This is a genomic window from Streptomyces inhibens (assembly GCF_022221585.1).
Lineage (GTDB): Bacteria > Actinomycetota > Actinomycetes > Streptomycetales > Streptomycetaceae > Streptomyces > Streptomyces inhibens.
In genome coordinates this window covers 8,723,018-9,176,817 of record NZ_CP084681.1, presented here as the reverse complement: position 1 = coordinate 9,176,817, position 453,800 = coordinate 8,723,018, and the positions used below count along the sequence as shown (strand labels likewise).

The window sequence follows — 453,800 nt, the reverse complement described above, 5'->3', positions numbered from 1 at the left end:
CGCAGACGTATGCACTGGCCGGGGAGCTGGGTGCCGGTGTGCTGACCCATCTGCTCGGTCAGTCACTGGACCAACTGGAGGAGAACCTGGCCGGGTACACCGACGCCCTGACCTCGCACGGCCACGGCGTCGAGCGGGAACGGGTCTGCGTGATGGTGCACACCCACCTCGGGCACGACCGCCGAAGGGCCCTGGCTCTCGCCAAGGGCCCGCTCATGGCCTACATGCGCTCCTCACTCAGCCTGTTCGGCCTCAAGTCCGCCGCCCCGGCCGGCGACGGTTCCGGCGACGAGGCCCTCAACGAGCTGCTGGAACTCACCTACCAGGACTTCTCCCGCGATCGCTGCATGCTCGGCTCACCGGCCGACGCACTGCCGCTGGTCGAGACGCTGGCCGCGATCGGGGTCGACGAGATCGGCTGTCTCATCGACTTCGGCATCGGCACCGACGAGGTCCTGCACAGCCTGCAGACCCTGGCCGAGTTGAACCGCCGATGCGCCGACCTGTGAGCGCCCCCGGGTCCGGGCGGGCACCGGAGGGACCGCGGCAGCTGCTGGTCCTGCACCACGCAGGCGGCTCGGCCGGGCCGTACCAGCGGCTCGTCCGGGCGCTCGGTGCCCGCGGCCGGGAGGCTGTCGCGGTCGATCTCCCGGGTCGGGGCCACAGCGCCGGCGAGCCTCCTCGCCGCAGCATGGCCGAGGCCGTCAACCACCTGGTCGAGGTGGTGACGCGGGACTTCGAACCCGGCTGCGCGCTCTTCGGCCACAGCATGGGCGGACTGATCGCCTTCGAAACCGCCCGGGAGCTGGAACGCCTCGGCCGGCCGGCGGGCTGGGCGGGCGTCTCGGGCTGCCTCTCCCCCGCCGCCGCGGCCGCCGGCCCCGCGACGGATCGGCGCCGCTGGAGCGACGACCGGCTCACGGAGTACGTACGCGAGCTCGGCGGCACCCCGGAGGAGGCCCTGCGGAACCCGGAGCTGCGCGACTACCTGCTCGGCGTCCTGCGGGCCGACCTCGCCGTGGTCGACGGCCACCGGGCCACCGCCCACGCGCAGCTGCGCCGGACCCCCGGCGCGGTCTTCTGCGGCCTCGCCGACCCGGTGGCCTCGCCGGACGGCTGGTGCAGGGCGTTCCGGCATCCGATGACCGTCCACTCCTTCGCGGGCGGCCATTTCTACCTCTTCGACCGGGTCGAGGAGGTGGCCGATCGCATCGACGCAGCGCTCGGGCGGCCCCGGCCGGGCGGACCGGAGCCAGGTGCGCCGTCCGGCGGCGGTGGGACCGCCCGGCCGGCGGGCTGAGCGGCCGCATGCCGGGCCCGCTGTCCAAGGCCCGGCCCACGCACTCGGGTTGGACATCCACGAAGATCGGACGGGAGCAGTTTCAGTGACAACGAACAACGGGCGGCCGACGGCCGCGGCCCGGATCAGGCAGATCGCCGCAGCCGCGCTGCCGCTCTACACGTCGATGATCGCGGCCTCGGCGGGCGCTTTGGTGGACACCGCCGTCCTGGGCCACCACGCGACCGCGGCACTGGCGGGTCTCGCCGTGACCATGGCCGTCTTCGGCCCGGCCACCGCGGCGATCGCCGGCGCGCAGCGCGGTGTGATGCCCTTCGTGGCGGAGCACCAGGACGAGCCGGCGCAGCTCGTCCCGGTCCTGCGCAACGGGATGTGGCTGGCAGTTGCCACCGGTGGGCTCGGCGCCCTCGCGGTGGCGGCGGTGCCGTGGATCGGCCGGATCGGGGGCGTGCCGGAGGCAGCACTCGATCAGCTCGGCCTGTTCCCTCTCCTGCTGGCGGCGGCCACCTTGTTGACCGCGGTGTCGACGACGGCGGGCTCCGCCCTGATCGGGCTCGGCCGGGGGCACCTGGTGATGCGCGCCGGACTGGCCGGCACGGGGACGGCCGTCGTGCTGTCGCTGCTCCTGGTCGGCGGCGCCGGTCCGCTGCCCTCCCTCGGTCTGACAGGTGCCGGGATCGCGATGCTGGCCTCCAGTGCCATCAGCGCGGTCGTCGCGCAGGTCGCGCTCCGACGGTCTCCGCAACTGGCGGGGCGCTCCCTGAGGTTGGGCCGCCCGCAGCCGGCGCAGGTGATCGGGCTGGCCCGGGTCGGCATTCCGCTGGCCGCCACCGTGCTGATCAAGTTCGCGGTCCTGGGAGTGCTGGCTTTCTCGGCCGCCCGGATCAGCACGGAGGCGGCTGCCGTACACAGCGTCGCGGTGTCACTGGTGAACCTCATGTTCACCGCGGCCGTGGCGGTCGGGCAGGCGGTCGTGCCGGTGGTGGCGGAGCGGCTCAAGGAGCAGGACCTGGCGGGTGTGCGGGCCGGGGCGATGTCCGGGCTGGTGGTCTCCGCCGGGGCGGTGCTGTTGCTCGGCGGGCTGCTCACCGTGCTACGTGGGCCCGTGCTGGCGGTGTTCAGCGACGACCCCCGGGTGCAGGACGGCTTGGTGGACCTGCTGCCGCTCGTGCTGGCGGCGACTCTGGCCGACGCCTTCCAGGCCCTGTTCGGATTCGGGCTGATCGGTGTCCGGCGGACCCTGCCGAGCATGCTCTGCTTCGCGGCCTGCTACGGCGTGCTGGCCGTCCTGGCCGGACCGGTGGCAGCGGGCGGCGGACTCAGCGCGCTCTGGGGCACGCTGGCCGTGGTCAACCTGGTCCTGATCGTGGCCCAGGGCTGGTGCTTCCGTCGCTACAGCGCGCTCGCGGTCGCGGCCCCGGTGCCGGTCTGACCCATCGGCTCGTCCGCCCTCGGGCGCCCCGTCCGTGGGGCCGGTCCGGGGGCGGACGGCCTTGTGCGCGGGTGAGGTGCACGCCCGTTCAGTGCGCGGGCGCCGACCGGTCCGGGGCGGGCCGGTCGGCGAGCTCCACCGCCCCGATGGGCGTATCCGGCTGCTCCACCGCGGCCCGCAGCAGAGCGAGCAGGCTGTCCGCCAGCCAACGGGCCGTCGTCTCCTCGAAGAGGTCGGCCGCGTACTCGATCCCGCCCGTGATCCCGCCCCCTCCGCCACTGCCGCTCTCCGGGTGTTCGGTCAGGGTGAACGTCAGGTCGAACTTGGCGGTGTCCGTTGCCAGTTCACGATGCCGCACGGTCAGGCCCGGCACCTCGGGAAGCCGCTGCGGCTCGACCTGGAACGCGAGCAGGACCTGAAAGAGGGGGTGGTGGGCCCTGGACCGGGGCGGCGCCACGGCCTCCACCACCTGGTCGAACGGCGTTTCCTGGTGGGCGAGGAACTCCAGATCCGCCTCCCGGACCCGCGCCAGCAGCTCCGCCGTCGACGGGTTGCCGGAGGTGTCGGAGCGCAGCACCAGGGTGTTGGCGAAGAAGCCGACCAGCTCCTCCAGCGCGCTGTCGGGGCGGCCGACGACCACCGTGCCGATCAGTACGTCGGTGCCGGCTCCCGCTCGGGTCAGCAGTGCGGCCAGAGCGGCGTGCACGGTCATGAAGACGGTGCAGTTCCGCCGGCGGGCCACCGCTGCGAGTCCCGCGCACAGGTCGGCCGGAATCTCCAGCGGCAGCCGCCCGCCCGGCCCGTCCGCCGTCCCCCTCGGCCGGTCGGTGGGCAGGGCAGGGTCCGTAGGCGCTCCGGCCAGGGCTGCGCGCCAGAACTCGGCCCGTTCCCCGGCCCGCTCCGGCAGCAGTTCGCGCTGTCGGAGCACATGGTCCGCGTACTGGACGGGAAGGGGCGCCCAGTCAGGAGCCGCTCCGGCCAGCCTCGCCCGGTAGGCGGTCAGCAGGTCGCGCAGCAACGGCCCGGTGGACCAACCGTCGGCCGCGCTGTGGTGCAGGACGAGCAGGAGCGTCGAGCGTTGCGGGCCGTCGGCCACCGTGGTGCGCCACAGCGAGACCCGCACCGGAAGGTCGGCCGCGAGGTCGAAGACCTCCCGTGCGGCCTGTCGGAGGTGCCGGTCGAGCACCGCTCCGGTGACCTGGTGTTCGGGCAGCTCCAGGCGGACGTCCGCGGCCGGCACCACGTGCTGGTACGGAACTCCGTCCTCGTCCGGGAGCAGGGTGCGCAGGGCTTCGTGCCGGGTCACCACATCGACGAGGGCGGCCCGCAGAGCAGCGGCTTCGAGTGGCCCGGTGAACTCCACGGCCAAGGGCAGGTTGTAGCTGGGGTTCGGTCCCTCCAACAGGTCGATGAACCAGAGCCGTTGCTGGGTGTGGGAGAGCGGGATCCGGGCCGGGCGCTGGGCAGGCCGCAGTGCCGGGCGGGCCGCACCACCTGTCTGCGCGCGCTCCAGGCCGGCCAACCGCTGGGCCAGGCCGGCCGCGGTCGGCGTGGTGAAGACGTCCCGCAGGGTGAGTTCGGCGGTGAAGAGGGTGCCGAGGCGACCGATCAGCCGCACCGCGAGCAGGGAGTTGCCGCCCAGTTCGAAGAAGCTGTCGTCGGCGCCGACCGGCCCGGCGTCCAGGACCTGCTCGAACAGCCCGGCCAGCGCCTGCTCGACGGGGCCCTCTGGGGCGCGCCGTCCCGCCCGCGGGGTGAACTCGGTTGCGGCCAGCGCGTTGCGGTCCAGTTTGCCGCTGGGGGTCATCGGGAGCCGGTCCAGCCAGACGATCGCGGCGGGGACCATGTAGGCGGGCAGCACACGCTCGGCCGACTCCCGCAGACGTGCCGTGTCGCCGTCGCCGGGCCCGGACCGTACAGCCTCGCCGTTCCGAGGTTCGGGGACCAGGTAGGCCACCAGCCGGCGCTGCTCCGGGTCCGTTCCCTGGGCCACGACGGCCGCCTGGCCGACCATCGGATCGCGCAGCAGGACGGCGGCCACCTCGCCCGGTTCGATCCGATGACCGCGGATCTTGATCTGGTCGTCGGCCCGGCCCCGGTATTCGATCGCCCCGTCCGGGCGCAGCGCCGCGAGGTCCCCGGTGCGGTACATCCGGGCGCCCGGCGGACCTGACGGGTCGGCGACGAAGCGGGCCGCCGTCAGCCCGGGGCGGTGCAGGTAGCCGCGGGCCAGGGTGGGGCCGGCGAGGTACAGCTCGCCCTCGGCGCCCAACGGCGCCGGCCGCAGCTCCGCGTCGAGCACCCGTGCGCCGGTGCCCGACAGCGGCGTGCCGATCGGCGGGGCGGTGGTCCCGGGTGCGACCTCGGCGGTCAAAGACCAGATGGTCGTCTCGGTCGGCCCGTAGAGGTTGGTGACCTGCGCCGCTACCGGCAGGAGCCGGTCTGCCAGCTCCCTGGGCAGGGCCTCGCCGCCGACCAGCGCCCGTACTCCCCGCAGCCGGTCCGGGCGTACGGCCAACAGGCCCTGCCACAGCGACGGGGTGGCCTGGACGACGTCGACGCCCGCGGCCTCCACCAGCCGCGCCAGGGCCACCGGGTCGCCGGCCTGTTCGGGGTCGGCGAGCACGATGGTGGCGCCGGCCAGCAGGGTGCCGAAGAGCTCCAGGCCCGCGATGTCGAAGGAGACGGTGGTAGCGGCGAGCACCCGGTCCGCGGCGGTGATGCCCAGACGGGCTGTCAGCCCGGCGAGCGCGTGGCCGTACGCGTTGCGGCTGATGACGACGCCCTTGGGGCGGCCGGTCGATCCCGAGGTGTAGAGCACGTACGCCGCCCGGCCCGGCTCGACGACGGGCGGCGTCCACGGCGTGGCGGCGTGCCTCGACCCGGTGGGCGCGTCCAGCAGCAGGCTGGGCGCTCCGGTGAGCGCGAGGCGACGGGTGGTGGCGGAGTCCGTCAGGAGGAGGCACGGCGCCGCGTCCTGGACCATCAGGGCGATGCGCTCTCCGGGAAGGCCCGGGTCGACCGGCAGGTAAGCCGCCCCCGCCTTGAGCACGGCGAGGAGCGCGACCACCAACCCGGGCCCGCGCGGCAGCACCACCGCGACGAGCCGCTCCGGGCCCGCGCCCTCGTCGGCCAGCCGGGCAGCCAGCCGCTCCGCCTGTTCGTCGAGGTCGCGATAGGACAGAGCATGTTCCAGGCCTGAGCGACTGTGGGTCAGCACGGCGGTCGCGTCCGGCCGTTCGGCGGCCCGGCGGGCGATCGCCTCGGCCGGGTCGACAGCCGGGGCGGCGATGGCGGCGGCGGTGTGAGGTATCTGCGTGCACCGGTCGACGGCCGCCATCGCCGCCTGCCGGCCGAGCCCGGTCCGCAGGACCTGCCAACCCGGTGGAATCGCCGACTCATCCGGCCACAGCGAGTACTCGGAGAGGTCGTTGACGAGGATCGAGTACCGCCGCGTCGGGTCGTCGAAAGGACTGAGCATGGCACCCGTCTCCTCACTTCCTGCACAGGCAAATCTGTGACATGTGAAATTGTATAAGCCCCATTGATGTTGCGCCACGAGAGACCCAACGGGTGTGCGCTCAGTGCGGGTGACCTTCCCAAGTCACCTTCTCCCAACGGAACTTCGATGTGCCGCCGGTCTGCCGGCGCCTGCCCGATCAAGTCGCCCTCGCGTCAGCACCGTGCGCTCGTGGGACTGCCGCAGCGGCTGGCCACGCTGGCTGATCCGCGCCATCGGCGCGGAAAGCGTCACCCGTTCGTGAGCGTGCCGCTGATCGCCTGCTCGGCGGTGCTGACCGGAGCCTGATCGTTCGCGGCGATCGGGCAGTGGGCCCGCAGCGCCCCGCAGGACGCCCTCACCCGGCTCGGCGTCCGCATCACGCCGAGCGCGGCGACCATCCGCCGCGTCCTGAACGCCGTCTGCCCGGGCGGCCTCGCCGATCCGCTCGGGGCCGACCCGGCGGGAGCATGCCCGCTTTTGCCCCAGAACAAGAAGGCGCATTACGCCTTCACCGTGAAGAAGAACCAGCCGGGCCTGTACGCCCAGTTGAAGGCTCCGCCCTGGAACGAGGCGACCGCGAAGTTCTATGACCGCAGCGAAGGCCACGTACGGCTGGAGACGCGCGTGGTTCAGGTCTGACCGTCACCGCGCTCGGCGTTGACTTCCCGCCCGCCGCCCAGGTTGCGAAGATCGTCCGCTCACAGTGGACCATCGAGAACCGGCTCCACTTCGTCCGCGACACCACCTTCGCCAAGGCCGCTTCCAAGGTCCGCACCGGCCACGGCCCGGACAACATGGCCACACTCCGCAGCTTCGCGATCAATCTGTTGCGAGCGGCGGGCCACACGAACATCGCGGCCGCCCTCCGCGAGATGCCCCACGAGCCCCTCAGCCGGCCGCTGGACCTCCTCGACCTCGCCTGACCTGCACCAGTCCGAGGTCAGATGAATTTACAACAGCCCTGTCTCAGCAGGTCGGATGACGTGCGAGGTTAACCTCGCGCTTTCATGAAGCGGGCTGTCCGGCAGGTGGTCGGTTCAGTGATAAGTGTCTCTGACCAGGAAGAGTGCGGATTGTCGAGGCTCCCGTTCCCGCGCCGACCGGAGGCACTTTTCAGGTGAGCGCGAGGCTGATTGCGCTATCGGGTGGCCGGCGCAGACGTAGTGAGGCGAGGTAGCCGACCGCCAGCAGCACCGATACGGTACCCGCGTGGATAAGGACGAACGGCTGCTTCACGCTTCGTCGTTCGGCGCGGCGGCGGTCGCATACGACGAGCACCGTCCGGACTACGCGCAGGCCGCGGTGCGCTGGGCGCTGGAGCCCGCGCCCGGCCCACGCGTGCTCGACCTCGGCGCCGGAACCGGCAAGCTCACCAGCACGCTGATCGCGCTGGGTGCCGAAGTCATCGCGGTCGAGCCCGATCCGGCGATGCTGACCGAGCTGCGCCGCTCGCTGCCGAGTGTCCGTGCCCTGTCGGGTAGTGCCGAGGCGATACCGCTCCCGGACGCTTCCGTCGATGCCGTGCTGGCCGGCAACGCCATGCATTGGTTCGACATGGCCGTCGCGGGACCCGAGATCGCCAGGGTCCTCGCACCCGGCGGCGCTCTGGCTGGCCTGTGGAACGTCATGGACGACCGGGTCGAGTGGGTTGCCGGGCTCGCACGGGTCAGCGGGAGCGCGGCCATCGGCCCGCGTGACACGCCCACCAGCTGGCGCGCCGAGACAGCCGACATGCACCTTCCCAAGACGGGCGTGGCCGCCCGGTTCGGCTCGCCGGAGCAGGCCGAGTTCCCGCACGGGCAGCGCCGCACCGCCGACTCTCTCGTGGCGACCATCGCGACGCGCGCGGGGGTGCTGGTCATGCCAGAACAGGAACAAGACGCCACGCTGGGCCGGATCCGCGCTTTCCTCGCGAGTAGACCGGAGACCGCCCGCGGCGAGTTCACTCTCCCGATGCTGACCGGCGTGCTGCGCGTCCGGCGGCTGTGAAGCATCACGTCGACAACGATCGATGACACGCCGCACGCCGTCCCACGAAGATGGCGGATCCGCCAAGTGGGCCGTCAAGTTCGTGAGATACCGCCAAGTTCAGTGAGCACCTACAGTCGACCGCTTCGCCGTCGTGGTCGCCTTCGCCCCTTCATCGGCCTCGTGCCTGAAGCGGGCTGTCCGGCCGGTGATCAGCCAAGCGAAAAGCGCCCCTGACCAGCGAGAATGAGGATCGCCTAGGCCCTTGTTCCCGTACCGGTCGGAGACACTTTTCAGGCGAGTAGGCGTAGCGGTTCCTATCCGAGTGTGCGGGTGTCGGGTGGCGGTAGCGGGGTGGTCTCACAGGCCGGCGGGGTACTGCTGGTGGAGACGGTCCGGCGGACCGGCCTGGATGCCGCGATCTCGGCGGCCCTGGAGCCGTGGCGCAAGCCCCGGGCTGTGCATGATCCCGGCAAGATCCTGCTCGATCTCGCCCTGGCGGTCGCGCTGGGCGGGGACTGCCTGTCTGACATGGCGATGCTGCGGGTCGAGCCCGAGCTGTTCGGGCCGGTCGCCTCCGACCCGACCGTCTCCCGGCTCGTCGACAGCCTCGCCGCCGCTGGCCCCCGCGCACTGGCCGCCGTCCGCAGAGCGCGGGCCGAAGTACGCGAGCGGGTCTGGAGGTTGGCAGGCCCGGCGGCGCCGAACGAGGGCGGCGAGGTGGTCGTGGACATCGACGGTGTGCTGGTCCTGGCGCACTCCGAGAAGCAGGACGCCGCTGCGACGTGGAAGAGGACCTTTGGCCATCACCCACTGTTCGCGTTCGTCGATCACGGCCGTGAAGGCTCCGGGGAGCCGGTCGCGGGCCTGCTGCGGCCGGGCAACGCGGGCAGCAACACTGCGAGCGATCACATCGCCGCCGCTCGGCAGGCGCTGTCCCAGCTGCCGAGGCAGCACCGTCGCAGACGACGGACCCTGATCCGCACCGACCCCGCGGGTGGCACCCATGAGTCCCTGAACTGGCTGACCGCGCGGGGACGGTGGCTGTCCTACTCGGTCGGGATGGTGATCACCGAGGCGATCCACCAGACTGTCCTCCTCGTCCCCGCCTCCGCCTGGACACCGGCCGTGGAACCGGACGGCGACGTGCGTGACGGGGCCTGGGTCGCCGAACTCGCCGGTGACGTCCAAAAGGCTGGTCGAAGGGCTTGCGGCTGATCGTGCGCAAGGAGCGGCCGCATCCTGGCGCCCAGTTGCGGATCACCGACGCCGACGGCATGCGCATCACGTGCTTCGCGACGAACACCACCGGCACCCCGATCGCGTCCCTGGAGCTGCGGCATCGTCAGCGGGCCAGGGCTGAGGACCGCATCCGCGCAGTCCGTGACACCGGCCTGCGGAACCTTCCTCTGCACGACGCCGCACAAAACCGCGTCTGGCCGGAGATCGTCCAGCTCGCCCTGGACCTGCTGGCCTGGATGCCCATGCTCGCCCTGGACGGGCCTGCCCGGCACTGGGAACCCAAGCGCCTGAGGCTGCGACTGTTCTCCGCCGCCGCCCAGCTCGTCACAACCGGACGCCTCCGCTGGCTCCGCCTGACCCGCCACTGGCCCTGGACCCAGCTCATCACCGCAGCGTTCGAGCGGCTGCAAGCCCTCCCGAACCCCGGCTGACCAGCAAGACCCCATCCCGACGAGCTATCCCGCGGCCGGAGCAGTGGAACCCGGCGCTCACCCGGCGCGACAGCCGGGCGCTTGGCTTGCCCATCGCCCACACGAAGACCCGAAACGGCCGACCAGGCGAACCAACGGACCGTCACGAGATATCGAGGTTGAACAACAAGCTCAGGAATTGACGGGGGCGTGACGATATGCCCTCGGCGACTCGCCAAAACCAGCAGTTTATTCACGGGTACTCGGAAATTGACAGGGGCGTGACGATATGCCCTTGGTGACTCGCCAAAACCAGCAGTTTGTTCACGGGCACTCAGAAATTGACAGGGGCGTGACGATTGCTTACGGTCCAGCCAATCGTCAGGTTTTTACCGACCGCACCCGAGGGTATTCATGACCACGTCCCCAACGTTGCCGAAATTCAGGCAGCAGTTGATCCTTGCCGTTCTCATGTTGTGCTCGCTGCTGATCTGGCTGGACAACACCGTCCTGAGTACCACCTTGGAGACCCTCGCAGACCCGGTCCGTGGACTGGATGCCGGCCCGGCCGAGCTTCAATGGGCCACAGGCTCGTACACTCTGGCCTTCGCCACCTTGATGTTCACCGCAGGCGCACTGGGTGATCGCTTCGGTCACCGGACTGTGCTCGCAACCGGATTGGTGAGCTTCGCCGGGTCCTCGATGTGGGCGGCGTACGCAAGCGACGCAGGCCAACTGATTGCCGCTCGAGCCGCGATGGGAGTAGGCAGCGCGCTGATCATGCCCGCCAACTTGGCCATCCTTATGTGGACCTTCACCGGCCCCGCGCGGACAACCGCGATCGCCATTTCCTCGACATCCGCCGGTGTCGGAATGGCTGCGGGCCCGCTGTTGGCAGGGTTGCTTCTCGACCATTTCTGGTGGGGCTCGGTCTTTCTGGTCAATGTCCCGGTCGTGGCGCTGGCGTTGGTCGGGATCGCCATGCTGGTCCCGAATTTCCGCAGCCCCATCCTGCGGCCGCTGGACCCGGCTGGGATGTTGCTGTCGATCAGCGGGCTCGCGACGTTGGCCTACGGGCTGATCCGTGCGGGGCAGGTGGCCGCCTGGAGTCGTACAGACGTCTGGGCGCCGATCGCCGTCGGACTGGTCCTGCTGGCCGCTTTCGTACTCGTCGAACTGCGAATCAAGGTGCCCAGCTTCGATCCCCGACTGCTCGCGCAACGTACATTCGGTGGCGGCAACGCGGCGCTCGGATTGCTCCTCTTTGCCACGACCGCCGTCACCTTCTACAACGCGTTCTACCTCCAGGGCGCACGCGGCTTTTCGCCGATGGAGGCGGGCTTGGCCAGCCTCCCGACCGCGCTCGGGGCGATCCTGGGGGCGCCCCTTGGCGCGCGTCTGGTTCGCCGCTGGTCGCTACGCCCTATTACCGCACCAGCGCTCACCGTGGCGGCGCTGACCATGGGCGCGTACGGGTTCCTCGGACTGCAAACCCCACTCATCTGGATCGAGATCCTGTTGTTGGTCCAGGGCCTCTCCATCGGCATGGTGATCGGCCCGGTGACGGCAGCATTGATCAGCTCCCTGCCGCTGGAACGGGCCGGTGCCGGGTCGGCCGTCACCAACACCGTGCGACAGACCGGCAGCGTGATCGGAATCGCAGTGGGCGGCACGATCATGTCGATCGTGTATCGGCGCGCGATCGAACCCTCGCTGAGCGATGTACCCGGGCCGGTGCAGGACCGGGCGCGGGTTTCCGCCGAACAGGCCCGGCGTGTCGCCACCGAGATCCACCGGCCCACTCTTGCGCACGCTGCCGATGGTGCGTTTATTCACGCTATGCACGTCGGCGCGGTCTGGATCATGCTCATCGCACTCTTCGGAGCAGCTGTGCTGGTGATTGCCTTGCGTCCTGCCGGAAAGCCCACGGAGCTGGTACAGGAGCCGGCCCACGATCGAGGAGACAGCCGCTCCGCGGCTGGGGCGACCCCCCATTCCGGGGCCGATATCCAACCCGCCTATGAGGGCAATGACGTGGGCAGCCGCTGACACCATGGGAATCGCGCAAAAACTTCCTGGGGTCCCGCTTGATAGTCAAGCCACGTACCTACCCGACCGTCATATGTTTGCCTTGTGGACCTGGTCCGGTCGCGCCGTGGGGGCTGCTCCGCCGGTCGGTGATGTCGAGACTGTTCCCTTGGTTCTCCCGACGCCAGACCTTGGCGGGTTCGAGGTGTCCGACGTCGACTGCGCGCTGATCGAGCCGGACAGGCTCGCCGGCGCGCCCCTCGACTCGCCTGGTCGGTCGGTGGATGTCTGGCGGGCGCGGATTGCGGGCGGCGATTCGGTCCTGCCGATCGCAGCGCATGCCGTTCCCGATGCCACCGGTGTCGCCGTGACGTCGGCGGAGCATGCCGTGGCCGTCTTCCGTCACACCAATGCTGTTGCGACCGAACTGCGCACAGCGCTGACCGCCAAGCTGCGGCCGTATCAGGTTCGCGGTGTGAGCTGGCTGCGCGAGACCGTCGACGCACACGGCGGCGCGGTGCTTGCCGACGAAATGGGGCTCGGTAAGACGCTGCAGGCCATCGGCTATATCGCCGGGCGCGCCGAGGAGGGGCCACAGCTGGTGGTGTGTCCCACGTCGCTGGTCGGGAACTGGGCACACGAAATCGCGCGGTTCGCACCTGACCTGCGGACGATAATCTGGCGTGGCGGGCCGCTGAAAGCGGTAGATAGCGGGACGGTGGTGCTCACCGGCTACCCGACGCTACGCATACACAGCCCTATCATGATGGAGCATCATTGGGTCACTGCGGTTTTCGATGAGGCGCAGGTGCTGAAGAACCCCCGCACGCAGATATCGAAGGCCGCGCGAACCATTGCGGCCGACGCGCGAATCGCCTTGACCGGAACGCCCGTCGAGAATCACCTCGAGGAGCTGTGGGCGCTTCTCAATCTGGTCGCACCGCAACTGTTCGGGCACAAGACGCAGTTCCGTCGTCGCTTTGTCCGGCCGATCGCGGACGGCTCCCTCGCCGCCGCTGCCCGGCTGCGCGGGGCAATCGAGCCGATCGTCTTGATGCGGAAGAAGTCCCAGGTCGCAGGCTCGCTCCCACCCAAGATCCACGCCGACCTGATCTGCGACCTCACCGAGGAACAGCAGCAGTTGTACGACCAACTGCTGGAGCAGGTGATCGACGACGGCTTCGGCAGCGGCGCACAGCGCCAGACCAAGGTGTTGGCAGCCGTAACCGCGCTCAAACAGGTCTGCAACCACCCGGGCCTGATCACCGGTGACCTCGATGAGCTGTCAGGAAGGTCGGGAAAACTCGACCTCTGCACCGACATTGTGGCCAACAACCTCGAGATTGGCTCTCCGACCCTGATTTTCACCCAGTACCGGCAGACCGGTGAGCTGCTGGTGCGACACTTCGACGAACAGTTCGGTGTGTGCGCGCCGTTCTTCCATGGCGGCTTGAATCAGGAGCAACGGGCCGACATCGTCCGCCGGTTCCAGGCCGACAACGGCCCGAAAGTGCTGGTGCTCAGCCTGAAAGCCGGGGGCACCGGGCTCACTCTCACCCGCGCAGCCGACGTCATTCACTTCGACCGATGGTGGAACCCGGCCGTGGAAGCGCAGGCCTCCGATCGAGTCCATCGGATCGGTCAGACCCGCACCGTCACCGTCACCACTCTGACCACGGGGACCACCGTCGAGGAGCACATCGCGGCCATGCACTCACGTAAATCCGCGCTCTCCGATGTCGCCGATATGTCCGGTGTCACCGAATTGGCCCGCTTGGATGATGACCGCCTCATTGCGATCCTGCGCCGGAAGCGAGACAGCTGACATATGCCTGATAGTGATTTCGGTTACACAGTGTGGGGGAGAGACTGGGTTCGGCTCGCCGAGCCGTTGCGTCAGACCCGCCCCGATCCGCAGCTGCCACGCGCGCGCAGAATCGCACGCGACGGGAAAGTGCAGGTCACGATCGACGGCCGGATCGTGCGCGCCGTAATACACCACGGTCGCAAGCCTTCGGTGGCCAACATCGAGGTTGCGCCCATGTCCCAGGAGGCGATAGCCGGGATCTCCCGCCGGCTGAGCGGCGTTCGGCCCGCCCTCACCGACGAGCTGTATCGCGCGATCACCGACGCGGGCCACCCGCCCGCACCGACACTCGTCGGCGTCGACTGCTCCTGCTCAGCTGACACTCCACGATGTATCCACGTGCTGGCCGTCTACTACGAAATGGCACGACGCGTCGACGACGATCCTAGAATTGCTCTCGATATCCAGGGATTCTTCCGCGCCTCATCGGACAGTACTGAAGTATCCACCGCAGTAACACCACAGCGGTGGATCGCGCTCAATTCCCTTAATCCGGCTGACTACTTCATGGCGCCCAAGTAGTCGCACTATACGGCGCATGTCAATGACTGTTGTGCGGGCAAACATCGCCCGATTTTCGGTTCGCCATGGAGTTCAACGGACACCGTTTAAGGGCTGTCCCGTCATCCGGTACCAGGGCTCGGCTCTCACCGTCACGTTGCCAGGATTGCCCTCATTTAGGTGGCCTGGGCATTCCGCGGGGCCTCAGTCTTGATGGAGGCCATGCAGTGCGTTTCGTCTGCCGGGACTTTGGGGTGTCAGACCTCCCACGGCGAGGTTTGACACCGAGCGAGGCTCCTGTGGAGGTCCTGCTTCTGGACATCGACGCGGAGCTGACCGTCTGGGACGACGAACACAAGCTGTGGTCTGAGGAGATGTTCCCCGTTGCCGAGCTGGCGTACTGGCTCATGCACTGGGCTGCGGAGCCCGGACGTCGGGACGCGGGATTTCGAGCTCGACTCGATGTCCGCAGAACCGGGGCTGATCTGGATCGTGCAGTCCGAGGAGGGCTGGCGTGTGGGCTCCAACCTTGAGCCGGATGTGTGGACTTCTCCCGTGACCTGGGATCTCCTCGTGGCCGGGGTCAGGCAGTTCGTGCGCTCTGTGCGCGCGGGGATTGTCGAGCCAGGCATCGACCCCGCCTTCATCCCCGAGCCCTGAGGCAGGGTTCAGGGACACGCGGCCGCAGGCGAGATGATCTTGTCGTGGCTGGTGTGATCACGGCGCCTGAGCCGTCCTGGATAACTCCGTTTACCAGGCTGAGCCCGCGCTGCCTCGGCAGGCTGGTCGCCGCGACGCATCGCAAGGGGGCGGACGCGGCACGGCGGGGCAGACCGTGGAGTTTGGCGCTGGAGGATCGCATCCTGCTGGTCACGGCGTGTTGGCGCACGAACTTGACGATGCGCCAGCTGACCCCGCTGTTCGGGATCTCCAAGTCGGCGGCCGACCGGATCATCAACCACCTCGGGCCGATGCTGGCGCTGCAGCCCCGCAAGAGGTTCGGTCTGAACACCGTGCTCATCGTGGACGGAACCCTGGTTCCCACCGTGGCCATGTGATCGCTGAACAGTCGAAGACATCTCATGTCGCTGGTAGGTCAAGTAGGGGCTCAGGCAGCAAGGTCCACAGGTGGTGCGAAGGCACGATCGGGGTCGAATAGAGTGCGACGCTGTAGGCAGTGGTAGAGGCAGCCGAGCAGTTTGTTGAACAGGTTCCTAAGAGCTGCGGTGTGGCGTTCTCCGCCAGCACGCCGCCGGTCGTAGTGAGCGCGTGGAGCCTGAGTGCGGAGCGCTGCGAAGGCCCACATGTGCCCGGCTGAGGCCAGTCGCTGGTTCTTGACGGTTCGGGCTACGACGACGTGACTTCGGCCGGAGGCCCGCGTAACGGGGGCCGCGCCGGCGTACGCCTTCATCGCTCGGGCGTCCGCGAAGCGTTCGCGGTCGTCTCCGATCTCAGCGAGGACGCGTGCTCCGGAGAGCACGGACAGCCCCGGGAAGCTAGTGATGATGCCGGCATCTGGGTGCGCAAGGAATGCTTCCTCGGTCGCCACCGCGAGCTGGGCGACGCTGGTGCAAGCGGCGTCGACCTGCCGGATAAGCGCCGCCGCTTGGTGTCCCAGAGCCTGTTCGACCTGGGGCAGCTGTCGGAGGTGGTCCGCACAGAAGATTTCCCGAAGCCGTTCGACTTCGGCTTCGATTCCGCAGCGTGGACGCTCGCCGCGCTTGAGTAGTGCGCGCAGCTGGCTGCGGGTGAGTTTGGCGGCATCGGCCGGCGTGGGTGCAGCGGTCAAGATCACGCGGGCGCGTGGCGAGTCGAGACCGGGCTTTCCGGGGCCGTGGAAGGCCGTGAGGGCGGCCGGGTAGTACTCGCGCAGGTGTGAGCGGAGCCGGTTGATCATCTGCTGCCGGTCCCAGATTGCATCCTGGTGAGCGCGGGCCAGGACGGCGACGGCCTGCCCGGCTTCGCTGTCGTCAGGCATGGGGCGGTGGGCGTGCCTGTCGGTCCGCAGGATGTTGGCCAGGACCCGAGCATCAGCTGCATCGGACTTGGCTCGGGAGACGCTGGCGCGATCGCGGTAGCGGGCGGCGGCCAGTGGGTTGATCGCGTAGATCTGGCGGCCGGTGGCCCGCAAGCAGGCGACGAGGAGCCCGCGGGGCGTCTCGATGGCGACCGGGATCGGATCCTCCGCGGTGTCACCGTGCCGGGTCAGTAGTTCCATCAGCGCGTGGAAGCCGGCGCTGTCGTCGCTGATACGCAGCTTGGCTACCTGGGCTCCGTTCTGGTCGACCAGGGCTATGTCGTGGTGCCCTTCTGCCCAGTCAATGCCGCAGAAGATCGCGCTCAATCTTGTACCTCCGTATCAATCTGCAGGTCGGTCCTGTGCGGAGCACGCGGCGCTCTAATAGAAGTGCTCGAGGCACGCCATCTCATGAGCCGTTCGTGTCTCCAGCGACCGGCAGGGACCTCGGTCTGCTGGAGAGCTCTTAGGCTCGCGAACTGCTGAGAGGTGGCCCCTGTCGGCGGGCTGAGGACATGAAACCGGTGATGTCCGAGCTCCTGCCGGGCGGGACCGGTCTTTGACGAGAGATCAAGGTCCCGGAACTACCGAAGGTCTCCGCCCGGCAGGGCGCAGGCGAGGCGGAGCCGGTCTGAACACGGGGATCCAGTCCCAGAACGGCGGCAAACTTCCGCCTCGCCTGGCGGCCCTTGCACTCACGTGCTCGGGCTCACCGAAGACCTATTAGAACTACCGGTACTCCACGGCCCATCAGGTTGTCATCGACGCTGACACCCGCATGGTCGTCGTGGTCGGCCGGCCCGTGCCGGGTAACCGCCACGACTCCCGCGGATGGCGGAATCCGGAGCCAAAGCCGCCGTCGGAATCACGATGACCATCGCCGACGGCGGGTACCCAGGGCACCGGCCTGGGTCGTCCCGCACCGCCGCCCCAAAGGCGAGGAGCTCCCCGCCTGGAAGGAGGAACACAACCGCCCCCACAAGCAGGACCGGGCGCGCGTCGAGCACCTCTTCGCCCGCAGGAAGAGCTGGAAGATCCTGCGGGATTGCCGACTCAAAGGCGACGGCGTCCACCACGCCATGCTCGGCATCGCCCGCCTGCACAACCTCAACCTCGCCGGCTGGGCAGCAGGGTTTGACCTCCCCTCAGTGTTGTGGATCGCCCGCGGATCACGCCACGGCGAGACCCCGGCCGCCCATCTGCTGGCCGCGATCACCGGCGCCGGCCTCACCGTCACGTCACCCAGCTGCGAGTCCCGGACAAGACCAACGAAATCACCTGCTTCGCCGCCTTGCTGGAGCCGTACGACCTGACCGGTGTCACGGTCACCGCGGACGCTCTGCACTGCCAGCGTGATCACGCCCGCTTCCTCGTCGAACAGGAGTCGAAGAGAAGAGGGTGCATAAGAGGGTGCATTACGCCTTCACCGTCAAGCGCAACCAGAAGAACCTGCACCATCAACTCGCCACCCTGCCCCGGGCGAAGGCGAGCGTGAAGTTCTCCGACCGTACCGACACCCACGGACGCCTGGAGACCCGCGTCGTGCAGGCCCCGGCAGTGAGCGATCTCGGCGTCGACTTCCCCCACGCCACCCAGGTCGCGAAGATCATCCGGCACCGCACCCAGCGCAAGAACGGCAAGCGCAGCCGCGAGACCGTCTACGCCATCACCGACCTGACCAGCCGCCAAGCCTCACCGGAGCACATCGCGAAGATCGCGCGCTCGCAATGGACCATCCAGAACCGACTCCACTTCGTCCGCCCCACCGCCTTCGCCGAGGACGCCTCCAAGGTCCGCACCGGACACGGCCCGGACAACATGGCCGCCCTCCGCAGCTTCGCCGTCAACCAACTCCGCGCGACGGGCCGCACGAACATCGCCGCCGGACTCCGCGCGATGTCCTACGAACCCTTCCGCCGCCCCCTGGACCTCCTCTGCCTCACCTGAACTGCACCGATCCAAGAGCAAAGGACTTTGCAACAGCCCTGGCATCTTCCTGCGGAAGGTGCGGGAGGAGCAGCCCTTGTCGGCGACGACCCGGTTGGGAAGACAGCAGACGGTCGAAGGTTCCGTCGGTGGCCCAGCGGGCAAAGCGCCCGCGCTCCGTCTGCCAAGGGCCGAACCGCTCAGACAGGCCCCGCCAGGGCAGCCCCGTGCGGTAGGGGACCATTCCGATTCCTCTTCCTACCTGGCCGGACGAGCTTGCGGAGAGGACCATCGCGCATGAGTACTTCTACGGATAGCCCGTCGGCACCGCGATCAGCAGGATGGCTCCGTGAGTGAACACGAGGGTTATTCCCAAGTCCCTGTGCGACCGGCCCGCGACCATCGGGCCGTAGAGAAAGTGATGAAGGCTGTCCTCATCGTGGCGGCCGTAGTGGGTGGGATCCTGCTGCTCTACATGGCCTTCTTCATCGGCATCTTCGCCATGGCCAGTTGACTGCTGGACCAGCTCGTAGGGCGGCACTTCGGGTGAACGGTACGAGGTGCCGTGGGTGCGGCACAGCCGGGAAAAGGCTTGACCGTGGCGTGAGTTGGGGACCGATACTCGAACGGAGGGACTTGCGAACAGAAGACGGGGGCTACCGGTGGGTGGGTTGAGGGACCGCGAGACGCAACGGGCCCGGGAGTTGGCTCGGGAGGCCGTGCGGCGTTTGGCGCCGGAGGAGTTGGCGCTCTTCGAGGAGACGGCCGAGGCCTACTTCGACGATCCGGGGCGGGGGAACCGGAAGGCCCGGCAGGAGCCGCTGGGGATCGGCGTCGATGCCATCGTCATCGGGACGCTGACGCAGTTCGCGCTGCCGGTCGCAGCGGCCGTTGCCGGGAACATCGTCACCGATGTCATGCGCCAGGAGCGCCGACGAGGCTGGTGGCGACGGCGGCGGGCGCCGCAGGACGGTGGCGGGGACGGCGGTGCGGTCAATCCGTTCGCCGCGCCCGACGCAGTACGCGCTGTGGAGCTGAACGGTCGGGAGACCTCCCGGGCCGAGGAGCTGGAGCGGCTGCGGCGGATCGCCTACGACCGGGCCGCCGCCCTCGGACTGCCGCCCGCGCAGGCGGGGCTGCTGGCGGACGCCATCGTTGGCGGGGTGCAGGCGCCGCCGGCCCCGGGCGAGGAGGAGATCACCTCATGAGCGCCGCGCCGGCTCCCGCCGTCGGCGCTCCGGTGGGCATGCCGCATCCGTTTCGGATGCCGTCGGGGACGTCACTACGGTTCGCGCTGCTCATCTTGAGCACATCGGCAGCCATGGCGGTGGCCTTCGGCGGGGCGGTCAGCACGGCGGCCTACTTCGGGCTCGGCGGCGATACGGGCAGCCTCACCGCAGCCCTCGAATGCACAGCCGAGAACTTCAAGGACATGGGTGCCGATCCCGAGGAGTTGACCCGCAGATGCCTGCTGCCGGACCGGGGCAATGGGACCGCCATCGAACTGGCGGCCCTGGGGGCACTGTGGCTGGCCGTCGGCGTCGTTTACTGGCTGCTGCCGGTCTACCGGCTCCGCCGGCGCCGACTGCGGCCCTTGCCGACCGCCGGTTTCGCCGACATCCGGCGAACGCTCGACGAGCTGGTGGCGCTCGCCGAGCTGCGGTGCCGGGTGCGCTTCGTCGTCAACTGGCGTGACCTGGGCCCCACCGGGCTCGCCTTCGGCCGGGCCGGTCGGCGCTATGTGATGCTCAGCCGCGGACTGCTGCATCTGCACACGCAGGATCCTGAGGCCTTCCGCGCGATAGTCCTGCACGAACTGGCGCATCTGCGCAACCGGGATGTGGACGTCGCCTTCCTCACGCTCATCTGCCACCGGCTGTTCGTCGCCGCACTTGCGGTTCCCCTCGCCGTCACCGCTCCCTTTGCGTTGCTGGTCGCGTGGCTGCTTATGCCCATGAGTCTGCTCTACCAGTTGCTGTTCGTCCTCGCCCAGTGCGCACTCGCGGCCACCGTCACCCTCACCAGCGCCGCGGTGCTGCGCAGCCGCGAGCTGTATGCGGACGCCCGGGTAGCCGTGTGGACCCGCGGAGCCCACTCGCTACGACGTGTGCTCGCCGCTCAGCACGGCCTTGAGCAGACCGGCCGCCGCCGGCCTGCCTACCTGCGCTCGCATCCCACCGCCGGAAAGCGGCTGGCGGCACTGAGCGACACGCGGCTGCTGTTCGGCTTCGGCCCCTGGGAGGCGTTCGGACTGGCCTTGACCTGCTCGCTCGTCTACCAGCACGTGGCGCAGTGGACCGAGGCGGCCACCCATCTCGGCGACCGCGGCAGCCCGCTGGCCGCCGCCGTCCCCTCCGTCCTGCTGGGCGGTGGCGTGGCGGTGGGCATCTGGCGCGCGACGCTGGCCGCACGGCTCAACCGTGGTCGATGGGCAGACGCACATCGCACAGGGCTCGCCATGTCGGCCGGGCTCATCGTGGGTACCTTCGGGGACAGGGCGTACAACACGGCGCTGTCCCTCGGCATCGCCAACTCGCTGCCGGTCCACCTGTCGTGGTGGCTGATCCTCGGGGTCGTCGGCTACGGCTTCGTGCGGTGGAACGCGGCGACGGCCAGGGTGTGGGCACCAGTTGTGCTGGCCGGCCGGCGTCCGCTACTGCTGGTCGTCGGCGGGTGCGCGGCCGGCGTCGCGCTGCTGAGCATCTGGCTGGGGCACGCCTACGCCGCCGGTACCCCCGGTTTCGATCTGCTGCAGCTGCCGCGCCCGCTGAACCTACTGCCGACGCCGCTGGACTACCTGGGGTTCGTGTTCTCCACGACCGTCGTGATCACGCCGCCCCTGTGGGTCATCGCTCTGGTGGTGGTCACCGTCGGGCTCCCGCTCGCCGCACGGCTCGGCGTACGGCTCGGCGTACGGCTCGGCGTACGGCTCGGCGTACGGCTCACCGGGCGCGCCCGCGCCGAGGTGCCCACCGCAGGGCCCGACCGGTTCCTGCTCCAGCCCGTGTCGGCCGAGAGCTCGGCGGCGCTCCTCGCTCCGCCGCAGCTGCGCCCATTGCGGGCTCTGGCACAGGGCGTGGTGTTCAGCGCCGCCGCCGGGCTCGGCCTGTGGCTGTGGCATCTGTTCTGTGCCATAGCCTTCCCCTGGCCGATCGAATGGGTCGGTGGGGTCTTCACCTTCTATCCGGTGGCGCTCGCGGCGTTGCTGCAGCTCGCCGTCGGCTTCGTCGTCGCGTGGCGCCACGCTGGCGGCGAACTGCGCGCTCTGCACGGAATTCTCGGCACCCTCGGCGCGGGGCTGCTGCTGCCGACGGCCGCCTTCACCGCACGCAATCACTTCGCCTGCGTGCGGTGGGGCACCGATCACGTGGCCTGCCGAGTGGCGCCCGATCTGGCGCCGACGCTGAGCCCGGAACTGTACATCGCGGCCTGGACCGCCGCCTTGGCCCTGCTTCTCATACCGGCCTGGGTCGCCCTGCGCGACGGCAGACGGCACTGAGCCCGCTTCTTCCTGAAGTTGCTGGTCATGGGGCCGGCTTGAAGGGCTGCTGGGAGCTTGTCGCCGGTCAGGTCCTACGCGTGCAAGTCCCCGTCGGTCGCCTCGCTCCACCGGGCCCTCACCGAAGCCGAGAACGCAGCAGCATCTCCGCGGCTATCGCGCCGCTCACCAGAGCCACCACGCCCGCCGCGGCCGTGCCCAGCGGCAGCGGCAGCGGCAGCGGCAGCGGCAGCGGCCACTGAACGGTGTACTCGGCCGGCTGCGCGTACTCACCCCGCAAGGACGACTCGTGCGGCAGGGCGCGAAGTAGCCGACGACGGGAAGGCACCGGAAGGGAAAAGGCCCCACCTCTGGGCGCGACGGATCCACGCCACGAGCGAGCAGGCATCTGCTCACGGTGAATGACGCTCGGCGCGCAGATGGTGCCGCCATGGCAGAGTGATCTGCATGCTCATCTCAACGCTTCGGCGGCGAAGACACTTCGCCGCCGCACTCCTCCTGAGCGCCGCGATACCCCTGACTGCCTGCGGCCAGCAGCGCGTCGCGGCCAGCGCGCCGAGCGCATCCCCCAGCTCCAGCCCCAGCCCCTCCGGACCCGGTGCCTCCCCTTACGTGGAACCCGGAGCCCACGACGGAGCCCCGCACTACAACGAGAACAACGCCAACCGTCGCCCCCGCGAAATGTCCCCCGCCCACGCGAAGGACGCCCAAAGGGAGGCCGACCGCATCGAACCCGTACTCAAACGCCTCTGGAAACAGGGGAAGTGGGATCCCAAGAGCGTCCGCTCGGCGATGCTCACGCTCGGGTACAAGGAACAGCGGACCGGCCCCAAGGGCGAGCAGCTCGGCGGGAAACTCGACGTGCGGAGCATGGAACCCCGCTTCGAAGACGACCACTACGTCACACCCGAAGGCGCCCGGATCGGGCTTCACGTACACAGCGACGCCTGTGTCACCGCATTCGTACAGAAGACCAACTACCAGGTGCAGGTCAACGGGCCATACATGGAGTCGGGCTGCTTCGAACCGCCCTTCGGTCACTGACACACACCGCAACCCTCGACCGGCAGCAGCAGGCCGACCTGAGGCAGCCGCCAACACCGGTCACTCAGAAGCGAAAAGACCCCGCTCCAAGTCGGTGCGGGGCTATCGCTGCTGCTGCTACTCAGCCGCTGTCAGTTCGCTGCCGAGATACTCCTGCACCGGCTCGAACAAGCCGTAGGGCACATAGTCGGGGATCTCCATCAGTGTCACCCACGCGACCTCGGCGAGCTCCTCCTCGTCGGCGACGCGCGCCTCGCCCGAGACCACACTGCAGGCTGTGTACGACATCAGTCGGCCAGTCTTCGGGTGCACACGCTCGCCAAGGAGCTTCAGCACCTCCACGGTCAGCCCGGTCTCTTCCCGAGTCTCCCGGACCGCGGCCTGTTCGGCAGTCTCTCCGGCTTCGATGGCACCCGCGGGGAACTGCCACATCAACTCGCCTTCCCTCACCCGGCGGCGCACCATCAGCACACGGTCACCCTCCACGATGGTCCCCACGCTGATGCCCGGCTGATCGGTGGTCTGACCGGTGGTCTGATCGGCGGTCTGATCGATCATGCGGTCCCCTCCTAAAGCCGCCGACACAGGCGGTGTCACCTTTGCCAACTCGCCCCGGAGTAGGACGAGTTCCTCGCTCACAGCCTCATACAGGAGCCGGCCGCCGCGGATACCGACGATCCCGACGACCCCGACGCCCGCCGAGGTGCCGCGGTGACGACGCACGGCGCCGCACTTCGGGCACCCGAGACAGGCCCAGCCCGGCTGCGCAAACCTTGAAACGTCCAGACCGATGGCTGTGGTGCGCGGCCTGGGTGAGCCGGTAGGTCGAGCCCGCACTCAATCACGGGATGTGGCACAGGTCGGCGGCCTGTTCGGATGCGGGTCCTGTAGTCACCGCCGGTGATCCCTCTTCCCCACCTGCTTACCTCCTTTCCTGTAAGGAAAGAAGGGTGGTACTTTCCTCATGCGAAAGTACTCGGATGATCAGGGGGAATTCATGGCCGCCTACGATGCCCAGACCGCACTCGACGACATACGTCACCGTCAGGACCAGACCTGCGACGAGTACATCCGTCGCGTCTCATCCCGCTCCCACTCGCTCATTGCGGCGCTGGCGCTGTTCGCCATGCTCGCCTCCTTCGACCTGCCCAGGCCTTGGAATATCGCCGCCGTTCTGTTGGGGAGCGGCCTGGGGACGGGAGGGCTGGTCGTACAGCAGCGCCGCGCGCCCGTCCGCAGGAAAGTCGCCGGCGTGGAAGCGGTGTTCTACGTGTGGTTGGCGGCCGCCTTCGTGGTGGTCTTCTCGGCCGTATTGATTGCCGCCCGCTTGCTCGGCCTGCCGGCTCCGTCCACGCTCGCGGCCGCTGTCGTGGCCCTGACGAGCCTGGTGGCCGGGAACATGATCCGCCCAGTCGTCAAAGCGATCGCGCGCAGGGATGGCCACCACTGATGGACCCGGACTTCGATGAGTTCCTGCACGTTCCGGCCCGGCTTTCGGTCGTCGCGCTGCTGGCCCCGGCCGACTGGGTGGAGTTCGGCTTCGTACGGGACACGGTCAATACCAGCGACTCGGCCCTGTCCAAGCAGGTCTCCGCCCTGGCAGAAGCCGGATACGTCTCCGTACGCAAAACACGGGACCGCAAGGGACGGCACACCCACGTCCGCCTCACCTCGCATGGACGGCAGGCATTCCAACGGCACGCCGCGGCACTTGAGAAGATCGTCGCGGCCGCACGCGCGCCACTGAAGTGAACCGAACCTGACCGACTGCTCGTGCGCTCGTGCCCGTATGCCGTGAGCCGCTCCGATCGGGACAAGGGTCAGGCTGCTCGGGTGCCTGCCCCTTCCTCTACGACGGCCGCAGCTGCAGCCGTTCGTACGAGACCGTTGTGCAGCTCATGAGCGAACTTGACCACTGCTCACTTGTCTTGGTGGACAGCGTCGTTGACGTGTGGCAGCGGGCACGGCACGGGAGTGACGGTGACGGTCACGGGTCGGCTCACTCGCGATGCCCACGCCGACAGCTGGAACGGGCCCGGCCGGGAGGGCTGGTTGCTGATCCGACGGAGCCGCCCGCCGGCCGCGAGTCTCGTCATCAGGCCAGTAGCTCCAGCACCCGGACAGCTTGCCGTTCCGCAGTGCCGGGAGGGTTCCTGGGATGCTCTGTTGCCTCGCTCGCCAGCAGGAACAGCCAGACCAGGGCAAGCAGCCGGCGGCTCTCCCGCAGGCGTGCGGTCTCCGCGGGGGAAAGCTCGAATTGCTCCAGGAAGGCTGAGACGTCAAAGGGGTGCTCCACCCAACTGCCCACGTGTTCGGTGATTTCCGCGAGTTCGAAGGCACGATCGCTGCGGCCCGAGTCCTCGAAGTCGACGACCTGGACCCGCAAGCCGTCCCACAGGTAGTTCGCGAGATTGCCGTCACCCGGCCCGAAGACGGGTGAAACCTCCCCCCGAGCGTCGGCTCCCAGCCCCGACCGGGCCAGCCAGTCCAACCCGGCGTCCATGGCCTGCCTCACCGGGCCGCCGGCTTGGGGGCGAACCGTCACGGCCCACTCATCGAGGTGGCCGATGAGCTCGCCTTGGTGCCCGGGCCTGAGCGGGATCTTGCAGACAACATCGGACGGCACGGCCTCATACAGAGTGGTCACCGCCTCGGCCAAGGCTTCGATCTTCTTGCCCTCAACAGCAGCACCACGCAAGGGGGCCCCGGCGAGCCGAGACATCACCACAACCGGCTCAACAGCTGCGAGGTCGGCCTCCCGGGGCTCCGGAGCCAGCCCCGGAGCATACGTGGCCAGCAAGGACAAAGCCCGCCACTCCCGCTCGGCGCGACCACCGTCCTTCCTCGGGAACCGCTTGATCACACGGTCAGCGGTCATCTCGATTGCGTGGGTGCCCCATCGGCCAGAGCTCATGAGAAGGAATTCTGTCAGGCCGGCCACCAGCCACCAGCGCCCTTGCGGGCGTGCATATCGACCTCATCGACACGGTCGCCCGATACGTGCTCGATGCCGGCTATCACGTCGTACTCGAAGGCATTCGGCACATCGCACACCCCGGCGAGATGCTCAGCATTCGCGCGACGACCACTGCGGCCGCACCCACTGCCACAATTGTGGCGCCGACGCCCGCCCGTGCGCCCGGGCGGTCAGGTGGGAAGGGCATCGGCCCAGCGGCCGAGGGCGGGGATTGGACGTGGCATGGGCCGGGTGCGCACAGCAGCAGGTGACTGATGTCCGGGCGAGGGCGTGCTGTCGGATACGGAGGGCAGGAGCCGCCTTCCGTTCCGTGCGTCTCGCCGAAGGCGTGGAGCATGTCCTCCATGTTTGTGCCGCGGGGCCGAGAGGACGCAGGGGTCGGTCGAGCTGGCGGTGGTGTTCCAGTCGGGGAAGCGTTAGCCGCTGAGGACGCGCGAGAGGTGGCCGGCGGAGACGCCGGTGCGTTCGCCCAGGCTGCGCAAGCCGAAGCTTGGAGGCGCGCTGGAGATGGCTGAGGACCGGGGCCAGTGGTCGGTAGGGGACGGCTCAGCCGTCGGCGGTACGACGCTGCGGGGCGGCGGACTGGGTGGTCGGCGGGCGTCGGTGTCGTCGGCGGCGTGGGCGCCCGCGTGGGCGGGGAGAGACACGGGAGTGGTGTGGCGGCGCAGACGGGGCGGGGCAGGGGGACGATGCGGTCGACGTCCTTGTACTTGCGGCGCGCCAAGCCCTCTCCGACCAACTACGGCAAGCCACCACACGGTGCAGTCGGATTCGCCTCCTCGGATGGCCCTGCTGCTTCCACGGTGTGTTCGGTGGTCCTCCTGTAGGCGAACCAGGGCAGGAAGAACTGGGTGATCGGGCCGACCGTGAGTGCGTACAGCACCGTGCCGACGCCCACGCTCCCCCCGAGTAGCCAGCCCACGCCGAGCACAGTGATCTCGATCAGGGTGCGGATGAGCCGGATGGAACGCCCGGTTGCGGCTGACGCGCCGGTCATCAACCCGTCCCGGGGGCCAGGTCCGTAGCGCGCGCCGACGTAGACGGCGACGGACAATCCGTTGAGAAAGACACACCCGACGAGCAGGCCGACCCGGGCCGAGAAGCCGAGGTGCTGGGGAATGAGCAAGAGGCCCAGGTCGGATGAGTACGCCACGACGATGATGTTGGCGACGGTGCCCAACGTCGGCCTCTGCTTGAGGGGGATCCAGAGCAGGAGCACGAGAACACCGAGGAGGGCACTGATCGTGCCGAAGCTCAGGGAGGTGTGGCGCTCCAGGCCCTCGTACAGGACGCTCCATGGGTTGACGCCCAGAGAGGCCCGGACCATGGCTGAGAGGCTGAATCCGTACAGGGCGAGGCCGATGAGCAGTTGGGGAAAGCGTCTCAGCGGATGCTCACCGAGGGGGATGTAGGTGAGGGGCGGCAGGGACGGGCGTGTACTGGGCGTCAGCGGAGCCGCGGTGCGTTCCTCGTGACGGCGCCGGAGTTTGCGCTTGTGGCGGTCCGTGATCTCCTGCTCCATGCCAGTCGCCTCCGGTGTGTTTGCATACATCAAAGTGGCGTTGTCGACTTGCCAGTGGCCGACGCCGTAGCTGGCGAGCTTGTCGGTGACCAGCACCCTGGGTACCCGACGTGCTTCTTCAGCAGCTTGGCCAGGAACCGCTTGGTGGCCTTCGCGGCGCGCCGCGACTGGACGATGATGTCGAGGACGCTGCCGTCCCGGTTGACTGCCCGCCACAGGTACCGCCACTCGCCGCTGATCTTGACGTAGACCTCGCCCAGAGGCCACTTGTCGCCGGCCCGGGGTTGGCGTCGCCGCAGGCCACGCGCATACTCCGGCCCGGGGTTGGCGTCGCCGCAGGCCACACGCGTACTCCGGCCCGAACTTCGCACACCACCGCCGGATGGTCTCGTGGGAGACGACCACGCCGTGGGCGAGCAAGAGCTCCATCAGCCAAGTTGACAACGCCGACTTGGCGGCGCCGGCGCGGTGGCCTTCTCGTGGCAGGCTTTGCCGCCTGCCTTCACGTTGGAAGGTTCGATGCGGTTCCCGAACGCCACCGCCACCGATCGAACCTCGTAGGAGGCGGCGGAGTGATCGGCGCGGCGGTCCCATGCCGGTCGGTGGCGAGGCCGCGGACGGTCTCGATCCCGGCGCGTTTCATCTTCGCGGGGATGCGGTAGTACGCCGCGGCCGTGGTGTTGGCGGGTTTGTGGGCCCATCAGGGAGCCACGGTTTACTCTCGACCGTCCAATCGATGAAATCATTGCCATGGATTCCCATGGCGCTCGCCTCGTTGTTGCACCGATGTGCGAACCGGGCGTTGTCTTTTGCGTACGGATTTCCCGGCCCGTTCACCGGCCTCGGCTCCACCGTGGTGTTGGTGATGGCCGAGAGTGAGAGCGAGGGCAGTCGGCGTGGATCGGTCAGTCGCTGAACCAGATGCCACAGCGCGCACGTGCCGGCGAAGCCGGTGCCGATGATGGATTATTTGACGGCTCCGATCATGATGGCGTTCAAGTCAGGACCCCAAACGAGTGAGGGCGCGCCTGATGCCTGTGCCGGCTCTACTCAAGAGCGATCCCGTCCGGCCGCAGTTGATCCGCACGAAATGGTTCAGGGGCTCGCCCTCCGCGAAACGGCTACCGCAGATCGTGGCGACCCTTGCTTCGGCCAGCAGAAACTGATCGGCGGTGCCGTAGCCCTGCCTCTGGTAGGCGTCGGCGTAGCTCGATAGGTCGACGAACAGGAAGTAGCCTCCCTGGGGAGGGCTGATCCGCAACGAGGGGACTGCGTCGAGCTCTCGCAGCATGGCCTCGAGGTTGATGCGCGCGGCCTTCGCCCTGGAGGTCGCCACCTCGTCCATATCCGGCTGTAGCGCGATGTGCGTTGCGATCTGGCCATAGGTGGACGCGAACGATGTGAGGTTGACCTGCGCCCGTGCGGACGCGTCCACGATGTCCGGCGGACCGCAGAGATAGCCGATCCGATCGCCGTGCATGCCATAGGTCTTGCCTGGTCCGGTCACTGCCACCGTCCACGGCCGCATGGAGCGGTGGCTGCCGTCGGTGAGCAGAACTTCGATGGCGGCAAACGTCTTGGCGCGGGCCCCCAAGATATGGGCCTCGTAGGGAGAATCGAACAAGACGTAGATCGGGCTCTCTCCGCAGGCCTCGCGCCGCACGTTGTGTCGGGCGACGATCTCGGCCAGCGCCGACAGCTCCTCGGTCGAATAGACCTTGCCCGTCGGGTTGATGCAGTCGCCAAGGACGATGATCTTGGTTCGCTCCGAGATCGCCCCCTCGAGGGCCGGCGCCGTCAAGCCATCGTGCGCCGTGACCAGGACGGTCTTCGGAATCGCTTCGTGCAGCCGCACCATGTCCGAGTAGTGCGGCCAGTTGGGCACGGGGATCACGACCTCGTCGCCTGGATTCAGCAACGCATGGAAGGTTACCGAAATCGAACCCTTCACACCGCCCGGCGTGACCAATATTTCACTGTTCGGATCGTACTCAATTCCGTGTAGGCGAGCCACACGCGCCGCAACGGACTCCAGCAGGAACGGAAATCCTTTGACGGGCGCGAACGCATGGATCGTGCCGGATTGCGCCTGAACGAACTCGACCACACCTCGGTCGATCCGGGAATCGGCTGGTGTATCCAGCGCACCGATGCTGAGGTCAATGATCTGATCGTCCTCGGCGAGTCCGTGATTGAGCGCGGCGAGCTTCGCTGCGGTTCCGTGAGTCGCCGATTCCGGAATGCTCAGGACGGCATTGGAGATGCCACGATTTTTCTGCACGGCCGTACGAGCCACCTCTCTCCCGCTGCGGAATTCAACTCGTGGACGCGGCCTTGTACATCGCGTTCCACATCTCTAGTTGAATGTTCAGGGTCTCTGTTGCGCCATAGGCGATCTCGGCAACATCCGCATCGGTATGGCAGTTGTTCAGGACGCACTTTTTTGCATCGGCGGCGTGGCGTTCCTCTACGCCCTCCTGGCCGACGTGGACGTTGAAGTAGACCTCGACATTGTCGACGAACTCAGATTCGGGCAGCTTGTTGTTGCTGTTACGGAACGCCGTACGGCAGACCTGCAACATCTTGTCGGCGTGGGACTCCAGGGCCATCGCGACGCCCAGCATGCGGTGGTAGCCGGCGCCCAGCAGCTCCAGGGTGCGCTCGCGGTACGCGAACGTCTCGGGAATGACCAGATTACTGTTCCGCGCCTCCCTCACGAGCAGCGGCGGCAGGCCGAACTCGACCTGGCCGTACAGGTTGTGGGCGTTCTCCATCAGCACCTCGTGGCAATGAGCAGCCTCGCCGTTCCCGGTCTCCTCGTTGAGGATGTAGGAAAACAGGACCAGCGTGTCACGATCGTCGCCGGCTGCCGCCTGCGCGCACACGTGGGCGATGCCTTTGACCGTACCCTCGGTTCGATGGAAGAAATTTGCCCGGTGAAAGTCGTAGGTCCAGCTATTCCATGGCGAGTTCCCGAGGAACTTGAAGTAATCATTTTTATAGACGTCGTGTCGCTCCAACTCATCCATGAGTGAGGTGACTTGATCGTGAAGTGCGATTCCAGCGCTTGTCCCCATCTTGCTTCTACCCCCATTGCACGCAGGTTTTGAATCGTCGCCGATGAAATCGTCGGATTGACGCACGATCCACTGGATGAATGCCTTACCGACGTCGTCGGTCGGAGTGATCACCATCAGAAGCCGTCGTGGCGGCGGCCATGCCGGCGAAGCTCCCGATGAAGGCGGACGGAGCCGTGCAGGAAGATCCACCCTCCGGGTAAGCCACGATGACCACTCCAGCTCGGTCGCAATCCACGGTGACGTAGGGACCGTTACCAGGAACAGGTCGCAATCGGCCATATCGGCCATGGGGACCATCGGTACACCGGTATCGGTGAGATCGATCATGGATGCCCAAGGGTGATCCGCCGGTACAGGCGGAATGTTTTGTGCGGGCGTTGAGGGAAAGAGCCGCGATGACTTGCGGCGGATGGTTTACGTCCGCTGCATGCCGGTGGAATTTCTGACCGATGAGCAGGCTGAGGCGTACGGGAGATTCGCCGAGGAGCCGACGCGGCCCGAGCTGGAGCGACTCTTCCTCCTGAACGATGCGGACCGGGACCGGTACCGGGATGTCCTGCCGCACGACGCGCGCCATGTACGACCTCCCGGGCGAGAGCGTCGTGTGCGCCGCGGACGTGGCGCTCACCGCACCGCGCGGCGACGCCGCCTTATAACCTGGTCGGAGCTCGGGCGCGTGCGGAATACTGTCGTACACAACTGCTGGCACAGGTGGGGGTATTGGTGCGACCGCTGGCGAAGGGCGATCCGCAGCAGGTCGGCCCGTTCCGGATCATCGGGCTGCTCGGTGGCGGCGGCATGGGGCGGGTTTATCTCGGCCGTGCGACGGACGGGCGGACGGTGGCGGTGAAGACCGCGCGCGCCGAACTCGCCGACGACCGGGGCTTCCGGACGCGTTTCGCCCGTGAGGTGGCCGCCGCCCAGCGGGTGGGCGGGCCGTTCGTGGCGCCGGTGGTCGACGCCGCGCCGCACGACGACATGCCCTGGATGGCGACCGACTACGTGCCGGGTGTCTCGCTGACCGATGCGGTGCACGACTGCGGCCCGCTGCCCGAGCACACGGTGCGGCTGCTGACGGCCGGCCTACTGCACGCCCTGACGGCGGTGCACGCGCACGGCCTGGTGCACCGTGACCTCAAGCCGTCGAACATCCTGCTCACCGCCGAGGGCCCACGCGTCATCGACTTCGGCATTGCGCACTCCGCCGCGGACACCGCCCTGACGATGACGGGTACCGCCCTCGGCACCCCGGGGTTCATGGCGCCCGAGCAACTCGTCATGACGGGCCCCAAGGTCACCGGCGCGGCGGACGTGTTCGCGCTCGGCGGGGTGATCGTGTTCGCGGCGACGGGCGGCGGTCCGTACGGGAACGCCGAGCCGCAGATCCTCATGTACCGCACCGTGCACGAGGAGCCGCAGCTCGACGAACTCCCGGACGGCCTTCAGGAGTTGGCGTCGGCCTGCCTGGCAAAGGAGCCGGAGCGGCGGCCCGCTCTGCCCGCCCTCATGGCGCGGGTGGGCGCACCGGGCCCGTACGGCGACTGGCTGCCGGAGCCCGTCGCCGTACAGCTGCGCCATCTGTCCGCGCAGCTCGGCGACCCCAGGTCCCCGGACACGTTCACGCTGCGACCCCCGGCCGAGAGGCCCGTCGACGTCGCCTTCGACCAGCTGCCGACCAGCACTACGGCGGACAGCGCACCGCCCCCACCGCCGCGGCCCGCGCACACCCCCACGCCCCCGCTGCCCGCCACCCCGCCCCAGGGCCCGTACGGCCCCACCCCGCCATTGGGACCGCACGGCATCCCCCCGGCCCACTCTCCGCACACCCCCAGGCAGACGGCGTCCCCGGGGCCGAGCCGACGCCGTGTGCTCGCCGCGCTGTCCGCCGTCGGGGTCGCAGCCGGCGGCGGGGCACTGGCCTGGACGCTGCGGCCGGACGGCAAGGACGGCGGCAGTGGCGGAACGAGCGCCGGGGACAAGCCCGGCGGCACCAAGAACCCGTCCGGCAGCTCCAAGCCCAGCAGGAACCCTACGGGCGGCGGGGCACCGTCGGGCCGGTTGCCGAAGGAGATACGCGACAAGGGCACCGTCACCGTCGGCTCGGACATCGCCTACACGCCCATGGAGTTCGTCAGGGACGGCGAGCCCGCCGGTGTCGACGTCGACCTCGCGAACGCCCTCGGCCGTGAGCTCGGCGTGCGCTTCGAGTTCAAGAACGCCACCTTCGACGCCCTCCTCGCCGGCCTGAACGCAGGCCGCTTCGACCTGGTCATGTCGGCGATGCTCGACACCAAGGACCGTCAGGAGGGACGCGTGAACGGCACGAAGACCGGCAGCGGCGTCGACCTGATCGACTACTTCAGGGCCGGGCTCGCGCTCGTCGTCCGCAAGGGCAACCCGGAGGGCATCAAGACCGCCGGGGACCTGTCCGGCAGGACGGTCGCCGTCCAGCGCGGCACGCTCGCCCGTGACTACCTGGACGAGCTGAGCCGGAAGGCCCCCAAGAAGTTGAAGATCAGGCAGTTCGACTCACCGGCCGAGGTCTACGACGACGTCGCCAAGGGCCGGTCCACGGCCTGCCTCGACGACTTCCCGGTCGCGGCCCACACCGCCGTGACCCACTCAGGCGGCGGCGTCCTCGAACTCGGCGGCGAACAGTTCGACCCCCTTCCCTATGGCATAGCCGTCGCCAAGACCCACACGGCCCTGCGCGACGCCGTCCGGGAAGCCCTCGACCGCCTCATCACGAGCGGCGAGTACGCGAAGATCCTCAAGAAATGGTACGTCGAGGACGGCGCGGTGACGCGGGCGGTCGTCAACGGGGGCCAGTAGGACGGCCGTGATCCAGAAGGGTTCGTTCGCGACCCGGTCGTGGTCCGCGACCCTGGGGAAGTTCTTGCGCAGCAGCGCCTGCACAGCAGGTGTGCTGCGTGGTCATTGCCCTGCAGGCCATCCAGCGCGCTCAGCCGGGCCAACTCAAGCGCTCACAGGCCAACTCGCGCGCTCAGTCACAGAGGCCGACCGATAGTTGGCCATTCCGATCGGTAGTTGCCAGCCGTTTCGCCACCCGCTCCCTGGCAGCACCCGACGGCGGCACCGTGCCCGCCACCACCCTCCAGACAGCGAGCCTGACCACTATCGCCGATCTCTTCGGCACCGTGGCCCCCACCGTCGAACACCTCACCATCTGACCCGACCGAGCTGGCCGTTGGCGTTCCGTCCCACAGCCGCCACGAGGTCGGCGGCGCTGGTCACGTCCGGGTGGACAGCTGGCGCGTGAGCCGCTTCAGCGCCATCTCCACTGCCAGAGCGCGCTGGCCCGGTGGTCGTGTTCGAAAGCAGCACCGAGAGGCCCCACCCGCTCGATCGCCTCGTCGGTGCGCGGATCGTCGCGCCGGGCGAGACCGTAGGCGGCCTCCAGGCGTACGAGTTGATCGTCGTCGTCGAGCAACGCCGTCAGGGCGTCGGCGACCGCGGGAGTACGGTCCCGGGAGCCGGCCAGTGCCGCCGTTGCCGCACCTCGCACACCGGCGGCATCCGGGTCCCGGACCAGGAGGAGCAGCGCCCGGGTGATCTCCGGCAGGAGATCGTCGTTCCACATGCCCACCGTGCACGCTCTGATCCGCACCTCGGCGTCCGGATCGCGCGTGAGGGTGAGCAACGCGTTCCTGGCCGCGGGGGTGAAGGGGGCGGCGTCCGTCGAGAGGGCGTAGGGCACTTCGCGGCGTACACGGGGGTCGGGATGGGTGGCGTAGCGGAGCCCGATGGCCTCCTGGTCGGGATGCTCGTACTCGGTGAAGGCGTCGAGCACCTTCGCGAGCACCTCGCTGTCCGTTTCTTCGGCCGCCCAGGCGGCCAGGTATGCGCTCTCCTTCTTCTCGTAGTGGTCGGGGCCGGTACGAAGGAGCCCCCTGGTCCGCACGTAAGCCGTCACGAACCGGCGGTGCGCCGGGTCAGGGTGGTGGCGATGGGCCACCACGGCCGACCAGGTCTCAAAGCTGCGACGCCGGGTGAGAATCCAGCAGACCGTCGACCAGTTCACATGGTCCTCGTCCGGCCGACCGACAGCGCGGGCGATCAGTTCGTCGACGGGTGTCAGGATGCGGAAGGCCCACTCCAGCGAGGTCAGGATGGCGCCGTGCCCGGCCCGTACGACAAGTCCGCCCAGCGAGACCTGATCGACGTAGTCGTACTCGTCGTCCAAGACCCGGACCGTCACGGCGGGACCCGACGCACCGGTCCTCCACCGCAACTCCTCGACCACGCCCGTCTCGTACCAGTTTCGGGCCAGGGCGAGAAGCCGTTCGCGGGCGGGTTCCGGAAGCCGCAGCCGGGGCTCATTGCCCAGCACCCTGGAGAAGACCGCCGGGGAGCCACCCTCGACGGCGCGCCACAGCGGTGTGGTCCCGTCCGGCAGCACCCGGTCGGGGTCCGCGCCGCCCTCCATCAACGCTTCGGCGACCGGCTCGTCGTACGCCGCCACGGCCACGCACAACACCGGCATCCCGTTCGCGTCCACCGCGTCCGGATCCGCGCCCCGTTCCAGCAGGGCCCGCACCGCCTCGGCGTCCCCCGCCCGAACCGCCGACACGAGCTGACCCTCGAGTCCGCCTTCGCCCATGTTCCTGTCCCCCGTTTTTCTCCATGACATCGCCGGCCCGTCGAGCAGATTCCGCGAGCTGTCGGGGACGCACGCCGTACCGACCGCCGGCTCTCGTGGATCTCCATTCCGCGAAAGCCTGCCCGTCCTCGTCGCGGCAGGTGGCGGGCCACCGCCAGGGCCGCGGCGGGCGGCACCATCAGCCAGGAGACCGTCACCAGCACTCGGCCCGCCGAGCGCCGGCCGGCGATCCGGGGCGCGGCGAGCGCACCGGCCAGGCCGGCCGCCCCGGCGAGCGCGAGGACCAGGCCCAGCGGTGCCGCGCCCCGGCCGTGGTTCTGAAGGGCGAAAACCGTCGTGTAATACAGCGCGACGAGCAGGGCGTTGACGGCCGAGATCCAAAGGAGCGCCAGCCGCAGGAAGGGTTCGCGGCGGATCAGCGCCAGGCCCGCCCCTGCTTCGGCCGCCAGGGCCTGCCGGCCGCGGTGCACCGTACCGGCCGAAGGACGCTGCTCACGGTGCGGGGCGAGGGGGGAGCGCATGGCGCAGATACAGCCCGCCGCGACGGCGTACGAGAGGGCGTCCGCCAGGAAGGGCAGCCAGCGTTCGGCGTGGAAGAGCAGCCCGCCCAGTGCGGGCCCGAGCACGAGTGCGCCCCGCTCCCCCGCCTGTAATCGGGACAGGACGCGCCGGTGCTCCACGGGCGGGCACACCAGGGCGACGGTACCGAGCGCTGCCGCCTCGTAGCAGGAGGTCGCGCACCGTTCGACGAGCACGGCGGCGATGAGCACGGCCAGCGGGACCGGGCCCGCCGCGACGGCGACCGTGACGCCGGCCATCGCGGCGGCGGAGACCAGTGCGGAGCCCACCATCATCTGCTTGCGCGCCCCGCGGTCGGCAGGGACGGCGGCGAGCGGGCCGAGCAGCAGCGTCGCCGCCGCGGAGAGTCCGGCGAGGGCATCGACCTCGGTGGCGGACCGGCCGAGGGTCAGAAGCAGCAGCGGCAGGACGAGCCCGGACGTCTGGCTGCCCAGTGCGTCGCAAGTGCCCGCCCACCAGAACAGCCGGATGTCGTGGGGGACGTGGGGCAGCGGAGCGGCCGGTGCCGGGGCCGGGGCGGACCCGGTCATCAGACACGACCCGGGGCCGGTCTCGCGGTGCCGCGGCGGGCATCGTCGCGCTGTGTCCGTGCCGGTCGGTCCGTACGGCCGGATGTGCGGCCGTACGTCGGGCCGTCCGCCGTCACGGCCCGGCAGGAGACGCGCGGTAAGTCGTAGGGTGCGCCGCCTGCCGGGGATACCGCTGACCGTTCCATGCGAAGCCACCTCATATACGTGGGCAGATCGTGAAGATCGCCTCACTAATAGGCCAACTTGCGGAGGAAATGTGCCCGAATCGTGCCGGAGCTTAGCCAGACAGTGACATGGGCCACAAGGTGTGGGCGATGAACACCTTCGAGTGGAGCGGCCGGGCGGGCCGGCGACCCTGCGACCAGCGCTCCGGTGCCCTCCTCACCCGAAATGCCCCGTGGCCGGATGCACTTGCCCGCCCCGGCAATCAGCAGACGCCGGAGGGACAGATCGTGCATTCTGACCGGTCCCCGGAGAAGGAGCCCGTACATGGAGATCCATTCGTTGCAGGAACTGCAGACCGCAGACCGTATGTCCCTCGCCTTCGGGCCGCACGGACCGGGCAGGTCGTTGAGCCCGGAGTCCGCTGCCGAGTTCCAGCAGTTACGGATCGCCGAGTGCGAGCTGGCCGCCGAGGTCGCCGACGGCACCCGCCGCTCCTTCGAGCGGCTCAAGAGGGTCTTCGCCTACGGAGTGCTCTGCTACGACGTGTACGCCCTGATCGACGATCACGCCCTGCTGATGAGGGAACAGGCGCTGCGCGACCGGTTCGTTCAGTGGTGCCACGGCTCCCTCACCTTCGAGGACGCCATGGGCTCCGCCTCCGTCACCGAGCCCGTCACCTCGTACCGGGACGTCCACACGCTGTGCGAGTCCCTCAAGAAGCGGGCCGCCAGGGCACGCGCGAAGGAGGTGCCACAGCAGTGGAAACTGCGGGTGGGCGGCGAACTGATCACCTTCAACGGGACCTTGTTCGGGCTGCGGAACTGGGCCCGGTGCGCGGGGCTGCTGCGCGGCCGACGGTCCCGTGGCATCGAAGTGGTCCAGTCGACGCTCCGCAACGATGTCGCGCATCCCGTCGGCTTCCAGGGCGGCACCCCGGTCGATGCCGCGCTGACCCTGCACGACCTCGCCGAGTTCATCAATCAGCTCTGGGGCCGGCCCACACCGGGCGGGCGACTCTACCCCGCCCCCGTGCCACGGGAGATCGCCGTGATCGCCTGGAACGACGGCGGCAGAGTCCAGATCACCGATGCCCGGTCCCTGCGGGTGGGCGAGGACACCGAGGGACTCAGCCACGTCCTGGCCCGCGCGGTCTTCCTCCCCGGCACACGGACGGAGGACGCGCACTGGATGGAGTTCGACGCACGCTTCGAGACCACGCAGTACCCGATGGACTACCTGTGGGGACCGGGCACCCGCAGTGCGGCCCTGGCCTGGTGGGAGCGGGAACAGCCCCAGGGCGACACCGTCGATCCGCTCGACCGGGTGCTCCTGGTCCGCGAACACGACGGGGAGATCTATCCGCCGATGCGTCCGGAGGTGGCCGCTGGACTCAACAGCCTTGAACAGAAAGGTTCCTGGCATTCCGTCAGGGCCGACTTCCCCATCGACGCGTACGGCCATGTCCGGGGCCTGACGGACCGCGAGGCCGACCACGCCCGGCGGCCGGGGGACTGCCGGGCCTGCTCCGTGTACGTCCTCGGTTCCGGCAGCCACCGGCAGGCGGTCGATGCCGCGGAGACCGCCCTCGGCACCATCCGCCCGGTACAGCCGCCCCCCGTCCGCGTTCCGCATTCCCTGCACTGGCCCAACCGGTTCTGATCCGGCGTGTTCCACGCGCGCGCCCTGGTGCGATCAGCCCTGCGCGGTCCGAGCAGGGCTGAGAAGCCTTCCGCTTACCGGTCAGCGGAGTTGTCCGGTCGATCAGGGTTCTGGATTGGGCGAACGGGCGGCACCCGTACGTGTCGGGCGCCGCCCCTTCCGCCGTGTCAGCCCAGAAGCCCGGCCAGCACCGCCGTCGCCGCGTCCAGCAGCTGCTCGGCAGCCGGGCCGCCCGCGGCCGTACGGGCGAGTAGGCCCTCGCGTGCGGCCAAGAGCACCTCGGCGGCCTGCTCGGCAGCGGCCCCGGGCGGTACCAGCTCCGGCAGGACCCGCTCCAGCAGGGCCGCAACCGCCGCCGTCACCGTGCGGTCGTGCGCGGCGACCCGCTCGGCGAGCTCGGACGTACGCGCAGCCAGCAGGCGGAACTCCAGGAAGAGCAGAATCCACCCGGTTTCGGCGGCCTCGACCCGCAGCAGCGCCTCGACCAGCCGCCGCGCCCGTTCCTCGGGCCCCAGCTGTTCGGCCGCGGCGGCCAGCCGCTCCAGCTCGGCCATGCGCCCGGCCGCCTGCTCGTCGAAGAGCGCCAGCAGCAGGTCCTCCTTGGTGGCGAAGTTCGAGTAGAAGGCCCCACGGGTGTAGCCGGCGGCGGTGCAGATGTCCTCGATGCTCGTCCGCGCGTACCCCGCGGACAGGAACAGCTCGCCCGCCGCCGACAGGATGCGGGCTCTGGTGTGGACGCGGCGCCGCGGAGGCCGGGGCGCGGCGGATTCGACCGGGGAGGAATTCACAGCATCACGATACATGGTGTATTCAATACAGGTCGTATTGAAACGAGGTCGCGAGAGGACCACCACCATGAGCCGACTGCTGATCACCGACGCCCACTTGCTCCACCCCGAGACCGGCACCCGTACCGCCCCTGCCTGGATCGAGGTCGCCGACGGCCGGATCGCCGCCACCGGCACCGGCCGCCCGCCCGGCGCCGGACAGGACGTGCGGGTGCTCAACGCCGCCGGCGCCACTGTGCTGCCCGGCCTGATCGACGCCCACGTCCACCTGCTGGTCACCTCCCTCGACCTGCCCGCCGTCGCCTCCTGGACCCCTGGATATCTGACCGTCAGGGCCCTGGCGGAGGCCGAACGGATGCTGCGCCGCGGCTTCACCACCGTCCGCGACGTCGGCGGCGCCGACCACGGCATGGCCCGCGCCCTGGCCGAAGGGCTGACGCTCGGCCCCCGGCTCGTCCACGGCGGAAAGGCGCTCTCCCAGACCGGGGGCCACGGCGACCTGCGCCCGCTCGGGGACGACTCGGTGCCCTGCTGCGAGAGCCGTCCCCACTTCGCCCGGATCGCGGACGGCGTCGACGCCGTCCGCGCGGCGGCCCGGGACGAGTTCCGCAAGGGCGCCTCCCATCTGAAGGTGCTGCTCTCCGGCGGGGTGGCTTCGCCGCACGACGAGATCGCGGCCGTCCAGTACAGCGAGGAGGAGATCCGCGCCGCCGTGGAGGAGGCGGAGAACCACAACCGGTACGTCACCGTGCACGCCTACCACCCGCGCGCCATCGATCGGGCCCTGCGAGCCGGCGTGCGCTGCGTCGAACACGGCAACCTGATCGACGACGCGACCATCGCTCTGCTCCTGGAGCAGGACGCCTTCCTGGTGCCCACCCTGGTCGCCTACGAGCGGACGGCGGAGCTCGGCCGGCAGTCCGGCCTGCCGGGGTCGTCCTACGGCAAGCTCACCGAGGTCCGCGACCACGGGCTGGCCGCCCTGGAGAAGGCCCACCAGGCGGGCGTCAACCTGGTCTACGGCAGTGACCTGCTCGGGCCACTGCACTCGGCCCAGCTGGAGGAGTTCACGCTGCGCGCCGAGGTCCAGCCCGCCGCGGACGTGATCCGCTCCGCCACCAGCACGGCGGCCCGCCTGCTGCGGATGGAGGGCGAGATCGGCACCCTCGCGCCGGGCGCGCACGCCGACCTGCTCGTCGTGGACGGCGACCCGCTGGCGGACCTGGCCGTCCTCACCCGTCCCGAGCGCCACCTCCGGCACGTGGTCAAAGCCGGTGCCGTCCTCTGAGAAGCCTTCCACCTACCGGTCAGCGGAGTTGTCTGATCCAACAGGGTTCTGGATCGGGTGATCGTGCGGGGCCCGTCTCGCGCACAGATTCGGCAACGCCGCGGACCACCCGGACCGGATCCCGTGCTACGGCTCCGCCGTGACGGAAGCGGAGCGGCAGGTCGTCCGGGCGTTGTTGCCGGTGCCGACATGGCTGGAGGGGCCGGGTGGCCGGCCCGGAGGGGTACTGCCACCGCGTCATGCTCGACGCGGTCCGCCATGTTGTGGACAACGGATTCAAGTGGGCCGACCTGCCCGCGGACTTCCTGTCGTATCGGCGCGTGCATGCTGTCGCCCGCCGCTGGCAGGTGACGGGTCTGCTCGCCGAGCCCCACGACCGGCTTCGTGGCACGGCCCGGGAGAAGGGAGGCCGCACACCGGGCCCGGGTCGGCGCAATTCACTCTTCCCGTCGAACTCGAATTGCTCCTCGGTTTCGCGCGGGAATTCTGTGGCAGCGCCAGGTTGGCCTGGCAGTCGAGACGTCTACGAAGGGTCGGACCAACTGGTGCACGTGAATGGCTCGTCGATCCAGTAGGTGTCGTGCTGCTCGTCATGGACGATCGGGTACTTGGTGCTCGGATCGCAGAGCTTGTGCATCTGGGCCTGGTTCGCAGAACTGATGGTGAACCAGTACTTGTTCGTGCCCGGGCCGACCCTCTGGCACTTGTAGAAGAACCCCTTCATGCCAGAACCGAAAACGTCGCTCCGAAAGTCACCGGCCAGCTTCTTGTTCAGGTTGATGTTGTCGCAGTCGGCCTTCATACCCTCGACGCTGACGGTCTCGGCCGCCTGAGTCGTATACCCCTTGGCCGTGTGGGTACCCGACGCCGTCCAGGTCCGCGCCGGCAAGGCGATCTGCTCGGCGACCTCGGCAAGCAAGGGGCTGCCGGGGGTGGTTGGCTCGGCCTGTGTCGTGGTGGTGGTATCCGCGATGCCTACGACGACGGCGACACCGATACCCAGAGTCGCCAGCAGAAGGGGCGCGATCCGAATCCCGCTTCGGACCAAGGAGGAGAATGTCACTTTGCGCTCCGTTCCGGGCAGGCCCGACGGGCCGGCTGCCGCCCGGATACCTGATCGCACCCTAGCCGCCCGAGCGAATGGCCAGCGGGAACGGCGGCCGGTCGAGGTTCTTCTACGCCACGGTCGACCCGGACGGGCGAAACATGCACAGAGTCGTTTGCCGGTGCCGCAGTCTGTGGGTACAGGAAATCGGACTCTTACTAGATCTTTGTCATGGGGTGACAGGGCGTCATCTTGATGCCGTCGTACGAAGTCTGTACCGAGTTGTCGAGCGTCGTGTTCCCCCGCATAACCCCCGGCTCAGCAACAATGAAGCCATTCTGAAGCGCTACGGGGTCGGGAGCCGTCAAGAGGTTCTTATGCCTCTCGATTGGCAGCGCATTGCGCCTCAGCACGCGACAGGGCTCCCCGTTGCTCCCCGACCCGGAAAACGCTGGTCGATACGACAGGATTCGAACCTGCGCCCCATTGCCCCCAAGCACATTGCTGGGGGCGTTGTCGCAGGTCAGAGAGTATGTGCCGCCACGCGACGTCGTCCTGCTGAACTTTGCGGCTGTTCGCGGCGGCCCGTCCTTCGTGGACAAAGTGCGTCATGCCAGGACACCCGACACACTGGTGGGTAGTGCCGTTGTTTCTGCCCCCAACGGCGAGCGCCGTATGCCGAGGCGAATGCGTCAAGTAGATGGATGCGTCGGGCGTGCGCTGTCGCACACGCACTGGAGGAGCACCTGTCCGCCTCCCTCCCTCCCTCACTCAGTCGCTCTGCACATCGTGGATGGACCCCATGAGCACTGTTCTCCCCTCGCTCGACGAGCAGAACGCGCGCGAATATGCCGTCTACCGTCAAGTCGAGAATCACATCTTCGAGACCGAGATCAAGCCGCGCGTCCGGCCCGAGATCATCGAGGAGCATCGGTGCCACCCCATCGGCAAGCACAGCGACGACCTTGAGCGGGTCCTCACCTACCTGCGCAGGCACCACCTCGAGATGACCGGCAAAGACATCCTCGTCTGCACCAAACCGCACGAGGAGTGGCGCATCGCAGTGATCCGCGACGACCTGCCGCCGCAACTCCTCGACGAGGCGTTCCCTGACCGATACGAGGCGGAGCACGCGGTGTTCCTCAAGCGTCTACGCGCCGCCGGGCTGCTCACGGAGTGAGGGATGAGTTTCGGTGAAGGTCATCGGCTATAGCGATCAACTGAGCATCCGTCCCGGCCAACAGGTGGGCTTCCTCGTCAGCTGCGACGCCGAGCAGTACCACGCGGACATCGTCAAGCTGATTCACGGGGACACCAATCCCGACGGTCCGGGTTTCAAGGTCGAGCCCGTGCACACCGAGGTCGATGCCGACTTCCCCGGCCAGGTCCAACGTGTCCATGCCGGCTCGCACATTCTCGTGGACGATCACCCAACGCTTCAGGTGGACACGGCCTTCACGCTGCAGGTGTTCATCGCCCCCACGACCCCGCACGAGGGAGTCCAAGGGCTGGTCACCAAGTGGCATGAGGGCAGGCAGGCCGGTTACGGCCTGTTCATCGGCGACGACGGCTGTCTGCAGCTCTGGCTCGGTGACGGCTCCGGCGAAGTGCAGAAGGTCACCTCCGGCAAGCCGCTGCTCGCGGGCACCTGGTACCTCGCGTCCGGGTCGGTGAACACCGACGGCGAGATCCAACTACGCCAGGAGCCGTTCGTGACACAGGCCAACGGGCGGTTCACCATCGCGTCGTCGCTGGAGTCGACCACCGCGGTGGTCACCGGACGGGCTCGGACCACACCGGCCTCGGACAACGACGTTCCGTTGGTGATGGCCGGCTACGTGGAGGCGCTGACCGACGAACTCATCGGCGTCGTGGTCGCAGGTCACTACAACGGCAAGCTGGACCGGCCGCGCATCCACCGCGAAGCCCTCTCCCCGGGACAGATCGTCTCGCGGGTCGACGCGCCCCGTGGGGCGACACTGGCGGCAGCGTGGAACTTCCAGGAGGAGATCACCGACTCCGGCATCCGGAACACCCGCCGTATCACCGACGTCTCCCCGAACCGACTTCACGGCCGCACGGTGAACGTGCCCACCAGAGCAGTCACCGGCTACAACTGGCAGGCGCGCGAGCAGAACTTCATCCACGCGCCGGAGCAGTACGGCGCCATCCACTTCCACAACGACGATCTCGACGACGCCAGATGGCGAGTCAGCTTCACGCTGACCGTCCCGGAGGACCTCGCCTCCGGCCTGTACGCGGCGCGGTTGCGCGCCGACGACGACACCGACTACGTACCGTTCTATGTGCGTCCCCGCGAAGGCCAGGAGAAGAAGATCTGCTTCCTGGCGCCGACGGCGAGCTACATGGCCTACGCCAATGACCACGTCGCTCTCTCAACCCCGCTCGCCCAGTTGCTCATCGCACGAGCGCCCGTCCTTCAACAGCAGAACATCGTGCTCAGTGAACGCCGCGAGTTCGGACGCTCGACGTATGACGCCCACAGCGACGGCTCTGGGGTGGCCTACTCGACCCGTCTGCGCCCCATCCTCAACATGCGCCCGGGATTCCGGCATTGGCTCTCCCCGTCGCTTTGGCAGTTCAACGCGGACCTGCACCTCATCGATTGGCTCATCGAGAAGGAATACGACTTCGATGTCATGACCGACGAGGACCTGCACCACGAAGGTATGAGCGCACTCAAGCCCTACCGCGTAATCCTCACCGGATCCCATCCCGAGTACTACTCGGAGCAAATGCTCGACGCGCTGAACGGCTACCTCGAAACCGGGGGCCGCATGATGTACCTCGGCGCCAACGGGTTCTACTGGGTCATCAACTACGACCCGGAGAACAAGAACATCATCGAGGTCCGCAAGGGACACGGCTCGAACGCATGGCGCTGCAAGCCCGGCGAGTTCCACCTCTCGTTCACCGGGGAGTACGGCACCTTGTGGCGGCATCGAGGACGAGCCCCGCAGCGCCTCGTCGGTGTCGGGTTCGTGGCACAAGGCTTCGACGTCTCGTCCTATTACCGGCCCACCCCGGACAGCCTCAACGGTGTCGCCTCCTGGATGTTCGAGGGCATCGAGAAGAACGGGAAGCTAGGCGATTTCGGGCTCGTGGGCGACGGCGCCGCGGGCCTGGAACTCGACATATACGATGCCGAACTCGGCACGCCCCCCGAGACAGTGATCGCGGCCGCGTCGCAGGACCACACCGACATCTACCTCGAAGTGCTGGACGAGCTGTACTTCAACGCCCCGGGCACGGGCGGAACCGAAGACCCGCGCGTGCGTGCCGACATCGTCTACTTCCCCACCCCCAACGGCGGCGGCGTATGGTCGGCCGGCTCGATCGCCTACTGCGGTTCGCTGTCACACAACAACTACGACAACAATGTGTCGCGCCTGGTGGGAAACGTCCTGAACCGCTTCCTGTCCGACGAACCCGCACCGCTCGGAGCCGGCTCTGAGAAGCAGCCGAACGGAGTCACCCAGGCTTCTTGACGCCTCGACCACCCGATGCGGCACCTCTGACCGTGGCAGTTGGTACAGCACAGCGAGGGCTCCGGCTCGTTTCTCATCCTGCGACTCCCGACAGGTCGCCGCGGCGCGCCCAGCCGGTGGTTGCTGCTTCAGGAGCTGTGCGGCCGCCTCGATCACCTCGCTCTTGAGCCTTTCGAGGGGCACACTCCAGATTTCGTCCCAGTCGTCGAGGTTGAGCACGGAGCAGGGCGGGCCGGCAACTGGGGCGGGAGGCGGCCGCATCGGCGGCCGGTCGTTGAACCCGGTGGTCGTACGAAGCGCTCAGCCAGGCCCGATGGTTCGAGGGCAAGATCGCCCTCGCCGCTGATAGTCGGATGCGCGTCGATCGGCCGGATCGTAGCCTCACTCGATGGCCAGCTTTGAGACGCATCGCCAGCGCATCCACGACGCACGTCGTCCGGTTCGCGCTCGCCATGCCGCCTTGCGCACATGCGTGGAGAGCTTCGCTCCCTACGGTTTTCGCGCGACCTACCATCACTTGTGCCGCAGCGCCCGGATCCCGGTCGAGCTGGAGGAGGACCCGGCATCGTTGGTCCGCGCGGTGGAGGAACTCCACGCGGCCCGCCGCCTTTGGCTGGCGGATGAGGCCATGTTCATAGCCCGCCGCCGGCAGGAGAAGGCCATCGGGCGCCGCCATCCGACGGCACATGGCAGCTGGCGAGATCAGGGACGCGGTTCACAAGGCAGCTTGGCCTACTGCCCCGACCCCGAGTTTCACCCGACGGACCTGCTTCCCACCGTGGTGGAACGCGTGTTGCGCTCCACGGTTCCGGCCACGGCAGCGTCCTGTGTGTGTCGAGCTTGTGGCAGCGACGCAGGGACAACTGCCTGGAGCAGCGGTTACCACGTGTACCGGCTGTGCGCACGATGCGGGGTGAGCCTCAGCTCGCAGCAGTCGGATGTCGACCGGGTCGTGCTCGCTGCCAGGGCCGAGCGTTGGAAAGAAATCTGGAGGCGCACAGCCTGACTTTTCCCGGACGACCTCCAGCAAGGCCGGCGTGGCTGGTACGCCTCGAGCGGCGGACCAGCCCCTCCTTCCGGCAGTGGTCTGCTGTGGTGTCGAGTTCGTAGGCACCCGCGCAAAGTAACCAATGCCAACGGCCCCACGCATGAATATCCGTACCTGATACCGCCAGTCCTGCGCCCACGTGCTCACCGAGCATCAGGACGAACGGCTCCCGGACCGGCTCGGCGCTGTCCGGGCTTCGGCCTTCTGCGGAAACGGGCCCCGCTCGCCCGACATGAGCCGGCGCGCGTTACCGGCCAGGGCCGCCAGCTTGATGGTGTCCACCATCGGGGGTGCAGGCCTCGGCGACCGAGAGGCTGTTCTCGTAGACATGGTGCCGGGTGATCAGCCCGTCTTCCACGGACAGCCGCAGTGCGAAGGGCCCTTCGAAAGTCTTCCCGGTGGCCCGTACCGTTCCTGAGAGGTGACCTGTCAGCACTGCCTCTGTGCCCTCGACCACGATCGTGTCGATCGAGAAAGCGCCTCGGCCCGGGACCGTGTGCGCGGCCAGGTCAAGCCAGTGGCCCGCGACATCAGCACGAGTAGAACGGGGGCGAATCCACGGCACTCGCGGATTCTCGGCCACCATCCAGTCGACCTTCTCCGCGTAGACGGCGGCGATACGTTCCGGGTCCCCTTCTGCGGCACGGCGAAGATATTCCTCTACGACAGCTCGGGTGCGGTCGGTGGTACTCGACATGGTTGGGTCCTCTCCCCTGGTGATGCACGGATGATCCTGTGCCAGGCCCCGCGAAACGTCGATTACCTGCCGAGTAATTGACGGTCTCCGGAGCCCGCCGGCAGGGCAAGAGCTGCCTGATACGGCAGGGAGGGTGCTGCGAAGCAGCGTCCCATCGGCCCCACTACACCCATCGGCCGTGAGCCGATCGGCCGCTATGACCATCGCGACCGGCACGCCGGCCGCAGAGACGATCCAGAACATCAAGGCCAGGCGCAACAGCACCTGATTTCAGTGCCGGAGGGCGGGCACACGGTGTCGCCGTGGCCGCCCTCCGGCATGTCCACGGTGCCCGCTCGACGCGGGTGCGGTGTTCGAAGGCTGTCTGCACCCGTTCAGTCGGCCTGACGAGGGCCCGCTGGGGGGAGCGTCGGTTCCTCGACCGGCGCGGTGTCTCCAACACGCTGCCGCCGCCCGGCGCCGACCTGCTCCCGGCGCGTGCCGGCGCCGTCCCGGGCGTTGACGAACCCGCACCAGCGTCCGGACACACCGCCGCCCCTCTCGGCACCCTGACACTCCACCACAGCAACGCCGGCCGTCAGGCGGTGACGGTGACGCGCTGCTCCCAGTCGATGCGATGGAAGTACAGCGGGCGGAACATCTCCTCGGGGGTGGGGAAGGTGACAGCTGCCGCCTCGGTCTTGCCGGCCTTTATCTTGTTGGCGGCGGCCGCGTTCTGTCCGATCGCCTCCACCCGAGGGCGGCGCAGGCCGACGTAGGCGGCGAACGCCTCGGTAGGCGTGGGCAGGTCACGCAGACAGCGGGCCAGTTCGACCGCGCTCTCGATGGCCAGCGAGGCGCCCTGCCCGGAGCTGGAGGAGGGCGCGTGCGCCGAATCGCCCACCAGCACCATGCGGCCGCGGTGCCAGTGCGGCACCGACGGCATGCGTTCCATCCGGCCGACTGTGATCAGTCGTTCGGGATCGGTGTGCCGCAGCAGCCGCTCACCCGGGACATGGCCCGCGTAGACCTCGCGCAGCTTGGCCAGCCACTCGGCGGCCGGCACCTGCGCCAGCTCGGCCGGACCCGGCGGTGTGTCGGTCGGCAGCCCGGCAAACCAGATCAACTGCCCGTCCGGGCCCTGCCAGTAGCCGATGAAGGTGCGGCCGAAGGCGAAGTACATCGTGCCGGGCTCGGCCTCCACTCCGCTGTCCGTGGCGTGGCCTCCGAAGCTCAGCACGCCGCCGTACTCCGGATCGGGTGCCTGCGGGTCGATCAGGGTACGGACGGTGGAGCGGATGCCGTCGGCGCCGATCAGGATGTCGGCGGTCGCCGACGTACCGTCGGCGAAGTGGGCGGTGACACCGTCGGGGGTCTCCTCCGCGCTCACCAGCCGCTTGCCGTAGGCGAAGTGGACGCCCTCCGCCACCGCGTGATCGGTCAGCGCCCGGAAGAGCGCGGCGCGGGGCATCGCCAGGCTCGCGGGTAGCTCGGTGAACCCGCCGAAGCCGGCCGTGCGGTGTCCGGCGCCGTCCGCCATCACCACGCCGGGCACCGGCTGGCCGATGGCCTCCAGCGCCTTGTCGGCGCCGATCGTCCGCAGTGCCGCCAGGCCGTTGGGGGCCAGAGCCAGCCAGGCGCCGACGCCGTCCGCCGCTGTGGGGTACGCCTCGTGGACCGTGGCCGTGATGCCCGCCTTGCCCAGCGCGAGTGCCATCACCGGACCTGCCACCCCGCCCCCGATGACCAATGCCGTCCGTACGCCGGTGCTGACGCCCTGCCCGTCGTGGATATTCATGACCCCTCCCACTGTGGATTCGCTCGCGCCGGGCCGCGTGCCCGGCCCACTCATAGTTGCACTGCACCTAGTCTCAGTGCAACTAGTTTCGTCCCCACTAGACTTACCGACATGACCGCTCCCGTGAAGAGCTCGCCGCTCGGCCTGACCGTGCTGGCGCTGCTGCACTACCGACCGCTGCACCCGTACGGCCTCCAGCAACTGATCAAGCAGTGGGGCAAGGAGCAGGTGGTCAACGTCGGCCAGCGGGCAGGGCTGTACCGCACCATCGAGCGGCTGCACGCAGGCGGACTGATCGCGGTACGTCAGACCGAGCGCGACCAGCAGTACCCCGAGCGCACGGTCTATGAGGTCACCGCGGAAGGCCGCGCCGTCGCCCGCCAGTGGCTGGAGCAGATGCTGGCCGTCCCCAAGAGCGAGTTCCCGGTCTTCCCGGCCGCGCTTTCCAACGTGCCCATGCTCACCCCGGCCGAGGCGTTGGAAGTGCTGGAAAAGCGCGCGGAGCGCCTCGCCGCACAACGCACCGACCTGGAGGCGTGCCAGGCCGTCGACGCCGGTTCCGGCCTCCCGCGCGTGACTCTCATCGAGAACGAATACGTGCACGCCATGGTCGTCGCCGAGGAACGCTGGGTCCGGGCAGTAATCAGCGACCTCCGGAACGGCGACCTGACCTGGTCCCCGGAACTGCTCGTCGCCTTCGCGGAACGCTACGAGACACCCTCGGCCGATTGAGCTCGTTCTTCATCGTCCGAGCCTGAGCTGCTCGCCAGGTCACCGGCCGCTGGATGCGGCAGGTGTGCCCGCCATGAACCGAGATGCAGACGAGGCACGGCCGCAGTGCGACAAGGCGGTCTTGTCCCACCCAGTTCACCGCACCCACAATTACTGCCTGCCGCAACTTGGCAGTACTAACGGGGAGGACGTACGGGGTGAAACTCAACAGGCGTGTCGCACTGCCGGTGGGAGCCGTCGTGTTCGCGGTGGCGGCGTTAGCCGGATGTGGTGTTGAAGGCAAGATCGGGAACTACGGCAACGTGTCCGTGTGGCCGTCCGCAGATCCGAGAGGCCAGGCACCAGTGGGCAAGTTGACGACACTGATGACGGTGACGGTCGAGTGCCACGTGCCGGGCAAAGTAGACGCCAAAGGCTTTGGTTACGGCGGGAGTTACAAGGTGTCGTACGACGGCGGGTCCGGCTACATCGACGACAGTACCGAGATCATGAGCGACGACGGTGTGGTGTCCCCTGACCGGGTATCCGAATGCTGAGCCTGCTCAGTGTGACTGACCTCTAACGGCGCCACTCACCAGGGAGTTCGGCAGGCGTGAACGGCGGTCTTGGCGTGATCCTTTGCGCTGACCAGAGCGCGAGTTTCACCAGCCCCAAGACCGCCGTCGGAGGTGAGTCCGCTGTATCACGATGGCCAGCGGGAAGCGTTCGCTTCGGCGTCATAACGACTTCTCAGCGTGCCTGCACACACGTCGTGACGCATCGCTCGAGCTGGCGGACTTGCTGCTGCGCGCGAATGGTCCGGTGGTCACGCCGGTGGACCGACGCCGTGTACGCGGGGGCCCTCAACCTGTGCATCAACGGCGCGAAAGGCCGACAGACACCAGCGACGCTCTGTACAAGGCCGTCTACTCGTCCAGTCACTCCGACGAGTGCGTGCAGAAGATGCTCGCCCAGGCCAAGTCCTGTGCCACGGCGTAGCCCAACGGCCCCGAATCGGGGGTTGAAGGGGGTACGCGGGAGCCCTCGTGAGGAGCGTGCAGGCGTCGCCAGAACAGTCACGCAGTCACCTGCTCCTCAAGCATGGCCAGTACCGCCGCCGTGGACCGTACATCGCCAAAGGACCGGTAGACGGTGTGCAAGGTGGCGTTGTGGTCCTGGTCGCGGCCGGTGGCGTTGGCGTCCGCGACCAGGACGACCCGGTAGCCGAGTGTCCAGGCATCGCGGGCCGAGGACTCGCAGCACACGTTCGTGACCGTGCCTGTGATCAGGACGGTGTCGATCCCGCGCTCCTGCAGAAGTTCAGGGAGCGGGCAGCGCCCCGGAAAGAAGGCGCTGGGCGCGGACTTCTCCATGAGGACGTCGTCGCTGCCGAGGGTGAAGCCGTGCCACAGCCGGCCGGGAAGCGGGCCGCTGCCGCCGGAGTTGCGGAACATCTCGGCCGCTTCGGGGCCGTGGAATTCGTCGCCGACCGGTGTGCGTTCCGTGCGGGCGGGCAGGACCCACGCAACGGTTCCGCCAGCGGTGCGAAGGCGGTCGGCGAGGTGCTGGATGTTCGGGACGATGCCGCGGGCGTAGGGGTTGGCGTCGACGAAGAACGGCACCATGTCGACCACGACCAGCGCCGTGCGGGTGGGCTCGAAGCTCGTGTATGCGAACCGGCGGCCGCGGCGCTCCTCCTGACGCCGGTACTCCCGGTCGTCGATGCGCCAAGCGTGGACGAGACTCTCGGTGTTGTGCACGGCGGTGCTCCCGTCAGTCGGGGCCCGGGGCGGACAGGTTTGTGGTGGTGGCCCCAGTGACCGTGACACCCACCGTGCCGTCCCCAGGTCTTGGAGTCGACGATGCGGCGGTGGTCGTTGCGCAGGGTGGCGGTGTCGCCGTTCAGCCGTCGAGCTCCTGGGCCCGTCGTTGGTTCATCGTGCTTCCAGCAGGTCGGCGGAGGGCTGGAACCCGGCTCGGCGGTAGAGCGGGACGCTGCGTTCGGACGGCCAGACGATGAGGGCGTCCATGGATCTCCCCCGAGCGTGTTGTCGCACGGCCTCAAGGAGGGCGGCCCCGAGCCCGCGATTGCGGTGCCCAGGAACCACGTAGAAGTTCGTCACGTAGCCGACAGGGGTGTTGTCCTCGTAGGGATCCGGCACTCTTTCCACGAGGTGGAGGAAGACATGCCCGCAGATCTCTCCACCGCTTTCCGCCACCCAGGCCAGCCAACTTCCGCCGGCCAGCCGCTCCTGGAGCCACTGCTCGGCCTGTCTTACGGATCGAACAGGCGCGGAAGGATCTCCTTCGTGATCCTCTTGTTTGAACGCCCAGCGCAGCCGGGCCAGAACGGGAGCGTCAGCGGCGCGGGCCTGGCGTACATGGACGTCTGTGGTCATCGGAAGATTCTCGCGCACCCGAGTCTTCTCCCGCTCCCGTTTTCCCTGCGTCTCAGGCCGGTCGGTACAGGCGCGGGGGCGCTTGCCGTCTCACTGTCCGTGGAGATGACCGCGGACAGGCTCAGACGTGGTCCGCCGGGTCGGGCCCGCTGCCTGCGCGGTGGTCAGCCGGCCGGCACGACGTTGGTGGCTGCCACCGCGGGGCGCAGGGCCCGGGCGAGCTTGACGCCGTCGCCCACGGCCCAGAAGTGGGTGAAGAACAGGCGGGGTTCGTCCGTCAAACCGTGGTTGTGGAGCTCGACGAGCTCGGCCCCGGCACGCCGCAGGGCCACCAGGACGTCTTGAACTTCCTTGGCGATCATGGCGCAGTCGCCGCTGATCGCGGCCCGCCCGCCGCCCAACGGCTGGAAGTTGAACGCGCTGGTCGATCCCAGTCCCGGGGGTAGTACCAGGTTGCCGTCGCTGATCTTCTCGCGGCGCACGAAGATGCACTTGTAGATGCCGTCGTCGAGGGAGCCCTTGACTCCCAGCGCGGCATCGATGCCGGCGGTGTCCAGGTCGACGGACTGTTGCGGGGTCGGCGGTAGTGGGGGCGGGGTGCCGGTACGGTCGAACGCTGCACGCAGGCCGTTGGCCAGAGCCACGGTGTCGTGGCCGTGTGCATGGACGTGGATCCACCAGATGTCGGGGGTCTGGGAAAGGAGGTGCTTGTGGATCGCGGTCTGCCCGATCTTGTGCTCGTGCAGGGCATCGGTGAATGGCTGCAGTTCGTGCTCGGTGACCACCACATCGCCCATCACCAGCGTGCTTTTGTCGGCGTAACGGATGAAGGACACGTGCGAACCGAGGGCGAGCGCCGGTTTGACGACGATGCGGCGGGAGCACACCCGGAGGTCCCGGCGTGGAAGGGATGTGTGATACATCGCCTTTCGCTTCATATCGCCTGTCCGGCCCAGCGTGTTGGCGACGTGCTCCCAGTCCGATAGGGCAGTGGGAACCGGCTCGACCAGCCTGTGGCTCTTCACCTCGGCCGTCCGGGTGGGCAGGGCGCGAGCGGGGGCCGGCGTCCCGGCCAGCATCGGAGCCAGGGCGGCCGCGGCCAGCATGCGCCGCCGCGGCGTACCCGCGTGCGGGTAACTGTCCTGCTGTCGGTCTTCGGCCATCATGTGAGCACCTCCATGACGAGATGGAAACACGGCGGGCTGGAGTCAACGTCGTCATCGTCACCGGTTGGGGCCAGGTGGGCTAAGGAATCAGTCCCAGACCCCCGCCCACGACGCCAAGCAGCCCTCAACATGACTGCCGGCAAGCAGTACTCCGCTTATCGCACCGCCGAACTCGGCCACGGCGAAAGGCCGATGGGTGGTCAATCGAACCGACAGCTTTCCAGCGGTCCTACAAATGACCGGTCCGGACCCACCCCTGAACGTAGGACATTCACCAAGTAGGTGTTTTGAAGGCGGTGGCTGACGGCACTTCAACGTCTCTCGCGGCACAACCGATGAGTTCGAGCGCACGGCTGGGCAACAACCGCAGGGACGCCGTGTCCGACTCCCATAGCAGGATGGGATGGCTCTCCATCTGTTGCGGTGAGGAGTGACGGCCTTGGTCCTGTTCTCAACTGTGACTGGACGACATTCCACCCGCTGACCGACCAGGCGTTTCGCCGTGTCCGGGGTCCAACAGCGCTGACCGGTCCGTCGGTTGAAAGGAACATCGTCGGACGTAGACGTGCACCCAAGTCGCCCGCGCGCTGTTCGACGCCTGCGGCCGCAGTCGGAGCGACATACGACTGTGCGTACAGCTATGTGCTCTACAGCACCACCGCGGGATCGAGTGGGCTCGATGATTTTGGAGCGGGGTGACAGTCTGCATCGACGTATCCCCCGAGCGAGGAAGAAAAGAGGAGCGAGTCCCATGCGCATCGTGATCAGTGAGTTCATGAGCTTGGACGGCGTCGTGCAGGCACCAGGCGGGCCCGGCGAGGACACCGACGGTGGCTTTGCCCACGGTGGCTGGTCGCACACGTTCTTCGATCCGGACGTGGTGGGCGGTGCCTTCGTCGACGCGCTGAGCAACGCCGAGGCGCTGTTGTTCGGGCGCCGCACGTGGCAGACGATGGCCGCGGCGTGGCCCGAGCGAGCCGGCGACCCCTTCGCCGACCGGATGAACGCCATCCCGAAGTACGTCGTGTCCGAGACGCTGGGCGACGACGAGCTGACGTGGGACAACAGCACGCGCATCCCCGGCGACAAGGCCGTCGCCCGCATCCGGGAGCTGCACGAGACCGACGGCGGCGACCTGTTGGTCATGGGGAGCCCCACGCTCGTGCGCACCCTCCTGCGCGAGGGCCTGGTCGACGAGCTCCGGCTCATGCTCATGCCTGTGATCCTCGGCGGCGGCAAGACGATCTTCCCCGACGACGGAGCGCTGCGTACGCTCGAGCTGGTCTCGACTGTCACCAGCGGTACGGGCGTGCATGTGTGCACCTATCGGCCGGTCGCCGGAGGGTAGGTCGGGAGGCGGCGGGGGCACCGGGGCTACCTTGCGGCTGGGGTCGGAGAAGGCCGGTTAAGGGCCACGGGCCGGGGCTGCCTACCTCGGGGTCGAAGCCCTTGATCCAGCTGAGCTTCAGCGATGGGTCCTCGTCGCCGTCGAACCGTACGTCGACCGAACCGTCCTTGCCCAACAGCTCGCAGCCGAGGAAGAGCAGCGCCAGGCGGACCCTGCGGTTGTTCGTCGAGGGCTGGGGCGGCTCGCCGTAATGCGGTACGCCGAGCCGGAGGCCCTCCGTAACAGGCCTGGTCAGGCACCCTTTAGGCTTCGGGGACCGCTCGCTCCCGGCGGGCGCGGCACGCCATCTCCCCAGAAAGGGAAAGCCGTTGAGCGCCGACCTCCCGGCCCAGAGCACCGAAGAACTCCTCGCCGACGGGCGGCGGCTGCTCGACGCCCACGACCACGACGCCGCCGAGCCGCTACTGTCCGCCGCCTCCGAGTCCGGCAACCCGGAAGCCGCCGCGGCCTACGGCGAGTTGCTCATCGCCACCCGCCGGGTCGACGAGGCCGTGCCGTGGCTGGAGCGCGGCGCCGGTTGGGGTCTCCCCTGCTCATTAGGAGCTTGGGGAAGGGCGTCGCCACGGCCGCCCGGAAGCGGGCCGTGACAGCCAAGGACCGCGGTGAAGGGGAGACGGCCGAGCGCTGGTACCGCTCCGCCGCGGAGCGCGACGGCGACTGCGCCTTCGGTCTCGCGAATTTCCTGGAGGAGGGCGGAGACCTGGCCGGGGCCGCCGAGTGGTACCGCCGCGGCGCGGCCCTCGGCAGCCTTGCCTGCAAGACCAACGGTGCGGTGCTGCTGGCTCGAAGCGGCCGGAAGGAGGAGGCCCGCGAACAGCTGTGGGAGGCGGCCGACGCGGGCGATCACATCGCTCGCCACGCCCTGGACGCCATGGACGCGGCTGAGGACAAACTCATCGAGTACGAGGACGAGCTGGCGGAGGCCGAGGACGCCGAGGAGGCGTTCGACGCCCTCGAGGACCTGCTGTACGAGAAGGAAATCTTCCGCGCCTACCCCTGGCTGGTCGCCGACGCCGAAGCGCTCTACGAAGAGGCCGCGGAGCTGGGCTGCGACCACGCCCTGGTCGATCATGCGTTGTTGATCGAACGGGAACAGGACCGCTTCGACGAGGCGGACGCCCTGCTCCTCCGTGCCCATGCACGGGGAAGCCTGCGCGGAACGCGCGTCTTCGCCGTCCTCCGTGAGAACCGCGGCGAGACAGCGGCGGCGGAGGAGTGGTACCTCAAGGCGGCGGAGGGCGGCGACGGGACCGCGCAGTGGAACCTCGGTCTGCTCTACAAGCGCCAGCGCCGCCTGGACGAGGCGTACGCATGGATCGAGCGGTCGGCGCACAAGGGCTACGAGAAGCAGCTCGAACACATCGATGAACTTCGCGACGAGCCGGACAATGTGCTGGCCCCGGACGACGAGTCCCGCCTGCTCGCCCTGCGCCCCCGCGCCGAAGCCGGCGACGCCGAGGCCGCCACCGAGCTGGCCGACCTCCTTGCCCACAAGCGGGATCTCCCGGAGGCCATCGCGTGGTACGAGCGGGCCTTCGCGGCCGGTCACGCCGGGGCAGGTCTGGCTCTCGGGCGGACGCTGAAGGGCATGGGGACCCGGCCCGAGCGTCTGCTGGAGCATTACCGACCGGCCACCGAGAGCCCCGACCTCGCCCCGGAGGCAACGGACGAACTGGGCCAGCTGTACCTGGACATGGACGACGAGGCCGGCGCCGAGCGCTGGCTGCGCCGGGCCGCCCGACTCGGCAGCGGGTCGGCGGCCTGGTGGTGCGCCGACCGGTCGGACGACTACGGCGACCAGCAGGAGGCCCTCCGGCTGTGGCGGCAGGCCGCCGAGGCGGGACACGGCATGCCCGCCTTCAAGGCCGGCCGCGCGCTGCTCCTGCGCGGCGACGCCGCCGAGGCCGAGCCCCTGCTGCGACTGGCGTACGAGGAGGACGTCCCGGAGGGCGCGTACTGGCTCGGACGCACCTTTCGCGAGCTCGGGCGGCTCGACGACGCGGTGACCTGGCTGCGTACGGCCGTCGACATCCACGGCTATGTCCAGTCCCGCTACTCGGGGTTCATGCTCACCTCGCTCTTCGATCCCCGGATCGAGCTGGCCGAGCTGCTCTGCGAGCGGGAAGCGGACGACGAGTGCCGTGAGCAGCTCGACGTGGTCCTGGAACGGAGCCCCCGTCACCGGACGGCGCACCGGCTGTACGCCCAGGTGGCTGCCCGTCAGGGCGACGCCGAGGCGGCCCGCGCCCATCTGCGGCAGGCGGGCGTGGAGGGCGTTGAGGAGCTGGACGCCCTCGACCGTCCCGGAGTCGGCACCGAGGAGGTCGTACGGATCGTGCGCGCTGCCGCGAACGGGTGCTGGTAACGCGAAAGACCCGTCGGCCGGGGATTCTCCCCAGGCCGACGGGCCTTGTAGCGCGCCTTGAGCGTATCGGCTCGGCGGAAGCGGGCGGAGCGGCTCGCCCCTGACACAGGTCGAGCGCGGTCAGGAGTGGATCTCCCCGCAGGCGCGGCCGCGCGACTCGAGCCTGCCGTTGACGTACTTTCGCCTGTCTTCCCGGCGTTCTCCGGGGCGCGCGTCAGGGACAAGGCCAGGTGCGGCGACAGTCCAGGCGCGGCTCAGGGCGAGGCTGCGTACCGGTGTGCCAGTTCGGCCACGGTCTGGGCCATCGCCTCCCGTAGCTCGCGCGGACCGAGTACCTCTGCCTCAACGCCCAGCCTGAGCAGATCGCTGACTGCAACGGCTTGCGCCTCGACCGGCATCTCCACCTCCACCCAGCCCTCGTCGTCCGGCGGTCCGGCTCCGTCCAGGGCCCGTGCGCCTGCCGCACCGAACTGCGCGGGCAGCAGCCTCTGTGCGCGAGGGGAGATCCGCAGTCGCGCGGTCCCCTGACGCATCGCGGCTTCCAGGCGCTGTGAGGACTGCTCCCAGTAGGCGGCGAGATCGAAGCCGGCCGGCCGCTCGAATCCTTCCCCCGTGGTGTCCACGGCCAGGACCCGCGATATTCGGTAGGTCCGCAGGTCCTCGTCCGCCATCGCCACCAGGTACCAGACACCGCCTTTGAGGACGATGCCGAGCGGGTGCAGATCCCGGTGCACCTCACCGTTCCACCGTCGGTAGTGGGTACGCAGCACACGCTGCTCCCACACCGCCTGGGCGATGGGCGCAAGATACGGGACCGGGTCGGCGTCCCGGAACCATGCCGGTGCGTCCAGGTGGAACCGGTGCTGAATACGCCGTGTCCGGTCGGCCAGTTCGTCCGGCAGCGCGGCCTGCAACTTCAGCTGAGCGGTCGCCAGCGCCGCGCCGAGGCCCAGATCACGCGCCGGACCTGGCGCTCCGGCGAGGAACAGCGATCCGGCCTCGGAATCGGTGAGCCCGGTCAGTCGCGTGCGATACCCGTCCATGAGGCGGTAGCCGCCCGCAGGACCGCGATCCGCGCAGACCGGGACGCCCGACAGGCTGAGCGCCTCGATGTCCCGGTAGACCGTACGGACGGATACCTCCAGTTCAGCGGCGAGCTCAGGGGCGGTCATCCGCCCGCGGTTCTGGAGCAGCAGAAGCAGGGAGAGAAGCCGGTCGGCACGCATGGAGCCATTGTCCTGCTGTACCTGACAGGAGATGTCAGGTACAGCAGTCAGGCTCGTCACACGCCGTACGGAAGAGTTCCTGCGGCCGATCGAGAGGACATCCATGCCCGCGCGTACGACCGGCCACTTCACCTTCGCCAACTGGGAGGAACGCACCATCAGCCCGAGCGAGGCGAGTCCCCGACTCGCCCATGCCTCCGTCACCAACACCTTCGTCGGGGGCATCACGGCTGCCGAGACCACCTGCGAGTACACCATCGTCTATGTCTCGGAGAAGACAGGTACGTTCACCGGCATGGAGCTGCTGGCCGGCAGCCTCGACGGGCGAGAGGGCAGCTTCGCCGTGGAGGAGCGCGGCTCGTTCGACGCCGACGGCTCTGTGCACTGCACCTTCGAGGTCGTACCAGGATCAGGCAGCGGCGACCTGGCCACCCTCAGCGGCACCGGCAGTTTCACCGCCAAGCAGGGTGAACCAACTGTCCCGTACACCTTCGACTACAACCTGAACTGACCGTAGGCGACTGCGAGTTCCTCGACCAGCGCGATAAACCCAACAGCCTCGCAATGATCTTCAGGAACTCACAGTCGTGACTACCGGTCGTGGCTGGCCACCAGGCGTGGCATCAGGTCGAAACGGCGCAGGAGCTCGCAAATCCGGAGAGACCGTAGCGCCGGGTCAGGTGGCGTCGGTTCGCGCCGCGGTGACCGCCACCGTGGTGTAACGCATCGTGAAGCTGCCACCTATCGCGTCGATAGCGGCTCCGACGCCCTCCAGCACCTCCGCCAGCTTGTCCGGCGGAAGCTGGGTGAGGGCGCCATGGGTCGGCATCTGGTCCAGCCACGCGTCCCGGGTGTAGGACCACTCCCAGTCGAATCGCCACTGCTCCGGGGCGCTGAACCGGCCCACCTCCCGGATCCCGTCGGAGGCCTTGGTGAACAACACCTGGTACCCGTCCAGGGCTTGCTTCGTCATCGCCTGGACGTTGAACGGCGAGTCGGGCATCACCCACCGGTAGGCCGCGGCGGAGGCTTCCGCCACCTCGGGCGGAAGCTGGAACACGTTCCAGAACGCTGCCAGTCGGCCGCCGGCCCGCAGCACCTGCGCGGCCTTGGCCGCTCCCGCAACAGGGTCGATCCAGTGCCAGGCCTGGCCGGCGACGACCGCATCGAATTCCCGGCCGGCCGGGTCCCAGGCTTCAAACGTCGCTACGTCCACCTCGCCCCCGAGCTGTCGCGCCAGGTCGGCCATCCGCGCGTCGGGCTCCACCCCGAGCACCCTGCAGCCGGCCGCCTGGAACTGCCGGGCGGCAATTCCGGTGCCACAGCCGACGTCGAGGACGTCGGAGCCGGGGCTGCCGGCGACGATCCGGTCCACCATTTCTGCGGGATAGCGGGGCCGGGCCCGGTCGTAGCGTTCGGCATCCGAGCCGAACGACACCGCTACCTGTCCGCGTTCATGAGGCTTGTGTTCGGAGATGGGTGCTCGCTCCGGCGGTATAGTGGGCATGCGCCCACTATCAATGGGCACATGCCCACTCGTCAACCGGGCGGGCCCAGCAAGCGAAGGTGGGATGCACGGTGCCGACAGGGGTAGCCATCCGCGACGCACGCGAGCAGTTGTTCGACGCCGCTGAGCGCGTCCTGCTCCAGGACGGGCCGAGCGCGCTGACCAGCCGGGCGGTCACCACAGAGGCAGGCTGCGCCAAGGGCGTCCTGCACCGGCACTTCACCGACTTCGACGCCTTCCTCGCCGAGCTCGTGCTGGACCGCATCGGCCGGATCGACAGTCAGGCCGCCGACCTGCGCAACTCCGCCGGGACCGGCACCGTCGCCGACAACCTCACCGGCGCCCTGACGGACCTGTTCGGAGCGGTCGCTGTGGCGATCGTCGGCCTCGTCACCTCCCGGGATGACCTGCGCGCCCGGCTCCGCCGGACCACACCGACCGGCATCCCGGTACTCATGGAAGCTACGGCCATGATCGCCTCCTACCTCACCACCGAGCGCGAACTGGGCCGCATCGCGGCGGATGCCGACGTCGACACCCTCGCTCCCACGCTGATCGGGACCGGACACATGCTCTTCGCCGACCGGAAAGGCACCCCGCCGGAGGCCGGAGCCGTCCGCAAGGTCGTGACCACGGTCATCGCCGGCGTCACGTAAGAACCGCTGCCATGAACGGCCCAGCAGCAAGCAATGCCCACTGAGGACACAAGTTCAATCAGCAAGGCCCGAGGCCCACTTGGCATAGGACGCGTGCGTCCCCCGGTAGTTCGCCCGGCGACAGCCGATCTGGTCGACGTCGCCGGCCGGAGAGAATCCGCGGACCTGAACCTCCGCTGCGGACGGAATTCCGCAACCCGCGGTTTCTCACTGATCCTGGCATGCAGATGCCGTGTTGGACTGCGGAGATTCCGGACGCCCGGTGGCTGTCAGGAGCGCTGCCGGAACGGGAGTTGGCCGCGGCGCCGATAGCGGGATCGGACCGCCACGCTTCCGGCGGCCGACCGCGGGCCGGCCCCCTCCAGCTGACGGTACGCGGTAGCACACCACCCCCGGATGTCAGGCGACCTTCGCCACCCCCGTCTGCGGATCCACCCCTCGTATCCACCCCGCCGTGCGGCCGCCCCAGGAAACAAACACGAAGCGGCCTGTAATTCGTAACGCCCGCGTGATAGAAACTAGAAAATAGTTCTAGTCGATTAGGTGGCCGGCCAGAGCCGTCGTCCTTGTTTCCGGCCCCGCCGACCCCAACCTCACACGGGAAGTGATCGCATGTTACGTGTGTTACGCGCCCTTGGTCTCACTGTCCTCCTGGCGAGTATGTCCCTCGTCGCAGCCCCGTCCGCGAGCGCGGATACGCGCACGGCCATCGGAGGCGGCACCGGAATCATCTTCCGGCTGCAGCCGACCCCGGAGGAGCACAAGGGCTACTACGTCTGCACCCTCACCGCGGTCGGCCGCGACTCGGCCGGCAACCTGGTGGGCCTGACCAACGCCCACTGCTTCATAGACGAGCAGGGCAACAAGCTGGTCGGTGAAAAGGTCTACCGGGACACCTCGCCCGCGGGGACAGCCGCCGCCCCGGCTCCGATCCCCGACAGCCGCCCCGACCTCGAGACGGGGCCCATCGGCACGGTGACCTACGTCAGCACGCCGAACAACCTGCTCAACACCGGCCCCAAGGGCCTGGACTACGCGGTGATCAAGCTGGACGAGAGCCGGGTCGCTCCCACCAACACCGTCGGCGGAGTGACCATCACGTCGATCGGAGCCCCGCCCGCCAACGGAACCCGCATGTGCAAGCAAGGCCACCGGACCGGCCTCACCTGCGGCATAAAGCTGGGCACCCACGGAATCTGGTTCACCCATCTCGTCTGGACCGACGGCGGTGACTCCGGCTCCCCCGTCGTCGCCGGCCAGACGCTGGTCGGCAACGCGTGGGGCGCCCAGCACAGCTCGCCGATCCTGAGCATCATCGACGAGATGAAAGCCAACGGCGGAGTCGGCGCCGGCTTCCACCTCGCGTCCTGAACCGCTCCGAGAGCCCACGGGCCCTGCCTCGTCATCTCGTCGGCACGGGCCGGTGACGGCTCCCCCGCCCGGGGAACTCCCCCGGGCGGGACCAGGCCGCCAAGCGGTAGCAGTACGCGCCCCGCACGGACATCACGGGGTGCAGCCAGCGGCGTCCGGGCCATCGCCCCCCTGCTGCCGCGCGCTCACCCCTCCGACAGGCACAGCCGTGGCCGGCATCAGCACACCTTCACTCTCGATGGAGCGACCATGTTGCGGGTGCACTTCACGTCCGAGGACTTGGCGCGGGTTCGGGTGGCCCCGGGACCGGACTTCCTCTGGGAGATCAGCAACAGCGTGCAGACCCTGCAACGGCGGGACGGCGCCCGGGTGTTCGGCGAGTGGCGCCAGTGGGCGCGGCCGCGACTCTCGGACAGCTGCCGACTGCTGTCCTCCCTGCTGCCGCCCCGAGGCTACTCACCGGACTTCCTCACTCCTACGTCCGGCGACCGCGGCACGCTGCAGGCGGCCGTCGACACCCTGCTGAGCACTCCCCGCCCGCGGCTGCGCACCGATCTGACGCAGCTGGCCGCCTCGCTCCAACTCCCCAGTTGGGCAGGGTCTTTGGCCTGTGGCGACGTCGATACCCTGCGTCGGCTGGGCCTGGCCGTCCACACCTACCACCTGGAGGCGCTCGCGCCGTTCTGGCGGCGCATCGCCGCCCATGTCGACGCCGACCGCGCCATCCGGCTGCACAGCCTGCTCGACGGTGGCACCGAGGGACTACTGGCCGGTCTCGGGCCGCAGTTCCGCTGGAGGTCGCCCGTACTGGAAGTCACATACCCCGTCGACCAGCAACTGTGCCTGCGCGGCCGGGGCCTCATCCTTCAGCCGTCGTTCTTCTGCTGGCCCACACCGATCACGCTCGCCGACGCGGAGCTGCCACCCGTCCTGGTCTATCCCATCCATCACGCCACGGACTGGGCCAGTCCCGTCCCCAACGGCCGCCCCACAGAAGGCTCAGGGCCCCTGGGACCACTGCTCGGCCACACCCGTGCGGCCATACTGCGCGCGGCCCGCACCGGCTGCTCCACCGTCCAGGTCGCCCGCCTCCTGGACGTCACCCACCCCGCCATCAGCCAGCATATGAACGTGCTGCGCGCGGCAGGCCTGGTCACCACCGTCCGCAAGGCCGGACGGTCCTTCCACGTCGCGACCGCGGAAGGGCGGGCCCTGCTGAGCACCGCGGAGCGGGCGGGCCTGGAATAGCCGGAGCACACCGCCCCTCCACATCCGGTGACAAGGCTGAGCCCAAGTCCGGTGGTAAGCCTGAACTTTCATCGCTTGCACCTGCCGCGGGCCAGGAACCACGCTGGCCCTGCTGTCACACGGCCGCGTCTTCCCCGGGGCCGTTTCTTCCCGCAAGGCCCACACCTTCCAGGAGCCGTCATGCGCAGAAGACTTATGTCCACCGCGATCGCCGTCGCCGCCGTCGGAGCTCTGGTCTCCCCCGGCATCGCCCAGGCGAAGCCCACACCGCGCACCCCGTCCGTGTCCGTGCTCGCCCACGGCTCGAAGGCCGGTACGGCCGTCGTCAGCGGACACCACCAGCCAGGCACCCGGCTGAAGATCGCCCCCGCGCGCACCGCGGATGCACACACACTGCAGGTCGACTACCAGGTCCAGGAGACCGGTTACTGGTGCGGCCCGGCCTCCACACGTATCGCGCTCTCCGCGCGCATCGCCCCGCCCAGCCAGGCCGATCTGGCCGCGCAGCTCGGCACCACCGAGGATGGCACCGGCCACATCGGCCAGGTCACCGGCGTACTCAACGCGAATCTCGGCACGGGCTGGTACGAGACCAAGGAGATGCCGGACGACCCGCCCACCCAGGCTCAGAGGGACCTGCTGTGGAACGACATCGTCGCGGACATCGACCACAACTACCCGGTGGTGGCCAACATTGTCGCCGCGCCCGGCAACCAGCCTCCCGGCTACCCCTCGGACCAGACGATCTACCACTACTTCACCGTCATCGGCTACGACGACGCGAACCGCACCGTCCTCATAGCCGACCCCGCCTCCTTCAGCGGCAACCAGATCTACTGGCTCTCCTTCGACCAGCTCGCCACACTGATCCCGCCGAAGGGCTACACCGCCTGACCGGTCCAGGGGGACCACCTCGCGTACGGCGCCCGTGTCCGCGGACCGGACCAGGGCGGCGTAGGCACGCGTCGCTGTCGCATCAACGGCCTCCAGCGGAACGGGCGGCGGCGCGTGTCAAGCGACGAACAAGACGGGCGTTCCAGCCGACATCCGCATCGTTTTCCGAACGCGCCCCCTGATACCGAATCGCCCCCTCCCGCACATCCATAACGTCCCGCCAGCGGGCGAGTACAAGAAGGCTCGTCACGGCGGAGAGTCCAACCGGCCATGGGCGCCCAGCGGCACGCTCCGAGTTCCGAAGCCCGACACACACGGAGGAACGATCAATGCCCACCCCCTCCACCCCGTCTACCCCCTCCACCCCGTCTACCCCCTCCACCCCATCGCAGCCGGACCGCCGCCCGGCCACCCGCCGGTCAGCGCTCAAGGCCGGCGTGGGCCTTGCCCTGGGCGCAGGTCTGCTCGGCGCCGCTCCTGCCGCGGCAGCCACCCGCGACAACGCCAGGCCACCTGCCACCGGGAACAAGAAGAATGCGCGACTTCTCCAACGCGGTACGCCGTTGTGTGACCAGCCTGGCGACTCGGCAAGCGCTCAGGGACTCGGGTCCGGTGACCTGGCCATTCCGTACTACCGAGAGCACGACAGCTCATGGGGTTACGTCTTCGGTGACTCGTGGACCGGGATCCAGCAGACCGACGAATACATCGGGTCCCCCGTGATGCTGAACCAGGCAAGCTTCGACTCCTCCGGCGCCACACCGATCTCGTTCACCTGGGCGCAGCCCACCGGCGGCCGCGCCCGTCAGTTGTTCGACTATCAGCACAGGCAGAACAATGGCTACGGCGACGAGATCAGCCGAATCCCCAACGACTGCATCGAGTTCGGCGGTCGCACCTACATCCAGTACACGTCCGTCGCCACATGGGAGCCGCCCGCTGGTTACGACGGCTCGCTGATGTCCGGCGTCGCCTACTCCGACGACCACGGCGTGACCTGGAACGACTACCCCTATCACTGGCCCGGTGATACCCAAGGGACGAACCAGTCCATGTATGGAATGTGGTCGTTCGCGGGCATCGACCCCGACGGCTGGCTGTACATCTTCTCGAAGCGCTGGAACGGCACTCACGTCAACACGGGCGATGGCGGAGCAATCCAGCTGTTCCGTATTCAGCCGAACGACTTCCGCGACGGAAACTTCGGAGCCCAGCAGAATTGGGCCTACGTCAACAATTCCTGGCAGTGGACTACCTCGGCCGCACCGTCGGCCATCCTGTCCGGAAACAGAATCGGCGAGTTCTCCGTCAAACGGATCGGCAACACCTACTGCATGAGCTACTTCGACGTGGACGACTATTCGATCTGTACGCGCACCGCCCCTCGGCCGGATGCCGCATGGACCGCTCCCACTCCTCAGATCGTCGGCAACAACACATGGCCGGCGAGCCACTGGGGCAAGCCGCAGACCCCGTACCTCTACGGCGGCTACATCCACCCCGGCAGCGCAAGCGCCACATCCCTCACCCTGATCGTGTCGCAGTGGAACGGAAAGCTGAACGAGCCGCCCTACTGGGTACTGCAGTACGACGGCATCAACCCGTAATCGAATGGCACAGGGGCCAACGCCGTAGCCGCCGGCCGGACCGACGCAATGCGTTGCCATCACGGATTCAGCCGCGCATGGACCATCGATAGAGTGGTCAAATGGCTGAGAACTGGAGCTCGACAGACCTCGGGGTCATGCGCTTCCCCTCAGGCGTCCTGGTGCGCGGCCGGGGCCTGCGTTACCCCCTTCCCTCAGGACCGACGCCATCCTTCGCGGTCCATCTACTGGGCAAGCAGCCTCCACCCACCGAGTGGGACGCTCGATGGCTGCGCTGGCCTGACTTTTGGCTTCCCAAGGACCGCCGGCAGGCTCGGAATGTGTTCAAGGAGGCATTGACCCGGGCAGCGAACGAACGCGTCGAGATCGCCTGCGGCGGTGGGCACGGACGGACCGGAACAGCCCTGGCATGCATGGCCGTTCTTGACGGGGTCCCGGCAGACGAAGCCGTAACGTTCGTCCGCCGGCACTATCACCGTCGCGCTGTGGAAACCCCCTGGCAGCGACGCTTCGTACTGCGCTTCGAAGACGCCTAGCGCGCCAGGCTCTGTCGTCACATGTCACGCCGGCATCCGGAGTGATGCGAGGGTGACGGCCGCCTTGTAGGACTCGCTCGGCAGTCTTGGTGGCCGCCACCGAGTCGTTGACCGGACCACCGGAGACACGCCGGGCGGGAGCGCATCCCCCGCTTGGCCTGGTCGGTTGCCGTTGTGCATCCGAACGACGAAGCAGCACAACGGAGTTGAACGAGGAATCCCGTGGTGTTCGGGCCATCCAGCTGCCGCGATGGGGGTGGGTGGCCGCTCCTTTTGCGACCTGGGGCACAGCCCAGCCATTCAGCGGCCGGCGCCAGAGTGGTCGTTGCTCCGCGATCCGGTCGTTGTCGAGTGAGACGCTTGCCGAAGCGTGAGTGCGGCGACGACGGTGACGCCCATCGCCGCGGCGCCGAGCCAGGACGCTGTCGCGTATCCGGTGTCGGTGGGGAACCTCGAGCCGGCCGGGGTGTACGCGGCCAGGGTCAGGCCGCCCAGTGCGCTGCCGATCGAGAAACCGACGCTGCGGACCATCTGGTTGAAGCTCATCGCGCTGGAGGTCTCCTCCGCCGGGATGACGGCGAGGATCGCGGCGGGCATGGCCGCCGAGAAGACACCGACGCCCAGGCCCAGCACGCCCATCACCGCGAACGAATGCCACAACTGGCTGCGGGTCAGCGCGAACAGCGCCAGCGCCACCAGCACGGCCGTGCCCCCAGCTGCCAGCACCGTCGCCGGGGCGAGCCGCACGCGCAGCGGCCGCACCAGCTTGCCGCCGACGAACCCCAGCACGGAGAACGGCACCAGCACCAGGCCCGCGACGAAGACGTCGACGCCAAACCCGTAACCCGCCGACTCCGGCGTCTGCACGTACCGGGTCACCGGTCAGCAGCAGGTACATGCCGATGCCGCCGAGCAGCATGACAGCGTTGGCCCCCGCCACCGCGGGACTGCGCAGCAGCGCGAGATCCACCAGCGGCGCGGCGCACCGGCGCTCACTGCGCGCCCAAGTGCCGATCAGCACGGCCGCGACCACCAGGAGCGCGGCGCCGAACACCGGGCGATCGGTCCACACCGTGGTCTGGCTGAACGCCAGGAGCAGGGCCACCAGGCCGCTGTTGGTCATTGGTTCGCCTCGGTGGTCAGGTGCGAGAAGAGGCCGGCGTGGATGCGGGTGGTCGCCTGGCGCGCCCGGTCGGCGTCGAGGTCCGCGGTGGCGAGAGCGGCGTTGGTGTTGAGCAGCATCCCGTATGCCATGAACGTCTTGACCTGCACCGCGTCGAGGCCCGTGGCGTCGCTGACGGTCTGCCACAGCCGCCCGAAACTCTCCCGCACTGCCTCTCGCACCTCGGCGTCACCGCACGCGGCGAACGCCTGAAGCTGGAGCAGTAGCAGGGTGCGGTCCTTCAGGCTGGCGTCGTAGCGCAGGCCCATGGCTGCCAGCGCCTCAAGCCCGGAGGCAGGGCCGCTGATGCCGCGAGGCCGTCCGCCATCGCGGCGAAGGCGCGCCGGACGACCTCTACGATGAGTTGCTTCTTGGTACCGAACAGGCGGAAGACGTAGGCGTGCGTGATGCCCGCCTTGCGCGCGATCACCTCGGCCGCGTCAGAGCCCTGTGTCAGCTCTCTTGAGTGGATGTGGTGCGGAGGAAGTGCCCAAGGATCTCGTTGAAGGTGTCTGGGCGTTCCATGTTGGGGTAGTGGGCGGTGTCTTCGACAGTCGTCGCACGGCCGTTGACGACGGTGTGTACGAGACGTTCGGCCATGTTGATGTGGTCGTCCGAGTCGACGCCGCCGTTGATGGCCAGCACCGGGACCGTGATCTTCGCCGCCCGCTCCCAGGTGTCGGTCACGGGCACCATGTGCACGGGTTCGTCGCCGGTGTGCTTGGCGACGGTCCGCCGGGTCATCTCCCGCAGCCTGCACACGACATCCTGGTCGACGTCGTCGAGCGTGCGGTGCGGTCCTGCCGCGAGCCGGGTGAATGCCTCGACCCAGCCCTCGGTGTCACCCGCGGCCAGCGCTCGGGCTTCCTCGGCCTCGATCTCGCCCAACCAGGGGTCCTGGAATTCGGGTTCACTGGTGCCGACGCCGCTGACGACCAACGCACTTACCAAATCGGGGTGTTCGAGCGCGGTATCGACGGCGATGGCTCCGCCCATGGACAGCCCGACGAGGATCGCGGGGCCGACGTCGAGGTGACGCAGCAGAGCTGCGAGGTCATCGGTGTGACGGAACGGTTTGCTCGCGTTGGCGGATCCGCCGTGTCCGCGGGCATCCGGCGCGATCACCCGGTAGTCCGGCGCGAGTAACGGTATCTGGTCGTCCCACATGCCGTGGTCCAAAAGTCCGCCGTGCAGCAGCACCAGCGGCCGGCCTGCCCCAACGTCGCGGTAGACGAGGTGGCCGTCCCCGGTGTCGAACGAGAACATGTCAGTAGCATCAATCATGACAACCAAGGTTCCATCTCCTTCCGAAATTGGCAACCATGGTGTCATCCTGGTTGGGTGACTGATGCTGACACGCCACTCGCGCCCGACGACCTCGCCCACCGGCTCACTGAAGTGTTCGCCCTGGTCGGCCCGTTGTACCGACGCGTGCAACGCAAGGTGGAACAAGCAGCCCCCATCGAGGGGCTCTCCGTCGGTGTGCGCGCCGTCTTGGTCCTGCTCCTGGAACACGGACCCATGACCGTCCCGCAGATGGGCCGCGCACAGGCGCTGAGCCGACAATTCGTGCAGCGCATGGTCAACGACGCGGCAACCCAACGGCTGGTCGAGATCACCCCCAATCCCGCCCACCAGCGGTCCTCGCTGATCCGGCTGACCGACAACGGCAAGGCGGCCATCACCGCGGCAACCACCCGTGAGCAGGCCCTGCTGCGCCAGGTCGGCGGCGACCTGACCGACGCCGACCTGACCGCATGCGTGCATGTGCTCACGCAGATGCTCGAACTCTTCGACAACGTAGACGTGAACTGACTCTCATGCTGTATGCCAGTGCCCAAGTCGGGAGGGACTCAACGATGCGTGCGCACCGGTAGGAGCGGCTCGATCCGCGCCCGCAGTGCGTCCGACAACAGGTAGCTCCTCCAAGAACTCCTGACACAATGATCCCGGAAGCCGGTACTGTCGCCCGCCGGTCCCTGGCTCGACGATTCCGTGTGATTCACGCGGACACGGGCGGCCTTTCCCGGCTGACTGCGTCGAGTAGCAGTTTCGCGGCCACCGTCGCCCCGTCGGTGCGGATCGTGCCGGCCACGGCCCTCGCTCGTGCTCGGGTCTCGGGCGTCAGGGCCGTTCTGAGCGCGGCCGACAGGGACTCGACGGTCGGAGTCGGGCCGTCGTGTGCCGCGCCGATGCCCAACTCGGCCACCCGACCGGCCCAGTACGGCTGGTCAGCGATCAGGGGTACCACCACCTGAGGCGCGCCGGCCCGGGTGGCCGTCGTCGTGGTGCCCGCGCCGCCGTGGTGCACGACGGCGACTACCCGGCGGAACAGTGCCTGCTGGTTGACCTCGCCGACGACGAAGCAGTCATCGACGTCGTCGATCGGGGCCAGGCCGGCCCAGCCGCGGGCGAGGAGTACGCGGCGGCCTTGCGCACGGCTCGCCTCAATGGCCACCCGGGCGATGTCCTTCGGGGCGTGCGCGGCCATGCTGCCGAAGCCCACGTACACCGGCGGTTCGCCGGATTCCAGGAAGGCTTCCAGATCGGCCGGGAGCGGGCGTTCGTCCGGCATGATCCACGCGCCGGTCTGTACGACGTCGAGGTCCGTCATGCCCTGCGACGGACACAGCGTCGCGTCTGCCGCCAGCCACGGCTGGTCGGTGACGACGTACTCACGGACGTTGTCCACCGGCGGCAGGCCGATCGCCGCCCGATGGCTGTTGAGCGCCTCGCCGTACAACGCGTTCACCCTCTGGGCGTCCTGCTTCCACAGCACCCGGTTGTCGGTCTCGTCCTGCGGGGACGGCTTGCCCGGCCGCCTCCCCGGAGGGAAGTGCCGCGACGGCAGTCCGAAGATGTGGAAGCACGCGAACACGTAGCGGATGCCCAGTTTCTCGGCCACGTCCCGTGCGCCGGCCGGCATCAGGCCGGTTGCCAGCAGCACGTCACATCCCTCGGCCGCCGCTGTGAGCGTATCGAACCGCGCGGCGACCAGCTCGGGAGCGAGCCGGAACGCGTCTTCCGCCGTCGGTGGCTTCGTTCCGGCGACCACCGAGCGCACCGTCGGGCCGAGCGGCACCAGCGGCACGCCGACACGCGCCAGCAGCGCCGCGAACTCCTCGTCCGGCGGCGCGCACACCCGCACCTGCGCGCCGAGTTCCCGCAACCCCACCGCCAGTCCCGCCAGCGGTTCGACATCTCCGCGCGATCCCCACGTTGTCAACAACACTCGCACTTCGCGACTCCCATTTCCGCAGGTTGTGGCTTTCGGCCGCCGATTCTGCGGTACAACCCGGGTCTTGCCGCAAGCCCCCCAGTGCGCTATAAGTTGAGAGTGGCAAGGAGTGGGATCTCCTTGCCTTTGTCTTTTGGTCGTCCGCTGTGGAGTGGATGGACGGCCTTCTCGCGAAGCGGCGCCCGCCGCGTACGTCGGTACGTCGGTACGTCGGTACGTCGGGCAGGAGGATCTCCCCTGGGCCGCGCGCCGTCCTAGAACTCCTGACGCAGTGACGTGAGCAGCCTCCAGCAGATGAGTGTGCATCCGAGGCTGAGGAGAGCTTCGTGCATGTCGTCGCGGATCTCCCAGCGGATCCGCAGATGGCGGAAGTGGTGCAGGAGCGCGAAGGCACGCTCGACGACCCATCGCTGAGCGCCCAGACCAGAGCCGTGTTCGGTGTTGCGGCGTGCGATCAGTGGCCGGACGCCGAGTTCGCGCACCAGCCGTTGGTACTTGTCGTGGTCGTATCCGCGGTCCGCGAGGACCACGTCCGGGCGTCGGCGGGGCCGGCCGCGCTTGCCCCCGCACCGGCGGCACGGCTTCCAGCAGCGGGACGAGCTGGGTGACGTCGTTGCGGTTGCCACCGGTGAGCGTGACAGCGAGCGGGATCCCGGTCCCGTCCGTGATCAGGTGGTGGGACAAGCGGCTGGTCTGCTCCGATGCTGATCGCGCTGAGCGGCCACGAGAACATCCGCAGCCTGGCCATCTACGTCGATATCAGCGCCGAAGCCGTCGCCGGCGCTCGCGCCCAACAGGACCCCGCCCGCCGTCACCGCTCATGCAAGGAACGCTGCACCGCAGAGTCTTCCTGCCGTGTTCCGGCCGCACCCCGTGTTGGGTCCACGCGCTCGAGCTTGGTCCAGCCCGTCCAGCCTCGCTTCTTCAGCAGCTCGATCAGTCGACGGGCCGGCGGCGCGGTGTCGAACGCCAGGGTGTCCATCAGCTTGACGAACGGTGGCTCGATGTCGGCATCGTCGACGTAGTCCTCGCCCTGCTCGTCGGCCATCTGCGTGATGTAGGCGGCCAGTTTGTCGGCAAGCTCGACCAGCCGTGGGTCGTCGTCGGGGCGGTCGAGAGCCTGGCCCAGGGTGAGATAGAAGTCGATGAGCCGCGGGTCGGCGATCTGCTCCCGCTTGCGTGCCATCCATTCCGGGATTCGCGCGGGTGAGTGCGCGGCCAGCGGGATCCAGCCGTCGCGTTCGACCTGGACGATCCGCTCGTCGACCCCGAGCGCCCGCAGTCGGTCGAGGAACTCGACCACCTCCGGGGGCAGCGCCAGGCTGTCCCCGGCGGCGAGGCAGGCGATCCGCTCGCGGTGCCGCTGCCGCTCCCGGATCTCCGCCCGCAGCCGCTTGTCGATGTCTGCGACCGCCGCGGCGAACTCCTCCTCGTCGGCCTGTAGCAGCTTCCGCACGCGCGCCAGCGGGACCCCGGCCTCGGCGAGCGTCCGGATCTTGATCAGCTCGACCACGGCGTCGGCGCCGTACCTCCGATAGCCGGAGTGGTCCCGCTCCGGCTCGGGCAGCAGCCCCTTGGCGTGATAGTGCCGCACCGCGCGCACCGTCACTCCGGCGTACGACGCCAACTCGCCGATGGTCAGCATCGAACCGGTCTCCCAGGAGCTGTTCAAGTAGTCGGCCTGTCGTTGGCTGGGTGGTGTGCGCTCCGGATGATCTCCGCGATGTCCGGGGCGTGAGTGAAGGCCAGCCGGTGATCGGCGTCGAGCCATGACGTGGAGATGTGCGGCCGCTCGCGGACGAGTCGCTCGATGCCGGCGCGCCAGAGCTGGTTGTGCCGCGGTGCACGCCCTTCGCCGCTGTCGCCGGCGATCGAGGTCGACATGATCATGCTGATGGGGCGGTCGATCTTCCGGTACCGGTCGAGGATTCCGGACCGAACCACATCGATCTCGAGGTTCAGGTCGTGGATGTCCTGTGCGGTGAGCGACACCTGACGCGCAGTGCCCCTGGCCCGCCCGGCTTCTTGCCGCGTCGCCAAGTCCTCCGCCATTGCGCGGAATTCCGCCAGGTCGGCGTCGGTGATGAACGGTTCGGGCAACGGGTTCGCCCCGTCGATGAGGACAAGCCCGGCGACGGTGTCCGGACACTCGGAGGCATAGTGCACGACCAGGTCCGCGCCCAGCGAGTAGCCCACGAGCACGGGCGCCTCGGGCAGGTCGAGGCGGCCCAGCTCCGCCAGCACAGCGACGAGATCGCTGAGGAACGCCTCGAAGGAGTACCCGTCGGCGGCCGAGGCCAGGCCATGGCCCCTGAGGTCGAAGGTCACCACGTCGTGGTCGCGCCGCAGCAGCTCGGTCAGCTCGTGCAGGTCGGCCTGTGTCGAGTTCAGTCCAGGGCACAGGACCAGCGGTCGTCCCCGGCCGCCGCGGGACACCGGGATCGTGACGCCGTCGTGGTGGACCGTGAAGTGCCGCATCGTCCTGTCGCCTCTCTCGATCCGCTCCCCGTCATCGCCGGTCGGCATGTCGGTGATCGTCCGTTGGTGAAGTCTCTGGTCGACTCCGGCGACCACCTCATGGTCGCCGTACGACTCGCGCAGTCCGGCGACCTCGATCGCACTGGTTCTCGTAGTCATGCCGACCATGCTGAGAGGTTGCCCCTGCGTCAGGGTCAACCGTCGCCGCGACCTGACCTCCGCACACCCGCAGCCGCCGACCTCTGCCCCCACACCGGCCGGGGCCGGCTGTCGTACGAGCACGCCGCCGAGTACCTGTTCGAACAGGCCGCCAAGCTGCACGACCACCCCGAGTACTCCACCCGAGTACTCCGCGAACACGGCCTTGACGTCGAGGTCGAACACCTCCACGTCCGCCTTCCTCGCGTACTCAAGACGACCGCCCCGTGATCAATTCCTCAGTCCGGAAAAGGGCCCCGCCGCGCGGCACGGATACGGCCCATCAGCGCCGTCATGAGCTTCGGGCACGTTTGGGACCGGCGGTCAGTGACCAGGTCTCGGATTGCGGACCTGGAAGCGTACAAGCGGTTGCACAAGCGGCGGCCTCGCACTCGTACCGGCGCCCCGGTGCGAGTGCGAGACCGGCGAAATGCCACCCCAGGTGGATCACTTGAAGGCCGCGATGTTCCGCGCCGCCCACTCGGCGAAGGTGCGAGGCGCGCGGCCGAGGACCTGCTCGACGTCGGGGCTGATGCGCTGCTCGGCGGGGTTGGGCTCGCCGAGAATGGCGAGAGTGGTCTCGGCCACGGGCTCGGGCATGAACTGCAGCATCTGCGCGCGGGCCTCGTCGCGGGTCTGCTCGATGAACCGGATCGGCTCGCCGAGCGCGTCACCGATCGCCTCGGCTCGTTGCCGGGGCGTGCTCAGGGCGGGCCCGGTCAACTCGTAGGCTTGGCCGGCGTGACCGTCCTCGCGCAGGGCTGCGGCGGCGACCTCGGCAATGTCGGACGGGTCGACGATCGGCAGGCCGACGTCACCGAACGGCGCGGCGACGGTCCGTCGGGCACGGACCGACTCGACCCAGGCGTACGCGTTGGAGTCGAAGCCACCGGGCCGCAGAACCGTCCAGTCCATGCCCGACCGCCGTACGGCATCCTCGAAGGACAGCCCCGTGCCCCCGTGGGAGGACGACTGCGGTCGGGTGACGACTCCTTGGGAAGACAGCAACACGATCCGTCCGACTCCGCCGGCTTTCGCGACGTCGAGGATGTCCCGTGGGCTCAGCAGATGCGCACCGGCACCGGAATCGTGCAGGAACAGCGCGTCAGCGCCGTCGAAAACGGGCCGAAGGCTCTCGGGGACGGCAAGGTCCGCCTGCCGGTGCCGGACACCCTCCGGCACGGCCGCACCCGAGACCCCTCGGGACACCGCCGTCATCTGCTCACCGGCTGCTGCGAGTGCCTCCACGAGCGGTCGCCCGACATTCCCGGTGGCTCCTGTAATCACGATCATGATCAACTTCCCTTTCGATATGCACTGTGGCCATTCACATTGGCTGTCATTGCCGCGTCTTCCGGCTTACGGCTTACGGCTTACGGCTTACGGCCGTACCACGCCACGAGTCGGTCGATGTCCGGCGCGTCCGCCTCGACGTCCACCACCGCGGCGAACGGCACCTGGCCACCGCGCGGTTCGGCCGGCACGGCGCGTCGCATGGCCGCAAGGGAGACCGCCAGCACCGCCGGGTCCCAAGAGGGGCGCTGGCCGGTCGCGGTGGCCAAGTCCCAGGTGTGCAAGGTGAATTCAGTGGTGTAGACAACGGCGGCGGCCGCACCCGGCAGGGTGCCGAACGGCAGGCGCAGCGGTCGGCTCAGGATCGTGGGATCGGACCACACGGCCTCGACATCGCGGGCGGCGGCGGCCCACTCCCTCACCCCGTCGCCGTCGGCGACATCGTCCGCGATGGCTGGCACGCTCAAGGGGTCACCGCCGCGTCCGATAACGGCAACCCTGCGCAGGATGGCGATGAGGTGGTTGGACAGCTGCCGGACGGTGTACGCGGTGCAGGGCGTCGGTCCGTCAAGCTGGTCGGCACGAACGGCGGCAACGGTGCGCCCGGCCAATCCGACGGCCTGCACGAAGCCCGGCCGCGGATCAGGGTCCGGGTTGGCGGCGGTGACGGCGGTGACGGCGGTGACGGCGGTCAGCGTCTCGCCGAGGTTCTCGGTTTCGGTCATGACGCCATCCTGAAAGGCAAATAGGCCATCTTCTGGCCAGTTTCTGAAAGAGAATGATCGGCATGAGAGCTGATCGTCTGGTGGCAACGCTGCTGTTCCTGCAGACGCGTGGACGGGTGACCGTGGCCGAGGTGGCAGCGGAGCTGGAGGTGGCCGAACGGACGGCGCGCCGCGACCTGGAGGCACTGGCGACCGCCGGCATTCCCGTCTACTCGCAGCGCGGGCGGGGCGGCGGCTGGTCACTGGTCGGCGGAGCCCGCACCGACCTCACCGGGCTGACCGCCGATGAGATCCGGGCGCTGTTCCTCGTCGCAGGACCGTCCTCCACCACGCCCGAGCTGCGAACGGCACTGCGCAAGCTGGTACGGGCCCTGCCGGCAACCTTGCGCTCGGATGCCGAGGCCGCATCGCGCTCCCGTGTTGCCGACGGCACGGACTGGTCGCGTACGGCCGTCACGGCCACTGAGCCCCAACTCGACGCGCTCCAGCGTGCCGTGGTGGACGGAATACAGGTCCGGCTCGGGTACGCCGGCCCCGGCAAGCCTGCCGGCGAGCGGACGGTCCATCCGCTCGGCCTCGCGTCCAAGGCCGGCGTCGGGTATCTCGTCGCCGGCACCGACCACGGCTTGCGGATCTTCCGGCTCAGCCGTGTCACCTCCGTCGAGGCGACCGGCGATCCCGTCGTACGGCCGGACGACTTCGACCTCGCCACGGCCTGGCATTCCCTCGCCGCGCGGATGGAGGACCGCATGCACGCGGCGACCGTGCGGGCCCGGGCCGAACCGGGCGCCGAGGCAATCCTGCAGCGGCTGTTCGGCGGTCGACTGCGGATCGGCCGACCGCGTCCCGACGAGTGGATGGATATAGAGATAGACGGGCCATCACCAGAGGTTCTGGCGGCGCAACTGGCCGGGCTGGGAGCGCGTGTCGAGGTCCTCGACCCCCCAGAAGCGAGGGAGCGGCTCGCGCGTCTGGCGATCGAACTCGCCACCGTCTACGGAACACCGACGAACACCGGCAACGATCCGACGATCCCGGCCGGGACCGTCCCCACACCGCCGTCGCCAGAGCCCCGGAGTGCAGGTTCCGGGACAGAGGGGTGACGAGCCTCCCCAGCCCGGTCCGCCTTCACGTAGCCGCGTATCAACAATGAAGCCCGCTCCGGAAGTCCGAGCGGGCCCGATGCGCCCCTCGGTGCGGACTACGGGCTCGGAGAGCAACTCGACGGCTGGTCATACCGGGATACTCGGCGTTATCCGCGTGGACGCGATCGGCCTCAACCGTGCCGAAGTGCTGTTCCGCAGCGGCCAGTACATCGAACCGGTCAAACAGTTCCCCGCCCGGCTCGGCGCCGAGGCCTCGGGAGTGGTCGAGGCCATCGGCGCGCACGATCGGGGTCCCGCTTGCTCCAGCGAAGCCGAGAGCTTGGGGAAGGGATTCGAGGTCGGCCGGCCGGTCAGCGTGGTGCCCGCGTTCTCGATGAACGACTACGGCGTCTACGCCGAGCGCGCGCTCGTCCCCGCGAGCGCAGTGGTGCACCGCCCCGACGGGCTCGACGCAGTCGACGGCGCGGCGGTGTGGATGCCCTACCTGACGGCCTACGGGGCGCTGGTCGAGGTCGGCGGGATGCGGGCCGGAGACACGGTGGTGCTGACCGCCGCTTCCAGCAGCGTGGGCCTGGCCGCGATCCAGATCGCCCGGCGCATCGGGGCGGTGCCCATCGCCACCACCCGCACCCGCGCCAAGAAGGACGCGCTGCTCAAGGCGGGGGCGGCCGATGTGATCGTCACCGACGAGGAGGACATCGCCCCGCGAGTGCTCGGCCTGACCGGAGGACGGGGCGCCGAATTCGTCTTCGACGCTGTCGCGGGCCCCGGCGTGATGGACCTGGCCAAGGCCGTCGCCCCCGGCGGCACGCTCTTTGTCTACGGGGCGCTCAGCGGCGAGGTAGCTCCATATCCCGGTTTCGAGCTCGGCATGCCCGCGCTGAACATGCGCACCTACACCCTCTTCGAGACGACCACCGACCAGCAGCGACTGCGCCGGGCCGAGGCGTTCGTCTCCTCAGGCCTGCGTACCGGTGCTTTCCGGTCCGTCGTGGACCGCACCTTCGGGTTGGACGAGATCGTCGAAGCCCACCGCTACCTGGAGGCAGGCGCCCAAGTAGGCGAGATCGTCGTCACCGTCGACCACTGACAGTCTCGCCGGTCCTGACGCCGCCCCGTCTCGGGTCGACATTGCGATGCCGTCCGCCGGCGCCGAGACGGACGCGGACGGCTGCCGCCCGGCTGCAAGTTACCGGCAGGCCTGGAAGCGCCGTACGTGAGAAGTCTGCTTGTCGTGCTCACGCAGCCGAGGAATTCCAGGCCGACCTCGCCGGCCTTCAGTTCCTCGGCCGGCGTTGCCGGCTCGATGCCGCGGCCGAGTCGCTTGTGCTCGCCCCGGCGGGGGACGGTCCCCACGGCGCGGAGAGGGCCGTGGGGACCGTCGAGCGCCGCACGACCGGCCGCCGGGGTGGCCTCGGTTCTCTCAGCCCGACCGCGTCTGGGGAACACCCACGGAGTGTGGGCGTTCCCCAGCCGTCTTCCTTGCCTCATCCCCCGGCATGGCGAAGTGCTCCTGCCGGTGAAGGTGTTGAGCTGCTTGTAGGCGGTTGTGGGTGCGGTCGGCTGTTGCGGTTATTCCGTGGGCCGGCGTGCCTGTCGTACTTCGCGGTGGATTGCCCAGGCGTCCGCTACTGGGCCCACGTGCCCGAGCTTGTCGGGGTTGATCACCGAGCGGATCGTCTGGATCTGCCCGTCGAGTACATCGAGCGCCAGGGTGTGGAGCACCTTGCCGTCCCGGTCACGGAAGATCGCGCCCGGCTGGCCGTTGACCTCGTGCGGCTCGAACGTCACGTCGATCCGGGCCATCCGGAGGAAGACGGAGGCAAGCAGCCGGGCCACGTTCGAGGCGCCGATGACGGCCCTGGCCAGCTGCGGGGCCTTGCCGCCGCCGTCGCCGACCATCGATACGTCGGCGGCGAGCAGTTCCTGCAGGCCGGCGACGTCGCCTTCACGGAGGGCGTCGAAGAACCGCGACGCCAGTTCCTCCCGCTCTTTGCGGACCGCTTCGAAGCGCGGCCGCCCGGCCTCCATGTGCCGCCGTGCCCGCACCAGCAGCTGCCGGCACGCCGCGTCCGACCGCCCCACCGCCGCGGCGACCTCGTCGAACCCGAAGCCGAACACCTCCCGCAGCACAAACACCGCCCGCTCCAGCGGGCTGAGCCGTTCAAGGAGCAGCAGCGCCGCCATCGACACCGAGTCGGCCAGCTCCACCGACCGCGCCGGATCCTCATAAGGGTCGGCGAGCAGCGGCTCGGGAAACCACGGACCCACGTACTCCTCCCGCCGTACGCGCGCGGAGCGCAGCACATCGATCGAGAGCCGCGTCACCGTGGTCGACAGAAAAGCCTTGGTCGACGTGGGCCGGGTCGCCGAGCCGTCAAAGCGCAGCCATGTCTCCTGCACCGCGTCCTCTGCCTCACCCACACTGCCCAGAATCCGATAGGCAATCGAAAACAGCAGCGGCCGCAGCTCCTCGAACTCCTCGACCTTGCTCACGCCGAATCCCCTCCCCGGGAAGCCCTCCCACCCGGCCGTACGCGCCGGCGCGGACATCTTCTGGTGATCATCCGGACCACCGGCGGGCCAGAGTAACGCCCCCTGGCCCGGGGCCCGGTGGCCCGCAGCCGGACCCCGGGCCGATTGCTGACGCCGTTCAGTGGAACTGCCCGGGCTCGTAGTTGCCGGCCGGCTGCTGGGTGATGACGTTCAGCCGGTTCACCATGTTCATGAAGGAGACCAGGAGCACCAGGGCGGTGAGCTGCTCCTCGTCATAGTGCTTGGCGGCATGCGCCCACACCTCGTCGCTGACCCCACCGGCCGCATCCGCGACCCGGGTCCCCTCCTCCGCCAGTTCCAGCGCGGCACGCTCGGCCGCGGTGAAGACCGTGGCCTCCCGCCACGCCGCCACCAGGTTCAGCCGCACCGAGGTCTCGCCGGCAGCGGCGGCCTCCTTGGTGTGCATGTCGATGCAGACGGCGCAGCCGTTGATCTGGCTCACGCGCAGCGCCACCAGCTCCTGCGTCGCGGCCGGCAGCGGCGAGTCCTTGAGCGACTTGCCCACCGACATGAAGTACTTGAGGGCCTTGCCGGCGGTCGGGTCGGCGAAGAAGTTCAGTCGCGCATCCATGGTGTGCTCCTCCGTGGTCGTCCGTGGCTACATCCCTGAGACGGGGTAGCCCGACCCCCTGTGACATGGACGAATGTGACCTGCGTCTCCCGACTGTCGGCGCATGTCAGCCTCTGAAAGCTAGGGCTCCCGGGCCGAAGGTGCGCGGGCTCAGCCCGGTGAACGGGGCTCCAGGACGGCTCCGACGCCGTGATCACGCCAACCGCTGGGCCGACCTGGCCCGCGACTGCGGATACCCCGAGGGCAGCAAAGGCGCCGACACCTGGGCGAGCTTCCGTATCGCGCGGCTTCCCGGTCCCGGGGACTCCTGGCCGCTGATGGCGCACAAGTTGCCCACGGTCCACACGACCGTACGCAACGCCTGGGATGCCGGGCAGCTCGCCTTCGCCGATCCTGTCCAGGAGCGCCTTGGCCGGGCCGCGTTGCTCCTGGAGTCGACGGGCACCTGTATGTGCGCTGCGGCGAAGCCGGTGACGACCAAGTGGCCGGCCGAGACCGCGGGCGAGGCCCTGGCGGCACCGTTCAGCCTGTACCTGGACCGAAGCATCAGGGGCTGCCCTGCTCCCGCCCCAGCCGTAGCGCACTCACCCCTCGCGGCCGTCGTCATCGCCGTCCAGGTCGGCCGCGTCCGGGTCGCGCAAGGGCCGCAGCCCCTCGCGCGGGACGGATGCGGTGAAGCTGTAGCGGATGCTCTACGAGATCTGCGCCCTGGCGGAGGAGATCTTGGGCGTCAACATCGAGGAGCCGGACCGGGCCGGGCGCCGGGCGCCGGTGAAGGCGACGGGGGCGGCCGCGCGGCGCCGGGGCGGTCGGGCGCGTGAGGACTTGGTACTGGAGACGGTCCACTGGGACGTCGGCACCGCGCTGCTGCTGCCCCGCCTGATCAACGGCCGCACCCGCGGCCGGTGTTCGTCACCCACCGACGCCCGGGACCGGGCAAGGTCGTCTCACCGCGGGTTGTGTGCCCGGACACCGGGCCGGCCCGGCTGTCGTACGGGCCGGCCGGGCTGTCGTACGGGCAGACCCGGCTGCCGTACGGGCAGACCCGGCTGCCGTACGGGCAGACCCGGCTGCCGTACGGGCAGACCCGGCTGCCGCATGGGCAGGCCCGCGCGCTGCTGGACCAGCACACCGCGTCCGCCGGGCGTGACACCGGCTGGGACCCGCACGAGTGGACGCACTCCGGCCTGACCCACCTCGGGGAGGCCGGAGCGAGCCTGCTGATGCTCATGGCCAAGTCGAGGCATCGCAAGCGCCCCGACAGGCCGGACTGCTGATGGCGGCACTAGCTCTGCGGGACGTCAGCTCTACGAGACGTCAGCTCTGCGGGACATCCTTGACGAACACGATGCCGTCGCTGTCCGCCAAGTGGGCCGGGTCAAGCGGGGAGTAGCCGAACCAGGGGGATACGCGGGGCGCGGGCGGCGTGTCGCCGAGGGCGGTGGCCAGCCGGGGGGCGTCGATGACGTAGCGGTCCTCCGGGAGCGCGTACAGGAGTCCTTCGAGGGTGTCCGGTGGCGGGGTGTCCACTCCCTGGTGCCGGATCGTGCCGAGGGCCGTGGCCAGGAAGGCGTACTCCTCGCCCAGGTGGGCGCTCACGATCGCGCCGGCGCTCCACCACTCCAGCAGCGGCTGGTCCCACATGCGCATCGTGCTCTTCTCCCGCTGGAGATGGGCGTTGTGGGCGTGGACCAGTGCCGGGCCCCGTTCGGCGACAGCGAGGAGGTTGTCGGCCATCATCTGGTCCCGCAGGCCCACCAGCCGGGTCATGCGGGCCGGTGAGGTGTCGGCCATCCAGTAGTGGTAGCGCAGCAGGCCGGTGGCAGTGCGCCCGTACAGGCGCGCCCGGTCCCAGTCGTTCCGCGAGGTAGCCGTGATCAGGTGCGGCGTCTGCGCGTCGAGCAGCGCCACTAGATCGTCGGCGAGCAGCCGCAGTTCCTTGGCCTCGGCCGACTGCCCCACGGACTGGGCCGGGTCCATCATCACGGCGGGATTGGTCCACCGGTCGTCGGTGCCGAGCAGACGGTCGAGCGTTTCCGCGGTGCAGGGGAGCAGGTCCGCGTCCACCCGGGTCGCGAGGTAGCCGTGGAGTGCGGTGAGGGCCTGCCGGGGGCTCGCGGCGCCGGTGATCTCCAGCGGGCCGTCGAAGCCTGCGAAGCGGAGCCGCTCGGACGCTTGCCGGCCGTCGTTGTAGGCGCGCATCCAGCGCACGAGCTCGCGGTTGGCCGCGGAGGTGCCCCAGCCGTGGCTGAATCCGTGCTCCATGACCTCGTCGAGAGTGCCCGTGCCCGAGGTGACGTAGTCGTCCACGACCAGGCCCATCATGCAGTCGCTCTCGATCGCGATCGTCCGGTAGCCCTGCTGCTCGACGAGCTGCCGGAAGAGCTCGTTGCGCAGGTCGAGCAGAGTGTCCTCACCGTGGGTGGGCTCGCCCAGGGCGAGCACCCGCGGCCGGGCCGGAAGCAGCTCCATGACGGCGGCAGCCTCGACGGCATGGACGGTGTCCTTGATGTCAGTAGCCATGCCTTCAACGGTATCGTTGAACCCTCGGTTGAAACTTTCTCGCGATATCGGCAGGCCCATGGGACGAAACCTTCAAAACGGCGAACGGCTCAGGCCGGTTGATCTGGCGCGCGGGCACGGTCTGTCCACGCAGGCGGTCAGGAACTATGAGGAGGCCGGCATCCTTCCGGCCGCCGGTCGCACACCCCACGGCTACCGCACCTATACCTCGCTGCACGCGGGCGCCCTGCGCGCGTTTCTCGCCCTGGTGCCCGGCCACGGCCACCAGACGGCGACGTCGATCATGCGGGCGGTGAACGAGGGCGCGGCCGAGGAGGCGTTCCGCCTCATCGACGAGAGCCACGCCCAACTCCTCGACGACCGACGGACACTCCAGGCCGTGGAGAGCGCCCTCCGCGACCTGGAGCCCACCACGGCGTCCGAGCCCGGTGTGGGGTCCGAGCCAACCGTGGTGTCCCGGCCCGGCGGCACGTTCATCGGGCCGCTGGCAGGGAAGCTCGGAATCCGGCCCGCGACGCTGCGCAAATGGGAGCGCGCCGGGCTGGTGCGCCCGCGCCGCGACCCGCTGACCGGGTACCGCGTCTACGACGAGGCCGACGTACGGGACGCCCGGCTGGCCCACCAACTCAGGCGGGGCGGCTACCTGTTGGAGCAGATCGCCCCGCTGATCGCCCAGGTGCGGGCGGCCGGCGGGCTGGAGCCGCTGGAGACCGCACTGTGCGACTGGCGCGGCCGGTTGTCCGCCCGCGGGCGGGCGATGCTGACCGGGGCCGCCGAGCTGGAGGCGTACCTCCGCGAGCGCGGATGAGACTTCGGCCGCCGGGCGAAGAGAACGAGGGTCACCAAGGCTTCCGTCTCGGCTGACCCGTCGGCCGATGTCGGCGGATCACACAGGGGTCGCAGGCCACCGGGCAGCTCGGGGAAGTGGAAGGAGTACCGGCTCAGCATACCCGCGGCGAACATCGCGCTCGCCGCCAAGGCCGGCTCGGTTCGAACGGTTCGGACGCACGCATCACACCGTCCGCGGTGGCTCCCGGCAAGTAGCAGCCGGTGCCGGTTCGCAGGTTCGGACCTGTGGTCCAAATCAGATGGCGAGGGTAGTGCGGTGCCCTCTACTCTCGCGGCCGTGACCACAGACGACACCGGAGCAGATTCACGTAGGGCAGGCTTGTCGATCCGGCAGGAGCACAGTGACGACCATCCGGCAGTACACGCGCTCCACCTTGCCGCGTTCGAGGGCGATGAGCATGTGCCGGCTCTCGTGGACGCCCTTCGCGGCGCGGCAGCGCCCCTGGCGCCGATGTCGTTCGTCGCCACGATCGAAGGACAGGTGGTTGGGCACGTCCTGCTGAGCGCCGGCCGACTCGATGCCCCGCACCGGATCGTGGACGTCCTGGTCCTGTCACCGCTGGGAGTGCTCCCGCAATTCCAGAGCCAGGGCATCGGCACCCGACTCATCGAGCACGCCCTCGCAGCAGCCGATGCCCGACGCGCGCCACTGGTCTTCCTCGAAGGCTCGCCGCACTACTACGCAAAGCGCGGCTTCGAACGCGCCGACAAAATTGGCTTCCGCTCACCGTCGCTACGCATCCCGGCCCCCGCATTCCAGGTAGTCCGGCTGGCAGCACACGAGCCCTGGATGACTGGCACCCTGGTCTACTCCGACACCTTCTGGGCGCTGGACTGCGTGGGTCTGCGCGACACTGAAGCGTCCGCCGGTGCACCGTCGGCACTCCCAAACATCGGGCCTTGAGTCGTAGGCGCCCAGGTCAGACCGACCGAGGCCGTAGCTTCGGCGTCACAAACGGCGATCGAGGATCAGCAGTCCGTCGGGCACGAGCAGGTTGATGGCCTCCAGGACCTCCACGGGCGCGGCCGCGGCAAGCGCGGCCGCCTCCAGGAGGGCAGCGAGGCAGTGTGAGGGCGCTGGTGAGGAGCTCAGCATCAGAGCACTCCAACTCCGCCTGCATGGCCCGTATGTACGTCAGCGCGGGTAGCTGTTCGGTGGTGAGTTCCTGCGCGGCGCCGTTCGGAATGCAGACGCCGGGGACACTGCCGGTAGCCTCCTCGCCGAGGAAGATCCACCGGCGGCCACCGGGACTGGCCGGACGCTTGGCGACGAAGCAGAAAGGCGTCAGAGAAGGACCGATACCGTGGCTTTGTGCCACACGTCTCCGCGCTCCTCGTCCTCGACATCGACATCGACATCGACATCGACATCGACATCGACATGCAGAACGCCCCGGCGGCCATCGCGTACCGGGCCGCCGAGACCGTCGCCGCGACGGGATCACCTCTTACCCCAGAGGAGGATCGAGGCGCGGCCCGGTAGGCGGTGGCGCTCTTGTCGTAGCGGATGGCCAGGCGGCATGTCCGTGGGGACGTTCGCCAACCTGATGACGGAAGACAGGGCCGACCTGGACCGGCTCATCGAGGCGGGCGACATGCCGCTGGTGTGCCGGGCTCACCGTGCACGTCGCCGAGGAGCACCTCTGACCAGCGAAAGAGCGTCGGGAGACAGCCGCAGTTCCCCCAACGGCTTTGACTTCTTGCGCTGACCAGATGGCGAAGGTGAGTCTGGATCCGGGGCCGAGGCAGCCCGAAATGGGTGGCACGCAGTCGCGTGCTCCGCATAGTTTGTGCGCTCGTGACTGATGACCCGAAGCGCTCATCAAATGCCTCATCGGCGTCCACGGAACCGACCGTGGCGGCCTCCGACGAGTGGACAACAACGGCTGAGCGTCCGCTGGCGCAATCCGAAACCGCCGAGGGATTGTTCTCCGGGACGTACGTTGCCGCCACCTCCTGTTTCGCCGCGGTGATGTTCCTGACCGGGCTCGCCGCACTGGCCGTTGGCCCCACGCTACCGACGGCTGCACGAGATCTGGACGGGCTATCGCTCTACCCGCTGGTGGCCGGATGCTTCGTGGCAGCGAGCCTGCTCGGCGGGATGCTGGGCGGTCATTGGGCAGACCGTGCGGGGGCGCAACGTCCGCTTGCGGCGGGCATGGTGCTGGCGGTGGCCACCCTGTTGGTCTCGGGTGCCAGCACCTCGATCTGGCAGCTGGCGGCCGGGCGCTTCCTGGACGGGCTGGCGGGCGGGATGGTCACGGTGTCGATCAACACTGCCATCGGCCAGGCCTACCCCGAGCGTCTGCGGCCGCGCGTGCTGGCGTTGATGAGTACCTGCTGGATCATCCCGTCGCTGGTCGGCCCTCCGCTGGCGGGACTCGTGGCCGAGTGGTGGTCCTGGCGCGCAGTGTTCTTCGGTCTGGCCGCTCTCACCATCCTGCCCGCGCTTGTAGTGGTAGCCGTGATGCGCAGCCCTTCCTGGGCGGCCGCCCCCGCCCCGTCGGAAGACAGGCCGCCGCGCCCCGCGCTGATGGTTGCGACATGCGTAAGCCTGGGTGCGGCGTTGGGGCAGTACGGCGTCTCGGGCTGGAACATGCACCATCTGCTGTTCACCGCGGGCGGGTTCGCCTTGCTGGCGGTGTTCGCCTCACGGCTGCTGCCGCCGGGCACCTGGCGTGCCGCACGCGGCCTGCCGGCCACAGTGCTGCTGCGCGGCCTGGGTTCAGGGGTGTTCTTCACGCTGGAGGCGTACGTGCCCCTGCTGTTGGCCACCGAACGGGACGCGCCTCCCATGGTGATCGGCCTGGCCTTCACGGGTGCTGCCGTGGCCTGGGCCGGCTCCTCCTTGGTGCAGGGGCGGCTACTGGAGCACTGCCCCCGGCACCGCCTGGTCGTGGCCGGTGCGCTGGTGCAGGCGGTGGCAGTGGCGCTCGCGGTCGCCGGGACGCTTCCCTCAACGCCCGCGTACACCGCCGCATCGGCCATGGTCGTCGCGGCCGTCGGCATGGGTATGTACGCCCCTTCCCTCACAGTGCTGTCACTCACCCATAGCCCGCCCGGCCGTCAGGGCTATGCCAGCAGCGCGATGCAGACAACCCAGAATCTGGGCCAGATAATGGTGTTGGGCGTCTCCTCCGCCTTGTTCAACGCCTGCCTGGACGCCGGTTCGACCGACGCCGTCGGCTACGGCGCCGCCTTTGGGCTGCTGCTCGCGCCATGCGTCCTGGCCACCGTGCTCGCCACCCGGGCCCGCTGCGCGTGAGCAGAACTGCTTCCCCGTAGGCCTGTCGCCGCTCATGTAGCGATCGGTTGATGAACAAGACAGTTGGGCCCCCTCGGGCCCGTACTCCCTGAATGACATGGACAAGCGGAAGCTCCCACAGAAGACACGCCAGATGCGCCCACGCCGGAGAAGACGGCTACGGCGCCCACAGCATCTCGCCGCGCTCCGCATCATCCGCAGGCACTGCACCGGCCACGCTGACCAGGACCCGCGGATCCGGCTCGGACACCGCTCATCCCGCGCGCTGGTATCGGCCTCCGGCTCGCCCAGCGGCTCGTACGAGAACACCTCCCGGTACTCCCCCTTGCCCTTCCCCTTCCCCTTGCCCGCCCCTTCCTCCCTCGCAGCACAATGGCGCTCCGGGCCACACCACGCCCGACGTTGCGGTTCTGCACCTCGCCGAAGTACCAGGCCGCCACCGACAGAAACGGGCTGTCCTCGGCCTTCCTCGCCTCCTCACAGGAAGCGAGCCGTTGACGGAAGAACTCCACAAGAAGCTCCCCGACGCGGTGATCACCGCTGCGTGCACCATCGCCGACAACACCACCCATGGCGCCTGGGCGATCCGCCACCCCAGCGGTACAAAAGCTCCTGGCGTCTGGCTGGCACGCTCAAGAAGACGACTGGTACGCGGCATCCAGCTCGACGACCCCGACTGCCTCTTCCCCTGGTATGCGCTGGCCCAACTCGCCCTGCTCGTCGAATGGCCCTAGATCACGGCCCTTGACCGACAGTTCACTCGGAAGAAGAACGATCCCGGCGACGGACGAATGGCGGAAAAGAGCCAGCATTGTGCACAGTTCGCTGCGACAACGTAAGTACGAAGCAGAGGCAGCAAATCCTCGCCATCGCCACACTTCCGAAACGCCGGAGCAGCGGGCGAAGCGACTCAAGGAATCTGCAGCAGAACGCCGTCGCCCGGGGTGAGGTCGGTCAGATTGCGGTCCAGCGTCTGTGGGAAGCCCACCCCGAGGAGTTTGATGACTACCTTGCCGAGGAGTACCACGAGGCCGGCATCGCATTGCCCGACGCCCTGGCTCGCCGAATGGCCCCCCGGCTCGAACTGCAGGCTTGGACGCTGCTGCACTCGCCATTACGTGCAGTCTCCACGCGAGCAGAGGTGAACCATCTCTGGTCGTCGGCCGGGTCGCCACCTCCGTGCTTTCCACACGAGCGGAGGTGAACCGTCCGCCGGACGCCTGCGCTTCGGCCAAGATGCGTGCTCTCCGCGCGAGCGGAGGTGAGCCGTACAACGCCTTCACCACCGACGACGCACTGCCGCTCCGTCCAGGCGGAGGCGGAGGCGGAGGCGTACCGTGAGTTGCCGCTCTGCGCCCAAGGTCCTCAGTAGTCGATGGGGGAGGTGGCAGGCACGTCGAGATCGTCCTCCAGGTCGACTTCGCTGAAGCTGTTCGCGTAGACGGGTTCGATGAAGACGTTGCTGTAGTCGGGCTTCGCCGGGCGAGGGAGATTGCCAACGATCTTGTTGTGCGGCTGCGGTGTCGAGTGGGGCATGACGTTCCTTGGTGTTCTACGGCCGTAAGCGGTGGTCGGGCTGTGATGGGTGGCAGGGGCGGGCTGGCGTCCGACGGACTTCTGGATGCGGCGTGGGCCGGCCGTAACGTCGGGGGCCGATGCCGCGGCCCAGATGTCAGTGAGGTTCAGCTCCGCCGACGTAGCCGTGGAGACGATGTGTTGGGCCCGTCCGGTGTGGTGCCGTACCGGGTGTCGGTTGGTGTCGGCGAGGAGCTGTGAATCGCTCCAGATCCTCGATTCGATGATCATGATACGTGTATCGGGCTCAGCAAATCCTGTCAGGCGACGCGTGGGGTGAACCGCCCACCGCGCAGGGCGGAGAGCAGGCACCCCTGTGCTCTCCGCGCGAGCAGAGGTGGACCGCGGTCGGCGCGGGCGCGTGGCACACAAGGTAGTGCTCTCCGCGCAGGCGGAAGCGAACCAAAGCTGGCGGTCGCTGCCACGTCCACGTCGGTCGACCTGACGCCCAAATGATCGCGGGCCACACGGCGACGGACGGGGTGCAGGCTCCGGGCCTCATGGCTCCGGGCCTCATGGCTCCGGGCCTCATGGCTCCGGCCCGATGCCCGGTGGGGCTATTTCCGGCGGGCGATCGTGATGATCTCCCTGCTCGTATCAGTGACCGGCCCGCGGTGCCAGTCACCGTACCGGGCCTCGGTCTCGAAGCCCGCGCCGACGAGGAACGCGTCGAGCGTCACACCGTCGAGGAAGCGCAGGCTCGTGCGGTCGACGCGGAGCACGCTGCCGTCGGGCTCGGCCGTCGTTTCGGTGAAGGTGACGACGTCGTCGGCGACGGACTCGATCTCGTGCCAGATGCGCAGGGCGCGGCCGGCCTCGTCGGCGATCTCGGATACCCTCGACGGGTTCCAGTCCTCCCAGGCACGCGCTTGCGGGTGGCGCGTCTCGAAGGCGAAGCGGCCCCCCTCGCGCAGCGCCGCATGGATCGCCGCGAGCGAGGCGCGCAAGTCGTCGTCGGTGACAAGGCATTGAAATGCGTGACTGGCCATCGTCGCGAGGTCGAATTCGGCATCCCACCCCGCGTTAGCCGCGGTGCCCTCGATCCACTCGATGTCGGCGCGACGCCGGGCCCGGGCCAGCGCGGCACCGTCCGGGTCGAGGCCGACGAGACGTCCGCTGTGGCCCTGCTCGCGCGCACGGTGCAGCATGGAGCCGGTCCCACAGCCGACGTCCAGAACCGAGTCGGCGGCCATGACCAGTTCGTCGTAGAAGCCATCACTGGGCCAGAGCTCGGGGTCCCACGGATTCAGCAGGTCATAGAGCGCGGCAGCGTCAGCGTCTGAGAACACCGCGACAGTATCCACGCACCGTCGACGACTACCAACCGGTTACCCGCAACAGGGCGAACGTTGGCAGCGGCGGCGCTAGAGGCAAGACCCCGTTCCCGTGCGACATCCGTCAGCTCTCTGCTGCCTGCCGCATGATCAATTACGTAATCAATCGCCGGGGCTGCCCTCGGTGGGTGACAGGCGCGGAGCCCGGCACGAACACACTCAACCGATAGGTGGTCGGGTGCACCAAGCGCCCGCACAGTGTGTCCATTCGGGCCATCGACCAGTCGATCTCATTGCGCTCGGCACGCAGTCGGCGAATCCGAGATCGCCATTCCGACACGTCCTGAGTCTCGACGACCACTTCCCAGCGTCCCGCGTCAGCGGCCAAGCGATCGGCATCCCCCTGACGCATCCCCTGCTGCTGTCGCTGCCTCTTCCGCTTCCTCTGCCCTGGCATGGGCCCAGCTTCGCGGCGCAACACCACTGCAGCAAGACCTTTTTGCCTCTGCCGAGGCTCAGCCCGCCGGTGCTCATTTGCCAGACAGACCCTTCGGCCATTTCTGCCAGATCGTTGGTCCGCCTGGTCCGCTTGATCTGCTTGATCTGCTTGATCTGCCGTGTCGTTGACTGATGCGCAGTGGGCGCGGATGGGGTGTTCTGCCGGGCCGGACACCGGAGTGGGGCGGTCGATGGCGGAAGTACGGGACGGCGGCGGCCGGCGAGGCCCAGTCCAGGACGGGCTGGTGTCGGATCACCGACTGAGCGGTCCCACCACCTCAAGCCCTGAGCAACGCCCGGAGGTCCCACACCCGCATACGGCGGTCCCGGCCCGCAGTGACGGCTACGGGACGGCCCTCGAAGTGGGTGATACGGACGGCGAAGACCTCTTTCTCGTGCTCGGTGAGCGGCACCCCGAGCAGCCTCCGGCCCGCAAGATCCCACACGCACACCGTGCCGTCCTCACCGCCGGTCACCGCCACCGGCAACCCGTCGACGACACCGACGTCCATGCACTCGATATCGTCCCCCGGCACGGCGAACGGCGCTTCCCATGCACCGGTGTCGGGATCGCCCATGACAAGCGCCCGGCCCCCGGCAGCCACCACGCGCGCGTGGCTGCCCACAGTCACAAGACCGACTCCGCGAACCACGAAGTCGAGGTCGTCGAATTGGGTCAACGCCTCTTCAGCTCTGATGTCCCACACCAGCACGCTGCCGTCATAGGCGCCGGACACCACAACCGGCCGGTCCCACAGCCGGCCCGCGGTGACACCGCCGACGCCGTCGCCGTGCCCAGCCAACTCCACCTCGTCGGCCGCGGGATCGGGGTCGCTTTTCGAGGCGTCCCACAGATGTACGGCGGGGCCGGTGCAGCCGCTGAGGAACAGCGTCCGGCCGTCGAGCTCCATCGTGGTCGTGGAGGCCACCCCGCCGTGCTCGTAGCGGGCGTGCGTCCGTACGGCACCGCTCGCCAGATCCCACTGCGCGAACGGCTGGTGGTCCCCTCCCCCGCCCACCACGACCCGCCCGTCGACGACCGCGGCACCGATCGTGAGGATGTCGCTGAACTCGTACTCGTCCTCCGGCCGCCACGGCATGTCGAGCCGATGCCCGGCCCACTGGTCCCGCAGCGGATCCCAGCTGAAGACGTCACCGCTGAAGTCGGTGCTGACAAGGAGCGGACGTCCGCCGACGACGACGATATCGAAATCCAGGATCGGTGAATCGGAGGGGATCCGACTGGCCAGCAGGAGTGAGGACGAGGACATGCCGCGATCGTAGTGTTCCGGCCGGGGTCGTTGGCCGAGTTGGTCCGGTCAGTGTCAGGGGCAGGGCAGGGCAGGGTCAGGGTCAGAGCACTGTGGCGAGGGGCCCGTACGCCCTCCGCACACTGCAGCACGGTGAGGTGCCGGCCGACCTGGAAGCGCTGGCGAACGGGAAGCGACCCTCGTCACGGAGAGCCAGCCCACCCATCAGCGCACGACGGAACGCGCGATGCGGAATCCCACGTCGTCGATCTGGAAGGTCGGGTGGCTGCGGCGCCGCACCGAGGCCCGGCAGCTCCAGGGCTCGTCGAACCAGCCACCGCCACGCAGCACCCGATAGGTGCCGTAGACCTCGGCATCGTAGATGTCCCAGCACCACTCCCAGACATTGCCCAGCATGTCGTACAGGCCCCATGCGTTGGGCTGCTTGCCGCCCACGTCATGAATCCGCTCGTGCGAGTTGCCGCGATGCCAAGCGATGTCGTCGAGCTGCCCGTACCGCGCGCCGGCCGTACCGGCACGACATGCGTGCTCCCACTCGGCCTCGGTCGGTAGCCGGTACCCGTCAGCGGATGCGTCCCGCTCGATACCCTCGACGTCGGCGTGGAGGCGGTACGCGGGCGCCAACCCGTCCTGCTGGGACAGGGCGTTGCAGAACCGGACGGCGTCCAGCCACGAAACGCCCTCGACGGGCAAGTGGTCGCCTTGGGCGGCGCTCGGCCGCCGGCCGGTGACCTGTGCGTACCGTGCCTGGGTGATCGGGAACGCCGCGAGCTGGTAAGGCGCAAGCTCGACCGACCAGCTGCGCTGCGTTCGCCGGTCCGACAGCGTCACCTGCCCCGGTGGGACGGCAATCATCTCGTGTCGTGCGCTCGCGTCCATGGACAGGTGATCTTACCAACCGCCTGTCTCTCAAGATCCCGAAGTCGTACGGGCGTTACAGCCGGACGATGACGAGGGCGATGTCATCGCGGGCGCCGGCGCTGACGCCGAGGCGTGCCAGCAGTGCATCGGCGAGGCGTTCCGGACTCAACTTGCTGCAGTGGGAAAGGGCGTCGGCGAGGCGGGCCACACTTGCGTCGATGTCTTCGTCACGGCGTTCGATGAGCCCGTCGGTATAGAGGACGAGGGTGTCGCCAGGTGTGTACGGAAGGTGGGCCTGGGGGCGGGGCACATGTTCGGGGCGGGCGCCCAAGGGCGGGTCGGTGGCTCGGTCCAGGAGTTGGTGGGTGCCGTCGGCGTGCAGCAGGACGGGCGGTGGGTGACCGGCGCTGCTGTAGATGACCTGGCGACCGGCGGTGTCCATCAGCACTTGGACGGCGGTGGTGGCCAGGGCTTTGTCGACGGAATGGGCGTACAGGCCCAGCACTGTCAGTGCCTGGGCGGGGCCGTCGACGGAGCGGGCGGCGGCACTGAGGGCGCTGCGGAGCATGCCCATGACGGCGGCGGCTTCCAGTCCGTGGCCGACGACATCGCCGACGGAGACGGCGAAGGTGTCCCCCGGGAGGTCGACGACGTCGTACCAGTCGCCGCAGACATTCAGTGAGCCGATGGCGGGGAGGTAGCGCACAGCGATGTCGCGGTGCCGGGCAAGGTCGGGCGAGTGGAGCATGGCCTCCTGCAGGGTGACGGCGACCTGGCGCTCGCGGGCGTGGGCGCGGCGCAGCTCCTCGTTGAGGTGTTGCAGCGCGCGTGCCCGGACATACAACTCGGCCTCCATCGCCTCCTCCCGCTCGCTCAGATGCCCGCCCGGCATCTGACGGGCCCGGCGGGAGTGGACGAACGCGGTCACGTCCTCCACCCGGTGGATGATCCACGCGACCGTGCCGTCCGGCCCGAGGACAGGGGTGTTGATCGTGGACCACCAGCGCTCCTCGAACACCCCCGGCCGGCCGGCGACGGGGATGTCGTACCTCTGGACCGCCATCGTGTCGGGCTCCCGGGAAGCCAGAACCCTGCGCAGCGAGGAGTGGAGGTTCTGCACCCCTTCGGCGTCGGAGTCCGCGGGATTGTCCGGGAAGGCGTGGAAGACGTACTGCCCGATCAGATCGTCCCGAGTCCGTCCGGTTGCCTGGAGGTAGGCCCGGTTGACGTCCACGATCACCAGGTCCGGATCGAGCACCAGGCATGCACTCGGCGTCGCGGCGAACAGCGCCGCATGATCGAGATCCGGTCTCCTCACGCGCTCCCTGCCCATCCCTGCCGCTCACGGCCCGCCCGCCCGATCCAATCTACGAGGCGTCTGGCGCCTGCGCCTGCCGCGACACCGCCGCATTGTGGAGGGTGGACCTGGATCGGTCTGGGGTGGTTAGGCATGACCCATGACCCATGGCCTATGACCCATGGCCGGTACGGCTGGAAGCCCGAGTGAGTGAAGATCACGGCGCTGACGAGTTGCTCGAGCGGCGGGTGTGCGTGTGGCATGCGGTGTCAGCTGCGGAGTCGCCGTGAGCTGGCGGTCAAGGACGGCCACGCAGCCTGATGTGACTGGCCACTTGCGCCGGATGAGTAGCTTGAGTTGGCGGTTGTGAGCGATTTGGGTGGCACTGGGTCTCGCTGCTGAGAAGGGGCTGGTTGGCCTCGCGCTCGCACCCAGCGGGAGCATTCCCGTGGCAGGTGGCACGTGCCACGTGGCTCAGACGGCTCGGGCACGTGCAGGTCCGCGATGACGTGGTGGGCAGGATCACCGGAGCCCACCCATAGAAGTCCACCTGGCCGTCTCCCGACGCGGCCTGCCGCTGTCGATCGCCCTCGCGCCGGGGAACGTCAACGACTGCACGATGTTCCAGACATGCTGGACGTCATCCTCGTGCCCCGAGCCGGGACGAGCAGGCGACGACGCCGACCGACCGGGTCCCGGCTGACAAGGCGAATTCCCACGGGCCATCCGGGCTGCTCAGCGTCCTGGCATAGGAACCGCTTCGACGGGTGTTGGGGCTACCGGTCGACTACGGGGCCAAAACGACCGCTTCCATACCGGCGCGTGAGATGTCGGCCGACAGCCGCGCACTGCCCGTCGAGTCCTCGTACTCCACAGCCAAGACCAGCCGTCGCTCATGACGTCGGTCCCTCCCTGCGAGCGCAGGTCGTGATCCTGCGTATGACAGGCAGTCACAGTCACACTGACCGGCGCTGTTGACAGGACTGCTGAGCGCCGGCGTCACCCCCGTCTTCCGGGTGCCGGGTGCCGGGTACCGGGTACCGGGCGATCCTGGGCGTGCTCCGTTCCCCTTTAAGTACGTCAGCCGGTACGGCATCTTGCTCAGCTCGCCGACCTGCGGGCGCGTACGGCTCCTCCTGGCCGCGGTCCGTGCGTTCGGTGATCGGCGAGCGGCGAGCGGTGCGGGCGTGGTCAGCTCGCGCTGTCGTGCGGGCATGTCTGCTGGGCCGGCGGTGAAGCTTGCGGGTGTGTCGGGCGGAGGGGTTGGAAGTAGTGGGTGAGCGTCCAGCCGCCGATGCGGTTGCCTGCCTGGCATCCGACGATGTCCGCCGTGCGGAAGTGGATTCCGGCCCAGACGCGGGCGTTGATCATGTCCTCGTTGAACTGGTCGGCGTATTCGTAGTGCCGTGTGGTGGCCGTGATTTCGGAGGGGATGTTGAGGTCGAGGTGTGTGGTGCCGAGGATCCCGGTCAGGGTCTGGGTGACCGCGCCGGCGACCGCGGCGTGGCCGCTGATGTAGTCGGGGTGCGGTGGCGTGATGAGCAGTGGCTGCCACTGCGGGTCGGCTTCGGTTGCGGGGTTGTCGTCGGTGTCGGCCAGATGGATGGCGGTGATCGGCCGCCAGAATCCGTAGTGGAGTTTGGCGTCCCATGCGGTGATGACGGCGTCGGTGGCCGACGCGTTCGCCGCAGCGAACATCCGTGCCGTGTCGGCGATGTCGAGGTGGTGCCGGGCGGTGTAGTCCCGGAAGGCCGTTTGGAGCTGCACGGCCAGATTGCCGCCGAAGAACAGGGCGGTTTCGGTCTGGTGCGCGGTGCGGGGCGAGCCGGTCTTCGCCCCCATGACCTTTACCTCGTTCACGTCCTGGGCGTAGCGGGCCGAGGACAGGGCGGGCGGCCCGCCGGGACGGAACTGGGCCGGGGAGGTGAGCAGCAGGGGGCGCAGTCTGCCGAGCCAGGTATCGATGAAGGGCAGGTGGGCGGGCGGGGTGGGCCGCCAGACGCCGGGCGCGGGCGCAGCGGTGAACTCCACCGGTGCGAAGCGGCCGTCGCCTTCGCGCAGCTCGATGAGGTGCTCGGCGGCGCGCTCCCCAAAGGCCACGCCCTGCCTCTTCGCGTTGCCGTCGGGGATCTTGGCGAGGGAATCGGCGTACGCGGCGTCGAGCGGGGCCTGGGAGGCGGGGAAGTAGGTGAGCAGTACGCGGTGTGCGGCGGCCACGGCTGCCGCCTCGGGCGATGCGGTGGAGGGCCCGCGCGCCTGCCACTTGTACGGGGCGTAGTGGCCCTTGATGCCGACCACGGCGTTGTAGACGGCGGCCGAGACGAACCCGTGCCACATGACCACCTGCCCGGAGGGGCGGGTGGGGCTGAGATTGGCGCTGATGGTGTCCGTGGCGATGACGTTCCAGTCGCGGATCGCCGCGGGGTCCGCTGAAGGCGGCGGGTGGCTGTCGGCGGTGGCTGCGGGGCCGGCCACGGCCGTGATGGCGAGGAGTAAGAGTGATGCGACAGCGCCGATGGCTGTCCGTCTGCTCGAACGAGAAGTAGCCATAACCGACTTAACGGCCAAACGGGTGAACGGTCACGCCGATCGCCGGCGGATGGCGCGTGCGCCGGCGCGCGCGCCTTTCGTGGCCGCTCTTCTGCAATGGCACCGATGCGAACAGAAAGGCGTCTGGACCGGGCGTGGGCGGGGCTGGGGACTTAGGGGCTGGGTGCCGGGGCTGCGCCGGCCGGCGTTGGGGCGCCGACCGAATGGCCTCTGTGTGCCGGGCGGCGGGGTGGATCCGAGGTTCGGTGCCATCGTATGAGCAGGTGACTGTCACTGCCGGCCCGAATGTTGGAGAGTTGCTGCTGTCGGCTGCGGAGCGGTGCCGTGCAGTGTGGTGCGGTGCGGTGTGCGGTGTGCGGTGTGCGGTGATGACGTTTTGAAGCTGGGCTGTTGGCGATGGATATGCGCCGCCGACGGGCGAAACCGGATGCCGCTCGCCCAGGACACGGATCCGGATCCGGCACTGCTCGCCGTCGTGCACGCACACCGCCACGGCGTGGACTGTGCGACATCCCGCGAGTTCTCCTCAGCCGTGGCGAGCGCCTGGAGGACTTTCCCACCGGGATTCGCGCAGAAGCCGAATGGTGGACGGGTGTTCTGGACCATGGCGGCCCCCGGCCGACGCCTGCCCCGCAGACAGGGCACCGCCGGCTCTACCTCAACCGAGTCCATCCAGCGCTTGTCGGCTGGTCGAACCAGTACGCGCCCGTCTTCGGGAAACAACCCGCGAAGACGCTCTCACTTACCTCAAGACGCGCGACGGCCATCACCGCCGAGACCAACTCGTTCCTCTGCGGCGGCCGTTCGCCTGGGCCAAGCGCAACGGCCTGATCTTCCGCAGCCCGACCAGCCGCATCAAGGCCGGACGTTACGAGCACGGCGTTCCGCGACCACTGGTGCCCGAACACATCGACCACGCTGTTGCCGCCGTCACCACGCCAGCCGCACGGCCCATCCTTGCGCTTGCCGCAGTGCACGCCGTCCGGGTCGCCCAGATCGGCACCCTCATGCTCGACGACGTTGATCTCGACAACCGCCACCTGACCAGGGCGAACGTGTTCGACCTCAGCGAACCTGCATCTGCTGATCAACAATCAGACCGCGATGCCGAACGGGCGGGCCGGCAACCACTGGATCAGCACGGCCCTTCGCGGACAGGAAGCGACGACCGGAACGGCTCCGAGTCAACCCCGGCGCGAAGAAGCAGTAGCCCGAGGACTTGCCCCACTCCCCCTGGCTGAGGTGTTCGGACTCGACGAGAAGGCCGCCATGCGTGACGCGAACTCGGGGCGCGCACTCCTACAGGGGGCCGCTGAGCAGCAGTAGCGGTAAAACCAGTCGACCGGGTCCTCTCTGAGCAAATTCAGCTGAGACCGGAACGTGGCGCCTGGTCACGCGCCTTTCCAGGGATGCGGGACAACTGCGGCGTTCATCTCGCCATCCACCGACCGCGCCACGTCACGTCACGTCACGTCACGTCACGTCACGAAGACCGCCGTACGGATCGGATCGGATCGAGGAAGGACACATCGTCACCCGCGCCAAGAAGTTCGATGCCTGTCACTCCGTCACTTATCGGCTGGCGCCACCAGGACTCTCTACTTTCCTTCAACTTCCTCATTGCGTCCTTCAGTAGGGGAATTTAGAGTACTTTCATGAACGATCGCCTCTACTCGGTGGAACAAGTCGCCGAACGCCTGGGCCTGCATGTACGCACCATCCGCAACTACGTGCGGGACGGGCGGCTCACCGCGGTCCGCATCGGCAAGCAGTACCGGATCGCGCACGAGGATCTGGAAGTGTTCACCGGCCGTCCGATGCCCGCTCCCCTGAGCGACACGGCCGGGAGGCAACGGCACACCGAGGTGTCGAGCATCGTGGAGATCGACGCGGTCAGCGCCGAGACGGCCGACCGCCTGACCACCCTCCTGATGAGCTCGGCAGCGAACCATCGCCGGGGCGGCGGGCCACTGCGGATCGAGACGGCCTACGACAAGGAGAGGGCCCGGATGAAGATCATTGTCCTGGGCGGCCTGGGCGACACTGCCCGGCTGTTCGACTACATGGAGGGGGTACTCGCATCATGAGCACGATCTACAAGTCCGAAGCCGGTGCAAGCGAGATCCAGCGGCGTTACCGGGAGGAGCTGCGCACCTGGCCGGTCCCCGCCGAGCGTATGCGGGTGCCGACCCGCGAGGGCGAGACCTTCATCGTCGTCTCCGGCCCGGAGGACGCGCCGCCCGTGCTGCTGCTGCACGGCTCAGGGGCGAACGCGACGATGTGGCGGGACGACATCACCTCCTGGGCGCGGCATTTCCGTACCTACGCGGTCGACCTCATCGGCGAGCCCGGCTTGAGTGCGCCGTCCCGCCCGCCCTTGGCCTCCGACGCCTACGCACTGTGGCTGGACGATGTGCTGGAGGGTCTTGGGATCACGAGCGCCTCGATCGTCGGGATCTCCCTCGGCGGCTGGCTGGCGCTGGACTACGCCACCCGTCGGCCCGAGCGGGTGACCCGGCTGGCCCTCCTGTGCCCCGGAGGCCTGGGGAGGCAGAAGGTGGGCTGGCTGGTCAAGGCCCTCCTTCTGCGCCCGTTCGGACGTTGGGGGATGCGGCGGTCGGCACGAAAGGTTGCGGGCCTGGATACGCCGCAGGCCCAGCGCATCCTCGATCATCTGGTGCTGACCTTCACGCAGTTCAAGCCGCGTACGGAGCGGCTGCCCGTCTTCTCCGACGACGCGCTGCGCCGCCTGACCGTTCCTGTGCTGGTGACAGTCGGTGGCCGCGATGCCATGTTCGACTCCGAGGACACCGCCCGGCGCGTGCGCCAGTGCGTCCCGCAGGCAACCGTGAACCTCCTGCCGGAGGTGGGACATGCGATCGTCGGTCAGACCGATTCCGTCCTGGCGTTCCTGCTCGGCTGACCCGTCGTTGCGGTTCGTCCGTGGTGGGGCGGACAAGATACGCCGGAAAGGTGCAATGGGCTGGTCAGGGCGTTGCTCTGACGCTCCGCGTTGGGTGTCGCCGGGTGTGAGCAGAGCGGTGAGTCCGGCGACGGCGGCCGCCAAGTGACGTTGCTCCGGGAATGGCCCGCTTGTGAGAAGCCCGGCGGCGGCGGGCTTGAGTCTCCAGTAGGGGGAGGCATCAAGGTAGGCGCATGGACGGCGACACCGACACCCTCTACTCGATCGGCGACCTGGCTCGGCGTACTGGCGTCACGGTCAAGACGATCCGTTTCTACTCCGATTGCGGAATCGTGGCGCCCATCGACCGCAGTCCGGCCGGCTACCGCCGCTACGGAAAGGACGCCGTCGCGCGCCTGGACTTCGTGCGGACCCTGCGCGACCTGGGGCTGGATCTTCCCACCATCCGGAAGGTCATCAACCGGGAGCTTCCGCTGCACGATGTGGCCGAGGCTCATTCCGAGGCTCTGGACGTGCAGATCCGCATTCTCCGCCTGCGGCGCGCAGTACTGACAGCTGTGGCGAAGCGAGGGTGCACACCCGAGGAGATGAGTCTCATGCACAAGCTTGCCCGGCTCTCCGAAACCGAGCGCCAGTGTCTGGTCGGTGACTTCCTCGATGCTGCCTTCGGCCGACTGAGCGCCGACCCGGCCTTCGCCGGCATCGCGCGCACTATGACTCCGGAGCTGCCGTACAACCCCGGGACCGAGCAGGTCCAAGCATGGGTCGAACTCGCCGAACTGACTCAGGATCCGGATTTTCGTCGCCTCGTTCGGGGTATGGCGGAGGCCCAGGCGGCCGAACGCACCCGCGACGCCAACGGACTTCACCGCGACCTCGCGGCAACCGTAGGTGAACAGGTCGCCCCAGCCCTGGCGTCAGGCATCCAGCCGGCCTCGTCCCAGGCCGACGCGATCGTCTCGACGCTGACGGTCCACTACGCGCGTCTTCTCGACCAACCGGATGACGCGGAGCTCCGTTCTCGACTGTTGAGCCGACTGAAGAGCATGAACGACCCTCGCAGAGAGCGGTACTTCCGGCTGCTCGCGGTGATCAACGGCTGGCATGCTCCAGAGAGTCTGGCGCCGGTGCTCGACTGGTCCGTCCAGGCTCTGCGTATACGCATACGCGTACAGCGGTGACGGGAGCGGTGGCGAGATGACGGCGACGGGCATGGCCGGCTCAGGCGAGCACGCTGCCACATATGGCCAACCGGTGAACACCCCCGTGATACTCGAGGCGGCCGCAACGCCGACCCCGACCGCGCCCGCGCTTGTTCTTCGCCCATGGCATGTGCAGGACGTTGGCGCACTGGTTGAGGCGTATCGGGATCCCGTGCTGCGCCGCTTGACCAGCTCCCCGCCGGACAGCAACGCCGTTGGGGTGCAGTGGATACGGACCCAGCAGCGAGGCTGGGAAGCAGGAGACCGGGTTACCGGTTCGGCATTGCCGTCCTTGAGCGTACCGATCCAGCATCCCAACGATTGGTGGGCAACGTGGTTCTCAAGGACGTCGCATTCGGCGAACCGTTCGCCGAAGTCGGCTACTGGACAATGGCGCACGCACGCGGAAGGGGTGTCGCCTCGTGCCGCGTTGCTCAAAAGAGCCACTACGAGTTCAACAGGACCTTGCCTGCCGCACCGCCCGCCTACCCCCTTGATGGCCATCTGCCCATACGGCGCGCAGATGCCGGAAGCCTCCAGGAGGACTGGGCGACGCCGGCTCGGGTGAGCACGCTGCCGCACAGGGTCGAGAATTCGACAAGTTGAAGGTGGACAAAGCATGGGGGAGCAAGTCCAAGTGCCTTCGGTGAGTCGGGATACGTGGTGACCCGGGACGGCAAGTCGGCTCCATCCTGTGACGGCGGGCGGCGGCCCGCTCGTGGTGTTCGTGGCCGGCGGAAACGGCTCGCGGTCGTCGTAGGGGCCGGGTGCAGCATCAGCGTGTCGCGGAATTCTCGGCAACCGTCGTGTACGACCGCACGGGCTACGGGCGGCGGCGAGCCGGACACGGCGCCGGGAACTCTGGAGCGGCTGGTGGACGACCTGGAGGATCTCGTCGACGCGCGCCGTGCCGATGCCGGGGTCCGTGCGTCCTGGTCGGTCACAGCCTGGGCGGCCCCCTCGTCCGGTCGCTCGCCTACCGCCGCCCGGAACTGGTGGCGGAGATGGCGCTGTTGGACCAGGTCTCCGAGGGCTGCGAGGGCTGCGACTTCTACTCCCGCACGTAGTTCAACCTGCTCAGATCCGTGGCCCATCTGCTTCTGCACCGTCGCCACCCGGTTCGACAAGACCGCCGCTCGCTACCGGGCGGGCGTACAGCTCGCCGCCCTCGTCCTGTGGCTGCGCGATACCTCCGTGTGATCACCGGTAGGAAGTCGGGAGGCCTTCCTCAGGCGAGCGGCTGCGGCCACGCCTGCCGAACCCTGTCCAGTCGGGCACGATGGTCCTCGATCCAACCGTCGGCCGGCTCAAGCAGGACCCGCGCAGTCGTCCTGGACCCCTCACGGTCCGCAACAGAGACTCGGACCTGTCCTGGGTGCAAGTCCGGCGCAGCAAGTTCAACGTGCAACTCGGTTGCCCGCTTGTCCTTCCTCCAAGAGGCGTTCTCACCTCGGGTGAGCGAGTCCAGGACCGCCTCCCACGCCGCGAGATCCTGAGGGAAGATCCAGGTCCGCTGGGTCCCCTTGAGGAACTTGGTGTCCACGATGAAATAGCCCACCAGCACCTGCGGGTCTCCCACGGCATCGCGGCCCGTCACCCGGACAGTCACGCTGTTGCCGCTGCCGACCAGACGAACCAGGTCGATCGGGCCCTCTTCCACGTCGACTCCCGCCCCTTAGAAGTGTGAGTCGGCAATTTATCTCACCCCCAGGGACCGCCTCCGCTCAGTCCGGCGGCTTGTCAGAGAGGGCCTAGGTCTGTTGTGAAAAGGGATCTTGGCCGTGAATGGTCAGGTGACGTGGGGCGTGGAGATCAAAGACGAACGGCCAGTGGGCGCGGCTTGAGCCGTTGCTGCCACTGGGCATCAAGCCGGGCCGTCCACCGGTGTGGGCTCGGCGGCCGTTGATAGACGGCATACGGTGGCGGACCCGGACTGGTGCACCGTGGCGTGATGTGCCGGAACGGTATGGGCTGTAGGACCGTGTCTACGACTTGTTCCGGCGCTGGCAGCGGGACGGTACCTGGGCATGGATCGTCACTCAACCCCAGGCCGAGGCGGACGCGAAAGGCCTGATCACCTGGGATGTGAACGTAGACTCCACGGTCTGCCGGGCCCACCATCGGGGGCGGCAAAAGGGGATCTCCAGAAGGAACTGCCCGGCGGGATCGGCATGGAGCTGGCTGACCACGGCTCGGACGTTCCCGCGGCGGACTGGCCAGCAAGACTTCCACCTCACCAATGAGCCCTTGCAATCCCGTGCTCGGGCTCACTGCTGACCTATTAGATCCACCTTGCCGTCGAGCAGGGACAGAAGCCCCTGGCCATCGTGATCACGGCCGGACAACGAGGCGACGCTCCGCAGTTCGAGCCGGTCCTGGAAGCACTCCGGGTGCCCCGGCTCGGCCTCGGGCGACCGCGCAGGCGTCCGGAGCGGGTTCGGGCCGACAAGGCGTACGACTCCCGCGAGAACCGTGCGTACCTGCGCCGACGCGGGGTCAGAGCGACGATTCCGGTCCCGGCGGACCGGGTCCGCCACCGGCAGCAGCTCGGCTCTCGCGGAGGCCGGCCGCCGAAGTTGGACAAGGCCGACCATCGCGAACGCCACGCGGTTGAGTGCGGGGTCAATCGTCTCAAGCGCCACCGTTGCGGTGGCCACGAGATACAACAAGCTCGCAGTCCGATATGAGGCGACGGTGTTGGTCGCGGTTCTCAACGAGTCGCTGTGAGCAGCCTGCTCACAGACGGTGTCGGTCAGTCAATGCCGGTGATGCGCAGGCATTGGCGACTGCCTCTGTGTCCCAGTAGAAGGGGCGAACCTCGGTGATCCAACCGTCCTTGACCTTGATCGTCTGCAGGATCGAGAAGGCGAGTTCCCGGCCAGTGGCGCGAGCGCGAGCTCGGACCTGAGTGAGAACGACCGTGGTCTCGCCAACGGCGAGGAATGTCTGCTCCGCCATGTCGAACGACTCCCATACCTGGCCCATCTCGAGGAAGAACCGTTCCATGCCCAGATGCCCACGCCAGGTTCCCCCGTAGGGCAGAGCATCAGCTTGATGCAGCACGACATCAGGCGCGAAGAACGGAGCAAGCAAATCGAACGAAGCCGCCCCCGGGCCTCCTGCCGCCAGGTACTCCGCCTCGGCCGCGTACATACCAGTGAGGACGGCGGTTACCGAGTCCGTCTCGAATGAAGCTGTCATGCCGCCAGTGTGATCAACCGAGATGGACCACGCTGGCGGCAACCAGACGTCGACCTGGGGCCGCAGGAAGCACTTTCCCAACAGACCCTGGAGCGCACCTCGAACAGGCAGATCCGCGAGGTCGGTCCGGGGCACCGCCTCCGTGGTCTCCTCCAGCCAGGTCGACGACTCCGGCTCGCCCACCGGCCCGAGCTTGTCCACCGACAGCCGGGCCCGGCCGACGCCCTCTGAGGCAATGATCTCCACCTTGGCGGGACGTCGCCGGCCCCGGCAAGCCGGTCGGCCATCTGCCCCGGGCTGCGTCCCGTGCCTGCGTCAGCTGGGTCAGGTGCCGGAGACCGATGCCCCAAGGCTCAACCCTGCCGCCATCACGTACGCGCACATCCGGCGCCGGCGCCGCATCCGCCTTCTATCGGGTAATTGAACGGCGCCACCGGGCCCTCGGCCAAACCTGATCACAGCCTTACAAGAACACCTTCCGCCACGTTCATGCTCCTGCTTCACCGCGTATTTGAACCCTGCCTTGGGTAGACCGGCGTTACCGGTGGCGGGACTTGCGCCACTCCACTTCTTCGGGCGTCAGCGGGGCGCTGATGTTGTACACATCTCCGACCCGCAGGCTGTCCGGCGTGATGTACTTTCCGTGTGCGCCGATGACAGTGACGGAAACCAGCGAATCGGGTTGCCAGTAGGTGCGGTAGTACGGCGACTGCACCGGATGTTCCGGAATTTCCAGCAAAGATGTGCCACGTTTCTGCAGCAGTCTCTGCAGTTTCTCAAATCGCAGCCTTCGGTCGAACCGCCCGTACCGGGCCCGGAGTGTTTCATTGACGACCTTTCCTCCACCATATGCAAGGCGATGCACTTGGAGGGTGAAGTGGTGGCCCGTCCACGGGCGGTCAGCGGATTCTCGGGACCAAGAGAACTCTGCCATGCCGTAATCGCGCCACATGCTGTAATCGTCAAGAGAGTTCTCGGCGAAGTCCGGCCAAAGAGCTTTGGTGACCTGATCCGGAGTATCTGTCGGCTTCGCGCCGAGCACCGTTCCGGAGGTGATGACGTTCATGTAGAACGCAAGAGAATAGGGGGTCAACTGCCATTCCTCGAACAAGGAAAAGGGGAAATACCTTCACCGGCTATGGATATATCCGTCTTCTGATCAGCCGCGACAGTGCACGCTACATGCGCCTTGCGCCTACACCAAGCGGGTTTCCGGGAGAGGGGCGGAGAGAGCCGGGACCGGTCTTCCGGAGTCAGCGCCCACGGGCGGCTCGGGCAGGTCCCGATCCAGGACCGCGGCCGCCCTCGTGGCGGGCAGCAGGCCGTACGAGACGCTGAATCCGGCGACGGCGTAGGCGTAGGCGTAGGCGTAGGCCGTCGAACGCCTCGACAGGTTCATGACGCTGAGCGGGTACCCCCTCCGTCAGCTGAGCCCGGCATGCGACCACGAGTTACGAGAAAGACCTAAGGGCTGCGCCACGAGATTCCGGAAAGCGCTCATCCAACGTTCAACCAGTGGATAGTATCCGACTTCCACGCAACCTTGGGGGGATCATGACCTATCAGCAATATCCAACCCAGCCTGGACAACAGCCGCCATCGCCGCAAGGTATGTATCCGCCGCCACCGCCGAAGAAGATGAGCGCCGGCGCAAAGGTAGGCATCGGATGCGGCTCCGCATTCGGCGCGATCATCGTCCTCGTCATCATAGGCGCGGTAGTTGGCGGAAACCACGCCAAACCCAAGGCCGCCAAGCCCGACAAGGTCGCCTCGGCCCCCAAGCAGGACCAGGCGAAGGACGACGCCAAGCCGGCGCAGGAGAAGCCGAAGACGGAGTCCAAGGCGGCGCCCAAGTCGCAGGCCCAGCGGTTCAAGGACTTCATCAACGCGTCCGGCACCAGCAAGCAGAAGGCCGCCGCCAAGCACATCACCTCCGTGCAAGGAGCCGACGAGAAGAACGGGATCTTGGATTCTGCGGAGATCCACACCGATTACACCGGCGGACTCCTCGGCCCCAACGGGGGCAATGGCAAGTTGCTCGCCAGCGTCTTCGCCGAATGGCAGCACTCGAAGAATGGGCTGGTCACCGTATACGACGAGGGGGGAGAGATCCTCTCCAACGGCAACTACTGACCTCCAGTAGTCGAGCCTCACCGCGAGGGAACTGCGGTGAGGCTCCGCCGCGCCTACGGTCAGTTAGGAATGCGGCGCAGGGTTCTCGAGGGTGGGTGCAGTCAACGACACGCACGGGTCGACTCGACCTCGGACGCCGCAAGGTCAGGTATTTCTCAGCCCCGCAGCAGGCCGACCTGGCGGCGCCCCGGGGTGAGTTGCGACCATAAGGGGCCATGTGCCGGTGGGTGGTGGTGCGTGCGACGACGAGACGGTGAGGTGAGGCGCCCGTCGGCCTCCAGGCGTAGTCGTTCCTCGTCCGCTCGGCGGAGTGCGATGGTTCTCCGGCGGGAAGCGGGTCGCATCGGTGCTGGACAGCATGGAATCCATGACCGTTGATGTGTACGTCGCACGGATCCGCCGCCAACTGCTCAGACCCGCCCGGCCGGAACCCGCGGGCCTCTTCGTCCGGCTGGCTGTGGGCCTGGCGATCGCCGAGATGCTGGTGTACGCGGTGCAGAAGGTGTACATGGCGGCGCGAGGTGAGGTCGGGATGCCAGGGCACCCCGCTCCCGACTCCGTGCAAGCACAGTTCGAGCACGCCGCGTTCGCCCAGGCGGCCAATGCTTCGCTCGGTGTGATCGCGGCGTTGGTGGCGTTGGCGACCGTCACGCGCCGGGGATCCCGAATCCCGCGATGGACGGTGCTCTGTGCCCTGACGCTCACCCTGGTGATGCAGTCGCTGGGGGCGGCGATCACCTTCCGACGTACGGACTTCGACCTGGCGCACCTTGGAGGGAGCGTCGTGTTCGAGACTCTGTCGGGAGGCGTCCAGATCGCGGCGTGGCTCGTGGTGGCGGTGTCCTACTACGTGCGCACGCGCAGGCCTCGCGTGCAGTTCACAGACCCGAGCGGATTGGTGCCCACCCGTCGCGTTCAGGCCGTAGCAGCCTACGTGGCCTTCGTCTGCGCACTCGCCTACGGTGCGATGAAGGTCGACTGGGCCTTGGGCGGCGAATTCCTGATCAGGCAGACTCCACTCCCCCGCGCCGCTGGGGACGACTTGCTGGACCGCACCACGGGCGCGGTCATGCAGCACTGGGTGTCCGCGGCACTGGCTCTGGTGGGCATGGCGGCCGCGATCCATCTGTCCGGACGCTTCCGGCCGCATACGAAGGTCCGCCGCTGGGTGCTGCTCGTCGGCTCCTGGGCGGGGTGCGCGTTCATGGTGGCGCGCGCGGTCGGGGTCCTCGGCTACGGGTTCGTCAACGATGTGCGGCTGTTGACCGGTCTCGTTTCCGTCCCTCCCGCTTCCATGGACCTCGCGCGTTTCCACGCCCGTTGGGACCTCCTGCTGTGGTCGCCGTACTGGCTGCTCTTCGGTGTGTGCTGGGGTGTGGCGGCCTGGCACTACCGGCGCCAGGGACATACCGATAGCTTCCATAGGCCCCACAGGTCCAACAGGCCCAACAGGCCCAACAGGTCCCAGTCGGCCGGAGCGCGTCTTATGGATCAACCCGGGCCCGGCTGATCCATAAGACAAGCCATCAGACAAGCCATAAGACCCATAAGACATGCCCTGAGGCGTGTCCGAGGGGTCGTGTGACTGAGATGCGTCTGCGTCCCGCGCAGCGCTACGGCGAAGCCCGCCGCGTGCGAGAGGAAACCCACCTGTCCGCCGGGGAACTCGACGATCTCGGTGTCGACACACTCCGCCAGGCTTCCGTCGTACGGTGCAGGAGCGTCTTCGGCCCCTCACCGCCGATCACCGGAGTGAAACGCGCAGCGCGTCGACGTCCGGCCTGAAGCGGACGAACGTGCGCAGCTCGTACGCCAGGCACATATCCATGTTGGCGCGGATGCGTGCCAACCTCCCGCACCGGCACAGGCAGGCTCTGGGCCGGTTGCGGCGGCCCGTCCACGCCGATCGCGTCGCTGAACTTCCGCAACGCGGGGTCGGCGCCCTCGCGCTCGTACAGCTCGTACACCTCCTGGAACAGGGCATGCCAGCGGTTCGCATCGGGCAGCAGATCGGATCCGACACACGATTCCTGAGCGTCGCGACCAGCGAGCCCACCGTCAGAGCCGCGACAGCAAGGGCGGGAGGCCCGCAGGCTTCGATGGGGTCCGATATGCCCTCAGGAATGAAGTCGAGCGAACGATCAACGCCTCCAGGCATCGCGCGCCGTAGCCACCCTCTTCGACAAGCGCGTGTACGTCTTCCACGGCACGGTCACTGTCGCAGCGACACGGCTGTGAGCTCCGCTCATGAGACTCAGGGCAGGAGCCGGGTCACGGTCCCCGAGCCAGCGGCGCGACCGTGGTGACGGAAGGCGAAAGACTGGCCGACCTCAAGAGCGACGGGTCGTTCGAGCGTGACCGTCACTGCGGCCATGTGAAGCGGCTGCAGCGCGTCCATTCCATGAGGCAGGGTCACGACGCCCCTCACGGCTCCAGCGTGTATGTAGAAGTCAAGGTCCTCACCGGTGAGCACCTCCGCACCGCCCTGATCCTCCGGCAGCAGTGCGATGTCCCCTACGAAGGCGACGCGTGCGCCGATCGAGCCCGGCGCTGCGAGCACCTGCCCCCGCTCAACCGCTCCCGTCGCTGCACCCGGCAGCAGCAGTCCCACGTTCATGCCCGCATTCGCCTCCTCGAGGCGTAGTTGGCACGCGTCGATACCGGTGACGCGGGTGATCGGGCCCCCGCCGGAACCGACGATCTCCACCTCGTCGGCCGTGCGTACCCGCCCGCGCTCGATCCGGCCGGTTGCCCGGACCACCCTGCCCTGGTTCAGGCAGAAGACATCCTCGACAACCATCAGGAACGGCTCCTCCGCGGCATCCATCGCGCCCCCCACCACCCAGCACATCCGCCGTGCGCAGGGGCCGAGGCTAGCAACGATCACGGTCCGTCCCTGCCGACGCTGGGTAGCTATCCCTGCCACGACCTCTCTGACAGGTCCTGGTCCGCGTCGCCGGGCCGGCTCTCCCCAGGCGTCAGCTCGCTCCGGTTGCTCCGGTTGCTCCGGTTGCTCCGGTTGCTCCGGTTGCTCCGACTGCTCCGACTGCTCCGACTGCTCCGACTGACGGTGCCGGCGGCGGCGGTGTTCGTCACGTACAAGAAGGTGGCGTCCGGGGAAACGGCGACGCCGGTCGGGCCGGCCCCGACGAGGGTGCTGGCGGCGACGGCGTTGCCGACGGTGGCGGTCACGCTGACCGTGCCGTCACCGACGGCCGGCCACGGAGGCGCGGGTGCCGTCCGGGGTGACCGTCACTCCGACCGGTGCGATACCGGCGTCGAGGGGAGGGCATGACGTATCCCTTGGGGTCAGATGGTGGGCGGCGGGGTTCGGGTGTAGGTCACGGCCGGGCTGGTGCCGCCGGGGGTGGTGACGGTGACATCGACCGGCCCGGCGGGTCCGGGTGGGGGTGTGGCGGTGAGGTGGCTGTCGGAGATGACGGTGAACGCGGCGGGCACCGTGCCGAACATCACCGCGGTCGTTCTGGCGAGGCCGGTGCCGGTCAGGGTGACGGTGTTCCCGCCGGACAGCGGTCCCTGGGCGGGGCTGAGGGCAGTGAGAACGGGTGCCGCGCTATAGGTGTAGGAGACCCCGTTGCTCGTCCCGCCCGCGGTGGTGACGGTGACCTGGACGCTTCCGGCGTTTCCGGGTGGCGCCACCGCGGTGAGCTGGGCATCCGAGACGGAGGTGAAGGAACTGGCGGCCGTGTTCCCGAAGTGCACCGCGGTGGCCTCGATGAGGTGGGCTCCGGTCAGGGTGACGGCGGTGCCGCCCGCGACGGGGCCCGAGCTCGGTTCGGCACTGGTGAGGACCGGCGTATCGACGTAGAAGTAGGCGGTCCCGGTCCCGTGGGCGCTGGTGCCGCCGGGGGTGGTGACGGTGACGTCGACCAGGCCGGCGGCCCCCGGTGGTGCGACAGCGGTGAGTTGGGTCGGGGAGACGACGGTGAAGGAGGTCGCCGGGGTGGCGCCGAAGGTGACCGCGGTGGCTCCGGCGAGGCCGGTGCCGGTCAGGGTGACGGTGTTTCCGCCGGATCGCGGCCCCTGGCTCGGGCTCACGCCGCTCACGACCGGGGTCGTGGCGTAGCTGAACGGGATCCCGTTGGTGGTGCCGCCGCGCGTGGTGACGGTGACCTGGACCGTTCCCGTGCCGGCGGGTGCGACGGCCGAGATATGGGTGTCGGAGAGGACCGTGAAGGAGGTCGCCGCCGTGGTACCGAACCGCACCGCGGTGGCCGTGGTCAGGCCCGAGCCGGTGAGGGTGACGGTGGTACCGCCGGTGGTCGGCCCCGATACGGGGTTGACGGCGCTGAGCGTCGGTGCGGGCGTGACGCTGTAGGTGTAGGCGACCGCGTTGCTCGTGCCGCCGGGCGTGACCACCGTGACCTGGACCGTCCCCGATCCGGCGGGAGCCACCGCGGTGACCTCCGTATCGGAGACCACCGTGAACGAGGTCGCCGCTGTTGCGCCGAAGCGCACGGCTGTCGCGCCCGACAGGCCCGTACCCCTAAGCGTGACCGTGGTACCGCCGGTGACCGGTCCGGACACGGGGCTGACGGAGGTCAGGGTGGGCGTCGTGACGGTGCCGTAGGTATAGGTGACGAGCTCGGCGCTGGTGCCACGAGGTGTGGTGACGGTGACTTGGACGGTACCCGTTCCGGCTGGTGCGGTGGTCGTGATGTGCGTGTCGGAGTCGAGGGTGAACGAGGTCGACGCGGTGGTGCCGAAGCGCACCGCGGTGGCGCCGGTGAAGCCGGTGCCGGTCACCGCGACAGGGGTGCCACCCGCGGCGGGACCCGAAGCTGGGGAGACGGAACCGACCGTGGGCGCGGCCAGGGTCAGCGTCCGTGTGGTGGGAGCGGTCGGCGGGTTTGCGGTCGGCGGGTTTGCGAAGCGATCCACGCTCATCTTCCTTCGAGGAGGGTGAGCCCCCGGCCGGCCGGAAGGGGAGCAGAGCCGGGCGGGGGCTCGTCAAAACGGGTGCGGTAGGGCCTGCCCGGGCAGGCGGTCCGCGTGCCCGGTGACAGGACCCGGGCCGTCAGCGGCCCGGACGGCGGGTCAGATGCTGGGTCCGGTGGTGTAGGTGAAGGCGCCGGTGCTGGTGGCGCTGCCGCCGGTGGTGGTGACGGTGACGTCCACGGCGCCGTCGGCTCCCGCCGGGGTGACCACGGAGATGCTGGTGTCGGAGATGACGACGAACGGCGCCGGCGTGCCACCGAAGGTGACCGACTGGGCGGTGGCGAAGTTGGTGCCGGTGATGGTCACCTCGGTGCCGCCGGAGGTCGGGCCGGAGAGGGGGCTCAGGGTGAGGATGGTGGGCTGGTCGACGTAGGTGTAGGACAGGTCGTCGGCGGTGCCGCCCGCGGTGGTGACGGTGACGCCCACCGATCCGGCCGCCACGCCCGTCGGTACGACGACGGTCAGCTGACCGTCGTTGACCACGGTCGGTGTCGCGGAGCTGGTGCCGAATTGCACGGCGGTGGCGGTGGCCAGGCCGGTGCCGTTGATGGTGACGGTGTTGCCGCCCCCGGTGCCGCCGGAGTCGGGGCTCAGGCTGGACGCGAACGGCGCGCCGACGTAGAAGAACGAAAGCGGGTTGCTGGTGCCGCCGGGGGTGGTCACGGTCACGTCGACCATGCCGGTGCCGGACGGGGAGACGACGTTGACTTGGGTGGGGGTCGGGGTGCCGACGATGGTGGCCGGCTTGGTGCCGAAGTGAACGGCGGAGGTGCCGGCGAGGCCGATACCGGTGATGACGACCGAGGTGCCGCCGCCGGTGGAGCCCTGGTTGGGGGAAATGGGCATGGCTGTCTCCTTCATTGAGGCGGGTGAGGGCCGAACGACTGCGTTGAGGCGGTGCGGGGGAACGGCGAGGCGGTACCGGGCGAGTGCGGGGGGGGAACGGCGAGGCGGTACCGGGCGAGTGCGCTGTTCGCCGTCGGTGCGGGAAGGCTTGTTGTCCGGGCCGACGCCGGTTCTGCGCGTCGGTCGGAGCGGTCAGCCGGTGTCGCCGGTGCAGCCGGGCACGCTGCGGGGTGGGGCGGTGCTGTTCGGGGTGTTGCCGCTGACATTGCCGGCCGGCAGGTTGACCGTGCCGGAGTTCTCGTAGTTGCCGTCGTCCGGGTAAGGAGCGACGGCGCTGCCGCTACGGATGGTGATGCCGTTCAGGTTGAGCGGCCAAGGGCGCCCGGCACATTGACGTATCCATCGATTTCAAGAATCCGGACAGTCGGGGTGGACGGATCGCTGGTCAGGATGCCGTCGCCACCGTGCGCGTTCGTGGTGGTGGACGCGGACACCAGAGAACTCTCCCCGCGCCAAACGGAGTTCTGGGCATGCGCAGTGACTGGGACAGCGGCCAGTCCCATGGCCATGGCACAGACGACGAGCACGGACCGAAGACGCGGACAGCAGTCGACATGACGCCCCCAACTGAGGTCGCGAGCCACCACATCAGCCGGCGCCAACGAACAGCACCGGCTGGTCGATCCACGTCCTCTACCGAGGGAGCCCATGCGGCACCGCGGCGACACGGCCGCCCAGGCACTCGGGCTGGTGATCGGGTAGGCCGGCTGCCACTCCCCCGGAGAGGATGGGCGGCCCACCGGATTGGACATGAGCAGTAATCCATCGGTGTGACCACGACAGCAATAACCTTGACGCTACGTCACCCAAATGGCGCAGCATGGGGCGTCCCAGGCGCATCAAGTACCACCGCACGCACTGCCGTTCCAGCCAGCGGCACTCCGGGGCGAAGGCTCCGACGTGCTGTCGTCCCTGCGACATCATCCCGAAGAAGCGCCGTCGCACCGTGTGTACGAGTGAAGCCGCAGGGGGTGGATTCGGTGGGGGCGCGCATACATCGCGCCACACAGATGCCGTCACCGGTGGCCGGAAATCGGCGTGCTCCGGACTTTTCTGCGTGCCCGCAGCGGGATGCTGGGTCCGGAGCAGTCGCGGAAACGGGCACGTGGCTGAAGGGGCGGCCTCGATCCAGCACGTCCGTGGAACAGTGCCACGTCCGTTGAACAGTGCCACGTCCGTGGAACGGTGCGCTGTGCAGGGCTGCGGTGCGGTGCGGTCGGTGACATGGCCGGGCGCGAAGGCTCGCCACTGTTGATCTTGGGATGGGTAATTGGGTTGGGCTTGCCGCCTCCTGGGGGTTACGTCGGCGGCGGATGGCCGAAGAGGAGGTCGTAGCCCGGGGGGAGCTGGAGCAGGATGCGTTGCATGAGCCCCTCGCCTGCGGCGTCCTCGGCCACGCTGAGCACGGCCCCGACGTCCCACTTGGCGGTCTCCTCGTTGGCTCCCTCGATCCATGCCGCGGTCGCCTTGACGAACCGCTCGGGGGTGAGCGGTTCAGCGGCCTGCAGGGGGTTGAGCAGGATCAGGGCAAAGGTTTCCGGCAGCCGGGCGGCCAGTTCCGCCCGCTCCTCGCCCACCAGGTGGGCACCCAGCAGCGCGAGGACGACGCGGGCCGCCCGTTCTGCTTCCTGTCGCGTTTCGTACTCGCCGCGTTCCTGGACGCGGGCCAGGAACGCCTCCCATCGCAGAGTCACCGTGGCTGCCTCCTTCGAATGAGGCGGAGGACGGGATCAGGAGGGAGGCAAGATCCGCCCCGTCCTCCGCCGTTGCTGCGGGCGAGGTCTTGTTCAGCCGCTGATCTGCTTGTGCGCCGCGCCCCCGCCGATGGCTATCTTGCGGGGCTTGGCGCGCTCGCTGATCGGGACGCGCAGGGTGAGGACACCGGCGTCGTAGTCGGCCTTGATGTTGTCCGTGTCGAGGGTGTCAGCGAGCACGACCTGGCGGGAGAAGACGCCCAACGGGCGCTCGGAGAGCTCCATCTGCACATCGTCCGCCTTCGCGACCGGCCGGCGCTCGGCCTTTACGGTCAGCATGTTCCGCTCGACGTCGATGTCGATCGTGTCCGGGGAGACCCCGGGCAGATCGAGCGCGATCACATATTCGTCGCCCTCGCGGTAGGCGTCCATCGGCATCGGCGACGGCCTTGACCACGTGCCAGATGTGCCCAGGAGCTGCTGGGTGAGCCGGTCGAGCTCGCGGAACGGGTCGGTGCGCATCAACATCGCGAAACACCTCCACTTGGTTCAGGCAGTGCCTGCCAATGCGCTTCACCTCTCTCCCGTTGTAGCATGTCATCCAATCGATGACAATCAGAGCGTCGTCCTCAGGGTGACGAGACGAGAGGAGACCGCGGTGCCCACACCCGACCAGTCCACTTCACCCCGCAGCCCGCACCCCAGCCCGGCCTCTTTTCTTGCGGCCGCCTCCGCACTTGCCGCGATAGACGAGGCCGTACGCACCGCCCACACCGCAGAGGCAGCCGATCCGGCCGTGCCCGCCGCGGGGCCCGAGCAGGCCCTGGCCTCACTCCTGCTCCTGCGCGAAGTGCGTGAGCAGCTCGCCGGATGGGAGACCAGCCTGATCGAAGAGGCTCGGAACGCGGGCGCCAGCTGGGCCGAGCTCGCGCATCCGCTCGGCGTCGCCAGCCGCCAGGCCGCCGAACGCCGCTACCTGCGCCTGCGCCCCGGCGCCGCAAACACCACCGGCGAACAGCGCATCAAAGCCACCCGCGATCGCCGCGCCGCCGACCGCTCCGTCACCGCCTGGGCCCGTCACCACGCCGCCGACCTGCGCCGCCTCGCCGGCCAGATCACCGCCCTCACCGACCTCCCCACCACAGCCGGCACCCCGGTCCGCGACCTCAACCAGGCCCTCGCCGACAACGACGCGGCCCACCTCATCGACCCCCTCGCCGCCGCCCACCCACACCTGCAACACACCCACCCCGACCTCGCCGCCCGCATCGAAACCCTCACCCGCCAGACCGACCAGCTCCGCCGGGACAGCAACGACCAGCGCCGCGATGCCTGACCCCCGCTGACGCGAGGGCCCGTCGAAGGCATGCCGCACAACCAGGGTGTATGCGGTCACGCCGATTGCGACCCCATACGGCGTCCGGCCGGCGATGAGGCTCGATGGCGCGTGCCCGCACCCGCCCCGGGCCTGACGCGTGCCCGCCCCCAGGCCAGGAAACGCTCCCTTCCCCTTCATCGTCTACAGTGCCGTAGACCGTCTACGCGCTTGTAGTCGCTCGGGGGGCGCGTTCCAGAGCCTGCGAGGTGACCTCCTTGAGTCCCACCATCCTGGTCGTCGAGGACGACCACGCCCTACGGGACGTACTGCGGCGCGGTCTGCGGGACGAGGGCTTCGAGACGGTGACGGCCCGGGACGGCGCCACCGCCCTGCGTCTCGTCGGCGACGCCGTCGACGCGGTGGTGCTGGACGTCGGACTGCCCGACGCGGACGGGCGGGACGTGTGTCAGGTCATGCGGGCGAACGGGTTTCTCCGCCCGGTTGTCTTCCTGACCGCACACCACCGGCTCGGTGACCGCCTCAGCGGGTTCTCCGCCGGAGGCGACGACTACGTCCCCAAGCCGTTCCATCTGGCCGAGCTCACCGCCCGCTTGCGCGCCGTGCTCAAGCGTTCCGGGCCCGCGACACCCACCGCCACCGGGGATCTGGTCCTGGACCCGGTCCGGCACAGCCTCACGGTGCGGGGCGTCGAGGTGGCTCTGACGCCCACCGAGTTCCGTCTGCTGGCCGCGCTGATGGCCGACCCGGGCGCGGTCGTGCGCAGGCGGAATCTGGTCAGGGCCGGCTGGCCGGAAGGTGCACAGGTCAGTGACAACACGCTGGACCAGTATCTGAGCCGTCTGCGGCGCAAGCTCCGTGACGCGGGCAGCGGCCTGACGATCAGCACCACCCGCGGGATCGGACACCGACTGTCATGAACCGTGGCCGGTCCCCTCGCACCACGATGATCTCCCGCTGCTGGCCCCGCACCCTGCGGGGACGGCTGTCCCTGGTGGCGCTCACCACCGCCGCGCTCGTCATGGTGATCCTCACCGTCGTGTTCAACGCGATCGTCCGCCGGCACCTTCAGCAGCAGGCGGACGACGAGCTGCGCACCCGGGCCGCCGCTGTCGCCGCGACCGTCGACACCCGCCATGATCCGGTACGTGTCCTGGAGACACCGGACGACGCGCTTCTCGACACGAACGTATGGATCTACGCGGGCGCACGACTGCTCGAACACCCGGCTTCCGCGCCCTCCGGCGGGGCGGTCACCCGCACCGCCGCACGCCTCGCCGCACACGGTGGCAAGCAGTGCGCCGCCCTCGAAGCCGACACCCCCATACGTCTGTGTGCCGAGCCCGTGGGTGCCATCCGGCCGGGCGCCCCGCCTGCCGCCGTCGTCGTCACCGCCATGGACCTCGGCCCCTATCGCGCCTCGGCCGACACCCTGCTGATCGCCTCCCTCGCCCTGGACGGCACCGTCCTGGTCTGCACCTACGTCCTGACCCGGCTGGCGGTGGGGCGCGCCCTGCGCCCCGTGACGGCGATGACCGACCAGGCCACCCAGTGGAGCGCGGTCACCTCCGAACAGCGCTTCGGCGGCGCGGACCGCCCCACCGAACTCGCGCGGCTGGGCACCTCGCTGGACGAGCTCCTGGACCGTATCCGTGCCGTGCTGCGCCACGAGCAGCAGCTCACCGGAGAGCTGTCCCACGAGCTGCGCACTCCCCTGGCGCGGATCACCGCCGAACTCGACTGGTGGCAGGCGCGTCCCCGCTCCACCGCCGACACCCGCGCGACGCACTCGGTCATCGCCGACGCCGCCGACTCCATGCGAACCATCTGCGACACCCTCCTCGACGACGCACGCGCCACCGGGCACACCGCGCCCGGCACAACGGACGTCATGTCCGTGCTGCGACGGCTCGCGGACCGGCCCGGCATTCCGGGGACGGTCTCCCTCACGGTCACCGGCCCGGACACACTGGCGGCCGGAGTGCCCGCCGCGCTACTGGAACGCATCGTCGGTCCCCTCACGGACAACGCGCTGCGCTACGCACGCACATGTGTCGGCATCCGGGCCTCCCAGGAGCTCGGCTGGATACGTGTGGAGGTCGTCGACGACGGCCCTGGCGTTCCGCCCTCCTTCACCACGCATCTGTTCCAGCCGGGCAGGCGCGCCGACCCGGCGGACGGACACGGCGGAGCGGGCCTCGGGCTGCCGCTCGCGCGACGCCTGGCCCGCTCCGCCGGCGGTGAGGTGGCCTACAGCGCCGAGTACGCCCCCGGGGCGGGGTTCGTGGTCAGCCTGCCTGCCGGGTGACCCGGCCCCGCTCGGTGACACCGGCGGACGGAGCGTCAGCCCGCCGGCGTCACCGATGGCGTCCAGGAGTTCCAGGTCAGGAGTTCCGGGTCAGGGCCTCGTCCCGCGGTACGGCGGTGTTCCTTCGCTCCTGTACGTGGGCGTAGCCCATGAGGCCGATGAGGAGCGCGAGGAGCACGGCCGACGAGCCCGTCGTACCAAGGTCGAGGCCGCCCTTGGCGAGGGGCTTGGTGAGGAAGTCGCCGGCGGTGGCCCCGAGGGGGCGGGTGAGTACGAAGGCGATCCAGAACAGCAGAACGTTCGGCACGACCGGCACCCGCATGAGGGCGACGAGGACGGCGAGCACCCCTGTGACGAGAAGCGCGCCGCCCGCGTAGCCGAGTCCGGAGCTGTCGGACAGGAAGTCACCCATGGACGTGCCGAGGGTGTTCGACACCAGGATCGCCGACCAGAAGAGGGCCTCGCCGCGGAAGGTGACGATGTCGCGGATGGCGAACGTGAGCCCGGTGTACTTCCAGACGATGAAGATGACGATCAGCAGCGAGATCAGGATCGCGGCACCGGTGGGGTACCCCAGTCCCAGTCCTTGCGGCCCCCGGCCCAGCGACGTCGCCCCGTCGGAGAGGAACTTGGCGCTGGCATCACGGTTCATGAAGTCGGACATCGTGGTGCCGGCCATGCTGGTCGACAGGATGACGGTCCAGTAGAAGAACGGGTTGTAGCGCGGGGACCTGAGCTGTACGACCAGCGTGACGACAAAGATCAGGAACAGCGCGATCGTGGTGAGGAAGTAGCCGAGCTTGAGGGTCTGGGCGAAGAGGTCACCGGCCGTCTCGCCCAGGGTCGTCGCGGCGATCTTCATGATCCAGAAGGCCAGGGTGACCTCCGGCAGTTTCTTCATGACAGATCTGTCGGTCCTGCCGGTGTCGGCGACATCCAACTCCGTCAGGACTTCCGACTTTTCCAATTTCTCTGCCTCCTGGTTGCCAAGTGACGTCGCTTCACCCCTGGAATGAGCGACATCGGGGGAATGGGCCCGGACGCGCCCATGAGGCTGCCCGGACGCGCCCACGAAGCCGCCCGTACGCCGGAAACGGCACCGGCTCGGGGCGACGTACGTGGTCAGCCCGCCTGTGGGGTGAGCCGTTCCCGCTCGGCGACATCCCGCCGGGTCACCGCCAGGAACACCACCAGGCCGAGAATGACCGCCAGGAAGAGCACGCTGGTGATCACGGTGCCCAGGCCGATCCCGCCGTCGGCGGTCGGCTGGGACAGGTAGTCGCCGATCGACGCGCCCAGCGGCCTGGTCAGGATGTAGGCGATCCAGAAGCTCCACACCGCGTTCAGACCGAGGGCGAAGTGCGCCACCGCGACGGCGGCGATCGCCAGGGCGAACAGGCCGGCGGAGATCCAGTACCCGAGGTCCATGCGCTCGGCGACCAGGTCACCGGCGGCGGTGCCCAGGGCGAAGGTGAACAGGACGGCGAGCCAGTAGAAGGACTCGCGGCGCATCGTGTCGACGTGGTGGATGGACAGTGTCCGCTCTCTGCGGTACCACGCGACGAACACGACCACGAGGGCGACCGCGAAGACGGCGGTGCTCGTTTCCAGCGGCACGCCCAGGTTGTCGGTGAGGTTGTCGCTGATCAGCGTGCCCACGATGCTGATCAGCGCCACGGCGAGCCAGTAGATGCCGGGGCGGTAGGCGGCGGTACGGAACTGTGCCACGAGCACCGCGACGAGCAGCAGGCTCATCAGCAGCGACACGCCGGTCAGGCCCAGGCCCAGCTTCTCGTTCAGCAGGTCGGCCGCGGTCTCGCCGACCGTGGTGCACAGGACTTTGATCACCCAGAAGTACATGGTGACTTCGGGGACCTTGTTCCAGCGGAGGCGATGGCCGGTGGGAGCAGCGGCGGGGCTGTACGGCTCATGGGCCTCAATGGCCCCAGGGATATCGGTTGTCATGGTGCCCGACCGTGTCACCCGCAACCTGAACGCATCCTGAGCACGCGTTCCGTCGCGCTCCCCAGCACACCCAGACTGGTGAAAGCCCGGCTCAGACAAGCCTCAAATCGATGAAGGGCACGCTGTCACCCGGCAGCAAGTACCTCTCGATTTCCACAAATCCGTGCCGTTGCGCGAACCGAAGCCCGTCCGGGTTGGATTCCAGCACCACCGTCTCGATCACGCCGGCACCCAGCTCTCGCGCCCGTGCCAGCCCTCGCGCATAGATCTCCCCACCAAACCCTTGCCGCCGGTGGGCGGGGAGCACCCGGGCGATCACTGTGGCCACCGGCGCATCGCTCGTGGGCGGACGCACCGTCGAACAGCCCACCAGAACCTCGCCGAGATACGCGACCTCCAAATGGTTGCGCTGGACACGCTCACGCACGTCGTCGAGCGACAAGAGGTCGGTGGGGATGATCGCGTTATGGACGTACTGCCAGTCCTTGACCATGGCTTCGCCGTCCACTGGTTCGATACGAAGATCGTTCATCGCAGCAGGAAACCGCGCGCATCGTGGTGCGTCAACTGCAAGTGCTCAACTTCGCTCGTGCCCGGGCTTGTTCTTTGGCTTGGTGGGGGTGAGGAGGGCCTGGACGTGCGTGCCGAGGGCATGGCCGAGGGTTTGGTAGGCGTCGAATTGCTGGTGGTCGAACCACTGGTCGCTGGTGCTGTCGTGGGGGAAGTCCGGGTGGGCCGAGGCGTAGGAGAGCAGTTGGTAGGGCAGGTCGTCGGTGAGGGTGGCGCGGGCGACGATCAGCGTGCCCCGGGCGCTGGGCGGGCGGCCTGGGATGGTCAGGTTTTCGGGGTAGATGATGTCCCCGGTGATGACCGCCGTTTGGGACAGCCGGCTGTTGAGCGCGGACAGGGTGCTTGCGGGTTGGAGCGGTTTGCCGCTGCCCGGGGCGAGGGTTGTGGGCCGGTGCAGTTCGATGGTGATGCCGAGCTCTTCGTGCGCCAGGGCGATGGCTTGGGCCAGGGTGGTGGCGAAGGGCGGGCTGTCTCCGCTGGCGTCGATGCAGACCGCGGTGTGGACGCCCTGACGGAGGAGTTCGACCAGGCCGAGGTTTTCGTAGTGGCCGCCGTCGGTGACGAGCAGCAGCCTGTCGTCCATGGGGAAGCGGCCGAAGACCTCACGGAGCAGGTACGGCAGCCGGCGGATGGCCGGTGGCGGGGGCAGCTCCCAGACCTCGTGGTTCTTCCAGAGTTCGGCCATCGCGCCGGGGTTCGGCAGCCATGTGCCGAGCCGGGCGTTGGACAGCGCGAACAGGGTCTGGAAGGCGCGGGCTTGGGCGCCCATCGCGGAGGAGAAGGCGGCGCCGGAGATGGCGACGGCCGATTGGACGGTGAGGTCGTGGACGATGTGCCGCTTGGTGCGCTGTTCCAGGCAGGCGGTGCAGGCGTACCCGACGTCGGGGCCGCCCACGTAGTCGTGGGAGAGCGTGAAGGAGACCGCGCGGCGGCCGGGGGGCGTGCGTTCGCTGCCGGAGAGGTTCGCCGCGGCGGCGAAGATGACCTGCGGAAAGTCCGGCTTGCGGTCGCCGTAGGTACTGAGGGTGGTGGTCTCCGTGCTGAAGTCGTACGGCACGGCCATCTCGGCGTGGCCGGCGCCGTTGTCGATGACACGGCGGACGGCGAAGGCGGAGGCGAGCCGGCGGCGGTAGAAGGGGTGCAGGCTCATCCAGGTCTGGTCGAGGCTGACACCGACGAAGAGCAGCATGGCGGGGATGCCGATTTGCGCCCAGGCCGGCCAGGACCAACCGGTGGCTGTGGCCCAGCCCAGGAGGAACAGGAACGCGGCTCCCAGCAGCAGGAGTACGGCCCAGACCACGATGTACTGGGTGAGTCCGTTGGGGACCGCCCGGCTGAGCCCGGGTCTTCCTCTGACCAGGTCGAAGACCTTGCCCAGGCCCCGCCGGATGGTCTGGCGCCGCCGCCACAGTGTGCTGACCAGTGCGGCGATATAGGTGAGCAGTACGGTGATGCCGGCCGCGGCGGTGGCGTCCGGGCGGCTGACGTCGAGCTGGGTCTGCAGAAAGACCGCTCCCCATGCCAGGACGGGCAGCACCAGCACGCCGGCGGCCAGGGCGACGGTCAGCAGTACCAGGGCTTGGAACGCTCTGGTCAGCCCCTGGACCACGGCATCGAAGCGGCACCAGGCGTAGGCCAACAGCCACAGGAGCCAGACGGCCATGGACGTACCGAGCACGATCAGGACGGCCCGGATCGACGCTCCTCTAAAGGCCGGCGCGTCCGGTGGGGCGCACTTGACGCAGAGTCGGGTGCCGGGCTCGGCGAGGTAGGCCAGCTCGGTCACCGGCACAAGGTGGTAGGCCCAGCTCAGGGCCAGCCCGAGGGTGACCGTGGTGGCGGTGAGCAGAAACAGCGAGGCGAGCAGGCCGCGCAGCAGCACCCCGAGCGCGATCAGCCACTGGCCGGCGCCGTCGGCGACGTACTTGGAGTGCCGCCGTAGGTGGTCTTCCTCCGGCGAGCCGGGGACGAAGGCATCGGCCGACGAGATGGGGGCCGGCGTATTGTCCGGGCCGACCAGGGCGAGTTGCATCGCGCCTACGGTGTAGCCACCGCCGGACACCGCGACCAGGTAGCGGGCCTTGAGCAGCGAACTGCGCAGGGCTTGCAGGGCGCCCAGGGTCACGCAGGCCGACCGGATGCCGCCGCCGGAGACACAGAAGCCGAGCGGGGCGTTCGTCCGGCCGGGGGCCGGCTCGGCTTCGTAGCGCCAGTGGGCGGGAGGGGCGGTCGTACCGGGTGCCGGTCCGTCCGCCGGTCTCTTGCCCGGCTCACCTCCCGGCCTGGTTCCCGGCTCATCCTGCGGTCCGTCCGTTGTTCCGTCTCCGGGCGGGTCCGCCGGTTGCCGGGCGCGCTGCGGGGCGGCGGCCGGCCAGCGTGTGCCATCGGGGTGCGCCACCGGCCACGGCGGGACGACACCCGGCGCATCCGGATGGCGCGGGCAGGGCGGAGCGGGCTTGTTGGCGGCGGGTGTGAGTCGGGTGATCAGCCGTTGCAGGGGCATCACATGTGGCGACACTGTGTGCCACAGTTTGTGGCACAGTTTCCGCAGGATGGCTCGGGCGGCTCGGGCCGTAGTGGTGCCCCATACGATCAGGGCGACGACCGCGATGACCGCGAGCAGCAGCCACTTGACGGTCGCGCATCCGGTCGCCAGCGCGAAGGGCCCGTCACTGCCGTCGGCTCCGCCGTGCAGACCGTAGGTGAGCAGCACGTTCTCCGCCACATCGCACCCGGCAGCGAGCACGGTGGCGATCATTGCCCACCGGGCGGCCCGACGGCCTCGCCGGCCGGCGAAAACGTGGCGACCGAGCCGGAACACGAGAAGCAGGGTCGCCGTGTAACCGGCGATGAACGCGTAGTCCGCGTTCAGCGCCCTACGAAAGGCGGAGGTGTGGTCGTCGATCACCTTGTCGGCCGCTGCCGCGGAGCCCGCGAACTGTAAGCCGACGTGGTTGACGTGCGGCGCGACGCACACCGCCCACAGGCCAAGGGCGACCGGGACCAGGGTTCCCAGCGCCAGGAGAAACCCCTGCCAGGCGGGGAGCCCGCGGGCACCTGCGGGAGCGCGGGGAGCGGAATCCGCTGTGGAACCGGAAGCGGAATCAGGACCACGCCCGGAAGCGGAATCGGGCCCGGGGCCGGAGGCAGAATCGGGGCCGGGGCCGGGAGCGGGACCGGATTGCGGCATGCGCCACCTCTGAAGATCATCGTGGTCGATCGCCCTCCCGGTGCCTCGCACTTCGGGGCACCGGGATTCTCACGCATCGTGATCGGATGCGGGCTCGTCCCGTTCGGCCACCGATGCGTCCCGTCCGGCCGCCGACTCGTCCCGTTCGGCCGCCGACTCGTCCCGTTCGCCCGCGGATTCATCCCGTTCCGACACCGACTCACCGCGCCCGGAGGCCGATTCATCCAGCTCGCGCATCCGGCGGTGGACGGCGTCCCGCAAGCTCGTGCCACCGGGCGCGGCCGGCGCGGTGCCGGGCTTCTCCCCGGCCGTGCGATCAGCGGTCAGCTGGTCGATCAGCTCATGCAGCCGTTCGGCACGCGCGTTGCTGTCGTCATCCTTCTTCTCCGCCATGGCGAACCCTCCTTGCCGGGCGGCCGAGACCATCGCTCTTACTCATTGTCCTGCTCACCGCCCTCCCAGGTGCCCTCGGTGGCCGATCCTGACCGCAGCTCCTCGATCTGGCTGCTCCATACGTCGGCGCGGGAGGCGGTGGACTCCTTGACCGCCGCGGTCAGGGTCCGTGCCTCGGCGAAACGGTCGGACTGCGGGCCGCTGGCGGCGATGCGTTCGGCGGTCTTGGTGCGCGCGTCGATGGCCGAGCGGAGGCTGCCGGTGCGTTCGGTCAGCTTGCCGAGGTTGCGGAACTGGGCCTCCTTGGTGCCGAACCAGATCTGCTGCCACCAGTGATCGGTGACCGGGTTGCGCCAGCTGATGTAGCCACCGGGCAGGATCTTGCGGGGGGCGGTCAGCTTGCCGGTGAAGCTGTAGCGCACGCCGGGTGCGGCGACCGGGTCGTAGAAGCGCGGGGTGAAGAAGTCCGAGACCAGCAGTCCGTTGATGGTGTAGCCGTTCTCCGGGGATTCCGACGGGTCGGAGACCTCGACCAGGAACTCGACCACGCCCTGGTCCGGTTTCGGCGACTGTCCGGCGATCAGGCGGTTTCCCCAGGGGTCGGCGAGCATCTCCAGCATTTCGTGGCTCGCGGTCAGCGACCAGCTTGCGCTGTACTGGATCAAGGAGAACGGCTGGCCGTTCTTGTCCAGGTGGACGCCGGCCGCGCCGGGCTGGCCGATGTCGTCCCGGACGATCATCGGCCAGTAGCCGACCGGTACGTCCTTGAGCCTGTCGAAGGCGTCCACGGTGGCGGGGACCTGCCACAGCGGGGCGAAGTCTCGGGTGGCCTGTTTCTGCAGGGCGGCAGCGACGCGGTTGAGCTGAGACGCGGTGATCTCGGCGGTTTCGGACACGAGGGCGAGCTGGGTGACGAGCATGCCGGGCTCCGGTTCTGTCGAGGCGGGCGGACGGGCGGACAGGCGGTTCTGTCGAGGCGGGCGGAGGAACGGTCGGTGCGGGTCGGTCAGGCCCGTGGAGCCGGTCGGGTCGGTCGGGTCGATCAGGTCGGTCGGGTCGATCAGGTCGATCAGGTCGGTCGGGTCGGTCGGGTCGGTCGGGTCGGTCGGGTCAACTCAGCAGCCGTGAGAGCTCGGCGCCGTAGTCCGCGGGCAGGTTGGCCTCATGGGCCAAGGCCGTCAGGAACGCGATATCGGCCGAGGCCGTCAGGCCGTCGAGCGTTACGGGTGCCTGGACGGCCTCGGCCAGCGGTGTCGGCGCGGGGCCGATGTCCGGTCCGGTCGGCTGCGGGGTCCCGGCGGCGGTCAACAAGGGCAGGCGCGGGCGCAGTTCCGCGCCGGTGGGCAAGACCTCGTCGAGCGCCAGCTGCCAGCGCACTTCTGTGTCCGGGGCCTCTGCGCCCGGGACCTCTGCGCCCGGGACCTCTGTGTCCGGGACCTCTGTGTCCGGGACCTCCATGAGCGGTGCCTCCATGAGCGGTGCCTCCGCGAGCGGCGCCCGGTCGGCGCGGGAGGCCAGAAGCGGCAGGTCGGCCAGGGCGGTGGAGAGCCGGCGGGTGGCTTCGGCCAGCGTCAGCCCGGCCACGACCGGGTCCGCGGAGGGGTCTCGCAGGTTGAGCGCCCGGTCGGCCGGCGCGCCGGACACCGGCTCTTCGAGCGGGGCTCCCGGGGCCAGCAGCTGGAGCAGCTTCCGGGTGCCGTAGCGGGCAACGCCGTCGATCATGACCAGTTGGACGCCGGTGTCGCGGGTGTCGATCAGCGTCGTATACGGATCGCCGACGATGCCGTCGACGACGAGGACGTCGGCGCGCAGGCCGGGCCGCAGTGAGCCCAGGGCTTGGTCCCAGCGCAGGATCCGGGCCGCGTCCCGGGTGGCCATGGCCACCAGCTCCTGGTCGGTGAAGACATCGCCGGCGGCAGCGGAAGCCAGACGGGCCGCCTTGAGCTCCCCGAGCAGCCCCTTGCTTCCGGACACCGACCAGTCCGAGCCCAGCCCCATCAGTACGTGGGCCTTCTTGGCGGCGGCGATATCGGCGGTCCTGCCGTAGAGCAGCAGGTTCGACAGCGGGGACCACACCATCGATCCGCCGTGCCGGGCGAGGATCTCGAAGTCGGAAGCGGTCAGTGCGGTGCAGTGGATGCCCACCAGGTTCTCGGTGATGGCCCACTTGCCCGGCTGGAACTCCAGGGCCTGGAAGTGCGCCCGGGCGTCGTCGTCGGTGCCCTCGGCGAGGTGCAGCAGCAGTCGGCGGGACTTGTTGAGCCGGCCGACGAACTGCTCGGCATCGGTCGCTTCGACATCGGCGATCCGTGACGACGCCTCGGGCAGATCCGCGTCATCGGTCTGCTCGATGTTGCGGATGACGCCGCGGTACATCCGGCGGGCCCCGGTGTTGCTGAACAGCGCGATGCCCTGACTTGTCGTCGTCCCGTTGACCAGCGCCTTGGCCTCGACGTACCGCACCACCGCGGGCATCAGCTGCGGATCCTGCCCCAGGACGGTCATCGGTCCGGTCACGAGGCCGTGGTAGGCGGGATTGCGGCTGCCGCCCCACTGTGAGCGGTTGCCGTATTTCTTCGGCACCTGCCACAACGGCAGTACGCCGTACGGCAGATGGTTGTGCAGCTCGATCAGGCCGGGATAGACGGTGCCGCCGGTCTCGACCGGGACGATCTGCTCGAAGCCGGGCGGGGCCTCCGCTGCGGCCGGGCGCAGCGCCTCGATCAGCCGCCCGCTGCCGTAGAGGATGCCGTCCTCGATGACGGTGTCGTCCGGATCGAGTGTGACCAGCCGGCCCCGCAGCGCGAACCGGGAGGTCGAGTCATCTGCTGGAGGGGGCATGCAGGCATCCCTTCGCCTATCCCCCGAGGAGCGCATTGAGCGCACACCCCAGTCAACAAATGAAATAACGTATTGTCACTTAGGCATCACTGATGGTGATCGCCGGTCCGCCCGTATGGAGTAGGAGACCTGGACGTGCACACCTTTGACCCCGGATACGGCAATGATCCGTACGCCGGCCTCGTACGCGACCACCCCGGCCCGGAGACCTATCCGCCCGAGCACTTCCGCGTCGAATGGGGTCCGATCTTCCACCGCGGCCGTCTCGACGGAACCGCCCGGGTCCTCGTCATCGGCCAGGACCCGGCCGCCCACGAAGCGATCACCCGCCGCATCCTGGTCGGCACCGCCGGCCGCCGCTTCCAGGGCTTCCTCGGCAAGCTCGGTATCGACACCAGCTATGTCATGATCAACACGTATCTGTACAGCGTCTACGGCCAACATGCCGGCAACGCCCACGCCACCGACCCCGACATCGCCGCCTACCGCCATGACTGGCTCGACGCCCTCATGGCCGACAACCCCATCGAGGCCGTCATCGCACTGGGCAGCCTGGCCGACACCGCCTTCCACACCTGGCGGGCGACCCCGACCGGCGCCGCCTACACCGGCGCCTACCAGCACATCCTGCACCCCACCTACCCCGACAGCGCCGCGTCCTCGGGCACCGACCCCGCCAAGGCGCTGGCCAAGCTGCTGACCAACTGGAACACCGCACTCCAAGCCCTGCACCCGACCATCACCCCCGAGACGCCGCGCCCCCTCGTCCCCTACGGCACGACCCTCACCCCCGACGACCTCGGCACCGTCCCCGAGGCCGACCTGCCGCCGGGCCTGCCCGCCTGGATGCGCTCCGATGAGCCCTGGGCCTCCCGTCAGGGCAGCACGCCGGCGGACAAGAGGGCCACCATCACCGTTCAAGTCCCCGAGGGTGCAAGGACGTTCTGAGATCCGGGAGAGGGCAAGTAAAAGGGGATCCGCCTCGCCCGCCCGTCCACCACAGGAGCGTCGTCACGTCCCGGCCCGCTCCTGCTGACTGCGCGCCGTAGGGCCGGCGCTACCAGTGCGGCGGCCTCGGGGCGGCGCACATCGCGGCCGGTGAGCTGGGCGAAGCGGCCCGGCGCGGTGCACCAGGACGTCCAGCCAGCTGTCCTCCAGCCGTCGTGGCTCGGTGGCGTCCGCCGGCAGCACCCGGGCGGTGGCCGTCGCCAGCACCACCGCGCGCGGCACCGTGGCCAGCCCGGCCGCGGCGAGGCCAGCACCGTCTCCAGGGTGGTGTGCAGGTCCAGTTGTACGCTCAGGACGACGTCCGAGGCGACCGTTTGCAGCTGGACGGGGGCTCCTCTCGTACGGAGCGCGGCGGCGGCCTTGCGCAGCCCCGGCTCGTGCTGTGGCGCGGCGACCGCGCACAGAGAGCGGTTCCTGGTGCGAAAGCCGAGGGCCAGGGCCGCGTCGCGCACCCCTACCAGCCGGACGGCGTCGAGCTGGCCCGCCGCTGTGCGAAGCGGCTGGGGCTCTCGCACACCGACATCATGACGGTCGCCGGGCATGACTCCATCAATATGAAGGATCGTGTGCCGACGGTGATGCTCTTCGTGCCGTCCTCGGAAGGGGCCTCGCACAACGAGTTCGAGTACACCGCGGACCAGGGCATGTTCGCCGGCGTGGCCTTGCTGACGGAGGCGGAGGTCGTGCGCAGCCTCGCCGCCGGTGAACTCACCGGGTGACGTTGCGGCCGGGGGCGCTGTCCGACCCGCGCCACAGGCCCCGGGGGCGGAGCGAAATCCGCACCGCGCAGGGCGAGTTCACCGCCCCTCCCCGACCGCACCGGCGCGGGCTCGGACGGTGCGACGCCGGACTGTCAGACCCCTCGGCTACGTTGTCCCCATGACGGAATTCGTACTGGTTGCAGGCGCGTGGCTCGGTTCGTGGGCGTGGGACGAGGTGGTGCCGGAGCTGCGTGCGGCCGGCCACGGCACCCATCCCTTGACGCTGTCCGGACTCGCCGACAGGCAGGGCGTGCCGGCCGGTCAGCAGACCCACGTCCAGGACATCGTCGACGAGGTCGTGGGCCACGATCTGCGCGATGTCGTCCTGGTCGGGCACAGCTACTCGGGCATCCCGGCCGGTCAGGCCGCCGAGCGGATCGGCGACCGGCTGGCCCGCGTGGTCTTCGTCGACTCCAACGTTCCGGCCGACGGCGAGTCGTTCGTGTCCGGATGGCCCGACGGCCGGGCCATGGTGGAGGCATCGATAGCCGAGAACGGGGGCTTCTGGGCACCGCTGACCGCGGCCGACTTCGACGGCCAGGGCCTGACCGGCGAGCAGATCGCACGGATCGTGGGCGGCTCCACGCCGCACCCGGGGGCCACGCTGACCGAGCCGGCCGTGCTGGCCCGCCCGCTCGGCGAGCTTCCGGCGACATACATCAAATGCCTGCTCGACGGCGCCGAGCCGAGCGACGACGTGGCCGCACTGCTGACCGGCGAGCACTGGCGGCTGGTCACGATGGACACCGGCCACTGGCCCATGTTCTCCCAGCCACGGGAGCTGGCACGGATCCTCCTGGACGCGGCCGGGTAGCGGACGTCCGGCTGGGACCTGCTGTGCGCCCTGTCCACCTGCCCCGGCGGCGGCCTGCCGGGCCCAGGCTTCGGGGGCCGCGGTGGGTGCGGTCGCCGTCGCGGGCAGGCTCCGGCAAGGGCGGAGCGCCCCCTCTGAGAAAGTGGTAGATGCACGTAGATGCACGTAGACGCTCGCCGCTTGTCGCAGCCGAAAGGACCCCCCTATGCGCCTGCTCCTGATCCGTCATGGCCAGACCCCGTCCAATCTGGAATTTCTCCTGGACACCGCCGTCCCGGGGGCGGGCCTGACCGCGTTGGGCGAGCGGCAGGCCGCTGCGTTGCCCGAGGCGCTCGCGGGTGAGGACATCGAGGCGCTGTACGCCTCCACGCTGGTCCGTACCCAGCTGACCGCCGCCCCGCTGGCCGCCGCACGCGGGCTGGACGTGCGGGTGCGGGACGGCATCCGGGAGCTGTCCGCCGGGGATCTGGAAATGGTGCGCGGGGACTCCGAGGCGGCCAAGGCGTACATGACCACGGCCTTTGCCTGGGCGGCAGGAGAGACCGGGCTGCGGATGCCGGGCGGGGAGAGCGGTGCGGAGGCACTGGGGCGGTTCGACGCGGTGGTGGCGGAGGCCGCCGACGGTGGCGCCGGGACGGTCGCCATGGTCAGCCATGGCGCGGCGATCCGGATGTGGACGGCGGCCCGTGCACGGAACGTGGCGGTGCCGTTCGCCGCCGCGCACCCGCTGGACAACACGGGCGTGGTGGTCTTGGAGGGTTCGCCGTCGGCGGGGTGGACGGCGCTGTCCTGGGCCGGCGCCGCCGTCGCGACCATGGCGTCCGGATCGGACGGCGGACCGACCGGACGTCCGCTGGAGCAGCCCGCGCAGTAGGACCTGGACGCTTCCGAGCAGGCCCGTACGGCGCGGAGCGCTCCCTCCGTACGGAGCCGGGCGAGAGCGGCGGTCAGTCGTCCGGCATCTCCGCCAAACGGAAGGGCCCCGCGGCACCGGGGCCGAACATCACCGGCAAGTGGTGTCCCAGCGGCACCACGACGAGCGGCTCGTCACGGTACTCCCGGAGAAAGTTCTCCAGCGGCTCCCAGATGAGGCCCCGATACCCCGACTCGGTCCGTTGACGTTCGAAGGAGAGGGTCAGCGCGGACTCGCCTACGGTGACACTCACCGCGTCCAGCTCCAGCCACTCTCCGCCGATCCAGGCTTCGAGCCTCACATATGACATGGCGCAAGGGTGCCTTGTACCGTGTCGCGCTGGCAATCGGCCACGATGGAACGTCCGGCGACAACTGCCCGGCCACGGGGCAACTGCCGCCTCACAGGCCGACCGCGGGTCGGGCCCACCGGTCCCGCGCGGGCGCCCCTGGTGATTGAACAGAAGCCGCCGGCACGCCGTATCAGATGGCGGCGGCCCCGACCTCCCGAGCCTGGTCCGCCGTCCCACCACCGGGTTTCGCACGGAAGGACCTTGGGTTGTCGCACTTCACCCGCTCTCGTCAGCTGCCGGACAGGGACAAGGCAACACCGGAGGACGGTGCGCGGGGCGACCACGTCGCAGACGGCGCCGCCGGTGACGACCCGGACGAGGCCGTCGTATCCGTCGGCTGGCGGGATCGGCATCCGGCCGCGGCACGGGCCCTGGCATGGACGGGCACTACCCTGGCCGCCGCGCTGGTGCTCTTCGCCCTCCTCCTGCCGGACGAACTCACCCGCCTCACGCCGGGCGAGTTCGTGCGTCTTCCGGTGGAGGGCATCTTCGGCGCCGCCGTGCTGCTCGTCCTGCCGCCGAAGGCGAGGCAGGTGGTGGCGGTGCTCGCCGGGGTGGGCCTCGGCGTGCTGACCCTCCTGAACGTCCTCGACATGGGCTTCTACGCGGTTCTCGTCCGGCCGTTCGACCCGGTTCTCGACTGGATCCTGTTCGACGACGCCGAGTCGTTCCTCAGGGACTCGGTGGGCCGGGTGGACGCGATCGGGGTCGTGATCGGGGTCGTGGTCCTCGTCCTCGGTCTGTTCGTCCTCATGACGCTGGCGGTCGTGCGGCTGAGCCGCCTGATGGTCCGGCACAGCGCCGTGGCGACCCGTGCCACCTTCGTACTCGGGACCGCGTGGATCGCGTGCGCGGCGCTCGGTGTGCAGGTCGCCGGCGTGCCGGTCGCTTCCAGGAGTGCGGCCGAGCGCGTCGAGGACCGCGCGGACCGGGTGCGCGCGAGCCTCAAGGACGAGCAGGTGTTCGCCAAGGAAGCTGCCCACGACGCCTTCCGTGACACGCCTGCCGACCAACTGCTCACCGGGCTGCGCGGCAAGGACGTCCTCTTCACCTTCATCGAGAGCTACGGCCGCAGCGCGGTCCAGGACCCCAGGATGGCGGCGCAGGTCGACGCGGTGCTGGCGCACGGGACCGGTCGGCTGCGCAAGGCCGGCTTCTCTTCCCGGAGCGCCTTCCTCACCTCACCGACAGCGGGCGGCGGCAGCTGGCTGGCCCACTCCACCTTCATGTCGGGCCTGTGGATCCCGAACCAGCAGCGCTACCGCACCATCACATCGAGCGACCGGCTGACCCTCACCGGGGCCTTCCGGCGCGCGGGCGCCTGGCGCACGGCCGGCATCATGCCGGGCGTCACCCGGTCCTGGCCCGAGGGGAAGTTCTACGGACTCGACAACGTCTACGACACCCATCAACTCGGCTACCGGGGGCCGCAGTTCAGCTGGTCACGGATACCCGACCAGTACAGCCTGTCGGCCTTCGAGCGGCTGGAGCACGGCAAGCCGGACCGCAAGCCGTTGATGTCGGAGATCATCCTCGTCTCCAGCCACAACCCCTGGGCACCCATCCCCAAGATGATCGGCTGGGACGAGCTCGGCGACGGCTCGGTCTACGGCGCCATCAAGAAGGCGGGCAAGGACCCCAAAGAGGTGTGGAAGGACCCCGCACAGGTGCGCACCGAGTACCGGCGTGCCATCGAGTACTCACTGAACAGCCTCATCTCCTACGTGGAGAAGTACGGCAACAAGAACACCGTGCTGGTCTTCCTCGGCGACCACCAGCCCGTACCGACCGTCACCGGCGACAAGGCCGGCCGGGACGTACCGATCGCGATCGTCGCCCACGACCCGGCCGTGCTGAAGCGGATATCCGGCTGGGGCTGGCAAGACGGGCTCAAACCCGGTCCGAAGGCCCCGGTCTGGCGGATGGACACCTTCCGCGACCGCTTCCTGACCGCCTACGGCCCGCAGCCCGGCGCCACTCCGCCATCGCCGGGCCGGTAGTCGCAGGGGGCATCGATCACCACCCGCTTCGCCAGGAGTTCGAACTTCGCAGGCACGTTGCCATCAGCCTGACCCATCGTTGAATACGTCATGACCAAGACGCACCGCCTCCTCGCCGCCGTGATCCTCGCTGCCGGCGCCACAGCTGTCACCGTCCCCTCGGCGAACGCCTCCCAGAACGACCGCCCGCTCTTGTTCAGCGTGGACAACGAGCTGGCCAAGCTCAACGACCTCGGCCCCAACGGCAAGGTGGCACGGGCAGCGACCTCACTCGATCCCGTCCTCGGCCTGCTCGCCCCCGTCACGGGCGTGCTTCCTCGCTGACACGTCCGGGTGGCGGCGCTCCCGGTCGCCACCACACGCCGCCTCGGGGGTCCCGCCCGAGGTATCGCCGACCGCGCATCCCTCGTAACTCCGTGGCCCCTGGCGGCACTTGGGCAGCTCGAAGGGCGGCTTCGGAGCACAAGAGGCCAGCACCATAAGCCATCCTTTAAGAAATGCAAAGTAGCATTATGAGGGTAAATCAGGTCGCATGCGCGGAGTCGTGCAATGTGCGGCGACGTGCCCGACACCCCTGGAATGAATACTTCCGCTACTTCCACATGTGGTAGCGGCGACGCGACGCCAAGTAGTCGCACGTTCATACGGAATCGCGAATTCAGCGCGGCGAGCATTTCCGGCCGAACACCGGCAATCGTCTGGTTGCGGGCGGCGGATTACGACAAGACGATCCGACTGTTCCCGCATGTCGATCGGCCCGTGCGCCGGCCGATCGGCATGTCTGTCTGCGAGGAGGTCCTGTGAACGACCAGACGAGTCTCAGCCCGGATGCGGCACGGCAGCTCGCGAACACCACCAAGACCAGCCCGCAGATGCGCGGCATCACCCCGCGCTATCTGCTGCGTGCCCTGCCCTGGGTGGACGTCGAATCGGGCGTCTTCCGCGTCAACCGCCGCCGTACGTACGTCCTCGGCGACGACCGCATCAGCACCCACACCGACGGCGGTTCACCGCGCGTCATTCCGGGAGACCTGCGGGAACTGCCGTACCTCAGGGAGGCCGACGACGCGCTGCTCTCCGAACTCGCCGGCGCCTTCACGGAAGTCACCTTCGAGGCCGGCCAGATGCTGGCCCAGGACGGTGACGCGCACGACCAGCTGTGGGTGATCGTCCAGGGACGCGCCGAGAAGCGGGTGAGCGGCCGCTACGGCGAGGACGCCGTGCTCGAAGTGATCGGCGACGGCCAGTTCTTCGACCTGGACGCCTGGACCCGCTCCGAGCCCATGCCGTACCGCGTCAGGGCGCTCACGCCCGGCGTGGCGCTGTGCGTCGAACGCAGCGTGCTCGCCGGGCTGTGCGACCGCGACGCGACGGTGCGGGGAGCCATGGACGCCTACCTCGCGGCGGACGGCATCATGCCGGGCGCCGAGGTGCCGGTCGATCTCAGCGCCGGGCATGTCGGTGAACCCGACCTTCCCACGACGTTCGTCGACTACGAGGACACGCCCCGCGAGTACCACATGACCCTCGCCCAAACCGTACTGCGCGTGCACACCAGGGTCTCCGACCTCTACAACGGGCCCATCGACCAGATCCGGGCCCAGTCCAACCTCACCGTGCACGCACTGCGCGAGCGGCAGGAGTCCGCGCTGCTCAACCACCCGGAATTCGGCCTCTTCAACAACGTGGCCCCTGGGCAGCGGGTGCAGGCGCGCACCGGCTCCCCGACCCCCGACGACCTGGACGAGCTGCTGGCCCGGGTCTGGAAGCAGCCCGGCTACTTCCTCGCGCACCCCAAGGCCATCGCCGCGTTCGGCCGGGAATGTACGCGCCGGGGTGTGCCCCCGATCATCGACAACCGGTTCGGCAGCCCGCTGCTGACCTGGCGTGGAGTTCCGCTGCTCCCCTCCGACAAGGTGCGGTTCTCCGGCAACGCGGGCATCGGCACCACCGAGATCCTGCTGATGCGCGTGGGCGAGGCGGAGCAGGGCGTGGTGGGTCTGCGTCCCGCGAAGGTCGAGGACGAGGTGGAGCCCGGTCTGTCGATGCGGAACATGGGCGTCGACCAGAAGGGCATCACGTCGTACCTGATGACGGCGTACTTCAACACCGCGGTGCTGGTCGAGGACGCGCTCGCCGTGCTCCAGAACGTCGAGGTCGCCAACTACCATGACTACTCCTGACGTCACCCGGAGTCTGTGGCCGGGTACGGCTGTGACTCCGACCCCGCTTGCCGGCGGTCTGCCGTCCGCCGATCCGGTCTCGGCACCGGTCAACACCCCAGTCACAGCACCGGTCACCGACCCGGTCTCGGCACCGATTACCGCCCCGGTCTCGGCACCGGTCACCGCCCCCGAGGCCCAAGCCACCCAGCCCGCCCAACCTGCCGGCCTCCCCGGCCAACCCGCCGCCTTCTCCCCCGAGTTGGCGCGGCGGGACTTCCCGATCCTGCACCGGACCGTGAACGGGCACCCCCTGGTCTGGCTGGACAACGGGGCAACGACACAGAAGCCACGCCAGGTGATCGAGACACTGGCCTCCTTCTACGGATCCGCCAACTCCAACATCCACCGTGGTGCGCACACCATGGCCCGGGAGGCCACCGAGGCCTACGAGGCGGGCCGGGCGGCGGTCGCCCGGTTCCTGGGCGCACCCTCACCGGACGACATCGTCTTCGTCCGCGGCACCACCGAGGCGATCAACCTCGTCGCCCAGAGCTGGGGACGGGCGAACCTCGGCCCCGGGGACGACATCCTGGTACCGGTGCTGGAGCACCACTCGAACATCGTCCCCTGGCAGTTGATCGCCAAGGAGACCCGGGCCCGGGTGGTGCCCGTACCCCTGCAACCGGACGGCCAGATCGATCTCAACGCGTACGCCGATCTGCTCTCCATGCGCACCCAACTCGTCGCGATCAGCCATGCGTCGAATGTGCTCGGCACCGTCCCGCCGGTGCGCGAGATGACCGCACTCGCGCACCGCTACGGGGCCAAGGTGCTGGTGGACGGGGCGCAGGCGGTGGCGCACTTCCCCGTCGATGTGCAGGACCTGGACGCCGACTTCTATGTGTTCTCCGGCCATAAGCTGTTCGCCCCCACGGGCATCGGCGCGCTGTACGCGAAGCCGGAGATCCTGCGGAACATGGCGCCGTGGCAGGGCGGCGGCAACATGATCGAGTCGGTCGACTTCACCCGTACCACCTATGCCCCCGTACCCCACCTCCTGGAGGCCGGTACCGGACACATCTCCGGCGTGGTCGGGCTGCTGTCCGCGCTGAACTGGCTGACCTCCTTCGACCGGGACGCCATCGCCGCCTACGAGACCTCGCTGATGGCGCACGCACAGCAAGCCCTGTCCACGGTTCCGGGACTTGAGCTGCTGGGCTCCGCGCCCGACAGAATCGCCGTACTGACCTTCACCCTGGCGGGCCACGACCCGACGGAGATCGCCGACTGGCTGGACCGCGACGGCATCGCCATCCGCGCCGGCCACCACTGTGCCCAACCGGCCCTGGCCCACTACGGCCTGCAGAGCGCGGCCCGTGCCTCGCTCGCCCTCTACAACACACCCGAGGAGGTGGACAAGCTGGTGGCGTCCCTGCACGCACTGCAGCAAGCCACCTGACGCCCCCGACCGTCCGACGTCGCCGACCGGAGTCCGGTCGGCGACGTCGGCGTCGGTGAACAGCCGGGTCAGATCCGGTCGAGGATCTTGTTCATCTTCTTGACCTCGGTCGACTGGTTCTTGACCACATCGTCGGCGAGCTTCTTCGCCGTGGCGTTCTTGCCGTTCTTCTGCTCGTTCCTGGCCATGTCGATCGCGCCGTTGTGATGGGCGATCATCATCCGCGCGAACTTCCGGTCGAAGTCCTTGCCCTTGGCGGCCTTGAGCTCCTTCATGTCCTTGTCGGACATCATCCCCGACATGCCGGAGCCGTCCATGGAGTGGGAGCCGTGGTCCATACCGGGCATGGATCCGCCCGACACAGGCTTGCCCCAGGCCTTGAGCCAGGACTTCATCTTCTGGATCTCGGGGTCCTGAGCCTTCTCGATATCACCGGCGAGGGCCTTGATCTCCGCGTCCCCGGCCCGGCCGTCGGCGAGCTCGGCCATCGCCACGGCCTGCTCGTGGTGGGGGATCATCATCTGCGCGAACAGCACATCCGCGTCGCCGAACGCACCCGGTGCGGGGTTGGCGCCGGCGCCCTGGGTGACCGTGGCCGACGGCTTGCTCCCGTGGTCCATGCCGCTCGTGTTGTCGTCACTGTTGCCACAGGCGGCGAGCACCAGCCCGGCCGCGGCAACGGCGCCGACCAGGACGATACGGCGGGCCGGCGTGCGTCGCACGGCATGCTTGATGGTGGTCATGTCAACCTCGTGTTGTCTGTTCTGCTCTGCGGAATTGTTGGCGAACGGGGCGACGCGGGCAGCGAGAAGCGCCCGCGGCGGCGTTCGGCCTAAATCCGCAGGACCGACAGTTGAGCGAGGTCGGGTTGGGGCGGTGGCGGATTGGGGCGCTGCGCCGTGAGGGCGCCGGCGCGCAGCCGTACGAGCCAGTCGGGCCGGCGGCTGAGCGCCGCCCGCAGCAGACCGGCAAGGATCCAGCCTCCGAGCACGGCCACACACAGGGAGGTCATGTCCATCGCCATGCCCGGACCGTGCGAGGACGACTTCGTCGTCATGTCGTGGCCCGAGGAGCGCGACGAGGCAGCGGCCGCCTGTGACGGCGAGGCCATGCCGTCGCCCATATGGGCGCTGGAGGCGGCTGCGTGCGCCGCGCTCCCCATGGCCGAGCCGGAGGAGCTGTCGGGATGGCCCACCGTATGCATCACGAAGACGCCGAGCGCGAGCACGACAACGAGCAGCAGCTGCCCACAGGCACCTGCCGCCCGAATCCCGCGGTGCGCACTCACGTCATGACCTCCGGCATCGACCCTACCCAAGCGCCCGCCCGCACGGCGCAGCACCCCAGGAGCCGTGAAGTCGCGACGTACGGCGCATCGATCGGCTTCCCCTCAGCCATGACCGACGACGCCGGTCGTGCGGTCCTCGGCCACCCGGCACACGGCATCGAGAAGACCGTCCCGCTGCGCCGACAGCTCCCGCGGCAACGGTGTCTCATCGCGTACCGCCTGGCCCAGACGCCACTCCAGCGCGGCACCGATCACCGGCCGGAAGCGCGGCCACCGTTCACGCGCCCAGCGAGCGGCGTCGGCCTTGCTTGTGTGTCGTGCCGTGGTCAGCGTCAGCAGCGCCCGGCAGGCCGTCAGGACCACATAAGCATGACCTCCCCGGTGCACCACCTGCGCAGCCCCGTCACGGAGCGACAGCACCTTGCGGGCCACGGCCGCACGCACCGTCTCCGCAGGCACGGCGGTCACCGCACATTCCAGCGGGCGGCCATGGACCGTAACGCCCGTGTCGTGGACGAGGTGCCGGTTGAGGATCCACTCCTGCGAAACGGGCTCCGCGTGCAGCGGGGAGCCGGGTGACACCGTGGCCAGAATCGACGGCGTGCCGGAAGCGTTCAGCTCACCGGAGAGCGAGGAGAGCAATGCGGCAGGCGCATAGATGAGGTCGATGCGATCGGTGAATTCGGGATGGCTGGACCAGAAACGGTGGTGCCCGGCATCCAGTGCGCTCAGGACGTCAGGGCTCAGTCCACCGGTGACGGCGGCCATCAGGTCGATGTCGCTCACGCCCTCGTCGTAGTCGCCACTGACCGCCGACCCGTACAGGTACATGCCTACGAGGCGATCGCCGAGCGCCGATCGGACTTCGTGCAGCAGGTCGGGCAAGACCTGCTGCACGGCGAGCGGGCATCGCGTCACTCCACGCCCGGCCGCGCCGTACGCAGCGCTACTCGGCGCCTGTGGTTCATGCGGGTTGTCCACGTCGTTACCGTGCCATGACTCCGGTCAAAGCCCCACCCGATTACGGGACCCCTCGCCGGCCTCCCTCAGCCGGGTCGCCGCCGCTTTCTCATCGGCGGTCGACAGCCAGAAGTACAGCGGCGGCACGGCGAGTTCGATGACCGTCAGGGCGACCTGGAACCACTGCGGCCGGCCGTGGAGGGCCATGGACAGGATCCGGCCGACTCCGCCGAGCAGAAAGATGCCGGCGAGCCACCGCACCGCCCGGGACGAAATGGGCGACTGCCGGGCCGCCCAGATCCAGGCGAGGCCGTACCCGAGGAAGATCGCTCCGTAGTACCGCTCCCGGCTGTCGACGGTCGCGCCGGCCGTGCCCTCGCCCGGCACCGAGTCGATGCCGAGCACGAGGTGGAAGGCGCCGATCGCCACGCAGGCGATCCCCATCGCCAGCACAAGCCATGTGAGGAGCCTGGCCATGATCCGACCACCCTTTCCCCGTTAGTAGATACCTGTCTACTAACGGGGAAGTTAGGGCGGATAGTAGACAGATGTCAAGTAACCTGTGGGGCGTGACCACACGCCGCAGACTCGCCCCCGCCGAGCGCCGCAGCCAGCTGCTCGGCGTCGGAGCACAGCTCTTCGCGGCGAAGCCGTACGACGAGGTGTTCATGGAGGACGTCGCCGAACGAGCCGGCATCTCCCGCGCCCTGCTGTACCGCTACTTCCCGAACAAGCGCGACCTGTTCGCCGCGATCTACCAGCAGGCCGCGGACCAGCTGCTGGCCGATACGGCACTCGATCCGGCCCTGCCCGTCGTCGAGCAGCTGTCCGCCGGACTCGACGTACACATCGACTACTTCGTCGCCAACCGGAACACCGTGCTCGCGGCGAACCGGGTGCTCGCCGGAGATCCGGTGATCCAGGCCGTCATCACCGACGAACTGGCCGAGCTGCGGCGGCGCCTGCTCTATTCCACCGGACTCGGCGACGGCCCCAGGGAGTTGGTGTCGGCCGCGCTGATGAGCTGGCTGGTGTTCGTCCGCACCCTGTGCGTGGACTGGCTGACGAACCAGTCGTTCTCACGCACCGAGCTGCGCGCCATGTGCGTCGGCGCCCTGCTGGGGGCGCTCCGGCCCATCATGGATCTCGAACGGCTCGCCCCAGGCACCGGCACGGACCCCGGCACCGGCGGCTGACCACCCGGGGCGCCGGCATCCAGCACATGACCGTAGCCCAGCCGTGGCCACGACCTCGTACCCCACCTCGCACGGCGTGGGCACCTCTGGCCCCTCCGTTCGGCCCGGCGACGCTCTCCCTCACCTACCTCCGTATACCCAACGAGCGGTAGAAGCTGAGGAGTTGACCCCATCCCTCATCCGGCTCCGCCCGCCGCAGTACGGCTCGCGGAAGGGTGCATACACGCGGTTGCGGAACCGCGCAACCGCTGGGAGGTGGGAGCGGGTGTTCAGCGCGCCGCAGGATCACCGGCACGGTTTACTTACCGGTGGGGAGTTGGCCAAGCTCCCGGCCAAGCACGTACGGGGAGCGGGAGAGGTCATCCCCCCCGGGGGGTGTAATCCACCGGTAAAGGAACGGCACGGTCGTCGTTTCCGGCAAGGCTCAGGCCGGTGTCCCGCACATCCTGTGTCGCGTGCCGGCAGCCCGTTGGAGTGGCACTGTTCCGCCAAGTGGTCGTAGCGTGTCGGCAGAGGAGCAACGACAGCCCCGCGGGGAACGTGGCCAGCACGAAGACCGCACCCTGCGTCGCAGCCGATGTCCACACATGCGAAGCGGTGAGGAGCGGATATGCGAGCTCACAAGGCAAAGGCAGCACTCCTGGTCTGTGCCGGGGTGGCACTTGCGGCAGCAGCCGTACCGGCGCCCGCCTCCGCCTCTCCGGAACAGCCGGCGCAGACCCGTGTAGCGGCCATCGACTGCACCGGGCAGCCACAGGTCCGCCCCGGCGATTTCATGCTCGCCTGCGGCGACGGCAACAACGTCCTGAAGTCGCTCCGGTGGTCGCAATGGCAACCGCAGTCCGCTGTCGCCGAGGGAAACGACCTGGTCAACGACTGCCAGCCCTACTGCGCAGCAGGCCACTTCCACAGCTACCGCGTCCACGTACGGCTCGACAACCCACAGCTCCGCCCCGGTCACCCTGGGCAGCGGCAGTACACCCGGGTGACCCTCACCTACGTCGGGGACAGGCCGGCCGACACGCCCCGAGTCGTCACCTCCCAGCTCTGGAGCTGACGGGGCCCGCGAGCTCGTGGCAGTGGACCTTTGCGACGCGACCCGGTCCACCTGGACGGCGATCCGGGTGGAGCCGTAGCGGCGCCGCGTCCTGACCACAACGCTCGGTTCCGCTGACCCCTCACCCAGGAGCCAACAGCCCCCACACAGACTTGAGTTGCTGGTCTTTCATTCGCTGTGCTCATCCCGTCGCGGCTCTTCGACCGCCGGGGCCTGCCACGCGGCACGGACCCGCTGAACGGTTTCGGCGGCCTGCCGGACGCCGGCACGGTAGGACGGTTGCCAGGCCGACCGGTCGTGCAGGTCTTGGCCGAACACCCGTGCCGTCGCCTCGTCGGGACCGATGGTCACCACGGCGTCCGCACCGACTTCGGCGAGTTCTTGGGCGAGCGGCTCACGGGGGAACAGGTGCGCCAGCGGCTCGATGACGACCACCACGCGGGCGCCTGTCGCCAAGTCGGCGCTGGTTCCCGACCGCAGACCGCCGTCCATGTACGTACGGCCGTTGATGGTGAGCGGTGGGTAGAAGCCAGGGAAGGCGGTGCTTGCCGCCACGGCGGACGGCAGTGGGACACCGCTTGCGCAGTCGAAGACTTCCGGCTCGCCGGTCTCGGCGTCCACCGCCGTGATGAGCAGCTTCCGGTCCGGCCATTGGTGTGCGCCGACCAGGACACCCATACGGGCCAGATGCGCCTGCTCGGGGCCGGTCTCGGCGGCCAGCGCGAGCTGACCCACCCGCCGCCGCGCCGCGGCGGGATCGGAACCGGCGGCGCCGAGCACGGCGAACACCTCCCCCAGCCGACGCCTGTCCACCTGGGGAGGGGCGATGTCGGAGTCGGCAGGCCGCGGAGGAGTGGCGAGCCGATCCGGGTCCTGGCCGGTGGCCAGCACCGCGCCGATGATCGCGCCCGCCGAAGTGCCGACGATCAGATCCGCCTCAGCGAGGTCCACACCGGCCCCGCGCATCCCGCCGAGGAGCCCGGCCATCCAGGCGGTACCGACGACCCCTCCGGCGCCGAGTACGACTGCCCGCCGGTGAGATCCGGAGGGCACGTTTGACGCAGCCGCCCTCGTGGTCACCGGTCACGCTCCGCTCGCCTCGTCTTCGGCACGCCTTCCCCTTCGCCCGATCAGTTGTTCCCGCTGAGGCTATACCGCGCCGACGGAGCGGCCTCGCCGGGCTGTCGCGCGATTCCTCGCGAACGGCACTCCGCCACCTGCCAGTTGGCGGCTGACGGGTGACAGGTGACAGGTGACGATCGGCATAGGGGCCATCACCAGGCTCGACATGAAACCCGTCCACCGCCAGGGAGTGGGCAGTCCCCCTGCGCCGAGGGATGCCAAGCTCCTCACGAGCGAGCCGTCCACCTCAGGCATCCCGGAAACGATGCATCCCGATCTCGGCTCCCGGCTCCCGGCTCCCGGCTCCCGGTTCTCGGCTCTCGGCTCTCGGAATAGCGGACAAAGTGCCGTGATTCATTGAATTCGGGAACATCTGGAGATCCTCATGACCTTGCCCCCCCGCACTCATCCAGGCCGGGCGCCACCACCATGGAGGCCGCCGCGATCATGACCCTTCCGGTGAAGGCATTTCCAGGGGTGACCGGCCTTGCCTTGACGAACCGGCCATGCCCGACCTTGACTGCCAGCGTCCCCCACCACGGGTAATGCCTTGCCCCCTGACCGAAGGTTCGAACATGACGGTTGACGCCACCGCCGCCACTGAAGTCGGGCAGTTCCTGCTCGGCGACTCGTTCCCCTGCCTTGCCGGCCGCTCGGCATGGCGGCAGGGCGGCATCACCCACCATCACTACACGTGGTTCGGAGACGACACGGCGGCGCGGCACATGGCGGCTGATCTTCAGACGTATGTGGAGGCGGTGGACTGGGACGCCAAGCCCTTCACGAGCTTCGTGGCCACCTTCTCGGGCCTCCTACAGGTGTCGGACACCGAGTTCGAGCACTTGATGTGGCAGCAGCTACAGGCCGTACACGATCATGACAGCCGTACGCACGCCTGGGCCGACGGCTATGCCCCCGACCCGTCGTCCCGTACCTTCGCCTACAGCGTCGCCGGGCACCCCTTCTTCGTGATCGGGCTGCACGAGACGCACAGCCGCATCGGCCGCCGCCCGCCCTTCCCCATGCTCGCCTTCAACTCGCACGCCCAGTTCGACCGAATAAAGGCCGCCGGCCTCTGGGACCGGCTGCAGGAGAAGATCCGCAAGCAGGACATCGAGTTGCAGGGGGACATCAACCCCAACCTCTTGGAGTACGAGCAGCTCTCCGAGGCCCGGCGCTACTCGGGCCGGCGCAAGCCGGCCGACTGGACGTGCCCCTTCACCGCACGGGTCTGAGCCCGACCGGCCCGGGGCGAGTGCTGGGTGGCGACGAACGATGACGGGCTGATCGGGCCTGCGGGAGCGGCCGGCACCGGCCATCGGATGCGAGGGGGATCCACCCCTTCCCGTTCCTCAGTCGTGGCTTCCGTCAGGGCGGGGCCCGTGCATGACGTACGCCGCGGTGCCCGCGAGGAACAGGGTGGCCGCTGTCGCCCAGGCGGCGGGCTCGGGGCCCGGCTGCATCGCCCAGGCCCATACCGTCACGGTCCGGCCGTGGACGCCCCCGCCGGCAAGGTACTGGGTGCTGAGACAGACGATCATCGGCAGCCAGCTCAGCCGGGCGCCGATGAGGGCGGCGGCCGGCGCCGAGATGCCCACCGCGCCGAGAAGATTGCGGACGATCGCCGACGCGCCAAAGGTCTGTGCGTGTCCGGGCACCGCGAGGGCGAGCAGCGCCGCGCCCAGGGCGGTCAGGGCCAGTAGATGGACGAGACGCCGGGGCCACCAGGGGCGTACGGCGGCCCGGTCCAGTTCCGTGGAGTGCTGGTGCAGGCTCGCGCCGATCGCCGCGGCGGCGAGCATCGGCGCGAGCGCCACGACGGGGACCCGTTTGTCGGGGTCGATGTAGGCGTGCAGCTCGTGGGCGCCGAGGGCGGCCAGCAGCGCGGTGGCGAGCAGTGTGGCCACGGTGGCGGGGAGGACGCGGGAGCGGGCATAGAGGGCGAATCCGTACGTCGCGGGGTAGGGCGAGACGGGCGCGTTCGGGGTCGTCACAGTGCGGGGACCTTCTTCGTGTCGCAGCTGCCGTGGGTGGCGAAGTAACGGCCGAGCCAGGCGCGTCGCTGGTCGGGGCGCATGGCGGCGAGGTGGTGCAGGGCCCGCTCGCGTGTGTCGAGCGCGGTGGCCTCCGCGGTGTCGCCTCGTTCCCGGGCCTGCCGGCGCGCCTCCGCACGTCTGCTGGTGCTGAGGTCGTTGGAGACCAGCCACTCCATCACCGCGTCGTCGACGGGATGCGTGGTCGGCGCCGCGCAGTCGCGGGTCAGCATCCCGGCCGCGGCTTCCCATGCGAACGCCTGGGGATCCGCCAATTCACCGCGTACGACACTCTGTCCGAAGTAGAGGTCGGGCAGCTGTGCCTCGTCGCGGTGGGGGTCCTGGGGCAGGTTTTCGAAGCGGACGGGGGCGTGTGCCACTCCCTCAAGCCGTCCCGTGAGGCCGGACAGCGCTTTCGATACCGCCGGGAGCAGGTCCCTGTGCACGGCGTTGACGCACACCTGTGGTGACGAGTCGTCACAGATCTGCTTCTCGGCAAGCGGGTTGGGGTACCACATGTGCTCGCCGGTCCGCCCGATCGGCACCGCGGCCACGATCGCGACGGCCAGCGGAAGCAGCGCGGTGTAGCGGTGCCGCCGGGCGGCGTGGCCGAGGACCACGGCGGCGGCGAGGCCGCCCGTCCACGCGGCCATCGCGAGCGGCTGCCACCAGACCGGTACCCAGCCATCGGGGCTGTAGCCCTCGGCCGGTCCGAGGAAGCGCAGTGACGACTGCTGGTACATGGGCAGCGCCAGCGCCACGTATCCGCACAGGGCGAGCAGCGGCGCGGCCAGGCGCCAGCGGACGAGCCGGCCGACGACCATCCCGCCGCAGGACATCGCGGCCAGGAACACCGTGTCGGCGGCCAGGGGGCCGAACAGCGGCCGCCCGGCGGAGGCGTACGGCCAGGTGGCGAGGAACGAGCCGGCGGCCGCGACCGCGTGACCGACGATCACGGCGAGCGCCACCGGAAGGGCGGCCACCACGAACTGCGCGAGTTCGCTCCGGGCGCCGGTGGCCCATAGCTCCGCCGTGCGCCTGCGACGCTCCCGGCCGCCCTGCCAGCACCCCGCACCCGCGGCGAGCGGGCCGCCGAGCAACACGGCCGCCGAGTGCAGCCGCTCCTGTGTCTCACCCCAACTCCCTTGCCAGTAGCTGGCCTTTCCTGCCATCGCGCCGACGAGGGTGAGGCACATCGCGAGCGCGATCCAGGGGGCGAGTCCGCCGCGTATCTCGGCGAACACGGGGTGGCGGGCGCGCCGGGTGGATCGCGACGACCCCGCGGCGTCGGGGCGGGACGGGGTGTGCGGGATCAGCTGGGTGGTCATCGGCGGGCTCCCGTCGTGGTCGCCACGGTGGCGCGATGGCCGCGCAGGGCGGCGGTGTAGCCGCGCTCGACGGGATTGCCGCCGAGGTCCGCGCCGGCGTCGCTCTCGCCCAGCGCCGCGAGCGATGCCGGAGTCCCGCGGTACGCCACACGACCGGATGCGAGGAGCGTCACCTCGGTGCATGCCACGGCGACGTCCTCCACCAGATGCGTGGAGACGATGACCGTGGTCTGCGCTCCCAACTCCACGAGCAGCGACCGGAACTCCACCCGTTGCTCCGGGTCGAGGCCGGCGGTCGGCTCGTCGAGCAGCAGCACGTCGGGCTCGTTGACGATGGCCTGGGCGATGCCGGCCCGCCGCACCATGCCGCCCGAGAGCGTGCGCACCTTGGCGTCGATACGGTCCGCGAGCCCGACCCGCGCCACGGCCCGCTCGACGGCCGCGCCGGCGACATCTCCCGGCATGGCCTTGAGCCATGCCACGTACCCGACGAACTCCCGCACGGTGAAGCCCGGGTAGTACCCGAAGTCCTGGGGCAGATAGCCGAGCCTGCGCCGGGCCGCGGACAGCTCCCGGTGGCCGGACAGCGCGTGGCCGAGCAGCTCGACCCGTCCGCCGGCGGGACGGGCGACCGTGGCCAGCACCCGGATGAGGGAGGTCTTGCCGGCGCCGTTCGGGCCGAGCAGTCCGTGCACGCCGGGGCCGAAATCGAGGTCGACGCCGTCGAGGGCGACGGTCCTGCGGTGCCGGACGGTGAGGCCGTTGACGCTGATGGTGCTCACGAGTTCTCCAGACGGTTCAGGTACGAGCCCGGGCCGTGGTCCGGGGCGAAGTCGAAGGCGCGACGGCGCAGCGCGAGCAGCCCGGCGCAGCACAGGGCGGCCGCGGCCCACCCGCTCTGCGTGGCGCTCCCGGAGACACACCGCCCCAGCTGCTCGGCGAGCACGGCCGGTGTGGGAGCCCCGTCGGGGGCGTGGGCCGCGGCGGGCAGCAGTACGGCGAACGCCCAGCCGGCGGCGACGAGCGCGGCGGCGGTACGGCATCCGGTGTACGAGCCGAGCGCGAGCGTCCCCACGGTCAGCGCCAGCCCTGGCAGTAGCCAGGCCGCCGCGCCCGGCACTCCGGGCGGCGCGGGCAGCAGGGCACCTACGGCGGTGAGCAGCGGCAGGCTGACGCCGAGCACGGCGGTGGTCCTGATCAGCAGCAGCCGCAGCCCGCCGGACGGTGCCGCGGCGCTGATCTCGTACATCGGATCGGCATACGGCCCGTAGGAGAGCGCGACCCCGGCGAGCGGGAGCACCGGCGCCAGCGCGAAGAACACCGACCGCGCCGCGAGGAACCCGGCGCCGTAGGCCAGTGCCACGGCTCCCGCGCACACCACCAGCAGGGCCACGCCCCATGCTCCGCGCAGGGCAGGCCCGGCGGCCCAGACCGTTCGCGCGAGCCGGCCCGGCAGGGAGGCAGGAGCGGGCCGGGCGACGATCCGGCGGCCCGGGCTCGGGCGTAGTGGCGAACGACGCGCCCTCGCCCCCCTCTTGCGTACGGTCGCGCCCGCGCCCTCCCCCGGGGCCTCCTCCGCGACGGTGCGCAGCAGCGCGCCCCGCACGTCCTCCAGCAGCGGCCCCGCCGTCCCCGTCGCGCGAACTGCGGCCGAGACGATGGCCGCACACCGGCCGCACGCCTCCACATGCTTCTCCAACGACCAGGCATCCGGCTCCGGCAGGGACCCGTCCGCGTAGCGCCGGCCCATCGCCTCGTCCACATGCCACGCCGGTCCGCCCGGGCTTACCTGTTCCCTCTTCATGCGAGACCTCCCCATGGCGTCGCCGCATTCCCCAACTCGCCCAATACAGCGCGCAGTTCACGCCGGGCGCGCATGGCCCGTGTTTTGACGGTGCCCTCGGGTATGCCCAGCAGCTGTGCGGCCTCACGGGTCGTCAGCCCGTCGATGACCGTGGCCCGCAGCACCTCACGCAGCTCCGGTGACAGCCGGTCGAGCGCGGTGCCCACATCCCCGTACTCCAGTCCCCCGAGGGCACTGTCCTCCGCCGACGGCACGGCCGCCGGAGGCTCGTGCACGACACGCCCGGCCCGTGCCTGCGCGCGCTGCGCGTCCACCAGCCGCCGCGCCGCGATCACCCACAGCCAGCCGCCGGCCTCTCCCGACCGGTACGAACCGGCGGACCGCCACACGGTGACGAAGGTGTCCTGGAGCACCTCGCGCACGGTCTCGGCATCGGCACACCGACGCGCCAGCCGCGCGTGCAGCCAGCCGGCGTGCCGGTCGTAGAACGCGGCCAACGCGGTCTGGTCCCCTCGTGCGATGCCGCGCAGCAGCGCGGCATCGTCGTCCCGGTCTGCCCTCAAGGGGCGGAATCGCTTCACGCCTCTTCTATCGCTCGGCGGACGGAAACGGTTCACGAACGGGCGGACGACCTGCGCGGACGATCTGCGACGTCCGGGTTGCCGGCCTTGTCCGGGTTCCTAGTGCCGCGCAGCGCAGTGGTGGCGACCGCTCAGGACGAAGCCTGTACGGCGGCGCGTTCGCGGGCGGCCGCGGCCCGTCGCGGGTCACCGAGCTGTGCCTCCAGGCGGGCCTTGGCCGACCAGTTGTACGGGCAGATCGGGCGCAGCTGGATGCGTTCGCTGAGCAGGGTCCGGGCCAGGTCGGTACGGCCTGCGCGGAGCGACGCCTCGACGAGGGTCCGCTGGATCGCGTCCCGCTGGGCGTGGCTGCCACCGAAGGCGTTCAGGCGGTGGCGGATGGGCAGCAGCAGGTCGGCGGCACGGGCGTAGTCCTGCCGCCCGTAGGCGATCAGCGCGCGGCAGACCGGCAGGCCGATCTCGGCCGTCATGGCACCGTTGGAGACATCGGGCTCCGCCGCCACCCACTTTTCCCGGTCCTGGACCAGGCGCTGGGCCTGGTCAATGCGGCCCGCGCCCACGTAGGCCATGACCGCGTGCGCGTCGTTGAAGGCGTAATGGGGGCCGTCGTCGCGGCTCTCCCAGGCGTCGGCGAGTGCCTCCCACCGTGCGCTCTGTTGGTCCTGCGCCAGGTACAGGCGCCACAACAGGGCGGCGGCGTCGAGCAGTTCCATCGCCACGCCCGCCGACCGGTCGTGATGGAGCACGGAGTCGTAGATCTCCAGTACGCGGGCGGTGTCGCCGGTCTCCAGCGTATAGAGGGCGTAGTGCCACCAGTTGTGGACGGTGAGCAAGGTGCCGCTCGCCCAGTCGTCGGTACGGGCGTCGAGAAAGCGGATCCCGTCCGTGAAACGTCCGCGCATCTCATACGTGTGCACGACACCATGGACGCCCCACACATCGTGCGGATGCCGCGCGAGGGCCGCCCGGCCGACCTCCTCGGCATGTTCGTAATGGCCCGACTCCTCCAGGCCGAACGCGTACATGCCGAGCAGCGGACCGTGGTGTGGATCGCTCTCGTCCCAGGCGTCCAGTGCTCCGCCGACGCGGTCACGGAGGCGCTGGGCGTCGCCGGTGAGGAAGTCGTGCTGGTGACCTGCGAAAAGGGCCAGCACATCGCGTGGGAAGGCGACGGTGAGGTCACCGAGGATGCGGCCCGCGCCATGCATGTCGCCGTCCAGCCATGCCGCTGCGGCGGCGAGATGCATCCGTTCGCGGGACGTCAGCCTGTCCGTGTCCAGGCCGGAGCGAAAGCGGAGGAGGCCGTCGCGCGCCGCGGCCGCGTCCTTCTCCTCGGTGCCCAGCACCCCCAGATATGCGGCCAGCGTCTGGCCCATCACGGACCGCGGCGAGGCGGCGAGTACGGACCGAGACGCCTCCAGGACCTGGGGGCGGAAGAACAGCAGGTCGTCCAGGGCCTGTTCGTAACGGGTGAGGGCCTCGGCGCCGGTGTCGGTCATCAGGTGCCCGTGCCGGTCCGCTGTCATGGGTGACTCCTGGGGGGTGAGTGTGACAACTGGCTGAACTGCGGTGACGAGAGCGGTGACGGGACAGGCCATCGTGACAGCGGGCGAACGGGCCGGCCGTCAAGCCATCCGGTCGTCCAGCCATCCGGCCGCCCGATGGCTCGTCTCCATCCTTCCTCGATGCCTTCGTATGTGTCCGTATGTCCGTGCCGGAAAACTGCTCCCCTCAACCGACCTTGGGCAATTGCTGCGTGGAGCAGTGAATCCCGCCGCCACCCTCCCCAAGAGTGTCGACGGGCAGTTGCACCACCTCCCGGCCCGGGTACAACTCGCGCACGATGGACGCGGCGTTGCGGTCGGCCTTCCTGTCGCCGAAGCGAGGCATGACGACCGCGCCGTTGACCACGTAATAGTTGACGTAGCCGGCCAGGAATCCGTCCCCGCGGCGGCCGATGTGGACCGGCTCGGGCAGTTCGACGACGTCGAGACGCTTCCCCCTGGCATCGACCGCCCTGTCCAGCACCTCGCGCGCCTGGTCGTAGGCCTCGGTCCAGACGTCCCGGGGAGCGTCCTCATCCGGTGCGCTGATGACCACGACACCCGGTTCGGAGAAGCGTGCCAGCGCGTCGATGTGGTAGTCCGTGATGTCTTTTCCCTTGACGCCCTTCACCCAGATCACCGTGGTGGCGCCGACCAGATCCTTGAGGGCCCGCTCGATGTCGCCGCGGGATCTGCCGGGATTGCGGGCATCGTTGACCAGGGAACTCTCGGTCGCCAGCAGGGTGCCCCTGCCGTCGACCTCCAGCGCGCCGCCCTCGCCCGTGATCGGCGCCTTGATCCTGGTGAGGTGCGCGTCGTCCAGGATCCGGCGTGCGACCTGGCTGTCGCGGCCGTGGTCCTGCTTGTTGCCCCAGCCGTTGAAGTTGAGGTCGACTCCGGCGATGCCGTCGGGCCCGAGTACGAAGAGCGGTCCGCTGTCGCGCATCCACAGGTCGTCCACCGGAGTCGGGACCACCTCCACCCCTGACCCGCAGGCCTGCCGCGCCGCCTTCACCTCCGGGCCATTTGCCAGGAGGACCACCGGCTCGAACTCCGCGATCGTCCGTGCGATGCGCGCGATGTCGTCCCGCACACCGGCGATGTCCGGCCCCCAGATCTTCCGGGTGGGCCATGCCATATACGTCGACCGGTGCGGGTGCGCCTCGTCGGGCAGCCGCCATCCGCCGGCCGGCGGTGCGTCTGACGGGGCGGTGCTGCCGCCGCCCGGCGCAGGCACGCTGCTGTCCGGCGTACGGCAGGCGCTCAATCCCCCGCCGAGCGCGGCGGCGACCGCAGTTTGCAGTGTCTGACGTCTGGATATTCGCACGATCAACCACCTGACTGAAATTTTGGTCAGGCCCATGGTAGGGCATGATCGGACGTCAGATACTTTGATCCTTCGGATAGCGGGAGCATTCGATGCCGGACAGGCCCACCCAGATCCTCGAAGCCGCCGCCCGGCTGATCGCCCGGCGTGGCGTGCGTGGGCTACGGGTCGAGGAGGTTGCCGCGGAGGCCGGTGTCTCGACCGCGCTGATCTACTACCACTTCAAGGATCGCGCCGGCCTGCTGCGCCGCACGCTGGAGTTCATCAGCCGGCGCGCGGTCCGCTACACCGACGCGGCCCTGGAAGCCTCCGACGATCCCCGTACGCAGCTCACCGAGATGCTGCTGCTGGAGCTGCAGGACACTCCCCACGTCAGGGAGAACAGCGCCGCCTGGGGCGAGTTGCGCGCCACCGCCGTCTTTGATCCGGACCTGCGGGAACTGCTGGCCGCTGCGACACGTGAGTGGATCGACGACCTCGCACACCTCATACGGCAGGCGCAGGCACAGGCGGTCGATACGGTCGACCGACCCGGCCGCGAGACCGATCCGTACGATGCGGCCGAGCGGCTCACGGCCCTGGTCGAGGGCCTCAGCGAACGTTGGCTGAGCGGCACCACCTCGCTCCAGCGCGCGCACGAGCTGCTCCGTGGCGCGATCGAGGCGGAGCTCTGACGGGGCAGCAGGCCGAACTGACGAGGCGGCAGGCCGAGCGCGGTGCCGCTCGCCGATATCTGGACGCGCGGCTCGCATATCCGTGCCCGGTCCGAGTTCGACTTCGCCGCCTTCTTGGCCGGATTGAAGCTCGCCCACTACGGGCCGCCCGGCGTTCACCGCTGATCGACTTGCCCGGGCGGGCACGGCATCAAGCGACCGGCCCACGCCGCCAGTTGGTCACCCGCCTGGTGCTCGTCGACGCGAACCTCGATCCGATCCCACGAGATCACGTCACCGGTAGCGGGCCCGCCCGATGGCGGCCGCGACGGTCAGCGGAATCGTCAGTGCGGTGGCGAGCAGGAAGATGAGGCCATACTCATGCCTGCCGGCAGCGGCCGCCGTCAGGCCGCTCGCCAGCGCGCTGCCGCCGTAGAGGCTGACGCCGAACATCGCAACGCCGGTGGCTCGGGCCGTCGGGGCCACCGCGGTCGCCCAGGCCTGGACCGTGGTGTGCAGGAACGACCAGCCGGCGCCCAGCAGCAGCGCGGTGACCGCCAGGGCCGGGAGCGACTGACTCACGGTGGCAACCGTGTAGGCCACAGCGGCTTGCGCCCCGCCGGCCACGATCAGCCTGGTGGGACTCCACCGACCCACCAGCCTCTTGACCCACTGCGCGCACACCATGGCCGCGACGCCGTACAGCGCCGACACCGCACCGGCCACCGCGGTCGGCACCCCCCGGGCCTCCAGCGCCGGCGCCAGATACGTCAAGAAACCCAGCAGCACGGCGCCTTCGAGCAGAGCGACGGCCATGACGTACCACATCCATCGCGACCTGAGTACGACACGGAAGGGAGCCAACAGGCAGCCGGCAGGCTCGCGTTCCGGTTCGGGGAGGCGGCGCAGCGCCCGGGAGAGATACGCCGCGAGCAGGGCCGGCACGAAGAAGACCAGGCGCCAGCTGATGTAGTGCGCCAGCGCTCCGGCCATGAGCGTGCCCAGCGCCGTACCCAGGGAGAACGCGGTCATCAGATCGCTGAGCGGGCGCTGGCGTCCCTCGGCGGGGACGACGTCGCCGATGTGGCTCAGCGACGCGGGGATGCAGGCGGCGAAGCAGGCTCCGGAGAGCGCCCGGGTCACGATCAGGACGGTGGCATTCGGGGCGAGCGTGGAGAGCAGCGCGGCGAGGGCGCCTACCGCGAGGGAGAACCGCATGACGCGGATCCGGCCCATCCGGTCACTGGCGATCCCCCACACCGGCTGCATCAGGCCGTAGCAGACGTAGTAGACGCCGGCTGCGAGCGCCACCGTCGAGATACTGGCGCCGAGTTGGTCCGCGATGAGCATCAGCATCGGCGCGATACAGAAGCGGTCGAAGTTGCTGATCAGGCCGGCCAGCCGCAGCAGCCGGAGTGAACGCGTCGATAAACCGGCCGTAGTTGGGGTCGAGGCAGGGATGGAGATAGAGGTAGAGGCAGTGGTGGACCTGGTGAACACGAAGGGTCGCTCCTTGTCGTCGCCCGGCGCTTCCCCGGGCCCTGTCCAGCCCACCACTCGCGCCGTCCGGATATTCGCCTCAAGCGATCACCATCGCTCACACTTTGTCGTGCAGGACATCCGTGGACAGAGGAGACGAAGACGCGATGGGCGTCGTCAGGGAAACGCCGTCCGGCACAGGGAACACGGCGAGTACGCTGCGCAAGGAGCTCGGCGCCTTCCTGCGTTCCCGACGGGAGCGGCTGACCCCCGCCGAACTGGGCCTGCCGGTGGCGCCGCGCCGGCGTACCCCCGGGCTGCGCCGCGACGAGGTGGCCGAACGGGCCGGCATCAGCAGCTCCTGGTACGCGTGGTTGGAGCAGGGCCGGGTGCGTACGTCGGAGCAGGTGCTGCGTGCGGTGGCGCGGGCGCTGCGACTGGACAGGGCCGAGACCGCGCACGTCCTGTCCTTCGTCGAGGACGTCCAACCGGCCGGCACGCCGCCGGGCTGGGTCTCACAGAACCTGCGGTCGCTGGTGGAGTCGGTATCGCCGAATCCGGCCGTGGTCATCGATCCGCACTGGGACCTGCTGGCCTGGAACGCCGGATACGCCGCGCTGCTGACCGACCCCGCGCGCCTTCCCGCGAAGCAGCGCAATCTGCCGTGGCTGGTGTTCCGCTGGGCACCGGCGCGCGCCCTGCTCGTGGACTGGGAGTCCGAAGCGCGCGGCCTGTTGGGCCAGTTCCGCGCCCACGCCGCCCGGCACCCGAACGACCGGCGCTACGCGGAGATCGCCGACGAGATCACCCAGGATCCGGACGCGGCACGCTGGTACGGCCAGCGGGAGACAGCGGTCTACCAACCGGCGGTGCGGCACTTCCGGCACCCTACGGCGGGCGAACTGCGCCTCCGATACGTGAAGCTGGCCGCCCTCGACGAGCCGGGACATCACTTCCTGTGCTACCTGCCCGACGACGCAGCCGCCGAGACGGCCGTACGGAAGCTCACCGAGCACGCGTAACCGGGCACACGCCGACGGCAACTGCCGCCCGCCGGCGTTCGGCAATCGCCGGCCAGGTAGCGGGCGAACCATCGGCGCTGGGCCAAGGACGGCATTCGACCGTATGCTGCGGGCGGCCCGGGCCAAGGCGGACGCGCGGCCGGCGACATCGACTGGCTGGTCTCGGTCGGCTCCACGATCGTCCGCGCCCACCAGCACACCTCCGGCGCACGAAAGGGGGGCTCCGCAGTCAGGGTCTCGGCCGTTCCCGCGGCGGGTTGACCAGCGCCTCAAGCAGTGGCGCGGCATCGCCACCCGCTACGACAAGACCGCCGACTCCTACCGAGCCGCCGTCACCCTCGCCGCACCGCTGATGTGGGCCGGCCCACCCTTTGACGACAACTCCTAGGCACGGGACACTTCGAAGCACTCAAGATTCTCGATCACGACATCAGCGGCATCTTCCGATCCGACGCTCAGCAGCCAGTCGGCAAACCGCCAGCCGTACTCCTCCATGGGGCTCCGCTCGTGTTCGGGCCGTGTGGGCCCGAAGTTCCGCTCCAACCAGGCGAAGTACGCCCGACGCGTGGTGAGGTACTCCTCGCGTAGGGGAGCGGGACCATCGAAATCCTCTTCGGCGAGGTCATAGAACAGATCCAGCAGATTGTGCGCGCTGACATAGAGATCCCCCTCGTCACCGAAGAGGATGACGGGCAGGGTGGCGAGATCGGCCCGGTCGTCGCACCGCCACAGCGCGTAAAAGGAACCGGACGAGGTGGCCTGAGCGAAGGGGATCACCCGGTCATAGAACTCCGGACTCGCCGAATCCGACCAGGACGCATCGTTGTTGTACTCGCGCAGTTCGAATCCTGGCGAGTAGAAGTCCGTGCACTGATCATCAAACTCTTTGAGCAGATTCAGCTCAGGTATCGGTGAGTACGTGTCGCTCATGGGTCCACCTCGGAAGAGATCGAGCAGGTGAAGTGACCCTACTTCTGGGCAGCGGGCCAGGTCTTGGGGTGGCCGGGCTTGGTGGTGTCGACGCCACCGGGACCGGCGAAGCGTGTGCGCGCCCGTGTGGATCGGCCGAAGGCCGCGCAGGGCTGACTGAACCTGACGCGAACGCCCGGCATCATCAACGCCCCGGCCCCGTACCACTCGCTCACAACAGCGGGTACGGGGCCGAGAGGTTCGTTGTTCGTCAGTCAACGGCGCACCGAACCAACAGTCCGGTGATCCGAACCAAACGGCCTAGTCCTCGCCTCCCACGCCCGCGCCCACGCGGCATTCGGGGTGGCCCCAGCCGTCCGGGTTCTTGGCGATGGTCTCGCCCGCTGCGTAGGAGCGCCCGCACCGGCAGCGGCCGGGGAACTTGGCGTTGAGTGTCCGCGTGGAGTTCCCCGAGGTGCTCCGGCGCGGCGGGGACGCCGTCTTCGTGGCCGAGCCGGCGGCACGGCGGCGGGTGCCCCCGGACCGTACGGTGTCCGGCGCGGCCGGCGGCTCAGCGGAACCGAGCGCGCTGCCGGCTGCCTCCTGGACGACCGCTGCCTGGCTGGCGGCCCGGTCGGCGAAGTCGTTGAGCCGGTCGCCGTCCACCTGGTGCGCAGGCACGTACCGGAACTCCACGGAGCGGCCCGTGAGCAGCTCGTCGATCCGCACGACGAGTTCCTGATTGGCGACCGGCTTGCCCGCGGCGGTCTTCCAGCCCTTGCGTTTCCAGCCGGGCAGCCACGTGGTGACAGCCTTCATGGCGTACTGGGAATCCATCCGGATTTCCATCGGGACGGCGGGATCGGTGGCCGACAGCAGGCGCTCCAGGGCGGTGAGTTCCGCGACGTTGTTCGTCGCGGTGCCCAGTGGGCCGGCCTCCCAGCGGACGACAGCTTCGTCGCCGTCGGCGACGACCCAGGCCCAGCCCGCGGGCCCGGGGTTTCCTTTCGAGGCGCCGTCACATGCGGCAATCACGCGTTCAGCCATGCGCGCGATCATGCCAGGCGCCGACTCGCCGAGCGAAACTCGTCGTACTTGCGGCTCCCGTCGCGACGCCCGGCATCGCGCGCCGGGCCGCCGAGGCACCCCCGGAGCCCGGTCGGGGCGGGTCCGGCACGAGGACGTCCACGGCATCCTGTCCGAACGCGTCGGCCTCGCTCCTCCCTCTCGATCCATCACGATCCATCACGATCCATCGAGAGGGGCACTCAGCCATCAGGTTGGCTACTGGTCGACCTAATGGCTGTCAGGAGAATCCGGCGCCGCTCAAGGTCGACATCGACGAGCCGCACGGTGATCTCGTCGCCGACGCCGACCGCCGCGTCCGGCGTACGGTCCTGTCCACCGTAGAGATCGGCGTTGGGGACCAAGCCTTCCCTCCGGCCTTCCACACAGACGAAAACGCCGAACGGGACGACCTTGGTGACGTGCGTGGTGAAGACCCGGCCGACCCGGTCCAACATCGTCAGCCAGGTGTCCTCCTGCGTGGCCTTGAGCGACAGTGCGATGCGTTCGCGCGCCAGGTCGACGTCGAGGATCTGCACGGTGAGCTCCTGGCCGACCCGGACCACGTCCTCGAAGCGCTCGAACCGGTCCCAGGACAGCTCGGCCGCGCTGATCATCCCGTCGATGCCGCCGATGTCCACAAAGACGCCGAAGCCGGCTATGGAGGTCACGGTCCCCGAGCGCACCTGGCCCTGGCTAAACGTCTTCAGAAAGGCCCAGCGGTCGTTGAGCGGGGTGGGACAGGTCCGCCACCGGGCCCGTAGTACGCCGTCCTCGTCGGGCAGCACGGCGGTGAACAACGGCCGGCGCTCGTCGAGGTCCATCGGCAGCAGCACGGCGGCGCGGGCACCCTCGACCAATGCGGTCAGCTCGGCGAACTGCGTCTCCGTGGCTACGACACTGGCGATACGCCCCGTCCTGTCCTCCAGGACACACTCGACCAGCCCTTCGTCCGGGAGGCTGTCGAGCACTGCGCTGACGTCGTGGTGCAGATCCGGCCATACGGCCAGCCTGGCGCGCGGCGTGAGCCCGGCGCGGAGGTGGTCGCCATTTTCCCTGGTGACTCGGTGCCAGCGGCAAACACCGTCGAGCGGCTCCTCTTCCAGGAGCAGCGCCCCCTTCCGCGGGATGTTCAGATACAGCCAGTTCCAGAAGTCGTCGTCGGCTGCCTGCTGTGGCCCTGGTTCGTCGTCGGCCCACTCATAGGGGGAAGCGGCGATGCTCTCCGGGAACAGACCAAGGCTGCGGGTGAGCGCCACGGCACGCTCGCACGGTCGGGCGCTGCCGACGTACAGGTACTGGTCCCGCCCGACATGGACCGTGAAGATGCCCTCGGCCTCCAGGCGGCACCAGGCGCCGTCCTCGCGCAGCATGACGCGTACCAGCTCAAGCGCCGTTTCGAGCGCCACCTCAGCACCATCGTGGTAACCGGACAGATCAGAAGGGAACAGCCCGGCCAAGCCGCGGCTTTCCGCGGCCGGCTCCGCGCCCAGGAAGGCGCTGCCGGGAGTCGACGGCTCACGGATGACAAGGCGGTCCACGCCGCTGTCCACCGCGAAGGCGGCAACAGCCCGCAGATGGGCTGCCTCTACCGGACCGCGGTCGCTGACCGGATCCTCACTGCCCGTGTATCGGTCCTGTTCGTCACGGTCGGCCGGGTCGTACTTGGTGATGCGGTAGCAATGGGACAGCACATCAGCACCTCTCTGGGCGACCGGTGGCGAGGCCGACGCCGAGGCCGACGCCGAGGCCGACGCTGACACGGAGATGGAGCCCGGCCGCGATCATCTCACTGTGCCGTCGTGGCACACGGCCAGCCATCTGCTCTCTGCGTCAGCCGTCGGCGCCGACCCGCGCAGGATCGCTGTTCATGCTGTGCCCGACGGCGGGTGGCAGGTGGGGGTGGACGGTGGCGGGTGGACGGTGGCCGGTCATGTGCTCGGGACGGTGCGCTGCACCTGTCGCAGGAATGTCGCGTTGTCGGGTGTCTGCCGGACCTTGTCCAGCAGGGCCTCCATGTTCGCCGGTCCGTCGCCGGTCTGGAGGGCGCGTCGCAGTCGACGGGTAGCCGTCAACTCAGCTGCCGAAAGCATCAGTTCCTCGCGACGGGTCCCGGAGCTGGTGATGTCGACCGCTGGGTAGAGCCGCTTGCTCGCCAGCGCGCGGTCCAGGCGGAGCTCCATGTTGCCGGTGCTCTTCAATTCCTCGAAGAAGTAGTCATCGGCCCGTGAACCCGTCTCCACCAAGGCCGTGGCGAGGATGGTCAGCGAACCGCCCTGCTCCGCGAGACGCGCCGCTCCGAAGAGCCGCTTGGGACCGTGCAGTGCGGCGGCGTCGACCCCTCCGCTCAGGGTACGGCCGCCCGACACGGCCGCGTTGTTGTACGCCCGGCAGAGACGTGTGAGGGAGTCAAGAAGGATGACGACGTCCTGACCCTGCTCGACAAGCCGTTTGGCGCGTTCCACCGCCAGTTCGGCGAGTGCGATGTGCTCCTTCGGCGGACGGTCGAAGGTCGAGGCGAGGACCTCGCCGCGTACGCCACGACGCATATCGGTGACTTCCTCGGGACGTTCATCGACCAGCACCACCATCAGCCGGCATTCGGGGTGGTTGTCAGCGATAGCGGCAGCGAGCTGTTGCAGCAGCATCGTCTTGCCCGTCTTCGGTGGCGCGACAATCAACCCGCGCTGCCCCTTGCCGACCGGCGCGACCAGGTCGACGATGCGCGGTGTCAGCCCGCCTGCCGCACTTTCGAGCCGCATACGGTGCCGTGGGTGCAGCGGCGTGAGGTCACGGAAGTGCGGTCGGCCACGCAATGCCTCCGGCGGGCGCCCATTGACCGACTCGACCTGGGTGAGCGAACGCGGCCGGCCGCACACCCCTACGACGAAATCGCCTTTGCGCAGGTGTGATGTGCGGATCAGGGCAGTCGGCACTCGGACATCGCCGGGTGACGGGAGACAGCCTTCCACGCGCAGGAAGCCGAATTCCTGCCCCCTTTCGTTGGTGATGTCCAGGACCCCGGCTACGGGGAGGGAGGGCTGCGGCGGGGTGGAGGCAGTGAGCCGTTCAATGGTGGTGGAAGGGGGAGCGGTAGTGGCGCTGGCCTTGATGGCGGCGTTGGTCTTGGCGTTGGCGTTGACGTTCGCCTTGGGCTTGGTGCTGGTGGTGGTGCTGGTGGGCATGAGTTGGTGTCCTCTCAGGACGTTCGGACTTGGGAACGCGTGGAAGGGGGGAAGTCGGCGTGCAAGGGCGGTGACATCACGCCCCGCTGGCGGGCAAAGAAGGCCCGCTGCCGGAAAGGAAGGTGGCGCTGGATCGCCGGACTGGACTGCGGTGTCGACACAGTCGGCGCTGGATCGCCGGTCGGGAAGGACGGGCGCGTCAGCGTTATGGGGAGGGAAGACAGGCACCGGCGCCGGGATTTCGGCGAACACAAGTGCTTTCCCATCGCACTGTACCACCCGGCGCGGCCGATCGGGTGAGGTGTGGAGGGGCCGTATGCTGAGGCGCGATGTTCGCACCCCAGGGCCCTACATTCCGTGAGCTCGCCGTCCAGGCGATGTCCTCCGTCGAGCGCGGCTATGACCTGCTCGCACCGAAATTTGACCGCACTCCGTTCCGGACGCCGGAACGGGTGCTGACTCCCGTGTCAACCGCCCTGCGGGCGCTCGGACCGTTCGGCAGCGGTCTCGACCTGTGCTGCGGTACCGGCGCGGGCATGGACGTACTGCGGCAGGTCTGCAAGGAGCGAGTGACCGGTGTCGACATCAGTGCCGGGATGCTCGCCGTGGGCCGTGCCCGTGAACGGATGTCCGCGGCCGCATCGCGCGGGCAAGCCGCTCCACAAGGGGAGGCAGGGCCGCCCGTTGAGGCCGAACCGCCGGTAGAGGACGCACCCTGCGTGGAGGCCGGACCGCCTGTGCAGGACGGGCCGTGTGTGGATTGGGTACGTGCGGATGCGCGGGCCCTTCCGTTCGGGCCGGTCTTCGATCTCGCGGTGAGCTTCGGTGCGTTCGGGCATTTCCTGCCGCGGGAGCGACCGGGACTGTTCGCGCAGGTCCACTCCGTGCTGCGACCCGGTGGCCGGTTCGTCTTCCCGATCGGAGCGCCTCCCCGCCCCGGGTCGTCCGCCTATTGGACGCTGCTGGCCTTCGATGCGGCGATGCGGGTCCGCAATGCGCTCTGGCACCCGCCCTTCGTCATGTACTACCGGGAGTTCCGGCTCGCAGATGTGCGCGCAGAGCTGGCTCGGACCGGATTCGAGGTAGAGCTGCACGGGCTGCCGGAGCTCGGCCGACGCCCCGACGGCAGCCCGCGGTGCCGGCTGGTGGTGGCCACCCGGGCCTTGTGAGCGGAGAACTCGTACGTTCTGCTCTCACCGCCCCCTCTCACCGATCCTTGTAAAGTCGGCTCCTTCATGAGGCCGCGGCACGTCCTCGCGTGGCCGCGTAGCGCGCGGGTGTCGTGCCCACATGGCGTGTGAAGTGCCGGTTCAGGTGCGCTTGGTCATGGAAGCCGACGACTGCCGCGACTTCGGCCGGTCGTAGGCCGTCGAGCAAGAGCCGGCGGGCCCGCTCGATGCGCTTGCCGGTCAGATAGGTGTGCGGCGGCAGGCCGTAGGTCCGCTTGAAACAGCGGATCAGGTGGGTGGGGTGAGCGTGCAGGATGCCAGCGGCCTCGTGCAGCGAAATGCCGGTGGGTATACGGGAGTCGAGCAGTTCCCGCAAGGCGGCGGCCAGGCCGTGTGCCTCCCGGCCCGGTGTACGGGTTCGGGGCGCGTCGAGGTGGAAGCGAAGCCGTTCACGGATGAGGGAGAGGCGGGATTCGGCTTCGAACGCGTCGCCGGCGTGGCCAAGGGACGTATCCAGTTGGTGGATGCGTTGGCGCAGCAGTGCGTCATCAAGTATCGGACGGTCCACCGCGCTGCCGGTCAATTGCTCTGGGAGCACTGTCATATCGAGATAGAGCACGCGCTTACGGAAGCCTGACTCCGTGACCGTTCTGCCGTCGTGGGAGACGCCAGGAGGCAGCAGGCCGACCATGCCGGTACCGGTTGCGCCATGACGGTGGCGGTCGAGAGCGAAGTCGACCGAGCCGTCATCGAGGATCATCAGGGCCCATGTGTCGTGGGTATGGGCCGGATAGGCGTGATCGGTGAAGTGCGCGTGGAAGACCTCGGTGATTCCTGGGACCGGTGGCCTCCAGACGCTGATCGTCGAGCGGAGCCGGCCATCTGTCATGCCAGGAACGTACAAGACCGGAGGAGTCAGCGGGCGGCAGGCTGATGCCACAACCGCCCGGAGACGAGCGTCCCCGGGTTGACCGGCCTTCCGGAAGGGCACCGCATGTCCCCGTCACCCGTTTCTCCCGTTCCGATCAACCTTGTTGACAAGCTTGCACAGTTCAGTGACCTGTGGTCACAGAAGAAGGTGGCCGACCTCAACGACTACGAGGTCAAGCTCGCCAAGCTCAAGGGGGAGTTCGTCTGGCACACCCACGACGACACTGATGAACTGTTCCTGGTCATCAGCGGTCGGCTCACCATCCAGCTCAGGGACGGCGACGTGGTGCTCGAACCCGGCGAGCTGTTCGTGGTTCCCCGAGGTGTCGAACACTGCCCGGTGGCAGACGAAGAGACCGCCATCCTGCTGCTCGAACCGGCCGGCACGCTCAACACCGGTGACGCGGAAGGGCCGAGGACCAAGGCGGCCGAGACTCTCAACTAGAGCAGTCGAGATTCTCAACTAGAGTGGTGGAGGCAGTCGTTCAGCTGGTGAAGCGCAGGACTGAATCGAGCCGAGCCGAGCTGAACCGAGGCGAAGTGACCTGAGGTGCGGCGGAGTAGATGCGCCGAACTGAGCTGACGGGGGTCCTCGGCGGGCAACTGCGGCCGGGTTCACCGGCGGTGTCGGCCGGCCCAGCTGGGACCGGCCGCCGACTCAGCTGACTGAGCCAGGACCTGACGCTACCTCCGCTTCCACCTCACCACCCTCCCGCCCCAAAGGGTCTGTTTCGCCATCAACTACAACTTTACCGACTCTTGGTGTAGTTGAATCAAATTTCACATCAGTCTCGAACGCAACAGCGGCGAACGCAACATTCCGGATTCGTCGCTGTCACAAGGCTGGGCGAGAGGCAACAGCAAGATGATAAAGAGCAGAAAGATCCGCTTTGGGAGCCGCCTGATGGCGGTGTCCGCGGCATCACTGGGACTGGTCGCGGCGATGGCGATGCCCGCTGCCGCGGATGACGAGCCCACCCGGGAGCAGCTCATAAGTGACTGCGCTTCCGGTGAGGGGAAGTGCACCTTCAACGAGCCGACCCTCGGCAAGGCGTACCTCGGAGACTTCCGCCAGGTCTCCAACTCCCTCTACAACTGCAGCACTTCGGATGCCACGCAGTCGATGGGCTGGACGGACACGGTGGGTTCGACGGACTCCGCGGGCGTCTCGGTCACCGCCGGCGGAAAGATCGCCGGTCTCATCGACCTGAGTGTGACCGCGACCTACAGTCACACATGGTCGAGCTCGCACACCGAGAACAGCTCCCTGAACATGACGGTGAAGCCCGGCGAGGTGGGCTGGATCTCCCGTGCACAGGTCATGCAGACGGTTTCCGGCACCTGGCAGACCCACTACGACAGCCCGAAGTGGGGCCATTACTTCTGGTTCGTGCCGGACACCGTCACCGGCCCTGCGACCAACGGTACAGACGGGCAGAGCAATGCGGTGACCGTCAAGTCACGGAAGATGACCGCGGCGGAGAAGGCTTCGTGCTCCTCCGAGACGAAGAAGGGCCGGGCGTTCGTGGTGAAGCGCTGACCACGGCGTGACCAGTGTGCCTCCCGGCTCAGTAGCGGGCCGGGAGACACACACATCCCCGCTACCGGACCAGAAGATCCACCGCACGTCCATCAGGGTCGGTCAGGACCCGCCGACCGGCCGGCCGTGACGCGTCCTCCACGCAGAGCCCGAGCCTGAGTGAGCCCGTCGCGGGCCGCCCCGGGCTCACCGGATACAGCTCGAGGACAACATCGTCGTCGAGCACGGCTGCGTAGTGCTCGGGGCCGTCGCCGTGCCGCTCCCGTTCGAAGGCGAGGCCAAGACCGGCATAGAAGTCACGGCACGCTTCGAGGCGTTCGGTGTAGATGACGATGAGATGGGCGCGCATGGTGAGCTCCTGGGATGTGGGCTGGGGCGGTACCACTACGCCCTTTTGGGGCGGTCCCGGTCCCGGTCCCGGTCTCGGTCCCGGTCCCGGTCTCGGTCCCGGAACCCTTGACCGTTCATGACCTGTCGGTCAGTAAGCAGCGAGCTCACCGGCAGCGCGGTCAGTCATATTGACTTTACTGTCACGGGCGCGGGCGGCCACTGCCAACTGGATGAGTGCCCCGGCGCCGAAGACGAGGTTGCCGAGTACGCCGGTGGCACGTGGGACGTCCGTCTCCCACGCGTGCAGGAAACCCACCCGGACATAGGTGAGCAGCGCGGCACCGGCAAGGGCGAGGCAGTGTGCGGCGCCCCAGCCCCGGCTGCACGACCACCGTACGCACAAGGTCACGAGGACTCCGGCCGGTACGAACCACCCGCCGACCGGTGCCCAGTCCGAGATGTCGTCGGGCAAGAGCGTGTCGCGGATCCAGTACAGGCTGCATCCGCCGAACGCCATGGCGCCCACCACCCACCACCCATGGGCTCGGCGCGGTGGCGTCCACCCGGTACACCGGCCGTCGGCCGAGCGCGAACGCCAGCACGACCAGCGCCGTGATGGCGATCCCCGCTCGGGCGAACTGCGCCGGCGACGCTACGGAACCCCCGGCATCGTGCTGGGCGACGGCAAGGAACACCGAGCCCGCCGCGAGCACCACGCCGGTGAGCGTCAATTCGGCGTTGCCCGACCAAGGGCGCGTGCGGTCGCGACCGAAGGCCTCCGTGATCGCGATCGGTACGCAGATACTCCAGACCGTGCGCATCGACACCACGTCCTGGATCAGCGCGACGCTGGTACCGAGCGTCGGAACGTACGTCTGGGCGTAGTCAGCACCCATGTCGACGCCACCGTGGTGGGGGTTCCCCAGCATCTGGTCGATCGCCCCTTCCTCGATTCAGGGCGTAGGCCGCCGCGAGCAGCACCGTCTGAAGAACAGGGCGACCACCGACCCGACGCGGGCTGCTGCCACCGGCCCCGCGACCCTGGCGGTGTGCACGACTTTCGATCACGCCTCATCGCCAGGGCGGCGGACCATCGACGGCATCGGCCGACCGGTCAGGCCGGCCGGCCAACCGGCCACAACCTCAGTGCGGACGTCAGTTCACATCGACGTTGTCGAAAAGCTCCAGCATCCTCGCGAGAACCCGTACGCAAGCAGTCACGTCGGCGTCGGTCAGGTCCCCGTCCACCTGACGCAGCAAGGCATGCTCGCGGGCCGTCACAGCGGTGATTGCCGCCCTGCCCCGGTCGGTCAGCCGGATCAGCGAAGACCGCTGTTGAGCGGGGTTCGGGATGATCTCGACGAGCTGCTCCGCCGCGGCGTCGTTGACCATGCGCTCCACGAATTGCCGAATCAGCGCCTGTGCACGGCTCATCTGAGGGACAGCCATGGGCCCGTTTTCGCGGAGCAGGTCCAGGACGGCGCGCACGCCGACGGACAAGTCCCTCGATCGGTTCGGCCTGCTCCACCTTGCGTTGCACGCGGCGGTAATGCGGATCCACGAGGGCGAACACCACTGTCAGCCGGTCGGCGAGGTCATCGGGCGCGAGGGGCAGGTCGGTGTCGTCGGCCACTCAACCATGATGACACCTTGGTTGCCATTCTCGACGGGAGATGGAACCTTGGTTGTCATGACAGCCGATTCTGACCTGCGCTCGTTCGAGACCGAGGATGGCCACCTCGCCTACCGTGACGTCGGTGCGGGCCCGCCGCTCGTGCTGCTGCACGGCGGTTTCCTGGACCACGGCATGTGGGACGACCAAGTGCCTTTCCTCGCACCGGACTACCGGGTGATCGCGCCGGACGCCCGCGGCCACGGAGCATCCTCGAACGCGAGCAGCCCGTTCCGTCACACCGATGACGTCGCCGCCCTGTTACGCCACCTCGGCGTCGGCCCCGCCGTCCTCGTCGGACTGTCGATGGGTGCGAGCATCGCGGTCGACACCGCGCTGGAGCACCCGGATCTGATACGTGCGCTCGTCGTCAGCGGCGCCGGGACCAGCGAGCCCGAGTTCCAGGACCCCTGGGTCAAGGACATCCAGGCCGAGTGGGCCCGTACCACAGCCGCTGGCGACGCCGAAGGCTTCGTCAACGCGCATCTGCTGTTCGCGGCCGGCCCGCACCGCACGCTCGACGACGTCGACCCGAACGTCGTACGACGACTGTGGGAGATGGCCGGGCGGACGATCGCCAAGCACACAGGCACCGAACCGATGCAACTCGTGCCCGTGACCGAGACGTGGACGCGGGCAGCGAAGATCACGATCCCGGTGTTGGCCATCAATGGCGGCATCGATTCGGACGACCACATCGGGATGGCGGAACGGCTCGTACACACCGTCACCAACGGCCGTGCGGCAACGGTCGAAGTCACCGCGCACTACCCCAACATGGAGCGACCGGAGGCCTTCAACACGATCCTTGGGGAATTCCTGCAGACCGTATTCGCTCACGAGAGCTGACGCAGGGGTCTGTCGCGTCGGCAGGTGATGACGCAACAGGTTGGTTGGAGAAACGCGTCGCGGATGACGTCGTGAGTGTCGTCGCGGATGACGTCGTGGATCTCCCAGCGGACCCGCTGCCGGCAGCCCGCAGCTGGCAGCTGGCAGCGCCCCGGTTTACCGCGGCTCCGCATCGTGGGCCACGAGGGCCAGCTGGATGCATCCCACCGAGAAGTGGAGGCGCGCGCCGATCTCGCCGTTGGACAGCCCTTCGGCGACGCGGCGGCGATCTCCCGCTCCCGGTCCGACAGCTCGGCGATCCGTCTGCGGGCCTGCCCCGCGCGGGTGTCGGAGCCCGCCGCCGCGTGCCGCATCAGTGTGGGCGCCACGGACGGGGAGGGGCACCGGCTCCCCGCAGGCCGCATGGCCGTCTCCCCCGCCCGCGTCTGCGTCTGCGTCTGCGTCTGCGTCTGCGGGGTCGTTCTGCTCCGGTCCGGCCATTTCCTCCCGCCCACCGGCAATGGGTGGAGGGCGAAGAGTTCGACCCTCATAACGACATCCCCGTCGCTTTCGAGCTGGCGCTCAGACCGCATGCCTTCCTGGCGGCGGGCGTTGAAGTCGCGGACACGGCAAGGCAGCCATGGAGTTCGACGGCCCCTGGGACTGGTGGCCCTTGGGCGGCGACGAACCAGACATGTCCGTATGGCCGTTGACGCTGCTGGCCCGGTCGGGAATGCCGGGTGCCCATGCGGACACCGCAGCAGTCACCGAGGCCACCAGCGAGGGCTCTCAGGGCGCCAGGCGAACTGAGCGAACACGGAGTGGCTTTTGGTCGACGGTGGTGTTGCAACGGCGTACAGCGGTTCCTTTCGGTCATCTCCCTCGGTTACTTGCACTATGCGCTGGGTGTTCCACTTACAGTCCCGCCATGACGCATGGTCATTACGTTTCGCTGCTCTCTGGACAGCGCTCTGAACAGCTCTCACCCCGGCAACTGCCTCCGCATGAAGGCACGTTGCCGGATACGGTGTCCGCCGGATGGGCGGTGCGGTGTCGGGGTGGCCGGCAGGTGGCGGATCCGACGTTCCGGTTGAGCCGATGAGTGCGGCGACGGCAGCCGGCGGTCGGGTGCTGGTGGCCGGGGCGTACTCGGTCGATCTCGTGTTCCAGGGGCTGGCAGGGCCGGTCTCGTACGGAACGGAGGTGTGGGCCGAGGGGTTCAGCATGGTGCCCGGCGGGGCGTACACGCTGGCCATGGGGCTGCGGCGGCTGGGCCGCGACGTGGTGTGGGCTGCGGACTTCGGCAATGACGCGTTCAGCGAGGCTGTTCTCGCGGCCGCGCGGGATGAGGATCTGGATGAGCGGGGTTTCCGTCACCACCCGCGCCCGCAGCGCAATGTCACGGTCGCGTTGTCCCATCCGGGTGACCGGGCGATGGTCTCCTACGGGGATCCGGTCGTCGCCCGCCCGCTCGCGGAGCTGATCGATACCTACCGGCCGGCAGTGGTGATGCTGCCGTTCCTCCAGTACGGGCCCGAGGTGTCCGACGCCTTGGATCTCGCCGCGCGATCGGGGGCGGAGGTGTTCATGGACTGTCAGGACTTTGCCGGCAGTGTCGACATGCCCGAGGTGGCGAAAGTGCTTGGTCAGGTCGGGGTGTTCGCTCCCAATGCGGCGGAGGCGCTGCGGGTGACCGGGACCGGCTCCGTCGATGATGCGCTCGAGGTGCTGGCGGGCTTGGTGCCCACAGTGGTCATCAAACAGGACAGCAAGGGCGCCGTCGCTGCTGAGAAAGGTGTACGGGTCGTACAGCCGTCGGTGCCGGTGGAAGTGGTGGACACCACCGGCGCGGGCGACTGCTTCAACGTCGGCTTCATACACAGCCGCTTGGCAGGCGGAACGATCGCCGAGTGTCTGGCCGCCGGCGTCGCCTGCGGAGCTGCGTCCGTCACCGCTGCGGGATCGGGCGGCGCGCTGGACGCGGCGGGGCTGAGGCAGTGGCTCGCGCGCCTCTCTGCATGACAGTCGCTCCACGTGACTGGCACTCCGTGTGACCGGTCACTGCGCATGACAGGCACTCACTCTCACTCGCTCGGTACGACAGACACTTCGCATGGCAGCACTCCGTACGGCCGACACTTCGCACGGCAGCCGCTCCGTACGACGGACACTCCCTACGACGGACACTCCGGCAATTCGACACTCCGTGCGGCCAGCGCTTCGCATGACAGGCACTCCGTACGACGGAGACTTCGCATGACGGGCACTCCGTGCGACGGTCACCCCACATGACAGCCGCTTCACCGCACAAGGACACACATCCCACGACAACCGGGGGGCACAAGGATGGCATCGCTGGTCTCCGACGAGCAGGCTTCGCAGGAGCCGTCAATCGCAGGCGTGGGCGGGGGCGTCAAGGTGCTGGTCACCGACCTTGACGGCACATTGCTCGGTGGTGACAGCACGGACCGTCGGCGACTGCGACAGGCGCTTGACCGTCACCCCGAAGTGACCGTGGTGTTCGCGACCGGCCGCTCACTGCCGTCCATCGAGCGGATCCTTCGCCGGGACCCACTCGTCCCCAGCCCCCGGTGGATCATCGGGGATGTCGGAGCGAGTGTGATCGACGGGACGGACCGGAGCCAGGTCGACATCCTGCAGAACCAGCTGCGGCACGGCTGGCCCGGTCAGCAGCGCGTACGCGAGCACCTGTCGCGCTTCCCCGACCTCGTGTACCAGGACGGGGTGGCCCAGGAGGGCCGCTGCTCGTTCTTCCTCCGCCCCGAGCAGCTTTCCGAGGAGCTCACCGATGCGGTGCGGGAGCTGGGCTGCGGCTGGACGTACTCGGCCGACCGGTACTTCGACGTATTGCCCGCCCCGGCGAGCAAAGGCAACGCCCTCGCGCTGCTCGCCCGCAAGCACCAGTGGCCCATGGACTCGATCCTCGTGGCCGGCGACTCGCTCAACGATCTGTCGCTCTTTCAGCTCGGCGCCCACGGCGTCATCATGAGCAACGCCGAACCTGCGCTCCGTGAACAGTTACCTGACCACAGCACCGGCACCCGGACCGGCACCAGCACCAGCACCAGCACCAGCACCAGCACCAGCACCATTCATCGGCCGGACCGTCCCGGGGCGGCCGGCATCCTGTCCGCCCTGGAGAACCTGGGTTGGACCGAAACGCCGCGCCCCGTAGTGATCGGCTACCACCGTCCACCCGTGCGGTGGGCTGACGGCCAATGGCAACAGCCCCTCAGCCCGAACGGAGTCCTGCCCGCGCTGCAGGGCATGTTCAGTATGGACAGCCTTGACGCGGTCTGGGCCACCGCGCTGGTCGAGGACGATGCGGCTCCCCGCCCCCACGCCGGCCACCTGCACGAGGCCGGACTCCCACACGAAACCGGACTCCCACACGAAACTGGACTCCCACACGAAACCGGTCTCCTGCATGAAACCGGCCTCCCCCTGGCGTTCCTTCCGGTGGCTTCCGCCCAGTGGACGGAGTACTTCCACCAAGCGTGCAAGGAAACGCTCTGGCCCGCCCTGATGTCCCAGCCCGACCGCATGCGGAACAGCGCCTCGGCGTGGAGACACTACGAGACGTTCAACGCGCGCTTCGCCGACCACATCAGCGCCCATGCGGCCCGTGGCGCCACGGTCTGGCTGCACGACTACAACCTCTGGCTCGTTCCCGGCATCCTGCACGCCGCGCGCCCGGACCTGCATCTGGGGCTTTTCCACCACACGCCGTTCCCGCCACCGGACACGTTCGCCCGCATCCCCGCCGCCGAGCAGCTCCGTCACTCCCTCGCCTGCCTGGACTGGGCCGGATTCCACACCGCCACGTTTGCCGACCATTTCCGGCAAGCACTCGCCGGTGCCCGCCGTACCCCCCGCACCGGCGTCCACCCCCTCGGCATCGACCGACGAGCCGTCGAAGAACTTGCCCGCACGCGCATCACGCCCGCACCCCGACACGACCACCACGGGCGACGCCGGCCCACCCTGATCCTGTCGGTAGAGCGTCTCGACTACGCCAAGGCTCCCCTCCACAAGGTCCGCGCCCTCGCCACTCTCCTGACCGAAACCCCTGAATTGCGCGGCCAGTTGACCTTCCGCCTCGTATGCCCACCACCCGAACCGGGCATCCGCGTCCACGACACCACGCGCGCCGACCTCGAACGCGCCATCGCTGACCTCAACCGCCTCTGGCACACCGAAAACTGGGAACCCGTCGACTACATCCCTCATTCCTTGTCCTTCGCCGAGGTGGTCGATCACTACCTCGCGGCAGATGTGTTCTGGGTGACCTCTCTGCAGGACGGCATGAACCTCACCGCCAAAGAATTCATCGCCGCCCACGCCGCCACCGGCCGGTCCGGCGTACTCGTCCTCTCCCGCCACGCGGGAGCCGCCTCCCAACTCGGCACCGCCGCCCTGCTCACGGACCCCAACTCACCCGAGAACCTCGTCGACACGCTGCGCCGCGCACTAGCCATGACACCCCAGGAGCGATCGGCCCACCTCACCCGCCTCGCCGCTCTCCTCGACAAGGATCAGACCCCCGCCCGGTGGGCCCGCCAGATCATCACCGCCATCCGGAGGCCGACGTCGGTGGCGGAGGAACGGAGAAAGGCATCATGCACCACTGACGACGGCGCCTGAGCTGCCGCCGCCCGCTACGGGCAGCCGTACGGCCCGCTCGCCGCACAACTCCCTTACGCACGCCCAGCCGTCCGTGCGCACTGCCCGTCCGTGTGCACTGCCGCCCGCACATGCGGTGCGCGCGGACGAACAGCGGGTATCACTCCTGGGAATCCGCTTTTTGCGCTCCCTGGAGCTGCTCATGAAGCACACCCATCCCCTGCCCGGCGACATCGGACTCACTCAAATCTCCGGCGTCACAGGCCGGTTGATCCGCTTCGGACAATGGATCAACGGAGACGGCTTCGCCAACTACGAACACGCCTTCCTGGTCCTGCCCGACGACCGGCTGCTGGAAGCCGAGCCGGGAGGCGCCCGCATCAGACCGCTCAGCCAATACGCCGGCGCCAATGTGCTCTACGTCTGCCCGAAAGGGCTCACAGAGCAGCAGCGCAGCGGCATCTGCAAGGCGGCCACCCGCTATGTCGGGGTGCCGTACAGCTTCCTCGACTACGCCGCGATCGCCGCGCACCGATTCCATCTGCCCGTCCCGGGGCTACGCCGCTACGTCGCCGCCACCGGGCACATGATCTGCTCCCAACTCGTGGACCAGTGCTACCAGGACGCCGGTGTGCATCTCTTCGCCGACGGCCGCTGGCCCGGCTATGTGACGCCGATGGCGTTGTACGAGCTGCTGGCCCGCTGATTCGGGAGCGGGGCAGGGTGCGTTCCCATGCCTGGCGGGTTCTCGCTGAGTTTTTTGCCGCGGGGCCCGCCGGGCGTATCACCGGGTACGACAGCTGCTCGTCACGCGCGGCACCATCGCGTTACGGGGACGAGACGCGTCTCGTCGTCCGCTGCCACCTGGTCTCGCCTTCGTGCCTGTGGCTGGTGGGAGCAAGCCCGGCGGCGGTGGCAACGGCAGCGGAGGCGTGGTGGTCGGGGTGGATATGGGCAATGACGGCTTGCACGGGCTGCGTCTCGAGCCAGCTGACGAGTCCCCGGGCTGCTTCGCTCGCGATGCCGCGTCGCTGCCAGGGAGTCCCCACTACCCAGGCAATCTCCGCGACGCACCCGTGCCCGTACTCGGTCCCGTGTCCGTGTCCGTGTCCGCTGCCGTGGTCGTCGGCAGTGGCAGTGGCAGTGGCAGTGACCGTCGCCTGGACCGTGCCTGCCAGGTGGCCCTGGTCGCGAAGCTGAATTACCCAGTTGCACCAGGAGACGGTGGGATCGGGCGAACCTGCGACCAGTCGCTCATAGCGGGAGCACAGGGCCTCCGGGCTGGACGGAGCGCCGCCGATGAAGGTGTGCAGGTCCGGGTCGGACAGTACCTCGGCCATCTCTTCGGCGTGCTCGACGAGCAGCGGAAGAAGAATCAGCCGAGTGGTGGGGATGGCCTCGGTCTCCATGGCCTTCACGCTGCCTTCGGTTCAGGGCGTTCACGGGTCCAGGGGTCCAGGGGGTCCAGGGAGAAAGTTCAAGGGCCCATCCCTCGGCCCTGGATCCCTCGCGGTAACGTTTCATATGTCGTTGTTGTCCACCGTGCGAGGGGTTACGGGAACATGCGGAGGCAACCTGTACTGGTCTACGACGGAGACTGTGCCTTCTGCACTTCCTCGGTCCGGTTCGCGGAGCGGCGCCTCCGCCCGCGCTGTGAAGCGGCTCCATGGCAGTTCACCGATCTGGAGAATCTGGGCGTTACGCAACAGCGTGCCGAGCACGAAGTGTTGTGGGTGACGCCGAGCGGATCCGTGCACGGTGGAGCCCAGGCTGTCGCCAAGCTGCTGCTGAGCGCACACGGCGGGTGGCCGCTCGTGGGGGCCTTGCTCACTCTCCCGCCCGTGCGCTGGTTCGCTCGCGGTGTGTACAGGGTCGTCGCGAACAACCGACAGAAGATGCCGGGCGGCACGCCGGCCTGTGCACTGCCCGCCTCCCGCGGTACGCAGAAGCAGGCGTAGCGGCGCGGTCGGCACCCTTCCGGCTGCGCCGAGGCGTGGTCGCGCAGACACGTGGTCCCACCGACGAGTCGCCGGCAGTTGGCAATTGGCAGTTGGCAGTTGGCAGTTGGCAGTTGGCAGTGATGACGGCACAGCGCCCGGTGGCCTTCCTGCCATCCGGGCGCTCGATCCCCTGTCCGCCGCCGTTGCCCCGCTCCCCCATCCCACCCTCGTCCCACGTCGCTTCGTGAGGTCGGCTCCGGGTGACCGGCACACGCGCCCGCCGCCGAACGGTTCCCGGGTCACGCTTTGCGGAGTCCGGTCGGCGTCGGCCGTTCTCAGGTCCCGGACTTGCGGCCGTAGACGTAGACGTCATCACCATTCTTCAGCAGCGACCAGTACTTCTTTGCGTCGTTGCTGCGCATGTTGACGCAGCCGTGCGAGCCAGGGGCCGACCAGACGCTGCCGCTGATGGAGTGGAACGCCTGGCCGCCGTCGAAGAACTGGCTGTACGGCATGGGCACGTCGTAGATGGTCGAGACGTGGTGCAGATTGCGCCAGTAGATCTTCTTGGCGCCGGTGCGGGTCTCGTAGCCGTCGCGGCCGCTGCGGATCGGCACCGGCCCGAACACCAGCCTGGATCCGTCCTGGATCCAGCTGAGCTGGCGGGTCAGATCGACGCAGGCTATTCGCCCCTTGTTGGTGGGGCACTTGTGGGCCTTGTTCGGGTTGTGCCCGGCCGCCTTCTGCTGTGCGACGACGCGCATGACGCCCCAGGTGACGGGGCCTGCGTAGCCGATGTTCGGGGTGATGCCGTGGCTGGTCTGGAAGGCACGGATCGCCCGGCAGTCCGCCGCCGACTGCCGGCCGTCCACCCGAAGCCCGAGGAACTTCTCGGCTTGCTTCTGGTAGGGGCCACGGGTCGCGGTGCACGCGGACGCGGTGGCGGCCTGGGCGGTGGAACCGAAGGCCACCGTCAGCGGAACGGTCAGTGCCGTGAGGGCGAGCGCCGCGCCCGCTCGGCGGACGGCGCGGGGCCGCCGTATACGCAGGTTCAATCGTCGTTTCATGCCCTGTACGACTGTTTGCCCGACCCGCCGGTTGCAGGCGTGACCGACCCGAAATATCTGATACGCCGTACCGTGGCCGGGCCGCCGGGGGACGCACTACACGTCAGGCCCCTCCCCAGCGGGCTCGTCACGGTCAGAGCCGGCCCCGTCACACCCAAGGTCGGTCCGGTCAGCCCGGTAGCCCTCCCGGGAAGTGATGGGGCAGCCGGTGCCGTCCACCCCACCAGGCTGAAGTGATCATGCGTATCTGAACTGACGAGCAGGCCGTCACCTACGGGCTTTCGGCGAACTGCCCACGCGCCCGGAGCGGGAGCGGTCCTTCCTCCTGGGCGATGACCACCACCGTGTCAGTGCCGGCCGGTGCTCAATCCGTCGAGAGCGAGATCGAGGAGGCGTTCGGCCTGCTCTCGCTGTTCGGGTTTTCCGGAGGTGAGAGCGATGCCCGTGAGGCCGGCGAACATGTCGGTTGCGCCGATGTCCGACCGGATGGTGCCGGCGCTGACGCCGGCGTCGAGAAGAGAGGTCAGGGCGGCGAGCATCATCTCGTGGCTTTGCGCGTAGGGGTTGACGCCCGACTCGACGAGGGCCCGCAGGGCGTCGGCCATGCCCAGTTTGGCGGTCGCGTAGTCGATGAAGCGGCCCATCCAGGCGCGCAACGCCTCGCGCGGCGGCATGGTGGCCAGGAGTTCGGGGGCGTCGTCGCACAGCCGGCTCAGCTCGTTGCGGTAGGCGGCCTCGATCAGGATCTCCCGGGTCGGGAAGTTCCGGTAGAGGGTGCCGGTGCCCACGCCGGCCTCCTTGGCGATGCGCTCCAGGTGTGCGTCCAGTCCCTGTTCGGCGAAGACCCGCACCGCGGCGGAGAGGATCTTGTCCCGGTTCCGCTGCGCGTCGGCCCGTAGCGGGCGCCCTGTCTCTCTGGCCATCGGCAGGTCTCCTGTCGTCACGGGTTGCTAAGTGGAGGTGCACCCACTTACAGTCGATGAAGTGGCGGCGCCTCCGGTTCCACTGTAAGGGCATGCGCTGCCCCCTTTCGCTTCCCCGAAGGGGAGTGGCTCCCCCACCCCGCGCCCCTCGGCTGCCACCGAATGGGCGCCACAGTCAGCCGCGGAAACAGCCGCGGGAATCAAGGGGTGCGCCACCAGTTCCGGCGTTGTCGCGGATTGAGCCCTTACATCCCTACTCGCAGCGCCCGCGGCAAAGCACCGCGTGAGCAACCAAGAAACGTCACGGGAGAAAGAGATGAGCCTCTCGCTCGAAGGAAAGGTCGCTGTTGTCACGGGCGGCGCGTCGGGGGTCGGCCTGGGTATCGCCCAGGAATTCGTGGAGCACGGCGCCCGCGTCGTCATCACGGATCTCCAGCAGGCGCAGCTGGACGAAGCGGTCGCGATGATCGGAGCGAACTGTTCAGGAATCGTGGCTGATGTCACGAACCTCGCGGAGATGGAAGCGATGTACCGGGAGGTGATCGCGCGGCACGGGCGGCTCGACGCTGTCGTGGCCAACGCCGGGATCGGCGATCACTCCCCGCTCGGCTCGATCACGGAGGAGCAGTTCGACCGGACCTTCAACGTCAACGCGAAGGGCGTCCTGTTCACCGTCCAGCCGGCGCTGCCGCTGCTGCCGCCCGGCGGAACGGTCGTCATCATCGGGTCGACGGCTTCCATCCAGCCTCCGCGCGGAATGAGCATGTATGGCGGCGCGAAGGCCGCGGTGCGCAATTTCGTCCGGGGCTGGATCCAGGACATCAAGGGGTCAGGCGTCCGGATGAACGTCCTCAGTCCCGGGGCGGTCGACACCGAGTCTCTCCGGCGCGCTCTGGGACAGGCGTTGGGAGCCGATCAGGTCGACGCCGCGGTCAAGTCCATGGGCGAGGGCAACCCCACAGGGCGGGTCGCGCAACCCCGCGAGATGGGCAGGGCCGCGGTGTTCCTCTCCAGCGACGCCTCAAGCTTCATCACGGGCGTGGAGCTCTTTGCGGACGGCGGGATGGCGCAGGTGTGAGGCACCGGCTCGTGCGCAACACTGCGGACGATCGACGGCTTCGCGGCAGGTGCTGTGCACTCCTCGCCGTACTGACCCTGACCGAACGCCGGGTCGTCCACACGCTGCTGCCCGCGGTACCGCACGCTGGCGTTTGCGGCGGTAGCACGTACCGACGGAACCGTGTCACAACGCTTGACGGAGCCCATGACCGAGCTCGTCAAAAAGGTGGAGTGTGTGCTCTCCGCGTACGTCATCAGGCCGCGAGGAAGGCGTCGATGGCTGCGAAGGTGGCGTCGGGGGCTTGACGTGTGGGGATGTGGCTTCGGATCACGCATGAGCTGCCCGCCTTAGGCCGGCATCGCCTCGACGGCGCTGCGCGGAGGACCGACGCGCTGCGGCGATGGCCGCTCGGCGTCCTGGCCGGTGTGGTCGCCGGGATGGTGGCCGGGCCCACCGCTGTCGGGCATCCGCACCTCGTGTCCGGGGATTTCGGGACCAATGGCGTCGAGCAGTACGAGGGGGCTGATGCGGTGTCCGCGGTCGCGAACGGCCATCTCGGAGGCGACCCAGCCGCCGAAGGAACTGCCCAGGACCAGGACGTCGCGCAGGTCATGGTCTTCGAGCAGGTCCAGGTAGGTGATGGCGAGGTCGTCCACGCCGGAGAACCAGTCCGGTCGAGGGGTGCCTTCCCAGCCGGGGTGGGTCGGCGCGAAGACCCGGGGATTGGCCGTGAAGTGGTCGACGATTCCGGTGACGGTGGCCGGGCCGCCGCCACCGTGCAGGACGAGGACGGGCCTACCGTCGCCGACCTCCGTCAGCGTCAAAGGGAGGTCGGGGTGGGGCTGGAGCAGCCGCTGGGTCGTGTCGGTCGTCATGGGTCCTGACCTCCTCAACGATACGAGCGAACGAAGCGAACGAAGCGAACGAAGCGAACGAAGCGAACGAAGCGAACGAAGCGAACGAAGCGAACGAAGCGAACGATGGAGAGTTGCCGGAGCGACGGGTGAGTTGCCGGAGCAGCGGTAAGCCGTCGGAGCACCGGCGAGTTGTTCAGGCGCAACTACCGACAGCTCAGCCGTAGTTGAACATCCGGCCACCGGCTGCCGCGCCGAACTGGGCGCCGGTCAGGCAACTTCGCCGTGATACCGGGCCATCTGGTCGAGCAGCCCCTGCGGCGCGTCCGGACGGAAGCACATGACGAGGTTCGACGCGGACTCGGCTGCGGCGGCCTCGCTGCGTGGGAAGAGCGTCTGCTCGTATGTGGCCAGTGCCGTCTCGATGTCGTCAGGGTGCGCCACGATGGCGGCGGCGAGTTCGGCGCCGTCGAGCATGGCGAGGTTCGCGCCCTCGCCGGCGAACGGGGACATGAGGTGCGCGGCGTCACCGAGCAGGGTCACACCGGGCGTACGGGTCCAGCGGTGCCCGACCGGGAGGGCGTATATCGGCCGCGGGACGAGCGCGCCGTCGCTGTCGGCGATGAGCGCTTGCAGCCGCTTGTCCCAGTGGGTGAAGTGCTTCAACAGGCCGACCTTCGCTGCGTCGGTGTCGGCGAAGTCGATGCCACCGGACGTGGCCCAGTCGGCGGGGGTCTTCAGCGCGAGGTAGAGGTGCAGCCGTCCGTCGCCATCGCGGTGGGCGAGGAAGCCCTTCTCCTCGGCGAGTGCGAACAACATGCCCGATCCGACGAGGGCGGCGCTGTCCGGGTGGCGGGTGTCGGCGTCGAGCAGGTGCGCCTCGACAAAGGAGAGGCCGGAGTAGACCGGTGTGGCGCCCGAGACCAGCGGGCGCACCTTCGACCAGGCGCCGTCGGCGCCGATCAGCAGGTCGGTGGTGAACGTGCCGCCGTCGGCGAGCGTCACCTCGTGGCGGCCGTCGCCGAGCGGGCGGGCACCGGTGACCTTGGCGCCCCACCGGATCGTGTCGTCGGGCAGGGAGGCGAGCAGAATGTCGCGCAGTGCGCTCCGGTTCACCTCGGGCCGGCTGCCGCCGTCGCCGCTGTCCTCCCACCGGACGGTGGCGTCCTTGTCGAGGATGCGCATGGCCTCTCCACCGGGGTGGACGATCCCGCGGAACTGGTCATGGAGGCCGGCGGCCCGCAGTGCCGCCTGGCCGGACTCCTCGTGTATGTCCAGCATGCCGCCCTGGTCGCGTGCGGTGGGCGAGGCGTCGAGGTCGTAGACGGCCGCTTCGATCCCGTGGAAGTGCAGTACGCGGGCGAGTGTCAGGCCGCCGAGACCCGCGCCGACCACGGTGATCGACTGGCGTGATGACATTTTCGTGACTCCCGGGTGCAGTGTGATGACGGATTACGACTTGCCGCCATCGGGCGATGCCGTGTCCGGCCTGGGTGTGTGCAGCGAACCGTTGATCAGCACATGGAAGCCCCAAGCCAGGCGATCCTGGCCGGACCCGGAGAGCAACTCGGCGCCGATCGCGGCGATGTGCGGATGCGTCTCTCTGGAAGTGGTCCGTAGCGCCGTGGTGAGGGCATCTTGTTCGGCCTGGGCGTTGGCGGCCCGGTCGCGGGTGGCGTGCTCGGCCGCGGTCGCGGTCCCGAACTGCAGCAGCAGGTCGAGCACCCACGCCGCACGGTCGTCCGGGACGCCGCCCTCGCCGAGCAGCGACAGCAGCGCCTCCAGCAGGTCCAGGTAGCGCCGCCCGGAGGGGCGGGCGACCAGGGCCGACCGGGCGAGACCGGGGTGCTCGAACAGCACCGTCGTATAGGAGGTGAGGGCCCGCACCAGCCGGTCACGCCAGTCGCCGGCGGCCTCGACCGGACTCAGGTCGACCGCCCCGAGCAGCTCGTCGAGGACCGCCGCGTGCAGCTCAGCGGTGTTGCGGACGTAGACGTAGAGCGAGGCCGGTCCGGTGTCGAGCTCCTGCGCGAGGCGACGCATGGTGACCCGTTGCAGCCCTTCGGCACGCATGAGCTCGACCGCGGTCGCGATGATGCCGGCCCGGGTCAGCGCCGGTTTCGACGGTCGCTCCCGGCGGCTCCGCCGTGCATCGGAGTGTGCTGTCATGCACCCAAGGTAACGAACATGTTCGTAGCGAACAAGTTCGTCACGGACGCGTTCGTTACGGACGCGTCCGTTACGGACGCGTTCGTGGGCAATCTTCTCGGATCGAGAAGGGATACCAAGAGCCCTCAGTCGCCATGCGGGCGGCATGAAGAGCCCGATCGAGTTCGGTGACTGGCGAAAATGCGGCCTCCCGGCCTGCCCTTCCCCATTCCTCCGTCCGGCTTGCGACCATGAGCGAGCTGCCGGGGCTGACGCCTTCGGGCGCCTGGCCAGCTACGCCGGTCACCAGCAAACGGAGTCCGTCCTCGGAACTTCACGTGAAGATCTCCGTCGCCGTAAAGGAGCCTGCATGACCGCCAGCACGGACCTGCTTGTCGACGCCTTCGGGCGCATCCGCGAGGTCGTCGAAGAAGTGGTCACCGGGCTCAGCCCCGACGAGCTCAGCACCCAGCCCGATGACGATGCCAATTCGATCGGCTGGCTGGTCTGGCACCTCACCAGGATCCAGGACGATCACGTCGCCGGTGCGGCCGACACCGAGCAGATCTGGACCTCGGGCGGCTGGTACGAACGCTTCGATCTGCCGTTCGCGGCGGATGCCACGGGCTACGGCCACTCCAGCAAGGACGTGGCAGCCGTACGCGATCTGAGCGCCCAGTTGTTGACCGACTATCACGAGGCGGTCCACGACAACACGGTGCAGTTCCTCGCCGGCGTCGGCGACAAGGACCTGAAGCGCATCGTCGACCGGGCGTGGACGCCACCTGTCACCCTGGGAGTCCGTCTCATCAGCGTCATCGCCGACGATCTCCAGCACGCCGGCCAGGCCGCCTACGTTCGCGGCATGCTCGGCCGTTGAGCATCGCCCCTGCAAGGAACAACAACAACCCGGCGAAGCCCGGGGGGTGGTCGACGGCGCCGACGACCATGCTCGGTGGCCACTGTGCGGAGACGAGTGGTACGTCTTCGATGCGGAGACGGGGCTGAGGAGGGAAATCCGCGCGCTCCATGCCGCGTCGTCCGACGGCGGTGGTCAAGAGCCGCGACCCGCGCACGGGCAAGGCCGTCGAGACCCTGCCCGAGGAGTCCTCGAGCGCCGAGGTCGCGCGGCTCGTCGCGCTGGCGTTGAGTGCCGCACCCGTTTGGGACGCGATGGGCCGAGCCGGACGTGCCGCCCTGTTGGGGCCTCCCAGACGAGTTTCTTACGGCGTACGGCGGTCACCGAACCGCTGACCGTGACCACTGACCGCTGCCTGCACAGCCGTTCAGCTACTGCACAACTCCCCCTCGGGGGGCTGACGTCCGCAGGGCAGAAAAATCATTCATCAGGAGCGCGAAGGGCCCTTTAGAGTGCAGCGGGGCCGGGGCCCGGGCCGGTGAGCGCGTATGGGCTCATCTCCTTACGGGTGCCCGACCGCCCCCAGAGCGACACAACACGAAAGGGCGCACGATGGGCAAGCGGCACGGAGAAGGGCCCGGCACGGGCCGCCGGGTCTGGTTTATCACCGGGACCAGCTCCGGCTTTGGGCGAGAGCTCACCCGGGCCGTCATCGCTCAGGGCGACCGGGTGGTGGCCACCGCCCGGGACATCGCCGGGATCGGCGATCTGGTGACGCTCGCGCCGGACCAGGTCCGGGCCGTCAGGCTGGATGTGACGGACGCCGAATCGATTCGTGGTGCTGTGGCCGAGGCCGAGCGGGCCTTCGGCCGGATCGACGTGCTGGTGAACAACGCCGGGGCCGGGCTGCTCGGCGCGTTCGAAGAGCTGAGCGAGGCCGATCTTCGCCATAACTTCGAGACGAACCTCTTCGGGACGATGGCGGTCACCCGCACCGTCCTGCCGCTTCTGCGACGGCAACGGTCGGGCCATATCGTGCAGATGTCGTCGGTGATCGGCGTGGTGGCGGGGCCGGGCGGCACCGCGTACGCCGGAACGAAGTTCGCCCTGGAAGGGATGTCCGAGGCCCTCGCGGCCGAGGTCGCCCACCTCGGCATTCGCGTCACCATCGTCGAACCCGGCCCCTTCCGAACCGACTTCGGCGGGCGATCGCTGCGGTGGGGCGAGCCGATGGAGGATTACGCCGAGCTCATCGCTCCGGCACGCAAGGCGCTCGAAGCCTCGCACGGCACCCAGCCGGGCGACCCCTATCGCGGGGCCGAGGCCATCATCGCCGCCGTCGGCCTCGACGACCCGCCACTCCGACTCCCTCTGGGGGCCGAGGCCTTCGGCTGGATCCGTGCGCATCTCCGGTCCCGGTTGGAGGAGTTGGACGCGATGGAGGCGATAGGAGCGGATACCGCATTCCGCTGATCCCCGCACGGGCACCTTGGGCCTGTGTGGCATCGGGCGGGCAGGCGTCGGCAGCCTGCCGCCCCCGGCCAGCCTCTACGTCGCGGAATGCAGAGGGGTGCGCGACGCGCTCGCTACCGTTACCTGTCCGTTTGGCGGAGCAGGTCGGTGATCGCTTGGAGTACGGCGTCCGGGCGCTCCTCGTGGAGGAAACCGTGTCCTGCGTCGTGGAGGGCACGATGTTCGCCACGGGGTACGGACGCGGCCAGTTGGGCGTGGAGGGCGTACGTGATGCGGTGGATCTCGCGCAGTACGGGTTCGGGCCACAAGTGGGCCTGGGTGGCGTCATGTCCGAGAGCGGTGAGCACGATCATCGGCACGTCCGGGAGGGCCGGTGCGTGCCGGAGTTCGTCGCCGACGTGGTCGTAGATGTTCTTGTTCTCGTCCAGGCCGGCTCGCCAGGCACTGTGGAGATGGTGATCGATGAGCGTTTCGCGGACGGAGTCCGGCCAGCTCGCGAAGAGCGGCGCCATCTGGCTGCGGGAGAGCTGGATCTGCTCCTCGGTGAACTCCGGCACCTGCTGGCTTTCCATCTCCTTCACCTTGTCCCGGACCTCCTGGGGCACGCGCGCGTGGAGGTCTTCGTGGAAGGGGTCCAGCAGGAGCAGGCCGACCACTTCTTCGGGATGACGCTGCGTCAGGTGGCGTGCGTAGGCGCCGCCCAAGGAGTGGCCGACCAGCAGATAGGGGCCGGGCACCCCGGCGGCGCGCAGCAGCTCCAGGAGTTCGTCGGTGACCTCGGCGGCGGTGCGGGGAAGTTCGACGGCCTCGCTCCAACCGGTCCCCGCGCGGTCGTAGACGACGCTGGTGGTCAGCTCGGCGACGCGGTGGTGCATGTTCAGGTAATCCAGGCCCACCAGTCCGGCGCCTGGTAGAAACACCACGGCCGGGCCTCCGTGGCCGGAACGGTGCAGCATCAGCCGCCGTCCCGCGACATCGAACAGGCTCCCCAGCGGCGGCGCGGGGGCGGTGGTCCGCGGGCGGGCCGGTGATCGGTGCGGCATGGTTGCTCCCTCTGCGGATCTGTAGCTCTGCATCTCTGCCTCTCTGTAGCTCTGCGCCTCTGTAGCTCTGCACCCCTGGAGATACGTTCTCAGGTTTGAGAAAGGTATCTGGTGTGAGATCGTATGTCCATGGATATGGACACGGTCGACCTCCTCCTGCACCCGGTCCGGCTGCGTATCGTGCACACCATGACCGGCGGCCGCACACTCACCACCGCCCAGCTGTGCGACCTTCTGCCGGACGTTTCCAAGGCGACCGTGTACCGGCATGTCGGCCTCCTCGCGGATGCGGGGATCCTCGAGGTCGAGAGCGAGCAGCGGGTCCGGGGCGCGGTCGAGCGCCGCTACCGGCTGAATCGAGCGCGGTCCATGATCGACGCCGATACGGCCGCGTCGATTTCGCTGGACGACCACCGCCGTGGGTTCGCCGTCGCCATGGCCGCCCTGCTGGCGGAGTTCAACGCCTATCTCGACCGAGGCCACGCCGACCCGACGGCCGACCTCGTGGGGTATCGCCAGCACGCGCTCTGGCTCAGCCGGGACGAGCTCACGGAGATGATCGGTGAGATGCGCAGCGTGATCGTGTCCCGGATGGGCAACGCCCCCTCACCGGAGCGCACCCGACACCTGATCAGCCCGATTCTGTTCCCGGCCGAGGAGCGGCCCCCGGGTGCCACGGGCTGAACTGGCCCGGTCCACGAGTCGGCCCGGTCCACGAGTCGGCCCGGTCCATGAGCCGGCACAGTCCATGAGCCGGCCCGGGCCGCCGAGGTGCCTCAAGCCGCCGCGGCCTCAACTCCCCCTCGGCAGGCGATGCAAGTTCACCGCGGTCAGGCGACCCGCCGCCACCTCCGCCGTCATATACGTGCAGTACGGCTGCCGCCGGCGGTCCGTCGGCGAACCGGGGTTCAGCAGGCGCAGCCGATCGTCGGCCGTGGAGTCCCAGGGGATGTGGCTGTGGCCGAACACCAGCACATCGAGCCCGGGGAAGCGTTCGACGCAACGACGCTCACGCCCCTGCGCGGGGCCGGTCTCGTGCACCACGCCGAGCCGCACTCCCTCAAGTTCCGCGTACGCCACCTCCGGCAGCCGAGCCCGCAGCTCCGGGCCGTCGTTGTTGCCGTACACCCCGATCAGCCGCTGGGCGCGGGCCTGCAGCAGGTCCAGGGTGGCGGTGTCGACCCAGTCACCGGCGTGTACGAGGACGTCGGCGCGCGGCACTTCGTCGAGCAGTTGCGGAGGCAGCGCCTTGGCGCGCTTGGGCAGATGGGTGTCGGAGATGAGCAGGAGTCGCACGAGGTGACCGTAGCCGTCGACAGGCCCGGGCACTACGACGTCCGGCACCCCGGCACGTCTTTCCCCTGCCCTCGACCGCCTCCCCCTCCTTTCTCCTTTCTCCTCTCCTTTCTCCTCTCCCCACCTCCCCCCTCCCCCCTCCCCTCTCCCCTCTCCCCTCGCCCGTCTCGCGGATGCGTGAGAGGCAGTCGGCGTCCAGACCTCAGCGTTCCTGGGCGGTCGGGCGCACCGTGATCTCGTTGATCGCCACATGCGCCGGCTGGGTGATCATGAAGACGATGGAGCGGGCGATGTCCTCGGCCTTCAGCCAGGTGTCCTGCGGAAGTCCGTGGGCCGATGCGGCCTGGCTGCCGAGTGTCATCTCCGTCGTGGTCATGCCCGGTTCGACGAGTCCGACCCGGACACCTCGCCCGGTCACCTCCTGGCGCAGGGCTTCGCTGAACGTGCACACCGCGTGCTTGGTGGCCGAGTAGACGCTGTTGTCCTTGCGCGGCACTCGGCCCGCGACCGAGCTGACGTTCACCAGGTCCGCGACGCCCCGAGGGCCCTCGTTCGCCGCGTGCAGCAGATGTGGGAGCGCGGCGTGCGACATCCGCAGAACGGCCTTGAGGTTGAGGTCGATCATCCGGTCCCAGTCCTCGGGATCGCTCTCCTCCACCGAGCTGCGCGCGCCGAAACCGGCGTTGTTCACCAGCACGTCCAACCGCCCGAAGCGGTCCACGGCCTTCTCGACCGCCTGACGTGCCTGAGCCGCATCACTCAGATCGGCGGGCAGGGCGAGGGACGGGCTTCCCAGCTCGCTGATCGCCTGTGTGAGCTCCTCCAGCCGCTCGGCACGGCGGGCAACCAGCGCGAGGGAGCAGCCCTCCCTGCCCAGCGCCAGAGCGGCGGCCGCGCCGATGCCGCTGGAGGCACCGGTCACCAACGCCACGCTGCCCGACAGCAGCTTCCGGCCGACGCCGGTGCCCGCTGCGGCTTCGCCCTGACCTGCCGTCCCGGCGTTCACAGTCTCTCCCGCGCTCTGTGCGGTGCCCATCGCGCTCTCGCTCCTCGTGCTCGATCGTCCCGGCGCCCTCCGGGGCCTTTCCGGGGCCTTCCGTCCGGGGCCTTCCGGGGCTCTTCCGGCATCCTTCCGGCCCACGAACCCCGAAGTACTGGTCCGGGAACCAGTACCCCGCCGGCGACCGGTCGTCCCGTCTCTGCCCTCACCCGTCTTCCTGCCCCTCCTCCGGGCGGCCGCGCCGAAGGCCGGCGTCCGGGGATACCGAACCGCCGCGGCTGTCCGGCAGGCATGGCGCGCCCGTCGGACAGCCGCGGATTCGTCAGTGTGTGACGAGTTCGCGGGGCAGATGGTTTTGCTGGAGGAAGGTCTGCAGGCTGCTGTCCCAGGAGCGGGCGAAGCCCTGGGCCAGCTCCGAGGTTCCGCGGATCGGGACCGGCAGATGCAGGTCGAGGGCGAATCCCATCATTCGGGCGATCGTCCGCCACACCCGGGCGTCGGTGCTGCGGCCGACCGCGGCATGGTGCACGGCAAGCAGATGGGCGGCGAGCTCGTCGCCGGCACCGGCCGCGAAGCGCCACCAGTACAGCGCGCTGTCCCACTTGTCGAGGGTGTAGAGGAGGCAGGCGAAGGTTCTCGCGCCGGCGGGGTCGTAGTCGGCGGCGAAGGCACCGAGGGTGTCTATGTCCTTGGAGCGCAGCACGACATTGCACAGCCGCCGGGCCTCCGCGAGGACGGCCGCGGGCGCGATCGCCGGGTCGAGGATGGGGGTCGGCCGGCGGCGCCGGCGGCCGCGGTCGTGGGACGGGCGGACGGGGGTGGGGCGGATACCGCTGACCGCGCCGCGGGTGATGCGGTCGGGTTCGCGGCCGGTGCCGTCGGCGATGCGGGCGGCCAGACGCTGGGTGAAGGCGACCGGGTCGTGGTCGGCGAACTCGCGGTGGAGGGCTTCGGCTTGGCGTCGTAGCAGGTCCTCGAGCATCACACGTCCTCTCCGGTCCCGCAGGAACCGTTCGTCATGATCGCTTTGAGCCGTTGCAGTCCGATGCTCGTGCTGACCTTCGCGGCGCCGGGTGTGGTGCCCAGCCGCTCGGCGATCTGGTCGTAGGACAGGCCCGCCAGGTGGCGCAGGCGTACGGAGTTGGCCTGGAGGGGCGCGGTGGATTCCAGTTCATCCAGAGCGAGATCGAGCGGTTCGCAGCTGCGCAGCTCCTGAAGGTAGGCGGTGTCGGGCGGGTCGGCGAAGGGCTGTACACAGCTGTTGCGGATCTCTCGGCGGTAGAAGTCGGAGATGACGCCGTTGAGGATGGTGTAGGTCATGGCCTTGGGATTGACGTGGGCGAGGATGCGCTCCCACTTGATGTACATACGGCGGCCGGCTTCCAAGGTGGCCTCTTCCGCGTCCCGGCGGTCCCTGAGTCGGGACGCGGCGACGGCGAGGAGGGCTTTCTGTTCGCGCTGGAAGAAGACTTCGAAGTCCAGCGGAAGGTCGGTCGGGCTGGCCAGGGGAGAGTGCTCGTTCACCGGGCCTCCTCGCAGCAGGAGGCCGTCGGTGGTCGCAGCGAGGGCGGAACGGCGGCGTCCGGGAACGTGCCATGTCCCGGGCGGGTTTGGGCGTGCGGGCCGCGCTGTATCGGTGCGGCGGGGGCGGTACGGGCGGTGACGTGGTGGTGCTCCGCACGGGCCTGCGAGGCGGTGCGGACCACTCGCCGGACAAGGGCGTCGAGTCCTGTGGCGGTCAACCGGTAGACGCCGACCAGTGCCAGCGCGTACCAGGGCCATGAGTGCCCCAAGTGCTCCACGAGCCCTCCCTTCATGAGAGTTGCTGGCCACCCGCGTCGTTGCGGGTGGGGCGGAACATGACGTGCGTTCCTGTCCCTCTCACCGACGAGGGGCCCCCTCAGGGTTAATCAGGCTGCGCACATAATCAGCAGAAAGTGATCGATCAATTGCAGAACGTGCCCCCGACCTGCACCTTCCTTCACAAGGAGTGATCAACGCCACATTGACGGTAGGTTTAATGGTCAGTAACTCCCGTTCGATAACCGTCAGTTCCCCTTCGAGCCGGAGGCGACGGAGTGTCAGCAGCGGCAGCTGCACAGCAGCTACGGCGAGGGCTTGTCGCCGAGCGACCGCCCTTTGCGGCCGGCGGAGGGGGTCTCGCGGACGGGCGGTCCCACGGGCCCGCGGCCCGCTCCGAACGATGCGGGCAGGGTGGGCCGTTGCACCGCGCGCCAGGGCGGGACGAGCCGTTGCACCGCCGAGGGGTCCGTGCGCGGTGCATGCGGACCTGCGCAGCGCATGCATCGGATGCGCCGGATGCGCTCGGCGGACACCCCCTGCACCGAGCAGGTGATCGTCCGGCAGCGGGGAGTCATGCGCCTGAGGCATGAGGGGTGCGCCCCTCACGTCGGAACGGGGACGCCCCGCCCAGGCACGCTCCCGCTCCGACGGCAAGGGGGCAGGCCCGACCGGGACGGCGCTACCGCGCGCTCTGCCGATGCGAACTCGGTGCGTGGTTGCCTCATCCCCGTCGAATTCATGACGCCGGACGGAAATCGCTCAGCCGAACACAACTCGACGCGATAACCCGCCAAGGCGTCACGTTTCCTCAATAGCCGGCAGGCAACTGTGCGGCGAGCGACGGGAGCACACGCATGGAATTTCCTCAGGTATCGGAATCGACCGCCCGGAGCGAATTTCGGGGCTGCGGGGTACGCGGCATCACGGCGGCCGCCGTATTGCTGGCGGCGGGCGCGCTGAACCTGACGTCCGAGCAGCCGGCCGAGGCCCGCGGCGGCGGGGCCTGGGACCGCCTGGCCGGCTGCGAGAGCGGGGGGAACTGGCGTATCGATACGGGGAACGGGTTCTCGGGAGGGCTGCAGCTCGCCCACTCCACCTGGCGCTCGTTCGGCGGCGGTGCGTACGGGGCACGGGCGGCACATGCGAGCCGGGCGCAGCAGATCCAGGTGGCGGAGCGGGTGTTGGCCCGGCAGGGGTGGGGGGCGTGGCCCGCCTGCTCGGCCCGCCTGGGGCTCAACTCGTCCACGGCGCACAGCGCCCCGCGGACCACCACCCCGCGCACGACGCCGCGGCGGGAAAGCCATCGGCCCGCCCGCAAGCGGGTCGGCCACCCGCAGCCCCACGAGAAGCGCTACAAGACGCGGCGCCTGCCGAATTCCGGCGGCTCGGTCGTCGTCAATCCCGGGGACACCGTGAGCGGTATCGCGCATGCGCACGGCTTCAACTGGTGGGAATTCTACCGGCTGAACCGCAAGGTGATCGGCGCGAATCCGAACCTCATTTTCCCGGGGATGCGACTGGCTGTACCGCACTCCGGCGGCAACTGAGCGCATGAGCACCTGAGCGCAGTCCGGAATACCCGGGTATTCCACAGCCCGTAAGTGGGTTGCAGGCCGTCCGTGGCGCCGCGGACGGCCTGCCCGCGCGACAGGCCCGCGGGCCGAGGGCTGCGCGGAAAACCTGTGGCGGATTCGTGCGAGGCTCCTCGATGCTTGTCGGCATGAGCGCACCGGGCAAAAGGGCCGACATGTTCGTTGAGTTCGATGCGGATCCACGGGAGGGCGGGCCGACTCTGGGCGACGAGCGCGCCACGCTCATGGAGTATCTGCGGTGTCAGCGTCTGACGCTGGAATTGAAGTGCTCGGGCCTCGACGCCGCCCAGTTGGCGCGTCGTTCCGTGGAGCCCTCCACGATGTCGTTGCTCGGGCTGGTGCGCCATCTGACGGACGTGGAGCGCAGCTGGTTCCGGGTGCGACTGGCGCGGCAGGACGCGCCGCCGCTCTATCGCACCGAGGCCGACCCCGACGGGGATTTCGACGGCGCGGTACCCGACCCCGCTGTCGTCGCGCGGGCGTGGGACGCCTGGCGGGCCGAAGTCGCCTTCACGGACCGGTTCGTGGCCGAGGCGCCCGGTCTCGATGTCGTAGGACACTCCGACCAGGGGTCGATTTCGCTGCGCGAGGTGCTGGTGCACATGGTGGAGGAGTACGGTCGGCACAACGGCCACGCCGACCTGCTGCGCGAGCGGATCGACGGGAGAGTGGGGCAGTAGTCGTCGGATTGCCGGACGGTACGCGGTCGGTCGCATCGGGTCGATCGGAACACACCCGGCAAGGACGTCGGCGGCGCCCTCCCGCCCAGATCGAGCAGCTCACCGCGCTCCCCCGGCCGCCGGTGAGCACCAAGACGAGCCAAGGATGTCCGCCGTCGACCGGTGGCCCCGGGGCACTCGGCTTTCGGCCATGGAGCTGCCGGCGTATGCGGTCAGCTTGGCGAACCCCCGCCCGCTAGCGCCCGTCGGACAGGTCCTCCAGGTGGACGCGTAGCACCTGGGCGCAGGCCTGGGCGCTCAGGACGTCGGGGTGCCGTACGGCGCTGAGGCCGAGGCCGTCCAGGAGTGCGGTCAGGCGCTCGGTCTCGATGTCGATGTCGCGGCCGGGGCGCAGGGTGGCGCTCTCGTCGAGCCGGGTGAGGACGCGGCGCACCAGTCGTCTCGTGCCGGTGGCGGCCTGGTGCGAGAGGTCCCTGAGGGCGGGGTTGGTACGGGCGGCGGCGTTGAAGTCGAGGAAGACGGTGACCTCCGCGCGGCGGCGCTCGTCGAGCGGCAGAAGCTCTGCCAGGAGGTCGGCCACGAGGCGGAGCCGTTCTGGGCGGGGGTGCCGGCTCAGATCTCCGATCCGCTCGACGTGTTGGAGCAGTCGGTCGGTGAGGCCGTCGAGCATCGACTGCATCGCGAAGTCCATCAGCTCTTGCTGGCTGGAGAAGTAGTGGCGCAGCGAGCCGATGTTGAGTCCGGCCTCGTCGGCGACGGCGCGCAGCGAGGTGCGCTGCAGGCCGTCCCGGACGACGACGCGGAACAGGGCGTCGACGACCTCGCGGCGGCGGGCTTCCGGATCCACGAGCTTCGGCATGGGTTCTTTGTATCACGCTCGTGATAAATTGTTTTTTATCACAGGCGTGATACAAAAATGCCGGGAGGAATCATGGAGCGGTACCTCAACCTCATGCTCATCAGGTTCGACCTGATCGCGGGCGCCCTCGTGGTGCTGGCCTTAGTGGTCTTCGCCATCGCTGTGGCCCTCAAGCGCAAGGGCCGGCTCGATCAGGCACGCCGGTATGCGGAGCCCGCCGTGCGTGCGGCAGTGCGTGCCGCTGCCCGGCGGCTGGAGGACGGCCCCTCCAGTGCGCGGCGCCGGGACGGTCGGCGATGACCGGCCTCGCGATGGACTCGGCCGACCTCGTCCATCACCTGCTGGTGGACCGTGCGGTCAAGGGCATCATCATTGTCGTCGCGCTGGCCGTCCTGGCGCTCGGGATGACGGTGATCTGGCGCAGAGCCGGCCGCGCGAAGTACCGGCCTGATGAGGCCGGTGACTGACAGTCCGTCCGGGAGGATCCCCGTCGGGGAAGATCCGCTCCGGCGCGGCGCCGGACCGGACCGGACACGCAAGCGGCGCGCCGCGGTTAAGCGTTCTCGGCTCGGGCGCGCCGAGCGTGTTCCGGCCCGGTGGAGCGTCGCTGGTTATTTCCCGGCACCGGCCGGTGCCGAGGTATCAGGCCGGCGCGTACACGCGGGTGGCGAACTCCGCGATCTGCTTGTCGCTGAGGTTCTTGGCGAGGTTGGCCTCGGTGATCATTCCCACCAGGCGGTGGCCGCCCTTGACGTCGATCACCGGCAGGCGCTTGATGTGGTTGTCCTCCATGGTCGCCAGAACTTCGGAGGCATCGGCATCGGCGTCGATCCAGTGCAGCGAACCGCCCAGGGAACCGGCCTGCACGGTCGCCGGATCCACACCTTCGGCACAACAGGTGACGACGATGTCACGGTCGGTGATCATACCCGTGAGCTTGTTGTTGTCACCGCAGATGGGCAGGCAGCCGACATCCAGATCGCGCATCATCTTGGCCGCGTCGAAGAGCGATTCATGCGCACCCACGCAGCGCACTCCACCGGTCATGATGTCTCGGGCTCGCAGCTTGCTGGCCATGAGATTCCTCCCGTCTCAGGAGCATTTGCTTGCCTCGCCTTCGATGACACCACGAATGGTCCAACGACGCTTCCCGGGAACGGGTGCCGCAAGGCACCAGGTCCGGCGGTCGGCCGCATCGGACGACCGCCGGACCTGGCGCCACCCCCGGGCGTAATGTCGGTGCCTGTGACATCGAATCCTTTCTTCGAACCGAGTGATCTGCCCTACGAGCTGCCGCCCTTCGCGCGGATCCGGCACGATCACTATCTGCCTGCCTTCGAGCGGGGGATGGCCGATCAATTGGCAGAGCTGACGGCGATCGGTGCCTGCGCCGAGCCCGCGACCTTCGAGAACACGGTCGAGGCGGTGGAGCGCAGCGGCGCGCTGCTGGGCCGGGTGCGCCGGGTGTTCTTCAACAAGGCGGCGTCGGACATGGACGAGGAGATCCAGGCGCTCGAAGGCGAGATCGCTCCCCGGCTCGCCGCCCACGACGATGCGCTCCTGCTCGACGCCGCCCTGTTCGCGCGCCTGGACGCGCTCTTCGCGCAACGCGAGCGGCTCGGGCTGGACGAGGAGCAGCTGCGTCTGCTGGAACGGCACCACACCCGCCGGGTCCGGGCCGGTGCGCGCCTGGCCCCGGAGCAGCAGGGGCGCCTGCGCGTGCTGAACACCGAGATCGCCACCCTGAGCACCGAGTTCCACAAGAATCTGCACGCGGCCACGGCCGCCGCCGCGCTGGTGCTGGACAGCGCCGAGGATCTGGCGGGTCTGCCCGAGGACCAGATAGCCGCCGCTGCCGAGAACGCCAACGCGCTCGGCCACGAGGGCAAGTTCGTCCTCAGCCTGAAGAACTTCACCAGCCAGACCGAGCTGGCCGCGCTCGAGGACCCCGTACTGCGCGAGCGTCTGCTCGCCGCCTCGCTCGGGCGCGGTGCCGACACCAACGGTCCGATCGCCGTCGCGCTGGCCGCGCTGCGCGCCGAGCGCGCCGCCCTGCTCGGCTATCCCAGCCATGCCGCCTGGGAGGTCGCCGACCGGACCGCGGGCACCACGGATGCCGTCGAGGGCCTGCTTCGCCGACTGGTCGCTCCCGCCGTGTCCAATGCCGAGCGCGAGGGTGATGCCCTGGCCCGGGCCGCCGGCGTCGCGGAGATCCGGCCGGCCGACTGGCAGTACTACTCCGAGCGGGTCCGCAGGGAGCGGTTCGACCTGGACGCGGCGGCGCTGCGCCCCTACCTGGAGCTGGAGACCGTACTGCACGACGGTGTCTTCCACGCCGCCGGGCTGGTCTACGGGATCACCTTCACCGAGCGCCCCGACCTGGTGGCGTACCACCCGGACGCCCGCGTCTTCGAGGTGCACGACGCCGACGGCGGCCCGCTCGGCCTGTACATCGGCGACTTCCACGCCCGCGAGTCCAAGCACGGCGGCGCCTGGATGGAATCGCTGGTGACGCAGTCACATCTGCTGGGCCACAAGCCGGTGGTGGTCAACAACCTGAACATCGCCAAGCCCCCGGCGGGCGATCCCGCGCTGCTGACGTGGAGCGAAGTCACCACGCTTTTCCACGAGTTCGGGCATGCGCTGCACGGTCTGTTCTCCGACGTCCGCTACCCGCTGCTGGCCGGTACCCAGGTCCCGCGCGACTTCGTCGAGTTCCCCTCCCAGGTCAATGAGATGTGGGCGGATTGGCCCGAGGTACTGTCCCACTACGCCAGGCACCACGTCACCGGCGAGCCGATGCCGGCCGAACTCCCGGCCCGGCTGCGCGAGGCGGAGAATTTCGGCGCCGGCTTCCGGATGGTGGAGCACGAGGCCGCCGCGGTGCTGGACTGGGCCTGGCACACCCTTCCCGCCGACGGCGATACGCCCGGGGAAGGCGATGCGGAGGCGTTCGAGGCAGCAGCGCTGGAGCGCTGGGGTCTCGCGGTGGCCGCGATCCCGCCGCGGTACCGCACCGGCTACTTCGCCCACATCTTCAGCAGCGACTACGCGGCCGGGTACTACGGCTACCGCTGGGCCGAGGTGCTGGACGCCGACACCGTGCGCTGGTTCCGCGAGAACGGGAAGACGATCCGCGAGAGCGGTGAGATCTTCCGCCGGGAACTCCTCGGCAAGGGCGGCAGCGTCGACCCCATGGAGGCCTTCCGTGCCGTGGTCGGGCGCGATGCGGAGATCGGTCCCCTGCTGGCCCGGCACGGGCTGGACGGCTGATCTGCGGAGCCTGCCTCAGCCGGCGACGAATCGGCTGTGCGGCTCTCCGCGCAGACGGCCAGGAGGGACCTTCCGGCCGTAGGCGACCAGCAACAGGTCCTGGGCGGCGCCGGACAGCGGTGTTCCCGTACCGAAGGACCAGTCGAGGTCGTCGGCGCGGAGTTCGATGCCGCTGAGGTCGGCTCCGAAGAACTTGGCGCCCTTGGGGGTGACGTTGTCCAGGAGGACCCGCATCCGGTCTTCGGGAATCCGGCGGTCGAGGCCGAGCGCGACGGTGATGTCCAGGCCGTGGATCGCGTCATGCCCCAGCGCCGCCGCGATTCCGCCGACCGGCGGCTTCCAGGGATGGTCCGCGTTGTTGCGGAGGAAGTCGGCGAGCTCTTCCGTCGAAGCGGCGGCCGCGTCCCTGCGGGCGCAACGGTCGGCCATCTTGTGGATGTTGCCGCCCGCCTTGACGAGTTCGGACACGGTCTTGGGGAGCGAGTAGCGGAATCCCATCGACATATGGGCCGCGACCTCGCGTACCCGCCACCCCGCGCACAGGGACGGAGCGTCCCACTGCTCGGCCGACAGACCGTCCAACATGGCCGCCAGCTCCCGGCGTTCGGCCGCTATCAGCGCTTTGATGTCCATCGGTGTTCCGCTCTCCGTCCGTTCTGGAGCACTGGGGCCGGGGCCCGGCGTCGGGTCGTGCTCGAACTCCCCATGGCTACATGGTTCTTGATCTTGTCGCCATAAGTCCAAGAGCTTGCTGTGCTCGTCCCTAGAATCACCGGTTATGGAACTTCGGCAGTTGCAGTACTTCGTCGCTGTGGTGGAGGACGCCAACTTCACCCGTGCCGCCGCGCGTCTGCACGTGGCGCAGCCGGGGGTGAGCGCCCAGATCAGGCAGCTCGAACGGGAGCTGGGGCAGCCGCTGCTCGACCGGTCCGGCCGGTCGGTGACCGTGACGGAAGTGGGCAAGGCCGTACTCACCTACGCACGGGCCGCGCTCGCCGCGGTCGAGGGGATACGGCAGACCGTGGACGAGTTCACCGGACTGCTCCGCGGCCGTGTCGCGATCGGCCTGGTCTCGGGCGCCAGCATTGCCCACACCTTCGATGTGCCCTCCCTCCTGGCCGATTTCCACGACGACCACCCTCAGGTCGAGATCTCCCTCACCGAAGACACCTCGGAGCGGATGCTCGCCGCGCTCCACCGTGGTGAACTGGACATCGCCGTGGCCGGCCTGCCCGGTGACGAGCCGCCGCCGGGCCTCTCCCTGCAGATCGTGGTCGACGAGCCCCTGGTCGCCGCCGTCACTCCGCACGACCCGCTCATGACGCACACGGGCCGTACGAGCGTCCCGCTGGCCGCGCTCCGCGATCGCCCGTTGATCAGCCTGCCGCGCGGCACCGGCCTGCGCGGGGTGCTCGAACGCGCCTGTACGGAAGCGGGGTTCCGGCCCCGTATCGCCTTCGAGGCAGCCGCCCCGCCCGTGCTGGCACAGCTCGCCGCCCGTGGTCTCGGTGTGGCCGTGGTGCCGGCGCTGCCGGCCGGCACGGCGTCGGACTTCGGGCTGCGGACGCTGGAGATCACCGACCCGCGGCCACGCGGCCGGATCGCGCTGGCCTGGCGTACGGAAGGACCGGCCGGCCCCGCGGCACGGGCGCTGCTGGGGCGGCTGCGCACCGCTTTCCCCACGCCGGGCAGCGTCGCGCGGTGATGAACCGCCCGCTGACCGGCGCGGCGAAAAGCCGGTACGGCTGACCTTCTCGACGGGCGCCGGTCACCAGGCCGCGGGCGCGTAGTCCTTCAGGAAGCAGCCGAAGAGGTCCTCGCCGAGCTCGCCGCGCACGATCGGGTCATAGACGCGGGCCGCTCCGTCGACCAGGTCGAGCGGGGCGTGGAAGCCCTCTTCGGCCAGTCGCATCTTGTCGGGGTGCGGGCGCTCGTCGGTGATCCAGCCGGTGTCCACGGCGGTCATGAGGATGCCGTCGGTGTCCAGCATCTCCCGGGCGCTGGTGCGGGTGAGCATGTTCAGCGCCGCCTTGGCCATATTGGTGTGCGGGTGGCCGGCGCCCTTGTAGCCGCGGCTGAACTGGCCCTCCATCGCGGAGACGTTCACCACGTACTTACGGCGCGCAGCGGCCGCGGCCATGGCCGGGCGCAGCCGGCTCACCAGCAGGAAGGGCGCGGTCATATTGCACAGCTGGACCTCCAGGAGCTCGACCGGGTCGACCTCGTCCACCTTCTGGATCCAGCTGTTGGTCTCGTGCAGGTCCGGTACGAGCCCGCCCGCGTCGATCGCGGTGCCCGCCTCAATCCGGGCGGGCGAGGCGGAGCCGCTGGTCAGGGCGAGGGAGGTGAGGTTCTCGGCGGTCAGCGCGGGAAGGGTGGCCGTCGAGGCGGCGGGGAGGGCCGCGGGGGCGCCGCTGCCGAAGTGGCCGAGGACGAGGGAGGCGGGCAGCTCCCCGGCGGGCAGCGGTGCGGACTCGGCGGCGACCAGCTGTCCGTATGCCTCGGGCGACCGGCGGACGGTCTGGGCGGCGTTGTTGATCAGAATGTCCAGGGGGCCTTCGGCACTCACCTCGTCGGCGAGCGCGATGACCTGGGCCGGGTCGCGCAGATCGATCCCGACGATCTTCAGGCGGTGCAGCCACTCCGCGCTGTCCGGCATCGCCTTGAAGCGCCGGATCGCGTCGTTCGGGAAGCGGGTGGTGATGGTGGTGTGCGCGCCGTCGCGCAGCAGGCGGAGCGCGATATACATGCCGATCTTGGCCCGGCCGCCGGTGAGCAGGGCGCGCCTGCCGGAGAGATCGGTACGGGCGTCGCGGCGGGCCCGGTTCTCCTTGGCGCAGGGGCGGCAGAGCTGGTGGTAGAACGCGTCGACCTCGGTGTAGCGGGTCTTGCAGGTGTAGCAGGACCGGGGCCGCTGCAGGATTCCGGCGATCTCCGTGGTCACGGAGCTGGTGAGGGCCAGCCCCTGCGTCTCGTCGTCGATCCGGTCGGACGCTCCGGTGGCCGTGGCCTCGGTCACCGCCCTGTCATTGGCTGTCTTGGCCGCCCGGCGTTCCTGTCGCCGACGCTGCTTGACCTTGCGGTAAATGCCGGCGGTGGCCCGGCGTATGGCGATCGCGTCGGGGTGGTCGAGCGGCAGCGCGTCAAGCTCCTCGATCACGCTCAGGCAGACCGCCATCCGCTCCGAGTCGATTCCCGCGCCATCGGCCCGGCCTGTTTCGGTCACCGTCATCGCCGCTGCCGCTTTCTGGATCGTATGGATCGTATGTTCGCTTCACGCTTCGGCGGAACTGTACGTATGCAGGGGCGGGTCCGCCAAACCCGGCCGGGGTGGTCAGGCTGCTGATCACGACGTCATGTCCTCGGCAGGGCCCTCGACCCCCCGCTGCGCCGCCCGGCGGCTCGTACGGCGAAGGGCCCGGCACTTGGGTAGCGCCGGGCCCGTGTCATGCCTCAACCGTGAGTTGTCACATCACCCCACCGAGTCGTGACTCAGCTCGATGTCGTATTCGGTGTGTCCTGCTGACGTCAGGCGCAGCGGGGCGGCGACCGGCGGGTAGCCGCTGGCGATCAGTGTGTAGTCACCGCCGTCGAGGTCGGTGAAGACGTACTCGCCGTCCTGGCCGCTGGTGGCGGTGCCCACCACGTTGCCCGCGGGGTCGAGCAGGGTCACCCGGGCGTCGTCCACGGGGACGCCGTGCACCGTGCGTACGGTGCCGCGGACCTGAGCGCCGGGCGTCAGCCGGATCACGTACCGGTTGCGGGTGCCGGCGGTGACCTCGGCCTGGAGGGCGGACGGGCGGTGGTGCTCGGCGCTGACGGCCAGGGTGTAGCTGCCCGGGGTCAGTTCATCGAACGCGAAGCCGCCGTCCTGGCCTGCCACGTCCGAGCCCACCACCTCGCCGCGTACGTCCGTGGCCACGACGAGTGCGCCGGGCATCGGGGCGTCGCCCTTCTCCGCACGGACCTCACCGGCCAGGCCGGCCGCGCCGCTGAGGGTCAGGTCGTAGGAGAGCGGCTCGTTGCCCACCACGACGGTCATGGCCTGCGGCCGGCGGGCGCCCGCGGAGCCGATCAGGACATAGGTGCCGGCGCCGGTCGTGGGAAGTGCGAAGCCGCCGTCGGCAGCGGTGGCGGTACGGCCGAGCTGCCGGCCGCCCACGCTGATCAGGGTGACCGCGGCCTGCGCCACCGGCCTGCCGTCGCCGTCCCGGACCGTTCCCCGGATCAGCGGGCCGGTCGCGTCCGCCACGGAGGTGGCCGTGTCGGGACGAGGGGCGGGTTCCGGGTCGGCGGGTGGCTCGGCGGCGGCCGGTACGGCGTCGGCGGCCGGCTCGGTCCCCGCCGGGGTGCGGGCGCCGTCGGCAGCGCCGGCCGCCGCCTCGGCCTCGGCCTCGGCGCGTGCCTGCAGACCGGAGAGCTGCCGCAGCGGCACCTCCTTGATGAACAGCATCAGCAGGAAGGCGAGTGCGACAACGATCGCGCCCATGAGGAACACGGTGTGCATCGAGTCGGCGAAGCCGCGCTTGAACGGCTCGGCCAGTCGCGGATCGAGGTGCTGGATGAACGACGAGTCGCTGAGCACCCCCGAGGAGTTTCCGTTGCCGGGGTGCTTGAGCATGTCCAGCACGGGCTTGTTGGCGGGATCGCGCAGCACGGCGGGGTCGTGCAGCGCGGCCTGGAAGCCCTCGGTGGACGCCGCGCCGCGGAACGCCGCGGCAATCTTGTCACCCACCGTGCTGAACAGCACCGACAGGAAGATCGCGGTACCCGCGGTGGCGCCCATCTGACGGAAGAACGTGGACGAGGCGGTCGCCACCCCCATGTCCCGGGGCGGCACCGCGTTCTGCACGGCCAGCACCAGGGTCTGCATACAACAGCCCAGACCGAGGCCGAAGACCAGCATGAAGAGCATGGTCTCCCACAGCGGGGTGTCCCACTGGACCTCGAAGTGGAAGAGGAGCATCGCCACGAACATCAGCGCGGTACCGATGATCGGGAAGATCTTGTAGCGGCCGGTCTTGGCGGTGATCTGGCCGGAGGCGATCGAGGAGATCAGCATGCCCGCCATCAACGGCAGCATTTCCAGGCCGGACTTGGTGGGGCTGGCGCCCTTCACGATCTGGAGGTACTGCGGGATCATCAACATCCCGCCGAACATGCCCATACCGATCAGCACGGACAGCAGGCTGGTCTTGCTGAAGGTGCCGTTGCGGAACAGCCGCATCGGGATCAGCGCATCGTCGCCGACCCACCGCTCGACGAAGATCCAGGCGATGATGCCGACGGCACCGATGGCGTAGCACGCGATCGACCGGGACGAGTCCCAGCCCCACTCCCGGCCCTGCTCCGCGACGAGCAGCAGCGGCACGACGCCGACGGAGATGGTGAGCGCGCCCCACCAGTCGATGCGGTGATCGCGCCTGGTGTGCGGGATGTTGAGGACCTTGGCGACCACGAACAGCGCGAGGATGCCGATCGGGACGTTGACCAGGAAGACCCAGCGCCAGCCGGTGATGCCCAGCAGCTGGTCCTGCCCGGCGAGAGCCCCTCCGATCAGCGGCCCCGCCACACTGGACGTGGCGAAGGTGCCCAGCATGTAGCCCTGGTACCGGGCGCGTTCCCGGGGCGGGACGATGTCACCGATGATCGCCAGCGCCAGCGACATCAGACCACCGGCGCCGAGACCCTGCACCGCCCGGAACGCGGCCATTTCGTCCATCGAGGTGGAGAAGGTGCACAGGACCGAGCCCACGACGAAGATGCTGATCGCGGCCAGGTAGTACGGCTTGCGGCCGTACAGGTCGGACAGCTTGCCGTAGAGCGGCGTGGCGATCGTCGAGGTGATCAGATAGGCGGTGGTCGCCCAGGCCTGCTGGCTGAGGCCGTGCAGATCGTCGGCGATGGTCCGGATGGAGGTGCTGACGATGGTCTGGTCGAGGGCGGCCAGGAACATCCCCAGCATCAGGCCGCTGAGGATGGTGAGGATCTGACGGTGACTCAGTTCTCCCGGTCCGGGTATCGCCTTGGCCCCCGCCTCGGGCGGAGAGGTGGCTGTGCTCATGTACGTGTCTCTCCCTGCTCCACGGATGCGCCCTGGTCTCCCCCGGGACCCAGCCGTGTGTGTTGTCGTTCCGCCATGTCCTCGTTGAGCCGGCCCATCAGCCGGATCAGATCGGCACGGTCCTGGGGCGACCACGATGCGAGCAGCCCTGCCAGTTCGGCATCGCGCTGACGGCGGTAGTTCTCGAAGGCGGCACGCCCCGCATCGGTCGCGGCCAGCAGCGCACCACGGCGGTCCTCCGGGTCCGGGCGACGGGCGACCAGACCCCGCTCGACCAGTGAGCGCACTTGGCGGCTGACCGTCGACAGGTCGAGGAACGCATCGGCGGCCAGGTCGGTCGCCCGCCGGTCCCCGCCGACCACCAGCCGGGCCAGCAGCACCCGGTCGGCGGCGCCACCGTCGGTCTTGACGCGCTGTTTCCAGGCCGCGATCAGCCGGGAGAAGCGGACGATCTCCGCCCCCAGTCCGGCGGCAGCCTCATCCAGCTTCGACGAGGCGGTGACCTGCGGGGCCGCCCCGTCGCAGGCATGGAGCGTGCCGTTACTCATCGTCGTGATCCTTCGCATTGATGCAGTGATGCGGTGGCGCAGTGCCGCGGTGACGTTTGTCGAATCCGCTGAATACATTGCTTGTACCTAGCAAGCCTATCGGCTGGGGGTGACTGCTCCGCACCGCCCGACAACGGGGCCGGGCCGCCCAACAACGGGGCCAGGAAGAGGAGATGAGACCGCGGGGCGGCGCGCGGCCCCGTCCACCCGCCGACCCCCGACGCCCACGGAGTAGGGTGCCCGACCGTGCCCGAACCGGACTTCCTACGCACCACCCGGACGTTCTACGACGCCGTGGCCACCGACCGTGCCGATCACTTCCGCGACGCGCCGGCGGCCAAGCCGCTGGACCGGGCGGTGCTCGCCGGGTTCGCCGAACTCGTACGGGCCGCCGATGCCGGGCCGGTCGCCGACGAGGGTTCGATGCTGGCCCTGGACCTGCCGGACGGCGCCCTCGGTGGCATCGTGGCCTGGTACTCCATCACCGGCGGCGGCAGCCGGAGCGCATCGCCGCGCTACTGCGCCGGGCCGGACCGCCCCTCCACGCCCAGCTGCTGCGCGAGCCCGACGAGGGCGCGGAGACCACCCAGCAGGCCTGTCTGAGGCCCGCAAACCGGCCGGCATCAGCCGGCCGTGACACCCACCCGGGAGACCGTTGTGCACCTTCCCCCCGAACTCCTCACGCTGCTGCGCCGGCCGAGCATCTGCTACCTGGCCACCTCGATGCCGGACGGTTCGCCGCAGCTGACCCAGACCTGGGTCGACACGGACGGCGAGCATGTGCTCATCAACAGCGTCCAGAGCCATGTAAAGACCAGGAACATCGGGCGCGATCCCCGTGTGGCCGTCGCCATCTCGTCCCCGGACAACCCCTCGCGCTACTTCCAGGTGCGCGGCCGGGTGGTCGAGATCACCACAGAGGGCGCGGTGGACCACATCGAGTCGCTCGCCCGGAAATACCTCGGCACTCCCTACCCCTGGTACGGAGGCCGCGACGAGGTACGCGTGCTCTTCGTCATCGAACCGGAGAGCATCAGCAGCATGGGTTAGTGCGGGTGGGTCGGGGGCGCTGCCGCCGCGTACGGCGCATCCAACCAGCCCGTGTCGAGTGCCTCGTTGCCGTCGTGGACCACGAACTCCCGCTCGGTGGAGGCGATTTCGTAGCCATCGACACTCAGTCGGCCCGCCAGCTCGTCCAGCCGCTGCCCCGCCGTCCGTATGCCGGCCATCCGGCACCGCTGCGTCACAAAGCGCTCCAGCCGGCCGTCCGCCCGCACTCTGCGGGCGTTGCGTGAGAGGTGCGCGCCGTGTCCCTCGACGAGGGACAGGAGCGGGGCGAGCGGAGCGGAGCGCTCCAGCAGCAGCTTGAGGTGATGTTCGAAGTAGTAGTGCGGCCCGAGGCGCGCGGCTTCCTCGTCCGTGCGGGGTACGCCCGCGCTCCACGGCGTCGCCTCGATCTTTGTCCGCACCACGTCGAGACCCGCGGCGCGCAGTCCGTCCGCCTCCGCGGTGGCCTGGGCCCGGATCCTGTCGTACGTCCCGGAGCCGCGCATCGTCACCATCGGCTGCGAGGGCACCTCCCCCCGCTCCAGCACGATGTGCACGCACTTCAGTCCGCGCGCCGCCGCGTAACCGGCCACCCGCTGCGCACCGGCGCGGTCGCCGTCGTCCCGGACGGTCAGATGTACCTCGAAGTCCCCCGTGAACACAGGGGGCGCGGGCTCGGTCGTCCCGGCCCCCTGCATCGCTGTGCTGCCACCGATCGCACTCATCCTGAGATGATCACACGGCGGCAGGTGGCGGGTGGCTGCCCGTCATCCGGCGGCGGGGGCCCCGCACTGTTCGTGGTCCTTGACCACGGTGAGCGTGATCTTCTTGCCTTCCAGCGGCGTGCCCGGCGCCGGGTTCTGGCCACAGACCTTCCAGGAGCCGGGCCAGAGCACCAGGCGGCGCGCCCCGAGGCCGTCCTTGAACTGAATGGTGGTGTCGTAGTTCAGCGCCTGGTAGGCACTGACCAGGCCCTTGCCGGTCACGTCCGGCATGGTCCTTCCGTCGGCGTGGGCCACACCGGCCAGTGCCAGCGCGGAGAGGGCCAGGGCTGCGGCGGTGACGGCCTTCGCGGTGACCGTCTTTGTGAGGGAGGTCTTTGTGGGGTTCGTCTTGGCGAGGGGGTGCGCCGTGGTGGGCTCTGCGGTGATCGTTTCTTTCACCACCTGGAAACGACCGTCGTGAGGGTCGGTCACCTGCCGCTGGGCCGCTCGGTACAGCGCTCGCGCGCTCACGTATCCGGGGAGCCGGGAGCCGGGTCCGCGCCGGCTGTGCGGGCGGCTGTGGGTGCGGTGTCCTGACCGCCTGCCAGGTCGCGGGCCAGTGCGACGCGGGAGAGCAGTACGGCGCCCCACAGGACCAGCGCGATACCCAGGCATTCGGGGAGCAGCCACCAGCCGGCGCGGACCCGTTCGTCGAAGAGGGTGACTCCCAGCGACAGGCTCACCAGGGCGTCTCCGAGGGTGAGGACCGGCTGCGAGGCGGTCAGCGGACCGGACTGCATGGCGTTTTCGAAGAGGAAGAGGGCCAGCACTCCGACGGCCGCGAAGGCGTAGGTCTGCCATGAGACGAAGAATTCGGCAGGGCCGCCGATCTGCCAGGTATAGGTGGCGTCCTTCATCAGGGCCGCGGTGAGTGCGTACGCGACCGCTGCCGCCGCGGCGAAGCCGGCCGCCCGTACCCCGCCCGCCCCTCGGCGCAGCGCGGCGCCGACCGCCGTGGCGATCACCACGGCGCAGACCACGAGGGCGGGCACCCAGCGGCTGAACGGGGCATGGTCGGTGCCGATGGTGGGCGCGGCGGACGCCAGGGCGGTGCCGAGTCCGACGACGAGCAGGCCCACCCCCGTCCAGCCGCCGCGCGGGATCCGTCCGCCGAGGAGCAGCCGCCCGGTGAGCAGGGCGAGCGGCAGTTCCAGGACGAAGATGGGCTGGACCACCGATAGCGCGCCTTGCGACAGCGCCAGCGCCTGGAAGCAGGCCGCGGCGATGACCGCGAGCATCCCGCCGAGCCATGCGGCGCGGTGCAGCAGATCGACGAACAGGCCGAGGCGCAGCCCGGTGGACAGCGGCACCGTGCGCGCCGCGCGTCGCTGCAGCACCGTGGCCAGCGCATTGCTGGCCGCCGCGAGCAGTGCGAACAGCACGGACGGCCACATGGCTACGCACCCACCTCCTCCTCGGCCGCCCAGGCACCGGAGCGGCGCCGGCATTCGGCTTCGACGCTATCCGGGCGGCGCCGTGGACCGCCTGCCGACACGGACGCCGGACGGCCGCATTCGCTGCGCCGGACGGCCGCATTCGCTGCGCCGGACGACCGCATCCGGCGTCCGCCACCTTGGCCGCCCGGTGGCAGATCTTGCCGCGGCAGCACAGAACCACCAGGTCAGCGCCGGTGTCCGCAGGGCCGTAGGTGGCGCAATATTGCGGCAACACCTCCGGCCGGATCGCGTCGGTATGGTCCCCCGCATGCCGCCGCAGTGCCGGCGGGTGCCCTCCTCCGCACTCCCCTTTCCCTCTCCGCCACCCGTGTCCTGGAGACCGCCATGCCTCTTGCGCCCCAGCGGGCCGATGTGCCCGTGACGATCGACGAGTCCAAGTGCATCGACGGCTGCACGCTGTGCGTCGACATGTGCCCGCTCGACTCGCTCGCCATCGACCCGGCCGGCAACAAGGCGTACATGCACGTCGACGAGTGCTGGTACTGCGGCCCGTGCGCCGCTCGCTGTCCCACCGGCGCGGTCACGGTCAACATGCCCTATTTGTTGCGATGAGAGGCACGTCCCATGCAGCACGTCTTCATGAAGCGCACGATCCCCCTCGCGGCCGCGGTCCTGCTCCTCCCCCTCGCTCTCACCGGCTGCGGCAGCGAAGCCGCGGCGGGCGACGACAGGACCGTCACCGTGACGGTCGGCTATCAGTCCAAGACCATCAACACCGTCACCGCCGGCACCCTGCTGCGCTCGCTCGGCTCCTTCGAACGTGAACTGCGCGCCCAGGGCAAGCGCGACGGCAAGGCGTACCGGGTGCGGTGGCAGGACTACGCGACCGGTGCCCCGATCACCGCGCAGATGGTCGCCGGGAAGGTCGACATCGGTTCGATGGGCGACTTCCCGCTGCTCATCAACGCCGCCCGCGGCAAGCAGCTGCACGCCCCGACCCGGCTGGTCGCGGTCACCGGCTACAACCTGCGCGGGGCGCTCAACACCATCGTCGCCAAACCCGGATCCGGCCTGCGCTCGCTGTCGGACCTGCGCGGCAAGAACGTCTCCAGCAGCGTCGGTTCGGCCGCCGACGGCACCCTCGTACGGGCCCTGCGACGGGCCGGGCTCGACCCGGAACAGGACATCCACAAGCTCAACCAGCAGCCGGCCGTGGGCGCCTCGGCACTCCAGTCGGGCAGCGTGGACGCCCTTTCGCAGTTCGTTGCCTGGCCGGGGCTGCTCGCCTTCCAGGGCAAGGCGCGGGCGCTCTACGACGGGGGCGCGCTCGGACTGCCCACCTTCCACGGCGTGACCGTACGGGGCGGCTTCGCCGACTTGCACCCCGCCGTGGTCAAGGCGTTCCTCGCCGCGCAGCGCGACGCGACCCGCTATCTGCAGACCCACCCGGTCGACGCCGCCCAGCAGGTCGCGAAGGCCACGGGGCTGCCGCCCGAGGTGGTCTATCTCTACAACGGAGCCGGCGGCCTCGCCACCTTCGACCCCACCCTCAAGCCGCAGCTGATTGCCGCGCTGAAGAAGGACGTACCGGTGCTGCGGGCGGCCAAGCTGACCGGGCCGGTCAATGTTGACTCGTTCGTCGACTCGTTTGTCGATGACCGTTACGTCAAGGAGAGTTACGGCAGCGGGTACGCCAAGGCCCTGCGCTCCACCGCCCACCCGTCGGCCGACGAGGTATGGCTGCGTGGTGAGGTGCGCACCCACTCCTTCGACGGCCCGGCAGCCCTGCTGCGGTTCGTTGCCGCGCACCGGGGCACGGTGCGGGCCGCCTATGTGGCGGACGCGACGACCGGCAGCCGCTGGTTCGCCGACAAGTCGGTCTGGGTCCGCGACGGGGCGCGGCTGCTGCCCTTCGCCACCCCGGCCACCGCCGACGCCTGGACACGGCGCCACCCCGGTGCGCACACCCTCAGCTACACCGCCGCGCTGGAGCAGTCCCGGTGAGCGCGCCCGCCTCCGCCCGCTCGGTGCCCGCACGACCGGCAGCCGTCGTTCCAGGGCCGGTGTTCCCAGGCCGCCGGCCCTGGCCCGGGGCCCGCCACGCCCGGCGTACGGCGGCGGTCCTCGCGGCGCTCGCCGTATGGCAGTTGCTCGCCCAGTTCCGGGTGGACCTGTGGCTGCGGTTCTCGCAGTTCCCGACGGTCACCGAGACGGCTCGCGAGTTCGGCCGGCGGCTCGGCACCGCCACGTACTGGCAGGACGTCTCCGACAGCCTGACCCGGATCGTCGCCGGTTTCGCCCTCGCGGCCGTCCTGGGTGTGGCCGTCGGCACCGCGATCGCGCGCTCCTCCGTCGCCTCCGATCTGCTCGGTCCGCTGCTCGAAGTGCTGCGGCCGATACCGGCGATCGCGCTGGTGCCGGTGGCGATCCTGCTGTTCCCCAGTAATGAACAGGGCATCGTCTTCATCACCTTCGCCGCGGCGTTCTTCCCGGTCACGGTCTCCACCCGGCATGCGGTGCGGGCGCTGACGCCCGTCTGGGAGGAGGCGGTCCGCACGATGGGCGGTGGCCGGTGGCGGGTCCTGTGGTCGGTGGTGCTGCCGGGGGCGCTGCCGGGGATCCTGGCCGGGCTGTCGGTGGGCATCGGCGTCTCGTGGATCTGTGTGATCTCCGCCGAGATGATCTCCGGCGAGTACGGCGTGGGGTACCGCACCTGGCAGGACTACACCCTCGTCGACTACCCGGGCGTCTTCGTCGGGATGGCCACCATCGGCCTGCTCGGCCGGCTCACCTCCACTGCGGTGGAACTGCTGGGCCGGCGCCTGACGCGGTGGCTGCCACGGACCGCGAGCGGCACGGGTACGTATCCGGGCAGCCGTCTCCGCCGACGTGCGGTCGGACGGGTGCGGGCCGGGGCCGGTGGTGCGGTCGACGCAGCAACCCTCCGCGGAGAGCGAGAGCCCTCGTGACCGGCACCGATGTCACCGTCACCACCGCGGCCCCCACACAGGCTCCCGGGCAGGGCATGCGGCTGACCCTCGCCGATGCCGTCCTCGGCCGGCCCGGCGCCCCCGTCCTGCGCGGCCTGGACCTCGATGTCGCACCGGGCGAGATCCTCACCGTCGTCGGTCCGTCCGGCTGCGGCAAATCCACCCTGCTCCGCACACTGGCCGGTCTGCTGCCGCCGCTCGGCGGCCGGCTGAGCCAGGACGGCGCACCTCTCGACGGCCCCGCCGCCGACCGTGCGCTGGTCTTCCAGGAGGACGCGCTGCTGCCCTGGCGCAGCCTGCGGGCCAATGTCGAACTCCCGCTGGCCATCCAGGGAGTGGCGCGCACGGAGCGCCGTGCCCGGGCCGAGGACTGGCTGGCCCGGGTCGGGCTCACCGAGCACGCCGGCCGGCTGCCGCACCACGTCTCCGGGGGCCAGCGACAGCGCGCCCAACTGGCCCGCGCACTGGCCGGACGGCCGCGCGCCGTCCTGATGGACGAGCCTTTCGGCGCACTGGACGCGCAGACCCGGGCAGGGATGCAGCAGTTGCTGGTGACGGTGCTGCACGGCACCGGGGCCACGGTCGTCTTCGTCACCCACGACGTGGACGAGGCGCTGTTCCTGGGTGACCGGGTCGCGCTGCCGGACACCGGCCGGGTGCTGGACGTACCGCGGCCGCGCGACCGCGGGGCATCCGCCGACCCGGCGACGGTCACACTGCGCCGCGAGGTCCTGGCATCCCTGGGCGACCGGCCCGGCGCCTGACCGGCCGGCCCGGCATTCACCCCTCCCCGTCCCCTCTACCCGACCGGCGCCGTATCCGACGTGCCCCGGCAACCGAAAGGCACCGCCATGGAGATCCCCTCGCTCGCTTCCGCCGAGGAGCTGTCCTGCGACGTCCTCGTCATCGGCGGTGGCACCGCCGGGACCATGGCGGCGCTCACCGCCGCCGAACACGGCGCGTCCGTCCTGCTGTTGGAGAAGGCACATGTCCGCCACTCCGGCGCGCTCGCCATGGGCATGGACGGCGTCAACAACGCCGTCGTCCCCGGCCGCGCGGAGCCCGACGACTATGTCGCCGAGATCACCCGCGCCAACGACGGCATCGTCGACCAGTCCACCGTCCGGCAGACCGCGACCCGCGGCTTCGCGATGGTGCAGCGGCTGGAGTCGTACGGCGTGAAGTTCGAGAAGGACGAACACGGCGAGTACGCGGTCCGGCAAGTACACCGCTCCGGCTCGTACGTACTGCCGATGCCGGAGGGCAAGGACGTCAAGAAGGTCCTCTACCGGCAGCTGCGGCGCCGTGAGATGCGCGAGCGGATCCGCATCGAGAACCGCGTGATGCCGGTGCGGGTGCTGACGGCGGACGGGCGCGCGGTGGGCGCGGCGGGCTTCCACACCCGTACGGGGCGGTTCGTCCGCGTCCGCGCCGGCGCGGTGATCCTCGCGACCGGCGCCTGCGGACGGCTCGGCCTCCCGGCCTCCGGCTACCTCTACGGCACGTACGAGAACCCCACCAATGCGGGCGACGGCTACGCCATGGCCTATCACGCGGGCGCCGAACTGACCGGCATCGAGTGCTTCCAGATCAACCCGCTGATCAAGGACTACAACGGCCCGGCCTGTGCGTACGTCGCCAACCCGTTCGGCGGCTACCAGGTCAACCGGCACGGCGAGCGGTTCGTGGAGTCCGACTACTGGTCGGGGCAGATGATGGCGGAGTTCGCGGCCGAGGTCGCCTCCGAGCGCGGCCCCGTCTATCTGAAGCTGAGCCACCTTCCCGAGGAGTCCGTCTCCGCCCTGGAGACGATTCTGCACACCACCGAGCGTCCCACCCGTGGCACTTTCCACGCCGGGCGCGGCCACGACTACCGCACCCATGACGTGGAGATGCATATCTCCGAGATCGGTCTGTGCGGGGGGCATTCGGCTTCGGGTGTACGCGTGGACGAGCACGCCCGGACCACCGTGCCGGGCCTGTACGCGGCCGGCGACCTGGCCTGTGTCCCGCACAACTACATGATCGGCGCGTTCGTCTTCGGCGATCTGGCGGGCGCGGACGCGGCCCGGCACCGGGCGTACGAGGGCGCGTTGCCCGCCGACCAGCTGCGCGATGCCCATGAGCTGATCTACCGGCCGCTGCGCCACCCCGACGGCCCGCCCCAGCCGCAGGTCGAGTACAAGCTCCGCCGATTCGTCAACGACTACGTCGCCCCGCCCAAGAGCGGCGCCCGTCTGTCGCTGGCCGTCGAGCACTTCGAGCGGATGCGCGCCGACATCACCGGCATGGGCGCCCGCACCCCGCACGAGCTGATGCGCTGCGCCGAGGTCACCTTCATCCGCGACTGCGCCGAGATGGCCGCCCGGTCGTCACTGGCCCGCACCGAGTCCCGCTGGGGCCTCTACCACGAGCGGACGGACCATCCGCAGCGCAACGACAGCGACTGGCTGCACCATCTCGACCTGCGCAAATCCGCCACGGGACGGATGGAGTTCACCGCGCGCCCGGTGGAGCCGTACCTCGTCCCGGTCGAGGAGTACGCCCCGGCGGGCGGCGCTCCCCGGTTCATCGGCGAGGTCCATCCGGAGCAGGTCGCGACGGCGGGGCGGCGGGATACACCGCCGGTGGGTTCTGCGGACGCGGGCTCGGCGGCGAAGGTCTCCGCGGGGACGGGTGCCGGGGCGGCGGGTGCCGGTGTCGTGGCCGGATCCGGTTCCGTACGCGCGGCCGGAGCCCCGGCAGGAGCCGATCCCGCCCCCGGCCCCTCCCCCCGCATCCTCGACCTGATCGCCCTCGCCGAGGACCAGCCGGACCTCCCCACGCTGCGCCCGTACCTCGCCGACCCCGACCCGGCCGTCCGCCGCGCCGCCGTCGACACGCTCACCGAAAGCGTCCCCGCCGGCACGGGCCGGGCCCTCGCCACCGCGCTCGCCGATACCGACCCTGCCGTACGGGCGGCCGCGGGCGCCTCGCTGCGCGAACTGGTCGAGGTCCTCCCGCCGGAACCCGATCTGCGGGAGCCGCTGGTCGCCGCCGTACACGGGCCCGATGCCCTCGTCCGGTCGGCGGCCGTGGACGTACTGCGCGCGCTCCGGCTCGGTGACCGGGCGCTGTTCGCCGCCGCGCTCACCGACCCCGCCGTGGAGGTCCGTATCCAGGCCGTCCGCGCCCTGGTCTCCGTCGACGCGGCCGGCGAACTCCGAAGCGCCGCCACGGACCCGTCCCGCGAGGTCCGGGTCGTCGCCGCACACGGCCTCGGCACCGTCGGGAGCCCCGGCGACCTGGCGGCGCTGGTGCGCGACGAGGATCTCCTCGTACGGGCCGCGGCGCTGGCTGCTCTGGCCACCACCGGCTGCCCGCCGCCCTACGACGCGATGGCCGTCGCGGCACTCGGCGACACCGCCTGGCAGGTCCGGGCCGGCGCCGCCGCGGCCCTGGCCGCAGCCGAACCCGGACTCGCCGTGCCCGCGCTGCGCTCCGCCCTCTCCGACCCGCATGCGGACGTGCGCAAGGCCGGGGTCCTCGCACTGGGCGCCCACTCCGGGCGGGCGGACGCCCTGCACGCGCTGGCCTCGGTCGCCGAGGACCCCGACGCCGATGTCCGCGCGTACGCCCGGCTCGTATCGAAGGGGTGAGGCAAAACGGGTGGGACGGGCGGGGGGAAAAAAGCTCCCGGGTGGGCCGGCCGGGTGATGGAGCGCCTCATGCATTCGGGTCGTCCGGGTGGCCCGCCGGGGCCGGTGGCTGAAGGCTGAGGGCGCGTCCGTACCGCCCAAGGAGTTCTCGATGGCCCCCACGTACCGCTACGACGAGCTGAGCGCGCTGTTCATCAACTGCACGCTCAAGCGTTCCCCGGAGACGAGCAACACCGAGGGGCTGGTCGACAAGAGCCGCGGTCTGATGGCGGAGAACGGTGTCACGACCGAGGTGATCCGCGCGATCGACCACGACATCGCGACCGGGGTGTGGCCGGACATGACGGAGCACGGCTGGCAGTCCGATGCCTGGCCGGAGCTGTATGCCAAGGTGCAGGCCGCCGACATCCTGGTGCTGTGCGGGCCGATCTGGCTCGGCGACAACAGCTCGGTGATGAAGCAGGTCATCGAGCGGCTCTACGCCTGCTCCAGCGTGCTCAACGACCGTGGCCAGTACGCCTACTACGGCGGGGCGGGCGGCTGCCTGATCACCGGTAACGAGGACGGGATCAAGCACTGCGCCATGAACGTCCTCTACAGCCTTCAGCATCTCGGCTACACCATTCCGCCGCAGGCCGACGCCGGCTGGATCGGTGAGGCCGGGCCCGGACCCTCATATCTGGATCCGGGGTCGGGCGGCCCCGACAACGACTTCACCAACCGAAACACGACGTTCATGACCTGGAACCTGATGCACATCGCGGCGATGCTCAAGCAAGCGGGCGGCATCCCGGCGCACGGCAACCGGCGCACCGAATGGGACGCCGGCTGCCGAGCGGACTCCCCCAACCCCGAGCATCGCTGAGCACACGGGGTGCCTACCGACCCGCTCCCCACCCGGTGGCCCCGGTACGTCGAGTTCGCGCCGAGCGTCCTGGTCGCCGGAGGGCTCGTCTGGGACGCGCTGTCGCCGCAGGACTACTGGGGAGATCCCATGCTGACGGCGGCCAGCGTGACGGCCGGTGCGCTGCTCTCCCTGCGGCACACCCTCGCAATCGGCGCCGCCATCGTCGTCGGCGTCTTCGCGCTGACGGTGAAGGACGGCACCGCCAACGACATCGAGGGCCATCTGGAGCTCGTCAACACCCTGTTCGCCGCGCTCATGGGTGTCGGCGTGAACCGGGTGATCGCCCGCCACGGACGCCATTTGGACGTGGTGCGTACGGTGGCGGAGGCCGCCCAGCGTGCCGTGCTGCCCGCGCCGCCGGAGCGCATCGGTTCGCTGAGCATCGCGGCGCGCTACCAGGCCGCGCAGACCGAGGCGCACATCGGCGGTGATGCCTACGCCGTCCAGCGGACCCCCTTCGGTGTCCGGCTGCTGATCGCCGACGTACGCGGCAAGGGGCTGGGCGCGGTGAGCGCGGTGTCGGTGCTGCTCGGCGCGTTCCGCGAGGCCGCAGAGCAGGAGCCGGAGCTGACGGCTCTCGCCGACCGGATGGAACGCGCGCTGCTGCGGGAGAGCGAGCAACTCTCGGAGGAGAACCGGCTGGAGGGCTTCATCACGGCCCTGCTCTGCGAGATTCTCCCGGACGCCACGGGGCTGCGGGTGCTGAACTGCGGCCATCCCTCGCCGTACCTCTGTCACGACGGCGAGGTGCGCGCCCTGGAGGCCGTCGATCCGGGCCTTCCGCTGGGGATGGGCGCGCTGGGCGTGGCACGGCCGGCCCCCGTCGACTGGCCGTTCCCGGCGGGCAGCACGCTGCTGCTGGTCACCGACGGTGTGACGGAGGCCCGGGACCACTCCGGAGCGTTCTACGATCCGGCGACGCAGCTTGCGGGCCACGGCCCGTTCCAAGATCCCCAGGAAGTGATCGGCCTGTTGGCGCGGGAGGTCGAACGCTGGACCGGCGGGCCGCGCGACGACGATATGGCGGTCCTGGCGATCACCCGGCAGCCCCTCGGCAATGCGGCAAGGTAAAACCCATGTCCCAGGGGCCAGGTTGACCTTTTTTCATACCCCTTTCGGAATTTCTTCGTGTGCTGCGGAACTTCCGGCGTGTGGGATGAGAAGATCAACCAGAGCATCAGCATCCGCACCGAGCGATTCCACGCTCCTGCGCAGATCGGAGTTGATGTGTCCGACAACAGATCAGCCCTGCTCAGCCAGCGCGCCGCCGTCATTTTTCTCCTGGGCGCCCTGATCGCCCTGGGCGCCGGTGTACTCACCTGCTGCAACGGCGGCACCCTTGCTTCCGCGGCCCTCGTCGGCGGCGCTGCATTCGGTGCCGGCGTCACCTTTTTCCATACGGTCATCGACTGAGGTATGGGGTCGTGAGTTCCGGCCCGGGGTATTCATGGCACGCTCCGCTGATAAACGGCGCTATCCGTGAAGATACGCCCCCGTTCGCGAGACGGCCGATTGCGACGCAATTTCTTTCGGTGTGCTTTCGGCCACGATCTCACCCCTCGCGGCGCCGCCTGCCGGGCCGAGATCGATGCCCCGGTCGGAGGCGCGGATGACGGCGGCACCTCGACGTCGTGCTCGATGACCAGCACGGCGTTGCCCAAGTCCCGTAGCCGGCGCCGCACTTCGATCAGGCGGGTGGCGTCGGCCGGGTGCAGGCGACGGTGGGTTCGTCGAGCACGTAGAGCACGCCGGCCAGGGACTCTCCGGGCGCACCCGGTACGCGGGTGGGAGGTGCTGCCCGCACGCCGGGCACGGACGGTGACCGATACGTGCCCACAGCGAGGAGGCGTACCTGGCGGTGATCCAGCATGGGTGACCTTCACATCGTGCGGAAAGTACGCGACGCCGGGATCCTGCTGCCCGCGCCCCGCGGACCCCGGCCGGTTACCGGACGTTCGGAGCCAGGCACCGGCACGCTCTGCTGACGTACCGGTCGCTCGCACGGGGGTACAGCACGGGCCCCGCGCAAGCGGTCATGCAGGCCGTGCGCGCCGGGGACGCTCCCCTGGCGCTCATCCACGTCGATGCCGGTCACGCAGCGCTGCATGAGCAGCGGCTCTTCCTGCAAGCGGCGAGCGAGGCGCTCGATCACCCAGCGCCAGGAGGAGCTCACCCGGCGCTCGACGGCGGTGCTCGCAGGATCCGGTGCCCTGCACACCTATCTCACCAGGGAAGAGCCGGCCCCCGCGGGCCGAGCGGCCGATTGCGGAATCGGCGGCCCCGCATGCGGTGCGCCGCCGCACACCAAGTGCCAAACTTGAGACACCGCGCCCTGCCGCCGGCCGGGGCCCTTGTCGCCGAGGGGAACATCATGACCTGGGCATCTTGGACCACTGTCGGGATCCACGCCCTACCTGGTGTGGTGCGAACCGTGGAGAACGGCGTGATCAACGGCGACCTGACCATCCACACGACCTGGTCGGACAACATGGCGCACGTCGCCGTGCAATACAGCGGCGCGTCGGACTGGTACACCATGGCCGGCAGCCCCGTCCCCTGCCCTTCCGAAGAGGCCAGCCGCGCCTTTCACCAGGCCGTGGTCGAAGCGGTACGGGGCGGAGAGCGCGCCGAGGCCTCCCTCGAAGAGCTCTTCAACCCTTGAGACCACCCGCCGCCCACGGCCCGGACCGACCCCGACCCCGGCCCCGGCCCCGGCCCCGGCGGCCACGCTGACAGCACCGTAGGAGCACTCCCTGGCGGCGTGCACATGCACTTCTGGCCGCCCGCTCCCCGTCTTCGGTCCGGACAGCGCCCTTGACAGCGCTCTTGGCAGCGCCCTTCCGTTCCCTCCCCGCGCCGATCCGCGATCCGCGATCCGCGGTATGCGATCCGCACAGCACCCGCTCGCGCATCGTCGTCCTGCGGTGATCATCTGCGGTAGTCGCCCCGCTCCACCCTCCCCGCGCACTTCGCGAACTCGCCCGCGCCGCCGAGGCTTTCGACACCAACCCCGACCCGTACCGGAACATGTTCGGTGAAATCCCGCTGAAACTGGTCAACTTGACCCCTTAGCGGGCCTTTCGGGCGGTGCACGCCTTCCGGAGAATCGCCGACACATATCTGCGCGACGACGGAGCAACCAATTCGCGCCACATCATGTCTCCTCTCATGGAGCACAGTTGGTCACCTTGTGGCTACCTAAAGCTGATCAATTGTTAAATTTCGCCCAGGAATCTTGAAATCTGATCATTTCGCTTTACATGCTCATGCCAGACCCACCAGGGTTTGCGCGGGGCCACACGGCCCCCGCGGTGCCCAACAGCACCGCGTGTACGGGCGGTTGGCCAGCCGACCGCCCCCGCAGCGCTAAGGACCCACAGCAGTGCGTAGACCCCACATACGCAGGCACCGCCTGGCTGTCGCCATCGCCGTGACCACGGCAGCGACCCTCATGGCGGGCGTGGCGGGCACCGCCTCCGCGATCACCGCGGCCCCGCCGGCCGCCGCACCCGCCCCCCTCTCCTCCTCGACCGGCCTCCAGAAGATCGTGGACACGGCCCGCGCCGCCGCGTATACGCACGCTTCGGCCACCGGCGTCGGCAAGAAGGACACCCTCAAGGCCGTCGACACACTTATCGACCGGGACGGCAGTCAGCACGTCCGCTTCATCCGGACCCACCGCGGGCTGCCGGTCCTCGGCGGCGACCTCGTCGTCCACCTGACCGCCAAGTCGGCGTACGAGAGCGTGACCCGGGCCTACCGCCACCAGGTCGCCGTCGCCACCACGGACCCGAAGCTGTCGGCCGGACAGGCCGAGGCCAAGGCCGCCGCCGTGGCGAAGGGCGACGCCGGCGAGGCCGAACTGGTCGTGGACGCCCGGGACGACCGGACGACGCTGGCCTACCAGGTGCAGGTGGCCGACAGCCGTACCGCCGAAGCCGGCGGCGCCCGTACGGTCGTCATCGACGCGGAGACGGGAACGGTGCTCAGCAACGTCCCGGCCAACGACTCGTTCCTGTCGCCCGCTCTCCAGGAAAAGCTGCGCAAGCGCGGCGAGCGACTCAACCCCTCGACCCGCCTGATCGCCCCCAACCCGCCCGCCACGGGCAAGCCGGCCAAGACCGCCGGCTTCCCGGCCGCGGCCAACGGCACCGGCTCGTCCTTCTTCGTCGGCAGTGTCCCGCTGTCCACCACCCAGACCGCGAAGAACGCCTTCACCCTGAAGGACTCCACGCGCGGGAACACCGAGACCCGGGACGCCGGCGACAAGGAACTGGAGAAGTTCTCCAGCGGCAAGGCGTTCACCAGCACCAACAACCGCTGGGGCAACGGCACCACGAGCGACCGGGCGACCGCCGCCGTGGACGCCCAGTACGGCATCACCAGCACCCTCGACTTCTACAAGAAGACCTTCGGGCGCAAGGGCATCAAGAACGACGGCCGCGGGGCGCGCGCCCTGGTGCACTTCGGCAAGAAGATCGGCAACGCCTTCTGGTCCTCCGACTGCGGATGCATGCTCTACGGCGACGGTGACGGCAACACCTTCGCCAAGCCGCTGGTCGTACTGGACGTCACCGGGCATGAGCTCACCCATGGGGTCGTCGATGCGACCGCCCGTCTCCAGCCCACCCGCGTCGACGCCGAGGGGAACCAGTTCGGCGAACCGGGCTCCCTCAACGAGTCGCTGGCGGACATCTTCGGCAGCGCGGTCGAGTTCTCCACCAACAACCCGAAGAACCCGCCGAACTACCTGATGGGCGAGAAGCTCGGCCTCCAGCAGAAGTTCCTGCGCCGGCTGGACAAGCCGTCGCTGGACAAGCTCGAAGGCACCGTCGACTACTGGTCGAAGGAGTCCTTCGACACCGAGGTGCACGCCGGTTCCGGTGTCTCCTCGCACGCCTACTACCTTCTCGCCGAGGGCAGCGGGAAGAAGGTGATCGGCGGCGTCTCCTACGACTCCCCCACCCACGACGGCTCCAAGGTGACCGGAATCGGCCGTGACAAGGCGACCGCGATCTTCTACCAGGCGCTCACCCGGTACATGGTCTCCACGACCGACTTCCATGACGCCCGGACCGCGACCCTGCGTGCGGCCAAGGACCTGTACGGCACCGGCAGCACCGAGTACAAGACGGTGGACAAGGCCTGGGCCGCCGTCAATGTGACGGCAGCCAACGCTCCGTCGGCCAAGCACTGACACCAGGCCCGATGTGGTGCCCCCGCTGTCCTGCGGGGGCACCATGGCTTGTCGGCCGTCCGGCCCCTCGTTCAGTCGCTCGGCCACCGGGTTCGTCCGGTGGGCCTCGACGGCGCACCGACGGCCGGAGCCTACGTTTGAGGCCATGACCATCGATCGCCATAACGGGAATCAGCGTCTCGGCTATCCGGTGGCGGCGGGCGTGTTCGCGATCGGCATGGCCGGCACGACACTGCCCACCCCCCTGTACGGGCTCTACCGCGAGCAGCTCGGGTTCTCCGAGCTGATGGTGACCGTGGTTTTCGCCGTGTACGCAATCGGTGTGATCACCGTTCTCCTCTTCGCGGGCAACTTCTCCGACGAGGTGGGCCGACGCCCGGTGTTGCTGTGTGCGCTGGTGCTGTCCGCGGCGAGCGCGCTGTGCTTCCTGTTCGAGGGCGGGCTGCCGATGCTGCTGCTGGGGCGGGTGCTGTCCGGTTTTGCGGCCGGGCTGTTCAGCGGTGCCGCCACGGCGGCCGTGCTGGAGCTGGCGAAGCCCGGCCAGGAGGCACATGCGGGGTTCGCCGCGACCGCGGCGAACATGGGCGGCCTCGGCTGCGGCCCGTTGCTGTCCGGGCTGCTGGCCCAGTACGCACCGTGGCCGCTGACCCTGCCGTTCCTGGTGCACCTCGGACTGCTGGCGCTGGCGGCCGTGGCGACCTGGTTGTTGCCGGAGACCGTCGCCCATCCGCACCGGCCACACACCCTGCGGCCCCAGGGCCTGCGGCTGCCGCCCGAAGTACGCGGGGTCTTCACCCCCTCGGCCGTCGCCGCCTTCGCCGGTTTCGCGCTGCTGGGACTGTTCACCGCGGTCGCGCCGGCCTTCGTCGGCCAGACCTTGGGCGTCCACAACCTGGCCGTTACCGGATTGATCGTCTTCACGGTGTTCCTGGGCTCGACCGTCGGGCAGTCCTTGACCGGGCGGATCGGCGTACGGACGGCCCTGCCGGGCGGCTGTCTGATCCTGGTGGTGGGCCTCGCGCTCGTCGCCACGTCACTGGCGATCACCTCACTGCCCGTGCTGGTCATCGGCGCGGTGTGCGGTGGCATCGGCCAGGGTCTGGCCTTCCGCGCCGGTCTGACCGCCGTGGGCCACGCGGCGCCGCCCGAGCACCGCGGCGGCACCATCTCTGCGTTCTTCCTCGTCGCCTATCTCGGTATTTCGCTGCCGGTGGTGGGGGTCGGCGCGCTCACGATGGTGCTGGGCCTGCGCGGCGCGGGGCTGACCTTCGCCGGCTGCGTCATCGTGCTCGCCGTGGCCGTCGGCCTGTACGTGCTGCGGCATCCGCCGACGGACGACGACTGACCTCGCGCCGCGCACACCTCACCCGCCGTGCGCCCCGAGCCGGCGGATGACGGTTACCAGGTCCCGGCTCAGGGCCTCTGTGCTCCCGCCGATGGTCCACGGCACAATCACCGCATGGGCATCAGAGTCTGGGTCAACAACTGGCAAATGCAGTGCTGCGGCGAACCGTTCGGCATCGGGGCGGAGGTGTCCTGGACACTGGTCGATGCCGATAGGGAGTGGCTGGCGAACGTGCTCGGGGCCGAGGCCGCCGCCACCGTCGATGCCGCCGAGGAGCACCACGGTGGCACCCGCGAAGGGACTCCGGCCACGGCCGCCACCGTCACCGGCATCAGCGCGGTGCACTGCCGGTTCACCCCCCTACCGGGAAAGCCTGCCCACACGCGCTATCCGGTGCCGGGTTCCGGCACGCTCACCGCACTTTCGTCGGCCGATGGCTGGACGTCCGATCGCGACGAACTGCAGTTCGTCGGCTATCTCGTGGAGCTCGCCACCCCGCGACGTTGACACTGTCGGACGTTGACAGCATCAGAGTTGACAGCGTCAGGCTGTCCCGGCGCGGCCCCTCGCCTCCTCGCCGGATGTGAGCCGTGCCCGCAGCCGTGCCGGGCCGCGGGTGAAGACGCCCGTCTCAGCGGGTGCCGTACCGTCCGCGAAGTCCATGGCGGGGAACGCGTCGAGGAGTTGGTTGACGCCGGTCTCCACCTCGGCCTTCGCCAGGAGGGCGCCCACACAGAAGTGCCGGCCAAGGGCGAAGGCGACATGGTCGGCGGCGGCGCTGAAGGCGTTGGCCGGGGTGAGGTCGGTCCGGAAGATGTCGAAGGCGTCGGGCCGGGCGTAGTGGCTCTCGTCGCGGTTGGCCGCGCCGATCAGGCAGGTGACCGTGGCGCCCGCGGGCACGGTGCCGCCGCTGACGGTGACGTCCGCATCGGGCTGACGCATGATCATCTGGACCGGCGGGGTGAAGCGCAGCGTCTCGGCGAAGGCCACGGGCACCAGTGACCGGTCGGCGCGTACCGCGGCGAGCTGGTCCGGGTGGGCCGGCAGGTTGCGGAGCACCAGCGCGATGGCCTTGTCCGTGGTTTCGCCGCCGGCGGCCAGCAGCAGACTGACGAACGCCGTGATGTCCTGATCGTTCATCCGGGTGCCGTCGACCTCGGCGGTGCAGAGGGTGGACAGCAGGTCGCCGCCCGGTGCGGCGCGCCGTTCGTGGATGATCGGGAGCAGATACGCGGCGAGCTCCTCGCCCGCGCGCCGGCCGGCGGCCGCGACCTCGGGGTCCTGTGCGAGGTTGGCCAGGAATGCGATGACCGCCACGTACCAGTCGTGCAAGCGGTCGTGGTCGGCCCGGTCCAGGCCGAGCAGGTCGACGATCACGTTGATCGGGAAGCGGGTGGCGAACCGCGCCACCAGGTCCGTCTCCTCGGCGTCGCGGAAGGCGTCGATCAGCTCGCGGGCGTTGCGCTCGATGACCGGCAGACACTTCTCGCGCAGCTCACGGCCGCGGAAGGCGGGCGCCACCAGGGCGCGGCGTACGGAGTGTTCGCGGCCGCTCATCTGGGGGGAGGGTACGGCCGCCGTGCGCCGGTTCGATCTGCCAGTCGTAGTTGTCGCTGGTGAACACGGCTCGCGGAAGGCGCGTTCCACATCCTCGTACCGGGAGAGCAGATAGCTGTCGGTGCCCTTGTGGTGGAGCAGCGGGTGGTGCGCGCGCAGGATGCGGTACGCGGGGTAGGGGTCCGCCGCGAACTCCGGCGACAGGATGTCGGGCGGCTGCGGGATGGTGGTCACAACGCGTCCTCGGCTTCCTGAGCGAAGATCCGGCTCGGACGGTGGCACACTTCGGGCTCTTGCCGTGGCGCACTCCGGGCCATCACCGTGGCGCACTTGGGGCTGTTGACGCCAGGCCACGGTTTCGTGTCCGTCCAGAGGGCCTCGGTGGGGTGCCGGCGGGGTGGGGACCGCCGTCTTCGTGGCCGCGGACATGGCCGTGGACGCGGACGTGGGCATGGACGCGGACGTGGGCATGGACGCGTCCGGCCGACGCTGCCGCCGGCCGGCCCGTATGGCCGCCCGATGCACGGCACGCACCACTCTCACCCGGACGGCCGTCCGTCTTCACTCTTCTGCCTCCCCGGGCACGCTCTTTCGGCGGCGGTCCGGAAACGCTGGATCCAGCAGCCCTCGATCCGGCTGCCCTCGTGGAGACCGAGAAGTGTGAGAGTCGCATGGCCCCGTCCACCCCTACCGCCCCGCCGATCCGTGTCCGTCCGGCGCACGCCGTCCGTGCGTTCTTCAGCCGCGCATACGTCATCGGTGCCCACACCATCCGCGGGTACGGCATCCGTGGGTACGTCGTCATGGCCACGCTCGCCGCGCTGCTGTCCGCCGCCGGACCGGCCGCCGCCACTGCCGCGTCGCCCGGGAAACCCGCCCTCGCGGCGGCGGGGACCAAGCCCCTGGTGTTCATGGGACTCGGCACGGTCGCCGGTCTGACGGTGCTCGCGGGCGCGGCGCTGGTCGCGAGTGCCCGTAGGCGGCGGGGCGCCACCCCGCCCACGGACCGCTGCTGACCGGCCAGTTGCCGAAGAACCGCTGCTCAAGACCCGCGCTCAAGGACCGCCGCTGAAGGAAAGGATCCGCCGCATCATGAGCACCTTCACCACCACCGACGGCACGGAGATCTTCTACAAGGACTGGGGCGCCGGCCGGCCCGTCGTTTTCAGCCATGGCTGGCCGCTCAATGCCGATGCCTGGGACGACCAGATGCATCTGGTCGCCGCCAACGGATTCCGCGGGATCGCGCACGACCGTCGTGGACACGGCCGCTCCGGCCAGCCGTGGCACGGCAATGACATGGACACCTACGCGGACGACCTCGCTGAGCTGCTGGACGCCCTGGAGGTGCAGGATGCGACGCTGGTCGGTCATTCCACCGGCGGCGGCGAGGTGGCCCGCTACATCGGCCGCCATGGCACGGCCCGGGTGGCCAAGGCGGTCCTGCTCGGCGCCGTCCCGCCGCTCATGCTCAAGACGGACGCCAACCCTGAGGGGCTGCCGATCGATGTCTTCGACGGTATCCGCGCCGGCGTCGCCACCGACCGGTCGCAGTTCTACAAGGACCTCAGCGAGAGCTTCTACGGCGCCAACAGGCCCGGCTCCAACGTCTCGCAGGGCGTTCGCGAGGCGTTCTGGCTGTGGAGCATGCAGGTGGGGTTCAAGGGCGCGTTCGACTGCATCAAGCAGTTCTCCGAGACCGACTTCACCGAAGATCTCCAGCGGTTCGATGTCCCCACGCTGATCGTCCACGGTGATGACGACCAGATCGTGCCGCTTGCGGCCGCTGCCCCGAAGTCGGCGAAGCTCGTGAAGAATTCCACGCTCAAGATCTACCCGGGCGCGCCGCACGGCCTGTCGGCGGTCGGCCCGTACAAGGACGACTTCAACGCCGATCTGCTGGCCTTCCTCAACGGCTGAGCTGGTGCGGGGGTCAGTCGTTCCTGGCGGCGCGCAGACGGGCGGCCTCGCGGGGTGAGTTCTCGTTGAGCTGTCCGGCGCGTGAGCCCGCCAGCTTTTCGGCGAGGTGCCGGCCGACCGTGGTGGGCGGGTACAGCGGCTCGGCCCCGGCCGGGACGCAGCCGGGCAGGCAGCTGATCTCCGCGTCCCAGTTGCCGTCGTGGAAGTACGCGGCGGAGCGGCGCCGGATGACCCGCCCGTTGTCATCGGTGGGTGGCAGAACCCGGTGCATCGTTGACAGCCAGCGGTCATTGGTCCACCGCGCCAGCAAGTCACCGAGGTTGACCAGCAGACAGCCGGGCTCGGGCAGAACGTCATGCCAGTCACCACGGGTGTCAAGGATCTGCAGCCCGGGGACACGGTCGGCCCACAGCACGGTGACGATGCCGTAGTCGGTGTGTGCGCCCATCCCCATCTGGTCACGGTCGAGGGTGATCTCCCTGTCGGGGAGCATGTAGTGGTTCATCCGCAGCACATCGAGAGAGTGGTCGGTGAACGGGGCGAAGTAGCCCTCCGCCAGCCCCAGGGCGTGCGCAAAGATCTCGGTCAGCCGCTCCGCCAGCCCGCCCGCTTGTGTGCACCACTCCCCCACCGCGCGGCGGAAGCCCGGCACGGACGGCCAGATATTGGCCGGGTAGTGCGCTTCGGGGAGATCCAGTCCGGGGAAGGAGGACGCCTCGGAGCCGACGTTGAAGGCCTCGAAGAGGTCCTCGGCGGCCGCGGGCACCCCCAGGCTCAGGCTGAGTTTCTCGGTGCGCGGCGGGGTGTAGCCACGGTTGATGTCGGGGGACGGCGGACGCAGTTGCTTCTTCTCCTCCAGGGGCAGCGCGAAGAATGCGTCCAGTGCGTCGGCGAAGGCGTGCACCGTGGAGTCGGGAATGCCGTGCCCACGGATCTGCATGAACCCGACGGTGCTCGCCGCCTCGTCGACCCCCGTCGCGATGGCGGCGCGGTCGCCTTCGGCGCCTGTCTTCCAGTCGGAGATATCGATGACGGGTACCTCCAGTACGCCGTCGACTGCGGTGGCCCGGCCCGTGGTCCTGCCCATCGTGTGTCGTCCTTCCCTCACCGGGTGCTCTGCTCCGGAATCCGGCTCAACTCCGGAATCCGGTTCAGCATTTTGATGAACGTTCCACCGAGTGTCTTGATCAGAACAAGCCGATGGGTGTTTTCGGCGCTCGTTCGTCGGCCGGGCGGACAGCTGCGGCGGCGGCCTACGCGCGTTACGCCCGGAGGACGGCTTGTGCGCGGCTCCACGTCGTCGTCGGGTCGAATCGGTCCGCGTGCCAGGTGGTCGAGGTCAGCGAGCCGCGCCCCTTGTAGCGGCGCATGATCGCGACATGGGGTGGCCAGGTGATGAAGCCGTTCAGTGCGGCCTCGTCGCGCCAGACGGCCACGGCTCCGCAGCGACGGGCGGTGGGGGCCGCCCAGAGCCACATTCCCAGCGCGCCGTCGAGCCGGGGCCAGTGCGCCGCGAGCCGGCGGGCCGCGAGGTAGACGCCGGGCAGGTCGGTGCGGGTGCCGAGCGTGAAGTCGGTGACGCTGACGAGTACCGGGCCGCTGTGGCCGGGGTCCCGGCCGGGCGTCCATGAGGACCTCAGCATGTCGAGTCGTGGGGCGCCGCGCCGCGGACCGCGCCGGCATCGTCGGCGCCCGATGAGAGGGGGCTGCGCCAGTCCGGGGAGCGGCCGAGTGCCGCCAGGATCTTCTCCAGTGTGCCCATGTGGTCGTCCGCGGCCAGCCCCGGGCGGAAGGCGCTGCCCGGGGCGAGCCGGGAGTCCCCGTCCGGGACGGCGCGGGCTATCGGCAGTGCGGCCCGGAGGAGTTCGGGGCCGGGTTCGTACGCGAGGTCCAGGGTGCGGGCGACATCCCAGCTGTGCACCACGTAGTCGATGAGGTGGAAGCCGATCGCCCGCGCGGCGGGGAACGTCTTGGCCGCGGTGAATTCGGGGAGGGTGAACGCGCGGTCGGGGGTGTCCACGGTCGCGAAGGCGGCGATGACCTTCTCGGCCGCGTCGCCATAGTGCGCGACGACGTCCTCGCCGACCGGGCGGACCGCCCAGTGCGCCAGGTCTCGGCCCTGCCCGTGCGCTGCCGCCGCGAACCCGCGGTGCTGGGCCGTCATATGGGCCAGCAGATCACCGAGGGACCACGCGGAGCAGGGTGTCGGGCGGGAGAGCGCGTCGGGGGTCACTCGGCGTACCAGGGTCACGCTGTCCCGGACCGCCTGGACGTGGAGACGCCTCAGGCGTTCGAAGTCGGCGCCGGCCGATTGCGCACGTGATGCGTCCGGGCGTGGCGCAACAGGTCCTGCTGAGTTCGCACCTGGTGCGTCCGGGCGCGGTGCGTCCGCGCCTGCAGAGTTCATATGCATGTGCTTACGATCTGCGCGAGCACATGAATTGTCAACGGGTATTTTCTTGGCCATGGCCGAGAACGCATCCGACAGGGGCACCGCATCCGGGGGACGGCAGGCCCGCCCCGACCTGGCGGCGATGATCGTGCCGTTGGGCCGCGCGCTGATGGCCGCCGAGCAGCCGATCCTCGACGCCCACGACCTGACGATGTGGGCGTATTCGGTGCTGCTGCACCTCGACGAAACGCCGATCCGCACCCAGGCCGCGCTGGCCGAGGCCATCCGGGCGGACAAGACCCGCATCATCGCCGTCCTCGACGATCTGGAGGAACGGAAGCTGATTCGCCGTCAGCCCGACCCCGGGGACCGACGGGCGCGCCTGCTCTCACTCACCGGCGAGGGCCGACGGCTGCGTGACACCGTGCAGTCCGCGATCCAGCAAGGCGAGGAACAGGTGCTCGCCCAGCTGCCGGCCGCGGACCGCAACGGATTCCTCAGGGCGCTGCAGACCCTGTCCGCGCTGCCGGAGCTGACGCCGAGGAAGCCCGGACGGGAGACGCGTTAGGGCCCGCCCGACGGGTCAATGCCGGACAGGCCCTGGCGCAGCTCGCGTAGGGGGAGGGTGCCGACCGAAGCAACCTGTGGCCGTATCGGCCGGCACCGGCTGACAGCTGTGGGATTACTTCCAGTAGCCGTCGCCGCTGCCCCAGCTCCAGCCGCTCCTCTCGCAGCCCTCGCTGAAGACCGGGCCGACATGGTGGAGGACGCCCGCAGAGAGCCAGCAGGCGGCGTGGTGGCCGTTGCCGCGGTGGTGGTTGTGGTGGTGGCGGTGGTGGTCCTTGCCATGAGCCAGGGCGGCGCTCGCACCGCCCATGACGATGGTGGTGGCCAGGGCGCTGGCTGCGATCGCGGCGCGGATGCGCATGTCTGCTCCTCAGGAGGATCAAAGGGGTATATCGACCTTTTCAGGGATCACCTTCACAGAACCTCCCAAAACCTGACTCACCATTAATTGCGCGAGTCGGAGTAACCGACAGCCCTTTTCGTGAAGTGCGCGGCGGGTCACGGGTCGCAGTGAGGCCGAACGGGCCGGATCAGGGGATCCGCACGCTCAACGCGTAGAGACCGGTGGTCCGTTCGCTCGTCATGGATCCGCACCGCCCCTGCTCCTGCCACGGGATCAGGACGGAATCGGGACCGGCGATGCCGTACCCGCCGGGCGGTGATGGGGCGTCAGTCCGTGGCCGCCCGGGCTCCCTCCGCCGGGTGCCCGGCCAACTCACGTACGGGCGGTGTGCTCGGGCGCAGGCCGAGTACCACCAGCGCCACGGCCACCGCGAGGAAGGCGGCCAGCACCGCGAAACCGGTCACGCTGGATCCGGTGGCGTCGGTCAGCCAGCCCACCAGGTAGGGGCCGGCGAAGCCGCCGAGGTTTCCGAGGGCGTTGATCAGGCCCATGGCGACGGCCACCACCTCGAAGCGCAGCAGCCGGCCGGGGATCGCCCAGAACGGTCCGTACGGTGCGTAGAGCGCGGCGGCCGTCACGCACAGCAGCAGCATCCGCGGCAGCGCACCGTCCACCGTCTGTCCGAGCAGCAGCGCCGCGATGCCCACGACGAGGGGGACGGCCACCGCCTGGCGTCGTCTGCCGGTGCGGTCGGACCAGGCGGCGTTGGCGATCATCACGACCAGCGCGACGGTGAACGGAATCGCGGTCAGCAGCCCGACCTCGGTGGGCGATCCGCCGTGTGTCAGCTCCTTGATGACCGACGGCAGCCACAGGTTGAAGCCGTAGAAGCCGGTGATCCAGAAGAAGTAGACGCCGATGAGAACGAGGACCGATTTCTGTTTGACCGCGTCGAGGTACGAGCCGCTGCCCGCCGTCGGCTTCGCGGCCTCGTCGGCGGCGATCGACCGCTCCAGGTGGTCGGCCTCGGCGCGGGAGATCCACCGGGCCTGCGCGGGCCGGTCGGCCACCGCGAACCACCAGACGACCGCCCACACCAGGGGCGGCACGCCCTGCAGCACGAGCACCCAGCGCCAGCTCGCATGGTCGAGCATCCAGCCGGACAGCGGAGCCATCAGTACCGAGGAGAGCGGCAGACAGGCCATCCACAGCGCGTTGGCGCGGGCGCGCTCGCGCAGCGGGAACCACGAGGCGAGCAGGATCAGTACGGCGGGCCAGACACCGCCCTCGAAGAAGCCCAGCACGAAACGGGCCACGTAGAACTGCGATGTGGTCTGCACGAGACCGGAGAGCGAGGCGGCCAGCCCCCACGCGAGCATGAGGATGAGGACGGTCTTCCGGGCGCTCCAGCGCTGGGCGAGGATCGCGGCCGGGATCTGCAGAAAGACATAGCCGACGAAGAAGATGCCGCCGACCAGTCCCTTGTCGGCGTTGGAGAGCTCCAGGTCGCCGTGCATGTAGGGGAGGATGACGGAGACGTTGTTCCGGTCGAGATATGCCAGCATGTACATGATCGCGGCGACCGGGATGACATACGCCCAGCGCTTGGCGGGGGTCGCTTGCGGGGTCGGTGGCGGGGTGACGTCCGTCATCGGGCGGCTGCCGTTCCGTAGGTGGCGCGGATCCGGTCGGTGAAGCGGCTGAGGTCGGCGGCGGCGCGGAAGGCCGCGGCCATCGTGCCGTGGGAGGCGCGGCCGCTGCCGGCGATGTCGAAGGCGGTGCCGTGGTCGACGGAGGTGCGCAGGATCGGCAGGCCCACGGTGACGGAGACGGTGCCGTCGAAGTCGACGGTCTTGGCGGGGATATGGCCCTGGTCGTGGAAGTGGGAGAGCACCCCGTCGAAGCGGCCTTCGAGCCCTTGGTGGAAGACCGAGTCGGCGGGGATCGGCCCTACGACGCCGAGGCCTTCGGCGGCCGCCTTCCGCACGGCCGGACGCAGCACGGTGATCTCCTCGTCGCCGAAGTGACCGCCCTCGCCACCGTGCGGGTTGATCGCGGCGACGGCGAGCCGGGGCTCGTCATGGCCGAAGACGCGCAGTGCGGTGGCCGCGTGACGGATGCTCGCCGTGACCCGTTCCTCGGTGATCTGGTCGAGCGCCTTGCGCAGGGCGAGGTGGCGGGTGGTGAAGAAGATTTTGAGGCCGCGGACCACGAACATGGTGTCGAAGTGTGCGGCGCCGGTGAGTTCGCCGAGCATCTCGGTGTGGCCGAGGTGCTGCGAACCGGCCGCCCAGATCGCCTCCTTGTTGATCGGTGAGGTGACGATGCCGTCGACCTCGCCGGCCAGCGCGGCGCGGGTGGCGGCCTCGATCGCGGCCACGGCGGAGCGGCCCGCGACCGCGTCGACCGTGCCCCAGGGGAGGTCGGCGGGGGCGATACCGAGGTCGAGCACGTCGATGGTGCCGGGCTCGAACCGTGCCTCACCGGGTGCACCGACCGCGTTGACCTCGACGTCCAGGCCGCAAACCGCCACCGCGCGGCGTAGTACGGCGGCGTCGCCGACGGCGAGTCCGCGGCCGAGCGTGGTGGTCGCCGGGTCGGCGAGGGTACGGGCGGTGATCTCGGGGCCGATGCCGACGGGGTCGCCGAGGGTCACGGCGAGGAGGGGCAGCGGGCGCTCGGGAGTCGGCCGATGGCCGGCCGTCGGCTGATGGGGCGTCATGAGGTCGCCTTTCGGGGTGCGGTGTTCAGTTCGCGCTCAAGGTGGTGCCGAGGGTGTGCCGGGTGCAGGCCGCGCGCAGATGTTCCAGGCAGTCGCGGGCGGCGTCGGGGCCGCCGATCAGACCGCCCTTCGTGGCGAAGAGCAGTCCGTCGTGGGGGCCGCCCACCAGGTGTCCGGCGATGGCCAGCGGCAGCACCTCGGTTTCGATGGCGAAGCCGTCGGCGCCCAGTGCGGAGGTGACGGCCGCGGCGACATCGCCGCCCGATGCGTACAGGCCGCCGGGGCACAGCTCGGTGACCGCACGGCGGGCGACCTCGGCGAGGCAGCGCAGGATGCGCGCGGCGGTGCCGGCATCGGGTACGGGAGCGGGGGCGGGGGCGGGGGCTGCCGTCAGCGGGTCGGGGGCCACTCGGACGCCGAGCACCGTGGCGCCGTCCTCCGCTGCCGCGCGCAGCGCTGCCAGCGCCCGGTCGGGATCCGGGTCGGCGGGGTCGACGTCGGCCCAGCGGGCGCCGAGCGCCGTTTCCGTACGCGCGAGTTGGGTGCGGGTGCGGTCCGTGACGCTGCCGACGACGGCCAGGATGCGGGCGGGGGTGCCGCTCTCGGGCCGCAGGCCCAGTTCGGCGGCGAGCGCCGCGCCGAACGGCCCCGAGTCCAGCGCGACCCAGCGGATGGAGTCCTCGACGGCGAGGCGGGCGGCGGCCACCGCGACCGTGTGCAGATGCGCGTTCTCGGTGGCGTCGCAGACCACGATCTCGGCCCGGCCCTCCCGCAGGGCCGCCGCGACCGCGTCGGGGCCGCGCTCCACCACGTCCAGCGTCAGCTCGTCCGTGGTGCGCCTGCTCTGCGCTCCCAGCACGGAAGCGACCCGGGAGTGCCGGACGGGGTCGAAGGGGTCGCGCGCCACGGCCGTACGGGTCAGCGGTACGCCGTCGACGAGGTGCAGACCGCCCACCGTGCTGCGGCCGGCGTCGGGGAAGGCGGGGACGGCCAGCGTGCGGATCCGGGCCGCGGGCTCGCGCGCGGCGAGGCAGTCCACCACCGCGTCCAGTTCGCTGCCGGGGTTGCCGCGCAGTGTGGTGTCGACGCGCTTGACGATCAGGGGTGCCTCGCCGGCGGTTTCGGCGGCGGCCCGGACGGCGGCGTAGGCGCGCGCGGGGGGCCAGTGCCGGGAGGCGGTGTTGACGACGAGGACGTCCACCCGGTGCGCGTAGCGCTCCACTTGGGCGAGCGCGCCGACGGTGACGGCCCGCAGGCCCAGTCGCGCGTAGAGCGCACCCGTTGCGTTGCTTCCGGTGAGGTCGTCTCCGATGACAAGCACCTGGGCCACGAGGTCTCCTCCCGTCGGCTCCGGCGTCATGGCGGACCTCGGCTCCGAAATGACTGGACCACGCACTTTTGTTGCGTGGTTCACGCAATTCAGAGTGCGAGTCGGCGAACGGGCTGTCAAGAGGTGTGCAGGGGGGCAGGCAAGGCCGCGTGCCCGGCTGCGTTTCCGGCGTCGTCCCCGACGGTGCGCACCGACCAGGCCGCGTCCGCGAACCCGGCCAGCTGCCGCTCATCGCCCCCGGAGAGCAGGCCCGTACCGGCGGGCATCGCCGCCCAATAAGGGAAGCCGCCTCCCCCGCCGAGCTTGGAATGGTCGGCGAGCACCCAGGCGGCACGGGCGCACTCGGCCATCGTCTCCTTCAGCGCGGCCTGTTCGAGGTCGGGGCAGTTGATACCGCGCCGGGGATCGAGACCGTCGACACCGAGGAAGGCGCTGTCCGGGGTGAGCCGGCGCAGCGCCTGTTCCGTACGGGTGCCCAGCAGCGACTCGTTGGGGCGCCGCAGCCGGCCGCCCAGTACCACGACCTCCACCTCGGCGTCGGCCAACTCCACCAGGGTGGACAGGCCGTTGGTGACGACGGTGATGTCGCTGCGGTCGCGCAGCTCATGTGCCAGCCGGGCGACGGTGGTGCCCGCGTCGAGGAGCACCACATCGCCGCTGCGGACCAGTGCGGCCGCGGCGCGGGCGATGGCGTCCTTCTCGCCTCGCTGCTCGTGCTCCTTGTCGTGCCAGGAGCGCTCCACCGCGCGGTGATCGACCGCTCCGCCGTAGGTGCGGGTGATCCGGCCGAGTGCGGCCAGCGTCGCCAGATCACGGCGGACGGTGGACAGCGAGACAGCGAACTCGGCCGCCAGGTCGTGGACGCTGATGTCGCCCGCGCCGAGCAGCTCCACCATCCGCTCCCGGCGGCGCCGGGTGGCCGTGCGTTCCCCACTGGTCACTTCACTGCCCGCCTCTGTGTGCCGTCGCCCGTCCGGCGCCCTGGCCGGAAGCTCCTCAAGTTGCACGTTTCGCGCAACTTGAGGCTAACAGTCGTCGAGCGGACCGCGAAGGGGGCTGCGGTCAGGCGAGAACCTTGGCCTTCGCCTTCCGGAACTCCTCTTCGGTGATGTCGCCGTGGTTCTTCAGTTCGGCGAGCTTCGCCGGGGAATCCGCGTGCCGGCTCGCCTCGTCACCGGTCGACACCGTCTCCCGGAGGTAGGCCTGCAGCTGCTTTTGCTGCCGCTCGGCCCGTTCGGCCTCGCGTTCACTCATCCCGTGGCCGCGCGCGATCACGTAGATGAAGACGCCGAGGAAGGGCAGCAGAAGCACCACGAGGAGCCAGCCCGTCCTGCCTCATCTCAAGGATCCCCGTCGTCGGCCGCCCCCGCGATCAGATCGCCGTCGGTGAGCGCCTGCTCCGTCCAGATGACTTTGCCACTGCTGGTGTACCGGGTCCCCCACCGTTCGGCGAGCTGGGCGATCAGGAACAGGCCGCGGCCGCCCTCGTCGGTGGTGGCGGCCTGGCGCAGGTGCGGCGAGGTGCTGCTGCGGTCGGAGACCTCACAGATCAGGGAGGTGTCACGGATCAGCCGTACGCCGATGGGGCCGGCGGCGTAGCGGATGGAGTTGGTGACCAGCTCACTGAGGATCAGCTCGGCGGTGAACGCCTCCTCCGCCAGACCCCACTCGATCAGCTTATGGACCGCAGTGGCCCGTATCTGCGCCACTGCCGAAGGGTCGGGCGGCACATCCCAGTCGGCGACATGCGCGGCATCCAGCACCCGGGTGCTGGCGACGAGCAGCGCGATGTCGTCGCTGGGGCGCTCCGGCAGAAGTGCGCCGAGCGCGGCCTCGCAGGTCTCCTCCGGTGTCCGGCCCGGGTGGTCGGTAAGGGTGCGGCTCAGCAGCGCCATACCGTCGTCGATGTCCCGGTTGCGGTCCTCCACGAGTCCGTCGGTGAAGAGCACCAGCCGGGTGCTCTCGGGCAGCTGCCGCTGCCAGGTCTCGAAGGGCAGGCCGCCGAGTCCGAGGGGCGGGCCGCCCGGTACCTCGGCGATCTCGGTGGTGCCGTCGGGCCACAGCACCACGGGCTGGACGTGCCCGGCGCGCGCCATGGTGCAGGTCCCCGAGGCCGGGTCGTAGATGGCGTAGAGGCAGGTGGCTCCGGTGACCGAGGCCTCGGCTCCCCCGGCGCCCTCGTCCTGGTCGATACGGGTGACGAGTTCGTCGAGGTGCCAGAGGATTTCGTCGGGCGGCAGGTCCAGGTTGGCGAAGTTGTGGACGGCGGTGCGCAGCCGGCCCATGGTGGCCGCGGCGTGCAGTCCGTGGCCGACGACGTCGCCGACGACGAGCGCGACCCGGGCGCCGGGCAGCGGGATGATGTCGAACCAGTCGCCGCCGACGCCGCCGAGCCCGCTGTGGCCGGCCTGCGCGGGCAGATAGCGGTACGCGGCCTCGACGGCGTTCTGGGGCGGCAGGGCGCGCGGCAGCAGGCTGCGTTGCAGAGTGACCGCCATGGTGTGCTCACGGGTGTAGCGGCGGGCGTTGTCGATGCTCACCGCGGCGCGGGCGACCAGTTCCTCGGCGAGGGAGAGTTCCTCCTCCTCGAACGGCTCGGGCTCCTGCGAGCGCCAGAAGATGACCACGCCCAGGATGGCGCCACGGGCCCGCAACGGGACGGCGATCATCGAGTGGATACCGTGCCCGACGATCTTCCGGGCCCGCTGGGGGTTCTGCAGATGCCAGCCGCTGAAGGCGGTCAGGTCCGCTTCGAGGACCGGTTCGCCGCTGGCGATGCCGGCGCCGAGGGAGGTGGCGGGCTCGAAGCGGATCAGATGGCCGACCGGATAGAGGCCGCTGTCCGGTGGGACGCCGCTGGCGGCGGTACGCCGCATCTGGACGCCGGAGCCGCCGGTCGGCGTGGGCTCCTCGCCGACCAGCACGTCCTCGGCCAGATCGACGGTGACGACGTCGGCGAACCGGGCGGCGGCGAATTCCGCGAACTCCTCGCAGGTGCGCCTCACATCGAGGGTGGTGCCGATTTCGGTGCCGGCGTCGTAGAGCAGCTTCAGGCGGCTGCGGGCCACGTCGGCCCGGCCGGTGAGTGCCCGCAGCTCGGTGGTGTCACGCAGCGTGGTGACGCTGCCGGGCGGCCCGCCGACCTGGTCCGTCAAGCGCTGGTTGACGGCCAGCAGCCGCTCACCGACCGGGTGGACCTCGTCGGTGATGACCCGGCCGGAGGCCAGCAGATGGGCGGTGGCGGGGTCGAGTCCGAGATCGGCGATCTGGCGTCCTTCGACGTCCGGGGGCAGATCGAGCAGCCGGCGCGCCTCGTCGTTGGCGAGCAGCAGCCCGCCGTCGCCGCCAATGATGATCACGCCTTCGCGTACGGCGTGCAGCACCGCGTCGTGGTGCTCGTACATCCGGGTCATCTCGGCGGGGCCGAGGCCGTGGGTCTGGCGGCGCAGTCGTCTGCTGACCAGTGCCGTACCGCCGGTGGTGAGGAGGAGGATGCCCGCCGCGGCGCCGAACAGCAGCGGGAACTGGTCGTCGACGACCCCGCTCACCCGGTTGACGGTGATGCCGGCGGAAACCAGGCCGATGACCTTGCCGTCGTGACCGAAGACCGGCACCACGGCCTGGACGAGGGGCCCGATGGTGCCGGTGATCTTCTCGGTGACCACGCCGCCGGCCAGCGCCGGTTTCAGCGTGCCGACGAACTTCTTGCCGATCCGGTTGGTGATGGGGTGGGTATAGCGGATGCCCTGGGTGTTCATCACGACGATGAAGTCGACCTCGGAGCGTTTGCGGGCGGCCTCGGCCCGCGGTTGCAGCACCTTGGTCGGATCGGGGCTCTTGAGCGCCTGCTCGATGCCGGGCGAGTTCGCGAAGGATTCGGCGACGGCGACCGATCTGTGCAGGGCCTCGCGGTCTCCGGCGGCCCGGGATTGCAGCACGAGCGCCGCCATGGCGGCAGCGACGAGCAGCACCACGATCGCGACCTGCAGGAGAAAGACCTGACCTGCGACAGTTCGCATCCTGAGAACCGAACGCGGGCGGCCGTAGCGTCCGGCCATGTCCTCTTTCTACACCTCCCGCATACGGTGGGCGAGCCGCGCAATGCGGAGCGCAGCAGCCGCTGGGGCCCGTGTCGCGCCGGACGGCCTCACGGGCTGTCCGAGGATGGTCCCGTGATCCGGGGCCGGGCGCCAGAGGGCGGCAAGACCCCTCGGTAGGTTTTACTGCCGTACATATGCGAACATCCTCGACGAAGGGGACATACGCATCGGTCACATTCCACCACCGCGCTGGGGACAAATCGCCCAGGAGTCGGATGGTTCATGTAACTCTTCCCACAGGTCCGGCGGCTTGCCTTGCCGTGGTCTGCCGGTCGGGTGAATCACGAACCGGCACAACATGCCTGGTCAGCCCGGTTCACCGAGGGGCTGGAACCGGGGTGGGGGTGGCGCAAAGCTCCCCCTTGCCGTCACACGGGCCGGCTTCGCGGTATGAGACGTTCGGGGGCATGCATGTTGCAGAGGAGATCCGTGCCGAGGCGGCCGCGCTCATCGACCACCACGCGCTCGGAGTATGGAAGCCCAAGGACGCCGACCGGCAGGCCGCCGTCGCGCTGTTCCGCTTCCTCGAAACCGGTCTGCCCCTCACGGGCGAGCAGATCCGGTCCGTCCTGGCACACGCGCAACCGTCGGACGGAACCGGAGAGCGGCTGCTGCGGCTGCTGCTGATGACCGCCGGGCTGCTCGACGACACACAGCTGGCCGACGGCCCCGCCGGACGGGACGCCGTCGACCACGTATGCCTTCTGCTGGACGCGCTCGCGCTCTCCCGGCCCGCCGACCGGTAACAGCCTTCCGGTAAGACCGGTCACGGCCGACCGGTAGCCGACGGGCAAAAGAAGCCGGTAGCCGACCGGTGAAAGAAGAAGGCCCGCCCGGGCAGAAGCTCCGGGCGGGCGATTCAGGGCCGGTGCGGCCTTACACGGACACCGACGCGGTGGCGGGCTCCTCGACGGGGGCCTGCCCGTCCTCGGGGACCGAGATCACCCAGTGCGTCTCCTGCCGCGGGCGGAGATAGCAGGCCCAGTACAGCGCGGCGGCGGCGACGATAGCGCCCGTGATGACCAGGCTCTTGGTGCTCTGCTGACAAAGGACCCAGGCCAGGACCACGATCAGCAGCGCCGGGATCGCCGGCCACAGCGGCATCCGCCAGGCCAGCCGGTGCTTGTGCTCACCACGGCGCGAGACCAGGGCGCCCAGGGCGACGAAGACATACATCGCGGCGACGGCCACGCCGGTGACCTCGCTCAGGGTGTCGAGGTTGACGAAGCACAGGGCCGCGCCGGGGACGCCCACCGCGAGAGTGGCCGCCCAGGGGGAGCCGAAGCGCCGTCCGACGTGCGAGAAGGCACGGTTGACAGCCGTCGGCCAGGCCGCGTCGCGCGCCGAGGAGAAGACCACCCGGGAGTTCTGGATCACCATCACGATCGCCGCGTTGATGATGGCCAGGGCGATGCAGAGGCTGACGAAGGTGCCGACGCCGGAGTTGCTCCAGTTCTGCACCATGCCGGCGACATCACCCGCACCGAGAGTCTTCAGGTCGGGGGCGCCGAGGGTGATCGCGATCACCGGGATCAGGACGACGGCCGCGCCGATGGCGAGGGTCCACAGCACCGTGCGGGAGACGTTGCGGCGCGGGTTCTCCATCTCTTCGGCGAGGTAAACGGCGGTGGAGAAGCCCTGCAGGATGAAGAGCGCGGTGGCCAGTCCGGTCACGATCAGACCGGCGGTGACGGCCGTGGTGTGTCCGTGTCCGGCGTCCATCACGGGGTGGACGAGCACCGATGCGGACCGCTGGGTGTGGGTGAAGCCGAGGAAGGCGACCACCGCGCAGGCCACGACCTCCAGCACCAGGAAGATGCCGGTGATCCAGGCGTTGGCACGCAGGTCGAGCAGGCCCATGGCGGTGGCCAGCAGCATCACACCGGCGGCGGTGTACTGCGGATCGAGATGGATGATCGGCGCCAGATAGTCGGCGGTGCCCAGGGCGATGATGGGCGGCACGATCATGACGACGATCAGCGAGAGTATGAAAACCAGCCACCCGGCAAGGCGGCCCATGAGGGTGCCAACCATGGCGTACTCGCCACCGGAGCTCGGGATCAGCGTGCCGAGCTCGGAGTAGGTGAAGGCCACTCCGATACACAGCAGGGCCGCGACGGCGATGGTGAGCGCGGCGCCCGTGCCCAGGCTGGCGAACGAGTCCGGCACGATCACGAAGAGTGAGGATGCCGGGGTCAGACAGGACAGCGTCAGCAGGGTGCCACCGACGACACCGATGGACCGGGTGAGTTTGGGGGCGTGGGGGGCGTCCCCGTCCGTCGCACTGCGGGAGTCCCGCTCAGGAGCTGCGGAGGCAACAGGCGTGTAGGGCATATCTGTTATCCGTATCCCATCGATGCTGACGGCAGGAGGGGGGCACTTTCGGGGAAGAGTGCCGCAAAACGGTCCGAACCCGGAGAGCCACAGGCGCCGCTTTGGTGACCGAATAAAACCCCTGCCGACGACTCACGTCAAGGTCTTGTTAAGGTCCCTGGACAACGAAATCCGTAGCCGAAGAGCAGGATAGGGGTGCTTATCCATGATTCAGATGCGGCGCAGGAGCGGATTTCGCGGCCGGGGGGCCGGAGGTGGATTCTGCTGCGAGCCGCCGCCGAATCCGTTGCGGCTCCGCCGAAACTGCCGGCCGGACCGTTATTCCTCGTGCGCGTGGACCCGGGCGATCAGCAGCGCGACATCGTCGTGGTCGTGCTCGTCGCGCAGCGCGCCCAGCAGGCGGTCGCAGAGGCCCTCAAGATCCTGCTCGGACTCAGCGAGCAGCGTGAGCAGGGTGTCCAGGCGGGCGTCGATGGGCTGCTGACGGGTCTCGACCAGCCCGTCGGTGTAGAGCACCAGCAGGTCACCGTCGCGCAACGGAACCGTGGTCTGTTCAAAGGGGACGCCGCCGACGCCGAGCGGGGCGCCGGTGGGCAGATCGAGCAGTTCGGGCGGCCGGCCCGGCCGGACCACGATGGGCGGCAGATGGCCGGCGACGGCTATCCGGCACTGCGCGCGGTGCGGGTCGTACACGGCGTACAGGCAGGTGGCGAAGGCCGGATCGAGACCGCCGGCGATGTGGTCGAGGTGGCGGAGGACCTCGTCGGGATCGAGATCGAGGTCGGCGAGAGCGCGGGTGGTGGTGCGCAACTGGCCCATGGTGGCGGCGGCGTTGATACCGCTGCCCATGACGTCGCCGACGACCAGGGCGGTCTTGTCGCCGGCCACCGAGATGGCGTCGAACCAGTCGCCGCCGACCTCGCTGGCCGCCTGGGCGGGCTGGTAGCGGTAGGCGATCTCCATGGCCTTGGGCTGTGGCGGCCGGTGGTTCATCAAGTGGCGCTGGAGGGTGAGCGCGGTGCGGCGTTCGCTCTGGTACGAGCGGGCGTTGTCGATGCACACCGCCGCCCGGGCGGCCAGTTCGACGGCGAGCACCGCGTCGTCCTCGTCGAACGGCACCGGATTACGTACGCGGTACAGCGACAGCGCGCCGAGCACCTCCCCGCGGGCGATCAGCGGCACCGCCAGGTAGGAGTGCAGCCCGGCCCGCTTCAGGTGGGCGGCGCCCTCCGGATCAGCGGCGATATGCGGCAGATCCCCCTCGTCCACTTGGGAGAGCAGCACCGGGCGGGCCTCGGTCACGCAGCGGGTGATCAGCCGGTCGGCTTCGTAGGAGGCGATCTGGCCGGTGGGGTCGGCGGCGCGGACGGCATCGGTGGCGTAGGCCACGGACACCGCGAGCGCCCGGAAGCGGGCCGGGCCGCCGCGGGACAGCGAGGTGGGGCGCCGGCCGTCGAGTACGGCGTCGAGGACGTCCACCGCGGCGATGTCCGCCAGCTCGGGCACGATGACATCGGCCAGTTCGTGGGCGGTCTGGTCGACGTCGAGGGTGGTGCCGACGGTCACGGAGGCGTCGGCGATGACGGCCAGCCGCCGGCGGGCGCGGGCGGCCTCGCTGGCGGCCCGGTGCTGCTCGGTGACGTCCACGACCGAGGTGGCGAGCCCGAGTACCCGGCCGTGGGCGTCCTCCAGCCGGTAGTACGACACCGACCAGGCCTGGTCCGCGGTGGGGTCGGCGGCGGTGCGGCCGACGGTGAACTGGTCGAGCAGCGGCCTGCCGCTCTCGAGGACCTCACGCATCCGGGACACGATGACGTCGGTGTCCAGGAAGGACAGGGCTTCCCGAACGTCGCGGCCGATGTGCTGGTCGGCAGGCAGATCGTTGATGCGCTCCAGCGCAGGGTTGACCATGACGAAGCGCAGCGCGGTGTCCAGGACCGCCAGCCCGATCGGCGACTGGGCCACCAGCCGTACCGACAGCGCCAGATCCCGCTCCACCCTGCGCAGTACGGCCTGGTCGGTGGCGATGCCCAGGGCGTAGGTCTGGCCGCGCTCGTCCAGCAGCCGCATATTGCGGAATTCGACGAGCCGGGTGGAGCCGTCCTTGTGCTGGACGGGGAAGACCCCTGCCCAGCTCTCGCCGCCCGACATGACGTGGGAGAAGAGTTGCAGCACCAGGTCGAAGTGCTCAGGTCCGACCAGCAGCTGCGCGGCGGGCCGGCCGAGGGCCTCCTCCGCGCTCCAGCCGAACAGCTGCTCGGCCTGCGGGCTCCACAGGGTGATCCGCCCCTCCGCGTCCAACATCACCGCGGCCACGCCCAGCACGTCCAGCAGGCCACCGGGCCGCCCCGGTGTGGCCCCGACCGGGGTGGCACCCTCGGGGAACGCGTCGGTCGCACCCATCCAGGCACTCCTTCCGCCGGTCACCGCTGACCGACAGCCGTGGCGCTCTCCGTACATCGGCCGATTCTCGCTGTGATTCCGCTGCCCTCCATCATCTCTCGCCACGGGACGGCCCCGCAGGGATAGCGGGATCCGCAGGGCATCGCCGAACCCGTGCGCGAGGGAGCATTATCCGCCGCCGTTCCCAGGCCGGCGACCGTGTTGGCGATATTCGGGGCGATGATTCCGGCCGCCCCCGGCGACCGTAACCACGTCCGCCGGTGCCCGGAGGAAGCGTCCGCGGGGAGGTGCCAGGTGCTGCCCGGCGCCATGAAGGAGTCGACGGTCACGTACGAGGTGGTGGAGGTGGTGTTCATCCGCCCCGACGTCGCCACCGTCAAGGTGCGCGCAGCCGAAGGAAGGCAGGCAGTGGCGCCTGGTGGCCTGCCAGAACACAGAGGTGCTCGGCCGCAGAGGTGCTCAGCCACAGAGGTGCTCGGCCGCAGAGGTGCTCAGCCACAGAGGTGCTCAGCCACAGAGGTGCTCAGCCACAGAGGTGCTCAGCCACAGAGGTGCTCGGCACGTGACATAAGAAGGGCCGCACGGGCCGGGTGAGCTGTGAAGCCGACCTGGGCCCGTGCGGCGTGTGCAGATCCGGCGCGCAAAGCCCTGGTCCATCAAGGACGCCGGGTATCGACAGGTGAGTGACGCGCGCCGGTCCGGCGCTGCGCCGGCAGGCCGGGCAGGAGGCCGACGTCCGCCTGACAGCAGCGACGGGCCGCCGCAGCTGAACGCTGCGGCGGCCCGACTGTGCTACTGCGGGTCAGAGGAGACCCAGCAGGCCAAAGCCGCCGAAGCCGAAGAGGCCGTGACCGAAGCCGTAGCCGCCGTAGCCGCCATAGCCGAAGTTGTCGTAGCCGTGGTGGTGGTGGCAGTGGTGGTGACGACGGTGGTGGTCGGAAGAGGACGCGGACTGCGTCTGGGGAGCGGCCGAAGCCATACCGGCGAGCGGGACGACGGCGGCGGCGGCGATTGCCGCGGCGGCCACAGAACGGCCTATGAACTTGCGCATTGCGTTTCTCCTGTTTGGCAGGAAATCTGACAATGCGATGAGTACCGCGCAGAACCGTAAACCGTGCAGACACGACGAACGGCCACTCCAACAGCCCCAAGAATTGCTCCAGTCGCGGTAATGGAAAGGCAAAGTGAGCTGGTCGGTGGCCCGGTCAGAGACGGATGACGACCAAGGCCGTGTCATCGGTGGCTCCTCCGGGCAGCAGCAGCTCCGCCAGCAGCGCATCGGCGAGCTCCTCGGGGTCGGCGCGCCGGTGCCGGGTCAGCGCATCGGCCAGCCGCGCCAGACCGACGTCGATGTCCTCGCGGCGGCGCTCGATCAGCCCGTCCGTGTAGAGCACCAGCACCGCATCGTCCTCGAAGGCGGCGTGCGCCTCGGGGCGGTCCACATGCTCGGGCCGGGCACCCAACGGCGGGTCGGTCGCGCGGTCCAGCAGCTCGACCGTGCCGTCCGGGTGCAGCAGGGCCGGCGGTGGATGGCCGGCGCTGCTGTAGGCGATGGTGTGCGTGGTCCAGTCGATGATCACCTGCACCGCGGTGGTGGACTCGGCGCCGTCCACCGAGCGGGCGTAGAGGCCGACCACCTCCAACGCCCGGGCGGGGCCCCCGGCGGCCAGCGTGGCGGCGCTCAGCGCGCTGCGCAGCTGGCCCATGACACAGGCGGCGTCCAGGCCGTGGCCGACGACATCGCCGACGGCCACCGCCATCCGGTCCCCGGGCAGTTCGGCCAGGTCGTACCAGTCGCCGCAGACGTTGAGCGCGCCGACCGCCGGCTGGTAGCGCACCGCCGCCCGGTGGTGCCCCACGGGCCGGGGCGCGGGCAGCATCGCCTCCTGGAGGGCCAGCACCACCTCTCGCTCCCGGGCATGGGCCTGCCGCAGCCGCTCGTTGACCTCCTGGAGCTCCCGGGCACGGGTGTAGAGCTCTGCCTCCATCCGGTCCCGGTCTCCGCCGCGGTCGAGGGCACCGGCCCGGACGATCTCGGTGACGTCCTCGACCCGGTGCACGATCAGCACCACCCGCCCGCCGGCGTCGAGGACGGGCGCGTTGACCGGCCTCCAGTACCGCTCCTCGAACACCCCCGGGCGGTCGGGCGCCTCGATGTCGTAGCGCTGCAGCGGCATGGTCTCGCGCACCCCGGTGGCCAGCACCCGTTCCAGTGACGCCTTGAGGTTGCGCACACCGGAGGCGTCGGGGTCGTCGGGGTTGTCGGGGAAGACATCGAAGAGATAGCGGCCGATCAGTTGGCCGCGTTCCCGTCCGGCCCGCCGCAGCAGAGCCTCGTTCGCGTCGGCGATCATGAACCGCGGGGTGAGCAGCAGGACCCCACCCGGCAGTGCCTGGAAGACCGCCGCGTAGTCGATGGCGGGTTCGCTCACGTGGTGCCCGCATCCGGTGGGGTCCGCGTCACCCGGGTTCCCGGGTGCAGATGCGCGCAGATGAACGCCGCGGCCAGCGCGGCGGCCATCCCGTAGAAGACCGTCCGGTTGCCCTGGGCGAAGTCCAGCCGGACCGCGTCCAGGACCTCCTGCGGCAGCAGGGTCGAAGGGCTGCTGCCGTGCGGCGGCCCTCCGCCCTGTCCGGCGAGGGATTCGGTGAGGCTGTGGGCCACCTCGCGCGCGGTGGCGGTGGACAGTCCGCGGTCCTTGAGACTCTCCACGATCCGGTCGGTGGTGACGGTGGCCAGCACCGTGCCCAGTACGGCCAGGCCCAGGCTGGCCGCGTAGTTGCGGACGGTCTGGGTGATGCCGGTGACCTCGCCGTAGGAGGCGCCGATGGCGCGGTGGACGGCGTCGGTCGAGGCGGGGGCGAGCAGCAGTCCGATGCCGGCGCCGGCCAGCACGATGTACGGCCACTGGGCGGCCGGCGACAGATCCGTCATCCTGTGCGCCCACAGCCCGAAGCCGACGGCACCGAGCGCGGAGCCGAGGCGGAGGGCCGGTTTGGCGCCACGCCGGTCCAGGATTCGGCCACCGAGCTGCGAGGCGATGCCGAAGCCGAGGAAGAAGACCAGCAGATAGAGGCCGGCTTCGTTCGGCGAGGAGCCGAGCGCGACCTGTGCGTAGACCGAGGCGAAGAAGAACACCGGGACGAATGCCATCATCGCGAAGAACAGCACGGCGATATCGGCGACGAAGGCGCGGTCGCCGAACACCCTCATGGTGATCAATGGGTGAGCGGTGCGCAGTTCGAGGCGGACGAAGACGATCAGTAGGAGCAGCCCGCCGATGACGCACGTCCAGGTGGCGGCGGAGCCCCAACCCCACGCGGAGGCCTGCTGGAGCCCGAGCACGCTCAGTCCCATGCCGGCCGCGACCAGGACCGCGCCGCGCCGGTCGAGCGTCCCGCGGCGGCCGTCGGCCGGGATGCGCGCCAGCAGCGTCAGGACGACGGCGATCACGGCGACGGGCACATTGACCCAGAAGACGGCCCGCCAGGTCCAGGTGGTGAGCCAGCCGCCGAGGATCGGGCCGACGGCGGTCAGCGCGCCAAAGAGGCCGAAGAACAGCGCCGGTGCCCGGCCCCGGCGTTCGACGGGGAAGACCATGACCACCACAGCGAGCGCCGCCGGGAACATCAGCGCCGCGCCCAGGCCTTGCACGGCCCGGAAGACGATCAGCCAGGTCTGTGCGGCATCCCCTTTCGGCACGGCTCCGCACAGCGCGGAGGCGATGACGAAGACCAGGGTGCCGAGGAGCATGACGCGGCGGTGGCCGAGGAGATCGGCCAGCCGCCCGCCCAGCGCGAAGAATGCCGCGAGGGACAGCAGATAGGCGTTGACGACCCATCGGATGCCCGAGGTGGACAGGCCCAGCTCGTCGGTGATGTGCGGGGCCGCGATGGAGACGATCGTCTGGTCGATGAAGGTCATCGACACCGCGACGAGCATGGCCGCCAGCGAGAGCGTCTCGTTCGCCGCTCCCGCCGGGGCGTCGCGCCGCTCCGCCGGGGCGGGTGTGCCGTTCGCCCTCGGCACCTTCCTGTCGTTCGCCACGTGCGGAATGTTCCCGTCCGGGCGGTGTACGCGCATGCCGGGGCCGGGTGTTTCCCACCCCGTCGGCGCACGAAGGGCGAGGCCGATCCCGTCCTGTCGCGGCCGCGGCGGCTACCGCCGTTCGGGTCAGCCGTGGCCGAGGCACCGCGCGCGGATCCGAAGGGGTCAGCGCACCGGAGCACCCGGCCCCAGCGGGAGGCCCAGCAGCCACCAGGCGACGAACAGCAGCGTCCAGGCAAGCAGCATCGCCAGGGCCACCGGCAGGGTGCAGGAGACCAGTGTGCCGATGCCGGCCTGCTTCTTGCGGGTCTGGAGGAAGCCGACGGTGAGGATGAAGCTGGTGCTCATGGGGGTGATCGAATTCGTACAGGAGTCGGCGATCCGGTAGAGCGCCATCGTCGTCGCCGGGTTGATGTGCAGCAGCATCAGCATGGGCACCAGCACCGGCGCGACCAGCGCCCACAGCGCCTGGCCGCTGGTGATCAACAGATTAAGCCCGGCGACGGCGACGATCAGGACCAGGAAGAGGATCAGGGTGGGCGCGCCCAGCTCGCGGAGGGCGTCGGCGCCGCGGACCGCGACGAATGTCCCGATGTTCGTCCATTTGAAGAGCGCGACGAACTGCGAGACGGCGAAGAAGATCACCAACAGCGGTGCGATGGAGCGCAGTCCGTCCGCCATGAAGGCCGGTACGTCCCGGCCAGCTGCCACGGTGCGTGTGAGCCGGCCGTAGACCAAGCCGATGACCAGGAAGAACAGCGACAGGAAGAGCGCGATGTGGTCGAAGAGCGGGGACTCGACGACCGCACCGTCCGCGGCGCGCAGCGGTGAGTGCCGCGGGAGGGTGGCCAGCGCGATCAGCGCCCAGTAGCCGAGGGCCGCCCAGCCCGTCAGCTTCAGCGCCCGGATCTCGCGGGGGCCGGGGGCGGGTCGTACGCCCTCACCGGGCGCCGCGGTCGCGTCCGCGGAATCGTCGGGCATCAGTGTGTGCTCGCGACGGGCCAGTACGCGCTCCACCACGAACGTGATCACAAAGGCCAGGACGACCGCCGACACGGTGGTGAAGTACATGTTGTCGGTCGGGCGCACCACGGTGTGCGGTGAGACGGTCTGCGCCGCCTCCGTCGCCATCGCCGCGAAGGCCGCATCGCCGGGCGCGATCAGCGGATTGGCGTCGCCGGCCGCGTTGATGGAGACAAACGCGACGATCATGCCCAGGACGGGTGAGCGGCCCACGGTCTGGAACGCGATGGCGCCCAGCGGGATCAGAACGATGTAGGCGGAGTCGGAGAGGAACTTCGACAGCGCGCCGGCGAGGGCGACCGCCAGCACCACCGAGGTGGCCGGCACACGGGCGAGCGCCTTGCGGGCGAGGGTCTCGAAGAAGCCCGCGCGCTCGGCGACGGCGACGCCCAGCATGACGATGGTGACGGTGGCGAGCGGGCCGAAGGTGACGAAGTTGTCCTCGATCATCGAGAGGAACTCGCGTGCGCCGCCGGTCGACAGCACCGTGCGTACGGCGACGCTCTTGCCCGTCCCCGGGTCGGTGACCCGCAGCCCGGCCGCGGCCAGCGCCCAGCTCGCCGCCGCGGTGATTGCCAGGAGAATCCAGAACAGCCAGAAGGGGTGCGGCAGCCGATTGCCGGTGCGTTCTATCGCGCCCAGAAATCCGCTGGGTCCCGGTGGTGCGGGGTCGACGGCTGTGGCGTCCACGGCTGCCATGGGGCCCTCCTGGCGGTGGCGGTCTGAGGTGCGGCGACCTTATGAGCAGCCGGGGTCGGTCTGACCAGGGTTACCTGTGGCGCGGTAATCGGGGTCCGGGGTGGCCGCAGCGGCGGCAGGGTCGGGGCAGGGAGCGCCTGTCCCATGGGTGTACCGGAGCGCATCGGCGTGCCGGAGCCCGTTGCTCCCCGGCCCCCGTACCTCGTATCACAGAAGACCGGTTCACAGAAGACCGGTTCACAGAAGACCGGTTGTGCGCCGCCCCCTCCCCCGCCGTCTCGCCCGAGGCGTACTGAGGCGCCACGGCAACGGGCGCCAACCCGTCCTCAGTGCTTACGCGCCCGACTCGGCTGAACTCTGGACGGCTCCCCCGGCATCTTCGGATGGTCGGGGGATAGGGCATATCGCCGAGCCCTTCCTCCGCCGCGTGCCGGTCGGCGAGTTCCAGGAGGGATTCCAGGCCGAAGGCGTGGTCCGCCATGTCGGCGTGCACATCGCCGAGTTCGGCGAACCGCGGCGGGACCGTCCGCAGATCGAAGTCCTCCGGTGCGGCGTCGGACAGCTCCTCCCAGCGCAACGGGGTGGAGACGGTCGCGCGGGGGCGGGCCCGCAGCGAATAGGCCGAGGCGATGGTCCGGTCCCTGGCCATCTGGTTGTAATCGACAAACACCTTTGCGCCGCGTTCTTCCTTCCACCAGGCGGAGGTCACCAGGTCCGGCATCCGGCGCTCCATCGCCCGGGCCACGGTGATCGCGGCCCGTCTGACCTCGGTGAACGTCCAGCGGGGCAGGATCGGAACATAGACGTGCACGCCGCGGCCGCCGGATGTCTTGGGCCAGCCGCGCAGCCCGTGCTCCGACAGCAGCTCCCGCAGTTCATGGGCGACCCGTACGGCGTCCGCGAAGTCGGTGCCGGGCTGCGGGTCGAGGTCGATCCGCAGTTCGTCGGGGTGCTCGGTGTCCGCGCGGCGTACGGGCCAGGGATGGAACGTCAGACATCCCAGGTTGGCCGCCCAGAGCACCGCCGCGGGTTCGGTGGGGCACATCTCGTCGGCGAACCGCCCGCTGGGGAAGGCGATCCGCGCGGTGGGCAGCCAGTCCGGCAGCCCCTTGGGCGCACGCTTCTGGTAGAAGAACTCGCCCTCGATACCGTCGGGGAAGCGCTGCATGGTGGTGGGCCGGTCGCGCAGCCCCCGCAGCACCCCGTCCGCGACGGCGAGGTAGTACTGCGCGACGTCCAGCTTGGTGAAGCCGCGCTCCGGGTAATACGTCTTGCCGGGGTTCGACAGGCGCACCGTGCGCCCCGCGACATCCAGCTCGACAGCTCCTCCGGCCATCCCTCCACGCTAGGCCCTGTCCGATGGGTCTGCGCGGTGCTGCCGCGCGCCAGGAGGCGCGGTGGCCTGCGGCCCGGGGCGCTCCGGCGCGCGGGATGCGGCCCCAGCCCTCAGGATCGGGACCATGGATCTGCCTGTCATGCCCCCGGTCTCCCCCATGCTCGCGAAGCTGGTGGCCGACATTCCCGCCGGCATGCAGTACGAGGCCAAGTGGGACGGCTTCCGCGTCATCGTCTTCCGCGACGGCGACGAGATCGAGATCGCCAGCCGGACCACCAAGTCGCTCACCCGCTACTTCCCCGAGGTGGTCACGGCCGTGCGGGCGGAGCTGCCGCGGCGCTGCGTCATCGACGGCGAGATCATCATCGCCCACGACGGCCGGCTGCACTTCGAGGAGCTGCTGGAGCGCATCCACCCGGCCGACTCCCGGGTCCGTACGCTCGCCGAGCGGACCCCCGCCTCCCTCGTCGCCTTCGATCTGCTGGCTCTCGGTTCCGATGCGCTGATGCACGAGCCGCAGGCGACGCGCAGGGAGGCCCTGGTCGAGGCGGTGCGGCCGGCCCGTCCGCCGGTGTACACCGCGCCCGCGACCATGGATCAGGAGCTGGCGCACCGCTGGTTCACCCAGTTCGAGGGCGCGGGCCTGGACGGGGTGGTCGCCAAGCCGCTCGACCGGCCCTACCGGCCCGGCGACCGCACCATGTTCAAGATCAAGCATGCCCGCACCGCCGACTGTGTCGTCGCGGGGTACCGGTGGCACAAGAGCGGGCCGGTGGTCGGCTCCCTGCTGCTGGGTCTGCACGACAGCGCCGGTCATCTGCAGCATGTCGGGGTGTGCGCCTCGTTCCCCATGGCCAGGCGGCGCGCACTGGTCGACGAGCTGGCGCCGCTGCGGATGGACGATGTCGCGGGCCATCCCTGGGGGCAGTGGACGGACGAGGCGGCGCATGCGTCCCGGCGGATGCCCGGCGGGCCCAGCCGCTGGAGCGGCGGCAAGGATCTGTCGTGGGTGCCGCTGCGGCCGGAGCGGGTGTGCGAGGTCGCCTACGACCACATGGAGGGCAGCCGGTTCCGGCATACCGCCCAGTTCCGGCACTGGCGCCCCGACCGTACGCCGGAGAGCTGCACCTACGCCCAGCTGGAGGAGCCGGTGGGCTACGACCTGGGGCAGCTGCTGCCGGGCTGAGGGGACGGGCCGGCCCGTCGGCGCCCGCCGGTCATCGGCTCATCCCTTGTCGCTGTCGGGCGGCCATCGGCGTCTGCTCTCCCCCGGCGCGAGATGGTCCACCACTTCGGCCAGTTCGCGGCAGGCCTGCTCGATCTTGCGCCGGATGGCGCGCTGCTCGGTGACGATCGCCGACAGCAGCAGCGCGGTGAGCGCGGTGGACGCGTTGAGCGCCTGCAGGTTGACCATCGACTCCAGGAGGCTCTGGCCCTCGAACGGTCCGGTGCGGCCGGTCGCCGCCGAGATGGCCAGTACGGACACCAGCAGCACACAGGGCGTCGCCCCCGGCAGCTGGAAGCGCAGCGCCGCCCAGACGATCAGCGGAAAGACCAGGAACAGCAGCGAGAGCTCGCTTCTGACCGCCACGGACGAGACCACGACCGACGCGACCGCCAGAGCCGCCCCCTCGGCCCACCGGTACGCGGCGACGTCCCGGGGCCACCGGAGCGTGCGGAAGGCGAGCACGAGCGGGGTGATGACGAGGATGCCCATCGCGTCGCCCACCCACCACGCCACCCAGGTGCGCCAGAAGTCCCCGGCCGGCAGCGCACCGGTGAGCACCTGTGTGCCGCTGCCCAGCGTCGCGCTGATCAGCATTCCGGCGAAGGCACCGAGGGCGACCAGCGCCACCCCGTCGCGCAGCCGGTCCAGTGCGACATGGAAGCCCACCCGGCGGAGCATCAGACAGGCGCACACCGGCGCGAGGGTGTTGCCGATGACGACGCCGATGCCCGCGAGATCGGGCCGGGTCAGCGTCGCGAGCACCAGGATCGTGCCGATGACGATCCCCGGCCAGGTCCACAGGCCCAGCAGGAGCAGGCTGCTCAGGGCGATGCCGGTGGGCGGCCACAACGGCGTGACCACGGCACCCGCGACCACCACTTGCTCCAGCAGTCCGATCCGTGCGGACCCGTAGTAGACGGCGGCGAGGGCGAGGATCGTCAGGGCTGCCGATGCAGGACGACGGAGTTCCTCGGTGCGCACCACATCAGCCATCAGACAACGCCGGCGCCCGGGCGCCGGCCGCGACACGCACGCCCGGCCCGCGCTTCACCCGGGCCTGTCCGCCGCCCCGTCGAAGCGCAGCGCGATCACCGCGGCGTCGTCGGTGTGCCCGGTGAGCTCGGCCACGCTCATCGCCACATCGGCCACCGTGGCCGGATCACCGGCGGCGTTGGCGCTGACCAGCCGGGTCACCTGCCGTAGTCCCGCCTCTATCGGGAACGACGGCCCCTCGATGACACCGTCGGTGAGCAGGACGAACGCCCCGGCCAGGGCCAGCCGGCGGCGGGTCACCGGATACACCTCCCCCGGTACGACGCCGAGCGGCAGGCCCCCGGGGTCGTCGGCGAGGCCGGACCGGCCGTCGACGGTGGCCCAGATGCCGGGTATGTGCCCGGCCCGGGCGCTCGACAGTTCCCAGGTGACCGGGTCGACGCGGACGAAGGTGCAGGTCGCGAAGAGCCCGCAGTCCACCGAGATCAGCAGGTCGTTGGCCCGGCTCAGCACCTCGCCCGGGTCGGCGGCATGGACCGCGACGGCCCGGAGCGCGAGACGGATCTGCCCCATGAAGGCGGCCGCCTCGACATCGTGGCCCTGGACATCGCCGATGCAGAAGGCGAGCGATCCGTCCGGCAGGGGGAAGCCGTCGTACCAGTCGCCCCCGATGTCGAGTCCGTGCCGGGCGGGCGCGTAGGTGGCGGCGGTGCGCAGCCCCGGCATCTGCGGCAGCACGGCCGGCAGCATCTCGCGCTGCAGCGCCTCGGCCAGCTCCACCCGCGCCCGTTGCTTCTCGGCACCTTCCCGCGCCTGGGCGGTCAGCCGCCCGAGCGTGGTCAGCAGATCGTCGGCGCTCGCCGACCGCGGGGGACGACGCCGCATGGACGGCTCCAAGGTGCATCGGTGTGTGGGCCACTACGGGGGTGCGCTCCGTGCGGCAGTCCGCGTTGGCCTCCTGACCTGGCCTTATGGGCTCTTGAGGGAGCCCATCTCTCCCGGTTCATCATATTTCCGCGGTTCGACTTCCGCTTGACGACCGGGCGGCCGTGCCACCGCACGCCGGGCGCGTCACCCTCCGCAGCCGGACAGGCTTGGGGAGCGATCCCCGGCCGCCGCCCGGCTCACACCGTGGCGGGCCGGCCCGCCACCAGGTGCTTGACGCCCGACCGTACGGCCCAGAAGAAGACCGCGAGCGCGAGGGCGGCCACCGTGATCGAGTCGTAGGGCGCCGGCAGCCGGCCGGAGCCCTCGAAGGTGCCCAGCCAGGACACCACGGTCAGGGCGACCAGGTAGACCACCAGCCAGGCGCCGGTGCGGAGTTCGGCACCGAGCGGGCGGCTCGGGCCGGCGCCGTCGCTCTCCACGGCGGCCGTGCCGCCGTGCGCGCCGGGGCGGCGCATGACCAGGAAGATCAGCAGGCCGGCGAGGACGAGGGGAAGGGCGAGGCGCAGGTCGTGCCAGCCGGACCAGTAGACGAACTCGCTGGCCACCACGAAGCTGAGCGGTGCGATCCAGCGCAGCCCCGGCACCCAGCCGGCGGTCCCGCCACCCGGTTCGGCGCGGAACACGGCGACCGCGACCGCGGAGGCGGCATAGATCAGCAGATACATGTCGCCCATGACGCTCACGATGTCCTGCCAGCCGCCGAAGGGCAGCAGAAAGACCACGATGACCAGGAGGTTGACCACCAGCGCCCGGCGCGGGATGCCGTACCGCTCGTTGACCTTCATGAAGTACCGGGGAATGGTGCCGTTCTTGGCGAGCGCGTAGGTGTGCCGCGCGTCGATCGCCACCCCCACGTACGCGGAGCCGCCGGGCGAGATCACCGCGTCCGCGTAGAGCAGGCTGGACAGCCAGTGCAGATTGAGGATCAGGGCGAGCTGGCCGAACGGGGAGTCGAAGGACACCCCCTGCCAGCCGTTGCCGAGCAGGTGCTCGGGGACGGTGAACAGGAAGGCCAGTTGCAGGGCCAGGTATATGACGACGGCCAGGCCGATGCCGGTGAGGACCGCCACCGGGATGGTCCGGCGGGGGTTGCGGGTCTCACCCGAGAAGTCCAGCGGGGCCTGGAATCCGTTGACGGAGTAGACGATGCCGCCGCCGGCCAGCGCGGTCAGACAGGCCACATAGCCGTACGGCGCGAATCCGCCGTGGTCCGTGAGGCGGCCGGAGTGCCAGCCGGACGCGATCAGCGCGATCACGGTGACCACCGGGACGGCAATCTTGAACACCGAGATCAGGTTGTTGAGTTGGGCGAACATCCGCACCGCGAACCAGTTGAGTGCGGTCAGCAGCACGCTGAGCCCGGCGGCCAGTGCCAGCCCGGAGAGGGTGAGGGTGTGGCCGTTGTAGATGCCCGGGAGGTAGTGCGCGGCGTACTGCATGATCGCGCTGATCTCGGCCGCGGTGCCGCCCACCGACAGCAGCGTCGACCAGCCGATGAGGGTGCCGACGAGCCGGCCGCTGGCGAGCAACGGCCAGCGGACCGTGCCGCCGCCCTCCGGCCGGGACGCACCGAGTTCGATCAGCACCAGGGCGACCAGACCACACAGCAGACCGGCCCCGATCCAGGAGAGCAGCGCCGCGGGGCCGGCCGTCTGCGCCGCGTACATCGCGGCGAACAGCCAGCCGGAGCCGACGATGTTCGAGAAGCCGATGCCGGTCAGCCCCCAGAACCCCAGGTCGCGGTGGAGCCGTCGCTCCTGTGCCTGTACTTCCGGCGCGCCGAACCCGTCGGCTCCCGCTGATACCTGCCCCTCCGTCACGAAAACGGCCTCCTTGATTCGCTGTTCCGGCTCGCCGGACCCTACTCGACGATCTTCGAACAGGAATCATCCGTTCCAGGGGTGGACACCTCAGGCGATCAGCGCGACGCCTGGGGAATGAAACGGCCCCGTCAGGTCCGTTTGCGGGGAATCAGGGGAGTCAGCTGCAGGTCCAGCAGCCCGACCAGCAGGCGGAGCGGCCGGCGCGGTGCCCCCTGGGGTGACGCCGGTCGTCCGGGCGCTCGTCGCCGGGGTCGTGGTCGGCGAGGGCGCGCAGGCTCGCGAGTTGGGCGCACAGGACGACGGTGATCGCGGCGAGTTCCTCGGGCTCGGCATGGCCCTTGTCGATCCGCAGTGAGAATTCGGGCAGGGAGGCGGGTCGGTCCCCCTCGGCGGGTAAGGCCTCGCCGCCAGGCGCGCTCCGGCCGCCCGGCGCGCTCTCGTCGATCTTTGTGCCCTCGCCGGTGGCTGTGCTCTCGTCGGTGAATGCGTTCATGTGTGGGGGTCCATGGGCTCGATGGCGATCCGCGGCGGGAGACGAACCGCCCCGACGTTCCACCGAGACGTGTACGCAGCCACCTGCAAAGCCATGTTCGGGGCCGTGTTCGGGCAGGTCACAGGGCCGACGCTAGGAGCGCGGTGGGCCGCTGTCGCGCGGGAGGGCGGTCCGCCTGCGCCATTCGGGCGAGCAGTTCGCTGCCCAGGCGTGATATCGGGCACCGCGGCCGTGTTGGTCCCGGTCCTCGCGTCATGGGCGGAGAGCATCGCGCCCAGGTATGTGCAGGCACGCGGGTGCCGGATGACGCAGTCAGGATGGCGGGACGATGAGACGTGATCAGGCCGGTGGCGAGCGTGTCCCTGTGCGGGACGACGGGCGCCGGGAATTCCTCAAGTGTGCGGCGGGCGTCGCGGGCGTGGCGGCCACCGCGGGGCTGAGCGGGGAGGCGGCCGCCGCGCAGGCGGACCGGACGGTGGGCGCCCCGCGCGACGGCGGGCGGACGCTGCCCGACAAGATCCCCTTCCACGGGCGCCATCAGGCCGGCATCGTGACGCCGCAGCAGCTCTTCGCCGGCTTCGTCGGCTTCGATGTGCTGGCCGAGGACCGCGAGGGTCTGACGAAGCTGTTCCGGAAGCTCACCGAGCGGACCCGGGTGCTGGCGGCCGGTGTGAAGCCCGAGGACGAGCGGGTCGCCTCGGAGCAGCCGACCCCCGACTCGCTCACCATCACGCTCGGCGTGGGGGCTTCGCTCTTCGACGACCGGTTCGGGCTCTCCGGGCACAAGCCCCGGCATCTCAAGGCGATGCCCGCGTTCCCCGACGACCGGCTGGAGCCGGCGCGCTGCCACGGCGATCTGTCGCTGCAGATCTGCGCCCAGCATCCCGACGCCATCGTCCATGTGCTGCGCGATCTGGCGCGGGAGACGGATGGTCTGCTGCGGCCCCGTTGGCGGGCGGACGCCTTTCTCAACCCCTCGCGGCCCTCGGGGTCACCGCGTACGTTCGTCGGCTTCAAGGACGGGATCGTCAATCCGGACACCGACTCGGCCCGGGAGATGGACCGGCTGATGTGGGTGACCCCGCCGTGTGGCGAGCCGGACTGGGCGCTGGGCGGCAGCTATCAGGTGCTGCGTCTGATCCGTTTCCATGTCGAGAAGTGGGACAAGGTTCCGGTGGCGCGCCAGGAGAAGATCTTCGGTCGGCGCAAGGCGAGCGGCGCGCCGCTGGACGGCGAGAACGAGACGGATCCGCCGAACTACCGCAAGGACCCGCACGGCAGAAAGATCCCGCTCGACGCCCACATCCGGCTGGCCAATCCGCGGACCCACAAGACCGACGACTCCCGTTTCCTCAGGCGGAGTTACAACTACGACTCCGGGTTCGACAAGCGTGGGCGGATGGACCTCGGGCTGGTCTTCTGCGCCTACCAGCAGGACCCGGAGCGACAGTTCGCCACCGTGCAGCGGCGCCTTGAGCACGAGCCGCTGGCCGACTTCATCACTCCGATCGGTGGCGGCTACTTCTTCGTGTTGCCCGGGGTGCGGGACTCCGACGACTGGTTCGGGTCCCGGCTGCTGAAGAAGCTCTGAGCGGGCGCGCGCGGCGGGATCGTAGCGCCGCCGCGCGCGCCGTTGTACCGGTGGCGCCCTTGGCTGACGGCCGGCCGGGCGGCGACCTCGCACACGTCCGGGAGCCGCGCCGGGGCCGTCATCCGCAGCGCCTGGGCAAGGGTGCGCCGCTCAAGGGTGTGTACGCCGCGGCGCCGGCCGGCGCGTGAGGCACCGCGGCGTACGGCGTTCCCTCCTCAGCAGATCCGCGGCAGCTGCTCCCCCAGCGGCAGATCGACCACCCGGGTGCCGCCGAGCGGAGTGCGGGCCACCACCATGCCGGGGTGGGTCGCCACGGCCTCACCGATGATCGCCGCGCCGGCACCCAGGGGGTGGGTGCGCATCGCGTCCAGGACGGCGTCGGCGTGCTCACGGGGCACAAAGGCCACGAGCTTGCCCTCGTTGGCGACGTACATCGGGTCCAGGCCGAGGATGGCGCAGGCGTTGGCGACCGTCGGTGGGACGGGGATGGCGCGTTCCTCGATGACGACGCCCGTGCAGGAGGCGGTCGCGATCTCGCACAGCGCCGCGGCCAGACCGCCGCGGGTGGGGTCGCGCAGGACATGCAGGTCGGGGGTGACGGCGAGCATGGTCTCGACGAGTCCGCCGAGCGCCGCGCAGTCGCTCTCGATCTCGACACCGAACTCCAGGCCCTCGCGGACGCTCATGATCGCCACACCATGTACGCCGATGTCGCCGCTGACGATCACCACATCGCCGGGGGCCACGCGCTGCGGGCGCAGATCGACGCCCGGCGGGATCAGTCCGATGCCCGCGGTGTTGATGTAGACGCCGTCGCCGTGGCCCGCCTCGACGACCTTGGTGTCGCCGGTGGCCACCTCGACACCGGCCACCCGCGCGGCCGCGCCCATGGCGTCGGCGACCCCGGCGACGACCGGCATCTCCACGCCCTCCTCCAGGATGAAGCCGCAGGAGAGGTAGGCGGCCCGGGCGCCGCTCATGGCGAGGTCGTTGACGGTGCCGTTGACGGCGAGGTCGCCGATGCAGCCGCCGGGGAAGAACAGCGGCCGGACGACGAAGGAGTCGGTGGAGAAGGCGAGCCGGGCGCCGCCGAGCGAGACCGCGGCGGAGTCGCCGAGCTGGGCGAGGATCTCGCCGCCGAAGGCCGGCACAAAGATCTGCTGGACGAGTTCGGCGGACAGTGCGCCGCCCCCGCCGTGCCCCATGACGACCCGGGGCTGGTCGCGCAGCGGGGCGGGGCAGGTCCAGCCGGAGATGTCGACGGTGGGCAGACCGCGGTCGGCCGGCGAGGGGCCGTTCGCCGTGGACAGGGGGGTGTGGGGGGTGTCAGGCAACGGGGCTCGCCTCCAGCGGGGTGGGCGTGGTGCCGAGTCGGCGGTAGAGGTAGTAGGCGGCGCAGGCTCCCTCGCTGGAGACCATGGTGGCGCCCAGGGGGGTGCGCGGGGTGCAGGTGGTGCCGAACGCCTCGCATTCGTGCGGCTTGATGAGTCCTTGCAGGACCTCGCCGCTGCGGCAGGCGGCGGGTTCGCGGGTGGTGATGCCCTCGACGGAGAAGCGGTGCTCGGCGTCGTAGTCGCGGTAGCGGGCGGACAGCCGCCAGCCGCTGGCGGGGATGGTGCCGATGCCGCGCCATGCACGGTCGGTGACCTCGAAGACGTCCGCGAGCATGGCCTGGGCGGCCGGGTTGCCCTCGGCGCGCACGGCGCGCGGGTAGGCGTTGTCCACGGTGTGTTCGCCGCGCTCCAGCTGGCGGACGGTGCGGCGGATGCCCTCCAGGATGTCCAGCGGTTCGAAGCCGGTGACCACGATCGGTACCCGGAACCGCTCGGCCAGTTCGGGGTACTCCCCCATGCCCATCACGCTGCACACATGGCCGGCGGCCAGGAACGCCTGGACCCGGCAGCTGGGCGACGTCATGATCGCCTCGATGGCCGGCGGCACCCGGACGTGCGAGACCAGCATGCTGAAGTTGCGGATGCCGAGTCTGCTTGCCTGATGGACCGTCATGGCATTGGGCGGGGCGGTGGTTTCGAAGCCGATGCCGAAGAACACCACCTCGCGCCGCGGGTTCTGCTGGGCGATCTTCAGCGCGTCGAGCGGGGAGTAGACGACCCGTACATCGCCGCCCTCGCTGCGTACCCGGAACAGATCGCGGTCGCTGCCGGGGACGCGGAGCATGTCGCCGAAGGAGCAGAAGATCACGTCGGGGCGGGCGGCGATCTCCAGGGCCTTGTCGATGACCTCCAGCGGTGTCACACACACCGGGCAGCCCGGGCCGTGGATCAACTCAACCTTTTCCGGGAGGAGTTGGTCGATGCCGTGCCGGATGATGGTGTGGGTCTGGCCGCCGCAGACCTCCATCAGGGCCCAGGGCCGGGTCACCGTGGCGTGGATGTCGTCCAGCAGCCGCTTGGCCAGCCCGGGGTCCTGGAATTCGTCGATGTACTTCACTGCCGCGCCTCCCGCGCTCCGTCGCCCACGGCGGGTGCCGGCGTGCTGCCCGCCTCCTGCCATTCCTGGGCGGCGGCCGCCTCCCAGGGGTCGCCGAACTCCTCCTGCAGCAGGCCGAGTTCCTCGAACAGGGCGAGGGTCTGCCGGGCCGACTCCTCGTCCAGGCGCTGTAGCGCGAAGCCCACATGGACGATCGCGTACTCACCCACCGCCAGGTCGGGTACGTACTCCAGGCACACCTCCTTGACCACACCGCCGAAGTCGACGGTGGCCATCCGGGTGCCCTCCCGTTCCTCGATGTCCAATACCTTGCCGGGTACCGCCAGGCACATGGGCCTCTCCTCGTCGTGAGTACGTTGCGTCCGCCGCGCCGCGATGGCGTTCAGGGCGTGGCGGCCCCCGCCGAACGTGCCGCCACGACGATCTGGCCGAGCGCCAGTCCCCCGTCGTTGGGCGGGACGCGGCGGTGGCGCAGGACGGTGAAGCCGTCCCGCCGCAGCAGGCGGGCGGTGGCCTCGGCCAGCAGGGTGTTGGCGAAGACACCGCCGGTCAGTGCGACGGTCTCCAGGCCCGTGCGCTCACGGGCCAGCGCGCAGCTGCGCCGTACGACGTCGGCGACCGCGGTGTGGAAGCGGGCCGCGATCAGCGCCGGGGCGGTGCCCGCGCGGACGTCCGCGACGACGGCGGTGAGCAGCGGCGCCGGGTCGGCGATGGTGTCGGCGCCCACAGGGCGCGCCGGGTCCGTCGGTCCGGGGCGCAGTGCGAAGGCGTAGCCGGGGCCGTGGTCCTCGCCCGCGGTCAGCGCCGCGGCTTCGAGTTCGATGGCGGCCTGGGCCTCGTATCCGGCGTGCTGGCACACCCCGGCCAGCGAGGAGACGGCGTCGAAGAGACGGCCCATGCTGGAGGTGGGCACGCAGTTGAGGTGGCGGTCGAGCTGCCGGGCCAGCAGCCGCCGCTCGTCCGGCGGGCAGGCCGCCACCGGTGGCAGGTCCTCGGCCCAGTCGATGCCGGCGGCGCGCAGATGGGCCAGCGCCATCCGGTAGGGGCGCCGGACAGCGGTGTCACCGCCCGGCAGCGGGACGTAGGCAAGCTGCCCGAAGCGGCGGTATCCGTCGTAGTCGGCGAGCAGGATCTCGCCGCCCCACACGGCCCGGTCGTCGCCGTATCCGGTGCCGTCGAAGGCGACGCCGATGACGGGGCGGCGGCCGTCGAGGCCGTGTTCGGCCATGGCGGCGGCGATATGCGCGTGGTGGTGCTGGACCCGTACCAGCGGCCGGCCGTCGGTGTGGCGGGCGGCCCACTGTCCGGAGCGGTAGCCGGGATGCCGGTCGGCGGCGAGGAGCCGGGGGCGTACCCCGGTGACCGTCTCCAGGTGTGCCTCGGCCTCCTCGAAGGCGAGTTGGGTCGCCAGGTCGTCCATGTCGCCGATGTGCGCGGAGAGCCAGGCGCGGTGGCCATCGGCGAGGCAGAGCACGTTCTTGAGGTCGCCGCCGGTCGCGAGCGCGGGCCGAACGGGCACCGGGAGCGGTACCGGGAACGGTGCATAGCCGCGGGAGCGGCGCACGAACAGCGGCTCCCCGTCGCTGATCCGGACCACGGAGTCGTCGCACGGGATCCGGATCGGCCGGTCGTGGGTGAGCCAGGCGTCCGCCAAGCGCGCCAGGCGCCGTACGGCTTCGTCGTCGTCGGTGACGATCGGCTCGCCCGCGAGATTGCCGCTGGTCATGACGAGCAGCCGGGGCCCGGGCGGATCGCCCGGCAGGCCGAGCAGCAGGTGGTGCAGTGGTGTGTACGGGAGCATCACGCCCAGGTCGGGGCTGCCGGGCGCGACCGCGCGGGACGGTGTCGGCGCGCCCGGTGCCGGTACGGGGTCATGGATACGGCGCAGCAGCACGATGGGGCGGACCGGCCCGGTGAGCAGGGCGCGTTCCGCGTCGCGGACCCGCACCAGGTGGGCGATATCGGCGATGTCACGGGCCATCAGGGCGAACGGTTTGTCACCGCGGGCCTTGCGGCGACGCAGCAGGGTGACGGCGTGGTCGTCGGTGGCGTCGCAGACGAGGTGGTAGCCGCCGAGCCCCTTGACGGCCACGATCGCGCCGGTCGCGAGCAGCCGGCGGGTGTCGGCGACCGGGTCGGGGCCGGGCGCCTGGCGTGGTGCGCGGGTGCGGTCGTCGGGGTCCGCGGTCAGCAGGCGCAGCCGGGGGCCGCAGTCGTGGCAGGCGATCGGCTGGGCGTGGAAGCGCCGGTCGGCCGGGTCCGCGTACTCCCGTGCGCACCGGGGGCACATCGGAAAGCGGTCCATGGTCGTCAGTGCACGGTCGTAAGGGAGTGCGGTGACGATGGTGAACCGCGGCCCGCAGTGGGTGCAGGTCAGGAACGGGTGCCGATGGCGGCGGTCGGCCGGGTCGGTCAGCTCGGCGAGGCAGGCGTCGCAGGTGGCGGCGTCCGGGGCGACCAGGGTGCGGGAGGGGCCCTGGGTGTGGGAGGGGAGGATGGTGAATCCGGCACCGCCGAGGGGGGCGATGTCCTCCCCGTCGACGGTCTCGACCACGGCCAGCGGTGGCGCCTCGCCGAGGATCCGTGCACCGAAGCGGGCGAGTGCGGCGGGAGCGCCCTCGACCTCGGCGACCACGCCCTCGCCGGTGTTCGTCACATGGCCCGTCAGGCCCATTTCCGTGGCGAGGGTATGGACGAACGGGCGGAAGCCGACGCCCTGGACCACGCCGCGGACGGTGATCCGGTGGCGCGCGGTGGCCGTCGAAAGGGCTGTCGCGGGGGCTGCGGCGGGAGCTGCCGCGGGGGCCCGGTCTACCTGACTGGTCGTCATGAGCGGCTCGACGCCACGGTGTCGGGGTCGGCCGTGTGGGAGTGGCTGCCCTGCTTCCGCGAGGCGTGGGTGTGCGTGTGGGTGTGGGTGTGGGTGTGGCCCTCGTCGTGCGAGTGGCTCTCGTCGTGGGTGTGGCCCTCGTCGTGCGAACGGCTCTCGTCGTGCGGCTGATCGTCACCGGCGTCATGGACGTGATGGGACTTACGGGTCATGACGGGGATGTGCACGGGCGCCCCGTCGCGCGCCGCCAGCGCCCGGTCCAGCAGGGCGCCGTCCCCTTCGCCGGCGCGCGCCGAGGTGAGTACGACCTCGACGCCGGGGTTGATCCGTTCGACATTGGCGCGGAACTCCGCCTCGTCGAAGGAGACGGCATCGGCGATATCGGTCTTGGTGACCACGACCAGATGGGCAAGCCCGAAGGCGGTGGGGTACTTCAGCGGCTTGTCCTCGCCCTCGGTCACCGACGCCAGCACAATGCGCAGCGTCTCCCCCAGGTCGTAGGAGGCCGGGCAGACCAGATTGCCGACGTTCTCGATGAACAGCAGCCGGGTGTCGGCGGGGAGCCAGCCGTTGAGGTGCCCGCCCAGCATCTCGGCCTCAAGGTGGCACAGCCCGTCGGTGAGCACCTGTTTGACGGGCACTCCGGAGCGGGCGAGGCGTACGGCATCGTTCTCGGTGGCCAGGTCGGCGGTGAGCGCCGCGACGGGGATGTCTCGGCTGCGGGCGAGGGTCAGCTCGCGCTCCAGCAGGGCGGTCTTGCCGCTGCCGGGGCTGGAGAGCAGATTGACGACCGCGGTGCCCCGGGCCGCAAGGTCCTCGCGCAGGGTGTGGGCGCAGGCGTCGTTCTTGGCGAGGACTGCCTGTTGCAGGTCGACGACACGGCACATGGTTCAGCGCTCCTGATGAATCGGTGCGTGTACCGGGACGTCGTGCCAGCACACACTGACGATCTGCAGTTCGCGGCCGGACAGCAGCTCGGCCGTCGCCCCGCCGCAGCCCGGGCAGCTGAGCTGCGGTGGCATGCCCACCGGCCAGGTGTCCGCGCAGGCGCCGCAGCGGGCGCGTGCGGACACCCGTTCCGTCACGAGTTCCGCGCCCTCCAACACCGTGCCGGCACAGGCGAGTTCGAAGGAGAAGGCCAGCGCGTCGGGGACCACTCCGGCCAGTTCGCCGACCTGCAGCCGGACGCCGCTGACCGTGGTGGCCCCGGCGGGCCGGGCCGCGCTCTCGACCTGGTCCACGATCGCGAGCGCGATGGACATCTCGTGCATCGGTCCCTCTCTGGTGCGGGGACGACCGGGTGCGGCCAGGGCCTGTCCGACGGGTCTTCGCAGGACAGGCCCGAGGCACTTCATTAGACGGCGCGGCCGGAGGGTGGCCGGGGTGCCTCGCCGGGGCGGCGCGGTGGCGTACACCGTTCGGTGCAGCGCCGCCCGGTCACATCGCCCGCATGCGCATATAGCGCTTGAGGTCGGGGAGCAGGCTCTTCAGGGCGACGGCGAGGGCGGCGGCGATCGCACCGCCCAGGGCGAGCTTCAGCATGGTGTCGGGTCCTCTCACTGGGGTGTCGCCGGCGCCGCGGCCGGCATGGGCTCGTCCGCGCCGACCAGCTGCAGGATCAGCCGTACGGCCTCGTCGACCGCGGCGTCGACCGGTTCGCTGAGCCCGATGCCTTCGGTGACATCGGCGGGTTCGCAGCCGACGACCAGGACGCGCTCGGGGCGCCGGCCGCCGGTGCCCGCGCTGAGCGTGTCGAGCAGCGCCAGCACGGCGTCCGGGGTCATGTGGTGGGCATCGAGCGCGGTGGCCCCCGGGCGGGCGGCGGCCGGGGTGGTGGCATCGAGGAGGTGGACGGTGCCCGGTTCGCTGCCGCGCGCGGCGGCGTCCACGAGGAGCACCGTGTGGTAGCCGTCGAGCATCTGGTAGGCCAGATGGACGCCCCGTACCCCGGTGTCGACGACCTCGACCCCGTCCGGGAGGGGGTGTTCGCCGAGCCGGCGGACGGCCTCGACGCCGAAGCCGTCGTCGCCGAGGAAGATGTTGCCGACGCCGGCGATCAGCGTCTTCGCGGCCGGCTCGGCGACGGGTGCATCGGTGCTCACGCGTCCTCCAGGGGGGCGATCTCGTCGGGTTGGAAGTACAGGAACCGGCCCTGCTCCCGCCGGATGTCGACGCCCGGGTCGCCCTCCACCGTCACCGCGAGGTGCACCCCGCCGTCGACGTCGTGCAGTACCGCCTCGACGTGCGCGGCGCGGCCCTGGAGGAAGAGGTCCTGGGCGTCGGTGCGGCGCAGGCCCGGCTTCAGCAGCACGCGGCTGCCGGCGCCGATCGACCGGCCGTCGACGGTGATCCGGTCGCGTACGGGGTCGACGCTGCGGTCGCTCTCGGGGTCCCACCAGGGGGTGCCCGGGCGGTGGCCGGGCACATCGGGAGCCAGGTCGTCGGGCGCGGCCGGTCCGGGTCCGGTGACCTCGCGCAGCGCCCGTACGGCGCCGTGCAGCCGCTCCAGCACCTCGGGCGGCATGGTGTCGGCGAGCTCGATGACCTCGGCGGCGCGCGGGTCGGTGCCGCGGGCCTCGCGCTTCTCCTGGTCGGTGAGGGCCGCGGTGCGCAGGGCGAGGATCTCGTCGATCTCCAGCGCGTCGTAGAGCGCGCCGGGGCTCTCGGGGGCGATGGCCGGGTGGTCCTCCAGGATGATCGGGGCGGACAGCATCACATCGGCGCGGCCGGACTCACCGGCCAGCACGGGCCAGGCGTGCTCGTTGCGGCAGGCGGCGACGGCGCCCCGGGCCCATTCCGGCGGATCGGTCATGGACAGGAACGAGCCCGCGCTCAGGCCGAGCAGGAGATGGGCTCCGACCAGCGAGTGCGGCAGCGCGGCGGTCCGGTCGTCATCGGCGCCGTCCGGCTTCCAGGTGCTGGTGTTCTCGACGGTCGCGGTCAGCCGCAGCGCCGCGTACGGGCCGTCGAGTTCGTCGGTGGTCAGCCGCACCTGGCCGGTGAGTTCCGCGCTGCGGCGCACCAGCCGGCCGGCCAGCCGGCCGTCGGCATCGTGCACCGGCTCGGTCTCCTCCCGTGCGGGCCGGGTGAAGGGGATGGCCAGGCCCGCCCCGGCCAGCTTGGAGACATCGGCGTCGAGCGTGATGCGCTCCTCGGTGCCCTCGTCCCAGGGGACCAGCACCCGGTCGGGCAGTTCGAGTGCCTCGACGGTCTCGAACCCGCCGTCGGGGCACAGGCGTTGGACCGTACGCCGCTGTGCGCGCAGAAACCGCAGTTCGGCCGAGAGCCGGGCGCCGGCCTTGGGCTCCATGAGGCATTCGGTGCGCTGGAAGGAGTGCTCCGCGCTGTCGGCACCCCAGTGGGGCGGTACGAGGACGCCGAACTGCCAGCGGAGCCTGTTCTTGGCGGCGGATGCCCGGTACGGGTAGAGCACATAGCCCTCGAACAGCACGGCGTCCGCCACCTGGCGGGCGGTGGCGAAGCGGTCCGCCGTCTCGTCGGGCAGCACCCCGGCCGTCATGGCGCGGTCCTCTCGGTGACGGGGCGGGCGGCGCCGCCGGGGAAGAGCCGGGCGCGTGGTGCGGGCGGTTCGCCGCCGTCGGCGGTGGCCAGCAGCGCCTCGATGGTCGCCTGCCAGGAGGTCAGGGCGCGCCGGGAGCGGTAGGCGAGCAGCGCGTCGAGGGTGTCGCTCGGCAGCCGGATCCAGCCGCAGCCGGGGAAGTGCGCCTCGGTCATCTCCTGCCAGACGGCCACCGGCATACGTACGGACGCTTCCTTGTTCCAGGGCACCGGTTGGACCTGGAAGCCGCCGGCGCCGGCGAACACCGTGCCGGAGAACAGCAGCAGCAGCGGGACCTCGCCGTCGCGCAGCGCATGGAAGTAGCGGCCGGCCGCGACGTCCATGTCGTAGGTGCAGGGGACGGGGAGGTCCACCTCGGTCTCGCCGGTGAAGCCGGGGACGACGAGGGAGACCTGGGCGAACTGGAGGGGGTGCAGGGTGCTGCCCCAGCGCGAGCGCGCGCCGAAGAGGTCGGCGAGCGCCTCGGCCTCGTCGGGACGGTAGCCGCGCCGGGCCGGTTCGATCCGGATCTGGCAGCGCAGTGCGATGGCGTGCACCCGGGCGGCCTGGTCAGCGGCGGTGATACGGAGGCGGAAGAGGAGGGTGGGGGCGGCGGCATAGCGGTCGGCGCGTACGCCGGTGCAGACGAAGGACAGCTCGGTCACGGCCGGTCGTCCTTCCTCGGCTCACGGGCCCGGTGGGCGACCTTGGTGAAGAAGTCGGCGAGCGCGGCGCGTGCCTCGGCCCCGCCGTCGAAGCCCTGCCACAACAGGCGCATCCGGCCGACGAGTTCGTAGCAGGCGTCGACGGGCACCAGGTAGCAGTCGATCCGGCCTTCGGACCGGCGCAGCAGCAGCGCCTCGACATCAGGCCGGAGCAGCGCGGCCAGCGGGCTGGCGGCCAGGACGGTCTGCCAGGTCTCCGGGTCGAGTTCGCTCTCGGTGGCGCCGGCCGGGCTGGGGTAGAGCGCGACCAGCCGGTCCAGATCGGAGTGGCGCAGGAAGAAGACGACGCCGACGGGGATCTGGAGGAGGTCCCAGGAGGCCTCGTCGACGGTGTGGCCGGGGTCGACGAGGTAGCGGTCGGGGACCGTACGGAACTGTCCCTTGCCCGCGCCGGGTCGGTCGAAGAGCAGCGCGCAGGGGGTACAGGCGCAGGCCAGCGCGCGGCGTTCGGCGTCGACCAGGTGGCGGTGGTTGTGCTCGGCGAGCACCACGCCGCACAGTTCGCAGCGTTCGGGGGCGGCGGGCGTCGGCGCGCGGAAGCGGCGCAGGCCGCGGTGGGCGGCCGGCGGCCCGAGGCGCGGCGGCGCCGTCTGCCGGCCGCTCACGAGGCGGTGGCGGCAGTCGGCGGTCGGCTGGCGATCTGCAGCAGAGCCGGCTCGGGCTTGCCCGCCGCCGCCTCCCACTGCACCGAGGTCACCTCGGGCGCGAAGCAGCCGATCGCGGCCTCGACGGCTTCTTGGGCGGCCTGGGTGGTGCTCGGACAGCCGCAGCCGCCGGCCTCGGCCGACCGCAGCCGTAGCGTGCCGGTGTCCGCGTCGAAGTCGGCCACCTCGGCGGCGTGCCGGCTGCGGACGCTGTCCAGGGCGCGGCCGATGCGTGCCGTGGTGTTCTCGGGGTGCAGATCGTGCAGCACGAGCAGGCTGCTCACCAGCTCGTCGCGCAGCAGCGCCGTCTGCGGGCCGCCGTCGCCGGAGCCGTGCTCCAGCAGCTGCATGATCCGGGCGAGTCCCGCGCCGTAGAAGTCCATCAGGACGCGGACGAGCTCCTCGGCGGCGGCGCTCACCTCACGGTCGTCGCGCTGCGCGAGGCGGTCCAGGACGTCTTCGACGCGGCGGCCGGTGGCCTCGGCGCTCATCCGCCCAGTCCGCTCAGCCCGGTGGGCACATGCATCTTCTGTACGGACTTGCCGTTGCCGACGTACATGTGGACGCCGCAGGGCAGACACGGGTCGAAGCTGCGCACCGTGCGCATGATGTCGATGCCCTTGAAGTTGTCCGGGGAGTTCTCCTCGAAGATCGGGGTGTTCTGGACGGCGTCCTCGTACGGGCCCGGGGTGCCGTAGGTGTCACGGGTGGAGGCGTTCCACGGCGTCGGCGGATACGGGTGGTAGTTGGCGATCTTGCCGTCCCGGATGACCATGTGGTGCGACAGGACGCCGCGCACCGCCTCGGTGAAGCCGCAGCCGATGGACTCGTCGGGGACCTCGAACTTCTCCCAGGTCTGGGTGCGTCCGGCGCGGACCTCTTCCAGGCCCTGTTCCGCGAAGTGCAGCGCCATGGCGGCCGCGTACGCCTGGAAGTAGGTGCGGGCGCGGTTGCGCTCCAGCGCATTGCTCCACTTCGGGATCTTCCATTCGAAGCGGGTCTCGGGCTTGGTCATGCTGCGCGGCAGGTCGATGACCACGCTCTGGCCGGTGGCCTTGACGTAGGGGGTGTCGACGAGCCCGGACAGCGCGGTGGACCACAGGCGGGCGATCGGGCCGCCGCCGGTGTCCAGTGCCAGGTGTTCCTTGCCGTCGAACCAGCGCGGCGACATCACCCAGCTGTACTTGTCGGCGAAGTCCCGCTTCTGCGGGGCGGGGATGGTGTGCTGGTTCCACGGGTGGCGCGGGTCGACGGGGTTGCCCAGCGGGTCGTGGGTGACGAACTGCTCCTGGCCTTGCCAGTCCTGGTAGTAGGAGCTGCCGAGGAGGATGCGGATGCCGAGGTTGATCTCGGTGAGGTCGTTGGTGACCAGTTTGCCGTCGACGATGATGCCGGGGGTGACGAACATCTTCCGCCCCCAGTCCGTCATGTTGCGGTACGTGAAGTCGCAGTGCTCCGGGTCGTTGAGCGCGCCCCAGCAGCCCAGCAGGACGCGCCGCCGGCCGACTTCCTCGTATCCGGGCAGCGCCTCGTAGAAGAAGTCGAACAGGTCGTCGTGGAGCGGGACGACGCGCTTCATGAACTCGACGTAGCGCATCAGCCGGCTGAGGTAGTCGGTGAAGAGCTGGACGCTGGCGACGGTGCCGACGCCGCCCGGGTAGAGCGTGGAGGGGTGCACATGGCGGCCCTCCATGAGGCAGAACATCTCCCGGGTGTAGCGGCTGACCTGGAGAGCCTCGCGGTAGAACTCGCCCTCGATGGGGTTGAGGGCGGTCATGATGTCGGCGATGGTGCGGTAGCCGTGGTCGCCCGCGTGGGGGGCTTCGGTGCGCTGGGCGAGCTCCCAGACGCCGGGGTTGGTCTCGCGGACCATCTTTTCGCAGTAGTCGACCCCGACCAGGTTCTCCTGGAAGATGTTGTGGTCGAACATGTACTCGGCGGACTCGCCGAGGTTGATGATCCACTCCCCCAGGTGCGGGGGCTTCACGCCGTACGCCATGTTCTGCGTGTACACCGAGCAGGTGGCGTGGTTGTCGCCGCAGATGCCGCAGATCCGGCTGGTGATGAAGTGCGCGTCGCGCGGGTCCTTACCGCGCATGAAGACGCTGTAGCCGCGGAAGACGGACGAGGTGCTGTAGCACTCCGCCACCCGCTTCTGCTTGAAGTCGATCTTTGTATGGATTCCGAGGCTGCCCACGATCCGGGTGATCGGATCCCAGGACATCTCCGTCAGACCGCTGCCGTCACCGGCCGCCTTCGTCTTCGGTGCCATCGTGTGTGCCGTGCCCTTCTTTGCGCGCGGAGGTGGGGGTCGGACGGAGGGTCCGGGCTGTTTCGGCCGGCTACGGGTGTGCGGTCACCACGGTTTCCGGTAGCCGGTGGTCAGTTTGTCGCCGCGATGGCGCCACTTGGGCTCGCTGTCGACGGTCTTGGCCGTGATGCCGCGCAGCCGGCGGACGACGCTGCCGTACGCGGCGCTGGCGGTGCTGGAGACCTTGGCGCCGGGCGGCTCGTCCATGAACGGCATGAAGTTGTCGGGGAAACCGGGCATGGTGCAGGCGATACAGATACCGCCGACGTTCGGGCAGCCGCCGATGCCGTCCATCCAGCCCCGTTTGGGCACATTGCATTTGACCACGGGACCCCAGCATCCGAGCTTCACGGAACACTTGGGCGAGTCGTAGGTGGTCGCGAACTGGCCCTGTTCGTAGTAGCCGGCCCGGTCGCAGCCCTCGTGCACGGTGCTCCCGAAGAGCCAGGTCGGCCGCAGCTGTTCATCCAGCGGGATCATCGGGGCCGCACCCACCGCCTGGTAGAGCAGATAGACCAGCGTCTCCGAGAAGTTGTCCGGCTTGATCGGGCAGCCGGGCACACACACGATCGGGATCCCGGCCTTGGACGTCCAGTCCCAGCCCAGGTAGTCGGGCACCCCCATGGCGCCGGTGGGGTTGCCGGCCATCGCATGGATGCCGCCGTACGTGGCACAGGTGCCGATCGCGACCACGGCGAGCGCCTTGGGGGCGAGCCGGTCGATCCACTCACTGGTGGTGATCGGCTGGCCGGTCTCGGGGTTGTCGCCGAAGCCGCACCAGTAGCCTTCCGGCTTGATCGACTCGTTGGGGATGGATCCCTCGATGACCAGCACAAAGGGATCGATCTCGCCGCGTTCGCCCTTGAAGAACCACTCGATGAAGGTGTCCGCGCCCTGGACCGGACCGGATTCGAAATCGATCAGCGGCCAGTGGACGGCGACCTTGGGCAGCCCCGGCAGCACACTGAGCGCGATCTCCTCGATGCTCGGCTGGGTCGCGGCGGTGAGCGACACGGAGTCGCCGTCGCAACTCAGGCCGGCATTGATCCAGAGAATGTGGATCGGGGACTCGTCCTCGGCGGACGGCTTTCCGTTCGCTGCGGCCTTGGGGGCCACGCTCGATGCTGCAGACATGGGGATGTCTCCTAGGCAGATATGCAACGAAAGCACTTATTCAAGGCTTCCATCCACCTTGGTAACACCGATCCCCAGGGCCGGGGCGGTCACTGGGGGCCGTTGCAGTGACGCCTCACCCGGGTACCCGATCCGACGGGCGAAAGCGCCGCGGCCCGGACGCGGCACGCCCCCGGCGGGTGGCCGGGGGCGTGTCGTCGTGGCGGTGTCCGTCGTCTCGTCGTGGCGGTGTCCGTCGTCGAGAGGACGGTCCGCGGACCGGTTCGTCAGCCCAGGGACCCGGCCTCCACCGCGGTCACATCGAAGCGTCCGCCGCACACCCGCAGTCCGCGGCTGCTGGTGGTCATCGACTCCTTGGAGCCGGGCGGGTAGGCGTAGACGATCTGCGAGTTGGCCCAGCACGGGGTGTCCGAGAAACCCTCGTTGAGGGTGTGCAGCAGGGCGTGTGCGCTCTGTCCCGGCTGGAGCCGGACGGCGCCGCCGGCGCCGCCCTCGCGGGTGGCGGGCTTGCCGACCTGCGAGCCGTCGCGGTTGATCAGCGAGACCCCGGGGAAGCCGCGCAGCGTACAGGCCTTCTTGCCCTTGTTCGTGAAGACGAGGGGGTAGCGGATATTGCCCGCACCGATGTCGGAGGCGCCCAGGCGCAGCGACATGGTGGCCGCGGTGCAGCGGTCCGACGCCGTCATCGCCGAGCCGTGCGGCGGTGCGGCGCTCGGGGCGCCGTTCGTCGCCTTGCTCCCGGAGCCGGCCGTCGCCGCATTCGCCGACGGCCGCTCGCCGGCGGCGGAGGACTGCTGCTTCACGCCGGACGGCGCCTTGCCGCTGCCGGACGACTGCGCGCCGTTGCCGCTTCCCGCGTCGGACGTGGCGCGTGCGGCGGCCGACGAGGGGCGGGACGCGGCGCCGGTCCCGTCCTGGCAGGCGGTGAGCGTGAGCGCCGCGACGGCGATCAGCGATCCGGCGGCGACACGACGGCCGCGGCCGAGTGTCTTGATGGTGAGCGACATAAGTGTCCCCCTCGTCTGGTAGGTGCGAGCTCTCGTATGGGTGCGCGGTCCGTCCGTTGCTCTTCCAGCGTGGCTCCGGTCACTGCCGGTCCGCTAACGAGGCACTAACACACCACTAACGAGCCGGCGCGTGCGACACGCCGATGACCCAGGAACCTCTTTGACCAGCCGGGATTCCGGCGCGTGGCTCAGGCTCGCAGAAAATTCCCGAGTTGCGGATGCGGCACCGCCAGGTTCGGCCGTTCCGCCGACCGAAACCGACCGCACCAGCGGTCCCGACAGACCCACCGACCCCAGTGGATCCACGGGTCCCGGGCCTGCCGGCACGGTGCCCCGCCGCCTACCTTCCGCGCCCCTGATCGGCGCCGATGTTCGGCGGGTCGGGGACCGGGTTGCCGTAGTAGTCACGGTCGCCGCCGCCCGGGACCCGTACGCCCGCGCCCAGGGCCGGGGAGCCGGCGCGCAGCCGTACATCGTCGGGGGCGACGAACCGCGGGTCGGCACATACGGCGCCGGTGTCGCCACCGGGAATCCCGGAAATACGGGCGTAGAGGTTGTGGTCGTAGGTGTTGTGCGGGTCGGCGATCGGCGAGCCGGCCGCGGCGCCGGCGAAGATGTGGTCGCGGAAGGTGACACCACCAGGCCCGTTGCTGCTGACCATGGCCGCGCCCGGGACGCTGGTGGTGACGGTGTTGTTGTGCACCAGCGTGTGGGTCGCGGGGCCGCAGACGACCGAAATGACGCCACAGGGCGCGGAGGTGTTGCGGTCATTGACGCTGACGTTGTAGCGGACGGTGTTGCGGTCCGACACCATCCCCTCGCCGTTGCAGATCAGCAGGAATCCGCCCTCGTTGTCGTGGCAGTAGTTGTACTGGTAAACGTTGCCGTTGTTACCGCCGTCGATGTCGTAAGCCATCGAGTCCCGGGTGCCATGACCGCCGGTCACCTCGTTGAACCGGTACAGCACCCGGTCGGAGTTCCAGGCCCAGATGCCGGCGTTGTAGCCGCCGGAGCGGGTGTTGAAGCCGTCGACGAGATTGTGCTCCACCCGCGCGCCGACGGCGGTCTGTACGACGATCCCGTCGCCGCCGACATCGCGCACGGTGTTGTGGTGCAGCGAAAGACCGGTGATCGGCGCGAAGGAGGTACCGGGCCCGTTCGGATGCTCGGGCCGCCGGCCCCAGGTCGACGAGGTGTCGATGCCCGTACGGTCGGTGTGCGCCACGCTGCCGTAGGCGCCCGCGGAGAGCGGCACGCCGGCCGTACCGGAGCGGCGGGTGCGAACGCGCCGGTACAGGTGGTGCCGCGCTTGAAGAGGATCCGGTTCGCCGGGCCGGTAGGCCGCCGCGCTCGCCTTCGTGAGCGTGCGCCAGGCGGTCGCGGGGCCGGTGCCCGGGGCCGTGTCGGAGCCCGCGGCGCAGTCCACGTAGTACGTGGCCGCGGCGCCGCGCCCCTGCGCCGATGCGGCACCCGCGGGTACCGCCTGCGCCTGGGGCGCGACGAGTGCCGCGAGGGCGGTCAGGGCGGCGACGGTCACTCTGCGCCGTAGCCTTGCGGTGAATTGTGGGGCAGGGATCATCGCTCCCGTCGTCGGGCCGGGGCGCGGCGAGTCGGGCGGCGCGGAGGGTGAGGTGGTGCCGCCCGGGGCGGCGGATGCGTGAAACATCCGCCGCCCCGGGCCGCCACCGGCGGGCGGGCCCTGGTGACTAGCCGCTGTCCCGGTCCAGGCTCGCGCGGTTGACGGCCGAGAGCACGGCCCGTACCGAGGCCGTCAGGACGGAGGTGTCCTGGCCCGCGCCCCAGTAGGTGGCACCGCCGATGCGGCACCGGACGTAGGCGATGGCGGCGCTGTCCGGGCCGGAGGTGAGGGCGTGCTCGGCGTAGGTGACGATGTCGACGGGGTGCCCGGTCGCGGCCAGCGCGTCGGCGAACGCGGCGAGCGGCCCGTTGCCGGAGCCTTCGAAGCGTCCCCGGCCCGCCTCACCCTCGCCACCGTCCAGCTCGCAGCTGACCCGGTGCTCGCCCGGCGCGGGCTCGGTGGTGTGCCAGGAGACGAGCCGCAGCGGACCGTCCTCGCCGGGGGCGAGATACGTACGCCGGAACAGCTCCCACAGATCCTTCGGTGTGGCCTCCTGCCCGCTGTCGTCCGTGGCGAGCTGCACCGTGCGGGAGAAGTCGGGGCGCAGGTCCCGCGGCAGGTCCAGGCCGTGGTGCAGTTGCAGGAGATGCGCGATACCGCCCTTGCCCGACTGGCTGTTGACGCGGATGACCGCCTCGTAGGTGCAGCCGAGATCGGCGGGGTCGACCGGCAGATACGGCACCGTCCAGGGCGCGTCGGACGCCGGGACGCCCAGGCCGGCGGCGCGCCGGGCATGGTGGGCGAGCCCCTTGCTGATGGCGTCCTGGTGGGTGCCGGAGAAGGCGGTGTGCACCAGCTCACCGGCGTAGGGGTGGCGGGGGTGGACAGGGAGCCGGATGCAGTCCTCCACCGTGCGGCGGACGGTGTCGATGGCGGAGAAGTCGATCATCGGGTCGACGCCCTGGGTGTGCAGATTGAGGGCGAGGGTGACCAGGTCGACATTGCCGGTGCGCTCCCCGTTGCCGAACAGACAGCCCTCCACACGCTGCGCCCCGGCCAGCACGGCGAGTTCCGCACAGGCCACCCCGGTGCCACGGTCGTTGTGCGGATGCACGGAGAGGATGACCGCATCCCGGCGCGCCAGGTGACGGTGCATGTACTCGATCTGGTCGGCGTACACATTGGGCGTGGCGATCTCGACGGTGGCCGGCAGATTGTGGGTCACCGGGCGGTCCGGCGACGCGTCCCACAGGGCCGTCAACCGGTCGCAGATCTCCAGGACGAGATCGGGCTCGGTGAGATTGAAGACCTCGGGCGAGAATTGGAACCGGATGTCGGCCCCGGGCCGGGCGTCGGCCAGTTGGGCCATATACGTCGCGGCGTCGCGGACCAGGTCGCACACCTCCGCCCGGCTCCGGCCGAGGACCACCTCGCGCCAGGTGGGTGCGGTGGGTGTGTAGAGGTGCACGACAGTACGCGGCAGCCCCTCGATGGCGGCGAAGGTCCGCTCGATCAGCTCGCGGCGGGCCGGGGTGAAGACCACGACCGTCACATCGTCCGGCACGGCGCCGCTCTCGGCCAGATGACGGACGAAGTCGAAGTCGGTGCGGCTCGCCGAGGGGTAGGCGACCTCGATCTCCTTGAAGCCCATCGCGACGAGCAGATCGAACATCCGGCGCTTACGGGGGGTGTCCATCGGCTCGGCCAGCGCCTGGTTGCCGTCGCGCAGATCGACCGGCACCCACAGCGGGGCCCGCGTCATCCGGGCGGCGGGCCAGGCGCGTTCGATACGCGGTACTTCGACGCGGTCGTGCGCGGGCCGGTACCGATGCGAGGGCATCGCGCTGCCGCGCTGCGGATTCCACGCCGGTGCGTCGGGCGGTACCGGTCCGGCGGGCGTACGGAGGGTGGGGAAGGCGAGCGTGGCGCCGCGCGGGGCGGCGGAGACGGTGGGTTCGGGGCTGGGCATCGCAATCCTTCAGGAGCCGGAGGGAGACCGGCAGCACCGAACCCCGCGGCGGGGTGCCGGTCGCGTCAGGCCCCGCCACGGCGCCCGAGAAGGAGACCACGCAGCTTCATGGCGGGTACCCTAGCCATGGACCAACTCCTCAGACAAGCTGAGAACCTGAGATCTCGGCACCCGAGACATAAGCGCCCGGGACCGAGCACCTGAACCGAGAGGTGACGCGGGATGTCGCTCGACGCGCTCCGCCCCAGCCCCCTGGTCGAACAGGCCGCCCAGCGACTGCGCGACCAGATCACCGGCGGGCACTGGCCGGTGGGCACCAAGCTCCCCGGTGAAACCACCCTGGCCAAGACGCTCGGCGTCGGCCGCTCGACCGTGCGCGAAGCCGTACGGGCCCTGGCCGGCGCGGGGTTGGTACAGCCACGCCAGGGCGCCGGCGTCTTCGTGATCGCCACCGAGCCCGCCGAGGACTGGCCCACCCGTCTGCGCCGCGCGGCCGTCGCCGATGTCTACGAGGTCCGCGCGATGGTCGAGGTACAGGCCGCCCGTCTGGCCGCCGCCCGGCGTACCGACGCCGATGTCGCGGCCATGCGGTCCGCTCTGGAGGGACGGCGCACGGCCGCTGCCGGAAGCGACGACGCGGCGTTCGTGGACGCGGATATCGCGCTGCACGCGACCGTGGTCGACGCCGCGCACAATCCCGTACTGACCGATCTGTTCACCGAGTTCGCGCCGGCGCTGCGGCAGGGCCTGATCGACCTCGTGGAGCTGCTGGGACTTCGCGGCCAGGACCCCCAGCACGGCGATGCCCGTCATGCGGCCCTGATCGAGGCCGTCGCCGACGGGGACGGGGAGGCGGCGAGCCGGACACTACGGGCCGAATTCGACGAGACGGCAAGGCAGTTGGCGAAGGACTGAGGGCAGCCGCGCCGCGCCCCGCTTCCCTCCCCCGCTGACCTACGGGGGAGGGAGCGGGCCGTACGTCAGCCCGTGGCGGCGGGCGGCTGGGCGAGGTCCAGGTCGAGGATCTCGTCGGCGCCGCCCGTCAGGGATATCGGGGCGCCGTGGGGCGGGTAGCCGGCCGCTGTGAGGGTGTAGTGGCTGCCGCTCAGGTCGGAGAAGGCGAAGGCGCCGTCCGCGCCGGTGACGATGTGCCCGGTGACCGTGCCGTCCTCGACGAGGGTGACGGCGGCATCGGCCAGTGGGCGGCCGTTCGGACCTCGTACCGTGCCGTGGACGGTCGCGGTCGGTTGCAGCCGGGCGTCCTGCCGCTCCGGCGCGGCGCCGGACAGTTCGACGGCACGGGCCTGCGGCTGGTGGCCGGGGGCGCTGAGGACCAGGGTGTAGCTGCCGGGCGACAGCCGGCCGACGTCCCAACTCCCCTCTGCGCCCGATGTCGTACGGGTCACCACGTCGCCGCCGGCATCGGTGACCACGACGCTCCCGCCGGCCAGCGGGGCGCCTTCCCTGCCGCCGAGCAGGATGCCGCCGAGCCGCCCGGAGCCGGCGAGTATCAGATCGAGCTCGGCCGGGGCGCCCTCGCCGCGGTAGGTGGCGGAAGCGGCGTACGGGGCGTGGCCGGGCGCGGCGCCCGTGAGGACGTAGGTGCCGGCAGCCGGAGCGCCGAGCGCATAGCGGCCGTCGGCGCCGGCCGTGGTGACGCCGGCCTGGCGCCCCTGCCGGTCGATCAGGGTGACGCTCGCGCCCGGGACCGGCGCGCCGGACGCGTCCACGACGCGGCCCCGGAATCCGCCGCGTTCGGCCCGTTCGGGCAGTGTGCGCACGGTCGGCTCAGTGGCCGCCGCCGCGAGCCGCTCCACGCCCTCCGGGTCTCCCCCGCCTCGTGCGCCGGGCACGCCGACCGCGCCGTCCGCCTCCTCCGCACCGTCCGTGCTCTGCGCGACCAGGGTCGGACGGGATGCCTTCCGCTGCGACGGCAGGAAGGACGCCAGGGCGGCGCCGACGAGGACCGAGGCCGTGGCGATCAGGAAGGCGACCCGGAAACCGGCCATCGTGGGCACCGTGACCGGGCCCGCGCTCGTGGACATATGGGCCAGCACCATGCCGATCACGGCGCTGGAAACCGAGGTGCCGATCGAGCGCATCAGGGTGTTCAGACCGTTGGCAGCGCCGGTCTCGGACGGGTCGACGGCGCCGATGATCAATGCGGGCAACGACGAGTAGGCGAGACCGATACCGGCACCGAGGACCACCGCGATGATGACGGTCTGCCAAGGGGCGCTCATCAGGCCGATGCCGGCGCCGTAGCCGAGCGCGATGACCAGCATGCCCAGCAGCAGCGACGCCTTGGGGCCGCGCCGTGCCGCGATCCGCGCGTACAGCGGGGCGACCAACATCATCGTCAGGCCCAGCGGCGCCACGCACAGACCGGCCACCACCATCGACTGGCCCAGGCCGTAGCCGGTCGACTTGGGCAGCTGCAGCAGTTGCGGCAGCACCAGCGAGACCGCGTAGAACGCCACTCCGACGGTGATCGACGCGAGGTTGGTCAGCAGCACCTCGCGGCGGGCGGAGGTCCGCAGATCGACCAGCGGATCGGCGATGCGCAGCTCCATCACGCCCCACAGCAGCAGGATCAGGGCCGCGATGCCGAACAGGCCGAGGGTGGTGGGTGAACCCCAGCCCCAGTCGCTGCCCTTGGTGATGGGCAGCAGCAGCGCCACCAGCCCGGCGGACAGCCCGATGGCGCCCACCACGTCGAAGCGACCCGGGGCGCGTACCGCGGTCTCCGGTACGACGAGGAGGGTGAGCAGCATCGACAGCACACCGAGCCCGGCGGCGCCGAAGAACAGGGTGTGCCAGTTGGCGTGTTGGGCCACCAGGGCCGCGGCCGGCAGCGCGAGCCCGCCGCCGACGCCGATGGAGGAGCTCATCAGCCCCATGGCCGACCCGAGCCGTTCGCGCGGCAGCTCGTCGCGCATGATGCCGATGCCGAGCGGGATGGCTCCCATGGCGAAGCCCTGTAGCGCCCGGCCGACGATCATGGTGAGCAGGTCGCTGGTGAATCCGCAGATCAGCGAGCCGACGACCATGACCGCCAGGCTGGTCAGCAGCATCCTGCGCTTGCCGTAGAGGTCGCCGAGGCGCCCCATGATGGGCGTCGAGACGGCACCCGCGAGGAGGGTGGCCGTCATCACCCAAGTGGCATTGCTGGGCGCCGTGTTGAGCAGCACCGGCAGGTCCTTGATGACCGGCACGAGCAGCGTCTGCATCACCGCGACGACGATGCCGGAGAAGGCGAGAACCGGAACGATGCCGCGGGTTCTACGGCGCCCGACCACAGCCGGGTCGGGCACCGTTGGCGCGGCGGCGGTGGTCGCCGCCCTTCCGGGTAGCTGGTCCGTCGTCGTCCGGGTCATGCGTGCGGCCTCCAGGGCGGCAGAGGTGAACGGGTGTCGTCGGGGGGCCGGCAGAGCAGCGGCGAGCGGCAGGCGTGGGGGATCTCGGGCGTCTTCTACGGGCGTCGTCTTGGGGCGTCGTCTTGGGGCGTCGTCTTGGGGCGTCGTCTTGGGGCGTCGTCTACGGACGTCGGCACAGCCGAGCCGTTGATACGTGCATGCCGAACGTTTTTTCTCGGAGCCCTATTCCGCCGCGCAGGGCGGCATCCCACAACAACGGTGGTGATCTGCCTCACGCTTACTGCCGACCGCCGCACCCCGTCAACCGTCGAGAGGCGCCGCGGATCCTCCGCGACGCCTCTGCCGTACACGACGTGACCCGTGCACCTCTCTACGATCAACACCGTCTGCGCGGTATGTTTTTACAGCGTTTAATATCCCAAATATTCCGCATCACCCAGTTCGGGCTCAGCCACTCCGACCCGGCGAGTCTCACTTCAGAGCAACATCGGTGTCGGCATTCACATCGGCGTCGGCCTCGGCCTCCGCCAGCACCTTCCCCTGCAGAGCGGTATCGAGTTTCGCACCACGCTCCGGGTCCAGGTTGAGCTTGGCGAGGATGGCCGGGACCGCAACGCTGGGGAGGGTGTGCTCGAAGAAGACCGTCAACCTGTAACAGAGATCCGCCTGATTGGTCAGCGCGTGGGACATCATCTGGAGCCCGGCGAATGCGCCGACAAACAGCTCGGCGGTCTCGTGTACGACAATGCTCTCCAGGACTTCGCCGCGCTCTTTCGCCTCGGTCAGCAGGCCCTCGACGAACCGGGTCCACGACAGCATCGACCGCTTACGATCAAGGCGGTTGGAGCCCTGCTCGACCGCCAGCCGCGCCGCACCGCGCTGGATCGGATCACTGCGCAGCCGGAACGCCAGCACCTGACCCGCGTCGACGAATTCCTGCAGCTTGATCTTCTGCGGTTCCACCGCAATGTCGACCACATGCTCCTCGAGCACCGCGAGCGCGAGCTGCTCCTTGGAGGCGAAGTGGAAGTACAAGGCGCCCTTCGTCACGCCGGCGCGTTCCAGAACTTCGGCGATGGTCGCGCGGTCGTAGCCTTGATCGTCGAAAACCGACGCGGCCGCCTCCAAGATCACTCGCCGGGTCCGGATCGCGCGGTCCTGTTGTGCCACAGGACGCCTCCTGTCTTTCGAAGTTTTCAAGTTCCGCAACAGTTAGCTACAGCTCAAGTCGCCGCTAGATCAGCTACTTACTCCTTTTCGTCGACCTGGCATTGAAAATAAAACCGGATGGTACGTATCTTAACAGCGATGGACCTCATCCCGTAGAGACGCCTGGGGGCAGTCATGAGCGACACGATGCACGTCAGCGGCACGGTACAACCCAGGGCTCCACATCAACTGCGCCTGAGTCGGAGCCAGCGCTCCACACCGCGGACCCGTCCCAGCGCCCGTGTCCCCCGCGAGTTCGTGCACCGTCCCCTCGTCGACGACATTCTGGTCACCTCATGGCGCAGGCGGGACGACTCCCACTTCTCGCTGACCGCCCAGTGGCCGCACGATCATGGGTACTTCATCCCCAACCACGGCCGCCACCATCTCATTCTCACCGGCGAGACCATTCGCCAGGCGGGGCTGCTGCTCTGCCACACCGAACTCGGCGTACCGGTCGGCCACCACTTCATCCTCGGCGACCTCGTCTACACAACGCACCCCGAGCATCTGGCCGTTGGCAGCGGGCCCACGCCGCTGACCATCGACGTCACATGCAGCAAGATGCGGATGCGGGCCGGCACCATGACCAGCGGCCGGTTCGACATGACCATCCGTAAGGGTGGACGCATCGTGGCGACGGGTCACTCCAACGTCACCGTCGCCTCTCCCGCCGTCTACCGCCGGATCCGCGGCGAGCGGCTGACCGCACGGCGCACCCTCGGCCCGCTGCCCACGTCCGTTCCGCCCCGGCTGACCGGCAGCCTCTCCGACAGCGATGTCCTGCTCGCCCCCACCGACCGGCCCGACCGCTGGCTGCTGCGCATCGCGCCCGGCCACGCCGCGGTCGTGAACCCGGCGAACGACCACGTTCCCGGCATGGTGCTGCTCGACGCGGCACAGCAGGCCGCCCGTGTCCTGACCGCGCCCGATGCCTTTGTGCCGTACGCCTTCGGTACCGAATTCCGCCGCTACGCCGAGCACGCCACTCCGTGCGTGATCGAGGCCCGCCGGGTGCCGTCGGCGCTGCCCTGCACCACGACGGTCCAGGTCACCGGCTCCCAGGACGGCGAGCCGGTGTTCGTCTCCACACTGACGGCGCTGGACCCACGCCCCTGAGCGAACAGCTCACGGATGCGTCCTGGGCACCACCCCGACGGGCAGCAACAGCCCACACTTCACCGGAAGTCGCGCGGTACGGAGCACTCGTACCACCCCGCCGACAGCCGGCTCAGGAACCTGGCCCGGACAGCCGTGTGCTCGCCGGCCGGCCTGAAGACATCGCCACCGATCACGGCGGAAGCACGCACACCACGGGCAAACGGAAGGCCTACACATCATGGGTGACCTCAAAGGGAAGACCGCGCTGGTGACGGGATCCAGCCGGGGCATCGGCCGAGCCATCGCCCAGCGCCTCGCCCAGGACGGCGCGCTGGTCGCCGTCCACTACGGCAGCAATGACCTCGCGGCCAAGGAAACGGCCGAGGGCATCGGAAGCGCCGGCGGCCAGGCCTTCATAATCGGCGCGGAACTGGGGATTCCCGGTGATGCCGAAGCCCTCTTCGCCGCCTTCGACGCCGAACTCGCCGCGTACGGCGCGGAACCCGGCCTCGACATTCTCGTCAACAACGCAGCGCTCAACTTTCCCGGGCACCTGGATGACGTGACTCCCGAGGAGTTCGACCGCACCATCGCGGTCAACACCAAGGCCCCGTTCTTCATCGCCCAGCACGGTCTGCGCCGGATGCGTGACGGCGGACGCATCATCAACATCTCGTCGGCGGTGACGAGTACGGCGCTCCCGTCGCAGATCGCCTACAGCGTCTCCAAGGGCGGGATGGACACCCTCACGCTCACCCTCGCCAAGGAGGTCGGCGAGCGCGGGGTCACGGTGAACACCATCGCACCCGGCTGGGTCGAGACCGAGGTGACCGCGGCGCGGAGGGCGACGCCCGAGGGGCGGGCCGCGCTGGCGGCCTATTCGGTGTTCAACCGGATCGGGCAGCCCGCGGACATCGCGGACGTCGCCGCGTTCCTCGCGTCGGACGACTCCCGCTGGATCACCGGCCAGCGCTTCGATGTCACCGGCGGCTCCATGCTCTGAGCCCGTTGCGCACTTCCCCGGGCCCGGGTCGGTGGCAGGGCGTCTTCAGGCCTCGTGGAAGACCAGGCCCAGGGAGTGCCGGTGGCCCGAGCGGACGGTGCTGACACCGTGGCGTACGGGCCCTGCCGACCAGCCGCGGGTGGAGCGTACGGGGCGGTCGTGGGTGGTGAAGATCAGGCCGTGGCCCTGTGGCAGGACGGTGGTGGTGCCGCGGGACTGGGCGCGCGGCCGCTGCTCGACGAGGAGGAATTCCCCGCCCGTGTAGTCGGTGCCCTGCTCGTCCAGGCCGACGACGACCTGGAGGGGGAAGACCATCTCCCCGAAGAGGTCGCGGTGCAACGCGTTCCAGTCGCCCGCCCCGTAACGCAGCAGAATCTGGGAGGGCTTGGTCTGCCCGGCTTTGTGGCACAGGGTGAGCCACTCCCCCAGCGTGTCCGGCCAGGGCGCCGGCCTGCCGAGCCGGTCCGCCCAGTCGCGGGCGATCTTCAGCAGATGCGGGTAGAACGCCTCGCGCAGGGCCTGGACCGGCTCGGGCAGCGGATCGGCGAAGTAGCGGTACTGGCCCGAGCCGAAGCGGTGCCGTGCCATGTCGATGGTCGAACGGAAGCGCTCGGCCTCGTCGTACAGCGCGATCAGCGCACGGCAGTCCGCCGGGGCGAGCAGCCGTGGGGTCAACGCGCAGCCCACGGTGTCGAGTTCCCCGGCCAGAGCCGTCCAGTCGGCGGCCGCGACGCGCTTGGTGGTCGTGGTGGTCATGACGTGCTCCAGCAGTGCGTCGGGCGGGGGCGGCTCACGGGGATCGGAGGCGGCGCCGGGCGGGATCAGGCCGCGTCCGGTACGGCGCCCTCAAGGCCGAGGAGCTGCCGTTTGCGTTCCGGCCCGCCCGCGTAACCCGAGAGCGACCCGTCCGCGGCGATCACACGGTGGCAGGGCCGGACGACGAGCAGCGGGTTGGCGCCGATCGCCGTTCCGATCGCGCGCACCGCACCGCGCGCCGCACCGATGTCGGCGGCGATCCGCCCGTACGTGGTCGTGGTGCCGTACGGAATGGCCTCCAGGGCCTGCCACACGCGCTGCTGGAAGTCCGTGCCCCGGGTGCTCGCGTACTCGATGCTGAAGCGGGTCAGCTTGCCGTCGAAGTACGCATGGAGCTGCTGGACGATCTCGGTGAACGCGGCCGGGTCGTACGTCCAGCCGTCCTGGACGGTCGCCCCGCCCTTCTGACCGGGCAGGGACAGCGAGGCGAGTGCGGTACCGCCCGGCGCGGTGGCCGACTCCTCGCCGACCAGCAGAAGTTCACCCAACGGGCTGTCGAGGGTGGCGTAGAGCGTCATGGGCCTGTTCTTTCGGTGGTGTGAGGGCGGGTGGTGGTGCGGGGGGCCGAGGCGTTGCGGGCCGACACGTTCCAGAAGTGGTGCATCGCGTACGAGCGCCAGGGGCGCCAGGCCTGCGCGTGCGCCTTCAGCACGGCCGTCGAGGCCCCGGCCCGACGCACACCGGCCAGTACGGCCGCATCGCCGGACAGCAGCACATCGGGGTCCCCGAGCGCTCGCATCCGGATGTAGCCGGCGGTCCACGGGCCGATGCCGCGCAGGCCGAGGAGCGCGCGCTCGGTCTCGTCACGGTCGGCTCCGGCGTCCAAGGTGACTGCCCCGCCGGCGAGTGCGGCGCTGAGGGTGCGCAGGGTCGTACGCCGCGACTCGGGCATGCCGAGTTCCGCTAGCGAGGCCTGCGCCAGGTCATCAGCGCGAGGAAAGAGATGGGTGAGCGCGCCGGACGGCTCCGGCAGCGGCTCTCCGTAGGCGGTGACCAGGGCGCCGCCGAGCGTGCGGCCGGCGGCCACCGATACCTGCTGGCCGAGTACGGCGCGGACGGCGAGCTCGTGCGGGGCGGGTGCGCCCGGCGAGCGCAGCCCGGGGCGCTCGGCCACCAGCCGCGCGAGTACCGGGTCCGCACCGAGCCGTTCGGCGACCGCGTACGGATCGGCGTCCAGGTCGAAGAGGCGGCGCACCCGCTGGCCGGCGGTGGTGAGATCGCGCAGCTCGGTGAGGTGCAGCCGGCAGTCCAGCCAGCCGTCGCCGGGCGGCTCGTCGACCTCGGCGATGCCGGGTCCGTGCGGCAGTCGCAGGGTGCGCCGGTAGGTGCGGGCGCCCGGTTCCCCGGTGACGTCCTCGATACCGGTGAGCGCACGCCGCTGGAGGTGGTCGAAGATCTCCCGCGCGGCGTACGGGCCGCGGAAGGCCAGCCGCAGCGGCAGGACGCCGGGCGTGGCGGGCGGGGCCACCGGTCCGAATCGGGCTCCCTTCCCGGGGCGGGCGGCGCGCAGCTCGCTCGGGGTGAGCGCGTAGATCTCCTTGATGGTGTCGTTGAACTGCCGCACGCTGGCGAAGCCGGCCGCGAAGGCGATCTCGGCCGCCCGCAGGCCGGTGGTCTGCAGCAGGACCCGGGCGGTGTGGGCACGCTGTGCCCGCGCCAGTGCCACGGGTCCGGCGCCCACCTCGGCGTTCAGCTGCCGCTGCACCTGCCGGGCGCTGTAGCCGAGCCGGTCGGCCAGCCCGGAGACTCCTTCCCGGTCGACCACGCCATCGCCGATCAGCCGCATGGCCCGGCCGACGACATCGGCGCGGGCATTCCACTCGGCGGACCCTGGCACGGCATCGGGCCGGCAGCGGCGGCAGGCACGGAAACCGTTGCCCTGAGCGGCCGCGGAGGTCGGGAAGAAGGTGACATTCCGGCGTCGCGGAGTGGTGGCGGGGCAGCTCGGCCGGCAGTAGATCCCGGTCGTGGACACGGCGAAGAAGAACGCGCCGTCAAACCTGGCGTCCCGGCTGCGCACCGCCTCGTATCTGCTGTCCTGGTTCGTCACAAGGTCCACTGTGCAGCAGGCCGGACGGCGACGCTGGCGGAAATCGGACGGCGAGTCCGGGACACGAGTCCGGGACGCGTACCCCGGTACGCCCGGCGTCCCCTGGGGACGCCCCACCCCCACCCCTCCGACAACACCCGTCAGCAGGAGGGCAGTTCGGGCAGGCCGTCGTACCGGCGAGGGCTGGGCGTTACGACATCGCCGCCGCGAGGATCACCAGGACCACGACCAGCACAAGGGTCTCCCAGCGCATGGCCCGCCGCAGGACGCTCCAGTTCGGGAGGCTCTCGGACCGGCTGTTCCTTGTCGGGCTTCCGGTAACGCCGCTGTCGTCGCCGTAGCCGCCACTGTCATCGCCGTCGCTCACGGCGTGCCCCCGGTCTCCGGCATCTCCGGACTCTCCGGCATTTCCGCCCCCTCTGTCGCGCCTGCCGTGTGAAGTGTCTCGGCCGCCGTGCGTGGTTCCGGTCGCCGTGTCAGCCTCCCCCATTCATACCTGATCCAGCCGTCACCGCACGCGGGTGGCTCCCGCGGGCCGCTCTGTGCAGCGGAACCGCACACAGCAGGCGCCCGGCCGCGGAGAGTCCGGCCGTCATACGGGGTGAGCGGTCACGCCGGCGGCATCGGCCAGTCATTCAGTGAGCCACCGCGCCATTCGACCAGCCTCGGGTCGTCGAGCTCGATGTCTTCTGCCGGGCCGGCGACTCCCGCGCGGCGGAGGAATTCGGCGACATCACCGCGGCCGTGGGCCAGGCCGACGATCTGCCCACGCACGGTCACCCGTCGACCACCGGACGGCGTCGGCGGGTGCACGATGACAGGCGGGTGCTCGGTCATGCCTCCAGCGTGCGCCGGGCTCCGCGCTCGCGCACGTCGACAGCCGCCGCGAGCGTCGGTCCTTGAGGCCGCAAGCACTCGCTAGGCTGGCGGAGTGGCACACCACCCCATGGACTCTGCCGAGTTCTCCCGGGACCCGTATCCGCTGCTCGCCGCCTTGCGGGCGCGCGGGCCCGTACAGCGGATCAGGACGGGCAACGGCCGGACGACATGGGTCGTCACGGGATGGGCGGAGGCGCGTGCGGCACTGGCGGATGCCCGGCTGTCGAAGGACACCGCCCGCTACTTCGCCGACCGGCCGAGCGGCCGCAATCTGGCCCCCGCCGTCAGCCGTACCATGCTCGCCACCGACCCGCCGGAGCACGGCCGGCTGCGGAAGCTGGCGATGACGGCGTTCACCCCGGCGGCCGTCGCACGCCTGGAGCCCCGTATCCGCGAGATCGCGACGGAGCTGGCCGATGCCCTGGCGGCGCGCGGGTCCGCGGACCTGATGGAGGAGTTCGCCGTACCGCTGCCGATCGCCGTGATCAGCGAGTTGCTGGGGGTACCGGAGTCCGACCGTGCGGCGGTACGGCAGTGGTCCAACGAGCTGTTCGCCGCGGCGGACCCGGACACCGTGGACCGTGCGTCACACGCCCTCAGCGACTACATGACGCAGCTGATCGCGGCCCGGCGCGCAGCCCCTGGGGACGATGTGCTCAGCGGCCTGATCGCCGCGCGTGACGCCTCGGACCGGCTGTCCGCGCCCGAACTCGTCTCGCTGGCAGTGCTGTTGGTCGTCGCCGGGCACGAGACGACGACCCATCTCATCGGCAACGGCATGCTGGCCCTGCTCCAGGACGACGCACTCCGTGCCCGTTTGGCGGCCGAACCCGCTCTGCTGCCCGCCGCGGTCGAGGAATTGCTGCGCTACGACGCCCCGATCACCGTGGCGACCTTCCGCTATGCCACCGAACCGATCGACCTCGGCGGCGCCCGGATCGCGGCGGGGGATGTCGTACTGGTCTCCCCCGGCGCCGCCAACCGTGATCCGGCGCAGTTCACCGCGCCCGACGCCGTACGCCTGGACCGTCCCAGCCGTACGGACCGCACGGATCGTGCGGATCGTGCGGGCCTTCCGGGCGGGCATCTCTCCTTCGGGCACGGTCCGCACCACTGTCTGGGGGCGCCGCTGGCCCGCGCCGAGGGTCGGATCGCGTTCGAGGTGCTACTCACGCGCTTTCCGGACATGCGACTGACGGTGGAGCGCGAGGATGCGCCGGAGTGGCGGCGTACGCGCCTGATGCGCGGCCTGGCGAGGCTTCCCGTGACCCTCGGCCGATGAACGTCACCCGATGAACGTCAACCCGCTGGGCTTCCACCGACGAACCTCGACCGTGAACCTGGTCCGCTGAACCTCGACCGGCGATCCGGCGTACGCGACAATCGCGGCCATGACGATGGATGATCTTGTGATCCCCGAAACCCGTGCCTGTCGCGCCGCACTGGAGGTGGCGAGCGCCTACTGCTCGCCCGCGCTACTGAACCACTCCATACGGGCGTATCTCTGGGCAGCCGCCTACGCCTCGGCGAACGACATCGCCTTCGACCCCGAACTCCTCTATGTGTCCGCGATGTTCCACGACATCGGGCTGGTGAAGGAGTTCGACAGCCACACCGTGCCGTTCGACGAGGCGGGTGGCCATGTGGCGTGGGTGTTCGGTGCGGGCGCCGGATGGCCGGTGGAGCGGCGGGTGCGGGCCTCCGAGGTGATCGTCCGGCACATGTGGGACGAGGTGGATGTCGCACTGGATCCGGAGGCGCATCTGCTGGTGTTCTCCACCTCGTTGGACATCTCGGGGCAGCGTCCCGACGCACTGCCGGCGGAGCTCCGCGCCGAGGTGCTGCGGCGCCGGCCACGGCTCGGCCTCGGCGAAGAGTTTCTGGCGTGCTTCCGCAGCCAGGCGGAGCGCAAGCCGGACAGCTCGGCGGCGAACTCGGTGCGCAACAACATCGCCGCACGGATCGCCGCCAATCCGCTGGACGCGTATCAGCCGTAGCGCCCACGGGAAAGCCCCGGCCAGACGGGGGGAGCTGGCCGGGGCTGCTTGGGGTGGGTGCTTCATGAACACCCGCACCCGATGAACGGTAAACAATAGAGGGATGTGTCGTGAAGAGAACGTGAGAGTCATCACATCTCCGACACCATGCTCCGACACCGCGCCCCGATCTCACACGCCGATGCCACACACCGACGCCGCGACTGCGGTGCGGCAGTCGCGGCGTCGGCCGTTCGAGGGCGGTCGCGGCATGATCCCGCGAATCGGCTCAGCTTTCGGTGGTGTGTCCGGAGAGGCGTTCGACGCCGCGTAGGAGGGCGGAGTGGTCGAGGCTGCCGTCGCCTTGGGCGCGGAGGGAGGCGACGAGGCTTGCGACGAGGGTGCCGACGGGGAGGGCGGCGCCGACGGTGCGGGCGGCGTCGGTGACGATGCCCATGTCCTTGTGGTGGAGGTCGATGCGGAAGCCGGGCTTGAAGTCGCGGTGGGTGAAGTTGTCCTTCTTGCGGGTAAGGACGGTGGAGCCGGCCAGGCCGCCGCCCAGGACGTCGAGGGCGGCGGGGAGGTCGACGCCGGACTTTTCCAGGAAGACGACGGCTTCGGCGCAGGCTTGGATGTTGATGGCGACGATGAGTTGGTTGGCGGCCTTGACGGTTTGTCCGGAGCCGTGGGGGCCGCACAGGACGATGGTTTTGCCCAGGGCGTTCAGGATCGGGTGGGCGGCGTCGAAGTCGGTTTGTTGGCCGCCGACCATGATGGACAGGACGGCTTCGATGGCGCCGGCTTCGCCGCCGGAGACGGGGGCGTCCAGGACGCGGATGCCCTGGTCGCCGGCTGCTGTGGCCAGGTCGATGGAGGTCTGCGGGGTGATCGAGGACATGTCGATCAGCAGCGCGCCTTGTTTGGCGTTGGCCAGGATGCCGTCGGGTCCGTAGGCGATGGCCTCGACCTGGGGGGAGGCGGGGACCATGGTGATGATGACGTCGGCGTCGCGGACGGCCTCGGCGATCGAGCCGGCCGCGGTTCCGCCGTTCTTGGCGAGGCGTTCCAGCTTGTCGGCCTCCAAGGTGTAGCCGGTGACGGAGTAGCCGGCCTTGATCAGGTTCTCGGCCATGGGGGAGCCCATGATGCCCAGACCGATCCACGCGATCTTGGGGAGATTGCTCATAGGGTGCCTCTTTCACACTCAAAGTCATGCGGGCGACGCAAGGGCCCGGGGCTGCTGGGGTCAGTTGGCGGCGCGCAGGGGTGCCGGGAGCCAGGCGAAGGCACCGGCGCTGGGGCCGTTGCCGGGCTTGTATTCCAGGCCGATCCAGCCGTCGTAGCCGTTCTTCTTCAGCCGGCCCAGCAGCGCGGTGAAGTCCAGCGAGCCACTGCCGGGGGCGCCGCGGCCGGGGTTGTCGGCGATCTGCACATGCGCGGTCTTGGCGGTGTAGCGGTCGATGACCTCGTCGAGGTCCTCGCCGTTCATCGACAGGTGGTAGAGGTCCATCAGGAAGCGGGCGTTGTCCAGCCCCGTCGCCGCGTTCACCGCATCGACGACCTCGATGGCCTTGGGAGCCGAGACGAGGGGGCACTTGGGTGACTCGGGCGCATTGAGCGCCTCGATCAGCAGCGTCCCGCCCACCTCGCCCACCGCCCGCGCGGCAAAGACCAGGTTCTCCAGTGCCAGCGCGTCCTGCTCAGCCGCCGAGACACCCTCGACGCGGTTGCCGTAGAGCGCGTTGAAGGTCGTGCACCCCAGCGACTTCGCGAACTCGATCGCCACCGGCACATTCGCCCGGAACCGCTCCGACTCCCGACCCGGAACCGACAGGGCACCGCGGTCGGGCCCCGGCAGCTGACCGGCGTAGAAATTCAGCCCCACCAGCCGCACCCCGGCATCGTTGAGCGCGGAACGCAGCGCGTCCAGCTCCGCCTGCTCCACAACCGGGGCATCCACCCACGGCCACCACAGCTCCACCGCCGTGAAACCCGCCGCCCGCGCGGCCGCCGGCCGCTCCAGCAACGGAAGCTCGGTGAACAGGATCGACAGATTGACGTTGAAGCGCGTGTCCGTGAAACCCATAAAGGCCGACGCTCCTTCCGGATAGCGGATTTTGTTTTCTGTTCTACGGGATGGTGGCGAGGTCGGGCGCGCTGGTCGAGCCGCGCCCGGCCCACCGTCCGGATCGGGTCCGGGTCAGGCCTTCAGCGGCTTGATCGCGGTGGGCGCATGGCCGGGCTCGGTCGCGATGTCTTCCCACTCGTTGACGCTGGCGATGTCGCTCCCGCTCATCGAGATGTTGGTGATCCGCTCGAGGATCGCCTCGACGACGACCGGGACACGGTGCTCGGCGGCCAGCTTCTTGGCCTGCTCGAAGGCGGCACCCAGCTCGCTCGGGTCGGTGACCCGGATGGCCTTGCAGCCCAGGCCCTCGGCGACCTTGACGTGGTCCACGCCGTAGACGCCCAGCTCCGGCGAGTTGATGTTCTCGAACTCCAGGTTGACCTGGAAGTTGATGTCGAGGTTGCGCTGCGCCTGGCGGATCAGGCCCAGGTACGCGTTGTTCACCAGGACATGGACGTAGGGGATCTTGTGCTGGGCACCGACGGCCAGCTCCTCGATCATGAACTGGAAGTCGTAGTCGCCGGAGAGCGCGACGACCGGCGTCTCCGGGTCGGCCGTGGCGACACCCAGCGCGGCCGGGATGGTCCAGCCGAGCGGGCCGGCCTGGCCGCAGTTGATCCAGTGGCGCGGCTTGTAGACGTGCAGCATCTGGGCGCCGGCGATCTGGGAGAGGCCGATGGTGGTGACGTAGCGGGTCTCCGGGCCGAAGGCCTTGTTCATCTCCTCGTAGACGCGCTGCGGCTTCATCGGGATGTTGTCGAAGTGCGTACGGCGCTGCAGCTGGGCCTTGCGCTCCTGGGTGGAGGCGGCCCAGTCGCCGCGGTCGGGCAGCTTGCCTGCGGCCTTGAGCTCCTTGGCCACCTCGACGAACAGCTCCAGCGCGGCCTTGGCGTCCGAGGTGATGCCGTAGTCCGGGGCGAAGATCTTGCCGATCTGGGTCGGCTCGATGTCGACATGGACGAACTTACGGCCCTGGGTGTAGACGTCCAGCTTGCCGGTGTGGCGGTTGGCCCAGCGGTTGCCGATACCCAGGACGAAGTCGGACTCCAGGAAGTTCGCGTTGCCGTAGCGGTGCGAGGTCTGCAGGCCGACCATGCCGGCGTTCAGCTCGTGGTCGTCGGCGAGGATGCCCCAGCCCATCAGGGTGGGGACGACCGGGGTACCGGTCAGCTCGGCGAACTCGACCAGCAGCTCGGAGGCGTCGGCGTTGATGATGCCGCCGCCGGCGACGATCAGCGGGCGCTCGGACTCGTTGAGCAGCGCGATGGCCTTCTCGACCTGTGCGCGGGTCGCGGCCGGCTTGAAGGCCGGGAGCGGCTCGTACGTCTCGGGGTCGAAGTCGATCTCGGTCAGCTGGACGTCGATCGGCAGGTCGATCAGGACCGGGCCGGGGCGTCCGGAGCGCATCAGATGGAAGGCCTGCTGGAAGACGCCGGGAACCTGGGCGGCCTCCATCACCGTGGTCGCGGCCTTGGTGACCGGCTTGGCGATCGAGGCGATGTCGACGGCCTGGAAGTCTTCCTTCTGGATCACCGCGGTCGGGGCCTGGCCGGTGATGCACAGGATCGGGATGGAGTCACCGATCGCGGAGTAGAGGCCGGTGATCATGTCCGTGCCGGCCGGGCCGGACGTGCCGACGCAGACGCCGATGTTGCCCGGGTGGGTCCGGGTGTAGCCCTCGGCCATGTGCGAAGCGCCCTCGACATGGCGGGCCAGCGTGTGGTCGATCCCGCCCGCGCCCTTGAGTGCCGCGTAGAAGGGGTTGATCGCGGCGCCCGGCACTCCGAAGGCGTTGGTCACGCCCTCACGCTTGAGGATCTCCACCGCGGCGCGGGCGGCTGTCATTCGAGGCATCGAGTACTCCTGCGTCGACCTGTCACGGGCACGGTCCGGCGAAGGGCCGGTGGTTCTTAATTCCGCATCATGGAATTAATGTTTTGCTTTATGGAAGGAAGTTAGAGCGCAGCGATCCGCCCGTCAAGGGGATGCCGGGCGGGCGATGCCGAAATGTCCGAGAGGAGCGCGGGCGCGCGGGCATGGCACGCGGGCGCGGTCCTAGGCGCGGTCGTGGGCACTGTGGCCTGCGGCCATGCGGGCACGGAGGGCGTACGGAACACGTGAAACACGTCGAACGCGAAGAGCCGCGCACCGGGCGGCTGCCCGATGCGCGGCCCGTGCCGGGCTCACCCCAGCAGTGACAGCGCCAGTGCGCCCGCGATGGCGAGCGCGTACCCGGCGGCACCGAGCGCCACGATCCGCGTACGACGCCGCTCGCTCAGATCCGCGCGGGCGAGCAACCACGCCGGCAGCGGCAGTACGAGGACGCCGTGCAGGCTCACCCCGTGGACGGGCTTGAGAAAGCCACCGACGACGTAAGCCGACTGCTGGTGGCCGGAGTTGACCTGGGCGACGCCGCGGGCGATCATCGCGGCGCACGAAGCCAGCCCGATGAGCAGGGTCACGAACCCGGCGCGCAGGGCCAGTTGCATGCTCGGCGCGAGCGCCGGATCGCCGCGGAAGGCCCGTACGGCGAAGACGACCAGCGTCGCGATCAGTACGGCACCACCGACCGCGAGCAGCGTCGAGACCGAACTGTCCAGCGCCGTCTCGCGATTGAAGTGCGAGGGCACATGCCGCCACGCCTGCACGGTGATCCCGCCGGCCTCCGCGACGCAGTCCGCGGCGAAGATCCCGAGCGTCACCGACGGCAGCCGTCCACCGATGCGGAGATACGAGGTCAGCCAGGTGATCGTGATCAGCGTCAGCCCGAAGGACAGACCGAAGGTCACCGGCTTCCGCCAGGAGAGCGGCCCCTGCCAAGGCCCACCGTCAACGAGGAAAAACGCCGAGGTGGAACACGCCGGTGAGCAGCAGCACGGCCCCTACGGCGTAGCCGATCCGCTCCACCGGGCGGGCGCCGGCAAGTGTCATCACGTCCGGTCAGCTCCTCGGATCGGTGGCGGAAATCCAGCCTTCCCGAATCCGGAGCCGACGGCGTCGTACGGCGGAGGGCTCGGGCGGTACTCCGGCGGGAGTGGCCCCGAGACTCACCGGGCGCACACAGCCGGTCGCCGGCACCCCCGCATCAGGGGGTACCGGCGACGGCACGAGCAGGTCTACGGCCGACTAGCGGATCGGCATCCCCGACAGCGTCCGAGCGATCACCAGCCGCTGGATCTCACTCGTACCTTCGAAGATCGTGTAGATGGCGGCGTCGCGGTGCATCCGCTCGACCGGGTATTCGCGAGTGAAGCCGTTGCCGCCGAGGATCTGGACGGCCTGGGCGGTGACCTTCTTGGCGACCTCGCTGGCGAAGAGCTTGGACATGGAACCCTCGGCGGAGGTGAAGGGCTTGCCGGTGGTGGCCATCCAGGACGCGCGCCAGACCAGGAGGCGGGCGGCGTCGATCTGGGTGCGCATATCGGCGAGCTGGAAGGCGACGCCCTGGTTGTCGATGATCGGGCGGCCGAACTGGGAGCGGGTCTTGGCGTACTCCAGGGCCTCTTCGTAGGCCGCGCGGGCGGTACCGACCGCCATCGCGCCGACGGCCGGGCGGGAGGCCTCGAAGGTGGCCATCGCGGCGTTCTTCACGCGCTCGCCGCCCGCCTTGGCCTTCTCGCGGGCGCGGGCGAGGCGCTCGTCGAGCTTCTCCTTGCCGCCGAGCAGGCAGTGGCCGGGGACCCGGACGTTCTCCAGGACGACCTCGGCCGTGTGCGAGGCGCGGATGCCGTGCTTCTTGAACTTCTGGCCCTGGGAGAGGCCGGGGGTGTTCGGGGGGACGATGAAGGAGGCGTGGCCCTTGGAGCCGACGTCCGGGTCGACGACCGCGACGACGACATGGACATTGGCGATGCCGCCGTTGGTGGCCCAGGTCTTGGTGCCGTTGAGCACCCACTCGTCCTTGGCCTCGTCGTAGACGGCACGGGTACGCATCGCGGCGACATCCGAGCCGGCGTCCGGTTCCGACGAGCAGAAGGCGGCGACCTTGACGTCATTGGCGTCGCCGTACATCTGCGGGACCCAGGTGCCGATCTGCTCCTCGGTGCCGTTGGCCAGCACGCCGACGGCGGCGAGTCCGGTGCCCACGATCGACAGGGCGATGCCCGCGTCGCCCCAGAACAGCTCCTCCATGGCCATCGGAATGCCGAGTCCGGTGGGGTCGAAGAACTGCTGGGCGTAGAAGTCCAGCGAATACAGGCCGATCTTGGCAGCTTCCTGGATGACGGGCCAGGGCGTCTCCTCGCGCTCGTCCCATTCGGCGGCGGCGGGGCGCACGACGTCCGCGGCGAAGCCGTGAATCCAGTCACGGACTTCCTTCTGCTCGTCGTTGAGCTCCATGGTGAACTCGGCCATGTCCCCTCCAGTGCTGCAGGCATTTCAGATGTTACTAGCGGTAACTCGCAGTGTGTTACTCGTCAGTAAGGGCTGTCAACTCCCCAGGGAACGAATTCGTGGTGGAGGACGGGTGTTACGTTGCGCGAGCGCCACAGATTCACAAGGGTGGGGAGCACGACCATGGAGAGCACAGAGCGCAGCGGCCGCCAGCAGACGGCGACCGAGCGCAGACGGCGGGAGCTGCTGGAGGCCGCCGAGCGCATTGTGCTGCGCGACGGCCCGGACGCCTCGATGAACGCCATCGCCGCCGAGGCCGGCATCACCAAGCCGATCCTCTACCGGCACTTCGGCGACAAGGGCGGGCTGTATCGCGCACTGGCCGTACGGCACACGGATGCGTTGCTGGCCAACCTGGCGACCGCGCTGGACGCACCCGTCCTGCGCCGGGACCGGGTCGAGGCCACTCTCGACGCCTATCTGCTCGCGATCGAGACCCGGCCGCAGGTGTACCGCTTCCTGATGCACCCGTCGGACGAGGACCATCCGTCGGAGTCCGCCTTCGACGTGGGGCGGCACTCCGCTCCGCTGCTGCGGCGGCTCGGCGAGGAGCTGGCCAAGGTGATCACCGACCGGCTCGACCTGGGGCCGGGCGGCGAGCTGACGGCACGGGTATGGGGACACGGCATCGTCGGCATGATGCATGGCGCCGGCGACTGGTGGCTACGCGAACGCCCCTGCTCCCGCGAGCAGTTGGTCAAGCAGCTGACCGATCTGCTGTGGGGGCAGCTGGCCGCGGTCAAGGACCGCGTGGACGGCCCCGGTTTCTGAGACCGGGACGCAGAACGGGTGGGCCGGTCGCTCAGCGGCCGGACTCCCCCGCCTCCGCGGCCCACGGGGCCCTGGCCGCCGCGCGCAGCGCCCGGCGGCGGCGCAGTCCGGTGAGGCGGTCGACGTAGAGACCACCGTCGAGATGGTCGCACTCGTGCTGGAGACAGCGGGCGAAGAAGCCGGTGCCGGTCACGGTCCTCGGCTCGCCGGTGACCGTGAACCCGGTCACTACCGCGTGGTCGTGGCGCGGGGTGCCGGCCTCGATGCCGGGGAGCGAGAGACAGCCCTCGGGCCCGCGGATCACCGGTCCGTCGGCCTCGACGAGCCGGGGGTTGACGAGATGCCCCAAGTGGCGGCGGTCCTCGTCGTCGGGGCAGTCGTATACGAACACCCGCAGCGGGACGCCGATCTGGTTGGCGGCGAGGCCCACCCCGTGCGCCGCGTACATCGTGGCGTACATGTCCTCGATCAGACGGGCCAGGTCGCCGTCGAAGGTGGTGACCTCCTGACAGGGCCCGGTCAGGGCCGGATCGCCGAGCAGGCGCAGTGGACGGGGACGGCCGGAACTGCCGGGGATGGTGCGGGATGGCATGGGGGTAAGCGTACGGTCCGGCTCGCACCGGATGTCGTCGCACGGGTGGCGGGGTTCGGGCCCGCGCCCGGATCTCGATAGGCTGATCCCCGACCGAAGCCTCCGGCCGGTCGTCGGCTGCGGAGGAGGCGTTCCACCGGCAGCCTCACGGCAGGCGGGCGCCGGATGCAAGGAGGATCAAGGACGATGGCAGGCAACACGGAGCCGCTGTCGCCGCGGGCCAAGCTGGCCGTGACGGCGGGCAAGGCCGCGGCGGCGGTGTCGCGCGCGGCGGGCCGCGGCAGCGGATCGGTGATCGGTGGCCGGGTGGCGCTCAAGCTCGACCCCGACCTGCTGGCGCGGCTGGCCCGGCACCTGGACGTCATTCTGGTGTCGGCGACCAACGGCAAGACGACCACGACGCGGCTGATCGCGGAGGCGCTGCGGGCCAGCGGTCCGGTGGTCTCCAACGCGCTCGGCGCCAACATGCCGGCGGGCATCACGTCCGCGCTGGCCGGTGGATCGGATGCCCGTTACGGCGTCATCGAGGTCGACGAGAAGTACCTCGCGGGTGTGGCACGTGATGTGACACCGAAGGCCATAGCGCTGCTGAACCTCTCGCGCGACCAGCTCGACCGCGCCGCCGAGACCCGGATGCTGGCCGAGCACTGGCGCGAGGGGCTGGCCGGCTCCAAGGCGCTGATCGTCGCCAACGCCGACGACCCGCTGATCGTCTGGGCGGCCTCGTCGTCCGCGAATGTGGTGTGGGTCGCCGCCGGGCAGGAGTGGAAGGACGACGCCTGGTCCTGCCCCTCGTGCGGTGGTGTGATGCAGCGGCCGGGCGACGACTGGTTCTGCGGCGAGTGCGGCTTCCGCCGCCCCATGCCCAGCTGGGCACTCTCCGGCGACCATGTTCTCGACCCGCACGGCAGCGCCTGGCCGATCAAGCTCCAGCTGCCGGGGCGCGCCAACAAGGCGAACGCCACCACCTCGGCCGCGGTCGCCGCCGCCTTCGGCGTGCCGCCGCAGGTGGCCCTGGAGCGGATGTTCTCGGTGCAGGCCGTGGCCGGCCGCTACGACGTGGTCAGTTTCATGGAGCGGGAGCTGCGGCTGCTGCTGGCGAAGAACCCGGCCGGCTGGCTGGAGACGTTCTCGCTGATCGACCCGCCGCCGACCCCGGTGATCATGTCGGTGAACGCGCGCGGCGCGGACGGCACGGACACCTCCTGGCTGTGGGACGTCGACTACACCCGGCTGGCCGGGCATCCGATCTTCGTGCTGGGCGACCGCAAGCTCGACCTCGCGGTACGCCTTGAGGTCGCGGGGCTCGACTTCCAGGTGTGCGACAGCCTCGACGAGGCGGTGGGGATGGCGCCGCCCGGCCGGATCGAGGTCATCGCCAACTACACGGCCTTCCAGGACCTGCGCCGACGGGTGGGCAACTGACGTGATGCACGGACAAGGACGAGCGAGAATGAGCGACAACAGCCTGCGCCTGGTGTGGATCTATCCGGATCTGCTGAGCACGTACGGCGACCAGGGAAACGCCCTGGTCGTGGAGCGGCGGGCGCGCCAGCGCGGGCTGGATGTCCAGCGCGTGGACGTACGGTCCGACCAGCAGATCCCCACCTCCGGTGACATCTATCTGATCGGTGGCGGCGAGGACCGGCCGCAGCGGCTGGCCTCCGAGCGGCTGATCCGCGACGGCGGGCTGAGCCGCGCCGTCTCCAACGGCGCGATCGTCTTCTCGGTGTGCGCCGGCTACCAGATCCTGGGCCACGAGTTCATCAATGACCTCGGCGAGCGGCAGCAGGGCCTGGGGCTGCTGGACGTGGTGTCCACCCGCGGCGAGGGCGAGCGCTGCGTCGGCGACGTACTGGCCGATATCGACCCGCAGTTGGGGCTGCCGCCGCTGACCGGCTTCGAGAACCACCAGGGCGTGACGCATCTGGGCAAGACCGCCCGGCCGTTCGCCAAGGTGCGGTTCGGCAAGGGCAACGGCGTCGGCGACGGCTTCGAGGGCGCGTACAACGACACCGTCTTCGGTACGTACATGCACGGCCCGGTGATGGCCCGCAATCCGCATATCGCCGATCTGCTGATCAAGCTGGCGCTGGATGTCAATGCGCTGCCCGGGGTGGACGACGGTTGGTACGAGGCGCTGCGCCAGGAGCGGATCGCCTCGGCAACTCAGCCCGCTTAATTCCGGTTGATACCGATTTAGGGCGACTTGGGCGATTGCTTGATCGCCGTCCGCATTCAACCGTTTTCGTACGCCCGCAGTCCCGCACTGCGGGCGTACGTGTTCCCGGCGGCCCCGCGCTTGTAGGGTGAGCGGGATCCAACCGGACGACGGGGTCCGGGCCCCCGGTTGAGTTGCAGAGGTTTTTCGAGCAATGCGTATTGGTGTACTCACCTCCGGCGGCGACTGCCCCGGTCTGAACGCCGTCATCCGGTCCGTCGTCCACCGCGCCACCGCTGATCACGGCGATGAGGTGATCGGCTTCCGCGATGGCTGGAAGGGCTTGCTGGAGTGCGATTACCGCAAGCTCGACCTCGACGCCGTCGGCGGCATCCTGGCGCGCGGCGGCACCATCCTCGGGTCGTCGCGGGTACAGCCCGCCCATCTGCGGGACGGCGTCGAGCGGGCCCGCGGCCATGTCGCCGAGCTGGGTCTGGACGCGATCATCCCGATCGGCGGCGAGGGCACGCTGAAGGCGGCGCGGCTGCTGTCGGACGCCGGACTGCCGATCGTCGGCGTACCGAAGACCATCGACAACGACATCGCGGTCACGGATGTGACGTTCGGCTTCGACACCGCGGTGGGCGTCGCCACCGAGGCCCTGGACCGACTCAAGACCACCGCCGAGTCCCACCAGCGGGTGATGATCGTCGAGGTGATGGGGCGGCACACCGGCTGGATCGCGCTGCACTCGGGCATGGCGGCCGGTGCGCACGCGATCGTGGTGCCGGAGCGGCCCTTCGACATCGACGAGCTCACCGCGCGGGTCGCCGAGCGGTTCGAGGCCGGCAAGAAGTTCGCGATCGTGGTGGTCGCCGAGGGCGCCAAGCCGCGCGAGGGCACGATGTCCTTCGACGTCGGCGGCAAGGACATGTACGGGCACGAGCGGTTCGCCGGTGTCGCCCGGCAGCTCTCCGTGGAGCTGGAGAACCGCCTCGGCAAGGAGGCCCGTCCGGTCATCCTCGGCCATGTCCAGCGCGGCGGTACCCCGACCGCGTACGACCGGGTGCTCGCCACCCGCTTCGGCTGGCACGCCGTGGAGGCCGCGCACCGCGGGGAGTTCGGGATGATGACCGCGCTGCGCGGCACCGACATCACGCTGGTGCCGCTGGCGGAGGCCGTGGAGACGCTCAAGACGGTGCCCGCCGAGCGCTACGACGAGGCCGAGTGCGTGCTGTGACCTCGGTGGCCCCGGCGCGATAGTTCCGCGCTGTATCAACCGCCCCCGGCCGATCCCATGGCCGGGGGCGGTTCTAGTCTTGTCGCCGGAGCATTGGTACGAATCAGGAGCGAGCGGATGGATCACAGCGGGCACGGCATGGACGGCATGAACATGGATCTGCCGCCGTTCACGCTGGGGCGTGGCCTGGAGTTCGGTGGTGATCCGTTCTTTCTCGTCGGCTGCCTGCTGGGGCTCGGCCTGTACGGCTGGGCGGTGATCCGGCTACGGCGGCGGGGGGACCACTGGCCGGCGGGCCGGATCGTGGCCTGGGCCGTGGGCGTACTGACGGTGGCACTGGTGATGTGCACCCGGCTCAACGACTACGGCATGGCGATGTTCAGCGTGCACATGGTCCAGCACATGGTCGTCAGCATGCTCTCGCCGATCCTGATGCTGCTCGGGGCGCCGGTGACGCTGGCGCTGCGCGCGCTGCCGACCGCCGCGCGCGGCCGCAAGGGCCCGCGCGAACTGCTGGTGGCGCTGCTGCACAGCCGCTATATGCGGATCATCACGCACCCGGCGTTCACCATCCCGCTGTTCATCGCGAGTCTGTACGCGCTCTACTTCTCGCCGCTGTTCGACTTCCTGATGGGGTCCCGGGCCGGGCACATCGGGATGATGGTGCACTTCCTCGCGGTCGGTCTGGTCTTCTTCTGGCCGATCATGGGCGTCGACCCGGGCCCGCACCGGCCGGGCTATGTGATGCGGATGCTGGAGCTGTTCGCGGGAATGCCGTTCCATGCGTTCTTCGGTATCGCGCTGATGATGGCCACGGAGCCGATGGTCGACACCTTCCTGCACCCGCCGGCCTCGCTCGGTATCGAGGCGCTCTCCGACCAGTCGGCCGCCGGCGGCATCGCCTGGGCGTTCAGCGAGATCCCGTCCGTGGTGGTGCTGATCGCCCTGGTTTTCCAGTGGTACAAGTCCGAGAAGCGCCAGTCGCAGCGGGCGGACCGGGCCGCCGACCGTAACGGTGACAAGGATCTGGCCGACTACAACGCCTACCTCGCCTCGCTCAACGCACGGGGGCAGTGACCGCACGTCGCCACTCTGGCGCCACGGGCCGCGGCCGGGGACGATGGTCCCATGGCCGCGGCCCGTGGCGTTGGTGCCCCGGGCTGCCATGAGGAGGTTGCGGGTATGCCCGGATCTGCTAAGACGATGGCCGTGTGCACGGTGGGCGGACTGGTGGTGGCCAGCGCCTACACGGTGGCGCTGGGCGCCAATGGCTGGCTCTGGTTCGCGTGGGTGGTGCTGGCGCTGGTGACGATCGGAGTGGTGGCGGCGCGGCCGGTCTGAGTCCTGGGGGCGACAGGCGGCGCGGCCGGGCGTCAGAAGCGGAAGACGGGCCCGGTGGCGGAGTCCATCATGCAGGCGTTGGCGTACTCCTTGCGCCAGTTCACCGGGCCGCCGCGCCAGGAGCCGGTGGCGGTGACGGTGACCGGGTCGTACTCCTTGGTGCAGTTGCGCGGCTCGCCGGGCAGCGCGTCCATGTCGCCGCGCGCCCAGGTCAGCGCGTCACACGCGGCGGTCGCATGCGGATGCCGGCCCTGGGTGTCGGGGCAGTTGAGCCGCACCCCGCGCATCCAGGTGTTACCGGACCCGGAGACGGTGAGCTGCAGGCCCTGATCGGGGGGAGTTGTTTCGTCGGCACCGGCCGGGCCGGCGGACAGGGCGACGGCCAGCGCCGCCGACACGGTGGCAAGCACGGTCACGGGCACGGTGGCGCGGGCGGAGCGACGTCGACGGGTCACGGGCATCACTGTCTCCTGGGAACGCTCGGTGGGATCGAGTGCGGGAGCCTTGACGGAGACGCGCGGCACCCGGAGGCCCCAGGCCATCCCGCCGGGCCCCGATCGCCAAGCGTCCACGCCGTGATGTCGCCCGTACGGGCCCCGGAACATGACGAGGTGGCTGGTGACGGAGGAGGCGACTCCGTCACCGGCCACCGAACCGGGATCAGCCGACGCGCTCGATACGGGCGCGGCGGATCAGGAACTTCCCCTCCTCACGTACCTGCTCGAATGCGGCGTTGTTGAGCAGTGCGCAGCTGCCCGACGTGGACGTCACGGACACGGTTGTCGACTTGTTGTTGTCCAGGTTGGTCACCTTCAGTTTGGTCCCGGTGGGGAACTGGTCGCTGGAGGCCGCCGGGGCGCCGCCCTCGCCGGAGAGGGTCACCGTCGAGCCGGCGCAGACCACCTCGCCGCCGGCGGCGGGCGGGTCGTCCGAGGCGGGCGGCTCGGCGGACCCGGGTGGCGCCTGCGAGGCGGGCGGGGCGCTCGCGGCAGGCGGGGCGCTGGAAGCGGGCGGCTCGTTCGCCGCCGGCGGTGCGCCCGCGGCATCACCCTCGCCCGCTCCTTCGCTGCAGCCGGCGGCCCGCTGTTTGACCTGGATCTCCTTGATCACGGCTTGCCGGTTGGCGATCCGTGCCGCTGACTGGGCGTCCGGATGGGCCTGCTGATCGGCGATGAACTTCTGGTTGTTGCTCAGGGCGGTGGCCAGTCCGTCGCACGCCACCGAGGCCTGACTCGTGCCCGTCGTGGCGATGGCGATGCCGCCGACCAGCGCCGCGGCGCTGACGCAGACGATGATCTTCTGACGTCGGCCGACTGTTCTCTTTCGGGACATGCATGACTCCTGTCCTCGGCCTGGAACCCTGGGTTCAGGCTCGGTTGCCGGCCAGTACGGCGCGCCAACCCGGCCCCGTTCAAGGTGAGTTGAAAGTTGTCCGCGGGTGCCAAAACGGATCCCGGAACGGTGACCGGGGCGGCTGGGAGCGGGTGAGCGCCTGCGATGATGTCCGGATGCGTGTGCTGATGCCGGTCCCGGACCGCGACTTCGATGTCACCGAGGTGGCGGTGCCCTGGCGGCTGCTCACCGACGCCGGTCATCAGGTCGTCTTCGCCACCGAGCGGCCCGGCACCCGGCCCGCCTGCGACCCGCGGCTGCTGACCGGCGTGCTCTTCGGGCAGCTCGGCGCCGCGGCGGAGCCCCGGCGTTTCTACGAAGAGCTCACCCACAGCCAGGAGTTCACCGCGACGGTGGGGTGGGCGGAGCTGGACCCTGAGGCGTACGACGGGCTGATCCTGCCGGGTGGCCATGCGCCGGGTATGCGGCAGTACCTGGGCTCGGAGGTGCTGCAACAGCAGGTCGGCAGGTTCTGGGCGCTGGAGCGGCCGGTCGGGGCGATCTGCCACGGTGTGCTGGTGCTGGCGCGGACCCGCGACGCGTCCACCGGCCGTAGTGTGCTGGCGAATCGCCGTACGACCTGTCTGCCGAAGTACATGGAGCGCTCGGCCTATCTGGCCACGGCCTGGCGGCTGGGCCGCTACTACCGTACGTATCCGGCGTATGTGGAGGACGAGGTCAGGGCCGCGCTGGACGACCCGGGCGCGCTGTTCGAGCGCGGGCCGAGGGTCCTTTCCGCGCGCGGCACCGCGACCGATGACACCGCCGCGTTCGTGGTGCGGGACGGCAGCTATCTCTCGGCGCGCTGGCCAGGGGACGCCTACCTCTTCGGCCGCCGGTTCTGTGCGCTCCTGGAGGGCGCACAGCGCTGAGGCGACCGGGTTGGCTCTCGGGCGCGCGCTACGCGGCGACCCGCCGGATCAGCCGGCTGCCCGCCGTCAGCGCAGCGTCGGCCCGCTCCGGCGGAAGGGCTTCCTCGATGAACGAGACGGCCCGGCGCAGCCGTTGGCCGCTCTGGTAGGGGAAGTCGGTGCCGAGCATCAGCCGGTCGGCCCCGTAGGAGTCGGCCGCGGCGCGCACGGCCGGGACATGGCCATGGGCGACGGTGTCGTACCACATGCGACGCGCCGCCTCGGTGGGCTTCTCCACGACGTCCGGTGCCTCCCACGGGAGGTGGTCATCGGCGCGCGGCAGCAGCATCGGCAGGGCACCGCCGAGGTGGGCATGGATGATCCGCAGCCGGGGGAAGCGGCGGGGGATCCCCTCGAGGATGAGGTGCATGGCGCAGATGGTGTCCTCGGTCGGTGCGCCGACCATCCAGCGCATCCGGTGTGCGGCGATCAGCGGTGATCCGGCGTCATGGCCCGAAGGGTGCAGGGACAGCACACCGCCGCGCCGGTCGAGCTCCTCGAAGAGCGCGGTGAAGGCGGGGTCGGCGAGGCTGCGGCCCAGGACGTCGGTGGTGACGCCGACGCCGACCATGCCGAGTTCGTCCAGGGCCCGGGCCAGCTCCGTCAGGGACTGGTCCAGATGCGGCAGCGGGAGCGCGGCGAACGCGGAGAAGCGGGTGGGCCGGTCACGGACCAGGCCGGCGTAGTGGTCGTTGGCGTGCCGGGCGGCGGTGACCGCCCGGTCGGCGTCGGCGAAGTACGGGCCCTGGGGTGATACGGACAGGATCTGGTGGTCGATACCGGCCGCGTCGTTCATGGTGAACCGGGCGTCCAGCTCCCGTGGGCTGTCTCCGGCCCCCAGTCCGCGGTGAGCGGCGGCGTCCGGGCGCCCGTAGGACTCCAGCAGCCGGAGATAGCGCTCACTCCACAGGTGGGCGTGCACATCGGTCCGCATCACTTTCAGCTTCCCGCCGGGGCTCCCGGGTGTCCACCGGGGGCCGTACGGCGGGCCGGCCGCTGTGCACGGGCAAAGGGTCAGCATCGATCAGGCCTAGGGTGGTTACAAGCGACGACGGTTGCCCATAAACTCACTGCCCGTCCCGAAGAGCCCTCGTGACCTGGAACGACGCAGCCGCCGAGGCATGCCGACGGAAGAGGGAGCTGCCCCGTGTTCTACCAGGTGCTGAAGTACATCCTTCTGGGGCCGTTGCTGCGGCTGGTTTTCCGGCCGCGGATCGAGGGGCTGGAGCATGTGCCGGAAGAGGGCGCGGCGATCATCGCGGGCAACCATCTGTCGTTCGCGGACCACTTCGTGATGCCGGCGATCGTGCCGCGCCGGGTGACGTTCCTGGCCAAGGCCGAGTACTTCACCGGGCCCGGTCTGAAGGGGCGGCTGACCGCGGCGTTCTTCCGCGGGGTCGGGCAGATTCCGGTGGACCGGTCCGGCGGCCGCGCCTCGCAGGCGGCCATCTCCTCGGGGCTCTCCGTACTCCGCAAGGGCCGGCTTCTGGGGATCTATCCGGAGGGCACCCGCTCGCACGACGGCCGGCTCTACAAGGGGCGGACCGGGGTCGCGTCGATGGCCATCCAGGCGGGGGTGCCGGTGGTGCCGTGCGCGATGATCGGCACGTTCGAGGCGCAGCCGACCGGCCGGCGGCTGCCGCGCGCGATGCGGATCACCATCCGCTTCGGAGCGCCGCTGGAGTTCTCGCGCTATGCGGGGATGGCGGACGAGCGCACCGCGCTGCGCGCCGTCACCGACGAGATCATGTACGCGATCCTCACGCTGTCCGGGCAGGAGTACGTCGATACGTACGCGGGCGAGGCCAAGGCCGAGGCACAGGCGCAGGCGCGCGCCCACGGGCGGCGTGGCCACGGCAACGGGCACACGGGCTGAGCGGCGGGCAGCCCGTTTCCGGGGCTCGTCTTGCGCCGTGGGCGAACCGTACTGCGGCGGCCGTCTGACGGTCCGTAAGGTCCCCTCATGACATCAGGCAGCGTGACATCGGGCAGCGCAGTGGTGATCGGGGCGAGCGGGCAGATCGGGCGCGCGGCGGTGCGGGCCCTGGCCCGGGACGGCTGGCAGGTGCGGGCCGCGTCCCGGCGCGGCGGGCGGGACGACTCCTGGCCCGCGGAGGTCCGTACGGTGGCCATGGACCGGGCGGACGACACGGCGCTGGCCGAACTGGTCGGCGACGGGTGCGAGGTGCTGCTGGACTGTGTGGCCTACGGTGCCGCGCACGCACGGCAGTTGGCGGGTGTGGCGGACCGGATCGGGTCGGCCGTGGTGGTCTCCAGCGGCGCGGTGTACGAGGACGACCGCGGGCGGAGCTTCGCGACACAGGGCGAGCCGGACGGTTTCCCGGTCTATCCGCTGCCCATCCCGGAGTCCTGCCGGACCGTGCCGCCCGGCGACGAGGACTACGCCACGGGGAAGATCGCGCTGGAGCGGGCGCTGCTGGCGGAGGGCGACCGGCTGCCGGTGACGCTGCTGCGGGCCGGTGCGATCCACGGCCCCCACAGTCCGCTCCCCCGCGAACTGTACTTCGTCAAGCGGGTGCTGGACGGCCGCCGGGTGCGGGTGCTGGCGCACGGCGGGCGCAGCCGTTTCCATCCGGTGCATGTGGCGAACCTGGCGGAGCTGATCCGGCTGGCGGCCCGTCGGCCGGGGTCACGGGTGCTCAACGCGGGTGATCCACAGGCGCCGACGGTCGCCGAGATCGCGGTGGCGGTGGATGCGGCGATGGGGGCGCCTGCGAGCGAGGTGGTGACGGTGGAGGGTGCCCCGCCGTCGTCCGATGTCGGCGAGACCCCCTGGTCGACCCCGCACCCGGTGGTCTACGACATGGCCGCCGCGGAGCGTGAGTTGGGCTATCGCGCGGTGACGACGTACGAGGATTCGCTGCCGGAGACGGTGGCCTGGCTGGCGGACCGGGTCAAGGGGCGGGACTGGTGGGAGGCGTTCCCGACGATGGCCGCCCACTATCCCGACGAGAAGCTGTTCGGGTATGCGGCCGAGGACCGGTGGCTGGCCGGGCGGGGCGCGCAGCGCTGAGGGGACGGCGCGGGGCCCGATATACGGTCGCGGGGCGTGCCGCGCACCCGTACCTTGATCGCTATGAGTAATCGGATACGGGGGAGCCGACGATGAGCGCCCGGCTGCGTGGCATGGCACAGGAGACGGAGCGGATCGTCGCGACGGGTGGGTACCGCGCGCCGAGCGGACGGCTGGTGGAGATCGCGGCGGCGGTCGAACGGGCGCGGGCGGGGACCCTGATGTACGGGCCGGAGCCGGTCGCGGTGGAGGCACCGGCACCGGGGGCGCGGACGACGGTGTTCGAGGTGACGGGGGAAGGCAGTCTCACGGCCGGCCGGCGGCTGGCCGAGGCGGGCGGCGGGCCCCCGGCGATCCTCAACTTCGCCTCGGCCCGCAATCCCGGCGGCGGCTATCTCAACGGCGCACAGGCCCAGGAGGAGGCGCTGTGCCGTGGGTCGGCGCTGTACACCTGTGTGCGCGAGGTCCCGGAGTTCTATGCCGCGCATCGGGCCGAGCCGAGTCCGTTCTACAGCGATCGGGTGATCTACTCCCCCGGCGTGCCGGTGTTCCGTGACGACCGTGGCAATCTGCTCGAAGTGCCGTACGAGGCGGGGTTCTTGACGGCCGCGGCGCCGAATGCGGGGGTCATCGCGCGGCAGCGGCCGGCCGAGGTGGGCCGGGTGCCGGCGGCGCTGGCGGCGCGTGCGGAACGGGTACTGGAGGCCGCGGCGGCCGGCGGGCACGGTCAGCTGGTGCTCGGTGCCTGGGGCTGCGGGGTGTTCCGCAACGAGCCGGCCGATGTGGCGGGGGCGTTCGCCGCCGCGCTGCTGAACGGCGGTCGTTTCGCGGGCCGGTTCGACCGGGTCGTGTTCGCCGTGCTGGACCGCCGGGAGGACTCCCCCACCAGGGCCGCCTTCGCCGAGGTGTTCTGAGAACGACAAGGGCGGCCGGGGAGTTCACGTCCCCGGCCGCCCTTTTCATGCCGTCACTACAGGACGGCTCATGCCATCGTTACGGGGCGGCCGGAAGGTCGGCGGCACCCTTGGCGGCGGCCTTGGCCGTCGGCTTGGTCGGCTGGGGCGTGGCGTGCGGAGCGCAGGTCACGTCCTTGGCGTCGGTCTTGCCCTCCAGGAAGTAGGCGTCGACCCGGTCGTTGATGCAGGGGTTGACCTGGCCGGTGACACCGTGCGATCCGGCGTCCCGCTCGGTGATCAGACGGGAGCCCTTGAAGCGGTGGTGCAGCTCGACGGCGCCGCCGTACGGCGTGGCAGCGTCGCGTTCGCTCTGTACGATCAGCACGCTCGGCAGACCCTTGCCGGTCTCGACCTCGACCGGTCGCTGCTGCTTGACCGGCCAGGTGGCGCAGGGCAGGTTCATCCAGGCGTTGGACCAGGTCATGAACGGTGCCTTGGCGTGGATGCGGGTGTTGTCGCGGTCCCACTTCTTCCAGCTGGTGGGCCACTTGGTGTCGGTGCACTCGACGGCCGTGTAGACGGCGTTGCCGTTCTCCGAGGCGATGTTGCCGGCGGTGTCCTGAAGGTTCGGACCGGCGTTCTCCACCAGCGGCTTGGTGTCACCGGCGAGGTAGGAGCTCCAGACCTCGGCGACCGAGGCCCACATCGAGTCGTAGTACGGCGCGTTCTGGAAGAAGCCGGTCAGCTCGGCCGGGCCGACAACGCCACCGATCGGGTTCTGCTTCGCGGTCGCCCGCAGCTTCTCCCAGGCCGCCTGGACCTTCTCGGGGGTGTCACCGATGTGGTAGGTGGCGTCGTTCTTGGCCACCCACTTCTTCCAGTCGCCCCAGCGGGTCTCGAAGGCGATGTCCTGGTCGAGGTTGGCCTGGTACCAGACCTTCTCGCGGGACGGGTCGACGACGCTGTCGACGAGCATCCGGCGGACATGGTTCGGGAAGAGCGTCCCGTAGACGGCGCCCAGGTAGGTGCCGTAGGAGACGCCCAGGTAGTTGAGCTTCTTCTCCCCCAGCGCGGCCCGGATCACGTCCAGGTCGCGGGCGGTGTTCGCGGTCGTCATGTACGGCAGGAGGTCGCCGCTGCGCTCCGCGCAGCCATCGGCGTACTCCTTGGCGAGCTTGCGCTGGGCGCGCTTGTCGGCCTCACTGTCGGGCACCGGGTCGGCCTTGGGGGCCTTGACGAACTCCTGCGGGTCCATGCAGGAGATCGGCGCGGAGTGGCCCACGCCCCGGGGGTCGAAACCGACAAAGTCGTATGCCTTGGCGGTCTTGGCCCACAGCGGGTTCTTGTTGGTGATGCGGGTCGGGAACTTCATGCCCGACCCGCCGGGGCCGCCGGGGTTGTAGAGAAGGGCGCCCTGTCGCTCCTTCTTGTCGCCGGTGCTCAGGGCCCGGTCGACGGCGATCTTGATGGTGCGGCCGTTGGGCCTGGCGTAGTCGACCGGGACGGTGACATAGCCGCACTGGACGGGGGTCTTGAGGCCCCAGTCGGCGGGGCAGTCCTGCCAGTCGATGCCCTTCTTGGCCGCGCGCGCGGCGGCGGTCTGTACACCGCGCGCTTCGGCCGATCCGCTCCGGTGCTGCTCGCCCGCGCTGGCGGGCGTGGCGGCTATCGCTCCCGCGAGGAGCGTGCCGGTCACCAGGGTGCCGGCGGCGCCGAGCGCTGCTGTTCTCTTCACGTGGTTGTTCCCCCTGCTTGGTGCGCCACTTGTGGCGGCGTTGATCACAGGCCTACGGGGGGATCCTGTCGTCTCTTCTCCCCTCCTGAACAGGTTTGACCGGCATTTCTTTACCAAGCTGTAGGTTTTGGGCCGCGCGGGCGCCGGTCGGGGAACGGCCGGACATCGCAGCGGAACGTCACCATTCCGGCCAAGGCGAGCGGCAGCGGCCCGACATGCCGCACCGGAACCCGACGTACCGGTGGGATCCTCAACGCGAGCCGCGCATTGGACAGTTGACGAGGCGACAAGAGGACTGTCGCCCCGCCGTGCTGCTCTCGTGCGCCGGACGCCCCAGCGGGGAGAAGCCCGGTTCGTTGGCCGCCGGAGGGCCACGGAGGGGCGAGAATACGTCAATTGCCGTAGACCTGCCCCTGAGGCATGTGCCAATCGCGCACCTTCAGTAACCTTCCGTGCAGGCTCTCCCACGCGCTGCCACGAGGGAGGGCTTCGGCGTTTTCGCCACGTACCGACATCGGTGCCGCCCTCGGCCTGGCGCCGGCCGTGCGTCAGTGCCGAGCGGCGCCCCGTCCGAGCCGTCCGAAGGAGTTCCGAAGTGCCAGGTATCGATCAGGTGTTGTCCCAAGCGATGGGGATCCCGGGCGTCCTGGGCGCCGGGCTGATCGACTGGACCAGCGGTCTGACGCTCGGTACGGCCGGACAGGCACCCCACGGCGATCATGACGCGGCCGCCGCGGACACCGCCGAGGTGGTGCAGGCCGTGACGCGCAACGCCACCTTCGACACCGCGGGCACCGCCGGCCCGGCCCTGGAGGACCTCATCATCACGGCCGTCGACAGCTACCACCTCATCCGTTTTGTGCATACGGCCTTCGACAGCCAGACCTGTCTCTGCCTCTGGCTGGACCGCGCACAGGCCAATCTCGCCGTCGCCCGGCTACGGCTGCGCGATCTGGCGGCGGAGCTGGTCCCGTCCTGACGGCACCCTCCGCCCCACCGCACCAACGGTTAGGAACCAGCCTTGGGCCTGCCCATACCCCCTCGCCCGTCCGCTCCGGCCGGGCTGCTCGACCGGTGCGCCGCCGAACGCGTCACCGGCGCCCTCCGCGGTCCGCACGGCTGCTTCTACCTGCTCGACGGCGCGGTCTACTGCGTCGAGGACGCCGCCGCACCCGGGCTCGAAGCGCGGCTCACGGCGGCCGGCAAGGTGCCGCCGCAGGGCTGGCAGTACGCCGTCGAGACGGCGGGTCCGCAGCTACGCGGTGGCCAATTCCTGGTCAGCGAGGGCTGGTTGACGCAGGGTGAACTGGAGATCTGCCATCTCGCGGCGCTGCTCGACGCCGCCTTCTTCGCTCTGCCGCTGCCACCCGAGACCACCTCCTTCACTCCTGGGACCGCACATTGGCTGGGCGCCGTACGCCGGGTCAGCGCCACCGCCCTCCAGCAGGCGACGGCCCGCCGCCGGGCACTGCTCGACCAGCTGCACCCCTGGGCGGCGGTCGACACCTCGCCCGTCATACCCGTCCACGCCCGTACCTCGGCCCGCACCACGAGCCGCCAGCGGCGGCTGCTCGACCGTGCCGACGGCCGGCACACCCCGCACGAACTCGCCCGCGCGCTCGGCCAGTCCGCGTTCATGACGCTGCTCGACATCCGCCGTCTCGCCGCGGCCGGCCTCGTCCACATACCCCAGGCGCCGGCGGCGCTCCCCCGGCGGCAGCCCGGAGCCTCTCTGGACGGGCATCCGCCGCCCGCCGCCGAAGAACGCCACACCCCGACCTGGCAACTACCGGTACCGGAACTTCTCGATACCGCCGATCCGGATATTGCCCTCCTTGTCCGACTGCGTACGGCGTTGGAGGAAAACCTGTGAACCCTTGCGTACAAAGACCATGCAGAGCATGAAGCGCGCCATCAAGAGGCGTGCCGCGAAAAGGAGAATGATGACCATCGAACCCCGGATAAGGGATGAATTACACACACTGCGCGACCAGGTGCGGCATTTCCAGGGCGGGATGGTGGCGAGCGTGGACGGCATGGTGATAGCCCACGATCTGCCGGATATCGAACCGGACGGTCTCGCCGCGCTCACCGCCGCGGCCATCGGGGTCGCCAAACGCCTCACCGAGGCGACCGGGCAGGGCACTTTCGAGGAATCCCTGACACGTGGCACCGATGGATATATCGCGGCCTACTCCGCCGGACGCCGTGCGGTCCTGACAGCCGTGGCGAGCCCGGACACGAACGTAGGGCGGCTGCATTTGCAGGCCAGAAGGGCGGCCGAGCGGATCGGCGCGCTCGTGGACGCCGCACCGCGTCAGTAGTCGGCCGCGGGCACACCACGACCACTGCGCCGCACAGACATCCGCAATGCACACATACCTGCGCACCGGAACACCTTCAAAGAACCGAAAGGTCTGAACTCCTCATGGCTCAAATGGAATCCGCTCTCGCCGACGCGATGTCGACCATCGAGGGCGCCATCGGTGTCGCCCTTGTCGACTACACCAGCGGTATGGCGCTCGCCACCCTCGGCGACAACCAGGCGCTGGACCTGAACATAGCCGCGGCCGGCAATACCGATGTCGTACGCGCCAAGATGCGCACCATGGAGATGCTGGAACTCCAGGGCGCCATCGAGGACATGCTGATCACGCTGACCGGGCAATACCACATCATCCGTCCGGTGTCGGGCAAGGGCGGCAGCGGCCTTTTCCTTTATCTGGTGCTGGACCGCAAGCGCGCCAATCTCGCGCTGGCACGTCACCGCCTGGCCCGGCTGGAGGCCGATCTGGAGGTGTGAGGGGCCCGGCCGCCCTCACCCGGCGGCGGCGCTCCGGGCGGCTTCGTCCAACAGGCGCCGCAGCCGCAGCGCGTCCGGGGCGACGGCCGTGGCCAGGGCCGCGGGACCGGCGAGCGGTGCCAGGACGCCCTGTCCCGCGCCGTCGCCGGACCGCTCGTCCGCCGCATCGCCGAGGAGCCGCACCTCGGCCGGCTTTTCCTCCAACTCCGGCTCGACGACCAGGAGTTGACCGACGGCGCGGTGGCCGTCCAGCACGGCCGAGCTGTCCCAGCCGGGGACGCCGGGCCCGTAGGCCGTCTCCTGGTCGAGCAGGGTACGGCCGGCGCGGCGGACCACGAGCCGGCTGCGCAGCGCTCCGGTCTCCTCGCCGCTGCGGCCCAGGACCTGTTCCTCACGGAGTACCAGGCGTGCGGTGGGCGCCAGTTCGACGGTCGTGGTCATCCGCAGATCGCTGCCCGCCGCGGAGATCAGCGGCTCGGGCAGCCAGTCGAGCCGTGCGCCGTCGCCGACCGTCAGGTGCACGTCGTAGGTGGCGTGTTCGGCACTGCGGCCGGGCAGTGCGACGGTCGCCGCGGCGGCCGTGATGTGCAGGGCCGCGCCCGCCTCGGCGATGGCCGTGATGCCCAGCCGGTCGCCGCCGAGCGGAGCGCTCATGGCACCCACGACGCAGACCCGGGCCTGGTTGCCGTGCGCGCGGATGCGGCGCAGCGCGAGCGGGCCGTCGCCGTCGAGGACGGGCAGCCGGGTGGTGCCCTGTGCGTCGGCCCGCGCGACGATACGGGCGGTGGCGCGCAGACCGGCGGCCGAGGCGACGGCCTGCGGCGGTACCGCTGGCGTGCGGAGGGCGAGCGTCATGCCGGGCCCGCGGTCCAGTCCGCCAGCTGTGCCCGGACCCAGTCCGCTACGGGCTTGACGCCGTTCTCCGACTTCAGGGCGGTGAAGGCGACCGGCAGCTCGCCGCGCTGCGCCTTGGCGTCGCGGGCCATGCCTTCCAGGTCGACGCCGACATAGGGCGCGAGGTCGGTCTTGTTGATGACGAGGAGGTCGGATCTGGTGACGCCGGGTCCGCCCTTGCGGGGGATGTCGTCGCCGCCGGCGACATCGATGACGAAGATCTGGGCGTCGACCAGGCCCTTGGAGAAGGTGGCGGTGAGGTTGTCGCCGCCGGATTCGACCAGGACGAGATCGAGCGGGCCGATGGCGTCCTCCAGGTCCTCGACGGCTTCGAGGTTGGCGGAGATGTCGTCGCGGATGGCGGTGTGCGGACAGGCGCCGGTCTCGACGGCGGTGATCCGCTCGGCGGGCAGTACGGCCTCGCGGAGCAGGAATTCGGCGTCCTCGCGGGTGTAGATGTCGTTGGTGACGACGGCGATGGACAGCTCGTCGCGCAGCGCCCGGCACAGCGCCGCGACAGTAGCGGTCTTGCCGGTGCCGACCGGCCCGCCGAGGCCGATCCGCAGCGCCCGCCGGGTGCCGTCGGCACGCACCGGTCCGGCGGCGCTGTAGGTGTACCGCTCGGGGTAGGTGTCCTTGTGGTCGAGGTGCATGGTCACTCCGGTGGTTCGTACGGCTGCGGGTGGGCGGCGCGGGGGCCGGCGGGGTCAGGAGGCGAAGAGGCGTACCGGCCAGGCGGCGTGCTGTTGCGCGGCGATGTCGAGCAGCGGCGCGGAGGCCGCGGGCAGGACGTCCACCCCTTCGGTGGCGGCGCGCAGTGCGGCCTCGGCGCCCTGTTCCGCGACCTTGTCGAGGTCGGCGGTGAGGCGGGCGAGCACGGCGGTGGCGTCGAAGGGGTCCAGGCTCAACAGCCGGACGGCGGCGGTGGCCGGGCCGCTGATGTTCTCGTAGGCCACGGCGTACGCGGCGTCGAGCGGCGACAGGCCGGCGGACCTGGCGGCCAGGCCCAGGACGACGGGCTGGTGGGCGCCGCGCGGGCGGGCCGCGGCGAGCGCGTCGAGTGCGGCGCTCGGCCAGGTGGCGCGGGCGGCCCGCATCATCTGCCGGCCGAGCCGCCGGGCGACCTGCCGCAGCGCCGGTACGGGCGTACGGGCGTCGGCGGCGTCGTCCAGGAGCAGCGGGTCGCAGCCGGCGGCGGCCGCGGCGGCGAGCCCCGCGGCGACCAGGCCCGCGGTGTGCAGCCGGCCCCGGCAGAAGGTTTCCAGGGTGGCGGCGTCCTTGATGCGTCCCGCGGTGACGGCCGGTTCGGCGCCGCCCGAGTGGGCGTGCCCTCCGGCGGGGAACCGGCCGTCGGCGAGAACGAGCAGCGCTGCGCGGCTCATCGGTGGTACGTGTCCTTCATCGGGATGTTCATCGGCGGCACATCAGAAGAGGAAGTACCGCTGGGCCATGGGGAGTTCGGTGGCGGGGGCGGGTTCGACCACCTCGCCGTCGATGGTCACCGTGAAGGTGTCGGGGTCGACCTGGACGCGCGGCAGGGCATCGTTGTTGCGCATATCGGCCTTGGTGACGCCGCGGGTGCTGCGGATCGCCTCGTAGCGCTTGGCCAGTGGGAGACGCTCGGGGAGATCGTCCTCGATTGCCTGCCGGGAGACGAAGTTGACCGAGTTGCTGCCCGGGGCCTTGCCGGTGGCGCCGAACATCGGGCGGGGCAGGATCGGCTGCGGGGTGGGGATGGAGGCGTTGGCGTCGCCCATCTGCGCGTAGGCGATCTGGCCGCCCTTGATGACGAGCTGCGGCTTGACGCCGAAGAACGCCGGGTCCCACAGGACGAGGTCGGCGAGCTTGCCGTCCTCGACGGAGCCGACGACATGGTCGATGCCCTGGGCGATGGCCGCGTTGATGGTGTACTTCGCGACATAGCGGCGGGCGCGGTGGTTGTCGGCGCTGCCGTCGCCGAGGAGGCTGCCCCGGCGCCGTTTCATGACGTGCGCGGTCTGCCACGTACGCATCACGACCTCGCCGATCCGGCCCATGGCCTGGGCGTCGGAGGACATGATCGAGATGGCGCCGAGGTCGTGCAGGATGTCCTCGGCCGCGATCGTGGAGGGCCGGATCCGGGACTCGGCGAAGGCGAGGTCCTCGGGGACGGCGGGGTTGAGGTGGTGGCAGACCATCAGCATGTCGAGGTGTTCCTCGACGGTGTTGATGGTGTGCGGGCGCGTGGGGTTGGTGGACGCGGGCAGCACATTCGGCTCGGAGACCATCGCGATCATGTCGGGAGCGTGGCCGCCGCCGGCGCCTTCGACATGGAACGCATGGAGGGAACGGCCGCCGATGGCGGCGAGGGTGTCGGCGAGGAATCCGGCCTCGTTGAGGGTGTCGGTGTGGATCGCGAGCTGCGCGCCGCTCTCCTCGCAGACGTTCAGACAGGCGTCGAGAACGGCGGGGGTCGCGCCCCAGTCCTCGTGGATCTTGAAGCCGAGGATGCCCGCCCGCAGCTGGTCGCGCATCGATGCGAGCGAGGTGGTGTTGCCCTTGCCCAGCAGGCCGACATTGACCGGCAGGGAGTCCATCGACTCGAACATCCGGGCAACGTGCCAGGCGCCGGGGGTGATGGTGGTGGCCTTGCTGCCCTCGGCCGGTCCGGTGCCGCCGCCGACGAGGGTGGTGACGCCGGAGGCCAGCGCCTCGTCCACCTGCTGGGGGCAGATGAAGTGGACATGGGTGTCGATGGCGCCGGCGGTGAGGATCTTGCCGTTGCCGGCGATGACCTCGGTCTCGGGCCCGATGACCAGGTCGGGGTGGACTCCGTCCATGGTGTCGGGGTTGCCGGCCTTGCCGAGCGCGGTGATCCTGCCGTCGCGGATGCCGACGTCGGCCTTGACGATGCCCCAGTGGTCGAGCACCACCGCGCCGGTGATCACGGTGTCGGGGGTGCCCTCGGCGCGGGTGGCGCGGGACTGGCCCATCGATTCGCGGATCACCTTGCCGCCGCCGAAGACGGCCTCGTCGCCGGCCCGGCCGGGTCCTCCCGAACGGTCCTCGGTGATCTCGATGACCAGGTCGGTGTCGGCGAGCCGGATACGGTCGCCGGCGGTCGGGCCGAAGAGATCGGCGTACGCCTGGCGGGTCAGCTCAGCCATCGAGGGTGCCTCCGGTCTCGCCTCGCAGGCCCATGACGATGCGCTTGCCCCCGATGGGGACGAGTTCGACCTCGGTGGGAATCCCGGGCTCGAAGCGCACGGCGGAGCCGGCCGCGACGTTCAGCCGCTTGCCGTGCGCGGCCGCGCGGTCGAAGTCGAGGCCGGGGTTGGCCTCGGCGAAGTGGTAGTGGGAGCCGACCTGGACGGGGCGGTCGGCGGCGTTGAGGACGGTCATGCGCGTGAGGGGGAGGCCTTCGTTCAGGCGCACCGGCTCGTCGGCGTAGAGGATCTGTCCCGGGATCATCTTCTGCTCTCCCGTGATCAGTTGATGGGTTCGTGAACGGTGACGAGCTTGGTGCCGTCGGGGAAGGTGGCCTCGACCTGCACATCGTGGATCATCTCGGGGACGCCCTCCATGACCTCGTCGCGGGTGAGCACCTTGCGGCCGGAGGACATGAGCTCGGCGACGGTACGGCCGTCCCGGGCGCCTTCGAGGATGTGCACGGTCAGCAGCGCAATCGATTCCGGATGGTTGAGCTTCACCCCTCGGGACCGTCGCTTTTCGGCCACGTCTGCCGCCACATGAATCATCAAACGTTCTTGTTCATGCGGGGTCAGTTGCATACCTTCTCCACCTCACTGTCTTCACCGCCCGGGACGCATTTGCCCAGGTCACAGGCGTGGACGCACCTGTATCGATAGATGTACCACGCACTGATTAAAGGAGGAGCAAACCGACCTCCAGCACTTGGCCATCAAGAGCCCCACGACCGGAGGCTAGTTCGGCGGGATTTCATCGGCGTTACAACCAGGGACACATCCTCGTCATCTGTTGCGCCTGATGTAACGCGGCGTCATTACCACCCGTTACGGCACAGCAACCCGTTTGCCGGAACCGACCTACCCCCATCAAGTCCCCGCCCATACGGGACAAGTAGTGGCGAAATCCACACCCTGAAGCCACCACCGAGCCGCACGACAACCGGGACATCCGACGCCCTGATCGCCACGATCACCACAAACCCGACACGTCCCGCTCTGCGAACACCTCTGTCCGATATGCGCTCTTGACGGGTTGGGGGACGGTCGCAATCCTCATGTGCGCGTCAAATAAGCTCAACCAACCCCCCACACCTGTATCGGAGCCACACTGTGACTCATTCGGCACGAATACGCCGGGCCGCGCTGGCTGCGGGCACCGTCACCGCCCTGGCCGCCACCCTCTTCACCGCGGCCGGCGCCTACGCCGACACCGCGCCGGCCGCCGCCCCGGACATCGACGTCAAGGCCGTCAAGGCCCACCTGGACCAGCTGCAGTCGATCGCCGACGCCAACGGCGGCAACCGCGCTCACGGCCAGCCGGGCTACAAGGCGTCCGTCGACTTCATCAAGGGCAAGCTGGACCAGGCCGGATTCACCACCCAGGTCCAGGAGTTCGACAACAACGGCGCCAAGGGCTACAACCTGGTCGCCGACTGGCCGGGCGGCGACGAGAGCAAGACCGTGATGACCGGCGCCCATCTGGACTCGGTCGACGCGGGCCCCGGCATCAACGACAACGGCTCCGGCTCGGCCGGCATCCTCGAGGTCGCCCTCGCGGTCGCCAAGTCCGACCTCAAGCCCGCCAAGCACCTGCGGTTCGGCTGGTGGGGCGACGAAGAGGACGGCATGGTCGGCTCGAAGCACTACGTCGACAGCCTGGCGCAGGGCGACCGCTCGAAGATCGACTCGTATCTGAACTTCGATATGATCGGTTCGCCGAACCCCGGCTACTTCGTGTACGACGACGATGCCCGCCTGGAGAAGGTCTTCAAGGACTGGTACGCGACCAAGAACATCGCGACCGAGCCCGAGACCGAGGGCGACGGCCGCTCCGACCATGCCTCGTTCAAGGACGCCGGCATCCCGGTCGGCGGACTGTTCTCCGGCGCCGACTACATCAAGACCGAGGCGCAGGCGAAGGCCTGGGGCGGGACCGCGGGCAAGGCGTTCGACGCCTGCTACCACCAGTCCTGCGACACGTCGAAGAACATCGACGACACGGCGCTGGACAACAACACCGACGCCATCGCCAACGCACTGTGGCAGCTCAGCTCTTGAGCCACCCGCCCCACCGCACGGTCAGCGCCCGCTGACCGTCATTTCTCCCGACCCGGTCGCCGATCCCCGGCGGCCGGGTCGCGGTGTTCCGCGGCGATACCGAACCGCCCTCGTTCGCCCGGAGCGGACGGCAGCTGCCGCACGGCGGACACCGTGCTGATCACCTGCTCCTCCTCCGCGTCCTGCTCGTGCTGCCCGAGTTCTTCGAGTTGCTGCAGGTCAGCGGCGGATACCAGCGCCACGAGAGGCTTGCCGTGGCGGGTGACGACCACCCGCTCACCGCCGTAGACGACACGGTTGATCAGATCCGCCAGCTCCGCCCGGGCTTGCGTCACCGGAATTTCATAGGCCATGCTCCCATTCTAACGGGATGTACGTCCTGTACATTTTTTACGGAGAAGAGGAGCAGCCATGCTGCGATCGACAGCCCGCTATGTCCTTCCCGAGTTCACCGAGCGCACCTCTCAGGGGACGCGCACCATGGACCCGTACTCCAAACTGCTCAGCGAGCGCATCGTCTTCCTGGGCACCCCGATCGACGACGCCTCGGCCAACGACGTCATGGCCCAGTTCGTCCACCTCGAACACGCCGCGCCCGAGCAGGACATCTCCCTCTACATCAACTCCCCCGGCGGCTCGTTCACCGCGATGACCGCCATCTACGACACGATGCGCTTCGTGTCGTGCGACGTGGAGACCGTCTGCCTGGGGCAGGCCGCCTCCGCCGCCGCGGTGCTGCTGGCCGCCGGCACGCCCGGAAAGCGGCTGGCGCTGCCCCGCGCCCGGATCCTGATCCACCAGCCGTCGCTCAGCGAACCCGTCCAGGGCCAGGCCACCGACCTGCAGATCCAGGCGGACGAGATGCTGCGCACCCGCGACATGCTGGAGGAGATGCTGGTGCGGCACACCGGACAGCCGCGTGAGCGGATCGCCGCCGACATCGAGCGCGACAAGATCTTCGACGCCCCGGCCGCCCTGGAGTACGGCCTGATCGACGGGCTCACCCGCAACCGCAAGCAGTCGTCCCCCGAGCCCGTTGCGCGGTGATCCCCGATGCTGCCACCCGAACCCCCGCCACTGCCCGCCCTGACCCGCGCCGAGGGTGAGCTGATCGACTCGTATCTGGCGGTGCTCGACCTGCTCGGCCGGATCAATCCGACCCGTGGCGGCCACACCTACAGCGGGCTGCGCGCCGCCCAGGCACTGGTCGGCAAGGCCGCCGAACTACGGGACGCGCTGACGCTGATGCACAACCGCGGCGAGAGCGAGCTGCACCGTGCGGCGCTGACCCGGGCGCTACAAGTGCTGGATGGCGAGCGCCGGGCCGGGCTCGTGACGGTGCCGCCACCCGAGGACCTGTGACCCGACACGCGCGCCGGGGTTGCGCATACGGCGTAGCGTCCACGCCTGTTGTAAGGGGGCGACGAATTGCGCGGGGCACACATAATTCATACGGCCCTTGATGTTTCGCCGCTGGTCCCAGGGCCGCAACACCCCGCGTCACACCACTCGCAGGAACAAAACTAACCATTCGGCCCAACTGTGACCCATGTCACATACGGCATTTTCAGCTCGGAATTCGGGCGGTGGGTGCGTGACGATCCCTTCGACGACAAGACCCCGCCACAGAGACGGGGCGGTCCGGACGGGCGCCCAATCCCGCCGCCGTACCGGATGTCCGGTCGACGATGTGGATCGGCGGGAGCGGAGGACCCGAGCACGACGGGGCCCCGGCCTTCCCGGCCGCGAGCTCCTTGGGGTGAAGCCGTACGCACGGCCGGGCATCTTCGCCTGCCCGAACCCGACAGGTCTTCCTTCGTAGGCGGCTGACGAAGGGTTTGCGCATGACCGTGCGCACACATGCGCCGAATCTGCTGGCGCGCGCCGGAGCCGTCTCCGCTCTGACGCTGGTCACCCTCGGCGGGGCGACACTCGCCCCGGGAGCGACCGCGGACGCCGAGGCCGCAACCGTCTCCGCCCATGCACTGCGGATCGCGGCGTCCAAGAGGGGCGCTCCCTACCAGTACGGCGCCCAGGGGCCGTGGCGCTTCGACTGTTCGGGGCTGACGCTGTACTCGTTCAAGCGCGCCGGCCGGGCCCTGCCACGCACCGCCGCGGCGCAGTACGGGCAGACCCGGCATGTGCCGGCCTCCTCCCGAAGACGCGGCGACCTGGTGTTCTTCTATTCGGGCAGTGGCATTTACCACGTCGGCATCTACGCGGGCCGGAGCCGGATCTGGCATGCGCCCAAGGCCGGCAGCGTGGTGCGGCTGGAGCGGATCTGGAGCCGCGCCGTTTGGTACGGAAGAGTGCGTTGACCTGCGATATCGCCTTACGCTCGGTCAATTGTCAGTGGGCTTCGGTAATTTGACCGAGTGACCTCGCACCTGAGCAGGCTGCTGACGGCCGCGGCGCGCGGAAGCTTTCCGCCCGCCGACGGATCGGTGACGGTGCTGCCCCCGCCGTCACCACGGGACGTGGGGGTGGCAGCCTTCACCTGCCATGCCGTGGTGTTCGCGGACGTGGAGCCCTCTTGGGTGCGGGACCGGATAGCGCCCGGCGATCTCTCGGCGCCGCTCAGCCCGCCGTTTCTCACCGCTCTGGGCGAGCGGGTGGGCCGCGAGGCCAACAACATCGACCTGATGACGGCCACCGAGGCACTGCCCGGTCCGCCGCCGCTGGAGCTGACGGAGACGACGGACCGCGGCCATCCGCGAATAACCCGGGCGCTGCGGCACCGCGACGACGTACGGGCCTGGACGACCGCCGACGGCGGGACGCTGGTCATCGGCCGTGGGGTGGCCGGCCGCTGGGAGCTGGCCGTCGAGGTGGACGGCGCGGCGCAGGGGCACGGCCTCGGCCGCCGGCTGGCGTACGCCGCCCGGCATCTCCTCCCGGCCGGCGAGCTGCTGTGGGCGCAGGTGGCCCCCGGCAATGCCCGCAGCGTCCGCGGGATCCTGGCCGCCGGGTTCGTGCCGGTGGGCGCCGAGGTGCTGATGGTGCCGCACGGCGGTCGCGGCCAGGGAGTGTCCGGGACGTCTCTCAGGCGAGCACCAGCTCGACGAGGAGGATGCCGCCCAGGGCGGTGAGCAGCGCGCCGGTGGTGGCTTCCAGGGCCCGGGTCACCCGCGGGCGGCGCAGCCAGGTGCCCAGCCGGTCCACGAGCAGGGCGACGGCCGGGAACCACACCAGCGCCATCGCGACGACCATCGTGGCGAGCAGCAGCGTACGGGGCAGCGCGGGCTCGCCCGCCGGAACGAACTGCGGGAGCAGGCTGAGGAAGAGCACGGGGGCCTTGGGGTTGAGCGCATTGGTCAAAAAGCCCTGGCGCAGCCCCTGCGCGGTGCCCAGGAGGGCGGCCGGGCGGGTGCCGTCGGCGGGCGGGGCGGCGGACGGGCCGGTCGAGGCGTCCACGACAGCCGTCGGGCGCCGGACGGCCGCGATCAGGGCTCGGCCACCGAGGTACAACAGGTAGGCGCCGCCCAGGAGTTGGACGGCACCGAAGAGCGCGGGCACGGCGACCAGTACCGCCGCGAGCCCGGCGACCGCCAGCGCGGTGTGCACCAGCAGCCCTCCCGCGACGCCGACGGCGGTGGCCACCCCCGCCCGGCGCGAGTCGAGGGCATTGCGCACCACGACCGCGAAATCCGCGCCCGGCATGGTGACCATGCCCGCGGCGACTCCGGTAAAGGCGATCAGCTGTCCGTCCATATGAGCAGCTTCGCCGGTCAGAGCCTTTAATGGGTATTGGCAATCTTCTTTGATGGCCTAAAGAGGTTCTTATGTACGACCCCACACGGCTGGCCGCTCTGGTGGCGGTCGCGGAAGCCGGTTCGATCACCCGGGCCGCCGCCCGGCTCGGCTACACCGCCCCCGCGCTCTCCCAGCAGCTCGCCAAGCTGGAGCGGGAGGCCGGGGCGGCGCTGCTGGTGCGCCACCACCGCGGGGCGCGGCTGACGGCGGCCGGGGAGCTGCTGCTCATACGGGCCCGGCGGGTGCTCGACGAGCTGGATCAGGCCCGGCACGAGCTGTCGCAGCTGGCGGGGTTGTCCGGCGGCCGGCTGCGGATCGGCACGTTCATGACCGCCGGTACGCATCTGCTGCCGCCCGCACTCAGCTCGTTCCGTCGTGCGCACCCCGATGTGGAGCTCAGCGTGACGGAGTTCGTACCGCCGCAGGACACCGCGGCGGTGGCGCTGGGCGAGATCGATCTGGCGCTGACGCACGAGTACGTGCCGGGCGAGGCGATGCCGCCGCCGGACGGTGTGAGTCTGGAGCCGCTGCTGACCGAGGAGCTGGTGCTCGTCACGGCGCCCGGCCATGCCCTGTCGGCGGGCGCAGGACGGCTGCCGCTGGCCGAGCTGGCCGGCCAGCCGCTGGTCAGCATGGCGCCGGCCAACCCCAACCGGCGCGAGGTGGAGGCGGCGCTGGCGGCGGCCGGGGCGAGTGTGGCGGTGCGCTGTGAGTCGCCGAGCTATGCAGTGGTGTGTGCGCTGGTGAGCGCCGGGCTCGGGGTGGCGGTGGTGCCGGAGATGATGGCGGAGGGCTCGGTGACCCCGCTGGGGATCCGCCGGCTGGACCCACCGGAGCTGCATCGCCGGATCTCGGTGGCCTACCGCCCCGGGGGCGGCACCCCGGCCGCTGACACCCTGCGGGCCCTGTTGCGCGGGGCCTTCACCCGCCACTCCCCCGCACCATGACGCACGGTCTCTGCGGCGGAAGCCCTGGTCAGCGGATGGCGACCGGCCATGGCATGGCGATCCAGACGGTCTTGCCGCCGGACGCGGTGGGGACGACCGAGAGGCGGCCGCCGGCCTCCGCGGCGAGGAAGCGGACGATGACCATGCCGCGGCCGTTGTCCTGCTGGACCGCGGCGGGCAGCCTGCGCGGCCGGCGCGGATGGCTGTCGGTGACACCGACGCGCAGGTGTTCGTCGCGATCGAGCCGTAGCTCGATGGTGAAGGTCGGGGACTGGCCGAGGGTGTGCTGGACGGCGTTGGTCGCGAGTTCGGAGACGATCAGACGGACGGAGTCGGCGGTTTCGGAATCGGCCGGCAGGCCCCATTCGGCGAGCACGGCCAGGGCGTGTCTGCGGGCGATGACGACCGAGGCCGGGGCGCTCGGCAGAGTGAGTGAGGATTCTTGGTGGTCTGCCATCGCGACGCCGTCCCTTTCCCACCGAGTCCCGGCTCCGGTCCGCTGACCAGGGACGCCGGGATGCCGCTCGGGACACCGATCCGGCCTCGGACTTCTGCTGTGCGCCAGAGTGCCACCCATGCTGCCGGTGTGGTGCTCGATCCACCAACATATACAGATATCTATCGCTCAATGCGGTGAACTCTGCTACGCGAGAACGGATTTGGGGCGCACGGGGCTCGACGGGCCCGAGGGATCTGATGGACCCGGTGGAGCCGGTGGTGACGCTCGGACGGCGACCGCCCCACCGGTTCAGGCCGTAGCCGGTTCAGGCCGCCGCCGGATCGAGCCGCCGCCTGTTCACACCGCCGGCGCCGCGGCCACGATCGTGCCGACCGCCATATCGAGCTGGGCATCCGTCAGATCCGCGCGGGCGGTGAGCCGCAGCCTGGAGATCCCGTCGGGTACGGACGGCGGCCGGAAGCAGCCGACCGCAAGGCCGGCCGTACGGCAGTCGGCGGCCCAGCGGACCGCGGCTTCCGGCGACGGGGCGCGTACCGAGACCACCGCGGCATCCGGCCGTACCGCCGCCAGACCTGCCGCGGTGAGCCGCCCGTGCAGCTCGCGTGCGACCTGCCCGGCGCGGGTGGCGCGCTGCGGTTCGCGACGCAGCAGGCGCAGCGCGGCAAGGGCGCCGCCGACCGCCGCCGGGGCGAGACCGGTGTCGAAGATGAACGACCGGGCGGTGTTGACCAGGTGCTCGATGACCCGGGCCGGGCCGAGCACCGCGCCGCCCTGGGAGCCGAGCGACTTGGAGAGCGTCACGGTGGCCACCACATCGCCGTCACCGGCCAGTCCGGCCGCCCGCAGCGCGCCACTCCCCCCGTCGCCCAGAACGCCCAGGCCATGTGCGTCGTCGACGAGGAGAGCCGCGCCCGCTGCCCGGCACACCTCGGCGAGCGCGGGCAGCGGCGCGGCGTCGCCGTCGACCGAGAACACCGAGTCGGTGACGGCGAGCGTCCTGCCGTCGTGGCCGGTCAGCGCGGTGCGTACGGCCTCCGGATCGGCGTGCGGGACCACTTCGGTACGGGCCCGGGAGAGCCGGCAGCCGTCGATCAGGGAGGCGTGGTTGCCGGCGTCGGAGACGATCAGGGTGCCAGGGGCGGTGAGGGCGGTGACGGCGGCGAGATTCGCGGCATATCCGGAGGACAGCACCAAAGCCGCCTCGAAGCCGCAGAACGCGGCGAGTTCCGTCTCCAGCCGGGCGTGCAGCTCGGTGCTGCCGGTGACCAGCCGGGAGCCGGTCGCGCCCGCTCCCCAGCGGTGTGCGGCGGCGGCCGCGCCCCGGGTGACCTCGGGGTGCCGGGCGAGTCCGAGATAGTCGTTGCTGGCCAGATCGAGCAGCGGGGAATCGACGGGGCGGGGGCGCAGGGTGCGGACGAGTCCGGCACGGCGGCGCTCGGCGTGTGCCGCGTCGATCCAGTCGAAGGCCGCGTGATACGCCTGCGGGGAGGGCGAGTCGTGCGCCTGCCGGGCGGGCGCGGCGGACGGCTCGGCGGGGGTCGCGGGCGAGGCGTCGCGGAGCAGCGACGGGGCGGAGTCCTGCGGCATCGGCGTCCTTTGTGAGTCGGCCTCGATTGTGGGCTGTCGATAGACGTTAGCGGTCGTTCCGCAGCCACACGGTGTGGCGATACACACACCCCGATCCATGCTCGTTGTGGGAATCCTCCTTGGCCGGGGGCGGTGGCGTACGTCAGGATCAACGCCATGGACCTGCTGAACACACTGGTGGACAAGGGACTGCGGCGCGAGTTGCCGACCCGCGAAGAGGCGCTGGCCGTATTGGCGACCTCCGATGACGAACTGCTCGATGTCGTGGCCGCGGCCGGAAAGGTGCGCCGTCAGTGGTTCGGGCGGCGGGTCAAGCTCAACTACCTCGTCAACCTCAAGTCGGGCCTGTGCCCCGAGGACTGCTCGTACTGCTCCCAGCGGCTGGGCTCCAAGGCCGAGATCCTCAAGTACACCTGGCTCAAGCCCGATGACGCCTCCAAGGCGGCCGCCGCCGGGGTGGCCGGTGGCGCCAAGCGCGTCTGCCTGGTGGCCAGCGGCCGCGGCCCCACCGACAAGGACGTGGACCGGGTCTCGGAGACCATCTCCACCATCAAGGAGCAGAACGAGGGCGTGGAGGTGTGCGCCTGTCTGGGTCTGCTCTCCGACGGCCAGGCGGACCGGCTGCGCGCGGCGGGCGCCGATGCGTACAACCACAACCTCAACACCTCAGAAGCCACATACGGCGACATCTGCACCACGCATGACTTCTCCGACCGGGTCTCCACCGTCCAGCAGGCCCAGGCGGCCGGCATGTCCGCCTGCTCCGGTCTGATCGCCGGTATGGGTGAGAGCGACGCCGACCTCGTCGATGTGGTCTTCGCGCTGCGCGAGCTGGACCCCGACTCCGTCCCGGTCAACTTCCTGATCCCGTTCGAGGGCACCCCGCTCGCCAAGGAATGGAACCTCACCCCGCAGCGCGCGCTGCGCATCCTGGCGATGGTCCGGTTCGTCTGCCCGGACATCGAGGTACGGCTGGCCGGCGGCCGCGAGGTCCATCTGCGCAGCATGCAGCCGCTCGCCCTGCACCTGGTCAACTCCATCTTCCTCGGCGACTATCTGACCAGTGAGGGCCAGGCCGGCAAGGACGACCTGGCGATGATCACGGACGCCGGCTTCGAGGTCGAGGGCACGGACACCACGACGCTGCCCGAGCACCGCAGGCCGTGCGGCGACGGGGCGGAAGCGCAGGCGACCACCGCCGAGGACGCCGACGCGCCCGCCGCCCCCGTTCCCGCCCCCTCCGACGAGACCCGCCGCGACCTGGTCGCGGTGCGCCGCCGCGGCGCCGGTACGGACCTTCCGCCCAATGCCTGAGTCGCTCACCCCTCGCGAACTGCTCGCCCTCGACCGGCAGCATGTGTGGCATCCGTACGGGCCGATGCCCGGCAAGGCCGCACCGCTGCTGGTCGAGTCGGCGTCCGGCGTGCGGCTCCGGCTGGCCGAACCCGCCGAGGGCCGGGACGAGTTGGTGGACGGCATGTCCTCCTGGTGGTCGGCGGTGCACGGCTACAACCACCCGGCGCTCAATGACGCCGCGTGCGGCCAGCTGGAGCGGATGAGCCATGTGATGTTCGGCGGGCTCACCCATGAGCCCGCCGTACGCCTGGCGAAGCGGCTGGTCGACATCACGCCCGAGCCACTCCAGCACGTCTTCCTCGCCGACTCCGGTTCGGTGTCGGTCGAGGTCGCCGTCAAGATGTGCCTGCAGTACTGGCGCTCGCTCGGAAAGCCCCGCAAACAGCGGTTGTTGACCTGGCGGGGCGGCTATCACGGCGACACCTGGCAGCCGATGTCGGTCTGCGACCCGGACGGCGGGATGCATGAGCTGTGGCAGGGGGTGCTGCCGCGGCAGATCTTCGCGGACGCGCCGCCGGCCGGCTTCGACGCCGCGCCCGACGAGGCGTACGCGGCCCATCTGCGCGAGCTGATCGGCCGGCACGCCGAGGAGCTGGCAGCGGTGATCGTGGAGCCCGTGGTGCAGGGTGCGGGCGGGATGTCGTTCCACTCCCCCGGCTATTTGCGGGTGCTGCGGGAGGCCTGCGACACGCACGGCGTACTGCTCGTCTTCGACGAGATCGCCACCGGCTTCGGCCGTACGGGCGCCCTCTTCGCCGCCGAACACGCGGGGGTCGCACCGGACGTGATGTGCCTCGGCAAGGCGCTGACCGGCGGATATCTGACCCTGGCGGCGACGCTGTGCACGGCGGCCGTCGCGGACGGCATCTCGCGCGGCGAACTGCCGGTGCTGGCACACGGCCCCACCTTCATGGGCAATCCGCTCGCCGCGGCCGTCGCCGACGCCTCGATCGAGCTCCTGCTGTCCCAGGACTGGGCGCAGGAGGTCAAGCGGATCGAGGCCGGGCTGCGGAACGGTCTGGCGGCGGCCGGGAGCATCGCCGGGGTACGTGACGTACGTGTCCTCGGCGCGATCGGTGTCGTCCAGCTCGACCACGAGGTGGACATGGCGGCCGCGACCCGGGCGGCGGTACGGGAGGGCGTATGGCTGCGCCCGTTCCGGGATCTGATCTACACGATGCCGCCGTACATCACCGGCGACGAGGATGTGGCGCGCATCTGCGCCGCGGTGTGCGCGGCAGCACGCGTGGGCTGAACTCCGGGGAGCGCGGGGCCAGTTGGTGAACGAACCGGCCGGGCCCGGCGCACCCGCCGCCGCACCGCAGAGACCATTCACCCAGTCAATGCGCGCGGGATCGTCCGCGCGGAGTCGGAGGTACACCATGTCGGTGCTGTTCGTGACCGGCACGGGCACGGAGATCGGCAAGACCGTGACCACGGCCGCGATCGCCGCGGCCGCGCTCGCCCAGGGCCGTTCGGTGGCCGTGCTCAAGCCGGCCCAGACCGGCGTCACCGCGCACGAGAGGGGCGATGCGGCGGAGGTCGAGCGGCTGGCCGGTCCGGTCACCCTCAGCGAACTCGCCCGCTACCCCGACCCGTTGGCGCCCGCCACGGCCGCCCTGCGGGCCGGTCTGCCGCCGGTGAGCCCCCAGGAGATCGCCGAGGCCGCCGCCAAGCTGGCCGCCTCGCACGACCTGGTACTCGTCGAGGGTGCGGGCGGTCTGCTCGTACGCTTCGACGCGGACGGCCACACCCTCGCCGACGCCGCGCGGCTGGCGGACGCCCCCGTCCTCGTGGTCGCCCAGGCCGGCCTTGGCACCCTCAACACCACCGCACTCACCGCGCTGGCACTGCGCTCGTACGGGCTCGACTCCCCCGGCGTCGTCATCGGCAGCTGGCCGGCCGAACCCGATCTGGCGTCCCGCTGCAATCTGGCCGACCTCCCGGACGCCGCCGGCGCCCCGCTCCTCGGCGTCATCCCGGAGGGCTCCGGCGGGCTGCCGCCGCACGCCTTCCGCGCCGCGGCCCCCGACTGGCTGGCGCCGGAGCTCGGTGGATCGGGCGCGTTCCGCACTCCCCCGAGCGCGTGAGGTCGCGCGGCGCTCGACGCGGAACCGCCGGCGGAGTGGCCAGGAGGCCGCACGGTCAGGCTCGTACGGATATCCGAATGCCGCGCGGTACGGCGCCGTGGGACTTGTCCCCTTCCAGGTGGGGAGACTGACAGGCAGGAGGGGGCTACCGCCGGCGAAAGGGCCCGTCATGTTGCAGCGCAGGAGAATTCCGCAAGGCACCGTGCACCACCCGGTGTTCGCCCGCTTCTACGCGAGCTGCTGCGGTCCGGCCGCGGACGCGCGGGCGGGGGTCGCAGGGCTCCGCAAGGAGTTGCTGACGGGCGCGACGGGGCGGGTCATCGAGGTCGGCGCCGGGCCCGGACTGAACTTTCCGCACTATCCGGGGACGGTTTCGGAGGTGGTGGCCATCGAGCCGGAGTCCACGCTCCGGGAGGTGGCCCGGTCGGCGGCGGCGCATGTCGAGGTGCCCGTGGATGTGGTGCCCGGGGTGGCGGAGTCCCTGCCGGTCAAGAGCGAGGCGTTCGATACGGCCGTGGCGTCGCTGGTGCTGTGTTCGGTGCGCGATGTGCAGCGGGCGCTGATGGAGCTGCGGCGGGTGCTGCGTCCCGGTGGTGAGCTGCGGTTCTTCGAGCACGGGCGGGCGGCGGGGCGGGGGCTGGCGGCGGTGCAGTGGTCGTTGGACCACACGGTCTGGCCGCTGCTGATGGGTGGCTGTCACACCGGTCGCGATCCGCTGGGCGAGATCCGGGGCGCGGGGTTCGAGGTGGTGCGGATGCGGCGGTTGAAGGTACCGGAGCGGGGGCCGACGCTCCCGACGTCGCCGGCGGTGCTGGGGATGGCACGGCGGCCGGGCGACTGAGTTACCCGGCGGCGGCGCTCAGTCGCCTCACACCGTCCAGGTGCGCAGTTCGTCGGCGATGGCGTGGACGTCCGCCGTGCCTTCCTTGACGAGGCGGGCCAGGTCGCGGACCTGCTCGGGGGAGGTGGCGATCTTCAGGCCGCTGGCGACGAGATAGCCGTAGGCGACGGCGGTCGCGAACATGGCGTTCGAGCGCTCCAACGCCGGTACCTGGAGGAGGAGTTGGAGGAGGGCGGCGGCGCGGTCCTGGGGATCGGTGTAGACGGGCACACCGAATATTTCCGCTTCATGGCGGCTGACGGCGGCCACGAGGGCGCCCCAGTCGGAGACCTGGGGGTCTCCGGGGGTGTGCTGTTCGGCGATCAGGAGGAGCCAGGCGAGGTCGATGCGCAGCGTCACGTTGTGCCCGGCTGTCCTTCGCGGTGGGGGGTGGAGGGACGGCCATGGGCGCCGCCCGGTTCCAGGCCGAATTCCTCGGCGAAGACCCGCTCGTACTGCTTCATGAAGTCGGAGGCGGCCTCGACGAAGGTCTGTCCGACCTCGCCGGCGTCCTTCAGGACGAGCTCCTCGATATAGCGGTTCACGCTCACTCCCCGCTGCAGGGCGCGCGCTCGCGCCGCTTCGGCGGTGGCTTCGTCCACCCGGACGTTCAGCTGTGTCTTCGCCACCCCTCCAAGCTAGCGCGCATCCGCTAGCACCGGCAAGCGTCGTCGCCCGTGAGGTGCCGGGCCGGAGCGGAGGCCGCCGCGCGCGCCGCTGCCCACGCTGCCGGAGCGGATGCCGCACGATGTGATCCGTCGTGAGACCGGGGTGATCGTGCGGGACTCGGCACACCGGCGCGATCAGCGACTGACCGGACCGCCCTACCGCTCGGCCCCAGGAGGACCACCGCAGTGTCCGTCCCAGCCTCCGTCCCGAATCTGAAGCGCAGCCTGCGTCGCTTCGACATCATGGCGATCGGCGTCGCCGCCGTGATCTCCTTCGATGTGATCGGGCAGATCGCCTCCGGAGGCGGCCAGGCCGTTACCTGGATCGCCGTTATCGCGGTGGCGTTCCTGCTGCCCTACGCCCTGATCTTCGCCGAGACCGGCGCCGCGTTCCCGCAGGAAGGCGGGCCCTATGTCTGGGTGGAGGTGGCCTTCGGCAGGCTGGCGGCCGCGCTGACCACCATGTTCTATTGGGTCACCAACCCGGTCTGGCTGGGCGGCTCGCTGGTCTTCGTGGCCGCCGAGGCCTGGGACGGCTTCGTCTTTCCGCTCGGCTCGGGAACGGTGGCCGACTACGCCTTCAAGCTCGTCTTCATCTGGGCCGCCATCCTCACCGCGGTGGTGTCGCTGCGCCGCGGCAAATGGATCACCACGACCGGTGCCGGGGCCAAGGTCCTGGCGCTGGCGTTCTTCACCGGTACCGCCGTGGCGTACGGCGTCCAGCACGGTTTCCGGGGCTTGTCGGGCGCCGGTTTCGCGCCCAGCGGTGCCGGGTTTCTGGCACTGGTGCCGGTGCTGCTGTTCGCGTTCGTCGGGTTCGAGGCGCCCAACGCGGCGGGGGACGAGATGCTCGATGCGCAGCACGATGTGCCGGTCGCGATCGGGGTCTCCGGCGCCATCGCCACCTGCTGCTATCTGCTGCCGGTACTGGCCATCCTCTCCGTCGCCCCGGGCGGCCAGGTCACCGGCGTCGGCGGTTTCATGGATGCCGCCCGGCTGGTCTTCGGTATCTACGGCGGCTGGCGCGACCCCCTTCTGACCTTTGTCGCCGTGCTGTTCGCGGTGGCGCTGCTGACCCAGGGCAGCGCCTGGATGATCGTCGCCGACCGGATGCAGGCGATGGCGGCCGCCGACGGTGGGTTCTTCACCCGCGGCCTGGGCACCTTCCATCCGCGGCTGGGCACACCGGTCCGGATGAATCTGGTCTCCGGTGTCACCGCCACCGCCTTCATGGTCGCCGCGATGCATCTGGCGAGCGGGGACACCTCCTCCGTCTTCGGTGTGGTGCTGTCCGTCGCGATCACCACGCTGCTGCTGTCCTATCTCGCCGTGATTCCCTCGTTGTTGGTGCTGCGGCTGCGTCACCGCTCGGTGCCCCGGCCCTATCAGGTCCCCTTCGGCACCCGCGGCTTCACGGTCGCGGTCGTGCTCGTCTACGCCTGGATCCTGCTCGGCTCATGGGTGGCACTGTTTCCCGGCACCCTGGAGGAGCTCTTCGGCATCCCGTACGACTTCCGGGCGACCTGGAGCGTCTCCCGGCTCGCGTTCGAGACGTTCACCCTCGGCACCGTCGTCCTGCTGCTCGCGGTCGCCGCCGCCGGGTACATGACCCAGCGCATGCGCACACAGCCCCAGGACGATGAGCGCGAGACCGGCCCAGCCCGTTAGCGCCGGCGCCGCCACGCCCACCATCAGCGCCTCGCCGAGCAGGGTGAACGGCACCTCGGCCGCCTGGGTGGCCTCGACCGCGCCCAGGGCGGCGGGGTGGTGGCGCACCAGGTCGGTGGCGCGGAAGAAGAGCGTGGTGGCCACGACGCCGGAGACCAGGGCGACGATCAGCGACTGCGTCAACTGGCCGCCGACGGGCGGGCCTTGGGTCACCGCCGCGGTGGCCGCCAGCGCCAGCCACAGCGGGAGCGAGCCCAGTGTCATCGCCAGGGTGCGCTGGACGCCGTCCAGGCCGTCGAGCCCGAGGAGTTTGCGGTTGCCGAGCGGGTAGGCGACGGCGGCGATCATGACCGGCAGCACCACCCGGAGGACCGTGGCCGGGCCCGTACCGTCGGCGTGCTGCAGCTGGGCCAGCAGCACGCCGACGACGATCAGCGCGGAGACCCCGAGCGTACGCAACGGGACCCGGCCGCCGCCGAGCGCGCCCAGCCCGATGCCCGCGACGATCACCAGCTGCCAGGTCGAGGCGACGAGCCAGCCCGCCCCTGCCTGGCCGGCCCAGGTGAGCGGCGCGTAGAAGAGGCCGAAGCCCACGGTCGACCAGATCAGCCAGGTCGTGGGGCGGGCGCGCAGAGTGCGCAGTACGCCGGGCAGACCGCCGCGCGCGGCCACCAGCGCGACCAGCGGGACGACCATGAAGAGGTAGCGCAGGCTCGCGCTCCACATCCAGGAGCCGCCGGCCACGCTCATCCAGCGGTTGAGCACAAAGGTGGTGGCGAAGCAGGCGGCGGCGATCAGCCCCAGGGCCATCGGGCCCGCCACACCCCCCGTACCGGAGCGCGCGGCCGCGCCCCGGCCGCCGGGTATCCGTATCCGTGTCGGCACGCGTCCGTCTCCCCGCTGTATCGCCGTTACATCGCCCTGGACAGGTGTCCTGACCTCCCGCTTTCCCGAGAGGGGCGAAATTGATATCTGAAATGTTAGTTCCTTTGCGGGGCGCCTCGGCGGGCGGGGGTCCGCGCATAAGATCGAGGGCGTGACCGCACTGGAACCGGTGCCGAGAAGGCTGCTGCGCGACGAGGCGTATGACGCGCTGCTGGAGGCGATCGTCTCCGGCGAGCTGCCGCCCGGCCAGAAACTCAACGATGCCGAGCTCGCCGAACGGCTGGGGCTCTCCCGCGCCCCGGTACGGCAGGCGCTCGCCCGCCTGGCCGCGGAACGACTGGTGGTGTCCAAGCCGCAGAGCTATACCCGGGTCGCCCCCGTCGTGGCCGAGGAGATCCGGGACGCGCTCGCCGTCGTCCAGGCGATGCATGCGCTGGCCGTACGCGAGGCGGTCCCCCGGATGACCGAGGAGCATCTCGACCGGATGCGGGCGGCCAATGCCGCGTTCGTCCGCGCGCTGGACGCCGAGGACGCGCTCGCCGCCATCGCCGCCGACGACGAACTGCACGCGGTACCGATCGAGGTGTGCGGCAACGCGGCGCTGGCCGAGACGGTCCGCCGTTACACCCCGCTGCTGCGCAGACCGGAGCGCCGCCGCTTCTCAAGCGCCGCGGCGCGCGCGTCCGCCGAGCGGCACGATGCGCTGATCGACGCCTGCGCGGCGGGCGCGACGGAGGCCGCCGTGGAGCTGTCGGGCGAGATCTGGGGCGGTCTCGACGCGATGGACGACCCCTCGTGATCACCGCCGGCCACGGCATGAACGCCAAGAGCGAAGGCGCGGGCGAGGCCCAAGTGGTCTTTCCGCAGGACCTGTTGGACCGTGAGCTGGGGGCGGGCGCGACGGTACGGCAGGGATGTGGCCGCCGCACGGGAATGGGTCTTCGTCCCCCGGCGTTGAAACGGATCATGGTTGCACGGGGCGGTGACCGGTCACGATCGACGCCGATCGCGCGCTTTCCAAGGGGGCTTCATGCCACGTCCGTTCCGCTTCGGCATCAATATGCCGACCATCGATTCGGGAACCACCTGGCGCGAAAAGTGCCGGCACGCCGAGGAGCTGGGCTATGACGTACTGCTCGTCCCGGACCATCTGGGCATACCGGCGCCGTTCCCGGCGCTGATCGCAGCGGCGGAGGCGACCGAGCGGCCGCGGGTGGGCACCTTCGTCCTCAACAAGCTGAGGCGGAACAGGTCCTCGGCACGCTCCAGGTCCCGCTCCGTACGAAGCTGAAAGGTGCGGGCCCGAATCGGAACCGGCCCGCTCCCGAGGTCATTCCTCCGGCTCGGCTGCCACGATGGCCAGCAATCCGGGAAACCGCCTCTCGAGGTCAGTCCGGCGCAGGCTGGCCATCCGGCTGTTACCTCGGGAGACCTGCCTGACCAGCCCGGCTTCGCGCAGAATCCGGAAGTGGTGCGTGACGGTCGCCTTGGAGACCGGCAGTGCGAAGGAGCTGCACGTCCGCGCCGTGCCGTCGGGCTCGGCCGCCAACACACGCACCACTCGGCGGCGCAGGGGATCCGCCAGCGCGGTGAGCACCGGGCCGAGCTCGATCTCCCCGACGGCCGGGTGGCCTTCGTCGTCGGGCATCAGGACACCTCCCTCTCCGTTCAGGTATGGCTTGCATCGTACCTACAGACTCGCTAGCGTCACGAAGGTACGAGATTCATCGTACCTATCGAGGAGAGAACTCTCATGACTCAGCCGCTCACACTCGTCGGCACCGCTCACCCCAAGCCCGAACGCGCCGCAGAGCTGAAACAGCTCCTGCTCTCATTCGTTGAGCCGACCCGGCAGGAGCCCGGTTGCCTGGAGTACCACTTCCATGAGGACCGCGATGAACCCGGCGTCTTTGTCTTCTACGAGGCATGGCGCTCTCAGGCTGATCTCGACGCCCACCTGGCCCTCCCGCGCATGCGGGCCTTCTGGGAGCAGCGCATGGATTACCTGAAATCCGACCTCGACATCCGTTTTCTCACCATGCACAGCCCGTACCAGCCCGCCGCCCGTTCCTGACTGCTGACTCCGACAGCCTCTGTGGCGCCGTGCCGAACTTGAGCTTCTCAGCCGGCCTTGCCCCTGCCATGGGAATCGAAAGAGGTCCGGCGAGACAGGGGCAAGGTTCCGCGAGACCGGATGGCGGCCATGCCCCCGTGGATCGTTCGCCTGAAAGGTGAGCGCATCGGACCCGGCTTATTGAGGCCGGGGGCGGGTTCGGCTGAAACGGGGCACAAATGCTGCCGCTCGGTGCGCGGCGCAGCGAGAATCCGCCGGCGCGGGTGAGATCGGGCGAGAGTCCGCTGGTTTGAAAGCGACAGGGCGGCAGTCGAGTTCGCCTTCACTCCGATCCAGCTCAACCACCCCGACCCCTTCGGCGCGACCGTCGTCCTGATGGAGGAGGACAGCAACAACGCGCGTCTGCCCGAAGCGTTCGCCCGCCGACTGCGCGGTCGTTTGCCGACACTCCCGAGCCGGTCGGCTAGTGCTGTGACCGGGATGGTTCACCGTGATCGGAAGGCGGCTCGCGGGACGAGCGCACGCGAAACGGCTGGTATTACTGGAGCATGCAGGAAGAGACCGCACGCTCCGCGATCGACACGTTCATCTCCGCGTTCAACGCCTCGGACGACAGCTATGTGACTGCCCTGCTCTCCCAGGCCCTGACCTCAGACGTGGTCTTCTGGGGGCCGTTGGGCCGCAGCGAAGGAATCGCGGCGGTCGAGCGGTTCGTGCTGGACATCCGGCGCCACCCAGCGGGGACCGGCACGATGGTGCGCTGCTCAGCGGTGGACATGCCTGACGAGTGGGCCCGGTACAAGTGGGTCTTCACCACGCCGGATGGAGGCCCCCGCCTGGCGGGAACGGACGTCGTCCATCTGCGGCGGAGCCTCATCGACCAGGTCATCGTCTTTGCGGGGGAGATCGAGGCGTCCGCCTCCTGAGTCATCCTTCTGTCGCTGTCCTTCTCCTGAACTTGCCCCTTCGGCGCTCGGGGGCTGCGGTTCGCAGTTGGTCAGGCTGCGGTGCTGAGGGGGCGTCCGCCCCAGCGGATGCCCTTTTCGCTGCGGATGCGGGCACGTTCCTTGCGTTGGGCGGCGAGTACGTCGGGGTGGCGGGCGTTGGTGGTGCGCCAGCGCAGGTAGCGGTGCAGTGCCTGGGTTTGCGCGGGGTGGCTGCGGTGGTGGGAGTTGGCCAGGGTGAACTGCCGCAGCGGGCCGAAGTGGGCCTCGATCGGGTTGGCCCAGGAAGCGTAGGTCGGGGTGAAGCACAGCTCGACCTTGTTCTTCTTCGCCCAGCGGCGGATGTCCGCGCCGGTGTGGGAGGAGAGGTTGTCCAGGATGATGTAGATCGGGGCGCCGTCGGGTCGGGCGGCGCGGATCGACTTGAGCGCGGCCAGGGTGTTGGCGGTGCCCTTGCGGCGGCGGTTGACGCCCCACAGGCGGTCGTCGCCCACGGAGTAGCAGCCGTGGAAGTAGGTGACGCCGTGGGTGCGGCGGTAGGTCGCCGGCAGCCGGTTGGGCTTGCCCTGCTTCGCCCAGCAGGAGCCCGCGATGGGCCGGATCCCCAGGGGCCCGAACTCGTCGAAGGCGAAGACCCGGTCCGGGAAGCGGTCCAGCACCTGCTCGATCCGGTCGAGGTTGGCATCGCGATCAGGGTCGGGTGACTCCTTCCAGGTCTTGGTGCGCTGGAAGGTGATGCCGCGGCGCCGGAGCAGGCACCGTAAGGCTTCACGGCCGATGCGGATGACACGTCCGTGCACTTTCCGCAGGTAGGCGGCGAGTTTGCGGATCGACCAGCGGGTGAAGGGCTGGTCGAGCTTGCTGGGACGAGTGGTGGCCGTCCGGATGACGAAGTCCTCGTCGTCACGACTGAGTAGGCGGGGACGGCCTCCCGCCCACTGAGGGTCCAGGCAGGCCAGGCCGATCTCGTTGAAGCGGTGGATCACATCGCGCACGGTGTCCTCGTCGGCCTGGACCAGCTGGGCGATCACCGGCACCCGGTTCCCGCCCGCCGAGGCGAGCAGCATCATCGCGCGCCGGTAGCGCACCGAACTCGTGCTGCCCCGGCGCACGATCTGCTGCAGCTTCTGCCCCTCCTGGCCGGTCAGTCTGCGTACACGGACAGGCTCAGCCACCGCGCCTCCAGCGATCGGATCGGACGTCACCGCACATCCAACCGTCGCGACCACCAACCCGGCGAACCTTCACGGTCACAGCACTAGCTCGAGCAGATTGCGGCTTCGATTTGGGCGAGTTGGGCAGCGAGGATGTCCTCGAATGCGGCGCGGCGGTCCGCCCCGAGGGGGCTGACGTCGCGGGCGAAGTGGGCCAGGGCCGGGAAGCGTTCGGGGTCGGCGCCCAGTACCGCCACGCGGAACAACTCCATGCCCTGTTCGTGCTCTTCCGGGGTGACCGCGCTGACCCCGGCCTCGGAAGCGATCAATGCGGCGATGAGGACCGCGATCCGGTGGTAGCGCACCGGGATCTCCTCGTCGGGCAGTCCCGACGCACGCAGCGCCTGTAGCACCTCTTCCATGACCAGCCGGGAACCGGTGCCGCCTGACGCGTAACGTCCCCAGACCGCGGCGAGCTGGGGCTGCTGACCGAAGGCCTCTCTCACGCGCAGGGCCAGGGCCGTGATGCGCTGCTTCCAGTCGCCCTCGGCGCGGTGGCCGTCCATGGCGGCCAGGAGAATCCGGTCGGCGACCGCGCGCAGCAGTTCGGTCTTGCTGCGGAAGTGCCGGTAAAGGCTGGAGGAATCGGTCCCGAGGGCCGCGGCCAGCTTGCGCACGCTGAACGAATCCGCGTCGCTCGTGCGCAGCAGCTCCGCCGCCGCATCCAGGATCTCTTCGGTCGACCAACGCCTTCGGCCTGCCATCTTGCTCCTCTCACCAGATCTCAGCCTAACCTATGCACTTGGCGTTGCACGCACCGCGTGCATAATGAGGACATGAGCGTGCCGGACGGGCCGGCATGCCACTCGTGCCCTGTTATCCGGGTCAGGCGACCGATGCGGAGCTCACCCCGGGGAATACGAAAGGACGCATGACGTGAAGAACCCACTGGATTCCGCGGCGCTGAACGCAGCCATCGAAAACGTCCACCGCGCCGGGATGCCGGGCCTGTTCGCCGAGGTGCGAGACGGCGACCAGGTCTGGTGCGGCGCCGCCGGGGTCGCCGATGTCGCCACCGGCCGCCCCGTCACCGCCGACATGCGGCACCGCGTCGGCAGCATCACCAAGACCTTCACCGCCGCCGCGGTCCTGCAGCAGGTCGAGAGCGGTCAGATCGGTCTCGACACACCGATCGGCCGGTACCTTCCGAAGCTGGTTCCCGGAGAACGCGGTGCCGCGATCACGGTCCGGATGCTGATCAACCACACCAGCGGCCTCGCCGAGTACCTCCCGTACGCCTACCCCTCCCTCAAGGCGTACCCCGCCCTCGCGGACACCGGACCCCAGAGCCTGGACGACCATCGGTTCACGCGGTTCGACCCCACTGAACTGATCGAGATGGGGGTCACCGCACCTGCCGTCGGCGCCCCGGGCGGTACTCCGGGGGTGTACTCCAACACCAACTACCTGCTCCTCGTCCAACTCCTGGAACAAGCGACCGGCACCACGGTCGAGCGGTACATCACCCGGAACGTCATCGAGCGCGCCGGGCTCCGGGACACCGAACTCCCCGCCGGACCGTACGTCAACGGGCCGCACTCGCAGCTCTACGAGGCGTGGTTCGGCATGATCGACCCGCCGCGCGACTACAGCGTCTACGACATGTCATGGGTGGGGCCGTCGGCCTCGCTGATATCGACCGTCGCGGACCTCAACCGCTTCTACGGCATGCTGCTGGCCGGGGAGATCGTCAGCCCGTCGTCGCTGGCGCAGATGCAACGCACCGTCCCGATCGTCTCCCAAGAGGGAAAGACGATCGACTACGGCCTCGGCCTGCACCCGATGGAGGGTCCCGGTCAGGGCACCTTCTGGGGCCATGGCGGCACGGTCTGGGGTGGTGGAGCGCTGGCCATGACCCGTGCCGACGGCAAGCGGCAGATGGCGGTCGCGGTGAACATGCAGAGGTGGAACAGGCTCGACTCCTCCGGCAAGCCGCAGCCCCATCCCATCGACGACGCGCTTGCGGCTCTGTACCGCGTGGCGATGTACGGCTGACCGGGCCGGAGAGAGTCGCTTTCACCAAGCCGGCACGTATCCCGAGACGGGAGAGTCGAGTCGGCAGCGGGAATGACCGCAGCACGTTCGGCACGGCAACGCCGCTGGCTCCTGGCGGTGATGTGTGGATCGGGCTCGCCCTGACCGCCCTCGCCGCCGTCCACCCGTTCGTCGACCGTGCCACCACCCATCTGCCGACCGACCACATCCGGGCCGGCCGTCCCACCTACGCCCACGCGCGGGTCGACTCGGCCGTCACCACCTACCTGGTCCTGTTGTCCGTCATCGGGGCGCTCGGTGTCATAGCCCGGCTCTGGACGACCCGGGCGGTCAAGCCGGCCAAGCGGTGGGCCCGCCCGCCGTGATGTTTGTGCTCGGCACGAGCGTCGGGCTGACCGGGCTCCTCACGAAACTGGAGACGGCAGAAGCCCTGCTGCAGTCTGCCGCACTTGTTCAATTCATAGCGCCCCGGTGAACAGCTGCCTGGGCCGGCTGCGGGGGCCGGCCCAGGCTCCTCTGATGCGCGCCCCCCCGGTGCCCGGCTCACTCCCCCCTGGCTTCGTCATCGTTGTCGAGGCCGACCGCGTCCGGGGCACGCAGGGGCCGCAGCCCGCCGCGTGGTACGGAGGCGGTGAAGCTGTATCGGCCGAGGACATTGAGGTTCTTGTGCTCGAGCGGGGACAGCCGTGCCACGTCCTCGTCCCGGATCTCGCGGCCCTCGGCGCGGAGCTGGGCAACCGCGACGTCGATGGAGCGAGTCGCCCAAGGCCCGGTCCGACGCGGCAGGACTCTGCCTGGATCTGGCGGGCGCGTAGCTTGTTCGCGCCTGGAACAAGCTCGTTCCTCGGCACGGAAACCGTTCGCCGAAAAGGCCGGCGCTCTGCTTGGCTCGCCCCATGAGCGATCTCCACATCCGCTGTGCCACCCTCTCGGACATCGACACGGTGTTGCAGTTCTGGCGCGAAGCCGCGGAAGGAACGAGCATCAGCGACGACTACGACGGAGTGGCCCGACTCGTCACAAGAGACCCCGAAGCCCTGCTCCTCGCAGAGCGGGACGGCACCCTCACGGGGACCGTGATAGCCGGCTTCGACGGATGGCGATGCTCCGCCTACCGACTGGCCGTACACCCGGACTGCCGCCGGCAAGGCGTCGCCACCGCTCTCCTGGAAGCAGCGGAACAACGCTTCGCCACCCTGGGCGGGCGACGTGTCGACGCCATGGTCCTGGAAGCCAACGAGCGAGCACACCACACGTGGGCTGCGGCCCGGTACCAGCGCGAGGACCACTGGCGGCGCTGGGTCAAGCATCTCGTTGACCGAACTGACTGAGTACCGGCACCCCAGGAGCCCGCCCCACTAAGGAGCGGGCTCTTCGTTTACCACCGACTTTGCCGATCCTTTACCATGGTGTTTCCCCTCCCCGAGTGAAAGGTGTGTGAGCGTCCAGCCATGGGCGAGCCTCCCAGTTGTCGAGCACCCTCCCGACATAGCGCGAACCTCCCGATCCTGTTCGATCATGGGACGGAGGTGACTCGATGACCGACCTGCTCTTTCTGGGCGTGGCGCTCCTCCTGACCCTGGCCTGTGGTGTCTTTGTCGCGGCCGAGTTCTCCCTGACGACCGTCGAGCGCAGTGACCTCGAACGCGCCGCCGAGCGCGGCGACCGGGGCGCGGACAGCGCCCTGAAGGCGGTCCGCGGTCTCACCTTCCAACTCTCCGGCGCCCAGCTCGGCATCACCGTCACCGGCCTGGTCATCGGCATGCTGTCCAAGCCGGCCATCGCCACCTTGCTGGCCGGACCGCTGGATGCGATGGGCCTGCCGCGGGCGGCCGCGGAGTCGCTGGCCCTGGTGCTCGGCACCGCGATCTCCACGGTCGTGCTGATGGTCGTCGGCGAACTGGTCCCGAAGAACTGGGCGATCTCCAACCCCCTGGGCATCGCCAAGAAGGTCGCCACCGCCCAGCGCGGCTTCAGCGGCGCCTTCAAGCCGTTCATCCGGCATCTGAACAATGCCGCCAACCGCATGGTCCGCAGGATGGGCCTGGAGCCCGCCGAGGAGCTGGCCTCGGCGCGCGGCCCGCAGGAGCTGGTGGCGCTGGCCCGGCACTCCGCCAAGGAGGGCGCGCTGGAGCCGGACACCGCCGAGCTGTTCGTCCGTACCCTCAATCTCGCCGATCTGACCGCGGAGAACGTGATGACACCGCGGGTGCAGGTGATCGCGCTGGACGTGCAGTCCACCGCCGAGGACGTCGCCAACGCGACCCGGGCCACCGGACTGTCCCGCTTCCCCGTCTACCGCGGCAGCCTGGACGGCGTCGTCGGCGTGGCACACATCAAGGACGTCCTGACCATCCCGGCCGAGCGCCGCCTCCGCCACCCGGTCTCCGAGCTGCTGCGCGAGCCGCTGCTGGTGCCCACGACGCTGACCGTGGACCGGCTGCTGGACCGGCTGTCCGGCAAGCGCACGATGGCCGTGGTCATCGACGAGTACGGCGGCACGGCCGGTGTCGCGACGCTGGAGGACATCGTCGAGGAGGTGGTCGGCGAGGTCCGCGACGAACACGATCCGCTGGAGACCCCCGACCTGGCACCGGCGGGAACCGACGCCGACGGCCGCACCGTCTACCAGGCCGACGGCGCCGCCCGTACCGACCAGCTGGAGCGGATCGGCCTCCGGCTGCCCGAGGGCCCGTACGAGACCCTCGCCGGTCTGATCGCCACCGAGCTCGGCCGCATACCGGTCGCCGGCGACACCCTTGAGGTGGCCGGCTGGTCGATGGATGTGCTGGACGCCGCCGGCCACCGTGCCGCGCGGGTGCTGTTGCACGCCCCGCTGCCGGGCAGCACCGCCGAGCAGGACGCGGAGGCCGGCCGATGATCGCGCTCCAGCTTTTCGTGGGCCTGCTGACGCTGGTCGTCAACGCCTTCTTCGTGGGCGCCGAGTTCGCCCTGATCTCGGTGCGCCGCAGCCAGATCGAGCCGTACGCCGAGCGCGGTGACCGCCGGGCGGCCAGTGTGCTGTGGGGTCTGCAGCATGTCTCGGCGCTGCTGGCGGCGGCTCAACTGGGCATCACCCTGTGCACCCTGGTGCTGGGCGCGGTCGCCGAGCCGGCCATCGCGCACATCCTGGAGCCGGTGTTCCACGCGGTGGGCATCTCGTCGGCGCTGATCCACCCGATCTCGTTCGTGATCGCGCTGTCGCTCGCCACGTATCTGCACATGCTCTTCGGCGAGATGGTGCCGAAGAATGTCGCACTGGCCGAGCCGGTACGCAGCGCGCTGATTCTGGGGCCGCCGCTGGTCGCGCTGACCCGGACGCTGCGCCCGGCGATCCTCGCGATCAATGCGCTCGCCAACGGGCTGCTCAAGCTGCTGCGGGTGGAGACCCGGGACGAGGTGGCCGCGACGTTCTCGGACGACCAGCTCGCGAAGATGGTCGAGGATTCCCGGCAGGCCGGGCTGCTCGACGAACGGGCCCAGGAGCGGCTGCGGGACGCCCTGGAGCTGGGACGCCGCCCCGTCAGGGACGTGGTGCTGCCGGTCGAGAAGGTCGTCTCCGCACGGATGGGGATCACCCCCGAGGAACTGGAGCACCTGGCCGCCGAGTCCGGCTTCTCCCGCTTCCCCGTCGTCGACGAGACCCGCCGCATCCTGGGCTATCTGCACGTCAAGGACGCGCTGGACGCCATACCGCGTCAGGTGCCGTTCCCGGTCTCCGCGCTGCGCCCGATCGCCCGCGTCAAGGCTTCGACGCTGCTGGACGACGTGCTGACGGCGATGCGCGGATCGAGTACGCATCTGGCCGCGGTGATCGGCGACGACGGGCGGCTGGCCGGTCTGGTGACGATGGAGGACGTGCTCCGGGAGCTGGTGTTGCAACAGCCCCCGGCCTGAGCGGTCCGAGCACCCCGCCGAGGGGCCGGAAGACAACGGACTGACCGATCGGTTAGATTGCTGACCGATCGGTTAGACGCGTGCCGTCCGGCACCGCGTCCCCGCCGGTCGTCATCGCATCGGCACGCGACAAGGGGGCAGAAGCATGGACCGCACAACGTGCTGCATCGTGGGCGGCGGACCCGCCGGAATGATGCTGGGACTGTTGCTGGCCAGGGCGGGCGTCGAGGTGACCGTCCTGGAGAAGCACGCGGACTTCCTGCGCGACTTCCGCGGGGACACCGTGCACCCCTCGACGCTGCGGCTGCTGGACGAGCTCGGGCTCGGCGAGGCGTTCGCGCGACTGCCGTTCGCCAAGCTGGAGGAGATGCGGGCACAGATCGGCGGGACGACGGTCGTCATGGGCGATATGCGGCGCATCCCCGGCCGGCACAAGTACTTCGCCATGGTCCCGCAGTGGGACTTCCTCAGCCTGCTCGCCGCCGCGGCCGCCGGGGAGCCGGGCTTCACCCTGCGGATGCGCACCGAGGTCACCGGGCTGCGCACCGAGGGCGGCCGGGTGACGGGGGTGCGGTTCACCGACGAGCACGGCGCGCCCGGCGAGCTGGCCGCGGATCTGACGGTCGCCTGCGACGGCCGGGACTCGGTGGTACGGCAGGCGGCCGGGCTTCGGCAGCAGCTGTTCGAGGTGCCGATGGACGTCTGGCAGGTGCGGGTGGACGCTCCCCCAAGCTCTCAACTGCGTTCGAGCAGGGGGGACCCCCATTCCGACGACCTCAAGAGCGGTCGGGTCTTCGCCCGCTTCGGCGGCGGCCAGGCGGCGGTCACCATGGACCGCGGCACGTACTACCAGACCTCCTATCTGATCGAGAAGGGCCGGGACGCGCAGCTGCGCACCCACGACATCCAGTGGCTGCGGGACCGGCTCGGCGCGCTGTTCGGCTGGGACGACGAGGTGACCGGCGCGATCGGCTCCTGGGACGACGTCAAGCTGCTGGAGGTGACGTTCGGCCGGCTGCAGCGCTGGTACCGGCCCGGTCTGCTGTGCATCGGGGACGCGGCCCACACCATGTCGCCGGTCGGCGGCGTCGGGGTCAATCTGGCGCTGCAGGACGCGGTCGCCGCGGCCCGGATCCTGGCCGGGCCGCTGCGCCGTGGCACGGTCGCCGCGGCGGATCTGGCGCGGGTGCAGAAGCGGCGGCAGCTGCCGATGGTCGTGGTGCAGAAGTCCCAGCAGGCCGAGCACTCGATGATCCGTGCCGCGCTGGACGGCACGCTCGACGGCGACCGGCTGCCGGTGCCGATGCGGCTGCTGCGGTGGGTGCCGCCGCTGCGGACGGTGACCGGCTACCTCGGCGGGATCGGCGTACGCCCCGAGCGGGCGCCCTCCTTCGCGCGGGTCAGGGCCGGCGCTCGATCGCGTTGAGGGTGAACTCCTCCAGCTCCGCGGCCGCGGCGTCCAGGTCGAGCTCCGGGTGGACCAGCCAGTGGGCGATCACCCCGTCGATCGCACCGCCGATCGCCAGGGCGACCGTCCGCACATCGAACTCCCGGAACACGCCCGCCTGCTGACCTTCCGTCAGGAGTGCGGCGAGGGCCTGCCAGCGGCCGTGGGTGTCGTGCGAACCCGGCGTCTTGAGACGGGTGCCGCCGTGGTCGTCGAGCAGCATCTCGGTGATCACGCGCACCTGGCGGCGGTTGGCCTGCTGGTAGCCGATCATCGCCCGTACATAGGTGACGACCGCCTCCCGCGGGCCCGACGCCCGCGCCAGCCGCTCGGTGACATAGGCACTGAACTGCTCGATCACCTGCTCCAGCGCCGCCCGGGTCAGGTTGTCCTTCGAGGAGAAGTGGTAGAGCACCGCGGCCTTGGACAGCCCTGCCCGCTCGGCGATCGCGGACAGCGAGGTCGCGGGGTAACCCCGGGTGGAGATCAGGTCGATGGTGGCCTCGATGAGCTGCTGCCGGCGGGCCCGCTCGGTGAACGTCGGCTCGTCGGGGTCGGCGCCCCGGCGGGGAGTCATCGCGCGTCCACCTCTGCCTTTCCTCGGCTGCCTGCCGTCGCCCTTGGGACGACAACAGACCGTACACCGCGCGGGAATGCCGGACGGTGAGGGATAGGGTCACCGCGCCATGGAGATGGATGCCAACTGCACCAGTTTCGTCGCGGTCGGCGACAGCTTCACCGAGGGGATGTCGGACGGCCTGCCGGACGGCTCCTACCGCGGCTGGGCCGATCTGCTCGCCGCCCTCCCCCAGCCTTCGGCCGGGGGTACCCCCACCTCACCTCTCTCGCCCGGTTTCCGCTACGCCGATCTCGCGGTGCGCGGCAAGCTCATCGGGCAGATCGCCGACGAGCAGTGCGGACCGGCCGCCGCGATGGGCGCGGACCTGGTGACGCTGGTCGGCGGGCTCAATGACGCACTGCGGCCCCAGTGCGATGTGGAGCGGGTGTGCGCGCAGTTCGAGGAGGCCGCGGGCCGGCCGGCGAAGAGCTGCGGGCAGCTGGTGCTGATGCGGAGTCCGGGCCGGCAGGGGCCGGTGCTGGAGCGCTTCCGGCCGCGTATGGAGCAGCTGTTCGCACGGATCGACGAGGTGGCCGCGCGGCACGGTGCCGTGATCGTCGACCTGTACGCGTCGCGGGCGCCGGCCGACCCCCGACTGTGGGCGGACGACCGGCTGCATCTGAACTCCGAGGGGCACCGCCGGGTGGCGGAGGCGGTCCGGCAGGCGCTCGGCCTGGCCGCCGAGGCGGACTGGGACGCACCGCTGCCGGCCACCGCGCCGCCGGGCCGGTTCGCACGGCGCGCCGCGGATCTGCGCTTCGCGCGCGAGCATCTGGTGCCGTGGATGGCTCGGCGGCTCACCGGGCGGTCCTCGGGCGACGGCCGTCCCGCCAAACGCCCCGAGCTGCTGCCCTACGAGGGCTGATCGCCCGCACCGTTTCGGCTTGGAGGAAAGCACAGCCGGGACCGGGGCGCCGACCTGCGCGAACCGCCAGTAGACTCTCACCACGTGACTGCTGTGTCTGCGAAGCCTCGCATCCCCAATGTTCTGGCCGGCCGCTACGCCTCCGCGCAGCTGGCCGTGCTGTGGTCCCCCGAGTACAAGGTCAAGCTGGAGCGGAAGCTGTGGCTTGCCGTGCTGCGTGCACAGAAGGACCTCGGGGTGGAGGTTCCCGAGCAGGCGCTGGCCGACTATGAGCGGGTCCTGGAGACTGTCGACCTGGCCTCGATCGCCGAGCGCGAGAAGGTCACCCGGCACGACGTCAAGGCCCGTATCGAGGAGTTCAACGCCCTCGCCGGCCATGAGCAGGTCCACAAGGGCATGACCTCCCGCGACCTGACGGAGAACGTCGAGCAGCTCCAGGTGCGGCTGTCGCTGGAGCTGATGCGGGACCGTACGGTCGCCGTGCTGGCACGTCTGGGCTCGCTGGCCGCCCAGCACGCCGAGCTGGTGATGGCGGGCCGCTCGCACAATGTCGCCGCGCAGGCCACGACGCTCGGCAAGCGCTTCGCGACCGCGGCGGACGAGCTGCTCGTGGCGTACGCCCGGCTGGAGGACCTGCTCTCGCGCTACCCGCTGCGCGGCATCAAGGGCCCGGTCGGCACCGCCCAGGACATGCTCGACCTGCTCGGCGGCGACGCGTCCAAGCTCGCCGACCTGGAGCAGCGGATCGCCGCGCACCTCGGCTTCGGGCAGGCCTTCACCTCCGTCGGCCAGGTCTACCCGCGCTCGCTGGACTACGACGTGGTCACCGCGCTGGTGCAGCTGGCCGCCGCCCCCTCGTCGATCGCCAAGACGATCCGGCTGATGGCCGGGCACGAGCTGGTGACCGAGGGCTTCAAGCCCGGCCAGGTCGGCTCCTCGGCGATGCCGCACAAGATGAACACCCGCTCCTGCGAGCGCGTCAACGGCCTGATGGTCATCCTGCGCGGCTATGCCTCGATGGCCGGTGAGCTCTCCGGCGACCAGTGGAACGAGGGTGATGTGTCCTGCTCCGTGGTGCGCCGGGTCGCCCTGCCGGACTCCTTCTTCGCACTGGACGGCCTGCTGGAGACCTTCCTGACCGTGCTCGACGAGTTCGGCGCCTTCCCCGCCGTCGTCGCCCGCGAGCTGGACCGCTATCTGCCCTTCCTCGCCACGACGAAGGTGCTGATGGGTGCCGTACGCGCCGGTGTGGGACGCGAGGAGGCGCACGAGGCGATCAAGGAGAACGCGGTCGCTTCGGCGCTGGCCATGCGCGAGCAGGGCGTCGAGCGCAACGAGCTGCTCGACAAGCTGGCCGCGGATGCGCGGATCCCGCTGGACAAGGCGCAGCTGGACGCGCTGATGGCGGACAAGCTCTCCTTCACGGGTGCGGCGGCCGACCAGGTGGCGTCCGTCGTCGCCCGGATCGAGGAGATCGCCAAGCAGCACCCGGAGGCCGCGGCGTACACCCCGGGCTCGATTCTCTGACGTGCGTTTCAGTCCTGAAGAGCTGCAGGCCGCTCGCGACCGCCTCGTCCCGGACGTGGCGGCGAGCGGTCTGCGGGTGCTCTTCTGCGGGATCAACCCCGGGCTGATGACGGCGGCCACCGGCCACCATTTCGCCCGGCCGGGCAACCGCTTCTGGCCGGTGCTGCACGCCGCCGGCTTCACCCCCCGCCGGTTCATGCCCGCCGAGCAGGAGGAGCTGCTCGCGCACGGCCTCGGGATCACCAATGTCGTGGCCCGGGCGACCGCCAAGGCCGATGAGCTGACCGCTGAGGAGTACCGCGAGGGCGGCCGGCTGCTGGCCGAGAAGGTGGCCCGGCTGCGGCCGCAGTGGCTCGCCGTCGCCGGCGTCACCGCCTACCGCGTCGCCTTCGGCGACAAGCACGCCACGATCGGTCCGCAGCAGCGCACGCTGGGCTCCACCCGCATCTGGGCGCTGCCCAACCCCAGCGGCCTGAATGCCCATTGGACGCTGCAGACGATGGCGGAGGAGTACGGCCGGCTGCGTACGGCGGCGTTCGCGGAGCCCGGCGAAGGGTGAGGCGCGGGAGGCGGGTGCGCGTCCGGCGTATGTGAGGGACGCTGGAGTCGGGTCCGTATACGGCCGATCGGCCGCCGTTCGGCTACGCGTCATCTACAAGGCGTGTACATGCCACCGCGACGGTTCTACGCTATCGCCGCCCGTACCACCCCCCTCACCCGTACGGAGGCCCCCGTGCCTGCTCCGTCCTCCTCGCCCTCCCCCTCCACGCACCGCGTCCGCCGCTCGCGCCGGCGCAAAGTCAGCGCGCTCGCCGGGGCGTTCGCCCTCGCCACAACCGGACTCGGCCTCTGGGCAGGCACCGGCTTCGGCGCCGAGGCGGCCGCTGCCGCCGTGCCCACCCCCGACCATGTGGTCGTGGTGGTCTTCGAGAACCACGCCTACAACCAGGTGATGGACAGCTCCAGCGCCCCGTACATCAACTCCCTGGCCTCCGGCGGCGCCAGCCTCACCGCGTCCTACGCCGAGACCCACCCCAGCCAGCCCAACTACTACGCCCTCTTCTCCGGCGACACCCAGGGCGTCACCGACGACAGCTGTGTGACCCCGGGCTTCAGCGACGCCCCCAACCTCGCCTCCGAGGTGACCGCGGCCGGCAAGTCCTGGGCGAGCTACAACGAGTCCCTGCCGTCCGAGGGCTCCACCACCTGCAAGAGCGGCAAGTACGCCCAGAAACACAACCCGTGGTTCGGCTTCAGCAACGTCTCCACCTCCTCGGCGCACACCTTCGGCGCGTTCCCCACGGACTTCTCGAAGCTGCCGACCGTGTCCTTCGTCGTGCCGAACCTCTGCAGCGATATGCACGACTGCTCGGTGTCCACCGGTGACACCTGGCTGAAGAACAACCTCAAGAGCTACGCCGACTGGGCCAAGACCCACAACAGCCTGCTGCTGGTCACCTTCGACGAGGACAACCGGCTCAGCGGCAACCGCATCCCGACCGTCCTGTACGGCCAGCCGGTGCAGGCCGGGTCCACCTCGGGCACCACCTACAACCACTACGACGTGCTGCGCACCCTGGAGGACATGTACGGCACCTCGCATGCCGGGAACGCCGCCGACGCCAAGGACATCAGCGGCATCTGGACCAGCTGACGTGTATCTCGCAGACCGCCGCTCCGCCTCGTCCTCCGCGGATTCCCCGGTGGAGCGGCCGACCGGCCCGGACCGTCGTCCGGGCCGGCGCGCCGCGGCCGCCGTCCCCTCCACGGTGCTCGTGCTGGGCACCGTCAGCCTGATCACCGACATCTCCTCCGAGATGGTCACGGCCGTGCTCCCGCTCTATCTCGTCGCCGAACTCGGCCTGTCCCCCTTGGGGTTCGGCGTTCTGGACGGGCTCTACAACGGGGTGAGCGCGCTCGTGCGGCTGGTGGGCGGCCGGCTGTCGGACCGGGGCGGGGGCGGCGGCCACAAGGCGGTGGCCGTGGTGGGGTACGGGCTCTCCGCCCTCTGCAAGCCGTTGTTGCTGATGGTGCACTCGCTGCCGCTGATCGGGGCGGTGCTGGCGGTGGACCGTACCGGCAAGGGGCTGCGGACCGCGCCACGGGACGCGATGATCTCCCTTGCCGCCGAACCGGCCACCCGTGGGCGGGCGTTCGGGGTGCACCGGGCGATGGACACGGCGGGTGCGCTGTGCGGCCCGCTGGTGGCGTTCGTGCTGCTGCGGGTGGCGGCGGAGGGCTATGACGCGGTGTTCACCGTCAGCTTCTGCGTCGCCGTACTGGGCGTGGTCGTCCTCCTGCTGTTCGTCCCGGGCCGCGCCGCACGTGCCCCCGAGCGCACCCCTGCCGCTGAGCGCACAACTCCCAACGAGAGCACCGCTGTTGCTGAGAGCACCACTGTTGCTGAAGCCACCGCCGAGCGGGGCCCGGCCGGGCCGCGGACGCCGGTGCGCGCCCTGCTGGGCCGGCCGGAGGTACGCCGGCTGACCGGGTGTGCCGTGTTGCTCGGGCTGACGACCATCAGCGACTCCTTCCTCTATCTGACGCTGCAGCGAAGGCTGGATCTGCCCGGCGGGTGGTTTCCGCTGCTGCCGCTGGGCACTGCCGCGGCATTCCTGTTGCTGGCGGTGCCGTTGGGCGCGATCGCCGACCGGATCGGCCGCCGACGGCTGTTCCTGGCGGGGCATCTGGCGCTGCTGTGCGCCTACGGGCTGCTGCTCGCCCCGCTGAGCGGCGGCGCGGCCCTGGTCTGTGCCGTGCTCGCGCTGCACGGCTCGTTCTACGCGGCAACCGACGGAGTGCTGGCGGCCGCGACCGCCGACGCGGTGCCCGAGCACGTCCGCGGCAGCGGGCTCGCCGTGGTCCAGACCGGCCAGACCGCCGCTCGTTTCCTCTGCTCCCTCGCCTTCGGCGCCGTCTGGACCGCCTGGGGCGACCACACCGCCATCCTGGCCGCCGCCATCGGCCTCGCCCTCGCCGCAGCCGTCAGCGCCCGCCTTCTCCGCCGTGTCGGTGCGCCCTCGCCCCTGAACTCCCCACCGGAGCAAGCATCGTGAGCCGCCCCCCGTTGAGCCGCACCGCCCGTCTCCTCATCCTGCTGGCCACCGTCCTCGTACTCGGCGGGGTCGCCGTCGGCGCGACCCTGCACGCCGCGGGGCGCGCCGCCCAGAAGGACCGCCCCCAGACCGGCGGTCCTGCGGTGAGCCCCGGACCCGTCCGCCTGGACGACCCGCACCACACCCTCTTCCGCAATATGGCCTGGGGCCCGCACCGCGATGAGATCACCGCCGTCCCGACGGACCGGCTCTCCGGCCCCCGGACCGCCTCCGGCGTCCGCTGCCTGCGCTTCTACCAAGCCTCCGGCACCGGCATCTGCCTCCAGGCCATGCACGGCAAGCTCCGCGACACCTATCGCGCCATCGTCCTCGACAACCATCTGCACGAGCTGCGCCATTACGACCTGGCCGGCACCCCGACCCGCGCCCGGGTCTCCCCCAGCGGCCGCACCGCCGCCTGGACCGTCTTCGTCAGCGGCGACTCCTACGCGGGAACCGCCTTCTCCACCCGTACCTCTCTCGTCGACACCCGCACCTGGCAGCTGGACGCCAATCTGGAGACCTATGAGCTGACCGTCGACGGACACCCGGTCCATGCGTCCGACATCAACGTCTGGGGCGTCACCTTCGCCGACGACACCCACTTCTACGCCACCGCCGCCACCGCCGGTAAGACGTATCTCGTCCGCGGCGATCGCACCGCCAAAACCCTCCGGGCGCTGCACACCAACGTCGAATGCCCCTCGCTCTCCCCCGACGGCACCCGCATCGCCTACAAGAAGCGCGTCCAGGGCGCCGATCCGGACGCTCCTTGGCGGCTGTACGTCCTCGATCTGCGCACCCTGCGCGAGAGCGCGACCGGCGAACACCGCAACGTCGACGACCAGGCCGTCTGGCGCGACGACCACACGCTCGTCTACTCCCTCCCGGGCAACTACGGCTCCGACCTGTGGACCGTCCCCGCCGACGGCACCGGCACCCCGCGCCGCCTCACCACCGCCGCACTCGCCCCCGCGTTCCAGCACTAGGGCCCTCGTCCGACGACGGCCCTCCCAGGGGCGGGTCCGCCACATCCCCCTCTCCCACCGCCACCAGCAGCTGAAAGGGCAGCTCGCGGTCCCCTTGCCCCACCCCCACGCCGACCCAGCGGCCCGCCACCCGCCAGCCGTGCATCCGCGGGACATAGCCGCAGAGCGTGTCCAGCGGCGGCCGGACCGGTATGCCCCTCGCCATCCGTTCCAGGTGCGGAGCGAGATCGAGTATCCCGGGCTCGCCCCACCGTAAGGACAGCGCCTGCACCAGCGCCGTCAGCTCCGCGTCGAACTCCTCCTCGGCCTCCGCCACCTCGGCGAGGTCCGCGTCCCAGAACTCCTGGCTGACCCGCAGGCCGGCTATGTGGAAGCCCGGCCCGCTCTCGACCATGGCGGAACGGCCCCGCTCCGCCGGGAACTCCCGCAGGCGCAACAGGTCGATGGCGGCCAGATGCCGGTCAGTCGTCATGCCGTCAGTAAACCGGCCGGGTCTGACAATTGGCCTCCCACGCCGCCCTTCCCGGCGACGCCCCGCACCACCGCGGGCCGACGGCACCCCTCCAGGGCTCGCCGCACACCGTCTGACCGGCTACGATCCGCCAGACACGGAAAGCTAGGGAGACGGACGTTGGCGCGGCTCACGGGCGGGGATCCCTCGCTGCTGCGACGGATCAACTCCGCGGTGGTGCTGCATGCGCTGCGCGCGGCGGACTCCCCCACGCTCACCCATCTCGTCCAGGTGACCGGCCTGTCCCGGCCGACGGTCGAGGGCGTGGTCGAGGGGCTCATCGAGACCGGTCTGGTGGTCGAGATGCCCGCCGAGGAGGGCGAGACCCGTCGCCAGGGGCGGCCGGCCCGCCGGTTCCGCTTCCGTACGGAGGCCGGGCATCTGCTGGGCATCGAGATCGGCCCGCACCGCATCACGGCGCTGCTGTCCGATCTGAGCGGGCGGGTGCTGGACACCGCGCAGCGCGTCGTCGAGGAGACCGCACCGGCCGACGAGCGGCTGGAGCGGGTCCGCGCCGTGGTGGCCGAGCTGCTGCGGCGTACGGGCGTGCCCCGCGGTTCGCTGCGGGCCGTCGGTGTGGCCACCCCTGGCATCGTGGAGGCGGAGGGCACCGTACGGCTGTGCACGGCGCTGCCCGGCTGGACGGGGCTGCCGCTGGGCGAGCGGCTGCGGCGGTCGTTCCGCTGCCCCGTCCTTGTCGAGAACGATGCCAATGCCGCCGCGGTGGCCGAACACTGGCAGGGCGCGGCCACCGGCTCCGACGACATCGTGTTCGTACTGGCGGGGCTGAGCCCGGGCGCCGGTTCGCTGATCGGCGGCCGGCTGCACCGCGGGTTCGGCGGGGCCGCCGGGGAGATCGGCGCGCTGCATCTGCTCGGCCGCGAGGCGACGCCGGAGAAGCTGCTGTCCACGACCGGGAAACCGCTGCATCCCCTGGACGAGGCGCAGGTCGCCGCGGTGTTCGCGGCGGCGCGGGACGGCGAGGCACCGGCCAGGGACGCGGTGGACCGATTCATCCAGCGGCTGGTGCATGATGTCGCGGCCCTGGTCCTGGCGCTCGACCCGGAGCTGGTGGTGATCGGCGGCTGGGCAGCGGGGCTGGCCGGCGTACTGGAGCCGCTGCGCGGAGAGTTGGCGCGCTACTGTCTGCGCCCGCCGCAGGTCGCGCTGTCACAGCTGGGCGAGGCGGCGGTCGCCACCGGGGCGCTGCGGCTCGCGCTGGACCATGTGGAGGGCGAACTCTTCGCGGTGGAGGGCACGGTGACGGCCCGCCGCTGACCGGCGGCCACAACGGCGACGGGCCCACACCGGAGGAGTGTCCGGCGTGGGCCCGTAAGGGCGCCGCTCAGCCCGCGAGCAGCGAGACCGCTTCACTCTCACCGAAGGTGAGACGGCAGGTGTCCGCACGGTACGTGGAGACCGCGGCGGCGCTCGTACGGCCCCCGGAGACATAGCGGGTGGTGACGACCAGGACGGGCGCCCCGGGCAGCCGGTCCAGCTGCTTGGCGTCCTCCGCGCGGGCCGAGCCGAGCTCGACGGTACGGTCCTGGCCCTCCAGCTCCAGCGTCTGCAGCTCCTTCAGGACCGCACGGGCGCGGCCCGGGGCGCTGAGCGAGGCCGCCCCGGCGAAGCCGGGGACCACGTCCGACGGGATGTACAGCAGCTCGGCGGCGACGGGCTGGCCGTGCGTGACCCGGCTGCGGCGCACTATGTGCACCCGGTCCCCAGGGGCGGTCTCCAGCAGACGGGCCACCGCGGCCGGCACCGTCTCGCTCTCGACGGCGTCGACCGGCTGCCAGTCGTCACCGGGGGCGCCGGGCCAGGTGTGCCGGGCGGGGGCGACGGCGACGCCGACGCGCGGCGGTGCGACCGTGGTGCCCACACCGCGGCGGCGCTGCAGTCTGCCCTCGAGCTCCAGCTGTTCGAGCGCCTGCCGCAGCGTGGCTCGCGCGACACCGAACCGTGCCGCCAGCTCACGCTCGTTGGGCAGAATCTCGCCGACCGCGAACTCCGAGTCCAGCGCCTCGCTGAGCACGGTCTTGAGGTGCCGGTACTTCGGCTCCGGCACCGTTTCGAGCTGCGTGGTCCCCACCCTGTCCTCCGCACTGGCCGTTACCCCGCGGGGCTGCGCCCCTGGGAGGCGGGCCCACACGCACGCCCGATTATGAGCGCTTCTTTATTAAAGGTTGTTGCAGTATCCCGACGATATGGCCGCCCCCACCCTTGGTCAAGACCAATCCCCCATCGGTTTCGCACCGGCCGCCCCTCCCACGGCACCCGCCCTGCCGCTCGCTACCCTGACCGCCATGCTCGCCCTGCTGCACACCTCGCCCGCCCATGTCCCGGTCTTCGACGCCCTGCGCGACGAGGACGCCCCCGGCCTGGCGCTGCATCACCTCGTACGCCCCGAACTCCTCAGCCGCGCAAGGACGCAGGGCCCCGACGCCGTGGCCGAGGATGTCTCCGACGAGCTCGCGGCAGCGGCCCGCGACGGGGCACGGGTCGTACTCTGTACCTGCTCCACGATCGGCTCGGTCGCCGAGGCGGCCGGCGCCGCACTCGGCTTCCCCGTCCTCCGGGTGGACCGCCCGATGGCCGCGGCCGCCGTCGCCGCCGGTCCACGCATCGCCGTTCTCGCCACCGTGGAGAGCACGTTCGCACCCACCGTGGCCCTGCTCGCCGAGGAAGCCGACCGAGCCGGCCGCGAGATCAGCGTGCGGAGGGTGCTGGTGCAGGGCGCCTGGGAGAAATTCGAGACCGGCGACACCGACGCCTATCTGGCAACGGTCGCCACCGCGGCACGCGCCGTACCGGACACCGATGTCATCGTCCTCGCGCAGGCATCCATGGCACCCGCGGCCAACGGCCTCACTCTCGGCGTACCGGTGCTCTCCAGCCCCCGCCCGGGTCTGCGGGCCGCCGCTCAACTCACCGCCAGCGACCCCAACTTCTCCGGATTGCGCACGATGTAGACCGTCTGGATCTTCCCGTCCGCCACACCGAGCTGGATCACGGAGTCCGGCACACCGCCGTCATGCGCCAACAGCGCAATACCGCCGTTGAGTTCCACCAGGCTGAACTCCAGACCGGCCGGCGCGGACTTCGCGACGCCGAACAGGAAGCGGGCGACCTTGTCCGCGGACTCGATGACCCGCAGCGGCGCCTTGGCCTTCCCGCCACTGTCCCCGACCAGCCGCGCATCCGCCGCCAGCAGACTCAGCAGCCCCTCCAGATCGTCGCCGGCCGCCGCGGCCATGAACCGCTCGGTCAGATCACGCTGCCGGCCCGGATCGACCTCGAAGCGCGGTCTGCCCTCCTCCACGTGCCGCCGCGCCCGCCCCGCCAGTTGGCGCACCGCGGCCTCGCTGCGATCGAGCACGGCTGCGATCTCCGCGTACGGATAGCCGAACGCCTCACGCAGCACGAACACCGCGCGCTCCAGCGGAGAGAGCGACTCCATGACGACGAGCACGGCCAGCGTGACGGACTCGGTGAACACCGCCCGCTCCGCGGTATCGGGGGCGCTACCGAAGTCGGTCGCCAGCGGCTCCGGCAGCCAGGGCCCCACGTACGACTCGCGCCGCGACTGAACCTGCCGCAGCCGGTCGATGGCCAGCCGCGTGGTGACGCGTACCAGAAAGGCCCGCGGCTCCCGCACGTCCGCCCGATCCGCACCCGACCACCGCAGCCACGCGTCCTGCACCACGTCCTCGGCGTCGGCCACCCGCCCGAGCATCCGGTAGGCCACCCCGAACAGCACGGGCCGGTGCTCCTCGAAAACATCGGTCGCAGAATCCCTCAGCACCCGTCCATCCCACCGGTCCGTCCCCGCGTTGTCCAGCGGAAACGGCCGTGACGTCAGCCGCACCGTGCGGCGGAGCTCAATGGTGTTCGGTACGGCCGGAAGGTCGCCGACGCGCGGAGGCCGGAGGGTTGCCGGGTGTCCCCTCCGGCCCCCCACCCACGGTGGGCACCGCACCACCCCTGACCCCACTGCCACCCCCACCCCCACCATCAAACTGCCCCCCACCTGCGCCATCCCGTACCCGCCCGCCCCGGCCAACGGCGCTGTGAGCGCGGCGAAGACGGGGATCAGCCCGGAAAACAGGGTGGCGCGCTCCGGGCCGATCCGCTGGATGCCCGCGTACCAGCAGACGAACCCCACGACGGTGACGACGACGGCCTGCCAGCCCAACGCCACCGCCTCCACCGCATCCGGCATCCGCAGCCAGCCACCCCCTTCGGTCACCACTCCCAGCACACCCGCTTCGACCGCGGCGACCCCGCTGACCACCGCCGACAGGAGCTTGGGCCCCAGCGGCGCCAGAACGGGTACGGCCAGGACCGCGAAGCCGACCTCGCCGCAGAGCGCCGCCACGGACCAGACGATGCCCATGCCATCGGTGCGCCCCCAGCCCTGTACGACAAAGGCGCCCGCCGCCACCAGCAGCGCGCCCTGGACCACGGCCGGGCGCGGGCGGCGTCCCGCGAACGCGGGCACGATCACCGCGACGACGACCGGCGCGCAGCCGACGAACACCCCCGGCACGGCCGGTTCCGCGGTGCGTTCCGCCGCCAGGATCGCCAGGTTGAAGCCGAGCATGCCGACACCGGCGAGCAGGGCGAGGCGCGCCCATTGCCGGCCGGTCAGCGCGCGCAGCGGTGCGCCGGCGCGCCGTCCGACGAGGGACAGCAGGATCAGGGCGGCGAGGCCGTAGCGCAGGGCCTGGCCACCCGCGTACGGATAGCCGCCGAGCAGGCTGTTGGCGGTGAACGAGCCACCGACGAGGAAGCAGGCGAAGGCGGCCAACAGCGCGCCGTGCAGAGGAGTCCGGTTCATGAGACGGACGCTAGGGATGCGGGCGGCCCGTCTTAAGGTCCACTTTCATGGCGCCTTGGAGGACCACTTCCAGCGGCGGCGGGCCGAACCAACAGGGGGAACACCGGCACATGCCGCACGACGACGAGGGACCCGGCACCGCGCTCTGGACCACCGCCTGGGAACTGCTCCTCCCGACGGCCTCGGCACCACCCCGCCGACGCGGCCGCGTCCTCCAGGAGGCCCTGCGCGATGCGGTCCGCTCGGGCCGCCTCGCACCCGGCACAAGGCTGCCGTCGGGCCGGGCGCTGGCCGCCGATCTCGGGGTGTCGCGGGGCCTGGTGACCGAGGCGTACGAGCAGTTGACGGCCGAGGGCTATCTGCACAGCCGACACGGTGCGGGCACCTGGGTGGGCGGGGCCGTACGCGCGACCGTGCCACCGCGGCCCACCGACACCCCACCGGCCGGTGTCCCGCTCGTCGACTTCACGCCCGGCACCCCCGATCTCTCGCTCTTCCCGCGGGCGGCCTGGTCGGCCGCGCACCGCAGGGCCCTCGGCCGGCTGCCGCATCGCACGCTGGGCTATCCCGACCCGCGGGGGCTGCCCGAACTCCGCGCGGAACTCGCCCAGTTGCTCACCAGAAGGCGCGGTGTGGTGGCCGATCCGCAGCGAGTGGTGGTGTGTTCAGGGGTGGCGCAGGCGATGACGCTGCTGGGGTTCACGCTGCGCGCGGCCGGGCACCGGGCCGTGGCCGTGGAAGACCCGGGGAGCCCTGAGCATGCGCAGCTGTTCGCCGCCGCGGGGCTGGCGTCCGTACCTGTGGCGTTGGACGACGAGGGGCCCGACCCGACCGCCCTCGCGGACTCCGGGGCCCGGGCCGCCGTGCTGACCCCGTCCCATCAGTTCCCGTCCGGAATCTCGGTATCGGCGCCCCGCAGGGCCCAGCTGCTGCGGTGGGCGCGGGCGGCCGACGGGCTGCTGATCGAGGACGACTACGACGGCGATTTCCGCTACGACCGGGCGCCGGTCGGCGCGTTGCAGGGCCTGGACCCGGACCGGGTGGCGTACACGGGCTCGGTGAGCAAGTCCCTGGCCCCTGGGCTGCGGCTGGGGTGGCTGGTGGTGCCCGAGCGGCTCGCCGCCGAGGTCGTGGCCCGTAAGCGCACGATGGATCTGGGCAATCCGGTGCTGGACCAGGCGCTGCTCGCCGATTTCATCGCCCGCGGTGACTACGACCGCCAGCTGCGCCGCTGTCAGCGCGCCTACCGGGAGCGGCGGGACGCGCTGACCGCGGCGCTGGCCGCGCACTGCCCCGGCGCGGAGGTGACCGGCATCGCCGCGGGGCTGCATGTCATCGTCACCCTGCCCGCGCGCCACGGCCCGGAGGAGGCGTTTCTGACGCGGGCCCGCCGCGCGGGACTGGCGCTGCGACCACTGTCCGCCTACAAGAGCCCCCGCCCCGCGGGCGACAGCCCCGTACGCCCCGGCCATGCACGCCCGGACCACCCACCCGTAGAGGCACACGTACGCCCCGACCGCATACGCCTGGTCCTGGGCTACGCGCATCTCTCACCGTCGGACATCACCCACGGCATACGCCTGCTCGGTCAGGTGTGAACCGGCTACCACCGGCTCACGAGTTGGACCACTCCCGCTGCGAGAGCACCAGCCGGTAGCCGTCCGGATCCTCGATGGTGACGCCCCACTCGTCCCAGTACGGGTTGTAGGCCGCGACGCGCTTGCCCCCGCAGCGCTCCAGCCGGGCGACCAGCTCGGCCGGCACCGCTTCGCCGAGGTAGACGACGAGCAGATCGTCCGGTGTGGGGGACGGCCCGAGGGTCCCGGACGGGTCGAGGGTCAGCTCCAGATGCCAGTGGGCGTCCGGCCAGCCGAGCATCAGCAGGGCGTGCTCACCGGCCTCGGAGCTGTGCCGGTACAGCTCCGAGAGGCCCAGGCCCTGCTTCCAGAAGCGTTCGGCCGCGGCCAGATCGCGGGACGGGCGGGCGATACGGATATGGGCAAAGCCATTGGCCGGCATGCGGTGTCACCTTTCCTGAGGCCACCGTCCGGCGGCGCGTACCAGGACCGTAAACGTCCCGGCCACGTCCTGGCGATCGGCCGATGGTCTTGCGACCATGGCCCGGGTCCGGTGGTCCGCAGGTCCAGGACCCGTGACGGTGAACGGCGAAGGCGAACAGCGACAGCGTTCGGCAGAGCGAAGGCGAACACACGGACCGAGGCCGGGTCGAACAGCCCGGTGTTCACCGTCCGTTCGGCTGCGGGGCACCGGACAGCGATACGAACGGGTCGTCAGCGAGGTCGGTCGAGGCATGGAGGTTTCAGATGGTGCAGGGATCCGGTGGCGGCTTCGGACGGCGGTCGTTGCTGCAGGGCGCGGCGGCGGGCTCCGCGGCACTCGCGCTGCCCACGCTCGCCTGTGCCGCGCCGGCGCAGACCCGCGGCGGACGGCCGAGCGCCGACTGGGGAGTACAGGTCGGGGATGTCACGACGTCCTCGGGCCTGGTGTGGGTGCGGTCCGACCGGCCGGCCCGGATGGTGGTGCAGACCGCGGCGACCGAGTCGTTCCGTAACGCCAGGACCTGGCGCGGGCCGGTGGTCGGTGCGGGGACGGACTTCACCGGTGTCACCTCGCTGCACGGGCTGCCGTCCGGTGAGCAGATCCACTACCGGGTGCTGCTCGCCGACCCGGACGACCCCCGGCGCACCGGCGAGCCGGTCTCCGGGACCTTCCGCACGGCGCCCGCCGATCGTCGCGCGGACATCCGCTTCCACTGGTCGGGCGATCTGGCCGGGCAGGGCTGGGGCATCAATCCGGACCTCGGTGGCTACCGGATCTACGAGGACATGCGGCGCCGGAACCCGGATTTCTTCCTGTGCAGCGGCGACAACATCTACGCCGACAACCCGATCCCCGAGCGGGTGACGCTGCCGGACGGCCGGATCTGGCGGAATGTGACGACCGAGGAGAAGGCGAAGGTCGCCGAGACGCTCGCGGAGTTCCGTGGCGCGTTCCGCTACAACCTGCTGGACGACAATCTGCGCCGGTTCAACTCCCAGGTGCCGACGATCACCCAGTGGGACGACCACGAGGTGCACAACAACTGGTACCCGGGGCAACTGCTCGATGACGACCGGTACACGGAGAAGGACGCGGATGTGCTGTCGGCACGGTCGCTGCGTGCCTTCGGCGAGTACTTCCCCATCCGTACGCTGCGGCCCGACGGAGGCGGCCGGGTCTATCGCGTGGTCCATCACGGCCCGCTGCTCGATGTGTTCGTGCTGGACATGCGCCGCTACCGCGATGCCAATTCGCCGGGCCGGCAGACCGACGACCCACAGGGCATTCTCGGCGCCGAGCAGCTGCGCTGGCTCAAGCGAGAGCTGTCCCGCTCGCATGCGGTGTGGAAGGTGATCGCCTCCGATATGCCGCTGGGGCTGGTCGTCCCGGACGGCAAGACCAACTTCGAGGCGGTGGCACAGGGCGATCCGGGCGCTCCTCTGGGGCGCGAGCTGCAGCTGGCCGAGCTGCTGCGGCACATCAAGCACGACCGGGTGACCGGCACCGTATGGCTGACCACGGATGTCCACTACACGGCGGCGCAGCACTACGCACCGGAGCGGGCCGCGTTCAAGGACTTCGAGCCGTTCTGGGAGTTCGTGTCGGGGCCGCTGCACGCGGGTGGTTTCCCGGCGCTGAAGCTGGATGGAACGTTCGGGCCGGAGCAGCCGTTCATCAAGGCGCCGGACCGTGCCAATGTCTCCCCTGCGGAGAGTCCGCAGTACTTCGGCGAGATCGATATCGACGGAGGGAGCGGGGAGCTGACGGTGCGGCTGCGTCAGGAGGGCGGAGAGGTGTTGTTCAGCAAGGTGCTCCAACCGGGACGGGTAGGACAGTAGAGGCCAATGTGTCGATTGCGTCTTTTACCCGTCGGACACAATGTGTTGGCGATCAGGCAACACCTGTCGGCGAGGCTGTATGCATGACTGAAGCATCCTCTGCCAATTCCTCCCGCCGCCATCACTGGCGCCGGGACATCGTCGAGCTGGCCGCCCTGTTCACGGCCGTGGCGGTGGCCGATGTCGTCGCCAATACGATCGCGCACGGCCCGTCGGGCCCGGTGCTGCTGTGCACCGCCGCGGTCGCCCTGATCGCCACGGCCGTCTTCCACGTCTGGTGGTCTCGACGCCACGAAAACGCCCCTCCGCCGACCGATACCGGCGCCACGGCACCGTCCGCTGCCGGCCAGGCCCCTCGGGCCGGCGGTCAGGAGACGGCGCTGTGGCGGATGCGGACCACGGTCCGGGACGAGCCGGGCAGCCTGGCCGCCCTGTGCACGGCGCTGGCGGCGCGGCGGGTGGACATACTCAGCCTGCAGACCCACCCGCTGTCCGACGGCACGGTCGACGAGTTCCTGCTGCGCGCCCCCGGTGCGCTGACGCCCGCGGAGCTGACCCGCACGGTGGCCGGCGCGGGCGGCTCGCAGAGCTGGCTGGAGCGGGCCGATGCCCACGATCTCGTCGACGCACCGACCCGGATGCTGGGCCTGGCGACCCGTACGGCGCTGGATTCCGCCGAACTCCCGCTGGCGCTGCGGAAGTTGCTGGGGCGCTGCACCATCCACTCGGTGCCGGCGCGCTCGCTGAGCGGACAGCCGCTCGCCGAGCAGGTGCCGGCCGAGGGTGTGCTGGAGGAGCACGTCATGAAGTTCCGCGACCCCTCCGGGGGCTCTCTCACCATCGAAAGGCCGCAGTTGCCGTTCACCCCCACCGAGTTCGCCCGGGTGCGGGCGCTGGTCGACCTGGACGCCAGGCTCGGTCAGCGGGTGCCGCCGCGGCGTGATGTACTGACGCTGCCCGAGGGCAACGAGATCACCGTCCGCCGTGCCGACACCTCCGACCTGGTCGCGGCCCGCGAGATGCACGACCGCTGCTCCTCGCAGACCCTCGCGCTGCGCTACCACGGCCCGGTCGGCGACGCGGACCGCTATCTGGGGCATCTGCTCAGCCCGCGGTTCGGCCGCACCCTGGCGGTGGAGACCGCGTCCGGCCGGCTGGTGGCGCTCGGCCATCTGCTGTGGGACGGCGACGAGACCGAGGTCGCGCTGCTGGTCGAGGACTCCTGGCAGCAGCGTGGAATCGGCGCGGAGCTGCTGCGCCGACTGGTGGCGATGGCCGCCGAGACCGGCTGCGAGAGCGTGTACGCGATCACCCAGGCCTCCAACACCGGCATGGTGGCGGCGATGCGCGGCCTCGGGCTGCCGCTCGACTACCAGATAGAGGAGGGCACGCTGGTGATCACCGCGCGCCCGACCGGCGTCCCCGCCCAGCGGGGGCTGCGGGAGAGCGTACGGATCCAGGACGCCACCGGCCGCCGCTGACCACAGCTCCGCGGACGGAACCGCACACGACAGCCGACGGCCGGCCGGGCGTATCGACGCCCGGCCGGCCGCGCCGTAAGGCAATGCCGCCGTAAAGCGACAGGAACGTCCGGCCTATTGATGGTGACGTGGCGGGGCGATCCGTACAAGGATGGCCCGCATGTCCAACACCACTACTCCCGCGGGCGATCCGCTGCCCCGCCAGGTCGCCGACGCCTATGTCGACGCCCTCGTCGACCTGGACCCGATCACCGGCACCTACCTCGGTATCCCCGAGAGCTCCGGCAAGCTCCCCGACTTCTCACCGACGGGCCAGGAAGCGGTGGCCCAGCTCGCCCGTACGACGCTGGAGAAGCTCACCGAGGCCGAGGCCCGGCCGGGCGCGGACAGCCCCGCCGAGCAGATCTGCGCGCGGCTGCTGCGCGAGCGCCTGACCGCCCAGCTGGCGGTGCACGAGGCGGGCGAGGGCCTGCGCACGGTCAGCAACCTCAGCTCGCCGCTGCACCACGTCCGTGAGGTCTTCACGCTGACCCCCGCCGAGACCGACGAGGACTGGGCGGCCCTCGCCCAGCGGCTGCGGGCCGTGCCCGCCGCGCTGGAGGGCTACCGCGCCGCGCTCGACGCCGGCCGCAAGCGGGACCTGCCCGCCGGCCCGCTCCAAGTCACCACCGTCATCGGCCAGTTGGGCGAGTGGATCGGTACGGACCGCAGCTGGTTCGCCGAGTTCACCGACCCGGGTCCGGACGCGCTGCGCGCCGAGCTGACCGAGGCCGCCGAGGTGGCGACCGGCGCCCTGGTGGAGCTGCGCGACTGGTTCCGGGACAGCTACGCCCCGTCCATCGCGGGCGCACCGGACGTGGTGGGCCGGGAGCGCTACACCCGGCTCGCCCGCTACTACAACGGCGCCGACCTCGACGCGGACGAGGCGTATGCGTACGGCTGGTCCGAGTTCCACCGGCTGCTGGCCGAGATGGAGACCGAGGCCGAGAAGGTCCTGCCCGGTGCGAAGACGCCGTGGGAGGCGCTGGCCTGGTGCGACGAGCACGGCGAGGCGGTCGAGGGCGTCGAGGAGACCCGCCAGTGGCTCCAGTCGCTCATGGACGAGGCCATGGACTCGCTGGACGGCACACACTTCGAACTGGCCGAGCGGGTGCGGCGGGTGGAGTCGCGGATCGCCCCGCCCGGCAGCGCCGCGGCCCCGTACTACACCCAGCCGTCGCTGGACTTCTCCCGTCCCGGGCGTACGTGGCTGCCGACGATGGGCGAGACCCGCTTCCCGGCGTACGACCTGGTCTCCACCTGGTACCACGAGGGGGTGCCCGGCCATCACCTCCAGCTGGCGCAGTGGGTCCATGTCGCGGACCGGCTCTCGCGGTACCAGACGACGGTGGGCATCGTCTCCGCCAACGCCGAGGGCTGGGCGCTGTACGCCGAGCGCCTCATGGACGAGCTGGGCTTCCTGACCAACGCCGAACGGCGGCTGGGCTATCTGGACGCGCAGATGATGCGGGCGATCCGGGTCATCATCGACATCGGGATGCACCTGGAGCTGGAGATCCCGGCGGACTCCCCGTTCCACCCGGGCGAGCGCTGGACGCCGCAGCTGGCGCACGCATTCCTCGCGAGCCATTGCAGCCGCCCGGCCGACTTCGTCGAGAGCGAGATCATCCGCTATCAGGGCATGGCGGGCCAGGCGATCGGCTACAAGCTCGGTGAGCGGGTCTGGCTCCAGGGACGGGAAGCGGCCCGCGCCCGGCACGGCGCGGACTTCGACCTCAAGGCCTGGCACATGGCGGCGCTGTCGCAGGGCTCGCTGGGCCTGGACGATCTGCTGGGCGAGCTGTCGGCGCTCTGACCACGGCTCCTGGGTGCGGCGGCCGGCCACTGCATACGGTGTTGTGGCCGGCCGCCGCCGTCCGTAGGGTCCGTTGACATGACAGTGGATCTCGCGGCGAACCGGCCGCTCTTCCTGTTCTCCGGCGACCCGCTGCGGCCCCGGCGTGGGGGCACCTCCCGGCGTCAGCTGGGGGAGGATCCGCACTTCGCGGCCGAGGCCGCCGCCGCCCGTGCGGCCGGCGCGGCGACCGCGGTGCTCGACCACGAGGCGCTGCTGGCCGGGGACGCCGAACGGGCGGTGTCCCGGGTGCCGCGGGAGGCCGGACCGGTCTGGTACCGCGGCTGGATGCTGCCCGCCGGCCGCTATGCCGAGCTGGCCGCGGCGCTCGCGGCGCGCGGCTGCCGGCTGCTGACCTCCCCCGCCGCGTACCGCACCGCGCATGAACTCCCCGGCTGGTACGAGACGTTCCGGGCGCTCACCCCGCAGAGCGGCTGGCTCCCGTGTGCGCCCGGCCGGCCTCCGGAGCCGGCCGCGCTGGCCCGGCTCGCCGCTCCGTTCGGCGACCGCCCGCTCGTCGTCAAAGACTGGGTCAAGTCCCGTAAACACGAATGGGAAGAGGCGGCCTACGTCCCGGACGCGGCCGACACCGCGCGGCTGGCCTCGGTCGTCGGCCGCTTTCTCGCCCTCCAGGAGGAGTTCTTGACGGGGGGCGTGGTGCTGCGCGCCTTCGAGCGCTTCACCGCGGTGGGTGAGGCGCGGGTGTGGTGGGTGGACGGCGAGCCGGCGCTGATCGGCCCGCATCCCGACACGCCGGGGCTGCGCCCCTCCCCCGATCTCACGCATGTGGCGTCGGCCGTAAGGGAGTTGGGCCTGCGCTTCGTCACCACGGATCTGGCGCTGCGCGAGGACGGCGTCTGGCGGGTGGTGGAGGTCGGCGACGGGCAGGTCAGCGGTCTGCCCGTGGGGGCGGACCACCGGCCGCTGTTCGAGGCGCTGGTGACCGCGGGCGCCGGGTACCCGCTGACGCTCACGGCCGGCCGGGTGTCGCTGCGCGCCCTGCTGCCGACCGCGGCGGCCCGGGTCGCGGACGGCGAGCCCGCCGGTTTCGACTGGATCGACGGCGCGCCTCCCGAGACGACGCAGGGCGGCGCGAGCATCGCCGTACGGGCCGCCGTGGCCGGCAGCTACCGTCCCGGCTGGGGCGTCTTCGTCCTCACCGACGCGGCGGCCGGCACGGCGCTCGGCAGCATCGGCTTCCACGGCCCGCCGGACGACACGGGCTTCGTGGAGATCGGCTACGACCTCTCCCCGTCCGCGCGCGGCGCCGGCTGGGCCACCGAAGCAGCCCGGCTGCTGGCCGGCTGGGCGGCCGCCCACCCCGAGGTACGGACGGTGTGCGCGCTGACCGAGCCGGAGAACGTACCGTCGCAGCGCGTCCTGGAGAGAGCCGGCTTCCGGTTCGTCGGAGAGCGCGAGGGCCTGCGCGCCTACGAGGTCGAAGGGGCCGCCGACGCTCCCCCTGTGGCGGTCAACGTCTGAAGCCGCCCTCGGAGTTGATGACCTGACCGGTGATCCAGGCCGCCTCGTCGGTCGCCAGCCAGGCGATCAGCCGGGCCGGGTCGTCGGGCACGCCCCACTGCCCGCCGGGGAAGCACCGGGCGACCCGCTCGCGCAGCTCACCGACCGCGTAACCGGTGTCCACCGGGCCGGGGTTGACGGTGTTGACCGTCACTCCGAGGCCGGCGAGAGCGCCGGCGAGGCTACGGGTCGCCGAGGCCAGCGCCCCTTTGGCGAGACCGTAGGCGACCTCTTCCGGCATGCCGCCGCCCAGGTCCTGGCCAGAGGTCAGCATCACGATCCGGCCGCCTGCCGGCCCCTCGGCGCGCCGGCGGGCGTAGGCCTGCACGAGGAGGATCACCGAGCGGGTGTCGATCGCCCAGTGGGCGTCGAGCATCGCCGCGTCGAGGGCGTCCAGGGTGCCGTCGGCGCCGCTGAGGGCGTGATTGGCGACGAGGATGTCCAGTCGGCCGCCGAGCGCCTCGGCCGCGGTGTCGATGAGCCGGGCGGGCGTGTCCGGCCGGGCCAGATCGGCCGGTCCGTGAGCCACCACCGCTCCGGGGACGGCGAGTGCGCGCACCCCGGCGGCGACCGCTTCCGGGCCGCCCGGGTCGGCTCCCCAGGGCTGCCGGGCGTCGTGCGCCACATGGTGGTGCAGATAGACCCCGGCGCCGTAGGCGGCCAGCCGCCGGGCGACGGCGTATCCGATGCCGGCGCGCCGGCTGGCTCCGGTGACCAGGGCGGTGCGGCCGAGGAGCGGCAGCGGGTCGCGGCGCCATGCGTCGGCGCCCAGGGCGGGCCGGGGGTTTTCGGCGGGGTGATCTCTGTCGTAGGTCATGACACACCAGCCTCGCGGCCGCCCGGCTCCGCCGTCATGCGGATTTCCGCGGGGCGGTATCCCGCAGCACGGGGGCGGGTCCGGGGGTGCCTCAGCAGCCGCAGTCCTCGGCCCCGATGGGCGCCGTCAGCGGGTCGGCCGGGCGGCGCTCCGTGCCCTGCCAGGTCTGCACCTCGTAGCCCTCCCGGATCCAGTACTCGATGCCGCCGAGCATCTCCTTGACCCGGTAGCCGAGCCGGGCCAGCGCGAGGGCGGCGCGGGTGGCGCCGTCGCAGCCGGGCCCCCAGCAGTACACGACCACCGGAACCGCGGGGTCCAGCGACTCCCCCGCGTCGTACGGGATACGGGCGGTGGGCAGATGGACGGCGCCGGGGACATGGCCCTGGTCCCAGGCCTCGGTGCTGCGGGAGTCGACGACGACGAAGTCGGAGGCACCGGCCGTGAGCGCGGTGTGCACATCGGCGACGTCGGTGTGGAAGGCGAGGCGGGCGGCGAAGTACGCGGCGGCGTCGGCGGGCGCGGCGGGCGGGGTGGCCAGGACGGCGCTGGTGGCAGGGACTGCGGCGGCGGTCTGCGGCGTCTGTGTGATCATGGTCGATAATTTACGGTCGCCCTATCGGCCCGAGAAGTAATGATCACCGGCAAAACCCTTGATCTGCCGGTGATTCCACTGCTAGACAGCGCAGATGACCGGTTATTCCCCCGACGCCACCGACTGGCGCATCCTCGACGTCCTGCAGCACCACGGCCGCGCGGGCTACGCCGAGCTGGCCCGCGCCGTGAACATGTCCGCGAGCGCGGTCACCGAACGGGTCCGCCGGCTGGAGGAGGCCGGGGTGATCTCGGGCTACGCGGCGGTGATCGACCCGGAGCGGATCGGGCTGCCGGTGCTGGCCTTCGTACGGCTGCGGTATCCGAACGGCAACTACAAGCCGTTCCACGATCTGCTGGAGACGACGCCGGAGATCCTGGAGGCGCACCACGTCACGGGCGACGACTGCTTCGTCATCAAGGTCGCCGCCCGGTCGATGAAGCATCTGGAGGAGGTCTCCGGCCGGATCGGCGCGCTCGGCGCGGTGACAACCAGCGTCGTCTACTCCTCGCCGCTCCCCCGCCGCCCGGTCAGCCGGTGACGGGCGGTCCACCACGGCCGGGGTGAGGGCGGGCTCAGCTCGGCACCCGGTGCCGGACGGTCGAGCCGGAGCGGTCCTTGACGACCTCCAGCTGGGTGGGGATGCGCGCCTTGAGGTCCGCGACATGGCTGACGATGCCGACGCTGCGGTCGCGTTCGCGCAGTGAGTCCAGGACGTCCAGCACCTCGTCCAGCGTCTGTTCGTCCAGGCTGCCGAACCCCTCGTCGATGAAGAGGGTGTCCAGCCGGGTGCCGCCCGCCTCGTCGGTGACGACATCGGCGAGCCCGAGCGCCAGCGCGAGCGAGGCGAAGAAGGTCTCGCCGCCGGAGAGGCTGGAGGTGTCGCGCTCGTGGCCGGTCCAGGCGTCGATGACATGCAGACCGAGGCCGGAGCGCCGGGCGCCGCCGGCCCGTTCGTCGGAGTGGACGAGGGTGTAGCGGCCGGCGGACATCCGGTGCAGCCGTGCGGTGGCGGCGGCCGCGACCTGTTCGAGCCGGGCGGCGAGCACATACGACTCCAGGCGCATCCGCCGCTCGTTCTCGGTGGAGGTGCCGGAGGCCAGCGCGGCGAGGCGGGCGATGCGGTCGGAGGCGGCGCGCAGCGGAGCCAGTGCCCGGGCGTCGGCCTCGGCCTGGGCGGAGAGCCGGTCGAGTGCGGTGCAGCGCTCCGTGGCCGCGGCATGGGTCGCCGAGGCGGTCCGCAGCCGCCCCGCCGCGGCCTGGTGCGCGACGTACGCGGCGTCCGGGTCCGCGGGCGGCAGCGCCGCGGCGGCGAGGGCGTCGGGATCGGCCAGCTCCGCTTCCACCGCGGCCGATTCGGCCTGCCAGTCGTCGAGCCGCTGCTGGAGCGCGCGCCAGGCGTCGTCGCGCAGCAGCGCGTCGGCGGCGGCCTGCGGGGTGTCGAAGCCGGCGCGGTAGGCAGCGTCGGAGAGTGCGGCGTCGGCCTCCTTGAGCCGCTGGGTGCAGGCGTTCGCCGTACGGGACGCCTCCGCCGCCGCGGCGAGCAGGGCGACCTGCCGCTCCAGCCGCCCGGCCCGGTCCGCCACGCTCGCGCAGTCGCCCCGCGCCTGGGTCAACTCCTCTGCCAGGGCGGCCCGTTCGCGGTCCAGCGCCTCGCGGTGGGAGGTGCGGGCGGCGGCCCGGCGCTCCGCCTGCTGCTGCTCGGCGCGGCGTCGTTCGTACTCGCGCTCGGCGCGTCCGAGCGCCTCGCGGGCGGCATGGAGATCGGCGCCGAGCGCATGGGCGCGGGCGAACTCCGCGCGCAACTCCTCAACCTGCGCGGCGAGTTCGCCGGCCGCACTGTCCCCCGCCGTGGCGGTCGCGCCGGCCAGCGCCTCCTTGACCGACTGACAGTGGGCCTCCGCCTCCCGACGGGTCTCCTCGGCCCGGCGGTGGCCCGCCTGCGCGGCCTCCTCGGTCGCCCGGTCGACATGGCCGGCGCCGGCCCGGGCCGGGTCGGGGTGCTCGGTCGCGCCGCACACCGCGCACGCCTGACCGTCGCACAGGCCGTCCGCGAGCTCGGCGGCGATCCCGCGCAGCCGCCGGTCCTTGAGGTCGAGCCAGTGCTCATGAGCCTGTGCCGAACGCTCCCTGGCGGCGAGCAACTCCCCTTCCGCGGCGCGCAGTTCACCGGCGAGCCGGTCGCGCAGGCGGGCCGCCTCCAGCCGTTCGGCGGCCGGTTCGATCCGGGCGCCGAGCTGTTCGGCCCGGGTCGCGGCCTCCTGGGCCGTCTCGATGCGCTGCTGGTGGACGCGGCGGGCGGTGTCCCATTCGGCGAGCCACTCAGCGGCGTCCAGCAGCGTCTGGTCGTCGGCGCGCGCCTCGCGGTCCAGGCCGGCCCGTTCCCGGGCGATGTCGGCGGCCCGCCGCTCGGCCCGCCGGGCCGCCGCGAGTGATCCCAGGTCTTGTCTCAACTGCCGTTCCAACGCGGCGAGTTGATCACCCTCGGCGTCCGTGAGGTCGGGCGGCAGCGGGCTTCGGCGCTCGCGCTCGGCGCGCTGGGCGGCGTCCAGCTCGCGCCAGGCGGCGTCGCGCAGGGCGAGCGCGGGCGCGACATCCGCGGCCGCACGGGCCCGCTCCAGCCGCTCGCGGGTGCGCTCGCGCTCCTCGGCGTGGGCATCGAGCCGGGCGGCCCGGTGCCGGGCGTCGGCGTACCGCTGCTGGAGCCGGTCCCGCTCGCGGGCCTCGTCCAGCCGCCGGACCGCCGTCCGCTCCGCCTCCTCGGCCGCGTGCACCGCCGCCTGGGCGATCTCCAGCCGCTCGCGCGCGCTCACCCGGGCCACGGCGGCCCGCACCAGCACCGCCTCGGCGAATCCCGGCTCCCCCGGGCCGGGTACGGCCGGCCGCTCGGCGGCCGCGCCACGAGCCGGTCCGGCCGCCGCACCCCGCCCGGCGCGCTCCACCGCCCCGGCCTGCCCCGGTACGGTCGCGGTCATCGTTGTCGTAGCCGTCGTGGCCGTAGCCGCCGCCCGGCCCCGTCCGCCGGCCGCCGCGGCACCGCGTCCACGCGCCGGTGCGCCCTGCGCCGCCGGTCCGGTGCGGTCCGGCGCCGGCACCGACGGATCGGCGAGATCGGCGCTCTCACCGGCCGCCTGCGCCATCCGGTGCGCCAGCGCCAGCAGCCGTTCGTCGCCCGCCGCGACCTTGTCCGCCGCGGTCCTGCGCCGCGCGTTCAGCTGCTCTTCGAGCGCGGCGAACCGCCGGGTGTCGAAGAGCCGCCCGAGCAGCCGGGAGCGGGCCTCCGCGTCGGCACGCAGGAAGCGCGCGAAGTCGCCCTGCGGCAACAGCACCACCTGGCAGAACTGCTCCTTGCTCATACCGAGCAGCTGCCCGATCTCCTCACCGATCTCCTGGTGCGAGCGGCTCAGCGCCTTCCACTGCCCCTCCGCCCCGGCTGCCGCGGCCGTGGCGTCCGCCGGCACGAATTCCCGCAGCCTGCTCTGTGCCTTCTCCCTGGTCGTACCGCTGCCCCGCTTCTTGGGGCGCGGCTGCTCGGGGAGCCGGGTGATCTCCAACCGTCGTTCGCCCACGGTGAGTTCGAGGACGACCTCGGTGAGGGTCAGCGGATCGGCCAGATCGCTGCGCAGCGCCTGGCCGCTCTGCCGCGCCCCGGGCACCGACCCGTACAGCGCGAAGCACACCGCGTCCAGGACCGAGGTCTTGCCCGCGCCGGTCGGTCCGTGCAGCAGGAAGAGCCCGTCGCGCGAGAGCCGGTCGAAGTCGATGGTCTGGGTGCCGCCGAACGGTCCGAAGGCCGTGAGGGAGAGCCGGTGCAGCCTCATCGCGCCACCTCGGCCGCCAGATCGTCGACGCGTACCTCGTCGATCGCCGAGCGCAGTTCGGCCCGTTCGTGCTCATCGGCCGCGCGGCCGGACCGTACGTGTTCCACGAAGTCCTCGGCGATCTCCTGGTCGCTGCGTCCGCGCAGCCGCTGCGCGTACGAGGCCAGCGAGCGGGTGGGCCCGTCGTCGGGGTCGAAGACGAGGCTGACGATGTGCGGGAAGCGCTTGGCGAGCCGGGCCATGGGCTCGTGCGGGCGGGAGGTGTCGGTGAGCGTCGCTTCCACCCAGGAATCCTCGTGCCGGGCGTGTGCCGGGTCGTCCAGCAGCGCCTCCAGGGTTCCCCGGACACGGGCCAGCGGCCGTGGCACCGGGCAGTCCACCCGTTCGGCGCGCACGGCGCCGTCCGCGTCGAGGTCGACGATCCACGACGACTTGCGGTGCTCGGCCTCCGAGAAGGAGTAGGCGAGCGGCGAGCCGGAGTAGCGGACCCGCTCGGTGAGGGTCTGGCAGCCGTGCAGATGGCCGAGGGCGACGTAATCCACCCCGTCGAACACGGCCGCGGGCACGGAGGCGACCCCGCCGACGGTGATATCGCGCTCGCTGTCGCTGACCGCGCCGCCGGTGACGAAGGCATGCGCCAGCACCACCGAGCGCGTCCCTTCGGGCCGCCCGGCCAGATCGGCCCGTACCCGGTCCATCGCCGCGCCCAGTACCTCGGCATGGTCGGCCCGTCGTGCGCCGAGGGTGTCGCGCACCATGGCCGGTTCGAGATACGGCAGGCCGTAGAGCGCCACCGGGCCGTGGGCGTCGGCGAGGAGGACGGGGGTGCCGCAGCCGGCCGGGTCGGTCCGCAGATGGATGCCGGCCCGCTCCATCAGTCCGGAGCCGACGCCCAGCCGGCGGGCGGAGTCATGGTTGCCGGAGATCATGACGGTCGGGACGCCGAGACCGGCGAGCCGGTGCAGCGCGTCGTCGAAGAGCTCGACGGCGGCGAGCGGCGGCACCGCACGGTCGTAGACATCGCCCGCGACCAGCACCGCGTCGATCTCGTGCGCGCGCACCGTCTCGACGAGGTGATCGAGGAACGCGCGCTGGGCGGTGAGCAGGTTCACGCGGTGGAAGGACCGCCCCAGATGCCAGTCGGAGGTGTGCAGAAATCTCACCTAGCTGCTCCGACCTGCATGTTTCCCTCCCAGAGCCCACGAGTCAGCACCAACCCGGCACGGGGCCACCGGCCGACCGCATCCAGGCTAGCTTCCGTCAGCACCCCATCCATCACGGCCCTCATCCTCGCACCCGCGTCCGGGGCCGGGTGACCGTAGATCCCGGCCGCGATCCTTCCGCGCCGAGATTGACGGCTTCACGATGACCGCTCGCTCGCCCGGTCCCCTCCGCGCTGCGCTCAGCCCACCTGGACCGTCACCGTCCGGCCCGGGGCCACGGTCGGGGTGGCGTAGGTGTACGTCGTCCCGTCCACCACCTTCGTCCGCGCCGGCCACGGCACGCCGTCGACCGTGATCGTGGAGTGGGCGCCGGGGAAGCGGGCTTCCCACGTGTAGGCGGACGCCCCCGACGTATTGGTCAGCATCGACTTCGTGGACCCGTCGTGCCTCAGGGAGAAGGTGCCGGCGCCGATCCGGAGGTCGTCGATCTTCAGCCAGTCCATGCCGGACGGCAGCCGGGACTGGGTGGTGAGGGCGTGTGCAGGGGCATTGGGCGCGACGCCCATCAGGCCCTCGACGGTCTGGCCGAGCAGGGTGAAGGAGACCTCGGGATAGTCGCCGTTGGTGCCCTGCTTGGCGTTGACGTGCTGGATGTCCTTCTGGTCGTAGACATACTTCATCCACTTCCAGGCGGTGTCGCTGCGGTTGTTCTTGAAAAAGGTGTCGGGCAGGTAGGTGATCGCCTCGATGTTGGACGGCTTGCCCGAGCCCGAGGCCTGCTGGTCGATGTAGTCGAGGTAGGCCTCTCGGCGGGCGCCGGGGTCGATGATCTGCTTCAGCGGCATGAACCAGCTGTTCTCCTTGCCCCAACCGGTCAGCGCACGCCCGTCGGTGGTGTAGGCCCGCACCATGTTCCCGGCCGACCCGGTACCGCTCCAGGTCGAGTTGAAGTACGTCTTCAGATCCCGGGCCTTCTTGTCGTACGTCGCGGCGAGCGTGCGGTCACCCTTGCCGCGGGCGAGCGAGGCCATCGCGAGGTACGCCTGGTACTGGGAGCCGATCGCGTCGCCCGCCTCGGCGAGCGGCTCACCGCTCTCCTCGTTGTAGCTGGCGGTGCCCTGGAAGATGCCCTGGCCCGTACCCTCGGCGACCTTCACACTGCCGTTGTCCTTGAGGCCGTTGTGCAGATCGATGAATTCGTTGGTGGCGTGGCGGTAGAAGTCCCACATGGCCGGGTCGTTGACGTACGCACCGTCGCCGCTCCACCGGTACGCCTCAGCAGCCTTCTGTACCAGCTCGAAGGTGGCGGGGACCTCGCGGACGAAGCTGGTGGGGCTGCCGTAGTCGATCGAGAGGTACGTACGGGCGTCGAAGTTCAGCGCCCACACCGGGTAGTACTTGTGCTCCGCGGTGGCGGACGCGGCGTACGAGCGGAGCATCGCCTTGTTCTCGGCGCTCAGGCCGAGCACCCCCGCGCCGGCCAGCTGGTGGGCCATGTCGCGTGAGTAGTAGCCGCTGCGGTTGGCGTACCCGGCCCAGTAGGAGGGCGCGTACGTGCCTGTGCCGCTCCCGCTCGTGTTGTGCTCGTCGACGTTGAGCGGGCCCTGGGTGCCCGGCAGGTGGACCCAGCTGTTGGCCTTGCGCTTGGACCAGTCGAACATCTCGACGATCTTCGGGTCCGAGGAGCTGACCTTGGGGTCGGCGGGAGACGAGGGTGAGACCATCAGGTCGTCCGCGTTGACCCAGCCGTCCCCCGACTCGAACGCGATCTCCAGCTTGTCGCCCTGGGCGAGGGCGATCCGGCTGAGCGTGTAGCGCCGGTAGTTGGAGGCGCTGGGCAGGATCCGGGACGCGGCGACCTTGCCGTTGACACGGGCGACGTAGGTGCCGTTCGCGCCGCCGGTCGCGATCCAGGCCGATATGTCGTACGTCCCCCGGCCCGAGGCCGTCACGGTCTGGGAGACCTTCTTGCCCGCACCGGAGTCCAGATAGATCAGCCTGGTCCCGCCGTGCGGGGAGTTGGTGGCGACCCCGGTCCCGGAGGTGAACTGCCAGCCTTCTTGCCCTTGTTCGAAGCCGGGGTTCACCACGGTGAGCGGTGCCGGGGCCATCGCGGTCGCGCGGAGGCCACCTCGTTCGATGGGAGCCGTGGCCGAGGCCGGGGCACACAGGGTGAGCGGCGCGAGGGTGGCGAGTAGCGCGCATGCGGACAGCAGCGACAAACGGGAACGTCTCATCGGGTTCTCCCGGGCTGTGGTGGAGCGGCCGGTCTTCGTCGACTTGGGCGCGCGGCACGCTAGCAACCTCGTATGAAGGTTTGCAATGACTTCAACATGCCTCCTTGCACGACCAAGCTGAAAGTTTTCAACGATGTATTGCAAGTGCCGAGATCGCGTTGTTAAGGTCCCGGCCATCAGCTTCCGCAAAGGTGAGCGAGCAGGAGTGGGTCAGTCATGGAACTGGAACGTCGCAGAGTTCTGCAGATCGGTGGCGCGATCGCGGCCGGAGCCGGCCTCACCGGACTCACCGCCTGCTCGGGCACCGGCGATACAGGCGCTTCCGGGGCCACCGGTGACAAGAAGAAGGGGAAGATCACGGTCTGGTCCTGGCAGGGGCCGGCTGCCGAAATGAAGGCCCTCGTGCCGGAGTTCAACAAGAAGTACCCGGACATCAAGGTCACGGTCGAGGACATCGGCAACCCGGCGATCTGGGACAAGATCACCACCGCGATGGCGGCAGGCGGCCAAGGCCTCGCCGACGTGCTGCACATCGGCGTCGACTACCTTCCGGGATACGTCGAGCGGTTCCCGAACGGCCTGGCGGACCTGAGCAAGCTGGGCGCGGCCACGTACCGGGACGCCTTCGCACAAGGCATGTGGCAGACCGTTGCGCCCCACGGCAAGCGGGTCAACGCCCTTCCCTGGGAGGCGAACTCCGCAGGCTTCTACTACCGGGCCGACCTCTTCGAGAAGGCTGGAGTCGACGCCGACGCGCTGCAGACCTGGGACGAGACCATCGAGGCCGGCAAGGAGATCAAGGGGAAGACCGGAGCGTTCCTGCTCGGCATCGACAAGCCGGCCTCGCAGCCGGATTCCGCCAATGTCTTCCAGATGCTGCTCCAGCTGCAGGGCTCCTTCTACTTCAACCTCGACGGGGCGATCACGCTCGACTCCCCGGAGGCCGTGAAGGCCATGACGCTCATCAAGACGATGAACGATGCCGGCCTTGTCAGCGACCTCGCCGGCGGCTGGAACGCCTTGATGAGCTCCATCAAGAAGGGCACCGCGGCCGTCCTGCCCTGGCCCACCTGGTTCGGCGGCATCATCGAGGAGCAAGTGCCCAAGGAGGCAGGGAAGTGGAAGGTCCGCCTCCCGCCGGCCGTGCGCCGGGGCGGCTCCACCGCGGCCACCGTCAACTCCACCCATCTCGCGGTCGCAGGCAGCAGCAAGCACCAGGCCGCCGCCTGGTCCTTCATCGAGTTCGTGCTGACCCGCCCGGCCTCCCAGGTGAGCATCTACAAGGGCAAGGGCATCGCGCCGGCCCTGATGAAGGCGTACGACGACGCGGTCTTCCACGAGCCGTCGGCATTCTTCAGCGGCCAGAAGAAGGGCGAGATCTTCCTGGAGGCGCTCAAGGCACCCTCGCCCGCCTTCAACTACACCTCCGACTACGCCCGTGCGCTCAAGCTCGTCACCGACGCCCAGTCCAAGGTCCTCCTCAAGAGCGCCGACCCGGCGAAGGTCCTCAAGGAGGCCGCCGAGCAGCTCGCCAAGCAGACAGGACGCAAGGTCCGATGACCTCGACGCTCATGGGAAAGAACGCGCTGCCCGTCTCCGCCGGGGGTGTGACACAGCACCCGCGCCCCCGGCGCAGACGTGGGCGCGGGCGGCACCTGGCCCCATACCTCTTCGTCCTGCCGGCGCTGCTGCTCTTCGCCGCGTTCAAGCTCTATCCCATCGGCTGGTCCTTCGTCCTCAGCCTCCACAAGACGATCGACGGGGTCGAGACCTTCATCGGCGCCGACAACTACTTCCGGCTGCTCGACGACCCGCTGTTCTGGACCGCCCTGAAGAACACCGCGGTCATCCTGGCCGTCCAGGTGCCGGTGATGCTTGCGCTCGCCACCGGGCTCGCGGTCTCCCTGAACTCCACGCTGCTGCGCGGCCGGACGGTGTTCCGCCTCGGGTTCTTCATGCCGATGGTCACCGGCCTGGTGGCGTACGGGATCATCTTCTCCGTCCTGCTCAACAAGGACTACGGCCTGGTGAACTGGCTGTTCGGCCTGGCCGGCGTGGACGCCGTGCCGTGGCTGACCGACCCCCTGTGGGCGAAGATCTCCCTCGGTCTCGCGCTGACCTGGCACTACACCGGCTACAACGCGGTGATCCTGCTTGCCAGGCTGCAGACCATTCCGGGTGAGCTGTACGACGCCGCGGCCGTGGACGGAGCGGGTGCCTGGAAGTCCTTCGTCCATGTCACGCTGCCGGGTCTGCGCCCCGCGATCCTGCTCACCACGGTGCTCTCCACCATCGGCACCCTGCAGATCTTCGACGAGCCGTACGTCCTCACCGGAGGCGGCCCGGACAACGCGACCCTGACCATCGGTGTGTACGTGTACCAGAACGCCTTCAAGTTCTTCGACTTCGGCTACGCGTCCGCCATCGCCTACGCCCTCGCCGTGCTGATCGGAATCCTCGGCGTGATCCAGTTCCGCGTCCTGGGAGACAAGTCGTGAACACGCGTCATCGCGGCAGGGGAGCCCTGCTGACCTCGGGACTCGCCATCGTGCTCGCCGCCGTCGCCATTCCCTTCTACTGGCTGGTGATCGCGTCCACCCACAGCTCCAAGGAGATCTTCGACAGCCCGCCGCCGATGGTGCCCGGCGGGCATCTCCTCGACAACCTGACCAGCCTTCAGGAGTCGGCGCAGTTCGGCCGGGTCGTCCTCAACTCGCTGCTGATCGCGGTCGTCTACACCGTCTGCGCGGGTGCGGTCTGCACTCTCGCCGGATACGCCTTCGCCAAGTACCGCTTCCGCGGCCGCGAGGGAATGTTCGGGCTGCTCATGCTCGGGCTCGTGATCCCTGCCCAGGTCACCCTGGTCCCGCTGTTCAAGATGATGGCCGACCTGCAGTGGCTCAACACCTACCAAGCCGTGATCATGCCCAATCTGGCGCTGCCCTTCGGCATCTTCCTGATGCGTCAGTCGATGGCCGCGCTCCCCGACGAGCTGCTCGACTCGGGCCGGATGGACGGCTGTGGTGAGCTGCGCCTGTTCTGGAAGGTCGTACTCCCGCCGATGAAACCCGCGCTCGCCGCCCTGGCGATCTTCCTCTTCCTGTACCAGTGGAACGACTTCGTCTGGCCGCTGATCATTCTGCGCGACGGCGCCTCGTTCACCATCCCGGTGGCTCTCGCCTCCCTGCAGGGCCTGGACAACACCGACTACGGCGCGATCCTCGCCGGTACCTCGATCGCCGCGATTCCGATGGCCATCGTCTTCCTGGCGCTGCAGCGCCACTTCGTTTCCGGCCTGCTCGCCGGCGCCGTGAAGGAGTGAGCGTGGAAAGTCGGATTGCGGTGACCGACGGAGCCGTGACGACGGCAGAACTCACTCCCGCCCCCTATGAGCCACTGCTGGAGGAGATCTCGATCGCCCTCCTCGCTCATGCGCCCGGTATCCGGCCTTCCTGGAGTCTCGGTGAGCTCCCCGGCGGACTGCGGATGCTGGAGGTACGGGCCGAGGGCGCCCCCGTCGAGATCCGCCTCTCCGTGCCGCTCGGCGACGCTGCCGGCTACTGGCATCCTCAGGGCGGGTGGCGGCGCACCCTCCTCGCCGACTGGGACGGTCGCGCCCATGTCTCACTGGTCGACGGACATGCCGCGGGCTGCCTCTACGACCACTCCGGCGCCACCATGCTGACCTTCGCGGCAGCCGACCCGGTCCCGGAGACAACCGTCCGCTTCGGCGTATCGGAGGAGAACGACACCCACGTCGTGCATCTCCTCCTCCCGGCGTCCGACGGTCCGCACCGGCTGCTGCTCGTTCCGCGCGCGCCGTCCGTGGCGACCGCCATGAGGTCGCTGCGCGGCTGGTTCACGCAGTCGTTCACCCCTATGAAAACGCCCGATTCGGCCCGCACGCCTGTCTACTCCACCTGGTACGCCTTCAACCAGAACGTCTCCGCACAAGCGGTCGAAACCCAGGCCGAGCTGGCCGCGGGCCTCGGCTGCGGGGTGCTGATCCTCGACGACGGCTGGCAGGAGCTGGGCCACGGACGGGGCTATGCGGGGTGCGGGGACTGGCGGCCCGACCGGGCCAAGTTCCCGGATTTCACCGGGCACGTGGCGCGCGTCCGGGCGTGCGGGCTGCGGTACATGGCATGGATCGCACCGCTGCTGCTCGGCCCCGACGCCGCGTGCCACGCCACATGGGCACCCTTCGCCCCGGCCCGCGCAGGGGTGCCGGGCGCCCACGTCCTCGACCCGCGCAGGCACGAGGTACGGCGCCATGTCGTCGACCTGTGCGTAGGCCTCGTACGCGAGTTCGGCCTCGACGGGCTGAAGGTCGACTTCCTCGACGAGGCCATGGTGTACGCGGGCGACGGCGCGGGGGACGTCGGCCGAGCCATGATCACACTGCTGACGGAGTTGCGGGACGCGCTGGAGTCCGTAAGGCCTGACCTGCTGCTGGAGCTGCGCCAGCCCTATGTCGGTCCCGGCATGGCACCCTTCGGCAACATGCTCCGGTCCTTCGACTGCCCGGCCGACGCGGCCGCCAACCGGGTGCGCACCATCGACACCTCGCTGCTCGCGATCGGTGGAGCCGTCCACTCCGACATGCTGCTGTGGTCCCCGGACGCACCCGTCGAGTCGGTGGCACGGCAGCTGATCGGGGCCTTGCACTCGGTGCCGCAGATCTCCGTACGTCTCGACCGGATCCCCGGCACACACCGCGAGTCGGTCGCCTTCTGGCTGCGGCAGTGGCACCACCACCGCGACCTGCTCCTGGACGGAGAGGTCGAGCCCGGCAGACCCGATGAGCTGTACCCGCTGGTGAAGGCCGCCGCGGGCGATCACTGTCTGCTGAGTGTGCACAGTGACCGGGTGGTCCCTCTGGACTTCGCCTCGCACCGCCACTTCCACGTGGTCAACGGTTCGGCCCGTGGCCGTGTGATGGTCGAGGTGCACGGCAGCGAGGGCCGGGTCCGGGGAGTGATCCACGGGCCGGACGGCCGTATCATTGAGGGCTTGCCGAGGTTCATGCCGGAGGGGCCCCGATCACTGGCTGTCCCCCGCGGAGGTCTGGCATCGCTCACGATCACGGAAGGACCGCGATGAAGGTCGGTATCACCGACGTCGCAGCCCGCGCGCGGGTCAGCGAAGCCACCGTCAGCCGGGTGATCAACCGGCGGCAAGGCGTGTCGAAGAAGACCAGGGATGCGGTTGAGCAGGCGATGGCCGAGCTCGGGTACGAGCGGCAGACGCAGGGCCAGCTGGTGGCGGTGATCACCGAATTCGTATCGAACCCCTTCTTCGCCGATGTCGCGGAGCGCATCGAGTCGGCACTTGCGCCGCACGGGCTGAAGACGGTGTTGTGCCCCGCCTTCCCGGGGGGTGTGCAGGAGCGGGACTTCATCGCCGCTCTGGTGGACAAGGGCGTGGCGGCCGTCGTCTTCCTGTCCGCCTCGAACACGGTCGAGGGCGCGGAAACGGAGACGTACGAGCTGCTGCGCCAGCGCCGTGTCCCGTACGTCGGGATCAACGGCGAGTTCGCGGACGGGGTGCCCGCGCCGGTCTTCTCGACCGACGACGCGCTGGCCGCCGAACAAGCGGTCGACCATCTCTACCGTCTGGGGCACCGGCGGATCGGGATGGCCTCGGGGCCGGCGGGCAACCACCCCGCCGACCGGCGGGTGCAGGGCTTTCTCGACGCCATGTCCAAGCGGGGCATCGAGGACGCCAAGGATTGGGTGATCCGGCAGTCGTACACGGTGGAGGGCGGACAGGCCGCGGCGGGCCTGCTGCTCGGTCTCGGCGCCACGGCGATCGTCGCGGCCAGCGACTACATGGCCCTGGGCGCGATCCGCGGCATTCGCCGGCAGGGCCGCTCCGTACCGGCCGACGTGTCGGTGGTGGGCTACGACGGTTCGGCGATCACCGAGTTCGTGGACCCTCCTCTGACCACGGTCCGGCAGCCGGCCGACCGGCTGGCCCTGGAGGTGGGCCGCAGCGTGCTGGCGCTCGTCAGCAACAGGGACGTGCCGACCGGCGAGTTGCTGTTCGACCCCGAGCTGGTCATCCGCTCATCGAGCGGTCCGGCCCCGGAGTCACCCCAGGACTCGCCCCAGGACCGCGCCCGGCCCGGCGCCGCTGACAGAGGCCGGCGAATCGCTCAGAATCACACCTGATTCCGCGTCGGCGATGACGAGCTCGCCGACCGCGTCCGCGAGCACAGTGCGCGCCTCGGCGGGCATCCCGCCGTCGGTCACGAACGCGTCGATCAGCCGGCGGCCCCGACCGTGCCCTCGGCACCCGCTGCTCCCTCACCTGCGCCCTCTTGTCCCCCGTGCTCCGTCTCGGTGTCGGGATCCGCCCCGTGCAGATACCGCTCATCGATCCGCTTCGGCCCGAACGGCCACTCCTTCTCGTAGCGGGCCCACAGCGCGAACGCCACGACGCCCGCCGCGACCCATGCCAGCGACCATTCGATGGGGTGCCGGCCGGGCGAGTTCTCGTCCGCGTAGCCGTAGATCACCAGCCAGCCGATCAGCGCCACGACGCTCGGCAGCGGATAGAGCCACATCCGGTACGGGCGGCGCAGCCCCGGCTGGCGGCGGCGCAGCACGGTCACCGCGGCGACCTGGGCCAGCGACTGCACGATCACCATGACGGTGGTCAGCAGCGCGATGATGGTGGCCAGATCGGTGTGCCGGCCGATGAGGAAGCCCACGGCCATCACGACACCCATGGTGAGCAGGCCGAGGACGGGGAAGCGGTGGCGTGGGTGGAGCTTGCCGTACGGCCGGAAGAAGACCCGGTCGCGGGCGGCGTCGTAGGGGACCCGGGAGCCGCCGAGGAGTCCGGTGAAGACGGAGGCGACGGCGGTGATGAGGATCAGCACCGTGACGGTACCGGCGGCGCCCTTGCCCCAGGCTTTCTCCAGCACGGCGGAGGCGACGGACGAGGACGCCGTGCTGTGCGGGTCGAGCATGTCGCGCCAGTCGACGATTCCCAGGGTGCCGATCTGCAGCAGCAGATAGATCGTCATGATGCCGAGGATCGCGTAGAGAACGGCGCGTGGGATGGTGCGGCCGGGCTGTCTGATCTCGGCGCCCATGTAGGCGATGGTGTTGTAGCCGAGGTAGTCGTAGATGCCGATCGTCAGGCCGGCCGCGAAGCCGATCCAGAAGTGACTTGTCGTCAGATCGAAGGCGTGCGCGGGGTAGGTGAAGGCGCGTTCCGGGCTGAAGTGGGTGAAGGCGGCGACGATCACGAGCAGTACGGAGGCGATCATCACCGTCCACAGGACGACGGTGAGCCTGGCGATGTTCTCCACCCGCCGCCACAGCATCGCGATGATGCCCGCGGTGACGGCAAGGCCGACGAGGTCCCCCTGCCCCGGGCTCATCTCCGGCCACAGATAGCCGAGGTACTGCACAAAGCCGATCACGCCGGTGGACATCCCAAGCGGGATGAAGAGCATGGCCGTCCAGACGAACAGAAACGGCATCAGTTTGCCGGTGCGGTACTGGAACGCCTGCCGCAGATAGACATAGCTGCCGCCCGCACCGGGCAGTGACGCGCCCAGCTCCGCCCAGATCAGTCCGTCCGCGAGCGCCAGGAGCGCGCCCGCGAGGAAGCCGGTCACGGCCTGCGGCCCGCCGAAGGCGGCGACCATCAGCGGGATGGTGACGAACGGGCCGATGCCGCACATCTGGCTCATGTTGATGGCGGTGGCCTGGAACAGGCCGATCCGGCGGACGAACCCCACGCGCTCATCGAGGAGTTCAGGCATGGGTCAGCCCTTTCTCGTGCCGGCACGCATGCCGGTTCGCGGCCTGTTCTCGCCGCGCCACAGGCTGGCACGATCGGCGGGCCGGCGCACCGGTACAAACCGAATTTTCCGGCCCCGCCGGTCACACTTCCCCGTACGCCTCGCCGCCGAGCTCCAGCCGTGCCGTCCCGGCGGTGGTGTCCGCGAGCCAGGCGCGGAAGGCGTCCAGGTCGGCCTCCGGCAGCCCGATCTCGATGCGTACGTCCGCTCCGTAGCTCACCTCACGCACCGCCCGCCCCGTCGTGCGCAGGTCGTTCTCCACCCTGCCCGCGCGCTGGTGGTCGACGGTGACGGTCACCAGCCGGAAGCGCTGCCGGGTGACCGTGCCGAGCACGTCCAGCGCCTCGCCGACGACGCCGCCGTACGCGCGGATGAGGCCGCCGGCGCCGAGCTTGACGCCGCCGAAGTAGCGGGTGACGACGGCGACCACATAGCGCATCTCGCGGCGCACCAGCATCTGCAGCATCGGTACGCCCGCCGTGCCGCCCGGCTCGCCGTCGTCGCTCGCCTTCTGGATGCCGCCGTCGGCACCGAGAACATAGGCGAAGCAGTGGTGCCGGGCGGTGGGGTGCTCCTTGCGGATGCGCGCGATGAAGTCCTGGGCCTCGGTCTCGGTCGCGACGGGCGCGAGCGCACAGATGAAGCGGGACTTGTTGATCTCGATCTCGTGGACACCCTCGCGCGCGAGCGTGCGGTACTGCTCCTGCATCGGACCAGCCTATGCGGCGGCTGTGACATGCGGACACCGGCCGGTCCCGGTGGCCCGCGCCGCGCTGGGGTGTCCGCCGTAAGGGCGCGGGTGTCGGCCGTACGGGCGCAGTCCGCACGGCCAGGCGGCGTACCCGCACCGTCCGCACGGTGCGTCGGAGAGACGTCCGCGCCGCCCGTGGGCACTGTGAGGCCAGTGCGAGAGCCTCGTGTTCCGGGGCCCCGCTCGTACACGCAGGCACGGAACGGCGGGTAGGCGGAGGGCTGCATGGAAGAGAGCACACAGTCGGCGATGACGGCGGGCGTTCCCGTCACGGGCGAGGAGATGCCCGAGCCTCCGCCGGAGGTCATCGAGGCGGCACGCGATGCGCCCGACCACTGGCTGGCCATGGTGGATCTGACCTGGCAGGGCGAGGGGCCGCCGCCGCTCTGGGCGCTCATCGGACAGTGGCGGTCGGGTCCGACGGGCGAGATCGAGGAGTGGCGGGACAATCCGGAGTACCGGCCGTCACCGCAGATGCTGGACTGGCCGGAGCCGACCGACGCGGTCGACAGGGCGCTGCAGCTCGCCGCCACCGGCTACGGCTCGGGACAGGGCGTCGCCGAGGCGCTGGCCCGGGCGGAGGTCTCCGTCCTGGTCACCGCGACCGGTTCACCGCTGGCCGCCGCCTCGCCCGAGGGGACCCCGGTGATCCCCGTCTACACCTCGCAGCACTATCTCGAATCCGTGGGCCGGCTGCTGTACGACCGGCGGCCGGTGGCCGAGCTCGTCGAGCAGCTGCCGCCGGGCCATGCGCTGTACCTCAACCCGACCGGTCCGGTGAGCATGCTGGTGGACACCGAGGAGCTGCGGGCGGCCCTGGCCGCGGCCGGCGAGACGTCGGACGACGCCCGGGAACCGGCCGCGGCGGGGAAGCTGCGCCCGGGCACCGGGGCCGGCGGGGCCGAGCCGGTGGGCAGCGGCGGCCGGGCGATCGGCAAGCCGGCCCGGGCCGCCACGGGCAGCACGGTCGTCGGAGCCGGGCTGGCCGGCAGCGGAGTGGCCCGCGCCGCGAACTGAACCGCCGGCACAGAGACCCGCCCCGCCCGTCTTCCCCTTCGGGCGGGGCGTCTGCCGTTGTCTGCGTGCGGTGGGTTGCTCCGCAGGCATCGGATTTCCTTCCCGAGGCGGGAATCTCCGGGTGGTAGCGGCCGTTGATCAGCAAAGGACCGTTCCATCCCAGGAGGCAGTGCGTGTACGGCGACCCCAGCACGATCCGCAGGATCCTCACCGAGCTCGGCGACACCTGGGCCGTCGTGGGCCTGTCCAACAACGAGCAGCGCGCGGCGCACGGCGTCGCGGATGTGCTGAAGCGCTACGGCAAGCGCATCGTGCCGGTGCATCCGAAGGCCGAGACGGTGCACGGCGAGCCGGGATACCCCTCGCTCGACGCGATCCCCTTCCCGGTCGATGTGGTCGATGTCTTCGTCAACAGCGAGCTGGCGGGCGGGATCGCCGATGAGGCGGTGTCGCTCGGGGCGAAGGCCGTGTGGTTCCAGCTCGGGGTGGTCGACGAGGCGGCCTGGGACCGGGTGCGCGATTCCGGTCTGGAGATGGTGATGGATCGTTGTCCGGCCATCGAGATACCGCGTTTGGGCTGAGCGCCGAGTGCGTTGGCGTCCAGGCATGATCGTGACACGGGCCGCTGTCCCCGAAGATGCCGCCGAGCTCGTCCGGCTGCGTCGTCTGATGTTCCTGGCGATGAACGGGCGTGATGACCGCGGGAGTTGGGAGCAGGATGCGGAGGCGATGGCGCGTCGGCAGCTGACCGGTCCCGATCCGCTGCTGGGTGCGTTCGTGGTGGTGGGTGACGAGCCGGGTGCGCCGCATCTGGCGGCCTGCGCGGCCGGCACGATCGAGGAGCGGCTGCCGGCGCCGAGCCACCCCGCGGGGCGCTTCGGCCATCTCTTCAACGTCTGTACGGACCCGCGCTATCGGGGCCGCGGCTATGCCCGCGCCACGACCGAGGCGCTGCTCGGCTGGTTCGCCGAGCGGGGCGTCAGCCGGGTCGATCTGTACGCCACCGACAGCGCCGAGCCGCTCTACCGGAGCCTGGGTTTCAGCGAGCACTCCACGGCGCTGTCGCTCGATCTGCGGTCCCGCACGTCCGTCCCGTAGGCCCCAGGGCCTACGGGCGGTCGCTGGGTCGGTCGGTGCGCCGGTCTGCCGGTCGCCGAGCGCTAGGCGATGCCCAGCCCGTCCAGGACCGTGGCGCCGGGCAGTTCGGCCAGCGCCTTGCCGGGCACGATGAGCTTGCCACGGCGGCCGCCGCTGCCGATCAGGGCGTACGGGGTATCGGCGACGGCGGCGTCCACGAGCAGCGGCCAGCCGGCGGGCAGACCGATCGGGGTGATCCCGCCGTATTCCATGCCGCTCTCGCCGACCGCCCTGTCCATCGGCGCGAACGACGCCTTGCGGGCGCCCAGTTGACGACGCACCACGCCGTTGACGTCGACCCGGGTGTGCGAGAGGACGACACAGGCGGCCAGGGTGGTCTCGCCACCGCGCTTGCCGGCCACCACCACACAGTTCGCCGACTGCTCCAGGAGCCAGGGGCCGTAGGTCTCGACGAGGAGCGCGGTGTCCGCGATGGCCGGGTCGGTATCGACATAGCGCAGCTCTTCGGCCGCTACCGATCCGCTCCAGGCGCGGATCGCGGTGGCCACCGGCTCGACCAGCAGGTCCAAGCACTCGACGGCAGGCCGGACATCGTCAAAAGCATCCATCGGCACGGGCATACGCGACAAGTTAACAGTCGCGCTCTCCCGGCGTCGGGCCGTCTCAGCGGGCGAGCGGGATGATCACCGACATGGTCATCTCGACCGGTTCCGTACCGTCGTTGCGGTAGCCGTGCGCGACCTTGGCCTCGAATGTCGCCGAGGCGCCGGCGGGCACCGTGTGCTCCTCGCCGTCCACGATGAGGGTCAGCGTGCCGGACCGCACATGCATCAGCTCGACGGTGCCGGGCGGATGCGGGTCGGAGGTGCTGCTGTCGCCGGGCATCAGCCGCCAGTCCCACAGTTCGTACGGCCCTGGCGCCTCGGCGCCCACCAGGAGTGTGGTGAAGCTGCCGGCTTCGGTGGACCACAGCCGGACGGCCTCGTCGGGCGCCACGATGCGTACCTGCGGGCCCTGCTCGTAGTCCAGGAGCGTGGTGATGCTGACGCCGAGCGCGTCGGCGATCTTGACCGTGGTCCCCACGCTCGGGTTCGTACGGGCCTGCTCGATCTGGATGATCATGCCGCGGCTGACCCCGGCCCGGGCCGCCAGCGCATCAAGGGTGTAGCCGCGCTCGGCGCGCCAGTGTTTGAGGTTGCGGGCGAGCGACTGCGTGAGCTGGTCGAGGTCCGTCACGGTCCGTCCAAGTCGGAGGTCAATATATTCGATTTCGTAGTTCAGTTTCCTGCACTACGGTGTGGTGTACTTCAGCGTCCGGTTCACTGTACTGCGAGGTTTCACCATGACAGCGGTCTTCGCCCTGGCCACCAGCCTTCTGTGGGGGCTCGCCGACTTCGGCGGCGGACTGCTCACCCGACGCCTGCAGGCGCTGACCGTGGTGGTCGTCTCGCAGACGCTGGCCGCTGTCGTGCTGGGCGCCATTGTGCTGGCCACCGGCGGCTGGCGGGAGGCCGGACCGCAGCTGTGGTTCGCGGTCGGGGCGGGTGTCGTGGGACCTGCCGCGATGCTCTGCTTCTACCGCGCCCTGGCGCTCGGCCCGATGGGCGTGGTCTCCCCGCTCGCCTCGCTCGGCACCGTCCTGGTACCGCTCGGCGTCGGGTTCGTGGCGGGCGAACGGCCGGGGCTGTTGCAGGCCACCGGCATGGTGGTGGCCGTGATCGGCGTACTGCTGGCCGGCGGTCCGCGGATCAGCGGCGCCTCCGTCGCCCGCCAGACGATCGTGCTGACGCTGATCTCGGCGCTCGGCTTCGGCGCGGTGATGGCGCTGATCTCCGAGGCGTCCACGACGGTGACCGGGCTCTTCCTCGCACTGTTCGTGCAGCGGGTGTGCAATGTCGCCGTCGGCGGCGCCGCCCTGTACGCGTCGGTGCGGCGCGGCACCCCGGCACTGCCCGAGGGCGGCTTCGCGGCCCTCCGGGGTTCGCTGCCCGCGCTCGGCTTCGTCGGTATCGCCGATGTCGCCGCCAACGGCACCTACGCCATCGCCGCCCAGCACGGCCCGGTCACCATGGCGGCGGTGCTCGCCTCGCTCTACCCCGTGGTCACCTCGCTCGCCGCGCTCGGCGTCCTCAAGGAGCGGATGCGGGCGATCCAGACGGCGGGCGCCTCGCTCGCACTGGTCGGCACGGTCCTGCTCGCCTCCGGCGGCTGACGCGGGCGGGCCCGGCACGGCCCGCCTGACGGCGCCTCAGGACGCTTCGTACGCCTCCCCGGCCTGCGCGGGCTCCTCGGCCCGCCACTCCCCCAGCGCGACCAGCTGCTCCGGGGTGACGCCGTCGGGGATCGGCACCGGCGCCGGCGTACGCAGCGGCGGCTGCCAGCCCTCCTGCGGGTCCCAGCTGCGAACGACCTTGGCGGGCGCGCCGGCGACCACCGCATGGTCGGGGACCTCACCACGGACGACGGCGCCGGCCGCGACCACCACATTCCTGCCCAGCCGCGCGCCGGGCAGGATGACCGCGCCGGTACCGATCCAGCTGCCGGCGCCGATGGCGACCGGGGCGGTGCGCGGCCACTGCTTTCCGACCGGCACATCGGGGTCGTCGTAACTGTGGTTGGTGGTGGTGAGGTAGACACCGGGACCGAAGAAGCAGTCGTCGCCGATCGTCAGCCGGACATCCGCGATCACATGGCTGCCGCGGCCCAGCACCACACCGTTCCCCAGCGTGAGGATCGGCTCCGGGCCGAGATCGAGGTCCGGCATCATCCCCGCGGTCAGCGTCACGTCCTGGGCGATGATGCAGTGGTCGCCGATCTCGATCCACGGGTCGCCGAAGACCGTGCCCTGCGGGAAGGCGAGCCGGGTGCCGGTGCCGATCCGGCGGAAGCGGTACGGACCCGGGCGATCGGCCGTGACGGCCGCGGTCTCTCGCACCCAGCGCGCACCGCGATGGACGGCCCGCGACACGGCCCGGCGCCGCCAGGCCGCGAGAGATGAGAACACGTTCTGGTTTATCGGCACCCGCACACGGTACTCAGCCCGCCGGGCGACCGGCCGCGCGCCGGGCTGTGATCTTCGCCCCACCGGCGTCCGCCCCCGCCCGCCGGTGCGCCCGTCGTCTACGGTGCTGTTGGCGCGGCACAGAAGTGGCGAGGAGATCCAGAGATGGCAGGACGGGCGTTGATTTCACCGGTGGGCGGCAAGGAGCCGAGGGTCGATCAGAAGGCATTCACCGCCCCGACGTCCGTCGTACTCGGCGAGGTCACCATGGCCGCGGGCGCCAGCGTCTGGTACCACGCGGTGCTGCGCGCCGACTGCGGCCCGATCGTGCTCGGAGCCGACAGCAACATCCAGGACAACTGCACCGTGCATGTCGATCCCGGCTTCCCGGTGACCGTCGGCGACCGGGTCTCCGTCGGGCACAACGCGGTCCTGCACGGCTGCACCGTCGAGGACGATGTACTGATCGGCATGGGCGCCACGGTGTTGAACGGGGCGCACATCGGCGCGGGCTCGCTGGTCGCGGCGCAGGCGCTGGTCCCCCAGGGCATGCGGGTACCGCCCGGCTCACTGGTCGCCGGGGTCCCGGCAAAGGTCAAGCGGGAGCTGACCGACGAGGAGCGCGAGACCATCAAGCTCAATGCGGCGATGTACCTGGAACTGGCGGCGCGGCACCGGGAAGCGGTGACGGACGCCGAGGGCTGAGCCGACCGCACCGCCGGCGCGACTCCACCGCCGAGCCGCTCCGGCCACGACGTGCCGGGTGCGGCCCGTATCGGGAGCGCACCGCGTCCAGGGACCTCAGCGGCGCCGGGAGAGTTCGGCGACGGTCAGCGCGGACGTCAGCAGCTCCGCGTCGAAGAGGGACGCATCCGCGAGGCGGTTGGCGTTGGCGTACGCGTTCATCATGAGCTTGGCGGTCCGCAGAGCCGAGGGGGACCTGCGGACCAGCGGCTTGGTCCACCGTGCGACCGCGTTGTCCAGCTCTTCCTCCGGTACGACCTTGTGGAGGATGGACAGCTCCTGCGCCTTCGCGGCATCGAAGTTGTCGGCGGTCAGTATCAGCTCACGGACCTTGGCCGCCCCCGCCTCGTTCAGCAGCCGCGGCATGATGCCTCCCCAGGCGGGAGGCACCCCGAGACCGAGTTCCGGCAGCCGGAAGCGGCAGTTGTCGGCCCCGACCCGCAGATCGCAGAACACCGCGAGTCCCACACCGGCCCCGACCACCCCACCGTGCAGCCGCGCAACGGTGACCGCGTCAGTGGTCGCGAGGGCGTCGCACACCCGGCGCGCCTTGTTGCCGAGACCGCGCAGAGCCACTCCGCTGGGGTCCTCGGCCAGTAGTGCCGGGAACTCCTTGCGGTCTCCACCCAGGCAGAAGTCGTCCCCCGCACCGGACAGGACCAGCACCCGGGCACCGGACTCATCGTCCAGGGCGCCGAGGACGGCGAGGAGTTCGTCGAGGATCAGCCCGGATATCGCGTTACCTGTCTCCGGGCTGTTCAACTGCACCTTGAGGACCGGCCCTTCGTGTGTCACGAGAAGGGTCTTGAAGTCGTGCATCATGGTCTTCCTTGTTCGTTGTTCCGCGCTTCTGAGGGGTGCGACGCATCAGGCATGCGCTACCTGAAGCGCCATGAGACGACGGAAGGCCACCCGCGGCGCCCAGACTGGAGCGGAGCTGATTCGCAGGCTCGGCAGGCGCTTGAGCAACGAGGTGAGCAGGCACGTTGCTTCCAGGCGGGCCAGTGCGTTGCCGAGGCAGTAGTGGATCCCCCCGCCGAAGCTGAGGTGGGGTGCCTTGCGGCGAATGTCGAAGAGGCCGGGCTCGGCATACCGGTCCGGGTCGTGATGGGCGGCACCGACCATGAGCTGCACCATCTCGTGCCGGCGCACGGTCACCCCGGCGAGTTCGGTGTCCTCGGGGGCCACCCGGCTGATCATGTGTATCGGGGCGTCGTAGCGCAACACCTCGTCGATCGCACCCGGTATGTGCTCGGGATGCACCCGCAGCCACTCCAGTTGCTGGGGGTGCTCCAGGAGCAGCCGCACCATGCTGGAGAGCAGATGCGAGGTCGTCTCCAGCGCCGCCAGGACCATGAAGAGCGCGAGGGCGTAGACGGCTTCGTCCGCGGCGTGCCGGTCCGATTCGAGTGCGTCCCAGGTCCGGAGCCAGCTCGACACCGGATCGTCCCCGGGCGACCTCCGGCGTTCTTGCACCAGCCCGGTGAAGTACTGCCGCAAACGATGCGTCGCGGCGTCGGAAAGTGCGAGCTGACTCGGCGACGGAAACAATTCCTGGGTGAAAACCTGGTCGTGGGTAAGCGACCGCAGCAGCGGGTAATCCGCAGGGGGGATTCCCAGCCATTCGCCGATGGTAATCACCGGCAATTCATCGCCGACCAGCGCGACAAAATCGGCTGGACCGTCCCGCAGTTCTTCTGCGAGCCGGTCAAGCAGCCGCTCCGTCGTCCGCTCGACCGAAGACTTCATTATGTCCAGAGACTTTCGGTCGAACATATTTCCCAGCGACCGCCGCACCTGGGTGTGATACGGCGAGTTGAGCATGGGCAGGGTATCGCCCATCTGGCGCGAGGCAGCCGCACTCCAACGCCCCGCATCATCCTGGCGAGTCCGCCAGCCGGTATCGGGCACCCGCCAGGATCTGCTCCTCAACACCTGATGGCACACGGTGTAGGAGGTTGCCAGGTGCCCGCCCCACGGAGCCTGAACAATTTCCCCCATTGCCCTGAGCTTTGCGTACAACGGCAATGGATTCGACTGTCCGCCGGCCGTGCGCAGACGAGAGAAAAGTGAAACCACAGTACGCCGGTCAACGGGTGCGGTGGCCAGGGCGGACTCCACGGCGACTCCTTCTTCCAGAAGCTCACACGATAATTGCCAACCCTGCATACCCCTGCGCTTGAACGTTCATGCGGACATAGAACGTTCACACTGTTGCAAACGTCACACCTTCCACCAGCTCAGGAATCCGCTCCACCAACCGCCCTTCAGTGACTTGCCCTGACGGTCCTGGGCCGGTGCATTACCCGCGGTAGGCCCACCCGCCTGGAAAGGCCTGGAGCCGCCCTTCTCCTCCCGTACCGGCGTGAAGCGGGCAGGCAGCGCGGTGAGCGCCCGGTGGAACGGGCCGGGCCGCCAGGTCAGGGTCTCCGCCGGCACACCCAACTCGATGTCGGGCAGCATGTTGAGGAGCTTCTCGATGGCCCTGATGGCGATCAGCTGGGCGGGATCCTTGGCCGGGCAGGCGTGCGGACCCGCACCCCAGGCAAGGTGGGCCCGCTTGCTGAACGTCTGCCGGCTCGCGGTCAGACTCGGGTCCGTGTTGGCCGCCGCGAAGCTGATGAGCACCGGCTCGCCGGCTGCCAGTTTGGTCCCGGCGAGGTCCACGTCATGCACGGGATAGTGCGTGCCGTAGTTGGCGATCGGCGGGCTGTTCCACAGCACCTCGTTGATGGCGTCCTCGACCAGAACACCGCCGTGCTGGCCCCCGGGGTACTGCTCGTCGGACAGCAGCAGACGCAGCGCGCTGGCGATGATGTTCTGCACGGGCTCGGTGCCGGCGCCTATGAGAAGGGCCAGCTGATGGACCATCTCCTCGTCGGACAGCTGCGCCTGGTGCTGCATCAGCCACGAGGTGATGTCCTCGCCCGGGGAGGTCCGCTTCAGCGCGACCAGCTCGAACAGCGCCCCGGCCATGGCCTCGTTGGCCCGCTCCACGTCGATACCGTCGAACAGGCTGGAGATGGCCACGATCAGCCGGTCCCCGAGATCCGCCGGGCACCCGAAGAGATCGTTGAAGACCAGCAGCGGCAGGACCTGCGAGAAGTCGGCGATCAGATCGGCCTTGCCCCGGACCCGGAACTGGTCGATGAGGTATGCGGCGACACGGTCGACGTGCCGGCTCACCCGGTGCATGTCCAGTCGGGCCAGACTGTCCGTCACCGCCTGCCGCAGCCGCAGATGATCCGCGCCGTCGGAGAACATGCAGTTCGGCCGGTACATCATCATCGGCAGCACGGGACTGTCCAGCGGAACCCGGCCCTCGTTCAGGGCGCGCCAACGGCGGGAATCCCGTGCGAAGGTGTCCGGGTTCTGCAGGACATGGAGCGCCGCGGCGTAGTCCGTGACGAGTTCGGCCTCCACCCCGGGAGCCAGTTCGACGGGCGCACTGGGGCCGTTCTGCCGCAAGTGCTCATAGAAAGTGTCCGGAGCGGCGGCGAATTCGGGCCCGTACAGAGGTGCTCTTGGGCCACCGGCGTGCGCGGGGCAGCCGGGCGGTGGAGTCTGGAATTCCGAGTGAGATTGCATGCCTGAACTCCTAGTTGAGGCGGGACTGTAGATAACGGACGAGCGCGATCAGTGAATCCGCCGAGGAACGCTGATCCCGTGCGTCACAGCTGACAACAGGCGTCTCGGGAAGCAGGTCCAGCGCCTCACGGATCTCGTCGAGCGAGTGCGCGGGGGTCCCGTCGAAGCGGTTCACGGCGATGGCGTACGGGATTCCGTAGTGTTCCACCAGGTCCATGACAGGGAAGGACTCTTCCAGACGCTCGGGATCGACCAGGACCAGAGCCCCGAGCGCCCCGCGCGTCATGTCTTCCCATACCTGAACGAAGCGCTGCTGGCCGGGCGTCCCGAACAGATACAGGACCAGCTTCTCGCTGAGTGTGAGCCGGCCGAAATCCATGGCGACCGTGGTCGTGGTCTTGCCGGGCGCACCTTTTGGATCGTCAATTCCCTGGCCCGCCTGGGTCATTACCTCTTCGGTACGCAGCGGTGGAATCTCGGACATGGTTCCGATGAACGTGGTCTTGCCCACAGCGAAGTGTCCGACCACGAGGATCTTCGCCGCGGTCTGCACTGAATTGCGCAGATACACGCCGTCATCCAAAGCGAGCCTGGAGCCCATTCAGCACCTCCTCTAGGATCTGCCGGTCGACAAGCTGAGCGCTGGGTATGGGCGCGCGGGAATAGAGATGCCCCTCCTGCGTGAGATCGGACACCAGAATCCTGACGACACCCACCGGCAGCCGGGTGTGCCCGGCTATCTCGGCGATCGAGAGGAAGCCTCCCGAACACAGCTCCAGCAGACGGAGCTTCTCCGGATCGAGAGGCTTTGTCCGGGGTGGCTCCGCAGCTACCGTGACCAGGGTGATCAGCGAGAAGCGGTCGTCGTCAAGAAGATCCCGGCCGTTGGTGATGACATACGGCCGTACTAATTCCGCTGCTTCGTGCGTCAGCTCCGGCTCGTGCTCGTCATCGATTGTCATGGCTGAATATCAGCCCTCTCACGAGGCGGACTGGTCAGTGCCTTGCCAAGCTGCCCGACGAGCTGCTGCATACGGAACGTGATCTCTGCCATGTCAACGTCGGGTGATGCCGAAACCGCGAGATACGCGCCTTCGCCGGCCGATATGAGAAAGACCCAGCCATGGTCGAATTCCACCAACGTCTGACGCCATTGCGGCCGGTCGGTGGGCGCTCCGCCGGTGCAGAAGTCGGCGACCGTACGGCTCAGCGACTGCATTCCGCTCATTGCGGCGGCGACGGTGTCGGCACGGTCCCGGCCGACGTCCTTCGAGCGGGCCATGAGCAGGCCGTCGGCGGATACGAGAATGGCATGCTGCGCTTCGGGCAATTCCAGCGCGCTGTCAAGCATCCACGACAGATCGTAGTTCACTGAACCTCATGCCCTTCACTGCTTGCATTGGTGGAACGACGGCCGGATTGCGTGCCGCGCTGGAATGCCCCCATGACGGAAGCGGCCTTTGCGCTGTCGCGGGCCGGGGTTTCCGTGCTCTCGGATTCGGTGGGCACGATGGATATCGCACCGCGGCGGCGGCGCTTCGGCAGACCACCGGCCGTCGTGTCGTGAGCCTGGGGAACGGGAACCGGTGGTGGGGGAACAGGCGGCCGGGGTGCTGCCTGATATACGGGCGCCGGGGCACCGGATGCCTGGTGACCAGGAGGGTTCTCAGGCGGCAACGGGGTGGACGCGGCCACGACAGGACTCTCCTCTGGCTCATGCAGGGACGTGAGTAGATCCTCGGGCAGCAGGACGACCGCGCGCACGCCGCCGTACGGAGAGGTGGAATCCACCGAGACGCTGAAGCCGTAACGGGCGGCCAGCACGCCCATGACGGTGAATCCGAACTGCGGCGGATTACCGAGGCTGGAGACGCTGGCCGAATTCTCACTCGCCAGCAGCTGGGCGGCTCGCGCCTTCTCTTCCTCATTCATGCCGACACCGGCGTCGTCGACGACGATACATACGCCCTTGGGCACCGGCCGGATGTTGATCTCGATCATCGTTTCCGGCGCCGAATAGCTGGTGGCGTTGTCCAGCAGTTCGGCGAGCACCAGCGCCACGGGTTCGACGGCGCGGCTCACGATGGCGAAGTGACTCTGCGACCGGATCTCGACACGCGTGAAGTGGCGAATACGGCCCTTCGCGCTGCGGACCACGTCGTAGAGCGACGCGTTGTTCCGGCGCCGACCGAGCCAGCCGTCGCAGAGTACGGCGATGGACTGGGCGCGCCGCGCAAACTGCGAATTCATGTGGTCGATGTCGAGCAGATCCTGCAGGATCTTGTGCTCGCCGTATGTCTCTTGCAGCTTGGAAATCGCCAGCTGCTGCTCGCTCGCAAGACCTTGCAGGGTCCGCATGGCGGACTTCAGAGTGGTCTTGGTCGCCTCTTCCGCACGGTCCTTCGCCTCCTCAACGGCCTCCGTGTAGTGGTCCTCGAGATTGGCGTAGTGCTGCTTGAGCTCGGCCTTTTCCTTTCTTAGCTCCGCGATCTTCTTTCTGCCACGAATAATCGCGGTCGCGGCGACAGGGGTACCAGCGATCAATCCCCACAGCGCTGGATCCTGGAAGTATTGCGTCATAGGACTCTCTTCGGACGACGGAGCCACCAGGTGTCGTATGCCTGGCTGCGACGCGCAGAATCACTCGCGGTCCCAGACATACGTGAACGGCCGCGCGCAATCGCCTGCCAGAAAGCCATCGAAGGCCCGGCTAATGGCATAGTTCTCCCCGGGGTGGCGGTTTTCATATGGCCAATGCGCGGAATTTCTTTCTTGCCTTAGCAGGTGACTACCCCGTTGGCAAGTGCGATGATCTTAGCATCACAGCAACGCCCGTCGTCCAACGGCGATCTAACCGTTACGGCATCTGATGGAGATTCAACAAAGGCCCCCTTTGAGGCCATTGGGCGCTGATGCCGGACCACGAGGCAACCGGGACGCCCACTTCCTGACGGTCCGCTGACACGCTGTCCTGCACCGTCGCGAACGCAACGGGCAAGAATCGGTCAGCGAAGGTCAGCGGTGCGGGGCGTCGTGCACATATGTGATCTGACCGCCGCGGACCCGGACGACGCGTACGGTCATTCCCCGGTCGGTCCCCCGCAGGTAGTGCGCCGTGCAATGGACCCATGCGCCCTTGACCGCGCGCAGATCCCTCGTACAGTCGACGGACCGCGGCCCCCGGAGGATCACCGGAAGCGACAGATGACCCGAGATCGAGCGGGCAACCTCGGCGCGCGGGATGGAGTCGGTCGTTCCGTCGACCTCACTGGTCGCGTCCCGGTCCATCAGCCACTGGTTGCCCGCCGTGAGGCTCCCCGCCAGCAGAGCCGTGCCGACCAGTACCAGGCCGACAGCTCGCAGATACCGCACTGCTCTCCTTCCAGCGGGCACTCATGATTCCCCGGCCGTGCCCACCGGCCGGATCAGGGACAATTCTTACGGGTCGCCAGGCGTCGGCAACACGAGACCCCCCACCGTGCGGCCACCCAGGCGACGAGGCGTCAAACGGACGGCACCGGGCCCTGCATCTGCTCGCTGATCCAGTGCAGCGAGTCGGCCATGCGCTGGATGTAGGTGTGCCCGCTGTGCACACCGTCCGGTATTTCGAAGAGCGTGGAGTGGATCGGCCCGCCGGTGTACTCGCTGATGAAGCGCTTCACATCGGGCACCGCATCCTCCTTGCTGCCCAGCTCGAAGGCCAGATAGACCTCCGGGCCGCCCCGCGCGGCCAGCTGCCGGGCCAGATGGCGTGGGTCGTTGGCGCGCATCTCGGCCGGATACCCCTGCCACATCGGCGAATCCGGCACCGTGTCAGGGCCGTTGACGACGGCCGCCTTGAATTTCCCGGGCTGCTTGAGCACGGCCTTCAGGGCGGCGAAGCCACCGGACGAGGACCCCATGAACGCCCAGCCGTCACGGCTGTCGTATGTACGGTAGTTGGCCCGCGCGAAGTCCGGCACATCCTCGGTCAGCCAGGTGCCCATCTTCGGCTGCCCCGGGATGTCGCTGCCGTCGTAGTACTTCTTGGCGGGATTGAGCACCGGCATCACCACGATGAACGGCAGCGTCTTGCCCTGCTCCGACCACTCCGCGATCCGCTCCTGCAGCGCGAACGGTGCCCCGGCCCAGTAGTTGAACGGATAGCCATAGGCACCGGGCATCGCGATCAACACCGGGAAACCGCTCTTGGCGTACTGCGGCTGGAGGTACTGCGGTGGCACCCACGCCCATATGTCGCCGGTGAAACCGGACTTGCGACCGTGCCACTTCGTCGTCACGACCTGTGTGCCGTCGTCCCCCGTCGTACGGAACGGGGTGAAGACGGAGCGTGGGCCACGGGGCGGCACCACCCTGGGCTTGCCGTTGATCGCGTCCGCGGCGTGGGCCCGCAGCCGTGGCACGCTCGATGCGTCGACGACGTCCCCGCCGCTGCCGCAACCGGCCAGCAGCCCCAGAGCCACCACACTCACCGCAGCACCGACGCGCAGGCACTTCATCGGACGTTCTCCTTGGATCCTTGGGCCGGCCGCGGGCAACCACGCTGCCACCGCGAGACCGGTCGAAAGACACCACCTTAAGATCGGCCGGAGCGCTCTCGACGCCCACCCCGGCCCTGGTGACCTGCAGGTCCGCTCTTCCGTGCGCTCAAGGACGTGGACCGTCACGTCAAATGCACCGACCGCGTTTCCCTCGTTAGATACGGCTGCTGCCTGTTTACCGGACGGTCGGTTCTGGCATGGTTGGTTCCCAGTTCGGAAGGGCGCGGCGCTGTGCCGTGGTTGGGGATGACCGATGACCGCGTGGGCCGATCACTGGCCACTGCCCGCCGTTGTGGGACGGGCCGTTGAGCACGAGCATGTATCCGGTCTGCTCGGCAGCGCTCCGCTGGTGACGCTCACCGGAGCCGCCGGAGTGGGCAAGAGCCTCCTGGCCCGTTCCGTGCTGGAGGAGCACTGCGCCCGGCACGACCGCACGGTCATCCGGGTCGGCTGCTGGGACGGTCTGGCCGAGGGCGGTCTGACCGAGGCGCTGCTCCGGGCGGCGGGGCTGCCGGACACCGCCCGCCGGGATGCCGCGGAGGCCCTCGCCCGGCGTACGGCACATCCCTGCGTCAGCAGGCCGGCGCGTGGCCGGGCGGACCGGACGGATGCTCCAACGGCCGTTCCCCCGGCGGGCGGTACGGCCCTCGCGGCGCTCGCCGCGCACTGCCGGCAACACCGCGCGACCGTGCTGCTGGACGACTGCGACCCGCTGCTCGACGAGTGTGTGCAGCTGGTCCGGCGGCTGCTGCGGGCGGAACCGGGGCTGCGGGTCGTGGTGACCGCGCGCCGCACCCTGGGCCTGCCCGAGGAGCGGGTCGTCGAGATCGCGCCGCTCCCAGTGACGCTGGGCGAGGGGATCGCCGGACCGGCCGTCGAGCTGCTGGCCGCGCGGACCGGGCCCGCCGCGCCGGAGCTCCTGGTCGCGGTGTGCCAGGCGCTGGAGGGCTCCCCGCTGGCGATCGCGCTGGCCGCACAGCAGCTGGACCGGATGTCGCTGCCGCAGCTCGCGGCGCAGGTGGGCGCGGACGGTCCGCTCCTGTACTCGGGGCCGGCGGCGACCGTGCGGCACACCTCGCTCTACGCCGCACACGCCGCGGGCTACGCCCTCTGCTCGCCCACCGACCGGCGGGTCTGGGCGAGACTCTCGGTGCTCCCCGGAGATTTCGACCCCTGGCTCGCCGGCTGCGTCTGCACCAGCAGTGACGTTCCTGCAGCCGCGGTCGACGGCGCGCTGGAGCGGCTCCGTACGGCCTCGGTCGTCGAACGCGTACGGGATGCCGGCGGCGCCCACCAGGACAGCGGGGCCGCGCTGCCGCCGCGCTACCGACTCCCCCGCGCCGCCCGCGACTTCGGCCGGACCCAGCTGCGCGAGGCGGGCGAGGAGCTGGCGGCGCTGCGCCGGTTCCGGCAGGCCTGCGCGGCGCTCGCGGCCGAGGCGCAGATCGCCTGGCAGGGCCCCAACCAGCAGGTCGCGGTCCGTCTGGTGGAGGACGAGCTGCACAACCTGGACGCGGCGCTGACCCGGCCCCCGCAGGACGCGGAGGATGCGCTCAGCGCGCTGGAAATCGCGGTCTCGCTGTGGTTCCACTGGGCGGCCTGCGGCTTCCGCCGCGAGGGGCGGGCGCATCTGGACCGGCTGCTGTTGCTCTCCCGGGACGACACCGCGCTGCGGGCCCGTGCGCTGTGGCTGGCCGGCTATCTGGCGGCGCAGGAACATGCGCTCGCCACCGCGGAGGCGCTGCTCGACGAGGCGTGGTCGGCGGCCGTGATGCACGCGGACTCCGACGGGCTGGCCCGTATCGCGCATGCGCACGGCGTGCTGGCGCTGTACCGCGAGGACTCCGCTACGGCCGTGGTGTGTCTGGAGGAGGCGGCCCGGCACCGCTCCAGGGATCCGTGGTACGGCCCGGGGCCCGCCCACAGCTGGGCGCTGCTCGCCATCGCCCTGTCGGCGCTCGACGCGGAGCGGGCGAAGGCGGCGGCCCGCCGCGCCTGGGAGAGCCGGCACTCCGACGGCGATTTCTGGCTGTACTCGACGATCCTGTACGCGCAGGCCCTGATCGAACGGGCCCACGGCGACCCGGCGGCGGCGCTGCGGGCCTGCCGTAAGGCGCTGGTGGCCAAGAAGCTCATCGGTGACCCGCTGTTCATCGCGGGGGCCCGCAACATGCTGGCCGCTCTGCGGCGTGAGGTGCGCGGCCGGGCGGGGGCGTCGCGGCCTGACGAGGGGGGCCGGTGGTGGCAGCGCGGCGGTCCCGGACCGGCGGCGCGGCCCTTCTTCTCACGGCTGCGGGCCAGGTCCTGAGGCCCGAGAGAGCTCCGGTGTCCCGCCGGGCCGGTGGCCACGCTGTGTGACACACCGACCCCGTTCGGGATGCGGGAGCGACCGGCCGGTCGCATGCTGGAGGGTATGAAGCGTGCCCCCGTGATCGTGCATCCGCCTTCCACAGGCGGTCGCCGTGTGACGCTCTACGGACAGGATCTGGGACGAGCGCTGCGCCCTGGTGACGTGGCCGCGATCCTGCGCCGGGCCGGATTCTGCACCGCGACGTTCGTCTGGGACGACACCGGCGTCTTTGAATGGCGTGACGGCGGACCCGACATCTGGTCGATGCCCTGATGTACACCGCTCCTCAACCGATCAAAACAATCAGTTGAGTTGAGCCTCTTGAACGTGTGACGGCCCTCGTGTCGAACGTGTGACGGCCCTCGTGCAGAAACCGCCCGGCAGTCATGGCCGGGGAGCGCCGGGCGCGGGTCAGTCGGCCGTCGCGGCGACCGGGGCCTCCGCCGCCTCGCGCGCGGCGGCCGCCTTCTTCGCCCGGCGCTTCATGAGGATGAACGAGCCGACACCGAAGAGCACGGCGGCGACCAGCCCGTACGACGAGAAGCGCTTGAGCCACGGCTCGGCGACGATGCCCACGCAGTAGATCAGCGCGGTCGTGCCGCCGGCCCAGATGATGCCGCCGAGGACGTTGGCGATCAGGAACTTCCAGTACGCCATCTTCAGTACACCGGCGAGCGGGCCGGCGAAGATGCGCAGCAGCGCGACGAAACGGCCGAAGAAGACCGCCCACATGCCCCACTTGTCGAACTTCGCCTCGGCCATGGCGACTTGGTCGGGGCCGAAGTGCTTGGGGAACTTCCGGCCGGCCCACAGCAGCAGAGGCTGGCCGCCCTTGCGTCCGATCAGATACCCGATGGAGTCACCGACGATCGCGCCTACGGAGGCACAGGCGCCCAGCACGAACGGGTTGATGTGATCCTGAGTCGCGGCGAGAATCGCCGAGCTGACGAGGACGATCTCGCCGGGCAGCGGAATGCCCAGGCTCTCCAGTCCGATGACCACCCCCACCAGGAGGTAGACGCTCACGGCCGGTACCGTCTCGAGCCACTCCTGGATGTGCAACGCCGATTCCTCCGCTGGTGTAGGGCCCCCGTGTGGGCCGTTGCCCGACGTCCATGACCTCGGCGCCGGTCGATCCCCTGGCGCGCCGCAGCGCGCCCGGGAAGCGTACTCGATCGCACCGTCAGAGGGCCGAAACCACGTGCGCCGAGCGACATCGGGTGCCGCGGCACGACGACGGCCCGCCGCGCGGTGCACGGCGGGCCGGGAAGATCGCTACGTGGATCGGCTCACTTATTGGGGCGCAGGGTCCACACGATGCTCATCTCGCCGGTCACCGCGCCGTCCTCGCGGGTGATCGCGATGTTCACCGGGAACTCCGGACGTCCGCCGGCGTCGAGCTCGGCGACCACCTCGGCCACCGGGCGGCCAAGCTCCGCGGTGGCGGTGACCGGCCCCATGGCGAGCTTCTTGTAGCCGATCTCGGCGCGCACGGCCAGCGGCACCGCGCGGCCGAGCTGGTCACCGAAGGCCGTCATCACGATCGCGCCGCTCGCGGACTCGGCGAGGGTGAACATCGCGCCGGCGTGCGGTCCGCCGACGTGGTTGTGGAAGTCGGACTGGTCGGGCATGCGGACCACGGCGCGCTCGGCGGTGGTCTCGGTGAACTCAAGGTTCAGGGTGCGGACCATCGGCACGGATGCCGCCATCATTTCGCCGATCGACGGCAGGGTCTCGGAGGACATGGCACCATGTTACCTAGCGGTAGCTTAGGTGTGAAGAGCCGGCCGCGATCCGGGCGTCGGGACCCTTGCGGCCGCCCGTCGATAAAACCGTGCCGACGGCCCCGTGCCGCACATATCGTTGACGCCCATGTGGCGAGAACAGCAACCCGGCAGGGACGTGCGGACGCGGCACCGGTTGGCCCTTCCGAGCTGGGCGGGGCGCAACTATCTGCTGCTCACCGGCGCCACGGTGATCGCGAACCTCGGCAGCTCCGGCGCGCTGATCGCCTCCGCCTTCGCGGTGCTGGCCGCCGGCGGCAACGCCACCGACGTCGGCCTGGTCGCCGCCGCCCGTACAGTCCCGCTCGTCCTGTTCCTGCTGATCGGCGGCGCGGTCGCCGACCGGCTCCCCCGGCATCGCGTCATGGTCGCCGCGAACGCCCTCAACTGCGTCTCGCAGGGCCTGTTCGCGCTGCTCGTGCTGGCCGGAGAGCCGCGGCTGTGGCAGATGGCGGTGCTGGCCGCGCTCGGCGGCACCGGGCAGGCGTTCTTCGCGCCCGCCTCCGAGGGCATGGTCCTGGCCAGCGTCTCCGGCGATCACGCGGGGCGCGCCTTCGCCGTGTTCCGTATGGGCATGAACGGCGCGAGCATCGGCGGCGCGGCGCTCGGCGGCGCACTGGTCGCCGCGGTCGGCCCCGGCTGGGTGCTGGCGATCGACTCGGCCGCCTTCGCCCTCGCGGCGGCGCTGCGCGCATTCCTCGACGTCAGCGGGGTGCCCGCGCGTGCCCCCGGCGGCGGGATACTGCGCGATCTGCGGGACGGCTGGCGGGAGGTCGCCTCCCGGCCATGGCTGTGGGCGGTGGTGGTGCAGTTCTCGCTCGTCAACGCGGTGGTCTCGGCGGCCGAGGGGGTCTACGGACCGCTGGTCGCCGAGCAGCATCTGGGCGGGCCCGGCCCCTGGGGGCTGGCGCTGGGCGCGTTCGGTGCGGGCACCGCGAGCGGCGCCCTGCTGATGACCCGGTTCAGACCGCGCCGCATCCTGCTCGCCGGCTCGCTGTGCGTCTTCCCGCTCGCCCTCCCGTCCGCCGCGCTCGCCGTACCGCTGCCGGCGGCCGGACTCACCGCGATCATGTTCGGCACCGGTATCGCGATCGAGGTCTTCGCGGTGACGTGGATGATGGCGCTGCACCAGGAGATTCCCGAGGAGAAGTTCTCCCGGGTCTCCTCCTACGACTGGCTCGGCTCCGTCGCCATGGTCCCGTTGGCGACCGCGCTGGCCGGCCCCGTACAGGACCTCATCGGCCGGACGACCGCACTGTGGTGCTGCTCGGCGCTGATCGTGCTGCTGACGGCGGCGGTGCTGTGCGTGCCGGATGTGCGGCGGCTGACGCGGCGTACGACGCCGGAGGCAGGGGCAGTGGCGGGCACCGTATCCCCCGCCTCCGCGGCCGGGGAGACCGCGCCCGCGAGCGACGGGGCGGAGACGGCATGAGCGATCCGTCCCACGCCGCCGCACCGCCGGATCGGGCAGCGCTCAGCCGACGCTGAACGCCCCGTCCGGCGGCACCGGGGACGCCACCGCCTCGGCATCCCGTACGGGCACCGCGTCCGCGATCAGCCGCCGCAGCGGCGCACCGTGCTCGACCCGGGCCGGGAACACATCACCGGCCACCCGCCGGGCCAGCGCGGCGATCGGGAGCTCGGTGCGCGAGGCGAGCAGCACGGCGTTGCCGAAACGGCGGCCGCGGAGCACCGAGGGCTCGGCGATCAGCGCGAGATGCTCGAAGACCGTGGCGAAGTTGGCGAGTTGGCCGCGCAGAAAGCCGAAGGGCGCGCTGTCCGCGAGGTTCGCCGCGTAGCAGCCGTCCGGTCGCAGTACCCGAGCGGCGGCGCGTACGTACTCGACCGAGGTGAGATGCGCCGGCACCCGCGAGCCGCCGAAGACATCCGCCACGATGACATCGGCGCTGTCCTCCGGCGCCGTCTCCAGCGCCGTACGGGCGTCCAGCGCACGCACCGCGATGCCGCAGTCCCCGGGCAGCGGCAGCTCCTCCGTCACCAGCGCGAGCAGCCCGCGGTCGGCTTCGATGACGTCCTGCCGGGAGCGCGGACGGGTGGCGGCCAGATAGCGCGGCAGGGTCAGCGCCCCGCCGCCCAGGTGCAGCACATCGAGCGGCCGCTCCGGGGCGGCCGCCTCGTCCAGGACGTGTGCGAGCCGGCGCACATACTCGAATTCGAGATGGGTGGGCGCGTCGAGGTCGACATACGACTGGGGTGCGCCGTCCACCGTGAGCAGCCAGGCGCGCGGCCGGTCGACGTCCGGCAGCAGCTTGGCGGTGCCGCAGTCCACGGTCCGGGTGACGGGTATCGGCTCAGGTGCTTCGTCCACCGTCCCATTGTGCCGGTGCGGGCACGGCGCCCCGGCCGCGGTACGTCCGGCCCTGGCCCCGTGCGTCCGGTCGTCAGTCCGACCAGACCTGCCGGATCTCCGCGACATGGTCGGCCGCCTGCCGGCGCCCCGCGCGGGCCGCGTCGGCGCGCTTGGCGGGGTCCAGGACGTTACGGCCGAACGCCGACCGCGCCGCGCGGTCGGGAGTGATCACGCACACCCGGGCGCCCTGGCGCGCCAGCTGCGCGCCCTGCGACCGCGGTCCGGCGATCGGCCCGCCGCTGACCGCCATCGGCGCGACGACCACCACCCGGCCGTATCCGGCGGCCAGATCGGCATTGGCGCTGGAGTGCACCCCGCCGTCGATCCACCGTGTGCCATCGATGCTGACCGGCGGATAGATGCCGGGGACCGCACAGCTGGCGCCCACCGCGTCGAGCAGCGACACACCGCTGGTGTCGTCGAAGGCGGTGCGCTCACCGGTGGCCGCGTCCACCGCCGTGATCACCAGCCGGCGGGCCGGCCAGTCGGTCAGGTCCAGGGTCCGGGCGATCACCGCGCGCTGCTCCGTCTCGGGGGCGGTACGAGTCGCGAGCGCCAGTTTTCCCATCCGCACGCCGAACGACACGGTGTCCCGGGAGCGCAGCGCGATGGTCGCGAACCGGGCCAGTGCGGCCGGCCCCATCCGGGCGGCCGACCGGCCCTCGGGCGCGGCGAGCTGGTGCTCGTACATCGCCTCCAGGGTGAGGTGCTCCGCGGTGAGGTGGGCGCCGACGATCGATCCGGCGGAGGTGCCGATGACGACTTCGGCGTCGGCGAGGTCGATGCCCGCGTCCGCGAGACCGGCGAGCATGCCGACCTCCCAGCCGATTCCGGTGAGCCCTCCGCCGCCCAGGACCAGTGCCGTAGCCGCCATCAGACGTCCCTCCCGTGTCCTGGCTGTCGGCCCGCACCACGCGGCGCAGCCGGGCCACCCTGTCCATCCGTCCAACCATTCAACCGGTGATCCGGGCGAGCAGTCTCGCACTCCGCCGGCCATCGGGACAGCGCATGACGGCGCCCCGCACCTGGGAAGGTACGGGGCGCAGCCCTAGGACGGCACGCGGTGCCTCACTCCTCGACGGTGCGCACCGTGCCCGCGCCGACGGTGCGGCCGCCCTCGCGGATGGCGAAGCCGAGGCCCGTCTCCAGCGGCACCTCCCGGCCCAGTTCGACCGACACCGTCACCGTCTCGCCCGGGCGGGCGACGGCGCGCTCGCCGAGGTCGAGGTCGCCGACCACGTCCGCGGTGCGGATGTAGAACTGCGGGCGGTAGCCGGTGGACAGCGGCGTCCGGCGGCCGCCCTCCTCCGTGGAGAGCACATACACCTCGGCGGTGAAGCGGCGCCGAGGGGTGACGCTGCCGGGGGCTGCGACCACATGCCCGCGGCGCACCTGGTCGCGGTGGAGCCCGCGCAGCAGCAGCGCGACATTGTCCCCGGCCTCGGCGGACTCCATGGGCTTGCCGAACGTCTCCAGCCCGGTGACCGTCGTCTCGGTCTCCGCGCCGAGCACGGCCACCCGGTCGCCGACCCGCACCGTGCCGCGCTCGACGGCCCCGGTGACGACCGTGCCGCGCCCGGTGATGGTCAGCACGTTCTCCACCGGCAGCAGGAACGGTGCGTCGACATACCGCTCGGGCATCGGGACATAGGTGTCCACGGCGTCCAGCAGCGCGTCGATCGCCGCCGTCCAGCGCGGGTCGCCCTCCAGGGCGCGCAGCCCCGAGACCCGTACGACGGGTACGTGCTCCCCGTCGTAGCCGTGCGCGCTCAGCAGCTCGCGCACCTCCAGCTCCACCAGGTCGGTGAGCTCCGGGTCGCCGGCGTCGGCCTTGTTGAGGGCGACGACGATGTGCCGTACACCCACCTGCTTGGCGAGCAGCACATGCTCGGCGGTCTGCGGCATGATCCCGTCGAGCGCGGAGACGACGAGGATCGCGCCGTCGAGCTGCGCCGCGCCGGTCACCATGTTCTTGATGAAGTCGGCGTGGCCGGGCATGTCGACATGCGCGTAGTGGCGGGTGCCGGTCTCGTACTCGACATGCGAGATGTTGATGGTGATCCCGCGAGCGGCCTCCTCCGGGGCCCGGTCGATCCGGTCGAACGGGACGAAGGTGCCGCTCCCCCGGTCGCTGAGGACCTTGGTGATGGCCGCGGTCAGCGTGGTCTTGCCGTGGTCGACGTGGCCCATGGTGCCGATGTTCAGGTGCGGCTTGGTGCGTACGTATGCCGTCTTGGGCATGGTGTTCTTCCTCGCAACAATGCGGTGAGGACGGCGACTTGGCGCCGTGGGGACCCCTGGACCCGGCCGACCCTCCCCCTGCGGGGTCCGCCGGACGATCCGGAGAGGGTCAGCTTCGGACGCCGTCTGCCGCTGCGGCGGCCGGGACGGCTGCTGCTGCGACGGCGGTGGCTGCTGCCACCATGGCGGCGCCTGCGGGTGCGCAGTCCGCTGCGGCGATGGCCGCGAGGAGGTCGACGGCAGCCTTCGGCTCGTCCGCGACTGCGGACGGGAGCGGGAGGAAGGCGTGCCGGAACATGCGTCCTATGGTGCCGGGCGGCCGCGCCGGCGTCGAACGATTTATCAGGCAGCGGAGTTGGCCCACCGTACAGAGGGTGCGAAGGGAAGGGACCCGCCGTACAGGTGATCGCCTCACGGATGAAGAAGTCCCGGTGCCCGGCCCGGCGCGGGCAGTGCGCGAAGAGCCGGTCGGCGTCCGTACGCTCCTTGAACCGCAGTTGACGCGGCACCGCGGTTACCCGACCACGCGGGCAAGATTACGGCTCCTGGACACCCTTGTCCTACGGCTCCCGGACACCCTTGTCGGTTACGCTCCCGGGATGCTCGAACCCGCCGCAACGCCCGACGGCCTCGCCGCGCGCTGCATGCGTGTGCTGTTCTCCCCCTGGTCCCGGCTGGGCCTGCTGCTCACCCTGCTGGCCTGCGCCGCGGCCGCGATGCTGCTGTGGCAGCCGCAGCGCCTGCTGGCCGGCGGCTGGCCGATGCAGGTGTCCGGCCCGACCGCGTTGGTGGTCTTCGCGCTGGCGTACGGCGTGTGCACCACCGCCTTTGTCCCGCGCCCGGTCCTCAACATCGCCGCGGGTGCCCTCTTCGGCAGCGAGTCGGGTCTGGCCACCGCACTCGCCGGTACGGTGCTGGGCGCCGGCCTGGCCTTCGGACTCGGGCGGCTGCTCGGCCAGGACGCGTTGCGGCCGTTGCTGCGCGCCCGCTGGCTGACCGCCGCCGACCGGCAGTTGAGCGAGCACGGCTTCCGTTCGATGCTGGCGATCCGGCTCTTCCCCGGACTGCCGTTCTGCGCCACGAACTACTGCGCCGCGGTCTCCCGCATGGGCTGGTTCCCCTATCTCCTCGCGACGGCGCTCGGCAGCATCCCGAACACAGCCGCGTACGTCATCGCGGGCGCGCGCGCCTCGACACCCACCTCCCCCGCGTTCCTCCTCTCCCTGGGCTTCATCGCCCTCAGCGGACTGGCCGCGCTGATCGTGGCCTGGTGCAAACGCAAGGCACTGCGCGGACACTGAACGCGGGCCGGGCGACACGGGTTCCGTGGGTGGGCTACCACTGGGCAGGCACCGTTCGTCCAGGACCCCTTGGCCACCCGGACATCTTCGGACGTTACGCTGCCCGGGTCAGCGGTGTCCCACCTCTGCCGCCGTCGTCCGTTTTCTCCCCGCTCGCGCAGGTAAGCGCTTGATCACCCTTGGACAGCGTACTTTCCATGACTTGGTTTGAATCTTTCGTCCTCGGACTCGTCCAAGGGTTGACCGAGTTCCTGCCCATCTCCTCCAGCGCGCATCTCCGCCTGACCGCGGCGTTCGCCGGCTGGCAGGACCCCGGTGCGGCCTTCACCGCCATCACCCAGATCGGCACCGAAGCGGCCGTCATCATCTACTTCCGCAAGGACATCGGGCGGATCATCTCGACCTGGTCCCGCTCCCTGTTCAACCGGGAGCTGCGGCACCACCACGACGCCCAGATGGGCTGGCTGGTGATCGTCGGCTCGATACCGATCGGCGTGCTGGGCATCACGCTCAAGGACGCCATCGAGGGCCCGTTCCGCGATCTGCGGCTGATCGCGACCACGCTCATCGTGATGGGTGTGGTGCTCGGCATCGCCGACCGGCTGGCCGCCCGCGACGAGACCGGCGGCCGGCACCGCGCCGTCAAACAGCGCAAGACCCTCACCGACCTCAGCATCAAGGACGGCCTGCTGTACGGCGTCTGCCAGGCGATGGCCCTCATCCCCGGCGTCTCCCGCTCCGGCGCCACCATCAGCGGCGGTCTGCTGATGGGCTACACCCGCGAATCCGCCGCCCGCTACTCCTTCCTGCTCGCCATCCCGGCCGTACTGGCCTCCGGCGTCTTCGAACTCAAGGACGCGGGCGAGGGCCATGTCTCCTGGGGCCCCACCATCTTCGCCACGATCATCGCCTTCGTCGTCGGCTACGTCGTGATCGCCTGGTTCATGAAGTTCATCTCCAACAAAAGCTTCATGCCCTTCGTCATCTACCGAATCCTGCTGGGCATAGCCCTGTTCGCCCTGGTCGCGGCCGGGGTGCTCGCACCGAATGCGGGCGAGACGGCGGGGTAGGGGCGCCAAATCAAGGCTTGATCAGGGGCAGCTTCTAGCTGGCGGATTAGCACTTAATGGCTACTACTAGGGGCTAATCTCGAAGATCATCTCCCACTTGTCTCCCACTCACCGCCGCGTGAACGCATACGGGAAGGGGCCGCGATGGAGGCTGCACGCTGACGCGCCGCAGCCGACCTCGCCCAACAGATCGCCGCCGACCGCCGAGCCCGGGCGAACAACTCCCCAGCCGCTCATCGTTAGCCCGCCACTACGGCGTCCACGAGCACAAAGTCCGCCTCGCGATGCCCCTCCTCCGAAAGCACGAACTCATCGAAGGTGAGCAGCGCACTCGACTGCGCGTGGCGCATCCACCGGTCATGCGCGCCCTCATCGCCCCAGACCGCGATTGGCCCTACCAGACGGAACTCATCGCCAGCGGTACGTGGCGAGCCGGCAAGCAACTCACCGAGCAGCTCCACATCCAGGTCGACACCGCACCTCCAACATGAGGTGCGGGAGCGCCTCGATCCGGGGACCGATGGGCGCCCATCGTGTCCACGTGGTGGCGTGCTCGACGCCGACAGCACGCTGCCTACGCGGCGGAGGTGGAGGTCATGCTGCTAGATGAGGTGCAGGCTCATGCACTCGGCGGCATGCAGACATTCAGCATGGAGTGTTCACCCCGGCTCACCGTCGATTCGGATGCCACCAGCGGCGGATTCCGGACCGGTTGGTGTTCGATCGCGTGGTCGAGAAGCTTGTCTACGGTGCGGGCTACGAGAGGATCGCCGGGGCCGGGTGCTCAGACTGGACGATCCGCGACCGGGTCAAGGAGTGGAGCAGGCTGGGGATGGCCCAGATCCTCCATCGCCTGGTGCTGGCAGCCTACGAGAGGATGATCGGGCTCGCCTTGGACGATCTGTCCGCCGACGGGTGCACCGCCAAGGCCCCGTGCAACGGCGAGACGGCCGGCCCCTCGCCGGTCGACTGTCGCAAGCAGGGCATGAAGCGTTCGGTCGCCACCGATCGCGATGGGGTATGTAGGTTCCGATTAGAGATGTCACTGTCCAATTAGAGATGTCACTGTCCAAGTGGTTTGTCGCCAACTTGTCAGTAGACAAGCTCCCTTCGGTCGCTGCCAGACCAGGGACGTGGCCGCGCTCTACATCGCGAGGCCGGTCTTTCGTCGGGCTTCCCAGCTTCTCAACCAGGTTACTCATGGTGAGAACCAGTGTCTTGGTGTCAATGACACCGGACACGAAGGGGTGGCCATGGCGATTGATTTGGACGAAACGGGCACGCCAGAAGGCCGGACGATCCGGGCTGTGTATCGGCAGGCTGGCGATCAGCTGGTCGAGGTCGACTTGGACCGGTTGTCCGTGGAGGAGGTGGCAGCCGGACAGCCGGTCCGCGAGTTCCGCTGGTACCGGGGCCGCAAGCACTGTTCGGGCTGGTACCACGCTGCGACGACGGACCGGCTCGTTGCCTACGAAAGCAGGCTGGAGCTGGCCCGGATTCTGCTCGCCGACTTCGACCGGGGCATCGTGAAGATCGCGGCCCAGCCGTTCCACCTGATCGGGCCGGACGGTGACCGCCTCCGGCGTCACGTCGACTCCGCCAACTGGAACAGGCCGGATGGCTCACCAGTCGGCCCGAAGACGACGCCAGCTGGCTCAACCGGGCAACCCCAGGTCGCGGAGCAGGACGCCGCCGCATCTACTACAGCCTCACCACCGCAGGACGCCGAGCCGCGGAGCACGAACTCCAGCAGCGCGCCGCAGCTCACATCGCTTCGCGCCGCAGAGGCAGGGCGCGATATCGACCGAATGCCTCGCGTGCGTCGGGAACGAAAGCCTGGTGACGGACCAAGTCAATCAGTTCCGACTCAGTCAGCCAGTCATGCCAAGCGACCTCCGAGGGGTCGGGCTGGACCGGTTCCGTGACAACGACCTCATGCAGACCGAGCCAATACGGGCTGATCACACCCGCGCACAGAAACTTGAACACGAAACGAGGACGAGCATGAACACCGAGTTCCTCCACCAACTCCCGTGCAGCGGCGTCTTCATACGACTCGGCTACATCCACAGCGCCTCCGAGCATCCAGTTGAGCTGTCCCGGGAAACGAGAGACACCGTCTGAACGACGGTGGACGAGGATCCGCCCCGCAGTGTCACGGCACACGATCGTCGCTATGCGATGCAACCACCCGTGACGGATCGCTTCCCGCCTGTCCACGACAGACAACACCTCGTCATGCTCATCAACCCGCTCAACAAGTTCACCCATGGAGCACACGATGACAGAGGGAACCGACAGCCTCTCCAGAGTCCACACTCTGCTCGGCCGGACCAGACCACGTCCTGTCCGGAGGAAAACGACCGACTGGACGATTCCACCGACAGATCGGCTGGACATCCATCCAACGACCCTGGTCATCGCGGCTTCAGCCGACAAAACAAATCGGAACCTACACGGTACCGGTCGGCTTGGCAGCCGCCGGCGCGAACCGGCACGACTCCAAGCTGCTCGAACCCACCCTGGAATCGGTGAACGACCGGGTCGGGTCTGTCCTGCCGGAGAAACCCACCATCCACCTGGACTCCGCGTACAACGGCAGGCCATGCGCGGAGGTGTTGGAGGAACACGGTCTTGTCGGCGAGATCGCCGCCAAGGGCGTGAAGGCTCCCATCCAGGTCGGGCGCCGCTGAGTGGTCGAACGCACCCATTCCTGGATGAACGGGTACGGCGAACTCCGGCGCTGCTTCCAGCGCACGACCGAGACCGTCGAGTTCTACCTCTACCTCGCCGCCGCGTTCGTCACTGTGCGTTGTTTGATCCAGCAGGCCCGCAACCGCTACCGATGGGACACCCGACCAGAAGTCCGCCGCCCGAAACGACGCCCATCCTGGGTCGCTCTATGGCTGGTACACGTGTGGCGTGGTGGTGGTCAGGACGGCGAACCCGAGGCGTTGCAGGATCGGGCGGCTCTGGCTGGAGGCATCAACTTGCAGGTAGCGATAGCCGAGTTCGGCGGCGATGCGGGCTCGGTGGGCGACCAGTGCCCGGTAGATGCCCCGGCCTCGCCATGCGGCCACAGTGCCCCCGCCCCAAAGGCTGGCGAAGTCGGTGCCCGGGTGCAGTTCCATCCGCGCGGCGCACACCGGCAGGTCACCGGCCGTCGCGACGACCATACTGAAGGTTTCCGGCTTCCCGGCCAGCTGGGAGAGCATGCGGTGGCGAAGCCGGACGGCGCTCGTGCCGAACGCCTGCTCATGGACGTCCGCCGCGAGATCCACACCGGATGGGCCGGTGACCGACTGCAAATGGACGCCCTCAGGTAGTTCGACGTCGGTGGAAAGGTCGTTGATATCGGCGACCATCAAGGTCTCCTCAGGCTCGGGGGAGAACCCCGCAGCCCGCAGCCGCCCGGCAAGGTCACCGGGCTGATCGTGACCGTACAGTTTCCACTCGAACTCGTGCCCCAGCGAGGCGAAATGCTGGACTTGTGCCGCGATCGCCCCGTCCGCCGTGGCCTCGTTCAGATCACACCAGACGACGCCGTTCCAGTCATCGTTGCCGACGCCGACCTGCCGCACCACGTCACCGATCCGCTCGACCCGCGCCCCAGGATCATCGGCCCGCGCCTCCTGCCGCATCTGTCGGTCGAACAGGGCAAGTACCGCTTCATGATCCATCCGCCCACTCCATCATTGAACAGACGGAGGCGGCAACTGGATTTCCCGGCCTCCCCCGGCCCCTCATGCGGCGGTCGTTCGTACAGCGCACGACCGAGACCGTCGAGTTCTACCTCTACCTCGCCGCCGCGTTCGTCACCGTGCGTTGTTTGATCCAGCAGGCCCGCAACCACTACCGATGGGACACCCGAGCAGAAGTCCGCCGCCCGAAACGACGCCTACCCTCGGTCGCTCTAAGGCCTGTCCGATGGGTCGGGCCCTACGTACTGTGCGACGGGTCGTGGTCACTTCCGGCGGACAGCACGGACAGGTAGGCCGAGCATGTTTCGTCGCACCGCCCTAGGCGTCAGCCTGCTTCTGAATCGGTCACTGCGACCGATTCCCCCAGCCGCGACTCTCCGAGGGCAGCCTAAGGGCTGTCCCGTAATCCCTGGCGGGCGCACGACGACAGCTACGGCACTCCCCCAGCTAACGCTGGGAGGTGCCCCCACGCCGCGTTGTCGGAACATCCGGATACACCCAGTATCCGGACGTCCCTCCGCCTTGCGATGCAGCTCGGCATCCGTACAGCGAATGAAGAGCCGAGACGGAGTGAGCGGTGGGGGCCCCTCCTGCGCCCTTAAGGCGTGGGGGAGAACGCAGTGCATCTGACGCCGTGCGCTGATCCACCAGGGATAACGGGACAGCCCTTAGGGAGCAGGGTTTATCACACAGCCGCTTCCTACCTACGAAGGAATCGGGGCGCGCAACCTCCCCCACTCGGTGATTCCTCAATCACGCTACGCGTCGATGCCAGCGGATCCGGCGCACAGCAGAGTGAAACACGCAGGTGATCACGGAGCCAGGTGGAACATCAGGCCCGCGAAGACCCGCCTGCGCACAGACGATGACCGCTTCGGACCTTCAAGGAGTATGTCCATGAGCAAGTTCGCACGGGGAGCAGCGGTAATGGGAGCGGGGCTCGCGCTGGCAGTAGTGCTGTCGCCCGTGGCCCGCGCGGACGACCACGCGGATGCCCGCGCCTCGGCCTCCCGCGCTGGCTACATCGAGTTGACGGCGTTCGACAAGACCCCCTTCTACACGAAGCCCAGCGACTCTTCCCAGAGGCTGGGCTATGTTCGGGCGGGCGGCAAGGTCCGGGTCTGGTGCCAGGTGAAGGGGCCCTCCGGGAACATCTGGTACGCGATCCAAAGCCCAGGAACGCTGGCGGGCGATCACCGGGGCCCACCTGGTCGCGCTGGTCCGCTCCGGCGCGAGGTTCGAGAACAACGCCCTGGTCGAACGCACGGAGGAAGCCACCGCAGTCTGATCACACATCACCCGATCCACAACTCTTGACAATTGCTCGGAGGCGATCGGCCTGAGGGAAGTGGGCGTACCTTCCCGAGGGAATCGATCGATTGGTCATCGAGCATGAGGTCGACGTTGGCGCGTCGGTCGGGAAGGCACGCCGGTGCTTACCGTAGTCAACGAGGACAGCTCCACGCGAGACGGATCTCTGGTCGACAAGATCGTCCGTGAGGGCGCGAGGCGGTTGCTGGCCGCCGCCCTGGAGGCGGAAGTCAACAGTTACATAGCCGAGTTTGCCGGTGAACGGAACCGCTCCGGTCGCTGCCTCGTTGTGCGCAACGGCTACCACCAGTCCAGGTCGGTCACCACCGCGGCCGGGACGGTCGAGGCGCGGGTACCGCGCGTGAACGACAAGTGTGTCGACGGGGCGACCGGGGAGCGCAAGCGGTTCTCCTCGGTGATCCTGCCGCCGTGGTGCCGCAAGTCCCCGAAGATCGTGGAAGTGCTGCCGTTGCTCTACCTGCACGGTCTGACGTCCGGTGACTTCGTGCCGGCGCTGGAGCAGCTCCTCGGCTCCTCGGCGGGTCAGACGGGACTCATCGTCAGGATCCCGGACGCCGAGCCGGCAGTCCGCGCATGGCGTGGACGGTTCGATCCGTCGGCCCGAGCAGGGGTTCCGGCACACGTCACTGTGCTCTTCCCGTTCCTCGACGAGAGTCGAACAGATTCGTGTGTTTGCTCGGCTCTCGCTGACGCGCTCGGCAAACATCGTGCCTTTGACCTGCAATTTGAGAGCTGTGGACGGTTTCCGGAGGTGCTGTATCTCGCTCCTGTGCCAGATACGCAATTGCGGCGGCTCACTGAGATGGTCGCTGACCGGTGGCCCGAGGCCCCTCCCTATGGGGGCAAGTTCACCGAGGTCGTGCCCCACCTGACCATCGCTGACGGTCAGGACGATGCTGTCCTGGATGAGATTGAGACCGACCTTCTCAGCAAACTCCCCTTCACGTCCCGGGTCTCGTCAGTTGACCTCATGGCGCATGACGGCGCCAAGTGGCAATGGCGCGCGTCGTTCGCACTCCGTGAATGAACGGGCCGTGAGCTTGGCCGTGGTCCGCCGCAATGGGCAGCGGACCAGCATGGAGGCGCCAGTCAGCCCACCTTGGCAGGTTCCTCGGCCCGGGCCCGCGTGCTGGCGAGGCGGGAGGAGTCGGTGCCCGTCTCGCCCCGACCGCAAGTTTCACGGGTTCGGAGGCCGTTTCCGCAGAAACTGCGGAAACGGCCTTTTGTACGTGTCGCGGGCTGGTGGTCGCAGGGGTGGCCGCACCTCCGTAGGCCGGCGGGGCGCCACACAGGTGAATTCGTCCGCCAACTGTCCTTTATGAGTGGGCAGTTGGTGCAGAGGGGCGTCGTTCGAGCTGGCGCAGACGGCGGTGATGGCCGGAATCCCCGTCCTGGCCGCGGTATCCGCGCCGTCCTCGCTCGCCGTCGACCTGGCCGCCGAGACGGGCCTGACCCTGATTCGGCTTTCTGCGCGGCGCCAGATTGGCGGCGCCAAAATGAACGTGTACGCGGCGACGAGTGCATCGCCCTGAGCACCGAGGTCTGCGGCGCCCCCGCTGCACGGGATACGGTCCCGGCCGGCGGGAAGCGCCCCCTGCGCCGGCCGGGGCCTTCCCGTGACCGGTCAGCGCACGACGTCCACGAAGACCGGGTTGGTGTAGAGCCAGGTGTCCACCCACGGGTCACCGTCGCCCGGCTCGTGCGTGATCGGGCCGTGCGGATCGATCGCGGCACCCAGCAGTCCGGGGCCGTTGCGCTTGCCGTCGCTGCCGCGCAGCCGCAGATAGGACGACTCCTCGGCCCTGCCCAGCGGGATGCTCAGGGTGTAGCGGCCCGTGCGCCCCGAGACATCGGCGGTGTGTACGACCCGGGTGTCGGGTGCGCGCCATGCGTCGCGGTCGGCGACCGGGCCGCAGACGGCGCCGCGGATCACATCGAGGTGGGCCAGGCGCGGCACTTCGCCGTGGTGGTTGGGGCGTGAGGCGGTGGTCACGGTGACATTGAGGACGATCTTCTCGCCCCTGCGCACCCGCAGACGGCCGCCGAGGGTGACACCGCGGCCGATGCCGTGCTCCCTGTTCACTCGGACGTCGATGCCGTCGACGAGCTGGCCGTGGTCGACCCAGACGCGGCCCGCCCGCAGACCGGCCATCACGTGCCGGTAGCCGTAGCGTGTGACGCCGACGTGCGTACGGCTGAACTGGCCGGGCCAGAAGTCACTGCCGGGCTGCGGCTCCGTGGTGTTGACCGGGTCCGGGAGCCGTCCGGTGTTGTCGAAGTTCTGGCCGGGCAGCCAGTCGCCGTTCTTCCAGGTGTCGAACGCGACCCGGTGCACATCGGAGTTGGAGGTGACCGAGAAGAGCTTGCCCTCGGCGAGCATGGCGTCCCAGAGGCCACCGACCGTCGCGGTCGCCCAGTCGAAGCCGCCGTACGTCAGATAGGCCTCGCGCGGATAGCCGGGCCAGGAGTGCTCGGACGGGGAGTTCACGTACTCGCCGCGGCGATTGGTCGCCCCGCGCCCCGGTATGGCGTCAGCCTGGGCGCCGGGCGCGCCCTCCATGCCGATCATGATCTCGGGAGCTGCGTCGCGCCAGGCGCGCATCTCGTGCGGGGAGTCGATGCCCAGGCGCAGCGGGTGGTTGGCAAGGACGAGGACGTCGTCGACGTAGCCGCTGCGGCGCTGCTGGTCGAGCCACTTGAGGGCCTTGACGGCGTGGGCCTCGTTGCGCGGGGTGTCGGGGTGACCCGGTGCGCCCGCGGTGTAGCCGAGGAGTTTGCCGTCGTACGCCTCCTCGAAGCGCGTCAGCAGTTCGACCTCATGGCGTCCGGGCGGCGAGAAGACGGTGCAGTGCTCGGCACCGGGGATGTACCACTCAAGGCCCTGGAAGATCAGCATGCGCTTGTTGTCGTGGCGGGCTTTGAGGATCTCTTGGTGCTCGGCCTCGGCGCCGCCGGCCCTGGCGTGTCCGAAGTTGCTGTGCTCAGTGAGGACCATCCAGTCGAGGCCGTACCGGGAGGCGGCCTGTGCCAGCTGGGAGAAGGTGTACTTCGCATCGTGGCTGTAGACCGAGTGCACATGGTGGTCGCCTACGAGATAGGCGAGGTTCGGGTCCCCGAAGTCTGCGGTGTGCGCCTCGGCCGTGGTCGGCGCGAGCAGGGCGCCTCCGGCGAAGGCCGAGCCGAACAGGCCTGCGCGGCGCAGCAGTCCGCGCCGCGAGACTCCTTGCGGGTCGAGGGAGCCGACCGGCACATCGGGGTCCGCCCAGATCGGCAGGGGCTGATGAGGTCTCGCCATGGGGTGTCTCCTTGAGGGGTGGTGCTGACGGTGCGGTCGGTCAGGCATTCATGAAGTCGCTTACGGGCAGAGCGCGTTCGGCGATCCTGATGTCGCCGAGCCAGCCGTGCATCAGCTGGTCGAGGGTGCCGCCGTACTCGTAGGCGCCGAGCAGCCAGGGCAGGCCGAGCGTGGCGAGCCCGTTGGTGCGGGTCGCGGGGTTGCGGGCGACCCGGCAGCCGTCGACGTACAGGGTGGTGTGCCTGCCGTCGTTGACGACAGCGACATGCCACCAGATGCCGCGCTCCAGCTCATGGCCCCAGTTGGTGACCAGGCCGGGCTGGTTCAGCGGCGCGGCCGCCCACTGGGGGCCCGGGCCGTCGGACAGGGACAGGGTGGCGACGGGCTCTTCCGGGTCGCCGACGGCCTTTCCGGCAGCGCCGAGGGTGCCGCGGCGGCTGAGGATCGATCCCCAGGCGTGGTGGCCGGCGTCCCAGTCGGCGGGGAGCTTGAGGAAGGCTTCGATGGTGTAGCCGGCGCGGAAGGTCTTGCTGTTGAGCGGGGCGTCCTTGGCGGTCTGCAGATACGCACCGTGCAGCGGGGGCTTGCCCCCGTCGAAGTAAAGGCTGCCGTGACCCGGCTGGTCGGGGTGGTGGGCGCCGGACCAGCGCAGGGCATCCGTCGGAGAGCCGGGTACGGGCTCCCGGGTCAGGTGGTTGCCCTGACCGGACAGGTCGGGGACGCGCAGGGCGGGGTCGGCCGGGGCGCCGTCGTGGTGCGAGCCGTCGAACCGCCAGTACGCGATGGTGCCGGGCACCAGCATCTTCGCGGCGGGACGGGGGCCGCGCGGGGCGGCGGGCGCGAAGCCTGCGAAACGCTTCTCGAAGTCCAGGGGCACGGAGAACCTGTCCTGCGGCCCGGTCAGCTCGATCTCGCGGCGCTCCAGCTCATTGAGGTCCTCACCCGCGCGGCCGAGGATCCACGGGGAGATGGTCTCCACGTCGATGGTGTTCCTGGCGAGGTCGAAGCGGTAGAGGCGGATCATCGCGCTGCCGCCGTAGTAGCGGTTCTGGTAGTTGGTGATGTGCAGATGCACGTCGTGGCCCGCCGCGTTCTTGCGCGTTGTGCGGGCGGCCGGCCAGTAGTGACCGTTGAGGGTGAGGAAGATCTGGTCGTTCCCGGCGATCAGCTCGTCCCACAGGTGCTTGCCGTGCTCCGAGAAGTCGGCCTCGTCGCCGTACCGGTCGGCGTACACGATCTCGTGCGTGGTGAGGATGACCGGCGCCTTCGGGTGCTTCTTGATGACGTCCCGGGCCCAGGCGAGTCCGGCGGCGGACGGCCGCCAGTCGAGGGCAAGGACCAGCCACTCACGGCCTGCGGCGCGGAACAGGTGGTACGTGTTGTAGCCGTCGGGCGTCGCTCCGCCGAAGGTGGGCAGCGTGCGCAGGCGCCGCGGGCCGAAGGCGTCCAGGTAGGGGGTGGAGCCGCGCTGGTCGTCGGTCGACGAGTTGACGTCATGGTTGCCCGCCAGGACGCTGTAGCCGACGCGCCGCCGGTCGAGAAGCGCGAAAGCCTCGCTCAGCGGCTCGAATTCCTCCTGGAGTCCGTGCTCTGTGAGGTCGCCCAGATGGGACAGGAAGGCGATGTTCTCGTCGCGTCCGTGGTCGAGGATGTAGCGCAGGGATGCCTCGACGGGCGCGGCATTGATGCTGGCGCCGTCGAAGAGGTACTGGGTGTCCGGCATGACGACGAGCGTGAATCGGGGGCTGTCGGGGTCGGGACGCCGGCTGGCAACGTTGTCGGCAGTATTCTGCCGGGGCAGGGCAGCGGCGGGCGCGGCGGTGGCGAGCCCCCCGGTCGCGGCGGCTGCGGCGGCACCCGTGAGTCCGGTGGCACGAAGGAACGTACGACGGCTGGCACCGGCCGGGAGGGAGCTGTCGGGCTCGTGGAGCGGACTGCACATGGATGTCTCCGCGGGCGTTCGTCGGGTGATCGGTGAGCACGCTAGGCGAAGAACTCGTGCACAACGGGGCCCGGGCGACGATCTCTTGGCGAAGACTGCGTGAACGAGTTGGCAGAAAAGCGCCGGTGCCCCGGGGCGCACGGCCGGTGTGCGCGCAGCGGCGGGGGCCGTCCGGCCCGCTCAATCTGCGGACAGGCGGGCCGCGTCCGCCTAAGGACCCGCAGAGAAACAAGTTGTCGGCTCCGGCTCTTGACACCGCAGTTCGCGAGGATGGAAACCACCACGTTATTTCTCTGCGGGCCCTAATACTCCAGCGGTAGATCGTGATCTTGACGACCGCACGGTCTGCTGGCGGTTGGTGGCTGGTCGCGAATCAGCTGTCAGTAGGGCCGGGGCCGGGCGGCGCTCAGTCCGTGTCGGATCCGGTCTCCCATGCGAGGTGGAGCTGCTCTGCGGCATCGGTGGCTTGGCGAAGACCCGCCTGGTAGGCCGGTTCCCAGGCCGTGCGGTCGTTGAGGTCTGAGCCGAATGCGCGTATTGATGCCGGATCGGGCTCGATGGTTACCACTGTGTGCGCCCCGGCGACCGCCAGCTCCTGGTGGAGCAACTCGCGGGGGAACAGGTGCGCTTGTGGGTCGATCACGACGAGCGTGCGGGCTCCGGCCGCGAGTCCGGCGTTGGTCGCCGACCGCAGGGAACCGTCCATGTATCGGCGGCCATTGATAGTGATCGGTGGGTAGATGCCCGGGAAGGCCGTGCTTGCCGCCACGGCAGAGGGCAGCGGTGCGCCACTGGCACGGTCGAAGACCTCCTGCTCGCCGGTCTCAGCGTCCAGCACAGTAATGAGCAGCTTCCGGTCCGGCCACTGGTCTGCGTCGGCCATGGCGCGCATCCGGGCGATATGTGCCTGCTCGGGGCCGGTCTCGGCGGCGAGCGCGATCCGGCCCACTCGGCGCCGCGCCTCGGCTGGGTTCGAGGCGGCATTGCCGAGCACGGCGAACGCCTCGCCCAGTCGGCGCCCGTCCACCTGGGGCGGGGTGCCGTCGGAGTCGGCGGGGCGCACAGGAGTGGCGAGCCGGCTGGGGTCCTGACCGGTGGCCAGCACTGCGCCGATGATCGCGCCGGTCGAGGTGCCGACGATCAGATCGGCCTCGCTGAGATCCACCCCGCCGCGACGCAGTCCGCAGGCCAGTCCGGCCATCCAGGCCGCACCAACGGGGCCTCCGGCGCCCAGTGCGAGTGCCCGGTCGAGCGTGTACATGACTGCCTCCCTCCCATTATTGAAACAGTCGTACCATATACTGATGCACGCTCAGATCAGCAGTACGGAGAGGATGATCCACCGTGGGGCGACCCGCAGATCCCGCCCGACGGGAGGCCACGCTGGCGCGGGCGACCGATTACGTGCTGGCGCACGGCCTGGCCGGTTTGAGCCTGCGGCCGTTGGCCGCAGCTCTCGATACCAGCCCGCGGATGCTGCTCTATGACTTCGGCAGCAAGCAGGAGTTGGTATCTGCCGTCCTTGCCGAGGCTCGCCGCCGCGGTGCGACACGGTTGGCTGAGAACCTCCCGGCGGAGGCAGCCTCTCCGGAGGAACGACTGCGCGGCATCTGGGCCTGGATCAGCGCACCGGAGCGCGCCCCGTTCGTGCGGCTGTTCTTCGAGGTGCACGCCGACGGCCTGGCTCACCCCGAGAACTACCCGGACCGGGCCGAGGCGATCACGGACTGGTTCAACACCCTCGGCGCCACGTTCGGCGACATCGCCACCAGCCCTGACGACACTGTTACTCCCACGCTGGTCATGGCCGTCATCCGGGGCCTCCTGTTCGATCTCACGACCACAGGCGACCGCCGCCGCACCGACCGCGCCCTGGACCGCTTCTGCGAACTCCTGCGGCATTGAATGAAGACAAACGATCACGTGGTGACCGCAGGTCACGGCGCAGACTCTGCCCGCTGCCAGGAGGCATTCGAGGCCCTGATGGACCGGATCGCGGGCCGGTTCTCGCGGGTCGAACCCCGTCGGCGGATAAGGCGGTTGGTGCTCGGCATGCTCTCGGATCTGCCCCGCAAGAACTGCTGGACCATCGCTGAGTGGGCCGGGGAGGCCACCCCGGACGGCATGCAGCACCTGCTGAACCGGGCCAAGTGGGACGCCGACGCCGTCCGAGACGACCTGCGCGATTACGTGACCGAGCACCTACACGACGAGCAGGCGGTACTCGTGGTCGATGAGACCGGCGACGTGAAGAAGGGCAGCCATACGGTCGGCGTCCAGCGCCAGTACACCGGCACAGCGGGGAGAATCGAAAACTCCCAAGTCGCCGTCTACCTGGTCTACGCAGGCCGACGCGGACACGCCGCAGTGGACCGGGAGCTGTACATCCCGCGTTCGTGGACCAACCAGCCCGACCGCTGCCAGGCGGCCGGACTCGACCCGGACACCGCGTTCGCGACCAAACCCGAACTGGCCGCCCGCATGATCACCCGTTTCCTGGATGCCGGCCACCACGCCTTCTGGGTGGCTGGCGATGAGGTCTACGGCGGCAACCCGAAACTGCGTACCGCCCTGGAGGAACGCGGTACCGGCTACGTGCTCGCGGTAGCGCGCACCTACGAAGTAGCCACCCGTGCCGGGAAGTTCCGCGCGGACTCTCTGGCCAAGAAGATCCCCAAGCGGGCCTGGCAGAAGCTGTCCGCCGGGACCGGAGCCGAGGGGCAACGCTTCTACGACTGGGCGGTCATCGACCTGCCCGACCCACACCCCGGCTTCCGGCACCTGCTGATCCGTCGCAACCGCACCACCGGCGAACTCGCCTACTACCGCTGCTACTCGCCTCAGCCAGTGCCGCTGACGACCCTGGTGCGGGTGCGGGATCACGGTGGCGGGTCGAGGAGACGTTCCAGTCCGGAAAGGGCCTGGCCGGACTGGACGAGCACCAGGTCCGCCGCTAAACGTCCTGGTCCCGCTGGGTCACCCTCGCCATGCTCGCCCACGCCTTCCTCGCCGTCGTCCGCGCCGACGAACACTCCCGCGACTCCGGACCGGACAACCTGATCCCGCTTACCTCCAACGAGATCGCGCGCCTGTTCATCACCCTCCTCGCTCAGCGCGTCCACGACACGGCCCACCGGCTCCGCTGGTCCCACTGGAGACGCCGCCACCAGGCCCGATCCCAAGCAAGCCACTACCGCCGCCAGGCCGCTGCCCTAGCGTGATCACGATCTACCGCTGGAGTACTAGGCACTTTCGTTTGGATCAGCCGGTCGTTGTCCCGCACGCCCCTTGTTGGCGCCTTTGCGCCCTGCTGAACTTCCACCTCCGCTGGCAGGCTGTCTCTCTTCTGACGAGGGGGAGTTCATGGCGCTCGCGTGTCCGCGCTGTAAGGATCACAAGCAGGTTTTGGATCTTCCGGAGTATTGGCGGTCGTTGTCGCAGGATGCTGAAGCGAAACGCAAGTACGCGCAGCCGGCCGAGTACACCGCGCAGTGGCTGCTGCCTGTTGGTGCGGTCGTGTTGGGCGTGCTTCTGCTGGTGAGCGGCGCCGTGGCCGCGGGTGTTCTACTGCTGGCCGGTGGGGGCGGTATCGGCTTCTGGCTGTCGCGGCGGTCGTCTGCGGCGGAGGAGGCGCGGGAGCGGTGGACGCGGTCGTTGATCTGCCGGCAGTGCCCGGCAGTGTTCCCGCGGGAGGATGCGGTGACGGTCTGAGCGGGCATGCTCGAAAGCCCCTGCAGTGGACCGCACCAGCCTGAGTTAGTCGCCGGCGGTTCCGACGACGCTCCAGCATTCATCGGTGAACGCGAGAGCGGCCTGAGTGGCTAGTGCTTTGCGGCATCGGAGATCGTGTGCCGCTTCCGTGTTGTTTCTGAGGTGTTCCCACCCTCTCAAGGCGCCCACGGTCGAGTCGACCTCTGCGAGCAGGCGCAATGCTGCGGCATGCACTGCGGACGGCCCTAAGAGGTGGAGCGAGCTGGTGGAGAGTTCGACGTCACGGAGGCGTTGGTCCAGGAGTTGATGCAGTTCGTCAGCATTTCTGCCGGCTCGCACTCGGGTTTCGAACTGATGGACTGCAGTCATGAAGTCGGTGCAGGCTTGGAGGACGATCCGGTAGACGTGTAGCCGTTCTTGCCGAATCCAGTGGGCGTGCTCATTCTTCGCTTGCCCTTTGACCTGTTCGACGGCTGCTCGGATGGCTGCGTCGGCGCTGTGTCGTGCTGCTCGCCAGCTGGCCCAGCCTCCGACTGCGGCGCCGATGATGGCTGCGGCGAATCCGATGATGGCGGCGTAGAGGGCCGCCTTGCCTTCATCCATGATCACTATTCCTCGCTGGTTCGCGCGGGCGTCGGCTCGGAGCCGGTCGGTTCGGAGGTCGGTGGTTCGAGCAGGACTTCACGGCTGGCCCGGGTGAACGACGTGAGGCTGTCACCCATTTCGCTTCGGGCGGCTGCCAAACGGCGGCGGGCATCGCTGAGCTGGGTCGCGTTCCCGTGCACTGCGTGGAACGCCACAAGCTTGTGCTCCTCAACGCCCACTTCCGCAGCCGAAGACAGTTGGACTGCGGCTTCATGCACCGATGCGGGGCCGAGTAGGCGGGTGTTGTAGCAGCTGATGTGCAGCAGGGCTCGCTCTTCCACCGCTGCCTCGATCAGTTGGTCGGTGGACTCGTCGTCGCGGATGGCGATCCTGAGTTTGGTGAGTGTTTGCGCGAGCTGGCCGTAGGCGCGGATTGTCTCACCGAAGATCTGTCGTCGTTCTTGGCGGACCCAGTGGGCGTATTCGTGCTGGGCCTGGTCTGCGACCTGTTCTCGGAGTGCGTCAGCGCCGATCTTGGCGCCCATTTTGCCGCCGAAGAAGGCGAGAACGGCGCTCGCAGCGGCCATGATGCCGACGATGAGGGTCGCTTTCCCCTCGTCCATACTCCCCCTTGATGACGTGCGTGGCGGGAGGGTATCGGCCACTGAGCGCGAACGTGGTCCCGCCTGAGGAATCGGACGGGGCCCACCGTTGCGCGACTCAGGCGAGGGGGATGATCTCTAGTACGGCCACGGTCTTTTGTGCATGGCTGACGAAGCTCAGGGCGATGGCTCCGGCGGTGTGTACTTCGCGGTTCCACTCTTCGGCCAAGCCGCGGGGAAGTGTGTCGCCGATGGGGTCGTGGCAGTCGACTTCGAGGGCGATGGTGAGGGCTGCGGACGCGGCCGGCGGAAGCTGGTCTTGCGTAGCTTCGATGCCGGGGTCGTAGATGAGCCTGTACAACGCCGACCTCCTGCGGGTCTGCCCGCCGTTGGTGAGGTCGGCGTTAGGCAGAGTATCGGATCAGCGACAGACAGTTACCACCTTCTTTGGATCAGGCGGCGCCCCGGGCCCGGATCCTGGCGGCTTCCTGCATGACCCACTCGGTGCGGTCGACCCACTCGCCGGGGAGTTCCTCACCGCGGGCGTCAGCGGCTGCGAGCTCCCGGCCGCGCGCTTCGGCGGCCAGGACACACTTGGCGATGCCTTCCCACTTTCCGAAGACGGGGACCAACTGGTCGACCGGAGCCTTGTTGATCTCACCGAGGAAGCGCTGGGAGAGGACGGGGCTGCCGAGGGTTTCGCAGATGGTTTCGATGGTCCACGGCTCGGTGCTCATGCCACCCTCCAGATGCGGATTGCGTCGCAATGGACGCTAGCGCACTGGCCAGTACGCTCCCTGCGCATATGCCGCTGGCATAGTCCGATCGTCGGTCCGTAACCGTGCGGGTGGGCGACCCGTTGCCCTGATCATGAGCGACATGGATGACCGCCTACTCGGCCCGGTCGACGGCGTGGTGGATCTGAACGAGCAGTGCCTGCCGTTGCTGACGCTGCGGGAGGCCAGGGCGGCGGTGGAGTTGCTGCAGCTGCTGGCCGCGGGTGACGGCGAGGGGGCGTATGCGGCGCGGCATCTGGCGGGGAACCTAGCGCGTCGGCCGCCGGCCGAGGACTGAGCGCGGGGGCGCCGACAGTGACGCTGCACGCCTCACCGTGACACCGGAGGGCATGACGACGCCCCGCCGATCCGGAGACTGACAGGGCGTTAAATTACTTCAGGCGCGGAGAGTGGTCATACCTGCGTGCCCCAGGATGGAGTCACCGGTGGCGATACAGACCCGAACACCCTCAGGCAGCGACAGGTTCCAGGACTGGCGTTCACCATCATCGAGAACCCTGTCCACTGCGGTGTGGATCCTTCCGGAGCCGTCCTTCCACTGCAGTACGAATCTCATCGGGCGGTGCAGGTAGTTGATGGCGTCGAACTTCTCACCGTTGGCATCAAAAATCGCAAAGGCTCGCATATCAGGGACGCTCTTCAAGTAAACCTCCACGCTACCTGAGACACCGCCGGGGTCTCCGTCATCGGTGCGGCGACCGCAGACCGGGTGGAAGCTGGTCCCGATCTTGTCAACATCACACTTGACGGTGGTGGCGTGAGCGGCGGGCGCCACGGCGAGACCGGTGAGGGCCACGGCCGAGACGGCTGCGCCTATGGTGGCGCTTCGAATAGAGCTTTTCACGTAAATATCCCCCTGTTGTGCAGTGTCTGCATGTCATACCCGCGACATGTACGAGCGTGATCACCCTACCCGTAATGATCTTGCCCGGTTTGGCGACGGCATGTTCGGCCCGCGCTTCAATCAAGTTGCCCGAGGAACGGCACCCGCTCCTCCAGGGGCGTTGCCATGACGTGAGATCGGGGTCCCAAGGTCCCGCTAGCATGTCGTTAGCGCTCAGTGCACAAGTCGCTCAACTGCGCTTCCACTACGCCGATGTGACGGCCTGGCGAATTTGACGCCCTTCGGCGGGTTGGGGCAGGGCATGCCCTGGCTGTAGCCGCCGCGGCCCATAGGCCGGTACATCTCCATGATCTGGATGTGGCCGACCGGGCCGCACTTGCTGGGGTCGACGGTCTCGACGCCACCGATCTTCAGGTGAACGCGGGCCGCGTTGATCTGGGATACGGCAGCCGTCAGATAGGGCGTGTAGCGGGTCTTCATGGCGGCCGTGGCGAAGGTGATCGTGTACTGACGGCTGGGGCTGAGGCTGGTGACGCCCAGTTGGGTGGCCAGCTTCCACCCGATGCCCTTCGTGGTGATCGTCGCCGCCTGAGTGGGCGGGGCGGCGAGCGCACACGCGCTCACCGCGAGGGCCGCAGCTAAGACCAGGGTCTTCCGCATGAGTTCTCCTTATGAAGTTGTGGGGGGGGAGCGTGATGACCTTTTCACGAGTCAGACGCACGAGCCGCGAGAATAGTTACATTGCCAACTGGATCATTTACAACGGGAGTTGAGCAGGCACAGCACAACGCCCCACGCCCTGAAGGTGCGGGGCAAAGAGTCGATGGCCTGCCGCCTGGCGACTACGAGACAGCTACGCTCTCGTCGGCCCATTCGAAGAAGTCAATGTCGCCTGCGGCCCAGCTTCTGATGCGTTCCTGATCTTTCCTCGGCAGATGACTGACCCCCTCCGGCAGGCGTGCGGGCTGCCGCAGGGTCCGCGCTCTCATGAAGTCATTCAGCACCGAGTGGGATTCCGCGATCACACCTGGTTGGTTCTGCACCATCAATTCGCAGAATGCCATGGTGAGGTACGCCAAACCGGCCCTCGCGTCAACCGAGTAGCGCGGAGACCTCAGCAACGCCGTGGAAACGGTGCGACTGCTCCGCTCACTGCCTTTGAAGAGGGCGTAGGGAGGAGTGGGTGCGTCCTCCGGAACGATGTCGTCAGGGGTAAGCGCGGCGAGCTGCTCAAGGATCCGAGCACACCGATCGCGCGTCGGTTGGTCGGTGGCCGGGTCGGCGAGCCGGCGCATGAGCCACATGGCGGTGCACGATTCTCCGCCGCCGCGCAGGTAGTACAGCCCACCCTCGAAGAGCCGGCTCAGCCAACCGGCAAAGCCGACTTCACCTGTCAGGCCGATCACGCCCTCCTGGAGACAGTTCTCCCATGCCCAGAGGGTCGTATGCATGATCCGCACGAATTCGGACGGGCGATCGTCCCGGAGGCGTACAAAGGCTTGCGCGACCATCCCTTGCATGGAATCCGCATGCCTGAAGTCGGCGCGCAACAGATGCTTCGCGAGTTGGGCGTGCGTACCCTTCGTCAAGCACTGGACGACACGGTCAGCGGTCAGCTGAAGAGCGGTCCCGTTGAGCATGACGATATCGGCGCTCTTCGCCAGGAACTCGACGAGCGCCGCGTCGTCCACGGCCGAGCCGGAGTTCGCGGCCAGGCAGTGATGGTAGACCAGAGAGGCACCGTACTGAAACTTCCCGCTGGCCAGCGACAGGCAGATCTGCGAAAGGATCTCAAGTCGGCCCGAGGCAATATTGCGGGTGATTTCGTCCCCGACCTGCTCGGGAGAGTCGGCGTGCCGCACCAGGTATTGGGCGGCGAAGTACTCTTGAAAGCTCTGATGCGTGAACGAGTAGCGTTCCTCGCCGGGTATTCCTCCGACCACATCGGTGAACATCCACGCGCGACCGCGGCACAGGTCGATCATGCGTCGCGCGAGCTGCACCGCGGTTGCACGGTCCGGTACGGCTTCCTGCAACAGGTTTTTGGCCGCCACCTCGCGCACCTGACTTTCCGTCATTCCGTCCTGGTACTCGGGGGTCAGAAGCGTGTGATAGGCGATCTCCGCGAGCACCACTTCGAAGGCTTCGATGTCCCATACCGGGTCGCCGATCCCCCGGTGCGAGTCCCAGGTGCGCAAGAGTAGTTCGACGCACTTTTTGTAGATCTTGGGACGACTGCGCGGGATTTCGTTATAACCGGCGTGCAGCAGACAGATCACCGCAAGCATCAACGGGTTCTGGCGTAAATCGGTGATCGTCTTGCTGTGTTCCATGAAGTTCTCCACCAGCTGGTCCACCGTCGCGTCGCGACCGCCGGCGCGTCGGACGAACCACTTTCCCACGTACTCCTTCACCTGGCCGTCGTTGAAGGGTCGTAGCATGTAATCGCAGAAGAGCTCTTGATCGAGCCGGACGGAAGAGTAGCCCAGTCGACGAGACGTCACCACGAAGCGGGACAGCGGGTAGACATTGCCGGCTGTCTCGATCACATCGCTCACGTCGCGGCCCCGGACGGTGGTCGGCACTTCGTCCAGCCCGTCGAAGATGACCAGGGCCGAGCCGTTGAGCAAGAGTTCTTCGACCATTCCGGGCGGTGCCGGTTTCTGGTAAAAGTCGCGCAGCGCGCGCTCGATCTCCTCGACCAGGTTGACCCCGCCCCGACTGAACCGGATCTGCCGTACCTTGAGCAGAAAGGCCACTCCCTTACCACGTTCACACCATTGGCAGGCGAGTACCTGGCTCACGGTCGACTTCCCGGCACCAGGGTCGCCGAGGATCACCGTACGGTCCAAGGCGTCGAGCAGGTCGGAGAAATGCAGGCGCGAAACCACGTTCCTGGTTCCCGTGGTGTCCGAGCTGCCACTCACGTCCATCTCCAGCATGGCGGCATCCGGCTCGACAAAGATCTCGCGGTACGGAATAAGAGTCCGCAGTTCCAGGTCCGGGAGCTCTATTTTCTCGTTGCGGTACAGAAACGCATCGAGGTATTCCTGCTGCCAGCGCTCTCGTTCCGCCGCTGAGGCTCGCTCCTTTTTCCGGAGCGCAGCCAAGTGACGTTCCACGCTGCCGATCGCGGCAAGCTCCAAGGTGTGCCCGGCCCACGAGAAGCCTCCGTCCGACTCGGACAGCGCGAGTCTCATGGAGGCAGCGACATCTCGGCAGCCACGGTCCAGAGCGGCGAAGAGCGCCCGGAGGTACGGGGTGAGCGCGTGGACATCGGTACCGGCCAGGGACTCGGACAACAAAATGCCGAGCGCCTCCTCGATACGTTCGCGTTGCACCCGCCACACCCCGTCATGACGGTCCGGTGCGGCCTCCTCCCGGCTCTCCCCGATCGGCCAGGGGTCATCCGTGCAGAGGTGAATGGCGATCAGCTGACGCGCCAGGGCGGTGAACGTCGGCTGTTGCACGATGTGCTTGATCTGTGTGTCGGTCACGCCGGCGGGGAGCTCGTCCAGCAGGCCCAGCGTGCTGAGATTTCCCCGGTGCGGGCCTCCGAGATTCGCCAGCACGCTCGCGGCGTCCCGCGGTTTCTTGACGCCGCGCTTGACCAACTCGCGCCGGGCTCGGCCCAGCAGAGGTTGAACAGCTTCTCCTGCGATGCGTCCGGCGAGTGCAGTGGCGATGCTGCTGGCTGGGTCCACGCGCATATCATCGCCCTGGACGCACAGTTTTGTCAGAGGATCGCCATGATCCTTCACCTACCGCCGGACTTGCGGCCCTCGGCCATGCTCCAGATACGCGATTGGCCCCTCGGCTCCCGAAGCCGCTCGACGCATCTCAGCTGACGAACGCCTCCTCCAGCACCGCAGCGATCTCCGCATCCCACCCTTCCGGCAACGGCGACTCCTCCACCGCCGGCAGCGCGTCCTTCTCCTTGAACCCGAAGTACGCGTGAACATGCTCCACCGGCGCCCCGCCTTCGAGGGCGGCCCGGATAGCCGCCTGCCGCAGGGCGTACATGCCGACCGTCACCCCGGCGGAGACCGCGGTGTTACGCACGATCCGCATGACCCGCTCTCGCCGCAACTGCGGCAGCAGAAAGTGGTCGGAATCGGTCTTCTGCGCCGCAAGGTACGCATCCAGCGCCTGGCGGGCCGTTGGCGCGATCTGGATGGTGCGCGGCTCCCGTTCCGCGCCCGTGGTCAAGCGCGGTGCGGACGGTTCGTAGTCGGTGACGCGCAGGTCTTCCACCTCATCCGGTCGTAGGCCGGCGACCAACGACAGGGCCACGGCGACATGCGCCAGGGGATCCGTGGACGACTCGGCGAGCAGGAGGCGGGCATCGGCCGGGGCAAGAGCAGGACGTTGGGTCAGCATGCGCAGCACCGTAGTCGCCTGGACTGACAGACCGCATCAGTGCTACGGCGCCTGTTACCGCTCCGAAAGCTCCGACCGTCGCCACACACTCTCAGAACGGGCCCGACCGGCGGGGCCGAGAACCGTCCCACCGCCCGCCCCCCTGCCTCACCGCGCGTCGCTCCGGGGGTGCATGAGTTCTCCGGCAGTGCCCCCTGCGGGTGGCTCGTGCCGTGGTACGTAAGGGCATTTCCAGTCATCTTCGGTGTAGCGGCCCGAGAAGTGGCGCGCCGGCTGCTCGTACTCGTAGTCCACAAAACTCGGATTGACCGAACCGTTGTTCGTCACCTCGCGCCGACGAATCGCGCCCTGCATCGAGTAGAACTTCTCACCGAGAAGCATGAACTGCGCGAGCGAATTGAAGGCGATGGCCGGCTTCACGAAACGGCGGCTGGCCCTCGACGAGCCGGGGTGCATGCCCACGATGAAAAAGGCGTGCCCGCCGGCGTGAAAGCCGAAGTTGGGCTGGGTCGGGTCGGACGTGGCGCCCCGTTCGAGCCCGTAGGTAAGGCTGTCGATGTCATGCATGAACTGAAGGTGCTGCCATATGAGCTCCTCGTAGGCGAGCTCGTCGACGATCCCGGGCTCATCGAATGTCGCCACAAAGGTGCGGAAACTCTGACTCGACAGCGTTCGCGGTAATTCGATGGCATAGGCCAGGAGGTCGCGGTAGGTGGCCCGCGCCGACTCCTCGTCGCCCAGGCATCGGTAGTGCCCATGGGTGATGGCGTTCTTCCTCAGTGCCGCGCGGGCACCGAGGCAACTGAACTCCGTGGTCTGGATGAATTGTTCAAGTTCAAGACGGATGGCTGTGTCCGGTGTGTTCATCTCTCTCCCTGGTGTCCGCACGGAAGGACACGACCGCGGGACCGGTACCGCTCTGCTCGCGAGAACAAGGTGCCGCCTCCTGGCTGATCAACTGCTGTCGACATCGACAGTGAGGGGCGCAGGCCAGCACGACAAGGGGCAAACCGGACACAAGTTGTACTGCGTCACGGTGGATGACCGATTTGCCGTCCAGCCTCGGTCAGAGGGGCGACCAGTCGGCGTCAGTAGTGGCCGGGACCAGGACGCCTCGGCCGATGCACGAGCTGTCCCATCAGCGCGACACCGGGCAGGCGTCAGCGGTAGCCGGTGTCGTCGGCGGGCAGGCCGCGGTCCTGGACCTCGACGAGGTAGCGCCAGCAGTCCGGCTGGGTGCCGTCGGTGTCGGTGAACCCGTAGACGGGGGCGAGTTGTCCACTGGAAACGACCTTGCCCGTCCAGCGCGCGACATCCGGATCACCGGCAAGTGCGGCAACCGCCCGTGCGACGTAGGTCGGGGACTCGGCGATGCAGAAATGCGGCACGTTGGCGGTCGCGTCCCGCCAGTTCTCCTCGGTGACGCCGAAGGCCTCGAGCATGTTCTCCGAGCGCAGCCAGCCGGGGGTCACCGCGACGGCCGAGGCCCGGTGCGGGGCGAGCTCATGGCTCTGGGCCAGGGTCATCCGCTGCACGGCGGTCTTGACCAGGTCGTAGTAGAAGCCCTCGTGGTGGCGGTAGGCGGCGTTGTACTCCGCGGTCCCGTCGGTCATCTCGATCACCAGCCCGCCGGGGTGACGGATCAGTAACGGCAGCGCGTGGTGGCTGGTGATCGCGTGCGTGTCGATGCCCATGCGCAGCATCCGCAGCCCGCCGGCGAGGTCGTGCTCCCAGAGCGTGGTGCCGAACTGGGCGTACGCATCGCCGCCGAAGATGTCGTTGACGAGGACGTCGAGGCGGCCGTGGTCCCGGTCGATGCGCCCAATGAGGTCGCGGACCTGATCGCTGTCCGGGTGGTCCACCCGCAGCGCCGTCCCGGTGCCCCCGGCCGCGGTGATCAGTTCGCCGGTCTTCTCGATCGTCTCCGGCCGGTTGATCTCCGACCGACCCGCGGTCCGGCTGCTGCGCCCGGTGGCGTAGACGACGGCGCCCGCGCGGGCGAGTTCCACCGCGATCGCACGGCCGGCGCCTCGTGTGGCGCCGGCGACCAACGCCACCTTCCCGTTCAGCGCACCGGCCTGCGCTTCGTCCTTCGCCATGGCCCGGCCTGCTCCCTTCTCGTCGTCCCCGCCCCGGGGCATCCGGCGGCGGACGCGTCGGCCTCAGGCATACCCGTGGCGGCCGACGAGGCAGGTGCGTACGTGCGTAGCGGAATCGGGTCGGGGGTATCAGGAGCTGAGGTGGTATTGGGTCCAGGGCTGGTGGGACGGTACGGGCTCCTCGTGGGAGGGGGCGATGGTGCCCCAGGGGGCGAGGGCGTTGTCCCATTCGGAGGTAAGGGCGGACACATCGGGGACGGACTCCGCCGACGGCATCCCGCCGGGGTGCCAAGCGGACGCCATCGGGTGCGCGGAGGGCGTGGGGTTCCAGGACGCCGTCTGCTGTGCCGGGATGGTGTATTCGGCTTCATGTACGTCGCCTGGGCCGCGCCGGTGGCGTCCCGCATGGGTTTCCCCGGAGCCCGGATAGAACCGGCCCTGGGCGGAGAGCTGTTGTGCGCGGGTGACCAGGCGGGTGAGGTCGAGCCCGAATTCGGCGGCGAGTTCGCGCAAATCGACCCCGGTCTGCCAACTGCCGATGAGTACCGCGTCCATGGCCGGGGACCAGGTCTGTTCCGATGCCCCCGTTCCGCCCGTGCCCTCGCGCGTCGAACCGGCGGGGCGGGTCCCGGTGGACGGGTTCTGGTGGGAATATTCGGCAGAGAGATCGGGCCCTGGCGAGGCCTCGTCGGGCTCCCGGGGTGGCGCGGCCGGTCCGGCGGCTGCGAGCAACTCCTCGGCGACGGCACGGGCATCGTCCTTGCCCACCGTGCGCCGGGCGATCCGCACCTCGCGCTCGTTCAACCCGAACAGACCGGCCACCGCGCCCGTACTGCCCACCGTCACCGCAAATGCCGCCAGCACCCGTGACCGGTCGGCCTGTGCCTCGTCCAGTCTGGCCTGCGCCTCCCGCACACGTTCGTCCCCAAGACAAAACGCTTCCGCCAGAACGGCGTTGCGGTCCCACAACTCTCTAGGATCCATACCCAGTCAACGGCTCTTCAGCGGAGGTGTCCCGATCTGACTCAGCAAAGCACCCCAAAGCACCCATCGAACCACCAGATGAAAATCACCCTGCGCGCCTGGCCTTGAACTGCTCCTGACATCACCCGCTGCCATATGCCCTGGTCACGCGACCGGGTAAATACTCGGCACGGATTGTCAGTGCCGTGGGTTACTGTCTTGATCGGTCGCATATTCATAGTTCCGTATGTTCATGGGGGGGCCATGTCTCAACTTTCCCGTTCCGCGCGTTCCCGTACGTCGTCCCGTGCGGCGGCGGCGCTGCTCACGGGCGCGGTGCTGTGCGGTACGGCCGCCTGTACGGGGTCCGGCGGCAAGTCCGGTGACCGGTCCGGCGCGTCGGAGAGCATCAATGCGACGCCGGTGGCCGCGGTGCAGCAGGCCGTCGCCAAGGGCGCCAAGCTCAAGTCCGTGTCCTACCGCCTCTCCGGCACGATGCCGGGCGCGGGGACCGTGGAGGGCAAGGTGTCGTTGAGTCTCCGCCCGCGCGCCCTCGATATGCGGATGAAGGCGTCCGGGGGCAAGGAGGAGGGCGAGTTCTCGGTACGGCTCGTCGGGGGTGCGGTGTATCTGGGCGGAGGCAAGGACGCAGCGGCCTCGATGGGCGGCAAGCACTGGATCAAGTTCCCCATGAAGCGCAAGGCTTCCGAAGGGGCGGGCGGCTTCGGGGGGATGCAGCGGCAGACCGACCAGGACCCGGCGGCGCAGGCGTCGTTGCTCCCGCAGTCCCATGACGTCAAGAAGGTCGGCGAGGAGACCGTGGACGGTGTGCGGACGACGCACTACTCCGGCATGGTCACCGTGGCGGACCTCCTGAAGCGGCGGGCCGCCAAGAGCCCGCTGGACGCCAAGCGCCACCAGAGGGTGATCGAGCAGTACAAGCAGCTCGGAGTGAGCAAGCTGAACCTCGACATGTGGGTCGGTCCCGGCCACCGCATGATGAAGTTCCGCGAGCGCGCGCAGGCGAACCAGGGCCCGCTCGACCTGACCATACGCTTCCTCGACGCCAACAAGCCGGTCACGGTCCAGGCACCGCCCGCTTCCGACACGATGGATCTGGGTCAGAAGCTGAAGGAGGCAGGACGGCTGCGGGGCTAGCCCGCACCACCGCCGCGCAGCACGGGCTCATCGAGATGCGGCAGACCGATCGGGTTGGGGAAGGGCAGCACATCCGCGGCCAGGATGCGCCGGACCACGGGGTCCAGCGCCGCCAGCAGCCCCTCAGTCTCCGCCTCGGACAGCGAACGCAGCAGCCGGCCGGCCAGCCGGTCGGTGGCGTGCTCGATGCGCTCCCGTTCCTCCAGACCGTGTTCGGTCGCACTGCCCTGTGCATCGACGAGGTCGCGGGAGCGCAGCCGGTCCGCCGCGGCCGCCCACTCCTCCTCGCTCCAGCCGCGGTCCAGCCGGATGGTGTCCTTGGGGACGCGGCCGGCCGCGGCGGCCAGTACCAGGGCTTCGCATCCGTCGAATCCCTCGTCGGCAAGCACGGCAAGGTGCGCATCACCCCTGAACTCGCGCAGGGTGGTGACCAGTTGCCACAACCGCTCGACGGGGTCGGCGTGGTCGCACAGCGCGCGGTTGGCCGCGAACAGGGGCCGCGCGGTGGCCGATGCGTCGTCGACGATCCTCTGGAGCGGGGGCAGCAGCTCGGCGGCTCGGTGCTCCACCTCGGGGTCGATCCCGCGCAGCGCATGTGCGGCGCGGCTGCCACGCTCGTCGAGGACATGCGCCGGGCCGGCGATGTCCCATGCCGCGGGCAGCGCTCGGGCCACCATCCCCGGGGCGAACACGCCGAGTACGGCCGTGGCCGCCGCGGGTTCCACGGCTCCCAGAGGAGCGGTGCGCGAGGCGAAATACCCCATCCAGAAGCCCTTGAGGCCGAGGTCCTCCCCCAGGGCCCGGCACTTCTCGTCGAAGTAGCAGACCGCGTGCAGCGGTTCGGTCACCAGCCAGAGCGATCGTGCTTGCAGGTCCATGCGTCGCACGCTACCGCCGCCCGCGGCGCCACGCAGCGCACCGAGCGCCGGAAACGTCCATCGTCGCCCCCCGGCACCCCGTCGTCCGTCACACCGTCACCCCGTCACCCCGTCACCCCGTCACCCCGTCACCCCGTCACCCCGTCACCCCGTCACAACCCCGACCAGAATCGAGGACCAGCCGCAATGCCCACCCCCGCGGAGATCATCGACAGCGCCCTCGGCCGCATAGTGGCGGACTACGTCTTCCCGCAGCGAGCCGCCGAGGCCGACCGGGCGATCCGGGGCCGGCTGGCGGCCGGCGAGTACGACGCACTGAGCGGTGCCGCGTTCTGTGAGGCGGTGACCGCGCATCTGCAGGAAGCCTGCCCGGACAAGCACCTCAGGCTGCTGTGGCAGGACGAGCCCCAGTCCACCGAGCCGGAGGACGACGACGCGGGCCGGGCGGCCTTCCTGGCGCTGCTGAGGACCGAGAACCAGGGCATCAGCCGCGTCGAGCACCTCGACGGCAATGTCGGCTATCTGAACGTCCGGCGGATCGCCGACGCCGCGGAGGGCGGCCGGGCGATCGGCGCGGCGATGGAGCTGGTCGCGCACAGCCGTGCCCTCATTCTCGATCTGCGGGAGTGCCTGGGCGGCGCACCCGACGGCGCGGCGATGTGGTGCAGCTACTTCTTCCCCGACGGCGAGGTGCACCTCAACGACTTCTACGAGCGCGCCACCGACTCCACCCGGCAGTACTGGACCGCCCCGCACCTCCCCGCGCCGCGCTATCTGGACCGCCCGGTGTACGTCCTCACCAGCGCGACCACGTTTTCCGGCGGGGAGGACGTGGCGTACACCTTGCAGGCGCACGGGCGCGCCGAACTCGTCGGGGAGACGACCCGGGGTGGTGCGCACCCCACCAACCGGCACCCGGTGACGGAGCACATCACGGTCGCCGTGCCGACGGCGCGAACCATCAACGCCGTCACGGGCACCAACTGGGAGGGCGTCGGCGTGCAGCCCGATCGTGCCGTAGCGGCCGACAAGGCGCTCGATGTGGCGTATGAGGAGGCGAGACGGCGCCTGGCGTAGCAGAGCGCCCTTCGGCCGTCAGCCGTCGGTGCGGCCGCCCGCTCCGAAGCCCGACTCCCAGGCCCACAGGTGGGTGCAGTTGGGGCACTGCAGATGCAGCACGCTGCCCTTGTTCGACAGGAGGTAGCGCCAGTGGTCGCCGCAGGTGCGGCCGTCGAGGCAGGTTCCGCAGCCCTGGTGGTCCTGGCACCTGGGGCAGGGGACCCAGGCCCGGCGGCCGATATCGGCGGTGGGGTCGAGCGGCAGCATGCTCAGCCCTGTCCGGAGGCCGGCAGCACGCCCGCGGCGACCAGCATGTCGTAGGTGGCCTGCTGCTCCGCGTCCAGGCCCGAGTAGAGGAGCCGGTACGCGTCCGCCTCGCCCTCCATCACCGCGATGGGGTCCCAGGCGTCGCCCAGCGCCGCGAGGACTTCGGTCCGCCGCCGGGCTTCGTGGTCGGCGAGGTCGAGCTCGAATATCTGGTGGTCCGAGGTGTTGCGGTCGTTCATCGTGCGCGTCCCATACCACTTGCGGATGATTCGGATGTGTCTATCAAGAGGGACGGCACTGAGGAAGCGTCAGGCGGAGGGCACCGGCCCGGGAGCTTGATCGCCGGAAGGGGCGGTGGCATAGCGTGAAGCGTCGAAACGGCATGAAACCGAGTAAAAGGGAATTTACGGGCCGGATATTTCTACTGATACGCCCGATATGTTCATGAATTCGAGGCGTGATGCACTTCATCCCGCTCTCGTATCCGCCCGCCCTGCACCGCACCCCTCTCACGCCCCCTGCCACGGCGGCCCCGCTGACCGGTTCGCCGTCGAGCGGCCTTGTTGACGCACCTCGCCGCCCCGGTCACGCTCGGAGCCTTCACCCCTCTCCCAGGAGGTATCGATGCTCCGACGTACGGCGGCGACCGGCTTCGGCATTGTCATGCTCGCGGCGGGCGCTCTGGTGGGCACCGCCAACACCACGTACGCCGCCGCTCCCGGCAGCCCCGACACGGCCGGCGCCACCGCCCAGGCCGGGCCCGGCCTGCTCGCCAAGCTCAGCCATGCGCAGGCCACCAGCACGTTCCGCGCGGCCGGCATCAGCTGGTCCTCCAGCGGCGGCTGTTCGGACCGGAACAACGCCACCTGCACCTCGTTCGACCAGATCAACTCGGCCACGGTGGACGGCGTGATCACGCTCAAGCGCGCCACCGGCTGTGCGATCAACCTCACCGGTGGCACCGAGACCGGCCACGCCAGCGGCACGTACAGCCACTGGAACGGCTACAAGGTCGACTTCAGCCTCTCCTCGTGTCTGACCAACTACATCACCGGAACCTTCACCTCCATCGGCGGCTCCAAGTGGAAGTCAGGCAGCGGGAATCTCTACTACAAGGAGGGCGATCACTGGGATGTGACGTACTACAACTGTGGTGGCTGCCTGGCGGCCCAGCGGGGCTGGGCGGCTGGTGGGGCTGGACGCCCCGCGGGTCTGAACGGGGCCTAAGGGCTGTCCCGTAATCCCTGGTGGATCAGCGCACGGCGTCAGATGCACTGCGTTCTCCCCCACGCCTTAAGGGCGCAGGAGGGGCCCCCACCGCTCACTCCGTCTCGGCTCTTCATTCGCTGTACGGATGCCGAGCTGCATCGCAAGGCGGAGGGACGTCCGGATACTGGGCGTAGCCGGATGTGCCGACAACGCGGCGTGGGGGCACCTCCCAGCGTTAGCTGGGGGAGTGCCGTAGCTGTCGTCGTGCGCCCGCCAGGGATTACGGGACAGCCCTTAGGAAGCGGCCGGGCCCCCGGCGCGCGGTGACGGGCCGGGCAGCCGGCGTACCGCGACCGCCGCTGCGTCGTCGCCCAGCCGCCCCCGCGTATGCACCAGCAGATCCGCCCGCAGCTGTCGCAGCAGCAGCTGAGGGCTGCATCCGCTCCAGGCACCGGCGCGCTCGACCAGCGGGTAGAAGCGGCCCTTGTCGTCCCGGGCCTCGGTCACACCGTCCGTGTACAGCAGCAGCAGATCTCCGGGCTCGAACGGGAACGTCTCGACCTCGTAGTCCGGGCCTCCGGCCAACGAGCCCAGCCCGATCGGCAGCGCCGGCCGCCGCGGGTGGAGGGTGATGACCTGCCCGTCGCGCAGCAGCAGCGCGGGCGGGTGGCCGCAGCTGATGGTGCGGAGTACGGGCCAGTGGTCGGGGATGTCCAGCAGGGCGACGGTCGCGAAGGTCTCGTCGGTGTCGGTATCGATGTCGGTGTCGGTGTCGATGTCGGTGTCGATGTCGATGACGGGGGCGGAATCGGGGGCGGGGTCAGTGGCAGGGACAGGGTCGGCGGAACCGAGGCCGGGGGTGGTGGCGGGGACAGGGGCGGAGCCGGGGCCTGGAGCGGCAGCGGGGAGGAGGCCGGCGGCCGCGCCGGGGGCGGCATAGGCCCTGGCGCCGTCCGCCGCTGCCGCTGCCGCTTCCACCCCGGTCTCCGCCCCGCCTCCGGGCCCAGACCCGGCCCAGGGCCCAGACCCGGCCCAGGGCCCAGACCCGGCCCAGGGCCCAGACCCGGGCCCAGCCCCAGCCCCAGCCCCAGCCCCAGCCCCAGCCCCAGCCCCCGGCACATTGCGCCACTGACTGCTGTCCCACCGGACGGCGCCGTCCAGGTGGATGGCGAGTTTGGGCAGGGTGGCCTGGCGGTGGGCGGCCGCACGGAAGGCGCCGAGGATCAGCGCGGCGTGGCTGTAGGCGGGCAGCCCCTTGCCGCGGACATCGCCGATGATCAGCCGGGTGCTCGACGTGGTGCGCGCCGCCGCGAACAGATCACCGCCCATCTCCGCCTCCTCCTCGGCCGGCAGATACCAGGAGGCGATCTCGAGCCGGCCGCTGCGCGCGGGCAGCGGCCGGAGCAGGACCTGCTGGGCCACACCGGCCACCGAGCGGCTCTTGATGAGCCGGCGCTCGTTGCGGTCCCGTACGACGGCGAAGAGCACGAGCAGGGCCGAGACGACCACCAGTGCGGTGAGCTGCGCTTCGAGGTTCTCGGTGGTCAGGACGCCGCGCGCGATGCCGATGAACACCTGGGCGGCCACCGCCAGTGCACCGATCGCCGCCGTCAGGCGGGGCCCGGCGAAGGCCGCGGTGATCGCGGGAGCCGCTACGAGCAAGGGCCCCAGATGGATGTCGGGCGGCGCGAGGACATCGATGGCGCAGACCGCGACGATCAGCCCGATCGGGATCAGCACCAGGACATGACTCAGTTCCTGTCGTCCCCGAAGGTGCCTCAGCCGTTCAAAGGGCATGCTTAATGTTTGCACTCAGAAGAGCGAAAAGCCCGAATCGCCCCTTTCGCCCTACCTGTAGAGCCAACCCTGCTACTCCGCCCGCCGAGCCACCTCTCGCCGCAGCGCCGCGATGAGCAGGTCGAGCGTGGGCTCGACGGCCGACCCTCCCATGAGGGTGAGGTGCTCCCGTACGCGGTGCAGGCTGGGGTACTCGTCCGCGGGCAGGCTGCCGTACGCGTCCTGCCAGGCCTGCTCGTCGGCCGCGCGCTGGGCGGGAGCCAGCCGCATCACGCCGGCGTCCACGGCCGCGTGACCGAGGGCCGTGTCGACAAGCGTGTGGTAGTGGCGCACGGCGGAGGCGTCGTCGAATCCGGCCTGGAGCAGCAGGCCGATACCGGTGTCCACGGCGCGCTGCTCATGGGGCCGGCCGGTGACGCGAACGGTGCTGAACACGGCGATCTGCGGGTGGCGCAACGCGGAGCGGTAGGCACGCAGGACGAGATCGCGCAGGTCGGCGGCCCAGTCACCGCTGGACGCGAACCCGGCCATGGACTCGCCGATGAGCCGGTCGGCCACCGCCAGCAGCAGATCCTCGGTGTTACGGAAGTAGCGGTAGACGGCGGAGGGATCGGCTCCGAGGGCCGCTCCCAGTTTGCGTACGGTGAATGCCTGCGCGCCTTGGGAGTCGATGAGTTCACAGGCCGCGTCGACGATGAGATCGGCCGACAGGACCACGCCTGAACTGGTCGGTCGGCGCCGCTTGCGCTCGACCGGGACGCGCTCGCTCTCCGCCACCGGACCCCTCCCGCTCCGCTCCCACCCCGAGCCCCGGCGTGGGCCACACGTGGGCAATGCCTGGGCGACGCCGGGGCCTCTCAGGGCCAGTTAACCATCAGGTTACGTCAACACCGTTGACACAAGAATGTACGGGAGGTTTCATCAGCGGACACCGGCACGGATCACCACCGCGGCGCCGCACCCCGCGCCCACTCTCACGCCTCCCCTGCCTTTTCTCACGCCTCCCCTCCCCCCCCCGCCTTCCCCACGGCCTGGCCGCGACCGGTCCGGCCCGCCCCGCCCAAGGAGTGAATGCCATGCCCTCCGCAGTGCAGCAGGACCCCGGCCCGGCGAGAATGCGCCGCTCTCTGGGGGTGAAGGACGGGGTGGCGATCGCCGCGTCCAGCACCGCAGCGACCACCAGCATCGGCATCGGGATGGGCGCGCTGGCCGCGTATACCGGGCGGCAGACACCGGCCCTTTTGCTGCTGGCCTTCCTGCCGATCCTCGGCATCGCGCTGTCGTACGCCCGGCTCAACCGCAGCGAGCCGAACTGCGGCAGTGGCTACACCTGGGTGGGCCGGTCGATCGGCCCCTGGCCCGGGTTTCTGACCGGGTGGGTGGTGCTGGTCGGCAACGTGATCTTTATGGCGTACACGGGTGCGGTGACCGGGTCCGTCGTGCTCCAGTTCCTCAACAAGCTGGGCCTGCACAGCGTGCTCGGGCTGCAGCTGGATCCGACCTCGACCGGCATCAGCACCGCCGTCGGACTGGTCGCGCTGGTCGTCGTCACGGTCACCGCCATCACCGGCGTACGGGCCGCGACCCGGATGCAGATGTGGTTGCTGATCTTCGAGTACGCGGTCCTGCTGGTCTTCTGCGGATACGCCCTGTTCGCCGGCGACCAGCCGTTCTCGCTGTCCTGGCTCAACCCCCTCGACATCGGCTCGCCGCAGGCACTGGCGCAGGGGATGGTGCTCGCGGTGTTCTTCTACTGGGGCTGGGACGCCGCGTTCAGCGTCAACGAGGAGACCCGTAGCTCCTCCGACGCGGCCCGCGGCGGACTGATCGCGCTGGTCGCCATGCTGGGCCTGTTCCTCGTCGGTGCGCTGGCCTTCCAGCGGGTGATGAGCACCGAGGAACTCATCCGCAACGGGCCGCAGGCGCTCACCTTCCTCGGCAGCAAACTGGCGCCGGAGCCCTGGGCCTCCCTTCCGCTGGCCGCGTTGATGTGCTCCGCGTTCGCCTCCCTCCAGTCGAGCGTCATCCCCACCGCCCGCGGCGCGCTGGCGATGGCTCGCGACCGGACGCTGGGCCCGGTGTGGCAGCGGGTGCACCCGCGCTACGGCTCCCCCGCCGTGGGCACCCTGCTGATCATGGCCGTCGCCGCACTGCTCGCCGTGCTCGCCGTCGGCATCCCCAAGCTCAACGACATGATCCTCACCGCCGTCAACTCGATCGGCCTGACGGTGGCGCTCTATTACGGACTGACGGCGCTCGCCTGCGCGGTGCGCTTCCGCGACAGCCTGCGCCGCGGCGCGGTGCGCGCGCTACGGGATGTGGTCGTCCCGGCGGCCAGTGCGCTGACGCTGTTCGGGCTCGGCGCATACCTCGTCTGGGACTACGCGACCATGACCGATCACTTCGAGGCGAGCCCCGACAACGGCTGGTTCATGCTGGCGCTGCCCGCGCTGTTCGTGCTGGTCGGTCTGGCGGCCGCCGCGTGGGCCAAGTGGGTACGCCGCGCCCCGTATTTCCGCACCGGCCGGGGGACGGACGCCGATGCGATCACCTTGCCGATGGACGCGGACGGGGCGCCGCTGCCTAGCCCGTCGAAGAGCTGACCATACGTCGGATCCGTCCACCGCCCCCGTGCACACCAAACCCCAGCGACACTTACGTATATCCCCAACGCAACTGGAGCAACTGCCACATGGACCTCAGCACCACCGTGGACCCCGAGACGACCCCGGAAGCCACCACCCCCGACTCTCCCGGCCACGGCCCCGCCGACCTCGTCTTCCTCTCCGGTCCCGTGCACACCGTCGACCCCGCACGCAGCCGGGCGAGCGCGGTGGCGGTGCGCGGGGACCGTATCGTCGCCGTCGGGCACGACGCGGAGGTCCGCGACCTGATCGGGCCCGCCACGGACGTTGTCGATCTGCGGGGCAAGCTGCTGATCCCCGGGTTCCAGGACGCGCATGTCCATCCGGTCGGCGGCGGGCTGGAGTTGGCCCAGTGCGATCTGAGCGCGGCGGAAACGGCCGATGCCTACCGCGAACTGATCGCCAGGTATGCGGCCGCGCATCCGCAGGCGCCGTGGATCACCGGCGGCGGCTGGTCCCTGGAGGCGTTCCCCGGCGGCATGCCGACCCGGGAGTTCCTGGACGCCCTGGTGCCCGACCGCCCGGTGTTCCTCGTCAACCGCGATCACCACGGCGGCTGGGCCAACTCCGTTGCCCTGGAACGGGCCGGGCTCACCTCCCGCACACCGGACCCGGCCGACGGGCGGATCGAGCGGGACGCCGACGGCCGGCCGTCCGGCATGCTGCAGGAGGGCGCCATGCAGCTGGTCGCCGACCTGATTCCGCAACCGACCCTCGCCGAGCAGACCGCCGGCCTGCTCAGGGCGCAGCGCCTGCTCCACGGGTACGGAGTGACCGCCTGGCAGGACGCGATGCTGGGGCGCGCTCCCGGGATGGCCGACACCATCCCCGCGTACGTGGCCGCCCGGCGCGAGGGGAAGCTCACCGCGCGGGTGACCGGTGCGCTGTGGTGGGACCGGGCGCGTGGCGCCGAGCAGATCCCCGAACTCCTGGAACAGCGCTCGGTGTTGACCGGCGGCCGGCTGCGGGCGACCAGCGTGAAGATCATGCAGGACGGGATCGCCGAGAACCATACGGCGGCCATGCTCAGCCCCTACCTGACCGCGTGCGGCTGTGCGTCCGACAACAGCGGCATCTCGTTCATCGACCCCGAGGCGCTGCGGAGCTACGTCACCCGCCTGGACGCGGAAGGCTTCCAGGTGCACTTCCACGCCCTGGGCGACCGGGCCGTACGGGAGGCGCTGGACGCGGTCGAGGCGGCCCGGCGGACGAACGGCCTGCGCGACACCCGGCCGCACCTCGCCCATCTCCAGGTCGTGCACCCCGATGACATCCCGCGCTTCCGCAGGCTCGGGGCGACCGCGAACATCCAGGCGTTGTGGGCGGCCCACGAGCCGCAGATGGACGAGCTGACCATTCCCTTCCTGGGCGCCCAACGGGCCGCCTGGCAGTACCCGTTCGGCGATCTGCTGCGCTCGGGCGCCACCCTCGCGGCGGGCAGCGACTGGCCGGTCAGTTCCCCCGACCCGATCGCCGCACTGCATGTCGCGGTCAACCGCCGTACGCCGGACGACCCGCCGTCGACGCCGGCCTTCCTGCCCGAGCAGCGCATCGACCTGGGCGCGGCGCTCGCCGCGTACACGGCCGGCAGCGCCTACGCGAACCACCTCGACGACACCGGCACCATCCAGCCCGGAAAGCTGGCCGATCTGGTCGTCCTGGACCGTGACCCGTTCGACGGCCCCGACGAGGAGATCGCGGCGACCCGCGTTCTGCAGACGTTCGTCGGAGGAAGCCGGGTGTACGCGGCCGACAACGCCTGAGGAAACGGCCCGCGGCGCTCAGCCGTGGGCCGGACGGCCGCCTCCGGAATCCGGGACGCCAGATATCCGGAGGGTCGCCGGAACCGACTTGGGCTTTCCTCCACACCCGGCGGGCTTCTGGCGGCGCCCTTTCGGATGACGTGCGGATGGTTTCCGGTGACGAGGTGCGGATCTACTGGGCCCAGTCGTTCATCGGGGGTTCTGTGTCCGCTTCTGTGTCCGCGTCTGTGGCCCATGCCGTGTCCGCTTCTGTGGCTGCCGTTACGAGATTTCGCGCGGTGTTCTCCGTAGCGGGGATCCGCTTGCCGGTGATCTCGTTCCTGGCCCGGCTGCCCGCCGCGCTGTGCCCGATCGGCACCTTGCTGATGCTGACCGAGCTGGACGGCATCGGCCGGGCCGGGGTCGTCGCGGGGATGTTGTGGCTGGGGCAGGCGGTGGGCGGAACGCCGATCGGACGGCTGGCCGACCGTCGGGGGCACCGACCGGTGATCCTGGTGGCTTCGGCGGCGAACTCGGTGGCGATCCTGGCGCTGGTGGGGGCGGTGCTCGGCGGGCTGCCGGTGGTGATGCAGGCGCTGCTGGCAGGGCTGGTCGGGGTGACGATGCCTCAGGTGGGGGCGCTGTCGCGGACGCGGTGGATCGCGCTCACCGCATCGCGTCCGGAGGGAAGGGAGTTGACCGGACGTGCACTGTCCCTGGACACCACGATCGACGAGATCAGCTTCATGGCCGGGCCCGCGCTGGCGGCCACGGTCGTGGTCCTGTGCCACCCCGCCGCGGGGCTTCTGCTCGCGGCCGTGCTCGGTGCCGTCTTCGGTGTGCTGTTCGCGCTGCATCCAACGGCTCCAGGGCCGGTACGGGGCGAACGGGCGGCCGCGGCCGGAGTGCGGCTGATCTCGCCCGCTCTGACGGTGCTGTTCGCGATGGCGCTGGCGCAGGGGATCATCTGGGGCGCCGCGAACGCCGGCGTCAGCGCGCTGTCCAAGCATCTGGGCGATGCGGGCATGGCCGGGTTCGTCTGGGGCGCGATGGCCGTGACCAGCACACTGGCGGGGCTGGTCGGCACGGCGTCGCCGGGGAAGCGGGGTCTCACCGTCCGGCTCCGGCTCGCGATCGCGGCGCAGGCCCTGCTGGCGCTGCCGCTGCTCCTCGTGGACGGTTTCGTCGGCGCGACGCTGGCGATCGCCGGGATCGGCGCGGCGGTGGCGCCGCATCTGATCGCGGTGTTCGGTCTCGGGGAGTGCATCGCGCCGCCCGCGCGGATGGGCGAGGCGATGGCGCTCCTGGGGTCGGGGCTGATCGTCGGGCAGTGTGTGGCCGCGGTGGTGGCCGGTCCGCTGGCGCAGGCCTACGGGTTCCGGGCCGCGTTCGCGCTGAGTTGCGCGGCGGGGGTGGCTGCCTGTGCGGTGGCGCTGCTGCTGGTGCGGGGGCAGCGGTTCACCCCGGTGTCCGCCGCGCCCGCCCCTCCAGCGCCGTCCGCCACGCCGGCACCGTCACCCGCTCCCCCGGCTCCCGTGCCGGCATCGCCCGCCGGCCGCCCTGAGCGAAGAAGTCCGCGAGCGGCAGCGTCGCCGCGCCGACCGTGACGGCGTCGGGGCCGAGCATGCCGAGGTCGATGGTGACGCGGCCGGCGGGGTGTGCGAGGGAGTAGGCGGTGGCGTAGGCGCGGACGGCGGGCAGGATGTGCGGGCCGAGCTGGAGACCGGCCCAGCCGCCGATGAGCACGCGTTCGGGGCTGAAGAGATTGATCAGGTCCGAGATACCGGCCCCGAGGTACTCGGCGGTCTCGTCCAGGACGGAGAGCGCGACCGGATCGGGGGTGAGGGCGCCGTCCTGGGGGTGGGCGGCGGCGACCAGGGCGCTGATCGCCGTCTCCTCGTCGGCGTCCGCGGGCAGTTGGCCGCCCGCCTCCCGCCAGCGCTGCGCCAGTGCCTCGGATCCGGTGTACGCCTCCAGACAGCCGCGGGCACCGCACCGGCAGCGTCGGCCGCGGACGCTGACCGTCAGATGCCCCCATTCACCGGCGCTGTCGCGGGTGCCGCCGTGGATGACGCCGTCGGTGACGATGCAGGCGCCGACGCCGGAGCCGAAGAGCACGATGACCGCGTCCTTGGTGCCGCGGCCGCCACCGAACCACATCTCGGCCTGGCCGAGCGCCTTGGCACCGTTGTTGATGAAGAGGCCGACGTCGGCGGGGAGTTCGACGGCGTCGCGCAGCAGGTCTTCCAGCGGTACGGCGTCCCAGCCGATGGTCTGGCCGTGGACGACCGCGCCGCCGGGGCCGGTCCGGTCGACGATTCCGGGGACGCCGACACCGACGCCGAGCAGCCGGTCGGGGGCCGTGGCGCTGTTGCGCAGGACGGTGGCGATGCCGTCGGCGATATGACGGGTGATCAGCTCGACATCGTATTCGCCGTTCGCCAACGGCAGGTCGGCACCCGCCAGTTCACCCAGGGACAGGTCGAAGAGCTCGACCCTGACCCGGGTCTCTCCCACGTCCACGCCGATCAGAGCGCCGCTCGCCGGGGCCACCCGGAGCAGCGTGCGCGGCCGGCCGCCGTCGGATCCGACCACGCCGGCTTCCTCCAGCAGTCCGTCCTCGGCGAGTTCGGCGACCACATTGCTGACGGATCCTGAACTGAGGCCCGTTGCGGGGCCGAGTTCCTGCCGGCTCATGGGCCCGTCGAAATACAACCGTTGCAGAACCGCGGTGCGGTTGGCACGCCGCAGGTCACGCACGGTCCGTTGGGTGCGCTCGACCATCTGTCTCCCTCCCGGCCCGCAACCTACCGCCGTTCGGGCTCTTGACGCGCCCTTCTCTCGGGCTTTAACTCACACTCTAAGTTAAGCCATGAGGCCGTTCAGGAACTGAACATGGCCGACCTCCGGACTCCTCAGAGAGAGGCGTATCCGTCATGCGCATACTCCGAGCCGCGACCGTCACCGCCACCGTCACCGCGCTCGCCGCGGCGGCCTCCGGATGCGGCGGCGGGACCAGCCCCGGTGGCGGGGGAAGCAACGACTCCCCCAAGACGCTGACGTATTGGGCGTCCAACCAGGGGCCGAATGTCGAGGCGGACAAGAAGATCCTCGGTCCCGAGCTGAAGAAGTTCGAGCGGCAGACCGGGATCAAGGTCCAGCTGGAGGTCATCCCGTGGCCGGAGCTGCTCAACCGGATCCTGGCGGCCACCACATCGGGGCAGGGGCCCGACGTCCTCAACATCGGCAACACCTGGTCCGCGTCCCTCCAGGCCACCGGCGCGCTGCTCCCCTGGGACAAGCGGAACCTCGATGAGATCGGCGGACGTGACCGGTTCGTGGCACCGGCGCTGGGCGCCACGGGCGCGGCGGGCAAGGACCCGGCCGCGGTTCCGCTGTATTCGCTGACCTACGCGCTCTACTACAACAAGCAGATGTTCAAGGACGCCGGGATCAGCAAACCCCCGTCGACCTGGGACGAGTTGGTGGCCGACGGCAAGAAGATCTCCAAGGACGGCAAGTGGGGCCTGGGTGCCGAGGGCGGCCAGCTGTCCAACAACATCCATCAGGCCTTCGCCCTCGGCAAGCAGCACGGCGCGGACTTCTTCGACGCCACCGGCAAGCCCACCTTCACCTCGGACGGCGCGGTCGCGGCGGTCAAGCAGTACGTCGACTTCATGGCCAAGGACAAGATCATCGCCCCGGGTAACGCCGAGTACGGACAGAATCAGTCGCTCAGGGACTTCGCCAAGGGCCGGACCGCCATGGTGCTGTGGCAGGCGGCGGCCACCACCTTCGCGGCCGACGGGATGAAGCCGGACGACTGGGGCGTCGTCCCGGTGCCCGTACCCTCCGGCACTCCGGGCACCGGCCGGCAGATCAACTCCATGCTCGCCGGCATCAATATCGCCGTCTTCAAGAACACCCACAATCTCGACGGCGCACGGAAGTTCGTGAAGTTCATGACGAGCGAGGCCGAGCAGAAACTGCTCAACAAGACCTACGGCTCGGTGCCGCCCGTCAAGGCCGCCCAGCAGGACCCGGCGTTCAACCGCCAGGACACCAAGGTGCTGCGCGAAACCCTCACCAGGAGTGCCGCGCCGCTCCCCCAGGTCGCCGACGAGGCGCAGTTCGAGACGTCCGTCGGCACGGCGATCAAGGATCTGTTCGCCGATGCGGCGGCCGGCCATCCCGTGACCACCGAGTCGGTCAGGGCGCGGCTGAGCAAGGCCGAGCAGCAGATGGTGAAGTGAGCGGCCGGCCATGACCACCACCACGACCACCGCGCGCGAGCAGGCGCCGCCGGGCCGCGGCGGCCGTCCGGCCGGCAAGGCCCCCGCCACGCGCCGCCGGGGCCTGCTGCCCGCCAGGCTGCGCCGCGTCGGCCTGCCCTATCTGCTTCTGCTGCCCGCACTGCTGCTGGAGCTGCTGGTCCATCTCGTACCGATGGTCATCGGCATCGTCATGAGCTTCAAGGAGTTGACGCAGCTCACCATCGGCAACTGGGACGCGGCCCCCTGGAAGGCGCTGGGCAACTACCGGGTCACCGTCGACCTCGACGCGCCGGTCGGCGCCGCGCTGCTGCACTCGTTCCTGGTCACCTGTGCGTTCAGCGTGCTGGCGGTCGGACTGTGCTGGCTCATCGGCACCGCGGCCGCGATCTTTCTGCAGGACAACTTCCGGGGGCGCGGCCTGCTGCGGGCCCTCTTCCTCACCCCGTACGCACTGCCGATCTACGCCGCCGTGATCACCTGGGCGTTCATGTTCCAAAGGGACAACGGCCTGGTCAATCATGTGCTGCACGACCAGCTGCACCTCACCGACGGCCGGCCCTTCTGGCTGCTGGGCGACAACAGCTTCGTCGCGCTGCTCGTCGTCGCCGTCTGGAAGACCTGGCCGTTCGCCTTCCTCGTCGTGATGGCGGCGCTGCAGAGCATCCCCAAGGATCTTTACGAGGCCGCGGCGCTCGACGGGGCGGGCCTCGTCCGGCAGATCCGGCGGATCACCCTGCCGTCGCTGCGGCCGGTCAACCAGGTGCTGGTGCTGGTGCTGTTCCTGTGGACGTTCAACGACTTCAACACGCCGTATGTGCTGTTCGGGAAGGCCGCCCCGGAGGCCGCCGATCTGCTCTCCATCCACATCTACCAGTCCTCGTTCGTCACCTGGAACTTCGGTACCGGCTCGGCCATGTCGGTCCTGCTGCTGCTGTTCCTGCTGGTGGTGACGGCCGGCTATCTGCTGGCCACCTCGCGCGGAAGGAAGCATGCCGATGGCTAGCACCGCTCGCCGTCCGCCACGCACGGCCACCCGCAGGCGCTCCCCCACCGCCCCGCCCCGCTCCTTCCTCTGGATCCGCCGGATCTTCCTCACCGCACTGACCGGCTTCGTTCTGCTCCCGGTCTATGTGATGCTCAGCAGCTCGCTGAAACCGCTGGAGGATGTCTCGGGCACCTTCCACTGGCTGCCGAGCGAGCTGACGATCCGTCCGTATCTCGACATCTGGCGGACGGTGCCGCTGGCCCGGTACTTCATCAATTCGCTGATCGTGGCGGGCTCGGCCACCCTCTGCTCGGTGCTCATCGCGATCTTCGCGGCCTACGCGGTCAGCCGCTACCGCTTCCGCGGCAGGCGGGTCTTCACCCTCACGGTGCTGTCCACCCAGATGTTCCCGGGCATCCTCTTCCTGCTGCCGCTGTTCCTGATCTACGTCAACATCGGGAACTCCACGGGCGTCGCGCTCTACGGCTCCCGCGGCGGGCTGATCCTCACCTATCTGACGTTCTCCCTGCCGTTCTCCATCTGGATGCTGGCCGGCTACTTCGCGTCGGTGCCACGGGAGCTGGACGAGGCCGCGTACGTGGACGGCTGCGGTCCGCTCGGTGCGCTCTTCCGGGTCGTGGTGCCGGCCGCGCTCCCCGGGATCGTCGCGGTGGCCGTGTACGCGTTCATGACCGCGTGGGGCGAGGTGCTGTTCGCGTCCGTCATGACCAATGACACCACCCGCACTCTGTCGGTCGGCCTACAGGGCTACGCCACACAGAACGACGTCTACTGGAACCAGGTCATGGCCGCGTCCCTGGTCGTCAGCGTCCCGGTGGTCGCCGGGTTTCTGCTGCTCCAGCGCTATCTGGTCGCCGGGCTCACCGCCGGGGCCGTCAAATGAACCGTGCCGGAAGGCCCCCACAGAAAGGAACGCCGTGACCGACCGGATCGACTTCGCCGCCCTGCCGGACGACTTCGCATGGGGCGTGGCCACGTCGGCCTATCAGATCGAGGGAGCGGTCGCCGAGGACGGCCGCGCGCCCTCCATCTGGGACACGTTCTCGCACACCCCGGGAAAGACCGACAACGGCGACACCGGCGACCGGGCCTGCGATCACTATCACCGCTGGCGCGAGGACATCGCCCTGATGCGTCAACTGGGCGTCGGCGCCTACCGGTTCTCGCTCGCCTGGCCGCGGATCGTGCCGGACGGCGACGGCCGGGTCAACGCCGAGGGACTGGCCTTCTACGACCGGCTCGTCGACGGCCTCCTCGAAGCGGGCATCGCCCCGTGCGCCACCCTCTACCACTGGGATCTGCCGCAGGCGCTCCAGGACCGCGGCGGCTGGCCCGTGCGGGAGACCGCCGAGCACTTCGCTGCGTACGCCGCGGTCGTCGCCGGGAAGCTCGGCGACCGGGTCCGGCACTGGGCGACGCTGAACGAGCCGCTGTGTTCGGCCTGGATCGGCCATCTCGAAGGCCGGATGGCGCCCGGCCTCACGGATCTCACGGCGGCGGTGCGCGCCTCGTACCATCTGCTGCTCGGGCACGGCCTGGCCGTCCAGGCGATCCGGGCCGGGGCACCGGATGCCGAGGTCGGCATCGTCAACAACCTCAGCACCGTCGAGCCCGCCACCGGCTCCGAGGCCGATGCCGCGGCGGCGCGGCGGATGGACGGGCACACCAACCGCTGGTGGCTCGACCCGGTGCACGGCCGTGGCTTCCCCGCGGACATGCGCGAGGTGTACGGCGTGGAGCTGCCGGAGCGCCCCGGTGACCTGGACACCATCGCCCAGCCGCTGGACTGGCTCGGGCTGAACTACTACTTCCCGGCCGTGGTCGCCGCCGAGCCGGCCGGTCCACCGCCGTTCGCCCGACAGGTGCGCCGGCCGCATGTCCCCCGTACGGGCATGGACTGGGAGATCGACGCGAACGGTATCGAGACCCTGCTGCTGCGGCTGACCCAGGACTACGCGGCGCGCAAGATCTACGTCACCGAGAACGGCTCCGCCTACCCGGACGTGGTCCGCCCCGAGGGCACCGTCGAGGACCCCGAGCGCACCGAGTATCTGCATCAGCATGTGGCGGCATGCGCCCGCGCGGCCCGTCAGGGCGCACCGCTCGCCGGATATTTCGCCTGGTCGCTGATGGACAACTTCGAGTGGGCCTACGGCTATGACAAGCGCTTCGGCCTGTTCCATGTCGACTATGCGACACAGGCCCGCACCCTCAAGGACAGCGGCCGCCACTACGCCGAGCTGATCCGCAGCCATCCGCGCCGCAGCACTCCGCGCGCGGCCTGAACCGCCTCCGCCCGACGGACCGGCCCCCACGCCATCGCCGGGGCCGGTCCGTCGGGCGCGTCGCGGCCTTATTCGATGACGAGCTCGACATCGATGTTGCCGCGGGTGGCCTTGGAGTAGGGGCAGTACTGGTGGGTCGCCTCGACCAGCTGCCGCCCGGTCTCGCCCTCAAGGGCGGCCGGCAGCTCCACCCGCATGACGACGGCCAGGCCGAAGCCGGTGTCGTCCTTGCCGATGGAGACCTCGGCGGTGACCGAGACGTCCTTGGTGTCGATCTTCATCTGGCGGCCGACATTGCTCATCGCGCTGGCGAAGCAGGCCGCGTAACCGGCGGCGAAGAGCTGCTCCGGGTTGGTGCCGGCGCCGTTGCCACCCAGCTCCGGAGGCATGGCCAGGGCGAGGTCGATCTTGCCGTCGGAGCTGACGGCCCGGCCCTCGCGGCCGTTGGCGGTGGCGACAGCGGTGTACAGCGCGTCCATCACAGTTCCCCTTCGTTGGCGCGGCGGCCGTTTCCCGGCCGCCCGATGACGAGAACAATCGCACACATCCAAATTGCCCGCAACTCAGTTGCGCACAACTAAATCGTTTACGGCGAGCTAATCTGGATCCCATGACCCCTACGACCAGGCCTCCGGTCCCCGACGCCGAACTGCTCCGCCTCGACCACCAGGTCTGCTTCTCGCTGCACGCCGCCTCGCGCGCCTTCGGCAGCGTCTACCGGGACGCCCTCAAGGACCTGGGCCTGACCTACCCCCAGTACCTGGTCATGCTGGTCCTGTGGGAGCACGGCTCGCAGCCGGTCAAGGCCATCGGCGAACAGCTCCGGCTGGACTCCGGCACCCTCTCCCCGCTGCTCAAGCGCCTGGAGGGAGCCGGCCTGGTCCGCCGCGAACGCAGCACCGAGGACGAGCGGTCGGTCACCATCCACCTCACCGCCGACGGCGACGACCTGCGCGAACAGGCCCTGCCGGTCCCCCGCAGGATGCTGGCGGCGACCGGCCTCACGATCGATGAACTCCGCACGCTCCGGGGCCTGTTGGGTCGCGTGACCAGCGCACTCGACGAGGCCTGACACCAAAACCTCCGGAGTCCGCCGGCGCCCCGCCGTGCCTCTCGCCCGCCTGCGGCGTTAGGAACGTAGATGTCTTCCGCAGCGCCCGCAAAGCGAGGCGTGACCCCGTCATACGCCCTGGCGAGCCCATCACTCCATTGAGCTACCAAGGCTGGGGAGTCATCGGGACGAAGGCGTATAAAGGGTGGCCAAACCAGCCGGGCCTCCGGCGAACACCCGCCCAGGACGCGGTTGGCAGCACGCCCACAACAAGCGGAGGAGCGCCACGTGAATGCGGCAGAAGTTGTCAACGCCTTGCTGGTCCAACGATTCGGGGTCGCCTTGGCCGACGTCACCGACGAGACCCCGCTGCGCACCCTGCGCATCGACTCCCTGGCCCTGGAAGAACTCCGGGTACTCATCGAAGACCAGCTGGACATCGACCTGGAAGAGGTGCCGCTGACCCCACGCGACACCGTGGGCCGGCTGGTGGCGGCCGTCAACGGCATGGTTCCGGCATGACGGCCCGCCGGCAGCCGTTCTCCGCGGCCGTGACGGGTCTGGGCATGGTGACCGCGGCGGGCGTGGGGGCGAAGGCCACCTGGCATACCGTCACCCAGGAAACCTCGCCCGGCGGAGTGGCCCATCAAGAGGAACTCGCCGATCTGCCCTGCGACTTCATGTACACCGCCGATCTGGACACCACCGAGCTGCTCGGCGTGGCCACCCAGCGGCTGATGGACCGCTTCTCGCAGCTCGCGGTGGTCGCCGCCCGCGAGGCGATCGCCGACGCCGGTCTGGACACGGACACCTGGGACGGCAGCCGCGTCGCGGTGGTCATCGGCTCCGCGCACGGCGGAGTGGCCTTCTACGACCAGCAGCATGTCGCGATGGCGGCGCGCGGCGCACGACGGGTCTCCCCCAAGCTCGCGCCGCTGACCGTCGTCAACAGTGCCGCCAGCAGCGTCTGCATGGATCTCGGCGCGCGGGGCCCCAGTCTGGCCGTGGCCACGGCCTGCTCCTCCGGAACCGTCGCGCTGGGCACCGCACACCAGCTGCTGCGCGCCGGGGTCTGCGATATCGCCATCGCCGGCGGCGCGGAATCGCCGATCTCCCGGCTGCTGATCGCCAGCGCCTGCCAGATGAAGGCGGTCTCCACCCGCCGGGAGAATCCGGCCGCGGCCTGCCGCCCGTTCGATGCGGGGCGGGACGGTTTCGTCGTCGGCGAGGGCGCGGGCCTCCTCGTACTGGAGCGGCCCGAGCACGCCGCGGCGCGCCGGGCCCCGGTCCGGGCTCATGTCCGCGGATACGGCGCCTCCAGCGATGCCTACGCGGCCGTGGCCCCGGACCCCGACGGCAACGGCATCGAGCGGGCCCTGCGCAGCGCGATGGCGGACGCGGCGGTGCAGGCCGGCGACATCGGCCATGTGAACGCGCACGGCACCTCGACGGTGGTCAACGACCTCATCGAGGCCACCATGCTGCACCGGGTGATCGGCGACCACGCGCTGGTCACCTCCACGAAGGCGATGACCGGACACACGCTGGGCGCCGCCGGCGGCATCGAGGCCGCACTCACCGTCCTCGCGCTGGAGGAGCAGCTGGTGCCGCCGACCGCGAATCTCGAGGTCCCGGATCCGCAGATCCCGGTCGAGATCGTGCGCCAGGAGGCCCGGCCGGCGGCGTTCGACTGCGCGGTCAAGACCTCGCTCGGCTTCGGCGGCCACAACGCCGCGCTCGTACTGACCCGCTAGCGGCCGACGCCCATCCGGCCGTTCCCGCCGGTCTCCCCGAGAAGGAAGCAGACATGTACGAGGAAACGATCCGGTCCTTGTCGGTGAGCGGGGTGTCCTTCGCCTACCGGCGGCTGCGGCAGCCGGAGCGGATCACCGAGCCCGTCATGGTGCTGGGCGGCGCGCTGCAAGGGATGTTCGGCTGGCCGCAGATGGAAGATCATGTGGGGCCGGTGGCCGACGTGGTGACCGCCGACCTGCCCGGTATGGGCAGCGCCGACCCGCTGCCCCCGGGGCCGAGCAACGACCTCATGTGCGCGGCGATCGAGTCGATCATCGACGATCTGGACGTACCGCAGATCAATCTCTTCGGCTTCTCCTACGGGGCGGGCCTCGCCTACGGGTGCGCCCGGCGCTTCCCCGAGCGCATCGCACGGCTCGCCCTCGGCGGCGTACCGGCACACATCAGCGCCGCGCAGCTGGACCTCTGGCGGCGGGCCGCCGACCACCTCTCGCGCGGCAACACCGAGGTCTTCGCCACGTTGGTCACCGAGGCGCTGATGTGTCTGGACGCCCGCCGGCATGTCACACGGCGGAAGCTGGCTTATCGCTATGTCAGGCGCTCGATGATGCATGCCGCCCGGCATTCACGGCATGCCGTCGACTCGCTACGCCGTGCGATGTCGGACCGTCCGGACTTCTCCGGCCGGCTGGGCGACGTCCCCACGCTCGTCTTCAGCGGCGAGCACGACACGGTGACCTCCCCGGACCGGCAGCGGGACTTCGCGGCCACCATCCCCGACAGCCGCTTTCTGACGATCCCCGACGCCGATCACTGGGTGGTGCTCGAACGCGCACAGGACGTCGCGGACCTGGCGGTCCGCTTCTTCACCGATGCGCCGCTGAGCTCGGCGCCCTGCCTCGCGCCGGTCGAGCGCGAGGAGCCGTCGGTGACCGATCCGGCGTGTGTGTGATCCACGGGCGGGTACCGCCCGAGGCCGGGCTCGTCCGGGTCCGGCAGGATGCCCAGCGGCATCTGTGGGCCGGGAGCCCGGACACTCCGGAACGGCATCTCGACGCCCTGGAGGACGATCAGCCATGAACCCCCACTCCGACTCCCTCACCACCGCCGACGGCCGGACCGCCTTGCACATGGAGCGCCGGCTCGCCCATCCGCCCGAAAAGGTCTGGTCGGCGATCACCGATCCGGCGCAGATCGGGCAGTGGTTCCCCGCCGACGTCACCGTGGAGCTCCGGCCCGGCGGGGCGATGACCTTCACCATGCCCGGCGTCGGCGATATCACCATGACCGGCACGGTCACCGATGCCGACGAGCCCCGGCTGTTCGCCTTCACCTGGGGCGAGGACCATCTGCGCTGGGAGGTCACCCCGGACGGGGAGGGCTCGCTGCTGACCCTGGTGCACACCTTCGGCGACCGGTTCGGCAGCGCCAGCTTCGCCACCGGCTGGCATCTGTGCATCACCGCGCTCTCGCAGCTGCTCGACGGTGACTCGACGGCGGTGGACCCCGACACCGGCGAACTGCACGAGGCCTATCTGGAGCAGTTCGATCTCGGGCACGGTGTGGTCGAGGACACCCCGGACGGCCCGCGGATCCGCTTCGAGCGCCAGCTCGTACGGCCTGCCGAGACCGTCTGGGCCGTGCTGACCTCGGGAGACGAGCCCGCCGCTGGTGCGCCCGCGCCGGAGGGCTTCACGACGCACACGGCGCCGGCCGGGCCGGTCACCGAGGTGGCGGCCCCGTCGGTCCTCGCGTACCGCTGGCATCGGCAGGGCACGGTCCGCTGGGAGCTGGGCCGGGGCACCGGCCATGGCGCCCGTCTCGCCCTCACCCAGACCGGCCCCCACGGCTTTGACCCCGCCACCGCGCTGGACGCCTGGCACGACCGCATCGAGCATCTCGCGGCGCGGCTGCTGGAGGACTGAATTTCCGCAGCCGCTGTACCGGTCAGCCCCCATAACCCGTGCCCCCTACGGACTTTGTAGGGGGCACGGGTTATGGGGGCGCGGTTATTGGGCGCTCCGCGGTGTCGCCTCGCGCCGTTCCGTCGGTGGAAATGCCGCTTCTCCCGTGTGAGCCAGGCAACTTTGGGGCGGCTCGGAGGAGGCTTTGACGCCCCTGCCAGGTGATGCCCGGCACGCGACGTACGTCACGTACGAACATGCCTAGTCGATGTCATTACGGGCGTACACCGATAAACACGGCATTTACAACGGACATCTCGCACCATCTCACGAAGATAGGTAGTACAAGGCATCTTTGCCACCATCCAGGGCGCTCGCTAAACATGTTCCGGGTAGCACCGAGAACGAGCCTGCGAGTGAGCCAGAGCGGCGAAACGCGGCCATGACCCTCGGTCCTCACGCGCCAACCGAAGGCCGCCTCCCCCGCCACCAAGCCCTGGAAGAGGTCACATCCGCATGCCCAACTTCACCCTGCCCCGCACCGCCCGCTTCACCCGCACCCACAAGATCTCCGCGGCAGTGGTGGCGACCGCGAGCTGCGCCGCCGCCCTGGCGTTCACCGCGGCGCCGAGCAACGCCGCGACCCCGGCGGCGCACGCGTCGGCCCTGGTCAAGCCGGTCAGCGCCAACGGCCTGCCGCTCACCGCGAAGGACCGTGCCGACGACGGCAAGAAGGACCGGGCGATCGCGTCGTCCGTCGCCGACCGCCTCAAGGTCACCGCGGTCGAGAAGCAGGGCCACACCGCCAAGCAGGCCGCCAGCCGGTCCGTCGAGCGCAAGGCGATAGCCGCGCCGAAGGCCGCCCACAAGGCTGCGCCGAAGGCCGTCAAGCAGTACCCGAACAACCTCGACGGTTGGATCCGTGAGTCGCTCGACATCATGAAGGCCAAGGGCATCCCCGGCTCCTACGAGGGCCTGCACCGCAACATCATGCGCGAGTCCAGCGGCAACCCCAACGCCGTCAACGACTGGGACATCAACGCCATCAACGGCATCCCGTCCAAGGGCCTGCTGCAGGTGATCCAGCCCACGTTCGACCGCTACCACGTGACCGGCACCGCGAACAAGCTGACCGACCCGGTCGCCAACATCACCGCCGCGGCCAACTACGCGGCCCACCGCTACGGCTCGATCGACAACGTCAACTCGGCCTACTGAGCCGGGGCGTAGCGACCGTCCTCACGGTCGGAGCAGACTGAAGAGGGTGCTGCGGTGCGGCCCCCGGCACGGCAACGGCAGTGGCCCTGCCCGCATCTCGCGGGTGGGGCCATTGCCGTTGCCTTTGGCGTTGTGCGGCGCTGCCCGACACCGTCCTCGGCGTCGGACAGCGTCGCACAGGCGTCAGTAGCGGTTGTGCCGCCCCTGGCCACCGAGGAGGTCGTGCCGCCCCTGGTCGCCGAGGAGCGCCTCGAGGATTTCGCCGGCGACGCGAAGTCCCTCCTGCTCCTTGGGGGTGAGATGGCGGTGGTCGTCGGCGGGCGTCGCCGCGGCGGCGACGCCCGTCGCGAGGAAGCCCGAGACGAGAAGACCGGAGAGAACGACGGTGAGACGACGGAGCATGAGCACTTCCCTACGATGAGTAACGGCTGTGTGCGCTGCCACTTTCCGGGAGCGGAGGGGCCATAGTCATGCGACAGCTCCGAGGGCTGCTGCGAACGGACCAGCGGCACCGCCGTATCGCCGTAGCGGGGAAGTCCCCAACGGCCGAGCCGGGGCCCGTCTCCCGCTCCGCGCGCCCGGCACACCGAGCCACGTATCGATAGTGAATTGGGGCACAATTGCCGCCCTTATGGGCTCAGCCGTAGTGGCCCTCGCCACATTTGGGGAATCCCGCTCCGCACCACCGGGCAGCTGTACAGATAAATCGCCGCCAACCGGCGGGTGAAGTGCCGCCGTAGAGCGGTAATTCCGATGTGAGCCAGGCAACTTATACGCATCGCCGGAACGGGCTTTGAGGCCGCTATCAGGTGACCCGAGGCACGCGATGTATGTCACTTACGAGGCTGCCTAGTCGATGGCGATGCAGCCATTCCGGGTCAACGCAGCGAGAAACGCTTATCACTTCAGGGATCTGGGTTTATCTCACGAAGATGAGTAGTACAGAGCACCATTGCCTCGATTCGGGACGGGCGTTAAACATGGATTCCGACGCACCGAGAGCGAGCTTGCGACTTACGCCCCCAGGGCGAACGCGGCAATGACCTCAGGTGCGCAACGCGCCGCCAAAGAAGGCCGCCTCCCCGTCCCCAGTACCTGGAAGAGGTCACTCTGCATGCCCGGTTTCACCCTGCCCCGCGCTGCCCGCATTACCCGCACCCACAAGATTGCTGTGGCCGTTCTGGCCGCCGCGGGTGCCACCTCGGGCCTGGCCCTGACGTCGGCTCCTGACACCGCTCAGGCCGCTTCGGCGCACGCCCCGGCCGCGGTCAAGCCCGTCAGCGCGAATGGCCTGCCTGCGAAGGCCGCCGACGCCAAGACCGCCCGCCCGGTGTCCGCCTCGGTCGCCGACCACATCAAGGTCACCGCCGTCGCCAAGCAGCACAGCGCCCAGCAGGCCGCCAACCGCTCCACCGAGCGCAAGGCCGTCAAGGACTACCCGAACAACCTCGACGGTTGGATCCGTGAGTCGCTCGACATCATGAAGGCCAAGGGCATCCCCGGCTCCTACGAGGGCCTGCACCGCAACATCATGCGCGAGTCCAGCGGCAACCCCAACGCCGTCAACGACTGGGACATCAACGCCATCAACGGCATCCCGTCCAAGGGCCTGCTGCAGGTGATCCAGCCCACGTTCGACCGCTACCACGTGACCGGCACCGCGAACAAGCTGACCGACCCGGTCGCCAACATCACCGCCGCGGCCAACTACGCGGCCCACCGCTACGGCTCGATCGACAACGTCAACTCGGCCTACTGAGCCGACGGAGCCGAGAGCCGTCGCCGGCACACAGCGGCCGGCCCAGCCGGACAAGGTCATGGGTATGACGGACAACACGAACGAGCCGACAGGCTCGGTATGAGGCAGCTTGCGAAGCGGCGGAATGGCGCGTTCGCCGCTGCGCGGCTGAGCGGGTCCCGGCAGTGCCGGGGCCCGCTTTGCTCTGTCCTGGGGCACGCAGGCCCCGGGAATCCCGGGGCACGAAGGCCCGGAGTGCGGAGGGCGCAGTCCGGAGCGGGCCACGCCGGCCCGGATCGGGGGGCGTGGGTGACCGCTTCTGACCGCCAGACGGGTGAGATGCGGGGCCGGTCGGCGGACTGACGGCCTGTTGGGTCATAGAGTCAGGCGGTTCTGCGTATAAGTCTCTTATCGGCAGAATTCTGCTCAAATGATGCCGAACCTGACTCAACCGAAGGCCTTCGGAGGCATGCGATGCCCTTGCGCAGATCCGGTCCGGCCCGCCGTACAGTCCCCATTGCGGCCGGAACTTTCGTTTCTCTTCTCTCCGTGCTCGCTCTGCCCCTCGCGCTGCCGGGCTCCGCCACGGCGTCGGATGCCGGGAAGAGACCCGCCCACCCCGAGCAGGACTGGATGGGTTCCACCATCGCCGCCCATGAGGGCGGCGACCGGGCCGGTGGTGCCGAGCCACGGGCGTCGTGGTCCCGAAGGGCCGTGGCGGGCGTCGATGTCTCCAGCCACAACGGCAATGTCCGCTGGCAGTCGCTGCGCAAGAAGGGGGTGCGTTTCGCGTACGTCAAGGCCACCGAGGGGACCAGTTACACCAACCCGTACTTCGCTCAGCAGTACAGGGGTTCCTACAGCTCCGGCATGATCCATGGCGCGTACCACTTCGCCCTGCCCGACCACTCCAGCGGCAGCTCACAGGCGAGGTACTTCGCCGACCACGGCGGTGACTGGTCCAGGGACGGCAAGACGCTGCCGGGCGCGCTCGACATGGAGTACAACCCCTACGGGGCGACCTGCTACGGCAAGAGCCACCGGGCGATGGTCAGCTGGATCCACGATTTCGTCCGGACCTACCGGGAGGAGACCGGCCGCGACGCGGTCATCTACACCTCGACCAACTGGTGGAAGCGCTGCACCGGCAACTCCGGCAGGTTCGGCCGGACGAACCCGCTGTGGATCCCGCGCTACGGATCCTCGGTCGGCTCGCTGCCGGCCGGCTGGCGCTACCACAGCATCTGGCAGCACACCTCCTCGGGCCACACGGTCGGCGACCACAACCGCTTCAACGGCTCGTTCACCCGCCTCAAGGTCCTCGCCAACGGGCACTGACCCCGCTCCCGTCCCCCCGCACCCGGCCGGTCCCCGGCGCCGCAGCAGGCGCCGGGGACCGGCCCTTGTTCCGTCCTCTTCCGGCCCGGCCGCGGTGACGCCGGAACTTCGCTGTCGACAACTCCGCCCGGAAAAACGGGAATTCGCGCCGCGGTACAACCATCCACCGTCGGGCCTTGTCCAACACTGCGAAATGACCACGCGACGCACACCACCCGACGGGGGTATTCCCATGAAGCGTTCACGTGCCATCGCAGGATCCGCAGTGCTGGCCGTGGCAGGTCTCGCCACGATGGCTACGGCCACCACCGCTTCCGCCGCTCCGACAGCCGCCGCGTACAACGGGGCCTGCGGCAGCGGATACAGCGTAGTGAATTCCGTACCGGTCACCGGAAAGGGGACCGTGTACCTGACGTACAGCGCAAGGACCGGAAAGAACTGTGTCGTGACGGTGCGGAACAGCCCGGGTAAGCCCGTGTACATGTACACCTATCTCACGGCGACCGACGGCAGTTCCGAATGGGTTTACGACAGCGGTGATTACACCACCTACGCCGGTCCGGTGTATCTGCCCGCAAAGGGCCGGTGCGTGGACTGGGGCGGCTCGATCGAGTCGGTCAGCGTCAGCGTTTCCGGCTCCAACTGCGGCCGGATGGCGCCCGGGGTCGTGACACACCACTGAGCGGCGGACGACGGCGGGTTCCCGGGCAGCGCGCGCCCGGGAACCCGCCCTCGGCGCGCCGGAGCCCGGTCGCGGGACCTCAACCCGCCACCCCCGCAAGGCTCTTGACCGGTGATGACCGCAGCCCCGAGGGTGTTGCGGTCAGCCACTCACGATCTTCGGAGGGTTCGCGTGACGCAGCGCAGATCCCGGTCCGCCGTCGCCGCCGTCGCGGCGGGGGTATTGATACTGGGCGCCGCCACCTCGGCACAGGCCGCTTCGACAACGTTGTCAGGTCGCCCTCATTCGGCCTCGGCCGGCGCGGCGTCGCTGGTCGGAGACCCGACGGGGTATGTCGACCCGCTCATCGGCACCGGCAAGGGCGGCGCGACGGTCGGCGAGATCAACAACTTCCCCGGCGCCGCCGCCCCGTTCGGGATGATGCAGTTCTCCCCCGACACCAAGGACTCCTACGCGGGCTACCAGTACCACAGCGACCGGATCCGGGGCTTCAGCCTGGACCATGCCTCGGTCGGCTGCAGCGCATTCGGCGATGTGCCGATCCTGCCGGTGACCGGAGCGGTCGGCGAGGCACCGTGGGACCGTACGGAGCGCTTCTCGCACGGCGAGGAGCGGGCCGAGCCCGGGTACTACGCCGTGACGCTCAAGGACTCCGGCGTACGGGCCGAGCTGACCGCCGGCACCCGTACCGGCCTGGCCGCCTTTGCCTACCCGGCGGGCAGCGAGGCAAAGGTCCTGGTCAAGGGCGGTGCGAGCTTCGCCGGCAACAAGAAGGCGGAGCTGAAGGTGGTGGGCGACCGGCAGCTGGTCGGCTCCGCCACCACCGGCAACTTCTGCGGCAAGGGCAACACGTACACCCTGCACTACGCGATCACCTTCGACCGGCCGTTCACCGCGCACGGCACCTGGGACGGGAAGACCGTCACCCCGGGCAGTGACGCCGCGCACGCGCCCAAGGCCGGGGCGTATCTGTCCTTCGGCACCGGCGGCGAAGCCGAGCGCACGGTGCGCGCCAAGGTCTCGATGTCGTACGTGGATGTGCCGGGCGCCGAGGCCAATATGCGGGCGGAGGTGCCCGGTTGGGATCTGGCGGCGCTGCGCCGGCAGACCCGGGAACGCTGGCGAACGGCGCTCGGCAGCATCCGGGTGGCGGGCCGGGACGAGGGTGAGCTGAAGACCTTCTACACCGCGCTCTACCACTCGCTGATGCATCCCAACACCTTCAACGACGCCGACGGGCGCTATATCGGCTTCGACGACCGGATCCGCACCCTGCCCCAGGGGCACACCCAGTACGCGAACTTCTCCGACTGGGACACCTACCGGACGCTGGCCCCGCTGCATGCGCTGCTCTTCCCCGACCGGGCGAGCGATATGGCGCAGTCGCTGGTCAACGACGCGGAGCAGGGCGGATGGTGGCCGCGCTGGCCGATGGCCAACGGCTATACGGGGCAGATGACCGGCGACAACTCCGTTCCGCTGATCGCCAATCTGCATGCCTTCGGAGCGACCGGCTTCGATCTCAGGACGGCGCTGAAGTACCTGGTCAAGGGCGCCACGACGGTCGACGACCGACCGGGCGCCTATAAGGAGCGGCCGGACATCGCCCAGTACGTCCGGCGCGGCTATGCCCCGAACAACGATGCCTCCCGCGGTGACCACCAGCGGGTCGGCGGCTCGGTGACCCTGGAATGGGCCATCGACGACTTCGCCATCGGGCAGCTCGCCCAGGCGGCCGGCGACCGGGAGACGGCACGCGCCTTCGCCCGGCGTGGCCAGAACTGGCAAAACATCCTCAACCCCGCCACCGGCTATCTCCAGCCGCGCGGCGAGGACGGCCGCTTCCCGGACGGGCCCGGGTTCGTCCCGCCGCCCGAGGGCAAGTTCGGCCAGGACGGCTTCGACGAGGGCAACGCCGCCCAGTACAACTGGCTGGTACCGCAGAACACCGCCGGTCTGATCGCGGCGATGGGCGGGCGGGCCGCGGCTGCCGAGCGGCTGGACGCGTTCTTCGCGGGCGATCTCAACTCCGGTCCCAACAAACCCACGATGTGGGCGGGCAACGAGGTCAACTTCGGTGTCCCGTGGGTCTACAACCATCTGCGGCAGCCGTGGAAGACCCAGCAGACCGTACGGAAGATCGCCACCACGCTGTTCACGCCGACCCCGGACGGCCAGCCCGGCAATGACGACCTGGGGGCGATGTCCTCCTGGTATGTGTGGGCGGCGCTCGGGCTGTATCCGTCGGCGCCGGGCACCGCCGATCTCACCGTGCACAGCCCGCTGTTCGCACGCGCGGTGCTGGATCTGCCCGGCAGCCGCGACCTGGACATCCGCGCTCCGCAGGCGTCCGCGGGGACGCCGTACGTCCATGACCTGCGGCTCGACGGGCGCAGCTTTGAGAAGACGGCGCTGCCCCGGGACATCATCCGCACCGGCGGCCGGCTGGACTTCACGCTCTCGGACCGGCCGGACACCACCTGGGCCACCTCGGCGGGTTCGGCTCCGCGCTCCTACCGGGACGGCGAGCACGCCTTCCTGGCGAGCGCCACGCCCAACCAGGTCACCGTCGCACCGGGCGGCGGGCCCGGCCGGCTGACCGTCGACGCCCAGCGGCTCGGCGGCCATGACCGCACGCTGAGCGTGTCCACCGATGCGCCGAAGGGGCTCACGGTGTCACCCCGGCACGGTGGACTGCGGCTGGACAAGGAAACCGGCTCGGGGCGGCTGCGGCTGGCCGTCACCGCGGACCCGCACACCCCGGAGGGCTACTACGAGGTGCCGGTGACGGTCACCGGCGGCCCCGGCAGCCGGCCCGTACGCGCCTCGGCGATCGTCCTGGTCGCCGCCCCGAACAGCCTGGCCTCGGCATACGACAACGTGGGCGCGTCCTACGACTCGGACCGGCGGCAGGCCGATTTCGACGGCCGGGGCAACAGTTATTCACGGCAGGCGCTGGCGGCGGCCGGGCTCACGGACGGGGCCCGGACCGAGGTCGCCGGCACGTCGTTCTTCTGGCCCGGATCGCCGCCCGGCCGGGACAACAACGCGGTGGCGGCGGGCCGGCGGCTCGATCTGGGCGCGCGGGCGGCGCACAGCGACCGGCTGACGTTCATCGGCGCCTCCGCGCGCGGCGACCGCCGGGGCACCGCCACGGTGACCTTCACCGACGGGTCCACCGCGTCGGCCGATCTCTCGTTCGGCGACTGGCGGACGGCGGGAGACCGGGCGGGCGGCGGTCCGGTCTTCGGCAACACGGTGGTGGCGCGGAGCGCGTACAGCAACGAGGACGCGGGCCGGGGCCCGGCGGCCTCGGTCTTCGCCACCGAGCCGTTCGAGGTGCCGGCGGGCAAACGGATCGCGTCGGTGACGCTGCCGGATGACGCGGCGCTGCATGTGTTCGCGGTGGGGTTGTCGTGAGTCGTGTCGTGACGGGAGTCATCAGGGTTGCCGTGAGCCCGCTGTCCGCCCCCCCCCGTTCCGGGCACCCCGGCCGTCAGGCCATACCGAGCGCCCGGAGCGCGGACCGCGCCGCGTTGTGGCCGCTCATGCCGTGGGCGCCGGCGCCCGGCGGGGTCGACGCCGAACACAGGAAGACACCGGGGACGCCCGTGCTGTACGGGTCGAGGGCGATACGGGGGCGCATCGTCAGCCGTAGCGGGGTGTTGGCGCCGCCGATGATGTCGCCACCGACGAGGTTGGCATTGCCGCGTTCGAGGTCGGCGGTCGAGGTGGCGGTGAGGGCGACGACGCGCTCGCGGGTGCCCGGTGCGAAGCGCTCGAACTGGGCCAGCATCGCGGCGGTGGCGTCGCCGGTGTAGCCGTGCGGCACATGTGCGTACGCGGAGACGGGGTGGATGTCACCCGCCGAGCGGCCGGGGTCGGCGAGGTACTGCTGGGAGACCAGCAGGAACGGCCGCTCGGGCATCCGCCCGTGGTACATCTCCCGCTCCGCGTACGCGATCTGCTCGAAGCTGCCGCCGAGGTGCACGGTCCCGGCCCGTCGGCAGACCTCGGCGCGCCAGGGCACCCCGCCCTCGACCGCCAGATCGAGCTTGAACGCGCCGGGGGCGGGCCGGTAGCGGGTGTAGGCGCGGCGCACCCGGGGCGGCATCCGGTCGCCGAGCAGATTTGCCGCGGCGGCCGGAGCAAGATCGAGCAACACCGTTGCGGCGGGCGGGAGTTGACCGAGAGACCGGATCGGTACGCCGGTCTCGATCCGGCCACCGGCCTCGATGAGCAGCGCGGCGAGCGCGTCGGCGATGGCGCGGGAGCCGCCCTTGGCCACCGGCCAGCCGTACCGGTGCCCGGCCGCGATGATCATGACTCCTACGGCCGCGCCGGCCGGCTGGCTCAGCGGGCCGAAGAGATGGGCCGCCACGCCACCGAAGAGGCCGCGTCCGGCTTCCGTACGGAAGCGGCGGGCGACCAGGGTGGCGGGCTGCAGGGCGTGCAGGCCGAAGCGGGCGAGGCGGAAGGGGTGCCGGGGTACCTTGACCAGCGGCCGCATGACCTCGTCGGTCAGCACCTCGGCGTCGGCGGCCAGCGGCCCGAACAGCCGTCGCCAGGCGGGCCCGTCGGCGCCGAGCCCCTCGGCCGTGCGCTCGACCGAGCGGTGGAGCGCCCCGGCGGCTCCGGAGTCCACCGGATGCGCCAGATCGATCTCGGGCCAGCACCACTCCAGCCCGTGGGCCGCGAGATCCAGAGTGCGCAGATACGGGGAGCCGGCGCCCATCACATGTGTCGAGGAGCAGTGGTCGAACAGCACGCCCGGCACGGACAGCTCGCCGCTGCGGACGCCGCCGCCGATCTCGTCGGCCGCCTCGAACACCGTCACCCGTAGCCCGCTGCGGGCCAGTGTGACCGCCGCGGCCAGACCGTTCGGCCCGGCGCCCACCACCACTGCTTCGTCGCGCCCGCGCCGGGCCTGTTTCGTCATGGCTCCAGCATGCCAAGGCTCCGGAAATCCGCTGGCGCAGGGGGCGTGTGACGCCCCCTAATGGGCGTCGTTCTCCCGAGCGCCCGTCCCGCGCTACGGATCGCGGCGGATCTCCGACCGAGGAGGAAGCATGCACTCCCGTCTCTCCACAGCAGGTGCGAAACCGGGTGCCGAACCGGGCCCCGGGGGCAAGGACCGGCCGGCCTCGGAATCCGAGCGGTTACTGTTCGGCGGCCGGCTGCGTGATGACCACGC

The 453,800-nt window shown here is 69.8% G+C and carries 428 protein-coding genes, 23 pseudogenes and 1 riboswitch (2 of these 452 running past the window's edge); of the genes and pseudogenes, 216 read left to right on the top strand and 235 right to left on the bottom strand.

The annotated features are described in order from the left end of the window. From KI385_RS41285 to KI385_RS41275, 3 genes are all read left to right on the top strand, one after another. Window positions 1-509, top strand: partial view of a MupA/Atu3671 family FMN-dependent luciferase-like monooxygenase gene (locus KI385_RS41285; protein WP_238577118.1) — the 3' end only. Its footprint begins 523 nt before the window's first position; 509 of the gene's 1,032 nt are visible here — the last part of the coding sequence; its start codon lies off the left edge, out of view; its stop codon occupies window positions 507-509. Next, entirely contained in the window at window positions 506-1,300 is a 795-nt protein-coding gene (locus tag KI385_RS41280) for a thioesterase II family protein (RefSeq protein ID WP_238577117.1), read from the top strand. Before KI385_RS41285 ends, KI385_RS41280 begins: the two co-directional genes overlap by 4 nt. Window positions 1,301-1,385: 85 nt before the next feature. After that, window positions 1,386-2,732 (top strand): MATE family efflux transporter, encoded by a 1,347-nt coding sequence (locus tag KI385_RS41275; RefSeq protein ID WP_238577116.1) that lies wholly within the window; start codon window positions 1,386-1,388, stop codon window positions 2,730-2,732. Window positions 2,733-2,820: 88 nt separating this feature from the next. Here the strand turns inward: KI385_RS41275 and KI385_RS41270 are convergent, their stop codons facing one another. After that, on the bottom strand, window positions 2,821-6,213 hold the full coding sequence (locus KI385_RS41270) for an amino acid adenylation domain-containing protein (RefSeq protein WP_238577115.1): 3,393 nt from the start codon (window positions 6,211-6,213) through the stop codon (window positions 2,821-2,823). 269 nt (window positions 6,214-6,482) lie between these two features. Further along, the gene (locus KI385_RS41265) at window positions 6,483-6,632 is read right to left on the bottom strand and encodes a hypothetical protein (protein ID WP_238577114.1); all 150 of its coding nucleotides are present in this window, start codon (window positions 6,630-6,632) and stop codon (window positions 6,483-6,485) included. Between the two features lie 79 nt (window positions 6,633-6,711). Between KI385_RS41265 and KI385_RS41260 the strand changes: the two genes are divergently transcribed. The 9 genes and pseudogenes from KI385_RS41260 to KI385_RS41225 all read left to right on the top strand — a co-directional run. Then, complete coding sequence (locus KI385_RS41260; RefSeq protein ID WP_238577112.1) at window positions 6,712-6,873, top strand: hypothetical protein; 162 nt, start codon at window positions 6,712-6,714, stop codon at window positions 6,871-6,873. 155 nt (window positions 6,874-7,028) lie between these two features. Next, a complete protein-coding gene (locus KI385_RS44085) occupies window positions 7,029-7,157 on the top strand; it encodes a hypothetical protein (RefSeq protein WP_281066958.1) in 129 nt (42 codons plus the stop codon). A gap of 286 nt (window positions 7,158-7,443) precedes the next feature. Further along, window positions 7,444-8,223: a class I SAM-dependent methyltransferase gene (locus KI385_RS41255; protein ID WP_238577111.1), complete on the top strand. Its 780-nt coding sequence runs from the start codon at window positions 7,444-7,446 to the stop codon at window positions 8,221-8,223. Between the two features lie 306 nt (window positions 8,224-8,529). Beyond that, window positions 8,530-9,875: pseudogene (locus KI385_RS41250) on the top strand (IS1380 family transposase). Window positions 9,876-10,268: 393 nt separating this feature from the next. Next, entirely contained in the window at window positions 10,269-11,903 is a 1,635-nt protein-coding gene (locus tag KI385_RS41245; protein WP_238577110.1) for an MFS transporter, read from the top strand. A gap of 184 nt (window positions 11,904-12,087) precedes the next feature. Next, the gene (locus KI385_RS41240) at window positions 12,088-13,707 is read left to right on the top strand and encodes a DEAD/DEAH box helicase (RefSeq protein ID WP_238577109.1); all 1,620 of its coding nucleotides are present in this window, start codon (window positions 12,088-12,090) and stop codon (window positions 13,705-13,707) included. Window positions 13,708-13,710: 3 nt separating this feature from the next. Beyond that, entirely contained in the window at window positions 13,711-14,271 is a 561-nt protein-coding gene (locus tag KI385_RS41235) for a hypothetical protein (RefSeq protein WP_238577108.1), read from the top strand. A gap of 441 nt (window positions 14,272-14,712) precedes the next feature. After that, window positions 14,713-14,910, top strand: coding sequence for a hypothetical protein (locus KI385_RS41230; RefSeq protein WP_238577107.1), 198 nt, complete (start codon window positions 14,713-14,715; stop codon window positions 14,908-14,910). Between the two features lie 44 nt (window positions 14,911-14,954). Next, window positions 14,955-15,325: pseudogene (locus KI385_RS41225) on the top strand (helix-turn-helix domain-containing protein); the annotation flags it as partial. Between the two features lie 33 nt (window positions 15,326-15,358). Here the strand turns inward: KI385_RS41225 and KI385_RS41220 are convergent. Beyond that, on the bottom strand, window positions 15,359-16,594 hold the full coding sequence (locus KI385_RS41220) for an IS110 family RNA-guided transposase (RefSeq protein WP_238577106.1): 1,236 nt from the start codon (window positions 16,592-16,594) through the stop codon (window positions 15,359-15,361). 362 nt (window positions 16,595-16,956) lie between these two features. Here KI385_RS41220 and KI385_RS44780 point away from each other — a divergent pair, with 362 nt between their 5' ends. Further along, complete coding sequence (locus tag KI385_RS44780; protein WP_425357036.1) at window positions 16,957-17,580, top strand: transposase; 624 nt, start codon at window positions 16,957-16,959, stop codon at window positions 17,578-17,580. Between the two features lie 85 nt (window positions 17,581-17,665). Beyond that, window positions 17,666-18,214: an ISAs1 family transposase gene (locus KI385_RS41210; protein ID WP_238577105.1), complete on the top strand. Its 549-nt coding sequence runs from the start codon at window positions 17,666-17,668 to the stop codon at window positions 18,212-18,214. Here KI385_RS41210 and KI385_RS44775 read toward each other — a convergent pair. Further along, window positions 18,207-18,437: a transposase gene (locus KI385_RS44775; protein WP_425357035.1), complete on the bottom strand. Its 231-nt coding sequence runs from the start codon at window positions 18,435-18,437 to the stop codon at window positions 18,207-18,209. The two genes, KI385_RS41210 and KI385_RS44775, sit on opposite strands and share 8 nt — an antisense overlap. Before the next feature lie 475 nt (window positions 18,438-18,912). On the opposite strand from KI385_RS44775, the gene KI385_RS41200 reads away from it, so the two are divergent. Continuing rightward, the gene (locus KI385_RS41200; protein WP_238577104.1) at window positions 18,913-19,401 is read left to right on the top strand and encodes a hypothetical protein; all 489 of its coding nucleotides are present in this window, start codon (window positions 18,913-18,915) and stop codon (window positions 19,399-19,401) included. Then, window positions 19,398-21,692 (top strand): M56 family metallopeptidase, encoded by a 2,295-nt coding sequence (locus KI385_RS41195; protein WP_238577103.1) that lies wholly within the window; start codon window positions 19,398-19,400, stop codon window positions 21,690-21,692. The genes KI385_RS41200 and KI385_RS41195 overlap by 4 nt, the downstream gene beginning before the upstream one ends. 118 nt (window positions 21,693-21,810) lie before the next feature. On the opposite strand, the gene KI385_RS41190 is transcribed toward KI385_RS41195, so the two are convergent. After that, window positions 21,811-21,972, bottom strand: coding sequence for a hypothetical protein (locus tag KI385_RS41190; RefSeq protein ID WP_238577102.1), 162 nt, complete (start codon window positions 21,970-21,972; stop codon window positions 21,811-21,813). 332 nt (window positions 21,973-22,304) lie between these two features. On the opposite strand from KI385_RS41190, the gene KI385_RS41185 reads away from it, so the two are divergent. After that, window positions 22,305-22,736 (top strand): hypothetical protein, encoded by a 432-nt coding sequence (locus KI385_RS41185; protein ID WP_238577101.1) that lies wholly within the window; start codon window positions 22,305-22,307, stop codon window positions 22,734-22,736. A 117-nt stretch (window positions 22,737-22,853) separates the two neighbouring features. Here the strand turns inward: KI385_RS41185 and KI385_RS41180 are convergent, their stop codons facing one another. Then, window positions 22,854-23,294 (bottom strand): NUDIX hydrolase, encoded by a 441-nt coding sequence (locus KI385_RS41180; RefSeq protein ID WP_238577100.1) that lies wholly within the window; start codon window positions 23,292-23,294, stop codon window positions 22,854-22,856. Between the two features lie 439 nt (window positions 23,295-23,733). Here KI385_RS41180 and KI385_RS41175 point away from each other — a divergent pair, with 439 nt between their 5' ends. Together KI385_RS41175 and KI385_RS41170 are read left to right on the top strand one after the other, a co-directional pair. Next, window positions 23,734-24,186 (top strand): hypothetical protein, encoded by a 453-nt coding sequence (locus tag KI385_RS41175; protein WP_238577099.1) that lies wholly within the window; start codon window positions 23,734-23,736, stop codon window positions 24,184-24,186. Continuing rightward, complete coding sequence (locus tag KI385_RS41170; RefSeq protein ID WP_128512623.1) at window positions 24,186-24,488, top strand: winged helix-turn-helix domain-containing protein; 303 nt, start codon at window positions 24,186-24,188, stop codon at window positions 24,486-24,488. Before KI385_RS41175 ends, KI385_RS41170 begins: the two co-directional genes overlap by 1 nt. Window positions 24,489-24,831: 343 nt before the next feature. On the opposite strand, the gene KI385_RS41165 is transcribed toward KI385_RS41170, so the two are convergent. The 6 genes from KI385_RS41165 to KI385_RS41140 all read right to left on the bottom strand — a co-directional run bounded on the left by KI385_RS41165 (window position 24,832) and on the right by KI385_RS41140 (window position 30,642). After that, window positions 24,832-25,614 carry a phosphotransferase family protein gene (locus KI385_RS41165; protein ID WP_238577098.1) on the bottom strand — a complete coding sequence of 261 codons (783 nt, stop codon included), beginning with the start codon at window positions 25,612-25,614 and terminating at the stop codon, window positions 24,832-24,834. Between the two features lie 838 nt (window positions 25,615-26,452). Continuing rightward, the gene (yczE, locus tag KI385_RS41155; RefSeq protein ID WP_342593503.1) at window positions 26,453-27,331 is read right to left on the bottom strand and encodes a membrane protein YczE; all 879 of its coding nucleotides are present in this window, start codon (window positions 27,329-27,331) and stop codon (window positions 26,453-26,455) included. Next, window positions 27,265-27,579 carry a DDE-type integrase/transposase/recombinase gene (locus tag KI385_RS41150; protein ID WP_342593502.1) on the bottom strand — a complete coding sequence of 105 codons (315 nt, stop codon included), beginning with the start codon at window positions 27,577-27,579 and terminating at the stop codon, window positions 27,265-27,267. The genes yczE and KI385_RS41150 overlap by 67 nt, the downstream gene beginning before the upstream one ends. A 295-nt stretch (window positions 27,580-27,874) precedes the next feature. Then, a complete protein-coding gene (locus KI385_RS44770) occupies window positions 27,875-28,195 on the bottom strand; it encodes an FAD/NAD(P)-binding protein (protein ID WP_425357119.1) in 321 nt (106 codons plus the stop codon). Window positions 28,196-28,235: 40 nt separating this feature from the next. After that, a complete protein-coding gene (locus KI385_RS41145) occupies window positions 28,236-29,516 on the bottom strand; it encodes a pyridoxal phosphate-dependent aminotransferase (protein WP_238577097.1) in 1,281 nt (426 codons plus the stop codon). Window positions 29,517-29,550: 34 nt separating this feature from the next. Beyond that, complete coding sequence (locus KI385_RS41140; RefSeq protein ID WP_238577096.1) at window positions 29,551-30,642, bottom strand: iron-containing redox enzyme family protein; 1,092 nt, start codon at window positions 30,640-30,642, stop codon at window positions 29,551-29,553. 330 nt (window positions 30,643-30,972) lie between these two features. Here KI385_RS41140 and KI385_RS41135 point away from each other — a divergent pair, with 330 nt between their 5' ends. Further along, window positions 30,973-33,147, top strand: a complete 2,175-nt coding sequence (locus tag KI385_RS41135) for a bifunctional serine/threonine-protein kinase/transporter substrate-binding domain-containing protein (RefSeq protein WP_425357118.1) — start codon at window positions 30,973-30,975, stop codon at window positions 33,145-33,147. Between the two features lie 454 nt (window positions 33,148-33,601). On the opposite strand, the gene KI385_RS41125 is transcribed toward KI385_RS41135, so the two are convergent. Beyond that, complete coding sequence (locus KI385_RS41125; RefSeq protein ID WP_238578055.1) at window positions 33,602-34,873, bottom strand: HEAT repeat domain-containing protein; 1,272 nt, start codon at window positions 34,871-34,873, stop codon at window positions 33,602-33,604. Next, entirely contained in the window at window positions 34,762-36,045 is a 1,284-nt protein-coding gene (locus KI385_RS41120) for an MFS transporter (protein ID WP_238577094.1), read from the bottom strand. The genes KI385_RS41125 and KI385_RS41120 overlap by 112 nt, the downstream gene beginning before the upstream one ends. A gap of 489 nt (window positions 36,046-36,534) precedes the next feature. Here KI385_RS41120 and KI385_RS41115 point away from each other — a divergent pair, with 489 nt between their 5' ends. Then, a complete protein-coding gene (locus tag KI385_RS41115; RefSeq protein ID WP_238577093.1) occupies window positions 36,535-37,869 on the top strand; it encodes an L-asparaginase family protein in 1,335 nt (444 codons plus the stop codon). A gap of 167 nt (window positions 37,870-38,036) precedes the next feature. On the opposite strand, the gene KI385_RS41110 is transcribed toward KI385_RS41115, so the two are convergent. Continuing rightward, on the bottom strand, window positions 38,037-38,657 hold the full coding sequence (locus KI385_RS41110; RefSeq protein WP_238577092.1) for a TetR/AcrR family transcriptional regulator: 621 nt from the start codon (window positions 38,655-38,657) through the stop codon (window positions 38,037-38,039). Window positions 38,658-38,724: 67 nt separating this feature from the next. Between KI385_RS41110 and KI385_RS41105 the strand changes: the two genes are divergently transcribed. Next, window positions 38,725-39,945, top strand: coding sequence for a metal-dependent hydrolase family protein (locus tag KI385_RS41105; RefSeq protein WP_238577091.1), 1,221 nt, complete (start codon window positions 38,725-38,727; stop codon window positions 39,943-39,945). Window positions 39,946-40,148: 203 nt separating this feature from the next. Further along, window positions 40,149-40,520: pseudogene (locus tag KI385_RS41100) on the top strand (transposase); the annotation flags it as partial. Here KI385_RS41100 and KI385_RS41095 read toward each other — a convergent pair. Then, window positions 40,469-41,008 (bottom strand): hypothetical protein, encoded by a 540-nt coding sequence (locus tag KI385_RS41095; RefSeq protein WP_238577090.1) that lies wholly within the window; start codon window positions 41,006-41,008, stop codon window positions 40,469-40,471. The pseudogene KI385_RS41100 and the gene KI385_RS41095 sit on opposite strands and share 52 nt — an antisense overlap. Window positions 41,009-41,792: 784 nt before the next feature. Here KI385_RS41095 and KI385_RS41090 point away from each other — a divergent pair. The 3 genes from KI385_RS41090 to KI385_RS41080 all read left to right on the top strand — a co-directional run bounded on the left by KI385_RS41090 (window position 41,793) and on the right by KI385_RS41080 (window position 45,505). Then, a complete protein-coding gene (locus tag KI385_RS41090) occupies window positions 41,793-42,170 on the top strand; it encodes a N,N-dimethylformamidase alpha subunit family protein (RefSeq protein ID WP_238577089.1) in 378 nt (125 codons plus the stop codon). Between the two features lie 13 nt (window positions 42,171-42,183). Further along, window positions 42,184-44,499: a LamG domain-containing protein gene (locus tag KI385_RS41085; protein WP_238577088.1), complete on the top strand. Its 2,316-nt coding sequence runs from the start codon at window positions 42,184-42,186 to the stop codon at window positions 44,497-44,499. A gap of 388 nt (window positions 44,500-44,887) precedes the next feature. After that, window positions 44,888-45,505: a hypothetical protein gene (locus KI385_RS41080; protein ID WP_238577087.1), complete on the top strand. Its 618-nt coding sequence runs from the start codon at window positions 44,888-44,890 to the stop codon at window positions 45,503-45,505. A 289-nt stretch (window positions 45,506-45,794) separates the two neighbouring features. Here KI385_RS41080 and KI385_RS41075 read toward each other — a convergent pair whose 3' ends face one another. Continuing rightward, window positions 45,795-46,244 (bottom strand): nuclear transport factor 2 family protein, encoded by a 450-nt coding sequence (locus KI385_RS41075; RefSeq protein WP_238577086.1) that lies wholly within the window; start codon window positions 46,242-46,244, stop codon window positions 45,795-45,797. 577 nt (window positions 46,245-46,821) lie between these two features. Further along, on the bottom strand, window positions 46,822-48,021 hold the full coding sequence (locus tag KI385_RS41070) for an FAD-dependent monooxygenase (protein WP_238577085.1): 1,200 nt from the start codon (window positions 48,019-48,021) through the stop codon (window positions 46,822-46,824). A gap of 111 nt (window positions 48,022-48,132) precedes the next feature. On the opposite strand from KI385_RS41070, the gene KI385_RS41065 reads away from it, so the two are divergent. Continuing rightward, complete coding sequence (locus KI385_RS41065) at window positions 48,133-48,753, top strand: PadR family transcriptional regulator (protein WP_238577084.1); 621 nt, start codon at window positions 48,133-48,135, stop codon at window positions 48,751-48,753. A 197-nt stretch (window positions 48,754-48,950) separates the two neighbouring features. Then, window positions 48,951-49,289, top strand: coding sequence for a hypothetical protein (locus KI385_RS41060; protein WP_238577083.1), 339 nt, complete (start codon window positions 48,951-48,953; stop codon window positions 49,287-49,289). Window positions 49,290-49,808: 519 nt separating this feature from the next. Here KI385_RS41060 and KI385_RS41055 read toward each other — a convergent pair. From KI385_RS41055 to KI385_RS41040, 4 genes are all read right to left on the bottom strand, one after another. Beyond that, complete coding sequence (locus KI385_RS41055) at window positions 49,809-50,492, bottom strand: cysteine hydrolase family protein (protein ID WP_238577082.1); 684 nt, start codon at window positions 50,490-50,492, stop codon at window positions 49,809-49,811. A 174-nt stretch (window positions 50,493-50,666) separates the two neighbouring features. Next, the gene (locus KI385_RS41050) at window positions 50,667-51,131 is read right to left on the bottom strand and encodes a GNAT family N-acetyltransferase (protein ID WP_238577081.1); all 465 of its coding nucleotides are present in this window, start codon (window positions 51,129-51,131) and stop codon (window positions 50,667-50,669) included. A 164-nt stretch (window positions 51,132-51,295) separates the two neighbouring features. Next, window positions 51,296-52,297 carry a DUF1259 domain-containing protein gene (locus KI385_RS41045; RefSeq protein ID WP_238577080.1) on the bottom strand — a complete coding sequence of 334 codons (1,002 nt, stop codon included), beginning with the start codon at window positions 52,295-52,297 and terminating at the stop codon, window positions 51,296-51,298. Between the two features lie 87 nt (window positions 52,298-52,384). Then, complete coding sequence (locus tag KI385_RS41040; RefSeq protein ID WP_238578053.1) at window positions 52,385-53,050, bottom strand: DUF6192 family protein; 666 nt, start codon at window positions 53,048-53,050, stop codon at window positions 52,385-52,387. Between KI385_RS41040 and KI385_RS41035 the strand changes: the two genes are divergently transcribed. From KI385_RS41035 to KI385_RS41025, 3 genes are all read left to right on the top strand, one after another. Continuing rightward, on the top strand, window positions 53,049-53,645 hold the full coding sequence (locus KI385_RS41035) for a dihydrofolate reductase family protein (RefSeq protein ID WP_238577079.1): 597 nt from the start codon (window positions 53,049-53,051) through the stop codon (window positions 53,643-53,645). The genes KI385_RS41040 and KI385_RS41035 overlap by 2 nt on opposite strands. 368 nt (window positions 53,646-54,013) lie before the next feature. Then, window positions 54,014-54,292 carry a tetratricopeptide repeat protein gene (locus tag KI385_RS41030; RefSeq protein ID WP_238577078.1) on the top strand — a complete coding sequence of 93 codons (279 nt, stop codon included), beginning with the start codon at window positions 54,014-54,016 and terminating at the stop codon, window positions 54,290-54,292. Then, entirely contained in the window at window positions 54,289-56,070 is a 1,782-nt protein-coding gene (locus KI385_RS41025) for a tetratricopeptide repeat protein (protein WP_238577077.1), read from the top strand. The genes KI385_RS41030 and KI385_RS41025 overlap by 4 nt, the downstream gene beginning before the upstream one ends. 254 nt (window positions 56,071-56,324) lie before the next feature. Here the strand turns inward: KI385_RS41025 and KI385_RS41020 are convergent, their stop codons facing one another. Further along, on the bottom strand, window positions 56,325-57,296 hold the full coding sequence (locus KI385_RS41020; RefSeq protein ID WP_238577076.1) for a helix-turn-helix transcriptional regulator: 972 nt from the start codon (window positions 57,294-57,296) through the stop codon (window positions 56,325-56,327). 103 nt (window positions 57,297-57,399) lie between these two features. Here KI385_RS41020 and KI385_RS41015 point away from each other — a divergent pair, with 103 nt between their 5' ends. Further along, window positions 57,400-57,807 (top strand): DUF3224 domain-containing protein, encoded by a 408-nt coding sequence (locus KI385_RS41015; protein WP_238577075.1) that lies wholly within the window; start codon window positions 57,400-57,402, stop codon window positions 57,805-57,807. 165 nt (window positions 57,808-57,972) lie between these two features. Here the strand turns inward: KI385_RS41015 and KI385_RS41010 are convergent, their stop codons facing one another. Then, window positions 57,973-58,803: a class I SAM-dependent methyltransferase gene (locus KI385_RS41010; protein ID WP_238577074.1), complete on the bottom strand. Its 831-nt coding sequence runs from the start codon at window positions 58,801-58,803 to the stop codon at window positions 57,973-57,975. Between the two features lie 71 nt (window positions 58,804-58,874). On the opposite strand from KI385_RS41010, the gene KI385_RS41005 reads away from it, so the two are divergent. The 6 genes from KI385_RS41005 to KI385_RS40980 all read left to right on the top strand — a co-directional run bounded on the left by KI385_RS41005 (window position 58,875) and on the right by KI385_RS40980 (window position 65,115). After that, window positions 58,875-59,459 (top strand): TetR/AcrR family transcriptional regulator, encoded by a 585-nt coding sequence (locus KI385_RS41005; RefSeq protein ID WP_238577073.1) that lies wholly within the window; start codon window positions 58,875-58,877, stop codon window positions 59,457-59,459. A gap of 660 nt (window positions 59,460-60,119) precedes the next feature. Beyond that, window positions 60,120-60,830: a trypsin-like peptidase domain-containing protein gene (locus KI385_RS41000; RefSeq protein WP_238577072.1), complete on the top strand. Its 711-nt coding sequence runs from the start codon at window positions 60,120-60,122 to the stop codon at window positions 60,828-60,830. 249 nt (window positions 60,831-61,079) lie between these two features. Next, window positions 61,080-62,078 carry an ArsR/SmtB family transcription factor gene (locus KI385_RS40995; protein WP_238577071.1) on the top strand — a complete coding sequence of 333 codons (999 nt, stop codon included), beginning with the start codon at window positions 61,080-61,082 and terminating at the stop codon, window positions 62,076-62,078. Window positions 62,079-62,258: 180 nt separating this feature from the next. Continuing rightward, window positions 62,259-62,972 carry a C39 family peptidase gene (locus tag KI385_RS40990; protein WP_238577070.1) on the top strand — a complete coding sequence of 238 codons (714 nt, stop codon included), beginning with the start codon at window positions 62,259-62,261 and terminating at the stop codon, window positions 62,970-62,972. A 329-nt stretch (window positions 62,973-63,301) separates the two neighbouring features. Beyond that, window positions 63,302-64,579, top strand: coding sequence for a glycoside hydrolase family 183 protein (locus tag KI385_RS40985; protein WP_238577069.1), 1,278 nt, complete (start codon window positions 63,302-63,304; stop codon window positions 64,577-64,579). A 101-nt stretch (window positions 64,580-64,680) separates the two neighbouring features. Continuing rightward, a complete protein-coding gene (locus tag KI385_RS40980) occupies window positions 64,681-65,115 on the top strand; it encodes a protein-tyrosine phosphatase family protein (RefSeq protein WP_238577068.1) in 435 nt (144 codons plus the stop codon). A gap of 300 nt (window positions 65,116-65,415) precedes the next feature. Here KI385_RS40980 and KI385_RS40975 read toward each other — a convergent pair whose 3' ends face one another. From KI385_RS40975 to KI385_RS40965, 3 genes are all read right to left on the bottom strand, one after another. Then, on the bottom strand, window positions 65,416-65,994 hold the full coding sequence (locus KI385_RS40975; protein WP_238577067.1) for an MFS transporter: 579 nt from the start codon (window positions 65,992-65,994) through the stop codon (window positions 65,416-65,418). A gap of 240 nt (window positions 65,995-66,234) precedes the next feature. Then, on the bottom strand, window positions 66,235-66,546 hold the full coding sequence (locus tag KI385_RS40970) for a hypothetical protein (protein ID WP_238577066.1): 312 nt from the start codon (window positions 66,544-66,546) through the stop codon (window positions 66,235-66,237). 184 nt (window positions 66,547-66,730) lie between these two features. After that, a complete protein-coding gene (locus KI385_RS40965; protein ID WP_238577065.1) occupies window positions 66,731-67,561 on the bottom strand; it encodes an alpha/beta fold hydrolase in 831 nt (276 codons plus the stop codon). A 57-nt stretch (window positions 67,562-67,618) separates the two neighbouring features. On the opposite strand from KI385_RS40965, the gene KI385_RS40960 reads away from it, so the two are divergent. Beyond that, window positions 67,619-68,092 carry a MarR family winged helix-turn-helix transcriptional regulator gene (locus KI385_RS40960; protein ID WP_238577064.1) on the top strand — a complete coding sequence of 158 codons (474 nt, stop codon included), beginning with the start codon at window positions 67,619-67,621 and terminating at the stop codon, window positions 68,090-68,092. 187 nt (window positions 68,093-68,279) lie between these two features. On the opposite strand, the gene KI385_RS40955 is transcribed toward KI385_RS40960, so the two are convergent. The 4 genes and pseudogenes from KI385_RS40955 to KI385_RS40940 all read right to left on the bottom strand — a co-directional run bounded on the left by KI385_RS40955 (window position 68,280) and on the right by KI385_RS40940 (window position 72,152). Next, the gene (locus KI385_RS40955) at window positions 68,280-69,515 is read right to left on the bottom strand and encodes a glycosyltransferase (protein WP_238577063.1); all 1,236 of its coding nucleotides are present in this window, start codon (window positions 69,513-69,515) and stop codon (window positions 68,280-68,282) included. A 254-nt stretch (window positions 69,516-69,769) separates the two neighbouring features. Further along, a pseudogene (locus KI385_RS40950) lies at window positions 69,770-70,193 on the bottom strand (IS5 family transposase); the annotation flags it as partial. A 133-nt stretch (window positions 70,194-70,326) separates the two neighbouring features. Continuing rightward, window positions 70,327-71,160: a MerR family transcriptional regulator gene (locus tag KI385_RS40945; protein WP_238578052.1), complete on the bottom strand. Its 834-nt coding sequence runs from the start codon at window positions 71,158-71,160 to the stop codon at window positions 70,327-70,329. Between the two features lie 23 nt (window positions 71,161-71,183). Further along, the gene (locus KI385_RS40940; protein WP_238577062.1) at window positions 71,184-72,152 is read right to left on the bottom strand and encodes an alpha/beta fold hydrolase; all 969 of its coding nucleotides are present in this window, start codon (window positions 72,150-72,152) and stop codon (window positions 71,184-71,186) included. Window positions 72,153-72,170: 18 nt separating this feature from the next. Here KI385_RS40940 and KI385_RS40935 point away from each other — a divergent pair, with 18 nt between their 5' ends. Next, complete coding sequence (locus KI385_RS40935) at window positions 72,171-72,422, top strand: hypothetical protein (protein WP_238577061.1); 252 nt, start codon at window positions 72,171-72,173, stop codon at window positions 72,420-72,422. A 216-nt stretch (window positions 72,423-72,638) separates the two neighbouring features. Here the strand turns inward: KI385_RS40935 and KI385_RS40930 are convergent, their stop codons facing one another. Together KI385_RS40930 and KI385_RS40925 are read right to left on the bottom strand one after the other, a co-directional pair. Further along, on the bottom strand, window positions 72,639-73,484 hold the full coding sequence (locus tag KI385_RS40930; protein ID WP_238577060.1) for an NAD(P)H-binding protein: 846 nt from the start codon (window positions 73,482-73,484) through the stop codon (window positions 72,639-72,641). Window positions 73,485-73,564: 80 nt separating this feature from the next. Next, entirely contained in the window at window positions 73,565-74,209 is a 645-nt protein-coding gene (locus KI385_RS40925; RefSeq protein WP_238577059.1) for a TIGR03086 family metal-binding protein, read from the bottom strand. 62 nt (window positions 74,210-74,271) lie between these two features. Between KI385_RS40925 and KI385_RS40920 the strand changes: the two genes are divergently transcribed. Together KI385_RS40920 and KI385_RS40915 are read left to right on the top strand one after the other, a co-directional pair. Next, window positions 74,272-75,312, top strand: a complete 1,041-nt coding sequence (locus tag KI385_RS40920; RefSeq protein ID WP_238577058.1) for a helix-turn-helix transcriptional regulator — start codon at window positions 74,272-74,274, stop codon at window positions 75,310-75,312. A 157-nt stretch (window positions 75,313-75,469) separates the two neighbouring features. Continuing rightward, window positions 75,470-76,405 carry a zinc-dependent alcohol dehydrogenase family protein gene (locus KI385_RS40915; protein ID WP_238577057.1) on the top strand — a complete coding sequence of 312 codons (936 nt, stop codon included), beginning with the start codon at window positions 75,470-75,472 and terminating at the stop codon, window positions 76,403-76,405. A 482-nt stretch (window positions 76,406-76,887) separates the two neighbouring features. On the opposite strand, the gene KI385_RS40910 is transcribed toward KI385_RS40915, so the two are convergent. Both KI385_RS40910 and KI385_RS40905 read right to left on the bottom strand, forming a co-directional pair. After that, window positions 76,888-77,811, bottom strand: coding sequence for an RNA polymerase sigma-70 factor (locus KI385_RS40910; protein WP_238577056.1), 924 nt, complete (start codon window positions 77,809-77,811; stop codon window positions 76,888-76,890). A gap of 157 nt (window positions 77,812-77,968) precedes the next feature. Next, complete coding sequence (locus KI385_RS40905; RefSeq protein ID WP_238577055.1) at window positions 77,969-78,442, bottom strand: carboxymuconolactone decarboxylase family protein; 474 nt, start codon at window positions 78,440-78,442, stop codon at window positions 77,969-77,971. A gap of 684 nt (window positions 78,443-79,126) precedes the next feature. On the opposite strand from KI385_RS40905, the pseudogene KI385_RS44765 reads away from it, so the two are divergent. Next, window positions 79,127-79,437 (top strand): annotated as a pseudogene (locus KI385_RS44765) (site-specific integrase); the annotation flags it as partial. A 105-nt stretch (window positions 79,438-79,542) separates the two neighbouring features. Then, a pseudogene (locus KI385_RS44760) lies at window positions 79,543-79,695 on the top strand (site-specific integrase); the annotation flags it as partial. Window positions 79,696-79,759: 64 nt separating this feature from the next. Here the strand turns inward: KI385_RS44760 and KI385_RS40895 are convergent. Then, entirely contained in the window at window positions 79,760-80,965 is a 1,206-nt protein-coding gene (locus tag KI385_RS40895; protein ID WP_238577054.1) for an erythromycin esterase family protein, read from the bottom strand. 58 nt (window positions 80,966-81,023) lie between these two features. On the opposite strand from KI385_RS40895, the gene KI385_RS40890 reads away from it, so the two are divergent. Together KI385_RS40890 and KI385_RS40885 are read left to right on the top strand one after the other, a co-directional pair. Next, entirely contained in the window at window positions 81,024-81,773 is a 750-nt protein-coding gene (locus tag KI385_RS40890) for a TioE family transcriptional regulator (protein WP_238577053.1), read from the top strand. Between the two features lie 318 nt (window positions 81,774-82,091). Further along, window positions 82,092-82,718 carry a GNAT family N-acetyltransferase gene (locus KI385_RS40885; protein ID WP_238577052.1) on the top strand — a complete coding sequence of 209 codons (627 nt, stop codon included), beginning with the start codon at window positions 82,092-82,094 and terminating at the stop codon, window positions 82,716-82,718. A gap of 45 nt (window positions 82,719-82,763) precedes the next feature. Here the strand turns inward: KI385_RS40885 and KI385_RS40880 are convergent, their stop codons facing one another. Next, window positions 82,764-82,910 carry a hypothetical protein gene (locus tag KI385_RS40880; RefSeq protein WP_238577051.1) on the bottom strand — a complete coding sequence of 49 codons (147 nt, stop codon included), beginning with the start codon at window positions 82,908-82,910 and terminating at the stop codon, window positions 82,764-82,766. 216 nt (window positions 82,911-83,126) lie between these two features. Between KI385_RS40880 and KI385_RS40875 the strand changes: the two genes are divergently transcribed. From KI385_RS40875 to KI385_RS40865, 3 genes are all read left to right on the top strand, one after another. Then, a complete protein-coding gene (locus KI385_RS40875; protein ID WP_238577050.1) occupies window positions 83,127-83,297 on the top strand; it encodes a hypothetical protein in 171 nt (56 codons plus the stop codon). 372 nt (window positions 83,298-83,669) lie between these two features. Then, entirely contained in the window at window positions 83,670-85,079 is a 1,410-nt protein-coding gene (locus tag KI385_RS40870) for an MFS transporter (RefSeq protein ID WP_425357033.1), read from the top strand. Window positions 85,080-85,573: 494 nt separating this feature from the next. Next, window positions 85,574-85,813 (top strand): immunoglobulin domain-containing protein, encoded by a 240-nt coding sequence (locus tag KI385_RS40865; protein ID WP_238577049.1) that lies wholly within the window; start codon window positions 85,574-85,576, stop codon window positions 85,811-85,813. A 176-nt stretch (window positions 85,814-85,989) separates the two neighbouring features. On the opposite strand, the gene KI385_RS40860 is transcribed toward KI385_RS40865, so the two are convergent. From KI385_RS40860 to KI385_RS40825, 8 genes are all read right to left on the bottom strand, one after another. After that, window positions 85,990-86,187, bottom strand: a complete 198-nt coding sequence (locus tag KI385_RS40860; RefSeq protein WP_238577048.1) for a hypothetical protein — start codon at window positions 86,185-86,187, stop codon at window positions 85,990-85,992. A 257-nt stretch (window positions 86,188-86,444) separates the two neighbouring features. Then, the gene (locus KI385_RS40855) at window positions 86,445-86,885 is read right to left on the bottom strand and encodes a hypothetical protein (RefSeq protein ID WP_238577047.1); all 441 of its coding nucleotides are present in this window, start codon (window positions 86,883-86,885) and stop codon (window positions 86,445-86,447) included. 326 nt (window positions 86,886-87,211) lie between these two features. Next, window positions 87,212-87,943, bottom strand: a complete 732-nt coding sequence (locus KI385_RS40850; protein ID WP_238578050.1) for a class I SAM-dependent methyltransferase — start codon at window positions 87,941-87,943, stop codon at window positions 87,212-87,214. A 761-nt stretch (window positions 87,944-88,704) separates the two neighbouring features. Further along, entirely contained in the window at window positions 88,705-89,697 is a 993-nt protein-coding gene (locus KI385_RS40845; protein WP_238577046.1) for a WD40 repeat domain-containing protein, read from the bottom strand. Between the two features lie 204 nt (window positions 89,698-89,901). Further along, window positions 89,902-90,576 (bottom strand): formylglycine-generating enzyme family protein, encoded by a 675-nt coding sequence (locus KI385_RS40840; RefSeq protein ID WP_238577045.1) that lies wholly within the window; start codon window positions 90,574-90,576, stop codon window positions 89,902-89,904. 55 nt (window positions 90,577-90,631) lie between these two features. After that, the gene (locus KI385_RS40835; protein WP_238577044.1) at window positions 90,632-91,891 is read right to left on the bottom strand and encodes a PP2C family protein-serine/threonine phosphatase; all 1,260 of its coding nucleotides are present in this window, start codon (window positions 91,889-91,891) and stop codon (window positions 90,632-90,634) included. A 1,155-nt stretch (window positions 91,892-93,046) separates the two neighbouring features. Next, the gene (locus tag KI385_RS40830) at window positions 93,047-94,330 is read right to left on the bottom strand and encodes a vanadium-dependent haloperoxidase (protein WP_238577043.1); all 1,284 of its coding nucleotides are present in this window, start codon (window positions 94,328-94,330) and stop codon (window positions 93,047-93,049) included. Window positions 94,331-95,058: 728 nt separating this feature from the next. Next, window positions 95,059-95,445, bottom strand: a complete 387-nt coding sequence (locus KI385_RS40825) for a hypothetical protein (protein WP_238577042.1) — start codon at window positions 95,443-95,445, stop codon at window positions 95,059-95,061. 615 nt (window positions 95,446-96,060) lie between these two features. Between KI385_RS40825 and KI385_RS40820 the strand changes: the two genes are divergently transcribed. The 4 genes and pseudogenes from KI385_RS40820 to KI385_RS40805 all read left to right on the top strand — a co-directional run bounded on the left by KI385_RS40820 (window position 96,061) and on the right by KI385_RS40805 (window position 99,136). After that, window positions 96,061-96,492 carry a helix-turn-helix domain-containing protein gene (locus tag KI385_RS40820; RefSeq protein ID WP_238577041.1) on the top strand — a complete coding sequence of 144 codons (432 nt, stop codon included), beginning with the start codon at window positions 96,061-96,063 and terminating at the stop codon, window positions 96,490-96,492. Further along, on the top strand, window positions 96,489-97,328 hold the full coding sequence (locus KI385_RS40815; RefSeq protein WP_238577040.1) for an alpha/beta fold hydrolase: 840 nt from the start codon (window positions 96,489-96,491) through the stop codon (window positions 97,326-97,328). The genes KI385_RS40820 and KI385_RS40815 overlap by 4 nt, the downstream gene beginning before the upstream one ends. Window positions 97,329-97,561: 233 nt before the next feature. Further along, on the top strand, window positions 97,562-98,509 hold the full coding sequence (locus KI385_RS40810; protein ID WP_238577039.1) for a helix-turn-helix domain-containing protein: 948 nt from the start codon (window positions 97,562-97,564) through the stop codon (window positions 98,507-98,509). A gap of 151 nt (window positions 98,510-98,660) precedes the next feature. Continuing rightward, a pseudogene (locus KI385_RS40805) lies at window positions 98,661-99,136 on the top strand (GNAT family N-acetyltransferase). 622 nt (window positions 99,137-99,758) lie between these two features. On the opposite strand, the gene KI385_RS40800 reads toward KI385_RS40805, so the two are convergent. Continuing rightward, a complete protein-coding gene (locus tag KI385_RS40800) occupies window positions 99,759-100,190 on the bottom strand; it encodes a DUF5959 family protein (protein WP_238577038.1) in 432 nt (143 codons plus the stop codon). Between the two features lie 188 nt (window positions 100,191-100,378). Here KI385_RS40800 and KI385_RS40795 point away from each other — a divergent pair. After that, window positions 100,379-101,257 (top strand): annotated as a pseudogene (locus KI385_RS40795) (IS5 family transposase). A gap of 9 nt (window positions 101,258-101,266) precedes the next feature. On the opposite strand, the gene KI385_RS40790 reads toward KI385_RS40795, so the two are convergent. The 3 genes from KI385_RS40790 to KI385_RS40780 all read right to left on the bottom strand — a co-directional run bounded on the left by KI385_RS40790 (window position 101,267) and on the right by KI385_RS40780 (window position 103,130). After that, window positions 101,267-101,731: a nuclear transport factor 2 family protein gene (locus KI385_RS40790; RefSeq protein ID WP_238578049.1), complete on the bottom strand. Its 465-nt coding sequence runs from the start codon at window positions 101,729-101,731 to the stop codon at window positions 101,267-101,269. 538 nt (window positions 101,732-102,269) lie between these two features. Beyond that, on the bottom strand, window positions 102,270-102,824 hold the full coding sequence (locus KI385_RS40785) for a hypothetical protein (RefSeq protein ID WP_238577037.1): 555 nt from the start codon (window positions 102,822-102,824) through the stop codon (window positions 102,270-102,272). Window positions 102,825-102,926: 102 nt separating this feature from the next. Next, the gene (locus tag KI385_RS40780; RefSeq protein WP_238577036.1) at window positions 102,927-103,130 is read right to left on the bottom strand and encodes a hypothetical protein; all 204 of its coding nucleotides are present in this window, start codon (window positions 103,128-103,130) and stop codon (window positions 102,927-102,929) included. 155 nt (window positions 103,131-103,285) lie between these two features. Between KI385_RS40780 and KI385_RS40775 the strand changes: the two genes are divergently transcribed. From KI385_RS40775 to KI385_RS40765, 3 genes and pseudogenes are all read left to right on the top strand, one after another. Then, window positions 103,286-103,864, top strand: coding sequence for a hypothetical protein (locus KI385_RS40775; RefSeq protein WP_238577035.1), 579 nt, complete (start codon window positions 103,286-103,288; stop codon window positions 103,862-103,864). Window positions 103,865-104,231: 367 nt separating this feature from the next. Continuing rightward, window positions 104,232-105,374, top strand: a complete 1,143-nt coding sequence (locus KI385_RS40770) for a DUF3995 domain-containing protein (RefSeq protein WP_238577034.1) — start codon at window positions 104,232-104,234, stop codon at window positions 105,372-105,374. 504 nt (window positions 105,375-105,878) lie between these two features. Continuing rightward, window positions 105,879-106,102 (top strand): annotated as a pseudogene (locus tag KI385_RS40765) (IS5/IS1182 family transposase); the annotation flags it as partial. Between the two features lie 16 nt (window positions 106,103-106,118). On the opposite strand, the gene KI385_RS40760 reads toward KI385_RS40765, so the two are convergent. Then, a complete protein-coding gene (locus KI385_RS40760; RefSeq protein WP_238577033.1) occupies window positions 106,119-106,691 on the bottom strand; it encodes an EF-Tu/IF-2/RF-3 family GTPase in 573 nt (190 codons plus the stop codon). Between the two features lie 165 nt (window positions 106,692-106,856). Between KI385_RS40760 and KI385_RS40755 the strand changes: the two genes are divergently transcribed. Further along, complete coding sequence (locus KI385_RS40755) at window positions 106,857-107,159, top strand: hypothetical protein (RefSeq protein WP_238577032.1); 303 nt, start codon at window positions 106,857-106,859, stop codon at window positions 107,157-107,159. Window positions 107,160-107,173: 14 nt separating this feature from the next. Here the strand turns inward: KI385_RS40755 and KI385_RS40750 are convergent, their stop codons facing one another. The 5 genes from KI385_RS40750 to KI385_RS40735 all read right to left on the bottom strand — a co-directional run bounded on the left by KI385_RS40750 (window position 107,174) and on the right by KI385_RS40735 (window position 111,951). Then, window positions 107,174-108,766, bottom strand: a complete 1,593-nt coding sequence (locus tag KI385_RS40750; protein ID WP_238577031.1) for an IPT/TIG domain-containing protein — start codon at window positions 108,764-108,766, stop codon at window positions 107,174-107,176. Between the two features lie 156 nt (window positions 108,767-108,922). Then, the gene (locus tag KI385_RS40745) at window positions 108,923-109,669 is read right to left on the bottom strand and encodes an IPT/TIG domain-containing protein (protein ID WP_238577030.1); all 747 of its coding nucleotides are present in this window, start codon (window positions 109,667-109,669) and stop codon (window positions 108,923-108,925) included. 359 nt (window positions 109,670-110,028) lie between these two features. Continuing rightward, window positions 110,029-110,163: a hypothetical protein gene (locus KI385_RS44080; RefSeq protein ID WP_281066957.1), complete on the bottom strand. Its 135-nt coding sequence runs from the start codon at window positions 110,161-110,163 to the stop codon at window positions 110,029-110,031. Between the two features lie 864 nt (window positions 110,164-111,027). Continuing rightward, a complete protein-coding gene (locus tag KI385_RS40740) occupies window positions 111,028-111,423 on the bottom strand; it encodes a DUF2267 domain-containing protein (protein ID WP_238577029.1) in 396 nt (131 codons plus the stop codon). Window positions 111,424-111,516: 93 nt separating this feature from the next. After that, a complete protein-coding gene (locus KI385_RS40735; RefSeq protein WP_238577028.1) occupies window positions 111,517-111,951 on the bottom strand; it encodes an Hsp20/alpha crystallin family protein in 435 nt (144 codons plus the stop codon). A 130-nt stretch (window positions 111,952-112,081) separates the two neighbouring features. Here KI385_RS40735 and KI385_RS40730 point away from each other — a divergent pair, with 130 nt between their 5' ends. The 3 genes from KI385_RS40730 (at window position 112,082) to KI385_RS40720 (ending at window position 115,067) form a co-directional block, all read left to right on the top strand. Further along, complete coding sequence (locus tag KI385_RS40730) at window positions 112,082-112,759, top strand: type III effector protein (RefSeq protein WP_238577027.1); 678 nt, start codon at window positions 112,082-112,084, stop codon at window positions 112,757-112,759. Between the two features lie 257 nt (window positions 112,760-113,016). Further along, on the top strand, window positions 113,017-113,679 hold the full coding sequence (locus tag KI385_RS40725) for a response regulator transcription factor (RefSeq protein WP_238577026.1): 663 nt from the start codon (window positions 113,017-113,019) through the stop codon (window positions 113,677-113,679). Further along, entirely contained in the window at window positions 113,676-115,067 is a 1,392-nt protein-coding gene (locus KI385_RS40720; protein WP_238577025.1) for a sensor histidine kinase, read from the top strand. Before KI385_RS40725 ends, KI385_RS40720 begins: the two co-directional genes overlap by 4 nt. A 76-nt stretch (window positions 115,068-115,143) precedes the next feature. On the opposite strand, the gene KI385_RS40715 is transcribed toward KI385_RS40720, so the two are convergent. From KI385_RS40715 to KI385_RS40685, 7 genes are all read right to left on the bottom strand, one after another. Further along, a complete protein-coding gene (locus KI385_RS40715) occupies window positions 115,144-115,968 on the bottom strand; it encodes a COG4705 family protein (protein WP_238577024.1) in 825 nt (274 codons plus the stop codon). 221 nt (window positions 115,969-116,189) lie between these two features. After that, the gene (locus tag KI385_RS40710) at window positions 116,190-117,032 is read right to left on the bottom strand and encodes a COG4705 family protein (protein ID WP_238577023.1); all 843 of its coding nucleotides are present in this window, start codon (window positions 117,030-117,032) and stop codon (window positions 116,190-116,192) included. A 91-nt stretch (window positions 117,033-117,123) separates the two neighbouring features. After that, window positions 117,124-117,564 carry a GNAT family N-acetyltransferase gene (locus tag KI385_RS40705; protein ID WP_238577022.1) on the bottom strand — a complete coding sequence of 147 codons (441 nt, stop codon included), beginning with the start codon at window positions 117,562-117,564 and terminating at the stop codon, window positions 117,124-117,126. A 45-nt stretch (window positions 117,565-117,609) separates the two neighbouring features. Further along, on the bottom strand, window positions 117,610-120,579 hold the full coding sequence (locus KI385_RS40700) for a hypothetical protein (protein ID WP_238577021.1): 2,970 nt from the start codon (window positions 120,577-120,579) through the stop codon (window positions 117,610-117,612). A gap of 282 nt (window positions 120,580-120,861) precedes the next feature. After that, complete coding sequence (locus tag KI385_RS40695; RefSeq protein WP_238577020.1) at window positions 120,862-121,185, bottom strand: hypothetical protein; 324 nt, start codon at window positions 121,183-121,185, stop codon at window positions 120,862-120,864. 38 nt (window positions 121,186-121,223) lie between these two features. Further along, window positions 121,224-122,105, bottom strand: a complete 882-nt coding sequence (locus KI385_RS40690) for a hypothetical protein (RefSeq protein ID WP_238577019.1) — start codon at window positions 122,103-122,105, stop codon at window positions 121,224-121,226. A gap of 190 nt (window positions 122,106-122,295) precedes the next feature. Then, a complete protein-coding gene (locus tag KI385_RS40685) occupies window positions 122,296-124,026 on the bottom strand; it encodes an amidohydrolase family protein (protein WP_238577018.1) in 1,731 nt (576 codons plus the stop codon). A 135-nt stretch (window positions 124,027-124,161) separates the two neighbouring features. Here KI385_RS40685 and KI385_RS40680 point away from each other — a divergent pair, with 135 nt between their 5' ends. The 4 genes from KI385_RS40680 to KI385_RS40665 all read left to right on the top strand — a co-directional run bounded on the left by KI385_RS40680 (window position 124,162) and on the right by KI385_RS40665 (window position 127,483). Beyond that, entirely contained in the window at window positions 124,162-124,974 is an 813-nt protein-coding gene (locus KI385_RS40680) for a uracil-DNA glycosylase family protein (RefSeq protein ID WP_238577017.1), read from the top strand. A gap of 374 nt (window positions 124,975-125,348) precedes the next feature. Continuing rightward, the gene (locus tag KI385_RS40675) at window positions 125,349-125,753 is read left to right on the top strand and encodes a M20/M25/M40 family metallo-hydrolase (RefSeq protein ID WP_238577016.1); all 405 of its coding nucleotides are present in this window, start codon (window positions 125,349-125,351) and stop codon (window positions 125,751-125,753) included. 160 nt (window positions 125,754-125,913) lie between these two features. Next, window positions 125,914-126,609, top strand: a complete 696-nt coding sequence (locus KI385_RS40670) for an alpha/beta fold hydrolase (RefSeq protein WP_238577015.1) — start codon at window positions 125,914-125,916, stop codon at window positions 126,607-126,609. A 205-nt stretch (window positions 126,610-126,814) separates the two neighbouring features. Beyond that, window positions 126,815-127,483 carry a histidine phosphatase family protein gene (locus tag KI385_RS40665; protein WP_238577014.1) on the top strand — a complete coding sequence of 223 codons (669 nt, stop codon included), beginning with the start codon at window positions 126,815-126,817 and terminating at the stop codon, window positions 127,481-127,483. Window positions 127,484-127,556: 73 nt separating this feature from the next. Here KI385_RS40665 and KI385_RS40660 read toward each other — a convergent pair whose 3' ends face one another. Next, complete coding sequence (locus tag KI385_RS40660; RefSeq protein ID WP_238577013.1) at window positions 127,557-127,832, bottom strand: hypothetical protein; 276 nt, start codon at window positions 127,830-127,832, stop codon at window positions 127,557-127,559. 248 nt (window positions 127,833-128,080) lie between these two features. Here KI385_RS40660 and KI385_RS40655 point away from each other — a divergent pair, with 248 nt between their 5' ends. The 4 genes from KI385_RS40655 (at window position 128,081) to KI385_RS40640 (ending at window position 133,498) form a co-directional block, all read left to right on the top strand. Then, the gene (locus KI385_RS40655) at window positions 128,081-129,874 is read left to right on the top strand and encodes an LTA synthase family protein (protein WP_238577012.1); all 1,794 of its coding nucleotides are present in this window, start codon (window positions 128,081-128,083) and stop codon (window positions 129,872-129,874) included. Between the two features lie 90 nt (window positions 129,875-129,964). Next, complete coding sequence (locus KI385_RS40650) at window positions 129,965-130,198, top strand: hypothetical protein (RefSeq protein WP_238577011.1); 234 nt, start codon at window positions 129,965-129,967, stop codon at window positions 130,196-130,198. Window positions 130,199-130,674: 476 nt separating this feature from the next. Further along, the gene (locus tag KI385_RS40645; RefSeq protein ID WP_238577010.1) at window positions 130,675-132,057 is read left to right on the top strand and encodes a family 2B encapsulin nanocompartment shell protein; all 1,383 of its coding nucleotides are present in this window, start codon (window positions 130,675-130,677) and stop codon (window positions 132,055-132,057) included. Next, window positions 132,044-133,498, top strand: coding sequence for a SufS family cysteine desulfurase (locus KI385_RS40640; RefSeq protein WP_238577009.1), 1,455 nt, complete (start codon window positions 132,044-132,046; stop codon window positions 133,496-133,498). The genes KI385_RS40645 and KI385_RS40640 overlap by 14 nt, the downstream gene beginning before the upstream one ends. 68 nt (window positions 133,499-133,566) lie before the next feature. Here KI385_RS40640 and KI385_RS40635 read toward each other — a convergent pair whose 3' ends face one another. The 4 genes from KI385_RS40635 to KI385_RS40620 all read right to left on the bottom strand — a co-directional run bounded on the left by KI385_RS40635 (window position 133,567) and on the right by KI385_RS40620 (window position 136,223). Continuing rightward, entirely contained in the window at window positions 133,567-134,241 is a 675-nt protein-coding gene (locus KI385_RS40635; protein ID WP_238577008.1) for a DUF305 domain-containing protein, read from the bottom strand. A gap of 89 nt (window positions 134,242-134,330) precedes the next feature. Further along, complete coding sequence (locus tag KI385_RS40630; protein ID WP_238577007.1) at window positions 134,331-134,786, bottom strand: DUF6153 family protein; 456 nt, start codon at window positions 134,784-134,786, stop codon at window positions 134,331-134,333. A 102-nt stretch (window positions 134,787-134,888) separates the two neighbouring features. Then, window positions 134,889-135,671 (bottom strand): aminoglycoside adenylyltransferase domain-containing protein, encoded by a 783-nt coding sequence (locus KI385_RS40625; RefSeq protein WP_238577006.1) that lies wholly within the window; start codon window positions 135,669-135,671, stop codon window positions 134,889-134,891. Window positions 135,672-135,791: 120 nt separating this feature from the next. Then, complete coding sequence (locus tag KI385_RS40620; RefSeq protein ID WP_238577005.1) at window positions 135,792-136,223, bottom strand: DUF4345 domain-containing protein; 432 nt, start codon at window positions 136,221-136,223, stop codon at window positions 135,792-135,794. A 92-nt stretch (window positions 136,224-136,315) separates the two neighbouring features. Between KI385_RS40620 and KI385_RS40615 the strand changes: the two genes are divergently transcribed. Together KI385_RS40615 and KI385_RS40610 are read left to right on the top strand one after the other, a co-directional pair. Beyond that, window positions 136,316-136,942 (top strand): TetR/AcrR family transcriptional regulator, encoded by a 627-nt coding sequence (locus tag KI385_RS40615; protein ID WP_238577004.1) that lies wholly within the window; start codon window positions 136,316-136,318, stop codon window positions 136,940-136,942. Window positions 136,943-137,552: 610 nt separating this feature from the next. Further along, window positions 137,553-137,999 (top strand): hypothetical protein, encoded by a 447-nt coding sequence (locus tag KI385_RS40610; protein ID WP_238577003.1) that lies wholly within the window; start codon window positions 137,553-137,555, stop codon window positions 137,997-137,999. Between the two features lie 168 nt (window positions 138,000-138,167). Here the strand turns inward: KI385_RS40610 and KI385_RS40605 are convergent, their stop codons facing one another. After that, window positions 138,168-139,052, bottom strand: coding sequence for a patatin-like phospholipase family protein (locus tag KI385_RS40605; protein WP_238577002.1), 885 nt, complete (start codon window positions 139,050-139,052; stop codon window positions 138,168-138,170). A 644-nt stretch (window positions 139,053-139,696) separates the two neighbouring features. Here KI385_RS40605 and gntA (KI385_RS40600) point away from each other — a divergent pair. Next, window positions 139,697-140,356, top strand: a complete 660-nt coding sequence (gene gntA, locus KI385_RS40600; RefSeq protein ID WP_238577001.1) for a guanitoxin biosynthesis heme-dependent pre-guanitoxin N-hydroxylase GntA — start codon at window positions 139,697-139,699, stop codon at window positions 140,354-140,356. 117 nt (window positions 140,357-140,473) lie between these two features. Here the strand turns inward: gntA (KI385_RS40600) and KI385_RS40595 are convergent, their stop codons facing one another. From KI385_RS40595 to KI385_RS40565, 7 genes are all read right to left on the bottom strand, one after another. After that, window positions 140,474-141,115 (bottom strand): hypothetical protein, encoded by a 642-nt coding sequence (locus KI385_RS40595; protein ID WP_238577000.1) that lies wholly within the window; start codon window positions 141,113-141,115, stop codon window positions 140,474-140,476. Next, on the bottom strand, window positions 141,112-142,482 hold the full coding sequence (locus tag KI385_RS40590; protein ID WP_238576999.1) for a hypothetical protein: 1,371 nt from the start codon (window positions 142,480-142,482) through the stop codon (window positions 141,112-141,114). The genes KI385_RS40595 and KI385_RS40590 overlap by 4 nt, the downstream gene beginning before the upstream one ends. Then, window positions 142,479-143,264: an ABC transporter ATP-binding protein gene (locus KI385_RS40585; protein ID WP_238576998.1), complete on the bottom strand. Its 786-nt coding sequence runs from the start codon at window positions 143,262-143,264 to the stop codon at window positions 142,479-142,481. Before KI385_RS40585 ends, KI385_RS40590 begins: the two co-directional genes overlap by 4 nt. After that, window positions 143,261-144,286, bottom strand: a complete 1,026-nt coding sequence (locus tag KI385_RS40580) for a zf-HC2 domain-containing protein (protein ID WP_238576997.1) — start codon at window positions 144,284-144,286, stop codon at window positions 143,261-143,263. Before KI385_RS40580 ends, KI385_RS40585 begins: the two co-directional genes overlap by 4 nt. Beyond that, window positions 144,283-144,867 carry an RNA polymerase sigma factor gene (locus KI385_RS40575; RefSeq protein WP_238576996.1) on the bottom strand — a complete coding sequence of 195 codons (585 nt, stop codon included), beginning with the start codon at window positions 144,865-144,867 and terminating at the stop codon, window positions 144,283-144,285. Before KI385_RS40575 ends, KI385_RS40580 begins: the two co-directional genes overlap by 4 nt. 131 nt (window positions 144,868-144,998) lie before the next feature. After that, window positions 144,999-146,393, bottom strand: coding sequence for a tetratricopeptide repeat protein (locus KI385_RS40570; RefSeq protein ID WP_238576995.1), 1,395 nt, complete (start codon window positions 146,391-146,393; stop codon window positions 144,999-145,001). 205 nt (window positions 146,394-146,598) lie between these two features. Continuing rightward, a complete protein-coding gene (locus KI385_RS40565) occupies window positions 146,599-147,738 on the bottom strand; it encodes an agmatine deiminase family protein (protein ID WP_238576994.1) in 1,140 nt (379 codons plus the stop codon). A 92-nt stretch (window positions 147,739-147,830) separates the two neighbouring features. Here KI385_RS40565 and KI385_RS40560 point away from each other — a divergent pair, with 92 nt between their 5' ends. Continuing rightward, window positions 147,831-148,412 carry a TetR/AcrR family transcriptional regulator gene (locus KI385_RS40560; RefSeq protein ID WP_238576993.1) on the top strand — a complete coding sequence of 194 codons (582 nt, stop codon included), beginning with the start codon at window positions 147,831-147,833 and terminating at the stop codon, window positions 148,410-148,412. 273 nt (window positions 148,413-148,685) lie between these two features. Here the strand turns inward: KI385_RS40560 and KI385_RS40555 are convergent, their stop codons facing one another. Beyond that, complete coding sequence (locus KI385_RS40555) at window positions 148,686-149,891, bottom strand: MFS transporter (protein WP_238576992.1); 1,206 nt, start codon at window positions 149,889-149,891, stop codon at window positions 148,686-148,688. Window positions 149,892-150,037: 146 nt separating this feature from the next. Between KI385_RS40555 and KI385_RS40550 the strand changes: the two genes are divergently transcribed. The 3 genes and pseudogenes from KI385_RS40550 to KI385_RS40540 all read left to right on the top strand — a co-directional run. Further along, complete coding sequence (locus tag KI385_RS40550) at window positions 150,038-150,892, top strand: helix-turn-helix domain-containing protein (RefSeq protein ID WP_238576991.1); 855 nt, start codon at window positions 150,038-150,040, stop codon at window positions 150,890-150,892. 144 nt (window positions 150,893-151,036) lie between these two features. Next, window positions 151,037-151,158: pseudogene (locus tag KI385_RS40545) on the top strand (IS5/IS1182 family transposase); the annotation flags it as partial. A 2-nt stretch (window positions 151,159-151,160) separates the two neighbouring features. Beyond that, window positions 151,161-151,280 (top strand): annotated as a pseudogene (locus KI385_RS40540) (IS5/IS1182 family transposase); the annotation flags it as partial. Here the strand turns inward: KI385_RS40540 and KI385_RS40535 are convergent. The 4 genes from KI385_RS40535 to rho all read right to left on the bottom strand — a co-directional run bounded on the left by KI385_RS40535 (window position 151,277) and on the right by rho (window position 156,051). Next, window positions 151,277-151,822 carry a hypothetical protein gene (locus KI385_RS40535; RefSeq protein WP_238576990.1) on the bottom strand — a complete coding sequence of 182 codons (546 nt, stop codon included), beginning with the start codon at window positions 151,820-151,822 and terminating at the stop codon, window positions 151,277-151,279. The pseudogene KI385_RS40540 and the gene KI385_RS40535 sit on opposite strands and share 4 nt — an antisense overlap. Before the next feature lie 300 nt (window positions 151,823-152,122). Continuing rightward, window positions 152,123-152,860: a ribonuclease H family protein gene (locus tag KI385_RS40530; protein ID WP_238576989.1), complete on the bottom strand. Its 738-nt coding sequence runs from the start codon at window positions 152,858-152,860 to the stop codon at window positions 152,123-152,125. Window positions 152,861-153,069: 209 nt separating this feature from the next. After that, window positions 153,070-154,560, bottom strand: coding sequence for a S1 RNA-binding domain-containing protein (locus KI385_RS40525; RefSeq protein WP_238576988.1), 1,491 nt, complete (start codon window positions 154,558-154,560; stop codon window positions 153,070-153,072). A gap of 237 nt (window positions 154,561-154,797) precedes the next feature. Then, window positions 154,798-156,051, bottom strand: a complete 1,254-nt coding sequence (gene rho, locus KI385_RS40520) for a transcription termination factor Rho (RefSeq protein WP_238576987.1) — start codon at window positions 156,049-156,051, stop codon at window positions 154,798-154,800. A 329-nt stretch (window positions 156,052-156,380) separates the two neighbouring features. Between rho and KI385_RS40515 the strand changes: the two genes are divergently transcribed. After that, window positions 156,381-157,220, top strand: coding sequence for a class I SAM-dependent methyltransferase (locus KI385_RS40515; RefSeq protein ID WP_238576986.1), 840 nt, complete (start codon window positions 156,381-156,383; stop codon window positions 157,218-157,220). Window positions 157,221-157,284: 64 nt separating this feature from the next. Here KI385_RS40515 and KI385_RS40510 read toward each other — a convergent pair whose 3' ends face one another. Continuing rightward, the gene (locus KI385_RS40510; protein ID WP_238576985.1) at window positions 157,285-158,109 is read right to left on the bottom strand and encodes a helix-turn-helix domain-containing protein; all 825 of its coding nucleotides are present in this window, start codon (window positions 158,107-158,109) and stop codon (window positions 157,285-157,287) included. 105 nt (window positions 158,110-158,214) lie between these two features. Here KI385_RS40510 and KI385_RS40505 point away from each other — a divergent pair, with 105 nt between their 5' ends. After that, window positions 158,215-158,595, top strand: a complete 381-nt coding sequence (locus KI385_RS40505; protein WP_238576984.1) for a cupin domain-containing protein — start codon at window positions 158,215-158,217, stop codon at window positions 158,593-158,595. Window positions 158,596-159,054: 459 nt separating this feature from the next. Further along, window positions 159,055-159,690 carry a hypothetical protein gene (locus tag KI385_RS40500; RefSeq protein WP_238576983.1) on the top strand — a complete coding sequence of 212 codons (636 nt, stop codon included), beginning with the start codon at window positions 159,055-159,057 and terminating at the stop codon, window positions 159,688-159,690. Window positions 159,691-159,751: 61 nt separating this feature from the next. Here the strand turns inward: KI385_RS40500 and KI385_RS40495 are convergent, their stop codons facing one another. Further along, the gene (locus KI385_RS40495; RefSeq protein ID WP_238576982.1) at window positions 159,752-160,039 is read right to left on the bottom strand and encodes a VOC family protein; all 288 of its coding nucleotides are present in this window, start codon (window positions 160,037-160,039) and stop codon (window positions 159,752-159,754) included. A gap of 129 nt (window positions 160,040-160,168) precedes the next feature. Then, window positions 160,169-160,537, bottom strand: a complete 369-nt coding sequence (locus tag KI385_RS40490) for a hypothetical protein (protein ID WP_238576981.1) — start codon at window positions 160,535-160,537, stop codon at window positions 160,169-160,171. 239 nt (window positions 160,538-160,776) lie between these two features. On the opposite strand from KI385_RS40490, the gene KI385_RS44075 reads away from it, so the two are divergent. Beyond that, the gene (locus KI385_RS44075) at window positions 160,777-160,905 is read left to right on the top strand and encodes a hypothetical protein (RefSeq protein ID WP_281066956.1); all 129 of its coding nucleotides are present in this window, start codon (window positions 160,777-160,779) and stop codon (window positions 160,903-160,905) included. A 270-nt stretch (window positions 160,906-161,175) separates the two neighbouring features. Here the strand turns inward: KI385_RS44075 and KI385_RS40485 are convergent. Further along, a pseudogene (locus KI385_RS40485) lies at window positions 161,176-161,653 on the bottom strand (MarR family winged helix-turn-helix transcriptional regulator). A 57-nt stretch (window positions 161,654-161,710) separates the two neighbouring features. On the opposite strand from KI385_RS40485, the gene KI385_RS40480 reads away from it, so the two are divergent. The 4 genes from KI385_RS40480 to KI385_RS40465 all read left to right on the top strand — a co-directional run bounded on the left by KI385_RS40480 (window position 161,711) and on the right by KI385_RS40465 (window position 167,870). After that, window positions 161,711-162,541, top strand: coding sequence for an alpha/beta fold hydrolase (locus KI385_RS40480; RefSeq protein ID WP_238576980.1), 831 nt, complete (start codon window positions 161,711-161,713; stop codon window positions 162,539-162,541). A gap of 1,077 nt (window positions 162,542-163,618) precedes the next feature. Further along, window positions 163,619-164,542, top strand: a complete 924-nt coding sequence (locus KI385_RS40475) for a carbohydrate kinase family protein (RefSeq protein WP_238576979.1) — start codon at window positions 163,619-163,621, stop codon at window positions 164,540-164,542. Between the two features lie 324 nt (window positions 164,543-164,866). Further along, a complete protein-coding gene (locus KI385_RS40470) occupies window positions 164,867-167,185 on the top strand; it encodes a trehalose-6-phosphate synthase (protein ID WP_238576978.1) in 2,319 nt (772 codons plus the stop codon). A 181-nt stretch (window positions 167,186-167,366) separates the two neighbouring features. Next, window positions 167,367-167,870, top strand: a complete 504-nt coding sequence (locus KI385_RS40465) for a C40 family peptidase (protein ID WP_238576977.1) — start codon at window positions 167,367-167,369, stop codon at window positions 167,868-167,870. A 121-nt stretch (window positions 167,871-167,991) separates the two neighbouring features. Here KI385_RS40465 and KI385_RS40460 read toward each other — a convergent pair whose 3' ends face one another. After that, window positions 167,992-168,573, bottom strand: a complete 582-nt coding sequence (locus tag KI385_RS40460) for a GNAT family N-acetyltransferase (RefSeq protein WP_238576976.1) — start codon at window positions 168,571-168,573, stop codon at window positions 167,992-167,994. A gap of 153 nt (window positions 168,574-168,726) precedes the next feature. Between KI385_RS40460 and KI385_RS40455 the strand changes: the two genes are divergently transcribed. Next, complete coding sequence (locus tag KI385_RS40455) at window positions 168,727-169,122, top strand: thiol-disulfide oxidoreductase DCC family protein (protein ID WP_238576975.1); 396 nt, start codon at window positions 168,727-168,729, stop codon at window positions 169,120-169,122. 317 nt (window positions 169,123-169,439) lie between these two features. Here KI385_RS40455 and KI385_RS40450 read toward each other — a convergent pair whose 3' ends face one another. Next, a complete protein-coding gene (locus tag KI385_RS40450; protein ID WP_238576974.1) occupies window positions 169,440-170,171 on the bottom strand; it encodes a L,D-transpeptidase family protein in 732 nt (243 codons plus the stop codon). Window positions 170,172-170,518: 347 nt separating this feature from the next. After that, window positions 170,519-171,094 carry a TetR/AcrR family transcriptional regulator gene (locus KI385_RS40445; RefSeq protein WP_238576973.1) on the bottom strand — a complete coding sequence of 192 codons (576 nt, stop codon included), beginning with the start codon at window positions 171,092-171,094 and terminating at the stop codon, window positions 170,519-170,521. Between the two features lie 316 nt (window positions 171,095-171,410). Here KI385_RS40445 and KI385_RS40440 point away from each other — a divergent pair, with 316 nt between their 5' ends. After that, window positions 171,411-172,172: an SDR family NAD(P)-dependent oxidoreductase gene (locus tag KI385_RS40440; protein WP_281066955.1), complete on the top strand. Its 762-nt coding sequence runs from the start codon at window positions 171,411-171,413 to the stop codon at window positions 172,170-172,172. A gap of 329 nt (window positions 172,173-172,501) precedes the next feature. Here KI385_RS40440 and KI385_RS40435 read toward each other — a convergent pair whose 3' ends face one another. From KI385_RS40435 to KI385_RS40425, 3 genes are all read right to left on the bottom strand, one after another. Next, a complete protein-coding gene (locus KI385_RS40435; RefSeq protein WP_238576971.1) occupies window positions 172,502-173,029 on the bottom strand; it encodes an alpha/beta fold hydrolase in 528 nt (175 codons plus the stop codon). Between the two features lie 249 nt (window positions 173,030-173,278). After that, entirely contained in the window at window positions 173,279-174,427 is a 1,149-nt protein-coding gene (locus KI385_RS40430) for an FAD-dependent oxidoreductase (RefSeq protein ID WP_238576970.1), read from the bottom strand. Window positions 174,428-174,460: 33 nt separating this feature from the next. Further along, window positions 174,461-175,177 (bottom strand): TetR/AcrR family transcriptional regulator, encoded by a 717-nt coding sequence (locus KI385_RS40425; RefSeq protein WP_238576969.1) that lies wholly within the window; start codon window positions 175,175-175,177, stop codon window positions 174,461-174,463. A 349-nt stretch (window positions 175,178-175,526) separates the two neighbouring features. Here KI385_RS40425 and KI385_RS40420 point away from each other — a divergent pair, with 349 nt between their 5' ends. The 3 genes from KI385_RS40420 (at window position 175,527) to KI385_RS40410 (ending at window position 177,488) form a co-directional block, all read left to right on the top strand. Continuing rightward, the gene (locus KI385_RS40420; RefSeq protein ID WP_238576968.1) at window positions 175,527-176,036 is read left to right on the top strand and encodes a mycothiol transferase; all 510 of its coding nucleotides are present in this window, start codon (window positions 175,527-175,529) and stop codon (window positions 176,034-176,036) included. A gap of 149 nt (window positions 176,037-176,185) precedes the next feature. Further along, on the top strand, window positions 176,186-176,410 hold the full coding sequence (locus tag KI385_RS40415; RefSeq protein WP_238576967.1) for a hypothetical protein: 225 nt from the start codon (window positions 176,186-176,188) through the stop codon (window positions 176,408-176,410). Window positions 176,411-176,627: 217 nt separating this feature from the next. Next, window positions 176,628-177,488, top strand: a complete 861-nt coding sequence (locus KI385_RS40410) for an oxidoreductase (RefSeq protein ID WP_238576966.1) — start codon at window positions 176,628-176,630, stop codon at window positions 177,486-177,488. A gap of 119 nt (window positions 177,489-177,607) precedes the next feature. Here the strand turns inward: KI385_RS40410 and KI385_RS40405 are convergent, their stop codons facing one another. Further along, a complete protein-coding gene (locus KI385_RS40405; protein ID WP_238576965.1) occupies window positions 177,608-178,531 on the bottom strand; it encodes an alpha/beta fold hydrolase in 924 nt (307 codons plus the stop codon). Window positions 178,532-178,666: 135 nt separating this feature from the next. Between KI385_RS40405 and KI385_RS40400 the strand changes: the two genes are divergently transcribed. Further along, entirely contained in the window at window positions 178,667-179,215 is a 549-nt protein-coding gene (locus KI385_RS40400) for a helix-turn-helix domain-containing protein (protein ID WP_238578048.1), read from the top strand. A 108-nt stretch (window positions 179,216-179,323) separates the two neighbouring features. Here the strand turns inward: KI385_RS40400 and KI385_RS40395 are convergent, their stop codons facing one another. From KI385_RS40395 to KI385_RS40375, 5 genes are all read right to left on the bottom strand, one after another. Then, on the bottom strand, window positions 179,324-179,827 hold the full coding sequence (locus KI385_RS40395; protein WP_238576964.1) for a metallophosphoesterase family protein: 504 nt from the start codon (window positions 179,825-179,827) through the stop codon (window positions 179,324-179,326). A 202-nt stretch (window positions 179,828-180,029) separates the two neighbouring features. After that, complete coding sequence (locus tag KI385_RS40390; RefSeq protein WP_238576963.1) at window positions 180,030-180,863, bottom strand: SDR family oxidoreductase; 834 nt, start codon at window positions 180,861-180,863, stop codon at window positions 180,030-180,032. Between the two features lie 286 nt (window positions 180,864-181,149). Then, a complete protein-coding gene (locus tag KI385_RS40385) occupies window positions 181,150-181,809 on the bottom strand; it encodes a hypothetical protein (RefSeq protein ID WP_238576962.1) in 660 nt (219 codons plus the stop codon). Next, complete coding sequence (locus KI385_RS40380; RefSeq protein ID WP_238576961.1) at window positions 181,809-182,351, bottom strand: RNA polymerase sigma factor; 543 nt, start codon at window positions 182,349-182,351, stop codon at window positions 181,809-181,811. The genes KI385_RS40385 and KI385_RS40380 overlap by 1 nt, the downstream gene beginning before the upstream one ends. Next, complete coding sequence (locus tag KI385_RS40375; protein ID WP_238576960.1) at window positions 182,348-182,629, bottom strand: hypothetical protein; 282 nt, start codon at window positions 182,627-182,629, stop codon at window positions 182,348-182,350. Before KI385_RS40375 ends, KI385_RS40380 begins: the two co-directional genes overlap by 4 nt. A gap of 855 nt (window positions 182,630-183,484) precedes the next feature. On the opposite strand from KI385_RS40375, the gene KI385_RS44070 reads away from it, so the two are divergent. Together KI385_RS44070 and KI385_RS40360 are read left to right on the top strand one after the other, a co-directional pair. After that, window positions 183,485-184,177, top strand: coding sequence for a LysM peptidoglycan-binding domain-containing protein (locus KI385_RS44070; RefSeq protein ID WP_281066954.1), 693 nt, complete (start codon window positions 183,485-183,487; stop codon window positions 184,175-184,177). A 200-nt stretch (window positions 184,178-184,377) separates the two neighbouring features. Next, entirely contained in the window at window positions 184,378-184,902 is a 525-nt protein-coding gene (locus KI385_RS40360; protein WP_425357032.1) for a DinB family protein, read from the top strand. A gap of 235 nt (window positions 184,903-185,137) precedes the next feature. Here the strand turns inward: KI385_RS40360 and KI385_RS40355 are convergent, their stop codons facing one another. Further along, window positions 185,138-185,761, bottom strand: a complete 624-nt coding sequence (locus tag KI385_RS40355; protein ID WP_238576958.1) for a TetR/AcrR family transcriptional regulator — start codon at window positions 185,759-185,761, stop codon at window positions 185,138-185,140. A 72-nt stretch (window positions 185,762-185,833) separates the two neighbouring features. On the opposite strand from KI385_RS40355, the gene KI385_RS40350 reads away from it, so the two are divergent. Both KI385_RS40350 and KI385_RS40345 read left to right on the top strand, forming a co-directional pair. Further along, window positions 185,834-186,061 carry a hypothetical protein gene (locus KI385_RS40350; protein WP_238576957.1) on the top strand — a complete coding sequence of 76 codons (228 nt, stop codon included), beginning with the start codon at window positions 185,834-185,836 and terminating at the stop codon, window positions 186,059-186,061. Further along, on the top strand, window positions 186,058-186,228 hold the full coding sequence (locus KI385_RS40345) for a hypothetical protein (protein WP_238576956.1): 171 nt from the start codon (window positions 186,058-186,060) through the stop codon (window positions 186,226-186,228). The genes KI385_RS40350 and KI385_RS40345 overlap by 4 nt, the downstream gene beginning before the upstream one ends. A gap of 175 nt (window positions 186,229-186,403) precedes the next feature. Here the strand turns inward: KI385_RS40345 and KI385_RS40340 are convergent, their stop codons facing one another. After that, window positions 186,404-186,838 (bottom strand): CBS domain-containing protein, encoded by a 435-nt coding sequence (locus tag KI385_RS40340; protein WP_238576955.1) that lies wholly within the window; start codon window positions 186,836-186,838, stop codon window positions 186,404-186,406. A gap of 168 nt (window positions 186,839-187,006) precedes the next feature. Here KI385_RS40340 and KI385_RS40335 point away from each other — a divergent pair, with 168 nt between their 5' ends. Further along, window positions 187,007-189,034, top strand: coding sequence for a M3 family metallopeptidase (locus KI385_RS40335; RefSeq protein WP_238576954.1), 2,028 nt, complete (start codon window positions 187,007-187,009; stop codon window positions 189,032-189,034). A 15-nt stretch (window positions 189,035-189,049) separates the two neighbouring features. Here the strand turns inward: KI385_RS40335 and KI385_RS40330 are convergent, their stop codons facing one another. Next, window positions 189,050-189,667 carry a maleylpyruvate isomerase family mycothiol-dependent enzyme gene (locus KI385_RS40330; protein WP_238576953.1) on the bottom strand — a complete coding sequence of 206 codons (618 nt, stop codon included), beginning with the start codon at window positions 189,665-189,667 and terminating at the stop codon, window positions 189,050-189,052. Window positions 189,668-189,812: 145 nt separating this feature from the next. Here KI385_RS40330 and KI385_RS40325 point away from each other — a divergent pair, with 145 nt between their 5' ends. Then, window positions 189,813-190,739: a LysR family transcriptional regulator gene (locus KI385_RS40325; protein ID WP_238576952.1), complete on the top strand. Its 927-nt coding sequence runs from the start codon at window positions 189,813-189,815 to the stop codon at window positions 190,737-190,739. Window positions 190,740-190,802: 63 nt separating this feature from the next. On the opposite strand, the gene KI385_RS40320 is transcribed toward KI385_RS40325, so the two are convergent. From KI385_RS40320 to KI385_RS40310, 3 genes are all read right to left on the bottom strand, one after another. After that, window positions 190,803-192,266: an SDR family NAD(P)-dependent oxidoreductase gene (locus tag KI385_RS40320; protein WP_238576951.1), complete on the bottom strand. Its 1,464-nt coding sequence runs from the start codon at window positions 192,264-192,266 to the stop codon at window positions 190,803-190,805. A gap of 240 nt (window positions 192,267-192,506) precedes the next feature. Continuing rightward, window positions 192,507-195,098 (bottom strand): MFS transporter, encoded by a 2,592-nt coding sequence (locus tag KI385_RS40315; protein ID WP_238576950.1) that lies wholly within the window; start codon window positions 195,096-195,098, stop codon window positions 192,507-192,509. Next, entirely contained in the window at window positions 195,095-195,646 is a 552-nt protein-coding gene (locus KI385_RS40310) for a MarR family winged helix-turn-helix transcriptional regulator (RefSeq protein WP_238576949.1), read from the bottom strand. The genes KI385_RS40315 and KI385_RS40310 overlap by 4 nt, the downstream gene beginning before the upstream one ends. Window positions 195,647-195,892: 246 nt before the next feature. On the opposite strand from KI385_RS40310, the gene KI385_RS40305 reads away from it, so the two are divergent. Both KI385_RS40305 and KI385_RS40300 read left to right on the top strand, forming a co-directional pair. Beyond that, window positions 195,893-196,249 (top strand): hypothetical protein, encoded by a 357-nt coding sequence (locus KI385_RS40305; RefSeq protein ID WP_342593500.1) that lies wholly within the window; start codon window positions 195,893-195,895, stop codon window positions 196,247-196,249. Window positions 196,250-196,303: 54 nt separating this feature from the next. Further along, window positions 196,304-196,696 carry a PPOX class F420-dependent oxidoreductase gene (locus KI385_RS40300; RefSeq protein WP_238576948.1) on the top strand — a complete coding sequence of 131 codons (393 nt, stop codon included), beginning with the start codon at window positions 196,304-196,306 and terminating at the stop codon, window positions 196,694-196,696. Here the strand turns inward: KI385_RS40300 and KI385_RS40295 are convergent. From KI385_RS40295 to KI385_RS40285, 3 genes are all read right to left on the bottom strand, one after another. After that, the gene (locus tag KI385_RS40295; RefSeq protein ID WP_238576947.1) at window positions 196,693-197,418 is read right to left on the bottom strand and encodes a hypothetical protein; all 726 of its coding nucleotides are present in this window, start codon (window positions 197,416-197,418) and stop codon (window positions 196,693-196,695) included. The genes KI385_RS40300 and KI385_RS40295 overlap by 4 nt on opposite strands. A gap of 42 nt (window positions 197,419-197,460) precedes the next feature. Continuing rightward, window positions 197,461-197,859 (bottom strand): PASTA domain-containing protein, encoded by a 399-nt coding sequence (locus KI385_RS40290; RefSeq protein WP_238576946.1) that lies wholly within the window; start codon window positions 197,857-197,859, stop codon window positions 197,461-197,463. Window positions 197,860-197,924: 65 nt separating this feature from the next. Further along, the gene (locus KI385_RS40285; RefSeq protein ID WP_238576945.1) at window positions 197,925-198,851 is read right to left on the bottom strand and encodes a DMT family transporter; all 927 of its coding nucleotides are present in this window, start codon (window positions 198,849-198,851) and stop codon (window positions 197,925-197,927) included. Window positions 198,852-199,238: 387 nt separating this feature from the next. On the opposite strand from KI385_RS40285, the gene KI385_RS40280 reads away from it, so the two are divergent. The 12 genes from KI385_RS40280 to KI385_RS40220 all read left to right on the top strand — a co-directional run bounded on the left by KI385_RS40280 (window position 199,239) and on the right by KI385_RS40220 (window position 213,438). Then, on the top strand, window positions 199,239-199,466 hold the full coding sequence (locus KI385_RS40280; protein WP_128505780.1) for a 4Fe-4S dicluster domain-containing protein: 228 nt from the start codon (window positions 199,239-199,241) through the stop codon (window positions 199,464-199,466). Window positions 199,467-199,493: 27 nt separating this feature from the next. Next, complete coding sequence (locus tag KI385_RS40275; RefSeq protein WP_238578046.1) at window positions 199,494-200,858, top strand: ABC transporter substrate-binding protein; 1,365 nt, start codon at window positions 199,494-199,496, stop codon at window positions 200,856-200,858. Between the two features lie 59 nt (window positions 200,859-200,917). After that, window positions 200,918-201,823: an ABC transporter permease gene (locus KI385_RS40270; RefSeq protein ID WP_238578045.1), complete on the top strand. Its 906-nt coding sequence runs from the start codon at window positions 200,918-200,920 to the stop codon at window positions 201,821-201,823. Between the two features lie 56 nt (window positions 201,824-201,879). Further along, window positions 201,880-202,608, top strand: coding sequence for an ABC transporter ATP-binding protein (locus KI385_RS40265; RefSeq protein ID WP_238578044.1), 729 nt, complete (start codon window positions 201,880-201,882; stop codon window positions 202,606-202,608). An 87-nt stretch (window positions 202,609-202,695) separates the two neighbouring features. Further along, on the top strand, window positions 202,696-205,482 hold the full coding sequence (locus tag KI385_RS40260; protein ID WP_238576944.1) for a fumarate reductase/succinate dehydrogenase flavoprotein subunit: 2,787 nt from the start codon (window positions 202,696-202,698) through the stop codon (window positions 205,480-205,482). Between the two features lie 151 nt (window positions 205,483-205,633). Beyond that, the gene (locus KI385_RS40255; RefSeq protein WP_238576943.1) at window positions 205,634-206,347 is read left to right on the top strand and encodes a flavodoxin family protein; all 714 of its coding nucleotides are present in this window, start codon (window positions 205,634-205,636) and stop codon (window positions 206,345-206,347) included. 9 nt (window positions 206,348-206,356) lie between these two features. Then, on the top strand, window positions 206,357-207,460 hold the full coding sequence (locus tag KI385_RS40250) for a PP2C family protein-serine/threonine phosphatase (RefSeq protein WP_238576942.1): 1,104 nt from the start codon (window positions 206,357-206,359) through the stop codon (window positions 207,458-207,460). Window positions 207,461-207,538: 78 nt separating this feature from the next. Continuing rightward, the gene (locus KI385_RS40245; RefSeq protein ID WP_238576941.1) at window positions 207,539-207,802 is read left to right on the top strand and encodes a hypothetical protein; all 264 of its coding nucleotides are present in this window, start codon (window positions 207,539-207,541) and stop codon (window positions 207,800-207,802) included. 958 nt (window positions 207,803-208,760) lie between these two features. Then, a complete protein-coding gene (locus KI385_RS40235; protein ID WP_128505726.1) occupies window positions 208,761-209,051 on the top strand; it encodes a hypothetical protein in 291 nt (96 codons plus the stop codon). Between the two features lie 720 nt (window positions 209,052-209,771). Beyond that, the gene (locus KI385_RS40230) at window positions 209,772-211,586 is read left to right on the top strand and encodes a M4 family metallopeptidase (RefSeq protein WP_238576940.1); all 1,815 of its coding nucleotides are present in this window, start codon (window positions 209,772-209,774) and stop codon (window positions 211,584-211,586) included. A 145-nt stretch (window positions 211,587-211,731) separates the two neighbouring features. Further along, the gene (locus KI385_RS40225; RefSeq protein ID WP_238576939.1) at window positions 211,732-212,931 is read left to right on the top strand and encodes an MFS transporter; all 1,200 of its coding nucleotides are present in this window, start codon (window positions 211,732-211,734) and stop codon (window positions 212,929-212,931) included. 114 nt (window positions 212,932-213,045) lie between these two features. After that, window positions 213,046-213,438: a DUF6578 domain-containing protein gene (locus KI385_RS40220; RefSeq protein ID WP_238576938.1), complete on the top strand. Its 393-nt coding sequence runs from the start codon at window positions 213,046-213,048 to the stop codon at window positions 213,436-213,438. Window positions 213,439-213,474: 36 nt separating this feature from the next. On the opposite strand, the gene KI385_RS40215 is transcribed toward KI385_RS40220, so the two are convergent. Further along, window positions 213,475-214,722 (bottom strand): cytochrome P450, encoded by a 1,248-nt coding sequence (locus KI385_RS40215; RefSeq protein WP_342593499.1) that lies wholly within the window; start codon window positions 214,720-214,722, stop codon window positions 213,475-213,477. Window positions 214,723-215,159: 437 nt separating this feature from the next. On the opposite strand from KI385_RS40215, the gene KI385_RS40210 reads away from it, so the two are divergent. Further along, window positions 215,160-215,504 (top strand): hypothetical protein, encoded by a 345-nt coding sequence (locus KI385_RS40210; protein WP_238576937.1) that lies wholly within the window; start codon window positions 215,160-215,162, stop codon window positions 215,502-215,504. Window positions 215,505-215,580: 76 nt separating this feature from the next. Continuing rightward, complete coding sequence (locus KI385_RS40205; protein WP_238576936.1) at window positions 215,581-216,408, top strand: alpha/beta fold hydrolase; 828 nt, start codon at window positions 215,581-215,583, stop codon at window positions 216,406-216,408. A 13-nt stretch (window positions 216,409-216,421) separates the two neighbouring features. On the opposite strand, the gene KI385_RS40200 is transcribed toward KI385_RS40205, so the two are convergent. The 3 genes from KI385_RS40200 to KI385_RS40190 all read right to left on the bottom strand — a co-directional run bounded on the left by KI385_RS40200 (window position 216,422) and on the right by KI385_RS40190 (window position 218,695). Further along, window positions 216,422-217,495, bottom strand: coding sequence for an isopenicillin N synthase family dioxygenase (locus KI385_RS40200; RefSeq protein WP_238576935.1), 1,074 nt, complete (start codon window positions 217,493-217,495; stop codon window positions 216,422-216,424). Window positions 217,496-217,670: 175 nt separating this feature from the next. Then, window positions 217,671-218,051: a hypothetical protein gene (locus KI385_RS40195; RefSeq protein WP_238576934.1), complete on the bottom strand. Its 381-nt coding sequence runs from the start codon at window positions 218,049-218,051 to the stop codon at window positions 217,671-217,673. After that, window positions 218,045-218,695: a TIGR03086 family metal-binding protein gene (locus KI385_RS40190; protein WP_281066996.1), complete on the bottom strand. Its 651-nt coding sequence runs from the start codon at window positions 218,693-218,695 to the stop codon at window positions 218,045-218,047. Before KI385_RS40190 ends, KI385_RS40195 begins: the two co-directional genes overlap by 7 nt. 178 nt (window positions 218,696-218,873) lie before the next feature. Here KI385_RS40190 and KI385_RS40185 point away from each other — a divergent pair, with 178 nt between their 5' ends. Further along, on the top strand, window positions 218,874-219,368 hold the full coding sequence (locus KI385_RS40185) for a MarR family winged helix-turn-helix transcriptional regulator (RefSeq protein WP_238576932.1): 495 nt from the start codon (window positions 218,874-218,876) through the stop codon (window positions 219,366-219,368). Between the two features lie 114 nt (window positions 219,369-219,482). On the opposite strand, the gene KI385_RS40180 is transcribed toward KI385_RS40185, so the two are convergent. From KI385_RS40180 to KI385_RS40150, 7 genes are all read right to left on the bottom strand, one after another. After that, a complete protein-coding gene (locus KI385_RS40180) occupies window positions 219,483-219,728 on the bottom strand; it encodes a hypothetical protein (protein ID WP_238576931.1) in 246 nt (81 codons plus the stop codon). 308 nt (window positions 219,729-220,036) lie between these two features. Continuing rightward, on the bottom strand, window positions 220,037-221,362 hold the full coding sequence (locus KI385_RS40175) for an MFS transporter (protein WP_238576930.1): 1,326 nt from the start codon (window positions 221,360-221,362) through the stop codon (window positions 220,037-220,039). Further along, window positions 221,359-222,432: a 4-hydroxythreonine-4-phosphate dehydrogenase PdxA gene (pdxA, locus tag KI385_RS40170; protein ID WP_238576929.1), complete on the bottom strand. Its 1,074-nt coding sequence runs from the start codon at window positions 222,430-222,432 to the stop codon at window positions 221,359-221,361. Before pdxA ends, KI385_RS40175 begins: the two co-directional genes overlap by 4 nt. A gap of 25 nt (window positions 222,433-222,457) precedes the next feature. Beyond that, complete coding sequence (locus KI385_RS40165) at window positions 222,458-223,762, bottom strand: four-carbon acid sugar kinase family protein (RefSeq protein ID WP_238576928.1); 1,305 nt, start codon at window positions 223,760-223,762, stop codon at window positions 222,458-222,460. 116 nt (window positions 223,763-223,878) lie between these two features. Continuing rightward, window positions 223,879-224,703, bottom strand: coding sequence for a DeoR/GlpR family DNA-binding transcription regulator (locus KI385_RS40160; protein ID WP_238576927.1), 825 nt, complete (start codon window positions 224,701-224,703; stop codon window positions 223,879-223,881). A gap of 121 nt (window positions 224,704-224,824) precedes the next feature. Continuing rightward, on the bottom strand, window positions 224,825-225,073 hold the full coding sequence (locus KI385_RS40155; RefSeq protein ID WP_238576926.1) for an SHOCT domain-containing protein: 249 nt from the start codon (window positions 225,071-225,073) through the stop codon (window positions 224,825-224,827). A 29-nt stretch (window positions 225,074-225,102) separates the two neighbouring features. Continuing rightward, complete coding sequence (locus KI385_RS40150) at window positions 225,103-227,820, bottom strand: SpoIIE family protein phosphatase (RefSeq protein WP_238576925.1); 2,718 nt, start codon at window positions 227,818-227,820, stop codon at window positions 225,103-225,105. Window positions 227,821-228,269: 449 nt separating this feature from the next. Between KI385_RS40150 and KI385_RS40145 the strand changes: the two genes are divergently transcribed. After that, a complete protein-coding gene (locus KI385_RS40145; RefSeq protein ID WP_238576924.1) occupies window positions 228,270-228,608 on the top strand; it encodes a hypothetical protein in 339 nt (112 codons plus the stop codon). Window positions 228,609-228,738: 130 nt separating this feature from the next. Here the strand turns inward: KI385_RS40145 and KI385_RS40140 are convergent, their stop codons facing one another. The 7 genes and pseudogenes from KI385_RS40140 to ligD form a co-directional block, all read right to left on the bottom strand. After that, window positions 228,739-230,196, bottom strand: coding sequence for an APC family permease (locus KI385_RS40140; protein ID WP_238576923.1), 1,458 nt, complete (start codon window positions 230,194-230,196; stop codon window positions 228,739-228,741). 318 nt (window positions 230,197-230,514) lie between these two features. Beyond that, the gene (locus KI385_RS40135; RefSeq protein ID WP_238576922.1) at window positions 230,515-232,599 is read right to left on the bottom strand and encodes a SpoIIE family protein phosphatase; all 2,085 of its coding nucleotides are present in this window, start codon (window positions 232,597-232,599) and stop codon (window positions 230,515-230,517) included. 802 nt (window positions 232,600-233,401) lie between these two features. Then, entirely contained in the window at window positions 233,402-233,650 is a 249-nt protein-coding gene (locus tag KI385_RS40130) for a hypothetical protein (RefSeq protein ID WP_238576921.1), read from the bottom strand. Between the two features lie 154 nt (window positions 233,651-233,804). Beyond that, window positions 233,805-235,031 (bottom strand): PP2C family protein-serine/threonine phosphatase, encoded by a 1,227-nt coding sequence (locus KI385_RS40125; RefSeq protein WP_238576920.1) that lies wholly within the window; start codon window positions 235,029-235,031, stop codon window positions 233,805-233,807. Further along, the gene (locus KI385_RS40120; RefSeq protein ID WP_425357031.1) at window positions 235,028-236,683 is read right to left on the bottom strand and encodes an MFS transporter; all 1,656 of its coding nucleotides are present in this window, start codon (window positions 236,681-236,683) and stop codon (window positions 235,028-235,030) included. The genes KI385_RS40125 and KI385_RS40120 overlap by 4 nt, the downstream gene beginning before the upstream one ends. A gap of 129 nt (window positions 236,684-236,812) precedes the next feature. After that, entirely contained in the window at window positions 236,813-238,369 is a 1,557-nt protein-coding gene (locus tag KI385_RS40115) for an AbgT family transporter (protein WP_238576919.1), read from the bottom strand. Between the two features lie 326 nt (window positions 238,370-238,695). Continuing rightward, window positions 238,696-239,705 (bottom strand): annotated as a pseudogene (gene ligD / locus KI385_RS40110) (non-homologous end-joining DNA ligase). A 124-nt stretch (window positions 239,706-239,829) separates the two neighbouring features. Between ligD and KI385_RS40105 the strand changes: the two are divergent. After that, window positions 239,830-240,891, top strand: coding sequence for an ATP-dependent DNA ligase (locus KI385_RS40105; RefSeq protein ID WP_238576918.1), 1,062 nt, complete (start codon window positions 239,830-239,832; stop codon window positions 240,889-240,891). Between the two features lie 39 nt (window positions 240,892-240,930). Here the strand turns inward: KI385_RS40105 and KI385_RS40100 are convergent, their stop codons facing one another. The 4 genes from KI385_RS40100 to KI385_RS40085 form a co-directional block, all read right to left on the bottom strand. Further along, window positions 240,931-241,917: an MASE1 domain-containing protein gene (locus KI385_RS40100; protein WP_238578042.1), complete on the bottom strand. Its 987-nt coding sequence runs from the start codon at window positions 241,915-241,917 to the stop codon at window positions 240,931-240,933. Window positions 241,918-241,980: 63 nt separating this feature from the next. Further along, entirely contained in the window at window positions 241,981-242,811 is an 831-nt protein-coding gene (locus KI385_RS40095) for a PP2C family protein-serine/threonine phosphatase (RefSeq protein WP_238576917.1), read from the bottom strand. 239 nt (window positions 242,812-243,050) lie between these two features. Then, entirely contained in the window at window positions 243,051-244,694 is a 1,644-nt protein-coding gene (locus KI385_RS40090) for an APC family permease (protein ID WP_238576916.1), read from the bottom strand. 160 nt (window positions 244,695-244,854) lie between these two features. Then, window positions 244,855-245,190, bottom strand: coding sequence for an acyl-CoA carboxylase subunit epsilon (locus tag KI385_RS40085; RefSeq protein ID WP_238576915.1), 336 nt, complete (start codon window positions 245,188-245,190; stop codon window positions 244,855-244,857). A gap of 328 nt (window positions 245,191-245,518) precedes the next feature. Here KI385_RS40085 and efeB point away from each other — a divergent pair, with 328 nt between their 5' ends. Beyond that, window positions 245,519-246,781 carry an iron uptake transporter deferrochelatase/peroxidase subunit gene (efeB, locus tag KI385_RS40080; protein ID WP_238576914.1) on the top strand — a complete coding sequence of 421 codons (1,263 nt, stop codon included), beginning with the start codon at window positions 245,519-245,521 and terminating at the stop codon, window positions 246,779-246,781. A gap of 59 nt (window positions 246,782-246,840) precedes the next feature. Next, complete coding sequence (locus KI385_RS44065; protein ID WP_281066952.1) at window positions 246,841-246,969, top strand: hypothetical protein; 129 nt, start codon at window positions 246,841-246,843, stop codon at window positions 246,967-246,969. Window positions 246,970-246,996: 27 nt separating this feature from the next. On the opposite strand, the gene hypE is transcribed toward KI385_RS44065, so the two are convergent. From hypE to leuA, 17 genes are all read right to left on the bottom strand, one after another. Then, window positions 246,997-248,091: a hydrogenase expression/formation protein HypE gene (gene hypE / locus KI385_RS40075; protein WP_425357117.1), complete on the bottom strand. Its 1,095-nt coding sequence runs from the start codon at window positions 248,089-248,091 to the stop codon at window positions 246,997-246,999. Window positions 248,092-248,107: 16 nt separating this feature from the next. Then, window positions 248,108-249,232, bottom strand: a complete 1,125-nt coding sequence (gene hypD, locus KI385_RS40070; protein WP_238576913.1) for a hydrogenase formation protein HypD — start codon at window positions 249,230-249,232, stop codon at window positions 248,108-248,110. Next, window positions 249,229-249,564, bottom strand: a complete 336-nt coding sequence (locus tag KI385_RS40065; RefSeq protein ID WP_238576912.1) for a HypC/HybG/HupF family hydrogenase formation chaperone — start codon at window positions 249,562-249,564, stop codon at window positions 249,229-249,231. The genes hypD and KI385_RS40065 overlap by 4 nt, the downstream gene beginning before the upstream one ends. Window positions 249,565-249,614: 50 nt before the next feature. After that, entirely contained in the window at window positions 249,615-252,062 is a 2,448-nt protein-coding gene (hypF, locus tag KI385_RS40060; protein ID WP_238576911.1) for a carbamoyltransferase HypF, read from the bottom strand. Beyond that, window positions 252,059-252,949, bottom strand: coding sequence for a hydrogenase nickel incorporation protein HypB (gene hypB / locus KI385_RS40055; protein ID WP_238576910.1), 891 nt, complete (start codon window positions 252,947-252,949; stop codon window positions 252,059-252,061). The genes hypF and hypB overlap by 4 nt, the downstream gene beginning before the upstream one ends. A gap of 3 nt (window positions 252,950-252,952) precedes the next feature. After that, window positions 252,953-253,333 carry a hydrogenase maturation nickel metallochaperone HypA/HybF gene (locus KI385_RS40050; RefSeq protein WP_238576909.1) on the bottom strand — a complete coding sequence of 127 codons (381 nt, stop codon included), beginning with the start codon at window positions 253,331-253,333 and terminating at the stop codon, window positions 252,953-252,955. 166 nt (window positions 253,334-253,499) lie between these two features. Further along, window positions 253,500-253,604 carry a DUF6893 family small protein gene (locus KI385_RS44755; RefSeq protein WP_425357030.1) on the bottom strand — a complete coding sequence of 35 codons (105 nt, stop codon included), beginning with the start codon at window positions 253,602-253,604 and terminating at the stop codon, window positions 253,500-253,502. A 14-nt stretch (window positions 253,605-253,618) separates the two neighbouring features. Beyond that, window positions 253,619-254,164: a hydrogenase maturation protease gene (locus tag KI385_RS40045; protein WP_238576908.1), complete on the bottom strand. Its 546-nt coding sequence runs from the start codon at window positions 254,162-254,164 to the stop codon at window positions 253,619-253,621. Next, complete coding sequence (locus KI385_RS40040; protein WP_238576907.1) at window positions 254,161-255,582, bottom strand: hypothetical protein; 1,422 nt, start codon at window positions 255,580-255,582, stop codon at window positions 254,161-254,163. The genes KI385_RS40045 and KI385_RS40040 overlap by 4 nt, the downstream gene beginning before the upstream one ends. Next, on the bottom strand, window positions 255,579-256,286 hold the full coding sequence (locus KI385_RS40035) for a DUF6084 family protein (protein WP_238576906.1): 708 nt from the start codon (window positions 256,284-256,286) through the stop codon (window positions 255,579-255,581). The genes KI385_RS40040 and KI385_RS40035 overlap by 4 nt, the downstream gene beginning before the upstream one ends. After that, complete coding sequence (locus KI385_RS40030) at window positions 256,283-256,951, bottom strand: DUF5947 family protein (protein ID WP_425357029.1); 669 nt, start codon at window positions 256,949-256,951, stop codon at window positions 256,283-256,285. Before KI385_RS40030 ends, KI385_RS40035 begins: the two co-directional genes overlap by 4 nt. Further along, a complete protein-coding gene (locus KI385_RS40025) occupies window positions 256,948-257,481 on the bottom strand; it encodes a hypothetical protein (protein WP_238576905.1) in 534 nt (177 codons plus the stop codon). Before KI385_RS40025 ends, KI385_RS40030 begins: the two co-directional genes overlap by 4 nt. Further along, complete coding sequence (locus KI385_RS40020; RefSeq protein ID WP_238576904.1) at window positions 257,478-259,262, bottom strand: nickel-dependent hydrogenase large subunit; 1,785 nt, start codon at window positions 259,260-259,262, stop codon at window positions 257,478-257,480. The genes KI385_RS40025 and KI385_RS40020 overlap by 4 nt, the downstream gene beginning before the upstream one ends. 84 nt (window positions 259,263-259,346) lie before the next feature. Beyond that, window positions 259,347-260,435 carry an NADH-quinone oxidoreductase subunit B family protein gene (locus tag KI385_RS40015; RefSeq protein ID WP_238576903.1) on the bottom strand — a complete coding sequence of 363 codons (1,089 nt, stop codon included), beginning with the start codon at window positions 260,433-260,435 and terminating at the stop codon, window positions 259,347-259,349. Window positions 260,436-260,701: 266 nt separating this feature from the next. Further along, complete coding sequence (locus tag KI385_RS40010) at window positions 260,702-261,442, bottom strand: DUF4232 domain-containing protein (RefSeq protein ID WP_238576902.1); 741 nt, start codon at window positions 261,440-261,442, stop codon at window positions 260,702-260,704. A gap of 340 nt (window positions 261,443-261,782) precedes the next feature. Further along, complete coding sequence (locus tag KI385_RS40005; protein ID WP_238576901.1) at window positions 261,783-262,979, bottom strand: right-handed parallel beta-helix repeat-containing protein; 1,197 nt, start codon at window positions 262,977-262,979, stop codon at window positions 261,783-261,785. Between the two features lie 169 nt (window positions 262,980-263,148). Next, complete coding sequence (gene leuA, locus KI385_RS40000) at window positions 263,149-264,990, bottom strand: 2-isopropylmalate synthase (protein WP_238576900.1); 1,842 nt, start codon at window positions 264,988-264,990, stop codon at window positions 263,149-263,151. 222 nt (window positions 264,991-265,212) lie between these two features. Here leuA and KI385_RS39995 point away from each other — a divergent pair, with 222 nt between their 5' ends. After that, window positions 265,213-265,905, top strand: coding sequence for a FadR/GntR family transcriptional regulator (locus tag KI385_RS39995; protein ID WP_238576899.1), 693 nt, complete (start codon window positions 265,213-265,215; stop codon window positions 265,903-265,905). A 65-nt stretch (window positions 265,906-265,970) separates the two neighbouring features. Here KI385_RS39995 and KI385_RS39990 read toward each other — a convergent pair whose 3' ends face one another. Further along, window positions 265,971-268,367, bottom strand: coding sequence for an MFS transporter (locus tag KI385_RS39990; protein WP_238576898.1), 2,397 nt, complete (start codon window positions 268,365-268,367; stop codon window positions 265,971-265,973). A gap of 471 nt (window positions 268,368-268,838) precedes the next feature. Continuing rightward, the gene (locus KI385_RS39985) at window positions 268,839-269,537 is read right to left on the bottom strand and encodes a ScbR family autoregulator-binding transcription factor (RefSeq protein WP_238576897.1); all 699 of its coding nucleotides are present in this window, start codon (window positions 269,535-269,537) and stop codon (window positions 268,839-268,841) included. Between the two features lie 174 nt (window positions 269,538-269,711). On the opposite strand from KI385_RS39985, the gene KI385_RS39980 reads away from it, so the two are divergent. Together KI385_RS39980 and KI385_RS39975 are read left to right on the top strand one after the other, a co-directional pair. Beyond that, complete coding sequence (locus KI385_RS39980; protein ID WP_281066951.1) at window positions 269,712-270,695, top strand: ScbA/BarX family gamma-butyrolactone biosynthesis protein; 984 nt, start codon at window positions 269,712-269,714, stop codon at window positions 270,693-270,695. A gap of 220 nt (window positions 270,696-270,915) precedes the next feature. After that, entirely contained in the window at window positions 270,916-271,680 is a 765-nt protein-coding gene (locus tag KI385_RS39975; RefSeq protein ID WP_238576895.1) for an SDR family NAD(P)-dependent oxidoreductase, read from the top strand. A 45-nt stretch (window positions 271,681-271,725) separates the two neighbouring features. Here KI385_RS39975 and KI385_RS39970 read toward each other — a convergent pair whose 3' ends face one another. From KI385_RS39970 to KI385_RS39950, 5 genes are all read right to left on the bottom strand, one after another. Continuing rightward, entirely contained in the window at window positions 271,726-272,436 is a 711-nt protein-coding gene (locus KI385_RS39970) for a 2OG-Fe(II) oxygenase (protein WP_238576894.1), read from the bottom strand. 65 nt (window positions 272,437-272,501) lie between these two features. After that, window positions 272,502-273,014, bottom strand: coding sequence for a methylated-DNA--[protein]-cysteine S-methyltransferase (locus tag KI385_RS39965; protein WP_128503936.1), 513 nt, complete (start codon window positions 273,012-273,014; stop codon window positions 272,502-272,504). Next, window positions 273,011-274,546, bottom strand: a complete 1,536-nt coding sequence (locus KI385_RS39960; protein ID WP_238576893.1) for an AlkA N-terminal domain-containing protein — start codon at window positions 274,544-274,546, stop codon at window positions 273,011-273,013. Before KI385_RS39960 ends, KI385_RS39965 begins: the two co-directional genes overlap by 4 nt. A 190-nt stretch (window positions 274,547-274,736) precedes the next feature. After that, window positions 274,737-274,913: a hypothetical protein gene (locus KI385_RS39955; RefSeq protein WP_238576892.1), complete on the bottom strand. Its 177-nt coding sequence runs from the start codon at window positions 274,911-274,913 to the stop codon at window positions 274,737-274,739. 242 nt (window positions 274,914-275,155) lie between these two features. Then, on the bottom strand, window positions 275,156-275,383 hold the full coding sequence (locus tag KI385_RS39950) for a hypothetical protein (RefSeq protein WP_128503932.1): 228 nt from the start codon (window positions 275,381-275,383) through the stop codon (window positions 275,156-275,158). Window positions 275,384-275,492: 109 nt separating this feature from the next. On the opposite strand from KI385_RS39950, the gene KI385_RS39945 reads away from it, so the two are divergent. Further along, window positions 275,493-276,707: a cytochrome P450 family protein gene (locus KI385_RS39945; protein WP_238578040.1), complete on the top strand. Its 1,215-nt coding sequence runs from the start codon at window positions 275,493-275,495 to the stop codon at window positions 276,705-276,707. A 109-nt stretch (window positions 276,708-276,816) separates the two neighbouring features. After that, window positions 276,817-277,422 carry an HD domain-containing protein gene (locus KI385_RS39940; protein ID WP_238576891.1) on the top strand — a complete coding sequence of 202 codons (606 nt, stop codon included), beginning with the start codon at window positions 276,817-276,819 and terminating at the stop codon, window positions 277,420-277,422. Between the two features lie 268 nt (window positions 277,423-277,690). On the opposite strand, the gene KI385_RS39935 is transcribed toward KI385_RS39940, so the two are convergent. The 5 genes from KI385_RS39935 to KI385_RS39915 form a co-directional block, all read right to left on the bottom strand. Continuing rightward, window positions 277,691-278,587, bottom strand: a complete 897-nt coding sequence (locus KI385_RS39935; protein ID WP_238576092.1) for a 2-hydroxy-3-oxopropionate reductase — start codon at window positions 278,585-278,587, stop codon at window positions 277,691-277,693. A gap of 60 nt (window positions 278,588-278,647) precedes the next feature. Further along, window positions 278,648-279,487, bottom strand: coding sequence for a TIM barrel protein (locus KI385_RS39930; RefSeq protein ID WP_238576890.1), 840 nt, complete (start codon window positions 279,485-279,487; stop codon window positions 278,648-278,650). Window positions 279,488-279,601: 114 nt separating this feature from the next. Beyond that, window positions 279,602-281,383, bottom strand: a complete 1,782-nt coding sequence (gene gcl / locus KI385_RS39925) for a glyoxylate carboligase (protein ID WP_238576889.1) — start codon at window positions 281,381-281,383, stop codon at window positions 279,602-279,604. Window positions 281,384-281,712: 329 nt separating this feature from the next. Beyond that, window positions 281,713-282,318, bottom strand: coding sequence for a hypothetical protein (locus KI385_RS39920; protein WP_342593498.1), 606 nt, complete (start codon window positions 282,316-282,318; stop codon window positions 281,713-281,715). Between the two features lie 337 nt (window positions 282,319-282,655). After that, window positions 282,656-283,882 (bottom strand): acyl-CoA dehydrogenase family protein, encoded by a 1,227-nt coding sequence (locus tag KI385_RS39915; protein WP_238576888.1) that lies wholly within the window; start codon window positions 283,880-283,882, stop codon window positions 282,656-282,658. Window positions 283,883-284,044: 162 nt separating this feature from the next. Here KI385_RS39915 and KI385_RS39910 point away from each other — a divergent pair, with 162 nt between their 5' ends. Next, window positions 284,045-284,692 carry a TetR/AcrR family transcriptional regulator gene (locus KI385_RS39910; protein ID WP_238576887.1) on the top strand — a complete coding sequence of 216 codons (648 nt, stop codon included), beginning with the start codon at window positions 284,045-284,047 and terminating at the stop codon, window positions 284,690-284,692. A 31-nt stretch (window positions 284,693-284,723) separates the two neighbouring features. Here KI385_RS39910 and def read toward each other — a convergent pair whose 3' ends face one another. Continuing rightward, the gene (gene def / locus KI385_RS39905; RefSeq protein WP_238576886.1) at window positions 284,724-285,284 is read right to left on the bottom strand and encodes a peptide deformylase; all 561 of its coding nucleotides are present in this window, start codon (window positions 285,282-285,284) and stop codon (window positions 284,724-284,726) included. A gap of 186 nt (window positions 285,285-285,470) precedes the next feature. Here def and KI385_RS39900 point away from each other — a divergent pair, with 186 nt between their 5' ends. The 5 genes from KI385_RS39900 (at window position 285,471) to KI385_RS39880 (ending at window position 290,026) form a co-directional block, all read left to right on the top strand. Next, window positions 285,471-286,709 (top strand): MurT ligase domain-containing protein, encoded by a 1,239-nt coding sequence (locus KI385_RS39900; protein WP_128504222.1) that lies wholly within the window; start codon window positions 285,471-285,473, stop codon window positions 286,707-286,709. A 28-nt stretch (window positions 286,710-286,737) separates the two neighbouring features. Next, entirely contained in the window at window positions 286,738-287,466 is a 729-nt protein-coding gene (locus KI385_RS39895; protein ID WP_238576885.1) for a type 1 glutamine amidotransferase, read from the top strand. A 193-nt stretch (window positions 287,467-287,659) separates the two neighbouring features. Continuing rightward, window positions 287,660-288,685 (top strand): 6-phosphofructokinase, encoded by a 1,026-nt coding sequence (locus tag KI385_RS39890; protein WP_238576884.1) that lies wholly within the window; start codon window positions 287,660-287,662, stop codon window positions 288,683-288,685. A gap of 117 nt (window positions 288,686-288,802) precedes the next feature. Continuing rightward, complete coding sequence (locus KI385_RS39885; RefSeq protein WP_238576883.1) at window positions 288,803-289,762, top strand: cytochrome c oxidase assembly protein; 960 nt, start codon at window positions 288,803-288,805, stop codon at window positions 289,760-289,762. Between the two features lie 105 nt (window positions 289,763-289,867). After that, window positions 289,868-290,026 (top strand): hypothetical protein, encoded by a 159-nt coding sequence (locus tag KI385_RS39880; RefSeq protein WP_238576882.1) that lies wholly within the window; start codon window positions 289,868-289,870, stop codon window positions 290,024-290,026. Between the two features lie 32 nt (window positions 290,027-290,058). Here KI385_RS39880 and KI385_RS39875 read toward each other — a convergent pair whose 3' ends face one another. After that, window positions 290,059-290,487 carry an SSI family serine proteinase inhibitor gene (locus KI385_RS39875; RefSeq protein WP_238576881.1) on the bottom strand — a complete coding sequence of 143 codons (429 nt, stop codon included), beginning with the start codon at window positions 290,485-290,487 and terminating at the stop codon, window positions 290,059-290,061. Window positions 290,488-290,686: 199 nt separating this feature from the next. Further along, window positions 290,687-291,358, bottom strand: coding sequence for a hypothetical protein (locus KI385_RS39870; protein ID WP_238576880.1), 672 nt, complete (start codon window positions 291,356-291,358; stop codon window positions 290,687-290,689). 176 nt (window positions 291,359-291,534) lie between these two features. Between KI385_RS39870 and KI385_RS39865 the strand changes: the two genes are divergently transcribed. Next, entirely contained in the window at window positions 291,535-292,290 is a 756-nt protein-coding gene (locus KI385_RS39865; RefSeq protein WP_238576879.1) for a type 1 glutamine amidotransferase domain-containing protein, read from the top strand. 28 nt (window positions 292,291-292,318) lie between these two features. Here the strand turns inward: KI385_RS39865 and KI385_RS39860 are convergent, their stop codons facing one another. Beyond that, window positions 292,319-293,263 carry an amidohydrolase family protein gene (locus KI385_RS39860; protein WP_238576878.1) on the bottom strand — a complete coding sequence of 315 codons (945 nt, stop codon included), beginning with the start codon at window positions 293,261-293,263 and terminating at the stop codon, window positions 292,319-292,321. A 213-nt stretch (window positions 293,264-293,476) separates the two neighbouring features. Here KI385_RS39860 and KI385_RS39855 point away from each other — a divergent pair, with 213 nt between their 5' ends. From KI385_RS39855 to KI385_RS39845, 3 genes are all read left to right on the top strand, one after another. Continuing rightward, window positions 293,477-294,205 (top strand): lysophospholipid acyltransferase family protein, encoded by a 729-nt coding sequence (locus KI385_RS39855; protein WP_238576877.1) that lies wholly within the window; start codon window positions 293,477-293,479, stop codon window positions 294,203-294,205. Window positions 294,206-294,292: 87 nt separating this feature from the next. Next, on the top strand, window positions 294,293-295,363 hold the full coding sequence (locus KI385_RS39850; protein ID WP_238576876.1) for an NAD-dependent epimerase/dehydratase family protein: 1,071 nt from the start codon (window positions 294,293-294,295) through the stop codon (window positions 295,361-295,363). Between the two features lie 92 nt (window positions 295,364-295,455). After that, window positions 295,456-296,277, top strand: a complete 822-nt coding sequence (locus KI385_RS39845) for a TIGR02452 family protein (protein ID WP_238576875.1) — start codon at window positions 295,456-295,458, stop codon at window positions 296,275-296,277. Window positions 296,278-296,356: 79 nt separating this feature from the next. On the opposite strand, the gene KI385_RS39840 is transcribed toward KI385_RS39845, so the two are convergent. Beyond that, window positions 296,357-297,994, bottom strand: coding sequence for an alpha/beta hydrolase (locus tag KI385_RS39840; RefSeq protein WP_238576874.1), 1,638 nt, complete (start codon window positions 297,992-297,994; stop codon window positions 296,357-296,359). A 595-nt stretch (window positions 297,995-298,589) separates the two neighbouring features. On the opposite strand from KI385_RS39840, the gene KI385_RS39835 reads away from it, so the two are divergent. The 4 genes from KI385_RS39835 to KI385_RS39820 all read left to right on the top strand — a co-directional run bounded on the left by KI385_RS39835 (window position 298,590) and on the right by KI385_RS39820 (window position 300,797). Next, window positions 298,590-298,973, top strand: coding sequence for a hypothetical protein (locus KI385_RS39835; RefSeq protein WP_238576873.1), 384 nt, complete (start codon window positions 298,590-298,592; stop codon window positions 298,971-298,973). Between the two features lie 42 nt (window positions 298,974-299,015). Next, the gene (locus KI385_RS39830; RefSeq protein ID WP_238576872.1) at window positions 299,016-299,867 is read left to right on the top strand and encodes a hypothetical protein; all 852 of its coding nucleotides are present in this window, start codon (window positions 299,016-299,018) and stop codon (window positions 299,865-299,867) included. 70 nt (window positions 299,868-299,937) lie between these two features. After that, entirely contained in the window at window positions 299,938-300,318 is a 381-nt protein-coding gene (locus KI385_RS39825) for a roadblock/LC7 domain-containing protein (protein WP_238578039.1), read from the top strand. A 104-nt stretch (window positions 300,319-300,422) separates the two neighbouring features. Next, on the top strand, window positions 300,423-300,797 hold the full coding sequence (locus KI385_RS39820) for a roadblock/LC7 domain-containing protein (RefSeq protein ID WP_128503364.1): 375 nt from the start codon (window positions 300,423-300,425) through the stop codon (window positions 300,795-300,797). A 15-nt stretch (window positions 300,798-300,812) separates the two neighbouring features. On the opposite strand, the gene KI385_RS39815 is transcribed toward KI385_RS39820, so the two are convergent. From KI385_RS39815 to KI385_RS39790, 6 genes are read right to left on the bottom strand one after another with little or no spacing between them, the layout of a single operon-like run. Beyond that, on the bottom strand, window positions 300,813-301,652 hold the full coding sequence (locus tag KI385_RS39815) for an urease accessory protein UreD (protein ID WP_238576871.1): 840 nt from the start codon (window positions 301,650-301,652) through the stop codon (window positions 300,813-300,815). Further along, window positions 301,649-302,344, bottom strand: coding sequence for an urease accessory protein UreG (gene ureG, locus KI385_RS39810; protein ID WP_238578038.1), 696 nt, complete (start codon window positions 302,342-302,344; stop codon window positions 301,649-301,651). Before ureG ends, KI385_RS39815 begins: the two co-directional genes overlap by 4 nt. A gap of 54 nt (window positions 302,345-302,398) precedes the next feature. Further along, window positions 302,399-303,073 (bottom strand): urease accessory protein UreF, encoded by a 675-nt coding sequence (locus KI385_RS39805; RefSeq protein ID WP_238576870.1) that lies wholly within the window; start codon window positions 303,071-303,073, stop codon window positions 302,399-302,401. A 42-nt stretch (window positions 303,074-303,115) separates the two neighbouring features. Next, a complete protein-coding gene (locus tag KI385_RS39800) occupies window positions 303,116-304,837 on the bottom strand; it encodes an urease subunit alpha (protein ID WP_238576869.1) in 1,722 nt (573 codons plus the stop codon). Continuing rightward, window positions 304,830-305,141 (bottom strand): urease subunit beta, encoded by a 312-nt coding sequence (locus KI385_RS39795; RefSeq protein WP_128510295.1) that lies wholly within the window; start codon window positions 305,139-305,141, stop codon window positions 304,830-304,832. The genes KI385_RS39800 and KI385_RS39795 overlap by 8 nt, the downstream gene beginning before the upstream one ends. Window positions 305,142-305,158: 17 nt before the next feature. Continuing rightward, window positions 305,159-305,461 (bottom strand): urease subunit gamma, encoded by a 303-nt coding sequence (locus KI385_RS39790; RefSeq protein WP_006608038.1) that lies wholly within the window; start codon window positions 305,459-305,461, stop codon window positions 305,159-305,161. A 528-nt stretch (window positions 305,462-305,989) separates the two neighbouring features. On the opposite strand from KI385_RS39790, the gene KI385_RS39785 reads away from it, so the two are divergent. Next, entirely contained in the window at window positions 305,990-306,937 is a 948-nt protein-coding gene (locus KI385_RS39785) for a M28 family metallopeptidase (protein ID WP_238576868.1), read from the top strand. Between the two features lie 38 nt (window positions 306,938-306,975). Here the strand turns inward: KI385_RS39785 and KI385_RS39780 are convergent, their stop codons facing one another. Continuing rightward, complete coding sequence (locus KI385_RS39780; protein WP_238576867.1) at window positions 306,976-307,290, bottom strand: type II toxin-antitoxin system Phd/YefM family antitoxin; 315 nt, start codon at window positions 307,288-307,290, stop codon at window positions 306,976-306,978. A gap of 58 nt (window positions 307,291-307,348) precedes the next feature. Here KI385_RS39780 and KI385_RS39775 point away from each other — a divergent pair, with 58 nt between their 5' ends. From KI385_RS39775 to KI385_RS39760, 4 genes are all read left to right on the top strand, one after another. Further along, window positions 307,349-307,984, top strand: coding sequence for an ATP-dependent Clp protease proteolytic subunit (locus tag KI385_RS39775; RefSeq protein ID WP_238576866.1), 636 nt, complete (start codon window positions 307,349-307,351; stop codon window positions 307,982-307,984). A gap of 6 nt (window positions 307,985-307,990) precedes the next feature. Continuing rightward, window positions 307,991-308,299: a hypothetical protein gene (locus KI385_RS39770; RefSeq protein ID WP_128510299.1), complete on the top strand. Its 309-nt coding sequence runs from the start codon at window positions 307,991-307,993 to the stop codon at window positions 308,297-308,299. Window positions 308,300-308,590: 291 nt separating this feature from the next. Further along, a riboswitch (cyclic di-AMP (ydaO/yuaA leader) is annotated at window positions 308,591-308,777 on the top strand. Window positions 308,778-308,781: 4 nt separating this feature from the next. Further along, window positions 308,782-309,255 carry a C40 family peptidase gene (locus KI385_RS39765; protein WP_238576865.1) on the top strand — a complete coding sequence of 158 codons (474 nt, stop codon included), beginning with the start codon at window positions 308,782-308,784 and terminating at the stop codon, window positions 309,253-309,255. Window positions 309,256-309,312: 57 nt separating this feature from the next. Next, window positions 309,313-310,026: a GNAT family N-acetyltransferase gene (locus KI385_RS39760; protein ID WP_238576864.1), complete on the top strand. Its 714-nt coding sequence runs from the start codon at window positions 309,313-309,315 to the stop codon at window positions 310,024-310,026. On the opposite strand, the gene KI385_RS39755 is transcribed toward KI385_RS39760, so the two are convergent. After that, entirely contained in the window at window positions 309,980-310,648 is a 669-nt protein-coding gene (locus KI385_RS39755; protein WP_238576863.1) for a LysE family translocator, read from the bottom strand. The genes KI385_RS39760 and KI385_RS39755 overlap by 47 nt on opposite strands. Window positions 310,649-310,719: 71 nt before the next feature. On the opposite strand from KI385_RS39755, the gene KI385_RS39750 reads away from it, so the two are divergent. After that, window positions 310,720-311,637, top strand: coding sequence for a LysR family transcriptional regulator (locus tag KI385_RS39750; protein ID WP_238576862.1), 918 nt, complete (start codon window positions 310,720-310,722; stop codon window positions 311,635-311,637). 28 nt (window positions 311,638-311,665) lie between these two features. On the opposite strand, the gene KI385_RS39745 is transcribed toward KI385_RS39750, so the two are convergent. Next, on the bottom strand, window positions 311,666-312,094 hold the full coding sequence (locus tag KI385_RS39745; RefSeq protein WP_238576861.1) for an ATP-binding protein: 429 nt from the start codon (window positions 312,092-312,094) through the stop codon (window positions 311,666-311,668). A 339-nt stretch (window positions 312,095-312,433) separates the two neighbouring features. Further along, window positions 312,434-313,684 carry an 8-amino-7-oxononanoate synthase gene (locus tag KI385_RS39740; protein ID WP_238576860.1) on the bottom strand — a complete coding sequence of 417 codons (1,251 nt, stop codon included), beginning with the start codon at window positions 313,682-313,684 and terminating at the stop codon, window positions 312,434-312,436. A 156-nt stretch (window positions 313,685-313,840) separates the two neighbouring features. Between KI385_RS39740 and bioB the strand changes: the two genes are divergently transcribed. The 4 genes from bioB (at window position 313,841) to KI385_RS39720 (ending at window position 317,971) form a co-directional block, all read left to right on the top strand. Then, a complete protein-coding gene (gene bioB / locus KI385_RS39735) occupies window positions 313,841-314,998 on the top strand; it encodes a biotin synthase BioB (RefSeq protein ID WP_238576859.1) in 1,158 nt (385 codons plus the stop codon). Further along, window positions 314,991-316,295, top strand: coding sequence for an adenosylmethionine--8-amino-7-oxononanoate transaminase (locus KI385_RS39730; protein ID WP_238576858.1), 1,305 nt, complete (start codon window positions 314,991-314,993; stop codon window positions 316,293-316,295). The genes bioB and KI385_RS39730 overlap by 8 nt, the downstream gene beginning before the upstream one ends. 88 nt (window positions 316,296-316,383) lie before the next feature. Next, window positions 316,384-317,130, top strand: coding sequence for a dethiobiotin synthase (gene bioD / locus KI385_RS39725; protein ID WP_281066950.1), 747 nt, complete (start codon window positions 316,384-316,386; stop codon window positions 317,128-317,130). A gap of 169 nt (window positions 317,131-317,299) precedes the next feature. Beyond that, complete coding sequence (locus KI385_RS39720; protein WP_238576856.1) at window positions 317,300-317,971, top strand: class I SAM-dependent methyltransferase; 672 nt, start codon at window positions 317,300-317,302, stop codon at window positions 317,969-317,971. Between the two features lie 27 nt (window positions 317,972-317,998). Here the strand turns inward: KI385_RS39720 and KI385_RS39715 are convergent, their stop codons facing one another. Then, entirely contained in the window at window positions 317,999-318,370 is a 372-nt protein-coding gene (locus KI385_RS39715; RefSeq protein WP_128510309.1) for a fic family toxin-antitoxin system, toxin component, read from the bottom strand. Beyond that, complete coding sequence (locus KI385_RS39710) at window positions 318,367-318,639, bottom strand: toxin-antitoxin system HicB family antitoxin (RefSeq protein ID WP_238576855.1); 273 nt, start codon at window positions 318,637-318,639, stop codon at window positions 318,367-318,369. Before KI385_RS39710 ends, KI385_RS39715 begins: the two co-directional genes overlap by 4 nt. 225 nt (window positions 318,640-318,864) lie before the next feature. On the opposite strand from KI385_RS39710, the gene KI385_RS39705 reads away from it, so the two are divergent. After that, the gene (locus KI385_RS39705; RefSeq protein WP_238576854.1) at window positions 318,865-320,346 is read left to right on the top strand and encodes an APC family permease; all 1,482 of its coding nucleotides are present in this window, start codon (window positions 318,865-318,867) and stop codon (window positions 320,344-320,346) included. Window positions 320,347-320,355: 9 nt separating this feature from the next. Here the strand turns inward: KI385_RS39705 and KI385_RS39700 are convergent. After that, window positions 320,356-321,042: pseudogene (locus KI385_RS39700) on the bottom strand (multidrug resistance efflux transporter family protein); the annotation flags it as partial. A gap of 340 nt (window positions 321,043-321,382) precedes the next feature. Between KI385_RS39700 and KI385_RS39695 the strand changes: the two are divergent. Both KI385_RS39695 and KI385_RS39690 read left to right on the top strand, forming a co-directional pair. Beyond that, window positions 321,383-322,030, top strand: coding sequence for a GntR family transcriptional regulator (locus KI385_RS39695; RefSeq protein ID WP_238576853.1), 648 nt, complete (start codon window positions 321,383-321,385; stop codon window positions 322,028-322,030). 231 nt (window positions 322,031-322,261) lie between these two features. Then, a pseudogene (locus KI385_RS39690) lies at window positions 322,262-322,465 on the top strand (LLM class flavin-dependent oxidoreductase); the annotation flags it as partial. A 96-nt stretch (window positions 322,466-322,561) separates the two neighbouring features. Here KI385_RS39690 and KI385_RS39685 read toward each other — a convergent pair. Next, on the bottom strand, window positions 322,562-322,879 hold the full coding sequence (locus tag KI385_RS39685; RefSeq protein ID WP_238576852.1) for an ArsR/SmtB family transcription factor: 318 nt from the start codon (window positions 322,877-322,879) through the stop codon (window positions 322,562-322,564). A gap of 105 nt (window positions 322,880-322,984) precedes the next feature. Between KI385_RS39685 and KI385_RS39680 the strand changes: the two genes are divergently transcribed. Continuing rightward, entirely contained in the window at window positions 322,985-323,305 is a 321-nt protein-coding gene (locus KI385_RS39680) for a putative quinol monooxygenase (protein ID WP_238576851.1), read from the top strand. A gap of 548 nt (window positions 323,306-323,853) precedes the next feature. After that, window positions 323,854-324,231, top strand: coding sequence for a nuclear transport factor 2 family protein (locus tag KI385_RS39675; RefSeq protein ID WP_238576850.1), 378 nt, complete (start codon window positions 323,854-323,856; stop codon window positions 324,229-324,231). A gap of 71 nt (window positions 324,232-324,302) precedes the next feature. Here KI385_RS39675 and KI385_RS39670 read toward each other — a convergent pair whose 3' ends face one another. Together KI385_RS39670 and KI385_RS39665 are read right to left on the bottom strand one after the other, a co-directional pair. Further along, window positions 324,303-325,424: an IS630 family transposase gene (locus tag KI385_RS39670; protein ID WP_238576849.1), complete on the bottom strand. Its 1,122-nt coding sequence runs from the start codon at window positions 325,422-325,424 to the stop codon at window positions 324,303-324,305. An 83-nt stretch (window positions 325,425-325,507) separates the two neighbouring features. Beyond that, window positions 325,508-326,167, bottom strand: a complete 660-nt coding sequence (locus KI385_RS39665) for a TetR/AcrR family transcriptional regulator (protein ID WP_238576848.1) — start codon at window positions 326,165-326,167, stop codon at window positions 325,508-325,510. 172 nt (window positions 326,168-326,339) lie between these two features. Here KI385_RS39665 and KI385_RS39660 point away from each other — a divergent pair, with 172 nt between their 5' ends. Further along, on the top strand, window positions 326,340-327,458 hold the full coding sequence (locus tag KI385_RS39660; RefSeq protein WP_238576847.1) for a serine hydrolase domain-containing protein: 1,119 nt from the start codon (window positions 326,340-326,342) through the stop codon (window positions 327,456-327,458). 122 nt (window positions 327,459-327,580) lie between these two features. Then, a complete protein-coding gene (locus KI385_RS39655) occupies window positions 327,581-327,823 on the top strand; it encodes a hypothetical protein (RefSeq protein WP_238576846.1) in 243 nt (80 codons plus the stop codon). A gap of 178 nt (window positions 327,824-328,001) precedes the next feature. Here the strand turns inward: KI385_RS39655 and KI385_RS44060 are convergent. Further along, window positions 328,002-328,223: pseudogene (locus KI385_RS44060) on the bottom strand (Tn3 family transposase); the annotation flags it as partial. Between the two features lie 131 nt (window positions 328,224-328,354). Here KI385_RS44060 and KI385_RS39645 point away from each other — a divergent pair. The 4 genes from KI385_RS39645 to KI385_RS39630 all read left to right on the top strand — a co-directional run bounded on the left by KI385_RS39645 (window position 328,355) and on the right by KI385_RS39630 (window position 332,781). Then, complete coding sequence (locus KI385_RS39645; protein ID WP_238576844.1) at window positions 328,355-328,789, top strand: GNAT family N-acetyltransferase; 435 nt, start codon at window positions 328,355-328,357, stop codon at window positions 328,787-328,789. A gap of 206 nt (window positions 328,790-328,995) precedes the next feature. After that, window positions 328,996-330,339 carry a hemolysin family protein gene (locus KI385_RS39640; protein WP_238576843.1) on the top strand — a complete coding sequence of 448 codons (1,344 nt, stop codon included), beginning with the start codon at window positions 328,996-328,998 and terminating at the stop codon, window positions 330,337-330,339. Beyond that, a complete protein-coding gene (locus tag KI385_RS39635) occupies window positions 330,336-331,355 on the top strand; it encodes a hemolysin family protein (protein WP_238576842.1) in 1,020 nt (339 codons plus the stop codon). The genes KI385_RS39640 and KI385_RS39635 overlap by 4 nt, the downstream gene beginning before the upstream one ends. A gap of 145 nt (window positions 331,356-331,500) precedes the next feature. After that, window positions 331,501-332,781, top strand: coding sequence for an FAD-dependent oxidoreductase (locus KI385_RS39630; RefSeq protein ID WP_238576841.1), 1,281 nt, complete (start codon window positions 331,501-331,503; stop codon window positions 332,779-332,781). Here the strand turns inward: KI385_RS39630 and KI385_RS39625 are convergent. Beyond that, on the bottom strand, window positions 332,756-333,379 hold the full coding sequence (locus tag KI385_RS39625; protein WP_238576840.1) for a TetR/AcrR family transcriptional regulator: 624 nt from the start codon (window positions 333,377-333,379) through the stop codon (window positions 332,756-332,758). The two genes, KI385_RS39630 and KI385_RS39625, sit on opposite strands and share 26 nt — an antisense overlap. 109 nt (window positions 333,380-333,488) lie before the next feature. On the opposite strand from KI385_RS39625, the gene KI385_RS39620 reads away from it, so the two are divergent. The 6 genes from KI385_RS39620 (at window position 333,489) to KI385_RS39595 (ending at window position 339,897) form a co-directional block, all read left to right on the top strand. Further along, window positions 333,489-334,286, top strand: coding sequence for an SGNH/GDSL hydrolase family protein (locus KI385_RS39620; protein WP_238576839.1), 798 nt, complete (start codon window positions 333,489-333,491; stop codon window positions 334,284-334,286). A 93-nt stretch (window positions 334,287-334,379) separates the two neighbouring features. Next, on the top strand, window positions 334,380-335,813 hold the full coding sequence (gene purB, locus KI385_RS39615) for an adenylosuccinate lyase (protein ID WP_128510344.1): 1,434 nt from the start codon (window positions 334,380-334,382) through the stop codon (window positions 335,811-335,813). A gap of 1 nt (window position 335,814) precedes the next feature. Continuing rightward, a complete protein-coding gene (gene mug, locus KI385_RS39610; protein ID WP_238576838.1) occupies window positions 335,815-336,372 on the top strand; it encodes a G/U mismatch-specific DNA glycosylase in 558 nt (185 codons plus the stop codon). 174 nt (window positions 336,373-336,546) lie between these two features. Continuing rightward, on the top strand, window positions 336,547-337,467 hold the full coding sequence (locus KI385_RS39605; protein WP_238578037.1) for an alkaline phosphatase family protein: 921 nt from the start codon (window positions 336,547-336,549) through the stop codon (window positions 337,465-337,467). Between the two features lies 1 nt (window position 337,468). Beyond that, on the top strand, window positions 337,469-338,869 hold the full coding sequence (locus KI385_RS39600) for an MFS transporter (RefSeq protein WP_238576837.1): 1,401 nt from the start codon (window positions 337,469-337,471) through the stop codon (window positions 338,867-338,869). Between the two features lie 11 nt (window positions 338,870-338,880). Beyond that, window positions 338,881-339,897 (top strand): TolB family protein, encoded by a 1,017-nt coding sequence (locus KI385_RS39595; RefSeq protein ID WP_238578036.1) that lies wholly within the window; start codon window positions 338,881-338,883, stop codon window positions 339,895-339,897. Here KI385_RS39595 and KI385_RS39590 read toward each other — a convergent pair. Continuing rightward, the gene (locus tag KI385_RS39590) at window positions 339,860-340,369 is read right to left on the bottom strand and encodes a hypothetical protein (protein ID WP_238576836.1); all 510 of its coding nucleotides are present in this window, start codon (window positions 340,367-340,369) and stop codon (window positions 339,860-339,862) included. The genes KI385_RS39595 and KI385_RS39590 overlap by 38 nt on opposite strands. A 159-nt stretch (window positions 340,370-340,528) precedes the next feature. Between KI385_RS39590 and KI385_RS39585 the strand changes: the two genes are divergently transcribed. After that, the gene (locus tag KI385_RS39585; protein ID WP_238576835.1) at window positions 340,529-341,686 is read left to right on the top strand and encodes an ROK family transcriptional regulator; all 1,158 of its coding nucleotides are present in this window, start codon (window positions 340,529-340,531) and stop codon (window positions 341,684-341,686) included. A gap of 67 nt (window positions 341,687-341,753) precedes the next feature. Here the strand turns inward: KI385_RS39585 and KI385_RS39580 are convergent, their stop codons facing one another. Further along, on the bottom strand, window positions 341,754-342,500 hold the full coding sequence (locus tag KI385_RS39580; RefSeq protein WP_238576834.1) for a GntR family transcriptional regulator: 747 nt from the start codon (window positions 342,498-342,500) through the stop codon (window positions 341,754-341,756). 214 nt (window positions 342,501-342,714) lie between these two features. Between KI385_RS39580 and KI385_RS39575 the strand changes: the two genes are divergently transcribed. Beyond that, window positions 342,715-343,380 carry an aspartate/glutamate racemase family protein gene (locus KI385_RS39575; protein WP_238576833.1) on the top strand — a complete coding sequence of 222 codons (666 nt, stop codon included), beginning with the start codon at window positions 342,715-342,717 and terminating at the stop codon, window positions 343,378-343,380. On the opposite strand, the gene KI385_RS39570 is transcribed toward KI385_RS39575, so the two are convergent. Next, on the bottom strand, window positions 343,332-344,213 hold the full coding sequence (locus tag KI385_RS39570) for an RNA polymerase sigma-70 factor (RefSeq protein ID WP_238578035.1): 882 nt from the start codon (window positions 344,211-344,213) through the stop codon (window positions 343,332-343,334). The two genes, KI385_RS39575 and KI385_RS39570, sit on opposite strands and share 49 nt — an antisense overlap. Before the next feature lie 1,145 nt (window positions 344,214-345,358). Between KI385_RS39570 and pdxR the strand changes: the two genes are divergently transcribed. Continuing rightward, window positions 345,359-346,846 (top strand): MocR-like pyridoxine biosynthesis transcription factor PdxR, encoded by a 1,488-nt coding sequence (gene pdxR, locus KI385_RS39560; protein WP_238576832.1) that lies wholly within the window; start codon window positions 345,359-345,361, stop codon window positions 346,844-346,846. 16 nt (window positions 346,847-346,862) lie between these two features. Here pdxR and KI385_RS39555 read toward each other — a convergent pair whose 3' ends face one another. After that, window positions 346,863-347,267, bottom strand: a complete 405-nt coding sequence (locus KI385_RS39555) for a VOC family protein (RefSeq protein ID WP_238576831.1) — start codon at window positions 347,265-347,267, stop codon at window positions 346,863-346,865. A 305-nt stretch (window positions 347,268-347,572) separates the two neighbouring features. Between KI385_RS39555 and KI385_RS39550 the strand changes: the two genes are divergently transcribed. From KI385_RS39550 to KI385_RS44325, 4 genes are all read left to right on the top strand, one after another. After that, window positions 347,573-349,147 carry an alkaline phosphatase D family protein gene (locus tag KI385_RS39550; RefSeq protein ID WP_238576830.1) on the top strand — a complete coding sequence of 525 codons (1,575 nt, stop codon included), beginning with the start codon at window positions 347,573-347,575 and terminating at the stop codon, window positions 349,145-349,147. 83 nt (window positions 349,148-349,230) lie between these two features. Beyond that, window positions 349,231-350,628: a GNAT family N-acetyltransferase gene (locus tag KI385_RS39545; RefSeq protein WP_238576829.1), complete on the top strand. Its 1,398-nt coding sequence runs from the start codon at window positions 349,231-349,233 to the stop codon at window positions 350,626-350,628. 160 nt (window positions 350,629-350,788) lie between these two features. Next, window positions 350,789-352,483, top strand: coding sequence for a DUF885 domain-containing protein (locus tag KI385_RS39540; RefSeq protein WP_238576828.1), 1,695 nt, complete (start codon window positions 350,789-350,791; stop codon window positions 352,481-352,483). Between the two features lie 78 nt (window positions 352,484-352,561). Continuing rightward, the gene (locus tag KI385_RS44325; RefSeq protein WP_342593497.1) at window positions 352,562-354,004 is read left to right on the top strand and encodes a GNAT family N-acetyltransferase; all 1,443 of its coding nucleotides are present in this window, start codon (window positions 352,562-352,564) and stop codon (window positions 354,002-354,004) included. Here the strand turns inward: KI385_RS44325 and KI385_RS39525 are convergent. Together KI385_RS39525 and KI385_RS39520 are read right to left on the bottom strand one after the other, a co-directional pair. Further along, window positions 353,994-354,860, bottom strand: a complete 867-nt coding sequence (locus KI385_RS39525) for an SDR family oxidoreductase (RefSeq protein ID WP_238576827.1) — start codon at window positions 354,858-354,860, stop codon at window positions 353,994-353,996. The two genes, KI385_RS44325 and KI385_RS39525, sit on opposite strands and share 11 nt — an antisense overlap. A 91-nt stretch (window positions 354,861-354,951) precedes the next feature. Then, complete coding sequence (locus KI385_RS39520; protein WP_238576826.1) at window positions 354,952-355,452, bottom strand: rhodanese-like domain-containing protein; 501 nt, start codon at window positions 355,450-355,452, stop codon at window positions 354,952-354,954. Window positions 355,453-355,546: 94 nt separating this feature from the next. Here KI385_RS39520 and KI385_RS39515 point away from each other — a divergent pair, with 94 nt between their 5' ends. Then, window positions 355,547-355,993 (top strand): Lrp/AsnC family transcriptional regulator, encoded by a 447-nt coding sequence (locus KI385_RS39515; protein WP_128511120.1) that lies wholly within the window; start codon window positions 355,547-355,549, stop codon window positions 355,991-355,993. A 34-nt stretch (window positions 355,994-356,027) separates the two neighbouring features. Here the strand turns inward: KI385_RS39515 and KI385_RS39510 are convergent, their stop codons facing one another. The 3 genes from KI385_RS39510 to KI385_RS39500 form a co-directional block, all read right to left on the bottom strand. Then, entirely contained in the window at window positions 356,028-359,273 is a 3,246-nt protein-coding gene (locus tag KI385_RS39510; protein ID WP_238576825.1) for an AAA family ATPase, read from the bottom strand. Next, entirely contained in the window at window positions 359,270-360,436 is a 1,167-nt protein-coding gene (locus tag KI385_RS39505) for an exonuclease SbcCD subunit D (protein WP_238576824.1), read from the bottom strand. The genes KI385_RS39510 and KI385_RS39505 overlap by 4 nt, the downstream gene beginning before the upstream one ends. 239 nt (window positions 360,437-360,675) lie before the next feature. Beyond that, a complete protein-coding gene (locus KI385_RS39500) occupies window positions 360,676-362,673 on the bottom strand; it encodes a carbohydrate-binding protein (protein ID WP_238576823.1) in 1,998 nt (665 codons plus the stop codon). A gap of 216 nt (window positions 362,674-362,889) precedes the next feature. On the opposite strand from KI385_RS39500, the gene KI385_RS39495 reads away from it, so the two are divergent. Genes KI385_RS39495 through KI385_RS39475 form a run of 5 tightly spaced genes read left to right on the top strand, consistent with a single transcriptional unit; the run spans window position 362,890 to window position 368,846 of the window. After that, window positions 362,890-364,233 (top strand): ABC transporter substrate-binding protein, encoded by a 1,344-nt coding sequence (locus KI385_RS39495; RefSeq protein ID WP_238576822.1) that lies wholly within the window; start codon window positions 362,890-362,892, stop codon window positions 364,231-364,233. Continuing rightward, window positions 364,230-365,171 (top strand): carbohydrate ABC transporter permease, encoded by a 942-nt coding sequence (locus tag KI385_RS39490; protein ID WP_238576821.1) that lies wholly within the window; start codon window positions 364,230-364,232, stop codon window positions 365,169-365,171. The genes KI385_RS39495 and KI385_RS39490 overlap by 4 nt, the downstream gene beginning before the upstream one ends. Then, on the top strand, window positions 365,168-365,995 hold the full coding sequence (locus KI385_RS39485; RefSeq protein WP_238576820.1) for a carbohydrate ABC transporter permease: 828 nt from the start codon (window positions 365,168-365,170) through the stop codon (window positions 365,993-365,995). The genes KI385_RS39490 and KI385_RS39485 overlap by 4 nt, the downstream gene beginning before the upstream one ends. Window positions 365,996-365,997: 2 nt before the next feature. Further along, a complete protein-coding gene (locus tag KI385_RS39480; protein WP_238576819.1) occupies window positions 365,998-367,776 on the top strand; it encodes a glycoside hydrolase family 36 protein in 1,779 nt (592 codons plus the stop codon). Beyond that, window positions 367,773-368,846: a LacI family DNA-binding transcriptional regulator gene (locus KI385_RS39475; protein WP_238576818.1), complete on the top strand. Its 1,074-nt coding sequence runs from the start codon at window positions 367,773-367,775 to the stop codon at window positions 368,844-368,846. The genes KI385_RS39480 and KI385_RS39475 overlap by 4 nt, the downstream gene beginning before the upstream one ends. Window positions 368,847-368,938: 92 nt before the next feature. Here the strand turns inward: KI385_RS39475 and KI385_RS39470 are convergent, their stop codons facing one another. Together KI385_RS39470 and KI385_RS39465 are read right to left on the bottom strand one after the other, a co-directional pair. Then, complete coding sequence (locus KI385_RS39470; protein ID WP_238576817.1) at window positions 368,939-370,453, bottom strand: APC family permease; 1,515 nt, start codon at window positions 370,451-370,453, stop codon at window positions 368,939-368,941. 121 nt (window positions 370,454-370,574) lie between these two features. Further along, window positions 370,575-371,201 carry a YigZ family protein gene (locus tag KI385_RS39465; protein ID WP_238576816.1) on the bottom strand — a complete coding sequence of 209 codons (627 nt, stop codon included), beginning with the start codon at window positions 371,199-371,201 and terminating at the stop codon, window positions 370,575-370,577. Between the two features lie 267 nt (window positions 371,202-371,468). On the opposite strand from KI385_RS39465, the gene KI385_RS39460 reads away from it, so the two are divergent. From KI385_RS39460 to KI385_RS39450, 3 genes are all read left to right on the top strand, one after another. Continuing rightward, window positions 371,469-372,260 carry a type VII secretion system-associated protein gene (locus KI385_RS39460; RefSeq protein WP_238576815.1) on the top strand — a complete coding sequence of 264 codons (792 nt, stop codon included), beginning with the start codon at window positions 371,469-371,471 and terminating at the stop codon, window positions 372,258-372,260. Window positions 372,261-372,433: 173 nt separating this feature from the next. Continuing rightward, window positions 372,434-372,841, top strand: a complete 408-nt coding sequence (locus KI385_RS39455; RefSeq protein ID WP_238576814.1) for a CoA-binding protein — start codon at window positions 372,434-372,436, stop codon at window positions 372,839-372,841. Between the two features lie 25 nt (window positions 372,842-372,866). Then, window positions 372,867-373,358, top strand: coding sequence for a GNAT family N-acetyltransferase (locus tag KI385_RS39450; protein ID WP_238576813.1), 492 nt, complete (start codon window positions 372,867-372,869; stop codon window positions 373,356-373,358). A gap of 62 nt (window positions 373,359-373,420) precedes the next feature. Here the strand turns inward: KI385_RS39450 and KI385_RS39445 are convergent, their stop codons facing one another. After that, the gene (locus KI385_RS39445; protein WP_397884685.1) at window positions 373,421-373,966 is read right to left on the bottom strand and encodes a YbaK/EbsC family protein; all 546 of its coding nucleotides are present in this window, start codon (window positions 373,964-373,966) and stop codon (window positions 373,421-373,423) included. Window positions 373,967-374,021: 55 nt separating this feature from the next. Further along, on the bottom strand, window positions 374,022-374,594 hold the full coding sequence (locus KI385_RS39440; RefSeq protein ID WP_238576811.1) for an XRE family transcriptional regulator: 573 nt from the start codon (window positions 374,592-374,594) through the stop codon (window positions 374,022-374,024). 106 nt (window positions 374,595-374,700) lie between these two features. Here KI385_RS39440 and KI385_RS39435 point away from each other — a divergent pair, with 106 nt between their 5' ends. Next, a complete protein-coding gene (locus tag KI385_RS39435; RefSeq protein WP_238576810.1) occupies window positions 374,701-375,570 on the top strand; it encodes a DMT family transporter in 870 nt (289 codons plus the stop codon). Between the two features lie 36 nt (window positions 375,571-375,606). Here KI385_RS39435 and KI385_RS39430 read toward each other — a convergent pair whose 3' ends face one another. Further along, the gene (locus KI385_RS39430) at window positions 375,607-376,380 is read right to left on the bottom strand and encodes an acyltransferase (RefSeq protein WP_238576809.1); all 774 of its coding nucleotides are present in this window, start codon (window positions 376,378-376,380) and stop codon (window positions 375,607-375,609) included. 144 nt (window positions 376,381-376,524) lie between these two features. Here KI385_RS39430 and KI385_RS39425 point away from each other — a divergent pair, with 144 nt between their 5' ends. After that, entirely contained in the window at window positions 376,525-377,064 is a 540-nt protein-coding gene (locus tag KI385_RS39425; protein WP_238576808.1) for a gamma carbonic anhydrase family protein, read from the top strand. Between the two features lie 96 nt (window positions 377,065-377,160). Here KI385_RS39425 and KI385_RS39420 read toward each other — a convergent pair whose 3' ends face one another. The 9 genes from KI385_RS39420 to KI385_RS39380 form a co-directional block, all read right to left on the bottom strand. Then, on the bottom strand, window positions 377,161-377,925 hold the full coding sequence (locus tag KI385_RS39420; RefSeq protein WP_238576807.1) for an enoyl-CoA hydratase/isomerase family protein: 765 nt from the start codon (window positions 377,923-377,925) through the stop codon (window positions 377,161-377,163). Window positions 377,926-377,970: 45 nt separating this feature from the next. Beyond that, window positions 377,971-379,224, bottom strand: a complete 1,254-nt coding sequence (locus KI385_RS39415) for a cytochrome P450 (RefSeq protein WP_238576806.1) — start codon at window positions 379,222-379,224, stop codon at window positions 377,971-377,973. A gap of 102 nt (window positions 379,225-379,326) precedes the next feature. Next, window positions 379,327-380,691, bottom strand: a complete 1,365-nt coding sequence (locus KI385_RS39410; protein WP_238576805.1) for a cytochrome P450 — start codon at window positions 380,689-380,691, stop codon at window positions 379,327-379,329. A gap of 10 nt (window positions 380,692-380,701) precedes the next feature. After that, window positions 380,702-381,292: a GTP-binding protein gene (locus KI385_RS39405; RefSeq protein ID WP_128503799.1), complete on the bottom strand. Its 591-nt coding sequence runs from the start codon at window positions 381,290-381,292 to the stop codon at window positions 380,702-380,704. Next, the gene (locus tag KI385_RS39400; RefSeq protein ID WP_238576804.1) at window positions 381,267-381,653 is read right to left on the bottom strand and encodes a DUF742 domain-containing protein; all 387 of its coding nucleotides are present in this window, start codon (window positions 381,651-381,653) and stop codon (window positions 381,267-381,269) included. The genes KI385_RS39405 and KI385_RS39400 overlap by 26 nt, the downstream gene beginning before the upstream one ends. Further along, a complete protein-coding gene (locus tag KI385_RS39395) occupies window positions 381,650-382,063 on the bottom strand; it encodes a roadblock/LC7 domain-containing protein (protein ID WP_238576803.1) in 414 nt (137 codons plus the stop codon). The genes KI385_RS39400 and KI385_RS39395 overlap by 4 nt, the downstream gene beginning before the upstream one ends. Beyond that, a complete protein-coding gene (locus KI385_RS39390; protein WP_238576802.1) occupies window positions 382,060-383,271 on the bottom strand; it encodes an ATP-binding protein in 1,212 nt (403 codons plus the stop codon). The genes KI385_RS39395 and KI385_RS39390 overlap by 4 nt, the downstream gene beginning before the upstream one ends. Before the next feature lie 435 nt (window positions 383,272-383,706). After that, window positions 383,707-384,063, bottom strand: a complete 357-nt coding sequence (locus KI385_RS39385) for a DUF4333 domain-containing protein (protein WP_238576801.1) — start codon at window positions 384,061-384,063, stop codon at window positions 383,707-383,709. A gap of 131 nt (window positions 384,064-384,194) precedes the next feature. Beyond that, window positions 384,195-385,190 carry an alpha/beta hydrolase gene (locus tag KI385_RS39380; RefSeq protein ID WP_238576800.1) on the bottom strand — a complete coding sequence of 332 codons (996 nt, stop codon included), beginning with the start codon at window positions 385,188-385,190 and terminating at the stop codon, window positions 384,195-384,197. A gap of 295 nt (window positions 385,191-385,485) precedes the next feature. Between KI385_RS39380 and KI385_RS39375 the strand changes: the two genes are divergently transcribed. Then, complete coding sequence (locus tag KI385_RS39375) at window positions 385,486-387,540, top strand: ATP-binding protein (protein ID WP_238576799.1); 2,055 nt, start codon at window positions 385,486-385,488, stop codon at window positions 387,538-387,540. A 105-nt stretch (window positions 387,541-387,645) separates the two neighbouring features. Beyond that, complete coding sequence (locus tag KI385_RS39370) at window positions 387,646-387,855, top strand: hypothetical protein (RefSeq protein WP_238576798.1); 210 nt, start codon at window positions 387,646-387,648, stop codon at window positions 387,853-387,855. A gap of 138 nt (window positions 387,856-387,993) precedes the next feature. Here the strand turns inward: KI385_RS39370 and KI385_RS39365 are convergent, their stop codons facing one another. Both KI385_RS39365 and KI385_RS39360 read right to left on the bottom strand, forming a co-directional pair. After that, on the bottom strand, window positions 387,994-388,644 hold the full coding sequence (locus tag KI385_RS39365) for a DedA family protein (RefSeq protein ID WP_238576797.1): 651 nt from the start codon (window positions 388,642-388,644) through the stop codon (window positions 387,994-387,996). Between the two features lie 227 nt (window positions 388,645-388,871). After that, a complete protein-coding gene (locus KI385_RS39360; RefSeq protein WP_128503783.1) occupies window positions 388,872-389,327 on the bottom strand; it encodes a DUF4442 domain-containing protein in 456 nt (151 codons plus the stop codon). Between the two features lie 127 nt (window positions 389,328-389,454). Here KI385_RS39360 and KI385_RS39355 point away from each other — a divergent pair, with 127 nt between their 5' ends. Next, on the top strand, window positions 389,455-390,798 hold the full coding sequence (locus KI385_RS39355; protein WP_238576796.1) for an MFS transporter: 1,344 nt from the start codon (window positions 389,455-389,457) through the stop codon (window positions 390,796-390,798). A 42-nt stretch (window positions 390,799-390,840) separates the two neighbouring features. Here the strand turns inward: KI385_RS39355 and KI385_RS39350 are convergent, their stop codons facing one another. From KI385_RS39350 to KI385_RS39330, 5 genes and pseudogenes are all read right to left on the bottom strand, one after another. After that, on the bottom strand, window positions 390,841-391,695 hold the full coding sequence (locus tag KI385_RS39350; RefSeq protein ID WP_238576795.1) for a spermidine synthase: 855 nt from the start codon (window positions 391,693-391,695) through the stop codon (window positions 390,841-390,843). A gap of 73 nt (window positions 391,696-391,768) precedes the next feature. Further along, a complete protein-coding gene (locus KI385_RS39345) occupies window positions 391,769-392,611 on the bottom strand; it encodes a patatin-like phospholipase family protein (protein WP_238576794.1) in 843 nt (280 codons plus the stop codon). Between the two features lie 194 nt (window positions 392,612-392,805). After that, window positions 392,806-393,978: an elongation factor Tu gene (tuf, locus tag KI385_RS39340; RefSeq protein ID WP_238576793.1), complete on the bottom strand. Its 1,173-nt coding sequence runs from the start codon at window positions 393,976-393,978 to the stop codon at window positions 392,806-392,808. Window positions 393,979-394,087: 109 nt separating this feature from the next. Next, window positions 394,088-394,276 carry a hypothetical protein gene (locus KI385_RS39335; RefSeq protein WP_128503772.1) on the bottom strand — a complete coding sequence of 63 codons (189 nt, stop codon included), beginning with the start codon at window positions 394,274-394,276 and terminating at the stop codon, window positions 394,088-394,090. A 106-nt stretch (window positions 394,277-394,382) separates the two neighbouring features. Beyond that, window positions 394,383-394,493, bottom strand: a pseudogene (locus tag KI385_RS39330) (DNA alkylation repair protein); the annotation flags it as partial. A gap of 84 nt (window positions 394,494-394,577) precedes the next feature. On the opposite strand from KI385_RS39330, the gene KI385_RS39325 reads away from it, so the two are divergent. Continuing rightward, window positions 394,578-395,279, top strand: coding sequence for a TVP38/TMEM64 family protein (locus KI385_RS39325; RefSeq protein WP_238576792.1), 702 nt, complete (start codon window positions 394,578-394,580; stop codon window positions 395,277-395,279). Between the two features lie 197 nt (window positions 395,280-395,476). Then, window positions 395,477-396,349 carry an undecaprenyl-diphosphate phosphatase gene (locus KI385_RS39320; protein WP_238576791.1) on the top strand — a complete coding sequence of 291 codons (873 nt, stop codon included), beginning with the start codon at window positions 395,477-395,479 and terminating at the stop codon, window positions 396,347-396,349. A gap of 239 nt (window positions 396,350-396,588) precedes the next feature. On the opposite strand, the gene KI385_RS39315 is transcribed toward KI385_RS39320, so the two are convergent. After that, window positions 396,589-396,810: a hypothetical protein gene (locus KI385_RS39315; protein WP_238576790.1), complete on the bottom strand. Its 222-nt coding sequence runs from the start codon at window positions 396,808-396,810 to the stop codon at window positions 396,589-396,591. 197 nt (window positions 396,811-397,007) lie between these two features. Between KI385_RS39315 and KI385_RS39310 the strand changes: the two are divergent. Then, window positions 397,008-397,370 (top strand): annotated as a pseudogene (locus KI385_RS39310) (IS5/IS1182 family transposase); the annotation flags it as partial. 743 nt (window positions 397,371-398,113) lie between these two features. Here KI385_RS39310 and KI385_RS39305 read toward each other — a convergent pair. Then, the gene (locus KI385_RS39305) at window positions 398,114-398,620 is read right to left on the bottom strand and encodes an NUDIX hydrolase (protein WP_238576789.1); all 507 of its coding nucleotides are present in this window, start codon (window positions 398,618-398,620) and stop codon (window positions 398,114-398,116) included. 188 nt (window positions 398,621-398,808) lie between these two features. Between KI385_RS39305 and KI385_RS39300 the strand changes: the two are divergent. Next, window positions 398,809-399,222, top strand: a pseudogene (locus KI385_RS39300) (transposase family protein); the annotation flags it as partial. Window positions 399,223-399,249: 27 nt separating this feature from the next. Here KI385_RS39300 and KI385_RS39295 read toward each other — a convergent pair. After that, window positions 399,250-400,029 carry a GNAT family N-acetyltransferase gene (locus tag KI385_RS39295; RefSeq protein ID WP_238576788.1) on the bottom strand — a complete coding sequence of 260 codons (780 nt, stop codon included), beginning with the start codon at window positions 400,027-400,029 and terminating at the stop codon, window positions 399,250-399,252. A 65-nt stretch (window positions 400,030-400,094) separates the two neighbouring features. On the opposite strand from KI385_RS39295, the pseudogene KI385_RS39290 reads away from it, so the two are divergent. The 3 genes and pseudogenes from KI385_RS39290 to KI385_RS44745 form a co-directional block, all read left to right on the top strand. Then, a pseudogene (locus KI385_RS39290) lies at window positions 400,095-400,235 on the top strand (IS5/IS1182 family transposase); the annotation flags it as partial. Window positions 400,236-401,482: 1,247 nt separating this feature from the next. Beyond that, complete coding sequence (locus KI385_RS44050) at window positions 401,483-402,409, top strand: 2'-5' RNA ligase family protein (RefSeq protein ID WP_281066949.1); 927 nt, start codon at window positions 401,483-401,485, stop codon at window positions 402,407-402,409. Between the two features lie 316 nt (window positions 402,410-402,725). Further along, window positions 402,726-402,914, top strand: a pseudogene (locus tag KI385_RS44745) (formate dehydrogenase accessory sulfurtransferase FdhD); the annotation flags it as partial. Window positions 402,915-403,006: 92 nt separating this feature from the next. On the opposite strand, the gene KI385_RS39270 reads toward KI385_RS44745, so the two are convergent. The 3 genes from KI385_RS39270 to KI385_RS39260 all read right to left on the bottom strand — a co-directional run bounded on the left by KI385_RS39270 (window position 403,007) and on the right by KI385_RS39260 (window position 407,880). Continuing rightward, window positions 403,007-404,677, bottom strand: a complete 1,671-nt coding sequence (locus KI385_RS39270; protein WP_238576787.1) for a PHP domain-containing protein — start codon at window positions 404,675-404,677, stop codon at window positions 403,007-403,009. Between the two features lie 40 nt (window positions 404,678-404,717). Beyond that, on the bottom strand, window positions 404,718-406,619 hold the full coding sequence (locus KI385_RS39265) for a LamG-like jellyroll fold domain-containing protein (protein ID WP_238576786.1): 1,902 nt from the start codon (window positions 406,617-406,619) through the stop codon (window positions 404,718-404,720). 406 nt (window positions 406,620-407,025) lie between these two features. Further along, entirely contained in the window at window positions 407,026-407,880 is an 855-nt protein-coding gene (locus tag KI385_RS39260; protein WP_238576785.1) for a patatin-like phospholipase family protein, read from the bottom strand. Between the two features lie 83 nt (window positions 407,881-407,963). Here KI385_RS39260 and KI385_RS39255 point away from each other — a divergent pair, with 83 nt between their 5' ends. The 3 genes and pseudogenes from KI385_RS39255 to KI385_RS39245 all read left to right on the top strand — a co-directional run bounded on the left by KI385_RS39255 (window position 407,964) and on the right by KI385_RS39245 (window position 410,330). Beyond that, the gene (locus tag KI385_RS39255; RefSeq protein ID WP_238576784.1) at window positions 407,964-408,524 is read left to right on the top strand and encodes a TetR family transcriptional regulator; all 561 of its coding nucleotides are present in this window, start codon (window positions 407,964-407,966) and stop codon (window positions 408,522-408,524) included. Between the two features lie 78 nt (window positions 408,525-408,602). Further along, window positions 408,603-409,840 (top strand): annotated as a pseudogene (locus tag KI385_RS39250) (IS701 family transposase). Window positions 409,841-409,982: 142 nt separating this feature from the next. After that, window positions 409,983-410,330 (top strand): hypothetical protein, encoded by a 348-nt coding sequence (locus tag KI385_RS39245; protein WP_238576783.1) that lies wholly within the window; start codon window positions 409,983-409,985, stop codon window positions 410,328-410,330. A gap of 45 nt (window positions 410,331-410,375) precedes the next feature. Here KI385_RS39245 and KI385_RS39240 read toward each other — a convergent pair whose 3' ends face one another. The 4 genes from KI385_RS39240 to KI385_RS39225 form a co-directional block, all read right to left on the bottom strand. Further along, window positions 410,376-410,933 (bottom strand): hypothetical protein, encoded by a 558-nt coding sequence (locus KI385_RS39240; protein ID WP_238576782.1) that lies wholly within the window; start codon window positions 410,931-410,933, stop codon window positions 410,376-410,378. A 5-nt stretch (window positions 410,934-410,938) separates the two neighbouring features. After that, on the bottom strand, window positions 410,939-411,538 hold the full coding sequence (locus tag KI385_RS39235) for a hypothetical protein (protein ID WP_238576781.1): 600 nt from the start codon (window positions 411,536-411,538) through the stop codon (window positions 410,939-410,941). 97 nt (window positions 411,539-411,635) lie between these two features. Continuing rightward, complete coding sequence (locus KI385_RS39230; protein ID WP_238576780.1) at window positions 411,636-411,878, bottom strand: hypothetical protein; 243 nt, start codon at window positions 411,876-411,878, stop codon at window positions 411,636-411,638. A 91-nt stretch (window positions 411,879-411,969) separates the two neighbouring features. Continuing rightward, entirely contained in the window at window positions 411,970-412,254 is a 285-nt protein-coding gene (locus tag KI385_RS39225) for a hypothetical protein (RefSeq protein ID WP_238576779.1), read from the bottom strand. A gap of 142 nt (window positions 412,255-412,396) precedes the next feature. Here KI385_RS39225 and KI385_RS39220 point away from each other — a divergent pair, with 142 nt between their 5' ends. Further along, window positions 412,397-412,591, top strand: coding sequence for a hypothetical protein (locus KI385_RS39220; RefSeq protein ID WP_238576778.1), 195 nt, complete (start codon window positions 412,397-412,399; stop codon window positions 412,589-412,591). Window positions 412,592-412,690: 99 nt separating this feature from the next. Here KI385_RS39220 and KI385_RS39215 read toward each other — a convergent pair whose 3' ends face one another. The 7 genes from KI385_RS39215 to KI385_RS39185 form a co-directional block, all read right to left on the bottom strand. Continuing rightward, window positions 412,691-413,158 (bottom strand): hypothetical protein, encoded by a 468-nt coding sequence (locus KI385_RS39215; RefSeq protein WP_238576777.1) that lies wholly within the window; start codon window positions 413,156-413,158, stop codon window positions 412,691-412,693. A 213-nt stretch (window positions 413,159-413,371) separates the two neighbouring features. After that, window positions 413,372-413,818, bottom strand: coding sequence for a hypothetical protein (locus tag KI385_RS39210; protein WP_238576776.1), 447 nt, complete (start codon window positions 413,816-413,818; stop codon window positions 413,372-413,374). Window positions 413,819-414,000: 182 nt separating this feature from the next. Beyond that, window positions 414,001-416,862, bottom strand: coding sequence for an NACHT domain-containing protein (locus KI385_RS39205; RefSeq protein ID WP_238576775.1), 2,862 nt, complete (start codon window positions 416,860-416,862; stop codon window positions 414,001-414,003). Between the two features lie 136 nt (window positions 416,863-416,998). Beyond that, on the bottom strand, window positions 416,999-417,547 hold the full coding sequence (locus tag KI385_RS39200; protein ID WP_238576774.1) for a site-specific integrase: 549 nt from the start codon (window positions 417,545-417,547) through the stop codon (window positions 416,999-417,001). Between the two features lie 138 nt (window positions 417,548-417,685). After that, window positions 417,686-418,405 carry a guanitoxin biosynthesis heme-dependent pre-guanitoxin N-hydroxylase GntA gene (gene gntA / locus KI385_RS39195; RefSeq protein ID WP_238576773.1) on the bottom strand — a complete coding sequence of 240 codons (720 nt, stop codon included), beginning with the start codon at window positions 418,403-418,405 and terminating at the stop codon, window positions 417,686-417,688. A 293-nt stretch (window positions 418,406-418,698) separates the two neighbouring features. Then, window positions 418,699-419,637, bottom strand: coding sequence for an SDR family oxidoreductase (locus tag KI385_RS39190; RefSeq protein ID WP_238576772.1), 939 nt, complete (start codon window positions 419,635-419,637; stop codon window positions 418,699-418,701). A gap of 129 nt (window positions 419,638-419,766) precedes the next feature. Further along, entirely contained in the window at window positions 419,767-420,552 is a 786-nt protein-coding gene (locus KI385_RS39185; RefSeq protein WP_238576771.1) for a hypothetical protein, read from the bottom strand. A gap of 312 nt (window positions 420,553-420,864) precedes the next feature. Here KI385_RS39185 and KI385_RS39180 point away from each other — a divergent pair, with 312 nt between their 5' ends. Further along, window positions 420,865-421,758, top strand: coding sequence for an SCO4651 family lipoprotein (locus KI385_RS39180; protein ID WP_238576770.1), 894 nt, complete (start codon window positions 420,865-420,867; stop codon window positions 421,756-421,758). Here the strand turns inward: KI385_RS39180 and KI385_RS39175 are convergent. Next, window positions 421,755-422,636: an SCO6745 family protein gene (locus tag KI385_RS39175; protein WP_238576769.1), complete on the bottom strand. Its 882-nt coding sequence runs from the start codon at window positions 422,634-422,636 to the stop codon at window positions 421,755-421,757. The genes KI385_RS39180 and KI385_RS39175 overlap by 4 nt on opposite strands. Window positions 422,637-422,822: 186 nt before the next feature. Here KI385_RS39175 and KI385_RS39170 point away from each other — a divergent pair, with 186 nt between their 5' ends. After that, entirely contained in the window at window positions 422,823-423,713 is an 891-nt protein-coding gene (locus KI385_RS39170) for a S41 family peptidase (protein WP_238576768.1), read from the top strand. 18 nt (window positions 423,714-423,731) lie between these two features. Here KI385_RS39170 and KI385_RS39165 read toward each other — a convergent pair whose 3' ends face one another. Both KI385_RS39165 and KI385_RS39160 read right to left on the bottom strand, forming a co-directional pair. Further along, window positions 423,732-423,962, bottom strand: a complete 231-nt coding sequence (locus tag KI385_RS39165; RefSeq protein ID WP_128503748.1) for a hypothetical protein — start codon at window positions 423,960-423,962, stop codon at window positions 423,732-423,734. A gap of 2 nt (window positions 423,963-423,964) precedes the next feature. After that, window positions 423,965-424,201 carry a DUF6400 family protein gene (locus KI385_RS39160; protein ID WP_128503745.1) on the bottom strand — a complete coding sequence of 79 codons (237 nt, stop codon included), beginning with the start codon at window positions 424,199-424,201 and terminating at the stop codon, window positions 423,965-423,967. Window positions 424,202-424,586: 385 nt separating this feature from the next. On the opposite strand from KI385_RS39160, the gene KI385_RS39155 reads away from it, so the two are divergent. Then, entirely contained in the window at window positions 424,587-425,189 is a 603-nt protein-coding gene (locus KI385_RS39155) for a hypothetical protein (RefSeq protein WP_238576767.1), read from the top strand. 276 nt (window positions 425,190-425,465) lie between these two features. On the opposite strand, the gene KI385_RS39150 is transcribed toward KI385_RS39155, so the two are convergent. Both KI385_RS39150 and KI385_RS39145 read right to left on the bottom strand, forming a co-directional pair. After that, window positions 425,466-426,911 (bottom strand): PP2C family protein-serine/threonine phosphatase, encoded by a 1,446-nt coding sequence (locus KI385_RS39150; RefSeq protein WP_238576766.1) that lies wholly within the window; start codon window positions 426,909-426,911, stop codon window positions 425,466-425,468. 129 nt (window positions 426,912-427,040) lie between these two features. After that, window positions 427,041-427,745 (bottom strand): TetR/AcrR family transcriptional regulator, encoded by a 705-nt coding sequence (locus tag KI385_RS39145; RefSeq protein ID WP_238576765.1) that lies wholly within the window; start codon window positions 427,743-427,745, stop codon window positions 427,041-427,043. A 299-nt stretch (window positions 427,746-428,044) separates the two neighbouring features. On the opposite strand from KI385_RS39145, the gene KI385_RS39140 reads away from it, so the two are divergent. The 3 genes and pseudogenes from KI385_RS39140 to KI385_RS44320 all read left to right on the top strand — a co-directional run. Then, complete coding sequence (locus KI385_RS39140) at window positions 428,045-429,571, top strand: APC family permease (protein ID WP_238576764.1); 1,527 nt, start codon at window positions 428,045-428,047, stop codon at window positions 429,569-429,571. An 89-nt stretch (window positions 429,572-429,660) separates the two neighbouring features. After that, a complete protein-coding gene (locus tag KI385_RS39135; RefSeq protein ID WP_238576763.1) occupies window positions 429,661-431,376 on the top strand; it encodes an amidohydrolase in 1,716 nt (571 codons plus the stop codon). Window positions 431,377-431,522: 146 nt separating this feature from the next. Further along, window positions 431,523-432,572 (top strand): annotated as a pseudogene (locus KI385_RS44320) (MFS transporter); the annotation flags it as partial. Window positions 432,573-432,813: 241 nt separating this feature from the next. Here KI385_RS44320 and KI385_RS39130 read toward each other — a convergent pair. After that, window positions 432,814-434,139: an ROK family transcriptional regulator gene (locus KI385_RS39130; protein WP_238576762.1), complete on the bottom strand. Its 1,326-nt coding sequence runs from the start codon at window positions 434,137-434,139 to the stop codon at window positions 432,814-432,816. 152 nt (window positions 434,140-434,291) lie between these two features. Between KI385_RS39130 and KI385_RS39125 the strand changes: the two genes are divergently transcribed. From KI385_RS39125 to KI385_RS39110, 4 genes are read left to right on the top strand one after another with little or no spacing between them, the layout of a single operon-like run. Further along, window positions 434,292-435,608 carry an ABC transporter substrate-binding protein gene (locus KI385_RS39125; RefSeq protein WP_238576761.1) on the top strand — a complete coding sequence of 439 codons (1,317 nt, stop codon included), beginning with the start codon at window positions 434,292-434,294 and terminating at the stop codon, window positions 435,606-435,608. A 10-nt stretch (window positions 435,609-435,618) separates the two neighbouring features. After that, complete coding sequence (locus KI385_RS39120; protein WP_238576760.1) at window positions 435,619-436,632, top strand: carbohydrate ABC transporter permease; 1,014 nt, start codon at window positions 435,619-435,621, stop codon at window positions 436,630-436,632. Then, window positions 436,625-437,518, top strand: coding sequence for a carbohydrate ABC transporter permease (locus KI385_RS39115; protein ID WP_238576759.1), 894 nt, complete (start codon window positions 436,625-436,627; stop codon window positions 437,516-437,518). The genes KI385_RS39120 and KI385_RS39115 overlap by 8 nt, the downstream gene beginning before the upstream one ends. A gap of 34 nt (window positions 437,519-437,552) precedes the next feature. Beyond that, window positions 437,553-438,920: a GH1 family beta-glucosidase gene (locus KI385_RS39110; protein ID WP_238576758.1), complete on the top strand. Its 1,368-nt coding sequence runs from the start codon at window positions 437,553-437,555 to the stop codon at window positions 438,918-438,920. A gap of 68 nt (window positions 438,921-438,988) precedes the next feature. Here the strand turns inward: KI385_RS39110 and KI385_RS39105 are convergent, their stop codons facing one another. Beyond that, the gene (locus tag KI385_RS39105) at window positions 438,989-439,399 is read right to left on the bottom strand and encodes an organic hydroperoxide resistance protein (protein ID WP_238576757.1); all 411 of its coding nucleotides are present in this window, start codon (window positions 439,397-439,399) and stop codon (window positions 438,989-438,991) included. A gap of 131 nt (window positions 439,400-439,530) precedes the next feature. Between KI385_RS39105 and KI385_RS39100 the strand changes: the two genes are divergently transcribed. The 6 genes from KI385_RS39100 to KI385_RS39075 all read left to right on the top strand — a co-directional run bounded on the left by KI385_RS39100 (window position 439,531) and on the right by KI385_RS39075 (window position 444,848). After that, window positions 439,531-439,992 carry a MarR family winged helix-turn-helix transcriptional regulator gene (locus KI385_RS39100; protein ID WP_238576756.1) on the top strand — a complete coding sequence of 154 codons (462 nt, stop codon included), beginning with the start codon at window positions 439,531-439,533 and terminating at the stop codon, window positions 439,990-439,992. Window positions 439,993-440,259: 267 nt separating this feature from the next. After that, a complete protein-coding gene (locus KI385_RS39095; protein ID WP_128503723.1) occupies window positions 440,260-440,493 on the top strand; it encodes an acyl carrier protein in 234 nt (77 codons plus the stop codon). Continuing rightward, complete coding sequence (locus KI385_RS39090) at window positions 440,490-441,725, top strand: beta-ketoacyl-[acyl-carrier-protein] synthase family protein (protein WP_238576755.1); 1,236 nt, start codon at window positions 440,490-440,492, stop codon at window positions 441,723-441,725. Before KI385_RS39095 ends, KI385_RS39090 begins: the two co-directional genes overlap by 4 nt. A 53-nt stretch (window positions 441,726-441,778) precedes the next feature. Beyond that, on the top strand, window positions 441,779-442,678 hold the full coding sequence (locus tag KI385_RS39085; RefSeq protein WP_238576754.1) for an alpha/beta fold hydrolase: 900 nt from the start codon (window positions 441,779-441,781) through the stop codon (window positions 442,676-442,678). A 124-nt stretch (window positions 442,679-442,802) separates the two neighbouring features. After that, a complete protein-coding gene (locus tag KI385_RS39080) occupies window positions 442,803-443,651 on the top strand; it encodes an SRPBCC family protein (RefSeq protein ID WP_238576753.1) in 849 nt (282 codons plus the stop codon). Window positions 443,652-444,146: 495 nt separating this feature from the next. Further along, window positions 444,147-444,848, top strand: a complete 702-nt coding sequence (locus KI385_RS39075; protein WP_238576752.1) for a transglycosylase SLT domain-containing protein — start codon at window positions 444,147-444,149, stop codon at window positions 444,846-444,848. Window positions 444,849-445,031: 183 nt separating this feature from the next. Here KI385_RS39075 and KI385_RS39070 read toward each other — a convergent pair whose 3' ends face one another. Further along, window positions 445,032-445,250 (bottom strand): hypothetical protein, encoded by a 219-nt coding sequence (locus KI385_RS39070; RefSeq protein WP_238576751.1) that lies wholly within the window; start codon window positions 445,248-445,250, stop codon window positions 445,032-445,034. A gap of 712 nt (window positions 445,251-445,962) precedes the next feature. On the opposite strand from KI385_RS39070, the gene KI385_RS39065 reads away from it, so the two are divergent. The 4 genes from KI385_RS39065 (at window position 445,963) to KI385_RS39050 (ending at window position 452,026) form a co-directional block, all read left to right on the top strand. Continuing rightward, a complete protein-coding gene (locus KI385_RS39065) occupies window positions 445,963-446,607 on the top strand; it encodes a transglycosylase SLT domain-containing protein (RefSeq protein ID WP_238576750.1) in 645 nt (214 codons plus the stop codon). A gap of 453 nt (window positions 446,608-447,060) precedes the next feature. Beyond that, a complete protein-coding gene (locus tag KI385_RS39060; protein ID WP_238576749.1) occupies window positions 447,061-447,924 on the top strand; it encodes a lysozyme in 864 nt (287 codons plus the stop codon). Window positions 447,925-448,156: 232 nt separating this feature from the next. Beyond that, entirely contained in the window at window positions 448,157-448,606 is a 450-nt protein-coding gene (locus KI385_RS39055; RefSeq protein WP_238576748.1) for a spore-associated protein A, read from the top strand. A 171-nt stretch (window positions 448,607-448,777) separates the two neighbouring features. Next, window positions 448,778-452,026, top strand: coding sequence for a GH92 family glycosyl hydrolase (locus KI385_RS39050; RefSeq protein WP_238576747.1), 3,249 nt, complete (start codon window positions 448,778-448,780; stop codon window positions 452,024-452,026). Window positions 452,027-452,102: 76 nt separating this feature from the next. On the opposite strand, the gene KI385_RS39045 is transcribed toward KI385_RS39050, so the two are convergent. Further along, on the bottom strand, window positions 452,103-453,545 hold the full coding sequence (locus tag KI385_RS39045; protein ID WP_238576746.1) for a phytoene desaturase family protein: 1,443 nt from the start codon (window positions 453,543-453,545) through the stop codon (window positions 452,103-452,105). A gap of 130 nt (window positions 453,546-453,675) precedes the next feature. Here KI385_RS39045 and KI385_RS39040 point away from each other — a divergent pair, with 130 nt between their 5' ends. Next, window positions 453,676-453,800, top strand: partial view of an ABC transporter ATP-binding protein gene (locus KI385_RS39040; protein WP_238576745.1) — the start only. Its footprint extends 1,924 nt past the window's final position; only the first 125 of its 2,049 coding nucleotides appear in the window; it begins with the start codon at window positions 453,676-453,678; its stop codon lies off the right edge, out of view.

Excerpts from the sequence above, each read along its gene's own strand:
- KI385_RS39745 (WP_238576861.1), bottom strand. The coding sequence starts at position 312,094 with ATGGCAGACCACCAAGAATCCTCACTCACTCTGCCGAGCGCCCCGGCC.
- KI385_RS39130 (WP_238576762.1), bottom strand. The coding sequence starts at position 434,139 with ATGGTCGAGCGCACCCAACGGACCGTGCGTGACCTGCGGCGTGCCAAC.
- KI385_RS39545 (WP_238576829.1), top strand. The coding sequence starts at position 349,231 with ATGACTGAAGCATCCTCTGCCAATTCCTCCCGCCGCCATCACTGGCGC.
- KI385_RS40095 (WP_238576917.1), bottom strand. The coding sequence starts at position 242,811 with ATGCGGCGTCGTCCCCCGCGGTCGGCGAGCGCCGACGATCTGCTGACC.
- KI385_RS40745 (WP_238577030.1), bottom strand. The coding sequence starts at position 109,669 with ATGCCCATTTCCCCCAACCAGGGCTCCACCGGCGGCGGCACCTCGGTC.
- KI385_RS40025 (WP_238576905.1), bottom strand. The coding sequence starts at position 257,481 with ATGAGCGCCGAGGCCACCGGCCGCCGCGTCGAAGACGTCCTGGACCGC.
- KI385_RS41000 (WP_238577072.1), top strand. The coding sequence starts at position 60,120 with ATGTCCCTCGTCGCAGCCCCGTCCGCGAGCGCGGATACGCGCACGGCC.
- KI385_RS39175 (WP_238576769.1), bottom strand. The coding sequence starts at position 422,636 with ATGGACCTGCAAGCACGATCGCTCTGGCTGGTGACCGAACCGCTGCAC.
- KI385_RS39900 (WP_128504222.1), top strand. The coding sequence starts at position 285,471 with ATGGCAGGCAACACGGAGCCGCTGTCGCCGCGGGCCAAGCTGGCCGTG.
- KI385_RS39770 (WP_128510299.1), top strand. The coding sequence starts at position 307,991 with ATGCTGCCACCCGAACCCCCGCCACTGCCCGCCCTGACCCGCGCCGAG.
- KI385_RS39410 (WP_238576805.1), bottom strand. The coding sequence starts at position 380,691 with ATGCAATCTCACTCGGAATTCCAGACTCCACCGCCCGGCTGCCCCGCG.
- KI385_RS40315 (WP_238576950.1), bottom strand. The coding sequence starts at position 195,098 with ATGAGCACAGCCACCTCTCCGCCCGAGGCGGGGGCCAAGGCGATACCC.
- KI385_RS39775 (WP_238576866.1), top strand. The coding sequence starts at position 307,349 with ATGCTGCGATCGACAGCCCGCTATGTCCTTCCCGAGTTCACCGAGCGC.
- efeB (WP_238576914.1), top strand. The coding sequence starts at position 245,519 with ATGAGACGTGATCAGGCCGGTGGCGAGCGTGTCCCTGTGCGGGACGAC.
- KI385_RS40350 (WP_238576957.1), top strand. The coding sequence starts at position 185,834 with ATGGAGCGGTACCTCAACCTCATGCTCATCAGGTTCGACCTGATCGCG.
- rho (WP_238576987.1), bottom strand. The coding sequence starts at position 156,051 with ATGCCCACCAGCACCACCACCAGCACCAAGCCCAAGGCGAACGTCAAC.
- KI385_RS39755 (WP_238576863.1), bottom strand. The coding sequence starts at position 310,648 with ATGGACGGACAGCTGATCGCCTTTACCGGAGTCGCCGCGGGCATGGTC.
- pdxR (WP_238576832.1), top strand. The coding sequence starts at position 345,359 with ATGCCGCACGACGACGAGGGACCCGGCACCGCGCTCTGGACCACCGCC.
- leuA (WP_238576900.1), bottom strand. The coding sequence starts at position 264,990 with ATGCCCAGCCCCGAACCCACCGTCTCCGCCGCCCCGCGCGGCGCCACG.
- KI385_RS41080 (WP_238577087.1), top strand. The coding sequence starts at position 44,888 with ATGGCCAGCTTTGAGACGCATCGCCAGCGCATCCACGACGCACGTCGT.
- KI385_RS39155 (WP_238576767.1), top strand. The coding sequence starts at position 424,587 with ATGCTCCGACGTACGGCGGCGACCGGCTTCGGCATTGTCATGCTCGCG.
- KI385_RS40480 (WP_238576980.1), top strand. The coding sequence starts at position 161,711 with ATGACAGCCGATTCTGACCTGCGCTCGTTCGAGACCGAGGATGGCCAC.
- KI385_RS39640 (WP_238576843.1), top strand. The coding sequence starts at position 328,996 with ATGACCGACCTGCTCTTTCTGGGCGTGGCGCTCCTCCTGACCCTGGCC.
- KI385_RS40735 (WP_238577028.1), bottom strand. The coding sequence starts at position 111,951 with ATGTTGATGCGCACCGACCCGTTCCGCGAGCTCGACCGGCTCACCCAG.
- KI385_RS39065 (WP_238576750.1), top strand. The coding sequence starts at position 445,963 with ATGCCCGGTTTCACCCTGCCCCGCGCTGCCCGCATTACCCGCACCCAC.
- KI385_RS40320 (WP_238576951.1), bottom strand. The coding sequence starts at position 192,266 with ATGACGGTGACCGAAACAGGCCGGGCCGATGGCGCGGGAATCGACTCG.
- KI385_RS40450 (WP_238576974.1), bottom strand. The coding sequence starts at position 170,171 with ATGAAACGACGATTGAACCTGCGTATACGGCGGCCCCGCGCCGTCCGC.
- KI385_RS39625 (WP_238576840.1), bottom strand. The coding sequence starts at position 333,379 with ATGACTCCCCGCCGGGGCGCCGACCCCGACGAGCCGACGTTCACCGAG.
- KI385_RS39815 (WP_238576871.1), bottom strand. The coding sequence starts at position 301,652 with ATGACGCTCGCCCTCCGCACGCCAGCGGTACCGCCGCAGGCCGTCGCC.
- KI385_RS40120 (WP_425357031.1), bottom strand. The coding sequence starts at position 236,683 with ATGCGCGTACACCGCCCGGACGGGAACATTCCGCACGTGGCGAACGAC.
- KI385_RS40550 (WP_238576991.1), top strand. The coding sequence starts at position 150,038 with ATGGGCGTCGTCAGGGAAACGCCGTCCGGCACAGGGAACACGGCGAGT.
- hypB (WP_238576910.1), bottom strand. The coding sequence starts at position 252,949 with ATGTGCCGTGTCGTCGACCTGCAACAGGCAGTCCTCGCCAAGAACGAC.
- KI385_RS40355 (WP_238576958.1), bottom strand. The coding sequence starts at position 185,761 with ATGCCGAAGCTCGTGGATCCGGAAGCCCGCCGCCGCGAGGTCGTCGAC.
- KI385_RS39620 (WP_238576839.1), top strand. The coding sequence starts at position 333,489 with ATGGAGATGGATGCCAACTGCACCAGTTTCGTCGCGGTCGGCGACAGC.
- KI385_RS39225 (WP_238576779.1), bottom strand. The coding sequence starts at position 412,254 with ATGAGCACCGAGCCGTGGACCATCGAAACCATCTGCGAAACCCTCGGC.
- KI385_RS40720 (WP_238577025.1), top strand. The coding sequence starts at position 113,676 with ATGAACCGTGGCCGGTCCCCTCGCACCACGATGATCTCCCGCTGCTGG.
- KI385_RS41195 (WP_238577103.1), top strand. The coding sequence starts at position 19,398 with ATGAGCGCCGCGCCGGCTCCCGCCGTCGGCGCTCCGGTGGGCATGCCG.
- KI385_RS40020 (WP_238576904.1), bottom strand. The coding sequence starts at position 259,262 with ATGGCACCGAAGACGAAGGCGGCCGGTGACGGCAGCGGTCTGACGGAG.
- KI385_RS40280 (WP_128505780.1), top strand. The coding sequence starts at position 199,239 with ATGCCTCTTGCGCCCCAGCGGGCCGATGTGCCCGTGACGATCGACGAG.
- bioD (WP_281066950.1), top strand. The coding sequence starts at position 316,384 with ATGCGCGCGGGATCGTCCGCGCGGAGTCGGAGGTACACCATGTCGGTG.
- gcl (WP_238576889.1), bottom strand. The coding sequence starts at position 281,383 with ATGCCTCGAATGACAGCCGCCCGCGCCGCGGTGGAGATCCTCAAGCGT.
- KI385_RS40505 (WP_238576984.1), top strand. The coding sequence starts at position 158,215 with ATGTCCCCGTCACCCGTTTCTCCCGTTCCGATCAACCTTGTTGACAAG.
- KI385_RS39140 (WP_238576764.1), top strand. The coding sequence starts at position 428,045 with ATGCCCTCCGCAGTGCAGCAGGACCCCGGCCCGGCGAGAATGCGCCGC.
- KI385_RS39425 (WP_238576808.1), top strand. The coding sequence starts at position 376,525 with ATGGCAGGACGGGCGTTGATTTCACCGGTGGGCGGCAAGGAGCCGAGG.
- KI385_RS40415 (WP_238576967.1), top strand. The coding sequence starts at position 176,186 with ATGCCGCGTCGTCCGACGGCGGTGGTCAAGAGCCGCGACCCGCGCACG.
- KI385_RS39375 (WP_238576799.1), top strand. The coding sequence starts at position 385,486 with ATGACCGCGTGGGCCGATCACTGGCCACTGCCCGCCGTTGTGGGACGG.
- KI385_RS39975 (WP_238576895.1), top strand. The coding sequence starts at position 270,916 with ATGGGTGACCTCAAAGGGAAGACCGCGCTGGTGACGGGATCCAGCCGG.
- KI385_RS39520 (WP_238576826.1), bottom strand. The coding sequence starts at position 355,452 with ATGATCACACAGACGCCGCAGACCGCCGCCGCAGTCCCTGCCACCAGC.
- KI385_RS41265 (WP_238577114.1), bottom strand. The coding sequence starts at position 6,632 with ATGGTCGCCGCGCTCGGCGTGATGCGGACGCCGAGCCGGGTGAGGGCG.
- KI385_RS39945 (WP_238578040.1), top strand. The coding sequence starts at position 275,493 with ATGGACTCTGCCGAGTTCTCCCGGGACCCGTATCCGCTGCTCGCCGCC.
- KI385_RS40085 (WP_238576915.1), bottom strand. The coding sequence starts at position 245,190 with ATGAACGCATTCACCGACGAGAGCACAGCCACCGGCGAGGGCACAAAG.
- KI385_RS40790 (WP_238578049.1), bottom strand. The coding sequence starts at position 101,731 with ATGACAGCTTCATTCGAGACGGACTCGGTAACCGCCGTCCTCACTGGT.
- KI385_RS39805 (WP_238576870.1), bottom strand. The coding sequence starts at position 303,073 with ATGAGCCGCGCAGCGCTGCTCGTTCTCGCCGACGGCCGGTTCCCCGCC.
- KI385_RS40495 (WP_238576982.1), bottom strand. The coding sequence starts at position 160,039 with ATGCGCGCCCATCTCATCGTCATCTACACCGAACGCCTCGAAGCGTGC.
- KI385_RS40705 (WP_238577022.1), bottom strand. The coding sequence starts at position 117,564 with ATGAACGATCTTCGTATCGAACCAGTGGACGGCGAAGCCATGGTCAAG.
- KI385_RS40970 (WP_238577066.1), bottom strand. The coding sequence starts at position 66,546 with ATGGGCCTGCGCTACGACGCCAGCCTGAAGGACCGCACCCTGCTACTG.
- KI385_RS39500 (WP_238576823.1), bottom strand. The coding sequence starts at position 362,673 with ATGAGACGTTCCCGTTTGTCGCTGCTGTCCGCATGCGCGCTACTCGCC.
- KI385_RS40635 (WP_238577008.1), bottom strand. The coding sequence starts at position 134,241 with ATGACCACCATCAAGCATGCCGTGCGACGCACGCCGGCCCGCCGTATC.
- KI385_RS40465 (WP_238576977.1), top strand. The coding sequence starts at position 167,367 with ATGAAGCACACCCATCCCCTGCCCGGCGACATCGGACTCACTCAAATC.
- KI385_RS41115 (WP_238577093.1), top strand. The coding sequence starts at position 36,535 with ATGGAGATCCATTCGTTGCAGGAACTGCAGACCGCAGACCGTATGTCC.
- KI385_RS40145 (WP_238576924.1), top strand. The coding sequence starts at position 228,270 with ATGCATGTTGCAGAGGAGATCCGTGCCGAGGCGGCCGCGCTCATCGAC.
- KI385_RS40115 (WP_238576919.1), bottom strand. The coding sequence starts at position 238,369 with ATGGCAGCCGTGGACGCCACAGCCGTCGACCCCGCACCACCGGGACCC.
- KI385_RS40135 (WP_238576922.1), bottom strand. The coding sequence starts at position 232,599 with ATGGGTGCGACCGACGCGTTCCCCGAGGGTGCCACCCCGGTCGGGGCC.
- KI385_RS39930 (WP_238576890.1), bottom strand. The coding sequence starts at position 279,487 with ATGGGTTTCACGGACACGCGCTTCAACGTCAATCTGTCGATCCTGTTC.
- KI385_RS39120 (WP_238576760.1), top strand. The coding sequence starts at position 435,619 with ATGACCACCACCACGACCACCGCGCGCGAGCAGGCGCCGCCGGGCCGC.
- KI385_RS39090 (WP_238576755.1), top strand. The coding sequence starts at position 440,490 with ATGACGGCCCGCCGGCAGCCGTTCTCCGCGGCCGTGACGGGTCTGGGC.
- gntA (WP_238576773.1), bottom strand. The coding sequence starts at position 418,405 with ATGAACACACCGGACACAGCCATCCGTCTTGAACTTGAACAATTCATC.
- KI385_RS39525 (WP_238576827.1), bottom strand. The coding sequence starts at position 354,860 with ATGACCTACGACAGAGATCACCCCGCCGAAAACCCCCGGCCCGCCCTG.
- KI385_RS40690 (WP_238577019.1), bottom strand. The coding sequence starts at position 122,105 with ATGCTCGTCACCCAGCTCGCCCTCGTGTCCGAAACCGCCGAGATCACC.
- KI385_RS41050 (WP_238577081.1), bottom strand. The coding sequence starts at position 51,131 with ATGACCACAGACGTCCATGTACGCCAGGCCCGCGCCGCTGACGCTCCC.
- KI385_RS40255 (WP_238576943.1), top strand. The coding sequence starts at position 205,634 with ATGGCCCCCACGTACCGCTACGACGAGCTGAGCGCGCTGTTCATCAAC.
- KI385_RS39105 (WP_238576757.1), bottom strand. The coding sequence starts at position 439,399 with ATGGACGCGCTGTACACCGCTGTCGCCACCGCCAACGGCCGCGAGGGC.
- KI385_RS40560 (WP_238576993.1), top strand. The coding sequence starts at position 147,831 with ATGCCGGACAGGCCCACCCAGATCCTCGAAGCCGCCGCCCGGCTGATC.
- KI385_RS40040 (WP_238576907.1), bottom strand. The coding sequence starts at position 255,582 with ATGACGGCCGGGGTGCTGCCCGACGAGACGGCGGACCGCTTCGCCACC.
- KI385_RS39915 (WP_238576888.1), bottom strand. The coding sequence starts at position 283,882 with ATGGCCGAGTTCACCATGGAGCTCAACGACGAGCAGAAGGAAGTCCGT.
- KI385_RS39270 (WP_238576787.1), bottom strand. The coding sequence starts at position 404,677 with ATGGCGAGACCTCATCAGCCCCTGCCGATCTGGGCGGACCCCGATGTG.
- KI385_RS40815 (WP_238577040.1), top strand. The coding sequence starts at position 96,489 with ATGAGCACGATCTACAAGTCCGAAGCCGGTGCAAGCGAGATCCAGCGG.
- KI385_RS40460 (WP_238576976.1), bottom strand. The coding sequence starts at position 168,573 with ATGGAGACCGAGGCCATCCCCACCACTCGGCTGATTCTTCTTCCGCTG.
- KI385_RS40895 (WP_238577054.1), bottom strand. The coding sequence starts at position 80,965 with ATGGCTACTGACATCAAGGACACCGTCCATGCCGTCGAGGCTGCCGCC.
- KI385_RS39055 (WP_238576748.1), top strand. The coding sequence starts at position 448,157 with ATGAAGCGTTCACGTGCCATCGCAGGATCCGCAGTGCTGGCCGTGGCA.
- KI385_RS40685 (WP_238577018.1), bottom strand. The coding sequence starts at position 124,026 with ATGCCCCCTCCAGCAGATGACTCGACCTCCCGGTTCGCGCTGCGGGGC.
- KI385_RS39240 (WP_238576782.1), bottom strand. The coding sequence starts at position 410,933 with ATGGATGAAGGCAAGGCGGCCCTCTACGCCGCCATCATCGGATTCGCC.
- KI385_RS41070 (WP_238577085.1), bottom strand. The coding sequence starts at position 48,021 with ATGAATATCCACGACGGGCAGGGCGTCAGCACCGGCGTACGGACGGCA.
- KI385_RS39550 (WP_238576830.1), top strand. The coding sequence starts at position 347,573 with ATGGTGCAGGGATCCGGTGGCGGCTTCGGACGGCGGTCGTTGCTGCAG.
- KI385_RS40205 (WP_238576936.1), top strand. The coding sequence starts at position 215,581 with ATGAGCACCTTCACCACCACCGACGGCACGGAGATCTTCTACAAGGAC.
- KI385_RS41015 (WP_238577075.1), top strand. The coding sequence starts at position 57,400 with ATGCCCGCGCGTACGACCGGCCACTTCACCTTCGCCAACTGGGAGGAA.
- KI385_RS39470 (WP_238576817.1), bottom strand. The coding sequence starts at position 370,453 with ATGCCTGAACTCCTCGATGAGCGCGTGGGGTTCGTCCGCCGGATCGGC.
- KI385_RS40510 (WP_238576985.1), bottom strand. The coding sequence starts at position 158,109 with ATGACAGATGGCCGGCTCCGCTCGACGATCAGCGTCTGGAGGCCACCG.
- KI385_RS39685 (WP_238576852.1), bottom strand. The coding sequence starts at position 322,879 with ATGCCCGACGACGAAGGCCACCCGGCCGTCGGGGAGATCGAGCTCGGC.
- KI385_RS44775 (WP_425357035.1), bottom strand. The coding sequence starts at position 18,437 with ATGGTCCCCTACCGCACGGGGCTGCCCTGGCGGGGCCTGTCTGAGCGG.
- KI385_RS39335 (WP_128503772.1), bottom strand. The coding sequence starts at position 394,276 with ATGTTCCGGCACGCCTTCCTCCCGCTCCCGTCCGCAGTCGCGGACGAG.
- KI385_RS39135 (WP_238576763.1), top strand. The coding sequence starts at position 429,661 with ATGGACCTCAGCACCACCGTGGACCCCGAGACGACCCCGGAAGCCACC.
- KI385_RS39045 (WP_238576746.1), bottom strand. The coding sequence starts at position 453,545 with ATGACGAAACAGGCCCGGCGCGGGCGCGACGAAGCAGTGGTGGTGGGC.
- KI385_RS39295 (WP_238576788.1), bottom strand. The coding sequence starts at position 400,029 with ATGGATCATGAAGCGGTACTTGCCCTGTTCGACCGACAGATGCGGCAG.
- KI385_RS40455 (WP_238576975.1), top strand. The coding sequence starts at position 168,727 with ATGCGGAGGCAACCTGTACTGGTCTACGACGGAGACTGTGCCTTCTGC.
- KI385_RS39890 (WP_238576884.1), top strand. The coding sequence starts at position 287,660 with ATGCGTATTGGTGTACTCACCTCCGGCGGCGACTGCCCCGGTCTGAAC.
- KI385_RS39990 (WP_238576898.1), bottom strand. The coding sequence starts at position 268,367 with ATGACCCGGACGACGACGGACCAGCTACCCGGAAGGGCGGCGACCACC.
- KI385_RS44070 (WP_281066954.1), top strand. The coding sequence starts at position 183,485 with ATGGAATTTCCTCAGGTATCGGAATCGACCGCCCGGAGCGAATTTCGG.
- KI385_RS40200 (WP_238576935.1), bottom strand. The coding sequence starts at position 217,495 with ATGGGCAGGACCACGGGCCGGGCCACCGCAGTCGACGGCGTACTGGAG.
- KI385_RS40820 (WP_238577041.1), top strand. The coding sequence starts at position 96,061 with ATGAACGATCGCCTCTACTCGGTGGAACAAGTCGCCGAACGCCTGGGC.
- KI385_RS39870 (WP_238576880.1), bottom strand. The coding sequence starts at position 291,358 with ATGTCCCGAAAGAGAACAGTCGGCCGACGTCAGAAGATCATCGTCTGC.
- KI385_RS39980 (WP_281066951.1), top strand. The coding sequence starts at position 269,712 with ATGAGCGACACGATGCACGTCAGCGGCACGGTACAACCCAGGGCTCCA.
- KI385_RS39510 (WP_238576825.1), bottom strand. The coding sequence starts at position 359,273 with ATGAGGCTGCACCGGCTCTCCCTCACGGCCTTCGGACCGTTCGGCGGC.
- KI385_RS39970 (WP_238576894.1), bottom strand. The coding sequence starts at position 272,436 with ATGACCACCACGACCACCAAGCGCGTCGCGGCCGCCGACTGGACGGCT.
- KI385_RS39260 (WP_238576785.1), bottom strand. The coding sequence starts at position 407,880 with ATGTACACGCTCGACCGGGCACTCGCACTGGGCGCCGGAGGCCCCGTT.
- KI385_RS40050 (WP_238576909.1), bottom strand. The coding sequence starts at position 253,333 with ATGCACGAGATGTCCATCGCGCTCGCGATCGTGGACCAGGTCGAGAGC.
- KI385_RS39645 (WP_238576844.1), top strand. The coding sequence starts at position 328,355 with ATGAGCGATCTCCACATCCGCTGTGCCACCCTCTCGGACATCGACACG.
- KI385_RS39170 (WP_238576768.1), top strand. The coding sequence starts at position 422,823 with ATGCCCACCCCCGCGGAGATCATCGACAGCGCCCTCGGCCGCATAGTG.
- KI385_RS40780 (WP_238577036.1), bottom strand. The coding sequence starts at position 103,130 with ATGAACCTGTCGAGGCGTTCGACGGCCTACGCCTACGCCTACGCCTAC.
- KI385_RS39115 (WP_238576759.1), top strand. The coding sequence starts at position 436,625 with ATGGCTAGCACCGCTCGCCGTCCGCCACGCACGGCCACCCGCAGGCGC.
- KI385_RS39220 (WP_238576778.1), top strand. The coding sequence starts at position 412,397 with ATGGATGACCGCCTACTCGGCCCGGTCGACGGCGTGGTGGATCTGAAC.
- KI385_RS40175 (WP_238576930.1), bottom strand. The coding sequence starts at position 221,362 with ATGACGGACGTCACCCCGCCACCGACCCCGCAAGCGACCCCCGCCAAG.
- KI385_RS40835 (WP_238577044.1), bottom strand. The coding sequence starts at position 91,891 with ATGGGCAGGGAGCGCGTGAGGAGACCGGATCTCGATCATGCGGCGCTG.
- bioB (WP_238576859.1), top strand. The coding sequence starts at position 313,841 with ATGGACCTGCTGAACACACTGGTGGACAAGGGACTGCGGCGCGAGTTG.
- KI385_RS40530 (WP_238576989.1), bottom strand. The coding sequence starts at position 152,860 with ATGATCGCGCGCATGGCTGAACGCGTGATTGCCGCATGTGACGGCGCC.
- KI385_RS39635 (WP_238576842.1), top strand. The coding sequence starts at position 330,336 with ATGATCGCGCTCCAGCTTTTCGTGGGCCTGCTGACGCTGGTCGTCAAC.
- KI385_RS40620 (WP_238577005.1), bottom strand. The coding sequence starts at position 136,223 with ATGGCCAGGCTCCTCACATGGCTTGTGCTGGCGATGGGGATCGCCTGC.
- KI385_RS39345 (WP_238576794.1), bottom strand. The coding sequence starts at position 392,611 with ATGGCGGCTACGGCACTGGTCCTGGGCGGCGGAGGGCTCACCGGAATC.
- KI385_RS39085 (WP_238576754.1), top strand. The coding sequence starts at position 441,779 with ATGTACGAGGAAACGATCCGGTCCTTGTCGGTGAGCGGGGTGTCCTTC.
- KI385_RS41170 (WP_128512623.1), top strand. The coding sequence starts at position 24,186 with ATGGACCCGGACTTCGATGAGTTCCTGCACGTTCCGGCCCGGCTTTCG.
- KI385_RS41180 (WP_238577100.1), bottom strand. The coding sequence starts at position 23,294 with ATGATCGATCAGACCGCCGATCAGACCACCGGTCAGACCACCGATCAG.
- KI385_RS40665 (WP_238577014.1), top strand. The coding sequence starts at position 126,815 with ATGCGCCTGCTCCTGATCCGTCATGGCCAGACCCCGTCCAATCTGGAA.
- KI385_RS41090 (WP_238577089.1), top strand. The coding sequence starts at position 41,793 with ATGAGCACTGTTCTCCCCTCGCTCGACGAGCAGAACGCGCGCGAATAT.
- KI385_RS39325 (WP_238576792.1), top strand. The coding sequence starts at position 394,578 with ATGCTCGAACCCGCCGCAACGCCCGACGGCCTCGCCGCGCGCTGCATG.
- KI385_RS39750 (WP_238576862.1), top strand. The coding sequence starts at position 310,720 with ATGTACGACCCCACACGGCTGGCCGCTCTGGTGGCGGTCGCGGAAGCC.
- KI385_RS39965 (WP_128503936.1), bottom strand. The coding sequence starts at position 273,014 with ATGACGCTCTACGCCACCCTCGACAGCCCGTTGGGTGAACTTCTGCTG.
- KI385_RS41230 (WP_238577107.1), top strand. The coding sequence starts at position 14,713 with ATGTCCGCAGAACCGGGGCTGATCTGGATCGTGCAGTCCGAGGAGGGC.
- KI385_RS40840 (WP_238577045.1), bottom strand. The coding sequence starts at position 90,576 with ATGGACGCGAGCGCACGACACGAGATGATTGCCGTCCCACCGGGGCAG.
- KI385_RS41140 (WP_238577096.1), bottom strand. The coding sequence starts at position 30,642 with ATGATCGATCTCACCGATACCGGTGTACCGATGGTCCCCATGGCCGAT.
- KI385_RS39880 (WP_238576882.1), top strand. The coding sequence starts at position 289,868 with ATGCCCGGATCTGCTAAGACGATGGCCGTGTGCACGGTGGGCGGACTG.
- KI385_RS39765 (WP_238576865.1), top strand. The coding sequence starts at position 308,782 with ATGACCGTGCGCACACATGCGCCGAATCTGCTGGCGCGCGCCGGAGCC.
- KI385_RS40210 (WP_238576937.1), top strand. The coding sequence starts at position 215,160 with ATGGCCCCGTCCACCCCTACCGCCCCGCCGATCCGTGTCCGTCCGGCG.
- KI385_RS39780 (WP_238576867.1), bottom strand. The coding sequence starts at position 307,290 with ATGGCCTATGAAATTCCGGTGACGCAAGCCCGGGCGGAGCTGGCGGAT.
- KI385_RS39245 (WP_238576783.1), top strand. The coding sequence starts at position 409,983 with ATGGCGCTCGCGTGTCCGCGCTGTAAGGATCACAAGCAGGTTTTGGAT.
- KI385_RS40345 (WP_238576956.1), top strand. The coding sequence starts at position 186,058 with ATGACCGGCCTCGCGATGGACTCGGCCGACCTCGTCCATCACCTGCTG.
- KI385_RS39590 (WP_238576836.1), bottom strand. The coding sequence starts at position 340,369 with ATGACGACTGACCGGCATCTGGCCGCCATCGACCTGTTGCGCCTGCGG.
- KI385_RS40760 (WP_238577033.1), bottom strand. The coding sequence starts at position 106,691 with ATGGATGCCGCGGAGGAGCCGTTCCTGATGGTTGTCGAGGATGTCTTC.
- KI385_RS39355 (WP_238576796.1), top strand. The coding sequence starts at position 389,455 with ATGTGGCGAGAACAGCAACCCGGCAGGGACGTGCGGACGCGGCACCGG.
- KI385_RS40650 (WP_238577011.1), top strand. The coding sequence starts at position 129,965 with ATGACCAAGACGCACCGCCTCCTCGCCGCCGTGATCCTCGCTGCCGGC.
- KI385_RS39420 (WP_238576807.1), bottom strand. The coding sequence starts at position 377,925 with ATGATGCACGACTTCAAGACCCTTCTCGTGACACACGAAGGGCCGGTC.
- KI385_RS39210 (WP_238576776.1), bottom strand. The coding sequence starts at position 413,818 with ATGCGGAAGACCCTGGTCTTAGCTGCGGCCCTCGCGGTGAGCGCGTGT.
- KI385_RS44755 (WP_425357030.1), bottom strand. The coding sequence starts at position 253,604 with ATGCTGAAGCTCGCCCTGGGCGGTGCGATCGCCGCCGCCCTCGCCGTC.
- KI385_RS40010 (WP_238576902.1), bottom strand. The coding sequence starts at position 261,442 with ATGTCGCTCACCATCAAGACACTCGGCCGCGGCCGTCGTGTCGCCGCC.
- KI385_RS39490 (WP_238576821.1), top strand. The coding sequence starts at position 364,230 with ATGACCTCGACGCTCATGGGAAAGAACGCGCTGCCCGTCTCCGCCGGG.
- KI385_RS39445 (WP_397884685.1), bottom strand. The coding sequence starts at position 373,966 with ATGGATGCTTTTGACGATGTCCGGCCTGCCGTCGAGTGCTTGGACCTG.
- KI385_RS41045 (WP_238577080.1), bottom strand. The coding sequence starts at position 52,297 with ATGATGGCCGAAGACCGACAGCAGGACAGTTACCCGCACGCGGGTACG.
- KI385_RS40580 (WP_238576997.1), bottom strand. The coding sequence starts at position 144,286 with ATGAAGAGGGAACAGGTAAGCCCGGGCGGACCGGCGTGGCATGTGGAC.
- KI385_RS41010 (WP_238577074.1), bottom strand. The coding sequence starts at position 58,803 with ATGCCCACTATACCGCCGGAGCGAGCACCCATCTCCGAACACAAGCCT.
- KI385_RS40905 (WP_238577055.1), bottom strand. The coding sequence starts at position 78,442 with ATGGATGCGCGACTGAACTTCTTCGCCGACCCGACCGCCGGCAAGGCC.
- def (WP_238576886.1), bottom strand. The coding sequence starts at position 285,284 with ATGCCATCCCGCACCATCCCCGGCAGTTCCGGCCGTCCCCGTCCACTG.
- KI385_RS40385 (WP_238576962.1), bottom strand. The coding sequence starts at position 181,809 with ATGCTCGAGGACCTGCTACGACGCCAAGCCGAAGCCCTCCACCGCGAG.
- KI385_RS40235 (WP_128505726.1), top strand. The coding sequence starts at position 208,761 with ATGACCTGGGCATCTTGGACCACTGTCGGGATCCACGCCCTACCTGGT.
- KI385_RS39850 (WP_238576876.1), top strand. The coding sequence starts at position 294,293 with ATGACATCAGGCAGCGTGACATCGGGCAGCGCAGTGGTGATCGGGGCG.
- KI385_RS39450 (WP_238576813.1), top strand. The coding sequence starts at position 372,867 with ATGATCGTGACACGGGCCGCTGTCCCCGAAGATGCCGCCGAGCTCGTC.
- KI385_RS40150 (WP_238576925.1), bottom strand. The coding sequence starts at position 227,820 with ATGGCCGGACGCTACGGCCGCCCGCGTTCGGTTCTCAGGATGCGAACT.
- KI385_RS39125 (WP_238576761.1), top strand. The coding sequence starts at position 434,292 with ATGCGCATACTCCGAGCCGCGACCGTCACCGCCACCGTCACCGCGCTC.
- KI385_RS39160 (WP_128503745.1), bottom strand. The coding sequence starts at position 424,201 with ATGAACGACCGCAACACCTCGGACCACCAGATATTCGAGCTCGACCTC.
- KI385_RS40475 (WP_238576979.1), top strand. The coding sequence starts at position 163,619 with ATGAGTGCGGCGACGGCAGCCGGCGGTCGGGTGCTGGTGGCCGGGGCG.
- KI385_RS40195 (WP_238576934.1), bottom strand. The coding sequence starts at position 218,051 with ATGCTGAGGTCCTCATGGACGCCCGGCCGGGACCCCGGCCACAGCGGC.
- KI385_RS39555 (WP_238576831.1), bottom strand. The coding sequence starts at position 347,267 with ATGCCGGCCAATGGCTTTGCCCATATCCGTATCGCCCGCCCGTCCCGC.
- KI385_RS40810 (WP_238577039.1), top strand. The coding sequence starts at position 97,562 with ATGGACGGCGACACCGACACCCTCTACTCGATCGGCGACCTGGCTCGG.
- KI385_RS39740 (WP_238576860.1), bottom strand. The coding sequence starts at position 313,684 with ATGCCGCAGGACTCCGCCCCGTCGCTGCTCCGCGACGCCTCGCCCGCG.
- KI385_RS39380 (WP_238576800.1), bottom strand. The coding sequence starts at position 385,190 with ATGAAGTGCCTGCGCGTCGGTGCTGCGGTGAGTGTGGTGGCTCTGGGG.
- KI385_RS40265 (WP_238578044.1), top strand. The coding sequence starts at position 201,880 with ATGCGGCTGACCCTCGCCGATGCCGTCCTCGGCCGGCCCGGCGCCCCC.
- KI385_RS39070 (WP_238576751.1), bottom strand. The coding sequence starts at position 445,250 with ATGCTCCGTCGTCTCACCGTCGTTCTCTCCGGTCTTCTCGTCTCGGGC.
- KI385_RS40330 (WP_238576953.1), bottom strand. The coding sequence starts at position 189,667 with ATGGACATCAAAGCGCTGATAGCGGCCGAACGCCGGGAGCTGGCGGCC.
- KI385_RS40940 (WP_238577062.1), bottom strand. The coding sequence starts at position 72,152 with ATGACTACGAGAACCAGTGCGATCGAGGTCGCCGGACTGCGCGAGTCG.
- KI385_RS39075 (WP_238576752.1), top strand. The coding sequence starts at position 444,147 with ATGCCCAACTTCACCCTGCCCCGCACCGCCCGCTTCACCCGCACCCAC.
- KI385_RS40695 (WP_238577020.1), bottom strand. The coding sequence starts at position 121,185 with ATGGCGGAGAAGAAGGATGACGACAGCAACGCGCGTGCCGAACGGCTG.
- KI385_RS40980 (WP_238577068.1), top strand. The coding sequence starts at position 64,681 with ATGGCTGAGAACTGGAGCTCGACAGACCTCGGGGTCATGCGCTTCCCC.
- KI385_RS39320 (WP_238576791.1), top strand. The coding sequence starts at position 395,477 with ATGACTTGGTTTGAATCTTTCGTCCTCGGACTCGTCCAAGGGTTGACC.
- KI385_RS40405 (WP_238576965.1), bottom strand. The coding sequence starts at position 178,531 with ATGCCGCACCGATCACCGGCCCGCCCGCGGACCACCGCCCCCGCGCCG.
- KI385_RS40670 (WP_238577015.1), top strand. The coding sequence starts at position 125,914 with ATGACGGAATTCGTACTGGTTGCAGGCGCGTGGCTCGGTTCGTGGGCG.
- KI385_RS40310 (WP_238576949.1), bottom strand. The coding sequence starts at position 195,646 with ATGAGTAACGGCACGCTCCATGCCTGCGACGGGGCGGCCCCGCAGGTC.
- KI385_RS39940 (WP_238576891.1), top strand. The coding sequence starts at position 276,817 with ATGACGATGGATGATCTTGTGATCCCCGAAACCCGTGCCTGTCGCGCC.
- KI385_RS39080 (WP_238576753.1), top strand. The coding sequence starts at position 442,803 with ATGAACCCCCACTCCGACTCCCTCACCACCGCCGACGGCCGGACCGCC.
- KI385_RS39100 (WP_238576756.1), top strand. The coding sequence starts at position 439,531 with ATGACCCCTACGACCAGGCCTCCGGTCCCCGACGCCGAACTGCTCCGC.
- KI385_RS40710 (WP_238577023.1), bottom strand. The coding sequence starts at position 117,032 with ATGACAACCGATATCCCTGGGGCCATTGAGGCCCATGAGCCGTACAGC.
- KI385_RS41120 (WP_238577094.1), bottom strand. The coding sequence starts at position 36,045 with ATGACCGGGTCCGCCCCGGCCCCGGCACCGGCCGCTCCGCTGCCCCAC.
- KI385_RS40930 (WP_238577060.1), bottom strand. The coding sequence starts at position 73,484 with ATGATCGTGATTACAGGAGCCACCGGGAATGTCGGGCGACCGCTCGTG.
- KI385_RS41270 (WP_238577115.1), bottom strand. The coding sequence starts at position 6,213 with ATGCTCAGTCCTTTCGACGACCCGACGCGGCGGTACTCGATCCTCGTC.
- KI385_RS40775 (WP_238577035.1), top strand. The coding sequence starts at position 103,286 with ATGACCTATCAGCAATATCCAACCCAGCCTGGACAACAGCCGCCATCG.
- KI385_RS40435 (WP_238576971.1), bottom strand. The coding sequence starts at position 173,029 with ATGACGACCGACACGACCCAGCGGCTGCTCCAGCCCCACCCCGACCTC.
- KI385_RS39235 (WP_238576781.1), bottom strand. The coding sequence starts at position 411,538 with ATGGACGAGGGGAAAGCGACCCTCATCGTCGGCATCATGGCCGCTGCG.
- KI385_RS40430 (WP_238576970.1), bottom strand. The coding sequence starts at position 174,427 with ATGTCATCACGCCAGTCGATCACCGTGGTCGGCGCGGGTCTCGGCGGC.
- KI385_RS41245 (WP_238577110.1), top strand. The coding sequence starts at position 10,269 with ATGACCACGTCCCCAACGTTGCCGAAATTCAGGCAGCAGTTGATCCTT.
- KI385_RS39730 (WP_238576858.1), top strand. The coding sequence starts at position 314,991 with ATGCCTGAGTCGCTCACCCCTCGCGAACTGCTCGCCCTCGACCGGCAG.
- KI385_RS40990 (WP_238577070.1), top strand. The coding sequence starts at position 62,259 with ATGCGCAGAAGACTTATGTCCACCGCGATCGCCGTCGCCGCCGTCGGA.
- KI385_RS39795 (WP_128510295.1), bottom strand. The coding sequence starts at position 305,141 with ATGATCCCGGGACAGATCCTCTACGCCGACGAGCCGGTGCGCCTGAAC.
- KI385_RS39360 (WP_128503783.1), bottom strand. The coding sequence starts at position 389,327 with ATGTCCTCCGAGACCCTGCCGTCGATCGGCGAAATGATGGCGGCATCC.
- KI385_RS40325 (WP_238576952.1), top strand. The coding sequence starts at position 189,813 with ATGGAACTTCGGCAGTTGCAGTACTTCGTCGCTGTGGTGGAGGACGCC.
- KI385_RS40400 (WP_238578048.1), top strand. The coding sequence starts at position 178,667 with ATGGACACGGTCGACCTCCTCCTGCACCCGGTCCGGCTGCGTATCGTG.
- KI385_RS40770 (WP_238577034.1), top strand. The coding sequence starts at position 104,232 with ATGACCGTTGATGTGTACGTCGCACGGATCCGCCGCCAACTGCTCAGA.
- ureG (WP_238578038.1), bottom strand. The coding sequence starts at position 302,344 with ATGCACCTCGACCACAAGGACACCTACCCCGAGCGGTACACCTACAGC.
- KI385_RS40285 (WP_238576945.1), bottom strand. The coding sequence starts at position 198,851 with ATGTGGCCGTCCGTGCTGTTCGCACTGCTCGCGGCGGCCAGCAATGCG.
- KI385_RS40925 (WP_238577059.1), bottom strand. The coding sequence starts at position 74,209 with ATGACCGAAACCGAGAACCTCGGCGAGACGCTGACCGCCGTCACCGCC.
- KI385_RS39390 (WP_238576802.1), bottom strand. The coding sequence starts at position 383,271 with ATGACGCAATACTTCCAGGATCCAGCGCTGTGGGGATTGATCGCTGGT.
- KI385_RS39060 (WP_238576749.1), top strand. The coding sequence starts at position 447,061 with ATGCCCTTGCGCAGATCCGGTCCGGCCCGCCGTACAGTCCCCATTGCG.
- KI385_RS39895 (WP_238576885.1), top strand. The coding sequence starts at position 286,738 with ATGAGCGACAACAGCCTGCGCCTGGTGTGGATCTATCCGGATCTGCTG.
- KI385_RS39460 (WP_238576815.1), top strand. The coding sequence starts at position 371,469 with ATGGAAGAGAGCACACAGTCGGCGATGACGGCGGGCGTTCCCGTCACG.
- KI385_RS40440 (WP_281066955.1), top strand. The coding sequence starts at position 171,411 with ATGAGCCTCTCGCTCGAAGGAAAGGTCGCTGTTGTCACGGGCGGCGCG.
- KI385_RS39800 (WP_238576869.1), bottom strand. The coding sequence starts at position 304,837 with ATGGCTGAGCTGACCCGCCAGGCGTACGCCGATCTCTTCGGCCCGACC.
- KI385_RS40185 (WP_238576932.1), top strand. The coding sequence starts at position 218,874 with ATGGCCGAGAACGCATCCGACAGGGGCACCGCATCCGGGGGACGGCAG.
- KI385_RS39950 (WP_128503932.1), bottom strand. The coding sequence starts at position 275,383 with ATGACCGAGCACCCGCCTGTCATCGTGCACCCGCCGACGCCGTCCGGT.
- KI385_RS40985 (WP_238577069.1), top strand. The coding sequence starts at position 63,302 with ATGCCCACCCCCTCCACCCCGTCTACCCCCTCCACCCCGTCTACCCCC.
- KI385_RS40610 (WP_238577003.1), top strand. The coding sequence starts at position 137,553 with ATGCGAGCTCACAAGGCAAAGGCAGCACTCCTGGTCTGTGCCGGGGTG.
- KI385_RS39820 (WP_128503364.1), top strand. The coding sequence starts at position 300,423 with ATGGCTCAAATGGAATCCGCTCTCGCCGACGCGATGTCGACCATCGAG.
- KI385_RS40470 (WP_238576978.1), top strand. The coding sequence starts at position 164,867 with ATGGCATCGCTGGTCTCCGACGAGCAGGCTTCGCAGGAGCCGTCAATC.
- KI385_RS39875 (WP_238576881.1), bottom strand. The coding sequence starts at position 290,487 with ATGCCCGTGACCCGTCGACGTCGCTCCGCCCGCGCCACCGTGCCCGTG.
- hypF (WP_238576911.1), bottom strand. The coding sequence starts at position 252,062 with ATGACGACCAGTCAGGTAGACCGGGCCCCCGCGGCAGCTCCCGCCGCA.
- KI385_RS39865 (WP_238576879.1), top strand. The coding sequence starts at position 291,535 with ATGCGTGTGCTGATGCCGGTCCCGGACCGCGACTTCGATGTCACCGAG.
- KI385_RS41105 (WP_238577091.1), top strand. The coding sequence starts at position 38,725 with ATGAGCCGACTGCTGATCACCGACGCCCACTTGCTCCACCCCGAGACC.
- KI385_RS41020 (WP_238577076.1), bottom strand. The coding sequence starts at position 57,296 with ATGCGTGCCGACCGGCTTCTCTCCCTGCTTCTGCTGCTCCAGAACCGC.
- KI385_RS39265 (WP_238576786.1), bottom strand. The coding sequence starts at position 406,619 with ATGTGCAGTCCGCTCCACGAGCCCGACAGCTCCCTCCCGGCCGGTGCC.
- KI385_RS39860 (WP_238576878.1), bottom strand. The coding sequence starts at position 293,263 with ATGCGGACCGATGTGCACGCCCACCTGTGGAGTGAGCGCTATCTCCGG.
- pdxA (WP_238576929.1), bottom strand. The coding sequence starts at position 222,432 with ATGACGCCCCATCAGCCGACGGCCGGCCATCGGCCGACTCCCGAGCGC.
- KI385_RS39630 (WP_238576841.1), top strand. The coding sequence starts at position 331,501 with ATGGACCGCACAACGTGCTGCATCGTGGGCGGCGGACCCGCCGGAATG.
- KI385_RS40855 (WP_238577047.1), bottom strand. The coding sequence starts at position 86,885 with ATGATCATCGAATCGAGGATCTGGAGCGATTCACAGCTCCTCGCCGAC.
- KI385_RS40535 (WP_238576990.1), bottom strand. The coding sequence starts at position 151,822 with ATGAGCGACACGTACTCACCGATACCTGAGCTGAATCTGCTCAAAGAG.
- KI385_RS40275 (WP_238578046.1), top strand. The coding sequence starts at position 199,494 with ATGAAGCGCACGATCCCCCTCGCGGCCGCGGTCCTGCTCCTCCCCCTC.
- KI385_RS40065 (WP_238576912.1), bottom strand. The coding sequence starts at position 249,564 with ATGTGCCTGGCGGTACCCGGCAAGGTATTGGACATCGAGGAACGGGAG.
- KI385_RS40590 (WP_238576999.1), bottom strand. The coding sequence starts at position 142,482 with ATGACCACCCAGCTGATCCCGCACACCCCGTCCCGCCCCGACGCCGCG.
- KI385_RS39790 (WP_006608038.1), bottom strand. The coding sequence starts at position 305,461 with ATGCAACTGACCCCGCATGAACAAGAACGTTTGATGATTCATGTGGCG.
- tuf (WP_238576793.1), bottom strand. The coding sequence starts at position 393,978 with ATGCCCAAGACGGCATACGTACGCACCAAGCCGCACCTGAACATCGGC.
- KI385_RS39190 (WP_238576772.1), bottom strand. The coding sequence starts at position 419,637 with ATGGCGAAGGACGAAGCGCAGGCCGGTGCGCTGAACGGGAAGGTGGCG.
- KI385_RS40920 (WP_238577058.1), top strand. The coding sequence starts at position 74,272 with ATGAGAGCTGATCGTCTGGTGGCAACGCTGCTGTTCCTGCAGACGCGT.
- KI385_RS40995 (WP_238577071.1), top strand. The coding sequence starts at position 61,080 with ATGTTGCGGGTGCACTTCACGTCCGAGGACTTGGCGCGGGTTCGGGTG.
- KI385_RS40965 (WP_238577065.1), bottom strand. The coding sequence starts at position 67,561 with ATGATTGATGCTACTGACATGTTCTCGTTCGACACCGGGGACGGCCAC.
- KI385_RS41165 (WP_238577098.1), bottom strand. The coding sequence starts at position 25,614 with ATGACCGCTGACCGTGTGATCAAGCGGTTCCCGAGGAAGGACGGTGGT.
- KI385_RS39465 (WP_238576816.1), bottom strand. The coding sequence starts at position 371,201 with ATGCAGGAGCAGTACCGCACGCTCGCGCGCGAGGGTGTCCACGAGATC.
- KI385_RS40880 (WP_238577051.1), bottom strand. The coding sequence starts at position 82,910 with ATGCTGAGCTCCTCACCAGCGCCCTCACACTGCCTCGCTGCCCTCCTG.
- KI385_RS39370 (WP_238576798.1), top strand. The coding sequence starts at position 387,646 with ATGAAGCGTGCCCCCGTGATCGTGCATCCGCCTTCCACAGGCGGTCGC.
- KI385_RS40715 (WP_238577024.1), bottom strand. The coding sequence starts at position 115,968 with ATGAAGAAACTGCCGGAGGTCACCCTGGCCTTCTGGATCATGAAGATC.
- KI385_RS40410 (WP_238576966.1), top strand. The coding sequence starts at position 176,628 with ATGGGCAAGCGGCACGGAGAAGGGCCCGGCACGGGCCGCCGGGTCTGG.
- KI385_RS39515 (WP_128511120.1), top strand. The coding sequence starts at position 355,547 with ATGACCGGTTATTCCCCCGACGCCACCGACTGGCGCATCCTCGACGTC.
- KI385_RS40180 (WP_238576931.1), bottom strand. The coding sequence starts at position 219,728 with ATGCGCATCCGCGCCGCGATCGCAGCCAGCGCCCTGGCCACCACCATC.
- KI385_RS39165 (WP_128503748.1), bottom strand. The coding sequence starts at position 423,962 with ATGCTGCCGCTCGACCCCACCGCCGATATCGGCCGCCGGGCCTGGGTC.
- KI385_RS39665 (WP_238576848.1), bottom strand. The coding sequence starts at position 326,167 with ATGGCAGGCCGAAGGCGTTGGTCGACCGAAGAGATCCTGGATGCGGCG.
- KI385_RS39400 (WP_238576804.1), bottom strand. The coding sequence starts at position 381,653 with ATGACAATCGATGACGAGCACGAGCCGGAGCTGACGCACGAAGCAGCG.
- KI385_RS40340 (WP_238576955.1), bottom strand. The coding sequence starts at position 186,838 with ATGGCCAGCAAGCTGCGAGCCCGAGACATCATGACCGGTGGAGTGCGC.
- KI385_RS39680 (WP_238576851.1), top strand. The coding sequence starts at position 322,985 with ATGACTCAGCCGCTCACACTCGTCGGCACCGCTCACCCCAAGCCCGAA.
- KI385_RS39845 (WP_238576875.1), top strand. The coding sequence starts at position 295,456 with ATGAGCGCCCGGCTGCGTGGCATGGCACAGGAGACGGAGCGGATCGTC.
- KI385_RS40260 (WP_238576944.1), top strand. The coding sequence starts at position 202,696 with ATGGAGATCCCCTCGCTCGCTTCCGCCGAGGAGCTGTCCTGCGACGTC.
- KI385_RS41065 (WP_238577084.1), top strand. The coding sequence starts at position 48,133 with ATGACCGCTCCCGTGAAGAGCTCGCCGCTCGGCCTGACCGTGCTGGCG.
- KI385_RS39720 (WP_238576856.1), top strand. The coding sequence starts at position 317,300 with ATGTTGCAGCGCAGGAGAATTCCGCAAGGCACCGTGCACCACCCGGTG.
- KI385_RS40220 (WP_238576938.1), top strand. The coding sequence starts at position 213,046 with ATGGGCATCAGAGTCTGGGTCAACAACTGGCAAATGCAGTGCTGCGGC.
- KI385_RS40890 (WP_238577053.1), top strand. The coding sequence starts at position 81,024 with ATGGGACGAAACCTTCAAAACGGCGAACGGCTCAGGCCGGTTGATCTG.
- KI385_RS40425 (WP_238576969.1), bottom strand. The coding sequence starts at position 175,177 with ATGACAGCACACTCCGATGCACGGCGGAGCCGCCGGGAGCGACCGTCG.
- KI385_RS40445 (WP_238576973.1), bottom strand. The coding sequence starts at position 171,094 with ATGGCCAGAGAGACAGGGCGCCCGCTACGGGCCGACGCGCAGCGGAAC.
- KI385_RS40660 (WP_238577013.1), bottom strand. The coding sequence starts at position 127,832 with ATGTCATATGTGAGGCTCGAAGCCTGGATCGGCGGAGAGTGGCTGGAG.
- KI385_RS40295 (WP_238576947.1), bottom strand. The coding sequence starts at position 197,418 with ATGAGTGCGATCGGTGGCAGCACAGCGATGCAGGGGGCCGGGACGACC.
- KI385_RS40225 (WP_238576939.1), top strand. The coding sequence starts at position 211,732 with ATGACCATCGATCGCCATAACGGGAATCAGCGTCTCGGCTATCCGGTG.
- KI385_RS40500 (WP_238576983.1), top strand. The coding sequence starts at position 159,055 with ATGGCGGTGTCCGCGGCATCACTGGGACTGGTCGCGGCGATGGCGATG.
- KI385_RS39935 (WP_238576092.1), bottom strand. The coding sequence starts at position 278,587 with ATGAGCAATCTCCCCAAGATCGCGTGGATCGGTCTGGGCATCATGGGC.
- KI385_RS40015 (WP_238576903.1), bottom strand. The coding sequence starts at position 260,435 with ATGTCTGCAGCATCGAGCGTGGCCCCCAAGGCCGCAGCGAACGGAAAG.
- KI385_RS40490 (WP_238576981.1), bottom strand. The coding sequence starts at position 160,537 with ATGGCGTTCGGCGGATGCAGCCTGTACTGGATCCGCGACACGCTCTTG.
- KI385_RS39885 (WP_238576883.1), top strand. The coding sequence starts at position 288,803 with ATGGATCACAGCGGGCACGGCATGGACGGCATGAACATGGATCTGCCG.
- KI385_RS40515 (WP_238576986.1), top strand. The coding sequence starts at position 156,381 with ATGTTCGCACCCCAGGGCCCTACATTCCGTGAGCTCGCCGTCCAGGCG.
- gntA (WP_238577001.1), top strand. The coding sequence starts at position 139,697 with ATGACGGTTGACGCCACCGCCGCCACTGAAGTCGGGCAGTTCCTGCTC.
- KI385_RS40420 (WP_238576968.1), top strand. The coding sequence starts at position 175,527 with ATGACCGCCAGCACGGACCTGCTTGTCGACGCCTTCGGGCGCATCCGC.
- KI385_RS40570 (WP_238576995.1), bottom strand. The coding sequence starts at position 146,393 with ATGACAGCGGACCGGCACGGGCACCTGATGACCGACACCGGCGCCGAG.
- KI385_RS40130 (WP_238576921.1), bottom strand. The coding sequence starts at position 233,650 with ATGCGCAAGTTCATAGGCCGTTCTGTGGCCGCCGCGGCAATCGCCGCC.
- KI385_RS40845 (WP_238577046.1), bottom strand. The coding sequence starts at position 89,697 with ATGTCCTCGTCCTCACTCCTGCTGGCCAGTCGGATCCCCTCCGATTCA.
- KI385_RS39305 (WP_238576789.1), bottom strand. The coding sequence starts at position 398,620 with ATGGGTGAACTTGTTGAGCGGGTTGATGAGCATGACGAGGTGTTGTCT.
- KI385_RS39995 (WP_238576899.1), top strand. The coding sequence starts at position 265,213 with ATGTCGCTCGACGCGCTCCGCCCCAGCCCCCTGGTCGAACAGGCCGCC.
- KI385_RS40640 (WP_238577009.1), top strand. The coding sequence starts at position 132,044 with ATGACTACTCCTGACGTCACCCGGAGTCTGTGGCCGGGTACGGCTGTG.
- KI385_RS39495 (WP_238576822.1), top strand. The coding sequence starts at position 362,890 with ATGGAACTGGAACGTCGCAGAGTTCTGCAGATCGGTGGCGCGATCGCG.
- KI385_RS41035 (WP_238577079.1), top strand. The coding sequence starts at position 53,049 with ATGCGCATCGTGATCAGTGAGTTCATGAGCTTGGACGGCGTCGTGCAG.
- KI385_RS39180 (WP_238576770.1), top strand. The coding sequence starts at position 420,865 with ATGTCTCAACTTTCCCGTTCCGCGCGTTCCCGTACGTCGTCCCGTGCG.
- KI385_RS39825 (WP_238578039.1), top strand. The coding sequence starts at position 299,938 with ATGACCATCGAACCCCGGATAAGGGATGAATTACACACACTGCGCGAC.
- KI385_RS39540 (WP_238576828.1), top strand. The coding sequence starts at position 350,789 with ATGTCCAACACCACTACTCCCGCGGGCGATCCGCTGCCCCGCCAGGTC.
- KI385_RS44325 (WP_342593497.1), top strand. The coding sequence starts at position 352,562 with ATGACAGTGGATCTCGCGGCGAACCGGCCGCTCTTCCTGTTCTCCGGC.
- KI385_RS40105 (WP_238576918.1), top strand. The coding sequence starts at position 239,830 with ATGGATCTGCCTGTCATGCCCCCGGTCTCCCCCATGCTCGCGAAGCTG.
- KI385_RS41075 (WP_238577086.1), bottom strand. The coding sequence starts at position 46,244 with ATGTCGAGTACCACCGACCGCACCCGAGCTGTCGTAGAGGAATATCTT.
- KI385_RS39405 (WP_128503799.1), bottom strand. The coding sequence starts at position 381,292 with ATGGGCTCCAGGCTCGCTTTGGATGACGGCGTGTATCTGCGCAATTCA.
- KI385_RS40140 (WP_238576923.1), bottom strand. The coding sequence starts at position 230,196 with ATGCCCTACACGCCTGTTGCCTCCGCAGCTCCTGAGCGGGACTCCCGC.
- KI385_RS40360 (WP_425357032.1), top strand. The coding sequence starts at position 184,378 with ATGTTCGTTGAGTTCGATGCGGATCCACGGGAGGGCGGGCCGACTCTG.
- KI385_RS41175 (WP_238577099.1), top strand. The coding sequence starts at position 23,734 with ATGGCCGCCTACGATGCCCAGACCGCACTCGACGACATACGTCACCGT.
- KI385_RS41040 (WP_238578053.1), bottom strand. The coding sequence starts at position 53,050 with ATGGGACTCGCTCCTCTTTTCTTCCTCGCTCGGGGGATACGTCGATGC.
- KI385_RS39675 (WP_238576850.1), top strand. The coding sequence starts at position 323,854 with ATGCAGGAAGAGACCGCACGCTCCGCGATCGACACGTTCATCTCCGCG.
- KI385_RS39575 (WP_238576833.1), top strand. The coding sequence starts at position 342,715 with ATGCTCGCCCTGCTGCACACCTCGCCCGCCCATGTCCCGGTCTTCGAC.
- KI385_RS39435 (WP_238576810.1), top strand. The coding sequence starts at position 374,701 with ATGACAGCGGTCTTCGCCCTGGCCACCAGCCTTCTGTGGGGGCTCGCC.
- KI385_RS44085 (WP_281066958.1), top strand. The coding sequence starts at position 7,029 with ATGGCCACACTCCGCAGCTTCGCGATCAATCTGTTGCGAGCGGCGGGC.
- KI385_RS40945 (WP_238578052.1), bottom strand. The coding sequence starts at position 71,160 with ATGCTGACCATCGGCGAGTTGGCGTCGTACGCCGGAGTGACGGTGCGC.
- KI385_RS41235 (WP_238577108.1), top strand. The coding sequence starts at position 13,711 with ATGCCTGATAGTGATTTCGGTTACACAGTGTGGGGGAGAGACTGGGTT.
- KI385_RS40390 (WP_238576963.1), bottom strand. The coding sequence starts at position 180,863 with ATGGGCACCGCACAGAGCGCGGGAGAGACTGTGAACGCCGGGACGGCA.
- KI385_RS39475 (WP_238576818.1), top strand. The coding sequence starts at position 367,773 with ATGAAGGTCGGTATCACCGACGTCGCAGCCCGCGCGCGGGTCAGCGAA.
- KI385_RS39910 (WP_238576887.1), top strand. The coding sequence starts at position 284,045 with ATGGAGAGCACAGAGCGCAGCGGCCGCCAGCAGACGGCGACCGAGCGC.